General features: G+C 74.0%; 413 protein-coding genes, 7 tRNA genes, 1 other RNA gene, 2 pseudogenes and 2 riboswitches (2 of these 425 only partly in view). Of the genes and pseudogenes, 229 read left to right on the forward strand and 194 right to left on the reverse strand.

The window, feature by feature from the left end:
• The 6 genes in view from ACH443_RS06040 to ACH443_RS06065 are tightly spaced (at most 3 nt apart) and all read left to right on the forward strand, a layout consistent with a single transcriptional unit that may run on beyond the window.
• A protein-coding gene (locus ACH443_RS06040; protein ID WP_430589999.1) for a sugar ABC transporter substrate-binding protein crosses the window boundary here: on the forward strand, positions 1 to 1,128 show its 3' portion. The gene continues 177 nt to the left of window position 1, outside the view; 1,128 of the gene's 1,305 nt are visible here — the last part of the coding sequence; its start codon lies off the left edge, out of view; it ends in the stop codon at positions 1,126 to 1,128.
• A gap of 3 nt (positions 1,129 to 1,131) precedes the next feature.
• Positions 1,132 to 2,103, forward strand: coding sequence for a carbohydrate ABC transporter permease (locus ACH443_RS06045; protein ID WP_429763847.1), 972 nt, complete (start codon positions 1,132 to 1,134; stop codon positions 2,101 to 2,103).
• Positions 2,100 to 2,927 (forward strand): carbohydrate ABC transporter permease, encoded by an 828-nt coding sequence (locus ACH443_RS06050; protein WP_429763848.1) that lies wholly within the window; start codon positions 2,100 to 2,102, stop codon positions 2,925 to 2,927. The genes ACH443_RS06045 and ACH443_RS06050 overlap by 4 nt, the downstream gene beginning before the upstream one ends.
• Entirely contained in the window at positions 2,924 to 4,468 is a 1,545-nt protein-coding gene (locus tag ACH443_RS06055) for a glycoside hydrolase family 3 N-terminal domain-containing protein (protein ID WP_430589757.1), read from the forward strand. Before ACH443_RS06050 ends, ACH443_RS06055 begins: the two co-directional genes overlap by 4 nt.
• Positions 4,465 to 5,733 (forward strand): anhydro-N-acetylmuramic acid kinase, encoded by a 1,269-nt coding sequence (locus ACH443_RS06060; RefSeq protein ID WP_430589758.1) that lies wholly within the window; start codon positions 4,465 to 4,467, stop codon positions 5,731 to 5,733. Before ACH443_RS06055 ends, ACH443_RS06060 begins: the two co-directional genes overlap by 4 nt.
• Complete coding sequence (locus ACH443_RS06065; protein WP_430589759.1) at positions 5,730 to 6,704, forward strand: N-acetylmuramic acid 6-phosphate etherase; 975 nt, start codon at positions 5,730 to 5,732, stop codon at positions 6,702 to 6,704. The genes ACH443_RS06060 and ACH443_RS06065 overlap by 4 nt, the downstream gene beginning before the upstream one ends.
• Positions 6,705 to 6,879: 175 nt before the next feature.
• Here ACH443_RS06065 and ACH443_RS06070 read toward each other — a convergent pair whose 3' ends face one another.
• Positions 6,880 to 7,653 carry a YggS family pyridoxal phosphate-dependent enzyme gene (locus ACH443_RS06070; RefSeq protein ID WP_430589760.1) on the reverse strand — a complete coding sequence of 258 codons (774 nt, stop codon included), beginning with the start codon at positions 7,651 to 7,653 and terminating at the stop codon, positions 6,880 to 6,882.
• 121 nt (positions 7,654 to 7,774) lie between these two features.
• Between ACH443_RS06070 and ACH443_RS06075 the strand changes: the two genes are divergently transcribed.
• Positions 7,775 to 8,173 (forward strand): YccF domain-containing protein, encoded by a 399-nt coding sequence (locus tag ACH443_RS06075; RefSeq protein ID WP_429763853.1) that lies wholly within the window; start codon positions 7,775 to 7,777, stop codon positions 8,171 to 8,173.
• A gap of 17 nt (positions 8,174 to 8,190) precedes the next feature.
• Here ACH443_RS06075 and ybaK read toward each other — a convergent pair whose 3' ends face one another.
• Positions 8,191 to 8,691 (reverse strand): Cys-tRNA(Pro) deacylase, encoded by a 501-nt coding sequence (gene ybaK, locus ACH443_RS06080; RefSeq protein WP_429763854.1) that lies wholly within the window; start codon positions 8,689 to 8,691, stop codon positions 8,191 to 8,193.
• A 31-nt stretch (positions 8,692 to 8,722) separates the two neighbouring features.
• Here ybaK and ACH443_RS06085 point away from each other — a divergent pair, with 31 nt between their 5' ends.
• Positions 8,723 to 9,478, forward strand: coding sequence for a TSUP family transporter (locus ACH443_RS06085; protein WP_429763855.1), 756 nt, complete (start codon positions 8,723 to 8,725; stop codon positions 9,476 to 9,478).
• A gap of 12 nt (positions 9,479 to 9,490) precedes the next feature.
• On the opposite strand, the gene ACH443_RS06090 is transcribed toward ACH443_RS06085, so the two are convergent.
• The 5 genes from ACH443_RS06090 to ACH443_RS06110 all read right to left on the reverse strand — a co-directional run bounded on the left by ACH443_RS06090 (position 9,491) and on the right by ACH443_RS06110 (position 15,532).
• Complete coding sequence (locus ACH443_RS06090; RefSeq protein ID WP_429763856.1) at positions 9,491 to 9,967, reverse strand: hypothetical protein; 477 nt, start codon at positions 9,965 to 9,967, stop codon at positions 9,491 to 9,493.
• An 88-nt stretch (positions 9,968 to 10,055) separates the two neighbouring features.
• Positions 10,056 to 12,791: a DEAD/DEAH box helicase gene (locus tag ACH443_RS06095; RefSeq protein ID WP_430589761.1), complete on the reverse strand. Its 2,736-nt coding sequence runs from the start codon at positions 12,789 to 12,791 to the stop codon at positions 10,056 to 10,058.
• 71 nt (positions 12,792 to 12,862) lie between these two features.
• The gene (locus ACH443_RS06100) at positions 12,863 to 13,600 is read right to left on the reverse strand and encodes a lytic polysaccharide monooxygenase (protein WP_430589762.1); all 738 of its coding nucleotides are present in this window, start codon (positions 13,598 to 13,600) and stop codon (positions 12,863 to 12,865) included.
• Between the two features lie 144 nt (positions 13,601 to 13,744).
• Positions 13,745 to 14,491 (reverse strand): phosphotransferase, encoded by a 747-nt coding sequence (locus ACH443_RS06105; RefSeq protein ID WP_430589763.1) that lies wholly within the window; start codon positions 14,489 to 14,491, stop codon positions 13,745 to 13,747.
• Between the two features lie 33 nt (positions 14,492 to 14,524).
• Positions 14,525 to 15,532 (reverse strand): EamA family transporter, encoded by a 1,008-nt coding sequence (locus ACH443_RS06110; protein WP_430589764.1) that lies wholly within the window; start codon positions 15,530 to 15,532, stop codon positions 14,525 to 14,527.
• A 39-nt stretch (positions 15,533 to 15,571) separates the two neighbouring features.
• On the opposite strand from ACH443_RS06110, the gene ACH443_RS06115 reads away from it, so the two are divergent.
• Positions 15,572 to 16,105, forward strand: a complete 534-nt coding sequence (locus ACH443_RS06115; RefSeq protein WP_430589765.1) for a CGNR zinc finger domain-containing protein — start codon at positions 15,572 to 15,574, stop codon at positions 16,103 to 16,105.
• Positions 16,106 to 16,236: 131 nt separating this feature from the next.
• Positions 16,237 to 16,689 carry a peptidoglycan-binding protein gene (locus tag ACH443_RS06120; RefSeq protein WP_430589766.1) on the forward strand — a complete coding sequence of 151 codons (453 nt, stop codon included), beginning with the start codon at positions 16,237 to 16,239 and terminating at the stop codon, positions 16,687 to 16,689.
• Here ACH443_RS06120 and ACH443_RS06125 read toward each other — a convergent pair.
• On the reverse strand, positions 16,667 to 17,620 hold the full coding sequence (locus tag ACH443_RS06125; protein WP_430589767.1) for a 3-methyladenine DNA glycosylase: 954 nt from the start codon (positions 17,618 to 17,620) through the stop codon (positions 16,667 to 16,669). The genes ACH443_RS06120 and ACH443_RS06125 overlap by 23 nt on opposite strands.
• A gap of 55 nt (positions 17,621 to 17,675) precedes the next feature.
• Here ACH443_RS06125 and ACH443_RS06130 point away from each other — a divergent pair, with 55 nt between their 5' ends.
• The gene (locus ACH443_RS06130) at positions 17,676 to 18,530 is read left to right on the forward strand and encodes a PhzF family phenazine biosynthesis protein (protein ID WP_430589768.1); all 855 of its coding nucleotides are present in this window, start codon (positions 17,676 to 17,678) and stop codon (positions 18,528 to 18,530) included.
• Positions 18,531 to 18,549: 19 nt separating this feature from the next.
• Here the strand turns inward: ACH443_RS06130 and ACH443_RS06135 are convergent, their stop codons facing one another.
• Both ACH443_RS06135 and ACH443_RS06140 read right to left on the reverse strand, forming a co-directional pair.
• Positions 18,550 to 19,428, reverse strand: coding sequence for a fructosamine kinase family protein (locus ACH443_RS06135; RefSeq protein WP_430589769.1), 879 nt, complete (start codon positions 19,426 to 19,428; stop codon positions 18,550 to 18,552).
• Positions 19,425 to 20,648, reverse strand: coding sequence for a heparan-alpha-glucosaminide N-acetyltransferase domain-containing protein (locus ACH443_RS06140; RefSeq protein ID WP_430589770.1), 1,224 nt, complete (start codon positions 20,646 to 20,648; stop codon positions 19,425 to 19,427). Before ACH443_RS06140 ends, ACH443_RS06135 begins: the two co-directional genes overlap by 4 nt.
• A gap of 91 nt (positions 20,649 to 20,739) precedes the next feature.
• Between ACH443_RS06140 and ACH443_RS06145 the strand changes: the two genes are divergently transcribed.
• The 5 genes from ACH443_RS06145 to ACH443_RS06165 are packed head-to-tail and all read left to right on the forward strand — an operon-like array spanning position 20,740 to position 25,221.
• The gene (locus ACH443_RS06145) at positions 20,740 to 21,651 is read left to right on the forward strand and encodes a class I SAM-dependent methyltransferase (protein WP_430556017.1); all 912 of its coding nucleotides are present in this window, start codon (positions 20,740 to 20,742) and stop codon (positions 21,649 to 21,651) included.
• A gap of 47 nt (positions 21,652 to 21,698) precedes the next feature.
• Positions 21,699 to 22,481 carry a fumarylacetoacetate hydrolase family protein gene (locus tag ACH443_RS06150; RefSeq protein ID WP_429763868.1) on the forward strand — a complete coding sequence of 261 codons (783 nt, stop codon included), beginning with the start codon at positions 21,699 to 21,701 and terminating at the stop codon, positions 22,479 to 22,481.
• Positions 22,474 to 23,022, forward strand: coding sequence for an NUDIX hydrolase (locus tag ACH443_RS06155; RefSeq protein ID WP_430589771.1), 549 nt, complete (start codon positions 22,474 to 22,476; stop codon positions 23,020 to 23,022). Before ACH443_RS06150 ends, ACH443_RS06155 begins: the two co-directional genes overlap by 8 nt.
• 46 nt (positions 23,023 to 23,068) lie before the next feature.
• Positions 23,069 to 24,490, forward strand: a complete 1,422-nt coding sequence (gene gltX / locus ACH443_RS06160) for a glutamate--tRNA ligase (RefSeq protein ID WP_430589772.1) — start codon at positions 23,069 to 23,071, stop codon at positions 24,488 to 24,490.
• Entirely contained in the window at positions 24,487 to 25,221 is a 735-nt protein-coding gene (locus ACH443_RS06165) for an HAD family hydrolase (protein ID WP_429763871.1), read from the forward strand. The genes gltX and ACH443_RS06165 overlap by 4 nt, the downstream gene beginning before the upstream one ends.
• 9 nt (positions 25,222 to 25,230) lie before the next feature.
• Here the strand turns inward: ACH443_RS06165 and ACH443_RS06170 are convergent, their stop codons facing one another.
• On the reverse strand, positions 25,231 to 26,400 hold the full coding sequence (locus ACH443_RS06170) for a YeiH family protein (RefSeq protein ID WP_430589773.1): 1,170 nt from the start codon (positions 26,398 to 26,400) through the stop codon (positions 25,231 to 25,233).
• A gap of 69 nt (positions 26,401 to 26,469) precedes the next feature.
• On the opposite strand from ACH443_RS06170, the gene ACH443_RS06175 reads away from it, so the two are divergent.
• Positions 26,470 to 27,378 carry a LysR substrate-binding domain-containing protein gene (locus tag ACH443_RS06175; RefSeq protein ID WP_430556013.1) on the forward strand — a complete coding sequence of 303 codons (909 nt, stop codon included), beginning with the start codon at positions 26,470 to 26,472 and terminating at the stop codon, positions 27,376 to 27,378.
• Positions 27,379 to 27,385: 7 nt separating this feature from the next.
• On the opposite strand, the gene ACH443_RS06180 is transcribed toward ACH443_RS06175, so the two are convergent.
• A complete protein-coding gene (locus ACH443_RS06180) occupies positions 27,386 to 28,195 on the reverse strand; it encodes a class I SAM-dependent methyltransferase (protein ID WP_430589774.1) in 810 nt (269 codons plus the stop codon).
• Positions 28,196 to 28,347: 152 nt separating this feature from the next.
• Between ACH443_RS06180 and ACH443_RS06185 the strand changes: the two genes are divergently transcribed.
• The 3 genes from ACH443_RS06185 to ACH443_RS06195 all read left to right on the forward strand — a co-directional run bounded on the left by ACH443_RS06185 (position 28,348) and on the right by ACH443_RS06195 (position 28,707).
• Positions 28,348 to 28,419, forward strand: a tRNA-Gln gene (locus tag ACH443_RS06185).
• A gap of 78 nt (positions 28,420 to 28,497) precedes the next feature.
• Positions 28,498 to 28,570, forward strand: a tRNA-Glu gene (locus ACH443_RS06190).
• A gap of 64 nt (positions 28,571 to 28,634) precedes the next feature.
• Positions 28,635 to 28,707: transfer RNA gene (locus ACH443_RS06195), tRNA-Glu, on the forward strand.
• Positions 28,708 to 28,802: 95 nt separating this feature from the next.
• Here ACH443_RS06195 and ACH443_RS06200 read toward each other — a convergent pair.
• The 3 genes from ACH443_RS06200 to ACH443_RS06210 all read right to left on the reverse strand — a co-directional run bounded on the left by ACH443_RS06200 (position 28,803) and on the right by ACH443_RS06210 (position 30,686).
• Positions 28,803 to 29,612 carry a PH domain-containing protein gene (locus ACH443_RS06200; RefSeq protein WP_429763875.1) on the reverse strand — a complete coding sequence of 270 codons (810 nt, stop codon included), beginning with the start codon at positions 29,610 to 29,612 and terminating at the stop codon, positions 28,803 to 28,805.
• A gap of 19 nt (positions 29,613 to 29,631) precedes the next feature.
• Positions 29,632 to 29,799: a hypothetical protein gene (locus tag ACH443_RS06205; protein WP_176168850.1), complete on the reverse strand. Its 168-nt coding sequence runs from the start codon at positions 29,797 to 29,799 to the stop codon at positions 29,632 to 29,634.
• Between the two features lie 167 nt (positions 29,800 to 29,966).
• Entirely contained in the window at positions 29,967 to 30,686 is a 720-nt protein-coding gene (locus tag ACH443_RS06210; protein WP_079574616.1) for an IclR family transcriptional regulator, read from the reverse strand.
• 190 nt (positions 30,687 to 30,876) lie between these two features.
• Here ACH443_RS06210 and leuC point away from each other — a divergent pair, with 190 nt between their 5' ends.
• Both leuC and leuD read left to right on the forward strand, forming a co-directional pair.
• On the forward strand, positions 30,877 to 32,352 hold the full coding sequence (leuC, locus tag ACH443_RS06215; RefSeq protein ID WP_430589775.1) for a 3-isopropylmalate dehydratase large subunit: 1,476 nt from the start codon (positions 30,877 to 30,879) through the stop codon (positions 32,350 to 32,352).
• A gap of 26 nt (positions 32,353 to 32,378) precedes the next feature.
• Complete coding sequence (gene leuD / locus ACH443_RS06220; RefSeq protein ID WP_429763877.1) at positions 32,379 to 33,017, forward strand: 3-isopropylmalate dehydratase small subunit; 639 nt, start codon at positions 32,379 to 32,381, stop codon at positions 33,015 to 33,017.
• Positions 33,018 to 33,054: 37 nt separating this feature from the next.
• Here the strand turns inward: leuD and ACH443_RS06225 are convergent, their stop codons facing one another.
• Entirely contained in the window at positions 33,055 to 33,918 is an 864-nt protein-coding gene (locus ACH443_RS06225) for an LLM class flavin-dependent oxidoreductase (RefSeq protein ID WP_429763878.1), read from the reverse strand.
• Between the two features lie 123 nt (positions 33,919 to 34,041).
• On the opposite strand from ACH443_RS06225, the gene rnhA reads away from it, so the two are divergent.
• The gene (rnhA, locus tag ACH443_RS06230) at positions 34,042 to 34,461 is read left to right on the forward strand and encodes a ribonuclease HI (protein WP_430556062.1); all 420 of its coding nucleotides are present in this window, start codon (positions 34,042 to 34,044) and stop codon (positions 34,459 to 34,461) included.
• Between the two features lie 52 nt (positions 34,462 to 34,513).
• Positions 34,514 to 35,917, forward strand: a complete 1,404-nt coding sequence (gene lpdA / locus ACH443_RS06235; protein WP_429763880.1) for a dihydrolipoyl dehydrogenase — start codon at positions 34,514 to 34,516, stop codon at positions 35,915 to 35,917.
• A gap of 102 nt (positions 35,918 to 36,019) precedes the next feature.
• Here lpdA and ACH443_RS06240 read toward each other — a convergent pair whose 3' ends face one another.
• Positions 36,020 to 37,702 (reverse strand): SpoIVB peptidase S55 domain-containing protein, encoded by a 1,683-nt coding sequence (locus tag ACH443_RS06240; RefSeq protein WP_430589776.1) that lies wholly within the window; start codon positions 37,700 to 37,702, stop codon positions 36,020 to 36,022.
• A gap of 289 nt (positions 37,703 to 37,991) precedes the next feature.
• On the opposite strand from ACH443_RS06240, the gene ACH443_RS06245 reads away from it, so the two are divergent.
• Positions 37,992 to 38,468 carry a hypothetical protein gene (locus ACH443_RS06245; protein WP_430589777.1) on the forward strand — a complete coding sequence of 159 codons (477 nt, stop codon included), beginning with the start codon at positions 37,992 to 37,994 and terminating at the stop codon, positions 38,466 to 38,468.
• A gap of 38 nt (positions 38,469 to 38,506) precedes the next feature.
• On the opposite strand, the gene ACH443_RS06250 is transcribed toward ACH443_RS06245, so the two are convergent.
• From ACH443_RS06250 to ACH443_RS06260, 3 genes are all read right to left on the reverse strand, one after another.
• On the reverse strand, positions 38,507 to 41,023 hold the full coding sequence (locus tag ACH443_RS06250; RefSeq protein ID WP_430556007.1) for a DUF4268 domain-containing protein: 2,517 nt from the start codon (positions 41,021 to 41,023) through the stop codon (positions 38,507 to 38,509).
• A 150-nt stretch (positions 41,024 to 41,173) separates the two neighbouring features.
• Positions 41,174 to 41,617 (reverse strand): MarR family winged helix-turn-helix transcriptional regulator, encoded by a 444-nt coding sequence (locus ACH443_RS06255; RefSeq protein WP_430589778.1) that lies wholly within the window; start codon positions 41,615 to 41,617, stop codon positions 41,174 to 41,176.
• On the reverse strand, positions 41,614 to 42,558 hold the full coding sequence (locus ACH443_RS06260) for a serine aminopeptidase domain-containing protein (RefSeq protein ID WP_430589779.1): 945 nt from the start codon (positions 42,556 to 42,558) through the stop codon (positions 41,614 to 41,616). The genes ACH443_RS06255 and ACH443_RS06260 overlap by 4 nt, the downstream gene beginning before the upstream one ends.
• Positions 42,559 to 42,650: 92 nt before the next feature.
• Here ACH443_RS06260 and ACH443_RS06265 point away from each other — a divergent pair, with 92 nt between their 5' ends.
• On the forward strand, positions 42,651 to 42,917 hold the full coding sequence (locus tag ACH443_RS06265) for a hypothetical protein (RefSeq protein ID WP_429763885.1): 267 nt from the start codon (positions 42,651 to 42,653) through the stop codon (positions 42,915 to 42,917).
• 91 nt (positions 42,918 to 43,008) lie between these two features.
• Here ACH443_RS06265 and ACH443_RS06270 read toward each other — a convergent pair whose 3' ends face one another.
• Positions 43,009 to 45,618 carry a hypothetical protein gene (locus ACH443_RS06270; RefSeq protein ID WP_430589780.1) on the reverse strand — a complete coding sequence of 870 codons (2,610 nt, stop codon included), beginning with the start codon at positions 45,616 to 45,618 and terminating at the stop codon, positions 43,009 to 43,011.
• 253 nt (positions 45,619 to 45,871) lie between these two features.
• Between ACH443_RS06270 and ACH443_RS06275 the strand changes: the two genes are divergently transcribed.
• The 5 genes from ACH443_RS06275 (at position 45,872) to ACH443_RS06295 (ending at position 52,517) form a co-directional block, all read left to right on the forward strand.
• Positions 45,872 to 46,894 carry a LacI family DNA-binding transcriptional regulator gene (locus ACH443_RS06275; RefSeq protein WP_429763887.1) on the forward strand — a complete coding sequence of 341 codons (1,023 nt, stop codon included), beginning with the start codon at positions 45,872 to 45,874 and terminating at the stop codon, positions 46,892 to 46,894.
• Positions 46,895 to 47,094: 200 nt separating this feature from the next.
• Positions 47,095 to 49,209, forward strand: coding sequence for an alpha-galactosidase (locus ACH443_RS06280; RefSeq protein ID WP_430589781.1), 2,115 nt, complete (start codon positions 47,095 to 47,097; stop codon positions 49,207 to 49,209).
• Positions 49,210 to 49,274: 65 nt separating this feature from the next.
• Positions 49,275 to 50,600 (forward strand): ABC transporter substrate-binding protein, encoded by a 1,326-nt coding sequence (locus ACH443_RS06285; protein WP_430589782.1) that lies wholly within the window; start codon positions 49,275 to 49,277, stop codon positions 50,598 to 50,600.
• Positions 50,601 to 50,691: 91 nt separating this feature from the next.
• Positions 50,692 to 51,636 carry a carbohydrate ABC transporter permease gene (locus ACH443_RS06290; RefSeq protein WP_430589783.1) on the forward strand — a complete coding sequence of 315 codons (945 nt, stop codon included), beginning with the start codon at positions 50,692 to 50,694 and terminating at the stop codon, positions 51,634 to 51,636.
• Positions 51,633 to 52,517, forward strand: coding sequence for a carbohydrate ABC transporter permease (locus ACH443_RS06295; RefSeq protein ID WP_430589784.1), 885 nt, complete (start codon positions 51,633 to 51,635; stop codon positions 52,515 to 52,517). Before ACH443_RS06290 ends, ACH443_RS06295 begins: the two co-directional genes overlap by 4 nt.
• 374 nt (positions 52,518 to 52,891) lie before the next feature.
• On the opposite strand, the gene ACH443_RS06300 is transcribed toward ACH443_RS06295, so the two are convergent.
• Complete coding sequence (locus tag ACH443_RS06300) at positions 52,892 to 55,045, reverse strand: hypothetical protein (RefSeq protein WP_430589785.1); 2,154 nt, start codon at positions 55,043 to 55,045, stop codon at positions 52,892 to 52,894.
• A gap of 296 nt (positions 55,046 to 55,341) precedes the next feature.
• The gene (locus ACH443_RS06305) at positions 55,342 to 56,067 is read right to left on the reverse strand and encodes a hypothetical protein (RefSeq protein ID WP_430589786.1); all 726 of its coding nucleotides are present in this window, start codon (positions 56,065 to 56,067) and stop codon (positions 55,342 to 55,344) included.
• A gap of 8 nt (positions 56,068 to 56,075) precedes the next feature.
• A riboswitch (SAM riboswitch) is annotated at positions 56,076 to 56,194 on the reverse strand.
• 744 nt (positions 56,195 to 56,938) lie between these two features.
• Here ACH443_RS06305 and mobF point away from each other — a divergent pair.
• The 3 genes from mobF (at position 56,939) to ACH443_RS06320 (ending at position 68,265) form a co-directional block, all read left to right on the forward strand.
• Positions 56,939 to 60,277, forward strand: coding sequence for a MobF family relaxase (gene mobF / locus ACH443_RS06310; RefSeq protein WP_430589787.1), 3,339 nt, complete (start codon positions 56,939 to 56,941; stop codon positions 60,275 to 60,277).
• 255 nt (positions 60,278 to 60,532) lie between these two features.
• Positions 60,533 to 63,697, forward strand: a complete 3,165-nt coding sequence (locus tag ACH443_RS06315; RefSeq protein ID WP_430589788.1) for a hypothetical protein — start codon at positions 60,533 to 60,535, stop codon at positions 63,695 to 63,697.
• Positions 63,694 to 68,265 carry a DEAD/DEAH box helicase gene (locus tag ACH443_RS06320; RefSeq protein WP_430589789.1) on the forward strand — a complete coding sequence of 1,524 codons (4,572 nt, stop codon included), beginning with the start codon at positions 63,694 to 63,696 and terminating at the stop codon, positions 68,263 to 68,265. Before ACH443_RS06315 ends, ACH443_RS06320 begins: the two co-directional genes overlap by 4 nt.
• Positions 68,266 to 68,397: 132 nt before the next feature.
• On the opposite strand, the gene ACH443_RS06325 is transcribed toward ACH443_RS06320, so the two are convergent.
• From ACH443_RS06325 to ACH443_RS06335, 3 genes are read right to left on the reverse strand one after another with little or no spacing between them, the layout of a single operon-like run.
• Positions 68,398 to 71,484 carry a helicase-related protein gene (locus tag ACH443_RS06325; RefSeq protein WP_430589790.1) on the reverse strand — a complete coding sequence of 1,029 codons (3,087 nt, stop codon included), beginning with the start codon at positions 71,482 to 71,484 and terminating at the stop codon, positions 68,398 to 68,400.
• Positions 71,481 to 73,274 carry a hypothetical protein gene (locus tag ACH443_RS06330; protein WP_430589791.1) on the reverse strand — a complete coding sequence of 598 codons (1,794 nt, stop codon included), beginning with the start codon at positions 73,272 to 73,274 and terminating at the stop codon, positions 71,481 to 71,483. Before ACH443_RS06330 ends, ACH443_RS06325 begins: the two co-directional genes overlap by 4 nt.
• Positions 73,274 to 74,569 carry a DUF6361 family protein gene (locus tag ACH443_RS06335; RefSeq protein ID WP_430589792.1) on the reverse strand — a complete coding sequence of 432 codons (1,296 nt, stop codon included), beginning with the start codon at positions 74,567 to 74,569 and terminating at the stop codon, positions 73,274 to 73,276. The genes ACH443_RS06330 and ACH443_RS06335 overlap by 1 nt, the downstream gene beginning before the upstream one ends.
• Positions 74,570 to 74,654: 85 nt before the next feature.
• Here ACH443_RS06335 and ACH443_RS06340 point away from each other — a divergent pair, with 85 nt between their 5' ends.
• Together ACH443_RS06340 and ACH443_RS06345 are read left to right on the forward strand one after the other, a co-directional pair.
• The gene (locus tag ACH443_RS06340) at positions 74,655 to 75,551 is read left to right on the forward strand and encodes an endonuclease/exonuclease/phosphatase family protein (protein ID WP_430589793.1); all 897 of its coding nucleotides are present in this window, start codon (positions 74,655 to 74,657) and stop codon (positions 75,549 to 75,551) included.
• 234 nt (positions 75,552 to 75,785) lie between these two features.
• Positions 75,786 to 76,496 (forward strand): GIY-YIG nuclease family protein, encoded by a 711-nt coding sequence (locus tag ACH443_RS06345; RefSeq protein ID WP_430589794.1) that lies wholly within the window; start codon positions 75,786 to 75,788, stop codon positions 76,494 to 76,496.
• 241 nt (positions 76,497 to 76,737) lie between these two features.
• Here ACH443_RS06345 and ACH443_RS06350 read toward each other — a convergent pair whose 3' ends face one another.
• The 3 genes from ACH443_RS06350 to ACH443_RS06360 form a co-directional block, all read right to left on the reverse strand.
• Positions 76,738 to 76,995 (reverse strand): hypothetical protein, encoded by a 258-nt coding sequence (locus tag ACH443_RS06350; protein ID WP_430589795.1) that lies wholly within the window; start codon positions 76,993 to 76,995, stop codon positions 76,738 to 76,740.
• Positions 76,996 to 77,777: 782 nt separating this feature from the next.
• The gene (locus ACH443_RS06355; protein ID WP_430589796.1) at positions 77,778 to 78,008 is read right to left on the reverse strand and encodes a hypothetical protein; all 231 of its coding nucleotides are present in this window, start codon (positions 78,006 to 78,008) and stop codon (positions 77,778 to 77,780) included.
• 19 nt (positions 78,009 to 78,027) lie between these two features.
• Entirely contained in the window at positions 78,028 to 78,534 is a 507-nt protein-coding gene (locus ACH443_RS06360; protein ID WP_430589797.1) for an NYN domain-containing protein, read from the reverse strand.
• Between the two features lie 623 nt (positions 78,535 to 79,157).
• Between ACH443_RS06360 and ACH443_RS06365 the strand changes: the two genes are divergently transcribed.
• Both ACH443_RS06365 and ACH443_RS06370 read left to right on the forward strand, forming a co-directional pair.
• A complete protein-coding gene (locus tag ACH443_RS06365; protein WP_430589798.1) occupies positions 79,158 to 80,225 on the forward strand; it encodes a UvrD-helicase domain-containing protein in 1,068 nt (355 codons plus the stop codon).
• Positions 80,108 to 81,286, forward strand: a complete 1,179-nt coding sequence (locus ACH443_RS06370; protein ID WP_430589799.1) for a 3'-5' exonuclease — start codon at positions 80,108 to 80,110, stop codon at positions 81,284 to 81,286. Before ACH443_RS06365 ends, ACH443_RS06370 begins: the two co-directional genes overlap by 118 nt.
• 73 nt (positions 81,287 to 81,359) lie before the next feature.
• On the opposite strand, the gene ACH443_RS06375 is transcribed toward ACH443_RS06370, so the two are convergent.
• Positions 81,360 to 81,764 carry a very short patch repair endonuclease gene (locus tag ACH443_RS06375; protein WP_430589800.1) on the reverse strand — a complete coding sequence of 135 codons (405 nt, stop codon included), beginning with the start codon at positions 81,762 to 81,764 and terminating at the stop codon, positions 81,360 to 81,362.
• Between the two features lie 345 nt (positions 81,765 to 82,109).
• Between ACH443_RS06375 and dcm the strand changes: the two genes are divergently transcribed.
• The 10 genes from dcm to ACH443_RS06425 all read left to right on the forward strand — a co-directional run bounded on the left by dcm (position 82,110) and on the right by ACH443_RS06425 (position 91,478).
• Positions 82,110 to 83,243, forward strand: a complete 1,134-nt coding sequence (dcm, locus tag ACH443_RS06380) for a DNA (cytosine-5-)-methyltransferase (protein WP_430589801.1) — start codon at positions 82,110 to 82,112, stop codon at positions 83,241 to 83,243.
• 264 nt (positions 83,244 to 83,507) lie between these two features.
• Complete coding sequence (locus tag ACH443_RS06385) at positions 83,508 to 84,245, forward strand: GIY-YIG nuclease family protein (protein ID WP_430589802.1); 738 nt, start codon at positions 83,508 to 83,510, stop codon at positions 84,243 to 84,245.
• Between the two features lie 839 nt (positions 84,246 to 85,084).
• On the forward strand, positions 85,085 to 85,531 hold the full coding sequence (gene arfB, locus ACH443_RS06390; RefSeq protein ID WP_430589803.1) for an alternative ribosome rescue aminoacyl-tRNA hydrolase ArfB: 447 nt from the start codon (positions 85,085 to 85,087) through the stop codon (positions 85,529 to 85,531).
• Positions 85,532 to 85,638: 107 nt separating this feature from the next.
• Positions 85,639 to 86,352 carry an MSMEG_4193 family putative phosphomutase gene (locus ACH443_RS06395; RefSeq protein ID WP_430589804.1) on the forward strand — a complete coding sequence of 238 codons (714 nt, stop codon included), beginning with the start codon at positions 85,639 to 85,641 and terminating at the stop codon, positions 86,350 to 86,352.
• Positions 86,353 to 86,383: 31 nt separating this feature from the next.
• Positions 86,384 to 86,965 (forward strand): DUF3090 domain-containing protein, encoded by a 582-nt coding sequence (locus ACH443_RS06400; RefSeq protein ID WP_430589805.1) that lies wholly within the window; start codon positions 86,384 to 86,386, stop codon positions 86,963 to 86,965.
• Between the two features lie 16 nt (positions 86,966 to 86,981).
• Entirely contained in the window at positions 86,982 to 87,767 is a 786-nt protein-coding gene (locus tag ACH443_RS06405; RefSeq protein WP_430589806.1) for an SCO1664 family protein, read from the forward strand.
• A gap of 108 nt (positions 87,768 to 87,875) precedes the next feature.
• Positions 87,876 to 89,006: a 3-oxoacyl-[acyl-carrier-protein] synthase III C-terminal domain-containing protein gene (locus tag ACH443_RS06410; RefSeq protein ID WP_430589807.1), complete on the forward strand. Its 1,131-nt coding sequence runs from the start codon at positions 87,876 to 87,878 to the stop codon at positions 89,004 to 89,006.
• Positions 89,003 to 89,731, forward strand: a complete 729-nt coding sequence (locus tag ACH443_RS06415) for an iron-containing redox enzyme family protein (RefSeq protein ID WP_430589808.1) — start codon at positions 89,003 to 89,005, stop codon at positions 89,729 to 89,731. The genes ACH443_RS06410 and ACH443_RS06415 overlap by 4 nt, the downstream gene beginning before the upstream one ends.
• A complete protein-coding gene (locus ACH443_RS06420; RefSeq protein ID WP_430589809.1) occupies positions 89,731 to 90,558 on the forward strand; it encodes a DUF6999 family protein in 828 nt (275 codons plus the stop codon). Before ACH443_RS06415 ends, ACH443_RS06420 begins: the two co-directional genes overlap by 1 nt.
• A gap of 38 nt (positions 90,559 to 90,596) precedes the next feature.
• Positions 90,597 to 91,478, forward strand: coding sequence for an alpha/beta fold hydrolase (locus ACH443_RS06425; protein WP_430589810.1), 882 nt, complete (start codon positions 90,597 to 90,599; stop codon positions 91,476 to 91,478).
• A gap of 41 nt (positions 91,479 to 91,519) precedes the next feature.
• Here the strand turns inward: ACH443_RS06425 and ACH443_RS06430 are convergent, their stop codons facing one another.
• The 7 genes from ACH443_RS06430 to ACH443_RS06460 all read right to left on the reverse strand — a co-directional run bounded on the left by ACH443_RS06430 (position 91,520) and on the right by ACH443_RS06460 (position 99,620).
• Positions 91,520 to 92,560: an NAD(P)-dependent alcohol dehydrogenase gene (locus ACH443_RS06430; RefSeq protein WP_430589811.1), complete on the reverse strand. Its 1,041-nt coding sequence runs from the start codon at positions 92,558 to 92,560 to the stop codon at positions 91,520 to 91,522.
• A 72-nt stretch (positions 92,561 to 92,632) separates the two neighbouring features.
• The gene (locus ACH443_RS06435) at positions 92,633 to 94,114 is read right to left on the reverse strand and encodes an MATE family efflux transporter (protein ID WP_430589812.1); all 1,482 of its coding nucleotides are present in this window, start codon (positions 94,112 to 94,114) and stop codon (positions 92,633 to 92,635) included.
• 125 nt (positions 94,115 to 94,239) lie between these two features.
• The gene (locus ACH443_RS06440; RefSeq protein ID WP_430589813.1) at positions 94,240 to 94,683 is read right to left on the reverse strand and encodes a MarR family winged helix-turn-helix transcriptional regulator; all 444 of its coding nucleotides are present in this window, start codon (positions 94,681 to 94,683) and stop codon (positions 94,240 to 94,242) included.
• Positions 94,684 to 94,778: 95 nt separating this feature from the next.
• Positions 94,779 to 95,315 (reverse strand): gluconokinase, encoded by a 537-nt coding sequence (locus ACH443_RS06445; RefSeq protein ID WP_430589814.1) that lies wholly within the window; start codon positions 95,313 to 95,315, stop codon positions 94,779 to 94,781.
• Position 95,316: 1 nt separating this feature from the next.
• The gene (locus ACH443_RS06450) at positions 95,317 to 96,249 is read right to left on the reverse strand and encodes a D-isomer specific 2-hydroxyacid dehydrogenase family protein (RefSeq protein WP_430589815.1); all 933 of its coding nucleotides are present in this window, start codon (positions 96,247 to 96,249) and stop codon (positions 95,317 to 95,319) included.
• The gene (gene yicI / locus ACH443_RS06455; RefSeq protein ID WP_430589816.1) at positions 96,246 to 98,561 is read right to left on the reverse strand and encodes an alpha-xylosidase; all 2,316 of its coding nucleotides are present in this window, start codon (positions 98,559 to 98,561) and stop codon (positions 96,246 to 96,248) included. The genes ACH443_RS06450 and yicI overlap by 4 nt, the downstream gene beginning before the upstream one ends.
• Positions 98,562 to 98,609: 48 nt before the next feature.
• Positions 98,610 to 99,620, reverse strand: a complete 1,011-nt coding sequence (locus ACH443_RS06460) for a LacI family DNA-binding transcriptional regulator (RefSeq protein WP_430590000.1) — start codon at positions 99,618 to 99,620, stop codon at positions 98,610 to 98,612.
• A gap of 170 nt (positions 99,621 to 99,790) precedes the next feature.
• Between ACH443_RS06460 and ACH443_RS06465 the strand changes: the two genes are divergently transcribed.
• From ACH443_RS06465 to ACH443_RS06475, 3 genes are all read left to right on the forward strand, one after another.
• Positions 99,791 to 100,996, forward strand: coding sequence for a sugar ABC transporter substrate-binding protein (locus tag ACH443_RS06465; RefSeq protein ID WP_429763937.1), 1,206 nt, complete (start codon positions 99,791 to 99,793; stop codon positions 100,994 to 100,996).
• A gap of 46 nt (positions 100,997 to 101,042) precedes the next feature.
• Complete coding sequence (locus ACH443_RS06470) at positions 101,043 to 101,993, forward strand: carbohydrate ABC transporter permease (RefSeq protein WP_430555954.1); 951 nt, start codon at positions 101,043 to 101,045, stop codon at positions 101,991 to 101,993.
• A gap of 74 nt (positions 101,994 to 102,067) precedes the next feature.
• On the forward strand, positions 102,068 to 102,820 hold the full coding sequence (locus ACH443_RS06475; RefSeq protein WP_430550381.1) for a carbohydrate ABC transporter permease: 753 nt from the start codon (positions 102,068 to 102,070) through the stop codon (positions 102,818 to 102,820).
• 20 nt (positions 102,821 to 102,840) lie between these two features.
• Here the strand turns inward: ACH443_RS06475 and ACH443_RS06480 are convergent, their stop codons facing one another.
• From ACH443_RS06480 to ACH443_RS06490, 3 genes are all read right to left on the reverse strand, one after another.
• Positions 102,841 to 103,335 carry a hypothetical protein gene (locus ACH443_RS06480; RefSeq protein WP_430589817.1) on the reverse strand — a complete coding sequence of 165 codons (495 nt, stop codon included), beginning with the start codon at positions 103,333 to 103,335 and terminating at the stop codon, positions 102,841 to 102,843.
• A 231-nt stretch (positions 103,336 to 103,566) separates the two neighbouring features.
• On the reverse strand, positions 103,567 to 104,196 hold the full coding sequence (locus ACH443_RS06485; protein ID WP_430555952.1) for a hypothetical protein: 630 nt from the start codon (positions 104,194 to 104,196) through the stop codon (positions 103,567 to 103,569).
• Between the two features lie 491 nt (positions 104,197 to 104,687).
• Positions 104,688 to 105,182: a DUF6318 family protein gene (locus tag ACH443_RS06490; RefSeq protein ID WP_430589818.1), complete on the reverse strand. Its 495-nt coding sequence runs from the start codon at positions 105,180 to 105,182 to the stop codon at positions 104,688 to 104,690.
• A gap of 264 nt (positions 105,183 to 105,446) precedes the next feature.
• Here ACH443_RS06490 and ACH443_RS06495 point away from each other — a divergent pair, with 264 nt between their 5' ends.
• The 3 genes from ACH443_RS06495 to ACH443_RS06505 all read left to right on the forward strand — a co-directional run bounded on the left by ACH443_RS06495 (position 105,447) and on the right by ACH443_RS06505 (position 107,924).
• A complete protein-coding gene (locus tag ACH443_RS06495; protein WP_430589819.1) occupies positions 105,447 to 106,604 on the forward strand; it encodes an FAD-dependent monooxygenase in 1,158 nt (385 codons plus the stop codon).
• On the forward strand, positions 106,601 to 107,389 hold the full coding sequence (locus ACH443_RS06500; RefSeq protein WP_430589820.1) for a hypothetical protein: 789 nt from the start codon (positions 106,601 to 106,603) through the stop codon (positions 107,387 to 107,389). Before ACH443_RS06495 ends, ACH443_RS06500 begins: the two co-directional genes overlap by 4 nt.
• Positions 107,390 to 107,495: 106 nt before the next feature.
• The gene (locus tag ACH443_RS06505; RefSeq protein WP_430589821.1) at positions 107,496 to 107,924 is read left to right on the forward strand and encodes a YybH family protein; all 429 of its coding nucleotides are present in this window, start codon (positions 107,496 to 107,498) and stop codon (positions 107,922 to 107,924) included.
• A 39-nt stretch (positions 107,925 to 107,963) separates the two neighbouring features.
• Here ACH443_RS06505 and ACH443_RS06510 read toward each other — a convergent pair whose 3' ends face one another.
• Entirely contained in the window at positions 107,964 to 108,626 is a 663-nt protein-coding gene (locus tag ACH443_RS06510) for an SDR family NAD(P)-dependent oxidoreductase (RefSeq protein ID WP_430589822.1), read from the reverse strand.
• A 252-nt stretch (positions 108,627 to 108,878) separates the two neighbouring features.
• Here ACH443_RS06510 and ACH443_RS06515 point away from each other — a divergent pair, with 252 nt between their 5' ends.
• Complete coding sequence (locus tag ACH443_RS06515; protein WP_430589823.1) at positions 108,879 to 109,376, forward strand: pyridoxamine 5'-phosphate oxidase family protein; 498 nt, start codon at positions 108,879 to 108,881, stop codon at positions 109,374 to 109,376.
• Between the two features lie 13 nt (positions 109,377 to 109,389).
• Here the strand turns inward: ACH443_RS06515 and ACH443_RS06520 are convergent, their stop codons facing one another.
• From ACH443_RS06520 to ACH443_RS06535, 4 genes are read right to left on the reverse strand one after another with little or no spacing between them, the layout of a single operon-like run.
• Positions 109,390 to 109,836 carry a hypothetical protein gene (locus ACH443_RS06520; RefSeq protein ID WP_430589824.1) on the reverse strand — a complete coding sequence of 149 codons (447 nt, stop codon included), beginning with the start codon at positions 109,834 to 109,836 and terminating at the stop codon, positions 109,390 to 109,392.
• Positions 109,833 to 111,332 (reverse strand): APC family permease, encoded by a 1,500-nt coding sequence (locus tag ACH443_RS06525; RefSeq protein WP_430589825.1) that lies wholly within the window; start codon positions 111,330 to 111,332, stop codon positions 109,833 to 109,835. Before ACH443_RS06525 ends, ACH443_RS06520 begins: the two co-directional genes overlap by 4 nt.
• Positions 111,333 to 111,351: 19 nt before the next feature.
• Positions 111,352 to 111,645 carry an SHOCT domain-containing protein gene (locus ACH443_RS06530; protein ID WP_429731777.1) on the reverse strand — a complete coding sequence of 98 codons (294 nt, stop codon included), beginning with the start codon at positions 111,643 to 111,645 and terminating at the stop codon, positions 111,352 to 111,354.
• Between the two features lies 1 nt (position 111,646).
• The gene (locus tag ACH443_RS06535) at positions 111,647 to 112,090 is read right to left on the reverse strand and encodes a DUF6325 family protein (protein WP_430589826.1); all 444 of its coding nucleotides are present in this window, start codon (positions 112,088 to 112,090) and stop codon (positions 111,647 to 111,649) included.
• Between the two features lie 194 nt (positions 112,091 to 112,284).
• On the opposite strand from ACH443_RS06535, the gene ACH443_RS06540 reads away from it, so the two are divergent.
• Positions 112,285 to 115,008 (forward strand): cation-translocating P-type ATPase, encoded by a 2,724-nt coding sequence (locus tag ACH443_RS06540; protein ID WP_430589827.1) that lies wholly within the window; start codon positions 112,285 to 112,287, stop codon positions 115,006 to 115,008.
• Between the two features lie 9 nt (positions 115,009 to 115,017).
• Here the strand turns inward: ACH443_RS06540 and ACH443_RS06545 are convergent, their stop codons facing one another.
• Positions 115,018 to 116,640, reverse strand: a complete 1,623-nt coding sequence (locus ACH443_RS06545; RefSeq protein ID WP_430589828.1) for an MFS transporter — start codon at positions 116,638 to 116,640, stop codon at positions 115,018 to 115,020.
• Between the two features lie 154 nt (positions 116,641 to 116,794).
• On the opposite strand from ACH443_RS06545, the gene ACH443_RS06550 reads away from it, so the two are divergent.
• Positions 116,795 to 117,451 carry a hypothetical protein gene (locus ACH443_RS06550; protein WP_430589829.1) on the forward strand — a complete coding sequence of 219 codons (657 nt, stop codon included), beginning with the start codon at positions 116,795 to 116,797 and terminating at the stop codon, positions 117,449 to 117,451.
• On the opposite strand, the gene ACH443_RS06555 is transcribed toward ACH443_RS06550, so the two are convergent.
• From ACH443_RS06555 to ACH443_RS06570, 4 genes are all read right to left on the reverse strand, one after another.
• Positions 117,424 to 120,231, reverse strand: a complete 2,808-nt coding sequence (locus ACH443_RS06555) for a LuxR C-terminal-related transcriptional regulator (protein ID WP_430589830.1) — start codon at positions 120,229 to 120,231, stop codon at positions 117,424 to 117,426. The genes ACH443_RS06550 and ACH443_RS06555 overlap by 28 nt on opposite strands.
• 139 nt (positions 120,232 to 120,370) lie before the next feature.
• Positions 120,371 to 121,774: an MFS transporter gene (locus ACH443_RS06560; RefSeq protein WP_430589831.1), complete on the reverse strand. Its 1,404-nt coding sequence runs from the start codon at positions 121,772 to 121,774 to the stop codon at positions 120,371 to 120,373.
• Between the two features lie 114 nt (positions 121,775 to 121,888).
• The gene (locus ACH443_RS06565) at positions 121,889 to 122,512 is read right to left on the reverse strand and encodes a TetR/AcrR family transcriptional regulator (protein WP_429763956.1); all 624 of its coding nucleotides are present in this window, start codon (positions 122,510 to 122,512) and stop codon (positions 121,889 to 121,891) included.
• A gap of 33 nt (positions 122,513 to 122,545) precedes the next feature.
• Complete coding sequence (locus tag ACH443_RS06570) at positions 122,546 to 123,052, reverse strand: N-acetyltransferase family protein (RefSeq protein ID WP_429763957.1); 507 nt, start codon at positions 123,050 to 123,052, stop codon at positions 122,546 to 122,548.
• A 104-nt stretch (positions 123,053 to 123,156) separates the two neighbouring features.
• Here ACH443_RS06570 and ACH443_RS06575 point away from each other — a divergent pair, with 104 nt between their 5' ends.
• Positions 123,157 to 123,732, forward strand: a complete 576-nt coding sequence (locus ACH443_RS06575) for a hypothetical protein (RefSeq protein ID WP_430589832.1) — start codon at positions 123,157 to 123,159, stop codon at positions 123,730 to 123,732.
• 1 nt (position 123,733) lies between these two features.
• Here ACH443_RS06575 and ACH443_RS06580 read toward each other — a convergent pair whose 3' ends face one another.
• Positions 123,734 to 124,213 carry a pyridoxamine 5'-phosphate oxidase family protein gene (locus ACH443_RS06580; protein WP_430589833.1) on the reverse strand — a complete coding sequence of 160 codons (480 nt, stop codon included), beginning with the start codon at positions 124,211 to 124,213 and terminating at the stop codon, positions 123,734 to 123,736.
• A 66-nt stretch (positions 124,214 to 124,279) separates the two neighbouring features.
• Positions 124,280 to 124,690, reverse strand: a complete 411-nt coding sequence (locus tag ACH443_RS06585; RefSeq protein ID WP_429763960.1) for a VOC family protein — start codon at positions 124,688 to 124,690, stop codon at positions 124,280 to 124,282.
• Positions 124,691 to 124,808: 118 nt separating this feature from the next.
• Here ACH443_RS06585 and ACH443_RS06590 point away from each other — a divergent pair, with 118 nt between their 5' ends.
• Positions 124,809 to 125,756 (forward strand): helix-turn-helix transcriptional regulator, encoded by a 948-nt coding sequence (locus ACH443_RS06590; RefSeq protein ID WP_430589834.1) that lies wholly within the window; start codon positions 124,809 to 124,811, stop codon positions 125,754 to 125,756.
• Between the two features lie 9 nt (positions 125,757 to 125,765).
• Here the strand turns inward: ACH443_RS06590 and ACH443_RS06595 are convergent, their stop codons facing one another.
• The 3 genes from ACH443_RS06595 to ACH443_RS06605 all read right to left on the reverse strand — a co-directional run bounded on the left by ACH443_RS06595 (position 125,766) and on the right by ACH443_RS06605 (position 128,378).
• Positions 125,766 to 126,437 (reverse strand): DUF4287 domain-containing protein, encoded by a 672-nt coding sequence (locus tag ACH443_RS06595; RefSeq protein WP_430589835.1) that lies wholly within the window; start codon positions 126,435 to 126,437, stop codon positions 125,766 to 125,768.
• Between the two features lie 229 nt (positions 126,438 to 126,666).
• Positions 126,667 to 127,302 (reverse strand): NADPH-dependent F420 reductase, encoded by a 636-nt coding sequence (locus tag ACH443_RS06600; RefSeq protein ID WP_429763977.1) that lies wholly within the window; start codon positions 127,300 to 127,302, stop codon positions 126,667 to 126,669.
• Entirely contained in the window at positions 127,299 to 128,378 is a 1,080-nt protein-coding gene (locus ACH443_RS06605; protein WP_430589836.1) for an LLM class flavin-dependent oxidoreductase, read from the reverse strand. The genes ACH443_RS06600 and ACH443_RS06605 overlap by 4 nt, the downstream gene beginning before the upstream one ends.
• 79 nt (positions 128,379 to 128,457) lie before the next feature.
• Between ACH443_RS06605 and ACH443_RS06610 the strand changes: the two genes are divergently transcribed.
• A complete protein-coding gene (locus tag ACH443_RS06610) occupies positions 128,458 to 128,952 on the forward strand; it encodes a MarR family winged helix-turn-helix transcriptional regulator (RefSeq protein WP_430589837.1) in 495 nt (164 codons plus the stop codon).
• 53 nt (positions 128,953 to 129,005) lie between these two features.
• The gene (locus ACH443_RS06615) at positions 129,006 to 130,658 is read left to right on the forward strand and encodes a DHA2 family efflux MFS transporter permease subunit (protein ID WP_429763980.1); all 1,653 of its coding nucleotides are present in this window, start codon (positions 129,006 to 129,008) and stop codon (positions 130,656 to 130,658) included.
• 84 nt (positions 130,659 to 130,742) lie between these two features.
• Here ACH443_RS06615 and ACH443_RS06620 read toward each other — a convergent pair whose 3' ends face one another.
• Entirely contained in the window at positions 130,743 to 132,104 is a 1,362-nt protein-coding gene (locus ACH443_RS06620) for an MFS transporter (RefSeq protein ID WP_430555923.1), read from the reverse strand.
• A 237-nt stretch (positions 132,105 to 132,341) separates the two neighbouring features.
• Between ACH443_RS06620 and murA the strand changes: the two genes are divergently transcribed.
• From murA to ACH443_RS06640, 4 genes are read left to right on the forward strand one after another with little or no spacing between them, the layout of a single operon-like run.
• Positions 132,342 to 133,658, forward strand: a complete 1,317-nt coding sequence (gene murA / locus ACH443_RS06625; RefSeq protein WP_429763982.1) for a UDP-N-acetylglucosamine 1-carboxyvinyltransferase — start codon at positions 132,342 to 132,344, stop codon at positions 133,656 to 133,658.
• A 41-nt stretch (positions 133,659 to 133,699) separates the two neighbouring features.
• The gene (locus ACH443_RS06630; RefSeq protein WP_429763983.1) at positions 133,700 to 134,458 is read left to right on the forward strand and encodes a lysophospholipid acyltransferase family protein; all 759 of its coding nucleotides are present in this window, start codon (positions 133,700 to 133,702) and stop codon (positions 134,456 to 134,458) included.
• Positions 134,455 to 135,504, forward strand: coding sequence for an NAD(P)H-dependent glycerol-3-phosphate dehydrogenase (locus ACH443_RS06635; RefSeq protein ID WP_429763984.1), 1,050 nt, complete (start codon positions 134,455 to 134,457; stop codon positions 135,502 to 135,504). The genes ACH443_RS06630 and ACH443_RS06635 overlap by 4 nt, the downstream gene beginning before the upstream one ends.
• A 25-nt stretch (positions 135,505 to 135,529) precedes the next feature.
• Complete coding sequence (locus tag ACH443_RS06640; RefSeq protein ID WP_430589838.1) at positions 135,530 to 136,258, forward strand: HAD-IA family hydrolase; 729 nt, start codon at positions 135,530 to 135,532, stop codon at positions 136,256 to 136,258.
• 4 nt (positions 136,259 to 136,262) lie between these two features.
• Here ACH443_RS06640 and ACH443_RS06645 read toward each other — a convergent pair whose 3' ends face one another.
• From ACH443_RS06645 to ACH443_RS06655, 3 genes are all read right to left on the reverse strand, one after another.
• Positions 136,263 to 137,426, reverse strand: a complete 1,164-nt coding sequence (locus ACH443_RS06645; protein WP_430589839.1) for a trans-sulfuration enzyme family protein — start codon at positions 137,424 to 137,426, stop codon at positions 136,263 to 136,265.
• A gap of 131 nt (positions 137,427 to 137,557) precedes the next feature.
• Positions 137,558 to 139,120, reverse strand: coding sequence for a pyridoxal phosphate-dependent decarboxylase family protein (locus tag ACH443_RS06650; protein ID WP_430589840.1), 1,563 nt, complete (start codon positions 139,118 to 139,120; stop codon positions 137,558 to 137,560).
• Complete coding sequence (locus ACH443_RS06655) at positions 139,117 to 140,562, reverse strand: MFS transporter (protein ID WP_430589841.1); 1,446 nt, start codon at positions 140,560 to 140,562, stop codon at positions 139,117 to 139,119. The genes ACH443_RS06650 and ACH443_RS06655 overlap by 4 nt, the downstream gene beginning before the upstream one ends.
• Before the next feature lie 57 nt (positions 140,563 to 140,619).
• On the opposite strand from ACH443_RS06655, the gene ACH443_RS06660 reads away from it, so the two are divergent.
• Positions 140,620 to 141,579 (forward strand): aldo/keto reductase, encoded by a 960-nt coding sequence (locus tag ACH443_RS06660; protein ID WP_430589842.1) that lies wholly within the window; start codon positions 140,620 to 140,622, stop codon positions 141,577 to 141,579.
• Between the two features lie 76 nt (positions 141,580 to 141,655).
• Here ACH443_RS06660 and ACH443_RS06665 read toward each other — a convergent pair whose 3' ends face one another.
• From ACH443_RS06665 to ACH443_RS06675, 3 genes are all read right to left on the reverse strand, one after another.
• Entirely contained in the window at positions 141,656 to 142,864 is a 1,209-nt protein-coding gene (locus tag ACH443_RS06665) for an acyl-CoA dehydrogenase family protein (RefSeq protein ID WP_429763990.1), read from the reverse strand.
• Positions 142,865 to 142,931: 67 nt separating this feature from the next.
• On the reverse strand, positions 142,932 to 143,963 hold the full coding sequence (locus ACH443_RS06670) for a CNNM domain-containing protein (protein WP_430589843.1): 1,032 nt from the start codon (positions 143,961 to 143,963) through the stop codon (positions 142,932 to 142,934).
• Positions 143,960 to 145,372 (reverse strand): hemolysin family protein, encoded by a 1,413-nt coding sequence (locus ACH443_RS06675; RefSeq protein ID WP_430555914.1) that lies wholly within the window; start codon positions 145,370 to 145,372, stop codon positions 143,960 to 143,962. The genes ACH443_RS06670 and ACH443_RS06675 overlap by 4 nt, the downstream gene beginning before the upstream one ends.
• A 230-nt stretch (positions 145,373 to 145,602) precedes the next feature.
• Between ACH443_RS06675 and ACH443_RS06680 the strand changes: the two genes are divergently transcribed.
• Both ACH443_RS06680 and ACH443_RS06685 read left to right on the forward strand, forming a co-directional pair.
• The gene (locus tag ACH443_RS06680; RefSeq protein ID WP_430589844.1) at positions 145,603 to 147,207 is read left to right on the forward strand and encodes an AMP-binding protein; all 1,605 of its coding nucleotides are present in this window, start codon (positions 145,603 to 145,605) and stop codon (positions 147,205 to 147,207) included.
• A gap of 43 nt (positions 147,208 to 147,250) precedes the next feature.
• A complete protein-coding gene (locus ACH443_RS06685) occupies positions 147,251 to 148,432 on the forward strand; it encodes a D-alanine--D-alanine ligase family protein (protein WP_430589845.1) in 1,182 nt (393 codons plus the stop codon).
• Between the two features lie 19 nt (positions 148,433 to 148,451).
• Here ACH443_RS06685 and ACH443_RS06690 read toward each other — a convergent pair whose 3' ends face one another.
• Both ACH443_RS06690 and ACH443_RS06695 read right to left on the reverse strand, forming a co-directional pair.
• Positions 148,452 to 148,865 carry a VOC family protein gene (locus ACH443_RS06690; protein ID WP_430555911.1) on the reverse strand — a complete coding sequence of 138 codons (414 nt, stop codon included), beginning with the start codon at positions 148,863 to 148,865 and terminating at the stop codon, positions 148,452 to 148,454.
• A gap of 46 nt (positions 148,866 to 148,911) precedes the next feature.
• Complete coding sequence (locus tag ACH443_RS06695) at positions 148,912 to 149,412, reverse strand: DUF3515 family protein (protein ID WP_429763997.1); 501 nt, start codon at positions 149,410 to 149,412, stop codon at positions 148,912 to 148,914.
• 53 nt (positions 149,413 to 149,465) lie between these two features.
• Here ACH443_RS06695 and ACH443_RS06700 point away from each other — a divergent pair, with 53 nt between their 5' ends.
• Positions 149,466 to 150,488, forward strand: coding sequence for a thiamine-phosphate kinase (locus ACH443_RS06700; protein ID WP_430589846.1), 1,023 nt, complete (start codon positions 149,466 to 149,468; stop codon positions 150,486 to 150,488).
• Positions 150,489 to 150,505: 17 nt separating this feature from the next.
• On the opposite strand, the gene ACH443_RS06705 is transcribed toward ACH443_RS06700, so the two are convergent.
• The gene (locus ACH443_RS06705) at positions 150,506 to 151,024 is read right to left on the reverse strand and encodes an N-acetyltransferase family protein (RefSeq protein WP_429763999.1); all 519 of its coding nucleotides are present in this window, start codon (positions 151,022 to 151,024) and stop codon (positions 150,506 to 150,508) included.
• Positions 151,025 to 151,223: 199 nt separating this feature from the next.
• Positions 151,224 to 151,415 carry a 50S ribosomal protein L28 gene (rpmB, locus tag ACH443_RS06710; RefSeq protein WP_069984843.1) on the reverse strand — a complete coding sequence of 64 codons (192 nt, stop codon included), beginning with the start codon at positions 151,413 to 151,415 and terminating at the stop codon, positions 151,224 to 151,226.
• Positions 151,416 to 151,522: 107 nt separating this feature from the next.
• Here rpmB and ACH443_RS06715 point away from each other — a divergent pair, with 107 nt between their 5' ends.
• The 3 genes from ACH443_RS06715 to rsmD are packed head-to-tail and all read left to right on the forward strand — an operon-like array spanning position 151,523 to position 156,203.
• Positions 151,523 to 153,298 (forward strand): DAK2 domain-containing protein, encoded by a 1,776-nt coding sequence (locus tag ACH443_RS06715; protein WP_430589847.1) that lies wholly within the window; start codon positions 151,523 to 151,525, stop codon positions 153,296 to 153,298.
• Positions 153,295 to 155,550 (forward strand): ATP-dependent DNA helicase RecG, encoded by a 2,256-nt coding sequence (locus ACH443_RS06720; RefSeq protein ID WP_430589848.1) that lies wholly within the window; start codon positions 153,295 to 153,297, stop codon positions 155,548 to 155,550. The genes ACH443_RS06715 and ACH443_RS06720 overlap by 4 nt, the downstream gene beginning before the upstream one ends.
• 26 nt (positions 155,551 to 155,576) lie before the next feature.
• Positions 155,577 to 156,203, forward strand: a complete 627-nt coding sequence (rsmD, locus tag ACH443_RS06725) for a 16S rRNA (guanine(966)-N(2))-methyltransferase RsmD (protein ID WP_429764002.1) — start codon at positions 155,577 to 155,579, stop codon at positions 156,201 to 156,203.
• On the opposite strand, the gene ACH443_RS06730 is transcribed toward rsmD, so the two are convergent.
• Entirely contained in the window at positions 156,137 to 156,952 is an 816-nt protein-coding gene (locus ACH443_RS06730; protein ID WP_429764003.1) for a GNAT family N-acetyltransferase, read from the reverse strand. The genes rsmD and ACH443_RS06730 overlap by 67 nt on opposite strands.
• An 84-nt stretch (positions 156,953 to 157,036) precedes the next feature.
• On the opposite strand from ACH443_RS06730, the gene coaD reads away from it, so the two are divergent.
• From coaD to mutM, 6 genes are all read left to right on the forward strand, one after another.
• Positions 157,037 to 157,522 (forward strand): pantetheine-phosphate adenylyltransferase, encoded by a 486-nt coding sequence (gene coaD, locus ACH443_RS06735; RefSeq protein ID WP_429764004.1) that lies wholly within the window; start codon positions 157,037 to 157,039, stop codon positions 157,520 to 157,522.
• 46 nt (positions 157,523 to 157,568) lie between these two features.
• The gene (locus ACH443_RS06740; RefSeq protein WP_429764005.1) at positions 157,569 to 158,138 is read left to right on the forward strand and encodes a hypothetical protein; all 570 of its coding nucleotides are present in this window, start codon (positions 157,569 to 157,571) and stop codon (positions 158,136 to 158,138) included.
• A gap of 182 nt (positions 158,139 to 158,320) precedes the next feature.
• The gene (locus ACH443_RS06745) at positions 158,321 to 158,872 is read left to right on the forward strand and encodes a YceD family protein (protein ID WP_429764006.1); all 552 of its coding nucleotides are present in this window, start codon (positions 158,321 to 158,323) and stop codon (positions 158,870 to 158,872) included.
• A 2-nt stretch (positions 158,873 to 158,874) separates the two neighbouring features.
• Positions 158,875 to 159,069, forward strand: coding sequence for a 50S ribosomal protein L32 (rpmF, locus tag ACH443_RS06750; protein WP_079574722.1), 195 nt, complete (start codon positions 158,875 to 158,877; stop codon positions 159,067 to 159,069).
• Between the two features lies 1 nt (position 159,070).
• Entirely contained in the window at positions 159,071 to 159,826 is a 756-nt protein-coding gene (gene rnc / locus ACH443_RS06755) for a ribonuclease III (protein WP_429764007.1), read from the forward strand.
• The gene (gene mutM, locus ACH443_RS06760) at positions 159,819 to 160,763 is read left to right on the forward strand and encodes a bifunctional DNA-formamidopyrimidine glycosylase/DNA-(apurinic or apyrimidinic site) lyase (RefSeq protein WP_430589849.1); all 945 of its coding nucleotides are present in this window, start codon (positions 159,819 to 159,821) and stop codon (positions 160,761 to 160,763) included. Before rnc ends, mutM begins: the two co-directional genes overlap by 8 nt.
• A 21-nt stretch (positions 160,764 to 160,784) precedes the next feature.
• Here the strand turns inward: mutM and ACH443_RS06765 are convergent, their stop codons facing one another.
• The gene (locus tag ACH443_RS06765) at positions 160,785 to 161,345 is read right to left on the reverse strand and encodes a TetR/AcrR family transcriptional regulator (protein WP_430555906.1); all 561 of its coding nucleotides are present in this window, start codon (positions 161,343 to 161,345) and stop codon (positions 160,785 to 160,787) included.
• A 60-nt stretch (positions 161,346 to 161,405) separates the two neighbouring features.
• Here ACH443_RS06765 and ACH443_RS06770 point away from each other — a divergent pair, with 60 nt between their 5' ends.
• Complete coding sequence (locus ACH443_RS06770) at positions 161,406 to 162,170, forward strand: DUF3995 domain-containing protein (protein WP_430589850.1); 765 nt, start codon at positions 161,406 to 161,408, stop codon at positions 162,168 to 162,170.
• A gap of 22 nt (positions 162,171 to 162,192) precedes the next feature.
• On the opposite strand, the gene ACH443_RS06775 is transcribed toward ACH443_RS06770, so the two are convergent.
• On the reverse strand, positions 162,193 to 163,131 hold the full coding sequence (locus tag ACH443_RS06775; protein WP_429764011.1) for an NAD(P)-dependent oxidoreductase: 939 nt from the start codon (positions 163,129 to 163,131) through the stop codon (positions 162,193 to 162,195).
• Between the two features lie 126 nt (positions 163,132 to 163,257).
• Here ACH443_RS06775 and ACH443_RS06780 point away from each other — a divergent pair, with 126 nt between their 5' ends.
• From ACH443_RS06780 to ACH443_RS06795, 4 genes are read left to right on the forward strand one after another with little or no spacing between them, the layout of a single operon-like run.
• Positions 163,258 to 164,739 (forward strand): APC family permease, encoded by a 1,482-nt coding sequence (locus ACH443_RS06780; protein ID WP_430555904.1) that lies wholly within the window; start codon positions 163,258 to 163,260, stop codon positions 164,737 to 164,739.
• A gap of 1 nt (position 164,740) precedes the next feature.
• Entirely contained in the window at positions 164,741 to 165,280 is a 540-nt protein-coding gene (locus ACH443_RS06785) for a hypothetical protein (protein ID WP_430589851.1), read from the forward strand.
• Positions 165,277 to 166,641: a dipeptidase gene (locus ACH443_RS06790; protein ID WP_430589852.1), complete on the forward strand. Its 1,365-nt coding sequence runs from the start codon at positions 165,277 to 165,279 to the stop codon at positions 166,639 to 166,641. The genes ACH443_RS06785 and ACH443_RS06790 overlap by 4 nt, the downstream gene beginning before the upstream one ends.
• Positions 166,638 to 168,263 (forward strand): phytoene desaturase family protein, encoded by a 1,626-nt coding sequence (locus ACH443_RS06795; protein ID WP_430589853.1) that lies wholly within the window; start codon positions 166,638 to 166,640, stop codon positions 168,261 to 168,263. The genes ACH443_RS06790 and ACH443_RS06795 overlap by 4 nt, the downstream gene beginning before the upstream one ends.
• Here the strand turns inward: ACH443_RS06795 and ACH443_RS06800 are convergent.
• The 6 genes from ACH443_RS06800 to ACH443_RS06825 all read right to left on the reverse strand — a co-directional run bounded on the left by ACH443_RS06800 (position 168,260) and on the right by ACH443_RS06825 (position 176,248).
• Complete coding sequence (locus ACH443_RS06800; RefSeq protein ID WP_429764016.1) at positions 168,260 to 169,075, reverse strand: ABC transporter permease; 816 nt, start codon at positions 169,073 to 169,075, stop codon at positions 168,260 to 168,262. The two genes, ACH443_RS06795 and ACH443_RS06800, sit on opposite strands and share 4 nt — an antisense overlap.
• Positions 169,072 to 169,995: an ABC transporter ATP-binding protein gene (locus ACH443_RS06805; protein WP_429764017.1), complete on the reverse strand. Its 924-nt coding sequence runs from the start codon at positions 169,993 to 169,995 to the stop codon at positions 169,072 to 169,074. The genes ACH443_RS06800 and ACH443_RS06805 overlap by 4 nt, the downstream gene beginning before the upstream one ends.
• A gap of 66 nt (positions 169,996 to 170,061) precedes the next feature.
• Positions 170,062 to 171,774, reverse strand: coding sequence for a thiol reductant ABC exporter subunit CydC (gene cydC / locus ACH443_RS06810; RefSeq protein ID WP_430590001.1), 1,713 nt, complete (start codon positions 171,772 to 171,774; stop codon positions 170,062 to 170,064).
• 44 nt (positions 171,775 to 171,818) lie between these two features.
• The gene (cydD, locus tag ACH443_RS06815; protein ID WP_430589854.1) at positions 171,819 to 173,603 is read right to left on the reverse strand and encodes a thiol reductant ABC exporter subunit CydD; all 1,785 of its coding nucleotides are present in this window, start codon (positions 173,601 to 173,603) and stop codon (positions 171,819 to 171,821) included.
• Positions 173,604 to 173,655: 52 nt separating this feature from the next.
• Positions 173,656 to 174,705, reverse strand: coding sequence for a cytochrome d ubiquinol oxidase subunit II (cydB, locus tag ACH443_RS06820; protein ID WP_429764019.1), 1,050 nt, complete (start codon positions 174,703 to 174,705; stop codon positions 173,656 to 173,658).
• A gap of 43 nt (positions 174,706 to 174,748) precedes the next feature.
• Positions 174,749 to 176,248 (reverse strand): cytochrome ubiquinol oxidase subunit I, encoded by a 1,500-nt coding sequence (locus ACH443_RS06825; RefSeq protein WP_429764020.1) that lies wholly within the window; start codon positions 176,246 to 176,248, stop codon positions 174,749 to 174,751.
• 459 nt (positions 176,249 to 176,707) lie between these two features.
• Here ACH443_RS06825 and ACH443_RS06830 point away from each other — a divergent pair, with 459 nt between their 5' ends.
• Positions 176,708 to 180,223 carry an Rne/Rng family ribonuclease gene (locus ACH443_RS06830; protein ID WP_430589855.1) on the forward strand — a complete coding sequence of 1,172 codons (3,516 nt, stop codon included), beginning with the start codon at positions 176,708 to 176,710 and terminating at the stop codon, positions 180,221 to 180,223.
• A 122-nt stretch (positions 180,224 to 180,345) separates the two neighbouring features.
• Complete coding sequence (locus ACH443_RS06835) at positions 180,346 to 180,924, forward strand: thymidine kinase (protein ID WP_429764022.1); 579 nt, start codon at positions 180,346 to 180,348, stop codon at positions 180,922 to 180,924.
• 29 nt (positions 180,925 to 180,953) lie between these two features.
• Here the strand turns inward: ACH443_RS06835 and ACH443_RS06840 are convergent, their stop codons facing one another.
• From ACH443_RS06840 to ACH443_RS06850, 3 genes are all read right to left on the reverse strand, one after another.
• Positions 180,954 to 182,057: a fatty acid desaturase family protein gene (locus tag ACH443_RS06840; RefSeq protein WP_429764023.1), complete on the reverse strand. Its 1,104-nt coding sequence runs from the start codon at positions 182,055 to 182,057 to the stop codon at positions 180,954 to 180,956.
• 76 nt (positions 182,058 to 182,133) lie between these two features.
• Positions 182,134 to 182,982: an inositol monophosphatase family protein gene (locus tag ACH443_RS06845; protein ID WP_430589856.1), complete on the reverse strand. Its 849-nt coding sequence runs from the start codon at positions 182,980 to 182,982 to the stop codon at positions 182,134 to 182,136.
• Positions 182,983 to 183,016: 34 nt separating this feature from the next.
• Positions 183,017 to 183,634, reverse strand: coding sequence for a protein-L-isoaspartate O-methyltransferase (locus tag ACH443_RS06850; protein WP_430589857.1), 618 nt, complete (start codon positions 183,632 to 183,634; stop codon positions 183,017 to 183,019).
• Between the two features lie 126 nt (positions 183,635 to 183,760).
• On the opposite strand from ACH443_RS06850, the gene ACH443_RS06855 reads away from it, so the two are divergent.
• The 18 genes from ACH443_RS06855 (at position 183,761) to ACH443_RS06940 (ending at position 198,748) form a co-directional block, all read left to right on the forward strand.
• Positions 183,761 to 183,970, forward strand: coding sequence for a dodecin family protein (locus tag ACH443_RS06855; RefSeq protein ID WP_429732001.1), 210 nt, complete (start codon positions 183,761 to 183,763; stop codon positions 183,968 to 183,970).
• Between the two features lie 234 nt (positions 183,971 to 184,204).
• On the forward strand, positions 184,205 to 184,513 hold the full coding sequence (rplU, locus tag ACH443_RS06860) for a 50S ribosomal protein L21 (protein ID WP_429764291.1): 309 nt from the start codon (positions 184,205 to 184,207) through the stop codon (positions 184,511 to 184,513).
• Positions 184,514 to 184,597: 84 nt separating this feature from the next.
• Complete coding sequence (gene rpmA / locus ACH443_RS06865) at positions 184,598 to 184,855, forward strand: 50S ribosomal protein L27 (protein WP_429764026.1); 258 nt, start codon at positions 184,598 to 184,600, stop codon at positions 184,853 to 184,855.
• Between the two features lie 92 nt (positions 184,856 to 184,947).
• Positions 184,948 to 186,465: a GTPase ObgE gene (gene obgE / locus ACH443_RS06870; RefSeq protein WP_429764027.1), complete on the forward strand. Its 1,518-nt coding sequence runs from the start codon at positions 184,948 to 184,950 to the stop codon at positions 186,463 to 186,465.
• A gap of 25 nt (positions 186,466 to 186,490) precedes the next feature.
• Positions 186,491 to 187,621, forward strand: a complete 1,131-nt coding sequence (gene proB / locus ACH443_RS06875; RefSeq protein ID WP_430589858.1) for a glutamate 5-kinase — start codon at positions 186,491 to 186,493, stop codon at positions 187,619 to 187,621.
• A gap of 72 nt (positions 187,622 to 187,693) precedes the next feature.
• Positions 187,694 to 189,178 carry an alpha/beta hydrolase family protein gene (locus ACH443_RS06880; RefSeq protein ID WP_430589859.1) on the forward strand — a complete coding sequence of 495 codons (1,485 nt, stop codon included), beginning with the start codon at positions 187,694 to 187,696 and terminating at the stop codon, positions 189,176 to 189,178.
• A gap of 43 nt (positions 189,179 to 189,221) precedes the next feature.
• Positions 189,222 to 190,550: a glutamate-5-semialdehyde dehydrogenase gene (locus ACH443_RS06885; RefSeq protein ID WP_429764030.1), complete on the forward strand. Its 1,329-nt coding sequence runs from the start codon at positions 189,222 to 189,224 to the stop codon at positions 190,548 to 190,550.
• Between the two features lie 51 nt (positions 190,551 to 190,601).
• Positions 190,602 to 190,754, forward strand: coding sequence for a hypothetical protein (locus ACH443_RS06890; RefSeq protein ID WP_429764031.1), 153 nt, complete (start codon positions 190,602 to 190,604; stop codon positions 190,752 to 190,754).
• Between the two features lie 64 nt (positions 190,755 to 190,818).
• A complete protein-coding gene (nadD, locus tag ACH443_RS06895) occupies positions 190,819 to 191,391 on the forward strand; it encodes a nicotinate-nucleotide adenylyltransferase (RefSeq protein WP_430590002.1) in 573 nt (190 codons plus the stop codon).
• A complete protein-coding gene (locus ACH443_RS06900; protein ID WP_430589860.1) occupies positions 191,384 to 192,469 on the forward strand; it encodes a hypothetical protein in 1,086 nt (361 codons plus the stop codon). Before nadD ends, ACH443_RS06900 begins: the two co-directional genes overlap by 8 nt.
• A complete protein-coding gene (rsfS, locus tag ACH443_RS06905) occupies positions 192,466 to 192,912 on the forward strand; it encodes a ribosome silencing factor (RefSeq protein WP_429764034.1) in 447 nt (148 codons plus the stop codon). The genes ACH443_RS06900 and rsfS overlap by 4 nt, the downstream gene beginning before the upstream one ends.
• Positions 192,909 to 193,598, forward strand: a complete 690-nt coding sequence (locus ACH443_RS06910; RefSeq protein ID WP_430589861.1) for a histidine phosphatase family protein — start codon at positions 192,909 to 192,911, stop codon at positions 193,596 to 193,598. The genes rsfS and ACH443_RS06910 overlap by 4 nt, the downstream gene beginning before the upstream one ends.
• 90 nt (positions 193,599 to 193,688) lie before the next feature.
• Positions 193,689 to 193,761 (forward strand) — tRNA-Ala (locus ACH443_RS06915).
• Positions 193,762 to 193,904: 143 nt separating this feature from the next.
• Positions 193,905 to 194,016, forward strand: a riboswitch (TPP riboswitch).
• Positions 194,010 to 194,648, forward strand: coding sequence for an ECF transporter S component (locus tag ACH443_RS06920; protein ID WP_430589862.1), 639 nt, complete (start codon positions 194,010 to 194,012; stop codon positions 194,646 to 194,648). Its footprint overlaps the riboswitch before it by 7 nt.
• Positions 194,623 to 196,104 (forward strand): ATP-binding cassette domain-containing protein, encoded by a 1,482-nt coding sequence (locus tag ACH443_RS06925; protein WP_430589863.1) that lies wholly within the window; start codon positions 194,623 to 194,625, stop codon positions 196,102 to 196,104. Before ACH443_RS06920 ends, ACH443_RS06925 begins: the two co-directional genes overlap by 26 nt.
• Positions 196,101 to 196,796 (forward strand): CbiQ family ECF transporter T component, encoded by a 696-nt coding sequence (locus ACH443_RS06930; RefSeq protein WP_430589864.1) that lies wholly within the window; start codon positions 196,101 to 196,103, stop codon positions 196,794 to 196,796. The genes ACH443_RS06925 and ACH443_RS06930 overlap by 4 nt, the downstream gene beginning before the upstream one ends.
• Before the next feature lie 63 nt (positions 196,797 to 196,859).
• Positions 196,860 to 197,468 (forward strand): class I SAM-dependent methyltransferase, encoded by a 609-nt coding sequence (locus ACH443_RS06935; protein WP_430589865.1) that lies wholly within the window; start codon positions 196,860 to 196,862, stop codon positions 197,466 to 197,468.
• Between the two features lie 56 nt (positions 197,469 to 197,524).
• Positions 197,525 to 198,748 (forward strand): MFS transporter, encoded by a 1,224-nt coding sequence (locus ACH443_RS06940; protein ID WP_430589866.1) that lies wholly within the window; start codon positions 197,525 to 197,527, stop codon positions 198,746 to 198,748.
• A 9-nt stretch (positions 198,749 to 198,757) separates the two neighbouring features.
• Here ACH443_RS06940 and ACH443_RS06945 read toward each other — a convergent pair whose 3' ends face one another.
• On the reverse strand, positions 198,758 to 199,528 hold the full coding sequence (locus ACH443_RS06945) for an NAD(P)H-dependent oxidoreductase (protein ID WP_429764041.1): 771 nt from the start codon (positions 199,526 to 199,528) through the stop codon (positions 198,758 to 198,760).
• Positions 199,529 to 199,643: 115 nt separating this feature from the next.
• On the opposite strand from ACH443_RS06945, the gene ACH443_RS06950 reads away from it, so the two are divergent.
• From ACH443_RS06950 to ACH443_RS06965, 4 genes are read left to right on the forward strand one after another with little or no spacing between them, the layout of a single operon-like run.
• Positions 199,644 to 200,666 (forward strand): GlxA family transcriptional regulator, encoded by a 1,023-nt coding sequence (locus ACH443_RS06950; RefSeq protein ID WP_430589867.1) that lies wholly within the window; start codon positions 199,644 to 199,646, stop codon positions 200,664 to 200,666.
• 32 nt (positions 200,667 to 200,698) lie between these two features.
• Entirely contained in the window at positions 200,699 to 201,946 is a 1,248-nt protein-coding gene (locus ACH443_RS06955; protein WP_430589868.1) for an aspartate aminotransferase family protein, read from the forward strand.
• 43 nt (positions 201,947 to 201,989) lie between these two features.
• Positions 201,990 to 203,237 (forward strand): ectoine hydrolase, encoded by a 1,248-nt coding sequence (doeA, locus tag ACH443_RS06960; protein ID WP_430557415.1) that lies wholly within the window; start codon positions 201,990 to 201,992, stop codon positions 203,235 to 203,237.
• The gene (locus tag ACH443_RS06965; protein WP_430589869.1) at positions 203,234 to 204,619 is read left to right on the forward strand and encodes an aldehyde dehydrogenase family protein; all 1,386 of its coding nucleotides are present in this window, start codon (positions 203,234 to 203,236) and stop codon (positions 204,617 to 204,619) included. Before doeA ends, ACH443_RS06965 begins: the two co-directional genes overlap by 4 nt.
• A gap of 33 nt (positions 204,620 to 204,652) precedes the next feature.
• On the opposite strand, the gene ACH443_RS06970 is transcribed toward ACH443_RS06965, so the two are convergent.
• From ACH443_RS06970 to ACH443_RS06980, 3 genes are all read right to left on the reverse strand, one after another.
• Positions 204,653 to 206,569, reverse strand: a complete 1,917-nt coding sequence (locus tag ACH443_RS06970; RefSeq protein ID WP_430589870.1) for a rhamnogalacturonan lyase — start codon at positions 206,567 to 206,569, stop codon at positions 204,653 to 204,655.
• A gap of 115 nt (positions 206,570 to 206,684) precedes the next feature.
• Positions 206,685 to 207,014 carry a cupin gene (locus ACH443_RS06975; protein WP_430589871.1) on the reverse strand — a complete coding sequence of 110 codons (330 nt, stop codon included), beginning with the start codon at positions 207,012 to 207,014 and terminating at the stop codon, positions 206,685 to 206,687.
• A gap of 98 nt (positions 207,015 to 207,112) precedes the next feature.
• The gene (locus ACH443_RS06980) at positions 207,113 to 207,907 is read right to left on the reverse strand and encodes an HAD hydrolase family protein (protein ID WP_430589872.1); all 795 of its coding nucleotides are present in this window, start codon (positions 207,905 to 207,907) and stop codon (positions 207,113 to 207,115) included.
• A gap of 115 nt (positions 207,908 to 208,022) precedes the next feature.
• Between ACH443_RS06980 and ACH443_RS06985 the strand changes: the two genes are divergently transcribed.
• Complete coding sequence (locus ACH443_RS06985) at positions 208,023 to 208,661, forward strand: maleylpyruvate isomerase family mycothiol-dependent enzyme (protein WP_430557419.1); 639 nt, start codon at positions 208,023 to 208,025, stop codon at positions 208,659 to 208,661.
• Here ACH443_RS06985 and ACH443_RS06990 read toward each other — a convergent pair.
• Positions 208,658 to 209,086 carry a VOC family protein gene (locus ACH443_RS06990; RefSeq protein WP_430589873.1) on the reverse strand — a complete coding sequence of 143 codons (429 nt, stop codon included), beginning with the start codon at positions 209,084 to 209,086 and terminating at the stop codon, positions 208,658 to 208,660. The genes ACH443_RS06985 and ACH443_RS06990 overlap by 4 nt on opposite strands.
• 71 nt (positions 209,087 to 209,157) lie before the next feature.
• Between ACH443_RS06990 and ACH443_RS06995 the strand changes: the two genes are divergently transcribed.
• Positions 209,158 to 209,745, forward strand: coding sequence for a TetR/AcrR family transcriptional regulator (locus tag ACH443_RS06995; protein WP_430589874.1), 588 nt, complete (start codon positions 209,158 to 209,160; stop codon positions 209,743 to 209,745).
• A 31-nt stretch (positions 209,746 to 209,776) separates the two neighbouring features.
• Here ACH443_RS06995 and ACH443_RS07000 read toward each other — a convergent pair whose 3' ends face one another.
• From ACH443_RS07000 to ACH443_RS07010, 3 genes are all read right to left on the reverse strand, one after another.
• Positions 209,777 to 211,393, reverse strand: coding sequence for a UxaA family hydrolase (locus tag ACH443_RS07000; protein WP_429764052.1), 1,617 nt, complete (start codon positions 211,391 to 211,393; stop codon positions 209,777 to 209,779).
• Complete coding sequence (locus tag ACH443_RS07005; protein ID WP_430589875.1) at positions 211,390 to 212,424, reverse strand: LacI family DNA-binding transcriptional regulator; 1,035 nt, start codon at positions 212,422 to 212,424, stop codon at positions 211,390 to 211,392. Before ACH443_RS07005 ends, ACH443_RS07000 begins: the two co-directional genes overlap by 4 nt.
• A 100-nt stretch (positions 212,425 to 212,524) precedes the next feature.
• Entirely contained in the window at positions 212,525 to 213,235 is a 711-nt protein-coding gene (locus ACH443_RS07010; protein WP_430589876.1) for a rhamnogalacturonan acetylesterase, read from the reverse strand.
• 172 nt (positions 213,236 to 213,407) lie between these two features.
• On the opposite strand from ACH443_RS07010, the gene ACH443_RS07015 reads away from it, so the two are divergent.
• From ACH443_RS07015 to pntB, 3 genes are read left to right on the forward strand one after another with little or no spacing between them, the layout of a single operon-like run.
• Complete coding sequence (locus tag ACH443_RS07015) at positions 213,408 to 213,854, forward strand: pyridoxamine 5'-phosphate oxidase family protein (RefSeq protein ID WP_430589877.1); 447 nt, start codon at positions 213,408 to 213,410, stop codon at positions 213,852 to 213,854.
• A gap of 11 nt (positions 213,855 to 213,865) precedes the next feature.
• Positions 213,866 to 215,431, forward strand: coding sequence for a Re/Si-specific NAD(P)(+) transhydrogenase subunit alpha (locus tag ACH443_RS07020; RefSeq protein WP_430589878.1), 1,566 nt, complete (start codon positions 213,866 to 213,868; stop codon positions 215,429 to 215,431).
• A complete protein-coding gene (gene pntB / locus ACH443_RS07025; RefSeq protein ID WP_430589879.1) occupies positions 215,428 to 216,849 on the forward strand; it encodes a Re/Si-specific NAD(P)(+) transhydrogenase subunit beta in 1,422 nt (473 codons plus the stop codon). The genes ACH443_RS07020 and pntB overlap by 4 nt, the downstream gene beginning before the upstream one ends.
• A 21-nt stretch (positions 216,850 to 216,870) precedes the next feature.
• On the opposite strand, the pseudogene mqo reads toward pntB, so the two are convergent.
• From mqo to eis, 6 genes and pseudogenes are all read right to left on the reverse strand, one after another.
• Positions 216,871 to 218,430: pseudogene (gene mqo / locus ACH443_RS07030) on the reverse strand (malate dehydrogenase (quinone)); the annotation flags it as partial.
• 109 nt (positions 218,431 to 218,539) lie between these two features.
• Positions 218,540 to 219,241 (reverse strand): maleylpyruvate isomerase family mycothiol-dependent enzyme, encoded by a 702-nt coding sequence (locus ACH443_RS07035; protein ID WP_430589880.1) that lies wholly within the window; start codon positions 219,239 to 219,241, stop codon positions 218,540 to 218,542.
• Positions 219,238 to 219,921, reverse strand: a complete 684-nt coding sequence (locus ACH443_RS07040; protein WP_430589881.1) for a pyridoxal 5'-phosphate synthase — start codon at positions 219,919 to 219,921, stop codon at positions 219,238 to 219,240. The genes ACH443_RS07035 and ACH443_RS07040 overlap by 4 nt, the downstream gene beginning before the upstream one ends.
• Positions 219,918 to 220,511, reverse strand: a complete 594-nt coding sequence (locus tag ACH443_RS07045; protein WP_430589882.1) for a TetR/AcrR family transcriptional regulator — start codon at positions 220,509 to 220,511, stop codon at positions 219,918 to 219,920. Before ACH443_RS07045 ends, ACH443_RS07040 begins: the two co-directional genes overlap by 4 nt.
• Positions 220,512 to 220,530: 19 nt before the next feature.
• Entirely contained in the window at positions 220,531 to 220,977 is a 447-nt protein-coding gene (locus ACH443_RS07050) for a DUF2809 domain-containing protein (protein WP_430589883.1), read from the reverse strand.
• An 11-nt stretch (positions 220,978 to 220,988) separates the two neighbouring features.
• Positions 220,989 to 222,230 carry an enhanced intracellular survival protein Eis gene (gene eis / locus ACH443_RS07055; protein WP_430589884.1) on the reverse strand — a complete coding sequence of 414 codons (1,242 nt, stop codon included), beginning with the start codon at positions 222,228 to 222,230 and terminating at the stop codon, positions 220,989 to 220,991.
• Positions 222,231 to 222,291: 61 nt separating this feature from the next.
• Here eis and ACH443_RS07060 point away from each other — a divergent pair, with 61 nt between their 5' ends.
• Complete coding sequence (locus ACH443_RS07060) at positions 222,292 to 223,704, forward strand: MFS transporter (RefSeq protein WP_430589885.1); 1,413 nt, start codon at positions 222,292 to 222,294, stop codon at positions 223,702 to 223,704.
• On the opposite strand, the gene ACH443_RS07065 is transcribed toward ACH443_RS07060, so the two are convergent.
• Positions 223,688 to 224,152, reverse strand: a complete 465-nt coding sequence (locus ACH443_RS07065) for a GNAT family N-acetyltransferase (RefSeq protein WP_430557431.1) — start codon at positions 224,150 to 224,152, stop codon at positions 223,688 to 223,690. The genes ACH443_RS07060 and ACH443_RS07065 overlap by 17 nt on opposite strands.
• Before the next feature lie 172 nt (positions 224,153 to 224,324).
• The gene (locus ACH443_RS07070; protein WP_430589886.1) at positions 224,325 to 224,912 is read right to left on the reverse strand and encodes an HD domain-containing protein; all 588 of its coding nucleotides are present in this window, start codon (positions 224,910 to 224,912) and stop codon (positions 224,325 to 224,327) included.
• Positions 224,913 to 225,003: 91 nt separating this feature from the next.
• Here ACH443_RS07070 and ACH443_RS07075 point away from each other — a divergent pair, with 91 nt between their 5' ends.
• On the forward strand, positions 225,004 to 226,026 hold the full coding sequence (locus tag ACH443_RS07075) for an epimerase (protein WP_430589887.1): 1,023 nt from the start codon (positions 225,004 to 225,006) through the stop codon (positions 226,024 to 226,026).
• Between the two features lie 172 nt (positions 226,027 to 226,198).
• The gene (locus tag ACH443_RS07080; protein ID WP_429764067.1) at positions 226,199 to 226,966 is read left to right on the forward strand and encodes an SDR family NAD(P)-dependent oxidoreductase; all 768 of its coding nucleotides are present in this window, start codon (positions 226,199 to 226,201) and stop codon (positions 226,964 to 226,966) included.
• A gap of 87 nt (positions 226,967 to 227,053) precedes the next feature.
• On the opposite strand, the gene ACH443_RS07085 is transcribed toward ACH443_RS07080, so the two are convergent.
• Genes ACH443_RS07085 through ACH443_RS07095 form a run of 3 tightly spaced genes read right to left on the reverse strand, consistent with a single transcriptional unit; the run spans position 227,054 to position 228,755 of the window.
• A complete protein-coding gene (locus ACH443_RS07085) occupies positions 227,054 to 227,554 on the reverse strand; it encodes an SRPBCC family protein (RefSeq protein WP_430589888.1) in 501 nt (166 codons plus the stop codon).
• A complete protein-coding gene (locus ACH443_RS07090) occupies positions 227,551 to 227,928 on the reverse strand; it encodes an ArsR/SmtB family transcription factor (RefSeq protein ID WP_430589889.1) in 378 nt (125 codons plus the stop codon). Before ACH443_RS07090 ends, ACH443_RS07085 begins: the two co-directional genes overlap by 4 nt.
• 38 nt (positions 227,929 to 227,966) lie before the next feature.
• Positions 227,967 to 228,755 (reverse strand): DUF2599 domain-containing protein, encoded by a 789-nt coding sequence (locus tag ACH443_RS07095; protein ID WP_430589890.1) that lies wholly within the window; start codon positions 228,753 to 228,755, stop codon positions 227,967 to 227,969.
• An 82-nt stretch (positions 228,756 to 228,837) separates the two neighbouring features.
• Between ACH443_RS07095 and ACH443_RS07100 the strand changes: the two genes are divergently transcribed.
• Entirely contained in the window at positions 228,838 to 229,710 is an 873-nt protein-coding gene (locus ACH443_RS07100) for a siderophore-interacting protein (RefSeq protein WP_430589891.1), read from the forward strand.
• A gap of 17 nt (positions 229,711 to 229,727) precedes the next feature.
• On the opposite strand, the gene ACH443_RS07105 is transcribed toward ACH443_RS07100, so the two are convergent.
• The 3 genes from ACH443_RS07105 to ACH443_RS07115 all read right to left on the reverse strand — a co-directional run bounded on the left by ACH443_RS07105 (position 229,728) and on the right by ACH443_RS07115 (position 232,994).
• Positions 229,728 to 230,879: a M24 family metallopeptidase gene (locus ACH443_RS07105; protein ID WP_430589892.1), complete on the reverse strand. Its 1,152-nt coding sequence runs from the start codon at positions 230,877 to 230,879 to the stop codon at positions 229,728 to 229,730.
• Positions 230,880 to 230,970: 91 nt separating this feature from the next.
• Complete coding sequence (locus ACH443_RS07110; protein ID WP_430589893.1) at positions 230,971 to 231,894, reverse strand: NADP-dependent oxidoreductase; 924 nt, start codon at positions 231,892 to 231,894, stop codon at positions 230,971 to 230,973.
• An 89-nt stretch (positions 231,895 to 231,983) separates the two neighbouring features.
• On the reverse strand, positions 231,984 to 232,994 hold the full coding sequence (locus ACH443_RS07115) for a GlxA family transcriptional regulator (RefSeq protein ID WP_430589894.1): 1,011 nt from the start codon (positions 232,992 to 232,994) through the stop codon (positions 231,984 to 231,986).
• A gap of 83 nt (positions 232,995 to 233,077) precedes the next feature.
• Between ACH443_RS07115 and ACH443_RS07120 the strand changes: the two genes are divergently transcribed.
• Positions 233,078 to 233,686, forward strand: a complete 609-nt coding sequence (locus ACH443_RS07120; protein ID WP_429764075.1) for an isochorismatase family protein — start codon at positions 233,078 to 233,080, stop codon at positions 233,684 to 233,686.
• A 9-nt stretch (positions 233,687 to 233,695) separates the two neighbouring features.
• Here the strand turns inward: ACH443_RS07120 and ACH443_RS07125 are convergent, their stop codons facing one another.
• Positions 233,696 to 234,910 (reverse strand): amidohydrolase, encoded by a 1,215-nt coding sequence (locus tag ACH443_RS07125; protein WP_430589895.1) that lies wholly within the window; start codon positions 234,908 to 234,910, stop codon positions 233,696 to 233,698.
• Between the two features lie 143 nt (positions 234,911 to 235,053).
• On the opposite strand from ACH443_RS07125, the gene ACH443_RS07130 reads away from it, so the two are divergent.
• The 3 genes from ACH443_RS07130 (at position 235,054) to ACH443_RS07140 (ending at position 237,659) form a co-directional block, all read left to right on the forward strand.
• Entirely contained in the window at positions 235,054 to 235,698 is a 645-nt protein-coding gene (locus ACH443_RS07130) for a GntR family transcriptional regulator (RefSeq protein ID WP_429764077.1), read from the forward strand.
• A gap of 150 nt (positions 235,699 to 235,848) precedes the next feature.
• The gene (locus tag ACH443_RS07135) at positions 235,849 to 237,033 is read left to right on the forward strand and encodes a sensor histidine kinase (RefSeq protein WP_430589896.1); all 1,185 of its coding nucleotides are present in this window, start codon (positions 235,849 to 235,851) and stop codon (positions 237,031 to 237,033) included.
• Positions 237,030 to 237,659 (forward strand): response regulator, encoded by a 630-nt coding sequence (locus tag ACH443_RS07140; protein ID WP_430589897.1) that lies wholly within the window; start codon positions 237,030 to 237,032, stop codon positions 237,657 to 237,659. The genes ACH443_RS07135 and ACH443_RS07140 overlap by 4 nt, the downstream gene beginning before the upstream one ends.
• 4 nt (positions 237,660 to 237,663) lie before the next feature.
• On the opposite strand, the gene ACH443_RS07145 is transcribed toward ACH443_RS07140, so the two are convergent.
• Entirely contained in the window at positions 237,664 to 240,246 is a 2,583-nt protein-coding gene (locus ACH443_RS07145) for an ATP-dependent DNA ligase (RefSeq protein ID WP_430589898.1), read from the reverse strand.
• A 127-nt stretch (positions 240,247 to 240,373) separates the two neighbouring features.
• Here ACH443_RS07145 and ACH443_RS07150 point away from each other — a divergent pair, with 127 nt between their 5' ends.
• Positions 240,374 to 240,652 carry a hypothetical protein gene (locus ACH443_RS07150; RefSeq protein ID WP_430589899.1) on the forward strand — a complete coding sequence of 93 codons (279 nt, stop codon included), beginning with the start codon at positions 240,374 to 240,376 and terminating at the stop codon, positions 240,650 to 240,652.
• Between the two features lie 54 nt (positions 240,653 to 240,706).
• Here the strand turns inward: ACH443_RS07150 and ACH443_RS07155 are convergent, their stop codons facing one another.
• Positions 240,707 to 241,165, reverse strand: a complete 459-nt coding sequence (locus tag ACH443_RS07155; RefSeq protein WP_430589900.1) for a DUF402 domain-containing protein — start codon at positions 241,163 to 241,165, stop codon at positions 240,707 to 240,709.
• Between the two features lie 33 nt (positions 241,166 to 241,198).
• A complete protein-coding gene (locus ACH443_RS07160; RefSeq protein WP_430589901.1) occupies positions 241,199 to 241,627 on the reverse strand; it encodes a VOC family protein in 429 nt (142 codons plus the stop codon).
• Positions 241,628 to 241,677: 50 nt separating this feature from the next.
• Between ACH443_RS07160 and ACH443_RS07165 the strand changes: the two genes are divergently transcribed.
• Both ACH443_RS07165 and ACH443_RS07170 read left to right on the forward strand, forming a co-directional pair.
• The gene (locus tag ACH443_RS07165) at positions 241,678 to 242,454 is read left to right on the forward strand and encodes an SDR family NAD(P)-dependent oxidoreductase (protein WP_430589902.1); all 777 of its coding nucleotides are present in this window, start codon (positions 241,678 to 241,680) and stop codon (positions 242,452 to 242,454) included.
• A gap of 24 nt (positions 242,455 to 242,478) precedes the next feature.
• Entirely contained in the window at positions 242,479 to 242,757 is a 279-nt protein-coding gene (locus ACH443_RS07170; protein WP_429764083.1) for a glutaredoxin family protein, read from the forward strand.
• Between the two features lie 15 nt (positions 242,758 to 242,772).
• Here ACH443_RS07170 and ACH443_RS07175 read toward each other — a convergent pair whose 3' ends face one another.
• Entirely contained in the window at positions 242,773 to 243,600 is an 828-nt protein-coding gene (locus tag ACH443_RS07175; RefSeq protein WP_430589903.1) for an ABC transporter permease, read from the reverse strand.
• Positions 243,597 to 244,562 carry an ABC transporter ATP-binding protein gene (locus tag ACH443_RS07180; protein WP_430589904.1) on the reverse strand — a complete coding sequence of 322 codons (966 nt, stop codon included), beginning with the start codon at positions 244,560 to 244,562 and terminating at the stop codon, positions 243,597 to 243,599. Before ACH443_RS07180 ends, ACH443_RS07175 begins: the two co-directional genes overlap by 4 nt.
• A 113-nt stretch (positions 244,563 to 244,675) precedes the next feature.
• Here ACH443_RS07180 and ACH443_RS07185 point away from each other — a divergent pair, with 113 nt between their 5' ends.
• From ACH443_RS07185 to ACH443_RS07195, 3 genes are read left to right on the forward strand one after another with little or no spacing between them, the layout of a single operon-like run.
• Entirely contained in the window at positions 244,676 to 245,806 is a 1,131-nt protein-coding gene (locus tag ACH443_RS07185) for a sensor histidine kinase (protein WP_430589905.1), read from the forward strand.
• Between the two features lie 35 nt (positions 245,807 to 245,841).
• Positions 245,842 to 246,477, forward strand: a complete 636-nt coding sequence (locus ACH443_RS07190) for a response regulator (RefSeq protein ID WP_430589906.1) — start codon at positions 245,842 to 245,844, stop codon at positions 246,475 to 246,477.
• Positions 246,478 to 246,530: 53 nt separating this feature from the next.
• Entirely contained in the window at positions 246,531 to 246,752 is a 222-nt protein-coding gene (locus ACH443_RS07195) for an SCO4848 family membrane protein (protein WP_430548008.1), read from the forward strand.
• A gap of 24 nt (positions 246,753 to 246,776) precedes the next feature.
• On the opposite strand, the gene ACH443_RS07200 is transcribed toward ACH443_RS07195, so the two are convergent.
• A complete protein-coding gene (locus tag ACH443_RS07200; protein WP_430557449.1) occupies positions 246,777 to 247,166 on the reverse strand; it encodes a nuclear transport factor 2 family protein in 390 nt (129 codons plus the stop codon).
• A gap of 89 nt (positions 247,167 to 247,255) precedes the next feature.
• On the opposite strand from ACH443_RS07200, the gene ACH443_RS07205 reads away from it, so the two are divergent.
• Complete coding sequence (locus ACH443_RS07205) at positions 247,256 to 248,194, forward strand: Ku protein (RefSeq protein ID WP_429764091.1); 939 nt, start codon at positions 247,256 to 247,258, stop codon at positions 248,192 to 248,194.
• 9 nt (positions 248,195 to 248,203) lie between these two features.
• Here ACH443_RS07205 and ACH443_RS07210 read toward each other — a convergent pair whose 3' ends face one another.
• Positions 248,204 to 248,761, reverse strand: a complete 558-nt coding sequence (locus tag ACH443_RS07210; protein WP_429764092.1) for a TetR/AcrR family transcriptional regulator — start codon at positions 248,759 to 248,761, stop codon at positions 248,204 to 248,206.
• Positions 248,762 to 248,863: 102 nt separating this feature from the next.
• Here ACH443_RS07210 and ACH443_RS07215 point away from each other — a divergent pair, with 102 nt between their 5' ends.
• The 10 genes from ACH443_RS07215 (at position 248,864) to ACH443_RS07260 (ending at position 266,369) form a co-directional block, all read left to right on the forward strand.
• Positions 248,864 to 250,423 (forward strand): MFS transporter, encoded by a 1,560-nt coding sequence (locus ACH443_RS07215; protein ID WP_429764093.1) that lies wholly within the window; start codon positions 248,864 to 248,866, stop codon positions 250,421 to 250,423.
• 99 nt (positions 250,424 to 250,522) lie between these two features.
• Complete coding sequence (locus tag ACH443_RS07220) at positions 250,523 to 252,301, forward strand: metallophosphoesterase family protein (RefSeq protein WP_429764094.1); 1,779 nt, start codon at positions 250,523 to 250,525, stop codon at positions 252,299 to 252,301.
• 27 nt (positions 252,302 to 252,328) lie between these two features.
• Positions 252,329 to 253,054, forward strand: coding sequence for a metal-dependent transcriptional regulator (locus tag ACH443_RS07225; RefSeq protein ID WP_429764095.1), 726 nt, complete (start codon positions 252,329 to 252,331; stop codon positions 253,052 to 253,054).
• A gap of 112 nt (positions 253,055 to 253,166) precedes the next feature.
• Positions 253,167 to 254,384 (forward strand): MFS transporter, encoded by a 1,218-nt coding sequence (locus ACH443_RS07230; RefSeq protein WP_429764096.1) that lies wholly within the window; start codon positions 253,167 to 253,169, stop codon positions 254,382 to 254,384.
• Between the two features lie 61 nt (positions 254,385 to 254,445).
• Complete coding sequence (locus ACH443_RS07235; protein ID WP_430589907.1) at positions 254,446 to 255,111, forward strand: vitamin K epoxide reductase family protein; 666 nt, start codon at positions 254,446 to 254,448, stop codon at positions 255,109 to 255,111.
• A 43-nt stretch (positions 255,112 to 255,154) separates the two neighbouring features.
• Positions 255,155 to 258,103, forward strand: a complete 2,949-nt coding sequence (leuS, locus tag ACH443_RS07240) for a leucine--tRNA ligase (protein ID WP_430589908.1) — start codon at positions 255,155 to 255,157, stop codon at positions 258,101 to 258,103.
• A gap of 1 nt (position 258,104) precedes the next feature.
• Positions 258,105 to 259,688, forward strand: a complete 1,584-nt coding sequence (locus ACH443_RS07245; RefSeq protein WP_430589909.1) for a DUF3375 family protein — start codon at positions 258,105 to 258,107, stop codon at positions 259,686 to 259,688.
• Positions 259,685 to 260,431 carry a DUF4194 domain-containing protein gene (locus ACH443_RS07250; RefSeq protein WP_430589910.1) on the forward strand — a complete coding sequence of 249 codons (747 nt, stop codon included), beginning with the start codon at positions 259,685 to 259,687 and terminating at the stop codon, positions 260,429 to 260,431. Before ACH443_RS07245 ends, ACH443_RS07250 begins: the two co-directional genes overlap by 4 nt.
• Positions 260,428 to 263,841: an ATP-binding protein gene (locus ACH443_RS07255; protein ID WP_430589911.1), complete on the forward strand. Its 3,414-nt coding sequence runs from the start codon at positions 260,428 to 260,430 to the stop codon at positions 263,839 to 263,841. The genes ACH443_RS07250 and ACH443_RS07255 overlap by 4 nt, the downstream gene beginning before the upstream one ends.
• Positions 263,842 to 263,897: 56 nt before the next feature.
• Complete coding sequence (locus tag ACH443_RS07260) at positions 263,898 to 266,369, forward strand: glycogen/starch/alpha-glucan phosphorylase (protein WP_430589912.1); 2,472 nt, start codon at positions 263,898 to 263,900, stop codon at positions 266,367 to 266,369.
• A 16-nt stretch (positions 266,370 to 266,385) separates the two neighbouring features.
• On the opposite strand, the gene ACH443_RS07265 is transcribed toward ACH443_RS07260, so the two are convergent.
• A complete protein-coding gene (locus ACH443_RS07265) occupies positions 266,386 to 268,221 on the reverse strand; it encodes a helicase HerA-like domain-containing protein (protein ID WP_430589913.1) in 1,836 nt (611 codons plus the stop codon).
• Positions 268,222 to 268,371: 150 nt separating this feature from the next.
• Between ACH443_RS07265 and aztD the strand changes: the two genes are divergently transcribed.
• The 5 genes from aztD (at position 268,372) to holA (ending at position 275,716) form a co-directional block, all read left to right on the forward strand.
• A complete protein-coding gene (gene aztD, locus ACH443_RS07270; protein ID WP_430589914.1) occupies positions 268,372 to 269,754 on the forward strand; it encodes a zinc metallochaperone AztD in 1,383 nt (460 codons plus the stop codon).
• 49 nt (positions 269,755 to 269,803) lie between these two features.
• Positions 269,804 to 270,694, forward strand: a complete 891-nt coding sequence (locus tag ACH443_RS07275) for a DegV family protein (RefSeq protein WP_429764105.1) — start codon at positions 269,804 to 269,806, stop codon at positions 270,692 to 270,694.
• An 82-nt stretch (positions 270,695 to 270,776) separates the two neighbouring features.
• The gene (locus ACH443_RS07280; RefSeq protein WP_430589915.1) at positions 270,777 to 271,937 is read left to right on the forward strand and encodes a ComEA family DNA-binding protein; all 1,161 of its coding nucleotides are present in this window, start codon (positions 270,777 to 270,779) and stop codon (positions 271,935 to 271,937) included.
• Positions 271,938 to 272,074: 137 nt separating this feature from the next.
• Positions 272,075 to 274,588: a ComEC/Rec2 family competence protein gene (locus tag ACH443_RS07285; RefSeq protein WP_430589916.1), complete on the forward strand. Its 2,514-nt coding sequence runs from the start codon at positions 272,075 to 272,077 to the stop codon at positions 274,586 to 274,588.
• A gap of 99 nt (positions 274,589 to 274,687) precedes the next feature.
• Positions 274,688 to 275,716 (forward strand): DNA polymerase III subunit delta, encoded by a 1,029-nt coding sequence (gene holA / locus ACH443_RS07290; RefSeq protein ID WP_430556718.1) that lies wholly within the window; start codon positions 274,688 to 274,690, stop codon positions 275,714 to 275,716.
• A gap of 206 nt (positions 275,717 to 275,922) precedes the next feature.
• Here holA and rpsT read toward each other — a convergent pair whose 3' ends face one another.
• From rpsT to ACH443_RS07315, 5 genes are all read right to left on the reverse strand, one after another.
• Positions 275,923 to 276,183 (reverse strand): 30S ribosomal protein S20, encoded by a 261-nt coding sequence (gene rpsT / locus ACH443_RS07295; RefSeq protein WP_429732257.1) that lies wholly within the window; start codon positions 276,181 to 276,183, stop codon positions 275,923 to 275,925.
• Between the two features lie 235 nt (positions 276,184 to 276,418).
• Entirely contained in the window at positions 276,419 to 276,979 is a 561-nt protein-coding gene (locus tag ACH443_RS07300) for a type II toxin-antitoxin system PemK/MazF family toxin (protein WP_430589917.1), read from the reverse strand.
• A 21-nt stretch (positions 276,980 to 277,000) separates the two neighbouring features.
• Positions 277,001 to 277,825, reverse strand: a complete 825-nt coding sequence (locus ACH443_RS07305; protein WP_429764112.1) for an alpha/beta fold hydrolase — start codon at positions 277,823 to 277,825, stop codon at positions 277,001 to 277,003.
• Between the two features lie 45 nt (positions 277,826 to 277,870).
• Complete coding sequence (locus ACH443_RS07310; RefSeq protein WP_430556715.1) at positions 277,871 to 278,692, reverse strand: maleylpyruvate isomerase family mycothiol-dependent enzyme; 822 nt, start codon at positions 278,690 to 278,692, stop codon at positions 277,871 to 277,873.
• Between the two features lie 44 nt (positions 278,693 to 278,736).
• Positions 278,737 to 279,297 (reverse strand): DJ-1/PfpI/YhbO family deglycase/protease, encoded by a 561-nt coding sequence (locus tag ACH443_RS07315; RefSeq protein WP_430589918.1) that lies wholly within the window; start codon positions 279,295 to 279,297, stop codon positions 278,737 to 278,739.
• Positions 279,298 to 279,468: 171 nt separating this feature from the next.
• On the opposite strand from ACH443_RS07315, the gene lepA reads away from it, so the two are divergent.
• Positions 279,469 to 281,343, forward strand: a complete 1,875-nt coding sequence (lepA, locus tag ACH443_RS07320) for a translation elongation factor 4 (RefSeq protein WP_429764118.1) — start codon at positions 279,469 to 279,471, stop codon at positions 281,341 to 281,343.
• Positions 281,343 to 282,653 carry a radical SAM family heme chaperone HemW gene (gene hemW / locus ACH443_RS07325; protein ID WP_430589919.1) on the forward strand — a complete coding sequence of 437 codons (1,311 nt, stop codon included), beginning with the start codon at positions 281,343 to 281,345 and terminating at the stop codon, positions 282,651 to 282,653. Before lepA ends, hemW begins: the two co-directional genes overlap by 1 nt.
• Positions 282,654 to 282,684: 31 nt before the next feature.
• Here hemW and ACH443_RS07330 read toward each other — a convergent pair whose 3' ends face one another.
• A complete protein-coding gene (locus ACH443_RS07330; RefSeq protein WP_430589920.1) occupies positions 282,685 to 283,170 on the reverse strand; it encodes a DUF4870 domain-containing protein in 486 nt (161 codons plus the stop codon).
• A gap of 121 nt (positions 283,171 to 283,291) precedes the next feature.
• Between ACH443_RS07330 and ACH443_RS07335 the strand changes: the two genes are divergently transcribed.
• Positions 283,292 to 283,867, forward strand: coding sequence for a DUF4282 domain-containing protein (locus ACH443_RS07335; protein ID WP_429764124.1), 576 nt, complete (start codon positions 283,292 to 283,294; stop codon positions 283,865 to 283,867).
• An 18-nt stretch (positions 283,868 to 283,885) separates the two neighbouring features.
• Here ACH443_RS07335 and ACH443_RS07340 read toward each other — a convergent pair whose 3' ends face one another.
• The 4 genes from ACH443_RS07340 to ACH443_RS07355 all read right to left on the reverse strand — a co-directional run bounded on the left by ACH443_RS07340 (position 283,886) and on the right by ACH443_RS07355 (position 288,319).
• Entirely contained in the window at positions 283,886 to 284,767 is an 882-nt protein-coding gene (locus ACH443_RS07340) for a DUF3097 domain-containing protein (RefSeq protein WP_429764126.1), read from the reverse strand.
• A gap of 131 nt (positions 284,768 to 284,898) precedes the next feature.
• Complete coding sequence (locus tag ACH443_RS07345) at positions 284,899 to 285,111, reverse strand: hypothetical protein (RefSeq protein WP_429764128.1); 213 nt, start codon at positions 285,109 to 285,111, stop codon at positions 284,899 to 284,901.
• 101 nt (positions 285,112 to 285,212) lie between these two features.
• Positions 285,213 to 288,050 (reverse strand): AAA family ATPase, encoded by a 2,838-nt coding sequence (locus ACH443_RS07350; RefSeq protein ID WP_430589921.1) that lies wholly within the window; start codon positions 288,048 to 288,050, stop codon positions 285,213 to 285,215.
• A gap of 71 nt (positions 288,051 to 288,121) precedes the next feature.
• Complete coding sequence (locus ACH443_RS07355; protein WP_430589922.1) at positions 288,122 to 288,319, reverse strand: hypothetical protein; 198 nt, start codon at positions 288,317 to 288,319, stop codon at positions 288,122 to 288,124.
• A 249-nt stretch (positions 288,320 to 288,568) separates the two neighbouring features.
• Here ACH443_RS07355 and ACH443_RS07360 point away from each other — a divergent pair, with 249 nt between their 5' ends.
• The 13 genes from ACH443_RS07360 to ACH443_RS07420 all read left to right on the forward strand — a co-directional run bounded on the left by ACH443_RS07360 (position 288,569) and on the right by ACH443_RS07420 (position 303,316).
• Positions 288,569 to 289,669: an HrcA family transcriptional regulator gene (locus ACH443_RS07360; protein WP_429764134.1), complete on the forward strand. Its 1,101-nt coding sequence runs from the start codon at positions 288,569 to 288,571 to the stop codon at positions 289,667 to 289,669.
• Between the two features lie 71 nt (positions 289,670 to 289,740).
• Positions 289,741 to 290,865, forward strand: coding sequence for a molecular chaperone DnaJ (dnaJ, locus tag ACH443_RS07365; protein WP_429764136.1), 1,125 nt, complete (start codon positions 289,741 to 289,743; stop codon positions 290,863 to 290,865).
• Between the two features lie 42 nt (positions 290,866 to 290,907).
• Positions 290,908 to 291,687 (forward strand): 16S rRNA (uracil(1498)-N(3))-methyltransferase, encoded by a 780-nt coding sequence (locus ACH443_RS07370; RefSeq protein ID WP_430556708.1) that lies wholly within the window; start codon positions 290,908 to 290,910, stop codon positions 291,685 to 291,687.
• 45 nt (positions 291,688 to 291,732) lie between these two features.
• Positions 291,733 to 292,086, forward strand: coding sequence for a histidine triad nucleotide-binding protein (locus tag ACH443_RS07375; RefSeq protein WP_429764140.1), 354 nt, complete (start codon positions 291,733 to 291,735; stop codon positions 292,084 to 292,086).
• A 106-nt stretch (positions 292,087 to 292,192) separates the two neighbouring features.
• On the forward strand, positions 292,193 to 293,278 hold the full coding sequence (locus tag ACH443_RS07380) for a PhoH family protein (RefSeq protein ID WP_429764142.1): 1,086 nt from the start codon (positions 292,193 to 292,195) through the stop codon (positions 293,276 to 293,278).
• Complete coding sequence (ybeY, locus tag ACH443_RS07385) at positions 293,275 to 293,727, forward strand: rRNA maturation RNase YbeY (protein WP_429764144.1); 453 nt, start codon at positions 293,275 to 293,277, stop codon at positions 293,725 to 293,727. The genes ACH443_RS07380 and ybeY overlap by 4 nt, the downstream gene beginning before the upstream one ends.
• Before the next feature lie 28 nt (positions 293,728 to 293,755).
• Positions 293,756 to 295,135: a hemolysin family protein gene (locus ACH443_RS07390; RefSeq protein ID WP_430589923.1), complete on the forward strand. Its 1,380-nt coding sequence runs from the start codon at positions 293,756 to 293,758 to the stop codon at positions 295,133 to 295,135.
• Entirely contained in the window at positions 295,132 to 296,121 is a 990-nt protein-coding gene (gene era / locus ACH443_RS07395) for a GTPase Era (protein WP_430556706.1), read from the forward strand. Before ACH443_RS07390 ends, era begins: the two co-directional genes overlap by 4 nt.
• Positions 296,122 to 296,656: 535 nt before the next feature.
• The gene (locus ACH443_RS07400) at positions 296,657 to 297,790 is read left to right on the forward strand and encodes an alpha/beta hydrolase family protein (protein ID WP_429764292.1); all 1,134 of its coding nucleotides are present in this window, start codon (positions 296,657 to 296,659) and stop codon (positions 297,788 to 297,790) included.
• Between the two features lie 137 nt (positions 297,791 to 297,927).
• Positions 297,928 to 299,643, forward strand: coding sequence for a hypothetical protein (locus ACH443_RS07405; protein ID WP_430556704.1), 1,716 nt, complete (start codon positions 297,928 to 297,930; stop codon positions 299,641 to 299,643).
• Between the two features lie 240 nt (positions 299,644 to 299,883).
• Positions 299,884 to 301,656: a 2-isopropylmalate synthase gene (gene leuA, locus ACH443_RS07410; RefSeq protein ID WP_429764148.1), complete on the forward strand. Its 1,773-nt coding sequence runs from the start codon at positions 299,884 to 299,886 to the stop codon at positions 301,654 to 301,656.
• Between the two features lie 89 nt (positions 301,657 to 301,745).
• Positions 301,746 to 302,477, forward strand: coding sequence for a DNA repair protein RecO (recO, locus tag ACH443_RS07415; RefSeq protein WP_429764149.1), 732 nt, complete (start codon positions 301,746 to 301,748; stop codon positions 302,475 to 302,477).
• A gap of 44 nt (positions 302,478 to 302,521) precedes the next feature.
• A complete protein-coding gene (locus tag ACH443_RS07420; protein WP_429764150.1) occupies positions 302,522 to 303,316 on the forward strand; it encodes an isoprenyl transferase in 795 nt (264 codons plus the stop codon).
• Between the two features lie 66 nt (positions 303,317 to 303,382).
• Here the strand turns inward: ACH443_RS07420 and ACH443_RS07425 are convergent, their stop codons facing one another.
• The 9 genes from ACH443_RS07425 to ACH443_RS07465 all read right to left on the reverse strand — a co-directional run bounded on the left by ACH443_RS07425 (position 303,383) and on the right by ACH443_RS07465 (position 311,329).
• Positions 303,383 to 304,438 carry an iron-siderophore ABC transporter substrate-binding protein gene (locus ACH443_RS07425; protein ID WP_430556702.1) on the reverse strand — a complete coding sequence of 352 codons (1,056 nt, stop codon included), beginning with the start codon at positions 304,436 to 304,438 and terminating at the stop codon, positions 303,383 to 303,385.
• A gap of 63 nt (positions 304,439 to 304,501) precedes the next feature.
• On the reverse strand, positions 304,502 to 305,389 hold the full coding sequence (locus ACH443_RS07430; protein WP_429764152.1) for an ABC transporter ATP-binding protein: 888 nt from the start codon (positions 305,387 to 305,389) through the stop codon (positions 304,502 to 304,504).
• Positions 305,386 to 306,459, reverse strand: coding sequence for a FecCD family ABC transporter permease (locus tag ACH443_RS07435; protein WP_430589924.1), 1,074 nt, complete (start codon positions 306,457 to 306,459; stop codon positions 305,386 to 305,388). The genes ACH443_RS07430 and ACH443_RS07435 overlap by 4 nt, the downstream gene beginning before the upstream one ends.
• Position 306,460: 1 nt before the next feature.
• Positions 306,461 to 307,507: a FecCD family ABC transporter permease gene (locus tag ACH443_RS07440; protein ID WP_430589925.1), complete on the reverse strand. Its 1,047-nt coding sequence runs from the start codon at positions 307,505 to 307,507 to the stop codon at positions 306,461 to 306,463.
• On the reverse strand, positions 307,504 to 308,058 hold the full coding sequence (locus tag ACH443_RS07445) for a DedA family protein (RefSeq protein WP_429764155.1): 555 nt from the start codon (positions 308,056 to 308,058) through the stop codon (positions 307,504 to 307,506). Before ACH443_RS07445 ends, ACH443_RS07440 begins: the two co-directional genes overlap by 4 nt.
• Positions 308,059 to 308,092: 34 nt before the next feature.
• Positions 308,093 to 308,488, reverse strand: coding sequence for a Fur family transcriptional regulator (locus tag ACH443_RS07450; RefSeq protein WP_430556724.1), 396 nt, complete (start codon positions 308,486 to 308,488; stop codon positions 308,093 to 308,095).
• A gap of 41 nt (positions 308,489 to 308,529) precedes the next feature.
• The gene (locus ACH443_RS07455) at positions 308,530 to 309,453 is read right to left on the reverse strand and encodes a metal ABC transporter permease (RefSeq protein WP_429764294.1); all 924 of its coding nucleotides are present in this window, start codon (positions 309,451 to 309,453) and stop codon (positions 308,530 to 308,532) included.
• A gap of 14 nt (positions 309,454 to 309,467) precedes the next feature.
• A complete protein-coding gene (locus tag ACH443_RS07460) occupies positions 309,468 to 310,340 on the reverse strand; it encodes a metal ABC transporter ATP-binding protein (RefSeq protein ID WP_429764156.1) in 873 nt (290 codons plus the stop codon).
• On the reverse strand, positions 310,337 to 311,329 hold the full coding sequence (locus tag ACH443_RS07465; RefSeq protein ID WP_430589926.1) for a metal ABC transporter solute-binding protein, Zn/Mn family: 993 nt from the start codon (positions 311,327 to 311,329) through the stop codon (positions 310,337 to 310,339). Before ACH443_RS07465 ends, ACH443_RS07460 begins: the two co-directional genes overlap by 4 nt.
• A gap of 145 nt (positions 311,330 to 311,474) precedes the next feature.
• On the opposite strand from ACH443_RS07465, the gene ACH443_RS07470 reads away from it, so the two are divergent.
• Together ACH443_RS07470 and ACH443_RS07475 are read left to right on the forward strand one after the other, a co-directional pair.
• On the forward strand, positions 311,475 to 311,825 hold the full coding sequence (locus ACH443_RS07470) for a YciI family protein (RefSeq protein ID WP_430589927.1): 351 nt from the start codon (positions 311,475 to 311,477) through the stop codon (positions 311,823 to 311,825).
• A 141-nt stretch (positions 311,826 to 311,966) separates the two neighbouring features.
• Complete coding sequence (locus tag ACH443_RS07475; protein ID WP_429764159.1) at positions 311,967 to 313,358, forward strand: glycine--tRNA ligase; 1,392 nt, start codon at positions 311,967 to 311,969, stop codon at positions 313,356 to 313,358.
• Positions 313,359 to 313,443: 85 nt separating this feature from the next.
• On the opposite strand, the gene ACH443_RS07480 is transcribed toward ACH443_RS07475, so the two are convergent.
• Together ACH443_RS07480 and ACH443_RS07485 are read right to left on the reverse strand one after the other, a co-directional pair.
• Complete coding sequence (locus tag ACH443_RS07480) at positions 313,444 to 313,593, reverse strand: hypothetical protein (RefSeq protein ID WP_429764160.1); 150 nt, start codon at positions 313,591 to 313,593, stop codon at positions 313,444 to 313,446.
• A gap of 105 nt (positions 313,594 to 313,698) precedes the next feature.
• Positions 313,699 to 314,649: a LysR family transcriptional regulator gene (locus ACH443_RS07485; RefSeq protein ID WP_429764161.1), complete on the reverse strand. Its 951-nt coding sequence runs from the start codon at positions 314,647 to 314,649 to the stop codon at positions 313,699 to 313,701.
• A gap of 144 nt (positions 314,650 to 314,793) precedes the next feature.
• Between ACH443_RS07485 and ACH443_RS07490 the strand changes: the two genes are divergently transcribed.
• The 8 genes from ACH443_RS07490 (at position 314,794) to dusB (ending at position 323,951) form a co-directional block, all read left to right on the forward strand.
• Positions 314,794 to 315,984: an NAD(P)/FAD-dependent oxidoreductase gene (locus tag ACH443_RS07490; protein WP_430589928.1), complete on the forward strand. Its 1,191-nt coding sequence runs from the start codon at positions 314,794 to 314,796 to the stop codon at positions 315,982 to 315,984.
• A gap of 17 nt (positions 315,985 to 316,001) precedes the next feature.
• Positions 316,002 to 317,342 carry a 2-oxoadipate dioxygenase/decarboxylase gene (locus ACH443_RS07495; protein WP_429764163.1) on the forward strand — a complete coding sequence of 447 codons (1,341 nt, stop codon included), beginning with the start codon at positions 316,002 to 316,004 and terminating at the stop codon, positions 317,340 to 317,342.
• Positions 317,339 to 318,880 carry an L-piperidine-6-carboxylate dehydrogenase gene (locus ACH443_RS07500; RefSeq protein WP_429764164.1) on the forward strand — a complete coding sequence of 514 codons (1,542 nt, stop codon included), beginning with the start codon at positions 317,339 to 317,341 and terminating at the stop codon, positions 318,878 to 318,880. Before ACH443_RS07495 ends, ACH443_RS07500 begins: the two co-directional genes overlap by 4 nt.
• 92 nt (positions 318,881 to 318,972) lie before the next feature.
• Entirely contained in the window at positions 318,973 to 319,938 is a 966-nt protein-coding gene (locus ACH443_RS07505) for an ABC transporter ATP-binding protein (RefSeq protein ID WP_430589929.1), read from the forward strand.
• Positions 319,935 to 320,765 carry an ABC transporter permease gene (locus tag ACH443_RS07510; protein ID WP_430589930.1) on the forward strand — a complete coding sequence of 277 codons (831 nt, stop codon included), beginning with the start codon at positions 319,935 to 319,937 and terminating at the stop codon, positions 320,763 to 320,765. The genes ACH443_RS07505 and ACH443_RS07510 overlap by 4 nt, the downstream gene beginning before the upstream one ends.
• Positions 320,766 to 320,812: 47 nt before the next feature.
• Positions 320,813 to 322,030: a sensor histidine kinase gene (locus tag ACH443_RS07515; protein ID WP_430589931.1), complete on the forward strand. Its 1,218-nt coding sequence runs from the start codon at positions 320,813 to 320,815 to the stop codon at positions 322,028 to 322,030.
• Complete coding sequence (locus tag ACH443_RS07520) at positions 322,027 to 322,632, forward strand: response regulator (RefSeq protein WP_430589932.1); 606 nt, start codon at positions 322,027 to 322,029, stop codon at positions 322,630 to 322,632. Before ACH443_RS07515 ends, ACH443_RS07520 begins: the two co-directional genes overlap by 4 nt.
• 71 nt (positions 322,633 to 322,703) lie before the next feature.
• A complete protein-coding gene (gene dusB, locus ACH443_RS07525) occupies positions 322,704 to 323,951 on the forward strand; it encodes a tRNA dihydrouridine synthase DusB (protein ID WP_430589933.1) in 1,248 nt (415 codons plus the stop codon).
• A gap of 129 nt (positions 323,952 to 324,080) precedes the next feature.
• On the opposite strand, the gene ACH443_RS07530 is transcribed toward dusB, so the two are convergent.
• Both ACH443_RS07530 and ACH443_RS07535 read right to left on the reverse strand, forming a co-directional pair.
• A complete protein-coding gene (locus ACH443_RS07530; protein WP_430589934.1) occupies positions 324,081 to 325,898 on the reverse strand; it encodes a glycoside hydrolase family 13 protein in 1,818 nt (605 codons plus the stop codon).
• A gap of 117 nt (positions 325,899 to 326,015) precedes the next feature.
• Positions 326,016 to 327,038, reverse strand: a complete 1,023-nt coding sequence (locus ACH443_RS07535) for a LacI family DNA-binding transcriptional regulator (protein WP_429764171.1) — start codon at positions 327,036 to 327,038, stop codon at positions 326,016 to 326,018.
• A 223-nt stretch (positions 327,039 to 327,261) separates the two neighbouring features.
• On the opposite strand from ACH443_RS07535, the gene ACH443_RS07540 reads away from it, so the two are divergent.
• The 7 genes from ACH443_RS07540 to ACH443_RS07570 all read left to right on the forward strand — a co-directional run bounded on the left by ACH443_RS07540 (position 327,262) and on the right by ACH443_RS07570 (position 335,930).
• Entirely contained in the window at positions 327,262 to 328,497 is a 1,236-nt protein-coding gene (locus ACH443_RS07540; RefSeq protein ID WP_429764172.1) for a sugar ABC transporter substrate-binding protein, read from the forward strand.
• Entirely contained in the window at positions 328,497 to 330,074 is a 1,578-nt protein-coding gene (locus tag ACH443_RS07545; RefSeq protein ID WP_430589935.1) for an ABC transporter permease subunit, read from the forward strand. Before ACH443_RS07540 ends, ACH443_RS07545 begins: the two co-directional genes overlap by 1 nt.
• Positions 330,074 to 331,003 carry a sugar ABC transporter permease gene (locus tag ACH443_RS07550; protein WP_430556689.1) on the forward strand — a complete coding sequence of 310 codons (930 nt, stop codon included), beginning with the start codon at positions 330,074 to 330,076 and terminating at the stop codon, positions 331,001 to 331,003. The genes ACH443_RS07545 and ACH443_RS07550 overlap by 1 nt, the downstream gene beginning before the upstream one ends.
• Before the next feature lie 92 nt (positions 331,004 to 331,095).
• Positions 331,096 to 331,731, forward strand: a complete 636-nt coding sequence (locus ACH443_RS07555; RefSeq protein ID WP_429764175.1) for a hypothetical protein — start codon at positions 331,096 to 331,098, stop codon at positions 331,729 to 331,731.
• Positions 331,732 to 331,785: 54 nt separating this feature from the next.
• The gene (locus tag ACH443_RS07560) at positions 331,786 to 333,705 is read left to right on the forward strand and encodes a glycoside hydrolase family 13 protein (RefSeq protein ID WP_430589936.1); all 1,920 of its coding nucleotides are present in this window, start codon (positions 331,786 to 331,788) and stop codon (positions 333,703 to 333,705) included.
• 87 nt (positions 333,706 to 333,792) lie between these two features.
• A complete protein-coding gene (locus ACH443_RS07565; protein ID WP_430589937.1) occupies positions 333,793 to 334,563 on the forward strand; it encodes a metallophosphoesterase family protein in 771 nt (256 codons plus the stop codon).
• Positions 334,564 to 334,637: 74 nt separating this feature from the next.
• Entirely contained in the window at positions 334,638 to 335,930 is a 1,293-nt protein-coding gene (locus tag ACH443_RS07570) for a deoxyguanosinetriphosphate triphosphohydrolase (protein WP_430556722.1), read from the forward strand.
• A 12-nt stretch (positions 335,931 to 335,942) separates the two neighbouring features.
• Here ACH443_RS07570 and ACH443_RS07575 read toward each other — a convergent pair whose 3' ends face one another.
• Positions 335,943 to 336,398 (reverse strand): VOC family protein, encoded by a 456-nt coding sequence (locus ACH443_RS07575; protein WP_430589938.1) that lies wholly within the window; start codon positions 336,396 to 336,398, stop codon positions 335,943 to 335,945.
• A gap of 91 nt (positions 336,399 to 336,489) precedes the next feature.
• On the opposite strand from ACH443_RS07575, the gene ACH443_RS07580 reads away from it, so the two are divergent.
• Positions 336,490 to 337,434, forward strand: coding sequence for a helix-turn-helix domain-containing protein (locus ACH443_RS07580; RefSeq protein ID WP_429764179.1), 945 nt, complete (start codon positions 336,490 to 336,492; stop codon positions 337,432 to 337,434).
• A gap of 10 nt (positions 337,435 to 337,444) precedes the next feature.
• Positions 337,445 to 339,400: a DNA primase gene (dnaG, locus tag ACH443_RS07585; protein WP_430556684.1), complete on the forward strand. Its 1,956-nt coding sequence runs from the start codon at positions 337,445 to 337,447 to the stop codon at positions 339,398 to 339,400.
• A 16-nt stretch (positions 339,401 to 339,416) separates the two neighbouring features.
• On the opposite strand, the gene ACH443_RS07590 is transcribed toward dnaG, so the two are convergent.
• From ACH443_RS07590 to ACH443_RS07600, 3 genes are all read right to left on the reverse strand, one after another.
• Positions 339,417 to 339,953 carry a GNAT family N-acetyltransferase gene (locus ACH443_RS07590; protein WP_430589939.1) on the reverse strand — a complete coding sequence of 179 codons (537 nt, stop codon included), beginning with the start codon at positions 339,951 to 339,953 and terminating at the stop codon, positions 339,417 to 339,419.
• Positions 339,954 to 340,025: 72 nt separating this feature from the next.
• Positions 340,026 to 340,805, reverse strand: coding sequence for an alpha/beta hydrolase (locus ACH443_RS07595; RefSeq protein WP_430589940.1), 780 nt, complete (start codon positions 340,803 to 340,805; stop codon positions 340,026 to 340,028).
• 182 nt (positions 340,806 to 340,987) lie between these two features.
• Positions 340,988 to 341,623, reverse strand: coding sequence for a TetR/AcrR family transcriptional regulator (locus ACH443_RS07600; protein WP_430589941.1), 636 nt, complete (start codon positions 341,621 to 341,623; stop codon positions 340,988 to 340,990).
• Between the two features lie 67 nt (positions 341,624 to 341,690).
• On the opposite strand from ACH443_RS07600, the gene ACH443_RS07605 reads away from it, so the two are divergent.
• Positions 341,691 to 342,878 (forward strand): FAD-dependent monooxygenase, encoded by a 1,188-nt coding sequence (locus tag ACH443_RS07605; RefSeq protein ID WP_430589942.1) that lies wholly within the window; start codon positions 341,691 to 341,693, stop codon positions 342,876 to 342,878.
• A 4-nt stretch (positions 342,879 to 342,882) separates the two neighbouring features.
• Here ACH443_RS07605 and ACH443_RS07610 read toward each other — a convergent pair whose 3' ends face one another.
• Entirely contained in the window at positions 342,883 to 344,331 is a 1,449-nt protein-coding gene (locus tag ACH443_RS07610; protein ID WP_430589943.1) for an MDR family MFS transporter, read from the reverse strand.
• A 99-nt stretch (positions 344,332 to 344,430) separates the two neighbouring features.
• Between ACH443_RS07610 and ACH443_RS07615 the strand changes: the two genes are divergently transcribed.
• A complete protein-coding gene (locus ACH443_RS07615) occupies positions 344,431 to 345,399 on the forward strand; it encodes a nucleoside hydrolase (RefSeq protein WP_430589944.1) in 969 nt (322 codons plus the stop codon).
• Between the two features lie 55 nt (positions 345,400 to 345,454).
• On the opposite strand, the gene ACH443_RS07620 is transcribed toward ACH443_RS07615, so the two are convergent.
• Positions 345,455 to 345,527, reverse strand: a tRNA-Asn gene (locus tag ACH443_RS07620).
• A 52-nt stretch (positions 345,528 to 345,579) separates the two neighbouring features.
• On the reverse strand, positions 345,580 to 346,092 hold the full coding sequence (locus ACH443_RS07625) for a hypothetical protein (RefSeq protein ID WP_430556680.1): 513 nt from the start codon (positions 346,090 to 346,092) through the stop codon (positions 345,580 to 345,582).
• Between the two features lie 99 nt (positions 346,093 to 346,191).
• Between ACH443_RS07625 and ACH443_RS07630 the strand changes: the two genes are divergently transcribed.
• Positions 346,192 to 347,040, forward strand: coding sequence for a hypothetical protein (locus tag ACH443_RS07630; protein WP_430589945.1), 849 nt, complete (start codon positions 346,192 to 346,194; stop codon positions 347,038 to 347,040).
• 29 nt (positions 347,041 to 347,069) lie between these two features.
• Here the strand turns inward: ACH443_RS07630 and ACH443_RS07635 are convergent, their stop codons facing one another.
• The 4 genes from ACH443_RS07635 to ACH443_RS07650 all read right to left on the reverse strand — a co-directional run bounded on the left by ACH443_RS07635 (position 347,070) and on the right by ACH443_RS07650 (position 348,510).
• Positions 347,070 to 347,483 (reverse strand): PLD nuclease N-terminal domain-containing protein, encoded by a 414-nt coding sequence (locus tag ACH443_RS07635; RefSeq protein WP_430589946.1) that lies wholly within the window; start codon positions 347,481 to 347,483, stop codon positions 347,070 to 347,072.
• 51 nt (positions 347,484 to 347,534) lie between these two features.
• The gene (locus tag ACH443_RS07640; RefSeq protein WP_429764188.1) at positions 347,535 to 347,996 is read right to left on the reverse strand and encodes an ATP-binding protein; all 462 of its coding nucleotides are present in this window, start codon (positions 347,994 to 347,996) and stop codon (positions 347,535 to 347,537) included.
• A 63-nt stretch (positions 347,997 to 348,059) separates the two neighbouring features.
• A complete protein-coding gene (locus ACH443_RS07645; RefSeq protein ID WP_429764189.1) occupies positions 348,060 to 348,392 on the reverse strand; it encodes an STAS domain-containing protein in 333 nt (110 codons plus the stop codon).
• Positions 348,393 to 348,436: 44 nt separating this feature from the next.
• Positions 348,437 to 348,510: transfer RNA gene (locus ACH443_RS07650), tRNA-Ile, on the reverse strand.
• Between the two features lie 68 nt (positions 348,511 to 348,578).
• Here ACH443_RS07650 and ACH443_RS07655 point away from each other — a divergent pair.
• Positions 348,579 to 348,956, forward strand: a complete 378-nt coding sequence (locus ACH443_RS07655; protein ID WP_430556677.1) for a DUF488 domain-containing protein — start codon at positions 348,579 to 348,581, stop codon at positions 348,954 to 348,956.
• On the opposite strand, the gene ACH443_RS07660 is transcribed toward ACH443_RS07655, so the two are convergent.
• Positions 348,920 to 350,101 (reverse strand): acyltransferase family protein, encoded by a 1,182-nt coding sequence (locus tag ACH443_RS07660; protein WP_429764191.1) that lies wholly within the window; start codon positions 350,099 to 350,101, stop codon positions 348,920 to 348,922. The two genes, ACH443_RS07655 and ACH443_RS07660, sit on opposite strands and share 37 nt — an antisense overlap.
• A gap of 81 nt (positions 350,102 to 350,182) precedes the next feature.
• Here ACH443_RS07660 and def point away from each other — a divergent pair, with 81 nt between their 5' ends.
• Positions 350,183 to 350,668, forward strand: coding sequence for a peptide deformylase (def, locus tag ACH443_RS07665; RefSeq protein WP_429764192.1), 486 nt, complete (start codon positions 350,183 to 350,185; stop codon positions 350,666 to 350,668).
• Positions 350,669 to 350,839: 171 nt separating this feature from the next.
• The gene (locus ACH443_RS07670; protein WP_429732474.1) at positions 350,840 to 351,340 is read left to right on the forward strand and encodes a DUF3145 domain-containing protein; all 501 of its coding nucleotides are present in this window, start codon (positions 350,840 to 350,842) and stop codon (positions 351,338 to 351,340) included.
• A gap of 75 nt (positions 351,341 to 351,415) precedes the next feature.
• Here the strand turns inward: ACH443_RS07670 and ACH443_RS07675 are convergent, their stop codons facing one another.
• From ACH443_RS07675 to ACH443_RS07700, 6 genes are all read right to left on the reverse strand, one after another.
• Positions 351,416 to 358,054, reverse strand: a complete 6,639-nt coding sequence (locus ACH443_RS07675) for a choice-of-anchor G family protein (RefSeq protein WP_430589947.1) — start codon at positions 358,052 to 358,054, stop codon at positions 351,416 to 351,418.
• A 287-nt stretch (positions 358,055 to 358,341) separates the two neighbouring features.
• Entirely contained in the window at positions 358,342 to 359,595 is a 1,254-nt protein-coding gene (locus ACH443_RS07680; protein WP_430556675.1) for a beta-ketoacyl-[acyl-carrier-protein] synthase family protein, read from the reverse strand.
• A 104-nt stretch (positions 359,596 to 359,699) separates the two neighbouring features.
• A complete protein-coding gene (locus ACH443_RS07685; RefSeq protein ID WP_079574895.1) occupies positions 359,700 to 359,951 on the reverse strand; it encodes an acyl carrier protein in 252 nt (83 codons plus the stop codon).
• A gap of 151 nt (positions 359,952 to 360,102) precedes the next feature.
• A complete protein-coding gene (locus tag ACH443_RS07690; protein ID WP_430589948.1) occupies positions 360,103 to 361,128 on the reverse strand; it encodes a beta-ketoacyl-ACP synthase III in 1,026 nt (341 codons plus the stop codon).
• Positions 361,125 to 362,105, reverse strand: a complete 981-nt coding sequence (locus tag ACH443_RS07695) for an ACP S-malonyltransferase (RefSeq protein ID WP_430589949.1) — start codon at positions 362,103 to 362,105, stop codon at positions 361,125 to 361,127. The genes ACH443_RS07690 and ACH443_RS07695 overlap by 4 nt, the downstream gene beginning before the upstream one ends.
• 96 nt (positions 362,106 to 362,201) lie before the next feature.
• Positions 362,202 to 363,434: a PucR family transcriptional regulator gene (locus ACH443_RS07700; RefSeq protein ID WP_429764199.1), complete on the reverse strand. Its 1,233-nt coding sequence runs from the start codon at positions 363,432 to 363,434 to the stop codon at positions 362,202 to 362,204.
• Between the two features lie 99 nt (positions 363,435 to 363,533).
• On the opposite strand from ACH443_RS07700, the gene ACH443_RS07705 reads away from it, so the two are divergent.
• Positions 363,534 to 364,208 (forward strand): hypothetical protein, encoded by a 675-nt coding sequence (locus ACH443_RS07705; RefSeq protein ID WP_429764200.1) that lies wholly within the window; start codon positions 363,534 to 363,536, stop codon positions 364,206 to 364,208.
• Between the two features lie 93 nt (positions 364,209 to 364,301).
• On the opposite strand, the gene aceE is transcribed toward ACH443_RS07705, so the two are convergent.
• Complete coding sequence (aceE, locus tag ACH443_RS07710; protein WP_429764201.1) at positions 364,302 to 367,049, reverse strand: pyruvate dehydrogenase (acetyl-transferring), homodimeric type; 2,748 nt, start codon at positions 367,047 to 367,049, stop codon at positions 364,302 to 364,304.
• 378 nt (positions 367,050 to 367,427) lie between these two features.
• Between aceE and ACH443_RS07715 the strand changes: the two genes are divergently transcribed.
• From ACH443_RS07715 to ACH443_RS07725, 3 genes are all read left to right on the forward strand, one after another.
• Positions 367,428 to 367,838: a DUF3052 domain-containing protein gene (locus tag ACH443_RS07715; RefSeq protein ID WP_429764203.1), complete on the forward strand. Its 411-nt coding sequence runs from the start codon at positions 367,428 to 367,430 to the stop codon at positions 367,836 to 367,838.
• Positions 367,839 to 367,842: 4 nt separating this feature from the next.
• Positions 367,843 to 368,319: a peroxiredoxin gene (locus ACH443_RS07720; protein ID WP_429764205.1), complete on the forward strand. Its 477-nt coding sequence runs from the start codon at positions 367,843 to 367,845 to the stop codon at positions 368,317 to 368,319.
• Between the two features lie 68 nt (positions 368,320 to 368,387).
• A tRNA-Val gene (locus tag ACH443_RS07725) sits at positions 368,388 to 368,464 on the forward strand.
• 95 nt (positions 368,465 to 368,559) lie between these two features.
• Here ACH443_RS07725 and ACH443_RS07730 read toward each other — a convergent pair.
• Positions 368,560 to 369,210, reverse strand: a complete 651-nt coding sequence (locus ACH443_RS07730; protein ID WP_430589950.1) for a TetR/AcrR family transcriptional regulator — start codon at positions 369,208 to 369,210, stop codon at positions 368,560 to 368,562.
• 102 nt (positions 369,211 to 369,312) lie between these two features.
• Between ACH443_RS07730 and ACH443_RS07735 the strand changes: the two genes are divergently transcribed.
• Positions 369,313 to 370,539: an FAD-dependent monooxygenase gene (locus tag ACH443_RS07735; RefSeq protein WP_430589951.1), complete on the forward strand. Its 1,227-nt coding sequence runs from the start codon at positions 369,313 to 369,315 to the stop codon at positions 370,537 to 370,539.
• A gap of 219 nt (positions 370,540 to 370,758) precedes the next feature.
• Here ACH443_RS07735 and ACH443_RS07740 read toward each other — a convergent pair whose 3' ends face one another.
• Positions 370,759 to 371,565: a lysostaphin resistance A-like protein gene (locus ACH443_RS07740; RefSeq protein WP_430589952.1), complete on the reverse strand. Its 807-nt coding sequence runs from the start codon at positions 371,563 to 371,565 to the stop codon at positions 370,759 to 370,761.
• A gap of 18 nt (positions 371,566 to 371,583) precedes the next feature.
• Positions 371,584 to 372,360, reverse strand: coding sequence for a lysostaphin resistance A-like protein (locus ACH443_RS07745; protein WP_430589953.1), 777 nt, complete (start codon positions 372,358 to 372,360; stop codon positions 371,584 to 371,586).
• Between the two features lie 220 nt (positions 372,361 to 372,580).
• Between ACH443_RS07745 and ACH443_RS07750 the strand changes: the two genes are divergently transcribed.
• Entirely contained in the window at positions 372,581 to 373,132 is a 552-nt protein-coding gene (locus ACH443_RS07750; protein WP_430589954.1) for a GNAT family N-acetyltransferase, read from the forward strand.
• A 61-nt stretch (positions 373,133 to 373,193) separates the two neighbouring features.
• Here the strand turns inward: ACH443_RS07750 and ACH443_RS07755 are convergent, their stop codons facing one another.
• Positions 373,194 to 373,529: a DUF6221 family protein gene (locus ACH443_RS07755; protein ID WP_430589955.1), complete on the reverse strand. Its 336-nt coding sequence runs from the start codon at positions 373,527 to 373,529 to the stop codon at positions 373,194 to 373,196.
• Positions 373,530 to 373,615: 86 nt separating this feature from the next.
• Here ACH443_RS07755 and ACH443_RS07760 point away from each other — a divergent pair, with 86 nt between their 5' ends.
• From ACH443_RS07760 to ACH443_RS07780, 5 genes are all read left to right on the forward strand, one after another.
• On the forward strand, positions 373,616 to 374,164 hold the full coding sequence (locus ACH443_RS07760) for a hypothetical protein (protein ID WP_430589956.1): 549 nt from the start codon (positions 373,616 to 373,618) through the stop codon (positions 374,162 to 374,164).
• 111 nt (positions 374,165 to 374,275) lie between these two features.
• On the forward strand, positions 374,276 to 375,283 hold the full coding sequence (locus ACH443_RS07765; RefSeq protein WP_430589957.1) for an acyl-CoA desaturase: 1,008 nt from the start codon (positions 374,276 to 374,278) through the stop codon (positions 375,281 to 375,283).
• 103 nt (positions 375,284 to 375,386) lie between these two features.
• A complete protein-coding gene (locus tag ACH443_RS07770; RefSeq protein WP_430589958.1) occupies positions 375,387 to 375,761 on the forward strand; it encodes a lipopolysaccharide assembly LapA domain-containing protein in 375 nt (124 codons plus the stop codon).
• 28 nt (positions 375,762 to 375,789) lie between these two features.
• The gene (locus ACH443_RS07775) at positions 375,790 to 376,011 is read left to right on the forward strand and encodes a hypothetical protein (RefSeq protein WP_429764222.1); all 222 of its coding nucleotides are present in this window, start codon (positions 375,790 to 375,792) and stop codon (positions 376,009 to 376,011) included.
• Between the two features lie 138 nt (positions 376,012 to 376,149).
• Positions 376,150 to 377,247 (forward strand): fatty acid desaturase family protein, encoded by a 1,098-nt coding sequence (locus tag ACH443_RS07780; RefSeq protein ID WP_430589959.1) that lies wholly within the window; start codon positions 376,150 to 376,152, stop codon positions 377,245 to 377,247.
• 43 nt (positions 377,248 to 377,290) lie between these two features.
• Here ACH443_RS07780 and ACH443_RS07785 read toward each other — a convergent pair whose 3' ends face one another.
• Genes ACH443_RS07785 through ACH443_RS07795 form a run of 3 tightly spaced genes read right to left on the reverse strand, consistent with a single transcriptional unit; the run spans position 377,291 to position 380,598 of the window.
• On the reverse strand, positions 377,291 to 378,964 hold the full coding sequence (locus tag ACH443_RS07785; RefSeq protein WP_430556661.1) for a CotH kinase family protein: 1,674 nt from the start codon (positions 378,962 to 378,964) through the stop codon (positions 377,291 to 377,293).
• An 18-nt stretch (positions 378,965 to 378,982) separates the two neighbouring features.
• Positions 378,983 to 379,654, reverse strand: a complete 672-nt coding sequence (locus tag ACH443_RS07790; protein ID WP_430556660.1) for a DUF4956 domain-containing protein — start codon at positions 379,652 to 379,654, stop codon at positions 378,983 to 378,985.
• Entirely contained in the window at positions 379,651 to 380,598 is a 948-nt protein-coding gene (locus ACH443_RS07795; RefSeq protein WP_430589960.1) for a polyphosphate polymerase domain-containing protein, read from the reverse strand. The genes ACH443_RS07790 and ACH443_RS07795 overlap by 4 nt, the downstream gene beginning before the upstream one ends.
• Before the next feature lie 193 nt (positions 380,599 to 380,791).
• On the opposite strand from ACH443_RS07795, the gene ACH443_RS07800 reads away from it, so the two are divergent.
• Both ACH443_RS07800 and ACH443_RS07805 read left to right on the forward strand, forming a co-directional pair.
• Positions 380,792 to 381,580: a response regulator transcription factor gene (locus ACH443_RS07800; protein WP_430589961.1), complete on the forward strand. Its 789-nt coding sequence runs from the start codon at positions 380,792 to 380,794 to the stop codon at positions 381,578 to 381,580.
• Entirely contained in the window at positions 381,573 to 383,198 is a 1,626-nt protein-coding gene (locus ACH443_RS07805; RefSeq protein ID WP_430589962.1) for a sensor histidine kinase, read from the forward strand. The genes ACH443_RS07800 and ACH443_RS07805 overlap by 8 nt, the downstream gene beginning before the upstream one ends.
• Here ACH443_RS07805 and ACH443_RS07810 read toward each other — a convergent pair.
• The 7 genes from ACH443_RS07810 to ACH443_RS07840 all read right to left on the reverse strand — a co-directional run bounded on the left by ACH443_RS07810 (position 383,190) and on the right by ACH443_RS07840 (position 393,255).
• Positions 383,190 to 385,349, reverse strand: coding sequence for a biotin/lipoyl-binding protein (locus ACH443_RS07810; RefSeq protein ID WP_430589963.1), 2,160 nt, complete (start codon positions 385,347 to 385,349; stop codon positions 383,190 to 383,192). The two genes, ACH443_RS07805 and ACH443_RS07810, sit on opposite strands and share 9 nt — an antisense overlap.
• On the reverse strand, positions 385,342 to 386,322 hold the full coding sequence (locus ACH443_RS07815) for a DUF5666 domain-containing protein (protein WP_430589964.1): 981 nt from the start codon (positions 386,320 to 386,322) through the stop codon (positions 385,342 to 385,344). The genes ACH443_RS07810 and ACH443_RS07815 overlap by 8 nt, the downstream gene beginning before the upstream one ends.
• Positions 386,323 to 386,387: 65 nt before the next feature.
• The gene (locus ACH443_RS07820) at positions 386,388 to 387,605 is read right to left on the reverse strand and encodes an ABC transporter permease (protein ID WP_430556654.1); all 1,218 of its coding nucleotides are present in this window, start codon (positions 387,603 to 387,605) and stop codon (positions 386,388 to 386,390) included.
• Positions 387,602 to 388,357: an ABC transporter ATP-binding protein gene (locus ACH443_RS07825; RefSeq protein ID WP_430589965.1), complete on the reverse strand. Its 756-nt coding sequence runs from the start codon at positions 388,355 to 388,357 to the stop codon at positions 387,602 to 387,604. The genes ACH443_RS07820 and ACH443_RS07825 overlap by 4 nt, the downstream gene beginning before the upstream one ends.
• Complete coding sequence (locus ACH443_RS07830) at positions 388,354 to 389,823, reverse strand: efflux RND transporter periplasmic adaptor subunit (RefSeq protein WP_430556652.1); 1,470 nt, start codon at positions 389,821 to 389,823, stop codon at positions 388,354 to 388,356. The genes ACH443_RS07825 and ACH443_RS07830 overlap by 4 nt, the downstream gene beginning before the upstream one ends.
• A gap of 136 nt (positions 389,824 to 389,959) precedes the next feature.
• Positions 389,960 to 391,702, reverse strand: coding sequence for a protein kinase (locus tag ACH443_RS07835; RefSeq protein ID WP_430589966.1), 1,743 nt, complete (start codon positions 391,700 to 391,702; stop codon positions 389,960 to 389,962).
• A 134-nt stretch (positions 391,703 to 391,836) separates the two neighbouring features.
• Complete coding sequence (locus ACH443_RS07840) at positions 391,837 to 393,255, reverse strand: dihydrolipoyl dehydrogenase family protein (RefSeq protein WP_430589967.1); 1,419 nt, start codon at positions 393,253 to 393,255, stop codon at positions 391,837 to 391,839.
• 139 nt (positions 393,256 to 393,394) lie between these two features.
• On the opposite strand from ACH443_RS07840, the gene ACH443_RS07845 reads away from it, so the two are divergent.
• The 4 genes from ACH443_RS07845 to ACH443_RS07860 are packed head-to-tail and all read left to right on the forward strand — an operon-like array spanning position 393,395 to position 397,608.
• A complete protein-coding gene (locus ACH443_RS07845; protein WP_430589968.1) occupies positions 393,395 to 395,143 on the forward strand; it encodes a bifunctional 3'-5' exonuclease/DNA polymerase in 1,749 nt (582 codons plus the stop codon).
• Between the two features lie 26 nt (positions 395,144 to 395,169).
• Complete coding sequence (locus ACH443_RS07850) at positions 395,170 to 396,141, forward strand: Nif3-like dinuclear metal center hexameric protein (protein ID WP_430556648.1); 972 nt, start codon at positions 395,170 to 395,172, stop codon at positions 396,139 to 396,141.
• Between the two features lie 22 nt (positions 396,142 to 396,163).
• Positions 396,164 to 396,913, forward strand: a complete 750-nt coding sequence (locus ACH443_RS07855) for a zinc ribbon domain-containing protein (RefSeq protein WP_430589969.1) — start codon at positions 396,164 to 396,166, stop codon at positions 396,911 to 396,913.
• The gene (locus ACH443_RS07860) at positions 396,913 to 397,608 is read left to right on the forward strand and encodes a histidine phosphatase family protein (protein ID WP_430589970.1); all 696 of its coding nucleotides are present in this window, start codon (positions 396,913 to 396,915) and stop codon (positions 397,606 to 397,608) included. Before ACH443_RS07855 ends, ACH443_RS07860 begins: the two co-directional genes overlap by 1 nt.
• On the opposite strand, the gene ACH443_RS07865 is transcribed toward ACH443_RS07860, so the two are convergent.
• Positions 397,577 to 397,951, reverse strand: a complete 375-nt coding sequence (locus ACH443_RS07865; RefSeq protein ID WP_430589971.1) for a TfoX/Sxy family protein — start codon at positions 397,949 to 397,951, stop codon at positions 397,577 to 397,579. The two genes, ACH443_RS07860 and ACH443_RS07865, sit on opposite strands and share 32 nt — an antisense overlap.
• 37 nt (positions 397,952 to 397,988) lie before the next feature.
• Positions 397,989 to 398,825, reverse strand: coding sequence for a YaaA family protein (locus ACH443_RS07870; RefSeq protein WP_430556644.1), 837 nt, complete (start codon positions 398,823 to 398,825; stop codon positions 397,989 to 397,991).
• A gap of 78 nt (positions 398,826 to 398,903) precedes the next feature.
• On the opposite strand from ACH443_RS07870, the gene ACH443_RS07875 reads away from it, so the two are divergent.
• Entirely contained in the window at positions 398,904 to 399,287 is a 384-nt protein-coding gene (locus ACH443_RS07875; RefSeq protein ID WP_430589972.1) for a tautomerase family protein, read from the forward strand.
• A 56-nt stretch (positions 399,288 to 399,343) separates the two neighbouring features.
• Positions 399,344 to 399,748, forward strand: an RNA gene (gene rnpB, locus ACH443_RS07880) — RNase P RNA component class A.
• Positions 399,749 to 399,751: 3 nt separating this feature from the next.
• Here rnpB and ACH443_RS07885 read toward each other — a convergent pair.
• From ACH443_RS07885 to ACH443_RS07910, 6 genes are all read right to left on the reverse strand, one after another.
• Positions 399,752 to 400,927: an epoxide hydrolase family protein gene (locus tag ACH443_RS07885; RefSeq protein ID WP_430589973.1), complete on the reverse strand. Its 1,176-nt coding sequence runs from the start codon at positions 400,925 to 400,927 to the stop codon at positions 399,752 to 399,754.
• 112 nt (positions 400,928 to 401,039) lie between these two features.
• Positions 401,040 to 401,897, reverse strand: coding sequence for an alpha/beta hydrolase (locus ACH443_RS07890; RefSeq protein WP_430589974.1), 858 nt, complete (start codon positions 401,895 to 401,897; stop codon positions 401,040 to 401,042).
• Between the two features lie 12 nt (positions 401,898 to 401,909).
• A complete protein-coding gene (locus tag ACH443_RS07895; protein ID WP_430589975.1) occupies positions 401,910 to 402,734 on the reverse strand; it encodes an alpha/beta fold hydrolase in 825 nt (274 codons plus the stop codon).
• Between the two features lie 98 nt (positions 402,735 to 402,832).
• Entirely contained in the window at positions 402,833 to 404,860 is a 2,028-nt protein-coding gene (locus ACH443_RS07900; RefSeq protein WP_430590003.1) for a LuxR C-terminal-related transcriptional regulator, read from the reverse strand.
• Between the two features lie 113 nt (positions 404,861 to 404,973).
• On the reverse strand, positions 404,974 to 405,876 hold the full coding sequence (locus ACH443_RS07905) for an esterase/lipase family protein (protein WP_430589976.1): 903 nt from the start codon (positions 405,874 to 405,876) through the stop codon (positions 404,974 to 404,976).
• 102 nt (positions 405,877 to 405,978) lie between these two features.
• Positions 405,979 to 406,575, reverse strand: a complete 597-nt coding sequence (locus ACH443_RS07910; protein ID WP_430589977.1) for a DUF1990 family protein — start codon at positions 406,573 to 406,575, stop codon at positions 405,979 to 405,981.
• A gap of 441 nt (positions 406,576 to 407,016) precedes the next feature.
• Here ACH443_RS07910 and ACH443_RS07915 point away from each other — a divergent pair, with 441 nt between their 5' ends.
• Positions 407,017 to 407,406: an STAS domain-containing protein gene (locus ACH443_RS07915; protein WP_429764236.1), complete on the forward strand. Its 390-nt coding sequence runs from the start codon at positions 407,017 to 407,019 to the stop codon at positions 407,404 to 407,406.
• 28 nt (positions 407,407 to 407,434) lie between these two features.
• Here the strand turns inward: ACH443_RS07915 and ppgK are convergent, their stop codons facing one another.
• Positions 407,435 to 408,202, reverse strand: a complete 768-nt coding sequence (gene ppgK, locus ACH443_RS07920) for a polyphosphate--glucose phosphotransferase (protein WP_429764237.1) — start codon at positions 408,200 to 408,202, stop codon at positions 407,435 to 407,437.
• A gap of 28 nt (positions 408,203 to 408,230) precedes the next feature.
• Between ppgK and ACH443_RS07925 the strand changes: the two genes are divergently transcribed.
• Together ACH443_RS07925 and ACH443_RS07930 are read left to right on the forward strand one after the other, a co-directional pair.
• Positions 408,231 to 408,428, forward strand: coding sequence for an SPOR domain-containing protein (locus ACH443_RS07925; RefSeq protein ID WP_429764238.1), 198 nt, complete (start codon positions 408,231 to 408,233; stop codon positions 408,426 to 408,428).
• 58 nt (positions 408,429 to 408,486) lie between these two features.
• A complete protein-coding gene (locus tag ACH443_RS07930) occupies positions 408,487 to 409,350 on the forward strand; it encodes an alpha/beta fold hydrolase (RefSeq protein WP_430589978.1) in 864 nt (287 codons plus the stop codon).
• A gap of 7 nt (positions 409,351 to 409,357) precedes the next feature.
• Here ACH443_RS07930 and panB read toward each other — a convergent pair whose 3' ends face one another.
• The gene (gene panB / locus ACH443_RS07935; RefSeq protein ID WP_430545163.1) at positions 409,358 to 410,230 is read right to left on the reverse strand and encodes a 3-methyl-2-oxobutanoate hydroxymethyltransferase; all 873 of its coding nucleotides are present in this window, start codon (positions 410,228 to 410,230) and stop codon (positions 409,358 to 409,360) included.
• Between the two features lie 118 nt (positions 410,231 to 410,348).
• Between panB and glnA (ACH443_RS07940) the strand changes: the two genes are divergently transcribed.
• The 5 genes and pseudogenes from glnA (ACH443_RS07940) to ACH443_RS07960 all read left to right on the forward strand — a co-directional run bounded on the left by glnA (ACH443_RS07940) (position 410,349) and on the right by ACH443_RS07960 (position 416,740).
• Positions 410,349 to 411,686, forward strand: a complete 1,338-nt coding sequence (gene glnA, locus ACH443_RS07940) for a type I glutamate--ammonia ligase (RefSeq protein WP_429764241.1) — start codon at positions 410,349 to 410,351, stop codon at positions 411,684 to 411,686.
• A complete protein-coding gene (locus tag ACH443_RS07945) occupies positions 411,683 to 414,883 on the forward strand; it encodes a bifunctional [glutamine synthetase] adenylyltransferase/[glutamine synthetase]-adenylyl-L-tyrosine phosphorylase (protein WP_430589979.1) in 3,201 nt (1,066 codons plus the stop codon). Before glnA (ACH443_RS07940) ends, ACH443_RS07945 begins: the two co-directional genes overlap by 4 nt.
• Positions 414,884 to 415,004: 121 nt before the next feature.
• Positions 415,005 to 415,991: a DUF808 domain-containing protein gene (locus tag ACH443_RS07950; RefSeq protein ID WP_430589980.1), complete on the forward strand. Its 987-nt coding sequence runs from the start codon at positions 415,005 to 415,007 to the stop codon at positions 415,989 to 415,991.
• Between the two features lie 175 nt (positions 415,992 to 416,166).
• Positions 416,167 to 416,327 (forward strand): annotated as a pseudogene (locus ACH443_RS07955) (citrate/2-methylcitrate synthase); the annotation flags it as partial.
• 119 nt (positions 416,328 to 416,446) lie between these two features.
• Complete coding sequence (locus tag ACH443_RS07960; protein WP_429764244.1) at positions 416,447 to 416,740, forward strand: hypothetical protein; 294 nt, start codon at positions 416,447 to 416,449, stop codon at positions 416,738 to 416,740.
• 375 nt (positions 416,741 to 417,115) lie between these two features.
• Here ACH443_RS07960 and glnA (ACH443_RS07965) read toward each other — a convergent pair whose 3' ends face one another.
• A complete protein-coding gene (glnA, locus tag ACH443_RS07965; protein WP_429764245.1) occupies positions 417,116 to 418,540 on the reverse strand; it encodes a type I glutamate--ammonia ligase in 1,425 nt (474 codons plus the stop codon).
• A gap of 189 nt (positions 418,541 to 418,729) precedes the next feature.
• Here glnA (ACH443_RS07965) and ACH443_RS07970 point away from each other — a divergent pair, with 189 nt between their 5' ends.
• A complete protein-coding gene (locus tag ACH443_RS07970) occupies positions 418,730 to 419,203 on the forward strand; it encodes an RDD family protein (RefSeq protein ID WP_430589981.1) in 474 nt (157 codons plus the stop codon).
• Between the two features lie 110 nt (positions 419,204 to 419,313).
• Here ACH443_RS07970 and ACH443_RS07975 read toward each other — a convergent pair whose 3' ends face one another.
• The 4 genes from ACH443_RS07975 to ACH443_RS07990 all read right to left on the reverse strand — a co-directional run bounded on the left by ACH443_RS07975 (position 419,314) and on the right by ACH443_RS07990 (position 422,431).
• Positions 419,314 to 420,063, reverse strand: coding sequence for a DUF4191 domain-containing protein (locus ACH443_RS07975; RefSeq protein ID WP_429764247.1), 750 nt, complete (start codon positions 420,061 to 420,063; stop codon positions 419,314 to 419,316).
• Positions 420,064 to 420,074: 11 nt separating this feature from the next.
• Positions 420,075 to 421,085: a lipoyl synthase gene (lipA, locus tag ACH443_RS07980; protein ID WP_429764248.1), complete on the reverse strand. Its 1,011-nt coding sequence runs from the start codon at positions 421,083 to 421,085 to the stop codon at positions 420,075 to 420,077.
• A 117-nt stretch (positions 421,086 to 421,202) separates the two neighbouring features.
• Positions 421,203 to 421,922 carry a lipoyl(octanoyl) transferase LipB gene (lipB, locus tag ACH443_RS07985; protein ID WP_430556721.1) on the reverse strand — a complete coding sequence of 240 codons (720 nt, stop codon included), beginning with the start codon at positions 421,920 to 421,922 and terminating at the stop codon, positions 421,203 to 421,205.
• Entirely contained in the window at positions 421,919 to 422,431 is a 513-nt protein-coding gene (locus ACH443_RS07990) for a MarR family winged helix-turn-helix transcriptional regulator (RefSeq protein WP_429764249.1), read from the reverse strand. Before ACH443_RS07990 ends, lipB begins: the two co-directional genes overlap by 4 nt.
• Before the next feature lie 36 nt (positions 422,432 to 422,467).
• Between ACH443_RS07990 and ACH443_RS07995 the strand changes: the two genes are divergently transcribed.
• Entirely contained in the window at positions 422,468 to 424,810 is a 2,343-nt protein-coding gene (locus ACH443_RS07995; RefSeq protein ID WP_430589982.1) for an MMPL family transporter, read from the forward strand.
• Here ACH443_RS07995 and ACH443_RS08000 read toward each other — a convergent pair.
• Complete coding sequence (locus ACH443_RS08000) at positions 424,791 to 425,141, reverse strand: hypothetical protein (RefSeq protein WP_430556635.1); 351 nt, start codon at positions 425,139 to 425,141, stop codon at positions 424,791 to 424,793. The two genes, ACH443_RS07995 and ACH443_RS08000, sit on opposite strands and share 20 nt — an antisense overlap.
• A 148-nt stretch (positions 425,142 to 425,289) precedes the next feature.
• Here ACH443_RS08000 and ACH443_RS08005 point away from each other — a divergent pair, with 148 nt between their 5' ends.
• On the forward strand, positions 425,290 to 426,381 hold the full coding sequence (locus ACH443_RS08005) for a Gfo/Idh/MocA family protein (RefSeq protein ID WP_429764252.1): 1,092 nt from the start codon (positions 425,290 to 425,292) through the stop codon (positions 426,379 to 426,381).
• A gap of 55 nt (positions 426,382 to 426,436) precedes the next feature.
• Positions 426,437 to 427,825: a hypothetical protein gene (locus tag ACH443_RS08010; protein ID WP_430589983.1), complete on the forward strand. Its 1,389-nt coding sequence runs from the start codon at positions 426,437 to 426,439 to the stop codon at positions 427,823 to 427,825.
• A 78-nt stretch (positions 427,826 to 427,903) separates the two neighbouring features.
• Here the strand turns inward: ACH443_RS08010 and sucB are convergent, their stop codons facing one another.
• On the reverse strand, positions 427,904 to 429,694 hold the full coding sequence (gene sucB / locus ACH443_RS08015; RefSeq protein ID WP_430589984.1) for a 2-oxoglutarate dehydrogenase, E2 component, dihydrolipoamide succinyltransferase: 1,791 nt from the start codon (positions 429,692 to 429,694) through the stop codon (positions 427,904 to 427,906).
• Between the two features lie 251 nt (positions 429,695 to 429,945).
• On the opposite strand from sucB, the gene ACH443_RS08020 reads away from it, so the two are divergent.
• The gene (locus tag ACH443_RS08020) at positions 429,946 to 430,290 is read left to right on the forward strand and encodes an oxidoreductase (RefSeq protein WP_430556632.1); all 345 of its coding nucleotides are present in this window, start codon (positions 429,946 to 429,948) and stop codon (positions 430,288 to 430,290) included.
• Positions 430,291 to 430,327: 37 nt separating this feature from the next.
• Positions 430,328 to 431,083 carry a class I SAM-dependent methyltransferase gene (locus ACH443_RS08025; RefSeq protein ID WP_430589985.1) on the forward strand — a complete coding sequence of 252 codons (756 nt, stop codon included), beginning with the start codon at positions 430,328 to 430,330 and terminating at the stop codon, positions 431,081 to 431,083.
• 75 nt (positions 431,084 to 431,158) lie between these two features.
• Here the strand turns inward: ACH443_RS08025 and ACH443_RS08030 are convergent, their stop codons facing one another.
• A complete protein-coding gene (locus tag ACH443_RS08030; RefSeq protein WP_430589986.1) occupies positions 431,159 to 432,649 on the reverse strand; it encodes a leucyl aminopeptidase in 1,491 nt (496 codons plus the stop codon).
• 63 nt (positions 432,650 to 432,712) lie between these two features.
• Between ACH443_RS08030 and ACH443_RS08035 the strand changes: the two genes are divergently transcribed.
• From ACH443_RS08035 to ACH443_RS08050, 4 genes are read left to right on the forward strand one after another with little or no spacing between them, the layout of a single operon-like run.
• Complete coding sequence (locus tag ACH443_RS08035; protein ID WP_429764258.1) at positions 432,713 to 433,072, forward strand: hypothetical protein; 360 nt, start codon at positions 432,713 to 432,715, stop codon at positions 433,070 to 433,072.
• On the forward strand, positions 433,069 to 433,575 hold the full coding sequence (locus ACH443_RS08040) for a hypothetical protein (protein ID WP_430589987.1): 507 nt from the start codon (positions 433,069 to 433,071) through the stop codon (positions 433,573 to 433,575). Before ACH443_RS08035 ends, ACH443_RS08040 begins: the two co-directional genes overlap by 4 nt.
• Entirely contained in the window at positions 433,572 to 434,681 is a 1,110-nt protein-coding gene (locus ACH443_RS08045) for a quinone-dependent dihydroorotate dehydrogenase (RefSeq protein WP_430589988.1), read from the forward strand. Before ACH443_RS08040 ends, ACH443_RS08045 begins: the two co-directional genes overlap by 4 nt.
• Positions 434,678 to 434,884: a hypothetical protein gene (locus tag ACH443_RS08050; protein WP_429764261.1), complete on the forward strand. Its 207-nt coding sequence runs from the start codon at positions 434,678 to 434,680 to the stop codon at positions 434,882 to 434,884. Before ACH443_RS08045 ends, ACH443_RS08050 begins: the two co-directional genes overlap by 4 nt.
• A gap of 31 nt (positions 434,885 to 434,915) precedes the next feature.
• Here the strand turns inward: ACH443_RS08050 and ACH443_RS08055 are convergent, their stop codons facing one another.
• Positions 434,916 to 436,385 (reverse strand): PLP-dependent aminotransferase family protein, encoded by a 1,470-nt coding sequence (locus ACH443_RS08055; protein ID WP_430589989.1) that lies wholly within the window; start codon positions 436,383 to 436,385, stop codon positions 434,916 to 434,918.
• Positions 436,386 to 436,580: 195 nt separating this feature from the next.
• On the opposite strand from ACH443_RS08055, the gene ACH443_RS08060 reads away from it, so the two are divergent.
• Positions 436,581 to 437,381, forward strand: a complete 801-nt coding sequence (locus ACH443_RS08060; RefSeq protein WP_430589990.1) for a YitT family protein — start codon at positions 436,581 to 436,583, stop codon at positions 437,379 to 437,381.
• Positions 437,382 to 437,423: 42 nt separating this feature from the next.
• Here the strand turns inward: ACH443_RS08060 and ACH443_RS08065 are convergent, their stop codons facing one another.
• The 3 genes from ACH443_RS08065 to ACH443_RS08075 form a co-directional block, all read right to left on the reverse strand.
• Positions 437,424 to 437,885, reverse strand: coding sequence for a GNAT family N-acetyltransferase (locus tag ACH443_RS08065; protein ID WP_429764264.1), 462 nt, complete (start codon positions 437,883 to 437,885; stop codon positions 437,424 to 437,426).
• Positions 437,886 to 437,980: 95 nt separating this feature from the next.
• On the reverse strand, positions 437,981 to 438,994 hold the full coding sequence (locus ACH443_RS08070; protein WP_429764265.1) for an aldo/keto reductase family protein: 1,014 nt from the start codon (positions 438,992 to 438,994) through the stop codon (positions 437,981 to 437,983).
• A 26-nt stretch (positions 438,995 to 439,020) separates the two neighbouring features.
• Positions 439,021 to 439,635 (reverse strand): DUF3043 domain-containing protein, encoded by a 615-nt coding sequence (locus ACH443_RS08075; protein ID WP_430556624.1) that lies wholly within the window; start codon positions 439,633 to 439,635, stop codon positions 439,021 to 439,023.
• Positions 439,636 to 439,665: 30 nt separating this feature from the next.
• Between ACH443_RS08075 and ACH443_RS08080 the strand changes: the two genes are divergently transcribed.
• Positions 439,666 to 441,090, forward strand: coding sequence for a dipeptidase (locus tag ACH443_RS08080; RefSeq protein ID WP_430589991.1), 1,425 nt, complete (start codon positions 439,666 to 439,668; stop codon positions 441,088 to 441,090).
• A gap of 11 nt (positions 441,091 to 441,101) precedes the next feature.
• Positions 441,102 to 441,938, forward strand: a complete 837-nt coding sequence (locus tag ACH443_RS08085; RefSeq protein ID WP_430589992.1) for a hypothetical protein — start codon at positions 441,102 to 441,104, stop codon at positions 441,936 to 441,938.
• Positions 441,939 to 441,950: 12 nt separating this feature from the next.
• On the opposite strand, the gene ACH443_RS08090 is transcribed toward ACH443_RS08085, so the two are convergent.
• Together ACH443_RS08090 and ACH443_RS08095 are read right to left on the reverse strand one after the other, a co-directional pair.
• Positions 441,951 to 442,334, reverse strand: a complete 384-nt coding sequence (locus ACH443_RS08090; RefSeq protein WP_429764269.1) for an Hpt domain-containing protein — start codon at positions 442,332 to 442,334, stop codon at positions 441,951 to 441,953.
• Entirely contained in the window at positions 442,331 to 442,717 is a 387-nt protein-coding gene (locus ACH443_RS08095) for a response regulator (protein WP_429764270.1), read from the reverse strand. The genes ACH443_RS08090 and ACH443_RS08095 overlap by 4 nt, the downstream gene beginning before the upstream one ends.
• 132 nt (positions 442,718 to 442,849) lie before the next feature.
• On the opposite strand from ACH443_RS08095, the gene ACH443_RS08100 reads away from it, so the two are divergent.
• Genes ACH443_RS08100 through ACH443_RS08110 form a run of 3 tightly spaced genes read left to right on the forward strand, consistent with a single transcriptional unit; the run spans position 442,850 to position 446,839 of the window.
• Entirely contained in the window at positions 442,850 to 445,804 is a 2,955-nt protein-coding gene (locus ACH443_RS08100) for a response regulator (protein WP_430589993.1), read from the forward strand.
• Complete coding sequence (locus tag ACH443_RS08105; protein ID WP_429764272.1) at positions 445,801 to 446,307, forward strand: pyruvoyl-dependent arginine decarboxylase; 507 nt, start codon at positions 445,801 to 445,803, stop codon at positions 446,305 to 446,307. The genes ACH443_RS08100 and ACH443_RS08105 overlap by 4 nt, the downstream gene beginning before the upstream one ends.
• A complete protein-coding gene (locus ACH443_RS08110) occupies positions 446,297 to 446,839 on the forward strand; it encodes a hypothetical protein (RefSeq protein WP_429764273.1) in 543 nt (180 codons plus the stop codon). The genes ACH443_RS08105 and ACH443_RS08110 overlap by 11 nt, the downstream gene beginning before the upstream one ends.
• A 25-nt stretch (positions 446,840 to 446,864) precedes the next feature.
• On the opposite strand, the gene ACH443_RS08115 is transcribed toward ACH443_RS08110, so the two are convergent.
• The 3 genes from ACH443_RS08115 to nadA form a co-directional block, all read right to left on the reverse strand.
• A complete protein-coding gene (locus ACH443_RS08115) occupies positions 446,865 to 447,401 on the reverse strand; it encodes an acyl-CoA thioesterase (RefSeq protein ID WP_429764297.1) in 537 nt (178 codons plus the stop codon).
• Between the two features lie 82 nt (positions 447,402 to 447,483).
• Complete coding sequence (locus tag ACH443_RS08120) at positions 447,484 to 448,095, reverse strand: DJ-1/PfpI family protein (protein WP_429764274.1); 612 nt, start codon at positions 448,093 to 448,095, stop codon at positions 447,484 to 447,486.
• Between the two features lie 44 nt (positions 448,096 to 448,139).
• Positions 448,140 to 449,369, reverse strand: coding sequence for a quinolinate synthase NadA (gene nadA, locus ACH443_RS08125; protein WP_430589994.1), 1,230 nt, complete (start codon positions 449,367 to 449,369; stop codon positions 448,140 to 448,142).
• Positions 449,370 to 449,484: 115 nt separating this feature from the next.
• Here nadA and ACH443_RS08130 point away from each other — a divergent pair, with 115 nt between their 5' ends.
• On the forward strand, positions 449,485 to 449,973 hold the full coding sequence (locus ACH443_RS08130; protein ID WP_429764276.1) for a hypothetical protein: 489 nt from the start codon (positions 449,485 to 449,487) through the stop codon (positions 449,971 to 449,973).
• 112 nt (positions 449,974 to 450,085) lie between these two features.
• Positions 450,086 to 450,436, forward strand: coding sequence for an iron-sulfur cluster insertion protein ErpA (erpA, locus tag ACH443_RS08135; protein ID WP_429764277.1), 351 nt, complete (start codon positions 450,086 to 450,088; stop codon positions 450,434 to 450,436).
• Between the two features lie 81 nt (positions 450,437 to 450,517).
• Here erpA and ACH443_RS08140 read toward each other — a convergent pair whose 3' ends face one another.
• The gene (locus tag ACH443_RS08140) at positions 450,518 to 450,790 is read right to left on the reverse strand and encodes a sulfurtransferase TusA family protein (protein WP_430589995.1); all 273 of its coding nucleotides are present in this window, start codon (positions 450,788 to 450,790) and stop codon (positions 450,518 to 450,520) included.
• Entirely contained in the window at positions 450,787 to 451,986 is a 1,200-nt protein-coding gene (locus tag ACH443_RS08145) for a cysteine desulfurase family protein (RefSeq protein WP_430556620.1), read from the reverse strand. The genes ACH443_RS08140 and ACH443_RS08145 overlap by 4 nt, the downstream gene beginning before the upstream one ends.
• A gap of 370 nt (positions 451,987 to 452,356) precedes the next feature.
• Here ACH443_RS08145 and coxB point away from each other — a divergent pair, with 370 nt between their 5' ends.
• A protein-coding gene (gene coxB, locus ACH443_RS08150) for a cytochrome c oxidase subunit II (RefSeq protein WP_429764280.1) crosses the window boundary here: on the forward strand, positions 452,357 to 452,950 show its 5' portion. It continues 330 nt past the right edge of the window; 594 of the gene's 924 nt are visible here — the first part of the coding sequence; the start codon lies at positions 452,357 to 452,359; its stop codon lies beyond the right edge, outside the window.

Genomic DNA, 452,950 nt, shown 5'->3' on the forward strand with positions numbered 1-452,950 from the left:
TTCGACGAGGTCGGCACCGCGTTCACGGAGGAGACGGGCGCGGAGCTGAACGTCGAGTTCGTCGAGTGGGCGGACGCCCACGACCGGTTCGTCACGTCGATCGCGGGCCAGACCACGCCCGACGTCGCGGAGACCGGCACCACCTGGACGCCTGAGTTCGCCGACGCCGGCGCGCTCGCGCCGCTCGACGACTACGTGGCGGAGGCCGGCCTGGGCGACGACCTGGTGGACGGTCTCGTCGAGGCCGGCACCTACGACGGGCAGCTGTACGGCATGCCCTGGTACGCCGGCGTCCGCTCGCTCGTGTACAACACGGAGATCTTCGAGGAGGCCGGCGTCGAGCCGCCCACGACCTGGGCGGAGATCGAGTCGGCGGCCAAGGCCATCAAGGAGAAGTTCCCGAAGAAGACCGCGATCGCGGTGCCGGGCGACGCCGAGTTCACGGTGTACCCGTGGGTGTGGGGCGCCGGAGGCGAGGTCGCGACGCTCGACGGCGACACCTGGACGTCCGGGCTCGACAGCCCCGAGGCGCAGGAGGGCCTGAGCTTCTGGACCGGGCTCGCCGCGGACGGCTACTCGTCGGCGGGCGCCACCACCTGGCGCGAGACCGACGTGCTCGACGCGTTCGCGCAGGGCGACGTCGGCATGGCGATCATGGGCTCCTGGACGCCGGGCGCCATCGTCGAGGCGAACAAGGACATGGACGGCAAGTTCGCCGCCGTCCCGATCCCGGGCAAGGACGGCGGGATGTCGCCGTCGGTCCTCGGCGGCTCGCACCTGTCCGTGTTCGAGACGGCGGAGGACAAGGACCTGGCGTTCGCGTTCGTGGAGCTCATGACGACCGGTGAGTTCGCCACGAAGTGGGGCGAGCAGGCCGGCTACTTCCCGGGGCAGAAGTCGCTCCTGGACGAGACGTTGAAGAGCACCGACCCGCTCGTGGCCCCGTTCGCGCAGCAGTTCGTCGAGGGTGGCGCGTCCGTGCCGGTCTCGCCGAACTTCGGGGCCGTGCAGGCCAAGCTCACGACGAGCACGATGATGCAGTCGATCCTCTCCGGGAGCGAGGACGTGCCGACCGCCAGCACGAAGGCGGCCGACGAGATGACGTCGCTGCTCAACGGTGGCAGCTGACGCATGACGAGCACCCTCCCCGTCGCGGTCCCCGCCGGGCCCGGGCAGCAGCCCGGGCCCGGCGGGCGCCGCCCGCTCGGCAAGTCGCTCCTGGCGCGGGTGCGGCCGTGGATGCTGCTGACGCCCGCGCTGCTCGTGCTGGCGGTGCTGCTCCTGTGGCCGCTGGTGCGGGTCGGGCTGTTCTCCCTCCAGGACTACGGGCTGCGGGAGATCGTCTCCGGCGAGCCGAACTGGATCGGCCTCGCCAACTACGTCGAGGTGTTCACGTCCGAGCAGCTGTGGGCCGTGGTGCTGCCCAACACGGTGGTCTTCGCCGTGCTGTCGGTGTCGTTCACGGTGGTCTTCGGCACCGCCGTGGCCGTGCTGCTCGCGTCGCTCGGCCGCGTCTGGCGCACCATCGTGTCCAGCGCGATCATGGCGGCCTGGGCGATGCCCGCCGTCACCGGCACGTACGTCTGGGTCTGGATCTTCGACGCCGACCGCGGCGTGTTCAACCACGTGCTGCAGGCGCTCGGGCTGCAGGACGCGCCCGTCAACTGGTTCACCGACCGCTGGTCGTTCTACGCGATCGTGCTGCTCAACGTGGTGCACCACGGCTTCCCGTTCGTCGCGATCACCGTGCTCGCGGGCCTGCTCGGCGTGCCGAAGGAGCTGCTCGAGGCCGCGGAGATCGACGGCGCCGGGCCGTGGCGCCGGTTCTTCTCGGTGATCGTGCCGCAGCTGAAGCAGATCTTCGCCGTCGTGATCATCCTGTCGACCATCTGGGACTTCAAGGTCTTCGCGCAGGTCTACCTCATGCCCGGCGGCGCCGGCAGCAACCGCGAGGTGCTCAACCTGGGCGTCTGGTCGTACACCGAGTCGTTCGGGCAGAACCGGTACGGCTTCGGCGCCGCGATCGCGGTGCTGCTGACCCTGCTGCTGCTCGCCATCACCGTCGTGTACGTCCGCACGATCCTGAAGGAGGAGGAGCTGTGAGCCGGCCGACGACCGCGACGCGGGTGGGCAAGGGGGTCGCCGTCGCGCTGCTCCTGGTGTTCACCCTCTTCCCGGCCTACTGGATGCTCGTCAGCGCGCTCGACGGCAAGGCGGGGCGCGGGTCGTCCTTCGTGCCCGCCGACCCGACGCTGGAGCACTTCGAGTTCGTGCTCACGGACGGCGGCTTCGACGTCTTCCTGCGCAACTCGCTGCTCGTGGCGCTCGGGACGGTGCTCGTCTCGTCGCTGCTCGCCCTGCTGGCGTCGGTGGCGGTGGCGCGCTTCCGCTTCACGCTCCGCACGCAGGTGCTCATGCTCGTGCTGATCGTGCAGATGGTCCCGCTCGAGGCGCTCGTCATCCCGCTGTTCGTCCAGGTGCGCAACCTGGACCTGCTCGGCACGCTGACCGGCCTGGTCGTGGTGTACGTGGCGCTCGCGCTGCCCTTCGGCATCTGGATGCTGCGCGGCTTCGTCGCCGCCGTGCCGGTGGAGCTGGAGGAGGCCGCCTACCTCGACGGCGCCACCTGGGGCCGCATGTTCCGGTCCATCCTGCTGCCGCTCGTCGCGCCCGGCCTCGTGGCCACGAGCATCTTCAGCTTCATCACGGCGTGGAACGAGTTCGTCTTCGCGATGACGCTGCTCGGCGGCGAGACGCAGAACTACACGGTGGCCATCGGGCTGCGCTCGTTCTTCGGGCAGCACTCGAACGACTGGGGCGCGATCATGGCGGCCTCGACGATCATCACCGTGCCCGTCATGATCTTCTTCATCGTCGTCCAGCGCCGGCTCGCGTCCGGGCTGACGTCCGGGGCGGTGAAGGGGTGAACGACGTCCGGCGGGCCGTGCACGGGGTGCTGCTGCCCGGCTTCACCGGGACGACGCCCCCCGCCTGGCTGCTCCACGCCGCGCGCGACGGGCTGGCCGGGGTGGTGCTGTTCGCGCACAACACGCCCGACGTGGCGACGACGGCCGCGCTCGCGACACGCCTGCACGACGCCGAGCCCGACCTGCTCGTCGCGACCGACGAGGAGGGCGGCGACGTGTCACGGCTCGAGGCCGCGACCGGGTCGTCGCTGCCCGGCGCCGCGGCGCTCGGAGCGGTGGACGACGTGCGGCTCACCGGGGCCGCGGGCGTGGCGCTGGGCCGCCTGCTCGCGGCTGCGGGTGTCGACCTCGACCTCGCGCCCGTGCTCGACGTCGACACGCCCGGCAACCCGGTCATCGGGGTGCGGGCGTTCGGCACCGACCCGGAGGCGGTCGCGCGGCACGGCGTCGAATTCGCCCGGGGCCTGCAGCGCGGCGGCGTCGGCACGTGCGCCAAGCACTTCCCGGGGCACGGTTCCACGACCGTCGACTCGCACCTCGCGCTGCCCGTCGTGGAGGCCGACGCCCGGACCCTGCGCGGCCGCGACCTCGTGCCGTTCGCGGCGGCGTTCGCGGGCGGCCCCGGCGACGAGGGTCCCGCGGCCGACGCCCTCATGACGGCGCACGTCGTCGTGCCCGCGCTCGGGCCCGCGCCGGCGTCCCTCGAGCCCGGCGTCGCGGCGCTCGCCCGCGAGCTCGGCCACGAGGGGCCGATCGTCACCGACGCCCTCGACATGCGCGCCGTGTCCGACGGCGCCGACGTCGGCGAGGCCGCGGTGCGCGCGGTCGAGGGCGGCGCGGACCTGCTGTGCCTGGGGACGACGACCGGGCGTGACGACGAGGCGCTGTTCCGCTCCGCCGCCGACGCCCTCGTGGCCGCGGTCGGCGCCGGGCGGGTGAGCCTGGACCGGCTCGCCGCGTCCCGGCGACGCACCGCCTGCCTGGTGCGCCGGCTGCGCGCCCGGCGGGCCGCCGCCATGCCGGCCCCGGTCGAGGAGGCACTCACCGCGCTCGCGGCCGTGGGGGCCGAGGCGGCGCGCCGGGCCGTGCGCGTCGTCGGTCCGTCGCCGGCGCTCGCGGGAGCGCCCGACGTCGTCGACCTGCGGCTGCGGCTCGACCACGCGGCCGGGCGCACCGCGCAGCACGTGCAGCGCGCCGTCGCCGCCCGCTGGCCGGGCGCCGTCGTGCACGCCGCCCCGGACGACGACGCCGTCGACGCGCTGCAGCGCGCCGGGGCCGGGCGGCCGCTGGTCGTCGTGACCCGCGAACCCGTCCCCGGCGGCGACGAGCACGAGCGCCTGGCGCGGCTGCAGCGGGCGCGCCCGGACCTCGTCGTCGTGCACACGGGCGCGCCGGCCGCGGGGGAGCGGTGGCTCGCCGAGCTCCCGGGCGGGCTGCCCGCGACCGTCCTGGCCTGCGGCACCGGCCGGGCCAACGCCGAGGCCGCCGTGGCCCTCCTCGCCGGGGAGCTCGCCCCCGAACCCCCGGAGGTGGCGCGATGATCGTCATAGGCATCTCGTCCGGCACCAGCGTCGACGCGATCGACGCCGCGGCCGCCGACCTCGACCTGCGCCCCGACGGCACGCTCTCCCTGCGCCCGCTGGGTCACGCCGAGTACGCCTGGCCCGACCACCTGCGGCGGCGCATCCTCGCGGCCCTGCCGCCGGGCACCGCGGACCTGGGCGAGGTGTGCCAGCTCGACACGCTCGTCGGGCAGGAGCTGGGCGCCGCCGCCCGGCGCGCCGTTGACGACCTCGCGGGGGGCGACGCGGACCTCGTGGCGTCGCACGGGCAGACCCTGCACCACTGGGTGGTGGCGGGTCGTGCCCGCGGCACGCTGCAGCTCGGCAACCCGGCCTGGATCGCGGAGCGCACCCGACGACCGGTGGTCAGCGACTTCCGGGTCGCCGACGTCGCCGCCGGCGGGCAGGGCGCGCCGCTCGTGAGCGTGCTGGACGCGCTGTGGCTCGGGCACGACGGGCCTACCGGCACGAGATATTCCGCGGCGCTCAACGTGGGCGGCATCGCCAACGTCACCGTCGTCGGCGCGCACGACGAGCCGGTGCTCGGCTGGGACACCGGGCCCGGCAACTGCCTGCTGGACGCCGCGGTGCAGAGGCTCACCGGGCAGCCGTTCGACCGCGACGGGGAGCTCGCGGCCAGCGGCGTCGTGGACCACGAGGCGCTGGACGCGCTGCTGGACGAGCCGTACTACGCGCTGCCCGTGCCGCGGTCCACCGGCCGGGAGCTCTACGACGGCGAGTACGTGACGACGCGGCTCGGCGCCGCGGGGGTGCGAGCGGACCGGCTCAGCACCCCCGACCTGGTCGCCACGCTCACGGAGCTCACCGCGACCACCGTGGCGCGGTCGCTCGCCGACCACGCGCCGGGCGGGGGCGTCGAGCGGGTCGTGATCTCCGGCGGCGGGGCCCGCAACCCTGTGCTCCGCGACCGCCTGCGGGCGCTGCTCCCGGCCGGCACCGCCCTCGAGACCGCGGACGACCTCGGGCTGCCGGCGGACGGCAAGGAGGCGTACCTCTTCGCGCTGCTCGGCTTCCTCGGCGTGCACGGGGTGCCCGGCACCGCGCCCGGCCCGCACCGGCGGCAGGCCACCGGGGCCCGCCGGCCGGTAGTCCTGGGGTCGCTCACGCCCCCCACGCCGCTGCCCGTGGAGGCGGTCCGCACCCCGGTGCGGCGCCTCGCGCTCACCACGGCACCGAGCCTCCCGACCACTGCGCGCGACCTGACGAGAGGAAGCACCCGATGAGCGGAGCGACCGTGCCCGACCCCTCCGTGCCTCCGGACGCCGGCCCCCCGGACGACGTGCTCGACGTCGCGCGGCTCGTCTCGCCGACGGAGGAGCGCAACCCGCGCACCACCGACATCGACCTGCTCCCGCCGGCCGACGTGGTCCGCCTCATCCTCGACGAGGACGCCGGTGTCGCCAGCGTGGTGCGCGCGGAGCGGTTCCGGGTCACGCAGGCGGTGGAGCTCGCGGTCGAGGCGATCCGCGCCGGCGGGCGCGTGCACTACGCGGGTGCGGGCACGTCCGGCCGCCTCGGCGTGCTGGACGCCGTCGAGCTGCTGCCGACCTACGGCGTCGGCCCCGAGTGGTTCGACGCGCACCTCGCCGGCGGTCCCGACGCGATGACCGTCCCGGTCGAGGGCGCGGAGGACGACGCCGACGCCGGCCGGCGCGACCTGGACCACGTCGGCCCGCACGACCTCGTCGTCGGGCTCGCGGCCAGCGGCCGCACCCCGTACGTGGGCGGGGCGCTCGACCTGGCCCGCGAGCGCGGGGCGCGCACCGCGCTCGTCAGCGCCAACCCGGCCGCGCCGCTGGCCGACCGGGCGGACGTCGCGATCCTGCTCGACACGGGGCCCGAGGCCGTGACCGGCTCGACCCGGATGAAGGCCGCCACCGCGCAGAAGATCGTGCTCAACACGTTCTCGACCGCCACGATGATCCAGCTCGGCAAGACGTACTCGAACCTCATGGTCGACGTCCGCGCGTCCAACGCCAAGCTCCGCGCCCGGCTCGTGCGCCTGCTGAGTCAGGCGACCGGCCTCGCGCCGGAGGTCTGCGCGCCTGTGCTCGCCGACGCCGGCGGGGAGGTGCAGGTCGCGCTGGTCATGCTGCTGGCGGGGGTGGACGCCGCGGCGGCGCGCGGCGCGCTCGCCGGGGGAGACGGCGTCCGCGGAGCCCTCGGGCGTCTCGGCGCCGCCCCGCCGAGGTAGTACCGGAACCCGCGAGGTAGTACCCGAACCCGCGAGGTAGTACGAATTCTCGTGAGGTAGTCCCTGAGTGCGCGAGGTAGTCCAGGCAATATGGACAAGTCGTGCATTCTCGGTACTACCTCGGCCCGGTTCGTACTACCTCGGCGGTAGCTGTACTACCTCGGCGCGATGGGTACTACCTCGCGGGGGTGGGGCGGGCGCCGAAGACGGCGGTGCCGACGCGGACGACGGTCGCGCCCTCGGCGACGGCGAGCTCGAGGTCGCCGGTCATGCCCATGGAGAGCTCGCGGGCGTCGCCCGTCCCCGGAGCCCCGCTGGCGAGCACGGCGTCGCGGACCGCGCGCAGCCGGGCGAAGCCGGCCCGCACGAGCGCCTCGTCGCGACGCTCGCCCAGGCGGGCGCCGATCGTCATGAACCCCGTCAGGCGCAGCCCCGGCAGGGCCGCGACGTCGAGCGCGAGCGCCGCCGCGTCGTCGGGCGCGACGCCGGACTTGCTCTCCTCGCCGGAGACGTTGACCTGCACGAGCACGTCCAGGGTGCGGCCGTCGCGCTCACAGCGCACCGACAGGGCGCGCGCGAGGGCGAGGGAGTCCACGGAGTCGACGGCGGCGGCGACGCCGAGCACCTGGTTGACCTTGTTCTTCTGCAGGTGACCGATGAGGTGCGCCTCGACGCGTCCCGCGGCGACGAGGTCCGCCAGGGCCGGCGCCTTCGCGACCAGCTCCTGGACCCGGTTCTCGCCGACCAGCACCGGCCGGTCGTCGCCCTCCGCGGCGGCGAGGTCCAGCGCGGCCCGCACCCCCGCAAGCACGGTCGCGGCGTCCTGCGTCTTGGTGGCCAGCAGCACGCGGACCTCGCGCGGGTCGCGCCCCGCCGCGCGGGCGGCGGCCGCGACGCGGTCGTGGACGGCGGCCAGGCGTGCGGGGATCCCGGGACACTCGGTGGGCATGGTGGCCAGTCTACGAACGCCGTCGGCGGTCGTGGGACGCGACGCGGGTCGCGCCGGACCAGGGTCGCGTCAGGGGGTTCCCGGGTGGTGCCGCGCTCGCGCGGCGGGCGAGGATGGTCGGGTGAAAGCCCTGCTCAACATCATCTGGCTCGTCTTCGGCGGCTTCTGGCTCGCGCTCGGCTACGCCGCGGCGGGCATCCTGTGCTGCATCACGATCGTCGCGATCCCGTGGGGCATCGCGTCGTTCCGCATCGCGGGCTACGCGCTGTGGCCGTTCGGCCGCACGGTCGTCGACAAGCCGGGCGCCGGCGGCTGGTCGGTGCTGGGCAACATCATCTGGATCGTCTTCGCCGGCATCTGGCTCACCATCGGGCACATCACGACGGCGGTCGCCCAGGCGATCACGATCATCGGCATCCCGCTGGCGATCGCGAACCTCAAGATGATCCCGGTCTCGCTGCTGCCGCTCGGCAAGGACATCGTGCCCAGCGACGCCCGGTACCCGACGTACCAGCACTGACCCGTCGGCGACCGGCCTCACGGGCGGCCGATCGGCGCCGCCGTCCCGCCCGTGAGGCGCAGCAGGTCGTCGGGGGCGAGCGACACGTCCAGCCCGCGCCGTCCGCCGGACACGTAGACGACGTCGAAGCCCGTCGCGGACTCGTCGAGCACGGTCGCGTGCCGCTGCTTCTGCCCGATCGGCGAGATGCCGCCCACCACGTAACCGGTGGCGCGCTGCGCCGCCGCCGGGTCCGCCATCGCGGCCCGCTTGCCGCCGACGGCGCGGGCCAGCGCCTTGAGGTCGAGGCTGCCGTCCACCGGCACGATGCCGACCACGAGCCGTCCGTCGACGTCCGCCAGGAGCGTCTTGAAGACCTGCGCGGGGTCGGCGCCGAGCGCCTCGGCCGCCTCCAGGCCGTAGCTCAGGTCCGACGCCGGGTCGTGGTCGTAGGTGTGCAGCCCGTAGGCGACGCCGGCCCGGTCCAGCGCGACGACGGCCGGCGTCCCGTGCGAGGCGTGCGGCTTCTTCTTCGACACGCCGCCGATTGTGCCTGAGTAGGGTGGTGCGGTGCTCCTCCTTCTCGTCCTCGCGATCCTGGTGGGAGGGGCACTCCAACGGGTCACGGGCATGGGCTTCGGGCTCGTCGCCGGCCCGTTCATCGTGCTCCTGGTGGGCCCGCTCGAGGGCGTGCTGTTCGTGAACCTGGCCGGCGCGATCGCGTCCGCGCTCATCCTGGGACGCGTCGCGCGGGACGTGGACTGGCGACGCTACGCCTGGCTCGCCGTCACGTCGGTGGTCGTCATGGTCCCCGCCGCCCTGCTGCTGCGCGACGCGAGCCGCGCGGCGCTCGAGGTCGCCGTCGGGGCCCTCGTCGTCGTCGCGATGACGCTTGCCGTCGTCACGACCCGCCTGCGCCGCGGCGGCCGCCACCCCGTCCGGCCCGAGGCGCGCGCCCCGCTGGTCGTGACCGGCGTCGCGAGCGGGGTCGGGAGCGTGGCCGCGGGCATCGGCGGCCCGCCCGTGGCGATCTACTCCGTGCTCAGCGGCTGGGACCCGCGCGGCTTCGCGGCGACGGCGCAGCCGTTCTTCGCGACCAACGCGCTCGCCGCGCTGGTCGCCAAGCTCACGCTCACCGACGCGTCCTTCCCGCCCTTCTCCGCCTGGCAGTGGCTCGTCGTCCTGGCCGCGATCGTGGCGGGGCTCGTCGTCGGCGACTGGCTCACCCCGCGCGTCCCCGCGGTCGCGGTCCGGCGCGGGCTGATCGTGCTCGCGTACGTCGGGGGCGTCGCGACCCTCGCCCAGGGGCTCGCGCACCTCGGCTGAGGCGGGGTGGGCTCAGACCGGCCGGTCGCCCTCGTCACGACGAGGGACGTCGGCGGACCCGTCCGCCGGGCCGTCCGCGCGGTGCTCGGGAGCGTGCCGCCCAGGCGTACCCGGTGCGTCCCCTCGGTCGGGGTCCAGCTCGTCCGCGCGGCGCAGGCGCTCGTCGACGTCGGCGCGATGCTCGTCGAGGCTCGCGTCGCGGCGCCGGGCCTCCTCCTGCAGCCGGGCCGCCTCGGCGGCCTTCTGGTCGGCCTCGGCCTGGGACATCCGGGCCTCGGCGTCGAGCTTCGCGGACGCCGCCTCGCGCTCCTGCACCGTGATCCGGTCGTGCTCCGCCTGCCGGCGCAGCTCTGCGGCCTCGTCGCGCCGTTCCTCGCGCCGGCGCTCCTCGGCGGCCCGCGACCGGCGGGCGAGGGCCACGGCGACGAGCACGAGCAGCAGCACGACGACGACGGCGACGACGATCCAGACGATGGTCGTGGTGTCCATGGCGGACTCCTGACGTCGGGGGCGCCGGGGGCGGCACCCTGGATCGATCACACGACCGACCCCGGATGCTTGCAACCCCCGCGGACGCTCAGATCCGGCCGACGTCCACCACGGTGAGCGCGACGGCCCCGGCCTCGTCGCTGGCCGCCAGGTCGACGACGGCGGTGACCGCCCAGTCGTGGTCGCCGTCGGCGTCGTCGAGCACCTGCCGCACCCACCACGTGCCGGCGGGCACCTCGGCCACCTCGACGCCGTCGCGGGTGGTCGTGGTCGCGCCGCCGGGCAGCTCGGCGCCCGGCTCGAGGATGGTCAGCAGCCCGGCCGCGCGGGCGGCGGGGCCGATGCCGACGGCGTCGTCGCCCTGCGCCTCGAACAGGGGGTCGAGCGCGGCGGCCCAGGCGTCGCCGTCCCAGCCGTGCGCGCCGTCGAGCGCCCCGAGCCCGTCGTAGTCCTCGCGGGCAGCGAGCTCGACGCGGCGGAAGGTCGCGTTGCGGACGAGGCGGCGGAACGCGCGCGGGTTGCCGGTGACGGGCCGCGCGGGCGCCTCCGCGCCCGCCTCGGCGAGCTCGCCCTCGACGACGAGGTCGGCGTCGTCGTCGACCGGGTTCTGCAGCCGCTCCCACTCGTCCAGCAGCGAGGAGTCGACGCCGCGCACCAGCTCGCCGAGCCACTCGACGACCTCCTGCACCTCCTCGGTGCGGTGCTCCTCCGGCACCACCTGGCGCAGCGCGCGGTAGGCGTCGGCGAGATAGCGCAGCACGACGCCCTCGGTGCGCTCCAGCCCGTACACGCTGACCAGCTCGGCGAACGTCATGGCCTGCTCGAGCATGTCGCGCACCACGGACTTGGGCGCGAGCTCGGCGTCGGCCACCCACGGGTTCGACCGCTTGTACGTGGCGAACGCGGGCTCGAGCAGGTCCGCGAGCGGCCGCGGCCACGTGACGTCCTCGAGCGCCTCCATGCGCTCCTCGTATTCCATGCCCTCGGCCTTCATCGCCGCGACGGCCTCGCCCTTCGCCTTGGACTGCTGGGCGTAGAGGATCTGGCGCGGGTCGTCGAGGGTCGCCTCGATGACGGAGACGACGTCGAGCACGTGCGTCGGGCTCTCGGTGTCCAGGAGGTCCATGGCCGCGAGCGCGAACGGCGACAGCGGTGCGTTGAGCGCGAAGTCGCGCGGCAGGTCGACGACGAGCCGCACGCTGGGCCGGTACCCGGCCGGGCGCGACGGGTCGGGCACGCGGATCTTCTCCACCACGCCCGCGACGCGCAGCGACCGGTAGATGCGGAACGTCTGGCGCACGTGCTTCGCCTGCTGCGCCTCGGTGTCGTGGTTGGCGGTGAGCAGGTGGCGCATGGCCTCGACGGGGTCGCCGTCCGAGCCCGCGGAGTCCCGCGCCAGCACGTTGAGCACCATGGCGTGGTTGACGTGGAACTGGCTGGTCAGGGGCTCGGGGTCGGCGTCGCGCAGCCGCTCGAACGTGGAGTCCGTCCAGTTCACGGCGCCGGCGGGCGCCTTCTTGCGCACCACCTTCTTGAGCTTCTTCGGGTCGTCCCCGGCCTTGGCGAGCAGCTTGCGGTTCTCGATGACGTGCTCGGGCGCCATGACGAGCACCTCGCCCACGGTGTCGAAGCCCGCGCGCCCGGCGCGGCCGGAGATCTGGTGGAACTCGCGTGCGGTGAGGTGGCGCATGCGCTCGCCGTCGTACTTCACGAGCGACGTCAGGAGGACGGTGCGGATCGGCACGTTGATGCCCACGCCGAGGGTGTCGGTGCCGCAGACCACCTTGAGCAGGCCGCGCTGCGTGAGCCGCTCCACGAGGCGGCGGTACTTCGGCAGCATCCCGGCGTGGTGCACGCCGATGCCCGCGCGCAGGAACTTGCTCAGCGTCTTGCCGAAGCCCGTGCCGAACCGGAACGCGCCGATCGCGGCCGCGATCGCGGCCTTCTCGTCCTTGGAGGCGAGGCTCGTGGAGAGGAGCGCCTGGGCGCGCTCGACGGCGTCCTTCTGCGTGAAGTGCACGACGTAGACGGGGGCGCGGTGCGTCGTGACGAGCTCTGCGATGACGTCGGTCAGCGGCTCGACGACGTAGGAGAACGTCAGCGGCACCGGGCGCTCGGCACCCGCGACCTCCGCGACGGGGCGGCCGCTGCGCTCCTCGAGGTCCTCGCGCAGCCGGGTGGTGTCGCCGAGGGTGGCGGACATCAGCAGGAACTGCGTGCGCGGCAGCTCCAGCAGCGGCACCTGCCACGCCCAGCCGCGCTGCCGGTCGCCGTAGAAGTGGAACTCGTCCATGACGACCTGGGCGATGGCGTCGTCGTCGGCCGTGCCGTCCGCGCCGACGCCGTCGTCGTCGGCCCGGCGCCGCAGGGCGAGGTTGGCGAGGATCTCCGCGGTGCAGCAGATGATCGGGGCGTCGGCGTTGACCGCGGAGTCGCCGGTCATCATGCCGACGTTGCGCGACCCGAACGCGGCGACGAGGTCGAAGAACTTCTCGCTCACCAGCGCCTTGAGCGGCGCGGTGTAGAACGTGCGCCCGCCGCGGCCCGACCGGCGGTTCGCGAGCGCCGCGAACTGCGCGCCCATCGCGACCATCGACTTGCCCGACCCCGTGGGCGTGGCCAGCACCACGTGCGAGCCCGTCATGAGCTCGAGCAGCGCCTCCTCCTGGTGCGGGTACAGCGGCCGGCCCGTGCCGGTGGCCCACTCGCCGAACCCCTCGAAGAGGACGTCGGGGTCCGGCGCGCCGCCCGTCGGGGCGGGCAGGTACGGCAGCAGCGTGCCGGCGGGGCGGGGGGCGGCGTCGGGGGAGCTGGGGGAAGTCATGGTGCGGACATTCTCCCAGGCCCGCCGAGCCGTCGTACCCGGCCGCGCCGGCACGCTGTCGTCGGGCGGGGTCAGCAGGCGCCGAGGTCGGTCCAGACCGCCCACTGGCCGGCGGAGGAGGACGGGGTGTCGCCCTGCGTCCACCACTTGGCCTGGTACGCGCGGCCCTCGTAGGACACCTTCGTGCCACCCGTGTAGGCGGACGACGGGTTCCAGGCCGCGTCCTCGCAGTCGCCCGGCTCGACCGGCGGGTCGGTCGGGTCCACCGGCGGGTCGGTCGGCTCGACCGTCCCGCCCTCGCCGACGGTCACGTCGACGCAGGCGTAGAACGCGTTGACGGTGTCGGCCACGTTCCAGCGGGCGAGGATGGTGTGGTCGCCCTGAGGCAGGTTCTCGAGCGTGTGGCTCACGACGGCGTCGGGCTTGGCGCCCTTGTCGTCGAACGTGCGGTGCAGGGTGCCGTCGACGAAGTACTCCCACGTCGAGGTGGCGTGCTGCGCGGTGAGCTTCCACTTCATCGTGACGCTGTTGCCGATCTTCGTGCGGGGCCAGGGCTTCGACTCGTCGTCGAGGATGGCGAAGCCGCTGCCGCCGGAGCACTGCGTGGAGCCCTTGGGGGCCTCGACGCTCTGCGGCTCGTACTTGATGCTGCCGCAGTCGAAGGGCAGGGAACCGCCGGCGCACAGGTCCTGGCGGCTCGGCGGGTTGGTCACCCAGCCGTGGGCGGACGCGGCGGGCGCGGCGGCGAGCGGAGCCAGGAGCGCGGCGAGCCCGACGGCCGCGGTGACGAGAGTGGGACGAAGACGCATCGTTGCTCTTCTCCTGTGTTCGTGAGGAAACTGGACAAATTCGACGCTACGACGTCGGTCCGGACCGCACATCAGGGGAACCGCGTCATCTGACCGTGATCTGCCCGGCCGGTCGTACGGGGTTACCCGTAGGACGGACCGGCGTCAGCCGAGGTCCCACAGGTGTCGGTAGAAGGCGATGCGCCCGGCGTCGGGCGCGATGCCGTAGCCCTCGAAGAAGGCGGGCTCGTGGCCGTCGCCGTAGTTCCACTCCAGGCTGTAGCTGGCCACCGCGAGGTCGGCCCAGCGGTCCGCGACGCCGAGCGCGTCGAGATCGACGTGGGCGGTCCAGCGACCGCCGTCGTCCAGGAGGGTGTTGGGGGCGCACGGGTCCCCGTGGCACACGACCAGCCGGTCGACGGCGGGCACGTCGCCGACCCGGGCGCGGGCGTCGGGGGACAGGCGTGCCGTCCGGTCGGCGACGCCCCACGAGAAGGGGCAGTCGTCGACCGGGAGCGCGTCGTGCAGCGCCCGCAGACCGGCGCCGATCGCGCGCGCCGCCGTGTCCGGGTGCGCGAGCCAGCGCGGGTCGACCGCCGACCGGCCCGGGATGCCCGCGGTCAGCAGCCAGGCGCCCGCACCGTCGGCGCCGCGGTCGAGCACCCGCGGCACGGGGGTGAAGCGGCCCGCCCAGGCGAGGCGCTCGGCCTCGGCGTCGAGGTCCAGCTCGGGCGTGCCGGCGGGGACCCACTTGACGTAGCGCTCGGCGCCCGAGGCCCCCGTCAGCCGGAACGTGAGGCCGCCGAGCTCGTTGTGCCACACGGGCACGACGTCGTCGTCGCCGGCGAGCAGGCGCACCCGCTCGGGCACGACGACGGGCTCTGACGGGGCGGCGGCGAGGGCGCGGGACATGCCCAGATCGTCACATCTCCACGCCGCGACGGGCTACGGCATTCCCGTCGGCTCGATCGTCGGGTGCGGCGCGGCCGCCGGTTCGATCGCGGGTGGCGTGCGACGGGTCGCGGCCTCGCCCTGCTGCACGACGACGACCCCGGCCAGGACCAGCAGCCCGCCGACGAGCTGTACGGGGCGCGGCAGCTCGCCCAGGAACACCCACGCGAAGAACACGGCGCTGACCACCTCGAGCAGCCCGACGAACGACGCCGGCCGCGCGCCGAGGCGCCGCCCCGCGCCGACGCCGGTGACGTAGGCGACGCCGGCCGTCACCACCCCCAGCGCGGCGAGCACCGCCCACGCGGGCACGACGGCGTCGGCGAGGGCGACCGGGTCTGCCGACGCGGTGAGCGGCATGACGCCGACGGCGCCGAGCAGGCCGAGGAGGACGGCGCCGACCACGAGCCCGCCCGCCGCGAGGCTCAGGGGCGGCAGCCCGGTGTCGGTGCGGGCGTTGAGCAGGAAGTAGGCGGAGACGCCCACCATGGCCCCGAGCGCCCAGGCCACGCCGACGGGGTCGAGCCGGGCGCCGGCGAGGTCGAGCACCAGGACGAGGCCCGCGGCGGCGACCGCGATGCCGGCGAGCGTCGTCCGTCCGGGCCGCTGCCCGTGCCGCAGCCACAGCCACGCGACGACGGCGGCGGGGGAGGAGTACTCGATGAGCAGCGCGGGGCCCACCTGCATGTGCTGCACGGCGGCGAAGTAGCAGAACTGCGTGGCGGCGACGCCGAGCGCGCCGTAGGCGAGCAGCAGCCGCAGGTTGCGGCGCACGGGGGACCAGTCGCCGCGCAGGGCGACGACGCCGAACGGCAGGACGACGACCGCCCCGACCGCGACGCGCACCAGGACGACGGCGCCCGGGCTCCACCCGGTGGCGAAGAGGCCGGCGGCGAGCGGGCCCGAGAGGCTGAACGTGATGGCGGAGACGACCGCGAGGGAGAGGCCCGCGCCGAGGCCGGTGCGCGCCGTCGCGCCGGTGTCATGCGTCATCCTTGCCATGGCTCATGACGCTACGACCGGGTGGAGTAACGTGTCAACATGCCGTTCGCTCATGACACCGTGGCGGAGCTCCGGTCGGCCGTCGCCCTCGTGAACTCCGGCGAGCCGCCCGAGACGCTCGGGACCACGGCCGACCTCGACGCCTTCTTCCGCGAGCACGAGTACACCGGTCGTCACGACGGCACCGCGGAGGAGCTCGACCAGGTGCGCGCGCTGCGCCCCCGCCTGCGCGCCCTCCTCCTCGCCGAGCGCGACGAGGCCGCCGGGCTGGTCAACGAGCTGCTCACGGGCGTGCCTGTCCATCCGCGCCTGGTACGGCACTCCGGGGAGGACTGGCACGTGCACGCGACCGCCGACGACGCCCCGCTCGCCACCCGGATCGTCGTCGAGACCGCCATGGCGATGATCGACCTCATCCGCGACGACGAGCTCTCCCGCCTCGCCGTGTGCGCCGACGCCGACTGCCAGGGGCTGGTGCTGGACCTGTCGCGCAACCGCTCGCGGCGCTACTGCTCCACCGCGTGCACCAACCGCAACGCGCAGGCCGCGCTGCGGGCGCGTCGCTCCGGCTGACGGCCCGGGCACGCCGTCGACGTCTCCGGCCGACGTATCTGGAGGTGAGCGCCGCGCTCCCTCCCCCGCGAGGGCGCCAGGCTTTCCCGGGGCGACGACCCGCCCGGCCCGGCCCCACGAAGGAGGCGGCGATGTCCGTCACGACGAGCAAGGCCCTCGACCCCTGGCCGGTCGTCCGTCCCGGTGACCGGTTCCACCCCGTCGGCGCGCTGCAGCACCTGCTCAACGAGCACGGCCACGACCTCGAGGTGGACGAGACGTTCGGCCCGCTCACCGAGGCCGCCGTCCGCACCACCCAGCGCGACTTCGGCCTCGAGGTCGACGGCGTCGTCGGGCCCAGGACCTGGGGCGCGATCGTCGTCACCGTGCGCCTCGGGAGCCGTGGCCACGCCGTCCGCGGGGCGCAGTCCGAGCTCGACGTCCGCGTGGAGCTCGACCTCGCGGTCGACGGGGTCTTCGGGCCGAAGACGGAGAGCGCGGTGCGCGGGTTCCAGCGCGCGCTGTCGGCGTTCGGCGTCCTGGTCGACGGCGTCGTCGGGCCCGTGACCTGGCGTGCGCTGGTCAGCGGGATGGTGTCCGACTGACACCCGCCAGGAGCGCGTCGCAGACGTCGACCAGGCGGGCGCGCAGCTCCTGGCCGCGCGCGGCGAACCCGCGCTGGCGGCGCACGTACTCCGCCTTGCCCTCCGCCGTCTCGATCGGCACGGCCTCGACGCCGTACGACGAGACGTCGTAGGGGGCGGCGGCCATGTCGGTGTACCGGATGTCGCGGGCGAGCTCGAAGGCGTCCAGCAGCAGGTCGCCGGGCGCCGCGGGCCCGAGCTTGAGCGCCCACTTGTAGAGGTCCATCCCGGCGTGCAGGCACCCCGGCTGCTCCATGGCCGGCTGGCGCTCGCGGGTGGGGCGCAGCTGGTTGCGCTCCGAGGCCTCGGGCGTGAAGAACCGGTAGGCGTCGAAGTGCGAGCAGCCGATGCGGTGCGACTCGACGACGGCGTCCGTGCCGTCGTGGCCCAGCCGCAGCGGCAGCGGGTGGCGGTGGTCGCGACCCGCGGTGCGGTCGCGGTAGACCATCGCCCACTCGTGCAGGCCGAAGCAGCCGAACGTCCCGGGCCGCCCGGCGGTGGCCGACACGAGCGCGCGGACGTAGCGGACGGTGTCGCCGCGGTCGGCGACGAAGGCGTCGACGTCGAACGTCGCCCCCGTGCCGCACGCACCGCTCTCCTCGCCCGGGAGCGCCGTCTCGCGGTACCAGCGCCACCCGGCGTGCTCGGCCGCGTCCGCGAGGACCACGCCCGGGCCCGGGTGCCACCGGCGCAGGTGGCTCACGCGCGTGGGGTAGTAGGTGAACAGGAAGTCCTCGATCGCGTGCTCCGCGCCGCGGTCGCGGGCCTCGCGCCACACCGCGGTCAGCGCGTCCGCGCGGGCGGCGTGCGCGGCGGCCCGCGGCTCCCAGGCGTCGCGCGGCACGACGGCGTCGGCGGGGGCCGCCGGGTCGTCGAGGATGGTTGCGCGCATCCCACCAGGGTACGAGCGCGGCGAGCACGCCCCCGCCCGGACTAGCGTGTGAGTCGTGCCGCACACCTACGAGTTCCGCCAGGTCGACGTCTTCGCCACGGGCCCCCTCACCGGCAACCCGGTGGCCGTGGTGCACGACGCCGACGACCTCGACGACGCGCAGATGGCCGCCTTCGCGCGGTGGACCAACCTGTCCGAGACCACGTTCCTGCTGCGCCCCACCACGCCCGACGCCGACTACCGGCTGCGGATCTGGACGCCCGGCGGCGAGCTGCCGTTCGCCGGCCACCCCACGCTCGGCACCGCGCACGCGTGGCTCGAGGCCGGCGGGGTGCCCCGCTCCGCGGAGCAGGTGGTCCAGGAGTGCGGCGTCGGGCTCGTCACCGTCCGGCGCGACACCGACGCCAGCGGCGACCGGCTCGCGTTCGCCGCGCCGCCCCTGCGGCGCTCCGGCCCGGTGGCGCCGGAGGACCTCGCGCAGCTCGCGCGCGGCCTGCGCGTGAGCGTGGCGGACATCGAGGACGCGGCGTGGGTCGACAACGGCCCCGGCTGGGTCGCGGCCCGCCTGCGCGACGCCGCGGCCGTGCTCGCCGTCGAGCCGGACCTCGCCGCGTTCGGCGGCCTGAAGATCGGCGTCGTCGGCACCTACGCGCCGGAGGAGTCGGACGCCGCCGTCGAGGTGCGCGCCTTCGTCCCCGACATCGGCGTCGCGGAGGACCCGGTCACCGGCAGCCTCAACGCCGGGCTGGGGCAGTGGCTGGCGGGCGGCCTGCTGCCCGCGTCGTACGTCGCCTCGCAGGGCACCGCCCTCGGTCGCCGTGGGCGCGTGCTCGTGCGCCGCGACGCCGCCGGCGAGGTGTGGGTCGGGGGCGCGGCCGTCACGACGATCGCGGGCACCGTGACGCTCTGAGGTCGGAGCGGCCGGCGCGTCAGACCCGGCGGAACGGGGCGAGCGTGGCCCGCACCTGCTCGGCGGCGCCCCAGTCGTCGTCGAACTGCGCGACGACGGCGAGGTGCTGGCGCAGCTGCAGGATCGGCATGCGGTCGCGCCACCCGCGATCGAGGCCGGTGAGTTCGGCGTAGAGATCGAAGAACCCGCGGGACTCGGGCGGCGGCGCCGTCGTCCAGAGGTGGGCCAGGTCGACCTCGGCCCACGTGTAGGACACGGCGGGGTCGATCAGCGCGGGCCGCCCGTCGGCGGTCGCGAGGACGTTCTGCGCCCACAGGTCGCCGTGCGTCAGGCACGCGGGGCGGTCCGGGAGCAGCTCGGGGAGCCGGGCGCACAGGTGCTCCAGGGCCGTCCGGTCCGCGGGACCCAGGGCGGCGTCGACCCGTGGCTCGCCCAGCCACCGCAGCAGGCGGCTCCGCGCGAAGAAGGCGAACCCGTCGTCCTCCCAGGTGTTGTCCTGCCGGCGGCGGCCCAGCCAGTTGTCCCGGTGCCAGCCGAAGCGGTCGTGGGTCGTGGCGTGCAGCTCGGCGAGCGTGTGCGCGAGCCGCTCCCAGAACGCTTCGTCCCGGGGGCGTGGGTGCAGCACCTCGAGGACGAGCAGGCCCGGGTCGGCGAGGATCACCGCCGGAGTGACGACGCCGCCGAGCTCCCGCAGCGCCGTCAGGCCCTCGGCCTCGGCGGCGAAGGCGTCGTCGGACGGGGCCTCCTCGAACCCCTTGACGAACACCGCGGTGCCGTCGGCACGCCGGGCCAGGCCCGCGGTCGCGGCGAGCCCGCCGGTCGCGGGGCACAGGTGCTCCACGTCGGAGATCCCCGACGCGAGGAGGCGGGTCAGCAGCACCGTCTTCGGGTCGGTCACGAGCGACTCCCTCTCTGGGCCTTCTCGGGCGGCTCCTGCGGCGGGGCGGCCAGCGCAGCGCGGTCGGCGACCGCGCCCACCGCCCGCTCCAGCGGCCCTCGTCCGAGCAGGAACCGCCACGCCGTCGCCGCGGCGAGGGTGACCAGCACCATCACGAGCAGCGGCCCGTTGGTGGTGGACCCCAGCAGGTCCCAGTGCCAGATGGCGACGATCTGCAGCGAGTACACGGTCAGCGCCATCGACCCGACCGCGGCGAGCGGGGCCAGCACCCACCGCCCGACCCGCCCGACGTACAGGCACAGGCCCACGACCGCCGCCGCGAACCCGCCCGACGCGAGCACCTCGATCGTCGTGTCGTCGTGCGGGCCGTCGAGGAAGAGCCCCGCGACGCCGGGCCACGGGGCGCCCCAGGCGAACGGCGCGCCGTCGACGGACTGCCGTGCCATGACCTGGGAGGTCAGCACGACCTCCTCCCCGCCGGCGGCGCCCACCACCGCGCCGGGGAGGAACGAGAACGCGCCCCACGCGGCCAGCCCGCCCAGCAGGAGCCCGCGGCGCAGCCGCGGCGAGCGCAGGTCGCAGCGTCCAATCGCCATGCCCGCGAGCACGTACGCCATCCAGACGATCGCCGGGTAGTGGCCGGTGAGCACGAAGTCCGTGACGGCGCCGGAACCGTCGTGCGGCAGCCGCAGCCCGGCCCGCAGCAGCGCCTCCGGCCCCCAGTACGCGAGCAGCGGCCCTATCAGGGCGACCGCCGCGGCGAGCGCGAGGAGGCGCGGGGGCCGCCAGCGCAGGAACGGCAGCGCGAGCGCGAAGTAGCAGGCGTAGAAGCCCAGGATGAGGGCGACGCGCGTGCCGAGGAGGTCGAGCAGCGCGACGACCACCAGCAGCAGCGCGGCGCGCACGAGCAGGCGGAGGCGAGCCCGTCGCAGCGGGTCGCCGTCGAGGAGGTGTGGCCCCCCGGTGACGATCGCGACGGAGACGCCCGCCACCAGCGCGAACAGGATCGAGGAGTGGCCGTGGGAGAGGTCGAGCAGCCACCAGGCGGGTCCGGCGTCGGGCGTCGTCACGCCCACGTGGGCGGTGAACATGCCCAGGACGGCGATCCCGCGGGCGACGTCGACGCCCGGGACGCGCCCCGGGCCGCCGGCGAGACGGCGCGTGCCGGCGCGCAGCCCGGCACGAAGACGGGAGGTCGGCGCGCCGGTGGCCGCGGTCATGGCGTGATGATGCCACCGGCGGGTGGTGCGCGTCGTCCCGGTGCGTGAGAACGCCACGGCCTGCAGGCCGCGCGGTCACTACGGTGGGAGCATGAGTGACCTCAGCGCGGAGCCCGCACCCCAGGGCGACCCCGAACCCGCCGGTGCCGACCTCAACGACGCGATCGAGGCACCCAGCACCCACCACACGGTGCCCAGCAAGGAGTCCGAGTCGTACACGCACGGGCACCACGAGTCCGTGCTGCGCTCGCACCGCAGCCGCACGGCCCAGAACTCGGCCGGCTTCCTGGTGCCGCACCTGCGCGACGACATGTCCCTGCTCGACGTCGGCTGCGGCCCCGGCACGGTGACCACCGACTTCGCCCGGATCCTCGCCGGCGGCGAGGTCGTGGGCGTCGACGCCAGCCCCAAGGTGCTCGAGGCGGCGCGCGAGCACGCCGCGGCCCTCGGGTACGGCAACGTCCGCTTCCAGCAGGCGAACGCCTACGAGCTGCCGTTCGAGGACGACTCCTTCGACGTCGTGTACGCGCACCAGCTGCTGCAGCACCTGTCCGACCCGGTCGCCGCGCTGCGCGAGATGAAGCGCGTCGCGAAGCCGGGCGGGATGGTCGCGGTGCGCGACGCCGACTACGCGGGCATGGCCTGGTACCCCGAGACCCCGGGCCTGACCGAGTGGAACGAGCTGTACCACGAGGTCACGCACGCCTACGGGTTCGAGCCGGACGCCGGCCGCCGCCTCATGTCGTGGGTGCAGGAGGCGGGGCTGGACGGCATCGTGCCCTCCGCGTCGTCGTGGTGCTACGCCACCCCGACCGACCGGCAATGGTGGGGCGAGCTGTGGGCCGAGCGCTGCGTGGAGTCCAACTTCGCGGTGCAGGCCAAGGAGTCGGGCCTGGCCGACGACGTCGCGCTCGAGCAGATCGCGCAGGACTGGCAGGCGTGGGCGCAGGCCCCCGACGGCTGGTTCGCCATCCTGCACGGCGAGGTGCTCGCCCGCGCCTGACGGTGCGGCTGACGCTGCCGCGCACGCGCCCCGCGTAACCTGGGCGCGTGCGCATCGCGAGATTCACCACCGGAGACGACCCCCGCTTCGCCCTCGTCCAGCAGGAGGGCGACAAGACGTTCCTCGCCGTCCTCGGCGGCGACCCGCTCTACATGCCGGCGATGCCGACGGGGGAGCGGATCGAGCTGGGCGACGGCGTCCGGCTGCTCGCCCCGGTGATCCCGCGCTCCAAGGTGGTCGCCGTCGGCAAGAACTACGCCGACCACGCCAAGGAGATGGGCGGCGAGGTGCCGGCCACGCCGCTGCTGTTCTTCAAGCCCAACACCGCCGTCGTCGGGCCCGACGACCCGGTGGTGCTGCCCGAGTTCACGCGCGAGGTCAGCTACGAGGCCGAGCTCGCCGTCGTCATCTCGAAGGTGTGCAAGGACGTGGAGCCGGAGAACGTGCGCTCCTACGTGCTCGGCTACACCGTCGCCAACGACGTCACCGCCCGCGACGCGCAGCGCACCGACGGCCAGTGGGCGCGCGCCAAGGGCTTCGACACCTCCTGCCCGCTCGGCCCGTGGATCGACACCGACCTGAACCCCGAGGACGTCGCCGTGCGGTCCCGCGTCAACGGCGAGCTCAAGCAGGACGGCCGTACCGCGGACATGGTCTTCGACGTGCCGTTCCTCGTGTCGTACATCAGCAAGGCGATGACCCTGCTGCCCGGGGACGTCATCCTCACCGGCACGCCGGCGGGGGTGGGCCGCATCGACCACGGCGACCGCGTGGAGTGCGAGGTCGAGGGCATCGGCGTCCTCGCCAACCCCGTGTTCCGGCGTGACTGAGGCGCCGCTGCGCGACGACGCACGGTCGGTGCTGCGGCGGATGCCCGCCGCCGACGCCGGGCAGTCCGCGCTGCGCGACCGGTTCGTCGCGCACCTCGACGCGCACCCCGACGGCGTGCTGCGCGCGTGCCGCCCGGACCACGTCACCGCGTCCACGGTGGTGCTGTCGGGCGACGCCTCGCGCGTGCTGCTGACGCTGCACGCGAAGGCGGGCCGCTGGTTCCAGCTCGGCGGGCACGCCGAGCCCGGCGACGCCACGCTGGCCGCGGCTGCCCGCCGCGAGGCCGTCGAGGAGTCCGGGATGGAGGTCGACCTCGACCCGGTGCCCGTGCACCTCGACGAGCACGCCGTGCCGTTCTGCGGGCCGGGCGGCGACGCGCACCACCTGGACGTGCGCTTCGTCGCCGTCGCGCCCGACGGCGCACGGCATGCCGTGAGCGACGAGTCGCTGGACGTGCGGTGGTGGCCCGTCGACGACCTGCCGAACCCGGACCTCGCCGAGCTGGTGGCGCTCGCTGTCGCACGGGTACGGGGCGCCTGACACCGACCGTCCGACGGCCCGCGGTGGGACAACTACGCTGGACCCCGTGATCCCCGCTGCCGGCTCCTCCGACGTCCGTGTCCGCTTCGCCCCGTCCCCGACGGGCATGTTCCACGTGGGCGGTGCCCGCTCCGCCCTGTTCAACTGGGCGGTCGCCAAGCAGCAGGGCGGCACGTTCGTGCTGCGGGTCGAGGACACCGACGCCGCGCGCAACAAGCCCGAGTGGGTGGACGGCATCCTGAACGCTCTCGCGGCGCTCGGCATGCACGCCGAGGACCCGACGTTCGAGGGACCGTACTTCCAGTCGCAGAACGTCGAGAAGCACCGCGAGGCGTCGGCCCGCCTGTACGAGGCCGGCCGCGCGTACTACTGCGACTGCACCCGCGACGACGTCGCCGCCCGCACCGGCAACGCGCACTCCGGCTACGACGGCTTCTGCCGCGACCGCGGCCTCACCTATGAGCCGGGCCGGGCGCTGCGCTTCCGCACCCCCGACGACGGCGAGACCCAGGTCGTCGACCTCATCCGCGGCAACCCGACGTTCCCGAACTCCGCGATGGAGGACTTCGTCGTCGCGCGCGGGGACGGCTCGCCCGTCTTCCTGCTCGCGAACGTCGTGGACGACCTCGACGAGGGCATCACCCACGTCATCCGCGGCGAGGAGCACCTGCCGAACACGCCCAAGCAGCAGCTGCTGTGGGAGGCGCTCGGCGCGCAGCCGCCGACGTGGGCGCACCTGCCGGTGATCGTCAACGAGAAGCGCCAGAAGCTCTCCAAGCGCCGGGACAAGGTCGCGCTCGAGGACTACCTCGCCGAGGGCTACCTGCCCGACGCGATGGTCAACTACCTCATGCTGCTCGGCTGGGCGCCCGGCAACGACGAGGAGATCCTCCCGTTCGACGAGCTGGTCGAGCGGTTCCGCATCGAGGACGTCAACAGCGCCTCGGCGTTCTTCGACGTCAAGAAGCTGCTGTCGTTCAACGGCGAGTACATCCGGAAGATGTCGGTCGAGGACTTCGTCGCCGCCGTCGACCCGTGGCTGCACGCCCCCAAGGCGCCCTGGACCGAGGAGCAGTACGACGCCGCCGCGTTCGGACGCGTCGCTCCGCTCGCCCAGTCGCGCGTCGCCCTGCTGGCGGACATCACCGACAACGTGGACTTCCTCTTCCTCGACGAGCCGGTCGACGACGAGCGCTCGTGGGCCAAGGCGATGAAGGACGGCGCCGCCGAGCTGCTCGCCGACGCCCGCGCGGCGCTCGCGGACCTCGCGACGTGGGAGGCGGAGCCGCTCAAGGACCTCGTCACGGCGGTGGGGGAGAAGCACGGGCTCAAGCTCGGCAAGGCGCAGGCGCCGGTGCGCGTCGCCGTCACGGGCCGCACGATCGGCCTGCCGCTGTTCGAGTCGCTCGAGGTGCTCGGCCGCGAACGGACCCTCGCCCGCGTCGACGCCGCGCTGGCGAAGCTGTGAGGGTCGACGGCGTCCTGCTCGACGTCGACGACACGCTCGTCGACACCAAGGGCGGGTTCGCCCAGGCTCTCACCGCGGTCGCCGTCGAGTACCTGCCGCACGTGCCGGCGGACCGCTACCCCGAGCTGCTGGCGCACTGGCGCACCGACCCGGGCGGCTACTACAAGCGCTTCACGCGCGGCGAGACGGACGCCCTCACCCAGCGCCGGCTGCGCGCCGACCTCCTGCACCGCACCTTCGGCGGCGAGCCGGTCACGGAGGACTCCTTCGCCGACTGGGACGCCCTGTTCTGGGGCACGTTCGAGCGGTCGTGGGCGCCGTTCGACGACTCCGCGGCCGCCCTCGACGCACTGCGTGCCGCCGGCGTGCGGATCGGCGTCGTGACGAACGCGTACACGGAGCTCCAGGAGCGCAAGCTGCGCGCCGCCGGCCTCGAGGGCGTCCCCGTGCTCGTGGGCGTGGACACGCTCGGCTACGGCAAGCCGCACCCCGACGTCTTCGTCGAGGGCGCCCGCCGCCTCGGCACCGACGTCGCGCGCACCGCGTACGTCGGCGACGAGCCCACGACCGACGCCCGCGCCGCTCGCGACGCCGGCCTCGTCGGCGTCTGGCTGGACCGGCCCGGTGCCCGCCGCGACGACGAGCACCACGTGGACGCCGACGCCCTGCGCGCCGACGGCATCGTCGTGCTGCCCGGGCTCGCCGGGCTGCCCGCCGCCCTCGGCCTCTGACGAGCTCGCTCAGGGGGCGAGCAGCAGGACGGCGGCGAGCGCGATCCCCGTGACGACGACGGTGCCCAGGGCGCCGAGCAGCAGCGGACGACGGGCGGTGCGCGCCAGGCGCGGGACGTCGACGCCGGTGCCGAGGGCGAACATCGCGGCGACGAACAGGACCGTCGTGAGCTGCTGGGCGGTGTCGGTGACGACGTCGGGCAGCAGTCCCGTGCTGCGGACCAGCACCGCGACGAGGAAGCCCAGCACGAAGCCGGGGACGAGCGGGGCGCGTCGGCCGCGGGCCGTCGTGCCGCCCTCGGGGGACTCGGGCACGAGGTCGTCCCCGGGCGTGGCGGTGAGCGCCGCGCGCCGCGAGAGCAGCGCGCCGGCGCCGGCGACCAGGGGCGCGAGCAGCACCACGCGGGCCAGCTTGGTGACGGTCGCGGTGGCCAGCGCGGCGGCCGAGACGGTGCCCGCGGCGGCGACCACCTGGGCCACCTCCTGGACGCTCGCGCCGATCCAGAGCCCCGCCTGGTGGTCGTCGAGCCCGATCGCCCCGGCGAGGGCGGGCAGGACGAAGATCGCGACCGTCCCGTAGACGGTGACGAGGGCGAGCGCGGCGGCCACGTCGTCCCGCAGCCGGGCGGGCGCCGCTCCCGTGCGCGGGTCGCGCTCGAGCACGCTCGTCATCGCGGAGACCGCCGCGGCGCCGCAGATCGAGAACCCGGTGGCGACGAGCAGCGCGGTGGCGCGGGGCACCCGCAGCAGCCGGCCGAGGCCGAGGATCGCTGCGAACGTCCCCGTCACGGTGATCACCACGACGGCGATCCCGCGCCAGCCGAGCGCGAGGACGTCGGGGATCGAGAGCTGCAGGCCGAGCAGCACCACGCCGGCGCGCAGCACCGTGCGCGCCGTCCAGTCGGTGCCCGGCCCGACCTGCTCCGCGAACCTCGCGGCGCGGGCGCCCCGCGGCGCGAAACGCCCCAGCGCGGAGCCGAGCACGGCGCCGGCCACGAGGGCCAGGACCAGGGGCGACAGCGCACCGTTCGTCAGCGGGGCGACGAGCCGGCTGACGCCGAGCAGGACCACGGTCGCCACGGCGGCCAGCGCGAGGCCCGGACCGAGACGGGAGGCGCCGCGGGAGGTCCGGTACGTGGTCTGGTCCACGGTCGGGGCCGAGGGCTGAGCTGGAGGCACGTGACCAGGCTCGCGGCCCGCGCGACGACCCGGAAGCGCCAGGTGCCGATCGATCCATAGACTGACGCTATGGCAGAACGTCCCCCGCTGGCCGCCCTCGAGCTGCTGGTCGCCCTCGACGCCCACGGCTCGATCTCCGCCGCGGCCCGGGCGGCCGGCGTCTCCCAGCCCACCGCGTCCGCTGGCCTGCACCGGCTCGAGCGCCGTCTCGGCCTCGAGCTGCTGTCCCGCGGGCCGCGCGGCACGGCGCTCACCGCCGTCGGGCGCCAGGTGGCGGAGGCGGCGCGCGGCGTCGTGGACGCCACGGACCGCTTCGAGGCCGCGGCCGCCGCGCTGCGCTCCGCGCCCGTCCCCGGGCTGCGCGTGGCCGCGAGCCTCACGATCGCCGAGTACCTGGCGCCGCGCTGGCTCGCGGCGTTCGGGCGGGACGAGCGCGAACGGACCGGAGCGGCGCCCGACGTCGAGCTCGTCGTGCGCAACTCCCGCGAGGTCATGGAGCTCGTGCTCGACGGCGCGGCCGAGCTCGGGTTCGTGGAGAGCCCGACCGTGCGACGCGGGCTGCGCTCGCGCACGGTGGCCCACGACGAGCTGGTGGCCGTCGTCGCCCCCGCGCACCCGTGGGCGCGACGACGGTCCGTCAGCCCCGCGGGCCTCGCCGCGGGGCACCTCGTGCTGCGCGAGGTCGGCTCGGGCACCCGCGACGTGCTGGAGGACGCGCTCGGCCAGGCGGGCGTCCGCCTGCCGTCCCACGTCACCGCGCTGGGCTCCACGGCGGCCGTGAAGTCCGCCGTGCGGCACGGGGACGGTGTGACGGTCCTGTCCGCGCTGACCGTGGCGGACGACGTGGCGGCAGGCCACCTGGTGACCGTCCCGATCGCCCAGCTCGACCTCTCGCGCCGCCTGCGCGTGGTGTGGCGCGACGGCGCGTCGCTGTCCGCGCCGGCGCGGAGGCTCGCCGCCGTCGCCGGCGCGCGCTGACGGACGCTCAGCGCCGCCGGGCGCGGTACGCGTAGGTGACGTACGGCAGCTCGATCTCGGCGCGACCGGCGAGGTCGGGGTGCGTGTCCTCCAGGGCGTCGACCTCGGCCAGGCGCGCCTCGCGCTCGGCCTCCGGGAGCCTCAGCAGATAGCTGCGCGTCCCCGCGAGCGCGCGCAGCGCGCCGGCCGGGAGGCGGTCGACCCAGCGGAACGTGCCGGCCTCGACGGCTGTGAACCGGTCGCCGAGCTCCGTCAGGGCGTCGTGACCGGCCGCGGGCTCGAGGCGGTCGCCTCGGTGCAGGATCTCGCCGAACCGCGCGACCCAGTCGACCTCGGCGTCGCGGTCGTTCCAGACGACGCCGAGCGTGCCGCCCGGCCGCAGGACGCGGGCGATCTCCGTCGCCGCGGCGTCGGCGTCGAACCAGTGCCACGCCTGGGCGACCAGGACGGCGTCGACGGACGCGTCCGGGAGGGGGAGGTGCTCGGCGGTGCCCTGGCGGGAGGCGACGCCCGGCAGGCGCGCGGAGAGCTCGGCGAGCATGGGCAGCGACGGGTCGACGGCGACGACGTCCGTGCCCGCCCCGGCGAGGTCGACGACGACCTCGGTGAGCTTGCCCGTCCCGGCGGCGAGGTCGAGGACCCGCCGCGCGCCCGCGGGGAGCATCCACCCGACGGCGTCCCGCGGGTACGTGGGCCTGACCTGGGCGTACACGTCGGCGTCCCGGTCGAACGAGGCCGCGCGGTCGGCGTGGTCGTGCGGGTCGTGCCCGGCGGAGGCGGGCGCGGGCGAGGGCGGCGGGGGAGTCGAGGAGGCCATGCGGGGAGCCTGCCACGGCCGTCGTCCGAGCGTGACGTACGGCACCTCGCGCGCGTTTTGGCCGACGGCCACCTGTCCGGTAATGTTTTCCGACGTTGGGCCTGACGCCGGCGCTCCGATCATGTCGGATTTGCCCGGAAGGCTCGATCCATTGGGGTATGGTGTAATTGGCAGCACGAGAGATTCTGATTCTCTTAGTCTAGGTTCGAGTCCTGGTACCCCAGCGCAGCGCTCTTCGCCCGCCTGGTGCGGTGTGTAGAGTTCTCACCGGCACGAAGGTCCTCGAGACCGTCGAGTCATAGGCCCCCATCGTCTAGCGGCCTAGGACGCCGCCCTCTCACGGCGGTAACGCGGGTTCAAATCCCGCTGGGGGTACGCAGGTCGTCCGTCTCGACGGACGGTCGCACGGTTCAGGTCTCGACACCCGAACCAGCTCCAGGCCCCCATCGTCTAGCGGCCTAGGACGCCGCCCTCTCACGGCGGTAACGCGGGTTCAAATCCCGCTGGGGGTACACAGCAGGCATCTCACAGGCAAGGCCCGGTCCACGCGGACCGGGCCTTCGTCGTTCCACGGCTCCTGACGGAACCGGCTCAGAACGGAACCGGCTCAGAGGAACGGGTCGGGCACGATCGCGCCGTCGCTGCGCGGGTGGTCATAGCTCGCACCGGTGGGCTTCCAGGTCACGGGGTGCGCCCCGGCGCTGGGCTGCGCCTCGGGCGGGCGGGGCGCCGGGTTCGACGGCTGCACGGCGATCGGCTGCGTGGTGGGGCGGGGGCCCTCCGACGCCTCGCGGCCGGGCACGACGGTCGGTGCGCCGGGGGTACCGCCGGGGGCACCGTCCGGCGGTCGCGTGGGCCCGCCGCCCAGATCGTCGTCGTCGTCCAGGCGCGGGCCGCCCGGCGTGAAGAGGGTGTCGCACAGGGTGCGGTAGGTGGAGTCCGGGCGCGGGACGAACCTGATCGTGCGCAGGGCCTGGTCCTGGCCGGCGGACTCCATGTCGAAGCGGCCGTAGCCGAGGACCTGGCCCGTGGGGCTGCGCGAGTACCCCATGTCGGTGACCTTCTTCATCGGCATCATCGCGACCTTGTGCACGACGAGCCCGTACAGCAGCAGGAGCCGCTTGTCGGTCGCGACGAACCACTCGTAGCGCCACTCGAGCCACTTCCAGGCGAGGCGACCGGCGACGACGAACCACACCACCCACAGCCACCCCACCGTGGAGCGCACGTCGACCGGCGTCGACATGACGATGGTGCCGATCAGCAGGAACGCGGCGGCCGTCGTCGCGATCGGCTCGAGGAGCAGCGCCCAGTGGTGGCGCGTCGCGACGATCACCCGCTCGTTCGGGAGCACGTACCGACGCAGGTGCGCGTGCGCGCGCACCCGGTCGCGCTCGCGCCTCTCGTCGGTGATCACGGGGTTCTCCGGGCCGTCGTCAGTCGGTCAGGTTCGCGAAGAACTGCCCGAAGCTGGAGAACGCGTTGGTGATGAAGTCCCAGATCGCCGTCACGATGTTCGCCGCACGGTCAGGGCTGCTCACGATCGCGTAGATCAGGAAGATCACGACGATCCAGATCAGCAGTGTCTTGGCCTTCGCGGGCATCAGGTCCTCACGCCTCTCGGGTCGCAGGGCAGGGCTGCCCCGTCAGCCAGGAGCGTACTGACCTGGGCGGGGGCCCGACAGCACCGGGCCCGGCGCGCCGCGTGGAGTGGCGGCGGGCCGGGCCCGGCGGTCGGCCCCGAGAGGGGCGGTGGTCAGGGAGGACGTCGTCACTCGCCGGCGCGGCGCAGCACCTCGGTCAGGCGGTTGGCGGCGGAGACGACGGCGGCGGAGTGCAGGCGTCCCGGCTGGCGGGTGAGGCGCTCGACCGGCCCGGAGACGGACACGGACGCCACGACCCGGCCGGAGGGCCCGCGCACCGGCGCCGAGACGGACGCGACGCCGAGCTCACGCTCGGAGACCGACTGCGCCCACCCCCGGCGGCGGACGCCGGAGAGGATCGTCGCGGTGAACACGGCCTCGCGCAGGCCGCGGTGCAGGCGGTCCGGCTCCTCCCAGGCCAGGAGGATCTGCGCCGCGGAGCCCGCGTGCATCGTGAGGGTGGCGCCGACGGGGATCGAGTCGCGCAGCCCGACCGGCCGCTCGGCGGCGGCCACGCAGACGCGATGGTCGCCCTGGCGGCGGTAGAGCTGTGCGCTCTCGCCCGTGTGGTCGCGCAGTGCCGTGAGCACGGGGTTGGCCGCGGCGAGCAGCCGGTCCTCGCCGGCCGCCGTCGCGAGCTCGTTGAGGCGCGGTCCGAGCACGAACCGGCCCTGCATGTCGCGGCCCACGAGACGGTGGTGCTCGAGGGCGACGGCGAGGCGATGCGCCGTGGGGCGGGCGAGCCCGGTCGAGGAGACCAGCTGCGCCAGAGTGGCAGGACCAGCCTCCAGAGCGCCCAGCACGGACGCGGCCTTGTCGAGTACGCCGACTCCGCTAGTATCGTCCATAGGACGATATTGACGTCTCAGTCACTGAGATTGCAAGTCGGGGACCGCATCTCACGGGACGGAACCGTCTCACGAGCCGGGCCCTCCGGGGTCCGAACGACGGTATCGCCCGGCGAGGCAGCCGACGAGATCGACCGAGACACAGCACACGCACGACGGCCGCGGGGACGCGGCGGACGAGGAGCACATGATGGCCGGCACGCTGGCAGAGAAGGTCTGGGAGGCGCACCTGGTGCGTCGTGGCAGCGACGGGGCGCCCGACCTCCTCTACATCGACCTGCACCTCGTGCACGAGGTGACGAGCCCGCAGGCGTTCGAGGGGCTGCGGCTCGCCGGGCGCCCCGTCCGCCGTCCCGATCTCACGATCGCGACCGAGGACCACAACACCCCGACGCTCGACATCGACCTGCCGATCGCGGACCTCACCAGCCGCACGCAGATCGACACGCTGCGCAACAACGCCAAGGAGTTCGGCGTCCGCATCCACTCCCTGGGCGACGCCGACCAGGGCATCGTCCACCAGGTGGGCCCGCAGCTCGGCCTGACCATGCCGGGCCTGACCGTCGTCTGCGGCGACTCGCACACCTCGACGCACGGCGCGTTCGGCGCTCTGGCCTTCGGCATCGGCACCTCCGAGGTCGAGCACGTGCTCGCCACGCAGACCCTGCCCCTCGCCCCGTTCAAGACGATGGCGATCACGGTGAACGGCGAGCTGCCCCCGGGCGCCACCAGCAAGGACATCATCCTGGCGATCATCGCCAAGATCGGCACCGGCGGCGGGCAGGGCTACGTGCTCGAGTACCGTGGCGAGGCCATCCGCAAGCTCTCGATGGAGGCGCGGATGACCATCTGCAACATGTCCATCGAGGCCGGCGCCCGCGCGGGCATGATCGCGCCCGACCAGACCACGTTCGACTACCTCCAGGGGCGCCCGCACGCGCCCGAGGGCGAGGACTGGGACGCCGCCGTCGAGTACTGGGCGACGCTGCGCAGCGACGACGACGCCGAGTTCGACGCCGAGGTCGTGCTGGAGGCGGCCGACCTCGAGCCGTTCGTCACGTGGGGCACCAACCCCGGCCAGGGGCTGCCGCTGTCGGCGTCCGTGCCGGTGCCGGCGGAGATCGCCGACGCCAACGAGCGCGTCACCGCCGAGCGCGCGCTGGAGTACATGGGCCTGGAGGGCGGCACGCCGCTGCGCGACGTCAAGGTCGACACGGTCTTCATCGGCTCCTGCACCAACGGCCGCATCGAGGACCTGCGCTCCGTGGCGAAGGTGCTCCAGGGCCGGCAGAAGGCGGACGACGTGCGCGTGCTCGTCGTGCCCGCGTCCGCCCGCGTGCGCCTGCAGGCCGAGGCCGAGGGCCTGGACGTCATCTTCAAGGAGTTCGGCGCCGAGTGGCGCAACGCCGGCTGCTCCATGTGCCTCGGCATGAACCCCGACCAGCTCGCGCCGGGCGAGCGCGCGGCCTCCACCTCGAACCGCAACTTCGAGGGCCGCCAGGGCAAGGGCGGGCGCACGCACCTCGTGTCGCCGCTGGTCGCGGCCGCGACCGCCGTCCGCGGCACGCTGTCGTCGGTCGCCGACCTCGAGTTCGAGGGCGACGTCGACCTCACGACGTTCGACGGCACCCCGCTGGCGCCGCTGTCCGCCCCGTCCTTCGTCTGACCCCCACCCCGTAGCAGGAGATCGTCATGGAGAAGTTCACCACCCACACGGGCGTCGGGGTGCCGCTGCGCCGCACCAACGTCGACACCGACCAGATCATCCCCGCCGTCTACCTCAAGCGGGTCACCCGCACGGGCTTCGAGGACGCGCTGTTCGCGGCCTGGCGCGGCGACCCCACGTTCGTGCTCAACCAGGACGCGTACAAGGCCGGCTCCGTGCTGGTCGCGGGCGCCGACTTCGGCACGGGCTCCTCGCGCGAGCACGCCGTGTGGGCGCTCAAGGACTACGGCTTCCGCGTCGTGCTCGCGCCCCGGTTCGCGGACATCTTCCGCGGCAACTCGGGCAAGCAGGGCCTCGTGGCCGGCATCGTCGCGCAGGAGGACATCGAGATCCTCTGGAAGATCCTCGAGACCAAGCCCGGCACCGAGGTGACCGTGGACCTCGAGGCACGCACCGCGCACGCCGACGACGTCACCGTGCCCTTCCAGATCGACGACTACACGCGCTGGCGCCTCATGGAGGGCCTCGACGACATCGGCCTCACGCTGCAGCACGAGGACGACATCGCGGCCTTCGAGGCGGGGCGCGCGGCCTGGCGGCCGAAGACGCTGCCGGCCAAGCACCTGCCGAGCGTCCCGATCGAGCCGGCGCGCCCGGTCGGCTGACCCGCTCGACCACGTCCGCGCCGGGGCCCGTCCATCCTCAGAGGGTGGGCGGGCCCTGGCGCACCCGCTCGAGCAGGCGTTCGGGCGTCGCCTCCGCCGGGTCCCACCAGGAGTCGACGAACCAGGTCGCCCCGGCCTCCGCGAACGCGCGAGCCTGGTCGCGGGCCTCGGCCGCGTCGGACGGGAGGAGGCCGGACGCGACGACGTCGAACGGTCCGGCGTCGGGCGCGCGCTGCTCGGCGATCCACGCGGTGAGCTCGCGGACGGCGTCCGGCCCGGCCTCCGCCTCCTCCGGCGTCGCGCCCCGAGCCTGCACGACGATCCCGTCCCAGCGCAGTGTGCGGTGCAGGTTCTTCAGGGGCGGGTTCGTGGCGTCCCAGACGCCGACCGGCCACACGGGGATGCGGCCGCGCACCGGGGGAGCGGCGAACCGGAACGGCCCGGTGCGCACCTGCGCGCCGTCGGCCTCGAACGTCTCGCCGGACCACGACGTGCGCAGCCACTCGAGCGTCTCGTCGAGCGCCTGCGCCCGGTCACGCAGGGCGGTCACCTGCCCCGGGACGGACGTGAACCCGCGGTCGTCGAGCACGCCGACGCCGGCCGGGAGCACGAGCCGCCCGCCCGACAGGTGGTCGACCGTCAGCGCGCGCTGCGCCAACTCCCACGCCCGGTGCCGTGGCACCGCGAAGACCATGGCGCCGAGCGTGATGCGCTCCGTCACGGCCGCGGCGCCGGCGAGGACCGCGAACGGGTCCCAGGCCGTCAGGGCGTCGCCACCCCAGTCGCCCATGCTCATCCCGTCCCAGCTGAAGAAGCCGTCCCAGCCGTGCTCCTCGCACTCGCGGGCGAGGGCGACGTTCTGCTGCGGGGTGCCGAAGCTGCCGACGAAACCGAACCTCATGTGCGTCTCCTTCGTCGTCCTGCGGTCTGCGTCGACGCTACGCGCGGCGTCCGACACGGCCGTGGCACACGGGGAACGTAGGGTGTCCGGGTGCCTGACGAGAACGAGAAGCCCCTGGTCGAGATGTGGACCGACGGTGCCTGCAAGGGCAACCCCGGCATCGGCGGCTGGGGTGCGCTGCTGAAGGCAGGGGAGCACACCAAGGAGCTCTACGGCGGCGAGACCGTCACGACCAACAACCGCATGGAGCTCACCGCCGTCGTCGAGGCGCTGCGCGCGCTCAAGCGGCCCAGCACCGTGGTGATCCACGTCGACTCCTCGTACGTGATGAACGGCATGAAGTCCTGGATCGCCGGCTGGAAGCGCAACGGCTGGACGACGGCGGCCAAGAAGCCCGTGAAGAACGTGGACCTGTGGCAGGCGCTCGACGCCGAGGTGACCAAGCACGACGTGCGCTGGGTGTGGGTCAAGGGGCACGCCGGCGACCCGGGGAACGAGCGCGCCGACGCGCTCGCGAACCTGGGCGTGGACTCCGTCCGCTAGGTGCGACGGACGTCACGCCGCAGGGGGTGGCGCGCGCTAATAGGCTGGACCCATGGCTTCCCACTACGACGTCGTCCTCCTCGGGGCTGGCCCCGGCGGCTATGTCGCCGCGATCCGTGCGGCCCAGCTCGGCAAGTCCGTCGCCATCATCGAGGAGAAGTACTGGGGTGGTGTCTGCCTCAACGTGGGCTGCATCCCCTCCAAGGCGCTGCTGCGCAACGCGGAGCTCGCCCACATCTTCAACCACCAGGCCGACTTCTTCGGCATGTCCGGTGACGTGACGTTCGACTTCGGCAAGGCGTTCGACCGGTCCCGCGAGGTCGCGGACGGCCGCACCAAGGGCGTCCACTTCCTGATGAAGAAGAACAAGATCACCGAGCTCGACGGCCGCGGCACGTTCCGCGACGCGAACACCATCGAGGTCGCGCTGAACAAGGGCGGCACCGAGACGGTGACGTTCGACAACGCGATCATCGCCACCGGCTCGCAGGTCAAGCTGCTCCCCGGCGTCGAGCTGTCCGAGAACGTCGTGACCTACGAGAAGCAGATCATGACGCGCGAGCTGCCGGAGTCGATCGCCATCGTCGGCGCCGGCGCCATCGGCATGGAGTTCGCCTACGTCCTCAAGAACTACGGCGTGGACGTCACGATCATCGAGTTCCTCGACCGTGCCCTGCCGAACGAGGACGCGGACGTCTCCAAGGAAATCGCCAAGCAGTACAAGAAGCTCGGCATCAAGCTCCTCACCTCCACCGCCGTCCAGACGATCAAGGACAACGGCTCGTCCGTCACCGTCTCCTACAAGGGCGTCAAGGACGACAAGCCCGGCGAGATCGTCGTCGACAAGGTCCTGTCCGCCGTCGGCTTCGCGCCGAACGTCGAGGGCTTCGGCCTCGAGAACACCGGCGTCCAGCTCACCGAGCGCGGCGCCATCGCGATCGACGACCACATGCGCACCAACGTGCCGCACATCTTCGCCATCGGCGACGTCACCGCCAAGCTCATGCTGGCGCACGTCGCGGAGGCGCAGGGCGTCGTCGCCGCCGAGACCATCGGCGGGGCCGAGACCCAGACCCTCGGCGACTACCGCATGATGCCGCGCGCCACGTTCTGCTCCCCGCAGGTCGCGTCGTTCGGCCTCACCGAGCAGCAGGCCAAGGACGAGGGCTACGACGTCAAGGTCGCGTCCTTCCCGTTCATGGCCAACGGCAAGGCCCACGGCCTCGGCGACCCCACCGGCTTCGTCAAGATCGTCGCCGACGCCAAGTACAACGAGCTGCTCGGCGCCCACATGATCGGCCCGGACGTCTCCGAGCTGCTGCCCGAGCTCACCCTCGCGCAGAAGTGGGACCTCACCGCCGACGAGGTCGCGCGCAACGTGCACACGCACCCGACGCTGTCCGAGGCGATCCAGGAGTCCATCCACGGCATCGTGGGGCACATGATCAACTTCTGACCGACAGGTCAGGGCCGGATCGCACGTCAGAGGCCCGGGTTCGCGGAGCGCCGCGGACCCGGGCCTCGTGCCGTCCGGCGTCGTGCCGCCTGTCGTCCGTCCTCAGGAGGTGACGCGGACCTGCAGGTCCCTCTGGCCGTTCACGACGCGGGTCATGACGTCGGACGTCCGGGTCCGCTCGTACGCGGTCCTGCCGCTGCCGATGACGAGGCTCAGCTCCATCTCGTCGTTGCGCAGGTTGCCCGCCAGCAGCTTCTGGACCGAGTCGAACGACGTCGGGCCGTAGAACTCCTCCTGGAACGAGTTGCCGCCGACGACGGTGACCACACCGCTCTTGCCCTTGAGGCTCTTCGGGATCGTGAAGTCCTGGCGGAAGACCGTTCGCGTGGCGCCGTCGGTGCCGAGCAGCCGGGTCCGCAGCGCGAGGGTGTGGCCGGCGCGGACCTTCGCGGTCTTGCCGGTCACGTCGATCCAACGGCCGCCCGTGAGCTGCTGGATCGACGTCACGCGGAACCGCTCCCGGAAGTTGCTGACCCTGACCTCGTTGGTCACCCCGGTGAGCTTGACGTTCGAGACGGACGAGAGCGTGCCCACCACGGTCGGGAGGTCGAAGGCGCCCGCGGAGCCGACGTCCTCGGCCGACTGATACTTGTCGGCGTAGCGCAGCCGGAAGGGGCTCCCGCTGCGGGTGCCGGTGATCGTCCAGGCCTGCGTCTCGGTGCCGCCGGCGACCCCGTCCACCACGCGGTCGTGGTTCGCCATGCCGGCGAGGAGGGTGACGTCCGCGAGGGCGGTCGGGTCCAGCACCTGCGTGGTGCCGGTGCGCGTCTTGCTGCCGTGGGCCACCGTCGACCGGACCGGGGTGGCGGTGGGCGAGGCGCCGAAGGTGCCGGCGATCCCGGCGAGGCGGTCGTCGGTGACGGTCCCGCCGACGTCGCCGAGGTTCGCCACCTTGAACGGCACGCCCAGCGGGTCCTCCTGGACGTAGACCGCGTCGGCGGCCGCCAGCCCCAGGCGCGTCGTGCCGGTGAAGTTCAGCGGGTGACCGAAGGCGACCACCCGGTTGCCGCAGACCGAGGTCGCGGTGCCGATGCCGGCGAAGGTGATGTCGCCGTGCGACAGCACCGCGGTCACGTTGCCGCCCGCGACCACGGTGTCGATGCCGGCGGCCGCCGTGCCGCTGGACCGGCCGATGCGGTAGGAGTCCGGGGTCACGAGCTCGCTGCCGCCGGCGGCCTTGACCGCCGTGCGGGCGCGGGCCAGGTCGATCCCGCCGACGCCCATCGGCATCGGCAGCTGACGCAGGCCCTGGGCGGCCTCGGAACGTGTCACGTCGGTCTCGGCCGCGATCCGCGTCGCCAGGCGGGAGCTCACCGCCACCTCGGGCGCAGCCTTCGCGGCACCGAGGTAGCCCTGCATATCCTCGAACGGCGTGATGCCCGCCACGGGAGAGCTCCCGGCGGCGAGCCCGTAGGCGACCGCGCCGATCAGCCGCCCGTCCTGTGCGTACACCGGCGACCCCGACATGCCCTGCCAGATGCCGCCCGCCGCGTCGATCGCCGGCGACTCGAGCTTGGCGACGATCATGTCCAGGTCCGGGGCGATGCCGTCCGACAGCACGCCGAGCACCTCGCCGGTGAACGGCTGCGGCGTGGTGCCCTTGCTCACCGTCAGCCCGGTGACCGGCGCCCCGCTCACGACGTCGGCAACCGGGAACGGCGCCGCGCAGTCGGGGGTGGGCGCCGCCGTCGCCGAAGGGCCGACCGCCACCAGCCCGGCCAGCACCAGCGCGCCGGCCGCGCCGGACGCCGTCAGACCGGCCGCACGGCGACCGTTCCTGGGCAGCCACCGCGGACCGCGAGCTGCAGGGTGACCTTCGGTGGGGGGAGTGGGCGCCGACGCCCGGCCGTCCCCTGCGGCAATCTTCGACATTCCGACAGCATCGTCGACCGCTGGTCCCGGCGTTCCGGTGAACACGGGTGAAATCGCGGCGCTCGCGCCCTTCGCGGAGCGTGCAGGAGCGCCTCGCCTCGCGACATGATGTCGACGAGGGACCGCGTCAGGAGGGGCAGCAGTGCCGACGACGAGTGAGACGCCGCAGCCGCCGGAGCGTACGCGCCGCCTGCGCCTGCCGCTCGGTGTGACGGCAGCAGCGCTCGGCATCGTCGCGCTCACCGTCGTCGCCGCCGTCGTGCGGCCTGGCATGACCGACCCGCCGCCACAGGCGTGCCCGGAGATCGGCTACTCCAGCGTGCTCGAGGTGACCCTCGAGGGAGACACGTCCGAGGTGGCGATCCTGCAGGTGCGCGACGGCGACCAGTGGCAGCCGCCCTATCCGCCGGACGCGGAGGTGCCCGCGATCCCGACGTCGCACGACGGAGACGCATGGACCTTCACGCTCTTCTCCTCGCCGCGCTCGGTCATGCTCCGTGCGCTGGACGACGACGGCGACGTGGTCGCGCGGACGGAGATCGACGTCGGCTGGGAGCGTGTGGGCGGGACCGCCGAGTGCGGGGGACCGATGGAGGCACGCGCAGACTGGACGATGTGACCGCTAGGGAAGAGGTGCGGCCCTCGTCAGTCGGGGCGTCACAGGTACTGAGGAAAGACAGCCGCGAACTTCTCGGCCATCGTGACGAGCCACTGAGCGAGCTGTGGAGCCTGATCGGGGTCGCGGAAGTCCCCTTCGCCCCGCGCGATGATCTTGCTCGCCTTCTTCGCCGGCAGTTCTAGCCACTCGAGTGGCGAACCCACCGCGCCCTCGATCTCGCCCCTGCGGGCGTACAGAGCGGCGAAGAGCTTCTTGTCGTGCACGATGTACAGCTCGCAGTCAGCAGTCGGGGCCCGCGAGCTCACCGTCAGACTGATGTGCGCGCGTCCTGACCCGATGCTCACGTCCATCCAATAGCGCGGTGGCGCCTTGGGCCAGGACTGCACGAGGGTGCTGTTGGCCTCGCCGAGGTCGCGGACGAGCGTGAAGAAGCGCTGCTGCTGCGCGCTCAGGTCGCTGTTCGCGGCAGCACCGACCGCCTGGTTATTGGCCCGCCAGCCGCCCTGGTCGATGTCGAGCCCGACGAGTGCCGCCAGCTCCGTGGCAGCGATGAACTGGTCTGCGGAGGCCCGACCCGCGTCATCGAAGGTCACGCCCTCGGATTTGAGGTACTCGATGGGGTCGTCCTTCCGCTCCGGCTCATACCAGCGGAAGCCAGGCGAGATGGTTCCCCCGGCCTGGAGGACTCGCCATGCGTTGGCCATCGGATGCGCACTGATGATGGCAGCGACGGGCTGAGGGTAGGTCCCCGCAACGATGGCGACCTCGCCGTAGGTGGTCCACCTGCCTGCCGGGATCTCCGCGACGATCGACGCAACCGTCGCCCTCGTGGTGGACGGTTCGGCTTCCGCAGCACCGACGACGGTCTCGTCCGGCCCGGGCCAGAGTTCGATGATCTTCTCCGCAAGAGCCGCACTGCGCGCCAGGATCTCCTTCTGGCCCCACGTGCTGTGGGCCGCAACCTCCCGGTTCAGCCGCAGGCCACTCTCGGCGAGCATCTGTCGCTTGGCCTCGAAGCCCTTGTTGCTGAGTTCGCTGTTGTAGCCGCTGAGGGTCAGATTGCCTAACGTGTGAACGATGCGTTCGTGCTCGTAGGTGATGTCGGAATCACCGGGGAGCCCCGCCGCGAAATCGTCCCGGACGGCCTCGGTGAGCGTCTGGGGCAGGACATGTTCGATCGTGAGCCTGGTCGGATCGATTGGTTCCTTGGAGCCGTACGACTCCTCGATCCACTGGAGGATGAGCTTCTTTTGTGCTGCCCGTCCCTGCCAGTAGAACGGGACCGTGCCGGCTGCCTCTCGAACCTGCCGGTCCGTGGCGTAGTACTTGCGTCCCCGGGAGAGGTAGTCACGAAGAGCAGCGTCGACCGGTTGGTCGCCCGAGATCGCACCGACCGCCTGCAGGAGGGTGCGGTTGAGACTGGCCGTCGCCCGCCCGATGACGATGCGGCGTACGAAGTATGACTCGAGGTAGGTCAGGGCGAGGGCCACCTGCTCTGCGGTCGCTGCCCCCGTAGCGCGCCGGTCGAGGAGTCGCATCACGACCGGGTACGCCGTCGTCGAACCCCAGGACTTGATCCTGTGAAGACGCCGGCGAATCTCGGCGTCCTCCTCACGGGAGGGATCCAGGATGGTCGCCAGCACCTCGCCGAGCTTGGCGATACGGACGACCTCGTCTTCGATCTCCTGGGCCGTCCTCAGCTTTTCGAGCCGCTTCTGCTGGCCGACGTACGTGTCGGACTGCTTGGCACGTTCGTCGGTCTGGACGAGGTCCAGCCAGAAGAGGAGCTCCAGGTTGTCGGCGCTGAGCCTCTTCTCCAGCGGCAGCCACACATTCTCGTAGACGAGGTCTGCCTTCTCGCCGAGCCGCATGAACAGGTAGTTCTTGAGGAGGTCGGACTGGTTGAGCTGCAGGCCGGTGTTGTTCAGCGACTCGAAGATGCGATGCGCGTTGTCACCGGGCTCTGCCGTGACGGCAACGACGGCAAGGCCGCGCACGACCGCGTTCTCGATCTCTTCGAGGTCGTGGGGATCCTCTGGGTCATCGGCTGCCGCGATCTTGGCTCGGAAGTGGTTGTACGCCTCGCCCACGGCGTCGCCTCCACCGGCCTCCGGCGCAGCGTGCACGACGGCGAGATAGGAGGGGCGGTCAGCTTGTGTCGGAAGGACCTTTGACGGCTTGCCCTTGTCGTACACGTTGACGAGGTATTGGGCGTGCACGCCCTCCGCGCGCTCCGGGTCACCTGTCTCGACCAGATGGTCGCGCAGTGCCGCGAGAAGCAGAGTGAGCGTCGTCAACCGTTGCTGACCGTCGACGACCAGGAGCTTGGCGACGCCGACGACGGAGAAGTCTGGGCTCGCGGCGAGGACCAGCGATCCGATGAAGTGCGTTGCGGCAGGATCGGAGCGACGCGCCTGAGCCAGCTCGACGATGTCGTTCCAGAGCTGGTCGAGCTGCTTCTTCCCCCAGGAATAGGTGCGCTGGTACAGGGGCACCTGGTACTGCTTCTTGCCTTCCAGCACCCCTGCGAAGTTCGTCTCCGTCGCCTTGACCACGCATGCCTCCGCGTTCGCAACAAGCCAGCCTTGGCGTGCACCGTATCGCTCGATCACATGTCACGTCCGTGCCGAGAAGGATCGGTGGCATCTGGCGGACCCGTTTGGACTCCGCCTCCGTCCGAACGATCCCGAGGATTTGTCGAGCGGCTAGGGAAGGGTACGCGTCACGTGCTCGAGCCAGCGTGCGACGGTGGCCAGCTCGTCAGGGGTGAAGCCGTCGGTGAGGCGGTCGTTCAGCTCGGCGAGCGCGGCGCGGACGTCGTCGAGGGCCGCGGTGCCGGTGGGCGTGAGGTCGAGGCGGACGGTGCGCCGGTCGTCGGGGTCGGGGCGACGGCGCACGAGGTCGGCGCGCTCCATGCGGGCGAGCAGGCCGCTGGCGCCGGCGGGGGAGGCCTGCAGGGCGGCGGTCACCTCGCCGATCGTCGCGCCGGGGTGGTCGGCGAGGTGCAGCAGCACGCCCGCGGCGGGGGCGCCGAACCCCTGGCCGCCGTTCCCGGCGGTGTGCGCGCCGCCGCGCCGCGCGATCCAGCGCCGCATCTGGCGTTCCGCCGCGGTGGTGAGGAACACCAGCCGCGGCGAGCGGCGAGTCATCGTCGCGGCTTCCTGGCGCGGAAGCGGACGTTCCCGTCCTCCTGCGCCGGGGCGGCCCCGGCGCGGGCGTCGAGCCAGGCGAGGAGCTCGGTCCACAGCGTGTCGCGCAGGCCTCGGCGGAAGAAGCCCATGTGCCCGATCGTCTCCACGCCGCCGTTGGCGGGGCTCCAGGTACGTCGTTCGACGCGGGCGGCGGTGAGGCGGTCGGTGATCGCGTCGATCTGCGCGGGCGTGGCCCACGGGTCGTCGGTGAACCCGACGGCGAGGACGTCTCCGGTGACGCGCGCGGCGTCCGCGGCGGCGGTCATTGTCGGGTCGTCGAAGAAGTAGTGCGGCATGGTCGACCAGCGACTCCACTCGCGCATGGCGGCGGCGGGCATGTCCTCCCCGAGGCTCAGGCGGCGCCCGGGCACGTAGCCCAGCACCCGGGCCGTGGCGGGGCCGAGCACTCGCAGGATCAGCCGGACGCGCGCCCGCTCGGCGCGGTCGGGGATCGTGGACGTCGCGGCGACGTGCGACGCGACCGTCGCGAACCCGGCCAGGCCCCGCGACCCGTTTCCGAGCGCCAGCGCGTGCCCGCCGATGCTGTGCCCGACCGCCAGCTGCGGCACGTCGCCGAACCGCGGGCGCGCCCACGCCGCGACCGCCGGGACGTCGTCGGACATCCAGTCCCGCATGCGCAGGCCGCGATGCTCGCGCGGGCTGCCGGAACGGCCGGTGCCGCGGTAGTCGTACGTGACGGCCACGTACCCGCTGGCGGCGAGGAACTCCGCGAACCCCGTGTACAGGCGCTCGGGCACCGCCGTCGCGGGGTGGATCACCACGACGCCGCGGGGCGACCCGTCGGCGGACTTGCGCACCGTGCCGACGACCCAGCCGCCCGCGGGGATCTGGATCCGCAGCTCCTCGGACTCGACCGTCGTCGTGTCGTCACTTCGCATGCGAAATACCTTAGCGGCCCGCGCCGGTCCCGACGGACCCGCATGGTGATCCGCGCCGTGCCCTGACCTGCGGAACCGCTACTGTTCGCGCCATGACTGCCCCGCAGAACCTCCCCGGTGCACCGGCTCGCCCGGTCGCGGTTCCCCGTCCGGACGCCTCGGCCGGCTCCCTGGGCACCGGGTTGTTCTTCCTGGTCGTCGGGGTGGCGCTCTCGGCCTTCGGCATGGTGGCGTTCGGGCTTCTGGCCATCGTGATCGGCGCCATCCCGCTGGCTGTCGGTGTCTACCGCGCTGCTCGGAACCTCGACTCCATCGCGGCGGTCACCTACAACGAGTCCCTCCGCGGCGGCAACGGCTGATCCCCTTCGTCTCTCTCGGCCCGCTCGGTCGCGAGAGAGGCCCGCCCCGAGCTCTGCTCGGGGCGGGCATCCTCCCGTCGTGCCAGCGACGTCAGGGACGGCCCGTCACCCGCTGGGTGGACGGCTCGCCGGCGACGAGCGGCGCGATGGTGATCGCGTCGATGTTCGGCGCGAACGCGTCGGGGTTGCCGAACCGGAGCGACCGGTCCGCCGTCGCGAGGGTCACCGGGACGGTGCGCTCCCAGAAGCTGTCCCACGAGAACGTGTAGCGGAAGTGGGTGGCCCCGGCGACGGCGCCGCCCTCGGTGACCTGCAGCTCCCGGTCGACGACCTGCGGGTTGTAGTCGTGCTTCCCGGACAGCTCGGCGTTGGCGTACCGCACGGTGACGTCGTAGTCGCCGGCCTCGTCGAAGCCGGCGGCGCGGGCGATCTCGAGGTAGTTCGCCTCGCCGTCGCCGAGCCACTCGACCACCTTGCCGCCCGAGGCGTTGGAGCCCGAGGCCGCGGACTTCGTGGCGACGACGGCGGTGCCGTGGAGCGCGGCGTCCTCGGCCTGGACGGTGACGGCCGCGTCGTCGGGCGCGCGCGTGGTCGTCACGGAGCCGACGAACGACCCGGCGTCGGCGGCGAGCTCGAGCTCGTTGATGCCCTCGGCGAGGTGGATGCGCGCCGTGGAGGTCCAGGCGCCGGGACCGCGGACGGTGAACGACGTGGCCGCGCGCCCGTTGACCGTCAGGGTGAGGTCGGACGCCCGCGTGGTGGTGTGCCGCACGGTGACGTCGTAGTAGCCCGACTCCATCGCGGTGGCGTAGACCTCCGCGCGCTGACCCTCGCCCTGGACGCGGGCGAAGCCGCGGGCGTTGCCGCGGTCCCAGTCCAGGCGGGCCCCGCCGGCCAGGCGCATGGTGCTCGCCGGGTAGGCGGTGGGCTCGCCGTCGCTGACGTCGGTCAGGACGAGCTTGTCGAGCGTGATGTCGGCGTTCGGCAGGAGGGTGGTGCCGTCCTCGCTGGCTCGCAGCGAGAGGACGTGCTCGCCGGCGGTGAGCTCGACCTGCACCTCGGTGCTGCCGCGGTACTGCCACTTCTGGGCGCTGGTGAGCGCGAGGTCGGCGGTGTACTGGACCGGCTGGTCGAGCGCGCCGTCGACGAAGAGGGCGTGCCGCCCGGGCACGCCCGGCGTGGCGCCGATGACCTGCAGGCGGTAGGTGCCGTCGCGGGGCACGGTCACCGTCCAGTCGGCGCGCGACGTCGCCTTGTTGAACGAGCCGACGTCACGGCCGCCGGAGGCGAGGAACTTCCAGCCACCGCCGCCCTGCGGGTCCTGCTCGTAGACCTGGGCGTCGGTGAGCGCGGTGTCCTCCGCCTCGACGCTCGTCGTCCAGACCTCGGGCGCCGGGTCGGCGCCCCGCGCCGGCGTCACGACGACCTGGTACGCGGCGTACCGGTCGTAGGGGTCGAGGTCGACCTCCAGCCCGCCGTCGCGCACCTGGGCACCGTCGATCCTCTGAACCACGCGCGGGGTGTTCGCCAGCCCCTGCGCCCCGGACAGCGTGACCTCCCGGACCTCGACGTCGACCTTCTGGCCGAAGGTGCGGCGGTCCAGGCCGGACAGGTCGAGGCGGACGTCCTCGTCGGTGCCGCCCAGCAGGACGGTCGCGCGGCGGTCGTCCTCGTCGATCGCGCCGATGCCCTGCAGGGTGTCGACGGTGTCGGGGTGCGGCGGGTCGACCTGGACGGTCTGGCTGCCCTCGAGGTCGCCGTACCACTTGAACATCCACCAGCCGGCGTTGGCGCCGCCGGCGCGGGCGGTGTTGTCGGACAGGTTCCCCGCGTAGTTCCAGTAGGCGGTCTGGGCGTCGACCTTCTCGTCCTCGAACATCGACAGCCACTGCACGAGCTGCCCGGGCACGCCCATGTCGCGCAGCATCCCGTACTCGGTGATGTTCACGTGGATCGGGTCGATGCCGAGGTCCTGCTCCAGCTGCCGGTAGTCGCGCATGTGGGATCGGAAGGTGGCGAGGTTGTCGATGCCGAGCTCGTGCCAGATGAACACGTCCGGCAGGACGCCGTGGGCCTTCGCGTACGTGAGGTAGTCGGCCGACCGCTCGGGCTGCCAGCGGGTGTCGCCGGGGCCGCCGATGCGGGCGTGGCCCAGCCCGTGCCGGTCGTAGACCTCCTGGATCTTTTCGTAGGTGGCCTGCCAGTCGGCGAGGAACTGGTCCTTCTGGCCCTGCCAGTCGGGGTACCAGTTGCCGCCGTCGGGCTCGTTGAACGGGATGAACAGGTACTTCTCGGGGTGGTCGGACTGGGTGGCGACGGCCTCGGTGACGAACTCGACGATCTCGAGGTAGTCCCACACGCCGTTCGGCTCGTCGACGTACGTGCCCGTGGCCTGGTCGTAGGTGCGGGCGTCGCCGGGGCGCTTGCCGCCGTTGTACGACCAGTCGGGGTAGTAGTCCTGGATGTAGATCGCCAGCTCCTGGCCGTGCTTGGCGAAGAACCCGTCCTCGATCGTCAGCGCGTCGCCGCTGGGGTGCTGGGTGCCGTACGGCGCCTTCTGGGACGAGTTGGTGATGTGGGCGCCGTCGATGAGCGCCTGCGTGGGCACGCCGTCGTCGCCGAAGCCGTACAGCGTCCCGGTGGCCCCGCCGCGGAAGGCGCCGGTGGTCTGGGCGAAGTCGACGGACAGGACGTCGGGCACGGGTCGTTCTCCTTCGTCGGTGGCGGACGCCGCCCATCCTGCCTGGGCGGAGAGGCCGAGCGCGGCGGCCGCTGCGACGGCGACGGCGCCTCGCCGCACACCGAACTGATGCACGCTTTCACGTGGCTGGGGCACGATCCACTCCTTCGTAGGTCTGATAGCGCCTGGACGGTCGATGTCGGGCGCCGTGAGCCATGAAAGCGTGAATCACGTTCGACCACAAGAGCGGGCCGCGGTCGCGTAACCTTGCGGCGTGAGCCAGGTCCCGAGGGTGAAGCCGCCCGTCATCGCCGACGTCGCCCGCGTGGCGGGCGTGTCGGTGCCCACCGTCTCGCGCGTGCTCAACGGGACGGTGCCCGTCAGCGCGGAGCGGCGGGAGCGGGTCATGGCGGCCGTCAAGAAGCTGGGCTTCCGCCCCAACGGGGCCGCCCGGTCGCTGGCGAGCCAGGCCGGTTCGATGATCGCCGTCTTCGCGGGCAACACCACGCGCTACGGGTACGCGGCCACCATCCAGGGCATCGAGGAGGCTGCGCGCCAGGCCGGCTACATGGTCGTCATCTCCGTGGTGGAGACGGCCGACGGTGCCACGGTCGAGCGGGCCATCGACCACGCCCTCGGCCAGCCCCTGGCGGGCGCCGTCGTGCTGGAGTTCGACCCGCCCGGCGTCGCCGCCCTCGCGCAGATGCCGTCCTGGTTGCCCGCCGTCGCCGCCGCGTCCGGCGGCTCGTCGGACGAGGCGATCTCGCACGCCTACATGGACGACCGGCACGCAGCCATCCAGGCCACGCGCTACCTCCTCGACCTGGGGCATCGCACCGTCCACCACGTGGCGATCCCGTCCATGGGGGTCGAGAGCGCGCGCATGGTCGGGTGGCGCGAGGCGCTGCGCGACGCCGGGATCGAGCCGCCGCCGGTGATCCACGCGGGCTGGGACCCGCTGGCCGGCTACGACGCCGGCGTGCGCCTCGCCCGGGACGACGGCGCCACCGCGGTGCTGGCGGGCAACGACGAGCTCGCCATCGGGGTGATGAAGGGGCTGGTGGACTCCGGCCGTTCGATCCCCGGGGACGTCAGCGTCATCGGCTTCGACGACCACCCCCTGAGCCAGCTGTGGGTGCCGCCGCTCACCACCGTCCGGCAGGACTTCGTCGGGCTGGGCCACCAGGTCTTCGGCCTCCTCGTCGGCCGGATGGAGGCGGGCGAGCCGCGACCGTCGGTGCGCATGGTGCCCGACCTCGTCGTGCGGCAGTCGACCGGGCGGCCCGCGTCGCGCTAGGCGCACGACCGCGGGTGCCGCGACCTGGGGGAACGGCGGAGGGGATCGGCCTGCACGCGCCGCCGTGCCGACGTCGCGTCCTGAAATCGACGATCAGATCTCACCCACGATGACGCCGTCGCGGCTTGCATTCTCAGATGATCGACGCTTTCATAGCCTCATCGACGACGCGCCATGGTGGCGAAGGAAGCGAGGCAGCGATGCCGGATCGGGCCGACGAGGGCCAGGAGCTGATGACGTGGGGTGACGGCGCCCTGCGGCTGGTCGTGCGCCGCCCCCAGGACGGCCCGGTCGCCGTGTCCCTGGTCCCTGCGGGAGCACGGCCCGGCCCGCAGGTGCAGCCGCTGGTCGAGGTCCTCGCCGTCGGGCACGGGCACCGTTCCGCCAACCTGCGGAACACGGCCACCGAGATCGGCGCCCGGCTGCGGTACGTGGGCCACGAGGTGACGGGCGAGCCGGGCTGGGAGCGCCTCGAGGTCGTGCAGCGGGACGACGCCGGCGGCCTGGAGGTGCACTCGTTCCTGCGCGCCCGCGTGGGGGGTTCGTCAGTGCAGTCCTGGACGACGGTGCGGAACACCGGACCGGCGACGGTCCAGCTGCAGGCCGTGTCGTCGCTCATGCTCGCCGACCCGTGCGGCCCCGACGCGCTGGACGACGTCGAGTCGATCGAGGGCGACAGCGAGTGGCTGGGGGAGTGGCGCTGGTCGTCCCGACCCGTGCGGGGCCAGACCGGCCTGCCCGCCCTCGGCCTGACCTCGCACCAGCGCCAGGACTCCCGCGGTGCGCGTGCGGTCGTCAGCCACGGCACCTGGTCGTCGGGGGAGCACCCGCCGGCGGGGGCGCTCACCACGGCGACGGCGAGCCTCGCGTGGCAGGTCGAGCACCCCGGGCCCTGGCGGACGGAGCTCGGCGTCCGGCTCGCCGCGGACGACCGCGAGGTGCTGGTGCTCGGCCTGCTCGGGCCGACCGACGCCGACCACGCCTGGCTGCGCAGCCTGCGGCCCGGCGAGGAGTTCACCTCGGTGCCCGTGTCGGTCGCCTGGGCCGACGGCGACTGGCAGGCCGCGGTCGGCGAGCTGACCCGCCACCGCCGGGCGGACCGCCGTCCCGCCCGCGCCGCCGGCGCCGTCGTCTTCAACGACTACATGAACACGCTCATGGGCGACCCCACGACCGACAAGCTCCTGCCGCTGATCGCGGCGGCGGGCGAGGCCGGTGCCGACTACTTCTGCGTCGACGCCGGCTGGTACGACGACGGCGGGGACTGGTGGGACTCCGTGGGGGAGTGGCAGCCGTCGCACGTGCGCTTCCCCGACGGCGGGCTCGACCGGGTGCTCGATGCGATCCGGGCCGCCGGCATGGTGCCGGGGCTGTGGCTCGAGCCCGAGGTGATCGGCGTCCGCAGCCCGCTCGCGGCGCAGCTCCCCGAGGACGCGTTCCTGCAGCGGAACGGCACGCGCATCGTCGAGCACGGCCGCTACCTGCTGGACCTGCGCGACGAGCAGGCGCGCAAGCACCTGGACGACGTCGTCGACCGCCTGGTCGACGAGCACGGCGTGGGCTACTTCAAGCTCGACTACAACGTCACGCCGGGCCCCGGCACCGACCGGGACGCCGACAGCGTCGGCGACGGCCTGCTGCGCCACACCCGCGCGTACCTGACCTGGCTCGACGGCGTGCTCGCGCGGCACCCCGACCTGGTCGTCGAGAACTGCGCCTCCGGGGCGATGCGCGCCGACAACGGGCTGCTGTCCCGGCTGGAGCTCCAGTCGACCACCGACCAGCAGGAGCCCCTGCACTACCCGCCCGTCGCGGCCGGCGCGCTCATGGCCGTGCTGCCGGAGCAGGCGGGCAACTGGGCCTACCCGCAGCCGTCGATGTCGGACGCGGAGATCGTGTTCACGATGGTGACCGGACTGTCGGGCCGCCTCTACCTGTCTGGGAAGCTCGACGGGATGAGCGCCCGCCAGCGCGCCCTCGTGGCCGAGGGCGTGCGCGCCTCGCGGACCTGGGACGACGCCGCGCGCGACGCGGTGCCGGTGTGGCCGCTCGGCCTCCCGGACTGGGAGTCGCCCTGGGTGGCCGTCGGCCGGTCGACCGCGACCGAGACCCTGCTCGCCGTCTGGTGGCGCGGCGGGGACGAGCACGAGATCTCCGTCCCGGTGCCGCCCGGCACCGTCGAGGCGGCCTACCCCGCCGACGGCTCGGCGTCCGGGCTCGAGGCGGACACCGAGGACGGGCACCTGAGGCTGCGCGCAGCCACGGAGGAGCCCGGCGCACGAGTACTGAAGATCCGCCATCAGGACGCGCGGTAGCACCACCGTCGTCCAGCCAGGTCCCGGCGTCATCGCTGACGACGGGCGAGTTCCGAGGAGCTGATATGAGGAAGTATCTGACCGGCGCGGCAGCCGCCGCGGCCGTGGCGGCACTGGCACTGACCGGCTGCAGCGACCCCACCGCGGGAGGTGGTGCCGACGCGGGCGAGACCCAGGCCGCCGACTGGCCCGAGCAGACGGCCGACCTGACCGGCACCACCCTGACGATCTGGGCCGCCCAGAACTCCAACACGGTGCCCGAGGCGGTCACCGCCGCGTTCGAGGAGGCCACCGGCGCGAAGGTCGAGATCGTCACGATCCCCGACCCGTACGAGCAGGGCATCCAGACCAAGGTCGCCACCGGCGACAAGCCGGACCTCGCCTTCTGGCAGCCGACGGCGTCGATGCTCACCGCGATCAACGCCCCCACCAACCTGCAGCCGCTCGACGACGCCCCGTGGCTCGACTCTTACAGCCCCGAGGTCAAGGACATCACCGGGACCCTCGACGACACCCGGTACGCCGCGCTCGTCACGAGCCCGGCGGTCCAGGGCGTCTACTACAACAAGAAGGTCTTCGCCGAGCACGGCATCGAGGACACCCCGAAGAGCTGGGACGAGTTCGTCGAGCTCGGCCGCACGCTGAAGGGCGAGGGCGAGACCCCGTTCTTCGAGATGGCCGGCGACCGGTGGGCGACCCAGTGGTGGGTGCAGGTGCAGCTCGCCGACGCCGCGGCCGACGGGCTGTGGGACCGCGTCAACACCGGCGAGGAGAAGTTCACCGACCCGACGATCCTCGGCGCGATCGAGACCTACCAGGGCCTCATCGACGACGGCCTGTTCAACGACGACATCAAGACCGCGACGCTGGAGGACCAGGCCGACGCGCTGCTCGCCGGCGACGCCGCCATGGCGGTGCAGGTCAACTCGTTCTTCGGCCAGCTGCAGGCCAAGGCCGACACCGCGGAGCTCGACGACACGATCGGGTTCTTCCCGATCTCGCCCAGCGGCAACGTCGCCACCGTGATCCCCGACCAGTCCAACGCGCTCGTGGCGTTCAAGACCGGGGACGCGAAGCGCGAGGCCGCGGCGCGTCAGCTCCTGTCGTTCTGGCTCGGTGACGGCTACGCGGACTTCGTCGCCGACCGGGAGACCGTCTCCCTGCAGCCCGACGTGCCCACGCCCCACGGCGTGCCGCAGGCGCTCCAGGACGTCCACGCCTCGCTCGCCGACTCCGTCGGGTCGATGCAGTCGCTGGCCGTGGCCAACCCCGACCTGTACATCTACCTGGCCGACATGATCCAGGGATCCACGACGCCGGAGCAGGTCGCCCAGCAGACCCAGGACCAGTTCGCCCAGCTCGCCCGAGCCCAGGGCGTCGAGGGCTTCTGAGCCTCGTTCTATGAGCCTCGCTCTCTGAGCCGAGCCGTGATGCCGGGGCGGGCACCAGCCCGCCCCGGCGCCGCCGAAAGGTGATGCACCGATGACCGCGACCCTCAGCACAGGCGCGCCGGCCCGCCCGGCGCCGAAGCCCCGGCGCGCAGCGCCCGGCAGGGACGAGAGAACCCGCAAGAACCACCCCGCGTGGTTCCTCGTGCCGGCCTTCGTCGTCCTGGGCGTGTTCTTCTTCGTCCCGACGATCTTCAACTTCGTCTACGCGCTGACGGACTGGTCGAGCTTCAAGGCCTCGATCTCGTTCGTCGGGCTGCGCAACTTCGCCGACCTGCTCAGCAGCGGCACGCTCCTCGCGTCGCTGCGGATCACGCTGGTCTACGCCGTGCTCGTCGCCATCTTCCAGAACCTGTTCGGGCTGCTCCTCGCGCTCCTCCTCGAGCGCGACACCCGCGTCAACCGGTTCGCGCGCGTCATGTTCTTCGTCCCGGTGATCATGTCGGCGCTCGCGGTCGGCTACGTGTTCCAGGCGATGCTCAAGCCGGACGGCGCGGTCAACGGGATCCTCAGCACCGTGCTCGGCACGGACGTCACCATCCCGTGGCTGGGGAGCACCACCTGGACGCTCGTCGTCGTCGCGGTGATCCACTCCTGGAAGTGGATGGGCCTGTCGATGCTCATCTACCTGGCGGGCCTGAAGACCATCAACGAGGACGTGCTCGAGGCCGCGCGCCTCGACGGCGCCTCCGCGTGGCGCACGTTCCGCGACGTCCGGTTCCCCCTGCTGGCGCCGGCCATCACCTTCAACGTCGCCACCGCGCTGCTCGGGTCGATGAACGGCTTCGACATCGTCCAGGCCACGACCGGTGGCGGACCGGCCCGGACCACCGAGCTGCTCAACATCTTCATCTTCCGGACCTTCGGGCAGGGGCTGTTCGCGCAGGCCACGACGATGAGCCTCGTGCTGTTCGTGGTGGTCGTCGCCCTCGCGTTCCCCGTCATCCGCACCCTTCGCAAGCGGGAGGAAGTCCTGTGACCACGCAGACCGCTCACCCGATCACCCGCACCTGCGCCGTCCGACGACCGGCCGGCGGGCGGACCGGCACCTGGCGCCGGGTGCAGCCCGTCGCGGCGCTGCTCGCCGTCGTCCTGCTGATCGGCATGCCGCTCTGGATCGTCGTCGTCACCGCGGGCAAGACCCAGGCCGAGGCGCTCAACCCCAACCTGTCCCTGCCCTCCACGTGGCAGTACCTGGAGAACTTCGCCGCCGTCTGGGACCAGGGGCGCGTGCCCGCGGGCTTCTTCGGCAGCCTCCTGGTCATGGTGCCCGCCGTGATCGGCGTGCTCGTGCTGGGCTCGCTCGCGTCCTGGGTGCTGGCCCGGCGCACCACCCGCGGCTACGCCGTGCTCTACGCCCTGGCGATCAGCGGCATCGTGCTGCCCCCGGCAGTCGTCACCATCGTGCTGCTGCTGCGCCAGCTCGGCCTCGCCGGCACCGCGATCGGCATGATCGGCGTCTACATGGGCATGTACATGTCGACGGTGATCTTCTTCGTCACCGGCTTCGTGCGGACCATCCCGCACGAGCTCGAGGAGGCCGCCCGCGTCGACGGCGCCCGGCCGCTGCGCGTCTTCGGCACGATCATCCTGCCGCTGCTGGTGCCCGTGCTCTCCACCGCCACGATCCTGATCTGCCTGTACGTGTGGAACGACGTCTTCTACGCGTTCTTCGTCGTCGGCGGGCGGCTCGACACCCTGCCGCTCAACCTCTTCCAGGTCGCCAGCGCCGGGCTCTATCTCGACAACTGGCACCTGATCTTCGCCTACGTGATCCTCATGAGCCTGCCGCTGCTCGTCGTCTTCATCATCGCGCAGCGCAAGATCATCTCGGGCATCACCTCCGGCGCGGTCAAGTGAGCTGAGCATCTCGGGACCCTGCGACGTACGCCGCTTCGTCCCTCGCCTCGGCGGGCGACGTCATCATCACCCGCTGCACGATCGCGGGCTATGCACTGCTCTGTCGACCACGTGGTCGCCAACCTCGTGCCGCGCCTCGTCGCGTGTCGCATCCTGCCGGGTGGGCGGCATCGTGGACTCCTCCGAGGTTGTCAGGCGCACCGACGCCTGCCGTTGCTCAACTGGCAGTCCCGATGCGCCCGCCGCGTCGGTCCGCCAGCCGAGCGACCCGGACCTGCGGCGCGTCTTCGGCGGCTGGGCGATTCCATGGTGACGGCCCGAGACCGAATCTCTTGTCACGCCGTCGAGTCTGGGTCGGCCATTCCGCGCTGGTCTCAGAGGACCTTGATCGAGTGAGCCCTGGCGCTGGCTGCGGTCAGGTACCTCGCGGCCGTCGACGAGGGGGTGAACGACACCACGACGGGGTACGTCCGAGGGCCACGCTTCTTGGGCAGGGAGACGGCGAGCTTGCCCTTGTTCGACGCGGTGAGCGACACCTTCTTGGTCGTCGTGCCGACCTTGACGGTGACGGTGCCGACGGGTGCACTGACGCCGGTGGCCTTGACGGTGACGGCCACCTTCGGCGCCGTCGTGCGGCGGATCGTCTTGGCCGCCGGTGTTCCGGTGACGGTCGGCTTGACCTTCGGCACGACCGTGGTTGAGGCCGTGGTCGCCGAGGCGCTGGTGTATCCGGACTTGGTCGCGGTGACTCTCACACTCAGGCGTGCGCCGACGTCCGAGGTGGTGATCCGGTAGCTCGACGCGGTCGCCCCTGCGATGGACTTCCCGGACCGGAGCCACTGGTATCGCAGGGTGATGCCGCTCGTCGACCACTTGCCTGGGGTGGCGGTCAGGAGCGACCCGACCTTCGTGCTGCCGCCGAAGGTCGGCGCGCTCGTCGCGCGGGGCGCCGGGCCGGGCAGCACCTTGGCGGCAGTGGTCGTCGAGGTGGCGTCGCGGTAGCCGGTGTGTCGCGCCGTGATCCTGGCCGAGAGCTGATGGCCGGCATCGGCCGCGATCGGCCGATAGGACGACGAGGTGGCACCTGGGATCGCCGCGCCGTCCCGGAGCCAGGCGTAAGAGTACGTGGCGTGCGGGACGTTCCACGTCCCCGGCTTGACGCTGACGGCGGTGCCGACCGTCGGCGAACCGGAGAGGGTCGGCCGTACGGTGTTCGTCATGGTCACGGCGATGTCAGCGCCCGTGACGGTCGAGTCGCAGTCTTGGACGGTGACGGACTTCCCGGACGTCGTGTCCCCGCCGTGGTAGTAGGTGGCCGAGATCTTGGGGTCGTAGCTGAAGCCCTCGGCGGACACCGAGTACCTCCCGGGAGCAAGTCCGGTGATCTCGAACGTGCCGTCTTCGTCGCGCGAGCTTGACCGGCTCGACGAGTCGTCGTCGAGGTTCGTCGCCGAGATGCCCCACAGCCTCATCTGGGGCCATCCGTCGAGCCCGGTCACCCGGCCCGAGATCGAGCCGCATGCCGTGAGCGTGACGTCGACGTTCTCGGTGATCTCGCCGCCGACGAGGGCCACCGGCGTGGCGCCGTTCATGCCGAGCGACCCGCCGGCACCGTCGTAGAACCTCGAGGCGAAGCCTTCTCCGCCGTCGAACTTCACGAGGTAGTTTCCCGGCGCGATCCCGGCGCGGTCGAGCGACCGCGCTGAGATCACGTAGCCGCCCCCTGCCCCGGTCGGCCATGCGTCCGCGTCGTACGCGTGCCGCCCGTCCGTCGTGTACAGGGTCACTCCCCGGGCGAACTGCGGATCGAGCGTGGGGCCGTCGATCCGGCCGGTGATCCGCCCTCCCGGGAGCGCCTCCAACGAGAGGTCGAGCTGCGCTCCCGGCGTGATGTCGATCAGCTCGGCGGCGTCGGCGTCGGCGACGCCGGGATAGTAGGTCGGCAGGTAGCCCACCCGACCCGCGTTGGCGTCGACCCTGAGGCGCCACTGCCCGAACATCCGGGTCCGGAACGTGTAGACGTCCGCCGACGAGATCCCCGAGTAATCGGCACGTACCGTCCCGTCCGAGGCCTCAAGGTTCGCTGTCCCGATGCCCCAGACATCACCGTCGATCCCCGTCACACGGACGGTGACGGAAGCGCTGGGCTGCGGCTGGTAGTCCACCCGCAGCAGCTGGGACCCGTCCCCGACCGTGACCGGGACACGATCTGCGGCCACGGCGTCGTCGGCCTCGTCGCGGACCGTGACGAAGTAGTCGCCAGTCTCGAGGCCGTCGGCCGAGTACGCGTTCTCGGCCTGCACGCCGTCGGACGGCAACCAGGTGCCGTCGTAGAGCCAGCCCGAACCGTGAACCGTGCCGTCGGCGTCCTCGACCGTCACCCACGGCCGGACAAAGTCGCAGTCGTCCGCGGCGACCTGTGAACAGTCCTTGTCGACGACGACCGTCAGGAGCCCGGAAGCGTCGTCGGCAAGCGCTGGGGCCGTCGAAGCCGCCACCATCGACATCGAGACCACCGCTGCGGCCACGATGCGTCCTGCACGTCCCACGAGTACCTCCGCTGTCAGGGCCATCGATGGCCCTCAGGGCACGCTCCGGGAACCCGTGGCGCAGCCGAAGAATAGGGCCACCGACGAACACGCATCTCCACGCGGGCGGGTGAACTTCGCCAGGCCACAACCACGGACGTCGGCCAGCCCTCGCGTGGGGGCGTCGGACCGCGGACAGCGACGAGTCGCCGGGCACACTCCGCCATCCGGCAGGAGGCCTCCCTGACGGTCAGGTGTGGCGGCGGTGCCGCACCAGCCTGGTCGAGGATCGCGGCCTACCGGACCGACCTTGCCCTTGCCGCCTTGAGGACTCCGGCAATCGCTCGGGCCAGGTCTCGAGGAACCTGTGCGGTGACACGGGCGGTGCGGTCCAGCTCGGCGCGGGCTCGTGCTCGCCGGACGTATCGTTCCCTGCGCCGGAGCCAGTCGGCGAGGGAATCGACGTCGGACAGCGCACGATCGCGGACGGCATGGCCGGTGGGATCGAGCGCCTGGAGCCAGTCGGCGTACCTGCGCACGCGGTCGGGCATCGCGTCCGGAACGAGGGCATACGCGCGCAGGTCGTCGTAGCCGACGAGCTCTCGCGGCGCCGTTCCCGGTAGCCCCTCCTCCAGCCGCACGATCCCGAGCGCACGCGCGCGTACGAACACGCTCGCCAGCCGCGCCTGCCGGTACGCGAGCGCCTGCCTGACGGGCTCCCAGTCGGAGTCGTACGGGTCGTGCAGACCGCCGATGCGCCCACTCCCACCGACGAGGCGCCCGGCCCTGGGGCCCTCATCCAGTCCTGCGCGACGGGTCACCTCGCCGTCCAGGGCGCGGCAGGCGTCGCACAGGGTCTGGGAGAACCGGAACATGCTCATCGGCCAGTCACCGACGAGGCACGCGGTGCACAGCTGCCCCTCCGAAATGACATACCGGCCAGCGCCGGTGGCCCGCGAGACGGTCGCGGGATCGGGGCGCCACTCGACGTGACCATCGGGGCGCAGGGACTTGCGACTCATCGTGTCTCCCATCGCACTTCCCACCGCGCGGCTGCGGCGGGCCGGTCTTCCCTCCGAGGCACCGTGCGCGAGGTAGCGCGGTTGCCGGATCAGCACGCGGAGGGCGTGTCGCTGATCGCTCTTGACCTGGGCAGGAAGCTAGCACAGGGACTTTCCAGCCGTGCGCGTCGGCTCTTCACGGCGCCGACGAAGTGCGTGTTCGTCGGCTCGGCAACCCTGGCCGCCGAGATCGCCGTCCGTGTCCCGGAGGACGCGTCGACGGCCACTAAGAACGGACGTCTACACGTCTGGCACCCGAGGCGGGCCGAATCACAGCTGGTCGTGGATACCTACAGCGGTTCGCCACAACTCTTGCAGGTCGTCTCGCCGTCCTCGTAGATCGCTCCGCAGCAGTACCGAGGGCCGGAGTCATCATCGGCATAGCACTCGGAGCACATGCCCGACACCACGTCGTCCTCCGGGACCTCCCGGCCGCACGAGTCGCAGATCATCGTTGTCGCAATCTCCATGGCGTTGCTGTCGGCGCCGCCACCGAAAAGTTGGCTGAGGAAGCCCATTGCTCTCCTTTACAACGTTCAATGCGGGTGCGTGTCTGCGTCCCGCTGGGGTAACGGGTGCCGACGCAGACAAGCGGCCCATTGGCCCACGCCGGAGCGTTGCACGAAAGAACTCGTCTGCCTGCGTTCACGTGCGGATTTCACCCGATCGGAAGATGCGTCCGCTGCTTGGGAGCGCCGGGGGCCGCTCCCAAGCTCGCCGGGTTGGCCGCCAGCGCTGAGCACGAGCGGGAGAGAACCACCGGCGCGGAATTCCTTCAGGGCCGCGAGGGGCGTCGGGGACACACCTGTCAGGTGTGACGGTCTCGATGCGCGTGATCTCGGCTGGGCAGGGGTACGCCTACCTGCTGCGGTCGGTCGTGACCGGGGACGGGCACGAGCCGCAGGCGTCGGCGTTCACGAGGTACTTCACCGAGGCGGGCACGCCGCCCGGGGTGTGGATGGGCAGGGGCGTCGAACACCTGGGCGACGGCGCACTGCAGGCGGGGATGACGGTGACGCCGGCGCAGCTGCAGGCGCTGCTCGGGCACGGTGTGGACCCGGTCTCCGGTGAGCCGCTGGGGCGGCCGTTCCGCGAGTACCCGACGGCGAAGGATCGGGCCGCGCGTCGGGTCCATGGCATCGACCGGTCACTGCCGGCGGCGGAGTTCGACGCCGAGGTGGCGCGGATCCGAGTGCAGGAGGCGGCGCGCGGCAGCCAGACGGCGACGGCAGGGTTCGATCTGACGTTCTCGGTGCCGAAGTCGGTGTCGGTGCTGTGGGGGTTGGCGGACGCGACGACGCAGGAGCTGATCGTCGCGGCGCACCACGACGCGGTCGGCCAGGTGCTGGACTTCCTCGAGCGGGAGGTCGCGGCCACGCGCACGGGGCATGGGGGAGTGGCGCAGGTCCCCGTGGTGGGGGTGGCGGCGACGGCATACGACCACTGGGACTCGCGGGCGAACGACCCGCAACTGCACACGCACCTGGTGATCTCGAACAAGGTCAAGGCCGCTCACGACGGCCAGTGGCGCACGCTGGACTCGCGCGCCCTGCACCACGCGGTCGTCGCGCTGTCGGAGCACTACAACGCCGTTCTTGCCGACCGGCTCACGAACACGTTCGGGGTCGGGTGGGAGCGGCGCGACCGCGGGCCCGAACGGTCCACGCGGTGGGAGGTCGCCGGCGTCCGGGACGAGCTGCTGGCGGAGTTCTCCTCCCGCAGCCGGGACATCGAGGTCGTCAAGGGCCGCCTCATCGATGAGTTCGTCACGTCGCACGGGCGCCGACCGTCCGCGAGGCAGGTCGTGAAGCTGCGCGCGCAGGCCACGCTCGAGACGCGCCCCGAGAAGACCATCCACTCCCTGGCGGGGCTGACCGCGGACTGGTGGCGTCGAGCGCAACCCCTGCTCGGCAGGGAGCCGACGGCCTGGGCGCGGCGCGTGGCACTCGGCGGGTCCGTACCGGTCCCTAGCGCGGACGCCGTCCCGCCTGACCTGGTCGACGATGTCTCCGCCCAGGTCGTCAACGTCGTCTCGCAGAAGCGCGCCACCTGGACGCACTGGAACCTGTGGGCGGAGCCTCCCGACAGACGATGGGTTGGCGGATGGCGACCGCCGCCGACCGCGAGCGGGTCGTGGCGCTCGTGGTGGACGCCGCCACGCGGCGGACGGTCCAGCTCACGCCGGGCGAGCTGGCAAGCACCCCGGCGGCGATGCGCCGGCCCGACGGGACGAGCACCCTGCGCCCGCAGCACAGCGAGAAAGTTCACCAGCCACGAACCGCTGGCCATGGAGGACCGGCTCCTGCTCCTCGCCGCCGACGCCGGTGGGCCAGCGGTCGACCGAACGACGGCGTCGCGAGTCGTTGCTGGACGCACGCCCGACGGCGCGCGGCTCGACATCGAGCAGGCTCACGCCGTCGCGCAGCTCCTGGCGTCGGGTCGGCGGCTGGACCTGCTCGTCGGACCGGCTGGCACGGGCAAGACCACGGCGATGTGTGCCCTGGCGATGGGGTGGATTGCGGCGCACGGGCGGGGGAGCGTCGTGGGGATGGCACCGTCAGCCGCGGCGGCTCAGGTGCTGGCGGAGGACCTTGGCATTCGTTGCGACAACACGGCGAAGTGGATCCACGACCACCGGCGCGGGCGCAAGGACTTCGCTCCGGGCCAACTGGTCATCGTCGACGAGGCCACGCTCGCCTCCACCCGGGCCCTGGACACGATCACTTCCCGTGCCGTGCGGGTGGGTGCGAAGGTGGTGCTCGTCGGCGACCCGGCTCAGCTGCAGTCCGTGGACGCGGGCGGCGCCTTCGCGATGCTGGTCTCGGCGCGAGGTGACGACGCGGCGCGGCTGACCGAGGTGCACCGGTTCGCGCACGACTGGGAGAAGTCCGCCTCGCTGCGGCTGCGGGACGGGGACCCGGCCGTCATCGACCAGTACGAGTCGCATGGCCGCATCCGCGAGGGCGGCACCGACGCGATGGTCGACGCCGCCTACACCGCCTGGCGCCACGACTCCGAGCACGGCAGGGCGAGCATCCTCGTGACCGAGTCCGCCGAGACCGTCCGACAGCTCAACGACCGCGCCCGCGCGGAACGCATCCGCTCCGGACTGACCTCGGCCGGTCGCGACGTCGTCCTGCACGACGACGCGCGCGCGTCCGCGGGCGACGTGATCGTCACGCGCCGCAACGATCGCCGGCTTCGCACGGGACCGACTGGCTGGGTGCGTAACGGCGACCGCTGGATGGTGACCCATGTGCGCCTCGACGGCGGGCTGGAGGTCCGCCCCGAGGGCCGACGCCGGGGGAGCGTGGTGCTGCCCGCGGGCTATGTGGCCGAGCATGTCGACCTCGGCTACGCCGTGACCGCCCACCGCGCCCAAGGGATGACCGTCGACACCGCGCACGTCGTCGTCTCGCCGTCGAGCACCCGCGAGAACCTCTACGTGTCCATGACCCGAGGCCGCCAGACGAACACCGCCTACGTGGCGCTCGGCCGGCCAGACCCGCTGCATGCCACCCCGCCCGACCCGGACGTCACCGCGCGGAGCGTCCTGTTCGGGGTGCTGCACCACACCGGTGCCGAGTTCTCGGCACACCAGGCGACCGAGAGCGAGCAGAACCGGTGGGCCGGCATCGCCCAGTTCGCCGCCGAGTACGAGGCCATCGCCACCGACGCGCAACGCGATCGCTGGACCCGGCTCGTTCGTGGTGCCCTGCGCAGCGCCCGCGGCCTCTCGCGTGACGACGCCGATCGGGCGGTGCACTCCGAGGCGTTCGGGACCCTCGCGGCAGGACTGCGGCGTGCGGAGGCATACGGCCACGACGTCGACGCGCTGCTGCCTCGCCTCGTCACCCGGCGCACCCTTCTTGACGCCGACGACGTCGCGGCAGTCCTGACCGCGCGCCTGGCCCGTGCGACCGCTCGACCGCTGCGTGGGGTGCAGCCCGACCTCGTCGGCGGGCGCATTGCCGCCGCCCGCAGACCGTTGCCGGAAGGTGCTGTCCGTGCCCTGGACGAGCGTCGCGCGCTCATCGAGGCGCAGATGCACGCCGTCGAGAGCGATAGAGGTCCCAGCCGAGCTGGCGTCGGGCGGAGTCGATCTGCGTCGACAGCGGGTGCCGGTCATCGTCGGCACAGACATGGGCGGCCGGACGTCACGATGTCGTGAGACACCCATACCGAACGAGGCAGGCATGGGGCGATGGTGGACAAACCCAAGAAGCGGACTGCCATGCGAGATCGCGGGTGAAATCTCGTGACTGGGGCGACGATGGACCCAGTGGGTGATGACGTCGCACGGAATGTCCGGTACGAAGCGGTGTGGGGGTTCGCGGCTCTCAGCCGGGGGCCAGTCCTGCGTTCTCGCGCAGGGTGAGCCGCGGGTTCACGAGGAACAGGTAGCCGAGAGGGGCGAGTGGGGAACGTGTCCTCCCGTGAGTGGATCGATGCGCGCGAGCCCGTCTGGCGTGACGCCCTCCGTGGCGTCTCACTGATCGCCGAGTTCGACATTGATGACGACGAACTGGAGCGCGCAGAGAGGATCTTCGGCGGGACACTTTCGTTGAGTGACCCCGGAGCGGTCGGGCGACGCTACCCAGCCTTTTTCGCCATCTGCTTGACCTCCGCGGGGGCGCGCTCGTGGCAGGAGTCGACGTTCTACGCAAAGGTCGCTGAGCAACTTCGCGTCAGCACGGCGAAACTGACCCAGGCGACACGCGAGTACCAGTCGTGTCTTTCTCGCCTGGGCCTGCCGACGTTCTCCGAGGCCGAAGGGATGCGGTGGGTCACGCCGGTCCTGCTCCACGGAGCGGTGCCGCTGGATCACCTTGATGAGCTCCTCGAGCTCATGCTCCGTCGACGCAAGCGCGACACCGCGATGACGGGAGAAACCTTCGTCGAGTGGGCGCGGCTGTCGTCCGCCGCACTTGTGGACGAACCTAAGGCGCTCACACGATTCCTCAAGTACGGGGGTGACTTCGCACCGGACTACGTCGAACGCGTGATCGACCTCATCGACGGTTCGGAGAACAGACTGCCGCGTCGAGCGGCTTCGAGACTTGCGGATTTGCTCGCCGAGATGCCGCAGCTGAGGGCGATGCCTGCGCGCAACGCCGCTACCATCCGGCCTTCGGTGGCGCTCTCTGCAGATGGATCGGTCATCGTCCACCTGCCTCCGGCAGTTCCCGTCGAGGGACGTTCCGTCGAGTGGCGAGTCAGCTCAGGCGGTTCGACACAGGTGGTCGAGGCGAGCGTGCCGTTTGTGGAAGGCAGGACCACGACGGACGGCCACATCCTCGACATCGGGGCTCCCGTGCGCGAAGTGCTCGTCGAGAGGGCTGGATCGTCCACGACGATCCCCTTGGTGCGTTCCGACGATCCCTTGCTGGTGTTCGACAGTCGGCAACGCCTGGTGCCGCCGACGTCGGCGATCCCGGCGGGATCCGTCATCGTGATGTGGGCGCAGGCACTCGGAACACCGAGGACCCTTGAGGGCCAGGATCTTGTCGGGGACGAACGGGACGTTCCGTTCGGCTGGGACGGTTGGCGCTCCCTCTCCGCACGGCTCGCACCGGGCTCGGGTATCCGCCTGCGCGGTGGCCGCGCCAGAAGGGTCGCGGGGGACGACAAGGCGCGTATCGAGCTCGGGGATGCCCTCGAGGGCATCTCCACACGTGACCACCAGTCCGTGTACTCAGCCCGCCCCCGTCTCGTCGTGCCCCGGACCGGAGTCGACGACGCTTGGACCGTTGTCGTCAGCGATGCGTCAGGAGCCGAGATCGAACGCCTGACCACAGACGGCGCGACGATCGCTGTGCCGACGAAGCCGACGCCGGTAATCGGTGACTACTTGATCGAGGTCCGTGGCCCTCTCGGGAAAGGGGTCAAGCAACGTGTCGCGATCATCGAGGACGCGGCCGTCGCCTATCGGCCACGACGACGCACGTTCGAGAATCGCGGTGGACTCACACCGGCCACCGGAAGGATCGCGCGGGGCCTCGAAACCCTTGCCTCGACGACTCTCCGACCGGATGAGACGAGTCGGCACGTCATTGTCGAAGGGGTCCCATTCCTCGTGGAGCCTCCGCACATCGCAGTGTCGGTCGTTCTGGACGGTCGTGCCGAGAGATGGGAGACGGATCGCCTCCAACTCGTCCCCGACGACCTGACGAGCTTCGAACTGGGCGTCCGAGGACTCGACCCGTCCGTTTCACACCGTCTCGTCCTGAAGTCGGCTGCCATGACCCAGATCGTTCCGCCGCGGAATGGCACGCGGACCTTCGCGACCTTCCCTCTCGCCGGGTTGACCGATCACGTCGTGCAGGCTGGCGCCGGGACTCTATGGCTCGGACCGGACCCGCTCGTGCCGATCGCTGAGCTACGCCCACCACAGCTTTCGAGGTCGGCAACGATCAGGGGGAACACCATTGCTGTCGATGGCCTTGCCGGGGCGGAACTCGAGGTGGCCGTGTACCGGCTGGTCGCTCCCTGGGAGGCTGGATCGGTCCAGCCGCTTGACCAAGGACGAGCAGTCCTCGGCGACGCCATGCTCACGTCGGGGCCTTTGCGAGTCGAGGTCCGGGTCGCCAACGAGTGGGCTCCTGAACCCGCCGATGTGCTCCCGTCCTTGGGAGCCGACGTCTACGACCTCGACCTGCCCTGGGACCCGCTCAGCGCCGAATCCGAAGTCCGCGCGATTTCCGGGGTGCTTGCGGGAGCCAACGAGCTGACGCTGGACGGTGACACGAGTGTCACGTCACTCGCACGTGCGATCCAGGTCAGCGGTACATCGTCGATACGGCGGCACGTAAGGAACGAACGCCGGTCCGACGTCGACGCCATGGTCCGACGTGGCGGAGTTCGGTCGCTGGTCGCAGTACTCGAGACCGTGGCAAGCGAGAGTGCCGTCGTCCAGGCGCTTGTTCGTGCCGGACTCGCCTCCACACCGGTCTCAGAGCTGTCTCGGCCGGACCTCGCGGAGCAACTCATGCAACGCTCGCCACTCGCCGGCATCCTCGCGGCATCCGCGGACCTATGTGACGAAGAACAGCGCCTCGGTGGTCTCGGACCAGCGATCGTGGAGGCGCTAGGTAGCGAGATCGAGCCTTTATGGGGCGGCGATCTCCAGCCCGGCGCCCAGCTCTGCAGATTCGAGACCTACTTCCTGAAGAGCCCACACCTGCTGAAGGTGCTGTACAGCCAGCTCGCTCCGGTACCGGCGCTCCTCCTCGATGAGGACTCGGCAACAGTCGCGGCCTACGAGCTGTGGGAGGCAAGGGTCGACCTCGCCAGGACAGCGAAGCGCGCCATGGCAGTCGTGGCGGACTGTCGCAATCACCTTCTGACGACTCGACCGAGGCTGCTCCCGCTCGTCGACGCCCGCTTGACGCAAGACGGCGTCCTTGCGCTCCCCGTGGCGTCGGTCGCGTTGGCGCTCATCGCGCGTCTCGCCGCACACGGGGACACGTCCGCGGCGATGCTCAGCGCGCGGCATCGTGAGCACCACATCGCGCTCGCGCAGCACGCTCCACACATCACGACGTTCGATCTCGTCCGCGCCGATGCGGCAGTCACCGGGAGCAATGCATGACGTCTGCACTCGACCCCATCGCGACGAGCGAGTCGGTTGTCGACACCTATACCCGCTACCTAGGTTCGCTACTTCCGCTGCGGGACGAGTCGCTCAGATCGGCGATCGACCGGGCGCTACGCGACACGGAAGCGATCTCGCGTGGCCCCCTGCTCGAGATGACCCCGCCATTTCGGGCAGGGCGCTCCTTGAGACAGCTGGTCGATGCCGGGATCCTGGCGCCGACCTTCGGCCGACTGTTCTCGGAAGGCCTACCTGGCGACCGGCCGCTGTACGCGCATCAAGACGCGGCGATCTGCAAGGCAGTGGCTGATCGAAATGTGGTCGTCGCGACCGGTACGGGTTCCGGGAAGACGGAGAGCTTTCTCGTTCCGGTCTTCGACCATCTCGTACGGGAGATTGAGGCGGGCGTGCTCGGTCCGGGCGTGCGCGCTCTCGTCCTCTACCCGATGAACGCCCTGGCCAACGACCAGCTGAAGCGGCTCCGCGGTCTGCTGGCCGATACCCCCGAGATCACGTTCGGCCGGTACACCGGGGACACGCGGCAGTCGGAGCGGGACGCGAGAGACGCGTACGTCAGGCAGTACGGCGAGGAGCCGCTGCCGAACGAGCTGGTCTCACGCGATGCCATGCAGAAGACGCCCCCGCACATCCTGCTCACCAACTACGCCATGCTCGAGTACCTGCTCCTGCGGCCACGGGACCTCGCACTGTTCGAGGGCGAGTTCCAGGGGACGTGGAAGTTCGTCGTGGTGGACGAGGCACATGTCTACGACGGCATCAAGGGTGCCGAGATCGCCATGCTCTTGCGTCGCCTGCGTGACCGAGTCGGGCGAGGGACCGAGCTTCGGTGCCTCGCCTCATCCGCGACCGTCGGCGCTGACTGGAGCCGCGTGGCACGGTTCGGCAGGAGCCTCTTCGGCACCCGGTTCGAGTGGGTCGACGGTGATCCGACACGCCAGGACGTCGTCGTCGCGGACCGTCATCCGGTCCCCGACTCTCCGACCTGGGGTCCACTTGATCCCGAGGCCCTCAATCGGCTCGCGGCAGCGGAGGATCCTCAGGAGTGGTTGGTCGCAAGAGGTCTGGGGCGGCTCGAGGACGAGGCTTCCATGCGCCTGGTGCTGCGCCGGCTGGCCGAAGGCCCCCAATCGCTCGATGTCCTGGCACGGGCAGTGTTCCCGGATGAAGAGAGACGCGACGCGCGGCGGGCGCTCGTCACTCTGGTGGATGCAGCGCACCGGGTGCCCCGACGAGAGGGTGCGCCCGTGCTCTCCGCTCGTTATCACCTCTTCGTGAGCGCGGTGGAGGGTGCCTATGCCTGTTTCTCAGAGACGGGACCGCACGTGCGGTTCTCCCGTCACGTGGTATGCCCGGAGTGCGAGTCGCCCATGTTCGAGCTCGCGGCGTGCAAACGCTGCGGCGAGATTCATCTCCCGGGGACGGTGACGCGCCACGACGGTGCCGAGGTGTTTGAGCCGCGGAAGAGCCGAACGAACGATGGACGCCATTGGCTGGTGATCGGCGAGGAGGCCAACGGGGCTGACGAGGACGACGACGCCCACGAAGGTACCGACCAGGACGATTCGCCACACCACGCGACGCTGTGCACCGGCTGCGGAACGCTCGGCGGCAAGGACGACCTGACCTGCCGCCGTTGCTCCGTCGCGACAACGCTCCGGCGTGTCATTCGCCTCGACGCGCGGGGGGAGTTGAACCGGTGTGTCGCATGCGGGGGTCGCGCGCCTCGACAGGTTCGCCGGTTCTCCTCGGGCGCAGACGCGACCGCCGCGGTCATCGCCTCATCCGTGTACGAGCACCTGCCGACGAACGCCGAGAACTTCTCGCCGGGTGAGGGACGACAGCTGCTCATGTTCAGCGACTCGCGTCAGCAGGCCGCGTTCGCCGCGCCGTACTTGGAGCACTCGTACGGTTCACTGCTGCAGCGGCGGGTCCTCATGCTTGCCCTCGCCAAGGAGCGCGACGAGGAGCTGGCCGGATCCGACGTCGTCGCCGTCGCCCGCAAACAGGCGGAACATGCCGGACTCTTCGAGGAACGCGCCACAGCGTTCGCGAAACGACAGGCGGTCGCGACGTGGCTCCAGCGCGAGATGATCGAGGGCGACGAGCGCACGTCCCTCGAGGGCACGGGCCTCGCCCGTGTACGACTCGTGCGTCCACGCATGGCAGCTCCAACACCGTTGCGCCGCCTCGGTTTGTCCGACGACGAGGCGTGGGACCTTCTCGACGTGCTCGCCCAGACATTGCGGATCCAGGGGGCGGTGGCTCCCGCCGACGACAATGTCGATCTCGCGGACCCGATGCTTGCGCCCCGCAACCGTGCCGTCTACGTTCGCGAGCGTCAGTCGGAGTCGAAAGCCTCTGTGCTCGCTTGGCTGCCCTCGACCGGAGCTCGGAGCAACCGGCGACTCGATTACCTCGGCCGGGTGCTCGCTGCGCTGGGCAGCAGCGAGGATCCCACCACTCTGCTCGCCGGGATCTGGAAGTTCCTGACGAGTCCGGCCGGTCCACGGTGGCTGACCTCTGTCAACGACCCTCGTCGAGGTCCGGTCTGGCGTATCGACGCGGACGCACTTCGATGGCAGTGCGTCCGGCCCGGCGACGCCGCGTGGCGGTGTTCCGTCTGTCGACGTCGGACGTCTGTCTCGGTGCACGGTGTCTGCCCGACCAACTGGTGTGCCGGAATCCTCGAGCCCACGGGGGCCGAGCCAGATCCGCGCGACCACTACGCGCGGCTCTACACGTCGATGCCGGCGCACTCGTTGAACGCATCCGAGCACACCGCCCAGCTCACCAGTGACACTGCGACCGAGGTGCAGGAGAAGTTCCGCGTCGGGGACATCAACGTTCTGTCGTGCTCGACGACCTTCGAGCTCGGTGTCGATGTCGGTGAGCTTCAGTGCGTGCTCCTGCGCAACGTGCCGCCGACGACCGCCAACTACGTCCAGCGTGCTGGGCGCGCCGGCCGCCGGACGGAGAGTGCAGCGCTGGTCGTGACCTTCGCCCAGATGCGGAGCCACGATCAATCCATGTTCCTTCGCCCGGAGGAGATCATCCGAGGCGAGGTCCGAGCACCGATCGTGGTGGAGGAGAACGTCCGGGTCGATCGACGGCACGCCCACTCGATAGCCCTCGCTGCATTCTTCAGAGAGCGTGCGGTGAACTACGGCCAGGTCTTCAGCTCCGTCTCCGACTTCTACGACTCCGACGGTTCGGCATCGGGGGAGGACCTGCTCCGGGAGTTTCTCAGGTCGAGCCCTCCCGGCGTCCTCGATGCGCTGCAGCGGGTCCTGCCTGCTCCGGTCCAGGTAGATGTCGGGGTCGAGGACGGCACCTGGGCGGAACAGCTCATCTTGATCGTCGCGGAAGCCGGCGAACTGTATCGCGCGGACGTCACCTACTTCGAAGAACGGTTGACCGCCGACGTCGAGGCCAGCAACTTCCGGGGCGCGGACGCCGTCAAGAGAGTGCTCCAGACATTGCGAAGGCAGCAGCTGCTCAGTTACTTCGCGCGGAAGAACGTCCTACCGAAGTACGGCTTTCCCGTGGACACCGTCGAGCTCAAGGTCTCCGGGGACGTCGATGCGCGCGCCTCGATGCTCGACCTTTCCAGAGACCTGACCGTCGCCATCAACGAGTACGCACCGGGCGGAGCCATCGTCGCGATGGGGAAGATCATCGAATCGGCGGGGATCTACCGCCTGCCGAAGCGTGATCTCGTGAGCCGCTACTACGCGGTGTGCGGTGCCTGCCAGCATGTCGAGGTCAGCAACGGTGTGCCCGGCCCAGCGTGCCCCGCGTGCGACACGCCACGCACGGGGACACCGCGCCAGTTCGTCAAGCCAGAATTCGGCTTCGTCGCCTCACGGGACATCAAGCCGGTCACCATGTCGCGTCCGCGCTCGAGCTGGTCGTCGCGGATGTCCGTGCTCGACCGTGGCGAGGTGACGGAGAGCGGCAAGGCGCCCACCGACGTCGGGACAGCTACGTGGCAGCTGTGTGTCCGAGCGACGATGCTGGTCCTCAACGAAGGTCCGGGCCACGCGCGGTTCGCCATCTGCGACTGGTGCGGATACGCCGCCCAGGGGTTCGCGTTGAGCGGCACGAGGAAGAGGAAGCCTCATACACGCCCTTTGAACGGGCGACCATGCGACGGCCCGCTCCAGCTCCGGGCGTTGGGCCACGACTTCCAGACTGACGCGCTCTTCCTCGACCTACCGCGGATCGTGTCGATCGAACAGGCGCGGAGTGTCCTCTACGGGCTCCTCGCAGGGGCAGCTGACGCGCTCGAAGTGACTCGGGACGACCTCGACGGTTCTGTACTGCTGCCCGACCACACGCTCGTCCTGTTCGACACAGTCCCCGGAGGGGCCGGGCTGGTTCGTCGGATCGCCGAGAACTTCGAGGGTGTGGTGAGCGGGATGCGCCGCCGCGTCGAGTCGTGCGAGTGTGGTCCCGAGACGAGCTGTAACCGGTGCCTGAGGGTTTATAGGAACCAGGTGTTCCACGACGAACTGCGACGAAATCATGTTCTGGCCTTGTTGTGAATTCGGCGCAATGGAGTTTCGGCCGGCATCGGCGGTGGAGGTTCCCGGCGGGTATCGCTGCGTCCGGCGAGCATATATTAAGCCGCGACCGTGCCGGGCTTCGGCGCAGAAAAGTGGTGCCCTTTCATCGGATCAATTAGCTGGTGGGGCTAGGTTGATCGAGATCGCATCGCGAACCCGCTGTTGCTCCACGGGGGACAGCCCGTCCAGGACCTCCAGCAGTTCGGACTGTCTGGGCTGACCAAGTGTCATCCGGTAAAGGCTGGTGGCCCTGACGAGCTCCTGAAGTCGCGCAACCTCAGCGCTGAGGGGCAGCGTCGGAACGAGCCGCTCTATCGCGGCGTCGCCAGTGAACACCCACCATGGGCGCATGTCGCCGGCGCCGTCGTCGGCGAGCTCGAAGAGTCGGGTCCACGGGTCGTCCGACTCGACCACGTCAACAGCGGCTCCGTGTGCGGCGGCGATGTTCTTCCGGACAGCGTGGTTCTTGTATCGATGGACGCGGCCTTCCCGCTGCTCAAGGTCGACGGGGTTGTGGGGGAGATTCCAGTGGACGATCGCGTGTGCGTAATGGTGGAAGTCGAGACCTTCCTGTCCGACCGACGTCGAGGCTAGGACAAAGGGGCGGAAAGGTGAGTTGAATGCGTTCCGGACGTCGACCGGGTTCTCGCCGTCGGCCGTTTGGCCTTGCGCTTGGCCAAAACGCATCGCGAAGTGGGTCCGTATGTATTCACGTTCTGGCTCGGCTCCGGGTGTGCTGACGCTGAAGAAGTCGGCCGACACGCGACCGTCTTGGAGGCGAAGCACCCGCACAATCGCCCCGACAATCTTCCCGAGGACGCCCTCTGACGACGGCCCCAGCCGGCATTGGTCCGGAACGAGGTGGAACCACTCATCGACGACACTGCCCAGGCTCCCGTCGAGGCTATGGCGAAGGATCTGCGTCCAGTAGTCGCCGTTCGGGGACGCGCTTGTGATGAGCGCATGGCAGGTGGCGGTGTCGAAGAAGCTCCGAAAGCCCCAGCCGATCGCAGCGGCACCGGCGCGAACGGTGACGTCATCAAACCCGCTTTGGAAGCGACTGCGCAGCCGTGTCAGGCCCCTTGCCGCCAGTACCGACGGGCCAGCGATCGCCAGGTCGGTCAGCCTCTCGATGAGGTCAGTGGGAGCGGGGCCCCATCCGGTCGGTTCGCCCATCGCGGCGCGAAGCCCATCGAGGTGGTCGGCGAGGCCCCGGCCCTCCGGCGCTTCACCGAAGAAGGCCTCTGGACGGAGGTCGAGCAACCCTGGGTCCAAGGACGCGAGCGCCGCCGGGTACCAGATATTCAGCGGGCGTCCGCTGGTTGGTGCTCCCTCGAGCAGCGGACGCAGCTCCGCCTCGATGTCCGCCGAGACATGCTCGCGCAGCTGATCCATCGGAACGGGCAACCCCAGGCCTCGGACTCGCGCAACGCGGAGCGGGTCGCCCAGCTCGGCGAGCTTCAAGCACGGCAGCAAGAGCGCAAGTGTGGTGTAGCGCTCGCTGGTCGATTCGGAGAACGCGGGCAGCGTGAGGCGCGAAACGTGCGGTTGGCGATAGTTCGCGTTGGCACCGTGGTGGCGGCGTTCGAACTCGTAGGACACGAGGCCAGCGATGGCTTTGGGTACGACCCCCCAGCCGGAGAAGATCAGCCGCTTGGTGAACCCGACCGTGTCGGCGTATGCGCCGCGAAGCTCAGTCTGTGGCAGGGCCGGAGGCAGCCAGAGCCGGTCAAAGGCGTTGTGCCGCTGAAGGTCGTCGATCAGCCATCGCGCGCGGCCGTTGCGAGGGTCCATCGCGCCATACCGTGACAGCGTGGGCCAATCGAGCATGTGCTTGCCGTCGAGCGCTTTGACCACCTTGGCGTCGCCGGAGGCCCACGCTGCCTTCACCTCGGACTTGATCTTGTACTCGTCCATGAAGTTCAGCAGGTACGGTGCCGACTTCCAATACTCGACGATGGAGGGAACCCGGTCGAGGACCTGCGTGACGCGGTCTGTGGCGATGAAGGCGTCGACATCGGCCTTCGTCACGGGGCAGATGGACTTGGTGCCGGTGTCGAGCATGCCGTCATGCTCGCGAGCCACAGCGAGGCGTTCGGTGCGGACCATCACTGAGCGCAAGATCGACTCCGCTCTGGTTTTCGCCTGAGCAAGGCGGGTGGGGTCGCGGTGGCCGAGGACTCCCTGACGCATCTCGCCAAGCGCCGCGCGCAGGCGCTCGGACTGATGCTCCTGCCCGGGACCGAGAAGGAAGCCGATGGTCTTCTCGAAGCCCTCGAAGTGGCTCTCGTCGTCGTGGGCGTTGGTCAGCATCTTGTACGGCGTGGCTGAGAGCAGCAGCACCTTGGCCGTGGGCTGCTCGAAGAGCAGGCGGGCCAGCTCGGCATCCTCACCGTGACCATGCATGATTTCGGTGAATCGTTGGAACTCGTCGAGGATGATCAGGTCCGGGGTGAGGAGTTGGATGCAGGCCTCGGCCAATGCGCGGCGCAGTCTACCGACGAACGTACCGAGTTCAGTCGTATCGAAGTATCGGCGGCCGTCGGAGTAGTAGTCGAGTTTCTCGAGGAGAGAGTCACGTTCGAGGATCTTGCGATATGCGACGGCGACATGGTCCGGAACGTGGACCCTGCGGGCCCAGGCGTATTCGCCGTCAAAGCTCTTCTTCGCGTACAGCTCGAAGATTCGTTTCGCACCGGAGCGCGACATCATCGAGCCCGCTGCCTTCTGGTGCGAAAGGAGGTGGAGCAGCATCGCCCGTTCTCCCACTCGTCCGCCGGCCTGCCCGAACTTTAGGGACGTGTGCGGCGAGAACGCGACCACGTTGACAGGTGCCTTGGCCAGGTCGGCTAGAGCGCTGGGCAGCATCGTGATGCGGTCGACGCTGCGGGCTGCCGTGCCGATTACCCGGAGGTCCTCGATGTTCTGACGCGCGATCTGGCTGTTGGAGCAGATGTAGACGATGTCGATCCGGTCGACGTCATCACGGCTCCACAGCCGCCTGATCGTCTCGGTGACGACAGCCCTGGCGATCTTGGTCTTGCCGAGTCCGACCTCGTCGGCGACCAGGAAACGCGGTCTGCCCTGCTCATAGAGAGCGTCGACGACCGTTCGCACGGTTGCATGCTGGAACTCTTTCAGGCCTTCGGTGGCTGCGTCGAGCTCCTGATCAGGGCGGGTTCCGCGCTTGCTGCTCATCCGATCACCCCCTTGCGGACGGCGTAGACGGCCTCCCAGAGCTGATGGAAGTCCTCCGGGACGATCTCGGCAACATCGGCACGGTTACGGAGCTGCTTCAGCGTTTGATCGAGCGACGCCAAGCGACCAGGGTTGCGTGACGCCGTCACGAGTAGGTTCTCAAGAACCCGGCTCGATCCCCCGCCGATCCAGCCTCCGGTGAAGAACTCTTCGCCCAACCCGGCGGAGCCGAACCCTTGCTCGGCCCCGAGGAGCGCGGCAAGGTAGCGAAGGAAGTCGTCTCGAGAAGCGATGGCGTTGGCGATCACGCTGCGCCGTCGGTCCTCGGGGTCGCCAGCGAGCTGGGCCCGCACGAGTACGTGTCTTACGTGGCCACCACCACGAGCTTCCAGCACGACAAACGGCGTGATCGACGACATCGGGATGGCCGGCCACGAGGCCGTTCCTTGGACCACCTCGACGCCCTGCTCCTTGCGGAGGGACAGCAGTCGGGCACGGACGGACATGCCCGCCGGGAGCTGCCACGGCGTGATGCCCAGAACCGCATCCCAATGCTCTCCGGCTGGAGTCAGTGTCAGCATGATCTCGCCGGAGGCGACGTCGAAGGCATGGCCCTCGAGCTCGCTGACGCCTTCCTCGGCGTCAGAGTCCTTGCCGGTCACCGGCAATGGATGATCCTCGACGAACCACGAGAGATTGTTCTTCTGCGGGCTGGGCGACAGGAGGGAATCCACTCCGACGTCGCCCACTGGTCCGGTCAGCCGCACCAGCATCTCGACGTTCGTCGAGAACGCCCCGGCCGTCAGGTTGGCCGAGCCGATCCAGCAAGACGCCTGGTCACCATGGTCCTGGACATAGGTCTTTGCATGCAGGCCGCGCAGTTGCAGCATTGCTCCGCACCCAGAGTCATCCAATCCCGTCGTGTCGAAGGTGTCATCGATCGTGCGCTCAGCGTCAAGCACTGCGTCCTTCAACCGGAGCACGCGTTGAGCACTCCGCACCCCGTCGGCGGATGCGTCGAGTGCTGCAGGCCGCGAAATCACCAACGCCCGGCTGGTAGCCGTGTCGACGAAAGAATGTGTGGCGTCTTCCGAGAGGAACGGGGAGATGGCGAGGGCGTGGTCGCAGCTGTGGCGGAACGGTTGGCCGTCCCTGCCGCTCAGGAAGGGGGCGAAAGACCCAGATTCGAACGGAGCCGGGACGGCAAGCGTCGCAGTCGCCAGGGTGTCGCCGAGATCTGCCACCAGATTCGACTGGACCTCGGTCAGGTCGCGCGCTGCAAAGGAGGGGAGCGCGCGGACGAACTCGACGATGCCTCCGTTGTCCATCGCTTGCTCTGCGTCGGGTTCTTCATCGAGCCGCACGACCACGTCCCAGGACCGGTCGAAGGTGAGGTTCCGGCTCATCACCAGCACTCGGTGGCGGTAGGAGCCCGCACTCGCGAAGCGGACCACCCAGACCTTCGGATGGAAGATCCCGCCGGTCGGCTTCCGTGCCTCCACCACGCTCTGCTCGACGAAGGTCAGTGCGGCGCGATACTTGGGCGGGACGGAAATCGCGCCCGCCTGGCAGAACAGAACCGTGCGGTCGGCGTGGCGGCGAACGACCTCCAAAAGGTCTGCGCTGTCGGGGCCGTCCTGTTCGTCGGAGGCGAGCGTGGCCGCAACCGGGATTGCCAGAAGCGCTGTGAGGTCGAGCGTGAACGTGGTCCCTACGGCGGCGTCGATCTCCATGCCGGGCGGCGGCTTCAGTCCGTCCAGCAGGAGGGCAGTTTGATCGAGGCCGAGCATCAGGCGATCTCTCGTGTCATACGTCGTGCGGTGCCGAGGCCGTCCCCCTTGCCGTGACCGTGGATATCACCGCAGATCAGCATGGCGATCGACCAGTTGTAGTCGAGATGGAAGTAGCCCGAATCGCCCGCCCATGCGCGCAGCAGCTCCGGGTTTCCGAGTCGCGCCCGGCCCTGCTTGAGCCAGGTCTCGCGGTCCTTGAGCACGGCAGCAGCCGCTGAACTCTTGAGCACGTTGCTGGTGGTGATTACGGCGGTGAGCCATCTGCGGAGGAAAGCGTAGGTGAAATCCCAGCGCTGGTGAGCGGCGGCCGGGACGCGTGCCGCGGTGAGCGACTTTCGTGCCCAGGCGTCGAGTTCCGTGAGCCGTGTGGAGGTGAAGTGCTGCTCATCGAAGGAGGCTCGCCAGTCGTCCATCGCTGCTTCGTACTTGGCTATCAGCTCGTCGCGCTTCTCACTCTGATCTGGCCGCCCCATTGCGCACAGGTAGTTGTAGGTGATCCGTGCGCTGTGGATGAACTGGTCGAGGTCACGCCCGAGATACATGGCCTTGGCCGTGTCGGCCGGAAACTTGTCCCGATCGGGGTGCTCCCAGGGGTTCCGCACGTCAGTCCACCAGACGTCGCGAGTGGGGTCGAGCAGCCAGGACACCAGGGAGCGCCGATCGCCGGAGCGGTGCTCGGAGGCGAGGAACCGGAGTTGGAGCCACTCCGCTTCGTCACGGCTGAGCGCAAAGCCGTCGAGATCTTCTTCCGGTAGTTCCGCCCAAGGTCCGGTATCAGCCTCGATTACCTCGCCCTCCTCGTGCAGGACGCTGCGCGCGGCGTGGTGCCTGGCAGCATCGACCCTGCGGCGGCAGTAGTCGGCAAGAGAGCCAGGTTCGCGGAGGATCTCTAACTGGCGTAGGAGGCTCCAGTACATAGCGCTAGGGAGCTGCTGGGTGAGCTCGCCCTGACGCCGGCCGATGATGCCAAAGTCATCTCCGTCGTTTGGGTGGCCGCGGTAGTGATCGACGAGAGCCTTCATCCTGCGCGCCTCGGCGCGTCTGCCTTCGGCCAACATCTTCTCGACCGATGTAGCAGGTAGGTGCTGGTAGTCGCGCGGGATGAAGAGGAGGTACTTGGCCCGCCGATGCAGCACGGTCAATCCAGGATGGAGGGCGCGTGCGATCAAGTCCCGAATGATGCCCAAACCGAGCTCGTCGACTGTGCCTTGGCTCGAGAGGGCAGCGAGCATCAGCTGGGTACGACGCTGCTGCTCCGCATCGAAACTCAGCCACGCTACGCCGCTCGCCATAGTTCGGAGGCTACGAGACACTCCAGCAAGAGGCGCGCGGAGTCAGCGTTCGAAGGCACGGCCATCGCGAACGTTGGCGCCAACGGTGGACACCCTCGAGATGGAGCGTCACGATCGAGACGTGCTGACGATCATGTCGTGGAACATGAACCAGCGGGACAGCGCATGGCCGCGGTTGAGCGCCCTGGCTCACCAGCACGACGTCTCGGTGGCCCTGCTCCAGGAGGCCCGTCGCCCGCCGGTGAAGCCCGACGGCTGGCAGGTGCACCCGCGTGTCGAAGATCCAGAGCGATGGCGTATCGCGGTGCCCTCGCGGTACCGGGCCGCGGACGGCACGCTCAAGCCGACCCGACGGAACTTCGCCTCAGCCCTCGTCAGCCGCGACGGCGTTGTGGTGCCGCGCGAACCGACAGAGCTGCACGACGTCGTGGACGGGGAGTTCGCGTACAGCCATCCGGGACAGTTCGCCGTCGGGGACGTCGCGATCGTCGGCGGCCCACGAATCACCGTGGTCAGCCTCTACGGGATCTGGGACCGGATGCTCGACAGCCGCACGATGTTCCCGGAGGCGACGCTCCACCGCGCCATCTCTGACCTCACCCCGATCTTCCAGGAGCGGGCGAACGACTACGTGCTCGTCGCCGGCGACCTCAACCTCTACTCGTACTCGGACGGCACCGTCTGGGGTGACCGCGGGATGACGGTCTTCGACCGCCTCGCCGCCTATGGCTTGGAGACGTGCGGCCCCTTCCGCCGGCCGGACGAGCCTCGGCTCGAACGTTGTCCGTGCCCGGATCCCGATTGCCGCCACGTGCACACGTTCCTGTACCAGTCGAACCCCACGAACCGGCCGCACCAGCTCGATTTCTTCCTCGCCACGCCGGCGCTGCGCGACAGGCTCCGGGAGTGCTGGGCCGACCCCGACCCGCACTGGCCCGAGCACAGCGACCATCGTCCGATCTTCGCGGCCTTCGACCTGTGAGCGTGCGACAGGTCCCACCACTCGATGGTCGATGCTGTGCAACTTTCGAATGCCTGCGGCACGATCGTGGCATCAGTGGAGGAGTGCCTGTCGGCAGCTCGCCGACGCCGGGGGGAGAACGATGACGGAGACCGGTGGATCGGATCATGACCCGGAGCTCGCAGGGCGCTGACACCACGCGAGGAGCTCGCTGAGTTCATCGCCGGACAGGAAGGGCGCATCGGCGACGTCTTCGTGCTCACGGGGGAGGGGCTGACGGCGAAAGAGGTCGCGGATCGGCTCAACGTGGAGACGGCGGGAATTGTCTACCACTACCAGGCGCATGCGAGCGCGGCCCTCGACGGCGTGGTGCCGAGCAGCCCAACGGTGCTCAAGGCCACCGCCTCCGCGCTCAATGGTCTCCTCAAGCGTGGCCGGACGTCGCTCTCGCCGGCCGCCCTCGAGCTGCTCACGACGAACCGTGCCCGTGTCGTTGCCGCACGTGACGACGTCGACCCCGAGCAGGAAGCGCGGGCCGAGATCGAGGCCGAGCGAAGCGAGAAGGACCAGGTCGCAGCGTTGCGCGGGGTGGCAGGTATCTACGCCTTCTCGTACGGCTGGTACCTCGAGAGTCCGCTCGATCCCGACGGTGACAACACTCTGATCAAGGTCGGCAAGGCTCGCGACGTTGCCGGACGGATCGAGGAGCACCGACGCGGGGCCAGGGCGCACATCCCAGAACCCTTGATCACCGTTCGTGTCTACGCCGTCGGCGACCGCGACCTCGACAGGGCCGAGCGTGACTTCCACCGACTGCTCAGCACCGCCGAGCACGGCAACCCACGGCGCGAGGAGTCGGTCCGACGCGCGCGCAACGAGGTCGGCCGAGAGTGGTTCCTCACCAACCGCGCTTTCCTCGACGCGATCGCCACGGCGCTGGACCTGCGCACCGCGTACGCCGAGTAGCACGAAGGGCGAAGGTATGGACATCCGGAATGCGTCGGACCGACAGGTTGTCGCCGCCATCAACTCCGACTCGATCTCGTCCGAAGATCTTGTCCGCCGTGAGGGGTGGAAGCGCATCTGTCAGGTCCGGGGGCGCAACTTCGCCGCCGCCAGCGAGGTGGCCTGGCAGGACCTCTGCGCCCGTCGCGGCTACCTGCTCCGTCGAGGGAACTCGCGCGGGTTCTGAACCAGTAGCTGGCAGTTAGTCGAGTCCGGACCCTGGATCGTGACCCCGATCGTTCGAACGCGCCGAGCGGAGCGCCTCATCGATCCGAGCGCGGACGTCCTCAGGAACGACCCGCTGGTGGATGTCGAGGCTGGTGAACGTCCAGCCGAAGGCATCCGGGCACCCGGCGAGGGCGCAGGCGAACAGGTCATGCTTGTCGCAGGCGTCGACGTCGTCCGAAGCCTCGAACGTCGCCACGGTCCCGTCAGGTGCGGTGGCCTGCCAAAGGGTCATGCCACCCAGTGCGAGTCGCGGGCGCGGGGTAACTCTTCGTCCCGACGGAGCGCGGCACGTGCGTCGTGGCGCTCGCGGCGGCGGGAGGGGCGCTTCCAACCCGAGCAGCACCAGCACCGGCCCTTGCGGTCGCGGCCGTCCGCGTCGAGGCGCATGTTCCCGCCGCTGGGGCCGGTGCTGACCCACGATCGGCGCTCTGTACGTGCCATGCGTCGAGTCTTGCGCGAGGCCCAGACAGCCGTCACGAGCACATCGTGCAGCGTCCGCTGAGCGGCAGTTCAAGGAAGCACGTCCGACAGACGGGGCGCCGCACAGCCCGCGTCCCGCAATGAGGCAACGGCATGGAGCCGATCTCCTCGATCCGTTCGCCGTCGTAGGACTCGACGACGGCTTGGACGACGAAGCTGGTCAGCGTCACCTTGGCGCTGATGCGCCAGCCCGGGACGGCGTTGGTCCACGTGCGCCCGTTGTCAAGCTCCGCGCTGTCGTAGTAGCCGAAGGCGACGTAGGTGCCCGACCGTGGGATCCAGTAGTGGTCAGGGGCTTCCCGTGATTCATGACCTCCCACCACTCCGTCGCGCGCCAGCCCTGGCGGGCGAGCGTGCCCCGAGTGACGCCGTCCGAGGCGCTGAAGCGGCCAGTGTCGGAGAGTAACTCCGTGACCCAGCTCCAGACGCTCGCGTCGCGGATGCCGAACTTTCGCAGACCGTCGTAGTAGCTGACCGGGTCGTCGCTGTAGCGCCGCCGGATCACGGAGCCGTCGGCGACCGACGCGGTGCGGTTCACCGCGAGTCCTCCTGTCCGTCAGCCACGCTCGAGTTCTCTCCCCACGTGAGGGGAAGGCGGCGGAACGGGTCGTCGCGCTGGTCGTCGTAGACGCGCAGGACGACCTTCTCGCCACAGTCGACGCAGACGATCACGTCGGCATGCATCCAGCCGTGCGCGCGTTCGCTCACCGGGGTGTGCCGCCCGGTGGTGACGAGATGGGCGCAGGGAGTGCTCGGGGTGCTCATGGGGCGTTCCTTCGTGGGTTCAGGCGGCGAGGGTGGTGGCCGACGCTTCGACGAGCGACGGCAGCAGGACGACGTGACGGGCAGAGAGCCGAAGCCTGGCGCTGAGCTGTTCGGGCCGCGCGACGACGGTGGTGTCGACGCCTCCGGCCGCGATCCGGGCGAGCGGGTCCGCGAAGATCCCATCTCCGGAGTAGACGACAACGTGCGAGAAGCGGCTGGTCACCTGCTCATCGAGCACCGAGAGAAGGGCCAGGTCGGCGCCGTCCTTGCCGTGCTGCACCACCCGGCGCGCGTCCTGCCATCCGATCAGGGCAAGGGCGCTCGACGAGCTGCTCGCGCCCACGACCCAGTGGTGGACGTTCGAGGCGAATTCGCTCGCGTGGAGCAGAGCACGGGCGCCCCACACCAGCTCGGAAGTCAGCACTCCCGTTCCGCAAACGTTTTCGATGTCGACAAGATGGAGCGTCCGTCCGCGGGCCAGGGTCGCGAGGCGCTCGTTGTTGCGGGACTTCTGTCGGGTGGTCATGGATGCTCCTTTGTGGCCAGACCATAGATGGGCATGGGTGTGACATGGGGGAAGATTTGCAATCGGGGCTCGCTCGATCCGGCAACGCACTTCGCCCCGCATCCCTGAGGGGGATGCGGGGCGAATCTGCAGGACGAGCGGGTGCGGTGCGCTGTGAAGCCTGTCTGGTTTAACCCGGGTTAACCGGCTGACGCCGGCTTTACCGCGGTAGATTCCAGGACTCGTTAACCGGAAGGCGTCGGGTGCAACTTGTAAGAACGCTACTAGAACATGAAGTAGATGTCAAATTGGCATGGTCAATGCGTGACCATCCGGCCCATGGTGACCGCGCATAGCGCGCCCAGGGAGCATCCCGAGCGGTGCCCTGCTGCCCGTGCTTGCATGGCACGGAGCCCATGCCCAGGAGGTCGCGTGCTTCGCCCAGTCGACACCCCATATGGGGCGCCTGCCCTGGACCGCCTGCGGGCCGCTGCCCCGGATCGGTGCCCTCAAGTTCGGGAACAAGGGGCGCGCTGCGAACTGGGACGTGCCGGTCAGCGCGGTCCGCGACGCCGGGAAGGCCGCCGCGGAGGCCGCGACGGCGGAGGCGAAGCGCGACGGCGGAGCGGTGGCAGGACGTCGACGTGCCGGCGGGCCGGTTGTTCGTCGTCGGGGACGCGAAGCAGTCCATCTACCGGTTCCGGCGCGCGAACGTCGCCACCTACCTGGCGGCGCAGCAGACGCTGGGGGAGCGGGTCAGCCTCACCACGAACTTCCGCACTGTTCCGTCCGTACTCGACTGGGTCAACGCGGTGTTCGGCCGGGTCATCGTCGAGGAGCACGAGCGGCAGCCGGAGTACGAGCCGCTGACGCACCACCGCCGCGGGCTGAGCGCGTCGACGCCGGGCACGACGTCCAACGGTGCCCCGGGCGTCGTCGTCATCGGCGCCGTCGCGCACGAGGACAAGCCCACCGCGACGGTGCTGCGCGAGCGGGAGGCGGACGACGTCGCGGGCGTCGTCGCGAAGGCGCTGGCGGACGGGTGGCAGGTGCAGGACCGGTCGGCGTCGGGCGACGGCTGGCGGCCGCTGCGACCCCGTGACGTCGCCATCCTGGTGCCGGCGCGGACGTCGCTGCCACAGCTCGAGGACGCGCTGCGCAGGGCGGGCGTGCCGTACCGGGCAGAGGCGAGCTCACTGGTCTACGAGGCCGCCGAGGTGCGTGACCTGCTCGCGTGCGCCCGCGCAGTCGCGGACACGAGCGACGAGCTGTCGCTGGTGACGGCGCTGCATTCGCCGCTGTTCGGGTGCGGCGACGACGACCTGTGGCGGTGGAAGCACGCCGGCGGCCGGTTCACCGTGTTCTCGACGCTCGAGGGGACGACAGCGCCCGGCGTCGCGGACGGGCCGGTCGCCCAGGCGCTGGGCTGGCTGCGGGGGCTGTACTTCGACTCGCGGTGGGCGACGCCGTCCGAGCTGCTCGGCCGGATCGTCGACGAGCGGCGGATGCTGGAGGTCGCCGCTCCCGACGCGCGGTCGCGGGACGTGTGGCGACGGCTGCGGTTCGTCGTCGACCAGCGCGGGCGTGGGGCGAGGTGTCGCACGGCGGGCTGCGCGCGTACCTCGCGTGGGCGGCGCACCAGGGCACCGAGACCGGGCGGGTGGCCGAGTCCGTGCTGCCGGAGACCGACGTCGAGGCCGTCCGCGTCATGACCGTGCACGCCGCGAAGGGGCTGGAGTTCCCGTTCGTGGTGCTGTCGGGTATGACGTCGCGCGGAGGACGGCGAAGTGGTCTGAAGCTGCTGTGGCCGCCCGAAGGTGGCTACTCCGTGCGGCTCCGCGCCGGAGTGGAGACCGACGACTTCGCCCTGGCGCAGCCCGTCGACGAGCAGATGGACGACCTGGAGAAGCGGCGCCTGCTGTACGTCGCCGCGACGCGGGCGCGCGACCACCTGGTCGTGTCGCTGCACCGGTCCGGCGGTACGGAGAGCGCGGCGAAGCTGCTCGTCGACGTCGGCGGCGCGGGGGACTTGGGGGAGGAGCGGTTCGCGGCCTCGTCCGACGGCGCGCCCGGTGCTGTGGCTTCCTCGGGGGAAGGCGACGTCGCGCCCCTGCCGCCGTACGACGAGTGGCTGGCGCGCGTCACCGCCGCGCGCACGAGCAGCGAGCGCGACGCCGCAATCAGTGCGTCCGGGCTGGAGGGCACCGAACCGGCGGTCGTGCTGCCCGAGCCCGACGACGTCGCCGAAGGCCAGGCCAAGGGCGCCCGAGACCTCGAGCTCCCGCCGTGGTCCAAGGGCCGCTACGGGTCTGCCATCGGCCGCGCCGTGCACGGCGTCCTGCAGGCGGTGGACCTCGCGACCGGCGACGGCGTCGACGAGGCCGTGGCCGCGCAGGCTGTCGCTGAGGGGATCGTCGGGACTGAGGAGCTGGTCGCCGCGCTGGTGCGGTCTGCGCTGGCTAGCGACCTCGTGGAACGGGCCGCTGCACGGGAGCACTGGCGGGAGACGTACGTAGGCACGGTCGACGACGGCACGGTGCTCGAGGGGTACGTGGACCTTATCTACCGTGACGATGACGGGTCACTGGTCGTCGTGGACTACAAGACCGACGCCGTGCCGCCGGGCGCGTACCCCAGCCGACTGGACTACTACGCCCCGCAGCTGCGCGCGTATGCGCGGTGCTTGGTCGACGCGACAGGTGCTACCGCGCGAGCGGAGCTGCTATTCCTGCACCCACAGGGGGCCATGTCTGCGGGTGTGAACCTCGACTGACATTCCCTCGTGCGCACTCGGGTTCACGCACAGGACTCCCGCGGACCGTCCCGATCAGCGCGCCGCAGAGGGTTCACTTGCCTCCTCGGCGGACCAGCGCCTCAACACGATCTGCGACGGCTTCCGAGTCCTCGTGCTCCCACGCACGCACGACGATCCAACCCGCCGTGCGCAGGAGCCGATCGATCTCGTCGTCGCGACGGACGTTCTTCGCCACCTTGGCTGTCCAGTACGCCACGTTGCTTCCGGGCTGTCTGTAGTGCGTAGGGCACTTGTGCCAGAAGCAGCCATCGACGAAGACTGCGACCTGTGCCTTCGTGAAGACCACGTCCGCGGTCCGCCTGACGCCGGGGATTGGACGCGTCGCGACCCGGTAGCGCAACCCACGCCGGTGCAGCGTCGACCGTAGCCTCAGCTCCGGCCTTGTGTCCCGGCTGCGATTGCCTTGCATGGCCTTGCGGATCGCGGGGCTGGTCATGTTCTCCGTTGGCGTAGGCGCTCCTTGGTCGCCCTGGACTTGGCGTTGTGCGCTAGCCGGCATTCGTCGCATCGACACCCGACGTCGTACCGGTACGACGTTCCATGGACCACGCGGTCGCCCTTCGTGAGCTGGCCCGTCTCTCGTACCTTCGCCATGTACCTGGCGTGGTTCGCTCGGTGGGCAGCGCGGCAGCGCTCGCACCGGCATCCATGGTTGCCGTAGCCGTTCACCGTGCCGTGCCGAGGATCGTCTTCGGGCAAGTCGGCCAACATGCCCGAAGTCTACGGCGCCCAGCGGCGTCGTTGAGTCACCGTGTCGGTCGTTGGTGGCAGGATCGACTCCATGACGATCGCTTCCAGTCGCCCCGTCGCGACCGCCGAGTTCTTTGCCGGGATCGGCCTCATGGCCGCCGCGCTCGAGCCACGGGGATTCGCAGTGCGGTGGGCCAATGACATCGAGCGGGCCAAGTACGACCTGTACCTTGCGAACCGTCCGAGCGCGGAAGCCGCGTTCCAGCTTGGCGACGTGCGTGGTGTGGTCGGGGATGACTTGCCAATAGTCGAATTGGCGACCGCGTCGTTCCCCTGTATTGACCTGAGTCTCGCCGGAAATCGGAAGGGTCTCGCAGGTAACCAAAGTGGGATGTTCTGGGAATTCGCGCGCGTCTTGGAGCAGATGGGTGAGCGGCGGCCGCGGGCCGTTCTCCTAGAGAATGTCCACGGCTTCGCCACTAGCCACGGCGGCAAGGACCTTCGTGCTGCAATGGAGCGCCTGTCCGAGCTTGGCTACAGCAGCGACGTGATCGCGGTCAATGCAAAGCATTTCGTTCCGCAAAGCCGTCCGCGCATGTTCGTGGTCGGCATCCGCGGTGTTCTCCCGAAGGGGGCCGAAAAGGGGGTGCCTCCAATCTCGGATGTACGACCGGGTTGGGTGCAGGCAATCCATGAGGCTAACCAGGACCTGCCGATGCACCACACGCGCCTTCCGAGCCTCCCCGTGGGCCCAACGAACCTTCGTGGGGTTGTGCAGAGAATCGATGCTTCTGACTCGAGATGGTGGGATGAGGAACGCACGGAACGGTTTGTTACGAGCCTTAGCCCGATCCACGAGGAGCGCCTGCGGAGCATGACGCGCGGTACGGCTTTGACATGGCGGACTGCGTACCGGCGTACCCGGCGTGGTGTGGCAACGTGGGAGATCCGAGCGGACGAAATAGCTGGCTGCCTGCGCACGACTGGCGGTGGCTCTTCAAAGCAGGCGCTCGTCGAGGCTGGACGTGGTGCAGTGCGCGTCCGCTGGATGACGCCGCTTGAGTATGCGCGGCTCATGGGAGCCGATCGGTTCAAGATCAAGGCGCGTTCGGACAACCAAGCTCTGTTCGGGTTTGGTGATGCCGTGGTAGTCGACGTTGTCGCATGGATCGCAGACCATTACCTACTTCCCTTGCTGCGTCCAGAATCGTCGATGAATTCTTAGCGCCTCGATGCAACTTGAACCTTCGGGACCGTGGAATGTTGGCTGTAAGACGGCCACGGTGGGCGACGCGGTGTCCCGTGGACTATAAACCCGCGACCTCATGCGGTGGACTTGCTATGGGCCCGGTGGGCTGTATTTTGGTATCTGGACGTTGCGATGAGCTGACGCGTCAGTATGGGGACGATCCTATGCTTCACCCTTGTTGGGCGGTGCGAAATTAGTGTGAAGCGTCCGAACTTGCATCTGGGCAGAAAAGGAGTTGCAATGGTGGAGGTCATTCCGTCTGAGTGGTTCAAGGGTCTGAACTTGTCCACTACCGTCTTGCCGCGCGAGGTTGACGCGATTAGAAGGTCAATCAAGGCGGTAATGAATTTGCCAGACCCGCAGACTGGCGCGCGAATCGGAAAGACTAAGACGGGAATCTATGCATTCTTCGACTATGATGGCGAGCCCATCTATGTCGGCCAAACCGCGGAGTCGTTCTCGTCGCGAGTGGGACGGCATCTCACCGGTCAGCGGTCGGATTCAGTGGCCAAGTATGTACTCGACCCATTCGAGGTATTTGCGATTGCCATGTGGTCGCTCCCGCACATCCATGCGGACCTGCCAGCGCGGGAGCGAAAGTCTGAGCTGAACAAGTACGAATTTACGATACACCACCTGCTAACGGAGCATTCCAAGTTCAACGCGGTGCTGAATGAAGGTGACATCCCGGAGTGTGATCTTATGGAGTTGCCCGACCCGGTCGGTGGCGTGATCATTCCTGATGACATCTTCCCAGACCGCTCGCATCCTGATGTCAGGATCGCCCGGCGAGCACAGACGGTGTCTTTGCTCGCAAAGAACATTTCTGAGCGGGCCGTCTCGAAGGGGCTACGCAGGACTCTGTTGACCCAGACTCGACGTCTGGTGGAACTCTCGGAGCGCCGATTCGAAGCTGCCGGCGGGGCCATCCCGGGAATCGATGAGAATGATGGCGATGTCGACGAGCTTAACGAGTAGTCGTGACCGACCTGTTGGCTCATCGCAGATGGAGAATAATGCTTCGATTGTCACCGGATCGGTAATGAGGCGAATTATCAACACATTGGGGTTGAGCTGGTCTCGAATGTCTTAGTGGGGATTATCTGCTTCGGCAGGATGGCCGGCGTCGTTACTCTGCCAACCTCGGTGATCTGCTGGCCGTCCGACCGCTGCGTGTACGAGCGTCGCGCCTCATCCGTGGCCCTGCCCCTTGGTGGCTCCCTGCGCGGGCCGGTCGTTGGTGGCCGGACCATGTTCCGAATGAGGAAGCACTCGGCCGCTCTGACCACCGTCGTGCATGCACTTCTAAGCGTCATCGACGTAAGTGCCCGCCCGGAACGCGCTGAGAGTGGCAATGAACGACGAAGCTTACTGAGATGAGCGTCGCGGTGCTGCTCGCGGACGTGAGATGCCCTCTGTCCGTGGACGTGTGATGCGCTGCGTCGCCGTCCATGGTGCGCCCCCAGTTGGTGGACCGCTTGATCGACATCTGCATCCCCGGCCACTGAGCTAGGGCACAGCTCGGCGCGAAGGTTTGGTGTGCCGAATCGGTGCATCGTCGCAGGTGTACTGTCGGGAGCAAGCGAAGAGTTGCTGTGACGTGCGCTGTCGTAGGCTTGGCGGGACAAATGTCACGAGCGTGTCCGCGCCCCAGTACTGAGTGGCACGAGAGTTGCACGGCCGCTCGGAACAAGTTCAGAAACCGCGGAAATTCAACGAACCTGGGATCTCTGACTACACGATCAACATCTGATCGGCGATTGCGCGGTGGAGCCAGGCATCTCGGCGCGGCCCCGGCGTCGCGGCACCATAGGGACATGTCCGCTCCGCTCCGACCTGGTCTTGTGGTGAGCCCTGCGCTGACGATCCCGCGGACGAAGCTGTCCGAGCGGTTCTCCCGCTCGTCCGGGCCGGGCGGCCAGGGGGTCAACACGACGGACTCGCGCGTCGAGCTGTCCTGGGACGTCGGCGGGTCCGCCGTGCTGACGGCGGTGCAGCGTGACCGGATCGTCTCGCGGCTCGGGGACCGCCTGGTGGACGGTGTCCTGACCGTGTCGGCGTCGGAGCACCGTGAGCAGCGTCGCAACCGCGACGCGGCCGCCCGCCGGCTGGCCGTCGTAGTCGGCGAGGCGATTGCTGCACCGGCCCGGGCACGCCGCTCCACCCGCCCGACCCGCGGCTCCCGGGAGCGTCGTCTGACCGCCAAGAAGCAGCGGTCCGCGACCAAGCGTCTGCGCTCCTCGCGTCCCCGCCGCGACGACTGACGCGCCGCGGGACGGGACCGCTGCGGCTGTCACCCCGCGGCACGTGCCCGCTCCCGGCAGGCGCGCGGCCGTCGTCCCGGGCCTGGTCGACACGTAGGCTCCGGACCATGCCCACTGTTCTGCTCGTCCGCCACGGCCGCACGACCGCGAACGCGCAGGGCATTCTCGCCGGCCGGGCGGCCGGGGTGCGGCTGGACGCGGTGGGCCGTGAGCAGGCCGCCCGGGCCGCGGCGCGGATGGCGGCGGTGCCGCTCGTCGCGGTGGTGACGAGCCCGCTCGAGCGCTGCCGGCAGACGGCGCGCGTCCTCGTCGAGCATCAGGCCGGCCGGCCCGCCGAAGACGTCGTGGCATCGCCGATCGTGATCGAGCACGGCATCACCGAGTGCGACTACGGGCAGTGGCAGGGCCGCGCGCTGCGCGAGCTCGCGAAGGAGCCGTTGTGGTCGAGGGTCCAGTCGCAGCCGTCGGCGGTGACGTTCCCCGGGGGCGAGTCGCTCGCGCAGATGCAGGCCCGTTCGGTGGCGGCGGTCCGTCGCCACGACGCTGCGGTCGAGGAGCAGCACGGCCCGGGGGCGGTCTGGGCGGCGGTGGCGCACGGCGACATCATCAAGTCGGTGCTGGCCGACGCGCTCGGCATGCACCTCGACCTGTTCCAGCGCATCGCGGTGGGGCCGGCGTCGGTGTCGATCGTGCGGTACGGGCCGCACCGGCCGGAGGTTGTGGCCACCAACACGGACTCCGGCGACCTGTCGTGGTTGCGCGACGCCGCGCCGGCAGGTGACGCACCCGTCGGGGGCGGGCCCGGCGCCCAGGCCTTGTAGCGTCGCTGCCGCCGCCTCCTAGAGTGGTGGCATGCCCACCATCGTGCACGAGTTCGACTGGCCCGACCGGGTCGTGGTCGGGACGGTCGGCCGCCCCGGATCACGCACGTTCTACCTCCAGGCCCGCGCGGGCACCCGGACGTCCAGCGTCGCGCTGGAGAAAGAGCAGTCCGCCGTGCTCGCCGAGATGATCGACCGGCTCCTCGACGAGCTGACGGTGAAGAACGACCAGCTCTCCATCCCGTCCGAGGCACCTGCGGAGCTCCTCGACGACGAGCCGCTGGACCAGCCCGTGGAGGAGGACTTCCGCACGGGGACGATGCGGCTCGCCTGGGACCCCCGAACCCTGCAGATGGTCATCGAGGCATACCCGGTCGAGGAGGACCCGCCCGACGACGACGATGCCGAGACCGCCGACATCGGGATCGGCGAGGACGAGGCCGAGCCCAGCGAGATGCTGCTCGTGCGGATCCCGGTCGGGACGGCGCGGGCCTTCGCGCAGCGCACGCGTCGCGTGGTCGAGGCGGGGCGCCCGACGTGCTCGGACTGCGGCCTGCCGATGGACGAGGACGGCCACGAGTGCCCCACGGACGACGGCGAGCAGGCGCCATGAGCCTGCCGGGCACCCCGTGACCGAGCTGGACGTCGACCTCGAGCACGGCGAGCTCGAGGTCGTGGGCCGCATCGCCGTGGCCTCGAACGCGACGTTCGTGGGCCGGATCGGCGGGTCTTCGGTGGTCTACAAGCCCGTGGCAGGCGAGAAGCCGCTGTGGGACTTCCCGGACGGGACGCTGGCCGACCGTGAGGTCGCGGCGTACCTCGTCTCGGAGGCGTTCGGCTGGGGGATCGTGCCCCGTACGTGGCTGCGCGACGGGCCGCTCGGCCCGGGCATGGTCCAGCTGTGGCAGGAGCAGGACACCGAGCAGGACCCGGTCGACGTCGTCCCTGCTCGGGGAGCGGTGCTCGACGGGTGGCGCGTGGTGCTCGAGGGCAGCGACGCCGACGACCAGCCGGTCCGCCTGATCCACGAGGACTCGCCGGCGCTGCGGCGGATGGCGGTGTTCGACGCGGTGGTGAACAACGCCGACCGCAAGGGCGGGCACGTGCTGCCGCTGCGCGACGGCCGCCGGCTCGGGGTCGACCACGGCGTGACGTTCCACGTCGAGCCCAAGCTGCGCACCGTGCTGTGGGGATTCCTCGGCGAGCCGCTGACCGCCGACGAGCTCGAGGGCGTCCGGCGGGTCCGGACCGATCTCGAGGACGACGGCGAGGGCGGTCTCGGCGGCCGGCTCGCCCCGCTGCTCGACGACGTCGAGCTGGTCGCGCTGGCCGAGCGCTGCGATCGGCTGCTGCGCACGGAGATCTTCCCGTCGCCCGAGGGCGACATGCCGTCCGTGCCCTGGCCCCTTTTCTAGGCGTCCGGGCCGTCGGCGAGCTGCTGTCCCGGTCAGCCGATCGTTCGGCCGAGTCTTGGGTGCGCGTGTCGTCGACGGCGACACCCCGTGTGTGGCTGAATGGCCCCCATGCCAGCGACCGCGTACCTGACCGGCCTGGGCCGGTACCTGCCCGGCGAACCGGTAGCCAACGAGGACGTTGCGCGCCGGCTCGGCGGGGTCGACAAGCGCACGGACGGCCTGCGCGCCCGCATCCAGCGCGCCAACGGCATCCGGCAGCGGTACTACGCGCTGGACGACGAGGGTCGCACCACCGAGCTGAACGAGGAGCTGGCGGTCCACGCGATCGAGGACGCGCTGGCCGACCGGGGGATCACCGCCTCCGACCTGGGCATGCTGGCCTGCGCCACGACGCAGGGGGACCTGCTGGTGCCGGGGTTCGCGTCGATGGTGCATGGGCGGCTCGGCGGCGGGCCGATGCAGACGCTGACGGCGGGCGGCGTGTGCGCGTCGAGCATCGCGGCGCTCGACGCGGCGGTGAGCAAGGTGCGGCTCGGCGACCACCCGCGGGCCGCGGTGGTGGGCTCGGAGCTGTCCAGCCGCTGGCTGCACCAGCGGCGCTTCGAGGGCGTCGAGGACCACCTGGACGCGCACTTCCTGCGGTGGATGCTGTCCGACGGCGCAGGCGCAGCCATCGTGGAGTTCCAGCCGCGCCCCGACAAGCCGTCGCTGCGCGTGGACTGGGTGCGGCAGGTGTCCCTCGCGCACGAGCACGAGGTCTGCATGCGTGCGGGCCTCGACGGGCCCGCCGCCGTCGCGGGCCGCACCTGGCAGGACTACGACGACGTGGCCACCGCCGAGAAGGCCGGCCTGCTGCAGATCCGCCAGGAGACGGCCGTGCTCGACGAGCTCGCCGCGGCCGGGCTCGCGCAGTTCGAGGAGCTCGTCGACCGTGGCCTGGTCGACCTCAAGAAGCTCGACCACGTGCTCTGCCACTACAGCACCAACGCGTTCCGCGACGTCGTCTTCGACGCGCTGAGCGCCCGCGTCCCCGGCATGGACACGAGTCGCTGGTTCTCCAACCTGGAGACCTGCGGCAACACCGGCGCCGCGAGCATCTTCATCGCGCTGGAGGAGGCGTGGCGCACCGGGCGCTTCGCGCCGGGCGACACGATCCTCCTCGCCGTCCCCGAGTCCGGACGCTTCTCGTTCGGCTTCGCCCACCTGACCGTCGTCGCACCGCGAAGGAGCACCAGATGACCAGCACCGAGGCCAGCACCGGGATCAGCACCGAGACCGTCGAGGGCTACCGCCCGCCCCAGCCGGACCGGGCGGGGCTGCTCGCCCGGCTCTCCGACGTCTGGACGGACTTCGAGGCCCGGCTGGCCGACGTGCCGATCCTGCGGGCGCTCGACGCCGGCGACGTGACGGTGGCGGACTACCAGCGCCTGCTGCACAACCTGCGCCAGCAGGTGGTCGACGGGTCGCTGTGGATCGCGCGGGCGGCGTCGAACTTCGACATGGACCACTTCGACCTCCGCTCGGCCGCCATCTCGCACGCGCTGGAGGAGCACCGCGACCACCTGCTCCTCGAGCGCGACTACGTCGCCGTCGGCGGCTCCCTCGAGGCGCTGCGCGCGGGCCGGAAGAACGTCGGCTCGCAGGCGCTGTCCGGCTACATGTTCCACGAGGCGAGCCGGCCGAACCCGGTCGGGTGCCTCGGCGCGATGTTCATCATCGAGGGGCTCGGCGCGCAGAAGGCGGGCGTGTGGGCCCGGCGGTTCCAGGAGGTGCTTGGGCTGGCGGACAACCAGGTGCACTTCATGGCCTACCACCAGGACGCCGACGCCGAGCACACCGGCACGCTCGACGCCATCCTCACCTCCGACCGGATCGACGACGACGCGGCCGACGCCATCGTCACCTGCGCGCGGGTGGTGGCCCGGCTCTACGTCATGCAGCTGACCGAGCTGGACGAGATCTGATGCCCGTGAGGTCCGACCCGAGCATGTGGGAGGCGATCTACGCCGACCCGTCGGTCCCGCTCGACAAGCCGCTGGTGCGGATGATCATCGAGGACCAGCAGCGGCCTTCCCGCCGGCTGCTGTACCCGATCGCGCGGATCGTCTCCCGGGTGCTGGTGGCCGTGCTCTCGGTGGTGAAGCGGGTGTTCCCCGGCAGGTGGATGACGCTGCGCGCCATGGACGCGCTCTGCCTGTGGTTCCTGCGCCGGTTCGTGTCGCCGGACGCCGTCGAGCTGCTGATCCGCCACTTCGTGGTGGAGACCAACCTGGTGAACTTCATCATCCGCAACACCCCGGCCGCCATCGAGCCGGTCACGCTGCGCCCGACGACGCTGTCCGGGCTGGGCGACAACGCCGTCGTCGAGCACGACGTCAACGTCTACGACGTGCTCATCGCGCTCGAGGGGATCGACATCACGGCGCCCGAGCGCCTGAACTTCGCCCAGCTCGACGTGCCGGACCTCGACCCGGAACGCCGTCGCCCCCGCCTGCTGCGCCTCGACATCCAGACGGCCCTGTGCCTGATGAACATCCCGTTCTGCATCGCGCTGAACCTGGAGGAGTTCCGCCGCGCGATCCACTCGCTGCGGTTCGACGACTCCTTCCTCAGCATCCTCGCCGTGCTGACCGACGACGAGACGTTCGAGCACTGGAAGATGGGCGCCCTCAGCCTCTGGATGGACACGAACGTCGACGTCCCGCAGCTCGTCTACCGGCACGCGCTGGTGTGCGAGTACGCCCACGCCCACCTGGTCTCCATCGCGCGGCAGCGGGGCGTGGGGGAGTAGGCAGGGCGTGCAGCCGGGCGCGTTGCTAGCGTCGCCGCATGTTCGACGGCTTCCGGCTGGACCGGGTGGAACTTCCCGAGGTGACGCTGCGGGTGCGGCACGGCGGCACGGGCACGCCGGTGGTGCTGCTGCACGGGCACCCCCGGACCCACACGACGTGGCACGCGGTGGCGCCGCTCCTCGCGCAGGAGCACACCGTGGTCTGCCCCGACCTGCGCGGCTACGGGAGGTCGACGCTGCCGCCCGACGAGCCGGACCACGCGCCGTCGAGCAAGCGGGCGATGGCGCGGGACGTCGTCGACCTGATGTCCGCCCTGGGCCACGACACCTTCGCCGTGGTGGGCCACGACCGCGGGTCGCTGGTCGCGTTCCGCACCGCCATGGACCACCCGGAGCGGGTCACGCACCTCGTCGTCATGGACGGGCTGCCCGTGGTCGAGCACCTCGAGCGGACGGACGCGCGGTTCGCCCGCGCCTGGTGGCACTGGTGGTTCCTTGCCCAGGACGACAAGCCCGCCGAGCGGGTCATCACCGCCGACCCCGACGCCTGGTACCGCACGCCGCCGCCGGAGGACATCGGACCCGGCAACCACGCCGACGTCTGGGCCGCGCTGCGGGACCCCGCCGTCGTGCACGGGATGTGCGAGGACTACCGCGCAGGCCTCGGCATCGACCGCCGCCACGACGAGGACGACCGCGCGGCCGGGCGCCGGGTCGGGTGCCCGACGCTCCTGCTCGAGTCGACCGGGGACGACCTGGACATCCACGGCGACCCGGCCGCCATCTGGGAGCCGTGGCTCGACCGGCCGCTGCGGCACCGCCAGATCGGGTCCGGTCACCACCAGGCCGAGGAGGCCCCGGACGAGGTGGCCGCCGCCCTGCGGGAGTTCCTCGCCGGTGCCGACGCCCCTGCCGTCTGACGGCGACGCCGGCACCGGCCCGCGAGGGCGGCGACGCAGTGCTACAGGGTCGCCGTGTCGATGACGAACCGGTAGCGCACGTCGCTGGACAGCACGCGCTCGTAGGCGTCGTTGATCTGGTCGGCGGCGATGAGCTCGGTCTCGGGCGCGATGCCGTGCTCGGCGCAGAAGTCGAGCATCTCCTGGGTCTCGGCGATGGAGCCGATGCTGGAGCCGGCGAACGACCGGCGGTTGTTGAACAGCGAGAACACCTGGATGGGCAGCGGCTCGGGCGGGGCGCCGACGTTGACCATGGTGCCGTCGAGGCGCAGCAGCCGGAGGTACTGGTTGAGGTCGAGCGGCGCGCTGACGGTGTTGACGATGAGGTCGAACCGGTTCTTCAGCGCCTCGAACGTGGCGGCGTCGTCGGTGGCGTAGTAGTCGGTCGCGCCGAAGGCGAGGCCGTCGTCCTTCTTCGCCAACGTGCGCGAGAGCACGGTGACCTCGGCGCCCATGGCCGCGGCGATCTTCACGGCCATGTGGCCCAGACCGCCCATGCCGACGACCGCGACACGCTTGCCGGGGCCGGCGTTCCAGTGCGCGAGCGGGGAGTACGTGGTGATGCCCGCGCACAGCAGCGGCGCGGCGGCCGCGTAGTCGATGGCGGCGGGGACGCGCAGGACGAAGTCCTCGTCGACGACCACGTGGGTGGAGTAGCCGCCCTGGGTGATGGTGCCGTCCCGGTCGACGGCGGCGTAGGTGCCGGTGTTGCCCTTGAGGCAGTAGTTCTCCATGCCGGCGCGGCAGTTCTCGCACTCGCGGCACGAGTTGACCATGCAGCCGACGCCGACACGGTCGCCGACGGCGTGCTTGGTGACGGCGGGGCCGACCTCGACGACCTCGCCGACGATCTCGTGGCCGACGACCTGGGGGTAGGTGATCGGGCCCCAGTCGCCGCGCACGGTGTGGATGTCGGAGTGGCAGATCCCCGCGTAGCGGATGGCGATCAGGACGTCCTTCGGGCCGACGTCGCGACGCTCGATGGTCGTGGGGACCAGCGGCTCGGTCGCGGACGGGGCGGCGTAGGCGTTGACGGTGCGCAAGAGTTCTCCTTCGTCGGTGGTGCGGCGTTCACAGTACGTGCCGCGGCCCGTTGTTGCGGCGCCAGGGCACCGTCAGGCCCCCGCCGCCGCGAGGGTTTCCTGGGCCCGCTCCCGGCTGCCCTCGGCCAGCCCTCGGTCGATGGCTCGGCGGAACGCGAGCCACAGCCCGATGCCGACGAGGCACACGAGGATCTCGGTGATGGTCAGTGCCCAGACGATGCCGGCGAGCCCGAACCAGAGGTTGCCGAGGATCACGATGGGGATGAACAGGACGCCCTGGGCCAGGGACATGACGATCGCGGGCGTGGCCCGGCCGGTGGCCTGGAAGAGCGAGGTGAGGAGGCCGGCGAAGCCGTTGGCGATCATCGCGACGAGCTGAGCGGTGAGGATGGTCGCGCCGATGGCGAGGACGGCGGGGTCGGAGACGAACGCGGAGAACACCTGGTCGCGGAACAGGATCACGACGGCGGAGAACAGGACCCCGACGCCGCCGACGGTGACCGCGGACGCGCGCAGCGCCGCCGTCAGGCGGCCGCGGTCGCCCTTGCCGTAGGCGTAGGCGAGCAGCGGCAGGACGCCGAGGGTGACGCCCATGAGGAGGAACTCGGGGACCTGGGCGATGCGGACGGCGACTCCCATGGCGGCGAGCGGGCCGTCGCCGTAGGCCGCGGCGAGGTTGTTGAGCACGAGCGAGGTGACGATGAGGAAGGACGCCTGGAGCAGCTCGCCGACACCGATGCCGAAGACGGGCTTGAGCACGGCGGGCGAGAGGGTGAACCACCGCGGCGCGAGGCTCAGGTGCTCGCTGTGCCGGGTGAGCCAGACGGCGAAGTACGCGACGACGGCGAGGTTCGACAGGCCGGTGGCGAGGGCCACGCCCGCGACGCCCCAGTGCAGGCCGAGGATGAACACGGCGTCGAGCAGCAGGTTGAGGACGGTCGAGCCGATCAGCCCGAGCATCACCTGGCGTGACGCACCCTCGGCCCGGACGAGCTGCTCGAGACAGAACGCCGCGGCCAGCACGGGCACGAAGAGGAGCATGACGGCGACATACGTGCTCGTTGCCGCGGCGGTCGCGGAGTCGGCGCCCAGCAGTGCGACGAGCGGCTGGAGGAACACCAGCCCGAGGGCGCCGAGCACGGCGCCGGTGATCACCGCGCCCCAGAGGGCGAAGGACGAGACGTGCTTGACCTTCGTGGCCTCGGCAGGGTCGTGCTCGGCCGCGCCGAGCAGGCGGGAGATCAGCGACCCGCCGCCCACGCCGAACACGCCGCCCACAGCCATGACCAGGCCCAGGACCGGGGTGCCGAGCGTGACCGCGGCGAGCAGCGCGTTGTCGTGCAGCGAGCCGATGAAGCCCGCGTTGACGACGTTGTAGACGGCGCCGACGATCATCGCGGCGGCCATCGGCACGCACAGGTGCACGAGGGCGCGGACGATCGGGGCGGAGGAGAGGTACCAGCGGTTGCTGCCGACGGCGTCGGCCGCGGCCGGTGGCGTGGTGGTGGTGCCGGAGGAGGTGGGATCGGTGGTGGTGAGGTCGGTGGTGCTCATGGCTGCTGCTCCTTGTCGGGCAGGCCTCGGCGCACGCCGACGGACGCCGGCGCGGCGGGGGGAAGGAGTGGGGGTGGGGCTGAGCGGGAGAGCCGGTCGTGCGCGGCGCGGTGGCGCCGGGCGGGTCAGTCCCGGGTGGGCTGCGGCAGCTCCGCGACGATCTTGGTCAGGAGGGCCCGCAGGGTCTCTCGTTCGGCGGCGTCCAACGGGGCGACGATCGTCTCGTCGGCTGCGGCGATCGCGTCGGTGAATCCGGCGATGAGCTGCGCGCCGTCAGGGGTCGCGTGGACGCGCTTCACGCGCGCGTTGCCGGGCTCGGGCCGGCGTTCGACGAGGCCGCGGCGCTCGAGTCCCTGCAGGAGGCTCGAGACGCTCGCCGCGCTCGTGCGGCTCACCTCGGCGATGTCGCGCTGGATCGCGCCGGGGTTCTGGACCAGGTAACCGAGCACGAAGGCCTGCTCGTGGCTGAGCTCGCGCTCGCGGATCCAGTCCTCGCCCGCCTTGCGCTGGGCCCATCCGATCCACCGGACGAGTTCCAGGCTGCTGGTGGGCACGGGCTGCTCGGTCATGAGTAGAAATCTAACCGTTAGAACTCTAAGTGTCAACGGCGGGTCGGGCGACGTCGCCCGGCGCGGCGGAAGGAGCGGCGCCGCGCCGGGCCGCGTCAGGACGGGACGGTCGGGCGGAACAGGGCCGCGACGACGTCGGCGGCGCGGTCCGCGGTCCGGTCGACGTCGACCACCACGCCGTTCTCGTCGGCGCCCAGCGGCTCGAGCGTGGCGAGCTGCGAGTCCAGGAGCGCCGGCGGCATGAAGTGATCCGCTCGCGCGGCGATCCGCCGCGCGAGCAGGTCGCGGTCGCCGTGCAGGTGGACGAACGCGACGCCGCCGCCCGCGCCGTCGCGGAGGGCGTCGCGGTACGACCGGCGCAGGGCCGAGCAGGCCATGACGACGGGGCTGCCGGCCTCGGCGCCGGTCCGCAGCACCTCCGCGACGCGGGCGAGCCAGGGGCGCCGGTCGTCGTCGGTCAGCGGGGTCCCGGCCGACATCTTGGCGACGTTCGACGGCGGGTGCAGGTCGTCGGCGTCCACGAACTGCAGGCCCAGGCGGGCGGCGAGCAGGCCGCCCACCGTCGACTTGCCGCAGCCCGCGACGCCCATGACGACGACGCCGCGCAGGTCGTCGACGCGGTCGGGGCCCACGTCAGTACCCCGTGGCCGGGTCGACGACGGCGTCGAGCGGCTCGCCCGCGACGAACCGGCGGAGGTTCTCCTCGACCCGCGCGCGCAGCAGCGGCGCGACCATCTCCGGGGTGTCCGCGGTGTGCGGGGTGATCAGCGCGGTCGGCAGGTCCCACAGCGGGTGGCCGTCGGGCAGGGGCTCGGGGTCGGTGACGTCGAGCGCCGCGCCGCCGAGACGGCCCGAGGCCAGCGCCGCCACGAGGGCGTCGGTGTCCACGAGCCCGCCGCGCGCGATGTTGACGAGCACGGCGCCGGGCTTCATGGCGGCCAGCTCGTCCGCGCCCAGCAGCGCCCGGGTCTGCGTGGTCAGCGCCGCGGCCACCATGACGACGTCCGCCCGGGCGAGCTCGGCCGCCAGGTGGTCCGTGGTGACGGTGCGCTCGGCGCCGGGCACCGGCTCGGCCCGACGGCGGACGACGACGTTGCGCGTGCCGAACGGCGCCAGGAGGTCGAGGTACGTGCGGGCGATGCCGCCGGCGCCCAGCACGAGCACGTCGGCGCCGAACAGCGACGTCCCGGCGGACGTGCCCCACGAGCGGGCGCGGGCGCGCTCCGGCAGGTGCCGGAGCGTCGCCAGGGTCAGCGCGAGGGCGTGCTCGGCCACGGGGCGCGCGAAGGAGCCCTTCGCGGAGGTCCAGGTGATGCCCGGCGTCCCCAGCAGCCCGGCCTCGGCGTACGCGTCGACCCCGGCCGACGGCAGCTGGACCCAGCGGGTCCCGGTCGCCGACGCCAGCGCCGCCCGCAGGTCGGCGAGGTCGCCGCCGAACCAGAGCAGCCCCTCCGTCTCCGGGCCCGGCGCGACCAGGCGGGCGCCGGCCGCGGTGACGGCGTCCGGCAGCCAGCCGGGGCCCGGGCGGGCAACGCTCACGCCGGGGACCGACGTCGCGCCGCTCATGCCGCGACCCGGGCGACGCCGTCCGCGGCCTGCGCGCGGGCGCCGCCCGCGACCTCGACCGACCAGCCCGCCCCGAGGGCCGACTCGACGACGACCTCGTCGCCGTCGCGCCGGACGGTGAACGCCACGGCCTCGCCGTCGGCGCCGTCGACCTCGACGGTCCGCGACCAGCCGTCGGTGCCGGGGTGCACGAGCAGCGTCAGCCCGTCGAGGTGGTCGGCGTCCGGGCGCTCCTCGTGGGCGCTCAGTGGGACGACGCCGCCGGCGCGCACGTAGACCGGCAGGGAGTCGAAGCCGTGGTTCTCCCGCACCCAGCGGCCGCCGGCGACGCGCTCGCCGGTGAGGAGGCCGGCCCACTCGCCGTCGGGCAGGTAGAGGTCGACGTCGCCCTCGGCGTTGAACACCGGCGCCACGAGCAGGTCGGACCCGAGCATGTACTGGCGGTCCAGGTGCGGCACCGCGGGGTCGTCGGGGAACTCCAGCAGCATGGGCCGCATCATCGGCGTGCCCGACCGGTGCGCCTCGTGCCCGGTGGCGACGAGGTAGGGCGCGAGCCGGTTCTTGAACCGCGCGAACGTGCGGGTCACGGCGACGGCGCTCGTCGGGTCGGACTCGTCCTCGCCGAACATCCACGGCACGCGGTAGGACCCGCTGCCGTGCATGCGGCTGTGGCTGGAGAACAGGCCGAACGCCGTCCAGCGCTTGAACACGCCGGCGTCCGGCGTCATCTCGAAGCCGCCGATGTCGTGGCTCCAGTAGCCGAACCCGCTGTACGCGAGCGACAGGCCGCCGCGCAGCGACTCGGCCATCGACACGTACGACGCCGTGGAGTCGCCGCCCCAGTGCACCGGGAACTGCTGCCCGCCGGCGGTGGCCGACCGGGCGAACAGCACGGCCTCGCCGGTGCCGCGCTCCTCGGCGAGCACCTCGTGCACCGCCTCGTTGTAGAGGTGCGTGTAGTAGTTGTGCATCCGCTCCGGGTCGGAGCCGTCGAAGTACTCGACGTCCACCGGGATCCGCTCGCCGAAGTCGGTCTTGAACGCGTCGACGCCCTGGCGCACGAGCACGCGCAGCTTGTCCTTGTACCAGGAGGCGGCGTCCGGGTTGGTGAAGTCCACCAGGGCCATGCCGCCCTGCCACCGGTCCCACTGCCAGACCGAGCCGTCCCGGCGCTTCACGAGGTAGCCGGCCGCCATGCCCTCGTCGAAGAGGGGCGACTGCTGGGCGATGTACGGGTTGATCCACACGCAGACCCGCAGGTCGCGGTCGTGGAGACGGGCCAGCATGCCCTCCGGGTCGGGGAAGGTGCGCGCGTCCCACTCGAAGTCGCACCAGTTGAACTCGCGCATCCAGAAGCAGTCGAAGTGGAACAGGCTCAGCGGGATGTCCCGCTCCGCCATCCCGTCGATGAACGAGCTGACCGTGGCCTCGTCGTAGTCCGTGGTGAAGCTCGTCGACAGCCAGAGCCCGTACGTCCAGGCGGGGATCTCGGCGGGGCGGCCCGTGAGCGCGGTGTAGCGCTGGAGGATCGTCTTCGGGTCCGGCCCGTAGACGACGAAGTAGTCGAGCGCCTCGCCGAGCACGGAGAACTGCACCCGCTCGACGGCCTCGGAGCCCACCTCGAACGAGACGTGGCCGGGGTCGTTGACGAAGACGCCGTAGCCGCCGGTGGTCAGGTAGAACGGCACGTTCTTGTACGCCTGCTCGCTCGACGTGCCGCCGTCGTAGTTCCAGATGTCGACCGTCTGGCCGTTCTTCACCACCGGGCCGAAGCGCTCGCCGAGGCCGTAGACGAGCTCGCCCACGCCCAGGTCGAGCTGGTCGAACACGTAGCTGGTGCGCCCGTCGCGGCGCAGCTCGATCGGGCCGTGGTCGACGGAGGCGTCGGGGGCGACGTCGGCCCACGCGGCCGACTTGCCGCTCGACCCGGTGAGGCGGCGCCCGCCGGCGTGGAACGACAGCTCCCAGGACTTCCCGACGGACAGCTGCACGCTCAGGTCGCCGGTGGTGAGCGTGCCCTGGCCGTCGACGACCTTCGCCTCGCCGATGCCGTCGAGCAGGTCCAGCTCGAAGCGGCGGGGCTCCTGGCGGCCCTTGTGGTGGACGTGCTGCACCCGCACGACGTTCTCCGCCGGCGACGACACGGTCGTCGTGATGACCGGGTTGTTCAGGGTGTCGCCACGGTGCCGCACGACCTTGGTCGGCGCGACGGAGCGCAGGCTCGCGCCGTCGGCGGCGACCCGGTCCACCTCGCGGGCGTAGTGGATCGCGACGCCCGGGCGGGCGTGCCAGAAACCGTCGGTGAACTTCATGGGGGAAGGCCTTCCGTGGTGCGGGTGGTGCGGGCGCGCCGGTCGGTCTCAGCGGGCGTCGGCGGTGGAGCCGACGAGCCGGAGCGTGCCGGGCAGGAGGTCGTGGGTGGGGGCGGCGGACGGGTCGGCGAGGCGGTCGACGAGGTCCTGGACGCTGCGGGCGCCGAGCTCGGCGCCGGGCGCGACGACGGCGCTGACGGCGGGGTCGGCCGTGGCCAGGTCCGCCGCGGAGGTCGCGAGCGCGAGGACGGAGACGTCGTCGGGGACGGCGCGCCCGGCCGCGACGAGCCCGTTCACGAACCCGGACAGCGCCGCCTCGTTGAGGACGAGGACGGCCGTGACGTCGGGGTGGTCGGCGACCAGGGCGGTGGCGGCCTGCCGGCCCGAGCGCGGGTCCTGGCCGCCGCGGACGACGACCGGGTCGAGGCCGCGGCGGGCCGCCTCCGCCTCGTAGGCCCGCGCGGTGCGGACGACCGGCCCGTAGCCCGACCATGCGGAGCCGGAGGGGCCGCCCGGCTCGCCGAGGAACAGCGCCACCCGGCGGTGGCCGAGGTCAGTGAGGTGGTCGAGCCCCGTGGCGACCATGCCGGCGAAGTCCATGTCGACGTACGACAGCCCGGTCGTGTCCTCGGTCCGGCCGATCAGCCCGAAGGGCACCGCGCGCGCCGCGAGCAGCGCGACGCGCGGGTCGTCGGCGGTGACCTCCATGAGCAGGACGCCGTCGACGAGCCCGCCGGACAGGTAGTCGTCGAGCTGGGCGACGTCGTCGACCGGCCAGAGCACGACGTTGAAGCCGCGCTCGGTCGCGGCGCTCGCGGCGGCGGTGACGATGCTCAGCGCGGTGCTGCCGAGGCGGTGCTGCAGGGCGGGGAAGACCAGCGCCACGATGTGGCTGCGGCGGCTCGCCAGTGCCCGGGCGAGCACGTTGCGGCGGTACCCCAGGTCGGCCATCGCGTCCTCGACGCGGGTGCGCGTCGCCGGGGCCACGCGCTTGGTCCCGTTGACGACGAACGACACGGTCGTCAGGGAGACGCCGGCCCGGTCGGCCACGTCCTGCATGGTCACCACGGGGCACTCCTCACGTCGGGAACAGGTCGGGAACAAAGCTCGGGATCGGTGGTGCGGATCGATGATCACACAGCCGGACGAGATTGGTAAAGCGCTTTGACAGCCTCGCCGGGTCGTGCCTAACCTCGCCGTCACGTGAACCGAGCGAAGGAGCTACGACTGTGCGACGAACCCACACCGCCGTCGGCGCGGCGTCGGCCGCCGTCGTCGTCCTGGGGCTTTCGGCCTGCAGCGGCGGTGCCCGTGCGGACGACGGCACGCTGATCGTGACCGACACGCTGTCCGACACCAGCGCGCCCGTCTACCAGGAGGTCTACGACGCCTGCGCCGCCGAGGTCGGCATGAAGGTGCAGGCCAACCACGTGGCGGGCTCCGGGCTCATCGCGACCGTCCTGCAGCAGGCGTCGTCCGACACGCTCCCCGACGTCCTCATGCTCGACAACCCCGACGTGCAGCAGATCGCGTCGTCCGGCGCGCTCAGCCCGCTGACCGACTACGGCATCACGGGCGACGGGTTCCCGCAGGGCGTCGTCGACGCGGGCACCTACGACGGCGACCTGTACGGCATCGCGCCCGTCGTCAACACGGTCGGGCTGTTCTACGACGTCGACGCGCTCGCCGAGGCGGGGATCGAGCCGCCCACCACGTGGGACGAGCTGCGCGCGGCCGCCGAGGCGCTGACCACCGACGGGCGCTACGGCCTCGCGTTCAGCGCCGCCAACACCTTCGAGGGCACCTGGCAGTTCCTGCCCTACCTGTGGAGCAACGGGGCGGACGAGGACGACCTGACGTCGCCCCAGGCGGTCGAAGCGCTCTCCTTCGTCAACGGCCTCGTGCAGGACGGGTACGCGTCGTCGAGCGTCGTCAACTGGTCGCAGAACGACGTCAACGACCAGTTCATCGCGGGCAAGGCCGCCATGATGGTCAACGGGCCGTGGAACATGCCCGCGCTCGAGGCGGCCGACGGCCTCGACTACGCCGCCGTCCCGCTGCCCGTCCCGGAGGCGGGGGACACGCTCGAGGCGCCGCTCGGCGGCGAGGCGTTCACCGTCCCGCGCACCGGGAACCCCGAGAAGATGGCGAAGGCCGGCGACTTCGTCGCGTGCGTGACCCGCGGCGAGCACCAGCTCGCGATGGCGACCGGGCGCGGCGCCGTCCCGTCGGACACCGAGGTCGCCGCGGAGGCGGCCGCCGAGAACCCGGTCGTGGCGACGTTCGTCGACACCGTGCAGACCGCCCGGTCGCGCACCGCGCTGCTCGGGCCGGACTGGCCCGGCGCCGCCACCCAGATCTACACCGCCCAGCAGCTCGCGCTGACCGGGAGCGAGCCTCCCGCGGAAGCCCTCGAGCGGGCGACGGAGCACTGATGCGCACGCCCACGTCGCGCGCGTCGTCACCGAGGAAGGATCGACGATGACCACCACCCTCGCCGGCCCGGCGCCCGTCGTCGCGCCCGGTCGCGGCGCCGACCGTCGGCGCAACCGCGCCCGGATGCGCGAGCGGACCGCCCAGTGGCTGTTCCTCGTGCCCGCGATCGCGTACGTGCTCGTGTTCTTCGGGTACCCGATCGTCAAGAACCTCGTGATGGGGTCGCAGGACTACACCGTGCGGACCTTCGTCTCGGGCGAGGCGCCGTGGGTCGGGCTCGACAACTACGTCGAGGTCGTCACGAGCGGCCTGTTCCGCACGACCGTGCTCAACACGGCGCTGTTCACCATCGGCTCGATCGTCGGCCAGTTCGTCATCGGGCTCCTGTTCGCCCTCTTCTTCAAGCGGCGGTTCCCGCTGGGGAACGTGCTGCGGTCCCTCCTCCTGCTGCCCTGGCTGCTACCGATGATCGCGGGCACCGCGGTGTGGAAGTGGATCCTCGACCAGGACGGCGGCGTCCTCAACGAGGCGCTGGGCACGATCGGCATCGCGCCGGTCCACTGGCTCACCAGCCCCGACGTCGCGCTCGTCGCCGTCGTCCTGGTGAACGTCTGGGTGGGCATCCCGTTCAACATGACGCTGCTGTACTCCGGTCTGCAGAACATCCCCGACGAGCTCTACGAGGCCGGCGCCCTGGACGGCGCCACCGGCGCCAAGGCGTTCTGGCACATCACCTGGCCCAACCTGCGGCCCGTGGTCAGCGTCGTCCTCGTGCTCGGCGTGATCTACACCCTCAAGGTGCTCGACATCATCCTGGGCCTCACCGGCGGCGGCCCCGCCAACGCGACCCAGACCCTGGCCACCGACTCCTACCGGCGCTCGTTCCAGGAGTTCTCCTTCGGCACCGGCGCCGCGGTCAGCAACATCCTCATCGTGGTGTCGCTGCTGTTCGCCGTCGTGTACCTGCGCGTCAACAAGCGCGCCGTGGATGAGTGAGGTTCATCGTGAATCAGACGACCGACGCCCGGAAGCTGCGGTACACGATCGTCGGGATCGTGCTCCTCGCGGTCATGCTGTTCCCCGTCTACTGGATGGTCAACGTGTCCCTCCAGGGCGGCGGCACGGCGGCCAACAGCTCGTTCTTCCCGACGAACGTCACGTTCGAGGGCTACCAGCGGGCGTGGGAGGACCAGACCGGCAACCTCGTCACCAGCATGATCGTGGCCCTCGGCGCGGTGCTCGTGTCGCTGGTGATCGCCACGCCCGCCGCCTACGCGCTGTCGCGGTTCCGCCTGCGCGGCATGGGGATCTTCCTGTTCGTGCTGCTCCTGGCGCAGATGATCCCCGGCATCGTCATCGCGAACTCGCTCTACACGCTGTTCAACGACCTGGGCCTGCTCAACACGTACGTCGGGCTGATCCTCGCGAACGCCACCCACGGCATCCCGTTCGCCATCCTCATCATGAGCGCGTTCATGCGGTCCATCCCGCCCGCGCTCACCGAGGCGGCGCGCGTCGACGGCGCCGGCCACTTCCGCGCGTTCTGGTCGATCATCGTGCCGGTGAGCAAGAACTCGCTCATCACCGCCGGCCTGTTCAGCTTCCTCTTCGCGTGGAGCGACTTCATGTTCGGCCTCACCCTCACCACGGGTGCGGACATCAAGCCCATCACGCTCGGCATCTACGACTACCTGCAGGGCAACGTCCAGAGCTGGGGGCCCGTCATGGCGAGCGCCGTCATCTCCTCCGTGCCGGCGATCGTGCTCCTCGTCCTCGCGCAGCGGTACATCGCCGCCGGCGCGCTCGGCGGCGCGGTGAAGTGACGTGAGATGACCTCGTCCCCTCAGCCGAGGGCCGCCGCCCAGAGGCCGTTGCTCGCAGAGAACGCGGCGACCTCGTCGAGGTCGGCCACGGGGACGACGTCGCCCCCGCCGGCGGCCGACGCCACCCACCAGCCGGCGCCGGGCAGGCCGGCCGAGGCATAGGCGCGCACACCCGGTTCGAGGTGGCGACAACCGGGCCGGCGCCGTGCGAGCACCTCGCCGTGGGCCGGCTCCCACAGGCGCACCGACCCGTCGGCCTCCTCGCCGAGGACGACGGCGTCGAACCATCGCCAGACGACGACGTCGCGCCCGTCGGTCGCTGTCGCGATCGCGACGAGGTGGCCGGGGGAGACGCGCTCGGTACGCGGTGCCGGAAGGGTCGCGGCGAACGGCACGGTGGCGACACCGCCGTCGCGCCACACGTCGCACGCCTCCTCCGTCACGCGGAGCACCCGCGCGGTGCGGAGGGGCGGCGTCGTGCCGGGGCGGTCGCCGTGCCTGGCGTCGGTCGTCATGCCCGCGAGTCTGGCAGGGCCTCCCGTCGGGAGCGACAGGATTCGCGCGCCTGGCTGCGCGGCGCACGTGCGTTCTACCGCGAGCTGCGCAAGGCCAGGGCCGAGGGGCGCAGCGTGATCTAGGGCCTGGCGCCGCGGCCTCGGGCTCCGGCGGACGTGCTGTCGACGTAGCGCCCGGTGACGGTTCCCGTCTCGGAACCGCCACCGGGTGCTACGTCGGGGTGCGGTGGGTCAGCAGACGTCGTTGCCTTCGAGGTCCTCGCAGACGAGGCGCGTGCGTGCCTCGGTGACCGTGGTGGGGCCCGTGGTGCTCGTCGTCGAGATGGTGCCCGGGATGTCCGTCCAGTCGCTGGTGCCCTGGACGCGGAAGCGGCCCTGCCAGGTGGTGGTGAGCGAGACAGTGACGCCGTCGCGGTACACGTTGCCCTTGTCGTCGACGGCGGTGCCCGCGTCCTCGCCGGGCGTGCCGAGCTGGCTGTAGGTGTGTCCGACCCAGGACTCGTCAGGGGTGGCGTCGCCCTCGTGCCACGGGCGACCGGGAGACGTCGTCGTGAGCGTGCTGCCGGTGGACGAGTACGGGTCGTCGAAGTCCCACGCGTACTCGGTGGGCTCCGCGCGCAGGACGACGGGCACACCGAGCAGCGTGACCGTGCGGTCCTGCGGCGCCGCGGTGGTGTACGCCGGGTAGTGGACGTTGACCACCATCGGCGGGTTGCCCTGCACCGTCGCTTCCGGCGCCCGGATCTTCATGGACTTGAACTCGCGCTGTGCCTGACGTGCGATGTCCGCGGGGGAGATGCACTCGTCCTCGGTGAGCTGCTCGGCGTCGTCGTAGGTGCCGTTCTCCCGGACTCGCTGCACCCAGAGCGCATCGAGGGCGTACTCGCCGTCTTCGCACGGTGTCGTGATTTCGACGACGTCCGTGCCTTCCGGGCATGCACCCGGTGCGGTGACGATGCCGCTGAGGGAGTCCAGGTCTTCACCCAGCGTCCCGCACGTCACCGCGTCGGTGCGGGCGTAGCGGTCCCGGGGTTTGTCGGGAGCCGCAGGCTCCCTACCATCGGGAGTGTTCTTCCAACCACTCCCGCGGGCCTCTGCACCGGTCTCGTTCGAGTTGTCGTCTGCGAAACCAGAGTACTTTCGCTCGGACTCGGATGCTGCAGACTGCTGATGCGCGCTTGCCTGAATCAGGGGCATCGAAGCGAGGGAAGCCAGAGCCAGCGCAACCGTGGCCAGTCGCGCGGCGACCTTCACGAGCTCTGGTCCGTTCGAACCTCGACAACGACCCATTGTCCGTCGCGGCGGGCCATCTCGACCCTGGATTCTGTAGTGTCGGCGGCTTCGCTGAAGACTTAGCTTCCTGACTTGTCCGTGACGCTCACGGGAGAGATTCTCACAGCCACGTCCATCGGCCAGATTTCTGTAGTGGCCTCCTGCTCGTAGGTGTGCACCACGGCCGCCTTTACATCACCGCCATGCCACTGGTCTCCCTGTTCGGCGATCTCCTTTGCTTGGTCAATACGCGCCGAACAATGAGTGCAGCTCTTGCTCGACATCTCTTCATAATTGGCCGTATCGCCGGTCTTCATGATGTACGGGTCGAGCTCGAGGAAGTACACCGCTGCCGCCTCAGCGCCGGCGGGGCCGTCGTCGTCCATCTCCTTCGGCCGCTCGGGCGCGACGACGACGGCGGTGGCGCTGGGCGACGGGGACGCGGAGGGGCTCTCGCTGGCGGCGGTGGTCTCGGGAGACGGCGTCGCGGGCGGGTCGTCGTCGCAGCCGGCGACGAGGAGCGCCGCGGCAGCGGTGATGGAGGCGGCGGCGAGAATGGCCCGGCTGCGGGTCATGACGGGGCTCCCTGTCGGCGGTGACGTCGCGGTCACTGTAGAGCAGATCGTCATGTGGTTGCCTGAGCGTCTGTGGATATCGCGATCCGTGCAGGTGGCGGTGGGGACGACGCTCGTCGACCGCGAGACCGGCTCCGGCGACAGTCGCGCAGAGGTGGGTACGAACGGGCCCACGGGGGGGTGAAACGTGGCGCAGACGGTGCGTGCGCCGGGCCCCGGACGGACGATCCAGAGGAGGGGGCTTGTCGCGGGAGAGGGACTGCGGTGAGAGTCCTGGTGGTGGGTGCGGGGATCGGCGGCCTGGCAGCGGCGGTGGCCCTGATCGATCGGGGACATGACGTCGAGGTCGTCGAGCGAGCGGAGTCGCCGCGCGAGACCGGTGCGGCGTTCATCCTCTGGAGCGGCGGGACGGCGGTGCTCCACGACATCGGGATCTCGCTCGACGGGCTCGGGACACGGCTCGAGGTCCTCGAGAACCGCGGCTGGGACGGTCGCCGGCTCGGACGCATCCGGGTCGGCGCTGCGACCCGCCGATTCGGCTCGCCGCAGGTCTGCGTGCGGCGCCGCGACGTGGTCCGGCGGCTCGCGGCCCGGCTGCCGGACGGCGTGGTCGAGTACGGGAAGAAGGCCGTCGCCGTGACCCAGGACGGCGGCGGTGCGCGCGTCAGGCTCGAGGACGGCACCAGCCGGACGGGGGACGTCGTGGTGGGGGCGGACGGCGGGCGGTCGGTGGTGCGGGGCGACCTGCACGGACCGGCGGAGCCGCGCGCCACGGGCTGGGTCACCTGGCAGGGGATGCTGACGGCGCGGGCCGACGCGGACATCACCGGCACCGGGCTGTTCGTCGTCGGCCCCGAAGGGCTCGTCGGCATGTTCGACGCCGGCAACCATCAGGTCCAGTGGTGGTTCGACCACCCATGGCGCCCGGACGAGCCGCGGCCGCGCTCGGTCGTCGCGGACCTGGCGGACCGCTTCGGACACTGGGCCGACCCGGTGCCGGGTCTCCTCGCCAGGGTCGACGACGCCACCATCGGCTTCTACCCCCACTACGGTCACGACGTGGCCCGTGAGTGGGGGCGCGGACGGGTCACGCTGCTCGGCGACGCGGCGCACCTCATGCCACCGACCGCCGGCCAGGGGGCGAACCAAGCACTCGAGGACGCCTGGGTCCTGGCACGCGCGCTGGACCACGCGCCGGACGTGCCGGCCGCGCTGCGCGACTACGAGCGCCGTCGTGCGCGCCGGGCGCGGCTCGCCTCCAGGGTGGCGATGCGCGAACGAGCCAACCAGTACCGGCCTCGACAGGCACGGATGCTCCCCGATCCGGTGGCGACAGCGCTCTTCGTCCGATGGCTCGGGCTCCTGAGCGACCGGCTCGCCGCAGGGCCCGTCGACGGGGCTGCCGGCGCCGCGCCAGCATGACCACGCCCGACGCGACGGCGCCCGACACCGCCGCAGGCCCGCGCGTGCTGCGTCCGCTGGCAGTGGTGCTCGGCATCTTCTGGAGCGTGCTGTTCTTCGGGATCATCGACCTGACCAGCTACTTCGACGGCCCGGAATGGGTCCCGATGAGCCTCCTCGCGACCGGCTGGGGCCTCATGTTCACGGTCATGGTTGCCGCCCCTCTCCTGGCCGCCGGGATCTGGCCGAGCCTCGGTGACGTCGCCGCGCTCCAGCTCGTCCTCGGCGGGCTGGCGATCGCGGTCGCGGCCGCGCTCAGCGGGACGCCCGCCCACCTGATCGTCGCGGCGGGCGTCGCCGGGTCTGCCGCCGCTGTGGCCGTTCCGGTGCGACGGCCGCCGCCGGTCCCTCGACCGCACCTCCGCGACTGGTGGCCGGGGGCGTGGGCCGCTGTCGGGTCCTGGGCATGGGCCGGCTACGCCGGGATGGCCGTCGCCGCCACCTGGCGAGGGCTCGCCGACGACGTCACGGTGGGCTTCCAGCACTGGCCGGTCCAGGCCGCGCTGCCCCTCGCACTGTCCCTCGTCGCGGGGCTCGCGGCCATCCACCCGGCGGGCTGGGCGCTCCCGACGACGTGCGTCGCGGTCTGCGCGGCATGGCTCGGGGCGGTGTCGGTCATCCGACCCGAGGTGCTGGGGAGCCTGGGCGCGGTCTGGGGCGTGGCGGCCGCCGTGTGGGGCGTCGGGCTGGTGGTCGCAACGTGGATCACGGCGCCGCGAGGCGGGCGCCAGGCCTCTGTGGAGTGATCCGCCGCAGGGGTTGAACGGTCGCTGCCGGTGTGGTGACGTGGAGGCTCCGAGGCCGCCGGCGACCGTCCCGCGGCCCGCACGCTCACCCCGGGAGGTCAGGACGATGGTGTCGACGTGGGCCGACTTCCAGGCGGCGCAGCGCTCCGCCCTGGCCGCCTTGGTGGCCGGCGACCCGCACGACTTCCAGCAGCTCTGGGACCAGGCCGCGGACGTCTCCCTGCTCGGCGCGTTCGGCGGGGTCGCGCGCGGCTGGGAGGAGGTGCGCGACCGCCTCGCCGCCGTGGCCGTCACGTACCGCAACGGCGTCTACCGGCGGCTCGACCAGCTCGACGAGCACGTCCACGGGGACACCGCCTGGACCGTGCACGTGGAGGAGATCCACTCCCGGTCCGCGACCGGGGAGCCCGAGGTCCGCGAGCGTCGCGTCACCAAGGTCTACCGGCGTCGCGCGGCCGGCTGGCGGATCGTGCACATGCACGCCGACCCGCTGGTCACCCCGGCCTTCCCCGACGAGGGCGCGACCGGCCCCTGACGGGCCGCGGCCGTCGCGCGGGGTCTCGGTCCGGTGGCTTCAGTCCAGTGGCCGCACGAACGTGCGGAACTCGCCACGCTCGACGTGCAGCTCCCAGAGCCGCTGGGCGAGAGCGTCGGGTTCGTGGTCCGGGTCCCCGCCGCCGATGCCGAGCGGGATGATCAGCTGCGCGACGTGGATGCCCTCCGGCGCCAGGGCCTCGTGCAGCAGCCGGGCGTAGGCGCTCTCGGCGGCGAAGGCCACGGACGTGCCGGTCACGGCGTCGCGCGGCCGGACGGCGCTCCCGCCGTTGGGGAACAGGACGGTCCCGCGGCCCAGCTCGCGCATCCCGGGCAGCACGTGCCGGACGGCGGCGGCGGGGCCGAGCACGGACATCTCGAGCGGGCCGACGAGGTCGTCGGCGGTGGTCTCGAGCGTCGGCTTCATGAACTCGCGCGCGGGCACGGGGCTGTACTGCAGCACTTCGACGGGCCCGAGGTCGGCGGCCGCCCGGTCGAGCGCGGCGGTCAGCGCGGCGCGGTCCCGGGCGTCGGCGACGAACCCGGCGGCGGTGACCCCCTCGTCGCGCAGCCCGGCCGCGAGCCGGTCCAGCTTCGCGGCGTCCCGGGCGACGAGCGCGACCGAGAAGCCCTCGCGGCCGAAGCGCCGCGCGACCGACAGCCCGAGGCCGGGGCCGGCGCCGATGATGGCGAGCGTCGTCATGTCGTTCCTCCCACGTGGCGGTCGGCGTCCGTGCGACGCCGGCTCGAGTCCCAGTCAACGCCCGCGGCGGCGGTCGGGGGAGTCCCTGGCGTGGGGTGTACCGGCCGGGGACCCCACGGTGCCCACGTCGGGCGGAGGGGCCGCGGCGGCGGTTCGATGTCGGGAGCACGCCGATGTCGAGGACGCGCGGCCCGCTCCGTCCCCGGGGTGAGGGCGGCGGCCGGCGCCGCGACCGACGGAGGGACGCACACGATGGAGCAGCAGGAGATCGACCGCGAGCTGGCGGACGCGAGGGAGCTCCTCGGCTCGCCGTCCGCCCTGCACCTGGCCTACACGGCGCAGGACGGCACCCCGCGGGTTGTCCCCGCGGGGTTCTGGTGGACCGGGTGGGAGCTGGTGGTCTCCACCGCCGAGACGGCGCCCAAGGTCGCCGCGCTGCGAGCCCGCCCGGACGTGGCCCTGTCCCTCGTCGACGGCGACTCGCCGTCGGGGGCGAAGTCGCTGTCGGTGCGCGGCCGCGCGGAGATCACGGTCGTCGACGGCCTCGTGCCGGAGTACCTCGCCGCCGCCGGCAAGGGCATGGCCGGGGCGGAGCTCGAGCAGTTCGAGCAGGCCTGCCGCGCGCTCTACGACCGCATGGCGCGCATCGCCGTCGTGCCGACCTGGGCCCGCTACTACGACTTCGGCACGGGCCGGATCCCGGCGTTCCTCCAGGAGCTCGCCGCGCGCGGGACGGCGGGGCAGGGGTGAACGGGCCCGCCCGTCACGGCGTCGTGAGGTCCTCCGTGGTCAGTCCGTCGGCGAACTCCTGGAACTCCGCGAGCTCGTCGGGGCAGTAGATCCCCATGATCAGCACCTGCCCGCGCACGGCCCGGCTGTCCGCGATCACGGGCCGTGCCCCCGGGCCGCCGGCCCCGTTGGTGAGCTGGGCGAGGTAGGCGGCACGGCTCAGCGCGTCGTTCGGGTTCGCGCACACCGCGCCGCCGTCGTCCGCGAGCACCCGCATCACCTGGTCCTGGGACGGCGTGCGGGCCCCGGCGGCGTCGAGCGCCGCGATGAGCTGGTCGGCCTTGGCCTCGGCGTCGCGGGTCTGCTCGCCCGACCGGTAGAAGATCAGTCCGAGGACGACGAGCGCGAGGACCACGACGGTCACCACCACGTACAGCGTCCGGCGCTCGCGGGGCGGCTGGGTCTCGTCGACGGTGCTCATGCCTCGCTCACCCCCGAGCCGTCAGGGGGCGCGCCCGCGACGTCGGTGCCCGCCTCGCCGCCGTCGTCGGGCTGCCGCCACGACGGCTTGCGGAACCGGTAGAACAGGTAGGGGACGAGGAGACCGAGCCCCAGCGCCCCGCCGCCCACGATGAGGAAGTACAGGCCGGCGTTGCCGCCCCCGAACTGGGACGGCGGCACGAAGCCCACCAGCAGGGCCGCGAGCGAGGCCGCGAACCCGACGCCGCACAGCGCCACGAGCATCGGCGCCCGGAAGCCGCGCGGATGGTCCGGGTACCGACGGCGGAGGCCGACGGCGGCGACGAACATGAGCAGGTACATGATCAGGTAGACCTGAGTGGTGATCACCGAGAAGATCCAGTAGGCGCTGGAGACGTCGGGGATCAGCGCGTACATCAGGCCGATCGCCGTCGTCACGACGCCCTGCACGACCAGGATGTTCTGCTGCACGCCGTGCTTGTTCAGGCGCTGCAGGAACGGTGGCAGGTAGCCCTCCTGCCGCGAGATGAGCAGCAGGCCCTTGGACGGTCCGGCCAGCCACGTGAGCATCCCGCCCAGCGACGCGGTGACCAGCATGACGCCCACGATCGGGGTGAGCCACTGCGAGCCGAAGCTCGCGAACACCGCGTCGAAGGCCTGCATGACGCCGGCGGTGAGGGACAGCTCCTCGGCGGGCACCACCCAGCTGATCGCCAGCGCCGGGAGGATGAAGATCAGCAGCACCATCCCCATCGCGAGGAACATCGCCTTGGGGAACTCCTTGGCCGGGTTCTTCAGCGAGGAGACGTGCACGGCGTTCATCTCCATGCCGGAGTACGACAGGAAGTTGTTCACGATGAGCACGAGGCTCGCGAGGCCGGCCCACACGGGGAAGATGTGGTCGCTGGTCATCGGTGCCGCCGACTCGTTGCCCTGGCCGAGGAACACCATGCCCAGCGTCACGAGCACGACGCCGGGGATGAGGGTGCCGATGATGAGCCCGCCGCTCGCGAGGCCGGCCACGCCCTTGGTGCCGCGGGACGACACCCACACGCCGCTCCAGTACACGACGATGATGACGAGCGCGGTCCAGACGCCGCTGCTGGCCAGGGACGGGTTGAAGACGTAGGCGAGGGTGCTCGCGACGAACCCGAGCAGGCTCGGGTAGTAGAAGATCGTCATCGCGAACTGGCACCACACAGCCAGGAAGCCCATCGGCTTGGAGATGCCGAGCGCGACCCAGTTGTAGACGCCGCCCTTCCAGCCCGAGGCGAGCTCGGCGGACACCAGCGACGTGGGCAGCAGGAAGACCACCGCGGGCAGCAGGTAGAGGAACACGCAGGCGAGCCCGTAGACCGCCATCGTCGGCGCGGCCCGCAGGCTGGCCACCGAGCTGGTCGTCATCATGGCGAGCGCGACCCACGAGATCCACGCCGTCGTCGGCGGCCTCGTCCTCGTGCCGGCCGCTGCGGGGCGCGGCGTGTCCGTGGCACTCATCGTCGTCTCCCGGTCCCGTTCAGGACCCGAGCAGCTTGGCCTTCTGGGCGGCGAACTCCTCGTCCGTGAGGACGCCGCTGTCACGGAGCCGGCCCAGCTTCTCCAGCTGTGCGATGACGTCGTCGCCGCCGGCCGCCGCCGGCGCCGGCGGCGGTGCGTACTGCTGAGGCGGCGGCGCGTACTGCTGCTGCGGCTCCGCGTACTGCTCCTGCGCGGCCCAGCGGCCGGCCTGACGTCGTGACACCCGGTTCGACACCGCGGTCGCGGTCCCCGCGACCACCGCGGTCCGGGCGACCCCTCGTAGCAGTCCCATCTCACTCCTCCTCGAGCTTGTCGAGCGCCGCGACGACGTCGTCGACCGGGATACGGCCGCTGGAGACGACCTCCGCGCCGGCCTCGCGCATGGCGGCGACGAAGGGTCCCGCCCACGTGTTCTCGTACACGATCATCCCGACGGCGCTGCCCGGTTCCACGAGGGAGGCGCCGCGCGCCAGGTCGTCGTCGTCGAGCAGGCCCGACGTCACGCCCTCGAACACCGCGAGGTCCAGCTGCCCGTCGTCGTCGAGGTCCGTGAGCGCCACGCCGACGACGCCGGTCTCCGTCACCTTCGCCACCCGCAGGTCGAGGATCCGGATGATCCCGCGCTCCACGAGGTCCAGGAGCGCGGGCAACCCCTTGCCCTGCAGCCTCGCGCCGGGGAACTCCAGGACGAGGTAGTCGATCGGTCCCACCTGCTGCTCGGTCTGCTGCTCGGTCATCGAGGTCCTCCTGCGACGGTGCCAGCCTGCCGGTCGCGACCCGTGCGGCCGCGACGGACAGGCTGGCACCGTCGCGGGTGGTCGCACCCCACCCCGGGCGGGGTGGAGCGTCGCCACCCGGGTCGCCCGCAGCATCGGTCGGGAGGACCACCGCCCGTCTCGCCGCCCCGTCTCGCCGCCACCTGGAGCCGAGCATGACCTTCACCGACCCCGGACCGACCTCGGTCGACCCCGTCTCCGCCCAGGCCGGGGACGTCGCACGTGCGGTCGGCGTCGACCCCACCCACGGGCTGACGGCCGAGGAGGCGCGGGCGCGGCTCGCGTCGCACGGGCGCAACGAGCTCGCGGCCAAGGCCCGCGAGCCGGGATGGCGCGCGTTCCTGCGCCAATACCAGGACTTCATGCAGGTCGTGCTGCTCGTCGCCGCCCTGGTGAACCAGCTCGTCACGGGCGACACCGGGACGACGGTCGTGCTCGCCGGCCTGACGGTCTTCAACGCTGTGATCGGGCTGCGGCAGGAGGCCAAGGCCGAGGAGAGCGTCCGGGCGCTGGCCCAGATGATGCGGACGGTCTGCCGGGTGCGGCGCGACGGCCTGGCGGCGGAGATCGACGCGGCCGAGCTGGTCCCGGGGGACGTCGTCCTCGTCGAGGCCGGCGACCGGGTCCCCGCCGACGGACGGCTGTGGGTGGCGGCCGCCCTCGAGATCGAGGAGGCCGCACTGACGGGCGAGAGCCTGCCCGTCGCGAAGTCGGTCGACCCCGTGCCCGGCGACGGCGTCCCGCTCGGGGACCGGGTCTGCATGGCGTTCATGAACACGGCGGTGACCCGAGGCCGCGGCGAGCTGATCGTGACGGCGACCGGGATGGGCACCGAGATCGGGCACATCGCCGACATGCTGGCCGGCACCGAGACCGCGCGGACGCCGCTGCAGCGCCAGCTCGACGCGCTGTCGCGGATCATCGCGTCGGTCGCCGGCGTCGCGCTCGTGCTCGTCGTCATGCTCGGCCTGGCCCAGGGGCAGCCGTTCGACACGCTGTTCGTCACCGGCGTCGCGCTCGCCGTGGCCGCCATCCCGACGGGCCTGCCCGCCGTGGTCACGGCGCTGCTGTCGATGGGCACGCGCGAGATCGCCCGCCGGCACGCGATCGTCAAGCGGCTGCCCGCGGTCGAGACCCTCGGCTCGACGTCGGCGATCTGCTCGGACAAGACCGGCACCCTGACGCTCAACAAGATGACCGCCCGCCAGCTCGTCGTGCCGGGCCACGGCCGCTTCACCGTCACCGGCGAGGGCTACGCCACCGCCGGCGAGATCCGGCACGTCGGGGGGCAGCGGATCGACCTCGACCCGTACCTGCTGCCGATGGTGCTGTGCGCGGACGCCGTGCTGGACGGCGAGGACCTCGTCGGCGACCCGACGGAGGGTGCGCTGATCGTGCTCGGCGCGAAGGGCGGGCTCGACGTCGCGGGCACGCGCGCGGCGCTGCCCCGGGTCGCGGAGGTGCCGTTCGACTCCGCGTACAAGTTCATGGCGACGTTCCACGAGGTCGTCGCCGACGGGCGGGCGGTCGTGCGCTGCTACGTCAAGGGCGCGCCGGACGTCCTGATCGGCCGGTCCACCGCCGTCCTGCGCCCCGACGGGACGGTGACCGCCCTGACGGACGACGAGCGCCGGCGCGCGCTCGCCGCCAACGACGAGATCGCCGCCGCAGGCGAGCGCGTGATGGTGGTCGCCCGACGAGACCTGGAGCCGGGGGTGCTCGAGGGGACCGCGCCCGGCGACCTCGTCCGCCTCGTGGACGGGCTCACGCTGCTGGCGATGGTCGGCATCGTCGACCCGCCCCGCCCCGAGGCGAGGGCGGCGATCGCCGAGTGCCGCGGGGCCGGCATCCGCGTCCGGATGATCACCGGCGACCATGCCACGACCGCTGCCGCGATCGCCGCGGAGCTCGGCATCGAGGGTCGGGCCGTCACGGGCCGCGAGTTCGCCGCGACGAGCGACGAGCGCCTGCTCCGCGAGCTCGACGAGATCGGCGTGGTCGCCCGGGTCGCGCCGGAGGACAAGGTCCGCCTGGTCCGGCTCCTCCAGGAGCAGGGCGAGGTGGTCGCGATGACCGGGGACGGCGTGAACGACGCCCCCGCGCTCAAGACGGCCGACATCGGCGTCGCCATGGGCATCACCGGCACGGAGGTCTCCAAGGAGGCCGCCGTCATGGTGCTCACCGACGACAACTTCGCCACCATCGTCGGCGCGGTGTCCTACGGGCGGGCGCTCTACGACAACCTGGTCAAGTACCTGCGCTTCCAGATGTCGACGCTCGTCGCCTACATCGCGATCTTCCTCGGCGCCGGCACCCTCGGGATCGCGGGCGGGGTGCCCCTGGACCCCCTGCAGATCCTGTGGCTCAACATGGTCGTGGACATCCCGCTCGCGATCGCGCTGGGGTTCGACCAGCCCGCGCGGGGGCTGATGTCGAGGGCGCCGCGGTCCGTGTCCGCGCCGGTGATCTCGCGCGGCGGGTGGGTCCGGCTCTGCGCGCAGGGGCTCGTCATGACGGTGGGGTCCCTGGTCGCCTACCAGGTCGGCGACGACCAGGGCGGCGCGGTCGTCGCGACGACGATGCTGCTGACCACGCTGTCGCTGTTCCACCTCGCCGGGGCGCTGCTCTCGCGCGACCCGGAGGGCACGATCTTCGACCGGGACGCCCTGCCCGGGGCGGTCCAGCTGCGCCGGTACGGTCTGGCGCTGCTCGCGATCGTCGCGGTGACGGGCATCGACCTGCTCGCGCGGATCTTCGGCACCACCGGGCTGTCGTTCGGGCAGTGGTGCACCGCCGCCGGCCTCGCGCTGTCCCTCGTGGTGGTCGAGGAGCTGTGGAAGCTGGTCGCCCGGCGGCGTCGTCCCGCGGTCCGCGCCTGACGGACCCGGTCACCCGGAGGGCTTGCGCGCGCCGACCGCCCGCGTGGGCAGGAGGCGGGTCAGCAGCACCGCCACCGCGGCGAGCACGGACAGCACCGCCAGGCTGGTGCGCAGGCCGTCGATCCGCGCCGCCGAGTTCTCCTCGACGACGGCGTCGACCTGCTCGGGCGGCAGCCCGGCGTCGCCCAGCCCCTCCCGCAGCTGGGCGTCGGAGAGGAACGGGATCCCGGCGGCGAGCTGCACCGTGGCGGTCGCGGCCAGCTCGTCCGGCACGGCGGGGTGGTCCTCGATCCCGGCCAGGAAGCTCGCGGTGAGCGCCGCGACGAGCACCGACCCCGCGAGCGCCGTCCCGAGGGACGCCCCGAGGTTGGTCGACGTGTTCTGCAGGCCGCCGACCTCGCCGCTGAGCCGGTCCGGCACCGCGGAGACGGTCACGGCGCCGAGCTGCGACGACAGCGCGCCCACCCCGATCCCGGCGAGCAGGAGCGGCACCGACACGATCTCGGGCCCGGTGCCGACGTCGAGGGCGAGCACCAGCGACACGATGCCGGCCAGCAGCGCGACCAGGCCGATCGTGACGACGCGGCGCGGCGACGCCTCGGGCCAGAACCTCGGGACGGCGACCGCCGCGAGCAGCAGCGCCACGGACAGGGGCAGCAGGCGCAGCCCGGTCTCGAACGCGCTGAGCCCGAGGGCCACCGACAGATAGAGCGGGACGGTGAAGAACAGGCCCGCCTGGAGCAGGAACTGGAACAGGAACATGACGAGGCCGCCCACCAGCTGCGGGTTGCGCAGCAGCGTGACGTCGACCAGCGGCTCCAGGCCCCGCGCCGTCCGCCGGCCCTGCCACCAGAGGAACACGCGGATCACGACGAGGCCGACGACGATCAGCCACAGCGTCGCGGAGATGCCCGCGACCGCCGGGGCGCCGGGCTTGGCGCGGACCCACCCCCACTCGCTCGAGCGGAGCACGCCGAACACCGCCACGCCCAGGCCCAGCGCCGACAGGACGACCCCCACGAGGTCGATCCGCGACCGGGCGGCGGGCGCGGAGTCGGCGATGCGGCGGGTGAGGGCCAGGATCGCCAGGACCACGACCACCTCGCCCGCGAACACGTACCGCCACGTCCAGAGGGTGGTGACGGCGCCGCCGATCAGGGGGCCGGCCGCCACCGCGATCGCCCCCGCGGAGGCGACGAGCCCGTAGGCACGGGGGCGGCCCGCAGGCGGGAAGTTCGCGGCGACGAGCGCCACGATGGCGGGCATGATGAGCGCCGCGCCGAGCCCCTCGAGCACCGACCAGCCGAGCAGCAGGACGCCGAGGCTGGGCGCGAGGGAGGTCGTCAGCGAGCCGGCGCCGTAGATCACGCAGCCGAGGGCGAACGCGCGGCGGCGCCCGATCATCGTGCCGATCTTGCCGCCGGTGACCATCATCGTGGCCATCACCAGGGTGTAGAGCGTGATGGCGGTCTGGACGCCCGTCACGGTGGTCCCGACGTCCTCGGCGACCTGCGCGATCGACACGTTCATGACCGAGCTGTCGAGGGTCATGAGGAACTGGCCGGAGGCCAGGGTGAGCAGCACGAGCCCCCGGGTGCCGCTGGTGGGCCCGGCTGCCGGTCCCGTCGCCATCGTCGTCCTCTCCCGCCGTCGCCCGTGCCGTCGTGCTCGGAGCATCCGCCGGGCGCGGGTGGGTGAGCGCCATCCGTCGGGGGGTGGTGCGGCCCCACCCGCCCTCGGGCCAGCCTGGCCGGGCACGACACGACCGCGGGGGAGGGGAAGTCCGATGACGGATGCGCCGGGGGCGGGCGCGGCGCACGGGCCCGACGACGACCTCCTGGAGTACGTGATGATCGCCGTGCCGGCGGTGGAGCTGCTGAGCGGCGTCGTGGCGACGGTCACCGGGCTGGTCCGGTCGGGGGTGCTCGGGCTGGTCGACGCGGTCCTGCTCCGCCGCGGGCCGGACCAGGCGTCGGCCACGGCCCATGCCCTGCGGGACGTCGAGCAGCTGGCGCCGCTCGCGGCGCTCGAGCGCCCCCGGGTCCGGCTCAGCGCGCACGACGTCGCGCTCGCGTCGGTGGCGGTCGAGCCCGACGCGGCCGCCCTCCTGCTGCTCCTCGAGGACCGCTGGGCCGCGCCGCTGTCGGCCGCTGCCCGGGCGGCCGGGGGGCGGATCGTCGGCGGTGAGCGGCTTGCCCGTGTCCGTGTCCGCGCGGCCGGGTCTGCCACGGCGCCGTCCTCGGCGCGCCACGACGGGCCCGTCGCCGACACCGGGCGCCGGGGAGCCGCCGACCTGCTGGTCCGCGGGCCGGCGACGGCCGCGCGGCCCGAGCTCGCCGTCGACCCCGCGGCTCAGCTCCGCACGCTCGCCGAGCTGGTGGAGCGGGGCGTCCTCACCCTCGACCAGTACGAGGCTCAGCGCCGCAGGGTGCTCGACGGCTGAGCGTGCCCGGGACTGACCAGGGCGCGCGCGAGCTCGGCAGCCTCCGCGCGCGACCCGCAGCCGAGCTCGCGGTAGATGATCTTGAGGTGGAACTTGAGGGTGTTCACGGAGATGTAGAGCTCGTCCGCGACCTCCCGCAGGGTGAGCCGGCTCGGCAGCATCCGCAGGATCCCGAGCTGACGGTCGGTCAGCGAGCGTGCGCGCTCGCGCAGCGCCGCGCTCGACAGCACCGACCCGTCGGCGGGGACACGGCGCAACCGCGCCAGCCAGCTCGGCGGCACGCGCCACGCGAGCCGCTCGATCGCCTCGACGACCTCGGGACCCGCGCTCGCGACGGTCTGCACCAGGCCGTGCGCGGAGGCCGTGCCGACGGCCTCGAGCAGGTGCGCCTCGGCCTCCGCCGGGCTCGCGGCGGTGCGGGCGAGCACCAGGTCGAGGACCACGCGGTGCCGCGCGTTCCGGGGCTCGGCGTCCACGACCAGGCCCGCGACGGCCCCGGGCTCGCCTTCCGCGACGAGCACGAGAGCGCCCTTGACGGGTGACCAGAACGGGTCGTCGATCTGCGTGACCCAGCGTCGTGCCTCGTCCGTCGCGCCCCGGGCCAGAGCGACGAGGCATCCCGTCCGGGCCAGGAGGCCCCGGCCGCCCGGGCCGGTGACCTCCGTCCCCACGATCTCGGCGGCCTGGGCGAAGGCTCGTCCAGCGGCGTCCAGGTCCCCCTGGTCGAGGTGCGCCCGGGCCAGCTCCAGGCAGGCGAGGAGCCGGCAGTGCGGCAGGGGGTCGCAGTCCTCGCCGGACAGCCGGTCGAGCAGCGGCAGGGCGGCGGCCCGGTCGCCGATCTCCCGGAGAGCGATCCCCTCGGCCGTCAGGAGCTCGGTGCGGAGCATGGTCATGCTGGTCTGCTCGGACGCCTCCCGCGCGCCCGCGACGAGCCGCAGGGCGTCGACCGGACGCCCGCCGAGCGCCGCGCCGAGCGCCCGCGTGCCCTCGAGCGCGAGTCTCCGCTCAGGTGCCGCGGCGATCGTGAGCGCGAGCTTGTGCACCTCGGCGCTGGCGTCGTCCCACCGCTCGGCGAGCGCAATCTCCCGGGCGACCAGGTTCCAGCCGTACCGCACCACCGGGTCGAGCAGCCAGGAGTCACCCATGGTGGCGAGGCCGGCCCGGGCGAGTCCCGCGCCGCCGGCCCAGTCGCCGCGGATCGCCGAGACGACCGCCCGCAGCACCTCGAGCCGGGCGCGCACGGCCGGCGCGGTCGCCCCGTCGTCGGCGCCCGGGTCGTCGGCGCCCGGGCCGACGTCGTGCGCCCGGGCGTCGAGCCCGTCGACCGTCTGCACGAAGCCCGCCCGGTCCACATAGAGCCGGCACCAGGCGACGTCGCTCGCGGCGCCCGGGTCGGCCGGCGCGACGTCCGCGGGGATCGCGGCGAGCGTGCGCAGGACCGTGGACCGGCGACCGCTCTCGTAGAGCGCGGTGACGCAGGACGCGAGGAGCCGGAGCGCGTCGCGGTGCTCCTGCGCCCGCAGCAGGTGCTCGATCGCATGCACCGGCTGGCCGTCCGCCTCGTACCACCGGGCCGCGAGGCGGTGGAGCTCCGCGATCCGCGCCGGGTCCTGCCGGCGCAGCCGCGCGACCAGCGCCTCACGGACCAGCGCGTGCAGCTCGTACGACCCTGCGGGCTCGATCCGGGCCACGAACAGGCCGCGCTCCTCGGCGCGGGCCAGCAGGTCGGGGGCGTCCTCGCGGCCGGCCAGCGCCCGCGCGAGGCGCGGGTCGACGCGGTCGACGACGGCGGTGGCGGTCAGCACCGTCACGACGTCCGACGCCTCGCCCCGGAGCACCTCGTGCCAGACGTAGTCCTCGAGGTAGCGGGCGCCGTCGTCGCGGCGCACGGCGCCCGGGGCCGACCGGTCGTCGCGGGCCTCGTCGCCGTCATCGACGTCGCCCTCCTGGAGGTCGCTGTCCTGGAGGTCGTCGGCCTGGTTGTCGCCGGCCCGGACGTCGTCGGCCCGCGCAGCGGCCGACCGTGCGGCCAGCGCGGCGAGCTGGATGCTCGCGGCCCAGCCCTCGGCCTGGCGGGACATCTCGTCCACGCGGTCGGCCGGCATCGCGGGGGCGAGCCGGGCGAGCATCGCGGACGCCTCCGCGTCCGAGAAGCGGAGCTCGGGGAAGCGGACCTCGCCGAGCATCCCGCGCGCCCGCAGCCGGTCCACCGGGAGCTGCGGCACCCGGCGGCTCACCAGCACCACGTGCAGCCAGCCGGGGAGCCGCTGCACGAACGTCCGCAACGACGCCGTCACCGGCTCGTCGTCGACCAGCTCCAGGTCGTCGACCACGAGCACGCGCGCGTCATAGGGTCGCGCCTCGAGGTCGTCGAGCAGCACGGCGAGCGCGTCGTCGAGCGGCCGCTGCTGCCGCAGGGCCCGCGCCGCGGGCTCGGAGCACCCCGGTGCGATCCCCTCGAGGGCGGCGAGGATCCCCCGCCAGAGCTGGGCGGGGTCGCGGTCGGGCTCGTCGACGGACAGCCAGGCGTGGGGGAGGGCGCTCCGCGCGGCCCAGTCGCGCACCAGCGAGGTCTTGCCGGAACCGGCCGGCGCGACGACGAGCGTGAGCGGCGCCCGCACCGCGTCGTCCAGCAGCCTGACGAGCCGCGGCCGCGGCACGAGGTACTCGGGGCTCACGGCCGGGCGCAGCTTCGCCGGCGAGACCGTCGACAGGAGGCTGCGGCGGCTCGCGCCCGGGGCGTCGAGGTCGGGTGCCCCCGGTTCCTGTGCACGCGTCATCGTGACTCCGCCCTGGTGTGCTCCTGCCAGTATGAGCCCGCGCGGCGGGCGCGGCCGTACCAGCGTCTCTCTCCCGCCCCGCGAGCGGCCACGCGACGGCGAGATATCACCCGGCCCGGCCCGGCGGCGGTGAGCTCCGTCAGCGACCGGCCCGGGCCGGCGCGAGCGAGGCGAGCGCGGCCGCCAGGGCGACCGCGGCGGCGAACCAGTACCCGGCGGCGAACGTGTCGAACCCCGGGTCGACCAGGGCCGCGGCGGCGACGCTGGACACGGCGGAGACACCGGTCGCGGCCCCGAACTCGTGGAACGTGCTGAGCGCGCCGGAGGCCACGCCGGCCTCGTGCGGCTCGGCCGCGGAGAAGAGGCTCCCCGCGGCGGCGACGAACACGGCGCCGACGCCGAACCCGGCGACGGCGATGCCCACCACGAGCACCGTCATCGAGAAGATGCCGGCCGCCGCGGCCAGGCCGACGGCGGCGACGAGCAGCCCGACGACGGACACGGCGCGCACGCCGAGGCGGGGGAGGACGCGGCCCGCGACGCTCGACCCGAGGATGGTGCCCACCGCGACGGGCAGGAACGTCAGCCCCGTGTCCAGGGCGCTGAAGCCGTGGAGCTGCTGCAGCGTGAACGAGCCGAGGAAGAACACGGAGATCATCAGGGCCGTGGCGACGAAGATCAGCCCGAGCCCGCGCAGCACCGGTCGCCGGACGAGCAGGGCCGGGTCCACCAGCGGCGTCGCGGACGCGCGCAGGTGGCGCGCGAGCAGCACGTACCCGACGACGCCGACGAGCAGGGCGACCAGGGTCGGCGCGCTCAGCCAGCCGGCGTCGCCGGCGGTGACGAGCCCGTACACGGCGGCGGCGGTCGCGGCGGTGGCGAGTGCGGCGCCAGCCACGTCGAGCCGACCGCCCGACCCTGGCCACGGCCGTACCCACCGGAACAGGGCCAGGAGGAGCAGCACCCCGACGGGCACGTTGACGTAGAACACCCACGGCCAGCCCGGGCCCGACGTCAGGACGCCGCCCACCAGCACGCCGACGGCGGCTCCCGCGCCGCCGAGCGCGGACCAGACGCCGATCGCGCGCGACAGCTCCGGCCCGCTGAACGTCCGCACGATGACGGACAGCGCGGCCGGCGACATGGCCGCCGCGCCGGCGCCCTGCAGGGCGCGGGCGGCGAGCAGCAGCTCCGGGGACCGTGCGAGCCCGGCGAGCAGCGACGCGAGGGTGAACAGCGCGAGGCCGGCGAGCACGACGCGGCGCGGGCCGAGGACGTCGGCGGCCTTGCCGCCGAGCAGCATGAGCCCGCCGAAGACGAGGGCGTACACGCTCGCCACCCAGGCCAGGCCGGAGCGGGAGAGGCCGAGGTCGGCCCCCATCTCGGGGAGGGCGATCGCGACGACGGTCACGTCGACGATGAGCATCAGCTGGGCGATGCCGAGCAGCGCGAGGATGCGCCAGCGCCGGGGGTCGGGTGCGGAGGGCTGGTCGTCCGGAGTCTGCGGCGTGGTCTGCGGGGCGGGCTTCTCTGGTGACGTCATGGCACGGTCCCTCGAGGTGTCGAGCACGAATAAGTCGAACATGCCTGTTCGAGTAAATTAACTCGAACAGGCATGTTCGACAAGAGGGTCGTGCGGGTGACTTCCGGGGCGACGTCAGGCGGAGAGCGCGCCGAGGGTCGTGGCGCGGACGAGCGCGGGAGCCTCGTCCGCGGTGATCTCGCCGCGGTGCACCGCGGCGGAGGCGCCGTGGAGGATCGCCTGCAGCACGCTGACCTGCCAGTCGACGGGCATGTCGTCGCGGAGCTCGCCGGCCGCGCGGCCGCGCTCGAGCAGGCCGCGGACCCGCTGCGCGGGCCCCTCGTGCGCGCGGCTCATCTCCTCGGGCGGGAGGACCTGGGAGCCCGCGACCACCAGGGCCCCGAACCGGTGGGTCAGGTGCCAGGTCGCCTCGAGCAGGCGGCCGAGCGCCTCGCGGGGGTCGCCGTCCAGGTCGACGGTCGCCAGCGCCTCGTCGGTCTGGGCGATCGCGCGGTCCACGACCTCGCGCACGAGCGTCGCCCGCGAGTCGAAGTGTCCGTAGAGGGTGACGCGACCGACGCCCGCGGCCTTGGCGATCTCGTTGATGCTCGCGTCGGGGTCCGTCGCCAGCACGCGGGTGGCCGCGGCCAGGATCGCCTCCACGTTGCGGACGGCGTCGGCGCGCTTGGCGCGGTCCCGGCCGCCGTCGGCCGTGGCCCCGTGCGTCGTCTCCGTCGTCTGCGCCGGTGTCGTGACCACGAGCTCCTCCAAGCCTGTACAGGAGTGTCCAGGTTAACGGTCCGGGCTCGCGAACCGGTGGCAGTCCACCTCGACGGTCCCGCCCGGCACCGGCGCGCGGTGCACGAACCGGCCTTCGTCGACCCAGCCCTGCCGCGCGTAGAAGCGGCGCCCCGGCGCGTTCCCCGTCGCCACGGCGAGCCAGGCGCGCGGGTGCCCGGCGTCCCGGACGGTCTGGGCCGCGTGCCGCAGGAGCGCCCCGCCGACGTCGGCGCCGCGGGCCGCGCGGTCGACGTAGAGCTGGTCCACCTCGTCGCCGGCGACCATGACGAAGCCCGCGACGGCCCCCCGGTGCACGGCGACAGTGGTGTCGGCCATGCGCTCGCGGGCGCGCTCCGGGAACGACGCCGGGGTGCGGGCCACCACGAGTGCGTCGGGCACGTGGCCCAGGTGGGCGTCCGTCCAGCCCTCGTGCCAGATCCGCGCGACGGCGTCCGTGTCGTCCGGGGTCGCGCGCCGGAGCTCCGCCGGGCCGGGCGTCGCCGCCGTGGAGTGCGACATCGTCGTCCGCCCTTCCTCTAACTCGAACAAGTGTGTACAGTTTATCGCGCTCGATCGTCAGCGGTTCACCTCACGCGGTTCGCACGCACGAGAGCGAGAAGACCATGACCCAGGACCAGGTGTCAGGCACGTGGACGGCCGACCGGCGCTCGGTGCTCGGCCGGGTGTGGCCGGCGGCGCTCGGGGTGGTCGTCGCCGCCGCGACCGCGGTCGGGCTCGCCGACGCGCGCGACGTCGCCCCGGTGCTCGCCGCCTCCGGCCTCGTCTACCTGGCGGCCGCCGCGCTCGGCCGGCCCGGCGCCGCATGGCTCGCGTTCGGCGTGACGTTCGTGCTGATCGGCGCCACCAAGGTCGTCGACCTCGACCCGACGCCCTGGATGATCGGCCTCGCCGTGGTGCTGGTCGTCGTCGGCCTCGCGGCCGGGCGCCGGCGCCCGCCGTGGTCGCTCCCGCTCCAGGCCGCGGCGATGCTCGTCCTCGGGGCCGCCGCGTCGGTCGCCGTCCGGCTGGACGCCACCGCGGGCGGGCTCGTCGTCGCCGTCGGGCTGCTCGGGCACGCCGCCTGGGACGTCTACCACCACCGCTCCGGTCGCGTCGTGGCCCGGTCGTTGTCGGAGTTCTGCGGCGTGCTCGACGTGATCCTCGCCGTCGCGCTCGCGGTGCTGGTGCTGACGGCGTGACCTAGAGGCCGAGATCGACCTCGCGGCGGACGTCGCGGTCGGGCTCGAGGACGAAGAACCGCGAGACGACGGCGCGGTACAGGCGCAGCTCGGCGGGCGCGACGATGCGGTCGACGGTCCAGGGGCCCAGTCCCTCGGCGCGGGAGCGGCGGTCGAAGATCGCGAGGCAGCGGTCGCGGTCCGTGTCCGGCACCTCGCCCGCGGTGGCCTCGGCGTACACGGCGCGCGGGCGGCCGTCGACGGGCGCGGGCGTCTCGAAGACCACGATGCCCACCGCGGACCGCCGGGCGACGTTCGTCGAGTGGCGCGTGCCGCGCCGGGAGACCCAGACGAGCTCTCGCCCGTCGCGGGCGAACCAGACCGGGGTGGGCCACGGGTTCCCGTCGCCGTCCGCGGACGCGAGGACCAGGTAGCGGCCGTCGTCGAGGACGCGACGCGCGAGCCCGGCGTCGTCCTGCTCGTCGGTGTCCTGTCGTTCCATCGCGGGCCTCCTCGCGTCGCGGTTCGCCACCATGCTGGCACGGGCGGGCGTCCGCCGGCGGGGCGGTCAGGAGGTCAGGGAGGCGAGCACGTCGCGGTAGTGGGAGTTCTCCATGACGCCGAGAACGTTGCCGAACGGGTCGACGACCGCCGCGGTGACGAACCCGGGGCCGCGCTCGACCGGCTCCTGGTACGCGGCGGCGCCGAGCTCGAGCAGCCGCGCGACGGTGCCGCGGACGTCGTCGACCGCCCAGTAGGCGACCGCGCCCGCGGCTCCGTCGGGCTGCGGGGGAGCGAAGCGCCGGTCCATGATCCCCAGCTCGTGCTGGTAGTCGCCGATGCGGAACTCCGCGTAGGCGAGCGCCCCGCCGGCCTCGCGGGCGAAGTACGCCTCGGTGCCGAGCACCTCGGCGTACCAGTCGCGGGCAGCGGCCACGTCGTCGGCCAGGTAGGTGATGGTGGTCAGTCCGCGCAGCATGTCGGCTCCCGGTGCTCGGTGTGACGGTCGGTGCGATCGAGGCCTGATGACCTCGTGAGCACCACTCTTCCGTCCAAAGTGCTCACCTTCTGACTATTTTTCGTGGCAGTCTCGGAGCATGCGCGCCGACCGCCTCATCCAGGTGCTGCTCCACCTCCAGTCGCGCCCCCGCGTGACGGCGGCCGAGCTCGCCGACGCGCTCGAGGTCTCGGTGGCGACCGCCCGCCGGGACCTCGAGGCGCTGTCGGCCGCGGGCGTGCCCGTATACCCGCAGCCGGGCCGCGGCGGCGGGTGGTCGCTGCTCGGCGGGTCGCGCACGGACCTCAGCGGCCTCACGGCGCCCGAGGCGCGCGCGCTGTTCCTGCTCGCCGGGCCGGGCGCGGCGTCGTCCGACCACGCGCGCGCGGCGCTGCGCAAGCTCGTGCGCGCGCTGCCCGCCACCTTCCGGGCCGAGGCGGAGGCGGCCGCCGCGGCCGTGGTCGTGGACCGGGAGGGGTGGAGCGCGGCCGGCCGGGTCCGGCCGCCGGAGGTCGACGCCCTGCAGCGCGCCGTCGTCGAGCGGCGCCGCGTGCGGATCGACTACACCGGCGCGACCGGGCGGTCCTCGAGCCGCGCCCTCGACCCCTGGGGGCTCGTCGACAAGGACGGCGCCTGGTACCTGATCGCCGGCACGGACCGCGGCCCGCGCACCTTCCGTCTCGACCGCGTCGGCGCGCTGGACGTCACCGACGAGCCCGCCGTCGTGCCCGACGGCGTCGACCTGCAGGCGGAGTGGGACCGCGTCGTCGGCGAGGTCGAGGCGAGACGGTCCGCGACGTGGGCCACCGTGCGCGTGGCCCCCGAGCACGTCGACGTCCTGCGCGCCCAGTTCGGGCGGCACACGGTGATCGTCGACGGCGGCGACGGCGCTCGCGCGACGGTGCGGGTCGCCGCCCCCACGCCGCTCGACGTCGCGCGCCACCTGGCCGGCTGGGGCGCCCAGGCCGACGTCGTCGGACCGCCGGAGGTGCGGGCGGAGCTCGCGCGTCTCGGGGCGGAGCTGGTGGTGGCGCACGGGCGGGGCTAACCGCAGTCGTCAGGCGTCGTCGAGCGCTACCAGCCAGTCGGCCCAGAACGCCTTCCACAGCTCGGCCTCGGCCGCGGAGCCGAGCCGCTCGTGGGTCACGATCAGGCGCAGCCGCGACCCGACCGGGTCCGGCGAGAACATCGCGACGCCGTGCTCGCCGTCGTCGTCTGACACCCCGAACCGCGGACTTTTCACGCCCGGGCGCGACCGCGGTGCGAGCGTGAGGCCGGGCACGAGGCCGGCGCGGTCGCCGTCGTCGTCGAGCAGGGCGCGCAGCGCGTCGCGGTCGACGTCGAGCAGCCGCGACCGGCTGACCGAGAACGTGCCGTCGGGCCGCTGGCCGGGCACGCGCAGCCCGGTGATGCGCTCGTAGCCCACGGTGACCGACTGCGCCCACCAGCCGGAGACGCCGTGCTCGCCCGCGACCCAGGCGGCGATGGCGGTGTGCCCGGCGTCGCGACCGGGGCCGGCGTCGACGAGCGCGACCCACTCGTCCCACCCGCGGCCGGTGCCCTCGCGGATCGTGTCGTCGGAGAGGTCGGGCTCCGACACCCAGGCGCGGGCGCCGGCCGGGGGAGGTGCCGCCCGGGCGAGGAGGGTGCGGCGCGCGGCGCCGTACCTCTCGCCGGTGGCGGCCATGCGCGCGCGGACGCGCTTCTTGAACGACTCCTGCGTAGTCATGAGGACTCCTGCGTGCTCGCACGGTGCGCCACCCGCGGCTCGCGCCCGCCGGCAGGCACCGGTGAACACGGTGTCCTGACCGCGTCGAGCACTCGAGGTCCCCTCTGTCCCCACCGCTCGCGCGGTCCCGGCGGCGCGAGCGCCGGTCCGGGGATCGGGCGGGACGCGCCGCCCTGCCGACCAGCATAGGGCGCGGCGCCGCCGGGCGCCCGGGACGGCGCCCGCGGCGTCAGGCGGCGGGGGAGACCAGCGCGCGCAGCTCGTCGTGGGGGAGGTTCGCCCCGAACGCCGGTGTGCCGGGCTGCAGGCGCGCGCCGGCGGACAGCGGGCCCGCGACGACGGGGTCGAAGCCGAGCCGGTCGACGAGACCGGCGACCTGCGCCACGTCGTCGGCGTCGTCCCCCGCGACGGCGATCGCCCGGCGGCCCGGGGCTCCCGCAGGACGGGCCCCGGCGTCCAGGTCGTGGTAGCCCATGTGGTTGAACGCCTTGACGACCCGCGACGCGGCCAGGAACTCCTGCACGAGCTCGCTCGTCGAGGCGGCCGGGTCGCTGAGGTCGGCCCGGTGCCCGTCCACCTCCCACCAGTAGTTCATGGCGTCGACGACGAGCTTGCCGGCCAGCGCGTCCGCAGGCACGGTGCGGTACCGGCCCAGCGGCAGGGCGAGCACGACGACGTCGGCCTTCGCCGCGGCCTCCTGGGCCGTGACGGCCTGCGCGCCGGGCGCGAGCACCTCGACGGTCAGCGCGATCCTCGCCGGGTCGCCGGAGCCCGCGACGAGCACGCGGTACCCGGCCTCCACGGCGAGCCGCGCCAGGACCGTGCCGACCTTGCCCGCGCCGAGGACGCCGATCGTGGCGGTCACGCGGCACCGCCTGCCGTGACCGGCCCCGCCGGGGACGCCGCGGCGTGCTCGGCGACGAGCTCGCGGACCCGGGGGACCACCTGCGTGCCGTACAGCTCCACGTTGCGCAGGCGGGCCTCGGCGGGCTGAGCGCCGGTGGTGTAGATCATGTCGAACCGGCCGACGCCGAGCTCGGTCACCGCGGACGCGATCTTGCGGGCCACGGTCTCCGGCGAGCCGATGTACAGGGAGCCGTGCGCCACCTCGGCGTCGTACTCCTCACGCCGGATCGGCGGCCAGCCGCGGGAGGCGCCGATGCGGTCGCGCTGGAGGCGGTAGTGGGGCCAGAAGATCTCGACGGCCTCCTCGTCGGTGTCGGCGACGAACCCCGGCGAGTGCATCCCGACCGGGTGCGCCGTCGTGCCGAGCTGGGCGGTCGCGCGCCGGTACAGGTCGACGTACGGCGCGAACCGGCCGGGCTCCCCGCCGATGATCGCGAGCATGAGGGGCAGGCCGTAGTGCGCGGCCCGGACCACGGACTGCGGGGAGCCGCCCACGCCCACCCACGTCGACAGGTGGCCGGACTCGGTCTTGGGGAAGACGTCGGCGTCGCGCAGCGCGGGCCGGGTGGTGCCCGACCAGGTGACCGGCTGCTCCTTGAGGAGCTCGGTGAAGAGGTGGATCTTCTCGTCGAAGAGGAGGTCGTAGTCGGCCAGGTCGTAGCCGAACAGCGGGAACGACTCGGTGAACGACCCCCGCCCGAGGATGACCTCCGCGCGGCCGTCCGAGAGCGCGTCGAGGGTGGCGAAGCGCTGGAAGACGCGCACCGGGTCGTCGGAGGACAGCACCGTGACGCCCGAGGCGAGGCGGATCCGCTCCGTGCGCGACGCGATCGCGGCGAGCACGGTCTCCGGCGTCGAGATCGCGTACTCGGGCCGGTGGTGCTCGCCGAGGGCGACGACGTCGACGCCCACCCGGTCGGCCAGCACGGCCTCCTCGACGACCTGGCGGATCGCGGCGGCGTGCGAGACGAGCTCGCCGTCGGCGCCCACCGGGCGGTCGCCGAACGAGTCGAGCCCGAGCTGGAGCGTGGTCATGATGCCCTCCCGTGACGGTGTCGGTCGCCGGGGGTAACGTCGGAATTGACGTGTCAATTCCCGAGGGCTGGAGGGCGGCATGACCCAGGGCCGGGACGGCGGTCGGCGCTCGCCGACCAGCGACCAGCTGCGCACCTGGCGCGAGTTCGTCGAGACCACGGACGCGCTGCGCTCGCGGCTGTCCGCGCGCCTGCAGGCCGAGTCGGGGCTCTCGTCGTCCGACTACGCCGTCCTGCTCGCCCTGCACGACGCCCAGGGTCACTGCCTGCGATCGTCGGCGCTCGCGGACGCCGTCGGCTGGGAGCGCAGCCGCCTGTCGCACCAGGTGGGCCGCATGGAACGGCGCGGCCTGGTCGCCCGGCAGGGGAGCCGCGCGGCCGGCGTCGCGCTCACCGACGACGGCGCGGCGACGTTCCGTCGCGCGTCCGTCGCGCACCTGCGCGTCGTGCGGCAGCTCTTCGTCGACGCGCTCACCGACGACCAGCTGGCGGCCGCCGGCGAGATCGCCGTCGGGCTGCGGGCCGCGCTGGACCGTCCCGAGCTGTCCCCGGCCCAGGCTCCGGCCGAGGGCTGAACCGCTTCGGGGCAGGCCGCGCGCGCGTCGGTGGGTCGTGCCACGCTCGTCGCATGTCCACCTCTCCCGGGCGCGGCCCGGTGACCCCGCTCGTCGACCTGCACGGCAGGTCCGCGTGGAGCGTGCTCCCGCCGCTCATCCTCGGCTTCTTCATGATCATGGTCGACACGACCATCGTGAACATCGCCATCCCCACCCTGACCGAGCAGTTCTCCGCCTCCCTCATCGAGGTCGGCTGGGTCAACAGCGCCTACCTGCTCTCGTACGCGGTGCTGATGCTCCTCGCCGGCCGGCTCGGCGACCGCTACGGGCAGAAGTCGGTGTTCATCGCCGGGTTGATCGTGTTCACGACGTTCTCGTTCCTGTGCGGGTTCTCCGGCAACATCGGCTCGGAGCCCGAGATCGGCTGGCTCATCGGCTTCCGGGTGGTCCAGGGCGTCGGCGCCGCGATGATGACGCCGCAGACGATGTCGATGATCACGCGCGTCTTCCCGCCCACCCAGCGCGGAGCGGCGATGGGGCTGTGGGGCGCGACGGCGGGCGTGGCGACGCTCGTCGGCCCGCTCCTCGGCGGCGTCTTCGTGGAGACGATCGGCTGGGAGTGGATCTTCTACGTCAACATCCCGGTGGGCGTGGCGGCGCTGTGGTTCTCGGTCGCGCGGCTGCCGCACCTGCCGTCGCACGGCACGACGATCGACCCGCTGGGCGTGGTGCTGTCCGTCCTGGGCCTCGCGGCGGTGGTCTTCGGCCTCCAGGAGGGCGAGAACTTCGACTGGGGCCACATCTGGGGGCCGTTCTCCGTATGGTCGGTGGTGGGTCTCGGCGTCCTCGTGCTCGCGGTCTTCGTGTGGTGGCAGCACCGCCAGGGCCCGCGCGCTCTGCTGCCGCTGCGGCTGTTCAGCTCGCGCAACTTCTCGCTCGCGAACGTCGACGGCATGGTCGTGACCTTCGCGATGATCGGCATCTTCTTCCCGCTGACGATCTTCCTGCAGTCGATCCTCGGCCTGACGCCCATCAATGCGGCGCTCGTGATGATGCCAGGCTCGCTCGTGTCCGGCGTCGTCGCGCCGTTCGCGGGCCGGCTGTCGGACCGGGTGCCCGCCAAGTGGGTGGTGGCGGCCGGGTTCGCCGCCATCGCCGGCGCGGTGCTGTGGCTCGCCGCGGTGCTCGACCCTGACCTGTCCCCGTTCGCGCTGCTGTGGCCCATGGCGCTGTTCGGCGTCGGCACGGGGCTCACGTTCTCGCCGCTGTCCAACCTGGCGACGTCGGGGCTCGACGCGCGCACGGCCGGGGCGGGCGCCGGTGCGTTCAACACCACCCGTCAGGTGGGCGGGGTCATCGGGTCGGCGGTCGTCGTGGCGCTGCTGTCCGCCCGGCTCACGGTCACGGTCCCGGCGGCCGCGCAGGACGTCGCCGCGCAGCTGCCCGAGCAGTACCGCCAGGCGTTCGTCGACGGCATCTCGCAGGCGAGCGGCAGCCTCGGCACGACGGCGGTCGGGTCGGTGCAGCTGCCCGACCAGGTGCCGGCCTCGGTCGCCGAGCAGGTCGGGGCGGCCGCCCAGCAGGCGTTCTTCGCGGGCTTCGCCGACGCGGCGGCGCAGACGCTGCTGCTGGTGGGTGTGGTGCTCGTCGTCGGGGTGCTCTGCGCGGCGGCGATGTCCCCCGTGCAGCACCGCGAGCACGAGGCCGCGCCGACGGCGGCCTGACACCCCGGGGAGCGTCGTGGGCGCTCGTCCGGCGCTGTTCCGGGCAGGAACGGCGCCGGACGAGCGCCCACGGTGCTCGATGGGTCAGGCGCGGATGTCTCCGCTGAAGTCGACGTCCCTGGTCTCCTTCTGCAGCCACAGCGCGACGAACGTGATCGCGGCCATCGCCGTGAGGTACACGCCCACCAGCACCGGGGACTCGGCGGCCTCCCACAGCCACACCGCGACGAACGGGGCGACGGCGGCACCGAGGATCGACGCGAGGTTGTAGGCCACCGACGCGCCCGTGTAGCGCACGTTCGCGGGGAACAGCTCGGGCAGCAGCGCGGCCATCGGGCCGAAGGTCAGGCCCATGAGGGTGAAGCCGATGATGAGCAGCGACTGCACGCCGATCGTGCCGCCCGCGAAGAGGGGCACGAACAGCAGGCCGAAGGCGGCGATGCCTCCGGTGACGACCAGCAGCATCGGGCGGCGGCCGTACTTCTCGGCCAGGGGTCCGGACGCGAGCGTGAAGAGGCCGAAGAACACGCAGCCCACGATGAGCATCCAGAGGAAGTCGATCTTCTCGTAGCCCAGGCCCGCGGGGGAGCCGTCGGTGGGGGAGGTGGCCGCGACGCCGTAGTTCAGCGTGAACGTGGTCATCAGGTAGAAGAGCCCGTACGTGGCGAGCATGATGAACGTGCCCGAGACGATCTTGCGCCACGAGGTGCGGAAGACCTCGGCCACCGGCACCTTCGCCACGGCCTCCGCCTCGACGACCTTGGTGAACGCGGGCGTCTCGATGAGCTTGAGCCGCACCCACAGGCCCACGATGACGAGCACCGAGCTGGCGAGGAACGGCACGCGCCAGCCCCACGACGTGAACTGCGCGTCGGTGAGGGTCTGGGACAGCCCGATGAAGACGAGGTTGGCCAGGATGAAGCCGATCGGCGCGCCGAGCTGCGGGAACGTGCCCCAGATCGCGCGCTTGCCGGCCGGTGCGTTCTCGGTGGCCAGCAGGGCGGCGCCGCCCCACTCGCCGCCGAGGCCCAGGCCCTGGCAGAACCGGCACAGCACCAGGACGAGCGGCGCGAGCACGGCCCAGCCCGGCGTGGTGGCGGCAGGGATCACGCCGATGACGACGGTGGCGATCCCCATGGTGAGGAGCGACGCGACGAGAGTCGTCTTGCGCCCCACCCGGTCGCCGAAGTGCCCAAAGAGCACCGACCCGAGCGGCCGGGCGACGAAGGCGACGCCGAACGCGGCGAACGACGCGAGCAACGCCGTCGTGCCGTCCTGGTTCGGGAAGAACAGCGCCGGGAACACGAGCGAGGCCGCGGTCGCGTACGCGTAGAAGTCGTAGAACTCGATGGAGGTGCCGATGAGCGACGCGACGATGACGCGGCCGCGCGAGTTGACGGCCGGCGTCGGCGTGCTGGGGGCGCCCGACGTGACGGAGGAGGTCATGGTCGACGACCGTAGAACCGGCGTCCCGCATCATGAACAATTGTCTCAGGATATGAATAGCGCCCCGCTGCGTGCCGGTGCCCGCCGCGTGAAGGTGTGGTGAACGTGAATAAGCCCGCCGGGGCGCGTGTTGGCACCACCGTGCCGGGCGAGGCAGGATCGACGGCGCGCTGGGACGACGGTACCGACGGCATCCCAGGACCACTGCATCCGTAACGACGGGACGAACACGACGACATGAACGATCTGCTGCACGTCAACGGCGGGACTCCTCTCGAGGGCACGATCACGGTCCGGGGGGCGAAGAACTTCGTCTCCAAGGCGATGGTGGCGTCGCTGCTGGGCGAGTCGGCGAGCGTCCTGCGCAACGTGCCGCAGATCCGGGACGTGGGCGTGGTCACGGGCTTGCTGGAGCTGCACGGGGTGACGGTGAAGTCGGACCCGGACGCCGGGATCCTGGACCTCGACCCGTCCAACGTCGAGTCGGCGCACGTGGCGGACATCGACGCGCACGCGGGCTCGAGCCGGATCCCGATCTTGTTCTGCGGGCCGCTGCTGCACCGGCTCGGTGAGGCGTTCATCCCCGACCTGGGCGGCTGCCGGATCGGCGACCGGCCGATCAACTACCACCTGGACATCCTGCGCCAGTTCGGCGCGGTGGTGGACAAGATGCCCAACGGCATCCAGCTGCGCGCGCCGCGCCGGCTGCAGGGCACCAAGATCTCGCTGCCGTACCCGTCGGTGGGCGCCACGGAGCAGCTGCTGCTCACCGCGGTGCGGGCCGAGGGCATCACGGAGCTGACCGGCGCGGCGACCGAGCCGGAGATCATGGACCTGATCGCGGTGCTGCAGAAGATGGGCGCGATCATCTCGGTGGACACCGACCGGGTGATCCGGATCGAGGGTGTGGACCGGCTCGAGGGGTACTCGCACACGGCGCTCGGGGACCGGATCGAGACGGCGTCGTGGGCGTCGGCCGCGCTGGCCACCGGCGGCGACGTGACGGTCAAGGGTGCGACGCAGCCCGAGATGATGACCTTCCTCAACACGTTCCGGAAGGTCGGCGGCCGGTTCGACGTGCAGGAGGACGGGATCCGGTTCTGGCACCCGGGCGGGGACCTGGACTCGATCGTGCTGGAGACGGACGTGCACCCCGGCTTCATGACGGACTGGCAGCAGCCGCTCGTCGTGGCCCTCACGCAGGCCAAGGGCCTGTCGATCGTGCACGAGACGGTGTACGAGAACCGGTTCGGGTTCGCCGACGCGCTGCGGAAGATGGGCGCGACGATCCAGGTGTACAAGGAGTGCCTCGGCGGGCGCGACTGCCGGTTCGGGCAGCGCAACTTCCACCACTCGGCTGTCATCTCGGGCCCGACGCCGCTGTCTGCGGCGGACATCGAGGTGCCGGACCTGCGGGGCGGGTTCTCCCACCTGATCGCGGCGCTGGCGGCGAAGGGGACCTCCACGGTGCGGGGCATCAGCCTGATCGACCGCGGGTACGAGTCGTTCCAGGACAAGCTCGTCGCCCTCGGCGCCGACGTCTCCCGCGGCTGAGGCACCTCGACCGCCGGGGCCGGGAGGTAGGCTCTGGCCCCGTGCCGATCGCCCGACCTGACTCCCGTGGTTACCGCCTCGTCGCGCGCATCGTGCGGCCGCTGCTGTTCTCGATGGTCCGCTACGACTGGGACGGCGGCGAGGAGAACCTGCCCCGTGAGGGCGGGTTCATCGCCGCCGCCAACCACGTCACCGAGTACGACGCCCTGACCCTGGCGCACTACCTTTTCGACAAGGGGTTCGAGCCGCGGATCCTGGCGAAGCGCGGCCTGTTCACCGCGCCGGTGGTCGGGTCGGTGCTGCGCGCGACTCGGATGATCCCGGTGGACCGCGGCACGTCCGCGGCCGCCCGGTCGCTCGAGGACGCGGGCAACCAGCTCGGCAGCGGCGCCTGCGTGGCGATCCTGCCGGAGGGCACGCTCACGCGGGACCCCGACCTGTGGCCGATGGAGGGCAAGACCGGCCTGGCGCGGCTGGCGCTCGTCAGCCGGCTGCCGGTCGTGCCCGTCGCCCAGTGGGGCGCCCACAAGATCCTGCCGCGGTACGGCCGCCTGCTGCGGCCCTTCCCGCGCAAGCCCGTGACGATCGTCGCCGGCCCGCCCGTCGACCTGTCGGACCTGTACGACCGGCCGATCGACACGCAGACCCTGCGCGAGGCCACCAACCGCGTCATGGACGCGATCACCGTGCAGCTCGCCGGGATCCGGGGTGAGGCGGCCCCGTCCGCCCGCTTCGACCTTCGCAAGCACCCCGAGTACGAACGCAAGCAGACCGTCTACCCGCCCGTGGAGCGCCCATGACGAACCCGACCACCGCACCCACGTCCGGGAACCCGTCGGCGCCGACCCGTGTCGCCGTCCTGGGCTCCGGGTCCTGGGGGACGACCTTCGCGATGGTCCTCGCCGACGCGGGCTGCGACGTCCGCCTGTGGGGTCGGGACCCGGCCGTCGCGGCCGAGGTCACGACCCGGCGCACCAACAGCAAGTACCTGCCCGGCATCGAGCTGCCCGCGATGACGGGCACCACCGACGCCGCCGCGGCGCTGGCCGGCGCGCAGATCGTCGTCGTCGCCGTGCCGTCGCAGGTGTCGCGCGCCACGCTCGCCGGCCTGCGGGACCTCGTCGAGCCCGATGCCGTCATCGTCTCCCTGATGAAGGGGGTCGAGCTCGGCACGGACGAGCGCATGAGCCAGGTCATCGTCGAGGCGCTCGACGTGCCGCTGTCGCGTGTGGCCGTCGTCTCGGGCCCGAACCTCGCGGCCGAGATCGCCCGCCGCCAGCCCACGGCGACCGTGGTGGCCTGCCAGGACGAGTCGGCGGCGAGGTTCGTCGCCGACGCCTGCTCGAACTCCTACTTCCGCCCCTACACCAACGACGACGTGGTCGGCGTGGAGCTGTGCGGGGCGGTGAAGAACGTCATCGCGTTGGCCGTCGGCATGGCGCAGGGCCGCGGTTTCGGGTCGAACACCGCCGCGACCGTCATCACGCGCGGCCTGGTCGAGATCACGCGCCTCGGCCTCGAGCTAGGTGCCGACGCCGCGACCTTCTCCGGGCTCGCGGGGATGGGCGACCTCGTGGCGACCTGCACGTCTCCGCTGTCGCGGAACAACACCCTCGGCCGCCACATCGGCGAGGGGATGTCGCTGGAGGAGGCGGTGGTCGCCACCGGTACGACGGCGGAGGGCGCCAAGTCCTGCCGCTCCGTGCTCGACCTCGCCGCCAAGCACGGGGTCGACATGCCGATCACCGCCGGGGTCGTCGCGGTGCTGTACGAGGGCCTCCCGGTGGAGGAGATGGCCCGCGGCCTGCTCGCGCGCCCGCAGAAGTCCGAGGGCGTCGACGGCTGATCGTCGCCCGCCGTACGGTGGCGCCATGACTCCCGCGCCGCCTCCCGCGCCCCGGCCCGTCCTGGTGTTCGACGTCCTCGGCACGCTGGTCGACCAGGCGGGGAGCCTCGAGGCCGCGGTGCAGGGCGCGGGGCTGGACGCGGGGACCGCGCGCGGCGTCGTCACGACGTGGCTCGGCCGGGTCGCCGACCGGGAGCGGGACGCGGTCGCGGGGCGTCGTGGCTTCGCGCCGAGCGGCGTCCTGGACCGCGAGGTCCTCGCAGGGCTGGCGGCCGAGGGCGCGCTGCCGGCGTCCGCCGTCGACCGCCTCGCGACCGCCGCCGAGCGGCTGCGCCCCTGGCCGGACTCCGTGGCGGGCGTGGCGGCGCTGGCGCGGGACTTCACCGTGCTCGGCCTGTCCAACGCGGACCGTCGCACGCTCGCCGCGCTACGCGGGGACGCCGGCCTGGCATGGCACGAGGTGCTGTCGGCGGAGGACGTCGGCACCTACAAACCGGATCCGGCGCTCTACGTCGCGGCGGTCGCGGCGGCGACGGGCGGTGCGACGGGCGAGGCGAGCGCAGGCCCGCCCGTCATGGTCGCCGCCCACGCCTGGGACCTGCGCGCGGCCGCCGCCGTGGGGATGCGGACCGCCTACGTGCCGCGGCCCCAGGGCGACGCCCCGCGGGACGACGACGCGTTCGACCTGCACGCCGCCGACCTGGCGGACCTGCACGGCCGCCTGCTCGCCGGGGAGCTGCGGACGGTGGGCTGACGCGTCAGGTGGCGGGGCCGGCCCCCGAGCGCAGCGCCTGGTCGAGGTCCGCCCAGAGGTCCTCGACGTCCTCGACGCCCACGGACAGACGCAGCAGGTCCTCGGGCACGGTGCGCGACTCGGTGGCGAACCGCCGGCGACGCTCGAGCGTGGACTCGACGCCGCCGAGGGACGTGGCGGGCACCCAGAGGCGCACGGCGGCGACGACGGCGTCGGCGGCGGCGGGACCGCCGTGCGGACGGACGCCGAGGATCGCGCCGAAGCCGTTCATGAGGCCGGCGGCACGCTCGTGCCCGGGGTCGCCGGGCAGCGACGGGTGCCGCACCTCGGCCACGCCCGGGTGCCCGGCGAGGCGACGGGCGAGCTCGGCCGCCGACGCGTTCGCCCGCTCCACCCGCAGGTGCAGCGTGCGCAGGCCACGCAGTGCCAGCCACACCTCCATCGGGCCGGGGATGGCGCCGTGCAGCGTGCGGTATCCCCGCAGCCCGGCGACGATCTCGTCGTCGCGGGCGACGGCGGCGCCCAGCACGACGTCGGAGTGCCCGGCCAGGTACTTGGTCACCGAGTGCACGACGACGTCCGCACCGAGGTCGAGCGGGCGCTGGCCGAGCGGCGTCGCGAACGTGTTGTCGACGACGCTGCGCACGCCGCGCTCGCGCGCCGCCGTGAGGATCGCGGGCAGGTCCGCGACCTCCAGCATGGGGTTGGTGGGCGACTCGGCGAGCAGCACGTCGGCGCCGTCGAGCGCCGCGACCACCTGCGCGGTGTCGGAGATGTCGACCCGGCGCACGTCGACCCCGTGCCGGGCGGCGAGGTCGTCGAGGTAGCCCAGCGACACCTGGTACGCGTGCCGCGGCACCACGACCGCGCCGCCGTGGGGCACGTCGCCGACCGCCGCGATCACGGCCGCCATGCCCGAGCCGAAGACCACGCCGTGCCGGGCGCCCTCCAGCGCCGCCAGCGCCTCCTCGAACGGGTGCCACGTCTCGGTGTCCATCCGCGTGTACAGCAGCTCGCCGGGGCCGGTCACGCCCTGGTTGACGTAGGTCGAACTGAGCACGACCGGCGGGTTCACGGGACCGCCCTGGACCCGGGGCGGGCGGCCCGCCGTCACGGCGAGGGTGGCGGGGGAGAGCGGCACATGCGGTCCGTGCGGGTCGTGCGTCATGGCCGCAGGGTACGACGGCGCACCCGGCCGGCGACGCGCCGTCCCATCGACCTGGCTCTGACACGTCCTGGGCAGCACGGACCGTCAGAGCCGCGGCGGGATCCATGCCGACGTGACTCTGACACCTCGGGTCAGACGGCGGCGCGCGGCTCGACGAGGCGGGCCAGCAGCTCGACCAGCAGGCGTTCGACGAGCGGCGCGGGCAGCGCCTCCACGAGTGCCAGCAGCGGTGCCATCGGACCGACGCCGGGAGCGGCGTCCGGGTCGTCGCCGACCGTCCCCAGGCCGACCGCGTCGAGCAGGGCCGCCGCCGTCGCGGAGTCGAGAGGTGCGGCGGGGTCGAGGGGCGGGAGGGAGCCGAGCAGCGCGCCGGCGTCGGGCCGTGGCAGGCCGCGGACGTCGTCGGCCGCCGCGCGCAGCACGGGCACGAGCTCGCCGAGCACCCCGTCGGTGACCGGGGTGACGGTGAGGTGCGTGGTGTGCGGCAGTCGGGTGCCGTCGCCCTGCTCCAGCCCGGGCTGGGCCTGGAGGGTCCAGCCCCGGGTGGAGACGGCGTCCGCCCACAGGTGCGGGTCCACGCGGCGCTCCGCCGGCACGGCGTCGTCGGCGGCGACGGCGAGCAGCGGCCCGACGGGGGAGCCGACGACGCGCAGCCCGTCGATCCCGGCCGGTCCGTCGACGGCGTCGCGCAGCGCGAGGGTGGCACGCCGGGCGCGGCCGGCGAGCGTCGCGAGCCCGTCCGCGCCGAGGGCCTGCAGGATCGCCCACGCGGCGGCGAGCGGGCCGCCGGAGCGGGAGCCGAGCAGCGTCGGGTTCACCACGGGGTACCCGGGCCAGCGGGTGGTGGCGAAGTACTGCGCGCGCTGCCGGTCGCGGTCCCGGTGCAGCAGCACGGACGCGCCCTTGGGTGCGAAGGCGTACTTGTGCAGGTCGGCGCTCACGCTGGTGACGCCCGGCACGCGCAGGTCCCAGGCGGGCAGGCCGGGCCAGAACGGCAGGGCGAACCCGCCGATGCACGCGTCCACGTGCACGGGCACGCCCGCCGCGGAGGCGAGGGCCGCGACGTCGGCCACCGGGTCGGCGGCGGCGTGCGGGTACGACGGCGCTGAGACGACGACGAGGGCGACGTCGGCGGCTCCCTCCGGGCCGGCGGCCAGGCGCGCGCCGAGGGCCGCGGCGTCCACGGCTCCCGCCGCCGGGCCGTCGGCGGCGACGGGCACGAGGTCGAGCTCCAGCCCGTACAGGTGCGCGGCCTTCTGGAACGCGGCGTGCACCGTGACGGGCGCGACCAGCCGGGGTCGCGCCTCGCCCGGCCGCAGCCCACGGGCGGCGAGCCACGTGTCCCGCGCGGACTGCACCGCGAGCAGGCAGCTCTCCGTGCCGCCGCTGGTCACGGTGCCGACGGTGTCGGCATCGCCGCCGAGCAGGTCGCGGGCGAAGGCCACGACGTCGCGCTCCAGGGCGGCCACCGAGCCGAACGTCGTCGGGTCGAGCCCGTTGACGGGCTGCATCGCGCGCGCGGCGTCGCCGGCGAGCGCGTCCAGCTCGGGGACGCCGGGGTCGTACACGTAGCTGAGCACCCGGCCGCCGTGGGTGGGGGCGTCGCGGTGGCGCAGGGTGGCCAGCGCGGCGAGCACGGCGGCAGGGTCCTGGGCCAGGTCGAGCGCGCCGTCGGGCAGGGCAGGGCGGTTCACGGGGCCTCCTGGGGTCGGGGAGCGGGAGTGTCGGCCCGGGTGGGGCCGGGGTCCGCGGAGGAGTAGGGGGCGACGTCGGGTGCGTCGTCGGGGGCGGTGTCGGGCGCGTCGACGTCGCGGCGGCGCAGCGGGTACCGGCCGAGGGGCAGGAGGCTCGCGGCCACGAGCAGCGCGGGCAGGAGGCTGAACGACGCGACGACGCCGAGCACGGCGGCGGCGGGCTGGACGACGGTCTGCCCGCCCGTGGACTCCACGTAGCCGGTCACGGCGAGCACCGCGGTCAGCAGGGTGGTGCCGAGCGCCATGCCGGTGGTCTCGCCCGCGGTCCAGACGCCGCCGAACGCGCCGGCGCGGTCGGTGCGCGTCGTGCGGGCGTCGTGCGCGATGACGTCGGGGAGCATCGCCATCGGCAGCGACTGCATGCCCGCGTACGCCGCGCCGGCCAGGGCCACGGGCCCGTACACCCAGGCGCCGGGCGACCAGGCGAGGGGCAGCAGCGCGAGCGCCGCCACGGCGAACAGCACCGACGCCAGCCGGAACGCACGCTCCTTCCCGACGCGCCGGGCGAGCACGCCCCATGCCGGCGTCACGACGAGCGCCGGCCCCACCAGGGCGACGAACAGGAACGTCACGGCGGCGGTGTCGTGCAGCACCCAGGTGGCGACGTACTGGGCGCCCGCGAGCATGGCGCCGGTGGCGAGCGCCTGCAGCACGAAGGTGCCGAGCAGCGTGCGGAACGGACGGCTCGAGCGCAGCAGCCCGAGTCCCTCGCGGTAGTGCGCTGCGAGCCGCGCCCGCGCTCGTACCGGCCGGGGCGGGGCGGGCGGCCCCGCCGAGCGCTCGGCCGTCGACGCGAGCAGCAGCGCCGCCCCGAGCACCAGCGACGCGGCCACCGCCATGAGCAGGTACCCGAGCCTCTCGTCATCGCCCCCGAGCCCGCGCAGCGCGGGCCCGCCGCCGCCGAACAGCAGGATCGCGGCGGTGAGCACCACCACCCGCGCGGTGAGCAGGCGGGTCCGGGCGTCGTAGGTGCCGGCCAGCTCGGCGGGCAGGGCGATGTACGGCACCTGGAACAGGCTGAACGCCGTCGCCGCCGCGAGGAACGCGAGGAGCACCCAGGTCGCGGCGCCCGCCGGGGCGAGGGAGGCGGGGACGGCGAACGTCAGGGTGAAGAACACCGGCAGGGCGAGGCCGCCCACCACCATGAGGCGGCGACGACGCCCGGTGCGGGCGCGCTCGCGGTCGCTGGCGGAGCCGATGAGCGGGTCGATGACGACGTCCCACACCTTCGCGGCGGTGACCAGGAGGCCCGCGAGGCCCGCGGCGACGCCGAGCGTGTCGGTGAGGTAGAAGACCAGCACCAGGCCGGGGAGCGTCGCGAACCCGCCGGTGCCGACGGACCCGACGGCGTACCGGGCGACCGTGCCCCTGCGCAGCGTCATGACGCGGGATCGTAGCGGTCCGGGAATGCCGCGGGCGCCACCGTGCTTGTGCGTGCTGTGACCCAGGCGACGAACTCTGCCCCGGCCGGCCCCGCGCTCGGCTCCCTCGACCTCGACGCGGCGCCCCTGGTGCTCGGCGGCAACGTGTTCGGCTGGACGGCGGACGACGCGGCGTCCTTCGCCGTCCTCGACGCGTTCGCCGACGCCGGTGGCCGCATGGTCGACACCGCCGACGGCTACTCCGCGTGGGTGCCGGGCAACTCCGGGGGCGAGAGCGAGGAGACGATCGGGCGCTGGCTGGCGCGCACGGGTCGCCGCGACGACCTGCTGGTCGCGACCAAGGTCGCCGCGCACCCGCAGTTCCGCGGGCTCTCGGCGTCGAACGTGCGCGCCGCCGCGGAGGCGTCGCTGAAGCGCCTCGGCACCGACCGCATCGACCTGTACTACGCGCACTTCGACGACGCCGACACCCCTCTTTCGGAGACCGCCGCGGCGTTCTCGGCCCTCGTCGACGACGGCCTCGTGCGCGAGATCGGCGTCTCGAACTACACGCCGGAGCGGATCGACGAGTGGTTCGCCGCCGTCGACGCCGGCGGGCTGCACCGTCCCGTGGCCCTGCAGCCGCACTACAACCTCGTGGAGCGCGGGTTCGAGGACGGGCTGCGGCGGCCCGCCGAGCGGCACGGGCTCGGGGTGCTGCCGTACTACGCGCTCGCCTCCGGCTTCCTCGCCGGGACCTACCGTGACGGCGAGGCGCCCGACAGCCCGCGTGCGCACGGCGCGGCGCGCTACCTCGACGACCGCGGGCGGCGCGTGCTGGCCGCGCTCGACGACGTCGCGGCCGCCCACGACGTGCCCGTCGCGTCCGTCGCGCTGGCCTGGCTGCGCGCGCAGCCGACCGTCGTCGCTCCTATCGCCAGCGCCCGGCACACGGGCCAGCTCGGCGCCCTGCTGCGCTCGATGACGCTGGAGCTCACCCCCGACGAGCTCGCCCGGCTGGACGGCGCCTCGTCCTGAACCCGGAGCTGTCAGTGCCACGGTGACGTATACGTGCGTGTGGCCCTGACAGCTCGGGAGGCGGGTCGGTCCTCGCTCAGTCCTCGAGGGGGCCGAGCACCGCCTGCGCGACGGTGGAGTGCGCGGACTCGTCGTCGCTGGGGTGGAAGATGCCGGCCAGCACGTCGCGGTAGAGCCGCCCCAGCTCGGAGCGGTTGAAGTACGTGGAGCCGCCGGAGCAGCGGATCGCCTCGTCCACGACCTGCCGGGCCGTCTCCGTCACGCGGACCTTGAGCCCCGCCGTCGAGCGGAAGAAGCCGGCACCCTTGTCGACCTGGGCGTCGACCTCCCCGGCCACCAGGTCGAGCTGCGGCCACAGGCCGTCGAGCGCGAGGGCGGCCGTGCCGATGCGCCAGCGGATGTCCGGGTCCTGCGAGTAGGCCTTGCCGGTCTTCATCGAGCGCCGCTTCCCGACCGTCTCGACGGCGAGCGTCAGCGCGCGGTCCGCGATACCGAGGTACACGCTCGCGAGCAGGATCTCGAAGCTGGTGAAGATGCCCAGCACGTACGGGTCGAGGCTGGGGCCGGGCGCGATGCGGCGCAGCACGCGGTCGGCGGGCGCGAGCGCGCCGTCGAGCACCGTGGTGCAGGACTGCGACGCCCGCATGCCGAGCGTGTCCCAGTCGTCCTTGATCTCGAAGCCGCCGCCGTCGCGGGTGACGAACGCGTGCACGACGCGCGGGTCGTCGGGGTCGGTCGCGTCGTCCAGCCCCATGACGCCCAGGCGGGTCCAGCCGGGGGAGTTGGACGTGAAGATCTTCGTGCCGTGGAAGGAGTACCCGCCCTCGCCGTCCGGGCGCGCCTCGGTGCGCGAGCCGAGCAGCACCAGGTCGTTGCCCGCCTCGGAGTAGCCGAAGCCGAAGACCTCGCCGTGCGCCGTCTCCTCGAGCAGCCAGTCCAGAGAGTGGTCGCCGCGCTCGTGCAGGAACCGGGCCACGCCGACCCACACGTGGTGCATGTTCACCGCGAGGGCCGTGGCGGGGGCGGCGCCGGCGAGCCGCGCCTGCTCGCGCGCGGCCTCCCGCAGGGTCAGCCCGGCGCCGCCCAGGTGCTGGGGCACCATCGCCTGCAGGTACCCGGCGGCCTTCAGGTCGGCGAGGTCGTCGGCGAAGAACGCGTTCTCGCGGTCGTACGCCGCCGCGCGGCCGCGGATCGTCTCCAGCAGCTCGTCGGTGAGGATCTGGCGAGGGGCGGAGAGCGGCGAGGGGAAGGACGACGGCGCGGCGTCCGGTGAGGTCACAGGCATGACCTCACCGTACGCCGCGCCCTGGCCCGGCCGCCCGGGCTTCGACGGCGGCGGGCCTGACGACGGGTCAGACGTCCGCCGTCGCCTCCTGCGCCTGCGGCAGCAGGCGGTACAGCACGTCCGCCAGCGTGACGACGCCCAGCGTGCGCCCGTCGTGCCGCACCAGCGCGAGCTGCTCTCCCGCCTCGCGCAGCAGCGAGATCGCCGCGTGCACGGTGGTCGCCGCGTCGAGCACGAACGGCGCGCGCGCCACGGGTGCCACGGGGGCGGCGTCGTCGAGCAGCAGGGTGTCGCGCACGTGCACGACGCCGGTCACCTCGCCGTCGACACCGCCGTCGCGCAGCAGGATGCGCAGGTGGCCGGAGGTCACGGACGCCGCCCGCACGTCGGCCGCCGTCGCGTCCGCCGGCACCGCGGTGGGCCGCGCGCCCGCGGCCAGGAGCGTGTCGACCGTGAGGGTCTCCAGCTCCAGAGCGCCCGCGATCTGCGAGGAGTACGCGGCGTCGAGGGCGCCGACGTTCGCCGAGTGCTCCACGAGGTGACGCAGCGTGGTCGGGTCGTGACCCGCCTCGATGTGGTCCACCGGCTCCACGCCGACGGCCCGCAGGCACCGGTTGGCCAGCGCGTTGAGCCAGCGCAGCACCGGCCGGGTGAGCCACATGAACGCCCGCATCGGCAGGGCGAGCAGCGTGGCGGACGCCTCGGGGTGCGCGATGGCCCACGACTTGGGCGCCATCTCGCCCACCACGAGGTGCAGGAAGGTGACGATGATCAGCGCGAGCACGAAGCCTGCGACGTCGGCCACCCAGTACGGCGCCCCCCACTCGGCGAAGAGCGGCGTGAGCCAGTGGTGCACGGCGGGCTTGGTCACGGCGCCGAGCGCCAGGGTGCACGCCGTGATGCCGAGCTGGGACCCGGCGAGCAGCAGCGTGAGCTCGGACGAGCTGCGCAGCGCGGCCCGTGCGGACCGGCTGCGCGGAGCGGCGTCCTCCAGCCGGTGGCGGCGCGCCCCCAGCAGGGCGAACTCCACCGCCACGAAGAACGCGCTCAGCGCGATGATGACGACGGTCGCCGCGACGACGACCCAGGGGTTGCTCATCGGTCGTCCTCCTTCGCGGGGGCGGGCGTGGCGTCCGGGACGGGCTCGACCGTGCCCTCCGCGGTGCCCTCGAACAGGCGCACGCGCACCAGGTGGGGCACGTGGCGTTCGACCGAGATCACGTCGACCTCCAGCCAGCGACGGCGGGGCTCGTCGTGCACGAGGTCCGCCGGGTCCGGCGGCAGCTCGACCGTCACCGCGTCGCCCGCGCGGGGCAGCGCGCCGGTCTGCGCGATGAGCAGCCCGGCGACCGTCTCGTGGTCGCCGCGCGGCAGGTCGTGCCCGATGGCGCGCTCCGCCTCGTCCAGGTGGACGTCGCCGCCCATCACCCAGGCGCCGTCGTCCTCGGGCGAGACGGTGACCGGCAGGGCCGGGTCGTGCTCGTCGGTGATCTCGCCGACCAGCTCCTCCGCGAGGTCCTCGAGGGTGAGCACGCCCGCGAACCCGCCGTACTCGTCGACGACGACGGCGAGCTGGTTGCGGGTACGCGTCAGCTCGGTGAGGGCGTCCGGCAGCGCCATGAGGGTGGGCAGCACCGTGACCGGTCGCATGAGCTCGGTGACGGGCGCGGCGTCGCCGAGGCCGGTCCGCAGCAGGTCGGTGAGCTGGACGACGCCGAGCGCGCGGTCCTCGGCGTCCACCACGGGGTAGCGGGAGTGGCCGCCGGCCATGAGCGTGCGCAGCTCGCCCACCGTGAGGGCGGGGTCGACGGTGCCGACGCGCGAGCGCGGGATCATGGCGTGCTCGACGTCGTGCTGCGGGAAGTCGAGGATGCGGTCCAGCAGCACCGACAGGTCGTCGGGCAGGTCGCCGCTCTCGCGGGAGTCCGCGACGATGTGCTCGAGGTCGCGGGCGGTGGCGGAGTGCTCGACGTCGTGCACGGGCTCGATGCGCAGCAGCCGCAGCAGGGCGTTCGACGCCTTGTCGAAGACGGCGATGAGCCAGCCGAGCACCGTGAGGTACGCCGTCGTCGAGCCGGCCAGGCGCAGGGCCGTGGGCTCGGGGCGGGCGATGGCGAGGTTCTTCGGGAACAGCTCGCCGAAGAGCATCTGCACCAGCGTCGAGACGACGAGGGCCGCGACGGTGCCGACGGCCACGCCGACCCCGGTCGGGACGCCGACGCCGCCGAGCAGGGTTCCCAGCGCGTCGCCCACCAGGGGCTCGGCCACGTAGCCGACCAGCAGGCCGGTCACGGTGATGCCGAGCTGGGCGCCCGAGAGCACGAAGGACGTGCGGCGCGTGACGGCGAGGGCCCGCTTCGCGGTCGCGTCACCGGCCTCCGCGCGGGCGGCGAGCCGGGAGCGGTCCACGGTCATGTAGGCGAACTCCTGGGCGACGAAGTAGGCCGTCGCCGCCGTGATCACGAGGATCACCAGGATGCCGAGGAGGAGGGAGAGGACGGCGGTCACCGGTGGTGCACCGCCTCAGGGTCGAGCGGAGTCGGGGGCTGCGAGGAGCCCGGACTATGACTGGGATCGTCGGCGGGCGCGGCCTGGTCCTCGGCCGCGGGCGCCGCGATGGCGTTCGCGTCGTTCGTGATGTCCACGATCGCCCCAACGTCGCTCCCGTGCCATCGGTTCCCGGCGCTACGCTCCCGTGCACACGGTCGACGAGGACCGTGCCGCACGAAGGGACCGCCATGTCCGAGACCAGCACCGACCGCTCCGTCATCCGCAGCCCGCACGCCGACGTCGAGATCCCCGACGTCACCCTCCACGAGTTCCTCTTCGCCTCGTTGGACGACGCCGACCGGGGTCGTGTCGCCCTGGTCGACGGTCCGAGCGGTGCCACGACCACGTACGGCGAGCTGCGCGACCGCGTGGACGCCATCGCCGGGGCGTTCGCCGCCCGCGGCCTGGGCGTCGGGGACGTGGTGGCCCTGCACAGCCCCAACGTGCCCGCGTTCGTCGCCGTGTTCCACGGCCTGCTGCGGGCCGGGATCACCGTGACGACGATCAACGCGCTCGCGTCCGGGCGCGAGGTCGCCAAGCAGCTGGGGTCGTCGGGGGCGAAGGCGCTCGTGACGGTCTCCGCGCTGCTGCCGGCGGCCGAGGCGGGTGCCGACGCCGTCGGGATGGCGACCGCCGACGTGGTCGTGCTCGACGGCGCGGACGGCCACCCGTCGCTCGGCGAGCTCCTCGCGGGCGGCCACGCCGCGCCCGACGTCGCGTTCGACCCCCGCACGCACCTCGCCGTCCTGCCGTACTCGTCCGGCACGACCGGGCTGCCGAAGGGCGTGATGCTCACCCACCGCAATCTCGTGGCGAACGTGGTGCAGACGGAGGCGTACCTGCCCCTCACGCGCGACGACGTCATCCCCGCGGTGCTCCCGTTCTTCCACATCTACGGCATGACGGTGCTGATGAACGGCGCGATCTACCAGCGGTCGACGCTCGTCACGCTGCCGCGGTTCGACCTCGCCGAGTACCTGCGCGTCGTCGAGCAGCACCGGGCCACCGTGCTGTTCGTCGCGCCGCCCATCGCGCTGGCGCTCGCCAAGCACCCCGCGGCCGCCGGTCGTGACCTGTCGAGCGTGCGGATGCTCATGTCGGGGGCGGCGCCGTTCGACGAGCACCTGGCCGAGGCCGTGGCCCGACGCCTGCCGGGCGCCCGGGTGCTGCAGGGGTACGGGATGTCGGAGATGTCGCCGGTCTCGCACGTCGTGCCCGTCGACCGGACCGACATCTCCCCGGGCACCGTCGGCCTGCTGGTGCCGAACATGCTCGCCCGGGTCGTCGACCCGGCCACGGGGGAGGCGATCGCGCAGCCGGCCGAGGGCGTGAGCGCGCCCGGTGAGCTGCTGTGCGCCGGTCCGAACGTCATGGTCGGGTACCTCGCGGACGAGCAGGCCACCCGCGACACCCTCGAGCCGGACGGCTTCCTGCACACCGGCGACATCGTGACGGTCGACTCCGACGGCGCGTTCACCGTCGTCGACCGGCTCAAGGAGCTCATCAAGCACAAGGGCTACCAGGTGGCGCCGGCGGAGCTGGAGGCGCTGCTGCTCACGCACCCCGAGATCGCGGACGCGGCCGTGATCGGCGTGCCCGACCCGGAGTCGGGGGAGGTGCCGAAGGCCTTCGTCGTGCGGGCCGAGGGCAGCGCGCTGACTGCCGCGGACGTGCAGGACTTCGTCGCTGCACAGGTCGCGCCGTACAAGAAGGTGCGGGTCGTGGAGTTCGTCGACGCGGTCCCGAAGTCCGCCGCGGGGAAGATCCTGCGCAAGGAGCTCCGCGCCCGCTGAGGCGGTCGGGACGGCGGGCCCGGGTCCGGTAGGTTGGGCGGCGATGTCCGACGCCACCGCCGCTCCCACGACGAGCCCCGTCCCTGCCGTCCCGACCGCGGGTGACGGCACCCCGCGCAAGACCCGCGTCGCCGTGCTGTTCGGCGGGCGCTCGGGCGAGCACGCCATCTCCGCGTCCACCGCGGCCGGCGTGCTGCGCGCGATCGACCGCGACCGCTACGACGTCGTGCCCGTGGGCATCACGCGCGCGGGCCGCTGGGTGATCGCCGCCGACGACCCGGAGCGCTGGCAGATCACCGACGGCCGCCTCCCGGAGGTGACGGCCGACTCCGGCGCCGAGGTCGTGCTGTCGCTCACCCAGGGAGAGCGCACCCTGCGCGTGCTGGAGCCGGGTCAGGTGCCCGCGCTGCTCGGCGAGGTCGACGTCGTCTTCCCGCTGCTGCACGGCCCGTTCGGCGAGGACGGCACGGTGCAGGGCCTGCTGGAGCTGTCGGACGTGCACTACGTCGGCGCGGGCGTGCTGGCCTCGGCGGTCGGCATGGACAAGCACTTCATGAAGCTCGTGCTCGCCGGCCAGGGCCTCACGGTCGGCCCGTACGTCGTGATCCGGCCCCGGGACTGGGAGCGGGACCGCGCCGCGTGCGTCGCCGCCGTCGAGCCGCTGGGCCTGCCGCTGTTCGTCAAGCCGGCCCGCGCGGGGTCGTCGCTCGGCATCACGCGCGTGGACGACCTGGCCGACCTGCCCGCCGCCGTCGAGGCCGCGCGCGAGCACGACCCCAAGGTGGTCGTCGAGGCAGGGATCGAGGGTCGCGAGATCGAGTGTGCGGTGCTCGGCGGGCACGACGGCGCCCGGGCGCGCGCGTCGCTGCCCGGCGAGATCGTCGTCGACCACGACAGCCACGCGTTCTACGACTTCGAGGCGAAGTACCTCGACGAGGCGCACGTCGACCTGCGCTGCCCGGCCGAGCTGCCGCAGCCCGTCATCGACGAGATCCGCGAGGTCGCGGTGCGCACCTTCGAGGCCGTGGAGGCCGAGGGGCTGTCCCGGGTCGACGTCTTCGTCACCCCCGACGAGCGCGTGATCGTCAACGAGATCAACACCATGCCGGGGTTCACGCCGTTCTCGATGTACCCGCGCATGTGGGAGGCCTCGGGCGTGAGCTATCCCGAGCTCGTCGACGAGCTCATCCAGCTCGCCCTGGAGCGGCCGACCGGCCTGCGCTGACCGCGCCACGCCCGGAGGGTCAGGGCACCACCAGCTCGCCGAGCGGGCCCGGCGCGTGCGCGACCTCCCACAGGAACCCGTCGGGGTCGGTGAAGTAGCCGGAGTAGCCGCCCCACTCGCGCCGCACGCCGTCGCGGACGGTCGGCGCCCCGGCCCGGCGCGCCTGCTCGAGGACGGCGTCCACGCCGGCAGGGGCCCCGACGTTGTGCGCGAGGGTCAGCGGCGCGGTGCCGCCGCGCACGACCGGCCCGATCTCCTCGGTGGCGTGCTCCTCGTCCCACATCGACAGCACGACGTGCTGGCCGACCTGGATCATCAGCACCTCGCCGGGGGCCTCGAGGAGCGGTTCCCAGCCCAGGCCGTCCACGTAGAACCGCCGGGTGGCGGCGAGGTCGGAGACGACGAGGGTCACGAGGCTCAGGCGTTGGTCCATCCGGACACCGTGCCACGGGCGGCCGACGCGCGCCTCGGCAGTCGCGTCAGGTGCACTGCGCGGTCGGCGGCACGTTGCTCACGGCCTGGGCGAGGTCGCCGATGAACGACGTCGAGTGGCTCTCGGTGACCGACGGCGGCACGACGACCTCGACGGCGGGCTCGCGGCCGTAGGTGGTGAACCGCCACGTGCCGTCCTTCCCGGCCTCGACGATCCAGTCGACGGCGCCCGCGGGCGACTCGACCCGCTGGCAGTCGGGCGACGGCCCGGGCGGGGTGACGCCGCAGCGCAGGGTCACGGCGGCCCCGGGCTCGCCCCAGGCGGCGGTGGCCTGGGCGTTGGTCTTCGCCTTGTCGAGGTCGCCCGCGAGCACGTCGGGCAGCGCGAGCATGACGGGCGCGCAGTCCGGGTTCGCGGCGTCCTCGGCGGGCGTCGCGCCGATCGTGGTGGCGCAGGCCGCCAGCGGGAGGACGAGGACGCCCAGCGCGGCGGCGCGGGCGGCACGGGACGGCATCAGGGCACGAGCACGACGGAGCACACGGGGCACGGCGACCACGCTACCGGGCGGGACGTGCCCGACGACCGCCTACAGTCGTCCCCGTGACCGACGCCACCCGCCCCCTCGTGCGCGACCTGTCCGAGGAGGACCTGCTCGCGCGGATCTTCCCGCTGCTGCCCCTGGCGTCGGCGACCCTGCTCGGCCCGGGGGACGACGCGGCGGTGGTGGCGGCCCCGGACGCGCGGTTCGTCGTCACGACGGACGTGCTCGTCGAGAACCGGCACTTCCGCCGGCGCTGGTCGGGCGGGTACGACGTCGGGGCGCGGGCCGCGACGGCCAACCTCGCGGACGTCGCGGCGATGGGCGCGCGCCCGACCGCCCTGGTCGTGTCGCTCGTGGTCCCGGGAGACCTGCCGGTCGACTGGGTGACCGGGCTGGCCCGCGGCCTCGCTGACGTGTCCGCGCCGGTCGGCGCGGGCGTCGTGGGCGGGGACCTGTCGGGAGGCGAGACCGTGGTCGTGGCGGTCACCGCGCACGGCGACCTGGAGGGCCGTGCCCCCGTGACGCGCGCCGGCGCGCGGCCGGGCGACGTCCTGGCCTACGCGGGGCACCGTGGGCTCTCGGCGGCAGGCCTCGCGCTGCTCGACGCCGGCGCGGCGACCCCGGCGGACGCGACGACCGTCGACGACGCGGCGGGGGTCGGGGCCTGCGTGGCCGGCTACCTGCGCCCGCAGGCGCCGCTCGCCGCCGGCCCGGCGGCGGCCCGGGGCGGGGCCACCGCGATGCTCGACGTCTCCGACGGACCGCTGCGCGACGCGGGCCGGCTGGCTCGCGCGAGCGGCGTCGGCGTGGACGTCGAAGCGGGCGCGCTGGCGGGCGACGTCGAGCGGCTGCTGCCCGCCGCCCGGGCGCTGGGGCTCGGGCCGGAAGCCGCCCGGGACGCCGCGCTGGGGTGGGCTCTCACCGGGGGAGAGGACCATGGCCTGCTCGCCGCGTTCCCGCCCGGCGTCGCGCTGCCGGCGGGGTTCCGGCGGGTGGGGAGCGTGCGACCGGGGCCCGCCACCGTCACCGTCGACGGCACGGAGCCCGCCGCGCGCGGCGGCTGGGACCACTTCGGCGGCTGAGCCGCGGGCGACGACGCTCAGCCGCGGCGGTAGCGCACCTCGGTGACGGGGGTGTCGCCGATGTCGTCCATGCGCTCGACGCCGTCCGCCTGGAAGCCGTGGCGGCGGTAGAAGTGCCGTGCGCGCTCGTTCTGCGCGAGCACCCACAGCGACATCGGCGTGCCGTCGGGGACGTCGGACAGGACGGTGCGCATGAGGTCGCGGGCCACACCGCGGCCCCAGGACTCGGGGTCGAGGTAGATCGCGTAGAGCTCGAGGTCGCCGTCCTCGGCGTCCTCGTCGCGCGACGGTCCGTAGCTCGCGAAGCCCAGCAGGCGCCCGTCGCCCTCGGCGACGAGGGTCGTGCGGGTGCCCTCGTCGAGGATCTGCTGCCACTGGGCGGCGCGCTCGGCCGCGTCGAGGGAGTCGAGGTACTCGGCCGGCAGCACGCTGGCGTAGGCGCCCTTCCACGAGGTGAGGTGCACCTGGGCGATCCGCCCGGCGTCGGTCACGGCGGCGGGCCGGATCTCCACGTCGCTGTCGGTCTGCACGATCATCTGCTCAGAGTGCCACGCCGCCGCCGCTTCGGCCAAGGCCGTTTGGTGAATCCTTCACGAATTCTTTGCCGGTGTCCGCGGGCGACGAGCGCGCCGGGACGCGGGGGGTGTGCGAGGGGACGACGAGACGCCCGTCGGGAAGATCCCGACGGGCGTCTCGTGGAAGCGTCGATGCACCGGGCGTGCCCGGTGCGCAGGCTCAGGCCTGGCGCGTGACCTTGCCCGCCTTGAGGCAGGAGGTGCAGACGTTCACACGCTTGGGGGTGCCCGCGACCACGGCACGGACGCGCTGGATGTTCGGGTTCCAGCGGCGCTTCGTGCGGATGTGGGAGTGCGAGATGCTGTGCCCGAAGCCCGGGCCCTTGCCGCAGACGTCGCAGTTGGCAGCCACGGTCTCTCCTGAATCGTCGTGACACGACCCGCGCCAGGGCAGCAGGACGTGAAGCTTGGTGGTTGGGGGAGCCCGGAACAAGCCGGGCAACCACACGAGGATAGCCGATGTCGGGAGTGCCCCTCAACGTGGGGTCCCTCACCGCTACCGTGGGGGGCGTGCAGCAGCCCGAGCTCCTCGACGCCGCCGTCGTCCGTGCCTGGGTGAGCACCGCCGCCCGCGCCCTGGCGGAGGCCCGCGCCGAGATCGACCGCGTGAACGTCTTCCCGGTGGCCGACGGCGACACCGGCACCAACATGTACCTCACGATCCGCGACGCCGCGGCGGCCGTCCGCGTGGCGCCGGCCGACGCGGGTGGTGCGCGGCTCCTGCGGCTGGCCGCCCGGGCCGCGCTGCTCGGGGCCCGGGGGAACTCCGGGGTGATCCTCAGCGAGTGGCTCCGCGGCCTCACGGTCGCGGCCACGCGGGGCGACAGCCTCGCGATCGCGCTCGACACCGCGGCCCGGACCGCGCGCCGCGCCGTCGCGCACCCGGCACCGGGCACGATCCTCACGGCGGCGGAGTCCGCCGCGGCGGCGGCCCGGCACGCCGAGGCGGGAGGGATGGTCGGTCCCGCCGGGGCGGCCGCACGACTGTCCACGACCGACGCGGCGTGCCGCGGCGCGCGGGAGGCGGCGCTGCGCAGCGTGGGGGCGCTGGAGCCCCTGCGTGCGGCGGGCGTGCTCGACGCCGGCGCCTGCGGGCTGGTGCTCGTGCTGCTGTCGCTGGCGGCGGCGCAGCGGGCGGCCGCCGAGGGAGTGTCGGGGGCGTCCGGCAGCATCGGCCCCGTGCTGCTGGACATCGACCTGCGCGGCCATGTCGGTCATGCCGCTCCCGCGCCCGCCGCGGGGGGCGACGACGCGTCGTCGCCCGACCAGGGCGCGGCGTCCGGTGGCGTCCGTGACGCCGGCCGGCACGAGCACGGCGGCGTCGCGACGGACGACGTCGAGCTCATGTTCGTGCTGGAACGGTCGGCGTCCGCTGCCGACTTCAGCCCCGGCGCGGTGGCCGACGCGCTGCGCGCCGACCTGGACGACGTCGGGAGCTCGGTCGTCGTCGTGGGCGGCGGCGCCGAGGACGGCGCGGGCGCGGGTGACGCCGACCGGTCGCTCTGGCAGGCCCACGTGCACACCGCGGACCTCGACGCCGCGCTCGGCGTGGCACGGCGCTGGGCGTCGCGGGGCGCCGTGTCGCGGGTGTCGGTGCGCCACCTCGCGGTCCCGCCCGACCGGTGGGCGGTGGTGGTCACGACGGCCGCGCCGGCGCTGGCCGCGGAGCTCGCGCGCGGCGGCGCCGTCGTGGTCCTGGACCTCGACGTCCCCCCGACCGCGGCGGACCTCGTCGCCGCGGCCGTCGGGGCGGGTGCCCCGCGGGTGCTGGTCCTCGCGCCCGAGGCGCTGCAGCCCGACCCCGCGGGCCCCGGGGCGGAGGCCGCGGACGAACCCGAGGCGGCACCCGAGATCGTGCGGGTCGTCGCGCCCGGGGACGTGCACCTCGTGGCGGGGATGTCCGCGCTGGCGGCGACGCTCGACGACCCCCGGGAGGAGGACGCGGGCGTCCCCGACGCCGTCGGCGCGGTGGTCGCCGGGCTGCGCGTCGGCGGCGGCCCGGCCGTCACGGTCGGCGCGGTCGTCAAGCGGCTCGTGGCGGGTTCCCCGACCGCGATCGTCACCCTGCTGCCGGACGACGACGTCCCCGACGCCACGGTCGAGGTGCTCGCGTCGAGGGCCGCGGCCGTGTCCGACGGCGCGGACGTCGTCGTCATGCGCACCGGCCGCCCCGGGGACCACGTGGCGATCGGCGTCGAGCCGCTCCACGCCGACGCGGCGGAGGGCCGCGCATGACCGGGCGCGAGGGCGAGGCGCTGACCAAGGTGCTGGGGGCCCGCAGCGCGGGCCCGCTCGCCAAGCTGGGGCTCGTCACCGTCGGGGACCTGCTGCGGCACTACCCGCGCCGGTACGGCGACCCCGGCACGCTCACGGACATGGACAGGCTGGCGCTCGGCGAGCACGTCACCGTGATGGCGCGGGTCGCGCGGGCGACCGTCCGGACCATGCGTTCGCGCGCGGGCGCGATGCTGTCGGCGGTCGTCACGGACGGCCGGCACGAGCTGGCGCTGACGTTCTTCGCCAAGCGTGCCGGCGCGTTGCGGCCGCACGAGGACAAGTTGCGACCGGGGCGCGTGGGGCTGTTCACGGGGGTGGTGAGCGAGTACCGCGGCACCCGCCAGCTCACCCACCCGGACTACGTCCTCGTGGGCGTCGACGCGGACGACGCCGAGGAGGCGATGTTCGAGGCGAGCCGCCCCATCCCCATCTACCCCGCGTCGTCGTCCGTGCCCTCCTGGCGCATCCAGCGGGCCGTGCGCACGGTCCTCGACCCGCTCACCGAGGCGGACGTCGAGGACCCGGTGCCCGACGAGGTCCGCGCCCTCCACGGGCTGCCGGGCCGGCTCGACGCCCTGCGCGCGATCCACCACCCCGTCGACCAGCGCGCGTGGCAGCAGGCGCGCCACCGCTTCCGCTTCGAGGAGGCCTTCGTGCTGCAGGCGGCGCTCGCGCAGCGCCGGGCGCACGCCGCCGAGCAGGAGGCCACCGCCCGCCCCCTCCGCGGCCCGGGGGAGCCGAGCCTGCTCGCCGACTTCGACGCGGGCCTGCCCTTCACGCTGACGGAGGGGCAGGCCTCGGTGGGCGAGGACCTGGCGCACGAGCTCGCGCAGGCACGCCCCATGCAGCGGCTGCTGCAGGGCGAGGTGGGGTCCGGCAAGACGGTCGTGGCGCTGCGGGCGATGTTGCAGGTGGTCGACGCCGGCGGGCAGGCCGCGCTGCTGGCGCCCACGGAGGTGCTCGCGGCGCAGCACGCCCGCACGCTGCGGTCGCTGCTCGGGCCGCTGGCCGAGGGCGGACTGCTGGGCGGGGCCGCGCACGGTACCCGGGTGGCGCTGCTCACCGGCTCGCTCGGCGCGGCCGCGCGCAAGGAGGCGCTGCTGCAGGCGGCCGGCGGCGAGGCGGGGATCGTCGTGGGCACGCACGCCCTGCTGGGCGACCAGGTGCAGTTCGCGGACCTGGGCCTCGTCGTCGTCGACGAGCAGCACCGGTTCGGCGTCGAGCAGCGGGACGCGCTGCGCGCGAAGGGGCGGGTGGCTCCGCACGTGCTCGTCATGACGGCCACGCCCATCCCCCGGACGGTCGCGATGACGGTGTTCGGCGACCTCGAGACGTCGTCGCTCACGCAGGTGCCGGCCGGCCGGGCCGGCATCACGTCGCACGTGGTCCCCGCCGGCAACCCGCGGTGGATGGAGCGCACCTGGTCGCGCGTGCGCGAGGAGGTCGACAAGGGTCACCGCGCCTACGTCGTGTGCCCGCGGATCCACCCTGACGACGACCTGCCCGCCGGGGGCGGGGCCGCGGCGAAGGACTTCGACGACGTCCCGGACCTGCTCGAGCTCGTGGACGGCGACGGCGCGGGGGACGAGCGCCCGCCCCTGCGCGCCGTGCTCGAGGTGGCGGACATGCTGCGCGAGACGCCGGCGCTCGCGGGGCTCGACGTCGGCGTGCTGCACGGTCAGATGGCGCCCGCGGACAAGGAGTCCGCGATGGCGCGGTTCGCGGCCGGCGAGCTGCAGGTGCTGGTCTCCACCACCGTGATCGAGGTGGGCGTGGACGTACCCGAGGCCACGGTGATGGTCGTCTTCGACGCCGACCGGTTCGGGCTGTCCCAGCTGCACCAGCTGCGCGGCCGCGTCGGGCGCGGCGCGGCACCCGGGCTGTGCCTCCTGGTCTCGACGGCGCAGCCCGGCACGCCCGCCGCGACCCGGGTCGAGGCGCTCGCAGAGACGACCGACGGCTTCCGGCTCGCGACCCTGGACCTCGAGCTGCGCTCCGAGGGCGACGTGCTCGGGGCCGCCCAGTCCGGCCGGTCCAGCTCGCTGCGGCTGCTGCGCGTCGTGCAGGACGCCGACCTCATCGCCGACGCGCGGCGCGAGGCCACCGCCGTCGTCGACGCGGACCTCGAGCTCGGCTCCCACCCGGAGCTGCGCGCGGCGATCGCCGCCCAGCTGGACGACGAGCAGGAGGAGTTCCTCGAGAGGGCGTGACCCGTCGACTGGTTAGGCTCGGCGCCATGACGAGGATCGTGGCCGGCCGGTTCGGCGGGCGCTCGCTGCAGGTGCCGCCGAAGGGCACGCGACCCACCAGCGACCGGGTCCGCGAGGCGATCTTCTCCCGGCTGGACCACCTCGACGTGCTGGACGGCGCGCGGGTGCTCGACCTGTACGCGGGCTCCGGCGCGCTCGGCCTCGAGGCCGCGAGCCGCGGCGCCGCCGCGGTCGTGCTGGTGGACGCGAACCGGCGGGCGGCGGACGTCGCCCGCCGCAACGTGGCGACCCTGGGCCTGCAGCGCGAGGTGCGCGTCGTCGCCGACTCCGCGGAGCGGTTCGCGGCGGGTGCCTCACCGTCCGCCGGGACGGCCGGGGCGTCCGGGTACGACGTCGTCTTCCTCGACCCGCCCTACGACCTGGCCGAGGACGCGCTCGCGACGGTCCTGGCACATCTGGCCGCGCCCGGGGTGCTGGCCGCGGGCGCCGTCGTCGTGGTGGAGCGGTCCACCCGCAGCCCCGAGCCGGTCTGGCCCGCGGGCATGGAGGCGTTCGCCCGCAAGGACTACGGCGAGACGGCGGTGCACTACGCCGAGCCTGCCGACCCCGCCGGGGCCGCCGCGCCGGACGCCCCGGGGGCCGGCGGGGCGTAGCGCTCCGCCCCCTCGAGGACGGCGACGGGTACGGCGGCCAGCGCCTCGGCGTGGGCCGGGTCGACGAGCGCCACGGACTCCCCGGCCGCCGCGTCGAGCAGCCGCCGGACCGCGGGGTCGCCGGGCACGGTGCCCTCGCACTCCCGGAGGTGCTCGAGGAGGAAGCCGCGCACGGCGGCGGCCGGCACCGAGCCCGCGCCCGGCTCCGTCCCGAGCGCCACCAGCAGCATCGCGGGGACCCGCGGCGACCCCGGGCCCCCGATGCCCGGCTGGAAGTAGGGCAGGGCGAGCGCACGCGCCCCGTGCCGCGCGTAGAAGCGCAGGCGGGCCGCCGGGTCGCCATGGGTCGGGTGGACGGGGTGGTGGCCGGGGTGCTCGACCTCCGCCAGCACGATCACCGGGTGCAGCTCCTCGCGCCACCCGGCGAGCGACCGGTCCAGCAGTCGACCGCCGACCCCGCCGCCACGGTGCCCGGGCGCCAGCGCGAGGTAGTCCACGAGCAGCACCTGCGTGGCCCGCGACCACGAGGCCACGATCCCGGCGACCACCCGCCCGTCCCGCTCCACGCCGTAGGCCGTGAGCTCGCCGGAGGCGAGGCCGGCCCGCAGGTCGTCGGGCGACGTGAGCTCGTCGGGCGGGAAGGACGGCGCCAGGACGTCCCGCCACAGCGAGTCGACCTGGGCGGCACCGGTCAGGGGCACCACGGTCGGCTCCGCGGGCGACGGGTGGGGCGTGGCGTCGTCGGTCATGCCCCCAGGGTGTCCCCGTCGCGGGGTGACGGCACCCCGACCGGGCTCCCGGGGATCGCGACACCGCTGTACTAGCGTGACGGCGTGAGCATCGCCGTCTGCCCCGGGTCGTTCGACCCGATCACGCTCGGCCACCTCGACATCGTGCGGCGCACGCGCCGGATGTTCGACGTCGTGGTGGTCGGGGTGGCCCGCAACGCCGCCAAGAACGCGCTGCTCGGCCCCGAGGAGCGGGTGGAGCTGGCCCGGGCGGCGCTCGCGGCCGACCCGGAGACCGCCGACGTGCGGGTCGAGGTGGTGCCCGGGCTGCTGGTGGACTTCTGCCGGGAGCGCGGGGCGGTCGCGGTGGTCAAGGGCCTGCGCGGCGGCGCGGACTTCGACTCCGAGCTGCCGATGGCCCTCATGAACCGACACCTGACCGGGATCGAGACCGTCTTCGTGCCGGGGGAGCAGCGGTACGCGCACGTCGCGTCGTCGCTGGTCAAGGACGTGGCCCGGTACGGGGGACCGATCGACGACCTGGTGCCGGACGGCGTCGCGGACGCGGTGCGAGCCGCCCTCCGCAGATGACGCAGGGCCGATGAGCTGGACCGAGCAGCAGGGCAAGGAGCAGGGGATGAGCGAGACGACCGAGACCACGACCGGGACCGGCCAGGGGGACAACCCGGCCGGCGGGCTGCTGGACATCCTGGAGGACCTGGCCGCGCTGGTCGAGAACGCGCGCTCCGTGCCGCTGTCGACCAACGTGAAGGTGGACCGCGACCAGGCGCTCGCGCTCGTGGACGAGCTGCGCGACGCGCTGCCCACGCAGGTGGCCCGCGCCGACGAGGTGCTCGCGGCCGCCCGCGACACCCTGGACGACGCGCACCGCCAGGCGGAGGAGATCGTGGCCGCCGCCCGCGCCCGCGCGATCGAGCTGGTGCAGTCCGAGCAGGTCGTCGTGCAGGCGCAGTCGCGGGCTGCGGAGGTGGTCGCGGAGGCGGAGACGCGCGCGGCGGCGCTGCGCACCGACGCCGACTCGTACTGCGACGGGCGCCTGGCGGACTTCCAGCAGGACCTCGAGGCCCTGACGAACCAGGTGCGGGCCGGTCGGGAGAAGCTGGCCGAGCGCCTCGAGCAGGGGGCGCCACGGGTGCGGTGGGACGCCGTCGCCGACCCGCGCTGGCCGCAGGAGCGGCGCTCCTGACCTGCGCCGTCGGTCGTCGCCAGGCGTGAGAGGCGCGTCACTCCCGGGCGTGCTGCGCCGCGGCGCCAGGATGGCCTAGACTAGGTCGCTGGCCCGAGTCCGGGCCCCACCCCCTTCCCGCCCGTCGGGTCCACCCCTGTTCATCGGAGCCTGCCATCGCCACCGCGAAGCCCTCGCCGCTCGTGCTCGACACGCACGAGCTGTCTCGGCGACCCGGTTCGATGGAGGAGGTCGCGCGCGTCGTGCCCGCCCCCGCGGACATGGGGACCGCCGTCATCGGCGTGCCCGAGGGCGACGACCTCACCCTGGGCCTCCGCCTGGAGTCGGTCATGGAGGGGGTGCTGGTGTCCGGCGTCGTGCGCGGCACGGCGGTGGGGGAGTGCGTGCGCTGCCTCGACCCGGTCTCCCAGCAGGTGACGGTGCGCGTGCAGGAGCTCTTCGCCTACCCCGAGAGGGCGCAGGCGGCGGAGGAGTCCGGGGACGAGGACGCCGAGGACGAGCCGGTCCTGGTCGACGACCAGGCCGACATCGAGCCGGCGGTTCGGGATTCCCTCGTGACTGCACTACCATTTCAACCGCTGTGCCGTCCGGACTGCCCCGGCCTGTGCTCCGTCTGCGGGGCGCGGCTGGCGGACGACCCGGACCACCATCACGACCTCGTCGACCCCCGGTGGTCGGCGCTGCAGACCATGCTCGAGGATTCGAGCGTGTCCGACGAGACGAAAGAGAGCTAGCCGTGGCTGTTCCGAAGCGCAAGATGTCGCGCAGCAACACCCGTGCGCGCCGTTCGCAGTGGAAGACCACCGCGGCGGTTCTCACGACGTGCCCGAGCTGCAAGGGGCAGAAGCTGTCCCACGCCGCGTGCCCCACCTGCGGTGCCTACAAGGGCCGCCAGTACGCCGAGGCGCTGCGCACCGAGCACGCGGGCTGACATGCCTGCATCCGGCAACCGGCCCCGGCCGGAGCCGACCGCTCTTCTCGAGAAGCTCGGGGTCCACCTGGATCCCGAGCTTCTCGTGCTTGCCCTGACGCACCGGTCGTTCGCGCACGAGGCCGGGGGCATCCCGACCAACGAGCGGCTCGAGTTCCTGGGCGACACCGTGCTGGGGCTGGTCGTGACCGAGGCGCTCTACCGACGTCACCCCGACCAGTCCGAGGGCGAGCTGGCGAAGATGCGCGCGGCGACGGTGTCGCAGCGCGCGCTCGCGGCGATCGCCCGCCGCCTCGACCTCGGCGGCTACGTGCTGCTCGGCAAGGGCGAGCTCCGCACCCGCGGTTTCGACAAGGACTCGATCCTGTCCGACACCGTGGAGGCGCTGATCGGCGCCACCTACCTGTCGCACGGCCTGGAGCCGGCACGCGAGCTGGTGCACCGCCTCGTGGACACGACGCTGGACGCCGCCGCCGGGCTCGGCGCGGGGCTCGACTGGAAGACGTCGCTGCAGGAGGCGGCCGCCGTGCGCGGCTTCGGCGCCCCCGTGTACGAGGTCACCGGCGAGGGCCCCGAGCACGCGCGCGTCTTCCACGCCCAGGTGACCGCCGGCCCGGTGCTGGGCCTCGGTACCGGTTCCGCGAAGAAGCACGCCGAGCAGGCCGCCGCCGAGGAGGCGTACCGCGCCCTGCAGCAGGTCCCCGTGCCGGGCGTCGAGCCGGCGTCGGGCGTGACGGGCGACGCCGCCGGTGCCTGAGCTCCCCGAGGTCGAGACCGTCCGCGACGGCCTCGACCGGTTCGTCGTGGGCGCCGTCGTGCGCGACGTCGAGGTGTTCCGCGACTACTCCGTGCGGCGGCACGACGGCGGCCCCGCGGGGTTCGCCGACCAGCTGCGCGGCCGGCGCCTGGCCGCCGCGGTGCGGCGCGGCAAGTTCCTCTGGCTGCCCCTCGAGGGCGACGCGCCGGGGACCGCCGACGCCGCCCCCGCGGCCGCGTTGCTCGCGCACCTCGGTATGTCCGGGCAGCTGCTCGTGCGCGACCCCGCCGTCGCGGGCGACTGGGCGCACCCGCACCTGCGTGCCCGCCTCCACCTGACCGGTGCCCCGAGCGGCGCGGAGTACCTCGACTTCGTCGACCAGCGCACGTTCGGTCACCTGTCCGTCGTGGACCTGGAGCCGACGTCCGACGGCGCCCCCGGCGGCCTCGGCAGCGACCTGCCGGCCGTGCCGGAGCCGGTGGCGCACATCGGCCGGGACCCTCTCGACCCCGCGTTCGACGCCGACGCGGTGGTCGCCGCGATCCGGCGGCGGCGCACGGGGATCAAGCGGGCGCTGCTCGATCAGACGCTGCTGTCCGGCGTGGGCAACATCTACGCCGACGAGGCCCTGTGGCGCGCCCGCCTGCACTTCGCTCGCGCGACCGACCGGCTGCGGCCGGTGGAGGTGCGCCGCGCGCTCGACGCCGCCGCCGAGGTCATGGCCGAGTCCCTGGCGCAGGGCGGGACGAGCTTCGACGCGCTCTACGTGAACGTCAACGGCGAGTCCGGCTACTTTGCGCGCGGCCTCGCCGCCTACGGCCGCGAGGGCGAGCCCTGCCCGCGCTGCGGGGCCCCGATCCGGCGGGACGCGTTCATGAACCGCTCGTCGTACACCTGCCCGGTCTGCCAGCCGCGGCCGCGCAACGGCCGCTGGTGACGCGCTCCTGACGCCGCCGGTTCACCGGCCCAGGGCCCAGGCGGCCAGGTCGTCGACCGCACGCCGGTCGAGCGCGCCGGCCCCCGCGTTGCGCATGGCGTACTCGCCGAGCAGGGCGCGGTAGAGGATCGCGGCGCGCCGCGGGGCGTCCGGGGCGCCGGCTCCGATGAGGAGGCGTTCCAGGTAGGCGGTCCGTGCCCCGTCGACGGCGTGCACCGCGTCGCGGGCGCGGGTGTCGTGGGCGGCCCAGGCGCGGACGGCGCCGTCGAACCGGCCGTCGAGGACCGCGCCGGGCCCGCCGCCCGCGTGCTCGAAGGCCAGGCGCAGGAGCCCGAGCAGCCGGTCGGCCGGGTCGTCGGAGGCCTCCTCCACCCGGGTGATCACGCCGGCGGTGCCGACGGTGCGCCAGTGCTCGAGCAGGGCGTCGAGCAGGGCGGCCCGGTCGGCGAAGTGCCAGTAGAAGCTGCCCTTGGAGACGCCGAGCTCGCGCGCGAGGGGCTCGACGCGGACGGCGTCGACGCCGTCCGCTGCGAGCCTCCCGGCGGCGGCGCGGACCCAGTCGGCGGCGGAGAGCGAACCCATCCGTTGAACATACGCCACCGTACGGTTACCGTGACCGTACGCCACCGTATGGAGGATCCGATGTCGATCGCCGCCGCCGTCCTGCTCGCCGTCGTCGCCACGCTGCACGCCGTGCTCGGGGAGCACGTGATCGTCCGCCCGCTCCTCGCCTCGCCCGGCTGGCGCACCCGGCTCGCGCATCCCTGGGACGGCCGGCTGATCCGCGCCGTCTGGCACGCGCTGTCGCTCGCCTGGTACGCGCTCGCCGCGATGCTGCTCGGCTGGTCCGTGCCGGTCACCGTCGGCGTGCTGTGCCTGGCCACCGGAACCCTGATCTTCGCCTTCGTGCCCGGCCACCTCGCCTGGCCGATCTTCGCCGCGGCGGGACTGCTCGCCCTCGGGGCCGGCGGGGCGATCCCCGAGGCAGCGTTGTGGGCGGGCGCCGGGGCCGCCGTCCTCGCCGCGCTCGTCGCCGCCGGCTTCCACGCCGCCTGGGCGTCGGGCGCGACGGCCGGGGCGGGCCGGGTGCTGCCGCAGCGCCGCGGCACCCGCGAGCCCGTGGTCCGGCCGGGGCCGGTCGCGACGCTGGCCGTCGTCGTGGCGCTCGTCTCCTACGCGGCGATGATCGTCGCCCTCGCCGTCGGTGCCGACGGGGGCTGGTGGCGTGGACTCGGCGTCGTGGCCCTGGTCGTCCTGCTGGCCCGCGTCGTGGGGGACGGGCGCTACGTGGGTGTCTCGAAGCGGGTGCGGGGCACCCGGTTCGCCCGGGCCGACGACCGGTGGTGGACGCCGGCCGTCGGGCTGCTGGCCGCCGGCGCCGCGGCGGGGCTGGCGCTGGGCGCCTGATCCCCGGCGGATCGGTGGGGCGTCAGCGCGCGACGACGTTGCGCAGCCCGGCGGCGCCGTCGGCCTGCCAGGCCCGTACCTGCTCGGCGACGAAGCCGGCCGCGCCCTGCGGCCGCCCGCCCGCGACGTGCGGCGTGAGGATGAGGTGCGGGGCGTCCCACAGCGGCGAGTCCTCGGGCAGCGGCTCGGTCTCGGTGACGTCGAGCGCGGCGCCGGCGATCGTGCCGTCGCGGAGGGCTGCGACCAGCGCTTCCTCGTCGACGGTGGCCCCGCGGCCGGCGTTGACGAACCGCGCGTGCGCGGGCAGCAGGCCGAGCACGCGGGCGCCCGCCGCGTGGTGCGTCGCCTCGGTCGCGGGGAGCAGCGAGACGAGCACGTCGGTCGTGGGCGCGACCTCGTCGATCGACGCCACCACGGGGAAGCCGTACCGCTCGCCCGCCGACGACGCGACGCCGGTCACGCGCGCGCCGAGCGCCGCCAGCAGCGGGGCGAGGACGGCGGCGATGGAGCCGAAGCCCCAGATCGTGACCCGGGCGCCGTGCAGCGTGAACTGCGACTCGTGGTTCGCCTGCTCCTTGCCGAGGTCTCGGTCCCAGCGGCGCTCGTGCTGGGCCTCGAGTGTGCGGTCGAGGCGCCGCACGGAGGCGAGGACGAGCGCGAGGGTGTGCTCGGCGACGGTCGCGTCGTGCAGGGAACGCCCCGAGGAGATGACGACGTCGGGCGCGAAACCGGCGGCGAGCGCCTGGTCAGGGCCGGCGTTGAGGGTCTGCACCCAGCGCAGGTGCGGCATCCGGCGCGCGGCGTCCTCCATGACCCGCTGCGGGCTGGACCAGGTGACCAGGGCGTCGGCGTCGGTGTGCTCCTCCGGCACCGGGTCGCGCATCACGTAGCGCGCCACCTCCACGCCGGGGACGTCGATCGTCAGGTCGAAGGGCACGTTGCCGGGCACGAGGAGCTTCACGCCTCGCGACGTTAGCAGCCCGCCGGCGGGTGGTTCGGTGCCGTTCGCCGTGCGCCTCGTGACCTGCGCTCATATCGTGCGAGAGGCCGGCGTCCGCCGGATGGGCAGAGTGTCGAGGAGGTCGGCATGACGACGTCGGGGACGGGGACGGCGCCGCCGAACCGCGAGCAGGTGCGGCAGGCGATGACGGCGCGCACGCCGCGCAACTACGTCACGTGGATCACGCTCGCGTTCATGATCACGTCGTCCGTGGCGAGCCTCCGGGCCGCGCCGACGATGGCGGTCTACGGGCTCGCGGCCGTGTTCCTGTACGTGGTGCCGGCGCTGGTCTTCCTGCTGCCGACGTCGCTCGTCTCGGCGGAGCTGGCGTCCGGCTGGTCGGGGGGCGTGTACCGGTGGGTGGCGGAGGGCCTGTCCAAGCCGCTCGGCTTCCTGGCCGTGTGGTGCCAGTTCGCGATGACGATCTTCTACTACCCGAGCCTGCTGGGGTACGTGGCCAGCACGTTCGCCTACGTCATCAACCCGGCCCTGGCGTCCAACGGCGTGTACGTGGCCATCGTCATCGTCGTCATCTACTGGGCCGGCGTGTGGGTGTCGTCGCAGGGCACGAAGACGGTGGCGGGCCTGTCCAGCGCCGGGCTGATCATCGGCACGCTGATCCCGGCGGCGATCCTCGTCGTCCTGGGCATCGTGTTCCTCGGGCAGGGCAACCAGTCGGCGGCCCCGATGGACGCGTCCCACCTGCTGCCGCAGTGGACGGGCATCGCCTCCCTCGTGCTCATCGTCAACAACTTCCTGTCGTACGCCGGCATGGAGATGAACTCCGTGCACGTGAACACGCTGCGCAACCCGGGCAAGGAGTTCCCGCGCGCGATGTTCCTGGCGATCGGGCTGGTGCTGGTGATCTTCATCCTCCCGGCGGTCGCGATCAGCTGGGTGATCCCGGCCGACCAGCTCTCCCTCACCGCGGGCGTCATGCAGGCGTTCGACGCGTTCTTCGCCAACTTCGGGGTGTCGTGGCTGACGCCGATCCTCGGCCTCATGCTCATCGCGGCGTCGATCGGCGGCATGCTCACCTGGCTCGCCGGGCCGTCGAAGGGCCTGCTGACGGTGGCGCGCGAGGAGGGCTACATGCCGCCCTTCCTGCAGCGGCTCAACAAGAACGGCGTGCAGCAGAACATCCTCGTCGCCCAGGGCGTGTTCACCACGGTCATCGCGCTGCTGTACGCGTTCATCCCCGACGTCTCCAGCGCGTACTGGATCCTGTCGGTCATCACCACGCAGGTGTACCTGATCATGTACCTGCTGCTGTTCGTCGCCGCGATGCGGCTGCGCCGCACGGCGCCCGACCACCCGCGCGGCTATCGCGCCCCCGCGCTCGGGGTCCTGTGCGTGGTGGGGTTCCTCGCCTCGGTGGCCGCGATGATCATCGGGTTCGTGCCGCCCGCGCAGTTCTCCAGCGGTTCCGTGTGGACCTACATCCTCATCGTCGGCGGCGGGCTCGGCATCATCGGCCTGCTCATCCCGTGGCTCTTCCTCCGGCTGCGGAAGCCGTCGTGGCGGCAGCCCGCGCCCGAGGTGGCCGCGACCGACGAGCCGGAGGCGTGAGATGAGCACCACGACGCCGTCGCACGAGGCCGGGCGCGGGACCGGCGGTCAGCGACGCTGGATCACCTACACGGCGGCCGCGGTCCTGCTGCTCCTGCTCGGCGCGATCATGATGATCCAGTTCGCCGGCCACCAGGACCGGCAGGACGAGCGCGAGGCGGAGCAGAAGGCCGCGACCCTGCACGCCGCGTTCGCCGACATCGGCATCACGGCCTTCTCGGAGGAGACCATCGCCCGGGTGCTCGGGTCCGACGGCGGCGGGTTCTGCACCGATCCCGCCGCGCTCGTGGACGCCACGGCGAACCTGGGCTCGGCGAACGGCGCCGCCGGCCCGGGCCTGCGGCCCTCCGTGCTCGACGAGCGCCGCCTCGAGGGCGACCGCCTCGTGATCGAGACCTACTGCCCCGACCAGCTCGACGAGTTCGACGCCTACGTCGACTCGCTGAACCTGGACGACACCACCACTCAGCCCGCCGGCGAGCCCACCGGCGAGCCCACCAGCGATCCCAGCACCGATGCCAGCACCGAGGAGACCTCATGACCGCCACCGACGTCGAGGCCGTGCGCGCCGCCGTCGCGCCGCTGCTGCCGCGGGCGCTCGACGACCTGCGCACCCTGGTCGCCATCCCGTCCGTCGCGGACGAGCGGCTCTTCCCGCGCGAGGAGTGCGAGCGCGCGGCCCGGTGGGTGGTCGACGCGTTCCGCGCCGAGGGCATCGACGACGCGCGTCGCGAGCGCACCCCCGACGGCTCGGACGTCGTCGTCGGGTACCGGCCCGGCCCGCCCGGCGCCCCGACCGTGCTGCTGTACGCCCACTACGACGTGCAGCCGCCGCTCGACGACGCCGCCTGGACCACGCCGCCGTTCGAGCTCACGGAGCGTGACGGCCGGCTCTACGGCCGCGGCGCGGCGGACTGCAAGGGCAACATCGTCACGCACCTCACGGCGCTGCGGGCGCTGCGGTCGCTGGTGGGCGACGACCTGCCGGTGGGCGTGCGCATCGTGATCGAGGGCTCGGAGGAGCAGGGCACCGGCGGCCTCGACGGCTGGGTGGAGGCGACCCCGGGCGCCCTGGCCGCCGACGCGATGCTCATCCAGGACACCGGCAACGCGACGCTCGGCCTGCCCACGCTCACCGTGTCGCTGCGCGGCGCGACGAGCGTCGTCGTGCGCGTGGAGGCGCTCGAGGGCGAGATCCACTCGGGCATGTTCGGCGGCGCCGCGCCCGACGCCCTCGCGGCGCTGGTCGCGCTCCTGGCCTCGCTGCGCGACACCGAGGGGAACACGACGATCGACGGCGTGGAGGCCTCGGGGGCGTGGCCGGGCGTCGGGTACGACGCCGACCAGTTCCGTGCCGACGCGGGCGCGCTGCCGGGCACGCGGCTGCTCGGCGACGGCGCCGTGGCCGACATGCTGTGGGCCCGCCCGGTCGTGACGATCCTCGGCATCGACGCGCCGTCCGTCGTCGGGTCGGCCGCGGCGATCCAGCCGCGCGCCGCGGCCCGTCTCAACCTGCGCGTGCCGCCCGGCGCGGACGCCCGCGATCTGCAGGACAAGCTGGTCGCGCACCTCGAGGCGCACGCGCCGTGGGGCGTGCGCGTCACCGTGGAGAGGGACACGCCGGGCCAGCCGTTCGCCGCCCGCACCGAGGGGCACGTCTTCGAGACCCTCTCCACGGCGCTCGCGGACGCCTACGGCCGCGCCACCGTGACCGCCGGGCAGGGCGGGTCCATCCCGTTGTGCAACATCCTCGCGGGCCAGTACCCCGACGCGGCGATCGTGCTGCTCGGCGTCGAGGAGCCGGCCTGCCTCATCCACGCGCCGAACGAGAGCGTCCACCCGAGCGAGATCGAGAACCTGGCGGTGGGGGAGGCGCTGTTCCTGGCCCGCCTCGGCGCATGACGGCGGAGCACCGCCCGGCGGCCGCCCGCTACGACGCCGTCGTGGTGGGCGGCGGGCACAACGGGCTCACGGCGGCCGCGTACCTGGCGCGGGCGGGGCGCAGCGTGCTGGTGCTCGAACGCCTCGACCACGTGGGCGGCGCGGCGGTGTCGGCGCGGGTGTTCCCGGGCGTGGACGCGCGGCTGTCGCGCTACTCCTACCTCGTGTCGCTCCTGCCGCGCCGGATCGTCGAGGAGCTGGCTCTGCCGGTGACCCTCCGGCGCCGCCGGTACTCGTCGTACACGCCCGTGGGGGACGCCGGCCTGCTCGTCGACACCGGGGACGACGCCGCCACGCGGGGCTCGTTCGCGGCCGTCGGCGCGGCGGACGACCACGCGGCGTGGCAGCGCTGGTACGCCGCCACCGGCCGACTGGCGAGCCGGCTCTTCCCGACGCTCACCGAGCCGCTGCCGTCGCGGGCCGAGGCCCGCGCCCTCGTGGACGACGCCGCGACCTGGCGCGACCTCGTCGAGCGGCCGCTGGGGGAGGCGTTGCGCGAGCGGTTCGCCTCCGACGTCGTGCGGGGCGTCGTCGCCACCGACGGGCTGATCGGCACGTTCGCCGACCTCGACGAGGGCTCGCTGGCGCAGAACCGCTGCTACGTCTACCACGTGATCGGCGGCGGGACCGGGGACTGGGACGTGCCGGTGGGCGGCATGGGCGCCGTGTCCGGGGCGCTGCGGGACGCGGCCGTCGCCGCCGGCGCCACCGTCATGACGCGGGCCGCGGTGTCCGCCGTCGACCCCGGCAGCGGCGGCGAGGCGCGGGTCGCGTGGACCGACGAGGACGGTCGTGACCATGAGGTCGCGGCGGGCACGGTGCTGTGCGGCGCGGCGCCCGCCACCCTCGATCGCCTGCTGGCCGCGGCCGGCGCGGCGCCGTCGGGCCGCGCCACGTCCGCGCCGCCCGAGGGCGCCCAGCTCAAGGTGAACCTCCTGCTGCGCCGCCTGCCCCGGCTCCGCGACGGCGTCGACCCGGCCGCCGCGTTCGGGGGCACCTTCCACGTCAACGAGTCGGCCGCGCAGCTCCGGGCCGCGCACGCGCAGGCGGCGTCGGGGCAGATCCCCGACCTGCCGCCGTGCGAGACGTACTGCCACTCCCTGACGGACCCGTCGATCCTCGGGCCGGAGCTGCGCGCGTCGGGCGCCCACACGCTCACCCTGTTCGGCCTGCACATGCCCGCGCGGCTGTTCCGAGGCGACGCCGCCACGCACGACGCCACCCGGGAGCGGGCGCTCGCGGCCACGCTCGCGTCGCTGGACGCGGTCCTTGCCGAGCCGATCGAGGACGTGCTGCTGCGCGACGCCGAGGGGCGTCCCTGCCTCGAGGCCCGCAGCCCCGTGGACCTGGAGGGGGATGTCGGCCTGCCGGGCGGTCACATCTTCCACCGCGACCTGTCGTGGCCGTGGGCGCCGGACGACGACGAGGCCGGCCTCGACCGCCCGGGCTCCTGGGGCGTGGAGACCGCGCACCCGCGCGTGCTGCTGGCCGGCGCGGGCGCGCGGCGCGGCGGGGGAGTGAGCGGCATTCCCGGCCGCGCCGCGGCGATGGCGGTGCTCGGCGCCTCCGGTCAGGGCGGCTAGCGGATCTCGACCCGCAGCAGCCGCCGCATGCCGACGGCGAGCGGCAGCCCGATCCACACGAGCCCCGCCGTCCCGAGCTGGGCCCACTGCTCGTCGGTGACCGCCGGCGCGCCGAGCACGCTCATCGCCAGGCTCAGGTCGAGCCAGGAGCCGTGCTCGGCCCACCACGGGGCGAGGCCGGCGATCATGCCGGACAGGGACGGCAGGATCAGGACGAACCCGAGGTAGGCCACCAGGGCCGGCGCGGACGCCCGGATCAGCACGGCGAACCCGAAGCCCACGGCGAGGGCCACGACGTCGAGCAGCGCTGCCCGCGACGCCTGCTCGAGCGTCAGGTCCCAGGCGGGGTCGATACCGCGGAACGCGGAGGCGGCGAAGGTGCCCAGGGCCGCGGCGGCGAGCTGCACGACGCCGGCGGCCACCGCCACCGCGACGGTCGCGACCCCCTTCGCGAGGACGACCCGGCCGCGGCGGGGCACCAGCGCGAAGGTCGTCAGGGCGCTGCGCTGGTTCCACTCGCTGGTGACGGCCAGGACGGCCACCATCGGCAGCACGAGCTGCATCGGGAACCCGATCATGGACGTGAACGAGGCGAAGCCGACCTCGTCGTCGCGCCCCCACACCGCCACGGCACCGACCACGGCACCGGCGATGAGCGCGATGGAGACCAGCAGCCACGCGCCGGCGCGGGTGTCGAGCATCTTGCGCACCTCGACGTCGACAAGGCGGGTCATCGGCACGGGCGCGGGCCTGCGGTTCCCGGCCAGGGTCGGGGCGGGGCGTTCGGAGGCGGTGGTGTCGACGGCGGTCATGCGGCGGCTCCGTTCGTGGTGACGGTCGATGCGGGGTCGCGCTGGTCGGCGGCAGTGAGCTCGAGGAACATCTCCTCCAGGCCGGCGCCGTCGGCGGTCCGCAGCTCCGTCACGGCGAGGCCGGCGCCGAAGGCGACGCGCCCCGCGGCCGCCAGGTCGGCGTCGGTCGCGACCGCCCCGTCGGCGGTGGGTGTGACCTGGAACCCCGCCGCCGAGAGTGCTGCGCCGAGCGCCGCGGCGTCGTCGGACCGCACGAGGGTGCCGACCCCCGCGAGCAGGTCGCGGGTAGGCCCGGAGGCGACGATGCGGCCCCGGCCGATCATGACGATGTCGTCGGCGATCATCTCGATCTCGGCGAGCAGGTGGCTGGAGAGCAGCACCGTGCCGCCGTCGTCGGCGAAGCCGCGCAGGAGGTCGCGCATCCAGCGGATCCCGGCCGGGTCGAGCCCGTTCGCGGGCTCGTCGAGCACGAGCACCCGCGGGTCGCCCAGGAGGGCGGTGGCGATCCCGAGGCGCTGGCGCATCCCGAGCGAGTAGTCGCGGACCCGGCGCCGGCTCTCGGTGCCGGTGAGGCCCACGAGGTCGAGCATGGCGTCCACCCGGGCTGCGGGCAGACCCATCGTGCGCCGGGCGAGGTCGAGGGTCTCGCGGCCCGTCCGGCCGCCGTGCTGCGCCGACGCGTCCAGCAGCACCCCGACCTCGAGCCCCGGGTTCGGTAGGTCGCCGTACCGGCGGCCGAGCACGCGCGCGCTGCCCGACGTCGGCTCGGCGAGGCCGACCAGGATGCGCAGCGTCGTGGACTTGCCGGCGCCGTTGGGCCCCAGGAAGCCCGTCACCCGCCCGGGGGCGGCCGTGAACGACGCGTCGTCGACGGCCGCGAAGCCGCCGTACCGCTTGGTGAGGGACTCGATGGTGATCACCATCGGACGCTAGCCGCGCTCCGCGGCCCGGGGCGTCATCCCTGGGGTGGACGGCGACGGGCCGGGTCAGCCGACGGGAGGACCCGCGAGCGCCCCCTCCTGGCTCACGGCCCAGGCATAGCCCGCGTCCTCGCGCAGCAGCGTGCCGTGCGGGCCGCGCGTGACCACCCGCGCCGGGGCGCCCCCCGGGCTGCCCGTGGCGTCGCCGTCGGCGGTGCCGAGCAGCAGCACCTCGTCCGCGACGGCGAGCGGCGTGAGGCGGTGCGACGCCACGACGACCGCGCGCCCGGTGTCGCGGGCGTGCGCCGCGAGGGTGGCGACGAGGGCGTCGGCGGTGGCGTCGTCGAGGTGCTCCGCGGGCTCGTCGACGAGGAGCACGCGGGCGGGCGTCAGCAGGGCCCGGGCGATCAGGAGCCGCCGGCGCTCGCCGCCGGAGACGTCGGCGCCGTCCGGGCCGAGCATGGCGTCCAGGCCGTCGGGCAGCCCGGCGAGCCAGGCGTCCAGGCCGACGGCCGCGAGCGCGTCGCGCGCGTCGTCCGCGGTGACGTCGGGCCGTGCGACGCGGAGGTTCTCCAGCACGGTGGTGCCGAACAGGTGCCCGTCCTCGGCGACGAACAGCGCGCCGCCGTCGCCCGCCCGGACGGCGCCGCAGCGCGACGGCAGCAACCCGGCTGCCGTGAGCAGCAGCGTCGTCTTGCCCACGCCGGACGGTCCCGCCAGCGCGACGACGCCGCCAGGCCGCAGCGCGAGGTCGACGCCGGCGACCACGGTGCGGTCCGCCCAGCCGGCGTCGACGGCGTCGAGCTCCAGCAGCGTGTCAGACGTGCGGCGTACCCCGGTGGGCTGGGTGTCCGTCAGGTCGGGCAGGAGGGCCACCAGCCGGCGCGCGGCCTCCCGCGACCGGCGCAGCTGGACGGCGGCGGCGGGCAGCGTCGACGTCGCCTCGAAGACGGCGAGCGGCGTGAGCACGACGACCGCCAGCTCGACGGGCGTCAGCGTGCCCGCCGCGACGGCGGGGAGCCCGAGCAGCAGCGAGCACAGCACGGCGAGGGTCTGCGCCCCGGCGTCGATCGCGGCCGACGTGCCGGAGACGCGCGCGCCGTCGTCGGTGGAGCGGGTGAGCCGCGCGTCCGCGGCGCGCAGGCCGGCGAGCCGGTCGTCGAGCCGGCCGGCGACGCGCAGCTGCTGACCGTCCTCCAGCAGCTCGAGTGCGCGCCCGGTCACCTCGGCCCGGGCGGCGGCGCCCCGGCGCTCGACCGACGCCGCCGCGCGGGACGCCAGCCACGGCGCCAGCACGCCCGTGAGCAGCAGGCACCCGAGCAGGGTGGCGCCCGCGGCGGGCAGGAACGCCCCCACCAGGACCACGGAGCCGAGCCCCACGCACGCGGCCACCCCGGCCGGGATCAGCGCCCGCACGACGACGTCGCCCACCGCGTCCACGTCGGCGCCCACGCGGGCGAGGAGGTCGCCGCGGCGCAGCGCGATCACGCGCGTCACCGGCCCGCGGGCCAGCGCGTCGTAGAGGTTGGCGCGCAGGGCGGCCATGCCGCGCAGCGCGACGTCGTGGGAGGCGAGCCGCTCGAGGTAGCGCAGCACGCCGCGGCCGGTGCCGAAGGCGCGCACGGCCACGACGGCCACCGAGAGCTGCAGCACGGGCGGCATCTGCGACGCGCGGGCGATGAGCCATGCCGCGGCGGCGGCCAGGCCCACGGAGAACCCGAGCGCCAGGGTGCCGAGCGCGACGGCGCGCGCCACGCGGGCCCAGCGCACCTCCAGCATGGGCAGCACCCGGCGCAGCGGGTCGGCGGGGCGGGTGGCGGCGTTCACGACGCCACCGCCTCGGCCTGCCCGACGGCGCGCGCGGCGACGTCCACCACCTGGTCCGCGAGCGCCAGCAGCGACGCCCGGTGCGCCACGACGACGACGGTGCGCCCGGCGTCACGCCAGGCGCGCACGGTGTCGAGCACGACCTGCTCGCCGCGGGCGTCGAGGTGCGCGGTGGGTTCGTCGAGCAGCACGAGGGGCGGGGGAGCGCCGTCATCGGGGGCCTCCCCGTCCAGCAGCGCGGCCGCGAGCGCGACCCGCTGCCGCTGCCCGACGCTGAGGCCGGTGCCGCCGAGCCCGACCGGGGTGTCCCACCCCAGCGGCAGCGCCGTGACGACGTCGTCCAGGCCGGTGGTGCGGGCGGCGGCGGCCAGGGCGTCGTCGGGCACCGGGCGACCGTCCGTCACGGCGTCGCGCACCGTGCCGGGGGCCAGGGTGGGGCGCTGCGGCACCCACGTGACCTGCGGCCACCAGGTGGCCAGGTCGACGTCGGCCAGGTCGACGGGGCCCACGTCGACGGGAGCCCCGCCGACGCCCTGCGCGACGGGCTCGACGAGCACCCGGCCCTCGTCGGGGCGCAGCAGCCCCAGGAGGACGAGCGCCGCCGTCGACTTGCCCGCACCGCTGGGGCCGCGCAGCGCGACGACCCTGCCGCCGCCGGGGCGGCCGGTGCCGAGCGGCACCCGCGCCGTGAGCCCGGCGGGGGCGAGGACGCCGCGGTCGCCGGCGCGCACGCCGACGCCGTCGAGCACGAGGGTCGCGCCGGCGAGGGCCGGCGCGGGCGTGGTGCCCGCGGTCGGGGTCGGCCGCTCGAGGAGGGCGAAGGCCCGCTCGGCGGCGGCGAGGCCGTCGGTGGACGCGTGGAACTCTGCGCCGACGCGGCGCAGCGGCAGGTAGACCTCGGGCGCGAGCACGAGCACGGCGATGGCGGGCACCAGGGCGATCATCCCCTCGACGAGGCGCAGGCCGACGCCGACGGCGACGATCGCGACCGACAGCGTGGTGAGCAGCTCCAGCACCATCCCGGACAGGAACGCGATCCGCAGCGTGCCCATCGTGGCGCGCCGCGACGCGTCGCCGAGGGAGCGGACGCGGGCGCCGGGCCCGATCTCGCGACCGAAGGCCCGCAGGGTCGGCAGCCCGGCCAGCAGGTCGAGCACCTGCGACCCGAGCCGCTCGATGGTGCGCAGCCGACGCTCGGAGGCGCCCGCGGTCATGACGCCGACCAGCCACATGAACAGCGGCACGAGCGGCAGCGTCACGACGCAGATCAGCGCGGAGACCCAGTCCAGGCCGAGCACGACCAGCACGAGCACCGGGGTGAGGATCGCCGTGAGCAGCAGCTGGGGCAGGTAGCGCACGAGGTACGGGCCCAGGTCGTCCAGGCCGCGTGTGGCGAGCGTCGCCGTGGCGGCGGGTCCCTCGCCCTCGCTGCCGTCTCCGGCCGGCCGCGGGCCCAGCGCCACGGCGTGCGCCACGACCTGCTCGCGCAGCTCGGCCACGACGTCGGCCGCCGCCTTCTGCGCGTACCGCTCCTGCGCCCAGGCGATCAGGGCGCGTGCGGCGATCGCGGCGACGAGCGCCCCGAGCCACGGCGCGACGTCGGCCAGGGCGAGCGGCGCGCCCGCGCTGCCCGCCGTGACCGCCGGCCCGAGGGTGTGCGCGATGGCGAAGGCCTGGAGCACGACGGCCCCGGCGGCGGCGACGCCGAGGGCCGCGGTCAGGGCGACGTACCACCGGGCCGCGCGCGCACGCCGCAGCAGGCGGGGGTCGAGGGGCTTCACGGGATCAGGCCAGGGGTCGGCACAGCGGTCAGTATCGACGACAAGGCGCGCGTCAGAACGCCGCGTCCTTGATCTTCTGCCACGACAGCCCGGCCGGGGCGGGGATGTCCTTGCTGGAGAGGCGCCGGCGGAAGATCCAGTACGTCCACGCCTGGTAGGCGATCACGAGCGGCGTGAGCACCACCGCGACCCACGACATCACGGTGAGGGTGTAGGGCGTCGAGGCCGCCTCCGCCACCGTGAGGGCCTCGCCGCCGTCGAGGGCGGGGATGACGTCGGGGTACATGGAGCCGAAGATCAGCACGACGGCGCTCGCGATGGCGACGGCCGACAGCGTGAACGCCCAGCCCTCCCGCCGCGCCCGGGCGGCCACGACCACGCCGACCAGCGCGAGGGCCGCGACCGCGACGGCCGCCCACGTCCAGGTGACCGAGTAGGCGACCTGCGCCCAGACCGCCCAGCCGCCCGCGACGACGAGCGCCACGACCGACAGCGCCGCCGCGAGCCGGCCCGCGCGCTCGCGCACGTCGCCGTCGGTCTTGAGGGCCACGAAGACGCTGCCGTGCAGGAGGAAGAGCACCAGCGTCGTGAGGCCGCCGAGCAGGGCGAACGGGTTGAGCAGCGCCCAGAACCCGCCCACGTACTGGTGGGACTCGTTCAGCAGCAGCCCGCGCACGAGGTTGCCGAACGCCACGCCCCACATGATCGAGGGGACCCACGACCCGAACTGGATGGCGACGTCGCAGCGCCGCGCCCAGCGGGTGTCGGAGATCTTGCCGCGGTACTCGAACGCGACGCCGCGGGCGATGAGGCCCAGCAGGATGATCAGCAGCGGCAGGTAGAAGCCGGAGAACATCGTGGCGTACCACTCCGGGAAGGCGGCGAACGTGGCGCCGCCCGCGGTGAGCAGCCACACCTCGTTCCCGTCCCACACCGGCCCGATCGTGTTGATCAGCACCCGACGCTCCTTGTCGCGCTGCTCCTTGCCGCCGCGCGGCAGGATCGACAGCAGCATGCCGACGCCGAAGTCGAAGCCCTCGAGCACGAGGTAGCCGGTCCACAGGACGGCGATGATGACGAACCAGAGGATCGCGAGGTCCATGGGTCTCCCAGTCTCGGTCTCGATGCCAGCTACGCGATGGCGCTCAGTAGGCGAAGGACAGCGGGCGGTCGGCGTCGTCGGGGTCCTGCGCCTCCGGCGACTCGTCGCGGACGACGTCGGGGACGCCCTCGACCGCGTACCGGTGCATGAGGCGGTACCAGACGACGGCGAGCACCGCGTAGACGAGGGTGAGCACGATCATCGACGTGAGGATCACCCCCGCCGGCACCGCTGTGGACACGCCGCGCTCGGTGAGGAGCCGCACCTGGTCGATCCCCGTCGGGTTGGGCGCCACCACCCAGGGTTGGCGGCCGACCTCTGTGAAGATCCACCCGAACGAGCAGGCGAGGAACGGTGTCGGGATCGCGAGGAGGCCGAGCCTGCTCAGCCAGACGCTGTCGCTCACCCTGCCCTTGCGGGTGGCCCACAGCGCCGTCAGCGCGAGCGCCAGGGAGAACACCGCGAGGCCGATCATGAGCCGGAACGACCAGTAGGTGATGGCCAGCGGCGGGGTGTAGGTGACGGGCTCGCCCGAGGCGGTGACGTCGCCGTACCGCTCGGTGTACTGCTCCTGCACGTCGTAGACGCCGGGCAGGTAGGACTCGGGGCCGGAGAAGTGGCCGGTGCCCAGGAAGCTGGTGACGCCGGGCACGGAGATGAGGTGGTCCACGTCCTCGCACCCGGCGTACAGGGGGCCGACGGCGAGGATGGAGAACTCGGCGGCTTCGGTGCCCTCGCACAGGGCCTCGGCCGACGACATCTTGCCCGGCTGCTGCTCGTACATGAGCTTGCCCTGGAGGTCGCCGGACCAGATCACGCCGGCGCCGGCGATGATCATGGTCCACACGCCGACGAGGACCGCGGGCCGGTAGACGGTGCGCGCCTTCTCGACGTTCTCCGGCTTCCTGCTGCGCACGAGCCGCACCATCCACCAGGTGGCGACGCCGCACACGAACGTGCCGGCGGTGAGGAACGCGGCCGAAATGGTGTGGGGAAAGGCGGCCCACAGCGTGTTGTTGCTGAGCACGGCGCCGATCGACTCCATCTCGGCGCGGCCGGTCTCCTCGTTGAAGATCGTGCCGACCGGGTGCTGCATCCACGAGTTCGCGGCGAGGATGAAGAACGCCGAGAGGTTCGTCGCGAGCGCGAACAGCCAGATCGCCGCGAGGTGCACCTTCTTCGACACGCGGTCCCAGCCGAAGATCCACAGGCCGAGGAAGACCGACTCGACGAAGAAGGCGGCCAGCGCCTCCATCGCGAGCGGCGCGCCGAAGACGTCGCCCACGAAGCGGGAGTACTCGCTCCACGCCATCCCGAACTGGAACTCCTGCCAGATGCCGGTGACCACGCCCAGCGCGAAGTTGATCAGCAGGAGCTTGCCGAAGAACTTGGTCAGCCGGAGCCAGCGCTCCTTCTTGGTGACGACCCACGCCGTCTGCATCCCGGCGACCAGCGGTGCGAGACCGATGGTCAGCGGGACGAAGATGAAGTGATAGACGGTCGTGATGGCGAACTGCCAGCGGGCCAGTGCGAGGGCGTCCACGGGTTCTCCTTGCTCACTCGTCGGAGCGGTCCTTCGACCGTAGGACCACCGGTGTGCGGGCGCACGACCAGTGCTGTCGTCGTCACGGGACGGGGTTCGTGAAGACTTTCACGATCTAAGTAGTGAAGGTCTTCACAAGTCAAGCCGGCGCGGCGCCTGCTCGGTGTCCGACCGCGCCGTGCGGCGGTGGGTCACGCGGTGGGGCGCTCAGGATGCGATACTGGTCCGAAGCCGTCCTGGCCCACATCCCGGGGCGGCCCACGAGCTCGCAGCACTCGCGATCCGCACGCGATGCCGCCGCCAGGCACGAGGCCCGGCGGCGCGTCCGCGAAGAGCGCGGTGCCGCAGCCGGAACCGAGACTTCCGTCGGCCGGCGCGCCGAGCAGCGCGCCTGTCCGACGACGACCACCGGTGGCCCGCACGTGTGGGGGCGGGGCCGCCGGAGCTGGAGCGCCTTCCGTGACGTCCGACAACCCGACCGACGCCGCCCGCAAGCCCGCCCGTCGTCGCGCCACCCGGCCCGCTGCCGCCCCGACGGGCCCGCAGGCCGAGCAGGCCGCCGCCCCCGCCGCCACGCCCGACGTGGCGCCGCCGTCGTCTCTCTCCGACCTCGTGCTGCCGGAGCGCGCCGACGCCCAGGCCGACGCGTCCGCCGGGGCCAGCGCGTCCCTCGCCGACATCGTCCTGCCGGAGGGCCCCGCCGGCCGCGCGGCCGACGCCGCGGCCGAGAAGCCGGCACGCACGCGGCGCCGCGCCACCCGCGCCACCGGCGCGCAGCCCGCCGCGGAGCCCGCCGCGGAGCCCGCGGCCGAGCCTGCCGCGAAGCCCGTCGAGGCGGAGCCGGCCGGCGACGCCCCCGCCGCCGAGGCCGAGGCTGCACCCGCCACGGGGCGTGGCGCGTCGGGCACCGCCCGGACCCGTGCCCGTCGGACCGCCGCGCCGAAGGCGGAGGCTCCCGCCGAGACGGCCGAGGAGGTCGCGCAGGCCGAGGCCGCCGGGCCCGCCCCCGCGACGAAGGCTCCGGCGAAGAAGACGACCCGGAAGACCGCCACGCGCAAGGCCTCGGCCGGGGAGAAGTCCACCGAGAAGGACACCGAGAAGGCCGCGAAGAAGACCGCCGAGAAGACCGCCGAGAAGGCCACCGAGAAGGCCTCGGCGAAGCCGGCCGAGAGCGCCGCGGAGGCGTCCGCCGAGCAGGCCGCACCGCGGTCGCCGGCCGCGAGGGGCGGCGGGTCGGCCACCCCGCGGCTCGCGACGACCGCCGTGCTGTTCCAGGCCCCCGACCTGTCGACCGCGCGCCGGTCCCGCCGCGCCCAGGCTCCCGCCGGCCCGCCGCGCCCGCACGACGCCCCGGCCGAGGAGACGGCGACCGCGACCGAGCCCGAGGCGGCGACGAGCGCGCCCGAGAAGGCTTCCGCCGTCGAGGCGTCGAAGGGCGAGCCGACGCGGACCCGCTCGCGCCGTGCCACGCGCGGCACCCGTGCGGCGAAGGTCGCGGACCCCGCCGAGCAGTCGGCTCCGGAGGCCCCCGTCGAGGAGCCCGCCGCCGACGCGGCGCCGGTCGTGGAGCCTGTCGAGTCGCCGGTCGAGGCGCCCGCGGTCGCCGACGTCGAGCTCAGCGAGGACGAGGCCGCCGCGGTCGAGGAGGTCGGCGCGATCGAGTCCGAGCTCGTGGCCGAGGGCGTCGAGCTCGTCGACCTGGGCCCGGAGGACCTGAGCGACGAGGAGGGCGAGGACGACGAGATCCGTCCGCGCCGGCGCCGTCGCCGGGGTGGGCGTGGCCGTCGCGGCGGTCGCCGCCCCGAGGGTGAGGCCGGCTCCGACGGCGACCTCGACGAGGACTCCGACGAGGGTGCCCGCGAGGACGAGCGCCCCGCCGAGGCGGACGCCGACGAGCAGGGCGACGACCGCGGCGAGGACCACGCCGGTGAGCAGGGCGACGAGCAGGGCGAGGACGACGGCGGCGACTCCGCCTCGAGCCGTCGCCGTCGCCGTCGTCGGCGCGGCACCCGCCAGGAGCGGGCCGAGGCCGCCGTGGCGCGCACCCGCGACCGCGACGAGGTCACGGCCCTCAAGGGCTCGACGCGACTCGAGGCGAAGCGTCAGCGCCGCCGCGAGGGCCGCGACGCCGGGCGCCGCCGCCAGATCATCACCGAGGCCGAGTTCCTCGCGCGCCGCGAGTCCGTGAACCGGTCGATGGTCGTGCGCGAGCGCGACGGCCGCACGCAGATCGCCGTGCTCGAGGACGGCGTGCTCGTGGAGCACTACGTCTCGCAGCAGTCGCAGGCGTCGATGGTGGGCAACGTCTACCTCGGCCGCGTGCAGAACGTGCTGCCGAGCATGGAGGCCGCGTTCGTCGACGTCGGCAAGGGGCGCAACGCGGTCCTCTACGCCGGCGAGGTGAACTGGGACGCCGCAGGGCTCGAGGGCCAGCCGCGCCGCATCGAGGAAGCCCTGAAGTCGGGCGACTCCGTGCTCGTGCAGGTCACCAAGGACCCGATCGGGCACAAGGGCGCCCGACTGACCTCGCAGGTCACGCTCGCCGGTCGCTACCTGGTGTTCGTGCCGGGCGGGGGCATGACCGGCATCAGCCGCAAGCTCCCCGACACGGAGCGCAGCCGGCTCAAGAAGATCCTGCGCGACGTCGTGCCGGAGGGCGCGGGCGTCATCGTGCGGACCGCCGCCGAGGGGGCGAGCGAGGCCGAGCTGCGCGCCGACGTCGAGCGCCTCGAGTCGCAGTGGGCCTCGATCCAGAAGAAGTCGTCGTCCGCCAGCGCCCCGGCGCTGCTGCAGGGCGAGCCGGACCTCGCGATCCGCGTCGTGCGCGACATCTTCAACGACGACTTCTCGTCGCTGCAGATCGAGGGCCAGGGCGCGTGGGACGAGATCGCGCAGTACGTCGAGGAGCTCGCCCCCGACCTGCGCGACCGCGTGACGAAGTGGACGGAGAACACGGACGTGTTCGCCGTGCACCGCGTGGACGAGCAGCTGGCCAAGGGCATGGACCGCAAGGTCTGGCTGCCGTCGGGCGGGTCGCTGGTCATCGACCGCACCGAGGCCATGACGGTCATCGACGTCAACACCGGCAAGTTCACCGGCGCGGGCGGCACGCTCGAGGAGACCGTCACGCGGAACAACCTCGAGGCGGCCGAGGAGATCGTGCGCCAGCTGCGGCTGCGCGACATCGGCGGCATCGTCGTCATCGACTTCATCGACATGGTGCTCGAGTCGAACCGCGACCTGGTGCTGCGCCGCCTCGTGGAGTGCCTGGGCCGCGACCGGACCAAGCACCAGGTGGCCGAGGTCACCTCGCTCGGCCTCGTCCAGATGACGCGCAAGCGCGTGGGCCAGGGCCTGGTCGAGGCGTTCTCCGAGACCTGCGAGCACTGCAAGGGCCGCGGGTTCATCGTGCACAGCGAGCCGATCGAGAGGAACGGCGCCCACCAGCACCACGACGGCGACCAGGGCGAGGGGTCGAAGCGGTCGCGCCGCAAGCGCGGCGGCAAGCAGGCCGAGACCGCCCCGGCGCCCGCGGCCGAGGTGCCGACCCTGCCCGAGGACCGCTCGGAGGCGCGCGAGGCCGTCAAGGCCACGCTCGCCACGATCGCGGCCGCGGCGGCGCACGCCCACGAGCACGAGCACGACGCCAAGGACGGTGCCGGCGACGGCGCGAAGGACCGTGCGCAGGCTGCCGCCCCGGCGGCGGACGCGCGCGCCGCGGAGGCTCCGGCCGCCCCGGCGCCTCTGGCCCTGCCGGAGCCGGTGGAGCCCTCGGCCGTGACGCCCGTCGCGCCGGAGACGCTCATCGAGCTGCCCGAGCGGAAGCCGGAGCCCGAGCCCGGGACGGCGGCCGAGACGGCCACGAAGCCCGCGAAGAAGGCTCCGCGCCGCGCGCGCAAAGGAGCCGGAGCCCCGAAGCCTGCTCAGTCGGGTGCTGGGGAGACTGCGGCCTCGGGAGTGACCGGCACCGAGTGACCGGCACCGAGTGACCTGAGCGCGAGGTCGAGGCGACGGGCCCGGGGGTGATGTCCATGACATCGCCCCCGGGCTCTGTCGTCGGGCCCCGCCGCGTCGTCGGGGCATGTCATGCTCGGGCCATGACGGGGGACGACCGCAGCGGTGGGCGGCTCGAGGTGATCGCCGGCCCGATGTTCGCCGGCAAGACGGAGGAGCTGGTGCGCCGCGTGCACCGGGCGCAGGTGGCGCGCCGCGGGGTGCTCGTCGTCGCGCACTCGCTCGACACGCGCAGCGGGCCCGGCCGGGTGGCGTCCCACTCCGGGCTGGAGATGCCGTCGCGCAGCGTGCGGGACGCCGAGGAGATCCCGGGCCTCGTCGCGGAGGGCACGGAGCTGGTGGCCGTCGACGAGGCGCAGTTCTTCGGTCCCGACCTCGTGGACGTCGTCACGGCACTGGCCGACGCAGGGCTCGTGGTCGTGGTCGCCGGGCTGTCCGTGACGTTCGACGGCCGCGCGTTCGCGCCGCTGCCCGAGCTGATGGCGGTCGCCGAGTCGGTCACGAAGCTCACCGCGGTGTGCGCGGTCTGCGGCCGTGACGCGGCGTTCCACGTCCGGCTCGAGGCGACGCCGGCGGACGACGACGCCCTGGCCCCGACGTCGGGCCACGTGGGCGGGTCCGAGTCGTACGAGGCGCGCTGCCGGCAGCACCGCGCGGGCTGACGCAGGAGCGGCGGCGCGTCGCGGGACGTTCAGCGGCGCCCGAGCCGCTGCCGCATCGGGCAGTCGAACGGGTCGCGGGCGGCGAGCCCGACCTCGTTGAGGTAGCGCACGACGATCGCGTACGAGCGCAGCAGCGAGGTCTCGGTGTAGGGCAGCCCGAGCCGTGCGCAGTGCGCACGGACGAGGAGGCGTGCCCGCGCCAGGTGCGGCCGGGGCATGCTCGGGAACAGGTGGTGCTCGACCTGGAGGTTGAGGCCGCCCATGAGGATGCTCATCCAGGCGCCGCCGCGCACGTTGCGGGAGGTGAGCACCTGCTTGGAGAGGAAGTCGATCCGGCTGCCCTCGGGGATCATGGTCATGCCCTTGTGGTTGGGCGCGAACGTCGCGCCCATGTAGACGCCGAACACGGCGAGCTGCACGCCGAGGAACGCGAACCCGAGGCCGAGGGGCAGCCACCAGAGCACGACGGCGACGTACAGGGTCAGGCGCACCAGGATCGTCACGAGCTCGCGCTGCCGCGAGGCCCGGTCCTCCGGCGTGCCGGTCAGCAGCGACCGCACGGCGGTCACGTGCAGGTTGATCCCCTCGAGGGTGAGCAGCGGGAAGAAGAGCCAGCCCTGCCGCCGGGTGATCGCGCCCAGGAACCCGTGGTGGTCCGAGGCCGCCTCCTCGGTGAAGGAGATGACGCCCGGCGCGACGTCGGGGTCCTTGCCCACCTGGTTGGGGTTGGCGTGGTGGCGGGTGTGCTTCGTCATCCACCACGAGTAGCTGATGCCGACCACGGCGTTCGCCAGGATGCGTCCGACGCGGTCGTTGAGGGGCCCGGACGCGAAGACCTGCCGGTGCGCCGTCTCGTGCGTGAGGAACGCCAGCTGTGTGAGCACGACGCCCAGCGCGGCCGCGATCAGGAGCTGGAACCACGAGTCGCCCAGGAGGACGAACCCGGTCGCCACGCCACCGAGCGCCAGGACGAGGACAACCCCGTTGACGAGGTAGTAGCCGTACGCCCGGCGCAGCAGCCCGGCGTCGCGGACCTCCCGGGACAGTGCGCCGTAGGTGCTGGTGAACTTCGCCGCGGCGCCGCCGCGCGGAGCGGCGGAGCTGTCGAGGACGGCCGGGACGACTGGGGGCATGCGTGCCTCGCAGGGGTCGGGGTCGACTTCCCAGCCGAGGTGTGAGCGGTCGCTCGGTCGCGCGGATGTCCCGAGCCTACGGGGCCGTAGGTTCGGGACAAGGGGGTTGTCCCCCCAGAGCGCGGAGCCGGTCGAGCACCTCGCGCGCCGTGGCGGCGTCCGCGGCCGCGAGGATCCCTCGCCCGCCGTGCACGGGCCCGCCGTCGAGGTCGGTGACGACGCACCCGGCCGCCTCGCACACGGCGACGCCGGGCAGGAAGTGGACGCTGCCGTCGACGTCGGCCCCGGTCACGTAGGCGGCGTGCCGGCCCGCGGCCACCCAGGCGAGCGCGAGCGAGCTGGACGCGACCCGGACCGCCCAGGTCTCGCGCAGCCCGGCGTCGGCGACGAGCGCAGGCGCCCCGCGGCCGTTGTCGACGTCCACGTTGAGGAGGCGGGTCACGGGAGTGGGGGAGGCGTCGACGTCGGGGGAGCCCGCCGCGCTCCGCACGCGGGTGCGGACGCCGTCGGTCCACACCACCTCGCCGGTGAGCGGGTCGGCGACGGCCGCCGCCAGCACGCGCTCGACGCCGTCACGACACTCCGCGAGGGCGACGTTGACGCCGAACGACGGGACTCCGGCGGCGAAGTTGAGCGTGCCGCACAGCGGGTCGACGTACCACCGCCGGGCGCTGTCGCCGCCCGAAGCGCCGAGCTCCTCGCCGACGACGGCGTCGCCCGGCCGGGCCGCGGCGAGGACGTCGCGGACCGCCCGCTCGGCGGCGACGTCCGTGTCGGTGGCGAAGTCCAGCCCGACCTTCGCGTGGCGCGTCACGGGGCGCCGGAAGGCGGCGGCGACCACCGCCGCACCGGCCAGGGCGGCGGAGACCGCCACCTCGACGTCGCTCGATGAGACGCCGGGAGAGCGTCGGGGCGCGGCTGTCACGACCGGCATCCTGGCACGCCGGTCCCGGGGACGCTCAATCCTCCACGAGCGGGACGAACGAGTACGTCCCGTGCTCGGAGGTGCGGACCTCTCCGTGCTCGTCGCGGGTCACGAGCACCATCACGTGCCGCACGGGGATCACCATCCGGCCGCCGGGGGCGACCTGGTCGACCAGCTCCGGGGGCAGCCGGGTGGGCGCGGCGGACACCAGCACCCGCTCCCACCCGCCGACGCGCGGGGCGCCCAGGCGGCCGGGGACGGCCCGGGCCACCCGGGCCCAGGGCATGCCGGCGCGACGCACGTTGGCCGCGCCCCAGACGGCGAGGTCCGCGTGCCGCTCGAGGCCCAGCACCGACCCGGTGGGCCCGACGAGGCGGGCGAGCAGCGCCGTCGTCCAGCCGGAGCCGGACCCGACGTCGAGCACGTCCGCGCCCACCGGCACCTCGAGGAGCCGGAGCATCGCCGCGACGGTCGACGGCTGCGAGCACGTCTGGCCGTGCCCGATCTCGACGGGGCTGTCCGCCTCGGCCCAGCGGGCGCCGGCGCGAGGCAGGAAGCCCCGCCGGTCGACGTCGCGCAGCGCGGCCGTCACCGCGTCGTCGACGCCCCCGGACCCCGTCGGCAGGGCCGGTCGTCCCGTCCGCCCGGTCATCCCTCCATCGTCGCCCCGGAGCGGTCCGAACACCGGGCGGGACGCCGGGCGAGCGGGCCCGGCCGGGTCGACGATCGGAGGGACGGCCGGCGACGGACGCCGGCCCGCCCGAGATCGGAGGACGACATGGCAGGCACGGTCGCGCGCGTCACGGAGATCACGGCCCGGTCGGACACGAGCTTCGAGGACGCGATCCGCGTCGGCCTCGAGCGTGCCGGACAGACGGTCCGCCACATCACCGGCGCCTGGGTCAAGGAGCAGAAGGTGGAGGTGTCGGACGGCGCCATCGTCGCGTGGCAGGTGGACCTGCAGGTGACGTTCGTGCTCGAGGGCTGACCGGCGCCCGCTCGAGCCGGCCCGCGAGGTGGGGCACGTCACGGCCGCCGACGGTGGAGGACGTTTGAACCGATCGGCACCGTGACGTAGTCTTGGACGTCGGCGCGCCTTCGGTGTGCCAGTCCCGTGTGCTCACGACGCACCGCACTCGACCGCCGCGGCGGGCCGAGTTGCAGACCAAGTCGGTGAAGAACGTCGTGCGGCATGCCCAGACCAGGAGAGATGAGCAGCAACGTGGTGTACGCGATCGTCAAGGCCGGTGGCCGTCAGGAGAAGGTGTCCGTCGGGGACATCGTCGTCATGGACCGTCTCAAGGCCCAGACCGGTGACACGGTGGAGCTGCCCGCTCTGCTTCTGGTGGACGGGGAGAAGGTGACCACCGACGCCGCCAAGCTGGCGAAGGTCAAGGTCACCGCCGAGGTCGTGCGGGACGAGAAGGGCCCCAAGATCACGATCCTCAAGTACAAGAACAAGACCGGTTACCGCAAGCGCCAGGGTCACCGTCAGTCGCTGACCCGCCTCAAGGTCACCGGCATTAAGTGACTCACCGCCGGGCCGAGCGCGACACCCCGCAGCACGGCCCGCGGCACTGATCCCCTCGTTCTTCGCAGAAAGCAGGACTGACAGATGGCACACAAGAAGGGCGCGAGCTCCTCGCGCAACGGTCGTGACTCGAACGCGCAGCGTCTCGGCGTCAAGCGCTACGGCGGGCAGGTCGTCAAGGCCGGCGAGATCATCGTCCGCCAGCGCGGCACCCACTTCCACCCCGGCGAGAACGTCGGCCGTGGCGGCGACGACACGCTGTTCGCGCTGACCGCCGGCTCGGTGGCCTTCGGGACGCGTCGTGGCCGCAAGGTCATCGACATCGTCGCGGCCGAGGTCTGAGCCTCACCGAACGCTTCGACTCACCCGAGTCCACGACGAGGGGCGCACCGTCGCGGTGCGCCCCTCGTCGCTTTGCCTGAGAGGATCTGACCATGGCCAGCTTCGTCGATCGCGTGGTGCTGCACGCCGTGGGCGGTGACGGCGGCCACGGCGTCGCGTCGATCCGCCGCGAGAAGTTCAAGCCCCTGGCGGGGCCCGACGGCGGCAACGGCGGCGACGGCGGCACCGTGAAGCTCGTCGTGGACCCGCAGACGACGACGCTGCTCGAGTACCACCACTCGCCGCACCGCCGCGCGACCAACGGCACGCAGGGCATGGGCGACGACCGCGACGGCGCCAACGGCGGCGACCTCGTGCTCGGCGTGCCCGACGGCACCGTCGTCAAGGACCGCGACGGGAACGTGCTCGCCGACCTGGTGGGAGCGGGCGCGGAGTACGTCGTCGCGCAGGGTGGGCGCGGCGGGCTGGGCAACCGCGCCCTGGCCTCGCCGAAGCGCAAGGCCCCGGGCTTCGCCCTCCTCGGTGAGCCCGGCGAGGAGCACGAGGTCGTCCTCGAGCTCAAGTCGATCGCCGACGTCGCCCTCGTCGGGTACCCGAGCGCCGGCAAGTCCTCGCTGGTCGCGGCGATCTCCGCCGCGCGCCCCAAGATCGCGGACTACCCGTTCACGACGCTCATCCCCAACCTCGGCGTCGTGCAGGCGGGCGACACCCGCTACACCGTGGCCGACGTCCCCGGCCTCATCCCCGGCGCCAGCGAGGGCAAGGGCCTCGGGCTGGAGTTCCTGCGCCATGTCGAGCGCACCGCCGTGCTGGTGCACGTGCTCGACTGCGCCACCCTCGAGCCCGGCCGCGACCCGCTCAGCGACCTGGACGTCATCGAGGCGGAGCTGGCCGCGTACGCCGGCGACCTGGGCATCGAGGGCGGCCGCGTGCCGCTCACGGAGCGCCCCCGTCTCGTCGTGCTCAACAAGATCGACGTGCCCGAGGCGCGCGAGCTCGCCGAGCTGGTGCGCCCCGACCTCGAGGCGCGCGGCCTGCGGGTGTTCGAGGTCTCGACCGCCAGCCACGAGGGCCTGCGGCCGCTCACCTTCGCGCTGGGCGAGCTCGTGGAGCGCGCCCGTGCTGCGGCCCCGGCGCCGGAGCCGACGCGCGTCGTGCTGCGCCCGCGCGCCGTCGACGAGGCGGGCTTCACGGTCACCGCGAAGAAGGACCACGAGGGCGTCTACTACGAGGTGCGGGGGTCGAAGCCCGAGCGCTGGGTTCGCCAGACGGACTTCAACAACGACGAGGCCGTCGGGTTCCTCGCGGACCGGCTCGCCAAGCTGGGCGTCGAGGACAAGCTCCTCAAGGCCGGCGCGGTCGCGGGCGACGAGGTGCGCATCGGCGACCCGACCAACGCCGTCGTCTTCGACTGGGAGCCCACGCTCACCACGGGCCCGGAGCTGCTGGGCGCGCGCGGCACGGACCTGCGTCTCGACGAGAGCGCGCGGCCGACGCGCGGCGAGAAGCGCCGCGAGCACCACGAGCGCATGGACGCCAAGACGGAGGCGCGTCGCGAGCTGTGGACCGAGCGCGAGTCGGGTCACTGGACGGACCCCGACGACGCCTGACCGCCGATCCGGTGAGAATGCACGGGTGAACGCCGCCACCTCCCGCGCCAGCCTGCCCACGGCACACCGGATCGTCGTCAAGATCGGTTCGTCGTCGCTCACCGGCCCGGACGGGCACCTGGACCTGGCGGCGCTGCGGGCGCTCGTCGACGTCCTGGCCGCGCGGGTGGCGGGCGGCGCCCAGGTCGTCCTCGTGTCCTCCGGCGCGATCGCGGCCGGCATCGGGCCGCTCGGCCTGAGCGCACGCCCCCGCGACGTCGCGACCATGCAGGCCGCCGCCATGCTGGGCCAGGGGCAGCTGGTGGCCCGGTACACCGAGGCGTTCGCGGCGCACGGCCTGCAGATCGGGCAGGTGCTGCTCACCGCGGAGGACACGGTGCGCCGGTCCCGGTACCGCAACGCGCAGCGCTCCCTGGAGCGCCTGCTCGCGCTCGGGGTCGTACCGGTCGTCAACGAGAACGACGCGGTGACCACCGACGAGCTCACCTTCGGCGACAACGACCGCCTCGCGGCCCTCGTCTCGCACCTCGTGCGGGCCGACGCCATGGTGCTGCTCACCGACGTCGACGGCCTGCACGACGCGCCGCCGTCGCGCCCCGGCGCCCGGCGCATCGCGCACGTGGCGGACCTGGCGGACCTCTCCGGGGTCGAGGTCACCGCGCGGGGGAGCGCGGTCGGCACGGGCGGCATGGTCACCAAGCTGGAGTCCGCCCGGATCGCGACCGGTGCCGGCGTGCCGGTCGTGCTCACCAGCGCGCGGAACGTCGCTGCCGCGCTGGCGGGCGAGGACGTCGGCACGTTCTTCGCCGTGACGGGTCGGCGCACGTCGGCGCGGCGGCTGTGGATCGCGCACGCCGCCCAGGCCCACGGCCGCCTCCACCTCGACGACGGCGCGGCGCGGGCCGTGCTCGGCGGGCGCGCCTCGCTGCTGCCGGCGGGCGTCACGCGCGTCGAGGGCACGTTCGAGGCGGGCGACCCGGTGGAGCTGGTCGCGCCCGACGGCGCGATCGTGGCGCGCGGGCTCGTCGCGTTCGACTCGGGCGAGCTCCCCGGCCTGCTCGGGCGATCGACGTTCGACCTGCGGGCCGAGCTCGGGGAGGGGTACGACCGCGAGGTCGTTCACCGCGACGACCTGGTGCTCGAGCACCGGCGATGAGTTCGCCGGCGCCCGGGCGTCGGTAGGGGCACGGGCGCGCACGGAGCGCGCCACCGAACCCCGGAGGCCGGCATGCGCCGTCCGCACCACGCCACCCCGACCCCTGCCCGCACCGTCGCCGGCGGCGTCCTCGCCGCGACCCTCACCGCCGCCGCGCTCGTCGTCGCGCCGACGGCGTCCGCGTCGACCACCGCGCCGGCCGCGGCCGCCGCGTGCGGGCCCACGGAGCCCGGGGTGTCCGAGCACTGCGGCGAGCTGGCGGGCGCCCGCTACCGCGTGCTCGTCCCGGACGACTGGAACGGCACGCTCGTGCTGTTCAGCCACGGCCACTACCCGTCGGAGTTCTTCGGCGGCTTCCCCGCACCCCACATCCTGGGCAACCAGGAGCTCAGCGAGGGCGTGCTCACCGACCACGGGTACGCCGTCGCGGGCTCGCTCTTCCAGGGCGACGGCCTGGACTTCACCGTCCCCACGGCGGTGGCCGACCAGTCGCGCTTGCTCGACTGGTTCGAGGAGCACGTCGCCGAGCCGGACCGCACCGTGACCTACGGGCAGTCGATGGGCGCGGTGACCGCCGTCAAGCACGCGGAGACCGAGCCCGAGCGGATCGACGGCGTGCTCACCGTGGGCGGCGTCCTGGACTGGGTGGGCCAGCTCGACGCGATCCTCGACATGAACCTCGCGACGCAGGTGCTGCTCACCGACGGCACCGACGCCCACGGCAACCCGATCGAGCTCGTCCACGCCGACGACCCGGGGGCGAGCCGCGACGCCCTGGTAGCGGCGCTCGTCGAGGCCCAGGAGACGCCCCAGGGGCGGGCCCGCATCTCGCTCATCGCGTCCCTCAACACGGTGACGGGCTGGTACGGGATGAACGACCCGCGGCCCGCCACGCTCGAGGAGCGGGCCCGCGGCCAAGCGCAGTGGCTGATCGGCGCCTACACGCTGGGCCTCGGGCCCACGGGCCGGGTCGACCTCGAGGCGACGACGGGCGGCAACCCGAGCAGCACCGACCTGGACCACCTGCGCGCCCGCCTCGCGCGGTCGGGCGCCGCGGCGGAGGTCGTGACCGCCTACGCGAAGGCCGGGCTCGACCTGCGGGACGACCTGGCGGCGCTGGAGGGCGCGGAGCCGATCGAGGCCGACCCGGAGGCGCGGGCGGCGATGGTCGCGCACCGTCCGGAGGGGACGACGCCGTCGCCCGTCCTCACGCTGCACACGACGGGTGACGGCGGGGCACCGCCGTCGGCCGAGCGCTCGTTCGCGCACCGCGTGCGCGAGGCGGGCGACCCCGGACGGTTCCGCAGCCTGTACGTCGAGCGGGGGGCGCACCTGTCCGTGAGCCTGGGGGAGGAGCTCGTGGCGCTGCGCACGCTGGAGCGGCGTATCGACACCGGCCGCTGGCCGTCGCTCGCGCCCCGCACGCTGAACCGGGCGGCCGACGCGCTGGGCCCGGACTACCGGGCCACGTTCGAGGTCGTCACCCTGCAGACCTTCGACCACGCCCCGGCGTTCACCCGTTTCGTGCCGCCGCCCGCGCCCCGTCCCTCCTGGTGAGAGGGGCCTGCCGCCGCGCGCGCCGCCGTCGTACCCTCGGGGGATGACCACGACCCTCACGGAGGACCTGGCGGCGGGCGGCGCGGGTGCCGGCAGCGCCGGCGACGACGTCGCGGCCGCCGTCCGCGACGTCGCCCGGCGGTCCCAGGTCGCGTCGCGGACGCTCGCGACCGCCACCAGGGCCACGAAGGACGCCGCGCTGCACGCGCTGGCCGACGCGCTCGAGGCGGCGGCCGACGAGATCGTGACGGCGAACGCCGACGACCTCGCCCGCGGGCGGGAGCGCGGCCTGAGCGACGGGCTGCTCGACCGGCTGGCGCTCACGCCGGCGCGGATCGGCGCCATCGCCGGCGCGCTGCGCGAGCTCGCCGGACTGCCCGACCCGGTCGGCGAGGTGGTGCGCGGCCAGACGCTGCCGAACGGGCTGCGCCTGCGCCAGCTGCGCGTGCCGATGGGCGTGGTCGGCATGATCTACGAGGCGCGGCCGAACGTCACGGTCGACGCCGCGGGCCTGGCGCTGAAGTCCGGCAACGCCGTGATCCTGCGCGGTGGCAGCGCGGCGGCGTCGTCCAACGCGGTGATCGTCGACGTGCTGCGTCGTGCGCTGGAGGCCCAGGGCCTGCCCGCCGATCTCGTGCAGACCATCGACGCCTACGGGCGCCCGGGCGGCGTCGCGCTCATGCAGGCCCGCGGGCTCGTGGACGTGCTCGTCCCGCGCGGCGGGGCCGACCTCATCCGCACGGTCGTCGAGTCGTCGACCGTGCCGGTCATCGAGACCGGGGTCGGCAACGTGCACGTGTACGTGGACGCCACGGCCGACGTCGCGAACGCCGTCGAGATCGTCATGAACGCCAAGACGCAGCGGGTCGGGGTGTGCAACGCGGCGGAGACGCTGCTGGTGCACGCGGACGCCGCGGAGGCGTTCCTCCCCGCGGCGCTCGCGGCGCTCGGCGGGGCGGGCGTGGTGCTGCACGGCGACGCGCGCACGGTCGCCCTGGCGCCCGAGTCGGTCGAGGTGCTCCCCGCGACCGACGCCGACTGGGCCACCGAGTACCTCGCCCTGGAGCTCGCCGTGCGCGTCGTCGACTCGCTCGACGACGCGATCGAGCACATCCGCACCTGGTCGTCGGGGCACACGGAGGCGATCCTCACCCGGGACCTGGCCGCCTCCGAGCGCTTCGTCGCCGAGGTCGACTCGGCCGCCGTGATGGTGAACGCCTCGACGCGCTTCACCGACGGCGGCGAGCTGGGCCTCGGCGCCGAGATCGGCATCTCCACGCAGAAGCTGCACGCGCGCGGGCCCATGGGCCTGGCCGAGCTCACGACCACCAAGTGGGTCGTACACGGCGACGGGCACGTCCGGCCCGCGTGAGAGACTGACCCCCGACCGCAACCCGCCGCACACCACGCACAGGAGGAACCCGTGCTGCACACCGCCGTCCAGGTGGCCCAGGAGGCCGCCGAGCACGCCGAGACCATCTCCCCGATCGCGATGGGTCTGCTCGCGTTCGGCGGCCTGGTCGCCGCGCTCGTGGTGACGTACGCCTTCCGCAACGTGTCCAACCGCCACCACTGACGGCCCCCGTCCGGTCAGCGTGAACGAGCCGTCGTCGCAGCCGCGCCGTCCGCGCCTGGGCGTGATGGGCGGCACCTTCGACCCCATCCACCACGGGCACCTGGTCGCCGCCAGCGAGGCGGCGGCGCTGCTCGACCTCGACGAGGTCGTCTTCGTGCCCACAGGCAAGCCGACCTTCAAGCAGCACCAGCGGGTGTCCCCGGCCGAGCACCGCTACCTCATGACGGTGATCGCGACGGCGTCGAACCCCCGGTTCACGGTGAGCCGGGTCGACATCGACCGTCCGGGCCTCACCTACACCGTCGACACGCTGCGGGACCTGCACGTGCAACGCCCCGACGCCGACCTGTTCTTCATCAGCGGCGCCGACGCGATCGAGCAGATCCTGACCTGGAAGGATGCCGCGCTCCTGTGGGAGATGGCACACTTCGTGGCTGTCACGCGGCCGGGGCACCAGCTCATGGTGGACGGCCTGCCCCACGACGGGGTCACGACGCTGGAGGTCCCGGCGCTGGCGATCTCGTCGAGCGACTGCCGTCGCAGGGCGCAGGCCGGCCAACCGGTGTGGTACCTGGTGCCGGACGGCGTGGTCCAGTACATCGCCAAGCACGGTCTGTATCGAGGTCTCGATGAGTGACAACAACCCGTCCCGCCCGCTGACCCGCCGCGAGATCCGCGAGCGGGAGCAGGCGGCCGCCGCCGCGCAGGCGAGCGCCGTTCCGCCGGCGCCGTCCGGGCCCGAGCACGGCGCGCCCGCCGCGGCGAGGTCGCCGTTCGCCCCGCCCGCCGGGCCGGCGCCGGCGCCGCGGTTCTCCGCGCCGGCGGCCGGGGCGCCGTCCCGCCGTTCCCTCCGCGAGCAGAGCCCGGCGCCCGCCCCCGCGCCCGCGCCGATGGTGCGGCCGCCGTCCACCTCCGCCGGGGTGCGCGGGCTGGACGAGACCGGTCGGCTGGCCCCGATCCAGCGACCGACCGGCGAGATGTCCCGCGCCGTCGCCCCGACGCCCCCGGTGCGCCCCGCGGCGCCGTCCAGCGCCCCGGCCGCGCCGCCCGCGCGCCCCTCGACCCGCCGTGACCAGGGCGCCGCCCCGGCGGGCTCCGCCACCGGGTACGGGCTGCCGCCGGTGGCCGCCCCGTCGAGCGCCGCGCCAGCGGCCCCGGCGGCCAGCCCGCCGGCGACGGTGGCGCCGCGCCCCGACGGCCCCGCCCGCCGTTCCCCGTTCGCGACGACGGGCACCTCCTCGCCGTTCGGCACCACGTCGGCCCCGGCGTCGGCGCCGCCCGCCCAGGCGGCCCCGAGCCCGGCGCCGACCGCCGCACCCACGTCGGCGGCGCCCCCGCTGCCCTGGGCCAGCCCGACCACGGAGCGGCCCGCGTCCGTGCCGCCGTCGCGCCCCACGGCGGGGGCCGCCCTGCCGGCGGCCGCGCCGGAGCGACCTGCCGCGTCCCCGTTCGACGCGCTGGTCGCGTCGGAGCAGCCCGTCCGGGCGCGCTCGGCCGCGCCGCTGGACGACGAGGACGACGACGAGGACTGGGACGAGCCCGAGGCGTCCTACACCTGGCTGCACTACATCGTCCTCGTGGTCGTCGCGTTCGTGCTGGGGCTCCTGGTCTGGAAGCTGCTGCTCGGCGACAACGGCGCCCAGGACTTCACGACCGACGGCGCCGCACCCGCGAGCGTCGTCCTCCCGTACGAGCACCCCGGAGCCGCTGCATGACCGCCAGCCCCCGCGCCGTCGAGCTGGCGATCGTCGCCGCTCGGGCCGCCTCGGACCGCAAGGCGCAGGAGATCATCGCGCTGGACGTGAGCGACCAGCTGGTGCTCACCGACGTGTTCCTCATCGCCTCGGGCACGAACGAGCGGCAGGTCTCGGCCATCGTGGACGCCGTCGAGGAGGCGATGTTCCTCGCCGGGTCCAAGCCGATCCGCCGCGAGGGCAAGGCGCAGGCGCGATGGGTGCTGCTCGACTTCGGCGAGGTCGTCGTCCACGTGCAGCACGCCGAGGACCGCGTGTACTACGCGCTCGAGCGCCTGTGGAAGGACTGCCCGGCGGTCGAGCTGCCGGAGGACGCGCGCGGCGGCGACGGCGCGGCGGCCGCCGCCGAGTACGGCGACGGCGGGGGCGACGGCGCGATCCGTCTCGCGGGCGACGAGCGGTGACGGCCGGCACCGTCGTCCTGCTGCGGCACGCCCGCACCGCCTACAACGCCTCCCTGCGGCTGCAGGGGCAGATCGACATCCCGCTCGACGAGGTCGGACGCTGGCAGGCGGTGGAGGGCGGCTCCGCGCTCGCGTCGTCGCACCGCGCGACACGCATCGTGTCGTCCGACCTGGGCCGCGCCGTCGAGACGGCGTCCGCGTACGCGGACGCGCTCGGCGGGGAGCCCCTGGTGACGGACGAGCGCCTGCGCGAGCGCGGCTTCGGCGCCTGGGAGGGCCTCACGGGCGCCGAGCTGCAGGAGCGCTGGCCCGAGGAGTACGCAGCCTGGCGCCTCGGTGCCGAGCCCGTGGGGGCGGGGGCCGAGACGAAGGCGGCGGTCGCACAGCGCATGGCCGAGGCCGTGGCCGAGCACGCCGCGGACCTGGCCGACGACGCGACGCTCGTCCTCGTGTCGCACGGGGCCGCCATCTCGCTGGCGGTGACGGCGTTGCTCGGGCTCGACCCGACCACCTGGCGCGGGCTGGCGGGCATGCACAACGTGCACTGGTCGCACCTGCACCGTGCCGGGGAGGGCGCCGTGCCGGCATGGCGCCTCGTGGCGCACAACGTGGGCGCGGGGTACCCCCTGGACCGCTGGCAGGCGGGACCGGACTGGAATTTGGAACCTGGCCCGAAGTCTGCCTAAGATATCGACGTTCCGAGGGGCGCAAGCCCGGAGGAACACACCGAATCAGACGAATCGCCTGGCCGTCCGCGGTCGCGAGAGTCGGTTCTCGGGGCTGTGGCGCAGCTGGTAGCGCACCTGCATGGCATGCAGGGGGTCAGGGGTTCGAGTCCCCTCAGCTCCACCCCGACGAAAAGGCCCGGAACCCCATGGTTCCGGGCCTTCTTGCGTGACCAGGGGTTTCACGGTGCGGGACGGTCTTGCGCGGACGCCGACGTCGCCTAGGGTCGGACCTGCGGCCGCGTCGTCGGCCGTCACATCTGAAGACACCCATGACAGGGGAGCGCCGTCGAAGGGGCGCTGAGAGTGCGGGCACAGCCGCAGACCCTTGGAACCTGCTCCGGTTAGCACCGGCGAAGGGAGTTACCTGGAATGTCCGCGCCCATCTCTCTGCGCAGCGCGTCCCCGCGGTACCGCACCGTCGACCTCGTCACGGTGGCCATGCTCGGCGTGGCCGTCGGTGTCGTCTTCTGGGGCTGGACCCAGCTCTACCACCTGCTCTCCGCCGGGCTGGCGGTCGCCTTCCCGCCGGCCACCGGGCTGCTCGGGGGCGGCTGGCTGCTCGGCGGCGTGCTGGGCGGCCTCATCGTCCGCCGCCCGGGCGCGGCGCTGCTCACCGAGGTCGTCGCCGCGAGCGTCGAGGCGCTGCTCGGCGCCGGCTGGGGCTTCTCGGCGATCGTCTCCGGCGTCGTCCAGGGGTTCGGCACCGAGCTCGTGCTCGCGCTGTTCCTCTATCGCCGGTTCGGCACCGCCGTCGCGGCCCTGGCGGGTGCGGCGGCGGGCGCGTGCGGCGCCGTCTACGAGTGGTTCGCCTACTACCCGGACTGGGCGTGGGGCTTCCGGCTGGCGTACCTGGGCCTCTTCGCGCTGTCCGGCGCTCTGCTCGCGGGCCTGGGAGGCGCGGCGCTCGTGCGCGCCCTCGCGCGGGCCGGCGTGCTCGACGCGTTCGGGCCGGGGCGCGACCTCGCCGACCGCGGCGTCGGTCGTGCCGCCGATCGCGCCCGGGCCTGACGGCGTGGCGCGCGACGACGTCCGGGCGCGCGTGCGGGGGCTGAGCTGGCGGCCCACCGGGCGCCGGGTCCCGACGATCGAGGGCCTCGACCTCACCGTCGGCGCGGGGGAGCGCATCGGCCTGGTCGGGCCGAGCGGGGCGGGCAAGTCGACCGTGTTGCACGCCCTCGCGGGGGTCCTGGGGGACCCGCTGCCCGGCGACCTGTCCGGCACCGTCCACGTGGACGGCGGGGTGGGGCTCGTGCCGCAGAACCCGGGCTCCGCGGTCGTCGCGGCCCGGATCGGCCGGGACGCCGCCTTCGGCCCCGAGAACTCCGGCCTGCCGCGGGACGAGATCTGGCGTCGGGCCCGGGAGGCTCTCGACCGGGTCGGGCTGCGGTACCCGCCCGACAGGCCGACGTCGGCCCTCTCGGGCGGCGAGCTGCAGCGGCTCGCGCTCGCAGGGGCGCTGGCGAGCGCCCCGGGCCTGCTGCTCCTGGACGAGCCGACCGCGATGCTCGACCCCGCCGCCGCGGCCGAGGTCCGCGCCGCCGTCGTCGGCGCGCTGGAGGGCACGGGCACATCCCTCGTGGTGGTCGACCACCACGTCGGGCCGTGGCTCGAGCACCTGGACCGCGTCGTGGTGCTCGGGCCGGCGGGCCGGGTCACGCACGACGTCGCGCCCGCCGCGCTGAGCGACGGCGCGGCCGGCCCGCGCGGTGACCTGACGCGCGCCGGCGTCTGGCTGCCCGGGGTGGCGGCGCCCGATCCGCTGCCCGTCCCGGCCGCGCTGGTCGCGCCGGACGACGCCGGGCCGGAGGTCTCGGTCGACTCCCTCGAGGTCGACCTGACGACGCGCGGCCTGCGCGGCCGTACCACCACGCGGGCGCTCGACGGCGTGGCCGCGCGGCTGCCTGCGGGGCTCCTCACGGCCGTCACGGGGCCCTCGGGGGCGGGGAAGTCCACGCTCGTCGCCACCCTCGCGGGGCACCTGCGGCCGACCGCCGGCGTGGTGCGGGGAGCTCCGGGGCGTACGGCCCGCTCGCGAGACCTCGCGCGGTCGTGCGGCTGGGTGCCGCAGCACCCGGAGCACGGCCTGCTCGCCCTGCGCGTGCGGGACGAGGTGGAGCTCACCGGCCGACGCCTCGGCGTCCGGGTGGACGTGGATGAGGTGCTCGCGCTGCTGCGCCTGGACCATCTCGCCGACGCGCACCCGTTCCGGCTGTCCGGCGGCGAGCAGCGGCGGCTCGCGCTGGCGGCCGCGCTCGCGCACCGGCCGGGGCTCGTGCTGCTGGACGAGCCGACCGTCGGCCAGGACCGGGGGACCTGGGCGGCGGTGGCGGGGTGGGCCACCGCCGCCGCCCGGCATGGCGCCACGGTCGCGGCCAGCACCCACGACGCGCACCTCGTCGCCCTCGCCGGGCACCAGGTGCAGCTCGGCGGCCCGGCACGCGAGCGACAGGCGGTGGCGGCATGACCGGTGTGCTGGGGCGCGTGAACGCCCTCGTGCTCGTGGCGCTCGGGCTGCTCGGGCTGGTCGCCTCCCTGGGCGTCCGGGACGTCGCGAGCGCCGGCGCCGCGCTGGGCGCCTGCCTGGCGTTCGGGCTGCTGCTCCTGCCGCGCGGGGCCGGGTCGCCGGCCCGGTACCTCGCGGTCGTCGTCGCCATCGCGTCGGTGGCGTGGTCCACCTGGCTGCTCGGCGGCCGCGACCCGGTGGAGGCCGGCGTCGCGGGGGCCCGCATCGCGGTGCTCGCGCTGCCGGGCGTGGCGCTCGCCCCGCTCGTCGACCCGAGCGGGCTGGCCGACCAGCTCGGCCAGCGGCTGCGCCTGCCGGCGCGCTTCGTCGTCGGCGTCGCCGCGGCGCTGCAGCGGTTCGAGCGGCTCGGTGCGGTGTGGGAGCAGGCGTCGCGAGCCCGCCGGTCGCGCGGCGTCGGGCCCGGCCGGGGTCCGCTCTCGCGGGCCCGACACGCGGCGTCCGTGACGTTCGCGGTCCTGGCCGCCACCCTGCGCGACGCGGCCGCCATGGCCGTCGCGATGGACGCCCGCGGCTTCGCCTCCGCCCACCACCGCACCTGGGCGGAGCCGGCGCCGTGGACACGCACCGACACCGTCGTGCTCGCCGGCGGCGCGCTCGTCGCGGCGTTGCCGTTCGCCGTCCTCGTCGGGTAGCGGTCGCGCGGGAGGCGCCGCCCAGGAGCCGTGGGGCGCAGAATGGGCAGCGGGAGGTGCTCCATGGCCCGCCAGGTGCACGATTTCGACGCCCTGTACGCCGCCGACGCCCCGCCGCCGTGGGAGATCGGCCGTCCGCAGCCCGCGCTCCTGGCGCTCGTGCGCCGGTCGGTGCTCGCGGACCCGGTCCTCGACGTCGGGTGCGGCACGGGCGTGCTGGCTCTCGCCGTCGCTCGGGCGGGCCACCGGGTGGTGGGCGTGGACGCCGCGGCGCACGCGATCTCCCGCGCGCGGGAGCGGGCCGCGGAGTCGATCCTCGACCCGCCGGGCGAGGTGCGCTTCGAGGTCGCGGACGCCCGCCGGCTCGACCGCCTGGACCTCCGGCCGCGGACCGTCCTCGACTCGGGGCTGCTGCACACCCTGGACGACGCCGGCCGCGCGGCCTACGTGGCGGGGCTGGAGGCGATCTGCCGGCCCGACGCAGTCGTCGCCGTGCTCGCGATGTCCGTGGACGCCGGGCTGGGCTGGGGCACGACCGGCGCCCGGCTGCGCGCGGCGTTCGAGGGGCCCGCGTGGTCGGCCACGGTGGTCTCGGACGCCGAGATCGCCGCGCGCACCGCGGGGGAAGAGCTCAGCCTGCCGGCGCTGCTCCTCACGACGCGGCGCGCGTGACGAGACGTCCGTGAACGGACGGGCCTCGGACAGGTCCCGTGCGATAGGAAGGGGGCGTGCCGTCCCCGCCCCTCTTCCCCTTCCGTAGCGTCGTCCTCGGGGCGTTCCTCCCCACCCTGGTGCTGGAGATCGGCATCGGCGCGCTGCTGCCGGTCGTGGCGGTCACCGCCACCGGCCGCGGCGCGACCCTCACGGTCGCCGGGCTCGTGGCCGCGCTGCTGCCGCTCGGCAAGATCGCCTTCGACCTGCCGGCCGGCGCCCTCTCCCAGCGCCTCGGCGACCGGGTGGCGATGCTGGTCGCCGGCAGCGTCGCCGTCGTGGCGTTCACGACGATCGCGCTGTCCTCGGCGCTGTGGGGCCTGGCGCTGGGCGTGCTCGCCCTCGGCGCGGCGAACGCCGTGTTCAACCTCGCCCGGCAGGCGTACCTCACGGAGATCACGCCGCCGCTGCGGCGGGCGCGCGTCATGTCGACGCTCGCCGGGGTGCACCGCATCGGCCTGTTCCTGGGGCCGTTCGCCGGCGCCGCCGTGATCGCCGCGACGTCGCTGCACGGCGCGTTCTGGCTGGGCACCGGCTCAGCCCTGGTGGCGGTGCTGGTCATCGCCCTGGTGCGGCCGGAGCCGCGGGCCGACGCCCCGTTGCCGCGGCCCGCCGGCGGGCAGCGCGTGTCCATCGCCGCGGTCGCGCGCGAGCACCGGCAGCTGTTCGCGACCCTCGGCGTCGCCATCCTGCTGGTGAGCGCCGTGCGCGGCGCACGCCAGACCGTCATCCCGCTGTGGGGCGAGCACCTGGGGCTCGACGCCGAGGTGACGTCGCTCGTCTTCGGCGTCTCGGGCGCCCTGGACATGCTGCTGTTCTACCCGGCGGGCAAGGTGATGGACCGGTTCGGGCGGCTGTGGGTGGCGGTCCCGTCCATGCTCACGATGGCGGTGGGGCTGGCGGTGCTGCCGTTCGCGCACACCGCGGGAGCGCTCGCCGTGGTCGCCGCCCTGCTCGGTGTGGGCAACGGCATGGGCTCGGGCATCGTCATGACGCTGGGCGCCGACGTCGCACCCGCCGCGGTGCGGCCCACGTTCCTCAGCGTGTGGCGGCTCTTCCAGGACACGGGCGACGCGCTCGGCCCGCTGATCCTGTCGGCGGGGGCGGCGCTGGGCTCGCTCGCCGCCGGGGTGTGGGCCACCGCCATGCTCGGCGGCGCGTCCGCTGCCGCCCTCGCGCGCTGGGTGCCGCGGTACTCCTCGCTCGCGAACCTCGTGCCGCCCCGGCGCGGGCGGACCTGAGCCGACACCTCACGCGCGCAGGTGCACGCCCAGCCCGCGGCCGCCGGGCGCCACCGCGTCGCGCAGCTCCCCGTGCCCGTCGTAGTCCCCGCCGTCCTGGCGCCGGTAGGGCACGAGAGGCCCGTCCGGCAGCGCGAGCAGCCGGCGGCGCAGGCCGTCCGAGGCCGCGGCGAAGCCGGCGTCGTCCAGGCGGCTCGCGCCGGGCACGAGCACCGGCTCGGCCACCTGCATGCCCGTGTACCAGAACGTGCCGTGCAGCAGCGGGAACAGCACCTCCGCGAGGTCGCCGTGCAGGCCGCGCGGGCCGAGCCCGGTGCCCGCCCCGACGGTGACCACGGCGAGCGCGCGGCGGCCGGCCAGCCCGCCGTCGCCGTACCGGCGGGTGCGGCCGGCGCGGTCGCGCACGTTGTACGCGTAGCCCTGCACCAGCACCCGGTCGAGCCAGCCCTTGAGGATCGCGGGCGTGCCGTGCCACCACAGGGGGAACTGCACGACGACGGTGTCGGCCCGGGCGAGCTTGTCGTGCTCGGCCCGGATGTCGGGCGCGAGCGTGCCGCCGCGCAGCGCGCGCTCCGAGGCGCCCGCAACGTCGAGCCGGTCGCCGTCGCCCACGGCGTCGCCGAAGTCGGCGGCCGTCACCACGGGGTTCCAGCCCATCGCGTACAGGTCGGACTCGACCACCTCGTGCCCGGCCCCGCGCAGCGCGCGGACCCCCTCGTCCCGCAGCCGCGCCGTGAGCGACCGCGGTTCCGGATGGGCCAGCACCCACAGCACCCGCATCGGACCGTCCTTCCCGTCGGGGTCGGGCGCCGGTCGGCCGCCCGTCCCTCCAGGGTGCCGGGCAGGCCACCGGGCGACCAGTGGCCGGGAGGCCATGATGTGCAAGGATCAGGCCATGCCTGCCCGACGGACGCGCGCACCCCGCCGGCACCTCGTCGCGGTGCTGGTGCGCGACGGCGTGATGCCGCTCGAGCTCGGCGCGGTGCACCAGCTCTTCGGCGTCGCGCGCGACGCCGGCGGCGAGCGGCTCTACGACGTGCGCACGTGCGCGGCTGCACGGGGACCCGTGCGGACCGACGCGGACTTCACGATCGACGTCCCGCACGGCCCGGACGTGCTCGCGCTCGCCGACACCGTCGTCGTGCCGGCGTCGCACGCGCTGGACGACGTCGACGAGGGCGACGGCGTCACCCCCGACCTGCTGGCGACCGTCCGCCCGGACGCGCGGGTCGCGTCCATCTGCACCGGGGCGTTCGCGCTCGCACGCGCCGGGCTGCTCGACGGGCGACGCGCGACGACGCACTGGCTGTCGGCGGACCGGTTCCGGCAGGCGTTCCCGAGGGTGGACCTGCACCCGGACGTGCTGTTCACCGAGGACGGCCGCGTCTTCACGTCGGCCGGCGAGGCGGCCGGGATCGACCTGTGCCTGCACCTGATCCGCTCCGACCACGGCGCGTCGGTCGCGAACGACGTCGCGCGGCGCACCGTCGTGCCGCCCTTCCGCGACGGCGGCCAGGCGCAGTACGTGGACGCCCCCGTGCCCGAGCCGGCAGGCGACCACACCGGCCCTGCGCGGTCGTGGGCGCTCGAGCACCTCGACGAGCCGCTCTCGCTGGACGACCTCGCCCGGCACGCGTCGATGAGCACGCGGACCTTCACGCGCCGGTTCCGCCGGGAGGTCGGCGTCTCGCCCGGGGCGTGGCTGCTGCAGCAGCGCCTGCTGCGCGCGCGCGACCTGCTGGAACGCACCGATCTCGCCGTGGACGCCGTCGCGCGCCAGGCCGGGTTCGGCACCGGGGCGTCGCTGCGCCAGCACTTCGCGCGGGCGCTGGGCGTCTCGCCCGCCGCCTACCGCGCGACCTTCGGCCCCGGCCCGCGACATCAGAACGTCACGAAGGTCGTCCCGCGAGTTGCTTGACGGGGCGGGCCTCGGGCACCTACATCTGGTTGATGGAGGTCTTCGAGAAGTGGGAATCCGAGATCCGGGGGTACAGCCGCACGTACCCCACGGTGTTCGCCTCGGCGTCGAACGCGCGGCAGGTGGACGAGGCCGGCCGTAGCTACGTCGACTTCTTCGCCGGCGCGGGCGTGCTGAACTTCGGGCACAACAACCCGCGCATGAAACGCGCGATGATCGAGTTCCTCGAGGCCGACGGCGTCGCGCACAGCCTCGACATGGCGACCACCACGAAACGCGACTTCATCACGAAGTTCGTCTCCACGGTGCTGGAGCCGCGCGGCATGACGATGAGGCTGCAGTTCATGGGCCCCACCGGCAGCAACGCCGTCGAGGCGGCGCTCAAGCTCGCCCGCAAGGTCACCGGGCGGCGCGAGGTGGTCGCCTTCACGCACGGGTTCCACGGCATGACCCTCGGGTCGCTCGCGCTCACGGGCAACGACGTCTTCCGCCGGGCCGCCGGAGTGCCCCTGGAGAACGTGCACCGGCTGCCCTTCGAGACCGCTCCCGGGGGCGGTCTCGCGTCGCTCGAGGCCTACCGGGCGCAGCTCGCCGACGTGTCGAGCGGGCTGCTGCCCCCGGCGGCGTTCGTCGTCGAGACGATCCAGGCCGAGGGCGGCGTCAACGTGGCGAGCGCTGAGTGGCTGCACGCCGTGCAGCGCCTCGCCCGCGACGTCGGGGCGCTGTTCGTCATCGACGAGATCCAGGTGGGCTGCGGCCGCACCGGCAGCTACTTCAGCTTCGACGGCATGGGGCTCGACCCCGACGTCGTGTGCCTCGCCAAGGGGATCGGCGGCTACGGGACGCCCCTGGCGATGAACCTCAACCGGCCCGAGCTGGACGCGCACTGGGCGCCGGGGGAGCACACCGGCACCTTCCGCGGCCAGGGCCTGTCGTTCGTGGCCGGGCGCGAGGCGCTGACGTACTTCGACGACGACGAGCTCATGACCCAGGTGCACGCCAAGGCCGAGCGGATGGTGTCGGTGCTGGACGGGCTCGCCGCCGCGGCCTCCGACCGCGGGTTCACCGTGCGCGGCCGCGGCATGATCCAGGGCCTCGACGTCGTCGACGGCGCGTTCGCCAAGGCGGTCGCGGCCGAGTGCTTCGCCCGGGGGCTGCTCATCGGCCCGTGCGGCAGCGGCGGCCGCGTGCTCAAGCTCATCCCGCCCCTGACCATCTCCGACGACGACCTCGACGAGGGCCTGGAGATCCTCGCGGGGGCGGTGCGCGACACCCTCTAGCGCCCCGCCCGGGGGCGTGCGACAGCAGCTGAAGGAGGCCGGCATGCGGCAGCGCGACGACATGACGTTCCCGTTCGAGGAGTACGCGAGGCGCCTCGGCGATCTGCGCCGCCGCATGGCGGAGCGGATGCTGGACGCGGTGGTCATCACCGACCCCGAGAACCTCATGTACCTCACGGACTACCAGACCACGGGGTACTCCTTCTTCCAGGCGCTGGTCGTGCCGCTCGAGGACGAGCCGTTCATGATCACGCGCGCCATGGAGGAGTCGAACGTGCACGCCCGCACGTGGGTGGAGCTGACCCGCCCCTATCCGGACACGGGCGACGCCATCCAGAGCCTGGTGCAGTCTCTGCGCGAGTTCGGCCTCGACACGAAGGACGTCGGGTACGAGCGCAACAGCTACTACTTCCCGGCCTACCACCAGGACTACATCCACAACTCGTTCACCGACGGCCGCCTGCTCGACTGCTTCGGCATCGTGGAGGAGGGGCGCGTGACCAAGTCGGACGCCGAGATCGCCGTCATGCGGCGGGCCGCGCGCGCCACGGAGGTCGGGATGGCGGCGGGCATCGAGGCGGTCGCCGCGGGGGTGACGGAGAACGAGATCGCGGCCGAGATCGCGTCGGCGATGTTCCGCTCGGGCGGGGAGTTCCCGGCCGTGATGCCGTACGTCACCTCCGGGCCGCGCAGCATGATCGGGCACGCGACCTGGGAGGGTCGCACCGTGCAGCCCGGGGAGCACGTCTTCCTCGAGGTCGGCGGCTGCTTCCGGCGGTACCACACGGCGATGATGCGGACCGTGGTGCTCGACGACCTGTCGCGCAGCATGCTGGTGGCGCAGGAGCGGATGAAGCTGGCGCTCGCGGAGGTCAAGGCGGCCATCCGGCCCGGGCTCACCGTGTCCGACGCCGACAACATCGTGCGGAACATCATCTCGGACAACGGCGTCGGCGCACGGCTGGTGACCCGGTCGGGTTACTCGATCGGCATCGCGTTCCCGCCCAGCTGGGACGAGGGCTACATCGTCAGCCTCAACCAGGGGGACCCGCGCGTGCTCCGGGAGGGGATGACGTTCCACATCATCCCGTGGATGTGGGGCGTCGACGGCGACAAGACCGTCGGCATCTCCGACACGGTCCGGGTGACGGCCGACGGGTGCGAGTCGTTCTTCACCCTGGCCGAGGACTTCACCTGCAAGCCCGAGCACGCCGCGGGGAGGGCGGAGGCCGAGCCCCTCGCGCTCGTGCAGGACACGACCACGGACGCCACCGAGGAGGAGACCGCATGATGCTGATCGCGACCGACCCGAGCACGGGCGAGGTGGTCCGCGAGGTCCCGGCGGCGACGCCGGGCGAGGTGGACACCACCCTGGCGGCCGCCGAGGCGGCACGGTCCGCGTGGCGGGACCGGGGGCTCGACGGGCGCGCCGAGGTGCTGCACGCGGTGGCGGCGGACCTGCGCGCGCGGGCCGACGAGCTGGCGCCCCTCATGACGCAGGAGATGGGCAAGCCGATCTCCGAGGCGCTCGGCGAGGTGGAGAAGGCGGCCTGGTGCGCGGAGCACTACGCCGAGCACGCGGCGGCGTACCTGGCGACCGAGGACATCGCCTCCGACGCGACGCGCAGCTACGTGCAGCACCTGCCGCTCGGCACGGTGCTCGGCGTGCTGCCGTGGAACGCGCCGTTCTGGCTGGCCCTGCGCTTCGCGGCGCCCGCCCTCATGGCGGGCAACACGGCCGTGCTCAAGCACGACCCGCACGTGCCGGGCTGCGCGGAGGCGATCGGCGACGTGTTCGCTCGGGCGCTGTCGGCGTCGGGCGCGCCGCAGGGCGTGTTCCTCAACCTGCCGCTGGAGACCGCGGACGTCGCCGGCGTCATCCGCGACCGGCGCGTGCAGGCGGTGTCGTTCACCGGGTCGTCGCGCGGGGGGTCGGCCGTGGCGAGCGTCGCGGCCGCCGAGATCAAGCCCGCCGTGCTGGAGCTGGGCGGCTCCGACCCGTGCGTGGTCCTCGCCGACGCCGACCTGGACGCCGCGGCCGACACCATCGCCCTGTCGCGCATCATCAACGCGGGCCAGTCGTGCATCGCCGCGAAGCGGATCATCGTCGAGGACGCCGTGCACGACGCGCTGGTCGACCGGCTCCGGGACCGGCTCGCCGCGCTGAAGGTGGGCGACCCGCGCGACCCCGCCACGCAGGTGGGGCCGATCGCCCGCGCGGACCTGCGCGAGAACCTGCACCGCCAGGTCACGCAGACGGTGCAGGCGGGGGCGCGGCTGCTGCTCGGCGGCGAGCTGCCCGACGGCCCCGGCTGGTTCTACCCGCCCACCCTCCTCGACGACGTCACCGACGACATGACCGCCGCCTGCGAGGAGACCTTCGGCCCCGTGATGGCGGTGCTGCGGGCGCGCGACGCCGACGCGGCGCTCACGGCCGCCAACGCCACCGATTACGGCCTGGCGGCGAGCGTCTGGACCACGCCGGAGCGCGGCGAGGCGATGGCCCGCCACATCGCGGCCGGTCAGGTCTCGGTGAACGGCATCGTCAAGACCGACCCCCGGCTGCCCAGCGGCGGGGTGAAGCGCTCCGGGTACGGGCGCGAGCTCGGCCCGCACGGCATCAAGGAATTCGTCAACGTGCAGCAGGTGTGGGTCGGCCCGCGCCAGGGCTGAGCCCGGCGCGGGCCGACCGTGCGGGGACGGTCGTCAGTCCACCGTGGCGAAGCTGGGGTGCGGCGGCTGGTTGTACGCCGTGTTCTGCCACGCGACGGCCAGCCGGTACTGCCGGTCCTCCATGAGGGACGGGTGCGCGATGGCGGTCGGGATATCCGTGGAGTAGATCCGCAGCGCGCTGGAGTCGGTCGTGCGGAAGATGACCTCCTCGCGCCAGTCGCCGAGGATGTCGGCCTGGAGCGCCGGCGTCGCCTTGGTGCCGTTGTTCGAGGCGACCCCCTCGCCCGTGAGGAGGCGGGTGTCGCCGCTGGCGCCGTACTTGTCGATGTGGGTGTCGTCCAGCAGCTCGCGCTGCCCGTCGCCGTCCCACCAGATCACGAAGTTGGTGGAGCCTGGCTTGCGGCCGACCTCCGAGCCGTCCGTCGCGCTGCGCAGGCCGGAGACCTTGGACGACCAGACCTCGGCGCCGGGGTTGTCCGCGGTGATGTCCGCGGCCACTCCGCGCCCGTTGTCGGACCCGGCGGCGGGGGCGCTGGAGAGGATCCTGCCGGTGGCGGCGTCGGCCACCCAGTGGGCCGGGTCGGTGCCCGACTCCGACGGCTTGAACACCTCCAGCCCGGGGTTCGAGGGCACCAGGTCGCTCACGTGGTACGCGTCGCCGTGGTGGGTGCCGTTCTGCCACAGCCCGTTCCCGTTGTCGTCGATCGCCATCGACCCGTAGAGGATCTCGTCGCGGCCGTCGTCGTCCACGTCCGCGATCGACAGCTGATGGTTTCCGCGGCCCGTCCAGTCGGGCCCGTTGGTCGACGAGCTCGAGTCGAACGTCCAGCGGCGGGTGAGCGCCCCGTCGCGGAAGTCCCACGCGGAGACGGCCGTCCTGGCGTAGTAGCCGCGCCCCATGACGATGCTCGGCCGGGACCCGTCGAGGTACGCCGTGCCCGCGAGGAAGCGGTCCACCCGGTTGCCGTACGTGTCGCCCCAGTCGCCGACGTTGCCGCGGGCGGGGCGGAAGTCGACGGTGTCGAGCTCGGCGCCGTCGATGCCCCGGAAGACCGAGAGGAACTCGGGCCCGCTGAGCACGTAGCCGCTGGAGCTGCGGTGGTCGGCGTCGCCGTCCCCGATCACCTGGCCGGTGCCCGAGACGGTGCCGTCGCCGGTCTTCACGGCGACCTCCGCGGCGCCGTCGCCGTCGTAGTCGTACACCTGGAACTGCGTGTAGTGCGCCCCGGCGCGGATGTTGCGGCCGAGGTCGACGCGCCACAGCCGCTCGCCGTCGAGCTCGTAGGCGTCGAGGTAGACGTTGCCCGTGACGCCGGACTGCGAGTTGTCCTTGGCGTTGCTCGGGTCCCACTTCAGGACGATCTCGTACTCGCCGTCGCCGTCGAGGTCGCCCACCGACGCGTCGTTCGCGGAGTAGGTGTAGCCGCTGCCGGCGGGCGGCACGTCCAGCGGGACGTCGAGCGAGCTCGCCTCGGCGCCCGCGACGGGCGCGAGCGTCAGGGACTCGCCGGCGACCTGCCCGGCGGCTCCCTCGGCGGAGGGGTCGTCGGACCGTGCGGCCGCGGCACGCGCGGCCCCGTCCCCGACGGCGAGGACGGCGTAGCGGGCGTCGGCGGGCGCGCCGCGGTCGAGGAACGACGTCGCGCCGGTCACGGCGGGCCCGGGCACCCGGACGCCGTCGCGGTAGACATGGAACGCGGCGTCGCCGCCGTCGGACGCCAGGAGGCGCCAGCTCACGCGGTTGCCGTCGGCGGTGGGTGTGCTGATCACCGCCCGGCCGCCGGGCGACGCGTCCGCGGCGGACGTCGGCACCGCGGGGGCAGGCGGGTCGCCGGCGGCGCCGGCGGCGCCGGCGGCGACGGCGGGGGAGGCGAGGGCGAGCGCGCAGAGCGCGCCCACGGCGGTGGCGAGCGTGGTGGTGGCTGCGGTCGTGCGGAGTGTCGGCAGCATCGTTGCTCCGTTCCGGTTGAGACGATTCACACCGTTCGGGACCGAGGCTGCCAGAAACCGGTTGCTCGCGTCACCCCCAGGTCTCACGACGTGGGACGCGCGGGAGGGCGGGCGCTCAGGGCTTGGGGATGCTGGTCACCGTCGTGAGGAGGAAGACCGAGTCCTCCAGCGCGCTGACGGCGTGCCGCTCGTGGGTCAGCACGCGCAGCTGCCCGGCGTGGACCTCGTCGTTCCCGTCGAGCGCGGTCACCCGCACGCGCCCGTGCAGCACCAGGACCGAGGCCGCGGGCGGCGAGTTGTGCTCGCCCAGCTCGATCCCCTCGACCAGCGCCAGGATCGTCTGCCGCAGCGGGCCGTCGTGCACGACGATCTCCGCGCTGCGACCGTTCTCGGCGGCGCGGGCCTTGTCGATGTGGGTCGTCGTGAGGGCGTCCAGGTCGGCCATCAGGGGCTCCGTCCGTCGGTCGGCACGCGGGTCCGCGTCGTCGCGGGCCAGCCGCCCTCACCGTACCCGCGGTCGCCGCGCGTCGGGGGCGTGGCGCGTCAGGCGGCGCCGTCGATCATCCCCAGCCGGGCGAACGCCTCCGCGACGCCGCCTCGCGCGGGCCCGGGCACCACGAAGTCCGCCTCGGCGAGGACGGCAGGCGGCGCGCCCTCGACCGCCACGGCGGTGCCCGCGTACTGGAGCATCTCGACGTCGTTGTGCCCGTCGCCGACGCCGACCGCCTGCGCGGCGGTGAGCCCCAGGTGCTCCATCACGGCCGCCATCCCGACCGCCTTGTGCACCCCGGCCAGGTGGATCTCCCCGGCGTTGTCGCCCGTGTCCGCGTAGGACGAGGGGAGGATGCCGACCTCGGGGCCGAGCTCGGTACGCAGCGCCGCGATCGGCACGCGCGAGTCGAAGTAGCTGATCTTGGCGTACCGGACGCCCGCGAGGTCGCCGGGCATCCGCAGCACGTCGAGGATCTCGTGGGGTGCCGCGTCCCCGCGGACCGCGAGCCGGGCGTCGAGGCCGACCGGCCCGTACACCGCGTCGGGGGTCTCCAGCAGGTACGCGACGTCGTGGGCGTCGAGCACGTGGCGCACGCGCGTCGCGAGGTCGTCGGGGAAGCGGAGGTCGGCCACGACCTCGCCGTCGAGCCGGACGAACGCGCCCGCCGCCGCCACGACGCCGTCGAAGCCCGCCGCCAGGAGCGACGGCGGCAGCATCGACTCCGGGCGGCCCGTGCACAGCAGCACCCGGTGGCCGGCGCGCCGCGCGGCGCGGACGGCCTCCTCGTGCGCGGGCGGCACCGCGCCGTGGTCCGCGTAGGTGCCGTCCACGTCCAGGAACGCCACGCGCGCCCCGTCACTCATCGAACCCGACACGGGCGCAGTCCTCCAGGTCTTCGGCGTCGTCGTGGGCACCGTCGAGCCTAACCGCGCCGTCGGTGTCCCGTGGTTGGCTGCCCACGTGACGACGAGCACCCCGCGCGCCGAGACCTGGTCCATGATCCGTGCCGAGCGCGAGGCGCTCGCGGACGAGCTCAGGGAGCTCGACGACGCGGCGTGGGCCGGGCCTTCCCTGTGCGGGGACTGGACCGTGGAGGACGTCGTCGCGCATCTCACGGCGGGCGCGAGCACCGGCCGGTGGGCGTGGCTGCGCAGCATCGTCGGGGCGCGGTTCGACGCCGACCTGCACAATGCGCGGCGCCTGGCGGAGCACCGCGGCGCGACGCCCGTCGAAACGCTCGAGCGCTTCCGCGCCGTCGCGACCAGCACGGTCGCGCCGAGCGGGCACACGGCCGCGTGGCTGGGCGAGGTCGTCGTGCACGGGCAGGACGTCCGCACGCCGCTCGGCATCCCGCGCGTGCCGCCGGTCGCCGCGACCACCGAGGTGGCGCGCTTCTTCGCCGCGCGCGACTTCACGGTCCCCGGCCGGAGCGTCGCGCGCGGCCTGCGCCTCGAGGCGACCGACGGCCCGTTCGCGCACGGCGACGGCCCCGTGGTGCGCGGCAGCACCCTCGCGCTCGTCATGGTGCTGGCGGGCCGGAGGGTGTTCTGCGACGCGCTGGCGGGTGAGGGGCTGGCGCGGGTGCGCGAACGGGTCTAGGCGCCCTGGGCCTCGGCGCCGGCCCCGGCGTAGAGGGCGGCGAACTCGGCGGACGGCGGGATCGGGGTGACGACGTCGACGAGCACGCCGTCGGGCCCGGCCACGATGAAGTGCCGCTGGCCGAACTCCTCGTCGCGCAGCGGCAGCAGCACGTCATGCGCGCCCTCGGCGAGGACGCGGGCGTGCACGGCGTCGACGTCGTCCACCTCGGCAGTGACGAGGACGCCGGCCGCGCGGGCGCCGCGGGCGGGCTCGGGGATCGTCTCGTGGTCCGCGTCGACGACGGCGAGCTCCGCCGTGCCGGAGCGCAGGCTGACGTACCAGTCCGAGGAGAACGTCGGCGTCATGCCGAGCAGGTCGGCGTAGAAGCGCGCGGCTCCCGGGACGTCCGAGACGGCGAGGACGGGGTACAGGCTGGTGATCATGACGACTCCCGAAGGGTTTACGTACGGCATGTACGTATCTATACATTCACGGTGTCGGTAACCTGTCAACCATGCCGAGGAGAACGAGGGCGGAGAGCGAGGCGACGGCGGCCGCGATCCTCGCCGCCGCACGCGGGCTGTACGCGGAGCGGGGGTACGCCGCCGTGGCGGTCGAGGAGGTCGCCGCGGCGTGCGGCGTGACGCGGGGCGCCGTGTACCACCACTACGGCAGCCGCGCCGGGCTGTTCGCCGCCGTGCACGCAGACGTGACCGCGACGGTCGGCGCGGAGATCGAGCGCGCGACCGACGGCCTCGGTGACCTGTGGGAGAGCCTCGAGGCGGGCTGCCGCGCCTTCCTGTCGGCGGTCGTCGCCGACGACGCCCGGCAGGTCGTGCTCGTCGACGGGCCGGCCGTGCTCGGCTGGGCGCGCTGGCGCGAGGACGACGCCGCGAGCTCGGGGCGGTTGCTCGACGAGGTGCTCGGCGAGCTCGCGGACGCCGGACGGGTGCGCGCCGCCGACGTGCCCGCCACGTCCGCCCTGCTGTCCGGAGCCATGAACGAGGCGGCCCTCTGGGTGGCCGCCTCGCCCGACCGCGACCGCGCGCTCGACCAGGCGTGGGCCGTGCTGCGCCGCCTGCTGCGCGGGATCGAGGCCTGAGCCCGGTGGGCCTGCCGGGTTCGGGGGCCCGTCAGGTGACCGCGCCGAGCTGCCAGGGCACGAACTCGTCGGCGCCCAGGTCGAGCTCCTCCGAGACGGTCTGCTCCCCGGACGCGACGGCGAGGATCTTCTCGAACAGCTCCTCGCCCACCTCCTCGACGCTCAGCCCGGTCTCGACGATCCGGCCGGCGTCGAGGTCCATGTCCTCGCTCATGCGGCGGTAGGTGTCGGAGTTCGTCGCGACCTTGATCGACGGCGACGGCTTGCAGCCCAGGACGGAGCCCCGCCCGGTCGTGAAGACGACGACGTTCGCGCCGCCCGCGACGATGCCCGTCACGGACACCGGGTCGTAGCCGGGCGTGTCCATGAAGGTCATGCCGCGCTCGGTGACGGGCTCGGCGTACTCGTGGACGGCGACGAGGTCGGCGGCGCCCGCCTTGGCGACGGCGCCGAGCGACTTCTCGAGGATGGTCGTGAGACCGCCGGCCTTGTTGCCGGGGGACGGGTTGTTGTCGAGCGTGCCGCCGCCGGCCGCCGCGTAGCCCTGCCACCAGTCGAGCCGGTCGAGCAGGCGCTGGCCCACCTCCCGCGACACGGCTCGGCGCAGCAGCAGGTGCTCGGCGCCGAACACCTCGGGCGTCTCGGCGAGGATCGACGTGCCGCCCTGCGCGACGAGCAGGTCGGAGGCGTGGCCGAGCGCGGGGTTGGCCGTGATCCCCGAGAACCCGTCGGAGCCGCCGCAGTTGAGGCCCAGCACGAGCTCGGACGCGGGGGCCTCCTCGCGTCGCAGCGCGTCGATCGCGGGCAGCATCTCGGTGACGGCGGCGACGCCCGCGCGCACGGTGGCGCGGATGCCGCCGGTGTCCTGGATGGTGAGCGTGCGCACGGGCAGGTCGTCGCGCAGCTCCAGGCCGTCGAGCACGGAGGCGGCGGGCAGCATCTCGCAGCCGAGCCCGACGACGAGCAGCCCGGCCATGTTCGCGTGGGACGCGTACCCGCGCAGCGTGCGCAGGGTGACCTGCGCGCCTTCCGACGTCGGGACCAGGCCGCAGCCGGTGTCGTGCGTGAGCGCGACGACGCCGTCGACGTGGGGGTAGGCGTCGAGCACCGGGCCGCGGAACTGGTCCGCGATCATCCGGGCGGTGGACGCCGAGCAGTTCACGGACGTGAGGATGCCGACGTAGTTGCGGGTGCCCCAGCGGCCGTCCGAGCGGCGGTAGCCCTGGAACGTGCGGCGCGTCGTGGGCTCGGGGAGCGTGGTGCGCGCGGTGCCGAACTCGTACTCGCGCGCGCCGTCGTCCATGCCCAGGTTGTGCGTGTGCACGTGGTCGCCCGGCGCGACGTCCCTCGTCGCGCGGCCGATGGACTGCCCGTACTTGCGCACCTCCGTGCCGGCCGCCACGGGGCGGACGGCGAGCTTGTGCCCCCGGGGCAGGGTGGAGCGGGTGGTCGCCTCGGTGCCGTCGGGCAGGCGCACGGTGGTGCCTGCGGGCACCTGGCGCGTCGTGACGGCGACGTCGTCGGCCGGCCGCAGCAGCAGCGCGACGTCGGCGAGGTCGACGACGTCCGGCAGCGGCGGATCGGCCGGCGCGCCCGGCGTGGGGGTCGCCGCGAGCGGCAGCAGCGGGTGGTGCGGGGCGGTGCTCATCGGATCGCGACCTCGGGATCGGTGGAGAGGGGACGGGAGTCGGTGACGGCGGGGGCGGGAGACGCCGGCGCGGTGGACGCGCGCACGACGAGCTCGACGGACAGTCGGCGGTGCTCGGGCTCGGGGGAGCCGCCGGCCAGCAGGTCGACGGCGACCCGTCCGGCCCGGGCCAGCGGGACGGCGACGGTGGTCAGGGCGGGAGTCACGAGCGACGCGGCGGCGACGTCGTCGAACCCGACGACGGACACGTCGGCGGGCGTGGCGACCCCGCGCGCGTGCAGCCGGGCCAGGACGCCGAGGGCGACGAGGTCGTTGAAGCACAGCACCGCCGTGGCGCCGGCGGCGAGCGCGAGGTCCGCGGCCTGGACGCCGCCCCCGTGCGTCGGCCGGAAGCTGCCGAGGTCCAGCACGGCGTCGCCGGTCGTGCCCGTCGAGAGCCTGGCCAGCGCCGTCCGCCGCTCGGCGTCCGACCACGAGGAGCGCGGGCCGCCGGCATAGGCGACGACGTCGTGCCCCAGGGCGCGCAGGTGGTCGAGCGCCTGGCGCACCCCGTCGGCGATGTCGAAGGAGACCGACGGCGCGTCGGGCGCCTCGCGGTTGACCAGCGCGACCGGGCCGTCCGCGGCCGCCAGCAGCGGCCCGAGCCGGTCGGCGGGCAGGCGTGGCGAGCAGAGCACGAGCCCGTCGACCCGGTCGCCGAGCCGGGTGATGACGTCGGGCTCGACGGTGACGTCCTCGTCGGTGTCGGCGACGAGGACCTCGCGACCCGTCTCCCGGGCCCGCGCCTGCACGCCCTTGGCGACAGCCGCGAAGAACGGGTTGGCGAGGTCGGGCACGACCAGGCCGACCGTGCCCGTGCTGCCGGTGGTCAGCGCGCGGGCTGCGGGGTGGGGCCGGTAGCCGAGCGACTCCGCGGCCCGGGCCACCTGGGCGCGGTTGGCCGCCGACACGTGCGGCGCGTCGCTCATCGCGCGCGACGCGGTGGCGAGCGAGACGCCCGCCGCGCGAGCGACGTCGCGGAGCGTGACCACGCGGGCCTCCCGGGGCTGCGTCGGGGTGGACGATCGACTGGAACCGGTTCCAGCGTGTTCCACACCCTACCCGCCGCCCGGGCTGTCGGGAACCCCGAGCTCAGGCGGGCTCGTCGTCGAGCCAGCGGAACCACGCGTCGGGCACGTCCTCGTCCAGCCGCCGTACCTCGTGGCTCCCGAGGACGCCCGCGGTGAGGAGACCGGTCGCGACGAGCCGGGCGACGGCTCCCGCGCCGGGCGGGTTGAAGTGCGTGTCGTCGCGGCGCCCGTCGTCGGCGTGGAAGAAGAGGTGCAGCGTGCGCTCCGGCCCGAGGTCGTGCCACAGCGCGAGCGAGTCGCGCTGGACGTCCACGAGCGGCACGTCCTCGCGCGCGGCGAGGGCGCGCATCGCGTCGGGGTACTCGCCGTGGGCGGGCACGGCCCGGCCCGCGTCGTCGAACCGGCGTCGTTCGACCGACGTCGCGAGCACCGGCCGCGCGCCGGCGGCGCGCGCGACGTCGACGAACCGGGCGAGGTGCTCGGTGTACGACGTCCACGGCTCGGTGTACCGCTCGGGGTCCTCGACCTTCGCGTCGTTGTGGCCGAACTGGATCACCAGGACGTCGCCCGCCCGCAGGTCGCGGGCCACGGCGTCGAGCCGGCCCTGGGCGACGAAGCTGCGCGAGCTGCGGCCGTTGCGCGCGTGGTTGGCGACGGCGACGGCGTCGTCGAGGTAGTACGGCAGGGCCATGCCCCAGCCGGTCTCGGGCGCGGCGGCGCGGCTCTTCGGGCCGGCGGTGGAGTCGCCGGCGAGATGGACGGTGCGGGTCATGCGGGTCCTTTCGGAGGGAGCGGACGGCCGGAACCGGGCAAGCGCTTGCCGATCACCCTAGCGGGGGTGCGACACGACGAGATCGCGTGCATCCGCGCACGTCCAGGGCGTAGCGTCGGCGCCGAGCGACCGACACGTGCCACGCACCACCGGAGTATGCGAGGAGTCAGCGATGCCCCGTCCGCCGTTCCCGGGCCCCGTGCTCGACCTGCTGCGCCGTCCCCAGCCCGCCGTGATCGGCGTCGTCCGCCCGGACGGCAGCCCCGTCACCGCGGCGACGTGGTACCTGCTCGAGGAGGACGGCGCGGGCGGCTGGCACGTGCTGGTGAACCTCGACGCGACGCGCAAGCGGGTGCAGCACCTGCGCGCGAACCCGCACGTCAGCCTCACCGTGCTGGACGACGACTGGTACACGCACGCCACCCTGCTCGGCCGCGTCACCGCGTGGCGCGACGACGTCGACCTCGCCGACACCGACCGCATCGCGCGCCACTACACCGGCGACGCGTACGGCGTGCGGGACCGCGCGCGCGTGACCGCCGTGGTCGAGGTCGACCGCTGGACGGCGTGGGGCAGCCTGCGCAGCTCGCTCGGCACCCCGAACGACACGGTCCGCTGAGGGAGGCGGCCGTGCGCATCGGAGCCCCCCGCACCGCCGGGGCGGACCCGCGCCTCGTCGCCGTCACCCCGGACGCGGTGCGGCGCCTCGTCGACCTCGGGCACGACGTCGTCGTGGAGCCCGGGGTCGGGGACGGCGCACGCCTGCCCGCGCACGACTACGTGGCGGCGGGGGCCCGTGTCGCGGACCGCGCCGACGTGTGGGCGGCCGACGTCGTGGTCACGCTGCACGCGCCGGGCCTCGCCGAGCTCGACCTGATGCGGCCGGGCGCGACGCTCGTCGCGCAGCTCGCCCCGCCGACGAGCCCCGACCTGCTGGCTGCGCTCGCCGCCCGCGGCGTGACGGCGCTGGCCCTCGACGCGGTGCCGCGCATCTCGCGCGCGCAGGCCCTGGACGTCCTGTCGGCGCTGTCCAACGTGGCCGGCTACCGCGCGGTGGTCGAGGCGGCCGAGGAGTTCGGCGGCATGTTCACCGGTCAGGTGACGGCCGCGGGCAGCACCCCGCCCGCGCGGGTGTTCGTCATCGGCGCCGGCGTGGCCGGCCTGGCCGCGATCGGCACCGCGGTGAGCCTCGGCGCCGAGGTGCACGCGTTCGACGTGCGGCCCGAGGCGGCCGAGCAGATCGAGTCGCTCGGCGCGCGCGTCGTGCGGGCCGACGACGCCGTCCAGCAGGTCAGCGCCGACGGGTACGCGAGCGCGCAGAGCGCCGACCAGGAGGCCGCGGCCCTGCGCGCGTACGCGGAGCAGTCCGCGCGGGCGGACGTCGTCGTCACGACCGCCCTCGTGCGCGGCGCGGCGCCCACCACGATCACCCGCGCGATGCTGGACGCGATGCGACCCGGCTCGGTGGTCGTGGACCTCGCCGCGCCCGGTGGCGGCAACTGCGAGGCCACGGTGCCGGGGGAGCGGGTGGTCACCGGCCGCGGGGTCGTCGTGCTCGGCTACACGGACCTGGCCGCGCGGCTGCCGCAGCACAGCTCGCGGCTGCTCGGCACGGTGGTCGTGAACCTGATCACGCTGCTCACGCCGGGGAAGGACGGCCGGGTGGTGCTCGACCTCGACGACCCGGTGGTCCGCGGCATGACGGTGACCCACGAGGGCGCGGTGACGTGGCCGCCCCCGCCCGTCGCGGTGTCCGCGGCGCCGCCACCGGCCCCGGCGCCCCCGCCGCCCGAGGCTGCTGCCGCCGACCCCGGGGCCGAGCGCCGTCGCCGCGGGATGCGCCGCACGGTGCTGGGCGCGCTCGGTGCCGTGGCCGCCGGCCTGCTGATCGCCGCCTCGCCGCCGGACGCCGTCGGGCACTACACGGTGTTCGCGCTCGCGGTGGTGGTGGGCTTCTACGTGATCTCGAACGTCACGCACGCGCTGCACACGCCGCTCATGGCCCAGACCAACGCCATCAGCGGCATCATCATGGTCGGCGCGCTGCTGCAGATCGGCGACCCGTCGCCGCTCGTCACGACGCTCGCCGTCGTGGCCGCCGCGCTCGCGGGCGTCAACGTGTTCGGCGGGTTCCTCGTGACCCGCAGGATGCTGGGCATGTTCCGTCGTGAGACCCCGGGCGGGGAGGCGTCATGACGGTGACGTCGGTCGCGCAGGCCGCGTACGTGATCGCGGGGCTGCTGTTCGTGCTGTCCTTGGCGGGGCTGTCCGCGCAGGAGTCCGCACGGCGCGGCACGGTGCTCGGGATGCTCGGCATGGGGCTGGCGATCGCCGCGACGATCGCGCTGGCGCTCGACCGGTCGCAGCGCCCGTGGCCCGTGACGGCGGGGCTGATCCTGCTGGTGCTGGTCGTGGGCGCGGCGGTGGGGTCGTGGCGGGCGCGGCGCGTCGAGATGACGCAGATGCCGGAGCTCATCGCCCTGCTGCACTCGTTCGTGGGGCTCTCGGCGGTGCTGGTGGGCTACGGCTCGTTCCTCGCGGAGCCGGTGGGTGCCGCGGCGGCGGGCGGCGACACCGTGCACCGCGTCGAGGTGTTCCTCGGCGTGCTCATCGGCGCGGTGACGTTCACGGGCTCGGTCGTGGCGTTCGGAAAGCTCTCCGGGCGGCTGCCCTCGGCGCCGCTCACGCTGCCCGGCCGGCACGCGCTCAACCTGCTGGCGCTCGTCGCGTCCGCCGGCCTGCTGGCCTGGTTCGTCACCGCGGAGGACGTCGGGGCCGCGGTCCTGCCGCTGCTGCTCATGACGCTCGTCGCGCTGGCGCTCGGCTGGCACCTCGTCGCCGCGATCGGCGGCGGGGACATGCCGGTCGTCGTGTCGATGCTCAACTCGTACTCCGGCTGGGCCGCGGCGGCGGCGGGCTTCACGCTCGGCAACGACCTGCTCATCATCACGGGTGCCCTGGTCGGGGCGTCCGGCGCGATCCTCAGCTACCTCATGTGCCAGGCGATGAACCGGTCGTTCTGGTCCGTCGTGCTCGGCGGCTTCGGCGCGGGGGCGACCGGTGGCCCCGGCGGCGGCACGCAGGAGGCGGGGGAGGTGCGCGAGACGTCGCCGGACGAGGTGGCGGGACTGCTCACCGCGGCGCGCTCGGTCGTCGTCGTGCCCGGGTACGGCATGGCGGTGGCGAAGGCGCAGCACCCGGTGGCGGACCTCGCCGAGCGGCTGCGGGCGCGCGGCGTGACCGTGCGGTTCGGCGTGCACCCCGTGGCGGGGCGGCTGCCGGGCCACATGAACGTGCTGCTGGCCGAGGCGCGCGTGCCCTACGACCTGGTGCTCGAGATGGACGAGGTCAACCCCGACCTGCCCGGCACCGACGTCGTGCTCGTCATCGGCGCGAACGACACGGTGAACCCGGCGGCGCAGGACGACCCGTCGTCACCCATCGCGGGCATGCCCGTCATCGAGGCGTGGAAGGCGCGCGACGTCGTGGTGTTCAAGCGGTCTCTCGCCACCGGCTACGCGGGCGTGCAGAACCCGCTGTTCTTCCGCGAGAACACACGGATGCTCTTCGGCGACGCCAGGGAGCAGGTGGACAAGATCGTCCAGGCTCTCTGACGCCGCCGAGGAGGGTCGAGCTCAGAAGCGGGAGTCCGCCTGCGACTCGTAGACCGCGGCGTCCAGGACGCCGTCGGCGTGCAGGTACGACGGCGAGTCGGGGACCGGCGTCGCGTCGATCGTGCTGGCGTCGGCGGGCACGCCGTCCAGGCTGGGCATGACCGAGGCGAGCTCGGGACGCCACTTGGTGAACCGGAACGGGAAGCACCGCTCGAGCAGGTCGACCATCGCGGAGGCCGCGGTCGAGGCGCCCGGCGAGGCGCCCAGCAGGCCGGCGATGGAGCCTTCGGCTCCCGTGACGATCTCGGTGCCGAACTGCAGCACGCCCTTGCCGTCGGCGTCGCGCTTGATGACCTGCACGCGCTGCCCGGCCGTCAGCTTCTCCCAGTCCTTGGGGTGGGCGGTCGGCATGAACTGCTGCAGCGCCTGGAACTTGGTCTCGGGCGCGGCCATGAGCTGGCCGACGAGGTACTGCGTGAGGTCGAGGTTCTTGAGGCCTGCACCGAGCATCGACGTGACGTTGTTGGCGCGCAGCGACGTGATCAGGCCTAGGTACTTGCCCTTCTTGAGGTACTTGGGGCTGAAGCCGGCGTAGGGGCCGAACATGAGATACGTCTTGCCGTCGACCACGCGGGTGTCGAGGTGCGGCACGGACATCGGCGGGGCGCCGACGTCGGCCTTGCCGTACACCTTGGCCTGGTGCTGGGCGACGAGCTCCGGGTTGTCGGTGCGCAGGAACTCGCCCGAGATCGGGAAACCGCCGAAGCCCTTGATCTCGGGGATGCCGGCCGACTGGAGCAGGGGGAGCGCGCCACCGCCGGCGCCGACGAAGACGAACTTCGCGGTGACGGTGCTGGTGCGGTTCCGCGCGTTCCACGAGCGGTCCTTGACGCGCAGGCGCCAGCGGCCGTCCTTGGTGCGCTTGAGGCTCTTGACCTCGTGCTGCAGCTTGAGCTCGGCCCCGTTCGCGACGAGCCCGTCCACGAGCTGGCGCGTGAGGTTGCCGAAGTCGACGTCGGTGCCCGACGTCGCGCGGGTCGCGGCGATCGGCTCGTCGGCGTCGCGCTCGATGGTCAGGAGCGGCGCCCAGCGGCCGACGGTCGCGCGGTCGGTGCTGTACTCGAGGTCGCGGAAGAGGGGGTGCACGCGCAGGGTCTCGTACCGGCGGCGCAGGTAGTCCACGTTCTTCTCGCCGCGCACGAACGTCATGTGCGGGGTGTTGCTGAGGAACGAGTCGTCCTTGAGGCGGCCGGTGGCGAGCAGGTGCTGCCAGAGCTCGCGAGAGATCTCGAACTGCTCGTTGATCGCCACCGCCTTGGTGATGTCGATCGAGCCGTCCTTGCGCTCGGGCGTGTAGTTGAGCTCGCAGAGCGCGGCGTGCCCGGTGCCCGCGTTGTTCCACGGGTTCGAGGACTCCTGCGCCACGTCGTCCAGGCGCTCGTAGATCCGGATGGACCACGACGGCTCGAGCTGCTGGAGCAGCGTGCCGAGCGTGGCGCTCATGATTCCGCCGCCGATGAGGACGACGTCGACGTCGGCCCCTGTGGGGGCCCCAGCAGTCGTAGCACTCGAAGTCACCGGCTCACCATACGCCGCGCGTGAAAACTGTCACAAAGAATGAGAGCAACCTCACACGGGCCCCTGACCTGCAGTGACGTGGGTCACACCGACCGCTGGGCGCCGCCGCAGGTCAGGGCTTCGGCGCCGCCGACGACGGCCACGGGCCGAGCGCGGGCCGCGGCACGGCGACGCCGTCCCGGAGCGCCGAGACGGGCCGCTCGGGCGTGCGCCCGGCGAGCCATGCGGCGACGTCGCGCGCGTCACCGACGAGCTCGAGCCCACCGCCGTCCGCCGGGAGCCGCACCGCGAGGAACTCCCGCAGGTGCGCGCAGAACGCGTCGTCCCACGTGTCGTACCCGAGGGCGCGGGCGCCGAGGCCGACGGTCGCGTCGACGGAGTGGATGCGCGCCTCGCGCCACCAGGCGAGCAGGGCGTCAGTCAGCACCCCGTCGCGGTAGGCGACCCGCGCGGACCAGAGGGCGTCGCCCGGCGCGGGCCATGCCGCGGCGAGACGGGCGCGCGAGGCCTCGAGCGCCGCCGCGTGCTCGGTCGCCGTGCGGCCCGCGCCCGCCTCGATGGCGGCGTCGCGGCCGGCCTGTCCGCCGTCGTAGGGCGCGATCTTCTCGCCGCGCGCGGCGTGCTCCGCCTGCCGGGCGAGCGCGGCGCCGACGTTCGCCACGTGCGAGAGCACGTGCCCACGGCTCCACCCGTCCAGGGGCGACGGGTCGGCGCCCGCGCCCTCGGGCAGGGTGCGGACGACGTCGATCAGGGCGGCGAGCGCGGCGTCCGCGTCGGCCAGGGCGTGCGCGCGGGCGGTGTCAGGGGTCGTCACGGCCACAACAGCTCCTTGGTCCAGGTGGGGTCGTTCTCCGTCGTGCTCGGGTCGGTGCGGTAGCGGAGGCGGGACTGGCCCTTGTCGTCGCTCGCCGCCCAGAACTCCACGGTGGCGGGGGCCAGCACCCAGGCGGTCCAGGCGGGGGCGACGACGGCCGGGTCCTCGCGGGTGTCCCCGAGGCGGCGGGCGAAGGCGTCCCAGTACTCCTGGCGGGAGCCCAGCGGCTCGCTCTGGTGGCCGACGAGCCCGGCCGCGCGCGAGCCGTCCGGGCGGGCGTGGAAGTCCGCCGCTCCTGCCTCGGGGCCGGCGGAGGCGGCGTGTCCGGTGACGCGGACCTGCCGGCCGAGCTCGCGCCAGAACACCGTGAGCGCCGCGTGCGCGTTCTCGGCCAGGTCGCGGCCCTTGGGGCTGGTCGCATGGCCGGCGAACCACCAGCCGTCGGCGGTGACGTCCTTGATCACGAGGGTGCGCGCGTGCACGTGGCCCTCGGCGTCCGCCGTCGACAGGGTCGCCGCGTGCGGGGCGCCGACACCCGCGGCGAGCGCGTCGTCGAACCACTGCGCGAAGAGCTCCTGCGGCGTGGCGGGGGCGGTGGCGAGGTCGTCCAGGTCGACGCCGAACGGCGGCAGCCCGGGCGGGAAGGTCGGCAGGGCGCGCAGGCGCTCGCGGAAGGTCACATGGTCTCCTGGGTGGGGTCGGTGCGCCGGTCGTCGGGAAGGTCGGTCAGGAGCGTCACGAAGCCGCGCACGGCGGCCTGCATCGCGTCGGGGGCGCCGGTGGCGCGGGCGAGCACGTAGCCCCCCTGCACGATCGCGACGGCGGCGTGCGCGCGGTCGCGGGCGGCGTCGTCGGGCAGGCCCGCCTCGCGCAGGGTCGTGGCGACGACGTCGAGCAGGCGGACGAAGTAGGCGGTGACGACGTCGCGCAGGCCGTCGTCGTCCATGACGGCCTGGTCGCTGGTGAGACGGCCGACCTTGCAGCCGGCCAGGGCGTCGCGGGGGCGCTCGACGTAGGCGACGACGCGGTCGAGGGCCGGCGCCGTGCCCTCCAGGTCGCGGCGCGCCGCGGTGAGCGCGCTCTCGACGGTGGCGCCGACGGCGGCTGCGGCGAGGTCGTGCTTCGTCGGGAAGTGGTGGTACAGGCTGCCCTGCCCCACGCCGCTGGCTGCCAGGACCTGGCGGGGGCTGGTGGCGCCCACGCCCTGGGCGGCGAACATCTCCTGCGCGGCGGCGACGAGGCGGTCGCGCGCATCGGTCGACGTGCTCATGCGGATACCATACCTACCTCTAGGTATGGCGGCTAGTCCTCGCGCGCCCGCGCCGGGAGACGGCGCGCACGAGGGCGACGCCCGCCGCCCCGCCGACGGCGGCGCCCACCGCGGACCAGAGCAGGACCGTCGGGGAGAAGGCGGGGTCGAGCACCGGGGCGAGGGCGGGCCACCGCTCGGCGAGCGCCCCGGGCAGCGGGGTCAGCCGCAGCAGCTCGACCGCCGCGCAGAGACCGAACCCGGTCAGGCCCGCCGCGAGCGGGTGCATCCCGGGGCGGACGACCAGGACGAGCACGGCGACGAGAGCCGCGGCCAGCACGTCGCCGAGCGCGTCGCCGACCGGGTCCGGGAGCCGGTGCTCGGCCAGCCGCCCGACGCGCGCGACGACGACCGCCAGCAGGAGCAGCGCGAGCCGGGGTGTGAGCGCGCGGGCCACGGTGGCGGAGGAGGGATCGCGGCCGGGCACGGCAGAGCGCCTCAGAAGTAGTCGCGCACGTGCACCTGGCGACCGCCCCACAGGGCGTCCCAGAGGGCGTCGTGCGCGTCGGGTCCCGAGACGCCGCCCGCGAGCCGGGCGTTCGCCGTCGACTGCGCGCCCGCCCACGTCGCGGCCAGCCCGGCGGACGTGAACGTCAGGCGGTCGCCGGCGGTCGCGGCGTCGTCGGGCGAGACGCGCACCGCGCCGTCGGCCGCCTCGAGGGTCCACTCGCCCTCGAGGTCCGGCGTCCGCGGGTCGACGACGGCGAACGGGACGCGGGCCGTCACCGGGGCCACGCGGGAGGCGCCGAGCGCGCCGGGCACGTCGAGCAGGCGCAGCATGTACGGGCGCGGCGCGGAGGTGGCCGCGTGGTCGGGCAGCACGAGACGCGACACGTCGACCCCCGACCAGCCGCCCGACGTGCAGACCTGCACCCCGCCCGCGACCGACGCGAACGAGGCGAGCACACGCCACAGGACGCGTGCAGCGTCGGGGACGAGCGCGACGAGGTCGTCGACCTCGATGGTGTTGGTGCGGTCGTAGCCCTGACCGCGCGACCAGCTCGCGAAGCCCAGCACCTCCTCGTCCGCCCCCGCGCCGCGCACCGCGAGGCTGACGCCGGTGTACTCGGCGTCGGGCCCGACCATCTCGTCGGCCTCCATGGTGAACGGCGTCTCGCCGCGCGAGAGCGGCCCGTTCTGCGCGGACGCCCACTGCTCGTACACCCGCCGGACGGCGGGGACGTCGGCGGCGGTGGCGCGCCGGGCACGCACGCCCTCGGCGGGCCGGGGCACGGCCGCGAGCGCCGCCATCGGGATCTGCACGTCCTCGAAGGCGCCGACCACCTCGTAGCCCAGCCCGCGGTAGATGCCCGCCGACGACGGGTAGAGCGTCGAGACGACGTCGCCGAGCGCGCGGGCCTCGGCGAGCGCGGCCTCCATCAGCGGGCGGAGCAGCCCGGAGCCCCGGTGCTCCGCGGCGACGGTGACGCCCGCGAAGCCTGCGGTGGGCAGCCGGGCGCCGTGGAACCACGACGTGAACGACCGGACGCCCAGCCCGGCGACGACCTCTCCCGCGTCCGTCGCGACCCAGGGCCGGATGTTCGGCAGGGGCCAGGCCGCCGGGTCGGGGTCGGGTGCGGGCGTGGACGGCACGCCGAACGCCTCGGCGCCGAGGCGCCGCGAGGCGGGGACGTCGGTGATGGCGGTGCGCCGGAACTCTGGTCTCGCGTCGCTGCTCACGTCGGTGACGGTAGCGCGCCGCAGCGGGCGCGTCACCGGCATTGCGCCGTACCGTGATCCGGTGAGCACACCGTCCGTGCCCGACGCGACGCAGGCGCGGCTGCGCAGCCGCGTCCTGGTGGTCGCGATCCTGGCCTCGTTCGTGTCGTTCCTCGACGGCACGGTCGTGAACGTGGCCCTGCCCGCCATCGGCGACGAGCTCGGCGGCTCGGGGGAGGCGCGGCTCAGCCTGCAGCAGTGGGTGGTGGACGGCTACCTCGTCACGCTCGGTTCGCTCATCCTGCTCGCGGGGTCCCTGTCGGACCTGTACGGGCGGCGCCGGGTGCTCGTCGCGGGGCTGGTGGGGTTCGCCGCGGCGTCGGTGCTGTGCGCGCTCGCGCCGACCGGCCCGGTCCTCGTGGGCGCCCGCCTGCTGCAGGGGGTGGCCGGGGCGCTGCTGGTGCCGAGCTCGCTGGCACTCATCATCTCGACGTTCGAGGGTGAGGCGCAGGGCCGCGCCATCGGACGATGGACGGCCTGGACCGGGACGGCGATGATCGTGGGCCCGTTCGTCGGCGGCGGCCTGGTCGACCTGTTGTCCTGGCGCTGGGTGTTCTGGATCAACCTGCCGGTCGTCGTCGTCACGCTGGTGCTGCTGCGGCCCGTGCCCGAGGTGCACCAGACCACCGGGCGCCGGCTCGACGTGCCGGGCGCCGTGCTCGCCGCGACCGGCCTCGCGGCGGGCGTGTACGGGCTCATCGAGCGGACGTGGGCCGCCGTCGCCGTCGGCGCGGTGCTGCTGGTCGCGTTCGTGGTCTACGAGCGGCGGGCGCGCGACCCGATGATGCCGCCCCGCCTGTTCGCCGCGCGCAACTTCGCGTGGGGCAACGTCGCGACGTTCGCCGTCTACGGGGCGCTCTCGCTCGGCGGGTTCGTGCTCGGCCTGTTCCTGCAGCAGGTGGCGGGCTACTCGGCCACCGCCGCCGGGGTCGCGCAGCTGCCGTCGACCCTCGCGATGCTCGCGCTGTCGACGCGCTTCGGCACCCTCGCCGCCCGGTACGGGGCCCGGTGGTTCATGACGATCGGGCCGGTGGTCGCGGGCGCCGGCTACCTGCTGCTCCTCACGATGGACGCGAGCGCGCACTTCGTCACGCAGGTGCTGCCGGGCCTGCTCGTGTTCGGCCTGGGCCTGTCCATCACGGTCGCTCCGCTGACGGCGGCGATCCTCGGGGCGGCGCCGCCCGCGGACGCCGGCATCGCCTCCGCGGTGAACAACGCCGTCTCGCGCGTGGCCGGGCTGCTGACCGTCGCGTTCGCCGGCGTCATCCTCGGCGGGGTGCTCGACGTCGCGTCGTTCCACCGCGCGCTGCTGGTCACCGCGGGGCTGCTCGTGCTCGGCGGCCTGGTGAGCATGGTCGGCATCCGGGACGTGCGCCGCCCGGCGGCGTCCGGCGCGGCGGACGCCGACGGTCCCGACGTCACAGGGGCAGCTTGAAGCCCTCGTGCGACTGCGCGTAGCCGAGCGACCGGTAGAACCGGTGTGCGTCCGGGCGCTGCTTGTCCGACGTGAGCTGGGCCAGGACGCAGCCGCGCTCGCGGCCACGCTCGTGGGCGTGCGCCATGAGCGCCCGGCCGAGGCCCTGACCACGCAGCGCGGCGTCGACGCGCACCGCCTCGACGAGGAGCCGCGTCGCGCCGTTGCGCGAGATGCCGGGCACGAACGTCAGCTGCATGCAGCCCACCACCGCGCCGTCCAGCTCGGCGACGACCAGCTCGTCGTTCGGGCTGGCGTCGACCGCCTCGAATCCCGCGACGTGCGCGGGGCCGAACATGCCGGTCCGGGCGGCGGCGACGGCGTCGTCGGCGATGAGCTCGACGACGCGCGGCAGGTCGTCGCGGGTCGCGAGGCGGAAGGTGACGGCGGGGGCGGGGGAGTCGGGCACGCCCGGACGCTAGCAGGCGGCGCCAGCCTCGCCCGCCGCCGGGTCACGACCGACGACGGCGCACGCCTCGACGTCGACGGCCTCGACGGTGGGGCGGAGGACGTCGCGCAGCGCTGGTGATCGCGGGTGCCGGCGTCCGGACGGTGAGGTCGCGGCGGGCGCCCGGCGGCGCTCAGCGCACCCGGTCGGCCCCGCCCGCGGCGACGTAGGCGGCCACGACCGACGCGGGCTTGCGCGCGGCCTGGTCCCGGAGGCAGGCGCTGAACGTGTCGCGGAAGTCGAGCCGCGGCCAGCGGGCCTCCAGGTCGGCGCGGAGCGTCGTGTGCCAGTGCTCGAGGCCGCGGCCGCTGACGTCGGCGCCGGTGGACCGGGCGAGCAGGTACCCCTCCGGGCGCTCGTCCGCCGGGACGTCTTCGTCGTCGAGCATGTGGTCGACGACCGCGCGCGCCACCCGGTCGCGACGGTCGACCGACCAGCCCGCGCCCGCGGCGACCGCCCACGCCACGTTCCCGCCCGCGACCTCGAACGGTTCGGCGTGCGCGTCGAAGCCGGCGGTCAGGCCGGTGTCGTGCAGGAGACCCGCGACGGCGAGCACCTCGTCGTCGAGGGGGAGGGCCAGCCGCCGCCCGAGGTCGGCCGCCAGCAGGGTGGAGCGCACGGCGTGGTGCACGAGCGCCGCGGGGGAGGAGCGCACGAGCACGTCGAACGCCGCGCGGACGGGCACGGATGGGGGCAGCCCGTCGGGCAGCGCGTCGGTCATGGCACGGACGGTACCGCGTCGGCGTCCCCGGACGTTCTGCCGCGGGCGGAAGGCGGGGGCGGGCGGCGTCGGGGTGCGCCAGGGTGGGGCCATGAGGCTCCTGGTGCTGGGTGGTTCGGTGTTCCTGTCGAGGGCGGTCGCGGCGGACGCCGCGGCGCGCGGGCACGAGGTGGTGGCCGCGAACCGCGGCCGGTCGGGGACGGTGCCGGAGGGCGTGCGGCATGTGCCGCTGGACCGCGCGGACCCGTTCCGGGAGGACCTCGCGGCGGAGGGGTTCGACGCCGTCGTGGACGTGTCGCGCACCCCGTCGCACGTGCGACGCGCGGTCGCGGCGCTGCCCGACGCGCACTGGGTGTTCGTCTCGACGGTCAACGTGTACGCGGACGACGCCGATCCGGGCGGTCCCGGCGTCGGGCGGCTGCGCGAGCCTCAGCCGGACGACGTCGACGGGGCGGGGGACCCGGTGACCTACGGCGCGATGAAGGTCGCGTGCGAGAACGCCGTCCGCGACGGCGCGGCCACCGCCGTCGTCGTGCGCCCCGGCCTCATCGTGGGCCCGGGCGACCCGAGCGGACGGTTCGCGTACTGGCCGGCGCGCCTGGGTCGGGTGCCGGCTGGCGCCGCCGACGTGCTGTCGCCGGGCGACCCCGCGGACCCCGTGCAGGTGATCGACGTGCGTGACCTCGCAGCCTGGGTGGTGGACCTGGCCGAGCGCCGCGCCGAGGGGACCTTCGACGCCGTCGGGCCGGTGACCGCGGTGGGCGACCTGCTCGCCGCGGTGGCGCGCGGTGTCGGCGCCGCGCCGCGCTGGGTGTGGGCGGACGACGCCGCCCTGGAGGCGGCGGGCGTCCGGCCGTGGTCGGGGGAGCGGTCGCTGCCGCTGTGGCTGCCGCGGCCCGAGTACGCGGGGATGCCCGCGCACGACGCCGCGCCCGCGACTGAGGCCGGCCTGGCGCCGCGACCGGTCGAGGAGACGGCGCGCGACACCCTGGCGTGGCTCCGCGCGACGCCCGACGCGCACGTCACCGGGCTGACCGCGGACGAGGAGGCCGACGTCGTCGCCGACGTCGAGGCCGCCGTGCGCCGGACGGCGCGGAAGGCCTCCGGCGTCTAGTGCGTCACTCTCGGGGGAGAGCGGGCCTCGGCGCCCGGCGCGCGGGCTTACGGTCGAAGGGTCAGCGCCCTTTCCCTCACGAAGGTGACGGGGCGGTCGTTCGTCCCGTCCGGGCCGTCGTCACGCAGACCGCGTCCCTGCCCGTCGGGGCGTGGTGCGAAGGAGTACGGACATGGCGGCAGGCAGCAGTCTCGCGGGTCGGGTGGCGCTCGTGACGGGCGGCGGTTCGGGCATCGGCGAGGCGGTGAGCAAGGAGCTCGCGGCGCACGGCGCCCGGGTCGTGGTGACCGACATCCGGTTGGACGCCGCGCAGCGCGTGGCCGACGAGATCGTCGCCGCCGGCGGCGAGGCCGCGGCGTTCGAGCAGAACACCGCGGTGAAGGAGGACTCCGCCCGGGCCGTCGAGTTCGCGAAGGCCACGTTCGGCGGGCTCAACTACGCCGTGAACAACGCGGGCATCGGCGGCCAGCAGGCGCCGGCGGGGGAGACCGACCTGGACGACTGGGACCGGGTCATCGACATCAACCTCAACGGCGTGCTCTACGGGATGCGGGCGCAGATCCCGGCGATGCTCGAGCGGGGCGCCGGCGAGAGCGCGATCGTCAACATGGCGTCGATCCACGGCACCGTCGCGGCGCTCGGCAACGGCGCCTACACGGCCGCCAAGCACGGCGTCGTCGGCATCACGAAGAACGCCGCCGCCGAGTACGGCCCGCAGGGGCTGCGCATCAACGCGGTCGGCCCGGCGTACATCAAGACGCCGCTGGTCGAGTCGAGCCTTCCCGCCGAGGCCCGCGAGGCGCTCGTCGCCAAGCACCCGCTCGGCCGCCTCGGCGAGCCCGAGGAGGTCGCGCGCGTCGTACGGTTCCTGCTCTCGGACGACGCGTCGTTCGTCACCGGCGCGTACTGGCTGATCGACGGCGGCTACACCGCCGTCTGACCTCACGCCGCGTCGAACAGGCGGTTGCCACCGGTACGGGCCTCGATCCGGTCGCATACCGGTGCAACCGCCTGTTCGGCGTTCGGGTCAGCGGGAGGCGAGGGACGCGGCGAGCTCGTCGACGAGGTCGAAGCCCTCCTGCAGCCCGCCCTCCATGCCGGACTCGATGATCGCGTCGCGGACCTCCTTGCTCGGCGCGCGCGTGACGAGCGTGAGAGTGGTGGCGCCGTCCTCCTCCGTGAAGGTGTAGGTGTTCATGGTCGCCGCGGCGTCGCCGTCGGGCATGCCCTCGAAGACCTCGGTGTGCACCAGGCGCTCCGGCGGGACCACCTCGGTGAACTCGCCGTGGAACGCGACCTCGAAGCCGCCGTCGGCCTCCATCGCGTAGCGGTAGGTGCCGCCGGGGCGCGGGTCGATCTCGATGCTCGTCACGGTGCCCCGCTTGCCGGCCCACCAACGCGCGATCAGCTCGGGCTCGGTGAACACGCGCCAGACGTCGGCCGCGGGGGCGGCGAACCGGCGCACGACCTGGATGTCGGTGTCGTTCGGCAGCGTCAGGACGGCGGTGCCGGTGGTGGTGCTGGTCATGATCGATCTCCTCGGGGCTCCGGGGGCTGGTCCGGGCGGGTGCCCGGCGGGTCGTCCAGGGTGTCGAGCAGCTCGTCGATGAGCTCGAACCGCTCCTCCCACAGCCGCTCGTACCGGCCGACCCATGCGTGGATCTCCTGCAGGGGCCGGGCGTCCGCGCGGTAGAGGCGACGACGGCCGTCGTCGCGGACCTCGACCAGCCCGACCTCCCGCAGCACCTTGAGGTGCTTGGAGACCAGGGGCTGGGCGACGTGGAGCAGCTCGGCGAGCTCGCCGACGCCCCGTTCCTGCTGCGCCAGCGCGTCGAGGATCTCGCGGCGCCGGGGCTCGGCCACCGCGTTGAACGCATCCGTCGTCGTCGCTGCGCGTGCCATGAGCCCAACCTATGCCTATATCGGAATATGTCAAGGGGTCAGGAGGTCGGGTTGCAGCGCGCGGCCATGGTCGCGACCAGCCCGACGTCCGGCCGCCACGGCTCCAGGTTCCACGAGTCCTTGTCCGGCGCGCCGATCGCGTGGCACTCGAGCTGGTCGCGCATCGTCGCGGTGTCGACCTCCGGGTCCGCCGCCACCAGCTCGGCCCAGACCAGGTCCGTGCCGGCCTGCCCGGCCTCGCGCGCCCAGCCCGTCGGCACGACGGCGAGGGACCGGCCGCCCTCGCGGTCGCCCCAGTCCGTGCTCGCCACCGCCGAGGTGCCCAGGGTGGTCGCGGCGCCGCCGGCGTCCTCGTCGTCCGTGCCGCTCGTCGCGCGGACCTCCAGCGAGCCGTCGACCGCCGTCAGGCGAGCGCCCCGCGGGGCGGACAGCCCGCCGATCGCCGTGCCGTCGCTGCGCACCGTGACGCTGCCGTCGACGCGGGTCTCGAACGCGCCGCGCGAGACCAGGGTGATCGTCGGCGGGTCGGCATCGCCGACCGCCGGCCGTTCGAGGGTCACGGTCGCCGTGCCCGCCTGCTCGTCGGGAGTGACGTGCACGCCCGGGTCGTCGGGAGTCGCGCCGGGGACCGACACCTCCAGCGTCACGTCGCCGGCCGTCACCTCGACCCGGAGCGGCTCCTCGGGGGTCGCGGACGGCGCCGCGCTCGTCATCGCGCTCGGCGCCGCGGTCGGCGCGGGCGTCGACGGCGTGCAGGCGGCGAGGGCGAGGAGCGTGACGAGCGCAGGGAGCGCGGGGAGCGCGCGCGACCGGAGGCAGGGCTGCACGGTCCCAGTCTCGGGCACGAGGCCGTCCGCGACATCGGACAGGGGCTGGTCAACGAGGTGAGGTTCGCCTAACCTTACCGACGTGAGCACCCGAACGCTGTCGAAGCCGGTCGACCCGCACGTCCTCGTCGCCGAGGTCGTCACGACGAAGCGACTGAGCCCGCACCTGCAACGGGTCACGCTCGGCATCGGCGACATCGACCGCCTCACGCTCGTGGGCGACGACCAGTGGTTCCGACTCTTCCTGCCGCGCCCCGGCCAGGACGCGCTGAAGCTCCCGACGCGCACGTCGAACCTCGGCTGGTACGCCCAGTACCTCGCGACCCCGCGCGCCCGCCGCCCGCTGGTGCGCAACTACACGATCCGCGCGGCGCGGCCCGAGCTGCACGAGATCGACGTCGACTTCGTGCTGCACGGCCACGACGACGCGGCGACCGCGGGGCCGGACGGCGGCCACGAGCCCCTCGGCCCGGGTGCGGGCTTCGCGCTGTCCGCCCGCCCGGGGGACCGGGTCGGCATCCTCGACCAGGGCACCTACCACCACCGGCAGGCAGCGTGCGACTGGCGGCTGCTCGTCGCCGACGAGAGCGGGCTGCCCGCCGTCGCCGGTATCTGCGAGGCGCTGCCCGACGACGCGCGTGGCGTCGCCGTCGTCGAGGTGCCCACCGCCGACGACCGGCAGGACTTCCGCGTCCCGGACGGCGTGGACCTGCGGTGGGTCGAGCGCGACCGTGCCGCCGCCGACGACCCGGCCCTCGGCGAGGTGCCCGGCCGTGCCGCTCTCGACGTCGTCCGCGGGGCCGACCTGCCGGCGGGCGCCGGGTATGCGCTCGTCGCCGGCGAGCAGGCGCTCGCGGCCGGCGTGCGGCGGCACCTGGTGAACGACCGGCAGTGGCCGAAGGCGGCGGTCGACTTCGTCGGCTACTGGCGGCACGGCAAGGCCTCGCCCAGCTGACCTGCCGGTCGACCCGGCTACTCGACGACGACCACCTCGTGCGGCGAGGTGTTGAGCCGCACGCCGGCATCGGGAGTGTCGGCCAGACCGGGCACCCCGGCGGGGAACGCGACGACGATGTCCTCGATGCGCACGCCGAACTCGCCCGGCAGGTAGATCCCCGGCTCGACGGAGAAGCACATCCCGGCCTCGATCGGGGTGCTCTCGCCCTCCACCATGTACGGCGGCTCGTGCGTCGTCAGGCCGATGCCGTGACCCGTGCGGTGCACGAAGAACTCGCCGAACCCGGCGTCGGCGATGACGGTGCGGGAGGCGCGATCGACGTCCTGGCAGGTCGCGCCGGGACGCACGGCGTCGACGCCCGCCTGCTGCGCCGCGCGCACGACGTCGTGCACCTCCTGCTCGCGCGCGGTGGGCGCGCCGACGTGCACCGTGCGGGTGGTGTCGGAGCCGTAGCCGTCGGCGAGCCCGCCGAAATCCATGACCACCATGTCGCCCTCGCGGATCACCCGGTCGCCGGCCTCGTGGTGCGGGTCGGCGCCGTTCTCGCCCGCGCACACGAGCGTGAAGTCGACCTGCTCGTGCCCGTGGGAGCGCAGCAGGGCGTCCAGGTCGTCGGACACCTCGCGCTCGGCGCGGCCGGCGAACCGGCGGGTGACGATCTCGGCGAACACGGCGTCCGCCCCGGCGCCCGCGGCGGCGAGCCGGGCCACCTCCTCGGGCGACTTGGCGGCGCGCAGCATCGGCAGGGCGTTCGTGATGGCGGCGTACGACGACGCGGGCAGGGCGCGCTGCAGGCCCAGCACGTGCAGCGCCCACGCCGCGTCGCTGATCGCGTACCGGCCGTCCGGGCGCAGGAGCCGGCCGGCGACCTCGTGCTCGTCCTCGCCGTCCGACCAGGTGACCGCCTCGATGCCGCCGACGGCGCCGACCTCGAGGTCGTGGGCCTCGAGCTTCGGCACGACGGCGACGGCGTCGCTCCCGCCGTCGTCGGACGCGGGGATGGCGAGCAGCGTGAGCCGCTCCGTGTCCGCGGCGGGGGTGTAGCCGAGGAAGTAGCGCAGGTCGGGGCCGGGGGTCACCAGCACCCCGGCGAGGCCGGCGGCGGCCGCCTGGGCGGCGGCGCGGCGACGGCGGTCGGCGTACACGGCGGGGGCGAAGGGCGTCATGTGCCCAGGGTGCCGCGTGCGGCCCGGGCCTGCACCACCACGGTGGGGAGGACGGTAGGGAGGACGGGAGGACGCGCGGTGGGAGGCGCCGTCAGACGCGCACCACGATCTTGCCGCGCCCGTGGCCGCTCTCGCTGGCACGGTGGGCGTCGGCGGCGTCGGCGAGATCGAAGACCTGGCCCACCTCCACGGCGACCTTGCCGGCGTCGATCAGCGCGCCGAGGGCCTCCAGGTCGGCGCTGGACGGGCGCACCCACACGTAGTGCCCGCCGTGCTCCGTGCGCGCCGTCGCGTCCGTGATGGACGTGACCGTCCCGCCCGGCGCGAGCAGCGCGGCGCTGGTCGCGACGGCGTCGCCACCCACGTAGTCGAGCGCGACGTCGACGCCCTCCGGGGCGAGGGCGCGGACGCGGTCGGCCAGCCCGTCGCCGTAGGTGACGGGCTCGGCGCCGAGGCCGCGCAGGAAGTCGTGGTTGGCCTCGCTCGCGGTGCCGATCACGCGGGCGCCGAGGCCGCGCGCGATCTGCACGGCGAAGGAGCCGACGCCGCCTGCGGCCGCGTGCACCAGCACGGTCTGGCCCTCCCGCACCCCGGACCGCAGGATGGTCTGGTAGGCCGTGAGCCCCGCGAGCGGCACCGCGGCCGCCTCCTCGAAGCTCAGCGACGCGGGCTTGCGCGCCAGCGTCCGCACGGGCGCGGCGACCAGCTCGGCGAACGTGCCGCCGTGCACCCAGTCCTTGCGGACGTACCCGTACACCTCGTCGCCGACCTCGAGCTCGGGGGTGTCGAGGCCCACCTGCTCCACGACGCCCGCGACGTCCCAGCCGGGGACGACGGGGAACTGCGTGTCGAACAGCCCGTCCAGATAGCCCTGGCGGACCTTCCAGTCGACGGGGTTGACGGACGCGGCGCGCACGCGCACGACGACGACGTCCGCCCCGGGGCGCGGGTCGGGCTGGTCGGTGAGCTCGAGGACGTCGGCGCCGCCGAAGCGTGAGTAGGTGATGGCTCGCATGCCCGGCACAACAGACGACGGGCCGCGAGACTTCCCGCGCCCCGGCCCCGATGTCGCCCGCTCGTCGCTCCCGCCCGCCGCCCGAGGCGTCAGGCCGTGACCCGGAAGCGCTCGCGGTACCGCGCGGGCGTGGTGTCGAGCCGGCGCCGGAACGCGCGGGCCAGGGTGTCGGTCGTGCCGAACCCGCACGCGGTCGCGACGCGCTCCAGGGTGTCGTCCGTGGTCTCCAGCCGCTGGCGCGCCGCCTCGACGCGGATCGACTCGACGTAGGCCGCGGGCGTGGTGCCCAGCTCGCTCTTGAACAGCCGGGTCAGCTGCCGTTCGCTCACGTGCGCGCGCTCGGCGAGCCCGGCGACCGTCAGCGGGGACGCCACGTTCCGCAGGACGTGCTGGCGCAGGTCGTCCACGCGCCGCGTGGTGGCGCGGGGGTCGGTCGCGACGGAGAACTGGCTCTGCCCTCCCGGCCGCTTGAGGTACATCACCAGCTGCCGGGCCACGCGCATCGCGACCTCCTGGCCGAGGTCGTCCGCGACCAGCGCGAGCGTGAGGTCGAGGCATGCCGTGAGGCCCGCGCCCGTCCAGATGCCGCCGTCGCGGACGAAGATCGGGTCCGGGTCGACGTGCACCTCGGGGTGCTCGTCGGCGAGCTGCCCTGCGGTGGACCAGTGCGTGGTGGCGCGCACGCCGTCCAGGAGGCCGGCGTCGGCGAGCACGTGCGCGCCCACGCAGACGGACGCGAGGCGCCGGGTGCGCGGCGCCAGCTCCCGGACGCGCCGTACGACGGCGGGGTCGACGACGGCGCGCACCCGCCGGTCGTCGTCGAGCTCGACCGCTCCGGGCACGACGACGGTGTCGACGGCGCGCCCGGCGAGGTCGTCGAACGTGGCGTCGGGCAGCACCCGGACACCGGCCGACGTGGTCACGGGGTCGAGCGTCTCGGCGGCGAGGACGACGGCGTAGCCCGGCGGCTCGTCGGTCTCCCGCCGCACGAGCGAGAAGACCTCGGCGGGCCCGGTGACGTCGAGCAGGTCGACGCCGTCGAACAGCGTGACCACCACGAGGCGCTCGATCATGGGGATGTCCGAATCTGCGGGTTGCATGTCATTGCCGACACGGTAACCCCGTTCGTAGCGTGGAGGGGCGCCGCCCGGCGGCGACCGACCGACCTCCCGGAGGGACCTTCATGACCAGCACCACGCTCCGCGACCTCAGCGGCCTCGACCCGACCCCGGCCTCGCTCGCCGCGTCGACCGTGATCCTCGTCGACTACCAGACCACGTACACGCGGGGCGCGATGGAGCTGGAGGGCTGGGAGCCCGCGCTCGACGCCGCCGCGGACCTCCTGGCCCGCGCCCGCGCGGCGGGCGCCACGGTGGTCCACGTGCAGCACGACGGCGGCGCGGGATCGCCCTACGACCTGGCCACCGAGCTCGGGCAGATCCACCCGCGCGTCGCCCCGAGGCCCGGGGAGGCGGTGGTCACCAAGACGGCCCCGGACTCCTTCGTCCGCACCGAGCTGGGCGACCTCGTCGCCGCGGCCGGGCACGACGACGTCGTGGTGGTGGGGTTCATGACCCACATGTGCGTGACGTTCACGGCCCAGGGCGCGTTCCTGCGCGGCCTGCGGCCCACCGTGGTCGCCGACGCCTGCGCGACCCGGTCGCTGGCGAGCGCGGCGGGCGAGGCCCCCGCGGCGCAGCTGCACCGCGGGGCCCTCGCGACCGTCGCCGACCTGTACGGGGTGGTCGTGGCCACGGCCGACGACCTCACCGGGCAGGCGGCGGCCGCCTGACGCAGGCGGTCAGACGAGCCCCTCGCCGTCGCGGGCGACCACCCGGCCGCCCGCGACGACGAGCGCCCGGCGCGGCGCGCGCACCACGGCGTCGGGCACGTTCTCGGCGTCGACGAGCACCACGTCGGCCGGGGCGCCGACCACGAGGTCGTGCACCTCGCGGCCGACGAACCGGGCGGCGTCCGAGGACGCGACGCGCGCAGCGGTGACGAGCTCCTCGTCGTACCGCAGGCCCGACAGGCGCGCGAGCTGCGTGGTGAGCGCGAGCAGGTCGCCCGTCCCGTACGGGGACCACAGGTCGCGGATGCCGTCGGTGCCGAGGCCGACCGGGACGCCGGCCTCGCGCAGCGCCAGCAGCGGCAGGGGAGCGGCGCCGATCGGCGCCACCGTCGTCATGGTGATGCCGGCCTCGGCCATCGCCGCGAGGAGGTCGGCCCGGCGCGACCCGGGCAGCTGACCGACCGCGAAGCCGTGCGCGACGTTGACCCTGCCCTGGAGCCCGGCCCGCAGGGTGCGGTCGACCATCAGCTCGACCTGGAACGCGCCCAGCTCCCCGCCGTCGTGCAGGTGCACGTCGATCCCGACGCCGCGCCGCTCCGCGATCTCGAACAGCCCGTCGAGCTGGCCCACCGGGTCGCGGTCGATCGACGCGGGGTCCAGGCCGCCGACGTGCTCGGCGCCCGCGGCGGCCGCCCGGTCCAGCAGCTCCAGGACTCCGGGGCGACGCAGCACGCCGTCCTGCGGGAACGCCACGATCTCCGCGTGGACGGCGCCGCCCAGCGCCGCGACAGCCTCGCGCACCACCTCGATGCCCCGCAGACCCACACCGAGGTCGACGTCCACGTGCGTGCGCACCGCCGTCGTGCCCGTGCGGACCGACTCGCGGAGCACCGCCAGGGTGACGTCGACGCCGGGGATGCCGAGCTCGTCGCGGTGCGCGCGCTCGTGCGCGATGCGCGCCCGGACGCCCGGCTCGCCGCCGTAGCTCACCCACGGCTTGCCCCACCACGACTTGTCGACGTGCGCGTGCGCGTTGACCAGACCGGGCAGCGCGAGCAGGCCGCCCCCGTCGACCGCCCCGTCCGCCTCGCCGGCGGCCGGCGCAGCGGCGTCGTGCGGCACGACGGCGGTGATGACGCCGTCCCTCACGTGCAGGTCGGAGCGCTCGCCGCCCCAGGGCCGCACGTCGCGCAGCACGGTGACGGTGGTGGGGGCGCTGGTCATGGGGCTTCCTCCTCGAAGGGGGCGACCGCCTGCGGCCGTCCGGGGATGGTGAACTCGTCGCTCTGGTCGGAGCCGTCGGGCGCCGCGTCGAGCGGGGCGATGGTATGCCATATTGGCCTCCGGCTGGCTGGCAAGATGTGCGCATGTCCTCCGAGCTCTCGGCCCCCTTCGAGCCCGAGTCCGTGCGGGTGGCGCGCGTCGTCCGCGAGCAGATCGTGGACGGCTCCCGGGAGCCGGGGAGCCGCCTGGTCGAGCGCGACCTGGCCGCCGAGCTGGGCGTGAGCCGCATCCCCGTGCGGGACGCGCTGCGCACGCTCGTCGCGGAAGGGCTCGTCACCCCGCGCCCGCGCACCTGGGCCGTGGTCCGCGAGTTCAGCGACGCCGACGTCGACCACCTGCACGAGGTGCGCGAGGCGACGGATCCCCTGCACTTCCGGCTCGCGGCGACGCGCCGGTCGCCGGAGCAGCTCGAGGCCCTCACCGAGGCGTGGCAGCGGGAGGACGCCGCCGCCCGCGCGGGCGACGGCCCCACGGCCCGGCGCGCCGGCGCCGACTTCCACGAGCGCGTCGTCGAGGCCGCCGGGAACCCGGTGCTCCTCGAGCTGCACCTCGTGATCGCCAGCCGCGTGCGCTGGCTGCTCGGGCAGCACCTCGACCTGCAGGCGATCGCCGACGAGCACCGCGAGCTCCTCGACGCCGTCCGTGACGGGGACGGCGAGGCCGCCGCCCGCCTGGCCGGCGCGCACCTCGGCACGAGCCGGGCCGCGGCCCAGGAGCGCCGGGCCTGACGCAGGCCGTGCCAGGCACGAGGACGCGGGCGAGGTCATGCGCCCACGCTCGCCGCCCCCGCCGCGACGGCGCATCGGCACTCCCGGGGCGCGTCGGCTCATCCGAACGGATGAGGTGCGGATCAACCCCGCCCGGTGAGCGTGCTTGTCGTGCCCGGATCCCTCACCCGCGGCGTGCACCTCGCGTTCGCCGCGCTCGTCGCGACGTCCGCCGCGCGCTACCTCACCAACCACGGCCTCGACGGCCGGTGGTGGCTGGTCGTCGTGCTCGTCGCGGTGGTCGCCGCCGCGTACGCGGCGCTGGTGGTGCTCGCGCGGCAGACCGGACCGACGGCCCGCCGCGTCGCGGTCGACCTGGTGCTTGGCGTCCTGCTCCTGGCGTGGGGCGCCCTCGTGCTGGTGGCGCCGAGCTTCGCCTGGTCGGCGATCCCGCTGTTCTTCGTCTGCCGCACGCTGGTGCCCGTGCCCGCCGCGCACGTCCTGGTGGGCGCCGTCGCCGTGGTGACGGGCGTCGCGCTCTTCGGCCTGTCCGGGCGCAGCGACTGGGCGGCCGCCGTCGCGCCGCTCGTGGTGGCGGTGCTGCTCAGCCTCGCGTACGACGCGATCGTGCGGCAGGCGGGGGAGCGGGTCCGCTTGCAGCGCGAGGTCGCCGTCCTGGCCGAGCGCGAGCGCGTGGCGCGCGAGATCCACGACACCGTGGCCCAGTCCCTGTCCTCCGCGGTGCTGCGGCTCGAGGCCGCCGACCAGCGCTGGGACGCCGACCCCGGCGCCGCGCGCGACGACGCCCGGCAGGCCGCCGTCGCCGTGCGCGCCAGCCTGGGGCAGACGCGCGACCTCGTGCACGACCTCGTGGACCCGCCCCCGGCGGCGGGCGGCGTGGCCCCGGCGGACGTCGCGGCCGCGATCCGGACGGCGGCGCGCCGCCACGTCCCGGACGCCGAGCTCACCGTGGTGGGCGAGCCCGTGCGGGTCGGCGCCGAGACGGCGCACGCCCTCGCGCGCATCGCCCAGAGCGCCGTGGCGAACGTGGACCGGCACGCCGGCCCCGCGCGGCTCGGCCTCACCCTCACGTACCTTCCCGACGCCGTCGCGCTCGACGTGTTCGACGACGGCCGCGGCTTCGACGTCGCACAGGTCGTGGCGCGGACCGCCGGCGCGGGGGCTCCCGGACGGCAGGGCGGGTTCGGGCTCCGCGCCATGCGGCAGCGGGTGGAGCAGCTCGGTGGCACGATCACGGTGGAGAGCTCGCCGGGCGAGGGGACCGTCGTCGGGGTGCGGCTGCCCGTCCTCGCCGGCGCCGGGACGGCCTGGCCGAAGGACCAGGAGGACGCATGAGCGACCCGATCACCGTGCTGCTCGTGGACGACCACCACGTGGTGCGCGCCGGGCTGCGCGCGCTGCTCGACTCGCAGCCGGACATCAGCGTGGTCGGGGAGGCGGGCACCGCCGACGAGGCACTCGACGCCGCAGGGCGCCTCGCGCCCGCGCTCGTCGTCATGGACCTCGAGCTGGGCGCGGGGGAGGACGGCGTCGCCGCCACCCGCCGCATCCGGGCCGCCCACCCCGACCTGCCCGTCCTCGTGTTCAGCGCCTACGACACCGACGCCGACGTGGTGCGCGTCGTCGACGCGGGCGCCATCGGCTACGTCCTCAAGGACGCCCCGCCGGCCGAGATCTTCTCCGCCGTGCGCGGCGCCGTCGTCGGGCGCAGCGTGCTGTCCCCGCCGGTCGCGTCCCGGCTCATGCAGCAGGCGCAGAACGCCGGCAGCGCGCTCACCCCGCGGGAGGCGGAGCTGCTCACGCTGCTCGCGCAGGGGCTGAGCAACCGGGAGCTCGGGCGCCGGCTGTTCATCTCCGAGGCGACCGTGAAGACCCACCTCGCGCACGTGTACGCCAAGCTCGGCGTCGAGTCGCGGGCGGCCGCCGTCGCGCACGCGCTGCGCGGGCAGACGGTGCGCTGACGGCTCAGCTCTCGACGCCGACGTCGTCCGGGCGCTTGTCGTCGCGCCACCCGCGCCACACCGAGTGCCGCAGCCGCGGTCCCTCGTCCTCGGCGCCGCCGTCGTCCGCCGCCCCCAGGTCGGCGGGGTCGCTCGTCCAGTCGCCGTAGGTCACCTCGGCCACGCGCTCGGGCGCGGCCCACCGAGCGTGCACCGCCTCCGTTCGCGGGACGCCGTCGAGGGGCGCGTCGTCCACGGGTCGCAGGCGCCGCACGACCTCCCGCCGCTCCGCCTCCTTGAAGCCGGTGCCGACCTTGCCGACGTAGCGCAGCACGCCGCCGTCGTCGGGCACCGCCAGCAGCAGCGACCCGGCCACGCGGGCGTCCTCGCGCCCGGTGCCCGCGTGCAGGGGACGCCAGCCCACGACCACCACCTCCTGGGTGCGCGCGTGCTTGATCTTGAGCCAGTCGCGCGAGCGGCGGCCCGGCGTGTACGACGAGCGGCGCCGCTTGGCCACGACCCCCTCGAGCCGCATGAGCCGGCTGGTCTCCAGCGCCTCGTCGAGCGTGCCCTCCAGGGCGTCCGGCACGTGCACCGGCCGGCGCGGCGTCACGACCCGCGCCAGCTCCGCCCGGCGCTCGGTGTACGGCCGGTCGGTCACGGCGCGCCCGCCGACGACGAGCGCGTCGAACAGCACCAGGTCGACCCCGACCCCGCGGCGCGCCTTCTCGACGTCGCGCGGCCGGGTGAGGTTGGCCCGCTGCTGCAGGCGGCGGAACGACGGGCGCCCGTCCGCGTCGAGGGCGACGATCTCGCCGTCCAGGGCCAGCGGCAGGTCGTCCTCCGGCACCATCGCCGCGAGCTCCTGCAGCTCCGGGAACGTCACCGTGAGGTCCTGGCCGGAGCGCGACGTGAGCCGCACCGCGCGCTCGTCGTCGTCCGCGCCGGGCAGCACCTCCACGACGGCGCGGAAGCCGTCCCACTTCACCTCGAACGCCCAGTCGTCCGGGTCGAGCCGGGCGAGCTCGGCCGGCGGCGCCGTCGTCGCGAGCATCGGCCGAGGCGCCTCGGCCGGCGCGGCGTCGTCGGCCACGCGCCGCGGGGCCGGGCTCGGGCGGCCGCCGTCCTCGTCGCCCGCGGCGTCGTCCCGCGGCCCGTTCCCGGCGTCGCCGTCGTCGCCCGGCTGGGCCTTGGTGCGGTGGATCAGCCACGAGTTCTGGTCGTCCCCGCCGCGCCCGCCGGTGCGGATGAGGGCGAGCCTGCGGGAGCCGCGCCGCTCGCTGTGCAGGACGGCGATCACCTCGTCCTCGCGCCACTTCTCCAGGTCGTACGTACCGGAGTCCCAGATCGTCACCTCGCCGCCGCCGTACTCGCCGGCCGGGATGGTGCCCTCGAACGACCCGTACTCGAGCGGGTGGTCCTCGGTCTGCACGGCCAGGTGGTTCTGCTTCGGGTCGGTCGGCTCGCCCCTCGGCAGCGCCCAGCTCACGAGGACGCCCTCGTGCTCCAGGCGGAAGTCCCAGTGCAGGCGGCGCGCGTGGTGCTCCTGGATGACGAAGGTCGGCGCGCCGCCGCTCTCGGACGCCTCCTCGGGGCCGAACGGCTCGGGGGTCTTCCCGGGGTCGCGCTTGGCGCGGTACGTCTCGAGCTTCTCGGCCGGGGTGCGCTCGAAGGTCGCCATGCGCTCCGGGGTGGGCTCGAGCTGCGCCAGGTGCCCGGCGGCCAGGGGCTCGAGGAGGTCGCCGTCCCGTTCCAGCCGCTCGACCACCTCGGTGAACGTGAGGTGCCGCAGGCCGGGGTCGTCGAGCTCGTCCCAGGTGCGCGGGGCGGCGACGGTGGGCTCGTCGCGGCCCCGCAGGGAGTACGGCGCGATGGTGGTCTTGGCGCCGTTGTTCTGCGACCAGTCGACGAGCACCTTGCCCGCGCGCAACGACTTCTTCATGTCGCTGACCACGAGGTCGGGGTGCTCCGACTCCAGGTGGCGGGCGAGCTCGTGCGCCACCGCCGAGACGGCGTCGGCGGTGAGCGACTCGTCGTGCCCGGTGAGTGCCGCGTACAGGTGGAGGCCCTTGGAGCCGCTGGTCACGGGCAGCGGGTCGAGGTCCATGCCGCGCAGGATGTCGCGCGCCAGCCGTGCCACCTCGGCGCACTCGGCGAGGCCCGCGCCCGGCCCGGGGTCGAGGTCCAGCACCAGCCGGTCCGGCGGCATCGGCGTGCCCGTGCGGCCGAACCGCCACTGGGGCACGTGGATCTCGAGGGTCGCGGTCTGCCCCAGCCACGTCAGCGTGGCCAGGTCGTTGACCAGCACGTAGTCGTTGGTCGACGTCCGGTGCCGGATGGAGCGCCGCGGCACCCACGAAGGCGTGGACGCGTCCAGGTTCTTCTGGAAGAACATCTGCCCGGCGACGCCGTCCGGCCAGCGCTTGCGCGTCGCCGGGCGGTAGGACGCGTGCCGCAGCAGCGCCGGTGCCACCCGCGCGAGGTACTGCAGCACCTCGCCCTTCGTCGTCCCCGTGGCCGGGTAGTACACCTTGTCCAGGTTGGTCAGCTGCAGGCGTCGGTCGTCGACCGTGACGGTCTGCGGCTTGCTCGACGGCGCGCGTGCCATGGCCACATCGTCGCGCGAGGGCCGGATGTGCGCGCCCTGGGCCGCTTCGATACTGGCTGCGCGGCTGCACGTCGTCTTCCCGGACGGAATCACCACGTGGCATTCCGCCGTGTGCCACGCTGTGAGCGTGGCTGACGAGCAGAAGGACGAGGGAGCGATCGCGGCTCCGGTGGCTGAGGTCCTCGGAGGGCTGAGGATTCCTGCCCTGCCTGCTGGAACGACTCCGCGCGGCTTGCTTGCCTTGGTGAAGCTCGACGAACCGGACGGTGGCGTGGGGTGGTCCGTGCGCGTCACCGCCGACCTGGACGACGAGGAGGTGCTCGGCGTTCTCGTGGGCTATGTCGAGCACCTGAAGCGCGTTGCGGCGGACTCGTGGGACGACTCGGATCCCACCCGCGCGGACTGACTCGCTGGACGAGCTCGGCGCGATGGTGCGGCTTCCTCAGTCATTGCGGCTTGTTCACAGCGCTGACGAGCTGCACGACCTCTGCCTGGTCGCTGGGAGCTGGTCGATCCAGGTGCGGTAGTGGTCGCCGAACGGTTCGACGCCGTCGCGCAGGGCGACGGTCAACCACGCGCCCGCAGCCTCCGCCCACTCGACCACGTCGGCCGGGTAGCAATACCGCACCTGGTGGACGGCGAGCTCGTCCTCGTCGTCCACGAAGACGGACATATCCTCCCGGACGCGGCAGACGTCGAGGTCCAGATCGACCATGGTCACCTCGCTCGAGCCGCTCTCCGTGGAGGGGGTGGCGACGTCGCAGTAGGCGTCCAGGTGTGCCGGGGCTGCCTGGAACTCGGCCGTCCACCACGCATCTCGGGGGTGAGCATCACCCGGTCGTCCCCGACCGCCACGACGGCGGTCTCGTGCCCGGGCTCGCCCCTGCGGTGGACGGTTCCTGCCGGCGCACCGAGCCACACGCCGAGGCTATCGGGACCACGGTCGTTCCTGTCAGGCCGCCCGGCGATTCCGCAGCAGCTTGACCTGGTGCCCCTCCGGGTCGAGCACCCACGCGTACCGCAGCCGCCCGTCCGGGCCGTCCGTCGGCGCGCGCAGCGAGCGCCCGCCGGCGGCGACGGCGCGCGCGTGCAGGGCGTCGACGTCCGTGACCCACAGCGCGACCTCCGCGGAGCGGGCCTGCGGCGGCACCACGCCCAGGTCGGCGATCTCGTTCGCGACGTCGACGGCGTCGAAGCCGACGCGCACCCCCGCGCCCTCGACCTCGATCTTCGACGGCGTCCCCGTGGACGGGTACCGGAACGCCCGGCGCAGGCCGAGCTCCTCGAAGAAGAGCGCGCACCTCTCGACGTCCGCGCAGAACAGGTTGACCTGGACTCCCGTGATCTCGCCGACCGCGTCGTCGGCCCTCGTGCCATCCATGCAGCGACCGTAGGACCGAGGACCGACAGCGCGCGTGGCAGGGTGTCCGCGTGACCGACGCGTACCTCTCCTCCCTGTTCTCCCTCGACGACCGGGTCGCCCTGGTGACCGGCGGCAGCTCCGGCATCGGGCGCGCGATCGCGGGCGCGCTCGCCCGTGCCGGAGCGCGGGTCGTTGTCGTGGCCCGGCGGGAGGCCGAGCTGGACGACACGGTCGCCGAGCTGCGCGCGGACGGCTGCACCGCCGACCGCGTCAGCGCGGACCTGAGCACCCGGGACGGCGTGCGCGCCGCGGCCGAGGACGCTGCCGCCGTCTACGGCGAACCCGACGTCGTGGTCAGCTCCGCCGGGATCAACCTGCGGCCGCCGCTGGGCGAGACCGCCGACGCGACCTGGGACACCACGATGGCGGTCAACCTCGAGGCACCGTACCTGCTGGGGCAGCGGTTCGGGCCCGGCATGGCGGACCGCGGCTTCGGCCGCCTGATCCACGTCTCCTCCCAGCAGGCACACCGCGCGTTCGTGCAGTCCGGCGTCTACGGGGTGTCCAAGGGCGGCCTGGAGTCGCTCGCGCGCTCGCAGGCGGAGGCCTGGTCGTCTCACGGCGTCACCGCGAACACCCTGGTGCCCGGCTTCGTCCTCACGCCGCTGAACGCCCGGCTGCAGTCCGACCCGGCGCGGGTCGAGGCGCTCGCGGCCCGCACGATGGTCGGCCGCAACGGGCTGCCCGACGACTTCGCCGGGGCCGCCGTCTTCCTCGCCGGCCCGGCGTCCGCCTATGTGACGGGTCAGTCACTGTTCGTGGACGGCGGATTCTCCGTGCACTAACCCCATGGGGGTATGGTGCTGCGCATGACCGACGACACCACGACCGACCTCCGCCGCCCCGCGACCCTCACGATGTACGGGGCCACGTGGTGCGGCGACTGCCGCCGCGCAAAGCGCGTGCTCGACACCCGCGGCGTCGAGTACGTGAACGTGGACCTCGTCGCCGACCCCCTGCGCGCCGACGACGCCGAGGCGATCAGCGGCCGCAAGAACATCCCCGTGGTCGTCTTCCCCGACGGCGAGTTCTTCGTCGAGCCCACCGACGCCGAGCTCACGGCGAAGCTGGACGCCGTCGGCCTCTGACAGGCTCGACCCGCCTTACTCCCAGCGGAACCACACGGCTGCGGCACCCCCCGCCGCGACCATGCTCACGCCGAGGCCGACGAGCGCGGACGCGGGCACGCCGGCGCCGGCCCACGCCGCGCTCAGTCCGTCCACGGCAGCCCCGAAGGGGAGCCAGCCGCCGAGCGTCGTGAGCACGTCGGGCAGGTTCTGGCGCGGCCCGAACATGCCGCCGAGCGCCGCGAGACCGAAGAACGCGACGAGGCCGATCGCCACCGCGGAACCCGGCGTCGGCGCGACGGCCGCCACGAGCATCCCGACCGCGTACATCGCGGCGATCGTCAGCGCCAGGACGCCCGCCGCCACCCACGGGTCGGCCGGCGGCGACGCCCCCAGCCACACGAACGCGACGGCGAGCGCGATGGCGATGCCCAGCAGGATCTGCGCCACCCCGACGAGCGCCTGCGCACCGAGCACCATCGCCGGGGAGGCGGGGGTGACGCCGAGCCGCTTGAGGATCCCGCTGCGGCGGTAGTAGGCAAGGAAGCTCGGCATGTTGATCACCCCGACGGTCGCGACGACCATCGTCACCGTCAGCGGGATCACGTAGACGTCCAGCGCGGTGCGCCCACCCGTCCCGGGGACGACCTGGTCCAGGCCCGGCATCAGCCCGTTCATCACGAGGATGAGCAGCGGCATGCCGAGCGGGATCACGAGCCCGGCGGTGTCGCGGGCCACCATCCGCGCCTCGGCGACCGTGAGCGCGCGCCACGCCCCCGCGCCCGGCCGCACAGCGCGTGGCGGGGGGCCCGGCTCGGGCAGCTCCAGCACCTGGGGGGTCGAGGGGCGGCGGGCGGTGGTCATGATGCCTCCAGGGGGCTTCCGGTGAGGGCGAGGAACGCGTCGTCGAGGGTGTGGCGGCGTAGCTGCGTCTCGGTCGCGACGACGCCCGCGGCGGCGAGCGCAGCGCCCACCGCGTGCAGCAGGTCGCCGCGCGCCGGGTCGTCGTCTGCCCCGGCGGCCGCAGCGCCGGTGACGGTGAGCCGCGGGCCGGAGGTGTCGACGTGCTCGACGGCGGGCAGCCGGGCCAGGAGGTCGGCGGCGCCGGCGTGGTCGGTGCGCAGGGTGACGGCGGGCCGCAGGCCGGCCCGGTCGATCAGTTCGGGCACGGTGCCGCGCGCGACGACGCGGCCGGCGTCGAGGATCGTCACGTGGTCGCACAGCCGCTCCACCTCCTCCATGAGGTGGCTGACGAGCAGCACCGTGACGCCGTCGGCCCGCAGGTCCTCGACCAGCGACCACATGCTGCGCCGCGCCTCGGGGTCGAGGCCGGTGGTGAGCTCGTCCAGGACGACGGCCCGCGGCGCGCCCACGAGGGCCAGCGCTACCGAGACCCGCTGCTGCTGCCCGCCCGACAGCTTCTCGAAGCGCACGTCGCGCGAGGCGCCCAGGCCGACGCGCTCGACGAGCAGGTCGGGGTCCAGGCCGCGCGGGTAGAAGGACCGGTACAGGCGCACGAGCTCGCGCACGGTCAGCGCGCCCTGGAGGTACGCCCCCTGGAGCTGGACGCCGAGGACGGCGCGCACCCGCCCCCGGTCGGCCCGCGGGTCGAGGCCGAGCACCCGTACCCGCCCGGAGTCCGGGGCCCGGGCGCCGGCCAGGAGCTCCACGGTGGTGGACTTGCCGGCGCCGTTGCGGCCGAGCACGCCGGCCACCTCGCCCGGTCCCACGGACAGGCTCACGCCGTCGAGGGCCACCACCGGCGGGCGGCCGCGACCCCGGGTGCGGTAGGTCTTGCGCAGGTGCTGCGCCACGAGTGCGGTCATGGCGGCGACGCTACGGACGCGGCCCGCGCCGTCGCGCGTGCCGCCGGTCACGACCCGCGCCCATGACTTCCGGCACTCCTCGGCGCCCCGCCACCCCGGATAGCGTGGGTGCCGTGCGCCGGCTGGGACCCGAGGAGACGTCCGGGCTGACGACCCTCGTCGTCTGCCTGGCGATCGTCGTGCCCGTGCCCTTCGTGGCGGACCCGGACCGGATGCTCGTGCCGCTCCTCGCCTGGGTCCTGCTCGCCGCCGCCTGGTTCGCCACCACGGTGGTCACGGTCCTCGGCCCTCCGCGCACCCGACGCACCCTCGCGGCGCTCGCGGCCCAGACGCTCCTGGCCGGCGCGCTCGTGGTCACGGTGCCGGGGATCGGGTGGCTGCCGATCCTGCTGGTGTTCGGCGCGGCCGTGAGCACGTACGTCGCACCGGTGGGCGCGACGGTCGCCGTGATCGCCGTGAACACGGGTTCGCTGCTCCTGTCGTACCTGCTCGTTCCCGGCGAGGTCCGTGCGTTCGAGATCCTGCTCTCCCTGGGGCTCTACCTGCTGCTCCAGGTGGCGAGCGCGGCGATCAGCGTCGCGCTGCAGCGCGAGCAGCGGATGCGCACCGAGCTCACCGTCGCGCACGCCGAGCTCGCCGCCGCGGCCGTGCTCGGCGAAGAGGCCACCCGGGCGTCCGAGCGGCTGCGCATCTCCCGCGAGCTGCACGACCTCATCGGGCACCAGCTCACCGTGCTCACCCTCGAGCTGGAGTCGGCCGCCCACCTGCCGGGCGAGCGCGGGGCGGCGCACGTGGAGCGCGCCCGCACCGTGGCGCGCGAGCTGCTCGGCGACGTCCGCGCCACCGTGGGCGAGCTGCGGCGTCGCGCGCCCGACCTGCGCGACGCCCTGGACGCCGTCGCCGCGGCCGTCCCGTCGCCGCGGGTCGAGGTGCACGTCGCCGACGACGTCGTCGCGGACGAGGAGCAGACGGCCGCCCTGGTCCGCGTCACCCAGGAGGTCGTAACCAACGCCGTGCGGCACGCGGAGATGGCGACGGTGCTGCGGATCGAGGTCGCGGCGGACGACGACGGCGCGCTCACCCTGGTCGCCCGCGACGACGGCCTCACCTCGGGGCCGGTCAAGATCGGGCACGGGCTCGCGGGCATCGTCGAGCGGGCCGAGGCGCTGGGCGGCGGCGCGACCTTCGACGCGTCGGCGGGGTTCACGGTGCGGGCGCGCCTCGCCGCGCGGGCGGCGTCGTGACGGCGGACCCGGCGTCCGACGGGGGACGAGGCCGCGTGCGCCTCGTGCTCGCCGACGACCAGACGCTGGTGCGGCACGGCATCCGCAGCCTGCTGGAGATCGCGGGCGGCATCGACGTGGTCGCGGAGGCGGAGGACGGCGCGACGGCGGTCGACGCGGTCCGGGAGCACGAGCCCGACGTGCTGCTGCTCGACCTGCGGATGCCCGGCCGCGACGGGATCTGGGCACTGGAGACGCTGCGCGACGAAGGCGTGGAGGTCGCCGTCCTCGTCCTGACGACGTTCGACGACGACGCGCTGGTGCTGCGTGCGCTGCAGGCGGGGGCGCGCGGCTACCTGCTCAAGGACGTGACGCTGGAGCAGCTCGCGGACGCGGTGCGGACCCTGGCCGCGGGCGACACCCTGGTGCAGCCCGCGGTGACGGCTCGCCTGCTGCGGGCGGTCCGCTCGGGGCCCGCGCCGGCCGACATCGTCCCGGCGGAGCTCACCGGGCGGGAGCGGGAGGTGCTGCGCCTCATGGCGCAGGGGTGGTCGAACCGTGAGATCGCGGACGCCCTGTACCTGGCGGAGGGCACCGTGAAGAACCACGTGTCGAACGTGCTGCTCAAGCTCGGCGCGAAGGACCGCACCCGGGCGGTGCTCCTCGCGCTGCAGGGCGGCCTGCTGGCCTGAGGGTTTCGTCGCCGGTTTCTTCGCTGGCCGGACCGTGGCTGATACTCGACGCCGTGGAGATCCCCGTCGTCTGGTCCGTCGTCCTGCTCGTCGCCGCCCTGTGGAACCTGGCCGTGTGGCCGTCCTTCTGGCGCCGCGTGACGAAGGACCCCCGCGCCCGCGACGCCGCCGGCCGGCCCACCCGGTTCTTCACCGTGCACGCCGTGCTGGTGGGCGTGTCGATGCTGCTCGCCCTGCTCGTCGGCGTCGTCGGGGTCCTCGGCCTGGTCGGCTGACGCCCGGCCGGTCGGACCGGCCCGTCAGCAGGCGTCGTACCGCTCGACCAGGTGCTCGCGCCCGGCCGGCGGCTCGGACGGCTCGGGCCAGAGGTCGGTCACACGCCGGACCAGGCCGTCGTCGGAGACGTCGAGCCAGACGTTCGCGATCATCGGCTCGTCGCCCACGCGCGAGTCGAGCCACAGGGCGGCCCGGGCGCCGTCCGCGACCACGTGCCGCACGGCCAGGTGCCAGTCGCCGGGGTACTCCTGGTTGAAGCGGAGGTACGCGTCGCGGCCGCGGATCCGCTCGCGGCTCTGCGGCATCTCGTAGACGACGTCGGGGTCGAGGAGGGCGCCGAAGGCGGCCCAGTCGCGGCGCTCCAGCGTCGCGACATAGGCGTGCGCGACGTCGCGCGTCGTGGCGGTGTCCATGGCGAGACCGTAGGCGCGGCGTCCGACACCCGCCCGGCCAGCACCGGCGCACGCTGGCGGGGTGCGGCGGCTCGCGTGACGATGGTCACATGAGGGCGATCTGGAAGGGTGCCGTGACGTTCGGCCTCGTCAACGTGCCGGTCAAGCTATACAGCGCGACCGAGGACCACGACGTGCCGCTGCACCAGGTGCACGACGAGGACGGCGGGCGCATCCGCTACCGGCGCGTGTGCGAGCTGGACGGCGAGGAGGTGCCGTACCAGCACATCGACCGCGCCTACGACGACGGCGAGCGCACCGTGGTGCTCACCAAGGACGACTTTGCGGCGCTTCCGGCGGAGGCGAACCGGGAGATCGAGGTCGTCGAGTTCGTGCCGAGCGACCAGATCGACCCGATCATGCTCGACCGCACCTACTACCTGGAGCCGGACTCGAAGAGCCCCAAGGCGTACGTGCTGCTGCGCCGCACGCTGGAGGAGACGGACCGCACGGCGATCGTGAAGTTCGCGCTGCGCCAGCGCACCCGGCTGGCGGCGATGCGCGTGCGCGACGAGGTGCTGGTCATGCAGACCCTGCTGTGGGCGGACGAGGTGCGCGAGGCCGCGTTCCCCTCGCTGGACGGGTCCGTGACGGTGTCCGACAAGGAGCTGGCGATGTCCGGCCAGCTCGTGGCGAGCTACGAGGCCGACTTCGCGCCCGAGGAGTACGAGGACGAGTACCAGGTGCAGCTGCGCCAGCTCATCGACGCCAAGATCGAGCAGGGCGACGCGCTCGACACCTCCGAGACGTTCGGCGAGCAGCCCGAGAAGGAGGACGCCGACGTCATCGACCTCATGGAGGCGCTGCGCCGGAGCGTCTCGGGGTCGAAGGGCGGGTCGAAGGGCGAGGCCGAGGAGAAGGCTCCCGCGAAGAAGGCCCCGGCGAAGAAGGCTCCGGCGAAGAAGCCGGCGGCGAAGAAGGCTCCCGCGAAGAAGGCCCCGGCCAAGAAGGCGCCCGCGAAGAAGACGGCGGAGCGCAGGACGGGCTGAGCCGCCGGGTCACGCCGGAGCGCCCCCGGCGGGGGCGCGCACGGCGGCGATCTCGCGCACGAGGGTCAGCAGCTCGTCGATCTCGCGGTCGTCCGGGCCTGTCGCGCCGACGGAGGCGAGGGTGTACAGGCCCTCGCCCATGAGGGAGACGGCGCGCGCGAGGACGGGGTCCCCCAGCTCGTCCTGGACGGCGGCCGTCCAGGCGGTCTGGGCGTCGTCGAGGACGGCGCGGGCGCGCGGGGACGCGCCCTGCGCGACGCGCGACGCGGCGAGGTAGACGACCTCGAACTCGCCGCCGATGACGGTCGAGGTGCGCAGCAGGTAGTCCGTCGCGCCCTCGGGGGCGGTGCGCATGGCGTCGACGTCGGCGGCGGTGAGGACGGCCAGGTGGTCGAGCAGACCCTCGACGAGGGCGTCCTTGGAGGGGAAGTGGTAGAGCAGGCCGCCCTTGGACACGCCGGCCCGCTCGGCCACCGCGTCGAGCGTCGCGGCGCGCTCCCCGGACTCGACGAGGAGCTCGGCGAACGCGCGCAGGACCTTGGCTCGGGCGGCGGGAGCAGGAGGCATGTCGACAGCCTAGTGGCGAAGTGTTACTGTACCGGCTGGACGGTGCGGAAGTTCGGCATCACCATGTCGCCCCGGCCGTCCGCAGTGTGTGAAAGGCACCTCATGGCTCAGACCCAGGTGACGACGCACCCCACCTCCTCAGCCACGGACACGAGCCGTCTCGCCCCCGCGCGCCCCGCCGGGGCCGCGCGCCGCTGGGCGGCCCTCGCCGTGCTGATGCTGCCGGTGCTGCTCGTCTCGATCGACAACACGGTCCTCAGCTTCGCCCTGCCGCAGATCTCGGAGGCGCTGGCCCCCGGCGGCACGCAGCTGCTGTGGATCGTCGACGTGTACCCGCTCGTGCTCGCGGGGCTCCTCGTGCCGATGGGCTCCGTCGCGGACCGCGTCGGACGTCGCCGCCTGCTCCTGATCGGGGCCGTCGGCTTCGCCCTCGTGTCCGCGGTGGCGGCCTTCGCGCCGACTGCGGGTGCCCTGATCGCCGCCCGCGCCGGCCTCGGCTTCTTCGGGGCGATGCTCATGCCGTCCACGCTCTCGCTGCTGCGCAACGTGTTCACCGATCGCGACGAGCGTCGCCTCGCCATCGCGATCTGGGCCGCGGGCTTCGCCGCGGGCTCGGCCGTGGGGCCGATCGTCGGGGGGCTGCTGCTCGAGCACTTCTGGTGGGGCTCCGTGTTCCTCCTCGCGGTGCCGGTGCTGGCCCTGCTGCTCGTGCTCGCCCCGGTCTTCGTGCCGGAGTCGCGCGACCCCGCGCCGGGCCCGATCGACCCGGTGTCGATCGTCCTGGTCATGGCCGCGATGACCCCGGTGGTGTTCGGCATCAAGACGCTCGCCAAGGGCGCGCTGCCGTCCCTCGGGATCGCCGCGGTCGCCGTCGGGCTGCTCATGGGCGTGCTCTTCGTGCGGCGCCAGCTGCGCCGCCGGAACCCGATGCTCGACGTGCGGCTGTTCGCCGTGCCCGCGTTCACCGGCAGCGTGCTGGTGAACCTGCTGTCGGTGTTCTCGCTGGTCGGCTTCCTGTTCTTCGTGTCGCAGGACCTGCAGCTCGTCATCGGGCTCTCGCCGGTGCAGGCGGGCCTGGTGCTCCTGCCGGGCACCGTCGCGATGGTCGTCGCGGGGCTGGCCGTGGTGAAGGTCGTGCGTCGCGTGCGGCCCTCGCACGTCGTCGCCGCCGGGTTGGCCCTGTCCGCGGTCGGCTACCTCGTCACCGCGCTCGTCGCCGGGCGCGGGGAGGCCGGCTGGCTCGGGCTCGCGTTCGTCGTCCTGGCGATCGGCGTCGGCTCGGCCGAGACCGTGTCGAACGACCTCATCGTCTCGACGGTCCCCGCGGCCAAGGCGGGCGCGGCCTCGGCGATCTCCGAGACCGCGTACGAGGTCGGCGCGGTGCTGGGCACCGCCGTTCTCGGCGGGATCCTCACCGGGTCGTACCACGCGAACGTCGTCGTGCCGTCGGGCGTGCCCGCCGCGGACGCGGCGTCCGCAGCGGAGACGCTCGGTGGCGCGGCGAGCGTGGCGGCCGACCTGCCGGCCGGCCAGGCGCAGGCCCTCCTGGGCTCGGCGCACGCGGCGTTCGGCAGCGGCGTCGTCGTGACGTCCGCGATCGGCTTCGTCGCGGTCCTCGTCGCCGCGGGGATCGCGCTGACGATGCTGCGCGAGCGCGCCTGACGCCCGACGCCGTCCGTGAGGGCGGCGTCACACCCGCGACGGCGGCGCCACCGGCGAGGACGGTGGCGCCGCCGTCGTCGTTCGGCGAGGGTGGAGGCGATGAGCGACCAGCACGACGAGCCCACCCCGGCGAACACCCCTGCGGACACCTCTGCGGACACCTCGGCCGCTGCCACCGCGGACGCCCCGCCCGCCGCGGCCGTGGACACGGACGAGAGGCCGCCGGGCGGGCGGGGGCGCCGCGCGCGCAGGACGCCGCAGCGCTGGGTGCGCTGGACCCTCGCCGGGGTCACCGCAGCCGTCGCGTGCCTCGTCTTCGGGGTGAGCACGGCGACCGCGGAGCTCGGCTTCGGTCCCCACGAGGCCGTCTACTCCGTGACCAACGACAGCCTCGTCGTGGTCGACCTCGGCCCGCTCGGCACGCTGGAGATCGACTCGCCGCTCCCGCTCGGGCTCGGCGTGGACGTGGTGGTCAAGGAGATCCCCGCCGACCTGACGACGGTCGGCGCGGCCAACACGCTCACGGCCCTCAGCCAGGATCTCGAGAGCTACCTGCAGTTCTTCTCCAGCCCGGACGTCGCGGTACGCAGCGTCGCCCTCGCGCTGGTGGAGAACGCCCTGTGGCGCTCGCTGGGCGCCGCCGCGGCGCTGGTCGCGGTCGGGTTCGGGGTGCGCTGGCTGCTGGGGCCGGGGCGACGGCGCGAGCTCGCCGACGCGATGGCTCCCCGGACGGGCGAGATCACGGCGGGGGTGGCGGTCGTGGCCCTCGTCGTGACGACGGTGTCGTCCGGCGCGGCGGGCAGCACCGCCCAGGGTCAGCCCGCGTCGCCGGTGTTCGCCGGGACGGCGCTCGAGGGCGCGCGGATCACCGGGCGCCTCGCCGGCGTCATCGACACGTACGGCGGGCAGCTCGTCAAGCTGTACGAGGACAACGAGGAGTTCTACGCGAGCGCGGACGACGACCTGTCGGCCGCGTGGGACGCCCGGCTCGCGTCGGAGGCGGCCGCGTCCGCGACCGCGGCGGGCACCCAGTTCGCGTCCCCCGGCCCCGCCGAGCCCACCGCGCCGGTCGCGCCGCCCCGGGCCCTGCCCAGCGGCGGTCCGGAGGACGAGCCGGTCACCTTCGTCGTCATCTCCGACCTGCACTGCAACACGGGGATGACGCCGCTGATCCGCACGACGATCGAACGCTCCGGGGCCGACGTCGTGCTCAACGCGGGCGACACCACCATGAACGGCACCTCGGTGGAGAAGGTCTGCGTCGACTCGTTCGCCTCCGCCGTCCCGCGCGGCGTGCCGATGGTGGTGTCGGACGGCAACCACGACTCGCAGGTCACGTCCGACCAGGAGGCGGCGCACGGCCAGAAGATCCTGGACGGCCAGGTGCTCGACGTCGAGGGGGTGCGGATCCTCGGAGACCGGGACGCGCTCGAGACGCGCGTCGGCGTGGGCACGAACGTCGCGCGGGAGCGGACGCCGGAGCAGCAGTCGGAGGACCTCGCCGCGACCGCGTGCGAGGACCGCGACGGCGTCGACCTGCTGCTGATCCACACGCCGTCCGTGGGCCTCGACGCCCTCGAGACGGGGTGCGTGCCGTTCCAGGTGTCCGGACACACGCACAGCAGGTCCGGGCCGGAGCAGGTGGGGCAGGGCGTCCGGTACGTCAACGGGTCCACTGCCGGCGCGGCGCCGAACCAGCCGACCGTCGGGCCGCTGCACGGCACGGCCGAGATGACGGTGCTGCGGTTCGACCCCGCGACGCGGCGGATGATGGACGTGCAGGTCGTGAGCGTCACGCCCGACGGCACGGCGACGGTGGGGGAGCGCGAGCCGGTGCCCGACGTCGTGCCGCCGGCCGACGAAGCGCCCGGGCCGTAGGGACGGGCGCCCGGATAGGCTCGGACCGTGCCCGAACCCACCTCACCCACCCCCGCATCGCCCCCGCAGGCCGTCGACCCGGACGAGCTCACCCCCGTCGCCCAGGACTACCTCAAGGCGGTCTGGTCGGCGCAGGAGTGGTCGGACGAGAAGGTCACCACGGGGCTGCTGGCGGACCGGCTGGGCGTGGGGCCGTCCACCGTCTCCGAGACGGTGCGCCGCCTCACGACGCAGGGTCTGCTGGGCCACGAGCCCTACGGCGGGGTCTGGCTCACCGAGCTGGGGCGGCGCTACGCGCTCGTGATGGTGCGGCGGCACCGGCTGCTGGAGACGTGGCTGGTGCGCGACCTCGGCTACGCGTGGGACGAGGTGCACGACGAGGCCGAGGTGCTGGAGCACGCGGTGTCCGACCGGCTCGTCGAGCGCATCTCCGCGCGGCTCGGCCACCCGGAGCGCGACCCGCACGGCGACCCGATCCCGTTCGCCGACGGGCGCGTGGTGCGCCCGGAGGCGGTGCCGCTGGTGGACCTCGAGGCCGGGGCCGGGGGAGTGGTCGCCCGGATCTCCGACGCCGACCCCGAGGCGCTGCGGTACCTCGCGGACCTCGGCATCGACCTGGACCTGCCGGTGCGGCTGACGTCGCGGCGGGAGTTCGCCGGGACGGTCGGCGTGGCGTGGGAGGCGGACGGGCGCGAGGTCGGCGTCGACCTCGGGCTGCTGGCGGCGTCGCGCATCTGGGTGGTGCGCGCGTAGGCTGTCCCGGTTCCCCGACGACGTGAGCGCTGGACGGCGCACCGTCGTCGACGCCTCGTCTCGAAACGATTCGAGCATCCCGGTGCCCGACCCGACTCCCGAGGAGAGGCGAGTGACCTCGACGACCACGCCCGCGAGCGGCGCCACGGCCCGCACCGGCCGCGCACCCGGCCCCGAGCACGTCGGGGCCGCGCTGTTCGCGCTCGCCGTCGGCGGGTTCACGATCGGCACCACCGAGTTCGCCACGATGGGCCTGCTGCCGCAGATCGGCGCCGACCTCGGCGTCAGCGACCCGGTCGTCGGGTACGCGATCACCGCGTACGCCGTCGGCGTCGTGGTCGGCGCGCCGCTGCTGACCGTCGCCGCCGCGCGCATGTCCCGCAAGCGGCTGCTGCTGTGCCTCATGGGCTTCTACACGGTGGCCAACGTGCTGTCGGCGGCCGCGCCAGGGATCGAGAGCCTCGTCGTGGGGCGGTTCCTCGCCGGGTTGCCGCACGGCGCGTTCTTCGGCGTCGGGGCGGCGGTCGGCGCCGCGGTGGCCGGGCCGGGGCGCCGCGGCCACGCCGTCTCGATGATGATGACCGGCCTGACGATCGCGAACGTCGTCGGGGTGCCGCTGTCCACGGCCGTGGGGCAGAACATGGGCTGGCGCGTCGCGTTCGTCGTCATGGGGGCCCTGGGCGCCGTGACGCTGCTGGGGGTCTGGCGCTTCGTCCCCGAGCACGGGCCGGTGGACTCCAGCGTCCGGCAGGAGCTGTCCACCCTGCGCAACGGCCCGCTGTGGATCTCGTTCGCGGCCGGCGCCATCGGGTTCGGCGGCCTGTTCGCCGTCTACACCTACGTCGCGCCGACCGTCACCAAGGTGGCGGGGATGTCCGAGAGCGCGGTGCCGTGGGTGCTCGCGGTCTTCGGCGTCGGCATGACCGTCGGCACGCTGCTCGGCGGCAGGTTGGTGGACCGCAACGTGCTGCGCACCGTGATCGGCGGGTTCGTCGCGACCGCGCTGTCGCTGGTGCTGTTCGCGCTGGTCGGAACGTCGCCCGTGCCCGCCGTCGTCGGGCTGTTCCTGCTGGCCGTCACCTCGCAGACCCTCGGCCTGGCGATGCAGACGCGACTGATGGACCTCTCGCCGCGGGCGCAGTCCCTTGGCGCGGCCCTGTGCCACTCCGCCCTCAACATCGGCAACGCGAGCGGCGCCTTCTTCGGGGGCCTCGTCATCGCCGCCGGCTACGGGTACCTTGCGCCGGCATGGGTGGGGCTCGCGCTCACCCTGGTGGGCCTGGCGATGGTGCTGGCGTTCGGCCGTCAGCGCGTGGCGCACTCGGGCTGACCTGCGTGGCGGCGGCCGCCGGCGGGCCGGGCCCCCAGGAACGTGCGGTACGGTCGCGCCCGTGAGCCCGAGCGTGCGCGACGAGACCCACGACACCCCCGACGACGCCGCGGGGGAGGCTGCGCTCGTGCCCGGCCCGCGCGGCCTGACCGCCCGCACGTACGGCGTGCTGCTGACCGTGCTGGGCGGGGTCGGCTTCGGGGCGGCGTCGTGGCTGGCGATCGAGGAGTACCTCAAGCTGCTGGACCCGAACCGGGTGACGAGCTGCAGCTTCAACGTCTTCCTCGACTGCGGCGTCGCGATGGCGTCCTGGCAGGGCACCCTGCTCGGCTTCCCGAACCCCTACATCGGGGTCGCGGCGTTCCCCGTGGTGATCACGACCGGCGTGGTGCTGCTCGTGGGCGCCCGGCTGCCGCGGTGGTACCACCGGTCGCTGCTCGCGGTGACGGTGCTCGCCCAGCTGCTGATCTTCTTCCTCATGTGGTCGAGCTTCTACGCGCTGGTCCGGCTGTGCCCGGCCTGCATGGTCGTCTGGACGATCCTGTGGCCGCTGCTGTGGTTCCAGGTCGTGCACGCCGTGCAGGAGCGCCACCTGCCCGCGAGCGACGGGCTGCGACGCGCCGTCGTGCGCAACCGCGGACTGGTCCTGATCATCGGGTACGTCGTCGCCGTCGGCTGGCTGCTGCTGGCCGTCGGAGGTCCGCTCGTCGAGTCGTTCGGGGTGTGAAAACAGGGCCGGGGCCTGCGGCCCCGGCCGGTAGACTCGCCGGGTGAGCACGCCCGACACCGCACCCTCCCGATCCGAGGCGCCGACCGCGCCTTCCCACGAGCCCACCCACCGCTACACGCCGGCCCTCGCGCAGCAGATCGAGGAGCGCTGGCAGGACCTCTGGGAGGAGCGGGGCACCTTCTGGGCGGCCAACCCGAACGGTGCGCTGACGGACGGCGACGGCGCGCACGGCACGGGCCAGCCGTTCTTCATCATGGACATGTTCCCGTACCCCTCCGGGGCGGGGCTGCACGTCGGGCACCCGCTGGGCTACATCGCCACCGACGTCGTCGGCCGCTTCCGCATGATGTGCGGCGACAACGTGCTGCACGCGCTGGGCTACGACGCGTTCGGCCTGCCCGCCGAGCAGTACGCGGTGCAGACGGGTCAGCACCCGCGCACCACCACCGAGCAGAACATCGTCACCATGAAGCGCCAGCTGCGCCGTATGGGCCTGGCGCACGACTCGCGGCGCACGTTCGCGACGATCGACCCCGAGTACGTGCGCTGGACGCAGTGGATCTTCCTGCAGATCTTCGACTCCTGGTACGACGCCGAGGCCGACGGCGGTAAGGGCCGTGCGCGACGCATCTCCGAGCTGGAGGCCGAGTACGCCTCGGGCGAGCGCGCGCTGCCCGACGGCAGGTCGTGGGACGCGCTCTCCGACGACGAGCGGCGCGACGTGCTGGACGCGCAGCGCCTGGCCTACGTCGACGAGTCGCCCGTGAACTGGGCGCCCGGCCTGGGCACGGTGCTCGCCAACGAGGAGGTCACGGCCGACGGCCGCTCCGAGCGCGGCAACATGCCCGTCTTCCAGAAGTCCCTGCGGCAGTGGAAGATGCGGATCACCGCCTACGCGGACCGTCTGACCGACGACCTGGAGCTCATCGACTGGCCGGAGAAGGTCAAGTCGATGCAGCGCAACTGGATCGGCCGCTCCACCGGCGCGAACGTCCGGTTCGACGTCGTCGGCACCGCCGACTACGACGCGGCCGGCGCGGGCGCGCAGGTCGAGGTGTTCACCACCCGCCCGGACACGCTGTTCGGCGCGACCTTCATGGTCGTGGCGCCCGAGCACCCGCTGCTGGACGAGGTCCCCGCCGCGTGGCCCGACGGCACGCGCGACGTCTGGACCGGCGGGCACGCGACGCCCGTCGAGGCCGTCGCCGCGTACCGGCGCGAGGCCGCCGCGAAGACCGCCGTCGAGCGGCAGGCCGACGCCGGCAAGAAGACCGGCGTCTTCACCGGGCACCTGGCGATCAACCCCGTCAGCGGCGCGACGGTCCCGGTGTTCACCGCCGACTACGTGCTGATGGGCTACGGCACCGGCGCGATCATGGCGGTGCCCGGCGGCGACCAGCGCGACTTCGACTTCGCCGAGGCGTTCGAGCTGCCCGTCATCCGCACCGTCGAGCCCGCGGACGGCCTGCCGGACGACTTCGCCGGCGCGTACACGGGTGACGGCGTGGCGGTGAACTCGTCGAACGACGAGATCAGCCTGGACGGCCTGGGTGTGGCCGAGGCCAAGGAGAAGATCGTCGAGTGGCTGAGCGCCCGCGGCGCCGGCGAGGGGACGACCACGTACCGCCTGCGCGACTGGCTGTTCAGCCGGCAGCGCTACTGGGGCGAGCCGTTCCCGATCCTGTGGGACGAGAACGACCGACCGGTCGCGATCCCGGCCGACCTGCTGCCCGTCGACCTGCCCGACGTCCCGGACTACGCGCCGCGCACCTTCGAGCCCGACGACGCCGACTCGTCGCCCGAGGCCCCGCTGGGTCGCAACGACGAGTGGGTGCACGTCACCCTGGACCTGGGCGACGGGCCGAAGCGGTACCGCCGCGACACCAACACGATGCCCAACTGGGCCGGGTCGTGCTGGTACTACCTGCGCTACCTGGACCCCACGGACTCGACCGACGGCCCCGCGAAGGGCACCGCGGTCGTCGACCCGGAGCTCGAGTCGTACTGGATGGGCCCGAAGCACAACGCGACGTCCGGTCCCGCCGGTGGCGTCGACCTGTACGTCGGCGGCGTCGAGCACGCGGTGCTGCACCTGCTGTACGCGCGCTTCTGGCACAAGGTGCTGCTGGACCTGGGCTACGTGTCCTCGCTGGAGCCGTTCGGCAAGCTGTTCAACCAGGGGTACATCCAGGCGTACGCCTACACCGACGCCCGCGGCGCCTACGTGCCCGCCGGAGAGGTCGAGGGCGACGAGCAGGCCGGCTTCACGTACCGCGGCGAGCCCGTGAACCGCGAGTACGGGAAGATGGGCAAGTCCCTGAAGAACGTCGTCACGCCGGACGAGATGTACGAGCAGTACGGCGCCGACACGTTCCGCGTGTACGAGATGTCGATGGGCCCGCTGGACCTGTCGCGTCCCTGGGAGACGCGCGCCGTCGTCGGCTCGCAGCGCTTCCTGCAGCGGCTGTGGCGCAACGTCGTGGACGAGGAGACGGGCGGGCTCGTCGCCACCGACGACGAGCCCGACACCGCCACGCTGCGCGCGATGCACCGGGCGATCGCGGACGTGCGGGTCGAGATGGAGCACATGCGGCCCAACACGGCGATCGCGAAGCTCATCACGTACAACAACCACCTCACCTCCCTGGACCGGGTGCCGCGCGCGGCGGTCGAGCCGCTGGTGCTGATGGTCGCGCCCATCGCCCCGCACATCGCGGAGGAGCTGTGGCAGCGGCTCGGTCACGACGGCTCGCTGGCGCGCGAGCCGTTCCCGACCGCCGACGAGCAGTACCTCGTCGAGGACACGGTGACGTGCGTCGTGCAGGTCAAGGGCAAGGTGCGCGGCCGCCTCGAGGTGGCGCCGTCCATCTCGGACGCCGATCTGGAGGCCGCCGCCCTGGCGGAGCCGAACGTGGTCCGCGCCATCGACGGCGCGCCGGTGCGCAAGGTGATCGTGCGCGCGCCGAAGCTCGTCAACATCGTCGTCTGAGTTGGCGACCGTCCGCCTCGAGGGCGCCCTGGCACGCAGCCGGGGCGCCTTCGGCACGCCCTCGCTCGCCCTCCTGCACCGCAAGGAGGGGCCGCTGGTCGTCGCCCTGCTGTCGCTGATCTTCACACCCGGTCGGGCCACCGTGCCGACCGAGCAGATGCACGTGGAGGTCGAGGACCTGCTCGCCGAGGCGCGGGCCGCCGGCCACGAGGTGCCCGACGACGCGGCCCGCGCGCTGTGCTCGCGCTGGGTGGCGGGCCGCTGGCTGGTGCGGGCGCTCGACGACGACGGTGTCGAGCAGTACCAGGTCAGCTCGCACGCGGCGGAGGCGCTCGCGTTCGTCGACCGCACGCAGGGGGCGCGGGCCCTCGTGAGCGAGTCGCGCATCCGCACGCTCCTCGTGGCCCTGGACGGGCTCGCGCGCGACGCCCGGCCCGACCGCGAGTCGCAGCAGCGGGCGCTGCGGGAGCAGGTCGCCCGCGCCCGCGACGAGATCGCCGAGGCGGAGGCCGAGCTGGCCCGGCTCGACGCCGGCGGCGCCGTGGTGCAGGCGCCCACGGACCGGCTGGTCGAGCAGTTCGACAACGTGGCCGCGCTGGTGCGCGAGCTGCCCGCCGACTTCGCCCGCGTGGCGGAGTCGATCGCCGAGCTGCAGCGCAGCATCGTCACCAGCCTGCGCCAGGACGAACGGCCCACCGGCGAGGTGCTCGGCGCCTACCTGGAGGCCTCCGACTCGCTCATGGAGCGCACGCCCGAGGGGCGCGCCTTCTCCGGGGCGATGGAGCTGCTGCGCGACCCGCGGCTGCTCGGTCAGGTCGACGAGCGGGTCCGGGCGGTGCTCGCGCACCCGTTCGCGGCGGACCTGCCGGCCGACCGCCGGGAGTCCGTGCGCGCGCTGTACTCCCAGCTCCTGGCCGCCGTCGACGGCGTGCTCGACGCGCAGGCGCGCGCCTCCCGCACCATCACGCAACAGCTCACGGTGCACAACCCCCTGCGGGACCGCGAGCTGGACGGCGCGCTGCGCGAGGCGACCGCGGCCATGGCGGAGTGGTTCCCGACGTCGGGCCGGGCCGCGCGCGTGGAGCCGCTGCGCTGGCTGGAGCGGGCGCGCCTCGGTCGCTTCCGCGCCCAGCTGCACGACCTGCGCCCCGACACGCCGCCGGACGCGCTCGCCGACCTCGACGACCCGGGTCACGACGCCGGGGCCGCGCCCGGTGAGGTCCTGGGCGGACTGCGCGGCATGGGCGGCCCGCGCTACGAGGAGACCGGCGCCCACGCCGCCCGGGTGCTGCGCGAGCGCGGGGGCGCCACGGCGGACGAGCTGTTCGCCGCCGGACCGACCGAGCTGCGCCGCCCCGTCGAGCTGCTGGGCTACCTGGAGCTGGCGTCGCCGGACGCGCTCGACGAGGCCCTCGGTGACGACGACGGCATCGGCGACGTGCCGGCGGCCCGGCTGCGCCGCGTGACGGCCGTGCGCGCCGACGGCAGCACGCGCGACCTGGTGCTGCCGCGGGTGGGCCTCGCCGTACCCGACGCCGTACCCGACGACGCGCCCGACGACCGGACTGACGAGGAGGACGCATGACCGACACCACGACGGCGCCTGCGGAGCACGCGGCCGAGACCGACGCCGCGGCGGGCGGCGCGCCCTTCGTCGAGGTGCCCGCGCTGGCCGACGACGACGCGGCGCTGTTCGCCGGTGACACGGGCGTGCTCCCGTACGAGGCCCGTCGCGCGCTGGCGCTGGTGCTGCAGCGGCGGTACCTGTCGGCGGCCGCGCACCCCGGCGAGTGGAAGGCGCTGCTCGCGCACCAGAACGTGCTCGCCTCGCGCTGCCACGACCTGTTCGTCGAGCTCGTCGTCGATCGCGACTACGAGATCGCGTACAAGCGGCAGGTCCGGGAGGCCGGGCTGAGCATCCCGGTGCTCCTCAAGGACGAGCCGTACAAGCGGGTCGAGACGCTGCTCATGCTGTTCGCGCGCAACCGGTTCCGGCAGGAGCAGGGCGCGGGGGAGCGCGCGGCGCACGTCGACGCCGAGGAGCTGGTCGACTACGCGCTCGGCTTCCTCGCCGCGGACGAGACGAACCTGGCCGCGCGCCGGCGCGAGGTCGACAACGCGATCGCCACCCTCGTGCGCGAGCACGTGCTCGACGAGGTCGCCGAGGGCCGCTACCGCGTGCAGCCGGTCGTGGAGATCCTGCTCCCGGTGGAGCGCCTGCGAGAGCTGACCGCATGGTTGCGCTCGCCGTCGACCGAGCCGCCCACGGCCGCCGACCACGACGACGAGACCGAGCCGGTCGACGAGGACGAGGAGTCGCGCGCATGACGATCACGAGCGACCCGGCGGAGCAGGTCGTCGCGCCCCGCATGCAGCAGTCGCTGTTCGGGCTGATCCCGACGGCGTCGGACGGTCGGCAGTGGACTGCGCGCTCGATGCAGCTGGTGAGCTGGGGTGGCTACCACGGCTACCACGAGGTGCGGTTCGCGGGCACGACGACGCTGCTCACGGGCGCGTCCGGCTCCGGCAAGTCGACCCTGCTCGACGCGTACATCGCGCTCATGATGAGCCACACGACGCCGTTCAACGGCGCGTCGAACACGGCCACCAGCGGGCGGGCGCGCGGGCAGGAGCAGCGCAACGTCGTCTCCTACGCGCGCGGCAAGCTCGACGAGGAGCGCACCGCAGGGTCGGCGCGCGCCAAGGACCGCGTGCTGCGCGGCGAGACGTCGGACACCTGGTCGGCGATCGCGATGACCTGGTCGTCCCAGGCGGGCGAGCGGTTCACGGCGCTGCGCGCCTGGTACGTGCCGCGCGGTGCGCAGCGCACGGACGAGACGGTGGCCGTGCGCGCCGTCGTCGACGCGGACTTCAGCCTGCGCGACCTCGAGCCGCTCGCGGCCCAGCGCTTCGGCAAGGCGGGGCTCACCGCGGCGGGGCTGACGTCGTTCGACACGGACAAGGCGTTCGCCACGCGCCTGCACGCCGCGCTGGGCATCGGCGCGGCGGGCGACGGCGAGAAGGCGATGCAGCTGCTCGGCCGCATCCAGGCCGGCCAGCAGATCACCACGGTCGACTCGCTCTACAAGGCGATGGTGCTCGAGGAGCCCGAGACGATCCGCGTGGCCGAGCGCGCCGTCGAGCACTTCGACGAGCTCAGCGAGGTGCGCGCCGAGATGGACACGGCGCAGCGGCAGGTGGACGTGCTGCGCCCGATGCTGGAGCACCGCGCGGCGGTCGACGACGCCGTCGCGTCCGCACGGCTCGTGGACGCCCTCGGGCCCGACGGCGGCGCTGGTGGAGGCGAGCCCGGGGCGGTCACGCCGTTCACGGCGTGGCGCGACCGCACCCAGCTCGACCTGCTGCGTGCGGGCGAGGCGGAGAACCGGGCCCAGCACAAGGCAGCGGCCGAGCGGGTCGCCGTGGCCGAGGAACGGCTCGCCGCCGCCCAGGGCGAGCTGGAGCAGGTGCGCGCCGACCAGCGCCGCAACGGGGGCGACGCCATCGAGGCCGCGGAGCGCGACGTGCGCGCGGCCGAGCAGCGGCTGGCCGAGACCCGGCGCGCCCGCGCCGAGCTGGACGGCCACCTGGCGCCGCTGGAGCGGGAGGCCTCGTCGCGCCGGGAGCTGGACGCCCTGCACGCCGACGCCCGCCGGTACCTCGACGAGCGCGACACCCACACGGACGCGCTGTCGGAGGCGGTGGTCGAGGCCTCCGCGCGCGAGAAGGAGGCGATGCGTGCCCTGGCCGAGCTCGAGCGCGAGGAGGCGTCCCTCAAGGCGCGCCGCGGCAACGTGCCGCGCGAGCTGCACGAGGCGCGCGAGGCGCTCGCACGGGCCGCCGGCCTGCGCCCCGACGACGTGCCGTTCGTGGGCGAGCTGCTCGAGGTGCGCGGGGAGTACGAGCCGTGGCGCGACGCGATCGGCCTGGCGCTCGGAGGCTTCGCCGTCACGGTGCTCGTCGACGAGACGCGCCTGGACGCGTTCCGCGCCGCGATCGACGCCGTCCGCTCGCCGGTGCGCGTGCGGTTCGAGGGAGTGCCCACCGGGCAGGCGCTGCACGAGGAGGCCGACCGGACCCTCCTCCCGGGGAGGCTGGAGGTCAAGGCCGGGCCGTTCGGCGGCTGGCTCGCGGGGCGCCTCGCGGAGCGGTTCGCCTACGTGTGCGTGGACGACCCCACGGAGCTCGCCCGGCACGACCTGGCGCTCGCCCGGTCCGGGCAGACGTCGGAGGGGCGGCGGGGCGCGCACGGCGGCCAGGGCCGGGCGTCCGTGCTGGGGTTCAGCAACCACCGGCGCCTCGAGCAGCTCGCGGAGCAGATCGCCGCGGCGCACCAGGAGCTGCGCCAGGCCTCGGAGGCGCTCGCCGGCGCCCGGCTGCGGCAGAAGGGCGAGGCCGACCACTTCGTCGCGTACAGCCACGCGCTGCGGGCCGCCTGGGACGACCTCGACGTGCGCGGGGCGGAGGCCCGGCTCGGTGAGCGGCAGGAGCGGCACGAGGCGCTGGTCGCGGGCTCGGACGTGCTGCGCGCGCTCAAGGCGGACGAGGACGCCCTGCGCGCCGGCGTCGACGAGCTGTACCGGGAGCGGGCCGCTGCGCAGCAGCGCGTCACCGAGCTCGGCGCGGCGTGGGAGCAGCTCAGCGACCAGGTGGACCAGGTCGCGGACGCCGTCGAGCGTGCCGACGACGAGGGCGTCGAGCCCACGCCGGAGCAGGAGCGGCGCCTGGCCGGTCTGATGGCGCAGGTCGGCTGGTCGGGGGTGGCGGGCACCTCGGGCAGCGGCCTGGCGGACCTCACCACGGCCGTGGCCGCCGTCGTGCGCGAGCTGCACCACCAGCGCGAGTCGGCGCAGGAGACGGAGCGTGCCGCACGCGCGGCCCTCGCCGCCCTCTTCGAGCGGTTCAACGACACCTGGCCCGACCCGAACCGCAGCGCCGACCCCGACGGCGCGTACGCCGACTTCCTGCGGATCTACGAGGAGCTGGAGTACCAGCAGCTGTACCGGCTGCGCGACAGGTGGTCGGCGCACCTGCGCCAGATGTCCGGCGACCAGCTCACGCGGCTCAACAACGGCATCGCGCAGGCGGTGGCGGAGATCCGTGACCGCATGGAGCCCGTCAACGCGATCCTCGCCACGCTCCCGTTCCGCGACGACGCGCACCGGCTGCGCATCACCGCGACCCCGGTCGAGGCCTCCGACGTCGTCTCGTTCCGGCGCCGGCTGCGCGAGCTCGCCACCGCCCCGGCGGGCGACGTCCCCCTCGCCGAGCACGAGCGTCGGTACGAGCGGATGCGCAGGCTGATCGACCGCATCCGTCCCGACAGCCCCGAGCGCCGGCGCCTGGTGGACGTGCGCGAGCACGTGCGGGTCAGCGCCGAGTGCGTGGACCTCGAGGGCAACCACGTGAGCGTCTACGACCACATCGCCGGCAAGTCCGGTGGCGAGTCGCAGGAGCTCGTCGCGTTCATCGTCGGCGCCGCCCTGCGCTACCAGCTCGGCGACGCCGGGGCGGAGCGCCCCCGGTACGCGCCGGTCTTCCTCGATGAGGCGTTCATCAAGGCCGACGCCCGGTTCGCCGGCCGTGCCGTGGGCGCGTGGCGCGGGCTGGGCTTCCAGCTCGTCGTGGGCGCGCCGCTGGACAAGGTCAGCGCGCTGGAGCCGCACGCCGACGTCGTGCTGCAGGCGATCAAGGACGCGACCGGCCGGTCGCGGCTGGTGACGCTCGTGGGGGAGTGACGGACGGGTCGGTGTCGGGCCGAGCCGACCGCACCCGGGCTGTGTACTGTCGTGACGTGACCGAGACCACGCCTCTGATCACCAGCCCGGAGCCGACCGTCGAGGGGTTCGTGCGCGAGTACCTGCACGAGCTGAACTTCAGCCAGGGCACGATCCTGGAACGGGCGACGGACAACGACCGGTACCTCGCGCTCGCGCGCACGGTGCGGCACTACCTGATGTCACGGTGGATGCAGACCACGGTGAGCCAGTACCGCACGCAGGCGAAGGCGGTGGCCTACCTGTCGGCGGAGTACCTCCTGGGCCGCCAGCTCGACAACGCGCTCATCGCGACCGGGCTGGAGGAGGTCGCCGCCGAGGCGCTCGCGAGCCTGGGGCTCGACCTCGACGAGCTGCGCGAGGTGGAGGTGGAGCCCGGCCTCGGCAACGGCGGGCTCGGCCGGCTGGCGGCCTGCTTCGTCGACTCGCTGGCGACGATGAGCGTGCCCGCGATCGGGTACGGCATCCGGTACGAGTACGGCATCTTCCGGCAGACGTTCTCGGACGGCCGCCAGGTGGAGGAGCCGGACACCTGGCTCGACAACGGCGACCCGTGGGAGTTCGCCCACCCCGAGCACGAGGTCACGGTCGGCTTCGGCGGGCACACGGAGAGGTACACGGACGACGACGGCCGCGAGCGCTCGCGCTGGGTGCCGGGCTGGCAGGTGCTGGGCGTCCCGTACAACTCGATGGTGCCGGGCTACCGGAACGGGCGCGTCAACACGCTCCGGCTGTGGAGCGCGCGCGCCACCCACGCGTTCGACCTCAAGATCTTCAACTACGGCGACTACGCCGAGGCCGTGCGCTCCCAGACGTTCGCCGAGAACATCTCCAAGGTGCTCTACCCGGAGGACTCCACGCCGCAGGGCAAGGAGCTGCGGCTGCAGCAGCAGTACTTCTTCGTGGCCTGCTCGATCCGCGACTTCCTCGACCAGCTGCTGCCGCCGGACTTCGACCTGCACGACCTGCCCGAGCGCATCGTCTTCCAGCTCAACGACACCCACCCCGTCATCGCGATCCCGGAGCTCATGCGGATCCTGGTGGACGAGCGCGGCTTCGAGTGGGACGACGCCTGGCAGGTGACGCAGCGCTGCTTCGCCTACACGTGCCACACGCTGCTGCCGGAGGCGTTGGAGGTATGGCCGGTCGAGCTGGTCGGGCGGCTGCTGCCCCGGCACCTGGAGATCATCTACCGCATCAACGACGAGTTCCTCGCCCAGGTGCGCGAGCGCTCGGGCGGGAACGAGCTGCTGGTGCGGCGCATGTCGATCATCGCCGAGCACCCCGAGCGGTCGGTGCGGATGGCGTTCCTCGCGACGGTCGGCGGGTCGAAGGTGAACGGCGTCGCCGAGCTGCACTCGCAGCTGCTGCGCGACAAGGTGCTCGCCGACTTCGCCGACTTCTGGCCGGAGAAGTTCACGAACGTCACCAACGGCGTCACCCCGCGCCGGTTCGTAAAGCTGGCGAACCCGGGGCTGTCGGGGCTCGTCACGGAGGCCATCGGCGACGGCTGGGTCACCGACCTCGACCGGCTGCGCGAGCTCGAGCCCTTCGCCGACGACGCCGAGTTCCGCCGCCGGTTCCGGGAGGTCAAGGCCGCGAACAAGGACCGGCTGGTCTCCTTCCTCGCGGCGCGCGACGGCATCACGATCGACCCGGGCACGATGCTCGACGTCATGGTCAAGCGGCTGCACGAGTACAAGCGCCAGCTGCTCAAGCTGCTGCACGTCGTGACGCTCTACGACCGCCTCACGTCCGGGGAGCTGGAGCTCGGCGACGTGACGCCGCGCACCGTCGTCTTCGGCGCGAAGGCCGCCCCCGGCTACGTGATGGCGAAGGAGATCATCGCGCTCATCAACCACGTGGGCGCCGTGGTCGCGGCCCACCCCGACGTGTCCCGGGTGCTGCGCATCGCGTTCCCGGCGAACTACAACGTCACGGTCGCCGAGACCCTGATCCCGGCGGCCGACCTGTCGGAGCAGATCTCGCTGGCCGGCAAGGAGGCGTCCGGCACCGGGAACATGAAGTTCGCGCTCAACGGCGCGCTCACCATCGGCACCGACGACGGCGCGAACGTCGAGATCCGGAGGCTCGTCGGCGACGAGAACTTCTTCCTGTTCGGCCTGACGGAGCCGGAGGCGAGCGCCGTCGCGGAGGCCGGCTACCGGCCCTCGACGTACTACGAGGAGAACTCGTCGCTGCGCCGGGCCCTGGACCTGGTCGCGCGCGGCACGTTCTCCGGCGGCGACGCCTCGGTCTTCGAGCCGATCGTGTCCAACCTGCTCACCGAGGACCGCTTCATGGTGCTCGCGGACTACCAGGCGTACCTCGACGCGCAGGAGCGGGTGGAGCGCGCGTACGCGGACCCGGACGCCTGGAGCCGGTCGGCCGTGCTCAACGTGGCGCGCTCGGGCTTCTTCTCCTCGGACCGCTCTGTGCGCGACTACCTCGACCGCATCTGGCACGCCGCGCCCCTGACAGCCGACTGACCGCCGTCCCGGAGGGTCAGCGCCGGCGGCGGGTGCCGAAGACGGTGCGGGTGATCTCGCGGGCCAGGGTCGTGCCCACGCTGGTGAGGATGGCGTCCATCGGGCTGCGCGAGCTGCCGCGCGACGTCGAGCCCGACCGCGGGGCCTGCTGCGCCTTCCGGGCGTCGGCCTCCGCCTGCTTGCGCGACTGTGCGGCCTCCTTCTCGAGCTCGGCGGCGCGCTCGGTCGCCTCGCGGGTGGCGGCGTCCTGCGCGGCGCGGGCCTGCAGCAGCTCGTACGCGGACTCGCGGTCGACGGCGGCGCCGTAGCGCGCCTGCCCGGGCGACGCCGCGACGGCCGCGTCCAGGACCTGCTCCGGCGCCGGGTCCATCGAGGCCTGGGGTGCGCGCACGCGCGTCCACGCGACCGGGGTGGGGGCGCCCTTCTCGTCGAGCAGGGTGACGACGGCCTCGCCGGTGCCGAGCGACTGCAGCAGCCGCTCGAGGTCGTACGGCGAGGTGGGGAAGGTGCGGGCCGCTGCCCGCAGGGCCTTCGCGTCGTCGGGCGTGAAGGCGCGCAGCGCGTGCTGCACGCGGTTGCCGAGCTGGGCGAGCACGTCGGCGGGCACGTCCTTGGGGGACTGGGTGACGAAGAAGACGCCGACGCCCTTGCTGCGGATGAGGCGCACCGTCTGGACCACCTGCTGGAGGAAGTCCTTGGAGGCGCCCGTGAACAGCAGGTGCGCCTCGTCGAAGAAGAAGACGAGGCGCGGCTTGTCCGGGTCGCCCACCTCGGGCAGCTCCTGGAACAGCTCCGCCAGCAGCCACATGAGGAACGTGGAGAACAGCGCAGGGCGGTCCTGCACGCCGGGCAGCTCGAGGGCGGAGATCAGCCCGCGCCCGTCCGCGGACGTGCGCAGCAGGTCGGCGGTCTCGAACGCCGGCTCACCGAAGAACACGTCGCCGCCCTGCGCCTGCAGCCCCACGATCTCGCGCAGGATGACGCCGGCCGTGGCGGCCGAGACGCCGCCGATGCCCTTGAGCTCCTGCTTGCCCTCGTCGGAGGTGAGGTAGGCGATGGTGGCCTGCAGGTCCTTGAGGTCGAGCAGGGCGAGCTGCCGCGTGTCGGCCCAGTGGAAGATCAGCTCCAGGCTGGAGGACTGCGTCGCGTTGAGGCCGAGCACCTTGCTCAGCAGCAGCGGGCCGAAGTCGGTGACGGTCGTGCGGATCGGCACGCCCGTGCCCAGGCCGCCGAGCGAGTAGAACTCCACGGGGTACGACGTCGGCGCCCAGGTCTGGCCGATGCTCGCCGCCCGCTCGGCGACCTTCGGGCTGTCCGGCCCTTCGACGGCCAGTCCGGACAGGTCGCCCTTGATGTCGGCGAGGAACACCGGGACGCCCTGCGCCGACAGGCCCTCCGCCATGCCCTGCAGGGTCTTCGTCTTGCCGGTGCCCGTGGCGCCCGCGACCAGCCCGTGGCGGTTGAGCGTCGCGAGCGGGAAGCCCACCTGCACCGTCGCGTCCGGCACCGGGTCGCCGCCCAGCGGGCCGGACAGCAGGGCCCCGAGCGGCAGCGTCGGGGCGTCGGAGGCGTAGCCCGCGCGCACCTCGTCGGCGTACGACGGCGGTGCCGCGGGCTCGGCGTCGTCCGCAGGCTTGGCGTCGTCCGCAGGCTTGGCGTCGCCCGCAGGCTCGGCGTCGGTCGCGACCGGGCGACTCGTATCGGGGGCGGGTGCGGCGGCGGCCTCCGCCGCTTCGAGCGCCGCCTGGGCGGCCGCTGCCTTCGCCTCCGCCGCCTCGGCGGCGGCCTGCACCGCGGCCGCTCGCAGTGCGGCGAGGTCGGCGTCGTCGGTGGGCGGTGTCCCCTCGGCCATGGCCCGCACGCTAGCGCGGCAGGGGAGCGGGTGCGCGACGAGGAGCACGCACGAGGTTGAGAACGGTTCTCACATCTGCTTCACTACTCGGGCACATGGGAATCGTTCTCATGTGGCTTCTTCGTGCTGCCCCGACCTGGAGAGAGACGCATGCCTGCCCTCACCCGCACCACCCGCCCCGCCCGCCGGGGCCGACAGTCCGCCGCGGGCCTCCTCGCCCTCGCGGTTCCGCTCGCTCTGGCGGGCTGCGCGTCCGCGGACCCGGCCGACGGCGCCGGGTCGGCGGGGTCCTCCGCCGAGCCCTCCAGCGCGGAGACCGCCCAGGCCACCGAGGCCACCGCCGCGACCGCACGCATCGCGCTCACCTACGACGGTGGCGTGGTCGTCCTCGACGCTCAGACGCTGGAGCAGGTCGCCGACCTGCCGCTCGAGGGCTTCACGCGCCTCAACCCCGCCGGCGACGGCCGCCACCTGCTGGCCTCCACCACCGGCGGGTTCCGCGCCCTGGACCTCGGCGCATGGGCGGAGGCGCACGGCGACCACCACCACTACTGGACGTCCGAGCCGCGCCTCACCGACGTCACCTACGCCGCCGAGGAGCCCGGCCACGTCGTCGTGCACGGCGGCCGCACGGTCCTGTTCGACGACGGGACCGGCCAGGTCCGCGTGCTCGACTCCGCCCACGTCGCCGAGGGCGAGGCCCCCGCGCGGGAGCTCACGACGCCGTCGGCGCACCACGGCGTCGCGGTCGAGCTCGGGGACGACTCGCTCCTCGTCACCGAGGGCACCGAGGAGTCGCGCTCCGGCGTGCGCGTCCTGGACGCCGACGACCAGGAGATCGCGGCGAGCGACGACTGCCCGGGCGTGCACGGCGAGGCGGTCGCGGCCGACGAGGCCGTCGTCGTGGGCTGCGAGGACGGCGTCCTCGTCTACGCGGACGGCAAGCTCACCAAGGTGCAGGCGCCCGACGCCTACGGCCGCATCGGCAACCAGGCCGGCTCCGAGGAGTCGCCCGTCGTGCTCGGCGACTACAAGACCGACCCCGACGCCGAGCTGGAGCGGCCCACGCGCGTCTCGCTCGTCGACACGCGCAGCGGGGACCTGTCGCTGGTCGACCTGCCCTCGAGCTACACGTTCCGGTCCCTGGCCCGCGGTGCCGACGGCGAGGCGCTCGTGCTGGGTACCGACGGCTCGCTGCACGTCATCGACCCGGAGAGCGGAAAGCTCACGACCTCGATCCCGGTGATCGACGCCTGGGAGGAGCCCGCCGAGTGGCAGGAGCCGCGCCCCGCGGTGCTCGCGCTGGACGGGTCCGTGTACGTCACCGACCCGGCGACGAAGTCCGTGCACGCGGTGGACGTGGAGTCCGGCGAGGTCTGGAAGTCCGTCCAGCTGGACGTCGCGCCGAACGAGATCTCCGGCGTCTCGGGCGACGTGGAGGCGAGCGGCACCGACGAGCACGACCACGAGGCGCACGACGACGAGGCGCACGACCACGAGGCGCACGACGACGAGGCGCACGACCACGACTGACGGCCGCGCCGCCCGGGTCGTCCCGGGCGGCGTCGGTAGACTCCCGCCGATGCCCTCCGATCTCCCTCTCGAGCGTGGCGCGGTCCGCGTCGTCACCGACTCGACCGCCTGCCTGCCCGCCACGGACGACGGCGTCTTCGCGCCCGTCGTCGTCCCGCTGCTCGTCGTGGCGGGGGAGGAGTCGTGGCGCGAGGGCGTGGACGTCACACCCGAGGAGGTGGCCGCGCGCATCGCCGCCGGCGAGCGGCTGAGCACCTCGCAGCCCACGCCGGCCGAGTTCGCCGGCGTCTACCGCGACCTCGCCGCCGACGGCGCGCGGGCGGTCGTGGGCGTCCACCTGTCGGGGGCGCTGTCCGGCACCGTCGAGGTCGCCGCGAGCGCCGGGCAGCGCGCCATGATCCCGGTGCAGGCGGTCGACTCCCGGACGGTCGCGATGGCCCTCGGGTTCGCGGCGCTGGAGGCGGCACGGTGCGCCGCCGAGGGCCACGACGCCGCGACGGTCGCCGCCCGCGCGCGGCAGGTCGCGGGGTCGAGCACGACCGTGTTCCTCGTCGACTCGCTCGACCACTTGCGCCGCGGCGGGCGGCTGTCCGCCCCGGCGGCCGCGCTCGGTACGGCCCTCGGCGTGCGGCCCATCCTCGGCATGCGCGACGGTGCGATCGAGATGACGCAGCGCGTCCGGACGCGTCGGGCGGCGACCGACCGGCTGGTGGAGGTCGCGGTGCGGCGCGCCGAGACGTGCGAGCGACCGGGCGTGGCCGTGCACCACCTGGGCGTGCCCGACCGGGCCGACGAGCTCGCGGCGCGGCTGGCCGCGGAGACCGGGGCCGAGCCGGTCGTGACGCCGGTGAGCGCGGTGCTCGGCGCGCACGTCGGGACGGGCGCTCTCGCCGTCGTCGTCGCCGAGCTGGGCGGACGCCCCTGCGGCGCCGTGCGCTGAGGAGGCTGCCCCCAGGCGCATGCCGTCCACAGGTCACCGCGTGCGGCGGCCGCCTGGAGGTCGGTGACCCTAGCGTCGCGGCGTGACCACCACGCTGCCCCACGACCATGACGGAGCCGACGCCCCGCCACCGGCCGCCGTCGCGCCGCCTGGCACCCCGCCGCCTCCCACCCGTGCTCCGGAGGCGGGCGACGACTGGCGGGGCAGCTCCGAGCCGGAGCCGGACCGGGCTCTCGGCGAGGCCGCCGCACGGCTGCGTGCCTGGCACGCCCTGCGCGAGGGCGCCGGCGGTGACCGCGGTCACGACGCTGGTCACGACCCTGGTCACGACGCGTGGGCGGGCCCCCTCGGCGAGTCTCCGGTCGGCCCGGCGTCGTGGGGCGCGACGGGCGACGAGGACGAGCTCGCCGACCGCCTGCGCGCCCGCCGATCGGCGAGGCACGTCGCCGCCGCGTACACGGCGGCGCACGGGCACCCCGTCGACGGGCACGACGACGGCGGAGGTCCGCGCCGCTGGTCGATCGGGCTGCGGGCGGCCGTCGTGGCCTCCGTCGCCGTCCTGCTCGTGGCCGTCGTCGCCGCGGTGGTCGCGACCGCACGGCCCGACGACGTGATCACCCTCGCCGATGCGAGCGCGCCGTCCGGCGCCTCCGCCGGTCCGTCGCAACCGTCCGCCGGCCCGACCACCGGGACCGACGGGGCAGCAGGCGCGGCAGCCGACACAGCAGGGTCGGGTGACCTCGACGGGGGAGGCGCGCCCGCGACTCCCGAGACGCCGACGCCGGGCACCGTGGTCGTCCACGTCGTGGGCGAGGTGCGCGAGCCCGGCCTGGTCACGGTCCCGTCGGGCGCCCGGGTGGCGGACGCCGTGGCGGCCGCTGGCGGCACGACCCGCCGCGCCGACGCCGCCGCGCTCAACCTGGCGCGGGCGGTCGTCGACGGCGAGCAGATCCGCGTGCCGAGGCCAGGGGAGCAGGTCGCGTCGGCAGGAGGCGCGCCCGACGGCGCCGGCGAGGACGGGACCGGAGGCGGGTCCGACGCGTCGGCGGGTGGTGCCGTGAACCTCAACTCCGCGGGGGCGGCGGACCTCGAGGAGCTGCCCGGCATCGGCCCCGCGCTGGCCGAGCGGATCGTCGCGTGGCGCGACGAGAACGGGCCGTTCACCAGCGTCGACGAGCTCGACGAGGTGTCCGGGATCGGACCGTCCGTCCTCGGACAGGTCCGCGACCTGGTCACGCTGTGACGCCGCCCGTCCGGTCGGACGCCACCGGCGGGTCTGCCGACGCGGTCCCGTTGCCGGCATCCGTCCCGGCGACCGGGCCGGCCGCGCGACGGACCGACCTGGCGTCGCCACCGACGCGGCGTGTCGACCTGCGTCTCGTGCCGGCCGCCCTGGTGTCGTGGGCCGCCGCCTGGGCGTTCACGGGGCCGATGCTGGGCTGGGCCCGGACGGTGGCTGTGGGGGCGGCCCTCGCCGCTGTCGTCGCAGGGGCTGCGGTCGTCGCGGCGCGTCCCGCCCGGTGGGCGCCGTCGGACCCGTCGCGGTCGCGGAGCCCCGGGCGGAGCGAGGCCGAGCCCACTGGGGCGGGCCGGCGCCGGCGGGGCGGCGCGAGGTCCGCCGGTCTGCACGTCGTCGTCGCGCTGGCCTGCCTCGCTGCGGTGTCGCTCGGGGCGCACGCCCAGGTGGCACGGCAGGCGCCCCTGCGGTCGCTGGTCGGGCAGGGCGCGCACGCCGAGCTGGTCGGTCGCGTCGTGTCGGAGCCGCGGCCCGCCGCGTTCGGCGACGGCGAGCGCTGGCAGGTGGCCGTGCGGCAGGTGACGGCGCGCGGGATCGCGTCGTCCGCCGCGGGGCTCGTCGAGGTCACCGCGGACGGAGCGGCCCCACGCTACGGGGCGACCGTCGCGGTCTCCGGGGTGCTGCGCCCCGTCGACGCGGGTGACGGCCCGCTCGCCAGGCTGACGGCGTCGGGGCCCGCGGCCGAGCGTGCGCCGCCGACGGCCCTGCTGCGGGCGACGCACACGATGCGGTCGGCGCTCCTGGACGTCACCGACCCCCTGTCCGCCCAGGCCCGTGGGCTGGTGCCAGGCGTCGCCGTCGGCGACACGAGCCGCGTGCCCGACGCCGTCGACGAGGCGATGCGGGTCACGAGCCTCACCCACGTCACCGCGGTCTCCGGGGGGCACTTCGCGATCGTGGTCGCCGCGCTCACCGCCCTGTGCGCGCTCGCGCGGGCCCCGCGCGCCGTGCGCGTCGGCGTCGTCGCGGTCGCCGCGACGGCGTTCGTCCTGCTCGTCCGGCCCGAACCCAGCGTGCTCCGGGCCGCGTGGACGTGCGCAGCCGCGCTCCTCGCGCTCGCGCTGGGACGGCCGTCCTCGGGCGCGCCGGCCCTCGCCGCGGCGGCGACGGTGCTGCTCGTCGTCGACCCGTGGCTCGCGCGGTCCTACGGCTTCGTCCTGTCGTGCGCGGCGACGGCCGGCCTCGTGCTCCTGGCTGGACCGCTCGCCCGCCGGCTCGCGCCGTGGACCGGCCGTCCGCTCGCGTTCGCGCTCGCGGTCCCGTGGGCCGCCCAGGCCGCGTGCGGGCCGGTGCTGCTCCTGCTCGACCCGCACGTGCCGCTGATGTCCGTGCCGGCGAACCTGCTCGCGACCCCCGCCCTGGTGCCGGCCACCGTGCTCGGGCTCGTGGCCACGCTGATCGCCCCGTGGGCGCCCGTGGTCGCCCTGCCCGTCGCGTGGCTGGCGGGCCTGTCGACGGGGTGGATCGCGGGCGTGGCCCAGTCCTTCGCCGCCGTGCCGGGCGGCCGCCTGCCCTGGCCCGCCGGGCCGCTCGGGGTGGCGGCGCTGACGCTCCTCACGGTCGCGGCCCTCGCGCTCGTGCTGCGTCGGCCGCCCGGCGAGGGCTGGCGGCGCGAGTGGCGGGAGGCCGCCCCGCGCGCCGTGCGCCGGGCGCGGCGGCAGGTCCGGCGGGCCGCGCTGCGGCACGGCCGCGCGCGGGCGGCCACGGTCGCCGGGCTGGCCGGCGCCGCGCTGCTGGCGGTCCTCGTGGTCACGGTGCCCCGGCTCGCCGGCGCCGGCCATGCCGTGCCGGACGACTGGCAGGTGGCCGCCTGCGACGTCGGACAGGGCGACTCGCTCGCGGTGCGGACCGGCCCGTCGTCGGCGGTGGTGGTGGACGTCGGCCCCGACGGCGAGGCGGCCGGCCGGTGCCTCGACCGGCTCGGCGTCACGACCGTGGACCTGCTCGTGCTCAGCCACTTCCACGCCGACCACGTGGGCGGGCTCGCCGCCGTGCTGCGCGGCCGCTCGGTCACGGCAGCGCTCGTCTCGCCGCTGGACGCGCCGGAGGGGCAGGCGTCCGCCGTGCGGTCCAGCCTCGGGGCCGCCGGCGTGCCGGTCCGTGCGGCGGACGCCGGCGACGGCGGGACGGCAGGCTCGGCGACGTGGCGGGTGCTGGCGGCGTCGGGCGGGCCCCGCGCCGAGGGCTCCCACGCCGCCGGGTCGGGCGTCGGGGACGAGGGCGACGGCGTGAACGACGCCAGCGTGGCCCTCGAGCTGCGCACGGCCGGCGGGCTCGACGTCGTCGCGCTCGGCGACCTGGAGGAGGGCGCGCAGGACGCCCTCGCCGCCGCCCTCGCCGCGACCGGGAGCGCGGCCGACGTCGACGTGGTGAAGATGGCCCACCACGGGTCGCGGTCGCAGTCCGCTGCGCTCGCGGGTCACCTGTCGCCGCGCGTCACGCTGGTGAGCGTCGGTGCCGACAACACCTACGGGCACCCGACCGACGACGCGCTCGCCCTCTACGCGTCCGTGGGGTCCGCGCTGGTGCGGACCGACGAGTGCGGCACCGCGGCGCTCGTCGTCCGAGGGCAGGAGATCGGTCTGGCGTGCGGCTGACGGGGGCCACCGGAGACCGACCGGGTACGGCGTGGGACGGGGACGGGAGGTCGTGCGCGGGTGAGCAGGGGAGTCGGCGGTTCGTGGCAGGCTGGGGGCGTGCCCGCAGCCTCCACGTCCCGACAGCCCCGTCCCGCCCGGAAGGGGAGGCCGTCGGCGAACAGCCGGCCGTGGGACGACCCCACGCTGGCGCCGGTCCTCCTGGTGCGCGGGCCGGAGGGACTGCTCGCCGAGCGGGCGGTGGACGGCGTCGTCGGCCTGGCGCGCGAGCGCGACGCCACCACCGAGAAGGCCGAGCTCGACGGCGGCACGTACGCCGCGGGCCAGCTGGCCGTCGCGGCGAGCCCGTCGCTGTTCGGCGAGCCGAGCGTCGTCGTCGTGCGGGGTGCCGAGGCGGCCACCGAGGACCTCGTCGCGGACGTGGTCGCGTACGTCGCGGCGCCCGACCCGGAGACGGTCGTCGTGGTGGTGCACGGGGGCGGGCAGCGGGGCAAGAAGATGCTCGACGCGATCGTCGCCAGCGGCGCCCCCGTGCTCGAGTGCGAGCCGATCTCCAAGGACGCCGACAAGGTCCAGTTCGTGACGGCCGAGTTCCGCGCCGCCCGCCGCCGGGCGGACGCGGCGGCGGTCCGGGCGCTCGTCGACGCGCTGGGCACGGACTTGCGCGAGCTCGCGTCCGCCTGCTCGCAGCTCGTCGCGGACACGACCGGCACCATCAGCGAGGCCGTCGTCGACCGGTACTACGGCGGGCGGGTCGAGGCGACGGGCTTCAAGGTCGCGGACGCGGCGGTCGCGGGGGACACGGGGGGTGCGGTCGCCCTCCTGCGCCACGCCCTGGCGACGGGCGCCGACCCGGTGCCGATCGTCGCCGCCCTCGCGCTGCGCCTGCGCACCCTGGCGCGGGTCGCGGCCATCCGTGGCGGCGCGGCCACCGCGCGGCAGCTGGGGCTGCAGGACTGGCAGGTGCGCAACGCCCAGCGGGACCTCTCCCGCTGGACCCCCGAGGGGCTCGCGACCGCCATCGGCGCCGTCGCCCAGGCCGATGCTGACGTCAAGGGCGGCGGCCGCGACCCGGTCTACGCCGTCGAGAAGGCCGTGCTGACGATCGCCCGCTCCCGCCGCGGCTGACCCCACCCCGCGGTGAGCGGGCGATCGGCCCCGGAGCTCGTGCGAGGCGGGCTCGTCTCCCGCTCACCGCGCCTGCAGGCCCGCCGCAGGGCCGCGGGACGCGCGAAGGGCGCCGCACCCGGTGGGTGCGGCGCCCTTCGGAGCCTTGCTGGTCCGCCCCGACGTGAGAGGCGTCAGGCGGACGGAGCGCGACGACTACAGGCGACTCAGAGAGCCTCGACCTGCTTCGCGATGGCCGACTTGCGGTTCGCGGCCTGGTTGGCGTGGATGACGCCCTTCGAGACGGCCTTGTCGAGCTTGCGGGACGCGGCCTGCAGCGCGGTGGTCGCGGCCTCCTTGTCGCCCGCGGCGACGGCCTCGCGCACCTTGCGCACGTAGGTCTTCAGCTCAGACTTGACGGCCTTGTTGCGCAGGCGCGCCTTCTCGTTCGTCTTGATGCGCTTGATCTGGGACTTGATGTTTGCCACGTGTGGACTTCCTGGTGTGTTCGCCTGCCGGCGAGCGGATAGGTCGTAGAGGGCGGCCACAGCTCCGGGACTGGGGTGGGGAACCCGTGGAGAGGAACTGCGGCTGTGCCCGCCGACCTGGGCGGACACGCAAACATCAACGATAGCAGAGGGGTCCAGCCCGGCAGAACCGCGTGCGCGGTGCCGGTCTGTGAGATCCGCCCGGGCATCCGCCCAGGTCGGGCCGGACGCCGGATCAGCGGCGCGCGTCCGCCATCGCCCGGGCGACCCGGTCGAACGTCCGGCGGTCCATGACGGCGCCCTCGCGGCGCACGGCCTGCGGGTCCACGCGGATCACACGGTTGAGGCGCACCTCGCTCGGGCGCTTCCGCGAGTCCCACGCCCCGGTGCCGACGTCCATCCAGAGGCGCCCGTGCCGGGCCTCCTGCGCGGCGTCGCGGTCGTGGTCCTTGCTGGTGAGCTGCAGGGCCAGCAACCACGGGCCGTCGCGGCCCACGAGCAGCACCGGCCGGTCCTTGCCCTGGCTGTGGTCCTCCTCGTACGGCACCCACGTCCAGACGACCTCGCCCGGGTCGGGCTCGCCGTCCATGTTCGGGGAGTACGCCGGGCGCACCGTGCCCGTGTAGTCGCCGGGGTAGCCGGCGGCCCGGGCGGGCGTCGTCGTGCCGCGCCGGTTCGACGCGGGGCGGGGGCTCGAGGGACGGGTGGTGGAGGTGGGCCGCGCGGAGCCGCGCGACGACGGGCGGGTCGCCGCGCGCAGCACGTCCACCAGCAGGTTCAGCCATCGGTTCGCCACGGCGGACAGCCTACGTGCGGGTCACTCGAGCACGAACCGCGCCAGCCGGTCGGCCATCGCCTCGGGCTCCCACGAGTGGTCGGCGCCGGCCACCGTCTCGGCGGTCCCGTCCGGCACCGCGGCGGCCAGGTCGCGCGCGGCCTCCGGCATCCCGGGGAACGTCCGCTCCCCGGTCATGGCCAGCAGGGGCGTCGCCAGGCCCGCGAGCCCGCCGTCCTCCAGCGCCCGCGTCGCCCAGACGAGCGACAGCGCGTCGGCGCGCTGCGAGACGGCGGACGCCGCGATCGCGGGCCAGTCCGGCGAGGCCTTCGCCCCGGCGAGCCACTCCGGCGGCATGTCCTTCATGTACTGCTCGGTGGCGCCCTCGAGGTCGCCGGCGTCGAGCCGGCGCACGAACTCCCCGGCCCACGCCGCGGTCGCGTCGGCGCCGGACTCCAGCGGCGCCTCCCACAGCGCGAGCCCCAGGACAGGCAGGCCCGCGGCGGCGGCGCGCAGCGAGATCGAGCAGCCGGACGAGTGCCCGCAGAGCACGGCGGCCCCGCCCGCGGCGTCGAGCACGGCCGCGACGGCGTCCAGCTCGCGGTCCAGGTCGAGACGCCCGGAGGCGGGGGAGTCGCCGCGGCCGAGCCGGTCGAAGACGACGGTCGTGACGCCCGCCTGCGCCAGGAGCTCGGCCGTGCGGGTCGTCACCGGGTCGACGGCGCGGAACGGCCCGGCGCCGGCGACGAAGACGACGGCGGGGCCGGAGCCGCGCAGGTCGTAGGTGACGCGGTCGCCGCGCGCGGTGGTGGCGGTGGCCGTGGTGAGGTCGGTGGCTGCGGGGGGCGTGGCGGTCTCGTCTGTCATGCCGGGTGGACCGACCGGCCCGCCGCGACTCATCGGACGGGACCGTCAGGGCACGAGCGGCTCGGCGAGCACGCGCTGCGCCGCATCCAGGTCGCCCTCGACGACGGCGCCGGCCTCCGCGAGCGTGAGCCGACCCCACAGCAGCAGGTCGAGCCGCTGCGCCGGCGCCGCGAGCGTCGCGTCCACCCGGTCGTCGGCGGAGGCCGCGGAGGCACCGAGCGTCCAGGACCAGCCGAGGTCGGAGGCGACCACGCGGAGCCGGTCGGCGAGCGGCGCCATCCGGCCGAGCCGCACCTGTCGCGGCTGGAACATCGCCACGATCTCGTCGACGCCGTCGCCCCAGACCTCGGGCGCGACGGCGACCGCGCCCAGCGCGTCCGGTCCGGACCCCCGCCGCGCGGCGCGCAGGTCGTGCAGGTGCACCAGCGTCTCGTGCAGCTGTCGCCGCCACCAGAACGACGCGGGGCCGTCGCCGAGCAGCGTCTGCGCGGCACCCTCCGGGCCGGCGGCGTCGAGCGTCGTACGCAGGTCGGCGGCGTGCCGGGCGTAGAGCGCGGCGAGAGCCCCGCGCGAGCCCGGGCCCGTGAGGTCGGGCGCGGGCAGGTCCTCGTCGCGCGACGGGTCGCCCACGGCCATGCCTGCCGCCCAGTGGTGCACGCCCGCGAGGTGCAGCACCAGCTCGGCCGCGCGCCAGTCGCCGCAGGCCGGGACGAGGGCGTCGGGCGCGACGTCGGCCGCCGCGGAGGCGAACTCGTCCTGCAGCCGGGCCAGCAGGGCCAGGCGGTCGGGCTCGGGGCCGCCGTCGGTGCGGCGCCCCGTGCGCGGGTCGACGTCGGGGCGGGGCTGCGCGGCGGGCGGGGTCGGCATGGCGCGAGGCTAGCGCCAGGACCGGCCAGTCCGGGAGGGGTGTCTCAGGCGCCCAGGACGGCGTCGACCTCGCCGAGGAAGTCGTCCAGGTCGTCGGGGGTCCGGGAGGTCACGAGCGGGAAGCCCGCGCCGTCGTCGCGCACCACGGACCGGTCCACCCAGCGGCCGCCGGCGTTGCGCACGTCGGTCGCGAGGGACGGGTAGGAGGTGAGGGTCGCGCCGCCGACGCACCCGGCCTCGACCACCGCCCACGGGCCGTGGCAGATGGCGGCGACGGGCCTGCCGGAGTGCGCGAACGTCGTGACGAGCCCGATCGCGGCCTCCTGCAGGCGCAGGGTGTCCGCGTTGATCGTGCCGCCGGGCACCAGCAGGAGGTCGACGCCGTCGGGGTCGACGGCGTCGTACGTCGTGTCGGCGCGCACGGCCCGCCCGGGGTCCTTGTCGCCGACGAGGGTGCGGACGTCGCCCGGCTCGTTCGAGGCGACCACCACCTCCGCGCCCGCGGCGCGCAGGTGCTCGAGCGGGACGACGAGCTCGTCCTGCTCGACGCCGTAGCTCGTCACGATCGCCAGGACGCGCTTGCCGGTCAGTGCGGTGTCGGTCATGTCGGGGCTCCTCCCGTCACGTCGGTCGGTGGACCCCGACCGTACGCAGCGGGGCGCGACGCCCGCACGCGGGACGTGCCCGGGACCGCGGCGGACAACCTCATGGGACAATGGCCGGGCCTCGTCACCACCGACGACACCCATCCAGCGACCCTGACGGAGCGAATCGCGTTGCCCATCCCCGGACCCGCGCTGCGTGCGCGCATCGAGCCGAACGCCACGGCGCCCGAGCTCATCCGCAACTTCTGCATCATCGCGCACATCGACCACGGCAAGTCGACGCTCGCCGACCGCATGCTGCAGCTCACCGGCGTCGTCGAGCCGCGGGCCATGCGGGCGCAGTACCTCGACCGGATGGACATCGAGCGCGAGCGCGGCATCACCATCAAGTCGCAGGCCGTGCGCATGCCGTGGCAGCTGGGCGAGCAGCCCCACGCGCTCAACATGATCGACACGCCGGGGCACGTCGACTTCACCTACGAGGTCTCCCGCTCGCTCGCGGCCTGCGAGGGCGCCGTCCTGCTGGTCGACGCGGCGCAGGGCATCGAGGCGCAGACCCTCGCCAACCTGTACCTGGCGATGGAGAACGACCTCGAGATCATCCCGGTCCTCAACAAGATCGACCTGCCGGCGGCGCAGCCGGAGAAGTACGCCGAGGAGCTCGCGGGCCTGGTCGGCGGCGACCCCGAGGACGTCCTCAAGGTCTCCGGCAAGACCGGCGAGGGCGTCGAGGCGCTGCTCGACCGCATCGTCGAGCGGGTCCCGGCCCCCGTCGGCGACGCCGACGCCCCGGCCCGCGCGATGATCTTCGACTCCGTGTACGACACCTACCGCGGCGTCGTCACGTACGTGCGCGTCGTGGACGGCAACCTCAACCCGCGCGAGCGCATCGCGATGATGTCGACGCGCGCCACGCACGAGCTGCTCGAGATCGGCGTCATCTCGCCCGAGGCCAACCCCACCAAGGGGCTCGGGGTCGGCGAGGTCGGCTACCTCATCACGGGCGTGAAGGACGTGCGCCAGTCGAAGGTCGGCGACACGGTCACGAACATGGCGAAGCCTGCCGAGGAGGCGCTCGGCGGGTACAGCGACCCGAAGCCGATGGTGTTCTCCGGCCTGTACCCGGTGGACGGCACGGACTACCCGGCGCTCCGCGACGCCCTCGACAAGCTCAAGCTCAACGACGCCGCGCTCAACTACGAGCCGGAGACGTCGGTCGCGCTCGGCTTCGGCTTCCGCGTCGGCTTCCTCGGCCTGCTTCACCTGGAGATCGTCCGCGAGCGGCTCGAGCGCGAGTTCGACCTCGACCTCATCTCCACCGCCCCGAACGTCGTCTACGACGTGACGCTCGACGACGGCACCGAGGTGAAGGTGACCAACCCGTCGGAGTTCCCGGGCGGCAAGATCAAGGAGGTCCGCGAGCCGGTGGTGCGCGCGACCATCCTCGCTCCGAGCGAGTTCGTGGGCACGGTCATGGGCCTGTGCAACGACCGCCGCGGGCAGATGCTCGGCATGGACTACCTGTCGGAGGACCGCGTCGAGCTGCGCTTCACGCTGCCGCTCGCGGAGATCGTCTTCGACTTCTTCGACCACCTGAAGTCCCGCACCCGCGGCTACGCCTCGCTGGACTACGAGCCCTCGGGCGACCAGGCGGCCGACCTCGTGAAGGTCGACATCCTGCTGCAGGGCGAGCAGGTGGACGCGTTCAGCGCCATCGTGCACAAGGACAAGGCCTACGACTACGGCGTCATGATGACGGCGAAGCTCAAGGAGATCATCCCGCGCCAGCAGTTCGAGGTGCCGATCCAGGCCGCCGTCGGCGCCCGGGTGATCGCCCGCGAGACGGTGCGCGCGATGCGCAAGGACGTGCTCGCCAAGTGCTACGGCGGAGACATCAGCCGTAAGCGCAAGCTGCTGGAGAAGCAGAAGGAGGGCAAGAAGCGCATGAAGAACATCGGGTCCGTCGAGGTCCCGAAGGACGCTTTCATCGCCGCGCTCTCCTCCGACGGCGGCGGCGGCAAGGACGCCAAGGACAAGAAGAAGTAGTGCCCGCGCTGCCTGAGGGCACGCCCGTGCCCGACGACGGCGCGCTGCCGGGGTGGGTGCGGCCCTCGCCGTCCGCTCCGGACGGCGCCGGCCGGCCGTTCGGCGTGTACGTCCACGTGCCGTTCTGCTCGGTGCGCTGCGGCTACTGCGACTTCAACACGTACACGGCGTCCGAGCTGGGCGGCGGCGCGAACCAGGCGGCGTACGCCACGACCGCGCTGCGCGAGGTCGACCTCGCGGCCCGCGTGCTCGACGACGCGGGCCTGGGGTCGCGCCCCGTGTCCACGGTGTTCTTCGGCGGCGGCACGCCCACCATGCTGCCCGCCGCGGACCTCGCGCGGATCCTGCGCGGCGTCGACGACACGTGGGGGCTCGCGGACGGGGCCGAGGTCACCACCGAGGCCAACCCGGACTCGGTGACGCCCGAGTCGCTGCGGCTGCTCGCGGACGCCGGGTTCACACGGGTCTCGTTCGGGATGCAGTCCGCGGTGCCGCACGTGCTCGCGACGCTCGAGCGCACCCACGACCCGCGCCGCGTGCCCGACGTCGTGACCTGGGCGCGCGACGCCGGGCTCGACGTCTCCCTCGACCTCATCTACGGCACGCCGGGCGAGTCCCTCGAGGACTGGCGGACGTCCCTCGAGGCGGTGCTCGCCACCGGCGTCGACCACGTGTCGGCGTACGCGCTCGTCGTCGAGCCGGGCACGAAGATGCACGCCCAGGTGCGCCGGGGCGAGCTCGCGCTGCCCGACGAGGACGACCAGGCCGCCAAGTACGAGCTGGCCGACGACCTGCTGACGGACGCGGGCCTCGGCTGGTACGAGGTGAGCAACTGGGCGCGCGGGCCGGAGCACGCGTGCCGGCACAACCTCGCCTACTGGCGCGGCGACGACTGGTGGGGGATCGGTCCCGGCGCGCACTCGTACGTCGCGGGCCCGGCGGGCGGTGCCGATGCCGTCGCCGGCATCGAGGGCGTCGAGGGCATCGAGGGGATCGAGCACGCGGGTGTGCGCTGGTGGAACGTCAAGCACCCGCGTCGCTACGCCGCCCTCCTGGAGTCCGGCGCGTCGCCGGGCGCCGGCCGCGAGCTGCTCACACCCGCCGAGGCCCGGCTGGAGCGGGTGCTGCTCGGCGTGCGCGTGCGCGAGGGCCTGGAGATCGCGGCACTCGACCCGTCGCGCCGCTCGGCGGTCGCCGGGCTCGTCGCGCGCGGCCTGGTCGACGGCGTCGCCGCCGTGCGCGGTCGCGTCGTCCTCACCCGCCGCGGCCGCCTCCTCGCGGACTCCGTCGTCCGCGAGCTCACCCCCTGATCGTTGCGCCCACAACGGCGAGCCGGGCGGGTCAGGAGATCATGCGGATGTTGAGCGGGTAGCGGTACGCCTCGTGGCGGTTCACGGCGACGGCGGCGAGGATCGCGAACACGATCGACGTGACCCACGCCGCGATGAGGATGACGATCCCGACCAGGGCGATGAGCAGGATCAGCCCGACGATGTACGCGATCAGCAGGGTGAGCTGGAAGTTCAGGGACTCCTTGGCCTGGTCGGCGACGTAGGCGCTCCGGTCGCGCAGGAACAGCCAGATCAGCAGCGGCACGAGGAAGGGCAGGATCCCCGCGCTCAGGAGCGCCAGGATCGGCGGCCCGAGGTGCGCGACCATCGCCCAGGTGCGCTCGTCCGACGGCGAGAGAGGCTGCGGCCCGTACCCGTACGGGGGCTGGCCGCCGTACGGCGGCTGGCCCGGCGGCTGGCCGCCGTAGGGCGGCTGGCCCGGGGGCGGACCCGCCGGTGGCTGCTGCGGCGGCGGTCCGTACGGCGGGGTGCTCATGGAGCCATCTTCGCGCATCTGCGGTGGTCACGTGCGGTGGCGGAGGCGTTCGGGGGCGGCCAGAGTGGGCGAAGGCGCCGACCCCGCCGGGTGCGTCGCCCGGACCCACTCAGGAGGAACGATGAGCGAGAACACGCCGCAGCAGCCCGGCGACCCCCAGGAGCCGCCGCGTCAGCCGGGGTACCAGCCGCCGCCCGGTCAGCCCGCCCCGCAGCCGCCGTACGGGCACCAGCCGCCCGCCGGCCCGCCCCCGCACGGCGGTGAGCCGCCCTACGGCGACCAGCCCTACGCGCAGCCGCAGCAGCCGTACGAGGGGCAGATGCCGGACCCGGGCCTCTACCCGGGCTCCGAGTACCCGCCGGACCGGTCGGCGGGACCGATCACGCCCCACGGCGAGGGCAGCGGCTTCCTCAGCGCGCTGTTCGACTACTCCTTCAGCCGGTACATCACGCCCAGCGTGGTGAAGGTCGTCTACATCATCGTGACGGTGCTGGTCGCGCTGGCGTGGCTGTCGGGCCTCGTCGCCACGTTCTCCCAGTCGATCTGGGGCGGGATCCTCTACCTCGTGTTCGGGTGGATCATCGCGCTCGTGTACCTGGCGCTCGCCCGCATCACGCTGGAGTTCTTCGTCGCCGTCATCTCGGTGTCGGAGAAGGTCAACGCCTACGCGGAGCGGGACGGCATCCGCACCCGCTGAGCGCCGCGGGAGCCGCGGTCACGCCGTGACGAAGTCGATCAGCTCCTCGACCCGGCCCAGCAGGGCCGGGTCGAGGTCGCGGTAGTCCCGCACGGTCGCGAGGATCCGCTGCCACGCGCGGCCGACGTCCTCGGTCGACGACGCCGGCCAGCCCAGCTCGCGCAGGATGCCGCGCTTCCACTCCGTGCCCCGCTCGATGGTGGGCCACGACGTCAGACCCAGCCGCTCCGCCTTCACGGCCTGCCACACGTCGACGTACGGGTGGCCCAGCACCAGGACCGTCCCGCGCGGCACCCGCCGGAGGGCGTCGTCGGCGAGGCGCCGCTCCTTCGACCCGGGCACCAGGTGGTCGACCAGCACGCCCACCCGCCGCTCCGGCGTCGGGGCGAACTCGTCGAGGGCGTCCGCGAGGTTGTCCACGCCGTCGAGCAGCTCGACCACGACGCCCTCGACGCGCAGGTCGTCGCCCCACACCTTCTCGACCAGCTCGGCGTCGTGCTTGCCCTCGACCCAGATGCGCGACCCGCGGGCCACCCGCGCGCGCTGGTCGTGCACCGCCACCGAGCCAGACGCCGTCCGGGTGGGCCGCGCGGGGGCGCGGGAGGTCACGGGAGCCGTCAGCTCCACCGGCTGCCCGTCCACCCAGAAGCCCGGGCCCAGCGGGAAGGACCGCGTGCGCCCGCGCCGGTCCTCCAGCACCACGAGGTGGATGCCGCCCGACTTCTCCACGCGCACCACGGCGCCCACCCAGCCCGTCGTGACCTCCTCGACCACGAGGCCGTGGTCTGCCGCGCGGGGCCGGGTCACCGGTCGGCGGCGATGATGCGCGGAGCCGTCCGGCGCTCCCGGGGAGCGGGAGCCGGAGGAGGACAGGACGTCGGAGCCGTAGCGGTCGTGCACGGCCGTGAGCCTACGGTCGCGACCCCGGGGGAGCGGCGCCCGACTCGCGCCGCGCGCCGCCCGGTCGGGACCGGACGGCGCGCGGCAGGGGTGCGGGTGGGCGTGTCGGGTGACGCTGCTGCGTGCTCCGCTCACGCGTGGCGCGGTCGGTGCAGCGGTGCCATCGCGGGACGACGCCGGGGCTCCACCGGCGCGGCCGGTCCCGACGGCTCCGCGTCCGCGACGGCGTCCTGGAGCGCGCGGCGCGAGGCGCGGAGCTCGTGCGCCAGGCGGCGCAGCGCGACCTCGCGCTCGAGCTCCTCCTGACGGCGCTCGAAGAGCATGTCGTACACGTGCGGATCCATGATGTCCTCCAGCCGGGGTGTGGTGTCACGCCTAGGGAGGAGGGCGCACGGCCTCGCGTACACGACTGCTCAGGGCATGTGTACAGGTGCGTCGGGCGACGTCAGGAGGGGTCCTCGCGCGCCAGCAGCGCCGCCTCGGTGCGGCTGGACACGCCGAGCTTGCGCAGGATGGCGGAGACGTGCACCGACGCCGTCTTGCGGCTGATGAACAACCGCTCGGCGATCTGCCCGTTCGTCAGGCCTTCGGCGACGAGAGCGAGCACCTGGCGCTCGCGGTCGGTGAGCGCGCGGTCGGGCCGCCGTGCGCGGGCGGCGCCACGGGCGAGGCCCGCGCCGTCGAGCAGCGCGCGCGCCTGGTCGCCCACGAGGCCGCAGCCGATCGCGTCGGCCGCCTCGACGGCGGCGTCCAGCCGCTCGCGCGCGGTGGTGCGGTCGCCGGCCTCGAGCAGTGACGCGCCGTCGCGGTACAGGGCGTACGGCCGCAGGTGCGCGGGCCCGTCGGCCGCGACGACCGCCTCCCACGACCCGTCGCCGAGCTCGGCGGCGAACAGCGCCGCCCACGTCGGGTAGGTCGGCCACACGGTGCACGTCGCCAGCGCCGCGCGGTACGGCGCGACGTCGACCTGCCGCCCTGACCTCCGGGCGCGGTCGAGCACCCGCGCGGCCACGGCGAGCGTCGTGAGCCGGTAGAACGGGCCCAGGGCGTCGGGGTCGACGGCGATCCGGACGAGGTCGAGCGCGTCGTCCAGGTCGTCGCGCAGGAGGGCGAGCTCGGCGAGCGTCGCCGAGACCCGCGCCCGGATCTGTTCCTCCACCCGGCCGAAGCGTTGCCAGGTCGCGCGGTGCACCCGCGCCCGCGCCTGGGCGGTGTCGACGTCACCGCGCCACATCGTGAGCCACGTCCACCGTTCGCCCAGGTACACGGCGTAGTCGCTGGGGTCGACGAGCGGGACGGAGCGTGCGTACCACGCCTCGGCGTCGGACCACCGGCCGGACCCGATCCACGCCTCCGCCACGTTGCCCTCGAGCATCGCGCGGGTGGCCCACCCGGCGCCGAGGGCGCGGGCGAGCTGCGCCCCCGACTCGGCGAGGTGCTCCGCCTCGGCGAACTGGCCGAGCTTGAGCCGGGTGTCGGACGCGTTGGTGTAGTAGTGGCACTGGGCCCGCCAGTCGTCGCCCGCCACCTCGTGGGACCGCTCGAGCTCGTCCAGCGCGTCGAGGTCCCCGCGGTCCAGGCGGCTCATGGCGCGGAGGTTGAGGGCGAGCGAGGCGTTCTGGCGGTCGCCGACCGCCGTCGCGGCGGCGAGCGCCTCGCCGGCGGCCGCGACCGCCTCGTCGTGGCGGTGGTCCATCATCGCGTTGCGCGCCTTGAGACGGAGCAACGGCGCCCGGCCCGCGGGGTCGTCCGCCGGCAGGAGCGCGAGCGCCTCGTCGAGCATCCGGTCCGAACGCGGGTCGCCGGCCTTGCCGAGGATGTGGGCGAGGGTCGACAGCGCCTGCGCCCGCCCGGCGGGGTCGTCCACGGGCCACTCCTCCACCGCCTCGCGGGCCAGTCCCGCCGCGCGCTCGATCTGCGCGGAGTCCTGGAGGGCGACGGACACGTGGCGCAGGAGGGCGGCGCGGTGCAGCCCGGCGACCCCCTCGGCGTCGGGCACCAGCTCCCAGAGCTCGAGCGCTCGCTCGCCCGCGGCGGCGACCACGGCGGAGGAGGCCTCCCCGGAGGTCTCGGGCACCGCGATGACCTCGACCGCCGAGGCGAGCGCGCGGTCGGGCAGGCGGGCCCGCCACCAGTGGTCGGCCGCGGCCGCGACCCGCGCGAGCGTGCGTTCGCCGTCCTCCAGCGCGCTCGCGCACGCCGCGTGCAGCCGGCGCGACTCGCCGGGCAGCAGCTCGGCGTCGACCGACTCCTGGATGAGCGCGTGGCGGAAGCGGTAGCCGTCGGCGTCCGCCACGAGCACGTGCGCGTCGACCGCCTCCCGGGCGGCGGGCTCTGCCTCGTCCAGGCCTCCCGCGCCGAGCATGGCGACGAGGAGCTCGTGCGGGGCCCGCTGGCCCGCGGCGGCGACGGTGCGGCAGAAGCGCTGGGCGGGGTCGCTCAGGGACGAGTAGCGCAGGAGCAGCAGCTCGCGCAGCGAGTCGGGCAGGGCATCGCCGGCGAAGTCCGCCAGCTCCTCGGCGTAGAACGGCACGCCCTCGCTGCGCTCGACGAGCTCGCCGAGCACCGTGCCAGGGAGGTCCGGGGCGTCGGGGCGCCTCGAGACGAGCGACGAGAACAGGCGCGTCGCCTCGGCGGCGTCGAGGCGCGGCACGTCGACGCGCGTCGCGAGCCGGGCCCGCTCCAGCTCGGCCAGGGTGGTGCGCAGGGGGTGGCGTCGCCCGACGTCGTCGCTGCGGTAGGTGGCGATCACGAGCAGGGTGGTGGTCGGCGCGGTGCGTGCGAGCCGGGCGAGCACCGTACGGGTCACGTCGTCGGACCAGTGCAGGTCCTCGAGGACGAGCACGACCGGGCGCTCGACGGCGAGCGCGGTCGTGAGGTCGGCCAGGACCTCCGGCAGGCGGCCGGTGTCGACGTCGCGCCGCACGTCCACGAGCCGGGGGGCGAGGAGCCCGAGCGCGTCCGCGGCGGGACCGGCCGCGGCGAGGGTCGCCTCCGGGCCGAGCGTGTCGACGACGTCGGACAGGACGCCGGTGAGCGCGGCGTAGGGGAGGGGGCCCGAGCCGGAGTCGGCGCACTGCCCGTGCAGCACGAGCGGTGCCGCCCCGTCGTCGCGGACCTCTGCGAGGAACTCCGCCACGAGACGGGTCTTGCCGATGCCCGCCTCGCCGCCGACGACGACCACGCCGCCGGAGCCGCCGCGGGCGTCCGCGTACGCCTCGCGCAGGGAGGTCAGCTCGGCGGCGCGGCCGACGAGCGGCGAGGGGGCGGTTCCGGTGGGCACGTCGCCATCGTGCCAGGCCGGACGGGGTGCCGCCGCGCTCGTGACGGCCGGCTCGGCGCCCGACGTCGCGGTCACTGGGGCCAGGGCCGCACGAGGCCCGCGGGCAGCTCCCACGGGCGGCGGGCCGCCCGGCGGCGCCGGACGGCCGTGCGGCGGCGTGCGCGGCGCGCCTCCCGGGCGGCACTCCGTGCCGCCGCCTCGTGACGCACCGCCTCCTCGAGGTCCACCTGGCGGGCGCGGAACTCGTCGTAGTACAGGTACTCGTTCATCACCGGTCTCCTTCGCCGGGGCCGGGCGGCCTCCGGTGGTTCCACCCTCGGTTCGTGAGGTACCGGCGCGGATCGGTCAGGTGCCGGATCTTCAGGGGGCGGGGTACCTCAGACGGCCGCGGGGTACCTCAGCCGGGGCGACGGCCGTGGGCCCGGCGTGTCGGGGCCGGGTCCCCCGGACCTCCGGCGAGCCCGCGTAGGATGGCACTCGGGACACGAGAGTGCTAAGGACCCGACCCGAGGAGGACCGTGAGCGAGGAACGTCGCCTGGCCGTGCTCCGCGCGATCGTGGAGGACTACGTCCACACGCGCGAGCCCGTGGGGTCGCGCGTGCTCACGGAGCGGCACGGCCTCGGGGTCTCGCCCGCCACGATCCGCAACGACATGGCGGCGCTGGAGGAGGCCGGGTACATCGCCCAGCCGCACACGTCGGCCGGTCGTGTCCCGACCGACAAGGGGTACCGCCTCTTCGTCGACCGGCTCGCGGAGGTGCGTCCGCTCACCAGCCCGCAGCGCCGGGCGATCGAGACGTTCCTGTCCGAGGCGATCGACATGGACGACGTGCTCGGCCGTGCCGGGCGCCTCATCGCCCAGCTCACGGGGCAGGTCGCGGTGGTCCAGTACCCGTCGCTGCGGCTCGCGGGGCTCCGGCACCTCGAGCTCGTCCCCGTGGGGGGCGCGCGGTTGCTGGTCGTGGTGATCAGCGACGCCGGCCGGGTGGAGCAGCGCTTCCTCGACGTCGGCGTGGGCCCCGGTGCGGAGCCCGCGGTCGTCGCCGTGGACGCCCCGGCGGGGCCGGAGCCCGACCCCGGCGCCCTCGACGAGGGCACGCTGAGCGAGCTGCGCGCGCGCCTCAACGCCGCCGCGGCGGGCAAGGGGCTCGCGGACCTGCCCACCGCCTTCGCGCGCGTGGTGTCCGGGGTGGACGCCGCCCTGGCCCCCCTGGCCCGCGGCATCGCCGACCTCGTGGTCGACACGCTCGGCGCGCAGCGCGAGGACCGCATCGTGCTCGCGGGCACCGCCAACCTCGCCCGGGCCGACATGCGGTTCGAGCAGGGGCTGAGTCCCGTCCTGGAGGCGCTCGAGGAGCAGGTCGTGCTGCTCGGGCTCCTCACGGAGCTGGCGGCCGAGCCGGTCACCCGGGTCGGCGGCGGGGTCGGCGTCCGCATCGGGCACGAGAACCGTCTCGACGGCCTCGCCGAGACCTCCGTCGTCGCCTCCGGCTACGGCGGCGACGGCGACACCGTGGCGATCCTGGGGTCCATCGGTCCCACCCGGATGGACTATCCGGGCACGATCGCCTCCGTCCGCGCCGTCGCCCGCTACCTGTCCCGGGTGCTGCCAGGCTGACCGCCCCGCGGCATCCTTGAACCCGCCGACCTGACCGTGCACGTCACCGACACGTCACCGAAGAGAGACCTGTGACCGACTACTACGAGATCCTGGGCGTCCCCCGCGACGCCTCGGCCGAGCAGATCAAGAAGTCGTACCGCAAGCTCGCCCGCGAGCTGCACCCCGACGTCGCCGGCGAGGCCGGCGAGGAACGTTTCAAGGACGTCGCCCGCGCCTACGAGGTGCTGTCCAACCCGGACAAGCGCCAGCAGTACGACATGGGCGTGGACCCGAGCTCTCCGTCGGGCGGCGCGGGCGCCGGCTTCGGCAACGGCTTCGGCTTCCAGGACATCTTCGAGACGTTCTTCGGCGGCGGCGGCCAGCCCGCCGGGCCCGTGCCGCGCGCCCGCCGCGGCCAGGACGCCCTCGTGCGGATGGACATCGACCTGGCCGAGGCGGCGTTCGGCGCCAAGCGCGAGCTCCAGGTCGACACCGCCGTCGTGTGTGGCACCTGCGGCGGCAACGGCTGCCGCCCCGGCACCGACCTCAAGACCTGCGACGTCTGCCACGGGCGCGGCAACGTGCAGCGCGTGGCGCGCTCCTTCCTCGGCCAGGTCATGACGACCGCGCCGTGCGCCGCCTGCCAGGGCTTCGGCACCGTCATCCCCGAGCCGTGCGCCGACTGCTCGGGCGAGGGGCGGGTGCGCTCGCGCCGCACGCTGACGGTCAACGTGCCCGCCGGCGTCGACACCGGCACGCGCATCAAGCTCACCGCGCAGGGGGAGGTCGGCCCCGGTGGCGGCCCCGCCGGCGACCTGTACGTCGAGATCCGCGAGAAGCCGCACGACACGTTCGTGCGCCGCGGCGACGACCTGCACTGCACCCTCCAGGTGCCGATGACGGCGGCCGCGCTCGGCACCGTGCTCGACCTCGAGACGCTGGACGGCGAGCAGGAGATCGACCTGCGGCCGGGTACCCAGCCGGGCCAGGTCGTCACCCTCAAGGGCCTGGGCGTCGGGCACCTGCACGCCGGGGGGCGCGGCGACCTCAACGTGCACGTCGAGGTCCAGGTGCCGACCGCCCTGGACGACGAGCAGACCGAGCTGCTGCGCTCGCTGGCCACGCTGCGCGGCGAGGAGCGGCCCGAGCCCCGCCTCTCCGCCGCCCACCCGGGCGTGTTCTCCCGGCTCCGGGACAAGCTGAGCGGTCGCTGACGTGGGCGCTGCACCGGGGGCCCCGCGGACAGGCGGGACGGCGTGAGCGCGCCGGTGTTCCTCGCCGACGGCGGCGCGCTGGGCGCGCTCGGCCCGGGTGACGTCTACGTGCTGGACGGCGCCGAGGGGCGGCACGCGGGCGTCGTCCAGCGGCGCGGCCCGGGCGAGCGGCTGGACGTGGTCGACGGCGCGGGCACGCGGCTGCGGTGCGTGGTCGACGCCGTCGCGGACGGCGTGGTGCGGCTGCGCGTCGACGAGGTCGTCTCCGAGCCGGCCCCCGGCGTCGTGCTGACCCTGGTCCAGGCCCTGGCGAAGGGGGACCGCGACGAGCTGGCCGTCGAGGCCGCGGTCGAGGTCGGCGTCGACGCGGTGGTGCCGTGGCAGGCCGACCGGTCCGTCGTCGTGTGGCGCGGGCAGCGGGCGGCGAAGTCGCGTGCCAAGTGGGTGGCGACCGTGCGGTCCGCGGTGAAGCAGGCGCGGCGAGCCTGCCTGCCGCCGGTGGCGGAGCCCGTCACCTCCCGCCAGCTCGCCGCGCGCGTGCGCGAGGTCGTCGCCGGCGGCGGGGCCGCCGTCGTGCTGCACGAGGACGCCACGACGGCGCTCGCGGACGTCGCGCTCCCGGCATCGGCTGCCGAGCCGGTCGAGACCCCGGCCCTGCTCGTCGTCGTCGGGCCGGAGGGCGGGATCTCCGACGCGGAGGTCGCCGCGCTCGAGGAGGCGGGCGCCGTGACCGCTCGGCTCGGGCCGCACGTGCTGCGCACCTCCACGGCGGGGCCGGTCGCCGTCGCGCTGCTCAGCGAGCGGCTCGGGCGCTGGGCCTGACCGGACCGACGGCACGCGGACCCGGTGCGCGGTAACGTCCGGGGCATGACGAGCGCGCCCAGCACCGACTGCCTGTTCTGCAAGATCGTCGCCGGCGACCTGCCGGCGGACGTGGTCGCCACCACCGACCGTGTGATCGCGTTCCGCGACATCGACCCGAAGGCGCCCGTGCACGTGCTGGTGGTGCCGAGGGAGCACCACGGCGACGTCGCGACGCTCGCCCAGGCGGACCCCGAGCTGCTGGCCGAGGTGGTCGCCATGGCCGACCGGGTGGCCGGCGACCTCGCGGACGGCCAGTACCGCTTCGTCTTCAACTCCGGCCCGCGCGCCGGGCAGAGCGTGTTCCACGTGCACGGCCACGTGCTCGCCGGCGCGCAGCTGGGCTGGACGCCCGCCTGAATTCGGCTGCCCCGTCGACCGCCGCTCGATAGACTCGAGTCCTCAGCCGTTCCTCGCACGTCCCTCGCACCGTCTTCCGAAGGAGGGCCCCGGCGGCAGCCGGCCCATGACATCGACACCCCACACCGCCCCCGGCGCGCCTGGCGCGCACGGCGAACGGTCCACCGAGCACCGCATCGTGGTGCCGCCGCACGTGCCGATGGTGGCGCTGCTGGGCAGCAGGGACTCCGTGCTGCGGGCCGTCGAGGACGGCTTCCCCGGCGTCGACGTGCACGCCCGCGGCAACGAGATCGTCGTCAGCGGCCCGGCCGGCGACGTCGCCCTGGTCTCCCGCCTCCTCGACGAGCTGGTCGAGGTGGTGGAGTCGGGCACCCCGCTCACGCCCGAGGTCGTGGCGCGGTCGGTGCAGATGCTCACGGCGGCGTCCGTGCAGCGCCCGGCCGAGGTCCTGACCTTCAACATCCTCTCCAACCGCGGTCGCACGATCCGCCCGAAGACGGTGGGCCAGAAGCGCTACGTCGAGGCGATCGACGCCAACACGATCACGTTCGGCATCGGGCCCGCGGGCACCGGCAAGACCTACCTCGCGATGGCCAAGGCCGTGCAGGCGCTGCAGGCCAAGCGCGTCAACCGCATCGTGCTCACGCGCCCGGCCGTCGAGGCGGGGGAGAAGCTCGGCTACCTGCCCGGGTCGCTGAGCGACAAGATCGACCCGTACCTGCGCCCGCTGTACGACGCGCTGCACGACATGATGGACCCCGACGCCATCCCGCGGCTCATCGAGGCCGGGACGATCGAGGTGGCGCCCCTGGCCTACATGCGGGGCCGCTCGCTCAACGACTCGTTCATCATCCTCGACGAGGCGCAGAACACCTCCGCCGAGCAGATGAAGATGTTCCTCACGCGCCTGGGGTTCGGCTCCACGATGGTCATCACGGGCGACGCCACGCAGGTCGACCTCCCCGGCGGGACGACGTCGGGCCTGCGCGTGGTGGAGGACATCCTCACGGGCGTCGACGACGTCGAGTTCTGCCGGCTGACCTCGGCGGACGTCGTGCGGCACCGGCTGGTGAGCGACATCATCGACGCGTACGCCCGCTGGGACGTCGCGACGGCGCGCCCGGACCAGGGCAGGCAGGGACAGGGACGGCAGGGCCGCGGCCCGCACGAGCGAGGGGCACGCCGACAGTGAGCATCGAAGTGGCAAACGAGTCCGGCGTCGAGGTCGACGAGGCGGAGTTCGCCGCGCTCGGCCGGTTCGTGCTGGACACCCTGCACGTGCACCCCCGCAGCGAGCTGTCGATCATGTTCGTCGACACGACCGTGATGACCGAGCTGCACGTGCAGTGGATGGACGAGCCGGGCCCCACCGACGTGCTCTCCTTCCCGATGGACGAGCTGCGGCCGGGGCGCGAGGGCGAGGAGACGCCGCCGGGCACCCTCGGCGACGTCGTGCTCTGCCCGGAGGTGGCGGCCCAGCAGGCGAAGGTCGCGGGGCACTCCACGGCCGAGGAGCTGCTGCTGCTCACCACGCACGGCATCCTGCACCTGCTCGGCTACGACCACGCCGAGCCGGAGGAGGAGAAGGAGATGTTCGCGCTGCAGCGCCGCCTCCTGCTCACCTTCCTCGCCGGCCGGTGAGCGCGACGACGGACCGGACGGTGGCCTGATGGACGGACCGGAGCTGCTGCTGGCGCTCGTGGCGCTGGTCGCCCTGGCCCTCGCGGGGATGCTGTCCGCCGGCGAGGCCGCGGTGCTGCGGATCACGCGCACCTCGGTCGCCGACGCGGTGATCGAGGCGGAGACGGCGGAGGACCTCACGGCCACGGCCCGCCGCACACGGTTGACCCGGCTGCGCGCGGTGCAGGGCCTCGTCGTCGACCCGCCCGCGGCAGTGGCGGCGTTCGCGCTGGTGCGGGTGTTCGCCGAGACCGTCGCGCTCGCGGCGGCGACGCTGATGATCGCCGACTGGTTCGACACCTGGTGGCAGGTGCTCCTCGCCGCCGGCGTGGTGGGCCTGGTGGCCGGCGTCGTCTTCGTGCGGCTCAGCCCGCGCGCTCTCGGCCTGCGCCGGCCGCTGTCCGTGCTCGTCGCGCTCGCCGGCCCGCTGTCCGCCGTGCACCGCGCCGCCGCCTGGCTCACCGACCGCACCTCGGAGCGCGCCGCGGGGCGCGCCCCCGAGCGCGACGGCGAGCACGACCCGGGCGAGGACGCGCTGCGCGAGGTCGCCGAGCGGGTCCGGGACAACGAGGCGATCGAGGACGCCGAGCGCGAGCTCATCCGCTCGGTCGTCGAGCTGAGCGGCACGCTGACCCGCGAGGTCATGGTGCCGCGCACCGACATGGTGACGGTCACGGCGACGACGCCGCTGCGCAAGGCGATGCGCCTCTTCCTCCGCTCGGGGTACTCGCGCGTGCCCGTCGTCGGGGAGGAGGTGGACGACCTCCTGGGCGTCGCCTATCTCAAGGACGTCGCCCGCGTGCTCGAGAACGAGTCCGCGGCCGCGGAACGGCCGGTCGTCGAGGTCGCCCGCGACGCCGTCTTCGTGCCGGAGTCGAAGCCCGCGGACGAGCTGCTCCGCGAGATGCAGGCCTCCCGCTCCCACATCGCCGTCGTCGTCGACGAGTACGGCGGCATCGCCGGGCTCGTCACCGTCGAGGACGTCATCGAGGAGCTCGTCGGCGAGCTGACCGACGAGCACGACACCGCCCCGGAGCTCGAGCCGGAGGACCTGGGCGACGGCACGTTCCTCGTCTCCGCGCGGATGCCCGTCGACGAGCTCGGCGAGCTGTTCGACCTGCGGCTCGACGACGACGACGTGGACACCGCGGGCGGCCTGATCGCCAAGGCCCTCGGCAAGGTGCCGCTGACGGGCGCGACGGCCGACGTCGGGGGGCTGCACCTCGTGGCCGACCGCGTCGAGGGCCGCCGCAAGCAGCTCGCCACCCTCCGGGTGCGCCGCACGACCCCCACCTCGCACGACGAGGACGACCCAGCAGCGGGTGGCGAGCACGCCACGCCGCCAGACCAGAAGGAAGCACACGCATGACCTCCGCGAGCCACCATCCCTCCGTCGTCACCCCGCACGACGAGGGGGACGCCCACCGCTCCGGCTTCGCCTGCCTCGTGGGGCGGCCCAACGTCGGCAAGTCGACGCTGACCAACGCGCTGGTGGGGGAGAAGGTCGCGATCATGTCCGCGCGTCCCCAGACCACGCGGCACACGATCCGCGGCATCGTGCACCGCGACGACGCGCAGCTCGTGCTCGTCGACACGCCGGGCCTGCACCGTCCGCGCACGCTCCTCGGCGAGCGGCTCAACGCGCTCGTGCAGGACACGCTCGGCGAGGTCGACGTCATCGCGTTCTGCCTGCCGGCCGACCAGAAGATCGGCCCCGGCGACCGGTACATCGCCTCGCAGCTCGCCCCCCTGATGGAGGGCCGCCGGGCGGTTCCCGTCGTCGCCGTCGTGACGAAGTCCGACCTCGTGGACCGCGGGCGTCTCGCCGAGCACCTCCTGGCGGTCGACGAGCTCGCGCGGTCGGTCGACCGGGACTGGTCGGCGATCGTGCCCGTGTCCGCCCGCGACGGCTACCAGGTGGACGAGCTGACCGACGTCCTCGTCGCGCACCTGCCCGCCGGGCCCGAGCTCTACCCGGGCGGCGAGCTCACCGACGAGCCCGAGCAGGTCATGGTCGCCGAGCTGGTGCGCGAGGCCGCGCTCGAGGGCGTCCGCGACGAGCTGCCGCACTCGCTGGCCGTCGTCGTCGAGGAGATCCTCGAGCGGGAGGGCAGCGGTGACCCGGACAAGGGGAAGCCGCCGCTGCTGGACGTCCGCGTCAACCTGTTCGTGGAGCGTGACAGCCAGAAGGCGATCGTCATCGGCAAGGGCGGGTCGCGGCTGCGCGAGGTCGGCACCAACGCCCGCAAGGGCATCGAGAAGCTGCTCGGCACGCGCGTGTACCTCGACCTGCACGTCAAGGTGGCCAAGGACTGGCAGCGCGACCCCAAGCAGCTGCAGCGCCTCGGGTTCTGACGTCGCGGGCGGGGGTCCGCCGGCCTCACGGGGGACGTCCCCCGAGGTCGCGGGGGAATTCCTTGCCGTGCGCGGGGAGGGCGCCGAGTAGCATCGCTGCGTGGTGTTCCGGACTATTGCGACGACAGCGGCGATCCTGGTGGGCCTGGCACTGACCGGGGCCGTGGCCGGCCCGCAGTGGGACCCGGTGCCGGTCACGGACCACCTCGTCCCGGCGACGGACGACACCTCGATCGGCGGTGTCGCCCCCGGCGCGGACATCGGCGAGGTCGGCGAGTTCGAGGTCCGGGAGACGGCCGTGACGATCCCGCTCGAGGGCACCGTCGTCGGCGGCCTCCTGCGCCAGCCGCTGGGCGACGACGGCGAGCTGCTGGCCGACCGGCCCGGCGTCGTCTACGTGCACGGCGCGGGCACGGGCAAGTCCACGGAGGCCTTCACCGAGTCGGCCACCGCCCTCGCGAGCGCGGGCGTCGTGACACTGGTGCCCGACAAGCGCCTGGACACGTACACCACCCGGGACCGCGACTACGTGGCGATGGCCGCGGACTACCAGCACTCGGTCGACCTGCTGCGCACGATCGACGGCGTCGACCCCGAGCAGGTCGGCGTCTACGGCGAGTCGGAGGGCACCTGGATCGTGCCCGTCATGCAGGCGCAGGACCCGACCATCGCGTACACGGTCCTCGTCTCGGCGCCGGTGGTGCCGCCGCGGCAGCAGGCCGCGTTCGCGGTCGACAGCTATCTGCGCAACACCGGCGTGCCCCAGCAGGTGTTCCGCGCCATCCCGCGCGCGGTCGGGATGCAGCTGCCCGGCGGCGGCTTCGAGTACGCCGACTTCGACGTGCGCCCGTGGCTCGAGCAGCAGACCGCCCCCGTCCTCGTGGTCTACGGCACCGCCGACCCGTCGATGCCGGTCGAGCAGGGCGCGCGGCAGGTCATCGCCGACACCGCGGTGAACGGCGACGACGCCCCCGTGACGGTGCGCTACTACGCCGGGGCCAACCACGGGATCAACGTGCCGCTCGACGGCGGGATGCACCTGCACCCCGACTTCGCGCGCGACGTCGCCACCTGGATCCAGGGCATGCCCGGCACGGCCGACGCGCCGCCCCGGGTCGCCGGGGACACGCCGAACCAGCTCTACGTCGCCTCGGCCGTCCCGCAGCCGCGGTGGTGGGGCAACGGGGACATCGTCGTGGGCGCCGTGATCGCGGGCGCCGGCCTGCTGCTGGTCGGCCCCCTGGTGTGGGGCGTCCACGCCCTGGTGCGGCGCGCCGTCCTGCGCCGGTCGTCGTTCGCCGCGCCGCGCCTCGCCCGCGGTCTCCGGTCGTCGCTGCTCGGCCTCGGCGTCGGGTCGGTGGCGACGATGGTCGCGCTGGTGGTGTACCTCCTGGCGGTGGCGCGCCTCGCGCTCGACTACCAGCGCGACGACCTCGTCGTGCAGGGCGGCTGGATCGTCGTGCGCCTGCTCGGGGTCGCGACCGCCGTCGCGGCCGCGCTGGTGATCCGCCGGGTGGCCGACGCGCGGGCGGAGCGCCGCGCGGGGGGCGACGTCGTCGTCGTGGCACGTGGCTGGCCCGCCGTGCTGACGTTCTGGTGCACCCTGGCCGGGTCGCTCGCCCTCCTGGGCACCCTCGCGTACTGGGGCGTCTACCAGCTCGGCATCTGAGCAGGGCGTGCGGGAACGGTGACGGTGTGACCGACCCGTCCGCGCGGGAGACGACGCAGAGCGTCGGCGTCGGGTAGAAACTGGGGCGGGGGCACGATGACCCGGTCCCCTCGGAGCCCAGCCCTGGAGACGCACGCATGACCGATCCCGACACCCTCGACGCACCCGAGCAGGAGCGCTCACCGTTCGGCGGTGTGACGGTCCGCGAGCTCGTGCGCGACGTGGTGGCCGCGTTCGCGCTGCTCGTCGCCCTCCCGCTGCCGTGGGACCACGCCCACCGCGGCAGCGACCGGCTCGAGATCGTGCTCGCGACCGTCCTCGCGCTCCTCGCGATCGCCGCCCCGTACCTGCGGCGTGGCGGCGTCGGCCCGTCGTCGTGGGACGTCCTGACCTCACGGCGCACGGTCGCGCTCGCCTGCGTGCCCTACGCGGTCGTCGCGGTCGTGTACCTGGTGCTGGACGCCCTCGCCCCGGCGGACGCCGCGGGCGGGGTCGGAGCGGGGCTCGCGGTCGGCCTCGCGGGCGCCGCGCTCGCGGCCGCGTCCCGCTGGGCGCACGCCCCGGCGGTCGTCGCCGGGGTGGTCGCGCTCGGCACGCTCGCGACCCCGGTCGCGGCGCTCGTGCAGGGCGCTCCGTGGGTCGTGTCCGTGGTCGGCCTCCTCAACGCCCTCGTGGTGCTGGGCGTGCTGTGGTTCACGGTCGGCACGTACCTGCGCTCGGGCGACCTCGCCTCCGGCTACGTGCTCCTGGCCCTGGGCGGCGCCGTCGCGCTCGAGCTCGTGCTCTTCGCCGGGGGCAACGTGGACCCGTGGTTCGAGAGCGTCCACGAGCAGCGGCTCGGCCTCCTGCTCCTGCCGGTGGTCGCGGGGATCACGGCGCGGCGCATCGTCGACGACGCCGCGGCCACGGCCGACGAGCCCGACGACGTGCGCGCGGCGCGCTGGGTGGCCGTCGCGCTGCGGGCGCTGGGCCTCGTCGCGCTGGTCGCCGCGTTCGTCGCCCTCGTCGCGCTGCTGCTGGTCGTGGCGGACGGCGTGAGCGTGGGGCGCGTCCTGAGGCTCGTCGTGGGCGTGCTGATGGTCGGGGTGGCGGTCGCCGCGCGGCGCGCGCTCGCGCGCGACCCGCGCGCCGGGCACGCCACCGCCGTCGGCGCCACGTGCGTCGTCGTGGTGCTCGGCCTGGTGATCGTCGTCGCGCGCGCCGGCCTCGGCACGCAGTCCAACGTCGAGGAGCTGCTGGTGGCGTTCGGCCTGCCGGCCGTCGCGCTCGCCGTCCTGCTCGTGCCGCCGTCCGTCCGCGCGCTCGTCGCGTCGGAGCCCGAGACGCCCGAGCCCGCCCCGTCCGGGCCGTCGGAGGACGCACCGTCGGTCGCTGCGTCCGACGCCGTGTCCGAGACCCCGGCCCAGCCCCGGGCCGAGTCCGCGACGGCGGGCCGCCCCGAGGCCGCCGAGGTGTCGTCCAGCACCGGGGCGTACCCGGTCGCTCCTGCAGCGGAGCCCGTGGGCAGGGCGCCCCGGTCCGCCCCGGTCGCGACACGCCCCGAGGCCCGGCCGCTCGACGCCACCCAGCAGATCGCGCCCGTGCGGGCCGCCCGGGCGCCGGACTCCACGCAGGTGCTCCCGCCCGTGCAGGCGGCACCCGCACGGACGGCACCCGTCCAGGCGCCGGGCTGGTCCGTGGCCCAGGCGATGGACCCGTCGACGCCGCTCGCGGACCTCGCGCGGATCTCGGCGGAGGCACCCCACCTGCGCTCGTACGTGGCCGCGAACCCGTCGACCTACCCGGCGCTCCTGGACTGGCTCGGGGCCCTCGGCGACCCGGCCGTGGACGCCGCGCTGCGCTCCCGGCGCTAGGTCAATACGCTGCGGCAAGGCGGGCGTCCGGTCGGATCCTGGACGCCTCAGGCGACGCCCTGACGAAGGTGTACGGTGGCAGCGTGCAGCGCACGGTGAGCCTTCTCCTTCGGTGCCGCGGCGGGGCCCTCTAAGGCCGGACCCCCGTCGCGGAGGTTGTGGCGCGCCGGCCGACAGGTCATGACCGACGACCCCACCCGGGACGTGGGTCACCGAGCCCCCACCGAAGGACGCGACACCATGCAGAACCATCACCCCCAGGGCATCGCCGGCGCCAACCCCCAGCGCCCCTCCGGGATGCCGTACACGCGCTACCTCCCGTTCCACGAGCAGATCGTCGTCGACCTGCCGGACCGGACGTGGCCCGACAAGCGCATCACGAAGGCCCCCCGCTGGTGCGCCGTCGACCTGCGCGACGGCAACCAGGCGCTGATCGAGCCGATGGACGCCGAGCGCAAGCTGCGGATGTTCGACCTGCTCGTGCAGATGGGCTACAAGGAGATCGAGGTCGGCTTCCCGTCCGCGTCGCAGACGGACTTCGACTTCGTGCGCCAGCTCATCGACACCGGCCGCATCCCCGACGACGTGGTCATCCAGGTCCTGACGCAGTGCCGCGACCACCTCATCGAGCGCACCTACGACGCGATCCGGGGCGCCAAGCAGGCGATCGTGCACATCTACAACTCGACGTCGATCCTGCAGCGCGAGGTCGTCTTCCGCAGCGACATGGACGGCATCGTCGACATCGCCCTGCAGGGCGCGCGCCTGTGCCGCAAGCTCGAGGAGACCATCCCCGAGACGACGGTGTACTACGAGTACTCGCCCGAGTCGTACACCGGCACCGAGCTCGAGTTCGCCGCCCGCATCTGCAACGAGGTGCTGGAGGTGCTGGAGCCCACGGCCGAGCGTCCGGTGATCATCAACCTGCCGGCGACGGTCGAGATGGCCACCCCGAACGTCTACGCGGACTCGATCGAGTGGATGAACCGGAACCTGGCCTTCCGCGAGCACGTCGTGCTGTCGCTGCACCCGCACAACGACCGCGGCACGGCCGTCGCCGCCGCCGAGCTCGGCTACCAGGCCGGCGCCGACCGCATCGAGGGCTGCCTGTTCGGCAACGGCGAGCGCACGGGCAACGTCGACCTGGTGACGCTCGGCATGAACCTGTTCGGCCAGGGCGTCGACCCGCAGATCGACTTCTCCGACATCGACGGCATCCGCCGCACCGTGGAGCACTGCAACCAGATCCCGGTGCACGAACGGCACCCGTACGTGGGCGACCTGGTCTTCACCGCGTTCTCCGGGTCCCACCAGGACGCGATCAAGAAGGGCTTCGAGCACATGGGTGCCCGCGCGGAGGAGGAGGGCAAGCCGGTCGACGAGCTCACCTGGGGCGTCCCGTACCTGCCGATCGACCCGAAGGACGTGGGCCGGTCGTACGAGGCCGTGATCCGCGTGAACTCGCAGTCCGGCAAGGGCGGTATCGCGTACCTGCTGTCCACCGAGCACTCGCTGGACCTGCCGCGCCGCCTGCAGATCGAGTTCTCCGGCGTGGTGCAGCACTACACCGACACCGAGGGCAGCGAGGTCACGGGCTCCGACATCTGGCGGATGTTCAGCGACGAGTACCTGCCCGTCGAGGAGCACGACGCCCGCGGTCTCGAGCCCTGGGGCCGCCTGCGCCTGCGGGAGACCCGGTCGACCTCGGCCGAGGGCGGTGCGACCGCGCTCGCCGTCGACGTCCTCGACCAGGGCGTGGAGCACACGCTGGAGGGCACCGGCAACGGCCCGCTCGCGGCGTTCGTGGACGCGATCTCGAAGGTCGGCGTGGACGTGCGGGTGCTCGACTACGCGGAGCACGCGCTGTCGGAGGGCGGCGACGCCACCGCGGCGGCCTACGTCGAGTGCCAGGTGGGCGACGACGTCCTGTGGGGCGTCGGCATCGACCCGTCCATCACGACGGCGTCCCTCAAGGCGATCGTGTCGGCCGTGAACCGCGCCGCCCGCGGCTGACCTGTCCCGCGAGCTGTCAGGACCAGCGCCATGTCCGCGTGGCGCTGGTCCTGACAGCTTTCGTGGGTGGGGACTGAGAGAATGAGCCCGTGCCCCTGTACCGAGACGACGCGATCGTGCTGCGCACCCACAAGCTGGGCGAGGCCGACCGGATCGTCACGTTCCTCACCCGCGAGCACGGCAAGGTGCGGGGGGTCGGTCGCGGGGTCCGGCGCACGTCGTCGCGTTTCGGGGCCCGGCTGGAGCCGTTCATGGCCGTGGACGTGCAGCTGCACTCCGGCCGCAACCTCGACACCGTGACGCAGGTCGAGACGATCGGGCCGTACGCCCGCGCGATCTGCGAGGACTACGCGCTGTACACGTCCGGCGCGGCGATGCTCGAGGCCGCCGACCGCCTGGTCGCCGCGGAGCACGAGCCCGCCGTGCAGCAGTACTGGCTGCTCGCCGGCGCTCTCCGCGCGCTCGCCGAGCGCGCCCACGCGCCGGGGCTGGTGCTCGACTCGTACCTGCTGCGCGGGCTCGCCGTGGCCGGCTGGGCGCCGTCGTTCACCGACTGCGCCCGCTGCGGCGAGCCGGGGCCGCACCACGCGTTCTCCGTGGGCCAGGGCGGGGCGGTGTGCTCCCGCTGCCGCCCGCCCGGCTCCACCGCCCCCGCGCCGGAGACGTTCTCGCTGCTCGGCGCGCTGCTCGGCGGGGACTGGGAGACGGCGGACGCCTCCGAGGCGCGCCACCGCACCGAGGCCTCGGGCCTCGTCGCGGCCTACTCCCAGTACTACCTGGAGCGCACCCTGCGCTCGCTCCGCATGATCGAGCGCGCCTGACCCCGCGCGCCCGACCCCCGCGCACCGATCGAGAGAGAGGCCCGATGCCCCGTTCGTCCGGCGAGTACGCCGAGCCCTACCCGCACCCCTCGGGGGCGACGCCGCCGAGAATCCCGGCGCAGTTCGTGCCGAACCACGTGGCGATCGTCATGGACGGCAACGGCCGGTGGGCCAACGCGCGCGGGCTGCCTCGCGTGGAGGGGCACAAGCAGGGGGAGAAGTCGCTGCTCGACGTCGTGGCCGGCGCGGTGCAGATCGGCGTCAAGCACGTCTCCGCGTACGCGTTCAGCACCGAGAACTGGAAGCGGTCGCCGGACGAGGTCAAGTTCCTCATGAACTTCAACCGCGACGTCATCCGGCGGCGCCGCGACGAGATGTCGTCGTGGGGCGTGCGCATCCGCTGGGCGGGGCGTCGGCCGAAGCTGTGGGGGTCGGTGATCAAGGAGCTGCAGGTCGCCGAGGAGATGACCAAGGAGAACGACCGCTGCACCCTGACGATGTGCGTCAACTACGGCGGGCGGGCGGAGATCGCCGACGCCGCGGCGGCGATCGCCCGTGACGCCGCCGCCGGGAAGCTCAACCCGGCGCGCGTCTCCGAGAAGACGATCCAGAAGTACCTCGACGAGCCGGACCTGCCGGACGTCGACCTGTTCCTGCGCTCGTCGGGGGAGCAGCGCACCTCGAACTTCATGATCTGGCAGGCGGCGTACGCGGAGATGGTCTTCCTGCCGGAGCCGTGGCCGGACGTCGACCGGCGGCACCTCTGGCGCGCGGTGGAGGAGTTCGCCCGCCGCGACCGTCGCTACGGCGGCGCCGTCGACACCCCCGACGCCGATTGATCTCAGCACGAACCCCCGCCCGGTCGCGAGGACCGGACGGGGGTTCGTGGCATGCGTAGCCGGCGGTCAGTCGCCGAGCACCTCGGCCATGGAGTCGACGAGGGCCGGCAGGCCGTTCTCCCAGTACACCGACAGGGCGGTGGGCGGCGACACGGCCGACACCTCCGCGGTGCCGACGACCTTCACGACCTTCCCGTCCTTGACCGCGGGGAGCGCCTGGAGGTCCTTGTTGTCGTCGAAGGCCTGGGCCGCCTCCTCGCTGGCCGAGTAGGAGATGACGAAGTCCGAGTCGAGCTTGTCGAGCTCCTCGTAGGACAGGTCGTAGTAGAAGCTGCCGTTCGACGTGTCGAGCTCCGTGACCGAGGGCGCGTTCTTCACGCCCAGGCCCTCGAGGAACACGGTCCGCGGGTCGTTCGGCGTGTACACGGAGACGATGCCCTTCGTCGGGTCGTCGTAGATCGCCGCGAACGTCTTGCCGTTGAACTCGGGGTGCTCGGCAGCCTTCTCGGCGACGAAGTCGTCGATGTCGCCGAGCACCTGGGTGCCGGCGTCCGAGCGACCGAGCGCCTGGGCCGTGAGCGTGATCGTGTCCTGCCACGTCGTGGTCCACGGGGCGTCGGGGTAGGCGACGACGGGGGCGATGTCGCTCAGCACGTCGTACTGCTCCTGGGTGAGCCCGGAGTAGGGCGCCACGATGAGGTCGGGCTTCGCCTCGACGAACTCCTCGTAGGGCACCGTCGCGCCGCCCTCGGGGTCGGACAGGATGGCGGGCTTGTCCACGCCCTCCTCGTCGTAGGCGTCCTCGACCCACGGCAGCAGCGCGTCCTCGCCGACGGTGTAGATCTGCTCGGCGACCGCGACCGGGTAGACGCCCGCCGCGATGGCGGCCTCGGTGGAGCCCCAGCCCCAGGTGGCGACGCGCTGCGGCGCCTTCTCGATCACCGTCTCGCCGAGCGCGTGCTCGATCGTGATCGGGAACTCGTCGGTGGGCTCGGACCGGACGTTGCCCGAGGCGGCCGACTGGTCGCTCTCCGGGGCGTCGTCGGACGCGCAGCCGGCGAGGGTCAGGGCGGCCGTCGCCGCGAGGGCGGCGGCAGCGGTGAGAGGTCGGCGAAGACGCACGGGTTCTCCTCGGTGTGCTCGCGCCGGCGGCGCGAGAGGAACAGTAGGTGAGGCGAGCCTAACCTATCTTGTGGTGCCGTCGTGCGTCCGTCCGAGGGGCACGACGAGTGGCGTTCCCGACACCGGGTCCGGCACGACCTGCGCCCGCAGGCCGAACGCCGCGCGCACCGACGCGGCGGTGAGGACGTCGCCGGGGCGTCCCTCGGCCACGACCTGCCCACCGCTCATCACCACCAGGTGGTCGGCGTAGCGGGCGGCGAGGTTGAGCTCGTGCAGCACCATGACGACGGTGGTGCCGCGGGTGCGGTTCAGCTCGGTCAGCAGGTCGAGCAGGTCGACCTGGTGGGCGAGGTCGAGGTAGGTCGTGGGCTCGTCGAGCAGGACGACGTCGGTCTCCTGCGCCAGCACCATCGCGATCCACACGCGCTGGCGCTGGCCTCCCGACAGCTCCGCGACGGGCCGGTCGGCGAGGTCGGCGACCCCGGTGGCCTCGAGGGCGCGCAGCACCGCGCCGTCGTCGGTGGAGCTGTGCCGGCCGAACCAGCCCTGGTGGGGGTACCGGCCGCGGCCCACGAGCTCCGCGACGCGGACGCCGTCGGGGGCGATCGACGACTGCGGCAGCACGCCGACCCGCTTCGCCAGCTCCTTGCGCGACAGCCCGCCGACGTCCTCGCCACCCAGCGTCACGCGGCCGCCGTCGAGCGGGTGCAGCCGGGCCAGGCCGCGCAGCAGCGTCGACTTGCCGCAGGCGTTGGGGCCCACGATCGCCGTCACGCGGCCGGCGGGGAGCTCCAGGTCGAGACCGTCGATCACGCGGCGCCCGTCGTAGCCGAGGCTCACGCCGTGGGCGCGCAGCGTGACGTCCGCCGCCTTCCCCGTCGTGCCCTGGGACGGGTCCGGCGTCGCGTCGGGACGCGCGGGCGGCGCGGGGTGCCGGTGCACGTCGGTCATGCGAGCCTCTTCCTTCGATCGGTGGCCAGGAGCCACAGGAGGTAGGGGGCGCCGATGAGGCCGGTCACGATGCCGGTGGGCGCCTTGAGTCCGAACAGCAGGTGCTGGCCCACGACGTCCGCCGCGAGCACGAGGACGGCGCCGGTGAGCACCGAGACGGCGAGCGCCGCCCCGCCGTCGGACAGCAGGCGGCGCGCGATCGCGGGGGCCACGAGGGCCACGAAGGCGAGCGGGCCGACGAACGACGTCGCGACCCCGACCAGGCCGACGGCCAGCAGCAGCGACGTCACGCGGGCGGCGTCGACGGGGACGCCGAGGGCGCGCGCGTTGTCGTCGCCGAGCGCGAGCGGCCCCTGCCACCGCGAGACGGCGGCGATCCCGGCGCCGAGCACCAGGGCGGCCGCGGCGAACGTCACGAGGTCCGCGCCGCGCACGTCGGCCACGCTCCCGACCGTCCACACGAGCGCCGACTGGGCGGCACGGATCTCGACGCTCGCCAGCAGCCAGGCGAGCAGCGACGAGCACAGGTAGGCGAAGCCGACGCCCACCAGGACGAAGCGGATCGAGTGCAGGCCCTGGCGCCACGCGAACAGCCAGATGGCGAGCGCGACGAGCAGGGCGCCGACGAACGCCGCCCCGGACACGGCGAGCCCGGTGAGGCCGAGGACGAGCATCGCCGTGACGGCGCCGAGGCTGGCGCCGCTCGCGATGCCGAGGATGTCGGGGCTGGCGAGCGGGTTGCGCAGCGTCGTCTGGAACATGGCGCCCGCCAGCCCGAAGGACGCGCCCGCGAGGATCGCGGTCTCGATGCGGGGCAGCCGCAGGCGCTGCACGACGAACAGGTCGCCGTCCGAGCCGACGCCGAACAGCGCCGCCAGGGCGCGGGCGGGCGCGAGCGAGGCCTCGCCGAGCGTGAGGGCGAGGGTGGCGAACGCCACGAGCAGGACGAGGAGCGACGCGACCACGAGGGTGAGCCGCCGTCGGCGGCGGCGGCGCAGGGCGACGACGGGGTCGGCGGGGGCGCCGGGGGCGTCGGGGTCCGCGGGGCGGGCGACGAGGTCGGCGGTCATCTCACACCCCCGCCACGGTCCGGCCGCGGGCCACGGCCACGAGCACGGGGGCGCCGATCGCGGCGGCGACGACGCCGGCCTCGAGCTCGGAGTGCGGCAGCACGAGCCGCCCGATGACGTCGGCCCCCAGCAGCATGACGGGGCCGAGGACGGCCGTCAGCGGCACGATCCAGCGGTAGTCGGTGCCGACCAGGCGGCGGGCGGCATGCGGCACCGCCAGCCCGACGAGGGCGATCGGGCCGGCCAGCGCCGTCGCCGTGCCGGCGAGCAGGATGACGGCGACCGCCGTGAGGCCCCGCGTCACCCCCACGCGCTGACCGAGCGCGGAGGCGACGTCGTCGCCGAGCGCGAGCATGGAGAGCCGGTGCGCGAGCGCCCCCGCGAGCGCGATGCCGACGACGACGAAGGGCCACAGCACCGACAGCGTCTCGGTGCCACGCCCGGTGAGGGAGCCCACCGCCCAGAAGCGGTACATGTTGAAGGCCTCGGGGTCGCGCAGCAGCACCAGGGTGATCAGGGGTGTGATGAGCGCGGTGACGGTCGCTCCGACGAGGGCGAGCTTGACCGGCTGGCCCGCGCCGATGGAGAAGACCAGCAGCGCGGCGGCGGCGGTGCCCGCGAACGCGAACCAGACGAAGCCGAGCGGGGAGGCCACGCCCAGCATCGACACGGCGATCACGACGGCGAGCGACGCCCCCGAGTTGAGGCCGAGCAGGCCCGGGTCGGCGATCGGGTTGCGCGTGACGCCCTGCACGAGGGTGCCCGCGATGCCGAGCGCCGCGCCGGCGGCGAGCCCGATCAGCGTCCGGGGCACGCGCTGGTCGCGCACGACGTCGTGGTCGACGTTCCCCGCGACCGGGTGGGTGAGCGCCTGCCAGACGGTCGCGACGTCGATGTCGCGCACGCCCAGCGCGAGGCTCGCCAGCACGACGAGGGCGAGCACCCCGAGGGCGGCCACGATCAGCAGCAGACGGCCGTGGGCACGGCGGGCGACGAGAGCCGCCGCGGGCCGGGCGGCGGGGGTGACGGCGGCGGTCGTCGCGCTCACGACGCGTCCTCGGTCGCGGGGGCGGCCGTCTGGTCGGTGGCGGTACGCCGGGTCAGCCGGTAGACCACCCAGGAGACCAGGGCGACCGCGCCGAGGCCGACCGCGACGAGCGTCACGGGGTGGCGCAGGCCCACGGCGATCGCGGCGTTGACGGCGGCGGTGCCGACCGTCGTCCAGATGCCGGCCCACACGGCGCAACCGGCGAGCAGGGCCGCGAGGTAGCGCCCGAAAGGCATGCGGAGGTAGCCCGCGGCGAGGTTGACGAGGGTCTGCACCCCGACGGTGAAGAACGACAGCGTCACCGCGGGCGGGCCCCAGCGGTTCACGCGCTCGATGACCGCCGCCGCGCCCGGGCGGGCCAGCGCGTCGGCGACCCGTCCGCGGGACGTGCCGCGGGCCACGCCGCGCCCGGCCCAGTAGGTGGCCTGCGCGCGGACGAGCACGATCCCGAACGCCGCCGCGTACACGACCCAGAACGGCACCCCGGCGATCGTGAAGACGCCGGTGGGTTCCTCGGCGGCCGCGGCGAGCGTGGGAGTGGTCAGGTGCACGGGAACATTGTGCCCGACTGAGGTATGCCTGCCCTCATTCGACCAACCGGTCGTCCGTCGCCCGGCAGGTGGAGCAGGTGCCCCACAGCTCCACGGTGTGCTCGATGTCGGCGAAGCCGTGCGCGGCGCCGACCGATGCGGCCCACTGCTCGACCGTCGGCCCGTCGATCTCGACCGCGCGACCGCACGACCGGCACACCAGGTGGTGGTGGTGCTCGCGGCGGGCGCAGCGGCGGTACAGGCTCTCGCCGTCCTCGCTGCGCAGGACGTCGACGTCGCCGCCGTCGGCCAGGGCCTGCAGCGTCCGGTACACGGTGGCGAGCCCGACGGCGTCGCCGCGGGCGCGCAGCAGCTCGTGCAGCTGCTGCGCGCTGCGGAACTCGTCGGTGTCGCCGAGGGCGTCCGCGACGGCCGCCCGCTGCCGCGTCATCCGCGGCGGCGCGGCGGTGCGGACGGTCGGGGTCGTGTCGTTCACGGCGTGCACTCCTCCTGAGGGGCGGCCCGGCCGGCTCCGGCCGGGGAGACGGCGACGTCGTCGGGGATGTCGGGATGCGGGTCGACGGGGGCCTGGCGCCGGGCGAGGACCGGGTGCAGCGCCGCGACCACCGCGTAGACGCCGATCGCCAGCACGACGATCAGCGCGCCGGGCGAGACGTTGTGCCAGTAGGTGATGGACAGGCCGGTCACGCACACGGCCACGCCGACGACGGACGCGACCAGCATCGTGCGGCGGAACGACCGGGTGACGAGCTGGCCGATCGCCACCGGCACGATCATCAGCGCCGAGACGAGCAGCAACCCGACGACGCGCATCGCGACGGTCACGGTCAGCGCGGCGAGGACGGCCACCGCCATGTTCAGCGCCCAGACGGGCAGCCCCGAGGACTGGGCGAACTCCTCGTCGTGGCTCACCGAGAACAGGGCAGCGCGCAGCCCGAGGCCGATGAGCAGGATGAGGCCGCACAGGGCCACGGTGACCCAGACGTCGGACAGCGTGACCGACGAGATGGAGCCGAACAGGTACGCCATGAGGCTGCCGGACGAGCCGCCGGCGAGGCCGATGAGCAGGACGCCGCCGGCGATGCCGCCGTAGAACAGGATGGCGAGCGCCAGGTCGCCCGACGTGCGGCCGCGGCGGCGCACCACCTCGATGAGGACGGAGCCCGCGACGGCGGCGACCACCGCGCCGGGGACGGCGAGGACGTCGTCGGGCACCAGGCCCATCGCCGCGCCGACCAGCCAGCCGAGCGCGACTCCGGTGAGCGCGACGTGCCCGATGCCGTCGCCCAGCAGGGCGAGGCGCTTCTGCACCAGGTAGGTGCCGACGACGGGCGCGCTGACGCCGACCAGCAGGGCAGCGACGAGCGCGCGCTGCATGAACGGGTCGGTGATCATCTCCCACAGGCCGCTCACGGTGCCACCTCGTCCTCGGTGTCGTCGGGCCGGTCGAAGGGCCCCTCCGCCAGGCGCACGTTCTCGGGGTGCTGCACGGTGCGGGGGTGCGCGTGCGGGTGCACGTGGTCGTGGGCCTCGCCGCCGTGGCCGGGCTGCGGCGTCGGCGGGGCGCCGTCGTGCACCACGCGGCCGTGCCGCAGCACGACGCAGCGCTGCACGAGCGGCGCGAGCTCGCCGAGCTCGTGCAGGACGACCAGCACGGTCATGCCGTCGGCCACGAGCCTGGTCATGGTGGCGGCGAAGGCCTCCTGGCTGGGCCGGTCGACGCCCGCGACGGGCTCGTCGAGCACGAGCAGCTCGGGCTTGCGGACCAGGGCGCGGGCGATGAGGACGCGCTGCTGCTGGCCGCCCGAGAGCTGGTGCGTGGCGTAGCGGGCGCGGTCGGCGAGGCCGACCAGCTCGAGCGCCTCGTGGACCTGGGCGCGCCAGCCGCGCGGCAGCCGCAGGCGCCGGCCGTGCAGCAGGCCCGAGGCCACGACCTCCGCGGCCGTGGACGGGACGCCGGCGGCCGCGCTGACCCGCTGCGGGACGTACCCGACGCGCGACCACGGCACGTCGTCCCCGAGCGCGTGGCCGAAGAGGTGCACGCTGCCCGCCGTCGTCGGCAGGACGCCGACCAGCGTGCGCACCAGCGTCGACTTGCCGGAGCCGTTCGCCCCCAGCAGGGCGACGACCTCGCCGCGCCGGACCGTGAGGTCCACGCCGCGCAGCACCGGGCTGGCGCCGAGGCGCACGTGCACGTCACGGGCCTCGATCGCGGGGACGGCGGCGTCGCGCGGCGGCGGGGGAGTCGCGGCGCCCGGGGAGTCGGTGGCGAGCGTGGTCATGAGCACTGGAGCCCTTCGGTGAGCGCGGCCAGGTTGTCCTGCATGACCGAGACGTAGTCGTCCCCGGCCTCGGCCGCGTCCTCCGACAGCCCCTCGAGCGGGTCGAGGACGGCGGTCGTGACGCCGATGTCGCTCGCCAGCGTCTCGGCCACCTTGGGGCTGGTCAGCGTCTCGGTGAAGATCGTGCTGACGTCGTTCTCCTCGACGATGGCACCGACCTCGCGCAGGCGCGCGGGGGAGGGCTCCGCCTCCGGGTCGAGGCCGACGATGCCCACCTGCTGCAGGTCGTAGCGCTCCGCGAGGTAGCCGAACGCCTCGTGCGACGTGACGAGCGTGCGCGACGCGCACTCCTGCAGGCCGGCCTCGAACTCGCCGTCCAGGTCCTTGAGCGACTTCTCCAGGGCGCGGGCGTTCTCGGCGTACGTGGCGGCGTGCTCCGGGTCCGCCTCGCCGAGCGACGCGGCGACGGCGTGGCCGACGTCGATCACCCGCGTCGGGTCGAGCCAGAAGTGCGGGTCCATGGCGCCCTCGGCGGCGTGGTCGTGCCCGTCGCCGCCCTCGTCGGCGTGCTCGTCCAGCTCCTCCTCGAGGTGGTCCGCCGCGGCGTCCTCGTCGGTCGGCGTGCCGGGGTGCTTCTCGAGCGTCACGACGTCGCTGGTGTCGACGACGTGCTCCGGCGCCTGTGTCGCGACGGCCTCGTCGACCGCCGTCTGGAAGCCGGAGGAGTACACGACGAGGTCCGCCGTCCCGATCTCCCGCACCTGGGCGGGGGAGAGCTCGAGGTCGTGCGGCTCCGCGGCCGGCGGGGTGAGGTTGGAGACCGTGACGAGGTCGCCGCCCACCTGCTCGGCCACGTACTGCAGCGGGTAGAACGAGGCCAGCACCTCGAGCGTGCCGTCGGCGGCGCCGTCGTCGGTGGAGCAGCCCGCCAGCACGGCGGGCAGGGCGAGGACGGGCAGGGCGGCGAGGGCCGCGCGTCGGCGAAGCATGAGAACGATTCTCAGGAAGTTGAGAACGGTTGTCAACTCAAGGTCGCGCGCCCGACGGCGTCTCTTTCGCCCTCGCGACGAGCTCGGCGGGATCCGTACCCTGACGGCAGCGGCCGCGCCGGGGCGGCCGGGGCGGGAGGGCCTGATGCGGTTCGACGAGCTGGTGCTGGTCCGGCTGGTGCGCCCGGACGACTGGGCACCGCTGCCCGCGGACGAGGAGATGCAGGTGCAGGACGCCCACCTGGCCGCCGTCGCCGACCTGCACGCCCTCGGCCTGCTGCTCGCGGCGGGTCCGGCCGACGGGGCCGACGAGCGGGTGCGCGGGTTCGCGGTCATGAGGTGCGGCGCCGAGGAGGCGCAGGAGGCGTGGGCCCGGGACCCGGGTGTGCTCGCGGGCCGGTTCGTCGCCGAGTGCACCGCGTGGCTGGTGCCGGCCGGGATGGTCGCCGCCGGTCCGGGTGCGCCGCCGCGCTCCGTGGACGAGGCGGGGGCCTGAGGCGCCCGGGGCCGGTGAGCGGCCCCGGTAGGCTGGGGGCCACCGCAGCCGGTCGACGTCGGGCCCCGACGTGCCGACCGGGCGGCGTTCCCCGCACCGGCCCCACGAGCCACGTGGCGGCCCGACACCCAGGAGTGATCCGTGGCAGCACCGTCCCCCAGCGCCAAGCTCGACGCCGTCGTCTCCCTCGCCAAGCGGCGAGGTTTCGTGTTCCAGTCCGGCGAGATCTACGGCGGTACGCGCTCCGCGTGGGACTACGGGCCCCTCGGCGTGGAGCTGAAGGAGAACATCAAGCAGCAGTGGTGGCGCGCGATGACGCGCCGCGACGACGTCGTGGGCCTCGACTCCGCCGTCATCCTGCCCACCCCGGTGTGGCACGCGTCCGGCCACCTCGGCGCGTTCAACGACCCCCTGACCGAGTGCCTCTCGTGCCACAAGCGGTTCCGCGAGGACCACATGATCGAGGAGTTCGAGGAGAAGAAGGGCCGCGCCCCCGAGGGCGGCCTCGCCGAGATCGCCTGCCCGAACTGCGGCACCCGCGGTCAGTGGACCGAGCCCCGCGACTTCAACATGATGCTCAAGACGTACCTCGGCCCCGTCGAGGACGAGTCCGGCGTGCACTACCTGCGCCCGGAGACGGCGCAGGGCATCTTCGTGAACTTCTCCAACGTGGCCGCGGCGTCGCGCAAGAAGCCGCCGTTCGGCATCGCGCAGATCGGCAAGTCGTTCCGCAACGAGATCACGCCGGGCAACTTCATCTTCCGCACGCGCGAGTTCGAGCAGATGGAGATGGAGTTCTTCGTCGCGCCGGGCACCGACGCCGAGTGGCACCAGTACTGGATCGACACGCGCATGTCCTGGTACACGGACCTGGGCATCGACCCGGAGAACCTGCGCCTGTACGAGCACCCGGCCGAGAAGCTCTCGCACTACTCCACCCGCACGGTGGACATCGAGTACCGCTTCGGCTTCACCGGCAGCGAGTGGGGCGAGCTCGAGGGCATCGCGAACCGCACCGACTTCGACCTCAAGACCCACTCGGAGCACTCCGGCAAGGACCTGTCGTTCTTCGACCAGTCGACGAACGAGCGCTGGCTGCCGTACGTCATCGAGCCGGCCGCGGGCCTGACCCGTTCCCTCATGGCGTTCCTCGTCGAGGCGTACGCCGAGGACGAGGCGCCAAACACCAAGGGCGGCGTCGACAAGCGCACCGTGCTGCGCCTCGACCCGCGCCTCGCGCCGGTCAAGGCCGCCGTCCTGCCGCTGAGCCGCAACGAGGCCCTGTCGCCCAAGGCCCGCGACCTCGCCGCGGAGCTGCGCCAGAACTGGAATGTCGACTTCGACGACGCCGGCGCCATCGGCCGCCGCTACCGTCGCCAGGACGAGATCGGCACGCCGTTCTGCGTCACCGTCGACTTCGACACGCTCGACGACGACGCCGTGACGATCCGCCACCGCGACACCATGGCGCAGGAGCGCGTGGCGCTCGCCAAGGTCACCGCCTACCTCGCGGAGCACCTCGCCGCGTTCTGACGGGAGCCCGCCGGAACGTCCGAAGGGGCTCGGGTCCGCCGCAGCGGACCCGAGCCCCTTCGTGCGTCCCCCTGACGCTGCTCGCTCAGGTACGGCTTCGCCGCACCAGCCCGAGCACGAGGCTCGCGACCAGGACGATGACGCCGAGCCAGATCAGGAACTGGCCGATGCTCGTCGCGACCCCGAGGATCACGAGGACGACGCCGACCAGAACGAGGATGAGCCATGCGGGCATGGGGACCTCCAGTCTCTTCGCGCCACCCGTGCGGCGACGCGATCGCGACGATGTTGGCACGCATTCCCGATACACGCGCGTTGTCGGCTTCGCCCGTGATGCCCGTCACAAGCCGGTCGTGAACCTGCCCGTCCCGTGCACCACGGCCTCGATGGTGCGGGCCACCGCCTCGACCGCGGGACGGCGAGGCGCCGTCGACGGCTCGAGCAGCACGATCTCGCGCTCCACGAGGTCGAACAGGGTGGTCGTGCGCAGGTCGTGGGCGGGGCGCAGCGTGAGCATGACCGGCGTGGCGAGCGTCACGCCGAGCCCCTGCGCCACCAGGGCCAACGTCGTGGAGGTGTCGTTCACCTCGTGCGCGGCGCGGGGCTCGAACCCGGCCGCACGGCAGGCGCCCCGCACCGCCGCGCCGTAGTGGGTCGGCAGCGGGGGCAGGATCCAGGGCATGTCCGCGAGGTCGGCGAGGTGGAGGCGGGCGGGCAGGTCCGACGAGGGCGTGGACACGAGCTCGAACCGCTCGGTCCGCAGAGGTCGGAGGGTGGTTCCCGGGAGCCGGGGGATGGGTGCGCCGGGATAGTCCAGGCCGAGTCCGAGGTCGACGTCGCCGCGGCGCACCGCACCCGCCACGTCGTCGACGGTGAGCTCGATCCCGACCAGGGTGATTCGCGGGTGCGACTCGGCCACGCGCGCGACGAGCTGGGGCAGGAGGCTGGCCGCCACCGTCGCGAAGGCGCCGACGCGCACGGTGCCCGACGCGTCGCCGCTCGCCGCGCGGGCCGAGTCGACGGCGTCGCGCTGGGCCGCCAGGAGGGCTTCGGCACGCTCGGCGAGCGCGAGCCCCGCCTCGGTGAGCGCGACCCCGCGGCCGTGCGGCCGGACGACCTCGGTGCCCACCGCCCGGGCGAGCGCCGCCAGCTGGTGCGAGACGGCGCCGGTCGTGTAGCCCAGCGCCGCCGCGGCGGAGGTCATCGTGCGGTGGTCGGCGAGCGCGCGCAGCGCGCGCAGGCCCGACCACGGCAGGTCGCGTCCCGGCGGTTCGGCCGCACCGGTGTCCATCTGGCCAGGCTACAACCGTGCAGAGATCCTGGACGGTTTCGACGACGAATCTTCGATGGTCCTGGACGCTCCTCGGGGTCCACGATGGGCGCAGGCACGGCGGCGCGGTGACGCGCGCGCCGGAGGCATCGACGAGGAGGTCGGGTGGAGCGGTCCCAGGCGGTGCCGTCGCGCGCGGACGTGGTCGTGGTCGGCGGCGGGGTGATGGGGACGTCCGTCGCGTTCCACCTCGCGGAGGCGGGATCCCGCGTCGTGCTCCTCGAGTCCGGGGAACTCGGCGGCGGGAGCTCGGGCAAGCCGATCGGGGGCGTGCGCGCGCAGTTCTCCGACCCGGCGAACGTGGCGCTGGGCCACCGCAGCCTCGAGCTGTTCGAGGACTTCCGGCGCCGGCCCGGCGGTGACATCGGGCTGCGGCAGACGGGATACCTGTTCGCGCTGCCCACCGACGACGACGTCGCGCTGTTCGGCCGGTCGGTGGCGATGCAGAACGACCTCGGCGTCGACAGCCGCCTGCTCGCCGTCGCCGAGGCCCGCCGCCTCAACCCCTACCTGTCCGCGACCGCCTACGCGGGCGCCGCGTTCGCGCCCCGGGACGGCTGGGCGCACCCGGCGGCCGTCGTCGCCGGCTACGCGGACGGCGCCCGACGGCTCGGGGCGCGCGTGGTCAGCGGCGCGCCGGTGACCGCCGTCGACCCCGCGCCCGGCGGTCGGCTCACCGCGGCGACGCCGCGCGGATCCGTCACTGCCGCCACCGTCGTCGTGTGTGCCGGCGCCTGGTCGCGTGCGGTGGGCGCCCTCGTGGACGTCGACCTGCCCGTCGAGCCCGTGCGGCGCCAGATCGCGTTCACCGCGCCCCTCGAGCCGGCGCCGCCGACGCTGCCGTTCACCATCGATTTCGGCACCACGTTCTACCTGCACAACGCGGACGCCCGCGGCAGGCTGCTGCTGGGTGCCTCGGAGCCGGACACCCCGGTCGGCTTCGACACCGCCTACGACCCGGCGTGGGAGCCGTGGCTGCGCGGGCTCGCCGCGCGCGCCACCCCGGCGCTCGCCGACGCCCCGCTGACCGGCGGCTGGGCCGGGCTGTACGAGCTCACCCCCGACCACGACGCGCTGATCGGCGAGGCGCCGACCGGCCCCGCCGGCGCGCGCCTCCTGTACGCCTGCGGCTTCTCCGGGCACGGCTTCCTGCAGGCGCCCGCCGTGGGCGAGGCCGTGACCGACCTGTACCTCGGCCGGGCGGGGACGCCCGCGGCACGCGGGGTCGACGTGTCCGCGTTCGACGCCGGGCGGTTCGGGGCGCGACGGTCGCGCACCGAGGCGAACATCATCTGAGAGAGGACGCACGCACCGTGACGACCGACTACTTCGAGCCGTGGCAGCTCCGCGCCGCGTTCGCGCGCTCGCTCTCCGACATGTACGGGCGGGAGGTGCCCGCCTACACGACGCTGCTCGAGGTGTCCCACGACGTCAACGCCGACGTCGTGCGCGCCCGTGGCGCCGACGCCGAGCGGCTGGGCTCCATCGACCGCGTCACCGCCGAACGGCACGGTGCGATCCGCGTCGGCACCCCCGCGGAGCTGCAGCAGGTCGCCCGGATCTTCGGCGCGATGGGGATGCACCCGGTGGGGTTCTACGACCTGCGCGACGCGTCGTCGTCCTCCGTGCCCGTCATCTCGACGGCGTTCCGACCGATCGACCGCGCCGAGCTGGCCCGCAACCCGTTCCGCGTCTTCACGTCCATGCTGGTGCCGTCCGACCGGCGGTTCTTCAGCGCCGACCTCCAGGCGCGGCTCGACACCTTCCTGACGAGGCGGTCGCTGTTCGGGCCCGAGCTGCTGGCGCTCGCGGACCGGGCGGAGGCCGACGGCGGCCTGTCCGCCGCCGACGCCGCGGAATTCCTGCGCCTGGCCACCGCCGCGTTCGAGCTGGGGCGCGAGCCGGTCGACCAGGCCTGGTACCGGGAGCTGGAGGCCGTGTCCGCCGTGGCGGCGGACATCGGCGGCGTGCCGTCCACCCACATCAACCACCTCACCCCGCGCGTGCTCGACATCGACGACCTGTACGCCCGCATGGAGGCGCGCGGCATCACGATGATCGACGCCATCCAGGGCCCGCCGCTGTGGGAGGGGCCGGACGTGCTGCTGCGGCAGACGTCGTTCCGCGCGCTCGCGGAGCCGAGGACGTTCCGCACCCCGGACGGCGAGGTCGTGCAGGACTCCCTGCGCGTGCGGTTCGGCGAGGTCGAGGCGCGCGGGATCGCGCTGACCCGCGAGGGGCGGGCGCGGTACGACGCCGCCGTCGTGGAGGGCGCGACGCCCGACGTGTGGCGCCGCACCTTCCCGGACACCGAGGCCGGGCTCGCCCGGCAGGGCCTGGCGTACTTCACCTACGAGGTCGGCGACGGCGGGACCGTGACCCGCGAGCCGATCGTCTACGAGGACTTCCTGCCCCGCTCCGCCGCCGGGATCTTCCAGTCGAACCTCACCGAGGAGGGCTCCAAGGACGCCAGCCAGGCCGGCGAGGAGCGCGACGCCGACTGGATGGCCGGCGCCGTCGGCCGCGAGCTGTTCGACCCCTTCGACCTGTACGCCGCGCAGGTGGCGGCGTCGCGCGACCGCGCGGCCCACCGCCTCGGCGTCGACCCCACCCACCGTGAGAACTCCTCCACCCAGCAGGGAGCCCAGGCATGACCACCCAGACCTCCAGCACGCTCACGGCCGAGCTGCGCGACGCCGCGCTCGCGGCCCTGTCCCGCATCGGGGCCGACGTCCCCGCCGCCCCCGCCGGGGGCGGGCTGCCCGTCGTCTCGCCGCTGGCCGGCGAGGCGCTGCTGACCCTCCCGGAGGCGGGAGCGGCCGACGTCGATGCCGCGATCACCGCCGCCGCGGAGGCGTTCCGCACCTGGCGCTCCGTGCCCGGCCCGGTGCGCGGCGGCGTCGTGCGGCGACTCGGCGAGCTGCTCACCGAGCACAAGGCGGACCTGGCCGAGCTCGTGACCATCGAGGCCGGCAAGATCACCTCCGAGGCGCTCGGCGAGGTGCAGGAGATGATCGACGTCTGCGACTACGCCGTGGGCCTGTCGCGGTCCCTCGGCGGGCGCACGATGCCGTCCGAGCGCCCCGGCCACCGCCTCATGGAGCAGTGGCACCCGCTCGGCGTCGTGGGCGTCGTGAGCGCGTTCAACTTCCCGGTCGCGGTGTGGTCGTGGAACACCGCGGTCGCGCTGGTCTGCGGCGACACCGTGGTGTGGAAGCCGAGCGAGAAGACGCCGCTGAGCGCGCTCGCGTCGAACGCGCTGCTGCGTCGCGCGCTGGCGGAGGCGGGCTTCCCGGAGGCGGTGAGCCAGGTGGTGCTCGGTGCCCGGGACGCGGGCGAGGCGCTCGTCGCGGACCGGCGCGTCGCGCTGCTGTCGGCCACCGGCTCGGAGCGCATGGGCCAGCAGGTGGCGCCGGTCGTCGCCGGGCGCGGCGGCCGGTACCTGCTGGAGCTCGGCGGGAACAACGCGGCGGTCGTCGCGCCGTCCGCGGACCTCGACCTCGCGGTGCGCGGCATCGTCTTCGCCGCGGCCGGCACCGCCGGGCAGCGGTGCACCTCCCTGCGGCGGCTCATCGTGCACTCGTCGGTGGTCGACGACCTCGTCGCCCGCCTCGAGCCCGTCTACGCCGGGCTCCCGATCGGCGACCCGCGCGCCGACGGCACGCTCGTCGGGCCGCTCACCGACGCGGGCGCCCGCGACCGGATGCTCGCCGCCCTCGACGAGGCGCGGGCCGACGGCGGCACGGTCGTCGTCGGGGGAGCGGCGGTGGACGTCGACGGCGCACCGGGCGCGGCGTACGTCTCGCCCGCGCTGGTGCGGATGCCGGGGCAGACGGGCGTCGTGCGCCGGGAGACGTTCGCGCCGATCCTCTACGTGCTCACCTACGAGACGCTCGAGGAGGCCATCGCGCTGCACAACGACGTCCCGCAGGGGCTGAGCAGCGCGATCTTCACGCTCGACGTCCGCGAGGCGGAGACGTTCCTGTCCGAGGTCGGCTCCGACTGCGGCATCGTCAACGTCAACATCGGCACCTCCGGGGCGGAGATCGGCGGCGCGTTCGGCGGCGAGAAGTCCACCGGCGGCGGCCGCGAGTCCGGCTCCGACTCGTGGAAGCAGTACATGCGCCGCGTGACCAACACCGTGAACTACTCCACCGAGCTGCCCCTGGCCCAGGGCGTGAACTTCGGCTGACGCTCCGTCGCGACGTGGCCATGACAGATGTCATGGCCACGTCGTGACACGCGACCCTGCAGGTCAGGGCGCCACGCGACGACGATCGAGGCATGACCTCGACGACCGGCTCGCACGCCGCGAGCACCCCCGCGCTGAGCCTGCGCGGGCTGCGCAAGGAGTTCCCGTCGCCCTCCGGACCTGTCCGGGCGGTCGACGGCATCGACCTGGAGATCGCCCCCGGTGAGGTGGTGGCCTTCCTCGGCCCCAACGGCGCCGGCAAGACCAGCACGATCGACATGGTCCTCGGCCTGAGCGCCCCGACCTCCGGCACCGTGCAGGTGTTTGGCGCCGACCCGGCCGACGCGATCGCCGCCGGGCGCGTGGCCGCCGTCATGCAGACCGGCGGGCTGCTGCGCGACATCACCGTGGGGGAGACCGTCGCCCTCACCGCCGCGCTGTTCGGCCGCACCGGCTCGCCCCTGCCGTACCTGGAGCGCGCCGGCATCGGCGACCTCGCCGACCGCATGGTGGGCAAGTGCTCCGGCGGCCAGCAGCAGCGCCTCCGGTTCGCGATGGCGCTGGTCAGCGAGCCCGACCTGCTCCTCCTCGACGAGCCCACGACCGGCATGGACGTGGAGGGCCGCCGCGAGTTCTGGGCCGCCATCCGCGCCGACGCGGCCGCCGGCCGCACCGTCGTGTTCGCCACCCACTACCTGGAGGAGGCCGACACGTACGCCGACCGCGTCGTGCTGGTCAGCCAGGGCCGGGTCGTCGCCGACGGCTCCACCGCCGAGGTGCGGAGCCTCGCGTCCGGCCGCACGGTGAGCGCGCGGATCGACGACGACGGCGACCGCGCCGCCGTCGCCGCGCGCCTGCGAGCGATGCCCGCCGTGGACGCCATCGACCACCGCGGCGCCCGGCTCGTGGTGCGCACCCCCGACTCCGACGTCGTCGCCCGCTTCCTGCTGACGCAGACCCCCGCGCGCGACCTCGAGGTCGCGTCCGAGAACCTCGAGGACGCGTTCGTCGCCCTCACCGCCACCGCAGCCACGACCACGGACGGAGCCCACCGATGAGCGCCACCTCGACCCGGGGCACGACCTCGGGCACGACCTTGGGTACGACCTCGGGCACCGCTGCCGCCCCGGCGTCGCGACCGCGCCTCCGCACCTCGACCGCGGTGCGCGCCTACCTCGCCGTCGAGCTACGGCGCTCGCTGCGCAACCGGCGCACCCTCATCTTCTCCATGGTCATGCCGCCCGTCCTCTTCCTCATCTTCGGGCTGCAGGGCGACTACCAGGACCAGAGCACGGGCCACGGCAACGTAACCGCCTGGATCGCCGTGTCGATGGCGCTGTACGGGGCGATGGTCACGGCGACGGGCGGCGGGGCGAGCGTGTCCGTGGAGCGAGCGCAGGGCTGGACCCGGCAGCTGCGCCTGACGCCGCTGCGGCCCGCCGCCTACGTCGCGGTCAAGCTCGCCGGGTCGATGGTGCTGGGCGCCGCCTCCGTCCTGCTCACCCTCGTGGTGGCCGCGTTCACCGGGGCACAGATGGCGGCAGGCGCCTGGGTACTGTGCGCCGTGCTCGCCTGGGTGGGCTCGCTGGTCTTCGCCGCCTTCGGCCTGTTCATGGGGTACCTGCTGCCCGCGGAGAACGTCATGCAGATCCTCGGCCCGCTGCTCGCGCTCCTCTCCTTCGCCGGCGGCCTGTTCGTGCCGCTGGGCGACGGCTCGTGGGCCACCGTGGCGCAGTTCTTCCCGACGTACGGGCTGGCCGAGCTGGTGCACGCGCCCCTCGGCGGCGACCTCGGCGTCACGGCCGTCGTGAACGTCCTCGCCTGGGCCGCGATCTTCTTCGTCGGCGCCGCCTGGCGGTTCCGCAAGGACACGGCGCGGGTGTGAGCACGCGCTCCGCCGCCGCGCCGGGCGGCCGTGGCACGGTGGGGGACGTGACCTCGACGTCCCCCACCGTGCCGCCCGCCGAGCCCGCGCGCGGTCTCGCGTCCGGCCCCGCGTCCCCGGGCGTGCCGCCCTGGACGAGGCGGCGCGTCGGGCTGTTCGTGTCGGTCGTCTGGGTCGTCTTCCTCGCGGAGCCGTTCACGGCGGCGCTCGACGCCGAGCCCCTCGCCCTGCGCGTCGTCGGCGTGCTCGGCGTGCTCGGCGTGGCCGTCATCTTCGCCGGGACCGTCCTCACGCTGCAGCGCCGTGGTCGGGTGCCACGCCGCACCGCCGTCGTGCTGGTCGTGGTGCAGGTCGCGTGCGTCGGCCTGTCGTGCCTCGCCGCACAGGAGCACGGCCTCGTGGGCCTCGTCTTCGTGTGCGTCACCGCGATCTACTCCCTCGGAGGGCGTGCCGCGCTGTGGATCGTGGCGGCGAGCATCGTGGTCATGCTCGTGCTGCCACGCGTGCTGCCCGGCTGGGCGACGGAGGACGGCAACGCCCTCGCCGTCGTCCTGGCGAGCGCTGCCGTCTACGGGTTCATGCAGGTCATCGACCGCAACCGACGGCTGATCGCCGCGCAGCAGGAGCTCGCCGACCTGGCCGTCGCCCGCGAGCGCGAGCGCATCGCCCGGGACATGCACGACGTCCTCGGCCACTCGCTCACGGTCATCTCCGTCAAGGCGGAGCTCGCGGCGAAGCTGCTGCGCGCCGCCGCCGCCGACCGTCCGGCCACGGCGCCCGAGGAACGTGCCACGAGCGAGGTGGCCGACATCCAGGACCTGGCACGCGGGGCGCTCGCGGACGTGCGCGGCATGGTCGCCGGGTCCCGGCAGGTGACCCTCGCCGGCGAGCTGGCCACGGCCCGCTCCGCGCTCGACGCGGCGGGGATCGAGGCGGACCTCCCGGGCGCCGTCGACGGCGTCCCCGCCGAGCACCGCGAGCTCTTCGCGTGGGTACTGCGCGAGGGCACCACCAACGTGCTGCGGCACTCCGGGGCCGCCCGGGTCGTGGTGACCGTCGCGGCGGACCGCCTGGCCGTCGACGACGACGGCGGTGGCGTGCCGGAGGGCCGCACGGACGGCGGGAACGGGCTGACGGGACTCACGGCGCGGGCTCGGGACGCCGGCGCCGTGCTCGAGACCGGGCCGAGCCCGCTCGGAGGGTTCCGTCTCGCCGTCACGGTCCGTCCCGGGCCGGGGCCGGGCGATGCCAGGATCGTCCCGTGATCCGACTGCTGCTCGCCGACGACCAGGCACTCGTGCGCGGAGCCCTCGCCGCCCTGCTCGACCTCGAGACCGACCTGGAGGTCGTGGCCCAGGTGGGGCGCGGCGACGAGGTGCTCGACGCCGCGCGGGCGTCCGCCGCCGACGTCGCCCTGCTCGACGTCGAGATGCCCGGCCTCGACGGCATCGCGGCCGCGGCGGCGCTGCGCCGTGAGCTGCCGGAGTGCCGCTCGCTCGTCGTGACCACGTTCGGCCGGCCCGGCTACCTGCGCCGCGCGCTCGACGCCGGCGCGAGCGGGTTCGTCGTCAAGGACACGCCCGCCGACCAGCTCGCCGACGCCGTCCGCCGCGTGCACGCCGGGCTGCGCGCCGTCGACCCCGACCTCGCCGTCGCGTCCCTGGCCGTGGGGGCGAGCCCGCTCACCGAGCGCGAGCGGCACGTGCTGGCGCTCGCGGCCGACGGCGGCACGGTCGCGCAGGTGGCGGCGGAGGCGTTCCTCTCCGAGGGCACCGTGCGCAACTACCTGTCGGCGGCGATGGGCAAGACCGGCGCGCGGACGCGGGCCGAGGCCGTACGGATCGCGCAGGACAACGGCTGGCTCTGACCACCCCTGCGGGGCCGGCCCTGAGGGGAGTGACGAACCTGACCGCGGGGGCGCGGCGGTGGTTTGCGACAATGGGGGACGTGACTTCCACCCTCGATCCCGTCAGCACGCCCGCGTCCGGCGACCTCGGCACGGGCGTGCCCGCCGCCGAGCGTGTCCTGCCGCCGCTGCAGATCGGGCCGATCACCGTGGACACCCCGGTGGTGCTGGCCCCGATGGCCGGCGTCACCAACCGCGCGTTCCGCACCCTGTGCCGCGAGGCCGGCGCGTCGCAGGGCTACGACCCCGGGCTCTACGTGGCGGAGATGGTGACCAGCCGCGCCCTCGTGGAGCGGAACGTCGAGTCGCTGCGGATCGTGACCTTCGGCGACGACGAGACGCCTCGCTCCGCCCAGGTCTACGGCGTCGACCCGGCCACCGTCGGCGCCGCGGTGCGGATCATCGCCGGCGAGGACCGGGCCGACCACGTCGACCTCAACTTCGGCTGCCCCGTGCCCAAGGTGACGCGCAAGGGCGGCGGCTCGGCGCTCCCGTGGAAGCGGCAGCTCTTCACCGACATCGTGCGGGCGGCCGTCGAGGCGGCGGAGCCGCACGGCGTCCCGGTCACCGTGAAGATGCGCAAGGGCATCGACGACGACCACCTCACGTACCTCGAGGCCGGTCGCATCGCGGAGTCGCTCGGCGTCGCCGCGGTGGCCCTGCACGCGCGCACCGCCGCCGAGTACTACTCGGGCACGGCCGACTGGACCGCGATCGCGCGGCTCAAGGAGGAGGTGCGCAGCGTCCCCGTGCTCGGCAACGGCGACATCTGGTCCGCCGAGGACGCGCTGCGCATGGTCCGCGAGACCGGGGCCGACGGCGTCGTCGTCGGGCGCGGCTGCCAGGGCCGGCCGTGGCTCTTCGCCGACCTCGCCGCCGCGTTCCACGGCACGACGACGCGGGTGCGCCCCTGCCTGCGCGAGGTCGCCGACACGATCTACCGCCACGGCGAGCTGATGATCGACTACTTCGACGGCGACGAGGGCAAGGGGATGCGCGACCTGCGCAAGCACATGGCCTGGTATCTCAAGGGCTACGTCGTCGGGGGAGAGGCGCGGCACGCGCTCGCGATGGTCTCCACGCTGGCCGAGCTGCGCGAGCGCCTCGACGCCCTCGATCTCGAGCAGGGCTACCCGGGCGAGGACGCCGAGGGGCCACGCGGCCGCGCCGGCTCGCCGAAGCAGCCGCACCTGCCGTACGGCTGGCTCGACTCCCGCGAGCTCGACGCCGAGTTCGAGGCCAAGCTGCGCGAGGCCGAGCTGAGCGTCAGCGGCGGCTGACCCCGCGAGATAGAGAGGTCCCCTCGCCGAGATAGAGAGGGTGCGAACCGTGGTCGCCACGGTCCGCACCCTCTCTATCTCGGCGAGGGGACCTCTCTATCTCGCGGATCAGGGCTCTCTATCTCGCGGTCAGGCGCGGAGCCAGACCGTGGTGTCGGCGGGGACGCGCGTCTGCGGGTCGGCGGAGCGGTCGGTCATGACCGGGCCGGAGGCGAGCAGCACCTCGGCGCCGCGGGGCAGGAGCACCGGCTCGGCGCCGAGGTTCGCCAGCACGACGACGTCCTGGTTGCGCAGCGCGACGACGTGCGTCGAGTCGGCCCAGGCGTCCAGCCACGCGAGCGCGCCCTGGCCCAGGCCCTCGGCCTTGCGCAGCGCGAGCGCGGCGCGGTACGTCTCGAACGTCGAGCCCGCGACGCCGTACTGCGCGTCGGCGGCGTAGCGCGCGAACGACGCGGGCTGCGGCAGCCACGGCTCGCCGGCGGGCCCGAAGCCGTAGCCGGGGGCGTCGGCCGCCCACGGCAGCGGCACGCGGCAGCCGTCGCGGCCGGCCTCGGCGCCGCCCGTGCGGAAGTGGCCGGGGTCCTGACGGACCTCGTTCGGCAGGGAGGTGTGCTCGGGCAGGCCGAGCTCCTCGCCCTGGAAGAGGTAGGCGGACCCGGGCAGGCCGAGCATGAGCAGGCTGGCGGCGCGGGCGCGGCGCAGGCCGAGCTCCTCGTCGGGCTGCGGGTCGGTGGCGAAGACGCCGTTGACCTTGAGGGACGGGTCGGCGGAGCCGAGCCGCGACGGGTGCCGCACGACGTCGTGGTTGGACAGCACCCAGGTGGTGGGCGCGCCGACCTCGTCGTTCGCGCGGTACGACGCCTCGACGACGGTGCGCAGGGCGGCGGCGTCCCAGCCGGTGGTGAGGAACGAGAAGTTGAACGCCTGGTGCATCTCGTCCGGGCGCACGTAGCGGGCGAGGCGGCTGAGCGGCTCGACCCACGCCTCGGCGACGAGGCAGCGCTCGCCGTCGTACTCGGCGAGCACCCGGTGCCAGGCGCGGTAGATCTCGTGCACGCCGTCCTGGTCGAACATCGGGCCCTGGTTGCCGGCGCCCGTGGAGCCGTCCTCGGGGGCCCCGGGGTCGGTGACCGGGGCGTCGTCGTCGGCCGAGCCGGCGACCATCTCCACGTGGCCGTCCCAGTCGGGCAGGCCGTCGGCCTTGATCATGCCGTGCGCGACGTCGACGCGGAACCCGTCCACGCCCCGGTCGAGCCAGAAGCGCAGCACGTCCTCGAACTCGGAGCGCACCTCGGGGTTGGTCCAGTCGAGGTCGGGCTGCGTCGAGTCGAACAGGTGCAGGTACCACTGCCCTGGCGCGCCGTCGGGCCCGGTGACGCGCGTCCAGGCGGGGCCGCCGAAGATCGACTGCCAGTTGTTCGGCTCCTGCGAGCCGTCGGCGCCGCGGCCGTCGCGGAACATGTACCGCGCGCGCTCGGGGGAGCCGGGGGCGGCGGTCAGCGCCTCCTGGAACCAGGCGTGCTGGTCGGAGGTGTGGTTCGGCACGAGGTCGACGATCACGCGGATGCCGCGGGCGTGGGCGCCGGCGAGCAGGTCGTCGAAGTCGGCGAGGGTGCCGAACAGGGGGTCGACGTCGCGGTAGTCGGCGACGTCGTAGCCCGCGTCGTTCTGCGGGGAGCGGTAGAACGGGGACAGCCAGACGGCGTCGACGCCGAGCGTCTCGAGGTGGTCCAGCCGCGCCGTCACGCCGGGGATGTCGCCGATGCCGTCGCCGTTCGCGTCGGCGAACGAGCGCGGGTAGACCTGGTAGATCACGGCGTCGCGCCACCACTGCCGCGCGTCGCCGCTCCCGGCGTGGACGACGGCGCCGGTGCGGAGCAGGCCGCCCGTGTCGTCACCCGTGTCGTCGGTCGCCGTCGGGACGGGTGCGGGCTGGGTGGAGGTCATCGCTGGCTTCCTCACCTGATCGGGGTCGGGGTCGGCACGGTCGGTCGATCCGTGTCAGACCGTCGAGTGTAAGCGTTGCTGCAAGAGTTGCAGCAACGACCCCGAAAATGCGACCCCTCAGCCCTTCGGCGCGGCCCCCGTGGAGCCCCGCACGACCAGCTCCGGCGCGAACAGCAGCTCGGTGCGGGTGGCCCGCTCGCCCTGGATCTCGGTGAGGAGCGCGCTCACGGTGGCCCTCGCCATGGCCTCGACGGGCTGCCGGACGGTGGTCAGCGGCGGCTCGGTGAACGCGATGAGCGGCGCGTCGTCGTACCCGACGACCGAGACGTCGTCGGGCACCGACAGCCCGCGCGACCGCGCGGCGCGCACGGCGCCGAGCGCCATGAGGTCGGAGGCGCAGACGACGGCCGTGTGCCCGGCGTCGAGGAGCTCGGCGGCCGCGGCCTGCCCGCCCTCGAGCGTGTACAGGCTGGAACGCACGTGCTCCCGGGCTGCGGCCTCGTCGTCGGCCAGGCCGTGCCGCACGAGCGCGGCGAGGAACGCGGCGAGCTTGCGCCGCGAGGGGACGTACCGCTCGGGGCCGATCGCGAGGCCGATCGTGCGGTGGCCCAGGGTGACCAGGTGCTGCACCGCGACGTCCACGCTCGCGGCGTCGTCGGGCGAGACGAACGGCGCGTCGATCCCCGGTGCGTAGCCGTTGACCAGCACGATCGGCACGCCCTGGCTGCGCAGCATCGAGTAGCGGGTGTGGTCCGCGCGGGTGTCCGCGTGCAGGCCGGAGACGAAGACGATGCCGTCGACGGAGTGGTCCACCAGGGTGCTGACGTACTCGTCCTCGGTGGTGCCGCCCGGCGCCTGCGTGCACAGCAACGGCGTGTAACCGCGCTGTGCGAGGATCGACTCGATCGCCTGCGCGAAGGCCGGGAAGACCGGGTTGGTGAGTTCGGGGACGATGAGGCCGACGAGGCCCGCGGAGCGGCCGCGCAGCACCGAGGGGCGCTCGTACCCGAGGACGTCGAGCGCGGCGAGCACGGCCTGCCGGGTGGAGCTGGCCACGCCCGGCTTGCCGTTGAGCACGCGGGACACGGTGGCTGTCGACACGCCTGCCTGCTCCGCCAGGTCGCTCAGTCGGGTTCGCACCCGAGGAATCGTAGGGGACACGGGACCTCCTCGTCCTGGGGTGGGACGCCGGCGGGTCGGCCGCCGGTCGCCTGCGCGTCGCCTCCTTGTTGCCGCGCGTTGCTGAAAAGTTATCGCAAGATCTTGCATACCGCTGCAACGGTCCGTACGTTGTGGGCATCAAGGGCCCCGCGACGAGCGCGTCGCGTGGGCCGTCCACCGATGACAGCTGGGAGTAACCACGATGCGAAGGAGCATCCTTCTCGCCTCGGCCCTGGCCACCACCCTGGCCCTGACGGCGTGCGGCAGCGGCGAGCCGAGCGGCGACTCGAGCGCGGACGCGGACGCGAGCGCCAAGCCCTCGGCCTCGGGCTCGCTGACGGTCTGGGTCGACGAGACCCGCGAGGCCGCGGTGACGACGGCCGCCGAGGCGTACGAGGCGGAGTCCGGCGTCGACGTCGAGATCGTCCAGAAGAACTTCGAGGACATCCGCGCCGACTTCCTCGCGCAGGTCCCCACGGGCGAGGGCCCCGACATCACCGTCGGCGCCCACGACTGGCTCGGCGAGTTCACCGCGAACGGCGTCGTCGCGCCGATCGAGCTCGGCGACAAGGCGGGCGACTTCATCCCGGTGTCGGTGCAGGCGTTCACGCAGGACGGCCAGGTCTACGGCCTGCCGTACGCGATCGAGAACATCGCGCTCATCCGCAACACGGAGCTCGCGCCCGAGGCGCCGAAGACCTACGACGACATGGTCGCCGCGGGGAAGAAGGCCGGCACCAAGTTCCCGTTCCTCATCCAGTCGGACGGCGACAAGGGCGACCCCTACACGTACTACCCGTTCCAGACGTCGTTCGGCGCGCCGGTCTTCGAGCAGAACGACGACGGCTCGTACCGGCCGGAGCTCGCCCTCGGCGGCGAGAACGGCGAGGCGTTCGCCACGTGGCTCGGCGAGCAGGGCGACGAGGGCAACCTCAGCATCGACATCTCGTACGACATCGCGGTCGAGGCGTTCGCCAAGGGCCAGTCGCCGTTCGTCATCGGCGGTCCGTGGATGCTCGAGCAGTTCAAGGACCTCGACCTCGCCGTCGACCCGATCCCTGCGCCGGGCGACCAGCCCGCGCAGCCGTTCGTCGGCGTCCAGGGCTTCTACGTGAGCGCGCAGAGCAAGAACGCCCTGCTCGCGAACGACTTCCTCGTCAACTACATGTCGACGCCGGAGGCGCAGACGGCGCTGTTCGAGGCCGGCGGTCGCCCGCCGGCGCTGGTCGAGGCCGCTGACGCGGCGTCCGAGGACCCGCTGGTCGCGGGCTTCCGCGAGGTCGGCGCCTCCGCCGTGCCGATGCCGTCCATCCCGGAGATGGGCTCGGTCTGGTCCTTCTGGGGCGTCACCGAGGCGAGCATCATCTCGGGCAAGGCCGACGACCCGGTCAAGGCCTGGAACAAGATGGTCTCCGACATCGAGGGTGCGCTCGGCTGATGTCGCGTGCCCGCTACAAGGGCGCCGAGGCCGGCTCCGGGACGTTCTCCGGAGCCGGCTTCGCCGTCAAGCTCGTGCTCATCGCGCTCGTGGACGCGCTCGGCGTCTTCGGCGTCCTCGCCGCGTGGCGTGCCGGGTCGTGGGGGATCCTCGCGGCCATGGTGGCGCTGCTCGTCGCCGCGAACTGGGTGTACTTCACCAAGCGCGCGCTGCCGCTGAAGTACATCCTGCCGGGGCTGGCGTTCCTGCTCGTCTACCAGGTGTACGTCGTCGGCTACACCGGCTACGTGGCGTTCACCAACTACGGCGACGGCCACAACTCCACCAAGGAGCAGGCGGTCGACGCCCTCCTGGTGCAGAACGAGCGTCGCGTCGAGGGCTCGCCCGCCCTGCCGCTGACGGTCGTCGAGGACGGGGACGGCGAGCTCGGCTTCGCCGTCGTCGAGGACGGCGCCGCGGAGGTCGGCACCGCCGAGGAACCGCTCGCGGCCGCTCCCGACGCGACGATCGACGCCGGCGCGGTGACCGAGGTGCCGGGCTGGACGGTGCTCGACCGCGCGACCGTGCTGCAACGGCAGGACGAGGTCACCACGCTGCGGGTGCCGGTGTCCGACGACGCCGCCGACGGCTCGGTGCGCACCCAGGACGCCCGGACGGGCTACGTCTTCCAGCCGGTGCTGGAGTACGACGAGGCCGCCGACACGATGACCGACACGTCGACCGGCGTGGTGTACACGCCGAACGACGACGGGCAGTTCGAGTCCGCCGACGGCGAGACGCTGCCCGTCGGCTGGCGGGTCACGGTGGGCTTCGAGAACTTCGCGACGGCGTTCGGCGACGAGCGGTACGCGGGCCCCTTCGTCAAGATCCTGCTGTGGACGTTCGCGTTCGCGGTGCTGTCCGTGGTGACGACGTTCGCGCTGGGCATGTTCCTCGCGATGGTCTTCAACGACCCGCGCCTGCGGGGGCGCAAGGTCTACCGGACCCTGATGATCCTGCCGTACGCGATGCCGGGGTTCCTCGCGGCCCTGCTGTGGTCCGGCATGCTCAACAAGAGCTTCGGCGTGATCAACCAGGTGCTGCTCGGCGGGGCCGCGATCCCGTGGCTCACGGACCCGTGGCTGGCGAAGCTGTCGGTGCTCGGGGTCAACCTCTGGCTCGGCTTCCCGTACATGTTCCTCATCTGCACGGGGGCGCTGCAGTCGCTGCCGGGCGACGTGTACGAGGCGGCCCGCATCGACGGCGCGGGCAAGTGGCGCACGTGGCGCTCGATCACGATGCCGCTGCTGCTGGTGGCCACGGCCCCGCTGCTCATCTCGAGCTTCGCCTTCAACTTCAACAACTTCACCCTGATCAAGATGCTGACGGGCGGCGGGCCGCGGTTCGACGACGCGTCGGTGCCGCTCGGGCACACGGACATCCTCATCTCGATGGTCTACAACGTGTCCGGGCTCGACGGCTCGGCGCCGCGCGACTACGGCCTCGCGAGCGCGCTGTCCATCGTGATCTTCGTGGTGGTCGGGGTCATCTCCGCCATCGCGTTCCGCCAGACCCGCAAGCTCGAGGAGCTGAGCTGATGACGACGTCGACCGACCGCGCGGGCTCGCGCCGTGGGACCGCGGCGCCGGGCACGGGGCAGCAGGTGCTGCGGCACCGCATGAAGCCGGGCCGCTGGGCCCGGGAGCTGGGCTGGCGGCACGTCGTCGGAGTGCTGGCGGTGCTGTACGCCGTCTTCCCGATCGTCTACGTGGTGTCCGCCTCGCTGTCGCCCACCGGCACCCTCACCGGGTCGAACGAGCTGTTCGCGCAGGTCAGCGGCGTGAACTACGCCGAGCTGGGCGACACCAAGTTCTGGACGTGGATGGGCAACACGCTCGTCATCGGCGTCGCGACGGCCGTGGGCACGGTGCTCATGGGTGCGGCCGCGGCGTACGCGTTCTCGCGCTTCCGGTTCGCCGGACGCCGCCTCGGTCTCACGTCGCTGCTGATCATCCAGATGTTCCCGCAGATGCTCGCGTTCGTCGCGATCTTCCTGCTGCTCATCTCCCTCGGCGAGGTCGTCCCGGCGCTGGGCCTGAACTCCAAGCTCGCGCTGATCTGCGTCTACCTCGGTGGCGCGCTGGGCGTGAACACGTTCCTCATGTACGGGTTCTTCAACACCGTGCCGCGGGAGCTCGACGAGGCGGCCAAGATCGACGGCGCCTCGCACGCCCAGGTGTACTGGACGATCATCCTGCGCCTCGTGACGCCGATCCTCGCCGTCGTGGCGCTGCTGAGCTTCATCAGCACGTTCGGCGAGTTCATCATCGCCCGGGTGGTGCTCCAGTCGGAGTCGAACTGGACGCTCGCGGTGGGGCTGTACGGCTGGGTGTCGTCGCTGCTCGAGGCCAACTGGGGCCTCTTCGCGGCGGGTGCCGTCCTGTCGGCGATCCCCGTGCTCGCGCTGTTCCTCTTCCTGCAGAAGTACATCGTGGGCGGCCTGACGGCGGGCTCCGTCAAGGGCTGACGGGCGGCCGCCGCGAGGTTCGCGCGGATCGACCTGCGATCCACCCGCGATCCTTGTGGCGGCCGTCACAGCACGGTCCTAGCCTGGGCGTCATGACCGACGACTCGCGCTCCTACTCCCCGGACCTCGCGCGCCTCACCGACGCCGCCGACGACTCGTTCTCCGTGCGCCGTGCGTACGGCGAGCCCTACGAGCACCAGGGCCAGCTGATCATCCCCGTCGCCAAGGTGTGGGGCGGCATCGGCACCGGCTCCGGCGGCGGCGCGGGCAACGGCTCCGCGAACGGCGCCGGCACCGGGTCGGGCAGCGGCTCCGGCCGCGGCACCGGCCAGGGCAAGGGCGACGGCAGCGCCCCGGGCTGGCGCCGGTCGTTCAGCGTCGGCTCGGGCGGGGCGGACGCCGCCTCCGACGAGTCCACCGCCACGACGGAGGCCGCCGACGCGCCGCGCGGCAGCGGGTCCGCGCGCGGCGACGCGTCGGGCGAGGCGCAGGGCGACGCCAAGGGCGAGCTGCAGGGCGAGGCCCACGGCGAGGGGCACGGCGAGGGCGGCGGCGGAGGCGGCGGCTACGGGCTGCGCGTCAAGCCGCTCGGCGTCTTCGTGGTCTCGGCCGAGGGCACGCGCTACCAGCCGGTGCTGGACCTCAACAGGGTGATCCTCGGCGGTCAGGTCGTCGGGATCGCCATCGCGCTCGCCGCCGGGTGGGCGATCGGGCGCCGCCGCCACTGACCGTCGTCCCGCGTCGGTCGGGCGGGCAGCCCGCCGGACCGACGAGAGGACGACATGACCACGCACGCCACCCCGACCACCGCTCCGAGCACCGCCCCGGGCGCCGTCCGCGCCCTCCTGGACGCGCCCCACCACGACGGCTCCGCGCTGTTCGCCCCGACCGCGACGCCGGCGCTCGGCGACGAGGTCACCGTGCGCGTGCGGGTGCCGAAGGGGGCGGGCGTGCGCGACGTCCGCGTCCGGACCGTGCGCGACGGCGAGCCCCGCCTGCTGCCCGCGCGCCGCGACGGCGGCGACGCGCACGAGGACTGGTACGCGGCCGACGTCGTCGTGCACCACCCGGTGACCTCGTACCGCTTCTTCCTCGACGTGCCGGGCGGCTACCGCTGGCTCGACGGGCGCGGGGTGCACGACCGCGAGGTGCCCGACGCCGCGAGCTTCCGCCTCACCACCCACGCGCCGGCGCCCGGGTGGCTGCGCGACGGGCTCGCCTATCAGGTCTTCCCCGACCGCTTCGCGCGCTCCGCAGCGGCCGACGGCCGGGACGTCCCGGGATGGGCCGTGCCCGCCGCGTGGGACGACGAGCCCGCCGGCTCCGGGCCGCTGGCCGGCACGCAGCTCTTCGGCGGCGACCTCGACGGCGTCGCCCTGCACCTCGACCACCTCCAGGCGCTCGGCGTACGCACCCTCTACCTGACGCCGGTCTTCCCGGGCCGGTCGAACCACCGCTACGACGCGGCGACCTTCGACCACGTCGACCCGCTGCTCGGCGGCGACGCCGCGTACGCGCGCCTGGCCCGGGCCGTGCACGACCGCGGGATGCGCCTCATGGGCGACGTGACGACCAACCACACCGGAGACGGGCACGAGTGGTTCGCCCGGGCGCTCGAGGACCCGGCCTCGCCCGAGCGCGGGCTGTACCTGTGGGACGACGGCGGGCCCGACGTCGTGCGGCCGGACGGCGGGGACCCGTACGTCGGCTGGCTCGGGCACGGGTCGCTGCCCAAGCTCGACTGGGCGGCCGACGAGACGTGGCGGCGCATGGTCACCGGGGAGGACGCCGTGATCGCCCGGTACCTGCGCGAGCCGTTCGCCCTCGACGGGTGGCGCGTGGACGTGGCCAACATGACCGGGCGGCGGGGGAGCGCGGACCGCACGCACGCCGTCGCGCGGGCGCTGCGCGAGCGCATCCTCGCGGAGCGTCCCGACGGCGCGCTGGTCGCCGAGCACTTCCACGACGCCGCCGGGGACCTCGCCGGCGACGGGTGGCACGCGACCATGAACTACGCGGGCTTCACGCGCCCGGCCTGGTCGTGGCTGGTGCCCGAGGGCTCGGACGTGTCCTTCCTCGACCTTCCCGTGCCGGTGCCGCGCCGTCCGGCGGCCGCCATGGTGGAGACGATGCGCGAGGTCGCGGCCCTGGTGCCCTGGCAGGTGGCAGCCACGCAGTGGAACATGCTGGGCTCGCACGACACGCCGCGGCTGCGCTCGATCGTCGGCTCGCGGGAGCTGGTCGAGGTCGCGGCGACGCTGCTGTTCACCTACCCGGGCGCGCCGGTCGTGTTCGCGGGCGACGAGGTGGGCGCCACCGGCACGAACGGGGAGCACGCCCGCACCACGATGGCGTGGGACCAGGCCGCGCGCGGCGGCGGCCCGCGGTGGGACGCCGCGACGCTGGACGTCTACCGGAGCCTGTCCGCGCTGCGCTCGTCGTCCGGCGCCCTGCGCGACGGCGGCCTGCGCTGGGCCGCCGTGCACGACGACGCCGTGGCCTACCTGCGCGAGACGCCTCACGAGCGCGTGCTCGTGGTGCTGGCCCGGGCGCCGTGGCCGGGCGTGCGCCTGCCGGGACACCTGCTCGCGCCCGGCGCGGAGCCGGAGGTGCTGTACGGCGGCCTCCCCGTGCGCGCGACCGCGGACGGCCTGGCCGTCGCCGGCGACGGGCCGGGCGTCGCCGTCGTCCGCCTCGCCTGACGGCGACCATGCACCTGTGCAGCCTCTGAGCGCTCAGAACGTGCACAGGTGCATGGTCCGCGCGGGCGGTCGTGGCAGCATCGGAGCGTGCCCCACGACCTGGACCGTGACCTGGACCGCATCGCCGTCATCTCCGACGTCCACGGCAACCTCGGCGCGCTGGAGGCCGTGCTCGCGGACGTCGGGGCCCGCGGCATCACCCGGGTGGTCAACCTCGGCGACGACGCGGGCAAGGGGCCGCGGGGCAGCGCCGTCGTCGACCGCCTGCGCGAGGTGTGCGAGGCGGACGTCCGCGGCAACTGGGACGACTTCCTGCCGCACCTCGAGGACGATGCGCCGGCGGAGATGGCGTGGTGGCGCGACGAGCTGCGACCGGACCAGCTCGCGTGGCTCGGCGACAAGCCCCTGAGCCATGACCTGCTGCTGTCGGGACGCCGCGTGCGGCTGTTCCACGCGTCGGCCACGAGCGTGCACACGCGCGTGCACTTCCACCACACGCCGGAGGAGTTCGCAGGCATGTTCGCCGCGACGGACCTCACCGGGCCGGGGCCGGAGCCCGCGGTCGTGGGGTACGGCGACGTGCACGACGCGTACCTCGAGACGCGGCACGGCCGCACGCTGTTCAACACCGGGAGCGTGGGCAACCCGCTGGACGACCCGACCCCGGTGTACGTGATCCTCGAGGGCGTGCCGGACTCTCCGGACCCTGCGCCGTTCGGCGTCCAGCACGTGCGCGTGCCCTACGACGTCGAGACCGAGCTCGCCGTCGCGCGCGAGCGGGGCATGCCCCGGTACGCGGAGTGGGAGCAGGAGCTGCGGACGGCGGTCTACCGCGGTCGGGTCGTCACGGCGTCGTGAGTCGGGGCGTCGGCGGGGCTCGCTAGGCTGCCCCCGTGCAGACGTTCGAGCAGGGCGCATTCGACGCCGACGTGCTGGGTCCGGCGGCGCGCCCGGACACGGGCGAGGAGTGGCTCGGCTCGTACACGGACCAGGACACCGAGCGCTGGTACCCCGAGCCGCCCAAGTCGAAGCACCGGACGGCGTTCGAGCGCGACCGCGCCCGCGTCGTGCACTCCTCGGGCCTGCGTCGTCTGGGTGCGAAGACGCAGGTGCTGGGGCCCGGCAGCGACGACTTCGTGCGCACGCGGCTGACGCACTCGCTCGAGGTGGCCCAGGTGGGGCGGGAGATGGGACGCGCGCTCGGCTGCGACCCGGACCTCGTGGACACCGCGTGCCTCACGCACGACCTCGGCCACCCGCCGTTCGGGCACAACGGCGAGCGGGCGCTCGCCGAGGTCGCGGAGGGCATCGGCGGCTTCGAGGGCAACGCGCAGACGTTGCGGCTGCTCACGCGGCTGGAACCCAAGATCTTCGCCGGCGACGGCTCGCCGCGAGGCCTCAACCTCACGCGCGCGAGCCTGGACGCCAGCGTGAAGTATCCCTGGGCGTTCGGCACCGGCCCCGCGCGCCCGGACGGCGCCCCGACGCCGAAGTTCGGCGTCTACCCGGACGACCGGCCGGTCTTCGAGTGGCTGCGGCGCGGGGCGCTCGGCAGCCGGGTGCGGTGCATGGAGGCGCAGGTCATGGACCTCGCCGACGACATCAGCTATTCGGTGCACGACGTCGAGGACGCGGTCGTGGGCGGCCGGCTCGACCTGCGGGTGCTCGACGACGCGGACGAGCGGGCGCGCGTCGCCGCGCACGTGCGCGCCTGGTACGGGAGCTGGCACGAGCCCGACGCGATCGACGCGGCGCTGTGCCGGCTGCGCGACACCGGCTACCTGGTGACGGACTTCGACGGCTCCCGCCGGGCGCTCGCCCGGCTCAAGGACGCGACCAGCCAGCTCATCGGCCGGTTCAGCGGGGCGGCCCAGGACGCGACGCGCGAGGTGTTCGGCGACGGCCCGCTCACCCGCTACGTGGCGCGGCTCGTCGTGCCGCAGGAGACGGCGGACGAGATCCTGGCGCTCAAGGGCGTCGCGGTCGCCTACGTCATGGCGCCGCGCGAGTCCGAGCCGGTGTACGGCGCCCAGCGCGAGATCGTCGGCGAGCTCGTCCACGTCCTGGCCGACCGCGCCCCCGACGTCCTGGAGACGCCGTTCGCCGCCGACTGGCGCGCCGCGGCCGACGACGATGCGCGGCTGCGCGTCGTCGTCGACCAGGTCGCGTCGCTCACCGACGTCTCGGCCCTGCAGTGGCACGAGCGGCTCGTGCGGCAGGACTGACTCCGTCGGTCGTCAGGACTGCTCGGCCATCCACGCGTCGCTGGCGCGCTGGACGTCCTCGGACGTGACGTCGTCGGCCACCTGGGCGAAGAACCACCGGTGCCCGGCCGGGCAGCGCACGGCCGCCTGCCGGAAGCCCGGGAACCAGTCGCCGGGCTCCTGCGTGCTCGTCGCGCCCGCGGCGACCGCACGGGCGTGCGCGGCGTCGGCGTCGTCCACGTTCAGCGTGAACGAGCCGGTGGTCGGGCCGTCCGGCTCGGGCACCACCGCCCCCTCGGCCGGGAACGCGGCGGCGACGGTGAACGTGGACGAGCCGGCGGCGGTGGAGATCCGCAGGTCGGAGTGGATGATCGCGTCGCCCGCGGTGATGGTGTCGATCACCTCGGCGCCCAGGCCGGCGACGTAGAAGTCGATGGCGGCGCGCGGGTCGGCGACCGTGAGGTTCGGGTGCAGCGGTGACAGGTCCATGGCTCTCCCTCCAGCGTGCGTCCGGGCGGTCCCGGCGTGCGTTCCCATGCTGGTGTCGGCGGGTGGGTGCAGTCTTGGAGGAATGCGACAGGTGTTCGAACAGCGCCCGACGGCGACCACCCGCGGGCTGGTCGACCCGGCCGCGGCCCGCGGCGGGTTCACGCTCGTGCGCCTCGACCCGGCGCCCGACCTGGCGGACCTGGTGGAGCGGCACTGGGTGGTCCGCTGGGACCTGCCGCCCGGGGCCGAGTTCACGCAGGTCGTGATCCCGCACCCCAACGCCAACGTGGTGGCCGAGGTCGACGGGTTCGCCGTGCACGGGATCCCCGGCGGACTGTTCTCGCGGACGCTGCGGGGATCGGGCGCGGTGCTGGGCACCAAGCTGCGCCCGGGCGCGCTGCGGGTGCTGCTCGGAGGTCCGGACGTCCTGCGTGCGGGCCTCGTCGCGCCGGCCGCCGCCGCGCTGTCGGGCACGCGCGGACCGACCGCGCACGACGTCGAGGCCGCCGGCCGCCGGGCGGTGGACGCCGCGCGGGCGGGCGACGACGCCGCGGCGGTCGCGGCCGTCACCCCGGTGCTGCGGGCCGCGGCCGCCGGGTGCCGGACGCCGCGGTCGGCGCTCGCCCTCGACCGCGTCGCCCGCGTGCTCGGCGCGGTGGTCGCGGGGGAGCTGGGTCCGGACGCCGGGGTCGCGGACCTCGCGGACCTGGTGGGCACCACGCCCCGCTCGCTGCAGCGGCTCTTCGCCGACTGGGTCGGCGTCAGCCCCAAGTGGGTGCTGCAGCGCCACCGGGTCCACCTCGCCGCGGACCTGGTCGCCGCCGACCCCGGCCGCCCTCTCGCCGAGGTCGCCGCCGCCGTCGGCTACTACGACCAGGCGCACCTGAGCGCCGACTTCGCGCGCGCCCTCGGGACGCCGCCGGCCGCCTACGCCCGCCGGTGCGCCGCCTCCCGCGCAGCGCTCGCGGCGGCCCTCGGTCCCGCCGCCCGCCCGGCCCCGGGGATCTCCGACCTGGTCGCCGCCGGGCGCGCATAGACTCAGGGCCGTGGCGGGACTGATCAAGCGCGAGGACGTGGAGGCTGTACGCGAACGCGCACGGATCGAGGAGATCGTCTCCGCCCACGTCACCCTCAAGCCCGCCGGCGTCGGCTCCCTCAAAGGTCTGTGCCCCTTCCACGACGAGCGCACGCCGTCGTTCCACGTCCGGCCGGGCGTCGGGCGCTGGCACTGCTTCGGCTGCGGCGAGGGCGGCGACGTCATCTCGTTCGTCCAGAAGATCGACGGGATGGGGTTCACCGACGCCGTCGAGTTCCTCGCCGACCGCGCGGGCGTGCAGCTGCGCTACGAGGACTCCCGCACCGGCGCCGCCGCCGACCGCGGCCCGCGCGAGGAGCCGGGCAGGCGGCAGCGCCTGATCGAGGCGCACAAGGTGGCCGCAGAGTTCTACTCCGAGCAGCTCTTCGGCCCGGGGGCGCAGGCCGGGCGGGCGTTCCTCGCCGAGCGCAGCTTCGACCGCGCCGACGCCGAGCACTTCGGCGTGGGCTACGCCCCGACCGGCTGGGACGCGCTGCTGCGCCACCTGCAGGGGCGGGGCTTCACGCAGGCGGAGCTCGTCGCGTCCGGGCTGGTCAGCCAGGGCCAGCGCGGCATCTACGACCGGTTCCGCGGCCGCCTCGTGTGGCCCATCCGCGACGTCACGGGAGCGGTGATCGGCTTCGGCGCGCGCCGCCTGTACGACGACGACCAGGGGCCGAAGTACCTCAACACCCCCGAGACGTCGCTCTACAAGAAGTCCCAGGTCCTGTACGGGATCGACCTGGCCAAGAAGTCGATCGCGCAGGGCAAGCGCGTCGTGATCGTCGAGGGCTACACGGACGTCATGGCCGCCCACCTGTCCGGGGTGGACTCGGCGGTGGCGACCTGCGGCACCGCGTTCGGCGGCGACCACGCCAAGGTGGTGCGCCGGCTGCTCGGTGACACCACGGCCGGCGGCGGCCTGCAGCTCGCGTCGGGGGCCTCGCTGGGCGGCGAGGTGATCTTCACGTTCGACGGCGACGCCGCCGGGCAGAAGGCCGCCGTGCGCGCGTTCGGCGAGGACCAGCGGTTCCACGCCCAGACCTTCGTCGCCGTCGAGCCCGGCGGCATGGACCCGTGCGAGCTGCGCATGGCCCGCGGCCCCGAGGCCGTGCGGGCGCTGGTCGACGGGCGCCAGCCGCTCTTCGAGTTCGTCATCCGCACCACGCTCGACACGTTCGACCTCGACACGGTCGAGGGGCGCGTGGGGGCGCTGCGCGCGGCCGCGCCGCTGGTCGCCGGGATCCGCGACCGGTCGATGCAGCTCGGGTACTCACGCTCCCTCGCGCGCTGGATCGGCATCGACACGGAGGACGTCCGCCGGGAGGTCGCCCGGGCCGCCACCGCGCCGTCGCGCGGCTCGCGCCAGGACCAGCGCCAGGACCAGCGCCGGGACGCGCGCCCCGAGCCCGAGGCGGTCCCAGCGACGCCCGTCCTCGCCGCGCCCGACCCGCGCGACCCGGTGGCCCGGCTGGAGCGACAGGCGCTGATCGTCGTCCTGCAGTACCCGCAGCACGTGCCGGCGTCGTTCGACGAGCTCGGTGAGGACGCGTTCGGCGTCCCCGCCTGGCGCGCGGTGCACGACGCCGTGCGCGCCGCGGGCGGAGTCGCGGCCGGCCGTGAGGTGGGCGGTGGCCGGTGGGTGGAGACCGTGACCGAGCAGGCGCCCGAGACGGTCGTGCCGCTGGTCACGGAGCTCGCGGTCGCGCCCGTGCCCGAGGACCGCGAGGCGGTCATCGGGGCGTACGTGGCCGACGTCGTGCGCGCCCTCGTGGACCTCGGCCTCACGCGCCGGATCGCGGACGCGAAGAGCCGCCTGCAGCGGCTCGACCAGGAGAAGGACCCGGCGGCCTACCAGCAGGCGTTCACCGACCTGCTCGCCATCGAGCAGCAGCGACGCACGCTGCGGGAGCGCAGCGAGTCCTGACGTCCTCCCTGGACGGTCACAGGCTTCTCGTCAGGAACAGCGAGTCGCCGTGGACGGCGTCCGGCCCCACGCGGCCGGACTCCACGAAGCCCACCTTGGCCAGCACCCGCAGGGACGCGGTGTTCCAGTCGCGGACGGTCGACCACAGGCGCCGGTAGCCCGACTCCCGCGCCCAGCCGACGACGGCCTCCGCGGCCTCCGTCGCGTACCCGGCTCCCCAGGTGCGCCGGAGCAGCTCGTACGCCAGCTCCGGCTCGTGAGGGCCGACGGCTCCGTCGATCAGCCCGCAGTACCCGACGACGTCGCCCTCGCGCCGGCGCTCCACGGCCAGCAGCCCGAGCCCCGGTGCGCGGGAACCGTCGCGGATCCAGGCCTCCATCTCCTCGAGGGTGGGACGGCCCGCCTCGTCGAGGCGGCGGTGCGGCGGGACGCGGGGGTCCCGCTCGGCCCACAGCTCGCGCTGGACGACCGCCTCCGGGACGCGCCAGGGGCGCAGCAGCAGCCGGTCGGTCTCGAGCACGGTCTCCGGCCCCTGCGCCGACAGGACTCCCATCCGCCGACCCTAGCGGCCGGCGGAGGGGAGCCCGGTGTCGGGGCCGGCGTCGGGTCCCGGTGTCGCGTCAGGTCACCGCAGGTGTCGCGCGAAGAACCGCCCCGCGTCGTCGCCGGCGAACGCCGGTACGCCGGTGTGCCCGCCCAGGTTGGCCTGCAGCGTCTTCTCCGTCGAGCCGAAGGCGTCGAACAGGTCCAGGGCCGCCTGGCGGTCGTTGCCCTCGTCGTCCCACTGCAGCAGGACGTGCACGGGGATCGTCACCCGGCGGGCCTCGTCGACCGTGGACCGGGGGACGTAGCTCCCGGCGAACAGCCCGGCGGCCACGATGCGGGGCTCGACCACCGCCAGCCGGACGCCGACGGCGATCACGCCGCCCGAGTAGCCGACCGGCCCGTCGACCTCGGGCAGCGCGAGCAGCGCGTCCAGGGCGGACCGCCACTCGGGGACGGACCGGTCGACCAGGGGGAGCACCAGGCGGTCGACGACGTCGTCGGGGACCGGCTCGCCGGCGGCGAGCGCCGTTCGCAGGTCCGCCCGCGCCTGGTCGGCGCCGGGGAGCGGCGGGCGGCTGCCTGCGCCGGGGGCCTCCAGGGCGACCGTCGCGATGCCGGCGGAGGCGGTGTGCCGGGCACGCCCCGCGAGCCGCGGATACATCCGGTCCATGCCGAGCCCGCCGGGCTGGCCGAGCAGGATGAGGGGAGCGGGGGCGGCCGGCGTGGCCGAGGCCGGCGTCCAGAGGAAGCCGGGGATGTCGTCGAGGGTGAAGCGGCGCTCGAGGACGTCGTCGTCGAGCTGCTGCTCGGCGGTGAAGGTCAGTGTCGAGCTCGGTGTCGAGCTGGGGGTGGCGTTCATGGTCGTGCCTCTCGGGAGTACTGAGCGAACGGCGCTCCCGGGCGACCTACCGCCCGACCATGACTCCGTGGAGGAGCACCTGTGTCGATCCGTTCACGGGTACCACCTCCTTGCTCTGTCTCGCACGGCCTCCGCGAGGCTAGCAGCGGGCGCGGTGCGTGCTCAACGAGTTTCGGTCACGGTCAGGGCTGACCCGAAGGTGCGAGGCTGCCGTGCACCATGGCGCGGGCGAGCCGCCGGGTGGTGGCGGCGTCGGCCGGGACGGCGCCGGTGACCAGCGTCAGCAGCGCACCGCCGTAGAGCACGACCAGCGTGGGTACCGCCGCCGGGTCGACGTCGAGGCCGGTGTCCGCATGCATCGCCGCGGTGAGGTCGGACGCCTGGGTGGCCAGCGCGGCGAGGGCCTCGGCGAGCGCCGGCCGGCGACGGGCCTCGAGCTGGAGCTCGGCGATCGCGAGGTAGCGGTCGCGGTGCCGTGTCGCGGCGTCGAGCAGCGAGGCGGCGAGGAGGTCGGTCATCCGCTCGAGCGTCTCGGCGCGGCCGTCCTCGCCGGCGAGCCGGCCGCCACCGAGCGGCTCGGCCGTCACGGACGCCTCCGTCGCGGCCCGGGCGTCGGCGAGGTGCAGCTCCACGATCCGCTGGGCCGTGGCGACCAGCAGCTCCTCGCGGCCGCGGAAGTAGTTCGCGGCGGTGCCGGCGGGGAGCCCTGCGGCGCGCTCGACCGACCGGTGGCTGAGGCCGTGGACGCCCGCGTCGACGAGCAGCGCGACGGCGGCGTCGGTGAGGGCGCGGCGGCGCTCGGGGTTGGTCCGGGGCACGGGCGCCAGTATGGCAAGATCGATACCACCACGCACGTAGTGGTATCGACGAAGGGCGGAGGGCGGCATGGCAGGGGCGGCGATCGTGGTCGGCGGCGGCATCGGTGGGCTCGCGTCGGCCGTCGCGCTGGCGGAGGCGGGCTGGGTCACCACCGTGCTCGAGCGGGCGCGCCGGCTGGGCGAGGTGGGCGCGGGGGTGGCGCTCACCCCGAACGCGGTCGCCGCGCTCGGCGGCCTGGGGTTCGACGACGACGCGGTCGCGGGCCTCGGCCCGCGCACCTGGGCCACCGGTACCCGGGACTGGCACGGTCGGCCGATCCTGCGCCTGCCCGACGACCCCGGCCTGCGTGCGACCACCGCCCTGCGCGGCGTCCACCGCGCGCGACTGCACGGCGCGCTGCTCGAGCGGGCCCGCGCGCTCGGCGTCGAGGTCGTCGCGGACGCCCGCGTCACGACCGTCGTCGCGGGCGCCCCGGGCGGTGCGCGCGCCGTCGTGCACCACGCGGACGGTGCGGGCGCGGAGCGGGCGGGCGAGGCCGACCTCGTCGTCGGCGCGGACGGCGTGCGCAGCGCCGTGCGCGCCGCGCTCTACCCGGGCAGCCGGCCCGCGTACTCGGGGTTCTCGAGCTGGCGCGCGGTCGTGCCGGGCCTGGCGGCCGGGCCGGGCCTGCTGCAGTACTGGGGCCCGCACGCCGAGTTCGGCACCATGCCCGTGTCCGGCGGCGCGACCTACTGGTACGGGTACGTGCGCATGCCCGAGGGTGCGCGGCTGGACGACGAGCACGGCGCAGCCACGGACCGGTTCGCGGGCTGGGCCGACGAGGTGCGGCGGGTGATCTCCGCGACGCCCCCGGAGGCGGTGATCCGGCACGACGTCCTGCACCTGCCCGGAGGGCTGCCGCGCTACGTGCGGGGCCGCGTCGTCATGGTCGGCGACGCCGCGCACGCCACCCTGCCGACGATGGGCCAGGGGGCGGCCACCGCCCTCGAGGACGGCGTGTGCGTGGGCCGGATCGTGGCGGCCGGCGTCGCCGCGGGTCAGCCCTTCGGCGAGGCGCTCGCGGCGTACGACGCCGCGCGCAGGCCGCGGTGTCGGGCGCTCGCCCGCGCGTCGGTGGCCAGCGGCCGGTTCGGCTCCCACCTGGGCCCGCGCGGTCAGGCGCTGCGCAACGCGGTGATGCGGCGGCTGCCGGCCGCCGCCGTCACCCGCGGCGCGCGCGCCGTCATGGGCTGGACGCCGCCCGCCCTGCCGTGAGCGGTCAGGCGGCGGCCTCGGTGCGAGCGCGGCGCTCGCGGGCCTCCTGCAGGTCGGCGGGCATGAGCGTGGCGAGCACCACCAGCACCACGGCCACGGCCACCAGGAGCACGAAGACGAGGTGGATCGCGGACATCAGGCCCGGGCCCACCGGCGTGCCGTCCGGGCCGAGGGTCGTGCGCGCGTTGACGATCGCGCCGCAGACGGCGACGCCCACGGCGGAGCCGAGGGAGCGCGCGAACATGTTGGTGCCCGTCACCGCGCCGCGCTCGGTGAACGACGCCTGCGACTGCGCGGCGATGAGCGTGGGTACGGCGGTCAGGCCCATGCCCGCGCCGATGACGAAGCACGCGCCCGCGACGGCGACCACCGACGAGCCGGACGCGAGCAGCAGCGTGAGCGCCGTGCCCACCACGACGAGCGACGTACCGATCATCGCCGTGTACCGGAAGCCGATGCGCAGGTAGAGGCGGCCCGCGTTGGACGCGGAGAGCGGCCAGCCCACGGTCATCGCGGCGAGCGCGAAGCCCGCGACGAGCGGTCCGGTGCCCAGCACGCCCTGGGCGTAGATCGGCACGTACGTCGACAGACCGAGCACGACGACGCCCACGAGCAGCGAGACCGCGGTCGACACGCCCACCACCCGGCGGCGCAGGATGGCGAGGTCCACGATCGGGTGCCGCGTGCGGCGCGCCTGCACGCCGAACGCGGCGAGCAGCAGCACCGCGACGGAGAAGACCACGACCGACGGCAGCGAGCCCCAGCCCCACCGCGTGCCGCCCTCGAGGAGGCCGAGCAGCAGCATCGTGCTGCCGCCCGCGAGGAGCGCGGCGCCGAGGTAGTCGATCGGCTCGCGCTCGCCGGTGCGCGGGGCCTCGTGGTACCGGCGGGCCAGCATCCAGGCGGCGAGCGCGCACAGCGGGATGTTCACCCAGAAGATCCAGCGCCAGCTCGTGAACTGGGAGAACACGCCGCCGAGCGTCGGCCCGACAACGGCGGAGATCGCCCACACGGACGCGAGGTAGCCCTGGGTCTTCGCCCGCTCCTCCAGCGTGTAGATGTCCGCGGCGATCGTCATCGACACCGGCATGACGGCCCCCGCGCCGAGCCCCTGCACCACACGCCCGGCGATCAGCACGCCCATCGTCGGGGCCGCGCCGGCGAGCACCGACCCCGCGAAGAACAGCGCGACACCGACGAGCATCAGCCGCTTGCGGCCGAGCACGTCGGCCAGCCGCCCGAACACCGGGGTGCTCACGGCCTGGGCGAGCAGGTACGTGGAGAACAGCCAGGGCAGCTGGTCGAACCCGCCCAGCTCTCGCGCGATGGTCGCCGACGCCGTGGCGATGATCGTGGCGTCGAGCGCGACGAGCGCCGTCGAGAGCATCAGCGACAGCAGGATGGGGCCGCGCTCGGAGCGCAGGCCGACAGAGACATGACCGGTCGTGGGCACGTGAGGCACAAGCCCGCAGGCCGTGGCGGGTATTCCCGGTACCCGCCGGTCGACTGCGAGAGACTGGGGGCGTATCCCCACGATCTCGAAGGACGCCCCGTGACCCTGCCCGGCCTCTCCGCCACCCCGCTGTACCTCGACTGCGACACCGGTGTCGACGACTCGCTCGCGCTCGCCTACCTGCTCGCCTCGCCCGAGGCCGACCTGGTCGGTGTCGGGAGCGTCAGCGGCAACATCGACGCCCGGCAGGGCGCCGTCAACACGCTCGACCTGCTGGCGCTCGCGGGCCGGCCCGACGTCCCTGTCGCCGTGGGGGCCCATGACCCGCTGGCGGGCAGCTACGACGGCGGCGCGCCGTCGGTGCACGGCCGCAACGGCGTGGGTGACGTCGCGCTGCCGCCGTCCGGACGGGAGGTCGGGGGGGAGTCGGCGGTCGAGCTGCTGCTCCGCCTGTCGCACGAGCACGCCGGCGCCCTGCGCGTCGTCGCCGTCGGTCCGCTCACCAACCTCGCCCTCGCGCTCCGCGCCGACCCGACGCTCCCGGCGCGTGTCCGGGACCTGACGATCATGGGCGGGGCGGCCCTGCACCCGGGGAACGTGACGCCGGTCGCCGAGGCGAACATCGCGAAGGACCCGGAGGCGGCCGCCGAGGTGCTCGCGGCCGACTGGGACGTCACCCTCGTGCCGCTCGACGTCACGATGGCCGACGTGCTCGAGGAGTCCGACCGCAAGGCGCTGCTCGAGGCGGGCACGGCGCTGGCCCCGTGGCTGGGGGAGGTGCTCGACCTGTACTTCGGGTTCCACGTGGACACGTTCGGCCGCCGCTGCTCGGCCCTGCACGACCCGCTGGCCGCCGCGATCGCGACCGGCGGCGTGACGCCGACGCTCGCGCCGCGCGTCCCGGTCGTCGTCGACGCCACCGCCGGCCCCGGCCGCGGCCAGACGGTGTGCGACCTGCGCGGCCGGTACGCCGGATACCCCGACGTGCCCGGAGCGCGCACCCGCGTGGTCCTCGCCACCGACGCGCCGCTCACCCCGCACCTGATGGAGCGCCTGCTGACCCTCTGACCGGGCACGACGAAGGCCCCTGTCCTGCACTGCAGGTCAGGGGCCTTTCTCGATGCTCCCGCGGTTGGACTTGAACCAACGACCGTCCGATTAACAGTCGGATGCTCTGCCAGCTGAGCTACGCGGGATCGCGTGGTCGTCCGGCCGGTGGCCTTCGAACCGGGAAGAACACTACCAGGCTCACACGGGTAGTCCGGACGCTCCCCGGACCCTGGACTCCGTGGCGTCCACCACTCGGGCGACCCGCGGGTCGTCGAGATCGACGCCCTGCCCGGCGATCGCCTGCGAGAAGAGCTCGCCGTCCGCCGTCCGCCGGACGGCGACCTTCACGTCGCCGCCGGGCACCGCCACCGTCTCGGCCAGCACGACCGACCACTGGACGCGCTCCCGCAGGGCCTGGGGGAACGACGTGCGCTCCGCGTCCACGAGCCGCAGCACGGTGTCCGGGGCGGCGTCCACCCACTCGATCGCCAGCTCGGACCGCTCGGGGTCGAACACGCCGCGGTCGACGTCGCACCACGGGCGCCGCGTCACGACCTCGCCGACGCCCGGTCCGACGACGACGAGGTCCGCCGTCGTCGCCACGGCCCACCGGTCGTCGGGGAGCTGCGCGGACGCGAGGACGCGCTCCCCCCGGGCCAGAGGGAGCGTGCGACGGACGTCGTCGGGCAGAGGGGAGCGGCGGAACCACATGGCGCCACCGTATCGATCCGGCCGCCGTCCGCGGGTCGTCGGCGACCCACGACGGCCGAACCGTTGGTCGCGGTGGCGGCAGCCCGGCAGGATGTGCGCATGACGCCGACGCGGCCGCAGACAGGGACAGGGAGCACGGTGGCGACCCCGTCGCCCCCGGCGCCGGCGACACGCCTGCTGGTCGTCGTGGCGACGACCGCCCTGTCGCTCCCGTTCGTGTACTACGTCTTCGTGGTGGCGGCGCTGAGCACCGGCGTCGGGGGAGCGGGCCTCCTGCTGCTGGCGGTGCCGGTCGGCCTGGCCTCCTGGGTCTGCCGGGCCGTGATGCGGTCGGCGAGCCCGAGCGCCGGGGGAGTGGGCGGACTCGCGCCGGTCGTCGCGACCGTGGCGTGGGCCGTGCACTCGCTCGCTCCGTCGCTGTTCGCTCCGGCGCCGCCCGTCCTCGTGGGCGCGGTGGCCGCCCTGCTCGCCGGCGCGGTGGCCGCACTGGCGCTGCCACGGGCCTGGAGGCTCGCGGGCGTGCTCGTCCTCGTCGTGCTCGGTGTCGCCGGGTGGCTCTCGCACCGCGCGGCCGAGCAGGCGTCGTGGCAGGAGGCGCAGGCTGCGCTGACCCGTCCGTACGTGCTCGACGTCCCGGACCTCGAGCCGTACGACGTCGTCGTCGGGGAGGAGCACTCGTCGGCGACCTACTCGGCGCCCGGGATCTCCGTCACCGTGCTCACCTACCCGCCCGGGTCGATCGCGCTGCCTCCGGAGGAGTCGCCGTGCGATGTCCACTCGACCGCGCCGGAGGTGCCCGGTGTGGATGTGCGGTGCGCGGTCCCTGGTGTCCCCGAGGGGTGGATGGTGGTCGTCGAGTCGCGGCCGGCGCCCGAGGCGGACGTGGCGGCCCTGGCGGCGACGGCCGTGCCGATGCCCGACGACGCCTTCCAGCGCTGGGCGGGCTGAGCGAGGGGGGCGTCCCGCTCCCCGTGTGATCAGCCCGCGGCGGTGCGTCCTTCGTCGTCGACCGGACGGGGTGCGTCCCGCGCGGCCTGCTCGCGCTCGTGCTTGAGCCGCGCCTGCTCCAGCAGCCAGCGCATCTCCGGGTCGTCGTCGGGCTCGGCGGCGGCGGTCTCGTCCGTCTCCCAGGTGCGCCGACGCCCCGGGTACTGCGCCGGCGGCACGGGCCCGGCGGGGTACCCGGTCCGCGGCGCGGGCCCGCGGTTCGCGCGGACCCTGCGGCTCACGACGAGCCACGCGATCGACCCGGCGAACGGGAGCAGCAGGATGATGAGGATCCAGAAGCCCTTCTGGATGCCGCCGCCGTCCTCCTCGTCGGACTGGACGACGTCGACGAGGGCGTAGACGACGAGCGCGAGGTAGGCCAGCATCGGCAGCACGCGGAGCATGGCCCTGGAGGATAGCGGCTCGAGTGCGTCTCGTCACCGCCTCTTCGCAGGTCAGCCGGGGTGGTTCAACGGGAAGGACGCCCACACGTGCTTTGCCGGGCCGGAGGTGTACCACCCCACGCGCGCCGACAGGCGCTCGGCGATGAGGAGGCCGAGCCCGCCGTGGCCCGGGGGGCGGTCGCCGTCGACGGCCGGCACCCCGGCGACGTCGTGGTCGACGACGTCGAGGAGCCAGGTGCGCTCGTCACGCAGCAGGCGGACGACGGTCGGCGGAAGACCGTGCAGGAGGGCGTTCGTCGCCAGCTCGGAGGCGATCAGGACGATCTTCTCCGCGGTGTCGTGCATCGCGGTGGCACCGTCGCCCGAGGGGCCGACGATGCGGGCGAGGGCGGACCGCAGCCGGCTGAGCTCCTCGGAGTCGGCGAGGACCCATTCCGCGACCGGGGCGTACCCCGGTGGCGGCGGTGCCATCGGCACGCCGGACACGACGGACGGGATGACGGTGTCGTCCAAGGGTTCTCCTCCAGAGGTCAGCGCGAGGTCAGGCGGCCGCCGGGGTGAGGGCGGCGGGATGGGTCAGGAGTCGTCGTCGCCGGAGGTCGGCGTGCTGTCGGGCTCGGCGAACCGGACCGTGTGCTCGAGACCGGTGAGGGTGATGACGTCGCGGACGGCGGCCGGGGCGCCGACGAGCAGCGGCCCCTCCTCGGCGGTCCCTCCGAGCAGGAGGAGCCGCAGGCCGGACGAGTCGAGGAAGGTGACCCGGCGGAGGTCGATCGTCTTGGGTCGTCCGTCTAGGGACGCCTTGAGCGTGTCGCCGACGTCCTGGGCGACGGCGACGTCGACCTCACCCCAGACGATCCACGTGCTGCCACCGTCCTCGAGGGTTGCCCCACCCGAGCTGATACTCACACATCCACCTTCGTCGCTCTGTCGCCGGCGTCGCCGTCTCGGAGTGCCCCGTGCCGGGCTTGAACCGGCGACCGATCGATTATGAGTCGACTGCTCTGACCAGCTGAGCTAACGGGGCGCGCGGCGAGCATACCGGCGCGGTGGCCGGGGCGTGCGGTGGCCCCCGTGCCGCGGTGTCATGGGTGAGTGACCATCACCGTCAAGCGCGTGTACGAAGAGCCGGCCCCGGACGACGGCGCGCGGGTGCTCGTGGACCGGCTCTGGCCGCGCGGGATCTCCCAGGAGCACGCCCACCTCGACCGCTGGTGCAAGGAGGTCGCGCCGTCGACGGACCTGCGCACCTGGTTCCACCACGACCCGGACCGGTTCGAGGAGTTCGAACGCCGCTACCGCGCCGAGCTCGTGGACAACCCGGAGGTTCCGGAGCTGGCGGGGCTGGGCGCGGGGGACCGGCGCCTGACGCTGGTGTTCTCGGCGCGCGACACGGAGCACAACCAGGCGCTGGTGCTGCGCGACGTGCTGGAGGCCTACCTGGACGAGACCGGTTCCGCCTCGGGGGCCTGAGCGCGGGTCGTCCTGGCCGGCGCGTGGCCGAGGGCGCGTCCGGCGCGCTCGAGGTCGCGCGCGACGGCACGCTTCAGGCGCGGGCCGAACGGCCGCTCCACGAACCGGTGCACGAGGTAGGCGGCGGCGAGCATGACGACGGTGACGACGGCGAACGTCACGGCCGCCGGCGCGTGCGGGCTCGCCTTGCCGATGAGCCACTGGCCCCACGAGGAGTGCAGCAGGTACAGCGGGTACGTCAGGGCGCCGACGAGGGTGAGCCACTTCCACGACAGCCGGTTGAGGCGGGTGAGCGACACCAGCGCGACCAGGGCGAAGCAGACCAGGATGGCGACCCAGGAGGTCTGGGGGCTGATGGTGACGTCGGTGCTGTGGGCGATCCGCAACGCCTGGCTGTGGCCGGAGATCACGCCGGCCAGGGCGATGTTGAGCGCGAGCACGAGCCACAGCACCAGCGAGCGGCGCTCCTTGGTCAGCAGGTAGAGCATCATGCCCCCGGCGAACAGCGGGGCGTCGGTGCCCACCAGCACGGTGATCCAGAGCGTGCTGCCCGACTGGACCGCCACGGCCGCGAGCACGGGCCACACGGCGGCGAAGGCCACGAGCCGGTTGCGGGTCATCCCGAAGGCGAGCAGCACGCCGACGAGGACGTAGAAGCGCAGCTCGGCCCACAGGGTCCAGTAGACGGTCTCGATGTCCTGCACCCCGAACGCGCGCTGGACCATCGTGAGGTTCGCCGCCGTCTCGGGGATGCCGACCTCCTTGTGGCCGGGTGCGACGACCACGAGCAGCAGCACGACGGCGGCCACGGACAGCCAGTACGCCGGGAAGAGGCGGCCCACGCGCGAGGCGGTGAAGGACCGGACGTCGCGGCCCCAGGCGGACATGAGGATGACGAACCCGCTGACCACGAAGAAGAGCTGGACCCCGAAGGACCCGAAGACGGCGACGGGCTGGAGGTTCGGGAACGCCTCGTCGGTGCGCGGGCCCCAGGCCGAGTGGTTGACGGCGAGATAGTGGTAGGCGAGCACGGCCATGGCCGCGACGAACCGCATCCCGTCGAGGGCGGCGAGGCGCGGGCGTCCCGCAGCGGGGGCGGCTGCCCGCCCCGGTGCGGGGGCGGGGGGCGTGGTTGACTCGGTCATCGGTCGTAGCATCGCTCGGCACGTTATCAAACCGTGATATTCGGCGCCTCCACCGGCTCACGACGTGGGAGAATGCGGGCCATGGCGATGCGAGAGATCCGGGTGCTGCCCGACCCCGTGCTGCGCACACCCTGCGACGAGATCACCACCGTGGACGATCGAGTCCGCTCCCTCGTGGAGGACCTCGTCGAGACCGTCGACGCCGACGGCCGGGCGGGCCTCGCGGCCAACCAGATCGGCGTGAGCCTGCGGGCGTTCTCCTGGAACGTCGACGACGAGATCGGCTACGTGCTCAACCCGCGCATCGTGGACCTCTCGGAGGAGACCCAGGACGGCGACGAGGGCTGCCTGTCGGTGCCGGGGCTCTGGTACCCCACCACCCGTGCGTGGTACGCCCGCGTCGTCGGCATGGACGTCGACGGCAACGAGCTCGTGGTCGAGGGCACCGGCCTCATGGCGCGATGCCTCCAGCACGAGTGCGACCACCTGGACGGCAAGCTCTACCTGGACCGCCTCGAGCGCACGGCGCGCAAGAAGGCCATGCGGGAGCTGCGCGAGCGCCTCTGAGTTCCTCAAGGGGTGCTCAAGAGGAAGCATGAAGTCTGCGTTTCCTCTCGCACCCTCGCCCGCCATCGGGCAGGATGTGTCAAGACGACACACCGTCAGAGCTCGCCGACCAGCAGGCCCACCGGTTCGAGGACGTAGGGGAAGACGGACCTCGGAACCAGGGAGGACAACATGGCTGGTGCGATCACTCGCGGTGTGCTGTTCGTGCACTCGGCACCCCGTGCGCTCTGCCCTCACCTCGAGTGGGCGGCGGGCAACGTGCTCGGGGGACGCGTGTCGCTGGACTGGACTGCCCAGCCGGCGGGGCGCGGACTTTACCGTGCCGAGTACTCGTGGCAGGGCGCCCAGGGAACGGGTGCCCGGCTGGCCTCTGCCCTGCGGGGCTGGGACCACCTGCGCTACGAGGTGACGGAGGAGGCGAGCCACGGCGCCGACGGCGCACGGTGGTCGCACACGCCCGACCTCGGCATCTTCCACGCCATGACCGACGTGCACGGCAACGTCGTCGTCCCGGAGGATCGTGTCCGGGCCGCGATGGAGTCCGCGCACGACGGCCGCGGCGTGCGCGAGGCGCTCGACCTCGCCCTGGGCACCGCCTGGGACGACGAGCTCGAGCCCTTCCGCTACGCCGGCGCCGGCGCTCCCGTGCGCTGGCTGCACCGCGTGGGCTGAGCGGACCCACGACACGCACGACGACGCCCCGCCACCTCCTGGGAGGTGACGGGGCGTCGTCGTGCCCGCGGGCGGTCAGCCCTTCGGCGTCGCCCGTCGCCGCGTCGTCGCCACGGTCGCCGCACCCGCAGTGAGGAGCAGCAGCGCGAGCAGGCTCAGCGCGAGCAGGTCTCCTGGGCCCGTGCGGGGCAGGGTGCCGGCACCTGGCGTGGTGGGTCCGGCGTCCGGCGCGCCGGGGGCGCCGCCGGACTCGGGGTCGAGCCCGGCGTCCGTGAGGACCACGCGGAACGTCGCCGCGGCGGAGTCGCCCGCCTCGACGCTCGTGGCGGTGCCGATGTGGATGCCGAGCTCGAAGTCCGCCGGGACGTCGAACGTCCAGGTCGCGACCCCGTCGGCGTCCGCCACCGTGACCGGCAGGGTCACCGGCTCGGACGCGACGACGGCCCGTACCTGCTCGCCCGGGTCGAACCCGGAGGCCTGGAACGTCTGGACGTCGCCACGGCCGACCACGTCCTCGGAGAACCAGGCGCGCAGCTCGCGCTCGCCGGGTGCGGTCCCGGGATCCGCGACGGTCAGCGGCGCCTCGGCGGTCGTGCCGTCGGGGCCCGTGCCGACCACGGTGTGGTCGCCGGGCTCGGCGTCGTCCGGCACCGGCAGCTCGACCGTGCCGCTCCCGTCGTCACCGGGCACGCACTCGACAGGGCCGCCGACCGGCTCCCCGTCCGGCCCCACGAGCTGGACGTTCACGGTGCCGCCGCCGAACCCGTCGCAGGTGACCGTCACGGTGTCGCCGGGGGCGGCGGAGCCCGGGTCGACGTCGATGATCGGCTCCTGCGGCGCGCCCACGGTGACGATCAGGTCCGCCTCCACCGTGCCGCCGTCGGAGGTGGTCGCGACGACCGTGTGGTTGCCGGGGGTGGCGTCGTCCGGCACGGGGAGGACGACCGTGAAGGTGCCGTCCGGACCGACGACGACGTCGATCGCGTCGCCCACCGGCGCGCCCGCGGCGTCCTCGAGCTGCACCGTGACCGCGTCGCCCGGGACGAAACCGCCGCCTGACACGGTCGTCGTGCCGCCGGCCGGGACGCTGCCGGGGTCGGCGGTGAGCGTCGGCCGCTCGGGAGCGGTCACGACGAGCGGGGCCTCCGCCGCCGCCCCGGAGGAGTCGGTCGCGACGACGGTGAGGTCACCTGGGACGGTGTCGGCCGGGACCGGGAGGTCGACGCTGATGGCGCCGTCGTCGTCGGCGGTGGTGGTGACGGGGCTGCCGACCGGGTCGCCGTCGGCGTCGGTGAGCTGGACGCTCACCTCGCCTCCGGGCGTGAACCCGTCGCCGGACACGGTGGTGGCGTCGCCCGCCGTGATCGTGCCGGGGTCGGCGGCGATCGTCGGGGCGGCGGTGACCTCGAGCGGGGCCTCGGCGGCGGCGCCGGAGGAGTCCGTCGCGACGACGGTGAGGTCGCCCGGGGCGGTGTCGGCCGGGACCGGGAGGTCGACGCTGATGGCGCCGTCGTCGTCGGCGGTCGTGGTGACGGGGTCGCCGACCGCGTCGCCGTCCGCGTCGGTGAGCTGGACGGTGACGTCCTCGCCGGGGGTGAAGCCCTCCCCGGTGACGGTGGTGGTGCCGCCGGCCGGGACGGTGCCGGGGGCGACGGCGATCGTCGGGGCCGCGGTGACCTCGAGCGGCGCCTCGGCCGTGGCGCCGGAGGAGTCGGTGGCGACGACGGTGAGGTCACCGGGGGTGGTGTCGGCCGGGACCGGGAGGTCGACGCTGATGGTGCCGTCGTCTCCGGCGGTGGTGGTGACGGGGTCGCCGACCGCGTCGCCGTCGGCGTCGGTGAGCTGGACGGTGACGTCCTCGCCGGGGGTGAACCCGTCGCCGGTGACCGTGGTGGAGCCGCCGGCGGGCACGGTGCCCGGGTCGACGGCGATCGTCGGGGCGGACGTGACCACGAGCGGGGCCTCGGCCGTCGCTCCGCTGACGTCCTGCGCCACCACGGAGTGGTCACCGGGCTCGGCGTCGGCCGGGACGGGGACGTCGACCTCGAAGCCGCCGTCGTCGCCCGCCGTCACCGTGATCGGGCTACCGAGCGGCTCCCCGTCAGGGTCGGTGAGCTGCACGGCGACGTCCGACCCCGGCGTGAAGCCGGTGCCCGTCACCGTGGTGGCGCCGCCGGCGGGCACGGTGCCGGGATCGGCCACGAGGGCGGGGGTGGCGGTGACCGTCAGTGGCGTCTCTGCGGCGGCCCCCGTGACGTCGGAGGCGACGACCGTGAAGTCACCGGGTGTGGTGTCGGCCGGGACCGGGAGGTCGACGCTGATGGCGCTGTCGTCGTCGGCGGTCGTGGTGACGGGGTCGCCGACCGCGTCGCCGTCCGCGTCGGTGAGCTGGACGGTGACGTCCTCGCCGGGGGTGAAGCCCTCCCCGGTGACGGTGGTGGTGCCGCCCGCCGGGACCGTGCCCGGGTCGACGACGATGGTCGGCGCCTCGGTGACCTCGAGCGGGGCCTCGGCGGCGGCGCCGGAGGAGTCCGTCGCGACGACGGTGAGGTCGCCCGGGGTGGTGTCGGCCGGGACCGGGAGGTCGACCTCGATCGTGCCGTCGTCCCCGGCGGTCGCCGAGACCGGGTCGCCGACCGGGTTTCCGGCGTCGTCGGTGAGCTGGACAACCACGTCGGCGCCGGGGGTGAAGCCGTCGCCGGTGACGGTGGTGGTGCCGCCGGCGGGCACGGTGCCGGGCTCGACGGTGATGGTCGGGGCCGTGGTGATCTCGAGCGGCGCCTGGGCCGTGGCCCCGGTGACGTCGGTGGCGACGACGGTGTGGTCACCGGGCGGCGTGCCGGCCGTCGTCGACACGACGGCCTCGATCGCGCCCGCGTCGGTGGCGGTCGTGGTGACCGGGTCACCGACGGGCTCGCCGTCGGCGTCGGTGAGCTGGACGGTGACGTCCTCGCCGGGGGTGAAGCCGGTGCCGGTGACGGTGGTCGTGCCGCCGGCCGGGACGGTGCCGGGGTCGGCCGCGATCGTCGGGGCGGCGGTGACGGCCAGCGGAGCCTCGGCGGTGGCGCCCGTGACGTCGGAGGCGACGACCGTGTAGTCACCCGGGGTGGTGCCCGCGGGAACCGGGAGGTCGACCTCGACGGCGCCGCTGTCGTCGGCGGTGGTGGTGACGGGGTCGCCGACCGGGTTCCCGGCGTCGTCGGTGAGCTGGACGGTGACGTCCTCGCCGGGCGTGAAGCCGGCGCCGGTGACGGTGGTGGTGCCGCCGGCCGGCACGGTGCCAGGGTCGACGGCGACGGTCGGTGCCGCGGTGACCGTGAGCGGGGCGTCGGCCGTGGCGCCGGAGGAGTCGGTGGCCACGACCGTGTGATCGCCCGGCGCGGCGTCGGCCGGAACGGTGAGCTCCACCTCGATCGTGCCCGCGTCGGTGGCGGTCGTGGTGACCGCGTCGCCGACCGGTTCGCCGTCCTCGTCCGTGAGCTGCACGGTCACGTCCTCGCCCGGCGTGAAGCCCCCGCCGGTGACGGTCGTGGTACCGCCGGCCGGGACGGTGCCGGGGTCGACGGCGACCGAGGGCGGCCCGGTGACGGCGAGCGGGGCGTCGGCCGTGGCGCCCGTGGCGTCGGTGGCGACGACGGTGGTGGGGCCGCTCGGCGTGCCCGACGGCACCGTCAGGGGAGTGCTGACCTCGCCGCCCGGCCCGGCCGCCACGGTCACCGGGGAACCCACCGGGTCGCCCGCGGCGTCGGTGAGCTGCAGGGTCACCTCGCCTCCGGGCGTGAACCCGTCGCCGGTGACGGTGGTGGTGCCGCCTGCCGGGACGGTGCCCGGGTCGGCGACGATGGTCGGCGCCTCGGTGACCTCGAGCGGGGCCTCGGCCGTGGCGCCCGAGGGGTCTGTGGCGACGACGGCGAGGTCGCCCGGCGTGGTGTCGGCCGGTACGGGGACGTCGACCTCGATGGCGCCGTCGTCCCCGGCGGCCGTGGTGACGGGGTCGCCGACCGGGTCGCCGTCGGCGTCGGTGAGCTGCAGGGTCACCTCGCCTCCGGGCGTGAACCCGTCGCCGGTGACCGTGGTGGTGCCGCCCGCCGGGACCGTGCCGGGGTCGACGACGATGGTCGGCGTCTCGGTGACCTCGAGCGGGACCTCGGCGGTGAGGCCGGAGACGTCGGTCGCGACCACCGCGTACGTCCCCGGGGCCGTGCCCGGAGCCGTCGGAAGGGCGACCTCGATGGCTCCCGCCTCCGTGGCCGTCGTCGTGACCGGCTCGCCGACCGGGGTGCCACCGGGGCCCGTGAGCTGGACGGTGACCTCCCCGCCGGGCGTGAAGCCGCTGCCGGTGACGGTGGTGGTGCCGCCGGCCGGGACGGTGCCCGGGTCGGTGGTGACGGCGGGGTCGATGACCGTGAGGTCCGCCGTGGCGGTGGCACCCGTGACGTCCGCGGCGGCCACGGAGTAGTCGCCCGTCGCGGCATCGGCGGGGACGACGAACGGGACCCCGATGGCGCCCGCGTCGGTGGCCGTGGTGGTGATCGGGTCGCCGACGGGCTCGCCGCTCTCGTCCGTGAGCTGGACGGAGACCTCGGACCCGGGGGTGAACCCGGTCCCGGTCACCGTCGTGGTCCCGCCCGGCGTCACGGTCGTCGGGTCGAGCGTGATCGCGGGGGCCGCGGTCACGGCGAGGTCCGCCTCCGCGGTCGCACCGGTCCCCGCGTCCGTGGCGACGACGGTGTACGCGCCCGGGGCGGTGCCCGCACCGGTGGGCAGGGCGACCTCGACGGCGCCCGCGTCGTCGGCGGTCGTGGCGACCGGGTCTCCCACGGCGTCACCGTTCTCGTCGACGAGCTGGACGGTGACGTCGCCCGCGGGCGTGAAGCTCTCGCCGGTGATGGTGGTGCTGCCGCCGGCCGGGACGGTGCCGGGGTCGGCGGCGATGCTCGGCGCGGCGGTGACCGTGAGCGGGGCGGACGGGACGACGCCGGACGGGTCGCCGGTCGCCGTGACCGTGTAGTCGGCCGGCGCGGTGTCCGCACCGACCGGCAGCGGAACGCTGAACGCTCCGTCGCCGTCCGACGTGACGGAGACCGGGTCGCCGACGGGGTCGCCCGTGGCTGCGTCGGTGAGCTGGACGGTCAGTGGCGTCTCGGGCGCGAAGCCGGCGCCGGTGATCGTCGTCCGGGCATCGGCCTGGACCGTCGCCGGGTCGGCGGCGATCGTCGGTGCCGCCACGGCGCGGACGGTCGCCGACGCGAGGTTGACGGTGGCCAGGTCGTCGCCGGTGCCGAGCGAGAGCAGGCGCACCGACAGCGCGCGCTCCGTGAACGAGGTTGCCCCCGACGGGTCGTGGTCGGGGAGGTCTCCCGGCTGCTCCTGCACGTTGCCCGTGAGCGACACGACGCCGGTGAGGACGTCGAGGACCGGGCCGACGACCTCCGTCGCTAGGGGCCCCGTGATGCCGTCGAGCGTGCTCTCCATCGTGTCGAGGAGGGTGAACACCGCACCGACCGGCGCGAGGAGGGCGTTGACGACCGCAGACGCGAGCGCCTGCGTGGAGCCGAGCCCTAGAGCGCCGAGCAGGGTGTTGACGAGCGCGGTGCTGCCGAGGACGTCGATGTCCGCGGTGGCGGTGCCGGCGTCGATCTCCGCGAGGCTGGCGTCGAGGTCGAGGCTCAGGACGTCCGTCCACGTGAGCACGGAGAACACCTGGAAGTCGATGTCCACGCTGACGGCGGTGGCCTCGACGGCGGCGTGCACGCCGTCGGCGACGTCCTGCACGACCGACGTGATCGTGCTGGTGACGGCGTCGGAGATCGCAGCGACCACGTCGCCGTTGAGGATCTCGTAGTTCGCCGGCAGCTCGTCGAGGTCGGGCAGGTCCGGGTCGTCCGCGAGCAGCTGCTCGAGGTCGACCCTGACCTCGCCGGTCTCGAGGTTGACCTGGACGGCGCCGTCGCCCACGAAACCGGTGGGCAGCGCCTGCGTGAGGTCCGGGACCGCGACGTCCACGGCACCGGTCGAGCGCGCGACGGCCAGATTGACGTTGATCAGGCCGTCGAGCGCCGTGGTGAGCGTGCCCTCAAGACCGTCGAGCGACGACTGCACCGGGGTGATGGCGTTCTGAAGCTGGGTGTAGACGTTGCCGACGAGGGGGCTGGTGAGGTCAAGGGTCGCGCCCGCGATCTGGTAGTCGCCGGTCGGGTCGGAGCCGGGCTCGGCCTGGGCCGTCGCGGAGAGCGCGCCGAGGGACAGGTCGAGCTGCGAGACGGTGGAGTCGCGCAGGGCCTCGGGCACCAGCGGGGTCAACGACACGGTGGCGTCGGCCGGGAACTGCTCCGAGCCGCCCAACGAGATGGCGCCCTGGTCGGTCACGGCGCCCGAGGCGGAGGTGGAGCCGTCCTCGTCGGCGCCAGCGTACTGGTTCACCGCACCGAGCTCCACGATGCCGCCCGGGCCGAAGAGCTGGAGCGTGTCGGTGAGGTCGACGTCGAGCGTGTTGAGCACGTCGGCTGCGAGCGGGTTGGTGTCCGGAGAGGTGCCCGACGGGTACGCGGCGTCGGCCCCCTCCACCTCGGCGATCGAGTCGAGGTCCACGTTCCCGAGGACCACGTCACCGCCGAGGAACTTGCCCAGGGACTCCGACGCGTCGGTAGGCACGGCGGCCGCGCTCGGAGCGCCCGCGAAGGCGAGCGCCCCGAGCACGGCTGCTGAGGTCACACCGGCGGTGAGGTTTCGCAGAGCGTCGCCGCGCCGTCGGGATCGTGGCGGGGGAGCCGCCCCGTTCCCGTGAGCTGTCGATCGACCCTGCTTCGCATGACGGCGCGCACGTGCCACTGGTCTCCCCCTCGGACCTTCACTGCGGCTCACCGACGTTGGTGGCCTCGGGCGCCAACATAGGTTGCCCGGATCACGCAGGCATCACGAGGGACAAACCGACCCGGACGACGACTCCGGGCATCAGGGACAGGTGTTGCGGACGGTGCGACGCGGGCGGAGCGGACCTCTCAGGCGCTCGTCACCGTGAGGGCGACGTTGTGGCCGCCGAAGCCGAACGAGTTGTTGAGCGCGACGATGTCGCCGTCGGGCAACTTCTCCGGGGTGGCCCGCACCAGCGGCACCTGGAGCTCGGGGTCCGGGTTGGCCACGTTGATCGTGGGCGGGGCGAGCCGCTCGTGCACCGCCATGACGGTGAAGAGCGTCTCGAGCGCGCCGGCGCCGCCCAGCAGGTGGCCCGTCATGGACTTGGTGGCCGAGAGCCGCACGTGGTCGGCCTCGCCTCCCATGAGGGTACGGATCGACGCGGTCTCCGTGAGGTCGCCGACCTTGGTGGACGTGGCGTGCGCGTTGACGTGCACGACGTCGCGGGCGGTGACGCCCGCGTCCTCGAGCGAACGGCGCATCGCGGAGACCTGCCCGGTGCCCTCGGGGTCCGGGGAGGTGATGTGGAAGGCGTCGGCGGAGAGCCCGACGCCGGCGATCTTCGCGTAGACGCGGGCCCCGCGGGCGGCCGCGTGCTCGGCGCTCTCCAGCACCACGATCGCGGCGCCCTCGCCGATGACGAAGCCGTCGCGGTCGACGTCGTACGGGCGGGAGGCGCCCTGCGGGTCGTCGTTGCGCAGCGACAGCGTGCGGGACGCCGCGAAGGCCGCGATGGGCATCGGGTGGATCGTCGCCTCGGTGCCGCCGCACACGACGACGTCGGCGCGGCCGGCGCGGATCATGTCGACGCCGTAGCCGATCGCCTCGGCGCCCGACGCGCAGGCGGACACGAGGGCGTGGGCCCCGGCCTTCGCGCCGAACTCGAGCGACACGTAGGCCGCGGGAGAGTTCGGCATGAGCATCGGGACGGTCATCGGGAGCATGCGGCGGGCACCGCGCTCCTGGAGCGTGTCCCAGCCGTCCAGCGTGGTCCAGATGCCGCCGATGCCGGAGGAGACCACGGCGCCCAGCCGCTCGCCGTCGACCTCGGGGGCGCCGGCGTCCTGCCAGGCCTCGCGCGCGGCGACCATCGCGTACTGCGTGGACGGGTCCATGCGCTTGGTCTCGGGCCGGGACAGCACCTGGTCGGGGGTGACCTTGATGGTGGCGGCGAAGGTGACGGGGATCCCGTACTTCTCCGCCCAGTCGTTGTCGAGGGTGCGCGCGCCCGACTCTCCCGCGAGGGCGGCAGCCCAGGTGCTGGGGGCGTCGCCACCGAGCGGGGTGGTGGCGCCGAGGCCGGTGACGACGACGTCGCGCGAGGCGGGTGCGGCAGTCATGGGTGGGTCACTCCTGAGGTGAGAGCGGGAACGGCTGGTTCAGGTTGCCGGGCGGGCCGGGGTTCACCGGCCCGCCCGCGCGGCGGGGCGAGCGCCCCGCGGCGTCACGCGGCCTGCGCACCCTCGATGTACGAGACGGCGTCGCCGACCGTGGTGAGGTTCTTGACCTCGTCGTCGGGGATGCGGACGCCGAACTTGTCCTCGGCGTGGGTCACGATCGTCATCATCGACAGCGAGTCGATGTCGAGGTCGTCCGTGAACGACTTCTCCGACACGACCGCGTCCGTGGGCAGACCGGTCTCCTCGGCGACGATCTCGGCGAGGCCCTCGAGGATCTCCTGGGAGGTGTAAGCCATGGGGTGCGTCTCTCCTTGAAACGGGGTACCGGCCGTCCGGCACCGTGGGGTGTTGCGGTGCGATTGTCCCGCACCACGGGGGTCGGTCACGACCCCGGGCGGCCGGTCGCGCGACCTGTCGCGCGACCGAGTGCCAGGGTCGCACCAGAGGCTAGGGCAGCACCACGACCTGGGCCGCGTAGACGAGGCCTGCGCCGAAGCCGATCTGCAGGGCCAGGTCGCCCGAGCGGGCCTGCCCCTCGGCGAGCAGCCGCTCCGTGGCGAGCGGGATCGACGCGGCGGACGTGTTGCCGGTGTCGGCGATGTCACGCGCGACGACGACGCTGTCCGGCAGCCGGAGCTGCTTGACGAGCTGGTCGATGATGCGCATGTTCGCCTGGTGCGGCACGAAGACCTGGACGTCCTCGGGCTCGACGCCCGCCTCCGCTATCGCCTTCGCCGCGATCGGGGCCATCTGGAAGCTGGCCCACTTGAAGACGGTCGGGCCGTCCTGGCGCAGCGTCGGCCAGCCGGCCGTCGGCTCCGCCCGCAGGTCCGCCCAGCCGCGCGTCTGCGAGATGGCCTGCGACTTCGCGCCGTCCGAGCCCCACACCGTCGGACCGATGCCGGGGGTGTCCGACGGCCCGACGACGGCCGCGCCCGCGCCGTCGCCCAGCAGGAACGAGATGGAGCGGTCGGTCGGGTCGACGAAGTCGGACATCTTCTCGGCGCCGATCACCAGCACGTGCCGGGCGGCGCCCGACCGCACGAGAGCGTCCGCCTGGCCGATCCCGTACGCGTAGCCGGCGCAGGCGGCCGAGACGTCGTAGGCGGCGGCAGGGGTGGCGCCGAGGCGCTCCGCCAGGACGGCGGCACCCGCCGGGGTCTGGTGGAAGTACGTCACCGTCGACAGGATCACCACGTCCACGTCGGCGCCTGTGATCCCGGCGGCGTCGAGCGCCTTGCGGGCGGCCGCCTCGGCCAGGTCGAGCACGTCGACGTCCGCGGCGGCGTACCGCCGGGTGACGATGCCGGTGCGCTGGCGGATCCACTCGTCGGAGGAGTCGATCGGGCCGGCGACGTCGTCGTTCGTCACGACGCGCTCGCCCCGCTCGCCGGCGACCGCCAGGATCCGCGAGAAGCGGACCGGCTCGGCCTGGCGGAGCGCGCGGCGCGCGCCGCTGGAACCGTCGGTCACGCGGACGCCCCCGCGCCGCCCACGACCGAGTGGCGCGCGATGAGGTCGCGCGCCGCCTCGACGTCGTCGGGGGACTTCACGGCGACGGACTCGACGCCCTTGAGCGCGCGCTTGGCCAGGCCCGTGAGGACGCCGCCCGGGGCGAGCTCGAGGATGGCGGTGACGCCGCGCTCCGCGAGCGTCGCCTGGCACAGGTCCCAGCGCACCGGGGCGGTGACCTGCGCGGCGAGGCGCGCGAGGACGTCCGTGGCGGTGCCGTGCCCGTGGGAGCCGGCCGCGAGCGTGTCGTAGGTGGCGCCGTCGGCGTCCGAGAGCAGCGGGAGGCGCGGGTCGGTGGCGAGCCAGCCGGTCGCGACCTGCTCGAAGGCGACGCGGGCCGACTCCATGAACGGGGTGTGGAACGCGCCCGCGACCTGCAGCGGGATGACGCGTGCGCGGGTCGTCGGGTCGGCGGCCAGTGCGGTGAGGCGCTCCGGGTCGCCGGCGGCCACGACCTGGCCGCCCCCGTTGACGTTCGCGGGGAACAGGCCGGCCGCCTCGATCGCGGCCAGGACCTCGTCCGGGTCGCCGCCGACGACGGCGCTCATGCCGGACGGCGCGGCCGCGGCGGCCTCCGCCATCGCGCGGGCGCGGTGCGAGACCAGTCCGACGGCGCCGGCGTCGTCGAGCGCGCCCGCGACGGCTGCGGCGCTGAGCTCGCCGACCGAGTGGCCCGCGGTGACGTCCACGACCTCGGTCGTGGGACGGCCGTCGAGGATGGCGCGCAGGGCGAGGAGCGACGACGAGACGATCAGCGGCTGGGCCACGGCCGTGTCGCGGATCGTGTCCGCGTCCGACGTCGTCCCGTGCTGGGCGAGGTCGGTCCCGGCCGCGGCCGAGAAGGAGTCGAGCAGGTCGGCGGTGCCGGGCAGCTCCAGCCAGGGGCTGAGCATCCCGGGGGTCTGAGAGCCCTGTCCAGGGCAGACGACGGCGAGCACGTGCCCACGGTGTCACCTCGCGCGGGGGGTGCGTCGTCGCGACGCGCACGAACCTCGTCGAAAGCGATTGTGGGAATCCTCCAAGAGGGCGGGTACTCAGACGACGCCCGGGTCCCCCTCGAGCTGCCCGAGGGCCAGGGCGATCTGGAGGACGAACGACTCGCGGGCGTCGAGCGGGTCCCAGCCGGTGATCTCGGAGACCTTGCGCAGCCGGTAGCGGACCGTGTTCGGGTGCACGTACAGGCGGCGTGCGGCGGCCTCGAGCGACCGGCCCGTGCCCAGGTACGCGGACAGGGTCTCGAGCACCGAGCCCGACGCCTCCTGCAGGGGACGGTAGGCCTGGGCCACGAGGGTGCGGCGTGCGGTGACGTCGCCGGTCAGCACGCGTTCCGGCAGGATCTCGTCGGCGAGGACGGGGCGCGGCGCCTGCGGCCACGCGGGTGCCGCGGCCAGACCGGCGAGGGCGGCGGCCGCGGACGCCGCCGCGTCGGAGACGTCGGGCACGACGCCGCCGATCACCACGGGCCCGGGACCGAAGCGGTCCAGGAGGGACGTGGCGGCGGCGACCAGGTCGCCCTCGCCGCCCAGCACGAGCACCAGCCGGTCGCCGTGGATGCCGACCAGGGCGTCGCCGGCCGCGCGGCGGGCGAGCCGCCGGAGCTCGGCCGTGCGGACGTCGTCGAGCCGCGTCGTCGCCTCGCCCACCATCACGAGCGCCTGGCCACGGCCGCTCCACCCGAGCGCCGACACCCGCGAGCGGAGCGAGTCGTCGCCGTCGCCACGCACCAGCGCGTCCACGACCAGGGCCTCGAGACGGGCGTCCCACGCGCCGCGCACCTCGGCGGCGCGGGCGTACACCTCGGCGGCCGAGAAGGCGATCTCGCGGGAGTAGCGCAGGACCGCCTCCCGTAGCTCCCGCTCGTACCCGGGGGCCGCGATCTCGTCCGAGTGCTGCTCCACGACGTCGACCATGAGGCGCACGAGCTGCAGCGTGTGCTGCAGGGAGATGGAGCGCGTGAGCTCGGGCGGCGCGGCGGCGAACATCTCGCCCACGCCGTGCGGGGTGGGCGTGGGCTCGGCGAACCAGCTCACGAAGGCGTTGATGCCGGACTGCGCGACCAGGGCCACGTACGACCGGTCCTCCGCCGGGAGGTGCCGGTACCAGTGCACCTCCTCCTCGAGGCGGCGCATCGCGGTCGAGGTGAGCAGCCCCATGCCCTCGCGCACGCGCTGCACGTTCTCGCCCCGGGAGACGGGTGCGCCGTCCGTGCCGCCCTCCGGGACGGCGGTCCCGTCGGTCGTGGAGGTCGGCGTGCCGCTGCTCGTCATGGGTCGAGGATACGGGCGTGGTTGTGGGGAGTGCACAAACGTCCGGACGGGCGGAGCGGGGCCCCGGCCGCGGCGAGGGTCATTGGATAGTGTCGGTCCATGGCCCTCATGCCCCGGCTCCGGCAGCTGCTGCGCCGGCCGTTCTCCGCCTCCACGGTCGCGGCGCGCCGCCCGTCGTCGTCGCGGGAGCGCGGGGACAGGCAGTCCGAGGACGCCCTGCGGGCGATCCTCACCGACGACCCGAACGACGCGCCGGCCTTCCGCGCGCTCGCGGAGATCGTGCGCCGACGGGCGGCCGAGTCGCCCAACGCCGAGGACCCGCTCACGGCACCCTCCGACGAGGCCGCGCTGCAGCGGGCCGCCGACCTCGCCGTGTGGTCGCTCGCGGAGGAGCTCGCCGGACATCCGCGCGGCTGGCGCCCGTTGCTCGAGCTCGGACGCCTGTCCGTGGCCGACGACCCGGAGGGCGCGGCCCGCCGGCTCGCCACCGCCGCCGAACGAGACCCTGGCGGCGAGGCCCTGGCCGAGGGCCTGGCGATCCTGCGCGAGGCCGGCATGGCGACCGAGGCGCTCGGTCTCGGCATCGGGCACTGGCGCGCCCGCGAGCACACCCCCGAGGTGGGGCGCCAGCTCGTCCTCGCCGCGCTCGAGGCGGGGCGCGTCACGGAGGCGCGCCAGCACCTGGAGTCGCTCGCGCAGCACCCCGGCACGGCCGAGCTGCGGGCGGAGCTGGACCGCGTCGTCGCGGCCCGCGAGCAGACCTCGCCGACGTAGCACCTCGCCGACGTCGCCCCGACGATTCCGCCGGGGACAGCACGAAGGCCCCGAGCCGTGCGGCTCGGGGCCTTCGTGCTGTGCGGCGTGACGTCAGCTGTCGCCGCCCGCGACGCCGGACGTGCCGGCGTTGACGTCGAGCAGGCGGTACTTCTCCACCGCCTTGGCAACGACGTCGGCCGGGACCTCGCCGCGGCGGGCGAGCTGCTGCAGCGTCTTCACGACCATCGACGGGCCGTCGATGAGGAAGAAGCGCCGCGCGGCCGCGCGGGTGTCGGAGAAGCCGAAGCCGTCCGCACCGAGCACCGCGTAGTCGCCCGGGACCCAGGCGCGGATCTGGTCCGGCACCAGGTGGTCGTAGTCGCTGGTCGCGACGAACGGTCCCTGGGCGCCCGACAGCTTCTGCGTCAGGTACGGGACGCGCGGCTCGGCCGTCGGGTCGACCAGCGCGTCCTTCTCCGCGGCGAGCGCGTCACGACGCAGCTCGTTCCAGCTGGTCACCGACCACACGTCGGCCGACACGCCCCAGTCCTCCGCGAGGAGCTGCTGCGCCTCGAGCGCCCACGGCACGCCCACGCCGGAGGCGAGGAGCTGCGCCTTGGGGCCCTCGACGTCGGACGTCGCGATCCGGTGGATGCCGCGGAGGATGCCGTCGACGTCCACCTCCTCCGGCTCCGCCGGCTGGATCATCGGCTCGTTGTACACCGTGAGGTAGTACATGACGTTCTGGTCGCGGCCGTCGGACCCGTCGCCGTACATGCGCTCGATGCCGTCGCGCATGATGTGGCGGATCTCGTAGCCGTACGCCGGGTCGTACTGCACCATCGCCGTGTTGGTGCCGGCGATGAGCGGCGAGTGGCCGTCGGCGTGCTGCAGACCCTCACCGGTCAGGGTGGTGCGACCGGCGGTGGCGCCGATGATGAAGCCGCGGGCGAGCTGGTCGCCGGCCGCCCAGAACTGGTCGCCGGTCCGCTGGAAGCCGAACATCGAGTAGAAGATGTAGACCGGCACCATGGCCTCGCCGTGCGTCGCGTACGACGTGCCGACGGACTGGAAGGCCGCGGCGGAGCCGGCCTCGTTGATGCCCGTGTGCATGATCTGCCCCGACTCGGACTCCTTGTAGCTCAGCATGAGCTCACGGTCCACGGCGAGGTAGTTCTGCCCCTGCGTGTTGAAGATCTTGGCGCTGGGGAAGATCGCGTCCAGACCGAACGTGCGGGCCTCGTCGGGGATGATCGGCACGACGCGCTTGCCGAACTCCTTGTCCTTGATGAGGTCCTTGAGCAGGCGCACGAAGGCCATCGTGCTGGCGACGTGCTGCGTGCCCGAGCCCTTCTTGAGGATCTCGTAGGCCTTCGGCTCCGGCAGCGTCAGCGGCTTCGGCGTCGAGCGGCGCTCGGGCACGAAGCCGCCCAGGTGGCGACGGCGCTCCAGCATGTACTGGATCGCCTCGTCGTCCATGCCCGGGTGGTAGTACGGGGGCAGGTACGGGTCGGCGTCGATCTGCTCGTCCGTCAGCGGGATGTGCAGGTTGTCGCGCAGCGCCTTGAGGTCGGAGTTCTTGACCTTCTTCATCTGGTGCGTGGCGTTGCGGCCGGCGAAGCTGGAGCCGAGGGCGTAGCCCTTGACCGTCTGCGCGAGGATGACCGTCGGCTGGCCGGTGTGGGCGCGGGCCGCGGAGTACGCCGCGTAGATCTTGCGGTAGTCGTGACCGCCGCGCTTCATGTTCCAGATGTCGTCGTCGGTCATGTTCTCGACGAGCGCCTTGGTCCGCGGGTCGCGGCCGAAGAAGTGCTCACGGATGAACGCGCCGGACTCCGCGCGGTACGTCTGGTAGTCGCCGTCGGGCGTGGCGTTCATGAGGTTGACCAGGGCGCGGTCCTTGTCCGCGTTGAGCAGGGCGTCCCACTCACGGCCCCAGACGACCTTGATGACGTTCCAGCCGGCGCCCTTGAACTGGGCCTCCAGCTCCTGCATGATCTTGCCGTTTCCGCGGACCGGACCGTCGAGGCGCTGCAGGTTGCAGTTCACGACGAACGTCAGGTTGTCGAGCTGCTGGTGCGCCGCCTGCTGCAGCATGCCGCGCGACTCGGGCTCGTCCATCTCGCCGTCGCCCAGGAACGCCCAGACGTCCTGCTGGCTCGTGTCCTTGATGCCGCGGTTGTGCAGGTACTTGTTGGTCCAGGCCTGGTAGATCGCCGAGGCCGGGCCGAGGCCCATCGAGACGGTCGGGAACTCCCAGAAGTCCGGCAGCATGCGCGGGTGCGGGTACGAGGGGAGGCCCCCTCCGGCGTGCGACTTCTCCTGGCGGAACCCGTCGAGCGTCTCGGCCGACATGCGGCCCTCGAGGAAGCTGCGGGCGTACTGGCCGGGGGAGGAGTGCCCCTGGAAGTACACCTGGTCGCCGCCGCCCGGGTGGTCCTTGCCGCGGAAGAAGTGGTTCAGGCCCACCTCGTACAGCGTCGCGACCGACGCGTAGGAGGAGATGTGGCCGCCCACGGAGATCTCGGGGCGCTGGGCGCGCGTCACCATGACGGCCGCGTTCCAGCGGATCCAGGAGCGGTAGCGGCGCTCCATCGCCTCGTCGCCCGGGAAGTACGGCTCGTCGTGCACGGCGATCGTGTTGACGTACGGCGTCGCCACGGTCGCGGGGATGTGCACGTTGCGCTCCCGCGCGCGACGCAGCAGGTTGAGCATGACGTAGCGCGCCCGCGGGCCGCCCTTGTCGTCGATCAGACCGTCGAACGACTCGACCCACTCGCCGGTCTCGGCGGGGTCGATGTCCGGGACGGCGCTGAGCAGGCCGTTGATCAACGGTCCGGTCTCGTCGTACGAAGCCACCAGCAACCTCTCTCATCTTCGGACGGCGTGCGGCACATGGTCGCCGCCCCGGTCCGTGTCAGGCATCCCGTCGTGAAGGCACCGCGTCGCGTGGTCGCGGCGGTGCGGCCCCCGAACGGGTGGTCATCACTCATTGTGTCCCCAGACGGGCCGGGGGAACACCATCGGGCGGTCAAGGATCCGTGATCTACGTCATGCCGCGGGTCGCCGATGTTGCCGAGGTCACTGTGCAGCCCCGCTCCGAGCAAACCACGGGCGGGCGGGGGTTGCCGGGCGGACGTCCTTCCGGTGGACTACGTTGGCGCACACACAGACGTGCGCCCCGCGCGCGTCCGTACGCGTCGGTGATGGTCAGACGGAGAGGAACGAAGGTCCAAAGTGGGTAAGCAGGCGGAATCCCCGGCAGCTCGATTCGGGTTCACGCCCGGGCAGGTCGTGCAAGAGTTCGGGTGGGGAGACGACGTCGACGACGCGCTGCGGGCCGAGGTCGAGGCCGCGGTCGGCAGCGAGCTGGTCGACGAGGACTACGACGACGTCACCGACGGCGTCATCGCGTGGTGGCGCGACGAGGACGGCGACCTCACGGACATGCTCGTCGACGTCCTGACGGTGCTCGACGACGGCGGCCTCATCTGGCTGCTGACGCCGAAGCCGGGTCGCGACGGCCACGTCGGCCACGACGAGATCCAGGAGGCCGCGACCACCGCCGGCCTGCACGCCACGAGCACGTTCGCCGTCGCGCCCGACTGGTCGGCCACAAAGCTGGCCAACCGCGGCCGCGGACGCTGACCTGGTGACGAGCACGGCCCCTGAGGTGCGGTGGCGTGCGGGCGACCCCGCGCCCGACTTCACGCTGCCGGACACGCACGGCACTCCCGTGCACCTCGCCGACCTGCGCGGCGAGGCGGTGCTGCTCGTGTTCTTCCCGTTCGCGTTCTCAGGCATCTGCACCGGTGAGCTGTGCGAGCTGCGCGACAACATCGAGGATTTCGAGGCGGCCGGGGTGCGCCTGCTGGCCGTCTCCACCGACCCGGTCTTCACGCTCAAGGCCTGGCACGAGCAGGAGGGCTTCGGCTTCGACCTGCTCAGCGACTTCTGGCCCCACGGCGCCGTCGCCGACGCCTACGGCGTCTTCGACCCCACGAGCGGCCACGCGCTGCGCGGCACCTTCCTCGTCGATGCCGACGGGATCGTGCGGTGGTCGGTCGTCAACCCGCGTGGCCAACGGCGGGACCTCGAGGCATACCGCGAGGCGCTCGCCGAGATCTGACTCGGAGCAGGGGTGCGCAGGTGTCCGGTGGGGCGCTCCTCGCCGGGTATTCTTTGCTGCGCTGCCCAGGGCCTGTAGCTCAGCTGGTCAGAGCGCCACGCTTACACCGTGGATGTCGGGGGTTCGAGTCCCTCCGGGCCCACCATCCCTTGTCTTGTGGCCCTGACTTGCATCGCTGCGCCGACCGCTCGTGGACTTGAGCGGACAGCCCTACCTCCACAGGGCCATGCAGACCCTCCGCTAGGTGAGGCTGCGGTCGAACTCGTCGTTGGTGAGCGCGGGTGCGGCGAGCGGGGTGGGGGAGTCGCGCCGCGTTCGTAGGCCGTCCAGGAAGAGGCTGACGTAGCGCCGCCACAGGTCGGGCGCGACGTCGCGACTGCGCTCGGTGACCGCGCCCAGCATGAGCTGGATCAGCGGAAAGTCCGACGGCTCGATGTCCGTACGTAGCTGCCCGGCCTCCTGGGCGCGAACGATGAGCCCTTCGACGGCGGGCGAGAGTCGCTCGCTCGCGATGTCGAACGCGACGCCGGTGCCATGGCCGCCCTCGAGGAGGATCTGCCGCAGGCCGCGGTTCTCGGCGAAGTCGGCGGTCGCCGCGAGGAAGAACTGCTCGAACGCCTCCCACGGGTCGTCGAGCAGGAGGGCCTGTTCCGCACGCTCGACCACGCGCTGCACCGCGGTGTTCAGGACGGCCGCGACGAGCTCGCTGCGGTTCGCGAACCGCCGGTAGGCCGTGCCCACGCCCACGCCCGCGTGCCGTGCGACGTCGTCGAGCGTGACGTCGAGCCCGCGGCTCGCGAACAGGTCACGGGCGGAGGCGATCAGGCGCTGACGATTGCGCTCGGCGTCCGCGCGCAACGGCCTGGCGTCCGGGGCTGATGACGTGCTCATGCATCCCAGCCTAGCAATGAAACGGAGGCGGCGGCTCCGGTTCGTGATACGCTCCGTCGCAGAAACGGAGAACAGGTCTCCGTTTGTTGGGAGTGATGAGGAATGAGCGCACCGCGAGCACTGGTCGTCGGGATGGGTATCGCTGGACTGGCCACGGCCATGCGGCTGCGAGAGGTCGGCTGGGAGCCGTTGCTCGTGGAGCGCGCGCCCGAACGCCGCCCGGCCGGCTACTTCGTCGGCCTGTTCGAGACCGGCCGCGCGACGGCGCAGCGCATGGGCGTGCTGGACGCCATCGGCAACCGCGCCGACCCGGACGGCAAGACGTACGACGTCGACAGGTCCGGCGAGCGACGTCGGCCGAGCATGGGATACGGCGACCTGCCCGGTGACCCGCGCCTGATCATGCGCGGCGACATCGAGGCCGCCCTCTACCCCCAGATCGCCGCCACCACAGAGATCCGGTACGGCACCACCCCGGTCGCGATCGACGAGCACGACGACGGCGTCGACGTCACGCTGCGCACCACCTCCGGCGCCGGCCCTGGATGGGCCACGACCGAGACCACCGAACGGTTCGACCTCGTGGTCGGCGCCGACGGCCTGCGCTCGACCGTCCGCCGACTGGCGTTCGGGCCCGACTCCCAGCTGCTGCGCCCGCTCAACCACATCATCGGCGCGACCCTCCTCAAGGAACAGGTGCCCGGATTCCGGCCCACCGACGGGCTGACCCTCGCCGAAGAAGGGCGCTCGGCCTGGGTGTTCCCCTTCGCCGACCACGCACCCGGCGTGCTGTTCTCCTACCGCACCGACGACGAGGACGCCGAGTTCCGCCGCGAGCCCATCGAGTCCCTGCGAGCCGCCTACGGCCCTGAACCGGCGGGCCCGATCCTCGAGAACCTCTTCGAGCAGTTCGAAGCGGCCGACGACAGCCTCTTCGACTCCGTCCACCAGGTCGACATGCCCACCTGGCACACCGACCGCGTCGTCCTCGTCGGCGACTCCGCCTGGTGCCTCACCCTCTACTCGGGCATGGGCGCCTCCCTGGGCATGGCCGGCGCCGACCTGCTCGGCACCACGCTCGCCCGCAACCCCGGCAACACCACCCGCGCCCTGCGCGAGTGGGAGCAGCGCCTGCGCCCCTTCGTCGACGTCCAGCAGCGCTCCGGTCGCACCGACGGACTGTCCATGTTCGTGCCCCAGACCCGACGTGACCTCGCCACCCGCAACGTCATGTCCAAGGTCACCAGCAACAAGCTCACCAACCGACTCATGCGGGCCGCGATCGCCACCAAGTTCAAGGAGAAATCCCTCGACATCGCCGCGCCGTGACCCGACCGCCGAGTCACCCACCAGCGCCGGGGCCGCCCATGCCTATGTCGCAACCGTCCATCGGACACTCCCGGGTGAGCGCCCAGCGCGGAGGAGAAGCAGGCGGCCAGCGGTCAAGCTGCGCTCGCGTGAGCTGGCCCGCACGGTGAGGATCCTGAGGTGGTGGCAGTCGGTCGGCTGCCATTCGCAGGCTCGGTGACGTCGCGGAACCGTCGTGGTTCAGCGTGGCTGTCGCGCCCGGCGGCCGACCGACACGATGAGCGGAATGCTCAGCACCCCGAGGAGCGTCAGCGCCATGGCGCCCCACAAGGGCGGATTGCCATTGCTGGAGTCCGAGTAGCCGGCTGCGTAGAGCGCGAAGTCGGCCAGGAAGTGGAGCGCGATGGCGAGCCACAGGCCCCCGGCGGCGCGCCGGACGGCGTAGTAGACGGCGCCGAGGAACGACGTGACTGCGACCTGGATGAGGGTGGGGACCAGCGGGGCGCCGTGCAGCAGGTTCAGGGTGTGCAGTGCTCCGAACACCAGGCACGTCAGGAAGAACGCGGGCAGCTCGGACCACGAGCCGCGGGCGCCGGTGAGCAGGATCCCGCGCAGTGCGAGCTCCTCGGTGAACCCGACCAGGAGCGTACCGGCCGCCACGACCACGAGATAGCTGGGGGCCTGGGTCCAGTCGACCTGGCTGAGGTTCCCGGCGATGACCACCAGATAGACGGCCGGGAACGCCCACCACCACCGCGGCACCCGCTGACGGGGAGTCTCGTGCCAGACGGGAGCCCACCAGCCCGCGCGGCGCACGAACACGACCAGCAGGACGGCGATGATCGTCAGGGGCAGGACGTGCGTGCGCAGGAACGCGAGAGTGGGATCGGTGATCTCGCCGTCGCCGCCGCCGGGCAGCAGGTCGTCGACCGTGATGAGGACGGCGTAGGTCGCGACCACGGCGAGGCCGACGAGAACGGTGGGCCTGACGCGCACGTCCTCGGCCTCGTCCCGTGTGCTGGTGGTGCCCGGAGGATCGACCGGCATGCTGTTCATCTCCCGGGCTCAGGCCTTCGCCGCTGCGGGATCGGGTGCCCGGTCTCCGACGGCTTCGTGAGCGTCGCGGGCGGCGAACCAGAAGAAGATCAGTGCCAGCACGCCGGCCACGATCGCCAGCACCGCCAGCGGGTTCGACCCGCCGGCCTGCTCGAGGCTGAACACCGAGAAGTCCCACGCGCCGTGCAGGACCATGGCCCCGATCAGGGAACCGATCACCCGGCGCAGGATGTAGAACGTCAGCCCGTGCAGGAACGCCTGGCCGATCTGGGGCACGGTGGCGGCGACCGACTGCCCGAGGAAGATGTTGATCCCGTGCATCAGGCCGAAGCACAGGCTCGAGATCAGGACGGCCCAGACCTCGGCGACGCTGCCGCGCAGGCCCACGAGCAGCACGCCGCGGGTGGTCAGCTCCTCGGTGAACCCGACGAAGACTCCCAGCGCCAGGGCGGCGAGCACGAAGTCCAGGCTCACCGCCGACCACGTCGTGCTCGCGAGGTTGCCGATCACGGCCACCGCGAGCAGTCCCGGCGCGATGACCGTCCACTTCGCCTTCGTGGTGCGGCGCTCGTGCAGCGCGGGCCGCCACCAGCCCAGCCACGTCGTGACCACGGCAAGGACCGCGGCCCCGACGACCAGCGACACGACGGCACCGCGCCACAGGTTCGACGGCGAGTCACCGAAGTCGGTGTAGGGGACGCCGCTGGACTTCTGCAGCACGATCACCACCACGCCGTACAGGACCCACACGGCCAGACCCACCCATGCCCGAGGACGTACGCGCATCCCGACTCCCTCTGCTCGACAGACACACATCGGTCCAGAACCGAGCCAAGCCTCGCAGGCATTCGCGGAGACCGCGCGGCGTCGCAACGCCCGACCCGGTCGAATGGCTCCGGCACGCCGGGGCACACCAGAGCCGCCACCGAACCCGGGCGGGACACGTCCGGACCCCGACAGCCCGCGGTTCCGTGCGGTGGGACGCGCCGTGGCAGACTCGCGCACCGTGACGTCGAACACCCGCATCTGCCGGGCTGCCCTGACCAGCGACCTCGAGAGCCTCGCCATGGTGGAGCTCCGGTCGTGGACTGCGGCGTTCCAGGACGTGCTCGATCCCGCCGAGCTCGCCGGGCTCCGGCTGGAGACCCTGCGCGAGAGGTGGGTGGACCGGCTCGGCGAGCGCGACGGAGATCGCGCGAACACCCTGTGCCTGGTCGAGGACGGCGAGGGCGACAAGAACGACATCCTCGGCTACGTCCGGTGGTACCCGAGCCAGGACCTCGATCTCGACCCGGCGCACGTGGCGGAGATCGGAGCTCTGTACACGGTCCCGTCGAGCTGGCGCAGCGGCGCCGGCACGTCGCTCCTGCGTGCGGCCGTCGACGCCGCCACTGCGGGGGGATATCTCCATGCGGCGTTGTGGGTGCTCGAGGACAACGCGCGTGCGCGCGCCTTCTACGAGCGGCAGGGGTGGGAGCACGACGGCGTCCACGACACGGTGCGTTCGGGGCCCAGGCTCGTGCGACGCCTGCGCTACCGGCGAGGGCTGGCCGCCTGACGGGCCGGAGCGGGCCGCACGTCGAGCTGCCCGCTCCCGTCCCGTGCGCCGTCGGCGCTCGCTAGAGCCGCCAGGCCTCGCGGTAGTCGGCGTGGTCGGCGAAGGGGAGCGCGAGGGCCCGGAGCATGCGCTCGCCCACGAACTCGATGCCGCTGACCTCCCGTGCGTCGACGTCCCGGTCGAGGTCCTTGTCCATGTCGAGTCCGGTCGCCTCGTAGGCAAGATGGACGAGCTGGCGCTTGGCCTCGACCTCTGCCTGCAGCCGCGCCGGAGTGAACGCCCGATCGAGCTCGCTCGACGATGTCGCGTCGGGACCTTCGCGCCGTCGGAGAGCGGCGGCCGTCGCCCTCGCCTCGTCCTCGTCCAGCCGTGCGGTCAGGAACTCGGTCAGGGTCACAGGGGCAGCATACGGCGGAGCCGCGGCGACGAGCTTCTCGGCACGGGGTGGCCCGAGCGGCCTCCGAGGGGGCGTACCGTGAAGAGGTGGGTGATCGACGGATCGGCCCGCACGAGGCCGATCACGACGGCTCGCCGACGGAGGTTCGGTCCTCCGGCACCGACGAGATGGCGTCCGAGGCGCGCTGGGACGACGACGGCGGCTACGAGCCCGACGACACCGACCGCGACGCAGCCACAGCTCCCGGGGCCGACACGCCCGCGGGCGGTCTCTTCCTGCGCGGCATCCTCGACTCCGCCCTCCCGCACGAGCTCGGCACGGACGCCGAGCCGGAGCGCTACACGGTCGCCGCGATCTTCTCGCGCCAGGTCGCCCCGGAGGAACGCGCGCTGATCGAGGGGCCGGACGCCCGGTCCACGCTGGCGGCGCGCGGGTACCCGGGGGTGGGGCTCAAGGTCGCGGACCGCCGCCTGGAGATCTCGGGGACGAACCTGGCGACGCTCGCGAGCGGTCTCGCCTCCCAGGTCGCGGCGCTCCTCCGGGACGTGGAGGAGCAGGTCGTGACGGCCCGTGAACGGCGCGACGAGAGCGGGTGCGGTGGAGCGAGGCGGAAGCGGTGCGCGCCGCCCGGGTGAAGGCTGAGGCAGACCGTGTCCGTTTCGAGTGACCTTCCGACCCCCGCGCCGGCCCCTGCACCCCGCGGCGTCCGTCGCCCCGCGAGGCGCGTCACGAGGGACTACGCCGCCTTGGCCAAGGTCGTGCGGGACTCCGGCCTCCACAGCCGCCGCTACGCCTACTACTGGTCGCGGCTGGTCGTGACGGTCGTCGCGTTCGCCCTGGTGTGGGCCGGGGTGGTGCTGCTGGGCGACACCTGGTGGCAGCTCGTGCTCGCCGCGGCCCTGGCGGTCGTCCTGGCACAGCTGGCGTTCCTCGGGCACGACAGCTCGCACCGGCAGATCTTCCGCTCGCGGGCCTGGAACGACTGGACCGGCCGCGTGCTGGCGAACGCGTTCGTGGGGCTGAGTCACGTGTGGTGGACCGCGAAGCACAACGCGCACCACGGGGCGCCGAACCGCGAGGGGCACGACCCGGACATCTCACCCGGGGTCATCGCGTTCACGCCGGCGGTCCTCGCGAGCCGGCACGGGTGGCGCCGGTGGTTCGCCCGCAGGCAGGGCTGGTTCTTCTTCCCGCTGCTGGCGCTCGAGGGACTCAACCTGCACGTGGCGAGCGTGCGCACGGTGCTGGGCCGTGGTCCGGTCGTCCACCGCGGCGTCGAGGTCCCGGTCCTGCTGACCCGCCTGGTCCTGAACGTCGCCGTCCTCGCGCTCCTGCTGCCGCCCGCGATGGCGGGCGCCTTCCTCGCCGTCCAGCTCGGCCTGTTCGGTGTCCTCCTGGGCGGGGCCTTCGCGCCCAACCACAAGGGGATGCCGATCGTCCCGGCGGACGCGGACGTCGACTTCCTGCGTCGGCAGGTGCTGATGTCCCGCAACATCCGGGGGAACGCCGTCGTCGATTTCTTCATGGGCGGCCTCAATCGGCAGATCGAGCACCACCTGTTCCCGGGCATGCCGCGGCCGAACCTCCGGCGCGTGCAGCCGCTCGTGCGGGAGTACTGCTCCACCCTCGGGGTCACGTACACCGAGGTCGGCTTCTTCGTCTCCTACCGGATCGTCGTCGGTTTCCTCAACGACGTCGACCACAGGGCGCGCGACCCGTTCGAGTGCCCCCTGGCGGCGCAGCTCGGGCGGTAGCGGACTTTCGCCCGAACGGGGCGAATGGCGCGTACAGTCGAGGTATCCGGGACGACCGTCCCCCAGCTGAGGTGCGTGGGTCCGGAGAAGCGAGGAGGCCGTCATGGCCACCGCCCCGACCCCCACCCCGCCGCTCGCCTCCGCGACCAACGGCAACCCCAGCAGGAAGGTGACCGGCACGACCCGGGCTCCCCGAGTCACCCGCACGAGCAGCGGCGAGCTCCCCGGGAGGGCTCCGCGGAGCCGCGCCGGAGCCGTCTGGGTCGGCGTCTGCGTCGCGGCCCTGCTGCTGGTCGCGCTGATCGTCTTCCTGCTGCAGAACACCCAGCTGGTCCTGGTCTCCTTCCTGGGCATGCAGGGCACCGTCCCGCTCGCCGTCGCCCTCCTCATCGCGGGTGTCGGCGTCGGCATCATCGCCCTGATCATCGGCACCGTCCGCATCACCCAGCTGCGTCGTCGCCTGCACCGCGACGCATGACCCGCCGCGCCGTGGAGGGAGGCGCACCGTGACCCACGACGCCCTGACCTCCAGGCCGGGCCGACGCCACGACCTGCTCGGCGAGCTCGCGGCCGCGCAATGGGCCGTGGAGGACGTGGTCTCCGTCGTCGACGGGGGCCTGGCGATCGACCTCTCGCGCTACCTGACGGCGAGGGCGCGGCTCGACGCCGCGGTCACGGCCTGGAACCGGCGGGTCGGCGCGGGCGCGTCGACCGTCGAGGCGCGTTGACCGTGCCGGACGAGAGCGCGCTCGGGGGACAGCCCCCTTGTCCTGAGTCACTGACCCCGTAGGGTCGAGACATCCGCACGATCGAGTGACCGCTCACCCCACGGCTGGGAAGTCGACCTCGATCTCTGCGAGGACCAGATGACCACAGCCACCGTCGTCGACGGCTCGGCGGCAGCCGCCCGACTCTCCGGCGCCCCTCACACCAGCTCCTACAGCGCGTTGTCCCGCACCGTGCGGGAGGCCGGGCTGCTGCGGCGCGCGTACGGCTACTACCTGTGGACGGGTGGGCTGCTCGTCCTGGCGCTCGGGGCCGCGGCCAGCGGGTTCGTGCTGCTCGGCGACTCGTGGCTCCAGCTGCTCGTCGCCGGCGCGCTCGGGCTGATCCTCACGCAGTTCGCGTTCCTCGCGCACGAGGCCGCGCACCGGCAGGTCTTCGCGACCGGGCCCGTCAACGACCGGGTCGGTCGCGTCGTGGCGAACGTCGTCGTCGGCATCAGCTACTCGTGGTGGATGTCGAAGCACACCCGCCACCACGCGAACCCGAACCACGTGGGCAAGGACCCGGACGTCGCGAACGACACGATCGTGTTCACCGAGGAGGGCGCCCGCGAGCACCGCGGCCTGCTCGCGCTGATCACGCGCTACCAGGGCTGGCTGTTCTTCCCCCTCCTCACCCTCGAGGGCCTCAACCTGCACCTGACGTCGGTGCGCTCGCTCCTGCACGGCACCGACGCCGACCGGGGCGCTCGCGTGCGCGAGCTCGTGACCATCGGCCTGCGGCTGGTCCTCGCCACGGCGGTCGTGTTCTGGTGGCTGCCGTTCGGCATGGCGTCCGCCTTCCTCGGCGTCCAGCTCGCCGTGTTCGGCGTGTACATGGGGGCGTCGTTCGCGCCCAACCACAAGGGCATGCCGATGGTCCCCGAGGGCAGCCGCCTCGACTTCCTGTCCAAGCAGGTGCTCACCTCACGGAACATCCGCGGCGGTGCCTGGACGAGCGCCCTCATGGGCGGCCTCAACCACCAGGTCGAGCACCACCTGTTCCCGAGCATGCCCCGCCCGCACCTGGCCCGCGCCCGTCTCCTGGTGCGCGAGCACTGCGCCGCGAACGGCCTCCCGTACACCGAGACCGGCCTCGTGCGGTCGTACGCCATCGTCGTCGGCTATCTCAACCGCGTCGGCCTGGCCGCCCGCGACCCGTTCGACTGCCCCCTGCGGCAGAGCATGCGGGGCTACTGAGGCCGGTGGGCGGGGGCGGCCGCGCGCCGCCCCCGCCCACCGGTCACCCGCCTGAGGCGCCGTCCGCGGCACCCGCGTCGTCCGCACCGTCGTCGCGCGCGAGCCTCGCACGGACAGACTGCGTGTCCGCGTCGATCGTCGCCCGGTCGACGCCCTCGGTGGCGGGCACGCGGGCCGCCACCTCGTCGACCAGCTCCGCGGCCTTCCCGCTGTCGATCCACTCGGCGGTCAGGTCGTCGACGGCGGCGTCGGTCTTCGCGGAGAAGTCGGCGTTCTCCTCGAACCGGGTGACGAGCGCGTTCTGGCTCATCATCCCGCCCATGCCGCCGCCACCCCCTCCTCCGGGGCCGCCCTCCATGCCGTCGGGCGGGCCCTGGGCGCCGGTGCCGTCGGGTGCCGCTCCACCACCGGCGTCGGCACCGGCCTCGTCGCCGCCCTGGCCGCGACCGCCTGGCATCGTGCCGCCGCCGGCGCCACCGGGACCGGTCATCCCGCCCAGGGCGAGGTTGAGGTCCCACGACACGACGCTGATGAGGCCGGTGTCGAGGTCGTAGTAGAGGTAGGCGTTCTTGCCGGGCCCGGAGATGGTGTCGAAGTTGTCGAGCACCTCCTGCGTGCCGAGGTACGTGGCGAAGGACTCGACGTCGACCCACTGGTCGAGCTCGTCCGCGAACTCCTCGTCCGACGCGCCGTCGAGCCACCTGAGGAACGACACGATCGGTTGCAGGTCCTGGCTCCCGACGAGGTTGACCTGCTTGAAGTCGTCCGTGTACTCGGTCTGGTCGTTCCCCTGGTACTCGAACGAGCTCGTGGACAGCAGCTTGTAGAGCACCCCGTCGCCCTTCAGCCCGTCGGCGTACTGCGGGTCCGGGTTCTCGACGACGAGCCGGGTCGTGGTCGGCCGGTCGTTCACGGTGTAGGTGGTGAACGAGTAGTCCTGGGTGGGCTGCCCGGACTGCTTGGTGAGCTCGAGCGAGACAGCCTCGTTGAGCGAGGAGGTGCTCGACGCGCTCGCGGGACGGAGCGACAGCTCGGTCCTGCCCTGGTACGCGCGGCCGGGCTCGTTCTCGTCGAAGCTCACCAGCAGCGGCAGGTTCTCCGGCTCGTCGGTGGTCAGCGAGACCCCCGTGCCGGCGAACCCGCCGCCGTCACCGCCGCCGGGCATGCCGCCCTCCGGCATCTCGCCGCCTTCGGGCAGCTCCATGCCCTCGGGCGGCTCCATACCTTCGGGAGGCTGCGGCATGCCGCCGCCCTCGCCCCCCTCGCCGCCCATGCCTCCGCCGATGCCGCCCGGGGCGCGCTCGCCCTCGGTGTCGGACCCCTCGCGGTCGTCGACCAGCGACGACAGCGTGGAGTTGCCCTTGAGGCGCACGGCGACGTCCTGGATCGTGGTGCCGTCGATGGTGATGTCGGCGGACATCCACTCCTTCTCGCCGTCGGCGAAATAGGCGTCGAGCATCTCGTCGTAGCGCTCCTGCGTGTACGACAGCGAGATCTCGTGGTCCACGGAGTCGTCGAAGAGGTCGACCGTCCCCGTGACGTCCTGCGTGATGCGTTCCTCGTCGCTCACGGCGGCCGAGCTCGTGGAGTAGGGGCGGATCGTGATGTCACCGAAGAAGGTCAGGGCGACGGCCACCCCGACGACCCCCGCGGTGAGGGGCTTCCAGTGCTGACGCAACCGGATCGGGAGGCGCTTGCGAAGGCTTGCGAGGCTCATGGTCGGTGGGTCACCCGCTCACATGTCGGACTGGTCGTACCCGGTCAGGACCGTGACCTTCTGGCCGGAGTTGATCGCACCGAGCTCCTCGATGACCTCGGCGGTCGTGATGCCGCCCTTGAGGCGCACGGAGTAGAACAGCTCGGTCAGGGCGCCGCCGCGCACGGTCTCGACGCTCACCAGCTCGAACTCCTGCGTCAGCCGGACCAGCACGTCGGCGACGTCCTGCTGGTACCGCGGCTCGGGTGGCACCTGGACCTTGACCACCTGCCGCTGGATGTCGAGCTTGAACCAGTCGAAGCGCTGCATGAGGAAGACGACGAGCAGGATGATCGCGGTCGCCGCGGCGGCCAGCAGGTAGAAGCGCGTGCCGACGGCCATGCCGATCGCCATCACGAGGAAGATGAACCCGACGTCGCGGGTCTCCTTGATCGCGTTGCGGAACCGGATCACGGACAGGGCGCCGACGAGGGCGAACGCGCGGGCGATGTTCGACCCGACGACCAGCATGATCACGGCGACGACCATGCCGATGATGACGAGGGTCTGGACGTAGGACTGGCTGTAGGAGATGTTCCGGTGCGTCCGCTTGTACACCCAGCCGATGGCCGAGGACAGGACGAAGGACAGCACCAGCGTCATCGCGACGTCGAAGACGGAGAAGGTTCCGCTCAGATCTTGCAGGTTCATCGGACGAGGACACTCTTTCGGTTGGGGGCGTCTGCGACGCCGGTCGGGGTGGTGGTTTCGGTGGCGGGGTCGCCGAGGACGGCGTCGAGCTCGTCCGGGGCGTGCATGGTCGAGCGCGGCACGAGGCCGAAGGCCTGCACGCTCTGGCAGTACTTGGAGATCCGCACGACGTCGAGGCTCATCCGCGCGGTGAGGTCGGTGACCCACGCGGGAACGCGCTCGTCGGCCTTCACCTCGAGCACGGACAGGCGGGCCGGCAGGACGAGCCGGTTGGGCGCCTCGGACGCGAGGTGGAAGTCGCGGTCCCGCCCGCGCAGGCGGTGGTCGAGGGTGACGCGCAGGCCGAGGTCGGCCTCCCGGCCCACCCACGCCTCGCGGTGGTACCCGGTGGTCACCGTCGGGCGCAGGTCGAGCTCGCCGACGAGCGTGGCGACCTCCGCGAGGAACGCACGCTCCCGGGCGCCGACCTCGCCCACGGGCTCGTAGCCCTCGGGCGAGCAGAGCCGCAGCGCGTCCCGGTACGGCAGCACGACCCGGCGCTTCTGCGTGACGCGGTTGACGCGCTGCTTGATCTCGACGAAGACCCTCGAGTCCGGCGTCAGGTCGTCGGCCGTGCCGTAGTGCCGCACGCGCAGCTTGCGCCGGAACTTCAGGCCCTCGATCTTCTCCCAGTAGAACTTCAGCCGGTCGGTGTCGTAGTACACGCTGGTGATCGGGTAGCCCCGGTCGCCGGAGTACGCGTCGTCGTCCATGTGCCGGCGCAGCTCGGTGCGGAGCTCCTCGGCCTGGTGCTGCGGCACGAGGTACTTGATCTCGAACCGGTTGAACGCGTGCAGCCGGCTCGCGGTGGCGGTGCGTGCCGAGCTCGCGGACCCTGCCGGGCGGTCCGGCTCGGTGTCGCTCGGCGTCGCACGGGGTTCGGTACGTCGGGACCGACGTCGCACGGGAAGCTCCTCTCGCCGGTGCCGGTGCGTCCGCGGGTGAACCACGGCCGTCCGGCAGGTGAACAATCAGGAGCCTGCAGGCTGGCGGGGCAACCTATGTGCTGGCTGTAATCTGCGGGTTCGCGGGCGAAGACATAGGCGGTTCACAGGTTCGGCACAGGGAGCGCGGGGGTCGGGGCCGCAGGCTGGCGCCATGACGTCGTCCTCCGTGCCCTCCTTCACGACCGTCGGGCGCCCCGACCAGCCGCTCCTCGCCCGACCGGACGGGGCGCCGGTCCGCGCGCTCGTGGTGGACGACGAGCTCAACCTCGCCGAGCTCCTCACGACCGCCCTCTGGCTCGAGGGGATGGACGTCGCCGCCGCGCCCGACGGCGCGTCGGCGCTCCGCCTGGCGCGGGAGACCGTCCCCGACCTCGTCGTGCTCGACGTGATGCTCCCGGACATGGACGGGTTCACGGTGCTGCGACGGCTGCGCGCGCAGGGTGCCCGGATGCCCGTGCTGTTCCTCACCGCGCGCGACGCCGTCGAGGACCGGGTCGCGGGCCTCACGGTGGGCGGCGACGACTACGTGACGAAGCCGTTCAGCCTGGAGGAGGTCGTCGCCCGGGTGCGCGGGCTGCTGCGCCGCGCGGGCGCGGTGACGCGGTCCGAGGACGGGGTGCTCGTCGTCGGCGACCTGGAGCTCTACGAGGACGCCCACGAGGTGCGGCGCGGGGGCGTGGAGCTGCACCTCACGGTGACGGAGTTCGAGCTGCTGCGGTTCTTCATGCGCAACCCGCGCCGGGTGCTGTCGAAGGCCCAGATCCTCGACCGCGTGTGGAACTACGACTTCGGCGGCCAGTCCAGCATCGTCGAGCTGTACGTCTCCTACCTGCGCCGCAAGATCGACAAGGGGCGGGAGCCGATGATCCACACGCTCCGCGGGGTGGGGTACGTGCTCAAGCCGGCGGCGGCCCCGGACGAGGGTGGCGTCCGTGGGTGACCGTCGTGGGCGGGCGGGTCGGAGGCCCGTCACGCTGAGACGGCGCCTCGCGGTCGTGCTCGCCGCGGTGGTCGTCGTCGTGACGGTCGGCCTCGCGACGGTCTCGACGGCGGTGCTGCGCTCCCAGCTCGTCGCGCAGGCCGACCAGCGGCTGGAGCAGGCGAGCCTGCGCCTCGTCGAGGGCCCGGGGCCCCGGCCGCCCGGCGTCGACGGCGCGGACGGTGCGAACGGTGCGGACGGCGCCGATGGCCAGGACGCCGCCCCGCCGCCCGCCCTGACCGACGACCCGTCGGACTTCCCCGCGGGCTTCGGCCCGGGCAGCGCCGTCGTGCGCTCCGTGGACGGCGAGCTGGAGCTCGCCGACCACGTGTCGGACGCGCTGGAGCGCACGACCCTCGACGACGCGCAGGTCGCTGCCCTCCAGGCGGTGCCCGCGGACGGCCGGGCGCACGCCGTCGACGTGCCGCACCTCGGCGCGTTCCGGGCGGTGCACCGGACCGGCGAGGACGGCGAGGACGCGGTCGTCGCCGCCAGCACCGCGACCGTCGCCGCGACCCTGCAGGGCTACGTCCTCGTGCAGGTGGCGCTCGGGGCGGCGGGCCTGGCGGCCGCGGTCGTCGGGGGAGCGTGGCTCGTGCGGCGCTCGCTGCGTCCCCTCGACGACGTCGCCGAGGCCGCGGTCCGGGTGTCCGAGCTCGAGCTCTCCCGGGGCGCGGTCGCCGGCATCCCGCGCGTGCCCGAGAAGCTCACGGACGAGCGGATGGAAGTAGGGCAGGTGGGCGCCGCGCTCAACCGGATGCTCGACCACGTCGAGGTCTCGCTGCAGGCGCGGCACGAGTCGGAGCAGCAGGTACGCCGGTTCGTCGCGGACGCGAGCCACGAGCTGCGCACACCGCTCGCGACCATCCGCGGCTACGCCGAGCTCGTGCGCCGCGCCCCCGACGAGCAGGACGGCGCCACGGCGCGCTCGCTCGACCGGATCGAGTCCGAGGCGGTGCGCATGACCGGCCTCGTGGAGGACCTGCTGCTCCTCGCCCGGCTCGACGCGGGCCGGCCGCTCGACCTGGAGCCGGTCGACGTGGCGTCGCTCGCCGTCGACGCGGTGATGGACGCGCACGCCGCGAGTCCCGCCCACGAGTGGGCGCTGGCGCTGCCGGGCGACGGCGGCGAGGACGGCGGCGTCGCCCGGGACGACGCCGAGCCGGGCGAGGACGCGCTGGTCGTGACCGGCGACGAGGCGAGCCTGCGTCAGGTGCTGGCGAACCTGCTCGCGAACGCCCGCACGCACACGCCCGCGGGGACGCGCGTGGCGGTGCGGCTGGTGGACCGGCCGGACGCCGTCGAGATCGAGGTGGCCGACGACGGGCCGGGCATCACGCCCGACCTGCGGCCGGCGCTGTTCCGCCGCTTCACGAGGGGGGACGCGTCGCGCCACCGGGCCGGGGGCTCGACCGGCCTCGGCCTCGCGATCGCCGACGCGATCGTCACCGCCCACGGTGGCACGATCGCGGTCCGGTCCGCCACGGCCGGCGAACGTCTGCCGGGTGCGACGGGGACGACGTTCACCGTCCGCCTGCCGCGTGGGCGCACGGGGGACGCCGCCCCGCGCTCAGCGTGAGCCACCCGAGGGCGGCTGGAAGCCCTCGGGGAACCCGCCGCCCGGGAAGCCGCTCTGCGGCCCGGTCTGCTCGTCGGAGCCGCCGAGCCCGCCGAGCCCGCCCGATCCCTCCTCGTCGTCGTCCTGCACGAGCTGCTGGTCGAGGTCGGCCAGCACGACCTCGTCGCCGGCGGCGAGCCCGTCGGTGATCTCGGTGCGCTCAGGACCGACGGCGCCGGTCGTGACCGTGACGGTGCGGACAGCGTCTCCGTCGAGCACGCGCACCGTCCGCGCGGAGCCGTCCGCGCTCACGGCCGACGTCGGCACGACGAGCACGTCGTCCACGGTCGCGACCTCGATCGTCGCCGACGCCGAGGCGCCCTCGGGCAGGTCGCCCTCCGCGTCGGCGTCCTTCGAGCCGTCGTCGGACGGGCTGTCGTCCGACGGGTCGAGCGCGATCGTCGCCGCGTACGCAGGGGTCGACGTCTCGGAGGAGTCGAGGATCCCCACGCTGCTCACCGAGCCGGTGTACTCGCCGCCGGTCGCCGGAACCGTCGCGGTGACGGGCTGCCCCACCTCGACCGACCCGACCTCGGCAAGGTCGAGCGTCGTGGACAGGACGTGGCCGCCGCTGCCGAGGATCGTCACGGCCGCGTCGCCCGCGCTGACGCTCGCGCCCCTCGAGGCGTCGACCTGCGCGACCGTGCCGGAGACAGGAGCCGTGAGGGTGCCCGCCGCGGCTGCCGCCTCCGCGATGTCGACCTCGCTCTGCGCGACCGTCACCGCGGCGCGGTCGGCGAGGATGCGCTCGGCCGTGACCGTGCCCGACGTCGCCGCGGCGCCGCCGAGCGCGCCGGTGCCGGACCCGCCGTCCGTGCCCGAGGTACCGCCCGACGGCGCGCCGCCCATGCCTGAGGTGCCGGATCCGCCGGACCCGCTCGGCAGGTCACCCGAGCCGGCGGACCCCGAGGGCGTCGAGCCGTCGTCGGTGCCGCTCGGCGCGTCGCCCTGCGGGGTGTCGCCGGTGCCGGACTCCGCCTCGGGCGCCTGGCCCGCGGGGGTGTCGCCGCCGGTGGCCCCGCCACCGGAGCCGGACGTGTCGGCGTCCTCGAGGGCCTGGACCGCGTCGTCGAGCGCGTCTGCCTTCTCGCCCAGCGTCGTCACGGCGTCGTCCAGGTCGGCCACGAGGTCCGTGAGCGCCTTCTCGGCCTGTCCTGTCGCCTGCTGGGCGGTGTCGGTGGCGACGAGCGCCTCCTGGGCGGAGACGATCGCGTCCACGCAGGCGGCGAAGTCGTCGTCCGTGGCCCCGTCGCCGGCCCCGTCGCCGGCCCCGTCGCCGGCCCCGTCGCCCGCCCCGTCGCCTGCGGCGTCGGTTGCGGCGAGGACGGCCGCGCACGCACTGTCGTCACCCGTCGCCGCGCTGACGGCGTCGCCCGAGGCGCTGAGCGCCGTCGCGCCGTCGAGGAGCGCGTCCTCCACGGACTCGTAGCCGTCGAGCAGCACGTCCTGGGCCGACTGCACGTCCTCCTGGGCGGCGGCGAGCGCCGCGCGCGCGTCCGTGACCGCCTGCTCGAGGGCGGCGGTGTCGCCGGCGGTGGCGGGGGACGCCGCCGCGCCCGCCGTGACGCGAGACGTCGTGCTCGTCGCGCTGACGAGCTGCACCGTCGCGGTGCCGGTGCCGGTCGAGGTGCCGGTGGCCGCCGAGCTCGGCTGCACGTCGCCCGAGCCGGCCGCGTCGGACGAGGGGGTGGACGTCGTGCTGCCCGACGTGCTGGCGGTCCCGGAGGCCTGCGCCTCCAGGTCGTCGGCGAGCGTCTGCTTCGCGTCCGCGAGCGACCCGGAGGCGTCGTCGACGGCCTCCTGCAGCTCGTCCGCGTCCAGCGTGGCGAGCGTGTCGCCCGCCTCGACCTCGTCGCCCGCGGCCACCTGCACCGACGCGACGGTGCCGGACGCGCCGAACGTCGTGTCCGCGCGGCTCGCCGAAGCGACCGTGGCGCTGACGGCTACGTGCTGCGCGACGTCACCGGTCGTGGCCTCCACCGTGCGGTACCGGGTGTCGGCGGGCCGCAGCGCGAACGCCGTGCCTCCGGCGCCGAGCACCACCACCACGACGCCCGCCGCGACGAGCCGGCGTCGCGTCGCGCGGCGCCGGCGCACGGCCGCGTCACGCATCGCCGTCACCGCCCGAGCGGCCGGGGAAGCCGCCGCGGCCGCCGAACCCGGTGGAGCAGCCGTCGCCGCCGGGGGAGGAGACGGTGAGGCTCGTCGCGGTCAGCGCGCCGCCGTCGTCCTCCTCGCCCTGCGCCGTGACGCACTGCCCGACGCTGACGTCGTCGGCCGAGCCGCCCTGCTGCACGGTGTAGGCGGTGGCGTCGTCGACGGTGACGGTCTCCTCGGCCGACTCGCCGTCGCGAGAGGTGGTGGTCACCGTGAGGGTGGACCGGTCGAGCGCCGTGACCTTCCCGGTGGTGATGCCGCCGAAGCCGCCCTGTCCGCCCGGACCCCCGGACGGCATGTCGGTCGGCATCCCCGACGGCATGTCGGTCGGCATGTCGGACGGAGCGCCCTCCGGGCGCTCGCCGCCACCGCCGCCGCCGGGGAGGCCGCCCCCGAAGCCGCCGGTGCACTCGCCGTCCACCGGCTCGCTCACCGCGACGGACGACGCCGCGGAGCCCTCGTCGGCGGAGCCCGAGTCGTCGGCCGCGTCGCCCCCGCCGGGCATCCCGCCCGTCGTCGCGACGACGCACGAGCCCACGGTCACGTCGTCGAGCGAGCCGTCGACGGTGACCGTGATCGTGGTGTCGTCCGTCCACGTGACGGCGGTCTGGGAGTCGTCGCCCTGCACCTGGGCCGTCGTGCCGTCGACGGCGGCGACCTCGCCCGAGACGCCGGGGGCGCGGCCGCCGCCGTCGGGCGCTCCCCGCCCCTGCTGCTGGCCCTGCTGCTGGCCCTGCTGCTGGCCCTCGGCCGCGGGAGTGCCGTCGGACGTGGCGGCGTCCGAGGACGAGCACCCGGCGAGCGCGAGCGCGAGGCCGACGACGCCGACCATGCCGAACGAGGCGAGCGCGGCGCGCGGGCGTCGGGCGGGGGCGGGGGCGGCGGTGCGGGCCAGGGGAGTGCGGGAGGGTGCGGGACGGGTGTTCATGGGTTCTCCGGGACGTGGGGGAAGGGCGCGGCGGGTCGCCGCTCGTGGCTGGTCGCGGGGCACGGCTACTCGCTGCGGAGCGCGTCGATGGGGGCGAGGCGGGCGGCACGGACGGCGGGGTAGACGCCGAACACCAGCCCGATGGCGAGCGCGACGGCGAGCGAGCCGGCCACCGCGACGGGGGACACGACGATCGACGAGCCGAGCACGCCGGGCAGGGTCACGGCGGCGAGGACGCCGAGGCCGGCGCCGACCAGGCCGCCGGTGACGCCGAGGATCGACGCCTCCGTGAGGAACTGCCGCCGGATCGCCCCGGGCGGAGCGCCGAGGGCCTTGCGCAGCCCGATCTCGCGGGTCCGCTCGCTGACGGACACGAGCATGATGTTCATGACGCCGATGCCTCCCACCAGGAGGGACAGGCCCGCCACGCCGGCGAGCAGGACGGTGAGGGTGCGGTAGACGGACGTCGCCGTGGACACGAGCGAGTCCTGCGAGTCGATCGTGAAGTCGGCGGCGTCCGCGCTCGTCGCGCCGTGCAGCGCGAGGAGGAGCGACTGCGCCTCCTGGTACGCGGCGGAGACGGCGTCGGTGTCGGTCGCCTTGAGGTAGATCGTGCTGACCGACGTGTCCGTACCGCCGGTGATGCCGGACGTCATGGCGGTCATCGACACGACGGCCGTGTCGTCGAGGTTGGTCGACGCGCTCGACCCGGCGGCCTCGAGGACGCCGACGACGTCGAACGTCGTCCCGGCGATGCTCACGGTCCGCCCCACGACGCGGGTGGAGCCGAACAGCTCCGTCGCCGTCTCGGGGCCGAGCACGACCTCGTCGGTGGAGCCGGCGTCGACGAATTCTCCCGACGCGAGCTCGCGGGAGCGTACGCCCAGCCAGTCGCCGGTGACGCCGGTGACGGTCGTGGTCCAGTTGGTGTCGCCGGCCTCCACGGACTGCGACGACTCCTTCTCCGCGGTGACCGCGGCGACGTCCGGGACCGCGACGTCCGAGCCGAGGGCCTCGGCGTCCGCCACGGTGAGCGTGGAGGCGGAGCCGAAGCCGCCGCGGACCCCGGAGGAGTCCGTGGACGACCCGGGCGTGACGATGAGCAGGTTCGACCCCAGCGAGCTGATGTCCTCGGACACGTCCTTCTGGGTGCCGAGACCCAGGCCGACCGTGAGGATGACCGCCGCGATGCCGATGAGGATGCCGAGCACGGTCAGCAGCGAGCGCATGGTGTGCGCGCGGATCGCGTGCCACGCGGTGGCGAGGGTCTCCGCCCAGCTCATGGCGCCACCGCCCGGCCGCTCGGGGCGTCGGACGTGATCAGCCCGTCGAGCACCCGCACGACGCGGCGCGAGCGCTCGGCGACCTCGTGCTCGTGCGTGATGAGCACGATGGTGCGGCCGTGGGCGTGCAGCGCGTCGAACAGGTCGAGCACGTCGGCCGTGGAGCGCGAGTCGAGGTTGCCCGTCGGCTCGTCCGCGAGGACCAGCGCGGGCTCGCCCACCAGGGCACGGGCGACCGCGACGCGCTGCTGCTGGCCTCCCGACAGCTGGCCGGGCCGGTTCGCGGTGCGGTCGCCGAGCCCGACGCGCTCCAGCGCCTGCGCGGCCCGAGCGCGCCGCTCCACGGGGGCGACGCCGCGATAGACGAGCGGCAGCTCCACGTTGCGCAGCGCCGACAAGGAGGGCAGCAGGTTGAACTGCTGGAACACGAAGCCGATCTGCTCGTTGCGCACGCTCGCGAGGTCGGTCTCGTCCATGTCGTCCACGTCGTCGCCCGCGATCCGGTAGGTGCCGGCGGTGAGCGTGTCGAGGCAGCCCAGCACGTTCATGAGCGTCGACTTGCCGGAGCCGGACGGGCCCACGATCGCCACGTACTCGCCCCGCTCGATGCGCAGGTCGACGCCGCGCAGGGCCTCGAACTCCAGGTCGCCCGTGCGGTACGTCTTGCGCGCGTCGCGCAGGTCGATGACCGGGTTGGCGGTGGGCGCGGACGCTGCGAGGCCGACGGCGGCTGCCGTGGTCGGCGCGGTCACGAGTTCCCTCCCCGGCCGCCGCCGGGGCCGCCCATCTGCGACGGGTCGAAGCCCTCGGGGAGACCGCCCTGGCCGCCGCCGCGCAGCTGCGACGGGTCGAAGCCCTCGGGCAGGTCGCCCTGTCCGCCGCCCTGGCCGCGCCCGGCGCCGGGGGTGAACGTCGTGTACTGGACGGTGTCGCCCTCGGACAGCCCGGAGGTGATCTCGACGAGCTGGCCGGACGTGTCGCCCGTCTCGACGGCCTGCTCGGTGGTCGAGCCGTCGTCGCCGACGAGCGTGACGGTCGAGGCGCCGTCGTCGCCGGTGCTCACGGCGGCCGCCGGGACGGACAGCACGTCGCTGCGGCGCTCGGTGACGATCGAGACGTCCACGCTCACGCCGTCGTGCAGGTCCTCCGGGTCACCGGTCACCGCGACCGTGACCGGGTAGGCCACCGCGCCCTGCGACGTCGACGGCAGCCGGCCGATCTCGCTCACCGTGCCGAAGACGGTGTCGGTCAGGTCGTCCGAGGTCATCTCGACCTGGTCGCCCTTCGCGATCGACGCGACGTCCGCCTCGCCGACGCTCACGTCGACCGTCCACGCGTCGGTGCCGACGATCGTGAACTCCGCGGTGTCCGCGGTGTCCGAGGACCCCGACGTGCCCGACGACGCGCCGCCGCCGGAGCCGCCCGACGCGCTCGGCACCGACGACCCGCCGCCCTGGTCGGAGGTCGAGCCGCTGCCTGACGACGTGCCGACCGTGTCGCCAACGGCGACGCCGACCGACGTCACGACCCCCGCCGCGGGCGCCTTGAGGGTCGCGTCCGACATCGCGGCGTCGGCGTCGTCGGCCGACTGCTGCGCGACGGCGACCGCGCTCTCGCGCGCCTCGACGGCCGCCTCGGCGGCGTCGGAGCCGTCGTCGGCGTCGCGGGCGTCGGCGAGGTCCGCCTCGGCCTGGGCCAGGTCGGCCTTCGCCTGGGCGAGGGCGGCGTCGAGCTGGAGCGTGTCGATGGTCGCGAGGGTCTGGCCCTTCGTCACCGTGTCGCCCTCGGCGACCTCGACGCTCTGCACCGTGCCGGAGGCCTCGAATGAGACGTCCTCCTGCACGCTCGGGGTCAGGGTGCCGGTGGTCGTGACGGCCTGCTCGAACGTCGCGGTGCTCGCCTGGGCGGTGGTCGTCTGAGCGGCCGCCGTCGCCGGCTCGGCCGCGCGGGGGCGCAGCACGGTGAACCAGACGACGAGCGCGGCCACCACGACGACGGCGACCGCGCCGACGAGGATCGCGCGGCGTCCGGGGCGTCGCCCGCGCAGCCGCAGGGCGACGCGACCGCGGCGCGTCGCCGGGCCGCCGTTCCCGGGGTCGTCGGGGCTGCCGTCGTCGTGGCCGCCGGCTCCCGACGCGGTCTCGTCGGGCGCGGGCGGGTCGGCGGGGCTTCCCGACGATGGTGGGGTCGCGGACGACCGTGAGCGCTGGAGCAACACCCTCGACTCCCTGGATCGGTGCCGCCGGGCAGGCGACGGGTGATCCGCAGGCTAGGGAGCGCGCCTGGGACGCGTTGAGCGCGTGGCTATGCGGTTCCTGTGAACCATCGCGCCGTGGGCGCCGGGCGTGGGCCGGTCAGGAGGCCGGGGTCGAGCCGGTGCCCCCGGCACTGTCGTCGGGTCCGCCGCTGGGCTCGGGCTCGGCCGGAGGAGTCGTCTCCTCGTCCGTCGGTTCCGGGTCCGGCTCCGTCGGCTCGTCGGTGGGTGTCGGCGACGAGGTGGGTTCGTCGGTCGGCTCGTCCGTCGGTGTGGGCTCGTCCGTCGGCGTCGGGGTCGACGTGGGGGTCTCGGTCGGCGTCGGAGTCTCCGACGGCGTCTCGCTGGGCGTGGGCGTGCTGGTCGGGGTGGGCGTCGACGTCCGGTCGGGGCGCGACGTCGGCTCGGCCGGCGCCTGTGTCGTGGGGGCGGTCGTGCTGCGCGTCGGAGACGGGGTGGACGACGGCGACGGGCTGGGGGTGACCGGCGAGACCGGGCCGCTGCCGTCGGTGTCGCCGAAGAGCCAGAACGCCCCCGCGCCGAGGGCAGCGACCAGGATCGCGGCCAGGACGATCAGGAGGATCCGACGCCGGCGGGACGGCTCGGGCTCCTCGGCCGCGGGCACCCCGCCGACGGGGATGTCCGCGGGCGGCTCGGGCGGCGGGTCGCCCAGCACCTCGGTCGGCTCGTCGCCGGAGGTCGCGAGGGGCTCCGTCGGCGCACCGTCGTCCGGTGTCAGAGCCTCGGTCGCGTCGACGGCACCGAGCATCCGGGTGCGCTGGAGCTCCGCCTCGGCGCCCGCCGCCGCGGCGGCCGCGAGGCCGGCGGCGCCGATCGCCGCGGTCCGGTGCGGGTCCTCGGCGACGATCTGGCCCATCGTCATGGTCTGGTCGCCGTCGGGGGTCTCCGGCCCTGCCGTGGCGGGCGCGGCCCACGCCGGCGGCGCTCCGCCCAGCAGCGTGGCGACGGTCTGGCCCATCGCGCCCGCGGTCGGGAACCGCCGGGCCGGGCTCTTCGCCATCGCGCGGGCGACGAACCGATCCACGGCGGACGGCACGGCGGGGCGGCGGGCCGACGGCGCGGGCACGGGCGCCCCGACGTGGGCGAGCAGGACGTCGCCCGGCCGGGCACGCTCGTACGGGGGATGGCCCGTGAGCGCGAAGTAGGCGAGCGCCCCGACCGAGTACAGGTCGCTGCGGCCGTCGAGCGGCCGACCCTGCGCCTGCTCGGGGGACATGTACGACGCCGAGCCGGCGACGCGCTCGCCGTCGCCGTCGCCTCCGCCGGGCGCGGTGAGGCCCAGGTCCAGCAGACCGACGGTCATGCTGCCGTCGTCGTGCCGGTCGACCACCACGTTGCGCGGGCCGACGTCGCGGTGCACCAGCCCGGCCTCGTGGACGGCCGCGAGGCCGTCCAGCAGCCCGGCCACCACGGTGAGCGCCTCGGGCCAGGGCATGCCGGTGCCGGCCGCCAGCTCCGACAGGGGAGTGCCTGGCAGGCGTCGCATGAGCAGCCAGGGGACGTTCGCGCCCGCGACCTCGTCCTCCCCGGTGTCGAGGACCTTCGAGACGCCCGGATGGTCCATCAGGTCAGACGCCGCCACCTCGCGGGCGAGGCTGGCGCGCGCCGCCTCGTCGTCGACCAGGTGCGGGTGGAGCACCTTGACGAGGAGCGGGGTCTCGTCGCCCGTCGCGTCGCCCGTCTCGTCGGACTCGCCGGGCAGGCGCGAGGCCTCGTACACGGTGTACGTGCCACCCGTGCCGAGGATGTCCCCCAGCACGTACTTCCCGCCGAGCACGACGTGCCCGCCCGCCGGCTCGTCGGCCGGGTCCTTCGGCGTCATGCCGGGCACCGCGGCGAGTGCGGGGCGTCGAGGCGGAGGCCTGGGCGGGAGGGCATCGGGGCGGCGAACTCGGTCATTTCAGTCATGGGCCATCACAGGATAAGTGGTGGCCGCGCGTGCTGCAGTGTGCCCGGTCACGCCTCCTGGAGGTCCGCCAGCGCGCTCTCGATCGCGCGGTGGAACGTGGGGTACGCGTAGATCAGGTGCCGCAGCTCGCTGACCGGCACCCGCGCCTGCACGGCGAGCGTGAGGACGGCGAGGATCTCGCCGCCGGCCGGTCCGGCGGCCGTCGCGCCGACGAGCACACCGGCGTGCGCGTCCTCGACCAGCTTGATGAGGCCCTCGTTGCCGGGCCCGTGCACGAACCCTCGCGACGACGCCGCGAGGTCGGTGAGGCCGGTGCGCACCGTCAGCCCGGCGTCGCGGGCGGCGGCCTCCGTGAGCCCGACGCCGCCGATCTCCGGGTCGGTGAACGTCACGTGCGGGACGGCGCGGTAGTCGGCCCGCTCCGCGCCGTCGCCGTCGCCGCCCCCGGCCGCGAGGATGTCCGCGGCGGCGATGCGCGCCTGGTACATCGACACGTGCGTGAACGCCCCCTTGCCCGTGACGTCCCCGATGACCCAGACGCCGTCCGCCGCGCGCATCCGGTCGTCGACGGGGATCGTGCGGCCCGAGTCGTCGATGCCGACGGTCGCGACGCCCAGCGCCTTCAGGTCGGTGCGCCGGCCCGCGGCGACCAGCAACCGCTCGGAGACCAGCTGCGTGCCGTCGCCGAGGGTCAGGGTGAACCCGCCGCCGTCGTGCGAGACCGACGAGACCTTCGCGTCCGTACACATGCCGATGCCCTCGGCGGCGAAGCGGCCGGCGAGGAGCGCGCTCGCCTCGGGCTCGTCGAGCGCCAGCAGGCGCGGGCCCGCCTCGACCACCTCGACGGCCGTGCCGAACCGGGCGAAGACCTGCGCCAGCTCGCAGCCGATGGCGCCGCCGCCCAGCACGGTGAGCGACGCCGGCGCCTCCGTGGCGCGCACGGCGTCGCGGTTGGTCCAGTAGGGGGTGTCGGCCAGGCCGTCGACCGGCGGCACCGCGGGCTCGGTGCCGGGGTTGAGCAGGACGCCGCGCGTCGCGCGGAAGCGGCGCTCGCCGTCCGCGGTCGCCACGGCGACCTCGCCCGAACCCACCAGGCGGCCGCGGCCGCGCACGACGCGGGCGCCCGCCTTCTCCAGGCGCTCGACGGCGGCGGTGTCGTCCCAGTCGGCGGTCGCCTCGTCGCGCACGCGCGCCGCGACGGGCGCCCAGTCCGGCGCGACGTCGACCCGCCCGGCCAGCGTGGCCGCGCGGCGGGCCTCGGCGAGCGCGTCCGACGCGCGCACCATCATCTTCGTGGGGATGCAGCCGAAGTACGGGCACTCGCCGCCGACGAGGCGCGCCTCGACGGCCACGACGTCGAGCCCCGCGCGGGCCAGCCGGCCGGTCGCGTCCTCCCCGCCCGGGCCGGTGCCGATCACCACGACGTCGACGGTCTCGACGGTCTCGACGGGCTGCTCGGTCGTCATGCGGTCCTCCTCGGGCGCGGGTGGGCGGCCGGGTGCGCCGACCCCGGCCAGCGCACCATATCGACGGTCTCGTCGCGCGGCGAGCGGCGCGGGTGCGGCGCGTCGATCGTGCGTCGGTGGCGCACGGCAGGATGGCGGCGTGCACGTCGTCCTGACCCGAGAGCCCGGCGGCACGGTCCGCCTGCACGACGGTACGCAGCGCGCCGTGCCCGCCGCGGACCTCCCCGCGCTCGTGGCCGATGCGGAGGGCGGGGTCCACGGCGGTGCGGCCGTGCCGCGCTGGACGTGGGACGACACGAACCGCTGGTACCCCGGCCTGCTGCGGGCGGGCGTCCGCGTGGAGCGGTCGCACGACCTGCGGCTCGTGCACCGCATCCTGCGGCACTCCACGGCCACCGCGGGCTCGGAGCTCGCGGCGGCGGGGGTCGGCGCGTGGGACGCGATGACCCCGACGCCGGCGGGCGCGGCGCCGCCGGTGGGCGCCCGCCGCGTGCCGCAGGGCGAGGCGCTCTTCGACCTCGCGGCGCCGGAGCGGTCCGCCCCGGCCCCGCAGGGCGCCGGGGCGGTCGACCCGGTGGCGGAGCTGCGGCGCCAGGAGGACGCGGTGCGCGGCTCGTCGGCGCCCGGGCGGCTGCGGCTGCTCGCGGCGGGGGAGTCGGCGGGTGCGCTGGTCGCGGCCGAGATGCATCACGCCGGGCTGCCGTGGCGCGCGGACGTGCACGACGCGATCCTCACCGACGCGCTCGGTCCCCGGCCACCCGAGGGGCAGCGTCCCGCGCGGCTCGAGGAGCTCGCGCGACAGATCCGCACGGCCCTCGACGCTCCGCCGTCGCTCAACCCCGACTCGCACCCTGACCTGCTCAAGGCGATGCAGTACGCCGGCGTCGGGACGCGCAGCCTGCGCAAGTGGGAGCTGGAAAAGCTCGACCACCCCGTCGTCGCTCCGCTGCTGGAGTACAAGAACCTCTACCGCCTGCTCACGGCGAACGGCTGGCACTGGCTCGACGAGTGGGTGACCGACGGCCGGTTCCGCACCGAGTACGTGGTGGGCGGCGTGGTGACCGGCCGCTGGGCGTCCACCGGTGGAGGGGCGCTGCAGCTGCCGAAGGGCGTGCGACGGGCGGTGGTCGCCGACCCGGGCTGGTGCCTCGTCGTGGCGGACGTCGCGCAGCTCGAGCCGCGCGTCCTGGCGGGCATGGCGGGCGACGAGGCCATGGCGACGGCGGGCCGCGCCGGCGACCTCTACGCCGGCATCGTCGCGTCCGGGGCGGTGCCCACCCGGGAGCTGGCCAAGGTGGGCATGCTCGGCGCGATGTACGGGGGCACCACCGGGGCGAGCGCCCAGGTGCTGCCGCGGTTGGGGCGGGAGTACCCGCGGGCGATCGCGCTGGTGGAGGAGGCCGCCCGCACGGGGGAGCGCGGGGGCGTCGTGACGACGTGGCTCGGCCGGTCGTCCCCGGCCCCGGGCTCCGCGTGGGACGAGGCGCAGGCGGGCGCGTTCGCCGACGACGCGGGGGCCGACGCCGCGGCCCGCGCCCGGTCCGCCACCCGGTCGTGGGGGCGGTTCACCCGCAACTTCGTGGTGCAGGGCACCGCGGCGGAGTGGGCGCTGTGCTGGCTCGCGTCGATCCGTCGTCGGCTCTGGGCGCTCGGGGTCGCGGACGGCGCGCGGCCGGGCCTGGCGCCCGCCCCGTTCGCCGACCGCCCGCACCTCGCGTTCTTCCTGCACGACGAGGTGGTGGTGCACGCTCCGCGCGAGCTCGCCGACGTGGTCGCCGCCGAGGTGCGCGCCGCCGCCGAGGAGGCGGGCCGCCTGCTGTTCGGGGACTTCCCGGTCGACTTCCCGCTCACCGTCGCGGCGGTCGACTCCTACGCCGACGCCAAGTGACCGGCCCCGGCTCTAGGGTCGGTGCCATGACCATCGGGACCACAGACACCGCGGCACCGCGCACCCCAGAGAATCCGCCGAGGCTGCACGACGTCGTCGCCGCCCTCGAGGACCTGTACCCGCCGTCGACGGCGGAGGGCTGGGACGCCGTCGGCCTGGTGGTGGGGGACCCCGCGGCGCCGGTGCGCAAGATCCTGTTCGCCGTCGACCCGGTGGCCGCAGTGATCGACGAGGCGGTCGCCTGGGGCGCGGACCTGCTCGTCACGCACCACCCGCTGTTCCTGCGGCCCGTGCACTCGGTCGCGGCGACGACGTTCAAGGGCGACGTGGTGCACCGGCTCCTGCGCGCGGGCTGCGGCCTGTACGTGGCGCACACCAACGCCGACGCCGCCCCGCGCGGCGTCGCGGACGCGCTCGCTGATCTCGTCGGCATCACCGACCGCAGCCCGCTGGTCGTGGGGCCCGACGGCGTCGATGCCGGTGCGGTCCGGGGGATCGGGCGGGTCGGCCGGCTCGCCGAGCCCACGACGCTGGGCGCGTTCGCCGAGCACGTCGCGGCCGTGCTGCCGGCGACGGCGCAGGGCGTGCGCGTCGCCGGCGACCTCGACGCCCCGGTCGCGACCGCCGCCGTGGTGGGCGGATCCGGGGACTCGCTGTTCGACGCCGTCCGCGCCGCCGCCGTCGACGTGTACGTGACCGCGGACCTGCGCCACCACCCCGCGTCGGAGCTGCGGGAGCGGGCCGACTTCGAGTCCCGGACCTCCACCGGCGCGGCGACGCCGTTCCTCGTGGACGTGGCCCACTTCGCGAGCGAGTGGCCGTGGCTCGCGTACGCCGCCGAGGACGTCGTCGCGCGGCTCGGGGAGCGGGCCGGAGGCGGGACCGGGGACGGTTCCGGAGAAGGTACGGTGACCACGAGGGTGAGCACGATCGGCACCGACCCGTGGACCGCGCGGGTGGCGAGCAGCGTGCGCGCGACCGACCGCCCCACCAGCTGAATCACTGCGAGAGGACCCGCCCGTGGCCACTGCACCCCCCGAGGACCAGCGCCGACTGCTCGAGGTCCAGGCCCTCGACACCCGGCTGCAGCAGCTCGTCCACCAGCGCCGCAACCACCCGGCGCTGGCGATCATCGCGGAGCTCGACGGCCGCATCGGCGACCTGCACACCTCGCTCGTCGACTCGCGCACGGCCGTGGCCGACCTGGAGCGCGAGCTCGCCAAGGCGGAGTCCGACGTCGCCCAGGTGCGCACGCGCGCCGAGCGGGACCAGCAGAAGCTGGACTCCGGCGCCCTGTCGGCGAAGGACTCCCAGGCCCTGGTGAGCGAGCTCGAGTCGCTCGCCCGCCGCCAGTCGGTGCTCGAGGACGCGGAGATCGAGGTCATGGAGCGCCTGGAGGCGCACCAGGGCTCGCTGGCCGAGGTGGAGTCGGCGCACGCCGAGCTCGAGGCGGCGAAGGCGAAGGCCACCGCCGAGCGCGACGAGGCTTGGGCCGAGATCAACGCGACCGGGTCGAAGGTCAAGGCGGAGCGGGAGGCGACCGCGGCCGGGCTCGACGCCGGCCTCCTCGCCCTGTACGACAAGCTGCGCGCCCAGCTCGGCGGCGTCGGCGCCGCGGCGCTGCGCGGGGGCCGGTGCGAGGGCTGCCGCCTCGACCTCAACCCGCGTGACCTCGCCGCCGCCAAGGCGGCGGCACCCGAGCAGGTCGTGCGCTGCGAGGAGTGCGGTCGCATCCTCGTGCGCCCGGCGGACGACGGCGCCGCGGCCTGATGGCCCGGCCGTCCGGAGCGAGCCCGGCGGCTGGCGCGGACCTGCGCACCGTCGTGCTCGTGCGGCACGGCGTGACCGAGCTGACCGAGGCGCGCGCCTACTCGGGCGGCGGCGTCCCCGGGCCGCCGCTGACCTCGCGGGGCCGTGTGCAGGCGGCGCGCGCCGCGGACGCCGTCTTCCGGCTCGGCAAGGACCTGTGGCCGGACCTGCCGCGCGCCGGCGCCCTCGTCGCCTCGCCCCTGGTGCGCACGCTCGAGACCGCCGCGGCGGTCGGGCGCCGCACCGGCCAGCACGTGCGCCCGGACGACCGGTTCGCCGAGTGCGTGTTCGGCGACTGGGAGGGCCTCACGCCGGACGCGATCGCCGACGGCTGGCCCGACGAGTTCGCCGCCTGGTCGACGACGGGCACCGACCGGGCGCCCGGCGGCGAGTCGTACGCCGACGTGGGCGAGCGGGCGTGGGCCGGGCTGCGCGACGTCGTCGCCGCGACGGGGCCGGGCGCGGCGAGCGTCGTCGTCGCGCACACCGTGACGATCCGCGCCCTGGCCGGGCGGTCGCTCGGCGCGCCGGCGTCGTCGTGGCGGCTGCTGCGCGTGCCGCCGTGCTCGCTGACCGTGCTGCGCTTCGGCCTCGGGGACGACGGCGAGCCCGCGCTCGCGGAGGTCACCACGGCGGGCTTCCCGACCGACGTCTGACGCGGCTAGCGCTTGGGTGGCTTGGGCGGGAGCGCGAGCGCGAGGTCGACGCCGCGGGCCACCACGCGTGCAGCGCGTCGTCGTCGGAGGTGACCGACGCCGGCGCCCCGACCATGCCGCGCATGACGCGCTCGCCCATGCGCAGCTCGTGCCCGCCGTCCGCCACCGCGGCGTCGTAGCCGTCCGTGCCGACATGCACCATGAGCTCGTCGCCGCCCACTCCGACGGCCATGTGGGTGTTCACCATGAACGCGACGCCGCCGAACATCCGCCGCTCGACGACGTCGGCGCGCTCGGCGACGGCGTCGCGGACGCGGGCGGCGAGCACCTCGTCGTAGGCCATGCGGCCAGTGTGCGCCGGGTGTGGGGTGTCCCGCCCGTCAGGCGATGACGACCTCGAGGGTGCGCGGCCCGCGGCGGGTGGCGGCGTCGTGCAGCGTCGCCTCGACCATCCGGTACGACAGACCCGTCCCGACCTCCGTCCCGATGACCTGGCCGTCGAGCTCGCGGGCGGCGTCGAGCAGCTCCGCGGCGGTGGTGGGCGCGGGGCCGGAGCGGCGCAGCAGGTGGCCCGCGAGCACGCCGCGCGTGTGCTTGGCGTTGTGCGACACGACGGCGCGCTTCCCGTCCGTCTCGCGCACCACGCGGACGGTCACCCAGTCCGCGGCGGAGTCACCGGTGGTGGCCGGCTTCCACGCGGCGAGGTACGCGGCCGAGCGGCAGTCGACGACGACGTCACCCGCGGCGCGGGCGTCGAGGACCGCGGACAGGTGCGGCCGCCATGCGGTGGCGAGCTTGCCGACGCCGGGCAGGTCGACGCCCATGGAGAGGCGGTACGCGGGGATCCGGTCGGCGGGGGAGACGGCGCCCCACAGGCCGGAGAAGACGCGGACGTCGTCGGCGGCGCGGCGGGCCGCGGCGCCGGGCAGGTCTGCGAGGCCGGCCGCGGCGTAGAGGACGCCGGTGTAGACGCGGGCGGCGGGCGCCGTCGGCGCGGCCACGAGCTCGGTGTTGCGGGCGACCTCGGCGCCGAGCGACGCGCCGACGCCGAGCACCTCGGTCGCGTCCGGCCGCGCGCTCGCCGCGGCGAGCGCGTCGAGCACGGCCAGCCGCTGACCGGTGAGCTGCCCGGCCCCCGTGAGCCCGGCGAGATCGACGGGGGAGGCGCCGTCGGGTGCGGGCGTCTTGCCCTCGGAGGGCGGGAGGCAGATCAGCACCCGGATACCCTACGGTCGGGTCTCGACGCGCGGACCCCCTGGTGACAGTGCTGTCGGTCACCGCTAGCGTCGTCGGGCGTGGTCCACGTGAAGATCTACGGCAACCGACGGGTGTGGGGTCAGCGGCGCGCGGAGGTCTCCGACGCGCTGCACGCGGCGCTGGTCGGGGCCTGGAAGATCCCCGAGGACAAGCGGTTCCACCGGTTCCTGCTGCTCGACGACGGCGACCTCGTCGCGCCGCGCTCGGACGACTACCTGTTGATCGAGATCGTCGCCTTCACCGGCCGCACGCGCGAGGCCAAGCGGGAGCTGATCCGCCGCGTCTACGACGACGTCGCCCCCGCGCTGCGCGTCGCGACCGACGACGTCGAGCTCGTCGTGATCGAGTCGCCCGCCGAGAGCTGGGGTATCCGCGGCCGGTCGGGCGACGAGCTGTCCCTGAGCTACAAGGTCGACGTGTGACCGTACCGACGTGGGCGTCCGACCGGCTCGACCGCGCATAGACTGTGCGACGCGGACGAGTCGGTCGGACGGTCGCGTCGGCGGTGCCCTCGGGCGCCGTCGCCGAGGAACGTCCGGGCTCCGAAGGGCGAGGTGGTGGCTAACGGCCACCCGGGGTGACCCGCGGGACAGTGCCACAGAAAGCAGACCGCCGTCGCCGGGCGACCGGTGGCGGTAAGGGTGAAACGGTGGTGTAAGAGACCACCAGCGCGGCCGGTGACGGTCGTGGCTCGGTAAACCCCACCTGGAGCAAGGTCAGACAGATTGTGTTTGAGGGTTGCCCGCCCGATTCTCTGTTGAGAAGCACAGTCGGGTAGACCGCTCGAGCCCTGCGGCAACGCAGGGCCTAGATGGATGACCGTCGCCCGTGCCGGGGTAACCGGGCACGGGGACAGAACCCGGCGTACAGACCGGCTCGTCCGCCCTCATCTGCTCGCGGCCAGCACCGCCGCGAGGCCGTCCTGCAGGTCCGTGACGAAGTAGTCGGGGACCTCCAGCGACGGGAAGTGCCCGCCGTGCTCGGGCTCGGTCCACCGGACGATGCGCCGGTAGCGCTGCTCGGCCCAGGCGCGCGGGGTGCGTGACTCGATGTCGCCGGGGTACATGGTCATGGCGCAGGGGACGTCCACCCGCAGGTCGGGGTCCAGGGAGCCGGGGCTCTCGGCGTAGATGCGGGCCGCCGAGGCGCCGGTCCGGGTCAGCCAGTACAGGGTGACGTCGTCGAGGATCCTGTCCCGGGAGATCGTCTCGAACGGGCTGTCCTCGGTGTCGGACCACTCGGCGAACTTGTCGAGGAGCCAGGCGAGCAGGCCGACCGGCGAGTCGACGAGCGAGTAGCCGATGGTCTGCGGCCGGGTCGCCTGCTGCGTCGCGTACGCCCGGTGGTGGAGCCAGAAGTCACGGGTCTCCTCGGCGTGCCGGCGCTCCTCGCCCGTCAGACCGTCCGTCGTCATCCCGGGCGGTGGGAGGGCCAGCGTGGTGTGGACGCCGAGCACGTGCGCGGGGAACCTCCCGCCGAGGACCGCGGTGACGTTGCCGCCCCAGTCGCCGCCGTGGGCGAGGAACTCGTCGTAGCCGAGCCGTCCCATCAGCTCCACCCACGCGGCCGCGGTCTTCTCGACGCCCCATCCGGCGACGGCCGGCCTGTCGCTGTAGCCGAAGCCGGGCAGTGACGGGACGACGACGTGGAACGCCGGCGTGCCCGCGTCCGGCGGGGCGGCCAGCTCGTCCACCACGTCGACGAACTCGGCGACGCTGCCGGGCCAGCCGTGGGTCAGGATCAGCGGCGTGGCGTCCGCGCGCGGGGACCGGCGGTGCAGGAAGTGGATGCCCAGTCCGTCGACGGTCGTGCGGAACTGGCCGATCTCCTCGAGGCGACTCTCGAACGCCCGCCAGTCGTACCCGGTGCGCCAGTGGTCGACGACGTCCACGAGGTCGGCGAGGGGGACCCCCTGGTCCCACCGGCGCGGGTCGGGCGCGGAGCGGCGGACCGTCTCGGGCTCCGGCAGCCGTGCCGCGGCGAGCCGCGCGCGCAGGTCGTCGAGGTCGGCGTCGGTGGCGCGGCACTCGAACGCCTGGACGTCGCTGGACGGATGGGGCATGGGGGCTCCTGGTCGTCGCGAGGCCGGCTCCGCCGTCGGGAGCCGACCCCACGGTTCTACCAAGCGGCCCTGACACGCCGGGGGCCCGGCGCGTCCGCCCGCGCGTCGGGCGTCAGGCCGTGGCCCGCTCGGCCCCCTGCGCGTGCTCGAGGGCCCAGGCGAGGGCGTGGTCGGCGACCTCTTCCCAGCCCGGCGCGGCGCAGGTCCAGTGGTCCCGGCCCGCGAACTCGTAGTACTCGGTGACGGCCGGCGACTTCTCCCAGTGCTTGGCGTTCGACCGGTTCACCGACGGCGGCATGATGTGGTCGAGCTCACCCCCGATGAACAGGAGCGGCGCGCGGTCGGTGCCGAAGTCCACCCAGGTCTCCTGATGGCCGGGCTTGAAGTTGGCGATGAGGCCGTAGTCCCACACCCAGCGCCCCGGGGCCGGGATCGCGTAGCGCTCCCACACCGCCCGGGACTCCTCCTCCGAGAGGGTGTTGGTGAACGCGTAGTGGAACTCCTCGGGGGTGAACCCGACGGCACGGTGCCGGTTCGCGGGGTTCTTGAGCGCGGGGAAGAGCGACCTCGCCTGCGACGGCGGGTTGACCCGCACGCCCTCGGTCGGGGCGGAGTCGATGACCACCCCGGCGGCGCCGAGGCCCCGGGCCAGGAGGATCTGGGTCAGGGCGCCCCCGAAGGAGTGACCCATGATGATCGGCGGCCGGTCCAGGGCGGTGATGATGCCGGCGAGGTGCTCGACGGTCTCGGGGACGGTGAGGTCGGCGATGACCTCGGGGTTCTCACGGAGGGCCTCGACCTCGATCTCGAACCCGGGGTAGGCGGGCGTCACGACGGTCAGGCCCTTCTGCTGGTAGTGCTGGACCCAGCCCTCCCAGCTGCGGGGTGTCATCCACAGTCCGTGGACGAGGACGACGGTGTCGGGTGCGCTGCTCTCGGTCGCGTCGCTCGTGTCGCTGATGTCAGTCATGGGTGAGCCCTCTCAGGAGTCGATGAACGCCAGCAGGTCCGCGTGCAGCCGGTCGCGGTCGGTGTCGGGCAGGGCGTGGCCGCTGCCCGGATAGATCAGGAGGCGGGCGTCGGCGATGAGCTCGACCGACCGCCTGCCCCCGACGTCGTAGGGCACGATCTGGTCGTCGTCGCCGTGGATCACCAGGGTCGGGACGTCGATCGTGGCCAGGTCGGGCCGGAAGTCCGTCGCGGAGAACGCCGCGATGCACTCGTACGCCGCGCGGTGACCGCAGGCCATGCTCTGGAGCCAGAAGGCGTCGCGGAAGCCCTGGTCGACGTCGCCGCGGCGGTTGTGCCCGAAGAACGGCCCGTCGGCCAGGTCCCGGTAGAGCTGCGACCGGTCCGCGTGCTCGCCGGCACGGATCTCGTCGAACACCTCCATCGGCAGCCCGTCGGGGTTGTCGTCGGTCCGCACCATGAGGGGCGGGACGGCGGACACCAGGACGACGCGGGCCACGCGGTCGGTGCCGTGCCGTGCGACGTACCGCACGACCTCGCCGCCGCCGGTGGAGTGGCCGACCAGGGTGAGGTCGCGCAGGTCGAGCGCGTCGACCAGGCACGCCAGGTCGTCGGCGTAGGTGTCCATCTCGTTGCCGTCCCAGGTGCGGCTCGACCGCCCGTGTCCCCGCCGGTCGTGGGCGATGGCGCGGTGGCCGTGCTCGGCGAGGAACAGGGCGGCGGCCTCCCAGGCGTCGGAGTTGAGGGGCCAGCCGTGGCTGAGGAGGACGGGCGTCCCCTCGGTGCCCCAGTCGGTGTAGTAGATCTCGGCACCGTCGTCGGCGGTGATGTAGGGCACGGTGGGCCTCCCTGGCGCTGGTCGGGACGGGTTGCTCCGAGGATCCCCGCCTTCCGCCCCTGCCCGGACCACGTGGTTCGCGTAGTCCGTGGCCGGGCCTACGGGGCGACGGGGTCGAAGCGCTCGGAGAGCTGTCGCCGAGACGTGACCCCGAGCTTCTGGAAGACCTTTCTCAGGTGGTAGTCGACGGTGTGGGGGCTGAGGAACAGGCGGGCCGCGATCTCGGCGTTGGTCCGTCCGGCCGCGGCCATCGTGGCGACGGCCCGTTCCTGCGTCGTCAGGTCCTGGCCGGACCGGGCCGCCGGCGCGCCCGCCGTGCCGCCGGCCGCCTCGAGCTCGGCGCGGATCCGGCCCTGGAAGACGGCGGCGCCGCTGCGAGCGGCGTGGTCCAGGGCGAGGTGGAGGTGCGTGGCGGGGTCCCGCCGTCGGCGGGCGCGCCGGAGCCACTCGCCGTAGACGAGGTGCGAGCGTGCGAGCTCGACGGTCGCGCCGGTGCCCGAGAGCGCGTCGACCGACGCCGCGTAGTGCGACTCGTCGTCGTCGGAGCCGGCGAGGGCGAGGGCGCGCTCGGCGAGGCCGCGGCACCATGCGGAGCCGTTCGCGCCCGCGCGCGCGTCAAGAGCCGCGGCAGCGCGTGCCGCGTCCTCGGGCCGACCGCTCCGCACGGCCGCCTCGGCGTAGTCGGCGAAGTGGAGCGGGGTGACCTGCAGGAACGGATCCTCGACGAGCGGGTGGAGCCGTGCGAAGGCCCGCTCGTAGCGGCGCTCGGCGAGGTGGCGGACCGCGAGCGCCGCGGTGGCCGACGCCTCGACACCACCCCACCCGGCAGCGGCGGCGCCCTGCCCGACGGCCTCCACGGTCTCCTCCGGGCTGCCGCTCCAGGCCATGACGGCCGCGTTGACGACGTTCTCGCCGTCGTAGCCCATCGCCCGGCGGACCTCGCGGACCGTCGCGTCGAAGGAGAGGGCGCGGCTCACGGTGCCCCCCATGAGCTCCGAGAGCGCGCCGACCCAGGGCAGGGTGTCGAGCGCCTGCAGGGCGCCCCCGTCCCGCGCGGCGCGCATCGCCCGTTCCAGCCCCGCCCGGCGCCCGGCGTCGTCCCACAGGAAGGCGCCGATCGCGGCGATCAGCGTGCCCCGGTGGACCAGGTCCCGGTCGGGCAGCGCGAGGATCGTGTCGAAGGCCTCGCGGACCGGTCGGACGGCGCGCTCGTACGGCTCGAGGATCAGTGCGGCGACCCCCAGCAGGATCACGGAGGCAGGACCGGGCGTCTCCGCCCCCGCGGCGATCCGGCGCCCCAGCGTCGGGATGTCGACCCCGACCAGGAGCCGGTCCGCGCTGCTGCACCGTTCGAAGGCCTGCAGCAGCGTGCGCTGCTCCCGCTCGACGTCGTGGCCGTGGAACTCGTCGGCGGCCCGGAGCTGGTCGGAGGTCGACGCCCGGACGCCGTCGGGATCGGAGACGAACAAGGCGGCGGCGCTACGGACGAGGATCGCCCGGCCGCGCGTCACCCGGTTGAGGCCCGCCTCCCGGACGTCCGCGAGCAGGCGTACGGCGACGTCGGCGGCCCCTGCTTCCAGGGCGGCCTCGGCGGCACCGACCAGCCGCTCGCCGCGCACCGGACCGGACGGCGTGAGCTCGGCCGCACGGGCGAGGATGCTGGCGCGCGACGACGAGCCGCCACGCTGTGCCGCGAGGTCCGCCGCACGCACGAGGCGTTCCGCGACGGTCTCGTCGGTCCCGCTCGCCGCGCGCGAGGCGTGCCACGCCTCGGCCTCGACGAGGCCGAGCTTTGCGGCGGCCTCCGCGAGCGCGCCGTGGACCCTCCTCCGCTCGGCCCGGGACGCCGACCCGTACACCGCGGACCGGACGAGGGGGTGCCGGAACCCGACGGTCGGTTCGAGGTGCACGAGGCCGGCCGACTCCGCGTCCTCCCGGCGCGAGGGATCGATGGCGAGGGCGGCGCCGGCGATGTCGAGCAGCTCCAGGTCGCCGGTGGAGTCGGTCGCGGCGAGCAGGAGCCAGCGCTGCGAGTCCGGCGGCAGGTGCATGACGCGGCGCAGGTAGTGGGCCTCCAGGTGCTGACCGACGGGCACCGGCTCGGGGCCCAGGCCGAGGTCGGTCATCTCCCGGAGCAGGGGATCGGCCGCCAGATCGACCAGGGCCAGCGGGTTGCCCTCCGTCGCGCGGACGATCGCGGCGGTGGCCGTCGGGGTGAACGGTCCCGCCGCGGACCGGTTCAGCAGCGCCGCGGCCGGCTCGGGCGACAGCCCCGCGAGCGCGAGGACCGGCACCCCGCGCAGCACGGCGGCCAGCTCGCGCTCCTCGCGCCCGGCCAGGACCAGCGCCAGGCGCTCGGCGCCGAGGCGGCGCGCGACGAACGCGAACGCCTCGAGGCTCTCGCGGTCGAGGAGGTGCGCGTCGTCCACGGCGCAGAGCAGCCCGGCACGCTCGGGACGGACCTCCACGCGGGCTCGCCGGACGGCTCGACCAGCGACGCCAGGGCCCCCGGTCGCTGGGCGCCGGCCATCGTCTCGGCGAGACGTCGCGGAAGGTCCTGGGCGAACAGCCGCGGGTACCACTCGGGGTCGATGTACGCGTCGGCGTCGCCCTCCCCGGCGCCCGGGAAGGGGCGCAGCACGAGATGGTCGATCACGTCGGTGTGGCCCCCGCCGAGAGCGTTCGCCGCGGCGACGGACTCTCCCTCGTCGAGCGCGTAGCCGGCCACGTACACGAGCGACTTCACCTGGTCGTTCCCGGTCGCTGCGTTCGTGATGACCGCACCGCCGTACGAGTGGCCCACCAGGACGATCGGGCCGTCCACGGTCGAGAGGAACTGGCGCAGGTACTCCGCGTCGTGCTCGACGCCGCGCAGCGGGTTCGAGAAGGACAGGACCGGGTAGCCGTCGTCCAGCAGCCGTTCGGCGACGACGGTCCAGCCGCTCGAGTCGGCGAACGCGCCGTGCACGAGGACGACGGTGGGCCTGGGTGCGGTCGGACGGCCTTCCGCGACGGCGGCGGGCGCGGCCGAGGGTCCGGCGGACGCCGTCAGCGGAGCCAGACCGAGGACGGTGACGAGCACCGCGATCAGGGCCGCGACGACGCGGCGTGACCGGATCGCCTGCGAGGACTGCTCGGACATGGCGTCTCCTTCGACGAGTTCAGGGGAGCCCAGCCTCCGTGGCCCGGATGCGCTGCGGACCACGCGCCGTGCGTAGTCCGAGGGGCGTCCGGGTCCACGCGCTCACGCGAGCGAGCGGAGGTACCGCCGGCGGTAGAGCTTCTGGGCGACCAGGACCGCTGGGAAGAGCGCCCGCCACGGGCCCCGGCCCGCGCGCGTCAGCGAGCGCAGCGTGAGGTGCACGGTCCCGTCGTCGTCCCGGCGCACGACGAACGCCTCCTCCCCGGCGACGGGATGGCCGTCCAGGGTGCCGTAGGCGAGCGCGACGCGGCGGTCGGTCACGACGATGTCGACGACCTGGACCGGTTCCCGCAGCCGGACCGGGCCGATCCGCGCGACGAGCCAGGAGCGTTCGCCCGCCTGCGCCGCCCGGCCGGGCGCGAGCGGCGGGTCGACGGCGAACCCGCTGCGGGTCTTCACGCCCCACGACAGGACCGCCGTCGAGGCCTCGGCCCACAGCTCCGGCCCGGAGCCGAGCCGGACGGTGCGCTCGTCCGCGCGCCAGCCGGCGGGTGGGAGCCAGCGCTCGACGGCGGGCGCCGTCCCGCCCACGACGTCGTGGCCCAGGCTCTTGTGGCCCAGCCGGTGCGTGGCCAGGAGGATCAGGTCGCCGGGGTCGCCCCCGGCGGTGCGTATGGCCGAGCGCACGGCCGAGCGCACGACCTTTACCTCGGCGCCCGCCTCGGGGGCCACTCGTCGTCGGAGAGGACGTCGACCTGGACCAGGGCCAGGCGGTCGCGCTGAGCCCTCAGCGCGGCGCGGGCCGCGGCGGTGGTGCTCGCGCGGTCCGCGCCGTCACGCACGGTGAACCACCGCCCGTCGTCCCCCCGTCACCTCGGTCACGCAGCCCATCGTGCCGCACCCGCGGGCCCGCCTCGTACGGGCCGGACGTTCGCCGAGATCGGCGGTGCGGGTCGTCCTGACCTGCGTCGTGCCCCGGTACTCTGTGAACGCTCGGTAAAGAAAGTCTCTGGTGAGGTTCCGCCGGAGGTTCGCCGAGGTGTAGCGTGGCGTCGTCGCGACGACGAGGTCGCGAGTCCGGATCGCAGCGCTCGAGCCCGAGGCGCGCAGGGACGCAGGACGTGGGACGAAGGTGTGGCAGTGACTTTCACCGACGAGGCGCAGGCCGGGGGGATCGCCCTGGTGGAGCGGACCGACGTGAGCGTGGTGGACATGTGGGGCGAGATCGACATCGCCCTGCGCAACGAGGCGAGCGCGGCGCTCGCGAGGGCGTTCGAGCGCGACCTCCCCGTCGTCGTCGACACGTCGCGGGTGACGTTCATCGACTCCGCCGGCGTCGCCTTCCTCGTCCAACTCTGCCGGATCGGCCGGGACGAGGGCCTGCGGGTGTCGCTGCACCGGCCGCCGGCCGCGGTCCTCGACGTGCTGCGGATGCTCGATCTCGACGTCCCCCCGGACGCGACCGTCCTCGACCGTCCCGTGACCCCGACGGCACCGACCCCCGCCGCGCCGCACAGCCTCGCCGGCTGAGGGGGGACGACGGAGCGTCAGCAGCGCGTCAGTGGTCGCGACCGCTGGCGGCGAGCGCGGCGGCGCCGACGATCCCCGCGCGGTTGCGCAGGGTGGCGGGGATGATCGGCGCCCGCAGGTTCAGCAGGGGCAGGAACTTCTCGTGGTGCTTGCTCACGCCGCCGCCGACGACGATGAGCTCGGGCGCGAGGAGCATCTCGACCGTCTCGAAGTAGCGCTGCAGCCGCGCGGCCCACTCGTGCCACGACAGGTCGTGGCGCTCGCGGGCGGACTCGGCGGCCCGCGACTCGGCGTCGTGCCCGTCAATCTCGAGGTGGCCCAGCTCCGTGTTCGGCACGAGCACGCCGTCCACGAGCAGCGCCGAGCCGATGCCGGTGCCGAGCGTGACCACGAGGACGACGCCGTCGCGCCCCTGGGCGGCGCCGTACCGCTGCTCGCCGACGCCGGCGGCGTCGGCGTCGTTGACGGCGGTCACGTGCCGGCCCGTGGCCTCGCTGGCCAGCGCGGGCAGGTCGACGCCCTTCCACGACTTGTGCAGGTTGGCGATGAACCGGACGACGCCGTGGTCCATCGGGGCGGGGAAGGCGACGCCGACCGGCACGTGGGGCGGCAGCTCGAACGAGTCGACGAGCTCGGCGAGCACGCCGGCCACGGCGTCCGGGGTGGACCTCTCCGGGGTCGGGATGCGGCGCCGCTCGTCCGCGAACTCACCCGTCGCCAGGTCGACCGGCGCCCCCTTGATGCCCGACCCGCCGATGTCGATGCCGAACGCGACCGGCTGCGCTGCCTCCACCATGGGCCCCATCTTGATGCAGGATCGTCCTATGAGCGACACAAGCCCGGCGCAGTACTGGTACAACACCAAGACCGGTGAGGTCGAGGAGAGCCGCGACCGCTCCAGCTGGAGCCACCGCATGGGCCCCTACCCCTCGCGCGAGGCGGCCCGCAACGCCCTCGACTCGGCCCAGCGACGCAACGACGAGTGGGAGGGCGAGGACGCCGACTGGCGCGGGAAGGACTGACGGCGGAGCCCCGCGCGGCGCACCGATGAGTCCCCGCCCCGACCGGGGTCGGCCCCGCATGACGACGACGATCGAGGCGAACGGCGTCACGCACGGCGTGGCGCACTTCGGCGACGAGGCGGCCCCTCTGGTGCTCTGCGCGGGCGGGACGACGATGCTCTCCTGGCCCGACGCGCTCTGCGCGGCGCTCGCCCGCGGCGGACGCCACGTGGTGCGGTACGACCTGCGCGACGCCGGGGCGTCCACGACCGCGGACCCCGTGGCGCCGGCCTACACGCTGCGCGACCTCGCGACCGACGCCGCGGCGCTCGCCCGGGAGCTCGACGACCGGCCCGCGCACCTGGCGGGCATCGGCGTGGGTGGGATGGTCGCCCAGGTCGCCGCGCTCGACCACCCGGAGGCGTTCGCGGCACTGACCCTGGTCGGCACGCGCCCGGTCGCGCCGGGCCCGGTCGACGACGACCTGCCCGACCACGACGGCGGGGCGATGGGGCGGCTGTTCGCGCTGGCGGAGCCGGACTGGTCCGACCGGGACGCCGTGGCCGAGCACGCCGCCCGAGGCGCCGAGATCCTCGGCGACGACCCTGCCGCGGCGCGTGCGGTCGCCGGTCGGGTCTGGGACCGCACGCCGGGGACGGCGCCGGCGGTGCACGCGGCCAACCAGCAGGGCATGGTCTTCGCCGCCCTCGACTGCATGCCTCGCTGGCGCGAGCGGCTCGGCGACGTCGCGGTCCCGACGCTCGTGGTGCACGGCCGCCGCGACCCGTTCTTCCCGGTCGGGAACGGGGAGGTGCTCGCCCGCGAGATCCCGGGAGCGAGGCTGCTGATCCTCGAGGAGGCCTCGACGGCGGTCCCCGACGCCGCCGCCGGCCGGGTCGCGGCGGCGATGCTCGCCCTGACGGGCGACCCCGGCGCCGCCTGATGCCGGGCTAGCGCTCGAAGGAGTGGGCGGCGTCGGGGAACGTGCCCCCGCGCACCTCGGCGGCGTAGTCCTGCGCCGCCTGGCGCAGCAGGTTGCCGACCTCGGCGAACCGGCGCGCGAACCGCGGCGACCAGTCCGTCATCCCGGCCATGTCGGTCCAGACCAGCACCTGCCCGTCGACGCGCGGGCCCGCACCGATGCCGATGGTCGGGATGCGCAGGATCTCGGTGGCGCGCGCGGCGACCTCCACCGGCACCATCTCCAGCACGACGGCGACCGCCCCGGCCTCCTGCACGGCGAGCGCGTCCTCGCACAGCGCCTCCGCGGCGTCGTCGCCCCGGCCCTGGACCCGCGGGCCGCCGAGGATGTTCTCCGACTGCGGCGTGAAGCCGAGGTGGCCGACGACGGGGATGCCGGCGTCGGTGAGCGCGCGGATCTGGGCCGCCGACCGGCGGCCGCCCTCGAGCTTGATCGCGGCGGCGCCGGTCTCCTTCATGACCCGCACCGCGGAGGCGAGGGCCTGCTCCGGCCCGGCCTCGTAGGTGCCGAACGGCAGGTCGACGACGACGAGCGCGTGCTCGGCGGCCCGGGCGACGGCGCGGGCCGGCGGGATCATGTCGTCGAGGGTGACCGGCAGCGTGGTCGCGTGCCCGTGCATGGTGTTGCCGATCGAGTCGCCGACGAGCAGCAGGTCGAGACCCGCGGCGTCGAAGATCCGTGCCGTCACGGCGTCGTAGGCCGTGAGCATCGTGAGCTTCTCCCCGCGCTCCTTGGCCTCGGCCAGGTGGTGGACCCGGACGCGGCGGCGGCGCGTGAGGTCGGCGGCGGGCGAGGGGGCTGCGGCGACGTCGGCGGCGGCGTCGTGACCGGGGTTGGACATGGCGGCCAGCCTATGCCTCCGACGCGCGGTACCGGGTATCCGTCCAGGTCGGGGCCCGGCGCGCGCAGGGGAGGTGCCAGGACATACCCCGTTAACACTTCTCGGGCAGGATGGGCTCATGGACAGGCAGCAGGAGTTCGTGCTCCGCACGGTCGAGGAGCGCGACATCCGCTTCATCCGGCTCTGGTTCACCGACGTGCTCGGGGTGCTGAAGTCGGTGGCGGTCGCCCCGGCCGAGCTCGAGCAGGCGTTCACGGAGGGCATCGGCTTCGACGGCAGCTCCATCGAGGGGCTGACGCGGGTCTACGAGGCGGACATGATCGCCAAGCCCGACCCCACGACGTTCCAGGTGCTGCCCTGGCGCGGCGAGCGGCACGGCACGGGCCGCATGTTCTGCGACATCCTCACGCCGGACGGCGAGCCCTCGCTGGCGGACTCGCGCAACGTGCTCAAGCGGCAGCTTGCCAAGGCCAGCGACCGGGGCTTCACCTTCTACACGCACCCCGAGGTCGAGTTCTACCTGTTCAACCAGCTCGCGGCGCCGGAGGACCCCTTGGTCCCGGTCGACAACGGGGGCTACTTCGACCACCTGGCCCGCGGCAGCACGCACGACTTCCGCCGGGCCGCGATCACGATGCTCGAGTCGATGGGCATCTCGGTGGAGTTCTCCCACCACGAGGCCGGGCCGGGTCAGAACGAGATCGACCTGCGGTACGCCGACGCGCTGACCACGGCGGACAACCTCATGACCTTCCGCACGGTGGTCAAGGAGGTCGCGCTCGAGCAGGGCGTGTTCGCGTCGTTCATGCCCAAGCCGATGGCCGACCAGCCGGGCTCGGGGATGCACACGCACCTGTCGCTGTTCGAGGACGACCAGAACGCCTTCCACGAGCCGGGCGCCCAGTTCGAGCTCTCGAAGACGGCCCGGCAGTTCATCGCCGGCCTGCTGGTGCACGCCGCCGAGATCACGGCCGTGACCAACCAGTACGTCAACTCGTACAAGCGGCTGTGGGGCGGCGCCGAGGCGCCCAGCTACATCTGCTGGGGCCACAACAACCGGTCCGCCCTCGTGCGCGTGCCCATGTACAAGCCGGGCAAGGGCAACTCCGCCCGCGTGGAGTACCGGGCGCTCGACTCGGCGGCGAACCCGTACCTCGCGTTCGCGGTGCTGCTCGCCGCCGGTCTCAAGGGCATCGAGCACGGCTACGAGCTGCCGGAGGCCACGGGGGACGACGTCTGGGAGCTGACGGACCGCGAGCGGCGTGCTCTCGGCATCGCCCCGCTGCCACAGTCGCTCGACGAGGCGATCGAGCTCATGGAGCGTTCCGAGCTGGTGGCGGAGACGCTCGGGGAGCACGTCTACGACTTCGTCCTGCGCAACAAGCGGCAGGAGTGGGACGCCTACCGCGCGCAGGTCACGCCCTACGAGCTGCGCCGGTTCCTGCAGAACCTGTGACCGCCCGCCCGCCGACCCTTACGAGCCGGCTGCTGCACGCGGGCTTCGCTGACCTCACCAGGTCGGCGTCGCTCTGGTCCGACCCGGCGCTGCAGGAGGCCCTCGCTGAGCCCGGTCGTGCGGACGCGCTCCTGGCGGCGGTCGGGACCTGCGCCGACCCGGACCTCGCGCTCCTGCAGCTGGTGCGGCTCGCGGAGCACCCCGATGCCCGGGAGCGGCTCGGGGCGCTGCTCGACGAGGGCGCCCCGCCGCGCGCGCGCACCCGCCTCCTGGCCGTGCTGGGGGCGTCGTCGGCCCTGGGCGACGAGGTCGTGCGCCGTCCCGAGCTGCTCGACGTCCTCGCGGTGCCCGACGGGGCGGCGCTCGACACGGACGACATCGACATCGACGGCGACGGCGACGGCGACGGCGACGGCGAGGGAGAGGACGGCGGCGACCCCGGCCCGCGCACCGTGGCGGGCCCGGCCGAGGTGCGCGCCGCGCTGCTGCGCGCCGTGGGCGCCGACCCGGCCGCCGCGGTGCCGGTCGCGGCCGACCCGGATGCCGGTCCGGGCGTCGGCTGGCCGGACGCGGGCGCGGCGACCACCACGGACGCGCTGCGCCGGGCCTACCGCGCCCGGCTGCTGGCGCTGGCCGCCGACGACCTCACCGCGAGCGAGCCGCTGACCCGCATGCCCGTCGTCGGGGCGGCGCTCGCCGACCTGGCGTCGGCCGCCCTGGAGGCCGCGCTCGCCGTCGCGCGGGCCGAGCTGGACGACCACGGCGCGGGCGTGCGGCTCGCCGTCCTGGGCATGGGCAAGACCGGCGGCCGCGAGCTGAACTACGTCTCCGACGTCGACGTCGTGTACGTGTGCGAGCCGGGCGAGCTGCCGGACGGCGGCGTCCTCGACGAGGAGACGGCGCTCGCCGTCGGCACCCGTCTCGCGTCCGGGCTGCAGCGCGTGTGCTCAGCCACCTCCGCGGAGCCCGCCCTGTGGCCGGTCGACGCCGCGCTGCGGCCCGAGGGCGCGCAAGGGCCCCTGGTACGCACGCTGGCGAGCCATCTCGCGTACTACGAGCGGTGGGCGGAGACGTGGGAGTTCCAGGCCCTGCTCAAGGCGCGCCCCGTGGCCGGCGACGCGGGGTTGGGCCGCGACTACCGGGCGGCCGTCGACCCGTTCATCTGGTCGGCCGTCCATCGCGAGCACTTCGTCGAGGACGCCCGGGCGATGCGCCGCCGCGTCGAGCAGCACGTCCCCGCCGCCGAGGCGGACCGGCAGATCAAGCTGGGCAAGGGCGGCCTGCGCGACGTCGAGTTCACCGTGCAGCTGCTGCAGCTCGTGCACGGTCGCGCGGACCCGAAGATCCGCTCGCCCCACACGCTGTCCGCGCTCGCCGCCCTGGCCGCCGGCGGGTACGTCGGGCGCGAGCACGCCGCGCGGATGGCGGTCTGCTACCGGTTCCTGCGCGCGCTGGAGCACCGCGTGCAGCTGTTCCGGCTGCGACGGACGCACCTGCTGCCCACCGCGGAGGGGGACCTGCGCCGCCTCGCGCGGTCGCTCGGCATGCGCGCCGAGGGCGCGAAGGGACTGCTGGAGCGGTGGCGGGCGACGCGTCGCGAGGTGCGCGCCCTGCACGAGGAGGTCTTCTACCGGCCGCTGCTGCCGGCCTCGGCGCAGCTGTCGGACGCCGAGCTGTCGCTGTCCCCGGACGTCGCGCGCGAGCGGTTCGCCGCCGTCGGCTACCGCGACCCCGAGGGCGCGATGCGGCACGTCGTGGCGCTGACGTCGGGCACGTCGCGCCGGGCGGCGCTGCAGCGGCAGCTGCTGCCGGTGCTGCTCGGCTGGTTCGCCGAGGGCGCCGACCCGGACGGCGGGCTGCTGGCGTTCCGCAAGCTGTCCGACGAGCTGGGCGCCACGCCCTGGTACCTGCGGCTGCTGCGCGACTCCGAGAACGCCGCCTATCACCTGAGCCGCCTGCTGGCCTCGTCGACGTACCTCGCCGACGCCCTGGCACGGTCGCCCGAGTCGGTGCGCTGGCTCGCGGACACGTCGGGCCTCGAGCCCCGTGGCCCGCAGCGGCTGGCCGCGGAGGCGGACGCCATCCTCACGCGGGCCGACGAGCCGACGTCCGCCGCCCAGCGGCTGCGGGCCCTGCGCCGTCGCGAGCTGGCCCGGACCGGGGCCGCCGAGGTCCTCGGCCTGCTGCCGCCCGTGGACGCCGCGGCCGCAGTCTCGGACGCCGCGGACATGGTCCTTGCCGGTGGACTGCGCGCCGCCGAGCACGCGGCGCGCACCGAGCTCGGGCTGGGCGAGTCGTCGGAGGCGAACCCCACCCGGTTGCTCGTCGTCGCGATGGGGCGGCTCGGCGGACGCGAGATGGGGTACGGCTCGGACGCCGACGTGATGTTCGTGCACGAGCCGGTGCCGGGCGCCGCGCCGCAGCTCGCGCAGGACTTCGCCACGCGCGCCGCGACGCGCCTGCGCGCGCTGCTGTCGGAGGTCGGCCCGGAGCCGACCCTGCCGGTGGACGCGGACCTGCGCCCGGAGGGCCGGCAGGGGCCCCTCGTGCGCACCCTCGACTCGTACGCCGAGTACTACGGGCGGTGGTCGAGCGTGTGGGAGGCCCAGGCGCTGCTGCGTGCCCGGCCGGTGGCGGGCGACGCCGGCGGAGCGGGCTCGCTGGGTTCCCGGTTCGAGGCGCTCGTGGACCCGCTGCGCTATCCGGCCGGCGGGCTCGACGACGCCCGCCTGCGGGAGGTGCGGCGGATCAAGGCGCGGGTCGAGGCGGAGCGGCTGCCCCGGGGCGCGGACCCGGCGCGCCACCTCAAGCTCGGGCGCGGCGGCGTCGCGGACGTCGAGTGGACGGCGCAGCTGCTCCAGCTGCAGCACGCGGGCGAGGTGTCGGCACTGCGCACGACCGGCACGGTCGCGGCGCTCGACGCCGCGACCGCGGCGGGCCTCCTGGACCCCGAGGACGCCGCTCAGCTGCGCGACGCGTGGGTGCTCGCCTCGCGCGTGCGGTCCGCCGTCGTGCTCTGGTCCGGGCGCACCACGGGAGCGCAGACCGACCGGCTGCCGCACGACTCGCGCGACCTGGCCGGCGTCGCCGCCCTGCTCGGCGACGTGGGCACCGGGGGAGAGCTCGAGGAGCTCTACCTCCGCACCGCCCGACGCGCCCGCACGGTCGTGGAGCGCGTCTTCTACGGCGAGGAGTGATGCGCTGCCGAGCGCGGGTCTCCCTGCGCCGCGGCATGCGGCACGATATGTCCATGCTGATGTCATCGCCGTCGCCCGCGGGCGCGCCGACCGCTCGCCGCCGACCCTCGGGAGCGGTGGCGTGAGCGCCGGCCTGCTCGGGCTGCTCGACGACGTCGCGGCGATCGCCAAGCTCGCCGCCGCCTCGCTCGACGACGTCGGCGCCGCCGCCGCGAAGGCGACGGCGAAGGCCGCGGGCGTCGTCGTCGACGACACGGCCGTGACGCCGCAGTACGTGCACGGCGTCGCCGCGAACCGTGAGATCCCCATCGTCAAGAAGATCGCCTGGGGCTCGATCCGGAACAAGGTGTTCTACATCCTCCCGGTGGCGCTGATCCTCAGCCAGTGGGCGCCGTGGCTGCTCACCCCGATCCTCATGCTGGGCGGCACGTACCTGGCCTTCGAGGGCGCCGAGAAGATCTGGGGGCGCCTGCGCGGTCACGAGGGGCACGACAAGCCTGCCGCGACGGTGGGACCGGACGCGGAGAAGAGCCTCGTCGCCGGCGCTGTGCGCACCGACCTCATCCTGTCCGCCGAGATCATGGTCATCGCCCTCAACGAGGTGGCGCACGAGCCGTTCTTCTCGCGGCTGGTCATCCTGCTGGTCGTCGCGCTCGCCATCACCGTGATCGTCTACGGCGTCGTCGGCCTCATCGTCCGGATGGACGACATGGGCCTGGCGCTCGCGGGCCGCGACTCCCGGGGCAGCCAGCGCGTCGGACGTGCCCTCGTGACCGGGATGCCCAAGGTGCTCGCGGTGATCTCCGTCGTGGGGACCGTCGCGATGCTGTGGGTCGGCGGCCACATCCTGCTGACCGGCACCGACGAGCTCGGGTGGCACGCGCCCTACGAGTTCGTGCACCACCTCGAGGAGGCCGTCGCGCACGCCGTGCCCGGCATCGGCGGGTTCCTCGGCTGGCTGGTCAACACGTTCTTCTCCGCCCTGGTCGGCGTGATCGTGGGCGCCGTCGTCGTCGCCGTCATGCACGTGCTGCCCTTCGGGAAGAAGCACGGGTCCGAGCACGGTGCCGAGGGCGAGGCGGCGGCCACCGACGAGCCGCAGGCCTGAGCCGCCGTCCGCCCGGGGTTCCCCAGGGCGGGCGACGGGCTCACGAGCGGGAGGTCACCTCCGTCGCGGCGACCCTGGACGCCGCCAGGTCTGGCGTTGAGCTCGCTCGTCGCGACCGTGCAGCAGCGGGATCATCCTGGCCACCCGGTGCATGTCCTTCTCGGTGCGGTACGACCCGTCCGGCCCGGCCTACCACCTCATCGGCTTCGACACGGAGCTGCTCACCCCGATCTTCGTCACCTCGCGGGCTGGACGGCGCACGTCCAGGAGCCGCTCGCCTCGAACGCGCTCATCCGGCCGCTCAGCGCCTACGACGGCGTGCCCGAGCGGCACGTCGACGGCTACGTGCCCGGCGACGCCGCGCTCGCGCCCGCGACCCGGGAGGTGGAGCAGGCGGGGAGGTGGCACCGCGCCGTGGGTAGAACACATGTTCGAATCAGGGCTATCCTGCTCGCGTGGGAAGCAGGCGACGGGACGAGGCCGGCGGGTCGTCGGGCGCGGTCGACAGGGTGCCGCTGCGCGACGCGGCGGAGGGCGCGCCGGGGCGGTCGCGCGACGGCGCGCACGTCACGCGCCCCGAGCGCGGGATCCCCGTGCGGGCCTGGATCACGTCGCGCCAGTCGGGCGAGCAGCTCGTCGACGGCGAGGCGACCGCCTGGACCGACGCGCAGGTGCACGTGCGCTACATCGACTCCCATGGTCGGGAGGGCTTCGTCTGGCTGTGGGCGGGTGCGGTCACCCGGCGGTAGGGGGCATCGCGCAGGAGCCGTCGCGCGGCTGTCGAGCCGGCCGACCGCGGCCTAGCCTGGGACTTGCGACCCGTGGCGGCCGTCGCCACGTCCGCGTCGGCGAGGGGAGCACGTCATGAAGGACGTGCGTTGCATGCTCGGCATGCACAAGTGGCAGCGGCGCCAGAACGAGGACTCCCAGTACCTGCTCTGCGCCCGCTGCGGGCGGGACCGGCCGACGGACGGGCGGGTACCACCGATCGGGCATATGCCCTGACGGCAGCGGACGGCCCGGTCCTGCACCCGTCCGCGTCTCCGGTGACGCCGAACGGCGGCCCGCCCCGAAGGGTGGGCCGCCGTCCGGGCGACGTCAGCAGGCCCTCGCAGGGCCGCCGATCAGATGTCGTAGTAGAGCTCGAACTCGTGCGGGTGCGGGCGCAGGCGGATCGGGTCGATCTCGTTGCTGCGCTTGTAGTCGATCCAGGTGGCGATGAGGTCCTCGGAGAAGACGTCGCCCTGCGTGAGGAACTCGTGGTCGCGCTCGAGGTTGTCGAGGGCCTCCTCGAGGGACGCGGGCACCTGGGCGATCTGCGCGTGCTCCTCGGGGGGCAGCTCGTACAGGTCCTTGTCGATCGGCGCCGGCGGCTCGATGCGGTTCTTGATGCCGTCGATGCCCGCGAGGAGCTGCGCGGCGAACGCGAGGTACGGGTTGGCCGTCGGGTCCGGCACGCGGAACTCGACGCGCTTGGCCTTCGGCGAGGAGCCGGTCACCGGGATGCGGATGCACGCGGAGCGGTTGCGGGCCGAGTAGACCAGGTTGACCGGGGCCTCGTAGCCGGGCACCAGGCGGCGGTAGGAGTTCACCGACGGGTTGGTGAAGGCCAGCAGCGACGGGGCGTGCTTGAGCAGGCCGCCGATGTACCAGCGGGCCGTGTCGGACAGGCCGCCGTAGCCCTTCTCGTCGTAGAACAGCGGCTCGCCGTTCAGCCACAGCGACTGGTGCGAGTGCATGCCCGAGCCGTTGTCGCCGAAGATCGGCTTCGGCATGAAGGTGACGGTCTTGCCGTGCTGCCAGGCGACGTTCTTGATGACGTACTTGAACTTCATCAGGTCGTCGGCCGAGTGCAGCAGGGTGTTGAACCGGTAGTTGATCTCCTGCTGGCCGGCGGTGCCCACCTCGTGGTGCGCGCGCTCGACGTCGAGCCCGACCTCGGCCAGGACCGCGCACATCTCGTCGCGCAGGTCGGCGAACTGGTCGTTGGGGGAGACGGGGAAGTAGCCGCCCTTGTACCGGGTCTTGTACCCGAGGTTGCCGCCCTCCTCCTCGCGCCCGGTGTTCCACGCGGCCTCGACGGAGTCGACGCTGTAGAAGCTCTCGTGCTGGTTCGTCGAGAAGCGGACGTCGTCGAAGACGTAGAACTCGGCCTCGGGCGCGAAGAACGCGGTGTCCGCGATGCCGGTCGACTTCAGGTACGCCTCGGCCTTGGCGGCGATCGTGCGCGGGTCGCGCGAGTACGGCTCGTCCGTGAACGGGTCCACGATGGAGAAGTTGACGATGAGCGTCTTGCGCTTGCGGAACGGGTCCAGGTACGCCGTGGTGACGTCCGGCACGAGCTTCATGTCCGACTCGTGGATCGCCTGGAAGCCGCGGATCGACGAACCGTCGAACATGAGGCCCTCGGTGAAGGAGTCCTCCGAGAACTGCTCCACGGGGATGTTGAAGTGCTGCATCACGCCCGGCAGGTCGATGAAGCGGACGTCGATGAACTCCACCCCCTCGCGACGGGTGAAGGCGATGGCCTCCTCGGCGTTCGTGAACATGCATGCACTCCTTGCGTGGATGGTGCCGTTCGGTCGGTGCCGCCGGACGGTTCCGAAGGACGGGCGCGACGGGCCTGTGCTCGCCGCTCGACGTCCACGACCGTAGGGTGACGGCGTTTCTCCGGCATGGCGCGATTGTTTCCAACACGTTACGGCGGTCGCGCTCCCGGCGCCGCGTAGCCTTGACGCATGGCATCGCCGGAGGACATCTCGAGAGAAGACGTCGGGTCGTGGCTCGAGGGCGGGCGTCGGGACGCGGCCGGTAGCGGGGGACGCCTGGGCTTCCCCGACGCCGGCCCCGGGTCGCTCGCGCGGCTCGGACGTCGGGCCGTGGCCCTCGTCGTCGACTGGGCGGTGGCGACGCTGATCGCCTACCTGGTGACGAGCCCGGTGTCGTTCGCCGAGCTGAACTCGTGGGTCACCCTCGGCGTCTTCGCCCTCGAGAACCTGCTGCTGGTCAGCACCGTCGGCTTCACCCTCGGCCACCGCCTCCTGGGCATGCAGGTGCGCACCCTGGGCGCCACCGACGGCGTCGCGCCGGGCTTCGCGCGCGGTGCGGTGCGCACCCTGCTGCTGTGCCTCGTGATCCCCGCCGTCGTGTGGGACCGCGACGGGCGCGGCCTGCACGACCGTGCTGCCGGCACCGTCCTCGTCCGCCGCTGACGCCGCCACGACCACACCGGGCGCAACGAGATCGACCCACCCGTCGCGACGTCGACCCTCGGTGGGTCGTTCTCGCGGCGGGTGGGTCGATCTCGTGGGAGCGGCGCCGGTCAGCGGCCCTTGAGCCCCTTGCGGTCCGGGCGCGCCCGCATCGGGTCGACGCCCTTGGGGATCGGCAGGCGCGCGCCGCCGAGCGCCTTGAGGCGCTTCTTGACCTGCTCCGCCTCGGGCTTGGTGAGGCTCCGCTTGAGCTTCTGCACCTTCTTGGCGACCTTGGGCAGGGGGACCTGCCCCTCCTCGTTGCCGACCTGGATGAGGGTGATCGGCACGTTCGGCAGCACGCGCGCCGTCTTGCGGCGCTCGTCCTCGAGCAGGCGCTGCACCCGGTGCGACGGGCCCTCGGAGACGAGGACGACCCCCGGTCGCCCGACGCCGCGGAACACGAAGTCCTGGGTGCGCGGGTTGATCGCGACCGGCTCGTCCGCGAACTCCCACCCGCCGCGGACGGTGCCGAGCGCCGCACGGGCGGCGCCGGGCTGGCCCTCGATCTGGGTGTATGCGGCCTTCTCGGCCTTGCGGGTCAGGACGAACATCGCGCCCAGCGCCGCGAACGGGAGGCCGAGGACGACGATGTACAGGATCTGGAAGCCGGTCGGCAGGTCGAGCAGCAGCACGATCGCGGCGACGACCGCGAGGATCCCGACGAACACGCCGAGGAGCAGCCACGTCACCGTGGGGTCCTGCTTGCGCGTCATCTGGTACGCGGCCCACACCTGGTGGTACCAGCGCTGCTTCTTGGGCTTCTTCTGCTTGCCGGTGGCGTCAGCGGGCGCGCCGGCGTCGGACTTGGTGCGGGCCATGGTCGTCAAGTCTAGTGGGCTCGCGGGGCAAGGAGGCTCGCGGCCTCCTGGCGCGACGTCGTCGGCTCCGCGAGGTGCGCCAGCGACTGCGGGATGGGCAGGCCGCGGCGCGTCATCGCCTGACCCCACAGGCGGCCGGCGCGGTACGAGGAGCGCACCAGCGGCCCGGCCATGACGCCCAGGAAGCCCATCTCCTCGGCCGCCTCGGAGAGCTCGACGAACTCCTCCGGGCGCACCCAGCGGTCCACCGGGTGGTGGCGCAGCGACGGGCGCAGGTACTGCGTGATCGTCACGAGGTCGCAGCCGGCGTCGTGCAGGTCCTGCAGCGCGTCGCGGGCCTCGTCGATCGTCTCGCCCATGCCGAGGATGAGGTTCGACTTGGTGACCAGGCCGGCCTCGCGCGCCCGGGTGAGCACGGACAGCGAGCGCTCGTAGCGGAACGCGGGGCGGATCTGCTTGAAGATGCGCGGCACGGTCTCGACGTTGTGCGCCATGACCTCGGGCCGCGACTCGTTGACGACGTCGAGCAGCTCGGGGATCGCGTTGAAGTCGGGGATGAGGAGCTCGACGCCCGTGCCCGGGTTGAGCGCGTGGATCTGCCGCACGGTCTCGGCGTACAGCCAGGCGCCGCCGTCGGCGAGGTCGTCGCGCGCGACCCCGGTGATCGTCGAGTACTTCAGGCCCATCGTCCGCACGGACTCGGCGACGCGGCGCGGCTCGTCCGCGTCGAAGTCGGCCGGCTTGCCCGTGTCGATCTGGCAGAAGTCGCAGCGTCGGGTGCACTGGTCACCGCCGATGAGGAACGTGGCCTCGCGGTCCTCCCAGCACTCGAAGATGTTGGGACAGCCCGCCTCCTCGCACACCGTGTGCAGGCCCTCGCCCTTGACCAGGCCCTTGAGCTCCCGGTACTCGGGGCCCATCGTGGCCTTCGTCTTGATCCACTCGGGCTTCTTCTCGATGGGGGTGGCGGCGTTGCGGGCCTCGATGCGCAGCATGCGGCGGCCCTCGGGTGCGATCGTCACGGGTGTCTCCCGGTCGTCGTCGAGCAGGTGGAGGTCCGGCGTGACTGGCCTGTGCGGACCCTGACCGCCGGACCTCGTCAGAGTACGTGAGCGGCGCGTCACGGCGCCGCGACCTGCTCACCGTGTGGACGTGACCTCAGCAACACCCGGCGCGGCGACGGCCGACGTGGGTGCGGCGCGCAGCGGGTCGAGGTGGCGGGCGAGGGCGTCGACGAGCGGCGCGCGGACGTCGTCGAGCGTGACGTGCCGACCGGTCTCGATGGTCAGCGAGGTGACGTCGGCGTCGGTGATGCCGCACGGCACGATGCTGTCGAACCGGCTCAGGTCGGGGTCGCAGTTGAGCGCGATGCCGTGCATCGTCACGCCCTTGGCGGTGCGGACGCCGATGGCGCAGACCTTGCGCTCGAGGCGGTCGCCGTCGGCGGCGAACCAGACGCCGGTCCGGTCCTCGACCCGGATCGTCGCGAGACCGAACCCGGCGCACACCTCCATGACGGCCTCCTCGAGCGCCCGGACGTACGCGACGACGTCGATGGGCTCGGCGAGCCGCAGGATCGGGTAGACCACCTGCTGCCCGGGGCCGTGCCAGGTGATCTTGCCGCCGCGGTCGACGTCGACGACGGGTGTGCCGTCGGTGGGGCGCTCGTCGCGGTGGGTGCGCCGCCCGGCCGTGTAGACGTCGGGGTGCTCCACGACGATCAGCGTGTCGGGGCGGTCGCCGGCGACGACGTCGGCGTGCACGCGGCGCTGGAGCTCCCACGCCTCGTGGTAGTCGGTCAGTCCGGGCAGCGTCATCACGTCCACCCGGCCGAGGCTAGTCCTTTGCCGTGCGGTCAGTCGTCGGCGTCGCGCTGCGCCCGCACGAGGGTGACGAGGATCTCACGCAGCCGGCCCACGTCGTCGTCGGCGAGCCCGCGGGCGGTGAGGTCCTCCGCCGGCTGCAACCGGCCGGCCTCGGCAGCGGCGCGGCGGCCGGTGTCGGTGACCGCGACGGCGCGGCGGCGCCGGTCGCGGGGGTCCGCGCCGCGGGTGACGTAGCCGGCGCGCTCCAGCCTCGCCACGATGCGGCTCATCGTCTGCTCGGTGACGCCGTTGAGCGTCGCGAGCTCGCGCTGCGTCCTGGGCCCGGCGAACAGGTGCAGCAGCACGGGGAAGCCCGCGTGGTTGAGGTTCCAGCCGGCGAGGTGGGCGTTCCAGTCGTGCTCGATGCGGCGCACGACGGTGAACAGCAGCCGGCCGGTGGGCCACTGGCCCGGGTCGTCGCTGGTGGGGTCGACCGGGTCGGGCCAGGCGTGGGGTGCGGTGCCGGGCGCTGCCGCGGCGTCACGCGCTTCGTCGTGCTGCACTTGCTTCCTCCCTGGTCCACCCTCAGAATACTCAGCATGCTGAGTAATCGGGCGCGGGGCAATCGGGGTCGAGGTCTGCTGCGGGGCCTCGTCATTCTGGCAGCGATCGGGGTCTGGCTCGCGATCGGCGCGTTCGGGGGGCAGGCCCAGGGCAGCCTGAGCAGCGTCCAGACCAACGACGACGCGGCCTTCCTGCCCGCGAGCGCCGAGTCCACGCAGGCCGCCGCCCTGGCCGAGGAGTTCACCGACTCCGAGACGCTGCCCGCCCTGGTCGTGGCCGAGACCTCGGACGGGTCCGAGCTGACGAAGGAGCAGCTCGCCGACGTCCAGGCGTTCGCGGACTCGATCGCCGACGCCCCGCTCGAGGGGACGTCGGGCGACGAGCCGCGCACGGTGGGAGACCTCAGCATCGCCGACCCCGTCGTGGTGCCGTCCGAGGACGGGCAGGCCGCGCTCGTCGTCGTCTCGCTCGACGCCGCGCAGGCCTCCGAGGACCTCGGCGCCGACGAGACGAGCGGCTCCGAGCTCGCGGTCGCGGCCCTCCGGGCGCTGGTCGCCGCGGACGCCTCCGACGGCGGCCTCGCCGGTACAGGTCTCGACGCCTGGGTGACCGGACCCGCGGGCTTCGTCGCGGACCTGGTGAGCGCCTTCGGTGCGATCGACACCGTGCTGCTGCTCGTGGCCCTCGGCGCCGTCCTGGTGATCCTCGCGCTCGTCTACCGCTCGCCGTTCCTGCCGTTCGTCGTGATCCTCACGGCGGTCCTGGCCCTGTGCCTCGCGGGACTGGCGGTCTACCACCTCGCCGCGAACGACGTGCTGACGCTGAACGGCCAGTCGCAGGGCATCCTGTCGATCCTCGTGGTGGGCGCCTCCGTCGACTACGCCCTGCTCCTGGTGGCCCGGTACCGCGAGGAGCTGCGGGCCACCAGCTCCCCGTACACCGCGATGCGCCGGGCCGTCCGTGCCTCGATCGAGCCGATCGCGGCCAGCGCGGGCACGGTGATCGTCGGGCTGCTGTGCCTCCTGCTGTCCGACCTGTCGTCGAACCGCAGCCTGGGTCCGGTCGCCGCCATCGGCATCGTCGCCGCGTTCCTGTCGGCGACGACCCTGCTGCCGGCGATGCTCCTCGTCGGCGGGCGGCGGGCCCGGTGGGTGTTCTGGCCCCGGGTGCCGCACGCGATCGGCAGGCACTCCGACGCGCCCGACGCCCCGGAGCCGGTCGACCCGACCGGTGTCACGGTCGGTGACCCGGGCGGTTACACGGCCGACGACACGCACGTGGAGGTCGCCGGGCACGGCGTGTGGTCGCGCGTCGCCGGCTTCGTGGGGCGGCACGACCGCGTCGTGTGGGTCGTCACCGCCGTCGTCCTCGCGGCCGGGGCGGCGTTCGTCCCGACGCTCGACGCGAACGGCACGGGCGACTCGGAGGTGTTCCTCACGCAGGTCGACTCCGTGGACGGCGAGGAGGTGCTCACCCGCCACTTCGAGGGCGTGTCCGCGCAGCCCGCGATCGTCATCGCCCCCGAGGCGGACGCCGACGCCGTCGTGGAGGCGGCCGAGGGCTCCGACGGGATCACGGCGGCGACCGTCGTCACCGACCAGCCGGCCACCGCGCCGGGGATGCCGGCCGAGGGCGACCCGCTGGTCGTCGACGGGCAGGTGCGCGTCGACGTCACCACGGAGGCGCCGTCCGACAGCCAGGCGGCCGTCGAGGCGGTGGCCGACCTGCGCACGGCGGTGCACGACGTCAGCCCGGACGCGCTGGTGGGCGGCGCGGCCGCGGAGCGTCTGGACACGCAGCTCGCCGGCCAGCACGACCTGCGCGTGATCGTGCCCGTCGTGCTCGCCGTGATCCTCCTGATCCTCGTGCTGCTGCTCCGGTCGGTCCTCGCCGCCGTGCTGCTCATGGCCGCGAACGTGCTGTCGTTCGGGTTCGCCCTCGGCGTCTCGGCGGTCGTGTTCAACCACGTGCTCGACTTCCCGGGCGCGGACCCGGCTGTGCCGCTGTACGCGTTCTGCTTCCTCGTGGCGCTGGGGGTCGACTACTCGATCTTCCTCATGACGCGCGTGCGCGAGGAGAGCCTGCGGGTCGGCACGCGACGGGGGGTGCTGCGCGGGCTGGCCGTCACCGGCTCGGTCATCACGTCGGCTGGCGTGGTGCTCGCCGCGACGTTCGCGGCCCTGGGCGTCATCCCGCTGCTGTTCCTCGCCCAGCTCGCCGTCATCGTCGCGTTCGGCGTGCTCGTGGACACGCTCGTCGTGCGCAGCCTGCTCGTCCCGGCGCTCGTGCACGACGTCGGCGACCGGGTCTGGTGGCCGTCGCGCCTGGGCCGCGGCACGCGCGCGCCGGAGCGCGCCGTCACGCCGTCGAGTCGATGAGCTCCAGCAGGGCGCGGGCAGCGTCGCGGATGTCACCGTGGTCGTACTGCCCGGCCCGGCTCTCCAGCGACACCACGGCGCACCGGTGGACCTTCGACAGGTCGCCGTAGGGGAACGACACCGCCTGCTTCGACTCGGGGTTCTCGTCGTCGTCCACGCCGAGGTGCCAGTGCCGGAACTCGGTCCAGCCCTCGCGGTCGACGAAGCGGTTCTCGGCGTCCGTGCTCGGAACGTGCTCGCTCCAGTCGTCGCGCTCGTCGCGCACCACCCGACCCTCGCGCACCAGGGCCCGGGCCTGGTCCAGACCCGGCTGGTTCAGTCGTGTCGCCATCGTCGTGGCTCCCTCCGGCTCTCCCGTGGGTCGCGTGCCGACCCACCCCCGGTCTACGGGAGGTGCCGGATGGTCACCACCCGCCGGCGGCGTGGCTCGCCGGGGCGGTGCCGGGGCGAGGGGCGCGGCGTCGGGCACGATGGACGCCATGGTCACGGACGAGGCGGCAGAGGCGGGCGCGACCGACGGCGTGACGGCGGCACCGCCGCCGCGCCTGGCGATCGTCGGGTACGGGGGAGCGGGCCGGGAGATCCACGCCCGCCTCGCGGCGGAGGCGGGGCTGCCGGTGACGGCGGTCGTGACGCGCGACCCCGGCCGGCGCAACCAGGCCGCGGGAGACTGGCCGGGAGCCCGGTTGGTGTCGGACCTCGACGAGCTGATCGCCGCCCGCCGTGCCTACGACCTCGTCGTGGTCGCGAGCCCCACGACCCTGCACGCGGAGCAGGCCGCCGCCCTCGCCCGCGCGGAGATCCCGTTCGTGCTCGACAAGCCGATCGGCCTGGACGCGCACCAGGCGCGCGCCGTCGTCGAGGAGGCGGCCGCCACCGGCACGCCGTTCACGGTCTTCCAGAACCGGCGTTGGGACCCCGAGCAGCTCACCCTGGCGAGCCTGATCGATTCCGGGGAGCTCGGCGACGTGCACACGTTCGAGCGTCGATGGGAGCGCTGGCGGCCGGTCCCGCGGCAGCGGTGGAAGGAGAACGACCCGGTCGGCGGAGGGCTGCTGCTCGACCTCGGCCCGCACCTGGTGGACTCGGCGACCCAGCTGTTCGGCCGCGTCCGGTCCGTCTGGGCGCAGACCCGCAGGCTCACCACGCCCACCGAGGACGACGTCTTCCTCGTCCTGGAGCACGAGGCCGGCGGTGGCCGCGCGGCGAGCCCGCACGCCGTCGTGTCCCGGCTCTGGGCGGGGTCCGTCGTGGGGGCGCCCGGCCCCCGGACCCGCGTGCTCGGGTCGGCGGGCGCCTACCTGGTGACGACCTTCGAGCAGGACGCCTCCCCGCTCGAGGCGCTCGACGACGACGCGCCCGAGGGCTCGGTGGGCTGGCTCGCACGCGGCCGCGACCGGCGCGCCGTGCCCGCGGCACCGGGCGGCCACGCCGACTTCTACCGCGCGCTGGGGCCGTGGCTGCACGGGGACGAGCCCGCGCCCGTCGACCCGGCCGACGCCGTGCGCACCGCCGAGGTGCTGGACGCCGCCCGGGTGTCGGCGCGCGAGGGGCGTCGCCTCACCCTCTGACGTGGCCTGTGGATGACGGCGACGCCGGGCGGCCGCGAAGGTGTTCGATGGCTCCGTGGCCACCCAGACGCTGCCGATCCCGACCGACGCCGGCGCCCGCGACGCCCTCCTGGGGCGGGTGCGCGCACTCTCGGCGCTCCGGCACCCGTGCGTCGAGCCCGTGGTGGCCGTCGACGTGCGCGACGACGGGACCCTGGCCGTGCGGCGCGGCGGCGCCGCGACCGACCTGCCCACCGTGCTCGCCGTCCGCGGGCGCCTGACGTCGCGGGAGGCGGCGGGTGTCCTCGTCGCCGTGGCGCGCGGGCTCGCCGCACTGCACAGCGCAGGGCTGCGGCAGGGGAGCGTGGGCGCGCACGACGTGGTGCTCGACCCCGGAGGCGGAGCGCTCCTGCGCCCGCGGGCCGACGCGGGCGACGTCGTCGGTGCCGGCGGTGCCGGAGCGGTCGTGAGCGACCCCGCCGAGGCGGAAGCGGCGGACGTGCACGCGCTCGCGACGCTCGTCGCCGACCTGCTCCGCGACCGCAGCGACGACGACGCGGCCGCGCTGCGCGCCGTGCTGGCCCCGGCGGCAGCACCCGACGCGAGGGTGCGTCCGGAGGCGGGCACCCTCGCGGCCCAGGCGGACGCGGTCGTCGCCGCCGAGCCGGTGCGGCTCCCGGAGCCCGCGGCGCTGGCGGCCGCGGCGCTGGGCCGGCGGTCCGCCGTGCCGGCGGCGGCAGAGGAGGCGCCCGCCCGCGCGTCCCGGAGGCGGGCGGTCCGGCGCGCCGACGGGAGCAGTGCCGGCCGCCCGGCGAGCAGGTCCGCGCGGCGCGCGGCCGCCCCGCGCCGCGCCGGGACCGCGCGACGCGTGCTCGGCCTGGCCGGCGCGGCGGCCACGGTGGCGGTGCTGACGGCGGTCGCGGTCCAGGTCCGGTCGCCCGACGACGGCGCGGGCAGGTCGGGCGCGACCGGCGTCACGTCGGTCGGCGCGTCACCGGCGGCCGCGCCGATGCCGGTCGGCGACGACATCCCGGAGACCGACCGCAGCACGACACTGGACCCCACGCGGGACCGGGCCGACCCCGGCGCCGCGGCCGCGGAGCTCACCCGTCGGCGGGTCTCCCTGATCGCGGACCCGGACGCGGACCCGTCGCGGTGGGGGACGGTGGACGTGCCCGGGTCACCGGCGCACGTTGCGGACGCCGCCCTGCTCGAGGACGCCGTGCAGGCGGGCACCCGGGTGCGCGGAGCCGAGGCGCGGGTGGAGGACGCCCGTCCGGAAGGGACCGGAGCCGGCGGCTCGGCGGACGACTCGGCGGACGTCGTGGTGCGCTATGCCGTGACGGCGCACGAGCAGGTGGCCGCCGACGGCACCGTCACCGCCGTGCCCGCGACGGACGTGCGCACCGCGACGTTGCGGCTCGCCTGGACGCCGGACGGCTGGCGGGTCACCGAGGTCTCCTGAGCCGCGTCTCCCGTGGGACGACGAAGGGCGTCCCGGCCGCAGCCGGGACGCCCTCCGTCGGTCAGGGACGGGGCGAGGTCAGAGACCGACCTCGGCCTCGAACGCGCCCTCCTCGATGCGTGCCTTGATGGCGGTGAGGAAGCGCGCGGCGTCCGCACCGTCGACCAGGCGGTGGTCGTAGGAGAGGAACAGGTACGCGAACTGGCGGATGGCGATGGTCTCCTCGCCGTCCGGACCCGTCACGACGGCCGGCTTCTTGGTGATCGTGCCGGTGCCGAGGATCGCGACCTGGCCCCCGGGGACGATCGGCGTGTCGATGAGCGCACCGCCCGAGCCGGTGTTCGTGATCGTGAACGTGGCGCCGGAGAGCTCGTCCGGGCCGACCTTGTTGGCGCGCGTGCGGGCGCCCAGGTCGCCGATCTGGCGGGCGATGCCCGCCAGGTTCAGGTCGCCGGCGTTCTTGATGACCGGGACCACCAGGCCGCGCTCGGTGTCGACGGCGATGCCGACGTTCTCCGCGGGGTGGTAGGTGATCTCGCCCTTGTCCTGGTCGATCGAGGCGTTGATCTTGGGGAACGCCTTGAGAGCCTCGACCGCGGCCAGCGTGTAGAACGGCAGGTAGGTGAGGTTCGCACCCTCGCGGGCCTTGAACGACTCCTTGGCCTTCGCGCGCAGCTTGGCGACCTTGGTGACGTCCACCTCGACCACGGTCGTGAGCTGGGCCTGCGTGTGCAGGGCCTCGACCATGCGCTCGGCGACGATCTTGCGCAGGCGGGACATCTTCTCGGTCGTACCGCGCAGCGGGGAGACCGGCAGCGTGGCCGGAGCCTTGGCGGCCGGGGCGCCGGCAGGCGCGGCGGCGGCCGGAGCCGGGGCGGCGGCCTTCTCGGTGGCGGCGAGCACGTCCTCCTTGCGGATACGGCCGCCGACGCCCGTGCCCTGGAGGCTCGAGACGTCCACGCCCTTCTCCGCGGCGAGCTTGCGCACCAGCGGCGTGAGGTAGGAACCCTTGCCCGGGGCGGACGGCGCCGGCTTCTCGGCGGCGGGCTCCGGCTGGGCCGGCTCCTGCGGGGCCGGAGCGGGCTTCTCCACGGCGGCAGGCTTCTCCTCGGCCGGCTTCTCGGGCGCGGGGGCGGGCTCCTCGGGCTTCGAGGGCGCACCGACGGGCTCGGGGGCCTTGGCCGGGGAGGGCTCGGCGGGCTTCTCGGCAGCGGGGGCCGCGCCGGAGCCGACGACCGCCAGCACGGCGCCGACCTCGACCGTCTCGTCCTCGTCCACCAGGAGCTTCTGCACCGTCCCGGCCACGGGGGACGGGATCTCGGTGTCGACCTTGTCGGTCGACACCTCGAGCAGGGGCTCGTCGACCTCGACCGAGTCGCCGACGGCCTTGAGCCAGCGGGTCACGGTGCCCTCGGTGACGGACTCGCCCAGGGCGGGCAGCGTCACCTCGGTGCCCTCGCCGCCACCGGCGGCGGGTGCCTCGGCAGCAGGGGCCTCGGCGGCGGGTGCGGGGGTCTCGGGGGCCGGGGCGGGCTCGGCCGGGGCGGCGGGCTGCTCGGGCTCCGCGGGCGCCTCGGCCTCGGCGGCGGGGGCCTCGGCGGCCGGGGCCGCGTCGCCGCCACCGGCACCGGAGCCGTCGCCGACGACGGCGAGGGTGGCGCCGACCTCGACGGTCTCGTCCTCCTCGACGAGGATCTGCTCGAGCACGCCGGCGACCGGCGAGGGGATCTCCGTGTCGACCTTGTCGGTCGAGACCTCCAGCAGGGGCTCGTCGACGGCGACGGTGTCGCCGACGGCCTTGAGCCATCGGGTGACGGTGCCCTCGGTGACGGACTCGCCGAGTGCAGGGAGCTGCACGTTCTCAGACATGACCTGTGGAGTCTCCTTCGATCAGTGGGTCAGGCGACGAGCCGAGGCGAGCCGGTTTGCCGGCCCGCGACATCTGGGGTTGCCGCGTTCTGGTCACTGCCTGCCATCTTGTCACCTCCACGGGGGTCGCCCCAATCGTTCGGGGGTCCGGGTTGGTGTGACGCTGGGTACACCTGACCGCCGCATGACCTCCAGGACACCTCCGGGCGGCCTCCCGACCACGATGCCCACGACGGCGGTAGTCTCGCGCCATGTCGCTCAGGACCTCGCTGGGACGCCTGCTGGGCAGGTCGTCGTCGCCGGCCCCCGGCGCACCGTCGTCGTCGGGATCGCGGGGCGAGACGATCGCGTACCTGCAGGAGTTCGTGCGCACCCGGGTAGGGGTGGAGGCGTACGTGGAGCCGCCGAACGCGCAGACGCCCACCACCGTCCTCCTCGTGGCGACCACGGGCGAGTGGACGCGACGCCGCGTGCCGGACGAGCGCACGGGGTTCGAGGTGGCGCGGTCGCTGGGCGTCCCGGTCTACAACGTGCGCTTCACCGGGTACCCGCAACGCATGCGGGACTGGACGTCGGCGCAGCGCCGCAAGGCCTGAGCCGCGGCGCGTGGGTGACGGAGGAGACCCGGGAGTCATGGACGGCGGGGGCGGTGAGCGCTGGTCGGCGGTGGCCGCCGGGTGGGCCGAGCTGTGGGGCTCGTTCGCGGCACCGGTCTGGCCGTCGCTGCTGACGGCCGCGCAGGTCGGGAAGGGGACGCGTGTCCTCGACGTCGGGTGCGGTACGGGCGAGCTGGTCGGGCACCTGGTGCGCGCCGGCGTCGTCGCCGCAGGTGTCGACCCCGCACCGGCGATGGCGCGGACGGCCCGCGAGCGGAACCCCGGTGCGACGGTCCGGGACGGCGACGTCGAGCACCTGCCGTTCGAGGACGGCACCTTCGACGCGGTCCTCGCGGTCAACGCCCTCCAGTTCGCCGACGACGTCGACGACGCCCTGGCCGAGGTCGCCCGCGTGCTGGTCCCGGGCGGCCGGGTGGCGATCGCGAACTGGGCCGAGGGGGCGCGCAACGACCTCGACGTCGTCGAGCGCGCCGTCGCGGAGGCGTACGAGGAGGAGGTGCCGCCCGACGGCCCGCTGCGCGCTGCGGGCGGGCTGGAGTCCGCCCTCGTCGGCGCGGGGTTCGACGTCGTGAGGGCGGCGGGGATCGTCGACGTGCCGTGGACCGCGCCCGACGACGACCGCCTGGTGCGCGGCGTCCTGCTCGGCGAGGACGAGGCCACGACGGCCGCGCTCGCGCCGGTCGTCGTGGCCGCGGCGTCGCCGTTCCGGGTCCCCGGCGGCGGGTACCGCCTCGCGAACGCGTTCCGCTGGGCCGTGGCCGTCGCCCCCTGACGAGCGGACGACGGCGCCCGGCCACCCCGTGGGGCAGCCGGGCGCCGTCGTCGTCCGGCCGGGTCGTGGGGCGCGTCAGGCGCCGGCGCGACCCTCGAGGAAGGCGAGCATCGTGCGCACGCCGACGCCCGTGCCGCCGGCGGGGGTGTACCCGAACGACGAGCCCTCGTTGTACGACGGGCCGGCGATGTCGAGGTGCGCCCACGGGGTGTCGCCGACGAACTCGGCGAGGAAGTGCGCGGCGAAGAGCATGCCGCCCCAGCGGCTGGGGGCGGAGTTGACCATGTCCGCGACGGTCGACCTCAGGCCGGCCTTGAGCTCCGCCGGCATCGGCATCGGCCAGAACGCCTCGCCCGCGACGTCGGCGGCGGCCTTGACCTCGTCGCGCACCGTGTCGGTGCCCATGACGCCGGAGGTGCGGTTGCCGAGCGCGACCATCTGCGCGCCGGTGAGGGTCGCGATGTCCAGGACGACGTCGTGCCCGTCCTCGACGGCGGCGACCAGGCCGTCCGCCATGACGAGGCGGCCCTCGGCGTCGGTGTTCGTGACCTCGACGGTCTTGCCGCCGCGGATCGTGATGACGTCGGCGGGACGCTGGGCGTTGCCGCCCGGCATGTTCTCCGCGAGGCAGAGGTACCCGGTGACGGCGACCGGCAGGCCGAGGCGCGCGGCCGCCAGGACCGTGTGCAGCACCGCGGCGGCGCCGGCCATGTCGGACTTCATCGTCGGCATGCTGGCCGGCGGCTTGAGCGAGATGCCGCCCGTGTCGAACGTGATGCCCTTGCCGACGATGGCGACCTTCTCGGTGGCCTTGGCCGGCGTGTACGAGAGCTTGACGAGGCGCGGCCCGCGCGACGAGCCCTGGCCGACGCCCACGAGCCCGCCGTACCCGCCCGCGGCGAGCTGCTTGTCGTCGAGCACCGTGATCCTGAGGCCCTTGACGCCCTTGGCCGCGGCCTTGGCGGCGTCGGCGAAGGCGGCCGGGAACAGCTCGTTGGGGGCGTCGTTGACCAGGTCGCGCGTGCCGTGCACCGCCGCGGCGAGCACCTCGGCGCGCGCGACCGCGGCCTTGGCCCGGCCCGAGCGTGCGAACGTCGTCACGACCTGGATGCTGCCGACGGCGCCCTTGGTGTCCTTGCCCGTGCGGTACCGCGTGTAGGAGTACGCGCCGAGCAGCGCCCCCTCGACGACGGCCCCGAGCTCGTCCTCGTCCACCGCGGGCAGCGCGAGGGCGGCCGTGTCGGTGCCGGCGAGCTCGCGGGTGGCGGCGCCGGCCGCGGACCGCAGCACCTCGTGCGGGAAGGTGCCGTCGGCCGCGCGCTCGCCGAGCCCGGCGAGGACGACGACGCCGGCCGACACGCCGTCGCCGGCGGGCACGCGCCGCACCTCGTCGCGGGCGCCGGTGACGCCGAGGCGGGGCGCGAGCGTCTCGATCTGGCGCACGAACGCCTCGGGGAGCTGGTCCGCGACGACGGCGACGCCGTCCGAGGTGGAGCAGGTGCCGACGACGAGGACGTCGACCTTGAGAGAGCTGGGATTCTTGCCGGTGAGGGTGAGGTCTGCCACGCGCCGATGCTATCGCCGTCCCGCGGCCGCCGTCGGGCGCCCGACGGCCGGTAGTCTGCGGGCGTGGTCCTTCCCCTGCTCATCGTCGTCCTGCTGGCGTGCGCCGCGCTCGCCGGGTGGGCGTTGTGGTTCGTCGTCCAGGACCGCGCCGTGATCCTCAAGCAGCTGATCGGCGCCGCCGTGGTCGAGGCGCTCGTCGTCGTGCAGGCGGTGGTGGCCGGCGTCCTCATGGTCACCCGCGACCACCCGGTCGACGGTCCGCTGTTCTGGGGGTACGTCGCCACGGCCCTCGTCGTGCTGCCGGTGGCCGCCATCTGGGCGTTCGCGGAGCGCACCAAGTGGTCGTCGGTCGTCCTGGCGGTGGCCGCTCTCACCGTGGGCTTCCTCGACTGGCGCCTGTGGCAGATCTGGGGGGCGGCATGAGCGGCACCGACCCCGCACCCGCCGCGGGCGCGCGGCGAACCGGCTCCGGCTTCGGCCGGCTGCTCGTCACCGTCTACGGCATCCTCGCCTTCGCCGCGATCGGCCGGTCGTCGTACGAGCTGGCCACCAAGCTCTCCGAGGCGCCCGTCGCCTACTCCCTGTCCACGCTGTCCGCCGTCGTGTACGTGCTGGCCACCGTCGCCCTCGCCAGGGGCGGGCCCCGCTGGCGCGTCGTCGCCTGGGTGACCGTCGGCTTCGAGGCCGTGGGCGTCCTCGCGGTCGGGGCGGCCTCGGCCGTCTCGCCCGACGTCTTCGGCGAGACGACCGTGTGGTCCGGCTTCGGCCAGGGCTACGGTTACGTGCCGCTCGTGCTGCCGTTCGTGGGGCTGTGGTGGCTGTGGCGCACCCGCCCGCGCGGTACGAGCGGTGACGACGGCGCAGCGGCGGCACCGGCCACGCCCGAGCCCACCGAGCCCGCAGCCCCCGACCCGGAGGTCCGATGAGCCCGTACACCCTGCTGTTCAACGGCGTCTTCCGCCGGATGGACCCCGAACGGGCGCACGAGCTCGCGTTCGGTGCCATCTCGCTCGCCGGACGCGTCCCCGTCCTGCGGGACGTCGTCCAGGGCGCCCTCGCGCCGTACCTGGGCCGGGGCAGCGGCGGACCGGGCAGCATCGAGGTGCTCGGCCGCACCGTGCCCGCGCCCTTCGGGCTGGCGGGCGGGTTCGACAAGAACGCCCGTGCGATCCGGGGCCTGACCATGCTCGGGTTCGGCTTCGTGGAGATCGGCACGGTCACCCCGCGCCCGCAGCCCGGCAACGAGGCGCCGCGCATGTGGCGCGAGCTCGACGTGCGGGGCATCCGCAACCGCATGGGCTTCAACAACGACGGCGCCCCCGCCGCGGCCGCGCGGCTCCGCGAGCTGCGGGCCACGCCCGCGGGCCGGGCCGTCGTCGTCGGCGCGAACATCGGCAAGAACAAGACGACGTCCGCGGAGGCCGCGGCCGACGACTACGCCGCCTGCGCCCGCGAGCTCGCCCCGTGGGCCGACTACCTCGTGGTGAACGTGTCGTCCCCGAACACCCCCGGCCTGCGCGACCTGCAGACCACCGCCGAGCTGCGCCCCATCCTCACCGCGGCCCGGGCCGCGGCCGACGAGGCCACCGCCGCCGCGGGCACCCGCCGGGTACCGCTCCTGGTGAAGATCGCCCCCGACCTCGCGGACGCGGACGTCGACGCCGTGGCGGGGCTCGTCACCGAGCTCGGCCTGGACGGCGTCGTCGCCGTGAACACGACCATCGGGCACGACCGCGGCCCCGGCGGCCTGTCCGGCCCGCCGCTCCTGGAGCGCGGGCTGCAGGTCGTCGCCCGGCTGCGCGAGCGCCTCGGGCCCGACCCGGCGATCATCGGCGTCGGCGGCATCTCGAGCGCCGACGACGTGCGCGCGTACCTGCGCGCCGGCGCCGACCTGACCCAGGGGTACACGTCGTTCATCTACTCCGGCCCGTTCTGGCCGTCGCGGGTCAACCGCGCCCTGACGCGCACCCGCGGGTCCGTCGCGGCCGGCAGCATCGACCGTGGCAACGGCTCCACCGGGAGCGCCGCGTGATCCGGGCGCACTGGGAGTGGGCGCTGGACGACGCCGAGGGGCGCGTGCTGAGCGTCCCGAGCCCGGTCTTCACCACGCAGTACGACGCCGAGCAGTGGCTCGGCGAGCACTGGCGGGAGCTGGCTGCCGGCGGAGCGACCCTCGCCCGCCTGCTGCACGACGGGGCGCAGGCGACCCCCGGTGTGGTGCTGCCGTCGGTCTGACGGCACCACCGCGGGGGTCGCGCCATCAGCATCAGCTGCCCGGTGCCACCTGCGCCCAGGCCCGGGCGAGCCGCGGGACGGCGGTCGCGAGCTGGTCGGGCTCGCGCGTGAACGTGAGACGCACGCGGTCGCGCGACGAGCGGTCCGGGGTGAACGCGGGCCCGGGCGTGACGAGGACGCCGTGGTGCACCGCGGCGGCCGCGAGCGCCTGCGCGAGCGGTCGACCCAGGTCGACCCAGAGGCAGAGCCCGCCCGCCGGCACGCGTACGCGCCAGTCCGGCAGGGCGTCGCGGACCAGGTCGACGAGCAGGTCGCGGCGCGCCCGCAGCTCGGCGACGCGGCCGGGCAGGATCGCGTCGGCACGGCGCAGCAGCTCCACGACGGCGAGCTGCTCGAGCACCGGGGTGGCGATGTCGGCCGACTCGCGCACGCGCGCCAGCCGGCGCACCACCTGGGGGTCGGCGCGGACCCAGCCGACGCGCACCCCGCCCCAGAACGACTTCGACGCGGAGCCGATCGTCACGACGTGCGGGGAGGTGCCGTCGCCCGCGAACGGCTCCGGTACCTGCGCGCCGGGGTCGAGGGCCAGGTCGGTCAGGGTCTCGTCGCCGACGACGGTCGTGCCCGTGCGGTGCGCGAGGTCGCGCACCGCCGCCCGCGCCTCGGCCGACATCGTCGTGCCGGTGGGGTTGTGGAAGTCCGGCACGAGGTAGACGAGCCGGGGGCGGGTGCGACGCACCGCCGACGCGAGCGTCTCGACGTCGCCGACGGGGACGCCGACGACCCGTCCGCCGAACCGTCGCGTGGGTTCCAGGGCGTGGAAGTACGTGGGCGACTCGACGACCGTGGTCTCGCCGCGCCCGACGAACGCGGCGGTGAGCACGGAGATCGCCTGCTGGGCGCCCGTGGTGACCAGGATCTGGTCCGGCGTGGTCGGCACGCCGCGTGCCGTGTAGCGGTCGGCGATCGCCGACCGCAGCGCCTCGACGCCGAGGTGGGCGTAGCCGCCGGTGGCCAGGTACCCGGGCAGCACCTCGAGGGCCGCGGTGTAGGCGTCGTGCAGGGCGGAGGTGGCCGACGGGGTCGCCTGAGCCAGGTCGACGGGGGCCTCGGGGGGTGTGTCGCCGTGCGGGTCCGTGGGGGCGTCGCCCGCCGCGACCGGCACGCCCCCGCGCGTCGCGCCGGCCCCGCGGGGGAGTGTCGTGACGGTGCCGGAGCCGACGCGGCTCGCGAGGAAGCCGAGCTCGCGCAGGCGGGCGTAGGCGCCGGACGTCGTCGTGCGCGAGACCCGCAGCGCCGTCGCCAGCTCGCGCTCGCTGGGTACCCGGGTGAGCGGCGGCAGGCTACCGGAGAGCACCGCGGCGCGCAGGGCGTCCGACAGTGCGAGGTAGGCCGGCCCTCCCGCGCGCCAGTCGCCGAGCAGACGCGCGGTGGCGGCAGGGGAGAGCTGCCGGACGGCGGGCGGCGTGGACGTGGCAGAAGGTGGGGAGACGACGGTCACGGGGCCACTGTCGCCCCAATGGATATGGATTGCAAGGCCATTGGCGCGGAGGGTGGGAGCATGAGCACGACCGCCCGCCCTGTCCGCCGTCCGTCCCGCCGACCCGCGCGCCGCCTGCCGCGCCGCCCTCTCCGCCGGCAGACGGCGCGCAGCCCGCGCCCCGGAGCGCCTCGGGCCACGTCCGCGGCGCCGCCCGTGACCGCGGGGACCACCGCGCCCGACGACGCCGCCGTGCCCGCCGTGGCCCCGGCGGTGCCCTGGGGGCCCGTCCGCCGCGGGACGCAGCTCGTCCTCGGGCTGCTGGGCTTCACGTGGTCGATGGCGATGATGCTGCACGCGGGCCAGGGCGGCATGCCGTGGGACGTGCTGCACCAGGGCCTGGTGCGCAGCACGGGCCTGGGGTTCGGCACGGTCGTCGCGCTGACGTCCGTGCTCGTGCTGCTCGCCTGGGTCCCGCTGCGCCAGCGGCCCGGCATCGGCACGGTGGCGAACGTGGCCGTCATCAGCCTGGCGATCGGGCCCTGCCTCGCGGCCACGGCGTGGCTCGTGCCCGACCCGGGCCCGGTCGCCCGCGTGGCGCTCGCCGTCGGCGGCATCGTCCTCAACGGCGTGGCGACCGCCGCCTACATCGGCGTGCGGCTCGGCCCGGGCCCGCGCGACGGGCTCATGACCGGACTCGTGCAGCGCACCGGCGGGTCGGTGCGGCTGGTGCGCACCGCCATCGAGGTCGTCGTCGTGCTCGCAGGAATCCTGCTCGGCGGGACGTTCGGCTGGGCCACGGTGGCCTTCGCGCTGGGCGTCGGCCCCGTGGTGCAGGCGACCGTGCGCTGGCGGTGGCTGGTGCCGGCGGGCCTCACGGGAGCCGGCGCGCCCGCCGTCCGCTCCGTCGGCGCGACGAGCCAGCGGCCCACCGACGCCGACAACGACGTCGCGCGGCGCGCACGCGGGATCGCCCGCGCGCTCGACACCGTCGCCCGGGAGCACCGCGACCACTGACCGGCACAGCGTCCGGCACGCGATCGTTCGCGCCGTCGGCCGTCAGGGCGCGACGGTTCGTCCGCCGGACGGCAGGGTGCGGCGGTAGAAGGTGGCGGAGGCGTCGTAGCCGAGGGTCTCGTAGAAGCCGCCCGCGCGCCGGCTCGCCAGGGAGACGTAGGCCGCGCCGCGCACCGTCGCCCACCGCTCGGCGTGGGCCATGAGCGCGGCGCCGAGCCCGCGGCCGCGGTGCGCCGGGGCGACCATGACCTCTTCGACCCAGCAGACCGGGCCGTTCGCGAGGAAGGTGAGGTGCGTGCTCGCGAGGAGATAGCCGCGCGGGACGTCGTCGCCCGCCGGGTCCGTGGCGACGGCGAGCAGGGTGTCGTCCCGGGCGAGGAGCGCGGCGAGCGTGCGGTCGAAGGCGTCCCGCCGGGGCCGGAAGCTGGTCGCGAAGTCGCGGGCCAGCGGCCACAGGGCGTCGGCGTCGGCGGCGCGGGCGGGGCGGACGGTCGGGGAGGGCACGACGGCACCGTAGCGTCGACGTCGCGGTGGGTCGTCGTCGCGACTCAGGACGAGGACCCACCGCGACGTCGGTCCCGCCGGGGACCGCGGGCCGGTCAGGCCACGCGGGTCTGCGGCGCGTTCTCGGCGGTCTTGGCCGGGTCGCGGACGACGACGTCGCCCAGGACGTCGTCGATCGTCGCCAGGAGCTCGGCCGGGATCGTCACGCCCGAGGCCTTGACGTTCTCCGCGACCTGCTCGGGCCGGGAGGCGCCGACGAGGGCCGCCGCGACGTTGTCGTTCTGCAGCACCCACGCGACAGCGAGCTGCGCCATCGAGAGGCCCAGCTCGTCGGCGACGGGGCGCAGGCCCTGCACGCGCGTGAGCACGTCGTCGTCGAGGAAGCGGCGGATGCTCGACGCGCCGCCCTTCTCGTCGGTCGCGCGCGACCCGGCCGGCAGCGGCTGCCCGGGCACGTACTTCCCGGACAGCACGCCCTGCGCCATCGGCGACCAGACGATCTGCGACAGCCCGCACTCCTGCGAGGCGGGCACGACCTCGTCCTCGATGACCCGCCACAGCATGGAGTACTGCGGCTGGGAGGAGATGAGCTGGAAACCCAGCTGCTTCGCCAGGGCCGCGCCGGCGCGGATCTGGTCCGCCGTCCACTCGGAGACGCCGATGTACAGGGCCTTGCCCTGGCGGACGATGTCGGCGAACGCCTGCATCGTCTCCTCGAGCGGCGTCTCGGTGTCGTAGCGGTGCGCCTGGTAGAGGTCGACGTAGTCCGTGCCGAGGCGCTTCAGCGAGCCGTTGATCGACTCCATGACGTGCTTGCGCGACAGGCCCGTGTCGTTGGGGCCGCCCGGTCCGGTCGGCCAGTACACCTTGGTGAAGATCTCGAGCGACTCGCGACGCTCGCCCGCGAGCGCGTCGCCGAGCACCTGCTCGGCCTTCGTGTTCGCGTAGACGTCCGCGGTGTCGAACGTCGTGATGCCCGCGTCGAGCGCGGCGCGCACGCACTGCGTGGCGACGTCGTTCTCGACCTGCGAACCGTGGGTGAGCCAGTTGCCGTAGGTGATCTCGGAGATCTTCAGACCGCTGTTGCCGAGGTACCGGTAGTTGACCATGCACCCACCCTAGGCGCGGCGCTGGGTCACTCCGGCCAGACGCCGTGCTTCTTCGACGACGGCTTGGGCAGGCGCGAGCGGCGGATCTGGAACGCGCGCATGACGGCGTACATCATCGTGCCCTTCGGCACCTCGCCGAACTTCGCCCGCAGCCGCTTCCGCAGCCCTCGCCACAGCAGGAACGCGTCGGCGATGGTGAGCAGCACGACGGCGTACAGCAGCATCAGCACGACCGCCGCCATCGTCACGTTCTGCATGAAGATGAAGTTCAGGACGATGAAGGCGAAGGCGACGGGCAGGAAGAACTCGCCGAGGTTCCAGCGCGCGTCGACGTAGTCGCGCACGTACCGCTTCAGCGGGCCCTTGTCGCGCGGGGGCAGGTGGCGCTCGTCGCCGGTCTGCATCGCCTTGTACTCGAGGTTGCGCTGCTCGCGCGCCTTCTCTCGCGCCGCCTTGGTCGCGGCCTTGCGGTCGTCGGGCACCAGAGGGCGCTTGTTCGCGGCCTCGGACACGCTGCGCTTGGGCGTGGGGCGGCCCTTGCCGCCGGGCGTGCCGGCCTTCTCGATCTCGGCGGCCGCGTCGACGGGGTCGGTGGAGCCGGGGGACGACGGCGTCGCGTCGGGCTTGTTGCGGGAGAACACGCTCCCAGAGTAGTCGAGCGCGCAGGTAGCGTGAGCCGCGTGACAGACACCCCCGGCAACGCCCAGCACCTCGACGACGCCACCACCCTGCGCGCGCACGTCGAGCGGCAGTTCCCCGCCCTGCAGGCCGACCTCGAGCGTCTCGTGCGCATCCCGAGCGTCTCGGCCGCGGCCTTCGACCAGGCGCACGTCGCGGCGAGCGCCGACGCCGTCGCCGCGCTGCTGCGCGACGCGGGGCTGCCCGACGTGCGGATCCTGCGCTCGGCCCGCCCCGACGGGACGCCCGGGGCGCCCGCCGTCGTCGCGCGCCGTCCCGCGCCCGAGGCCGCCCCGACCGTGCTGCTGTACGCGCACCACGACGTCCAGCCGCCCGGCGACGCCGCCGCGTGGGCGACCGACCCGTTCGAGCCGGTCCAGGTGGGCGAGCGGCTGTACGGCCGCGGCGCCGCGGACGACAAGGCAGGGCTGGTCGCGCACGTCGGCGCGCTGCGCGCCCTGGCCGCCCTCGCGGAGGAGGGCGGCGGCAACCTGCCCGTCGGGATCACCGTGTTCGTCGAGGGCGAGGAGGAGTCGGGGTCCCCGAGCTTCCGCCAGTTCCTCGCCGACCACCGCGAGCTGCTCGCGGCGGACGTCATCGTGGTCGCCGACTCCACGAACTGGAAGGTGGGCGTGCCCGCGCTCACCACCTCGCTGCGCGGCCTGGTCGACGGCGTCGTCGAGGTCGAGGCGCTGGGCCACGCGGTGCACTCGGGCATGTTCGGCGGCCCCGTGCTCGACGCGAACACGCTCCTCGCCCGCCTGATCTCCACCCTGCACGACGACGCCGGCAGCGTCGCGGTGGCGGGCCTGGTCAGCGCCCCGGAGCCGGAGGTCGACTACGACGAGGCGGCATTCCGTGCCGACTCCTCGGTGCTCGACGGCGTCGCGCTCGCGGGCGAGGGCACCATCGCCGGCCGGCTGTGGTCCAAGCCGGCGCTCTCGGTGATCGGCATCGACGCCACGAGCGTCGCGCACGCGTCCAACACGATCGCGCCCCGCGCGGCCGCGAAGCTGTCGCTGCGCATCCCGCCGGGGCAGGAGCCGCAGGCGGCGGAGGACGCGCTGCGCGCCCACCTCGAGACGCACGCGCCGTTCGGAGCACGGGTCACGTGGCGGCCGGGCGAGCAGGGGCGCGCCTTCCACGCCGCGGACGACTCGGCGGCGATGCGCGCCGCGCGGGCGGCCTTCGCGGCGGCCTGGGGCACGGACCCGGTGGACATCGGCGTCGGCGGCTCCATCCCGTTCATCGCCGACCTGCTGGAGTTCTTCCCCGAGGCCGCCGTGCTCGTCACCGGCGTCGAGGACCCGGACTCCCGCGCGCACGGCGCCGACGAGTCGGTGCACCTGGGCGAGCTGCGCAAGGTCGTGCTGGCCGAGGCGCTCCTCCTGCGCCGGGTCGCGGACCTCGAGGGCTGAGGGACCGCGAGATGACGCGGGACGACGCGACGCCCCCGGGCTCCGAGGACGGCTCCGAGGACGGCTTCGAGGACGCGCTCGCCGCGGCGATCATGGTGCCGCTGCTGCCCTGCGGCGGTGACGAGGCCGACCTCGACGAGCTGGTCGCCTTCTGGACGACGCTCGGCCTCGAGGTCACCTACCGGCAGCGCCGGCCCAACCCGATCGTGGCCTTCGGTCGGGGTGGCCTCCAGCTGCAGTACTACGGGATGCCGGGCTGGGACCCGGAGCAGAGCCACTCGACGTGCGTCGTGGCGGTGCCCGACACCGCGCCGGTCTACGAGACGTTCGCCGCCGGTCTGCGCACGCTGTTCGGTCGGTTGCCCCTGTCCGGTGCGCCCCGGGTGACCCGGCCGCGAAAGAGGGCGAACAACGGGGGGCTCAGCGGGTTCAGCCTGATCGACCCGGCCGGCAACTGGGTGCGGGTCACCCGGCTGCCCGACGCGCCGGTCGTCGCGGGGGAGGGCGGCACGACCACCTGGACGACGGGAGGCGGCGGCCCGCTGGCGCGAGCGCTGGAGAACGCCGTCGTCGTCGGGGACTCGCACGGCGACGTCGCCCAGGCCCGCAAGCTCCTGGGCGGCGCCGTCCGCCGCGCCCGGGCGGCGGACGGTTCCTCGCCCGCCGGCGAGCTCGCGCCCGCGCTGGCCTACCTCGCCGAGCTCGCGGTGCGCGCCGGGGACCCCGCCGCGGCGGTCGAGCTCGTCGCCGAGCTCGACGAGCTCGCCGGCGGCCGCGGGGCGGGGGACGCGGCCGTCAGGTCCGCGGCGGACGAGGCGCGCGCCCTGGTGACCGACGCGGCCGGCTGACGCGCCGCAGCCTCAGCTCACCCCGGCCGCCGCGCGGAGGACGTCGAGAGCGACCGGGACGTCGGCGTCGACGCCCGTGCTCAGGGCCGCCTCGAGCCGCCCGGCCGCCTCGGAGAGCCCTACCTCGCCGAACGTCGCGGCCGAGCCCGCCATCGTGTGGCAGAGCCGTACGGCCTCCTCGCGGACCACGGGGTCGTCCCGGGTCTCGGCCGTCGCGAGGAGCTCGGTGAGCCGCCGTGCCCGTCCCCGGTTGCGTTCGCGCGCGCGCCGCCCGAGGGCGGCGATCGCGTCGTCGAGACCCGCGTCGTCGAGCCCGTCGCCGACAGGGCCCGGTGCGCTCCCGCCGTCCGACCCGGTCCTCGGTCGGCCGTGCGGCGTGCCGGGCGAGCCGGTCACGCGTCCCAACCCAGCACGTCAGCGAGGTCGGAGGACAGCTTCAGCGGGTCGAAGGGCTTCGTCAGCACGCCGGTCGCACCCAGGCCGTCGAGCCGCGAGATGTCCTGGCTACCGACCTTCGCGGTGAGGAACACCACCGGTACCTCGCGCAGCTCGGGGACGGCACGCAGCCGGCCGAGGACGGTCGGCCCGTCGTGCACGGGCATCATGACGTCCAGGAGGATCACGTCCGGGCGCACGCGCCGCGCCACGTCCAGGCCTTCCGTGCCGTCGCCGGCCGTGTGCACCTCGTGCCCCCCGACGGCGGACAGCGCGACGGCTGCCACCTCCCTGATCGACGGATCGTCGTCGATGACCACCACGCGTCGGCCCCCCGTCGCCACGTGCTGCGCCTCCTGTCAGTGCCCTTCTCCGATTCCGCACGACGGTACCCCCCGACACGCGAGGACGCCTTTCGTCGCTCCGGGCGTCGGCATCGGGAGCGGAGCGCGCGAACCTCTCCTACCCTCGGGCCCATGGGGGACTCGCGACAGGCGACGGCGCGGGCGCACGCGAGGTTCGTGCGCTGGTGCTGGGTCGCGGCGGTGCTGGTGCTGGCCCTGGTCGTGCTTCTGGCGGGCCCCCTGGACCAGGCCGCGCAGGCTGCGATCTCTCGCGGCGCCATCGCAGCGGCCGGCGTGGTCGCGGCGCTGAGCTGCGGCTGGCGCGCGGCGCGCTCGACGGGGCGTCGACGCCGTGCGTGGGGACTGCTGTCCCTGGGCGGCGCGGTCGGCCTCCTCGGCAACGTGTACGCGGGTCTGGTGGGCGACCCGGCGACCGGCGACACGGCCTACATCGCGGCGCTCCTGCTCGGCGTGGTGGGGATGGCGCTGTTCCCGACCGTGCGACCGCGCGGTCACGAGTTGGTCCGCATGCTGCTCGACAGCGTGGTCGTCGGAGGCTCGGTCCTGTACATCGCGGTCTTCAGCGTCGCCCTGGGGGGCGCCGGCGGCTTCGAGGCCGAGCCGGCTCTCACCGCGTACGCACTGCCGGTCGTGGACGCGCTCCTGGCGACGCTGGCCGTCCTCGTCCTCACCCGGTCGCCCGCGGCCGAACGGGTGCCCCTGGGCCTCGTCGGCATCGGGTTCGTCCTCTACGCCGTGGCCGACGTCGCGTTCGCGCTCCTCACGGCCGAGGGGGGCTTCACGTTCGGCAGCCCTGTCGACGTCGGGTGGGTGGGCGGCTATCTCGCCATCGCGGTCGCCGCCCGGCACCCGGCGGCATCGGGCAGCCCCGTGACCAGCCAGCGGACCGACGGCTCGCCCGTCCTCGGCACCGTCATCACCTTCGGGCTCTTCCTCACGGCGGCGCTCGTGCGCGTGGGGCAGGCGAACGACGAGTTCCCCTGGGTGGCGAACCCGCTCTGGGCGGCCGTGCTGGTCGCGGTCGCGGTCCGCCAGATCCTCGTCGTCGTCGACAACGAGTCGCTGCGCCACGGGCTGGAACGGCGCGTCGAGGAACGCACCGCGCAGCTGCGCGCGTTGGCGAGCGAGCGGGAGCGCACCCTCGAGTCCGTCGCCGACGGGATCTACGGCGTCGACTCGAGCGGGCGCGTCACCTTCGTCAACGACGCCGGTGCCCGGACGCTGGGCGTGGCGGCGGCCGACCTGGTGGGACGCGACGCGCACGAGACCTTCCACGCGCCGGCCGAGGACGGCACCCCGTACCCGGCGGCGGGCTGCTACATCACCGAGGCCGTGCGCGACGGGCTCACCGCGACCGCGGAGCAGGACGTCTACCGCCGGCCCGACGGCAAGGACGTCCCGGTCGAGGTCGCCGCCAGCCCTCTGCGCACGGACGACGCGATCAGCGGCGCCGTCGTCGTGTTCCGCGACATCTCCGAGCGGCGCGAGGTGGAGCGCATCAAGGACGAGTTCGTCTCCGTCGTGAGCCACGAGCTGCGCACCCCGCTCACCTCGATCCGCGGCGCGCTGGGGCTGCTCGACAGCGGGGTGCTCGACCGGTCCTCCGACCAGGCCGCCCGCATGGTGCACATCGCCCTCACGAGCAGCGAGCGGCTGGGCCGGCTCGTGGACGACATCCTCGACGTCGAGCGCATGGACGCGGGGACGACACAGCTCGAGCTCGCCGAGCACCGGCTCGACGGCCTCGTCGCCGCCGCGGTGGAGCAGGTCTCGATCCAGGCCGACGACGCCGGGGTGACCCTGTCGCCGGACGACGGCCCCGAGCTGGTGCGCGTCGACGGCGAGCGCATCGTCCAGACCCTGACCAACCTGCTCAGCAACGCCGTGAAGTTCTCGCCGCGAGGCAGCACCGTGCGGGTGTCCGCCCGGCCGGTGGGGGACCTCGTCGAGGTGCGCGTCGACGACGAGGGGCGGGGGATCCCGCCGGACAAGCTCGAGACCGTCTTCCGCCGCTTCGAGCAGGTGGACGCCTCGGACGCGCGCGAGCGCGGCGGCACGGGGCTGGGCCTGGCCATCGCCCGCAGCATCGTCGAGCGGCACGGCGGGCGGATGTGGGCCGAGAGCGACGGGGACGGGCACGGCTCCAGCTTCCGGCTGACCCTGCCGCGCGTGGTCGCGCCCGCACCGTCCCGCACCGGGGCGCCGAGGGCGGCGTCCGACGCCGCGTCGACGGCGGCGTCCGAGCCGTCGCTCGTGGGGGCGGCCGTCGCGACGGGCACCCGGGTCGTCGTCGTCGACGACGACCCGTACGTGGTCGACGTGCTGCGCGCCGTGCTGGAGGCCCGCGGGTACGTCGTCATCGGGGTGACCGACGGGCGCGCGGCGCTCGAGGCCGTCGAGGCGGAGGCCCCCGATGCGATCGTGCTGGACCTGGCGATGCCCGGGACGGACGGCGCCGAGGTGCTCCGGCAGCTGCGTCTCTCGGCGGCCACCGCCGAGCTGCCGGTGGTCGTCGTGTCGGGCACCGCCCCGTCGGACGCCCGGGAGGCAGCCGCGCTCGCGGACGGCTGGCTCGTCAAGCCCGTCGACCCCGCCCGCCTCGCGGCGACCGTCCGCGAGGTCGTCCTGCTGCGCCCACACCACGAGCGCGTCCTCGTGGTCGAGGACGACGACGACCTCCGGGCCGTCCTGACAACCGTCCTGGAGAGCGCGGGCCTGGTCGTGACGCCGGCCCGTGGCCTGGCCGAGGCGCGCGCCGCCCTTGACGACGGCGGGGAGCCGCACCTGGTGCTGCTCGACCTGCGCCTGCCCGACGGCACCGGGCACGACCTCGTGGCGGACCTGCGACGCAGCGGCCGCCTGCACCGGACTCCGCTCGTCGTCTACTCGGGCGCCGAGGTCGGTCCGGCCGAGCGGGAGGACCTCCGCCTGGGCAGTACCGTCTTCCTCACCAAGGGGCGGGAGGCGCCGGACGCGGTCCTGCGCCCCGTCCTGGACCTCCTGGACGCCGCCGCGGGACGTACCGTCGACGGGTCCGCCGACCGCCCGACCCCGAGGACCACATGACCGAGCCCCTGACCATCCGCGTAAGCACCGGCACCGGGACGGGCCGCACGACGCTCGCAGCCTTCGACGCGGCCCTCGTCGCCGCCGGGGTGGGTGACTTCAACCTCGTGCGGCTGAGCTCCGTCGTGCCACCGGGCAGCGGGGTCCTGGAGGTGGACGGGCGCGACCAGCTCCGGGGTGAGCACGGCGACGCGCTGTACTGCGTGTACGCCGCCGGTCATGCCTCGCTGCCCGGCCACGAGGCCTGGGCCGGGGTCGCGTGGTCGCGGCGCGACGACGGCAGCGGCGCCGGGCTCTTCGTCGAGCACGACGGTCCGTCGCACGAGCAGGTCGAGACGGACCTCACGCACAGCCTCGACGACCTGTCCGCGATCCGCGGGGGCGCGTACCACCAGGAGGGGCGGCGGATCACCGGCCTGGCCTGCGAGACGCTCCCCGTCTGCGCCGTCGTCGTGGCGACGTTCCGTCGGGCCGGGTGGGAGGAGCTGGGCCGTGCGCGCTGACGTCACCTTCGAGCACACCGTGACCGGTGAGGTCGCCGAGGACTTCTGGCGCCTCTACCTGGAGGCGTTCGAGCCGCTGCGCACGCGCGCCGCGGCCCGCCACGTGCTGCACCGCGAGGAGTTCGACGAGGAGATGGCCGACCCGCGCGTGCTGAAGCTCCTCGCGCACGACCGTGCCGGGGAGTCGGTCGGCCTGACGACGCTCGCGACGGACCTGGCCGCGGTGCCGTGGGTGAGCCCGGAGTTCTTCGCGGCCCGCTACCCGGAGCACGCGGCGCGCGGCGCGGTCTGGTACATCGGCTTCACCCTCGCGCACCCCGGCCGGCGCGCCACGCGCACCTTCATGGACATGATCGACGCGCTGGTCGCCCACCTCGCCGAGCACCGGGTCGTGTGCGCGTACGACGTGTCCCGCTTCAACGACGACTCGCTGCGGTTCGCCGACAACCTGCGCCGCCGCCTCGAGCGCACGCAGGACGTCACGGTCGAGACCGTGGACCGGCAGACCTACTACGCGACGACGTTCCACTGACGGCGCGCGCTGCCGCCCACGCGCGTCAGGCCCGGTCGGGGTCCCGGTGCGCGACGTCGAGCGCCCGGGCCCAGGCGGCGACGTCGTCGGGCAGGTCGGGGCTCTGCGCCGGAGCCTCCGGGCCCATGAGCGCGACGACGTCCGGCGCGGGGACCCGGGCGTTCCCCGGGCCGAGGAACCGGCCGGCCACGTAGCCGCGGCCGTAGAGCTGGCCGCGGCACGTGAAGACCTGCTCGATGTAGATCACGCGCTCGTCCCAGCCGAGCACGCGCGTGGTGATCTCGAACCGGTCGCCCAGCTTCAGGGAGCGCTTGTACGTCATCGTCGACGCCGCGACCACCGGGTACCACCTGCGGTCGCCGATCTTGGCGAAGCCGTCGAGGTCGGCGATGAAGTTGGACCGTGCCACGTCCATCATCTGCAGGTACGAGCCGTTGTTGACGTGCAGGTACAGGTCGAGGTCGCCGGGGTGCACGCGCATGCGCGTCACGGACGGGTCGAGCAGACCCTGGCCGGGCACCGGCTTGCGGGGGCGCAGGGACGCCCAGGTGAGCTGGATCATTCGAGTCACCCGCGCAGGCTATATCGGCGACCGGCGGTATCAGATACCGTTCGCCCGGCCGCGCGCGCGGACGACCCGGGGGTCAGACCGGGGGAGCGGGGTCGTACTGGATCCCCCGGCGCACCGCGCGCGCCACCTCGGGCGACTCGAGCCGGGCCACCAAGTGCAGGGCCATGTCGATCCCGGCCGAGACGCCGGCCGCGGTCACGACGTCCCCGTCGTCGACGAACCTCGCCTCGGTGTCCACGACGACGCTCGGGTCGATCTCCGCCAGCTCGTCGTAGTGGTCGCGGTGCGTCGTCGCCGGCCGGCCGGCGAGCAGTCCCGCCGCCGCGAGCACCAGGGCGCCCGTGCACACGCTCGCGAGGACCGGCGTCTGCACGCGCACCTGCCGCAGCCACTCCAGGTGGGTCGGGTCGGCCATCATGGCGCGGGTGCCCCAGCCGCCCGGGTAGACCAGCACGTGCAGCGGGCCGACGTCGTCCGCGGAGCGGGCGGGCACGAGCCGCAGGCCCTTGGCGAGGCGCACGCCGTCGCCGTCGCGCGAGAAGGTGCTCACGTGCGGCTTCGGCCCCGACTCGGTGCTCGAGTGCTGCTCCCAGGCCGCGAGGACCTCGAACGGCCCGACGACGTCGAGCTCCTCCGCGTCGTCGAACACGAGGATGCCGATGTGGAGCCCGCCGTCGGTGCTCATGCCTTCTCCTGCGTCGTCAGGGCCGTCGCGGCCCCACGGTCATGTCAGATCCCGGGCAGCGCCAGCATCTGGTCGAGCGCTACGCGGGCCCAGTGGGCGTCGTCGGCGTCGACCACGATCCGGTTGACCACGCGTCCCTCGACCAGCGACTCCATCGCCCACACCAGGTGCGGGAGGTCGATGCGGTTCATGGTCGAGCAGAAGCACACGGTCGAGTCCAGGTAGTGCACCTGCTTGTCAGGGTGCGCCTTGGCGAGACGGCGCACCAGGTTGAGCTCGGTGCCGATCGCCCAGGAGCTGCCGGGCTCGGCGGCGTCGAGGGCCTTGATGATGAACTCGGTGGACCCCACCTGGTCCGCCGCGGTGATCACCTCGTGCTTGCACTCCGGGTGGGCCATCACCGTCACGCCGGGCACCCTCGCCCGGACGTCCTCGACGTTGCGCGCGGAGAAGCGCCCGTGCACCGAGCAGTGCCCCCGCCACAGGATCACGCGCGCGTCGCGCAGCTGCTGCTCGGTGAGGCCGCCGAGCGGCTTGCGCGGGTCGTAGACCACGCAGTCGTCCAGGCTCAGGCCGAGCTGGAGGACGGCGGTGTTGCGGCCCAGGTGCTGGTCCGGCAGGAACAGCACCTTGCCGATGCCCTCCACGCCGCCCACCCGGTCGAACGCCCAGCGCAGCGCGACCTGCGCGTTCGACGACGTGCAGACGGTGCCGCCGTGGCGGCCGGTGAACGCCTTGATCGCGGCGGACGAGTTCATGTAGGTGACGGGCACGGTGTCGTCGGCGATCCCGACGTCCTGCAGCACCGCCCACGCCTCCTCGACCTGGCCGATCTCGGCCATGTCCGCCATGGAGCAGCCCGCGGCGAGGTCGGGCAGCACGACCTGCTGCGCGTCCGACGTGAGGATGTCGGCGCTCTCGGCCATGAAGTGCACGCCGCAGAACAGGACGAACTCCGCCTCGGGACGGGCGGCGGCCTCGCGCGCGAGCTTGAAGGAGTCCCCGGTGACGTCGGCGAAGTCGATGACCTCGTCGCGCTGGTAGTGGTGCCCGAGCACGAACGCGCGCTCGCCCAGGGCGGCCCGCGCGGCGCGGGCCCGCTCCACCAGGTCCGGGTCCGACGGCGACGGCAGCGCCCCGGTGCACTCGACGCCCCGCTCGGAGGCGAGGTCGCGGCCCTGGCCGAGGAGCAGCAGCGCGGAGGGTGCGGGCTCGGCGAAACCGGCCGTGGTGCCGGTCGAGGTGCCCGCGGTGTCGTTCAGCAGGGTGGTCACGCGCCCATATTTCCACAGCGCCCGTGCGCGGCGCGCCGTGCGTCCGCGTCTCCGCCGGCGTCGCGTCCGGGACGTCGAGCGTCCGCGGCGCCGCCGGGTGTGCCACGATCGCGGCATGCAGGTGCTGCTCTGCGTCGGCGAGGACGCCGGCCCTCTGGCCCCCGCGCTCGCGACGGCGTGGCGGGAGGCCGCACCGTCGTGCGACGTGACCGCCGTCGTCCTGCCCGGCACCCCGTCCGACACGATGCCGCCCGGGGAGGCCCGACCGGCGCTCGCGGGCGTGTTCGTCCCCCTGGACGCCCTCGGGCTGTCGAGCGTCGCGGGGCCGGAGGAGGGGCCGCTCACCGGCCCGGCCGCGGAGGCCGACCTCGTCGTCGTGCACGTCCCCGTGCTGGACGGCACGACCCTGCGCGAGGGGAGCGTCCCCGCCGCCGTGGCGGCCGCCGCGCCGCACGCCGTCCCGGTCGTGGTGCTGGCCGGGCGCAGCGAGGTGTCGCGGCGCGAGTGGTCCGGGGCCGGGGTGAGCGGCGTGCACGAGACGGGGGCCGACGCCGTGCCGGCGACCGCGCGCGTGGCGCGGACCTGGGCGCCGTCCTGGGCATGACCGCCACGACCTCGACGGCTGCCGCGCCGCGCCTGTGACCCGCGTCATCGCGCCCACGGAATTCGCGCGTAGGATCGGGAACAGCCGTACCGGTCCGCCTGTTGGAGGAAGCATGACCGACACCACCGAGATCGCCACGCACGCCGTGGACCTGTCCGACGTCGCCGCCGACAAGGTTCGCAGCCTGCTCGAGCAGGAGGGCCGCGACGACCTCCGTCTGCGGGTGGCCGTCCAGCCCGGCGGCTGTTCCGGCCTCATCTACCAGCTCTACTTCGACGAGCGTCTCCTCGACGGCGACGCCCTGCGCGACTTCGACGGCGTCGAGGTCGTCGTGGACCGCATGAGCGTGCCCTACCTCGAGGGCGCGAAGATCGACTTCGCGGACACCATCGAGAAGCAGGGCTTCACGATCGACAACCCGAACGCCGGCAGCTCCTGCGCCTGCGGCGGTTCCTTCAGCTGAACCGCTGAGCGACCTCGACGGCCCGGCCGCCCCCACGGGGTGGCCGGGCCGTCGTCGTGGCGGGCCGGGTGTCGTCGCGGCTCAGGAGTCGGCGCCCAGCCGCACGGTGAGCGACCACACGCACCTGGTGCCTCCGTCTGCTTCCTCGTCCGGGGTCACCTCCGCCTCGGCGACGGTCGCGTGCCCCCGCATCCGGGCCCAGGCGGGCACGTCGTGCCGGGCCGCCGGGTCGGTCGACAGCACGGTCACGAGCGTCCCGGCGGGCAGGTCGCGGGACGCCGCGGCCAGCCGGATCACGGGCAGCGGGCAGCGCAGGCCGCGGGCGTCGACGACCACGGCGTCGCCGGCGCTCACAGCCCGCCCACCCCGAGCACGTCGCGCACCCGCCGCACGGCGCCCGGCAGGACGGCCAGGAAGCGGTCGACGTCGTCCTCGGTGGTCGACCGGTCGAGGGCGATCCGCACGTTGCCGTGCGTGAGCACCCCCATCGCCGCGAGCACGTGCGACGGCTCCAGGGTGCTCGCGGTGCAGGCGGAGCCGGAGCCGACGGCGAAGCCCGCCCGGTCCAGCTCCGTCACGAGCGCCTCGCCGTCGACGTACAGGCACGAGAACGTGACGACGTGGGGGAGCCGGTCGTCCGGCTCGCCCACCACCTCGACGTCGGGGACGGCTGCGGCCGCCTCCCGCACGCGCTGCGTGAGGAGCCGGCGCCGCTCGTCCTGCGCGGCGCGGTCGGCCTCCGTGGCCTGCAGGGCCACGGCGGCGGCGAACGCGGCGGGCACGCTCACCCCGCCGGGCGCCCAGGGGTCGGCGTCCTCAGGCGCGGGTGGGACGGCCCGCACGCGCTGACGCACAGCGAGCACACCCACCCCGGCGGGCCCGCCCCAGTCGGCCGGGTGGGCGGCGAGGAGGTCCCAGGCGTCGGGCACGACGTCGTGGCCCAGCGATGCGCCCGCGTCCACGAGGAGCGGCACCCCCGCGACCCGGGTGGCCTCGTGCACGGTGCTCAGCGGCTGCCGCGTGCCCACCTCGCCGTTGGCGTGCTGGAGCGCCGCGAGCGCGACGCCGGGGCGCGCGACGCGGTCCGCGAAGGCGTCCGCGTCGACGCGACCGTGGCGGTCGACGCCGACCACCGCGCGCTCGCCCTCCTGGGCCTGTGCGGCGGCGGCTGCCGCGTGCAGCACCGCCGCGCGCTCGGTGCCGCCCACGACGACGTCCCCGCCCGCGCGGCGCCGGGCCTTCGCGGTGCCCACCAGGGCGTCGCGCAGCGCGGACGCGTGTCCGGCCGTGAAGCGCACCTCCTCCGTACGCGCCCCCAGGACTGCGGCGACCGCCTCCCGCGCGCCGTCGAGGAGGCGCGCCGCCCTGCGTCCCTCCGTGTGCAGACGGTGCGGGTCGGCCCAGCCGTCGTCGAGCGCCTGCAGGAGGGCCTGCCGCGCGAGCGGGTGCAGCGGGGCGCCGCCGCCGTTGTCCAGGTGCACCCGCGAGGCGGACGCCGTGGGCGGCGCCGCGGGGGAGTGGTTCCCGGTCGGCTCGGTGGTGTCGGTCACAGGCGTGCTCCGTGGGGGCTGACGTGCGTCCCGACGCCGAGTCGAGGCGCGTCGGGCGGGCGCGGATTGCGCACCCGGGGCACGATCGTGCCATCTTCGGGGCGTCGAGGTCCGGTCGGTCGGGGTCCGGGACGGTCCGGAGGATCTGACACTCCCGAGGATCGATCTGACACTCTCCTGGGGTCTGTGTGCAAGAAGGAGTTGTGGACGTCCCGTGCGGAAAGAGTCACGCCCCGAGGGTGCTTTTGCGGCGTCGAACCTGCTCCGGGCGCGCTAGGCTGCACCTCATCGAGGACGAAGGTCCTGTCCGCGTGCCTGTTGCCCAGAGGGGCCGTGGCGGTCGGGCAGGACGTGACGTGAAAGGCCTCCCTTGCACTCGAAGAGCCCCACCCGCACCCGGCGGGTCATCCTGCGCGCGACGGCTATCGCCGGCGCCGTCGCCGTGTTGGCCTCCGGTTGTGCCAGCGACTCCGTCAAGCGCGGATACCTGCCCGGCTACGCCGACGGGGAGGTGACCAACCAGACCGAGCGAATCACGAACCTCTGGGTCGGCTCCTGGATCGCGGCGCTGATCGTCGGTGTGATCACGTGGGGCCTGATGCTGTGGTGCGTCGCGGCGTACCGCAAGCGCCGGGACGACCACCAGCTCCCGATCCAGACGCGCTACCACATGCCGCTCGAGATCATGTACACGGCCGTGCCGACGATCATGATCCTCGTCCTGTTCTTCTACACGGACCGCGACATGTCGGCCGTGCAGGACACCAGCGCCGAGCCGGACGTGAACATCCAGGTCATCGGCAAGCAGTGGAGCTGGGACTTCAACTACCTGGACTCCGACGTCTACGACTCCGGGCAGCACCTGCTCGACGTCGGCGGCCAGACGATCGACGACGAGGTCGACGGTGCCCCGGGCACGTCGAAGGACGTCCCGACGCTGTACCTCCCGGTCGACCAGACGGTC

It is taken from the genome of Isoptericola sp. NPDC019571, from assembly GCF_044389385.1.
GTDB classification, from domain to species: domain Bacteria; phylum Actinomycetota; class Actinomycetes; order Actinomycetales; family Cellulomonadaceae; genus Isoptericola; species Isoptericola nanjingensis.

Excerpts from the sequence above, each read along its gene's own strand:
- ACH443_RS06045 (WP_429763847.1), top strand. The coding sequence starts at position 1,132 with ATGACGAGCACCCTCCCCGTCGCGGTCCCCGCCGGGCCCGGGCAGCAG.
- ACH443_RS06060 (WP_430589758.1), top strand. The coding sequence starts at position 4,465 with ATGATCGTCATAGGCATCTCGTCCGGCACCAGCGTCGACGCGATCGAC.
- ACH443_RS06065 (WP_430589759.1), top strand. The coding sequence starts at position 5,730 with ATGAGCGGAGCGACCGTGCCCGACCCCTCCGTGCCTCCGGACGCCGGC.
- ACH443_RS06070 (WP_430589760.1), bottom strand. The coding sequence starts at position 7,653 with ATGCCCACCGAGTGTCCCGGGATCCCCGCACGCCTGGCCGCCGTCCAC.
- ACH443_RS06090 (WP_429763856.1), bottom strand. The coding sequence starts at position 9,967 with ATGGACACCACGACCATCGTCTGGATCGTCGTCGCCGTCGTCGTCGTG.
- ACH443_RS06095 (WP_430589761.1), bottom strand. The coding sequence starts at position 12,791 with ATGACTTCCCCCAGCTCCCCCGACGCCGCCCCCCGCCCCGCCGGCACG.
- ACH443_RS06100 (WP_430589762.1), bottom strand. The coding sequence starts at position 13,600 with ATGCGTCTTCGTCCCACTCTCGTCACCGCGGCCGTCGGGCTCGCCGCG.
- ACH443_RS06105 (WP_430589763.1), bottom strand. The coding sequence starts at position 14,491 with ATGTCCCGCGCCCTCGCCGCCGCCCCGTCAGAGCCCGTCGTCGTGCCC.
- ACH443_RS06110 (WP_430589764.1), bottom strand. The coding sequence starts at position 15,532 with ATGGCAAGGATGACGCATGACACCGGCGCGACGGCGCGCACCGGCCTC.
- ACH443_RS06115 (WP_430589765.1), top strand. The coding sequence starts at position 15,572 with ATGCCGTTCGCTCATGACACCGTGGCGGAGCTCCGGTCGGCCGTCGCC.
- ACH443_RS06120 (WP_430589766.1), top strand. The coding sequence starts at position 16,237 with ATGTCCGTCACGACGAGCAAGGCCCTCGACCCCTGGCCGGTCGTCCGT.
- ACH443_RS06125 (WP_430589767.1), bottom strand. The coding sequence starts at position 17,620 with ATGCGCGCAACCATCCTCGACGACCCGGCGGCCCCCGCCGACGCCGTC.
- ACH443_RS06140 (WP_430589770.1), bottom strand. The coding sequence starts at position 20,648 with ATGACCGCGGCCACCGGCGCGCCGACCTCCCGTCTTCGTGCCGGGCTG.
- ACH443_RS06145 (WP_430556017.1), top strand. The coding sequence starts at position 20,740 with ATGAGTGACCTCAGCGCGGAGCCCGCACCCCAGGGCGACCCCGAACCC.
- ACH443_RS06175 (WP_430556013.1), top strand. The coding sequence starts at position 26,470 with ATGGCAGAACGTCCCCCGCTGGCCGCCCTCGAGCTGCTGGTCGCCCTC.
- ACH443_RS06180 (WP_430589774.1), bottom strand. The coding sequence starts at position 28,195 with ATGGCCTCCTCGACTCCCCCGCCGCCCTCGCCCGCGCCCGCCTCCGCC.
- ACH443_RS06205 (WP_176168850.1), bottom strand. The coding sequence starts at position 29,799 with ATGCCCGCGAAGGCCAAGACACTGCTGATCTGGATCGTCGTGATCTTC.
- ACH443_RS06210 (WP_079574616.1), bottom strand. The coding sequence starts at position 30,686 with ATGGACGATACTAGCGGAGTCGGCGTACTCGACAAGGCCGCGTCCGTG.
- leuC (WP_430589775.1), top strand. The coding sequence starts at position 30,877 with ATGGCCGGCACGCTGGCAGAGAAGGTCTGGGAGGCGCACCTGGTGCGT.
- leuD (WP_429763877.1), top strand. The coding sequence starts at position 32,379 with ATGGAGAAGTTCACCACCCACACGGGCGTCGGGGTGCCGCTGCGCCGC.
- ACH443_RS06225 (WP_429763878.1), bottom strand. The coding sequence starts at position 33,918 with ATGAGGTTCGGTTTCGTCGGCAGCTTCGGCACCCCGCAGCAGAACGTC.
- rnhA (WP_430556062.1), top strand. The coding sequence starts at position 34,042 with ATGTGGACCGACGGTGCCTGCAAGGGCAACCCCGGCATCGGCGGCTGG.
- lpdA (WP_429763880.1), top strand. The coding sequence starts at position 34,514 with ATGGCTTCCCACTACGACGTCGTCCTCCTCGGGGCTGGCCCCGGCGGC.
- ACH443_RS06255 (WP_430589778.1), bottom strand. The coding sequence starts at position 41,617 with ATGACTCGCCGCTCGCCGCGGCTGGTGTTCCTCACCACCGCGGCGGAA.
- ACH443_RS06260 (WP_430589779.1), bottom strand. The coding sequence starts at position 42,558 with ATGCGAAGTGACGACACGACGACGGTCGAGTCCGAGGAGCTGCGGATC.
- ACH443_RS06265 (WP_429763885.1), top strand. The coding sequence starts at position 42,651 with ATGACTGCCCCGCAGAACCTCCCCGGTGCACCGGCTCGCCCGGTCGCG.
- ACH443_RS06280 (WP_430589781.1), top strand. The coding sequence starts at position 47,095 with ATGCCGGATCGGGCCGACGAGGGCCAGGAGCTGATGACGTGGGGTGAC.
- ACH443_RS06285 (WP_430589782.1), top strand. The coding sequence starts at position 49,275 with ATGAGGAAGTATCTGACCGGCGCGGCAGCCGCCGCGGCCGTGGCGGCA.
- ACH443_RS06290 (WP_430589783.1), top strand. The coding sequence starts at position 50,692 with ATGACCGCGACCCTCAGCACAGGCGCGCCGGCCCGCCCGGCGCCGAAG.
- ACH443_RS06305 (WP_430589786.1), bottom strand. The coding sequence starts at position 56,067 with ATGAGTCGCAAGTCCCTGCGCCCCGATGGTCACGTCGAGTGGCGCCCC.
- ACH443_RS06320 (WP_430589789.1), top strand. The coding sequence starts at position 63,694 with ATGACGTCTGCACTCGACCCCATCGCGACGAGCGAGTCGGTTGTCGAC.
- ACH443_RS06325 (WP_430589790.1), bottom strand. The coding sequence starts at position 71,484 with ATGAGCAGCAAGCGCGGAACCCGCCCTGATCAGGAGCTCGACGCAGCC.
- ACH443_RS06330 (WP_430589791.1), bottom strand. The coding sequence starts at position 73,274 with ATGCTCGGCCTCGATCAAACTGCCCTCCTGCTGGACGGACTGAAGCCG.
- ACH443_RS06335 (WP_430589792.1), bottom strand. The coding sequence starts at position 74,569 with ATGGCGAGCGGCGTAGCGTGGCTGAGTTTCGATGCGGAGCAGCAGCGT.
- ACH443_RS06350 (WP_430589795.1), bottom strand. The coding sequence starts at position 76,995 with ATGACCCTTTGGCAGGCCACCGCACCTGACGGGACCGTGGCGACGTTC.
- ACH443_RS06355 (WP_430589796.1), bottom strand. The coding sequence starts at position 78,008 with ATGAGCACCCCGAGCACTCCCTGCGCCCATCTCGTCACCACCGGGCGG.
- ACH443_RS06360 (WP_430589797.1), bottom strand. The coding sequence starts at position 78,534 with ATGACCACCCGACAGAAGTCCCGCAACAACGAGCGCCTCGCGACCCTG.
- ACH443_RS06375 (WP_430589800.1), bottom strand. The coding sequence starts at position 81,764 with ATGACCAGCCCCGCGATCCGCAAGGCCATGCAAGGCAATCGCAGCCGG.
- dcm (WP_430589801.1), top strand. The coding sequence starts at position 82,110 with ATGACGATCGCTTCCAGTCGCCCCGTCGCGACCGCCGAGTTCTTTGCC.
- ACH443_RS06385 (WP_430589802.1), top strand. The coding sequence starts at position 83,508 with ATGGTGGAGGTCATTCCGTCTGAGTGGTTCAAGGGTCTGAACTTGTCC.
- arfB (WP_430589803.1), top strand. The coding sequence starts at position 85,085 with ATGTCCGCTCCGCTCCGACCTGGTCTTGTGGTGAGCCCTGCGCTGACG.
- ACH443_RS06395 (WP_430589804.1), top strand. The coding sequence starts at position 85,639 with ATGCCCACTGTTCTGCTCGTCCGCCACGGCCGCACGACCGCGAACGCG.
- ACH443_RS06400 (WP_430589805.1), top strand. The coding sequence starts at position 86,384 with ATGCCCACCATCGTGCACGAGTTCGACTGGCCCGACCGGGTCGTGGTC.
- ACH443_RS06410 (WP_430589807.1), top strand. The coding sequence starts at position 87,876 with ATGCCAGCGACCGCGTACCTGACCGGCCTGGGCCGGTACCTGCCCGGC.
- ACH443_RS06415 (WP_430589808.1), top strand. The coding sequence starts at position 89,003 with ATGACCAGCACCGAGGCCAGCACCGGGATCAGCACCGAGACCGTCGAG.
- ACH443_RS06420 (WP_430589809.1), top strand. The coding sequence starts at position 89,731 with ATGCCCGTGAGGTCCGACCCGAGCATGTGGGAGGCGATCTACGCCGAC.
- ACH443_RS06425 (WP_430589810.1), top strand. The coding sequence starts at position 90,597 with ATGTTCGACGGCTTCCGGCTGGACCGGGTGGAACTTCCCGAGGTGACG.
- ACH443_RS06435 (WP_430589812.1), bottom strand. The coding sequence starts at position 94,114 with ATGAGCACCACCGACCTCACCACCACCGATCCCACCTCCTCCGGCACC.
- ACH443_RS06440 (WP_430589813.1), bottom strand. The coding sequence starts at position 94,683 with ATGACCGAGCAGCCCGTGCCCACCAGCAGCCTGGAACTCGTCCGGTGG.
- ACH443_RS06450 (WP_430589815.1), bottom strand. The coding sequence starts at position 96,249 with ATGAGCGGCGCGACGTCGGTCCCCGGCGTGAGCGTTGCCCGCCCGGGC.
- yicI (WP_430589816.1), bottom strand. The coding sequence starts at position 98,561 with ATGAAGTTCACCGACGGTTTCTGGCACGCCCGCCCGGGCGTCGCGATC.
- ACH443_RS06460 (WP_430590000.1), bottom strand. The coding sequence starts at position 99,620 with ATGCAGGACGTGGCCGACCGGGCCGGCGTCTCCCTGACGACCGTGTCG.
- ACH443_RS06470 (WP_430555954.1), top strand. The coding sequence starts at position 101,043 with ATGACCACCACCCTCGCCGGCCCGGCGCCCGTCGTCGCGCCCGGTCGC.
- ACH443_RS06475 (WP_430550381.1), top strand. The coding sequence starts at position 102,068 with ATGCTGTTCCCCGTCTACTGGATGGTCAACGTGTCCCTCCAGGGCGGC.
- ACH443_RS06480 (WP_430589817.1), bottom strand. The coding sequence starts at position 103,335 with ATGACGACCGACGCCAGGCACGGCGACCGCCCCGGCACGACGCCGCCC.
- ACH443_RS06490 (WP_430589818.1), bottom strand. The coding sequence starts at position 105,182 with ATGACCCGCAGCCGGGCCATTCTCGCCGCCGCCTCCATCACCGCTGCC.
- ACH443_RS06500 (WP_430589820.1), top strand. The coding sequence starts at position 106,601 with ATGACCACGCCCGACGCGACGGCGCCCGACACCGCCGCAGGCCCGCGC.
- ACH443_RS06505 (WP_430589821.1), top strand. The coding sequence starts at position 107,496 with ATGGTGTCGACGTGGGCCGACTTCCAGGCGGCGCAGCGCTCCGCCCTG.
- ACH443_RS06510 (WP_430589822.1), bottom strand. The coding sequence starts at position 108,626 with ATGACGACGCTCGCCATCATCGGCGCCGGCCCCGGCCTCGGGCTGTCG.
- ACH443_RS06515 (WP_430589823.1), top strand. The coding sequence starts at position 108,879 with ATGGAGCAGCAGGAGATCGACCGCGAGCTGGCGGACGCGAGGGAGCTC.
- ACH443_RS06520 (WP_430589824.1), bottom strand. The coding sequence starts at position 109,836 with ATGAGCACCGTCGACGAGACCCAGCCGCCCCGCGAGCGCCGGACGCTG.
- ACH443_RS06525 (WP_430589825.1), bottom strand. The coding sequence starts at position 111,332 with ATGAGTGCCACGGACACGCCGCGCCCCGCAGCGGCCGGCACGAGGACG.
- ACH443_RS06530 (WP_429731777.1), bottom strand. The coding sequence starts at position 111,645 with ATGGGACTGCTACGAGGGGTCGCCCGGACCGCGGTGGTCGCGGGGACC.
- ACH443_RS06535 (WP_430589826.1), bottom strand. The coding sequence starts at position 112,090 with ATGACCGAGCAGCAGACCGAGCAGCAGGTGGGACCGATCGACTACCTC.
- ACH443_RS06540 (WP_430589827.1), top strand. The coding sequence starts at position 112,285 with ATGACCTTCACCGACCCCGGACCGACCTCGGTCGACCCCGTCTCCGCC.
- ACH443_RS06545 (WP_430589828.1), bottom strand. The coding sequence starts at position 116,640 with ATGGCGACGGGACCGGCAGCCGGGCCCACCAGCGGCACCCGGGGGCTC.
- ACH443_RS06550 (WP_430589829.1), top strand. The coding sequence starts at position 116,795 with ATGACGGATGCGCCGGGGGCGGGCGCGGCGCACGGGCCCGACGACGAC.
- ACH443_RS06555 (WP_430589830.1), bottom strand. The coding sequence starts at position 120,231 with ATGACGCGTGCACAGGAACCGGGGGCACCCGACCTCGACGCCCCGGGC.
- ACH443_RS06560 (WP_430589831.1), bottom strand. The coding sequence starts at position 121,774 with ATGACGTCACCAGAGAAGCCCGCCCCGCAGACCACGCCGCAGACTCCG.
- ACH443_RS06570 (WP_429763957.1), bottom strand. The coding sequence starts at position 123,052 with ATGTCGCACTCCACGGCGGCGACGCCCGGCCCGGCGGAGCTCCGGCGC.
- ACH443_RS06575 (WP_430589832.1), top strand. The coding sequence starts at position 123,157 with ATGACCCAGGACCAGGTGTCAGGCACGTGGACGGCCGACCGGCGCTCG.
- ACH443_RS06580 (WP_430589833.1), bottom strand. The coding sequence starts at position 124,213 with ATGGAACGACAGGACACCGACGAGCAGGACGACGCCGGGCTCGCGCGT.
- ACH443_RS06585 (WP_429763960.1), bottom strand. The coding sequence starts at position 124,690 with ATGCTGCGCGGACTGACCACCATCACCTACCTGGCCGACGACGTGGCC.
- ACH443_RS06590 (WP_430589834.1), top strand. The coding sequence starts at position 124,809 with ATGCGCGCCGACCGCCTCATCCAGGTGCTGCTCCACCTCCAGTCGCGC.
- ACH443_RS06595 (WP_430589835.1), bottom strand. The coding sequence starts at position 126,437 with ATGACTACGCAGGAGTCGTTCAAGAAGCGCGTCCGCGCGCGCATGGCC.
- ACH443_RS06605 (WP_430589836.1), bottom strand. The coding sequence starts at position 128,378 with ATGACCACGCTCCAGCTCGGGCTCGACTCGTTCGGCGACCGCCCGGTG.
- ACH443_RS06610 (WP_430589837.1), top strand. The coding sequence starts at position 128,458 with ATGACCCAGGGCCGGGACGGCGGTCGGCGCTCGCCGACCAGCGACCAG.
- ACH443_RS06615 (WP_429763980.1), top strand. The coding sequence starts at position 129,006 with ATGTCCACCTCTCCCGGGCGCGGCCCGGTGACCCCGCTCGTCGACCTG.
- ACH443_RS06620 (WP_430555923.1), bottom strand. The coding sequence starts at position 132,104 with ATGACCTCCTCCGTCACGTCGGGCGCCCCCAGCACGCCGACGCCGGCC.
- murA (WP_429763982.1), top strand. The coding sequence starts at position 132,342 with ATGAACGATCTGCTGCACGTCAACGGCGGGACTCCTCTCGAGGGCACG.
- ACH443_RS06635 (WP_429763984.1), top strand. The coding sequence starts at position 134,455 with ATGACGAACCCGACCACCGCACCCACGTCCGGGAACCCGTCGGCGCCG.
- ACH443_RS06640 (WP_430589838.1), top strand. The coding sequence starts at position 135,530 with ATGACTCCCGCGCCGCCTCCCGCGCCCCGGCCCGTCCTGGTGTTCGAC.
- ACH443_RS06645 (WP_430589839.1), bottom strand. The coding sequence starts at position 137,426 with ATGACGCACGACCCGCACGGACCGCATGTGCCGCTCTCCCCCGCCACC.
- ACH443_RS06655 (WP_430589841.1), bottom strand. The coding sequence starts at position 140,562 with ATGACGCTGCGCAGGGGCACGGTCGCCCGGTACGCCGTCGGGTCCGTC.
- ACH443_RS06665 (WP_429763990.1), bottom strand. The coding sequence starts at position 142,864 with ATGCCTGTGACCTCACCGGACGCCGCGCCGTCGTCCTTCCCCTCGCCG.
- ACH443_RS06670 (WP_430589843.1), bottom strand. The coding sequence starts at position 143,963 with ATGAGCAACCCCTGGGTCGTCGTCGCGGCGACCGTCGTCATCATCGCG.
- ACH443_RS06680 (WP_430589844.1), top strand. The coding sequence starts at position 145,603 with ATGTCCGAGACCAGCACCGACCGCTCCGTCATCCGCAGCCCGCACGCC.
- ACH443_RS06685 (WP_430589845.1), top strand. The coding sequence starts at position 147,251 with ATGTCCGACGCCACCGCCGCTCCCACGACGAGCCCCGTCCCTGCCGTC.
- ACH443_RS06690 (WP_430555911.1), bottom strand. The coding sequence starts at position 148,865 with ATGGACCAACGCCTGAGCCTCGTGACCCTCGTCGTCTCCGACCTCGCC.
- ACH443_RS06705 (WP_429763999.1), bottom strand. The coding sequence starts at position 151,024 with ATGATCGTGCAGACCGACAGCGACGTGGAGATCCGGCCCGCCGCCGTG.
- ACH443_RS06715 (WP_430589847.1), top strand. The coding sequence starts at position 151,523 with ATGTCGGGAGTGCCCCTCAACGTGGGGTCCCTCACCGCTACCGTGGGG.
- ACH443_RS06720 (WP_430589848.1), top strand. The coding sequence starts at position 153,295 with ATGACCGGGCGCGAGGGCGAGGCGCTGACCAAGGTGCTGGGGGCCCGC.
- rsmD (WP_429764002.1), top strand. The coding sequence starts at position 155,577 with ATGACGAGGATCGTGGCCGGCCGGTTCGGCGGGCGCTCGCTGCAGGTG.
- ACH443_RS06730 (WP_429764003.1), bottom strand. The coding sequence starts at position 156,952 with ATGACCGACGACGCCACGCCCCACCCGTCGCCCGCGGAGCCGACCGTG.
- ACH443_RS06740 (WP_429764005.1), top strand. The coding sequence starts at position 157,569 with ATGAGCGAGACGACCGAGACCACGACCGGGACCGGCCAGGGGGACAAC.
- rnc (WP_429764007.1), top strand. The coding sequence starts at position 159,071 with ATGCCTGCATCCGGCAACCGGCCCCGGCCGGAGCCGACCGCTCTTCTC.
- ACH443_RS06765 (WP_430555906.1), bottom strand. The coding sequence starts at position 161,345 with ATGGGTTCGCTCTCCGCCGCCGACTGGGTCCGCGCCGCCGCCGGGAGG.
- ACH443_RS06770 (WP_430589850.1), top strand. The coding sequence starts at position 161,406 with ATGTCGATCGCCGCCGCCGTCCTGCTCGCCGTCGTCGCCACGCTGCAC.
- ACH443_RS06780 (WP_430555904.1), top strand. The coding sequence starts at position 163,258 with ATGACGACGTCGGGGACGGGGACGGCGCCGCCGAACCGCGAGCAGGTG.
- ACH443_RS06785 (WP_430589851.1), top strand. The coding sequence starts at position 164,741 with ATGAGCACCACGACGCCGTCGCACGAGGCCGGGCGCGGGACCGGCGGT.
- ACH443_RS06790 (WP_430589852.1), top strand. The coding sequence starts at position 165,277 with ATGACCGCCACCGACGTCGAGGCCGTGCGCGCCGCCGTCGCGCCGCTG.
- ACH443_RS06795 (WP_430589853.1), top strand. The coding sequence starts at position 166,638 with ATGACGGCGGAGCACCGCCCGGCGGCCGCCCGCTACGACGCCGTCGTG.
- ACH443_RS06800 (WP_429764016.1), bottom strand. The coding sequence starts at position 169,075 with ATGACCGCCGTCGACACCACCGCCTCCGAACGCCCCGCCCCGACCCTG.
- cydC (WP_430590001.1), bottom strand. The coding sequence starts at position 171,774 with ATGCTGGAGGTGCGCTGGGCCCGCGTGGCGCGCGCCGTCGCGCTCGGC.
- cydB (WP_429764019.1), bottom strand. The coding sequence starts at position 174,705 with ATGGACCTCGCGATCCTCTGGTTCGTCATCATCGCCGTCCTGTGGACC.
- ACH443_RS06835 (WP_429764022.1), top strand. The coding sequence starts at position 180,346 with ATGACGGGGGACGACCGCAGCGGTGGGCGGCTCGAGGTGATCGCCGGC.
- ACH443_RS06840 (WP_429764023.1), bottom strand. The coding sequence starts at position 182,057 with ATGCCCCCAGTCGTCCCGGCCGTCCTCGACAGCTCCGCCGCTCCGCGC.
- ACH443_RS06850 (WP_430589857.1), bottom strand. The coding sequence starts at position 183,634 with ATGACCGGGCGGACGGGACGACCGGCCCTGCCGACGGGGTCCGGGGGC.
- ACH443_RS06855 (WP_429732001.1), top strand. The coding sequence starts at position 183,761 with ATGGCAGGCACGGTCGCGCGCGTCACGGAGATCACGGCCCGGTCGGAC.
- rpmA (WP_429764026.1), top strand. The coding sequence starts at position 184,598 with ATGGCACACAAGAAGGGCGCGAGCTCCTCGCGCAACGGTCGTGACTCG.
- obgE (WP_429764027.1), top strand. The coding sequence starts at position 184,948 with ATGGCCAGCTTCGTCGATCGCGTGGTGCTGCACGCCGTGGGCGGTGAC.
- ACH443_RS06880 (WP_430589859.1), top strand. The coding sequence starts at position 187,694 with ATGCGCCGTCCGCACCACGCCACCCCGACCCCTGCCCGCACCGTCGCC.
- ACH443_RS06885 (WP_429764030.1), top strand. The coding sequence starts at position 189,222 with ATGACCACGACCCTCACGGAGGACCTGGCGGCGGGCGGCGCGGGTGCC.
- nadD (WP_430590002.1), top strand. The coding sequence starts at position 190,819 with ATGGGCGGCACCTTCGACCCCATCCACCACGGGCACCTGGTCGCCGCC.
- ACH443_RS06900 (WP_430589860.1), top strand. The coding sequence starts at position 191,384 with ATGAGTGACAACAACCCGTCCCGCCCGCTGACCCGCCGCGAGATCCGC.
- rsfS (WP_429764034.1), top strand. The coding sequence starts at position 192,466 with ATGACCGCCAGCCCCCGCGCCGTCGAGCTGGCGATCGTCGCCGCTCGG.
- ACH443_RS06920 (WP_430589862.1), top strand. The coding sequence starts at position 194,010 with ATGTCCGCGCCCATCTCTCTGCGCAGCGCGTCCCCGCGGTACCGCACC.
- ACH443_RS06930 (WP_430589864.1), top strand. The coding sequence starts at position 196,101 with ATGACCGGTGTGCTGGGGCGCGTGAACGCCCTCGTGCTCGTGGCGCTC.
- ACH443_RS06935 (WP_430589865.1), top strand. The coding sequence starts at position 196,860 with ATGGCCCGCCAGGTGCACGATTTCGACGCCCTGTACGCCGCCGACGCC.
- ACH443_RS06945 (WP_429764041.1), bottom strand. The coding sequence starts at position 199,528 with ATGCGGGTGCTGTGGGTGCTGGCCCATCCGGAACCGCGGTCGCTCACG.
- ACH443_RS06950 (WP_430589867.1), top strand. The coding sequence starts at position 199,644 with ATGCCTGCCCGACGGACGCGCGCACCCCGCCGGCACCTCGTCGCGGTG.
- ACH443_RS06955 (WP_430589868.1), top strand. The coding sequence starts at position 200,699 with ATGGAGGTCTTCGAGAAGTGGGAATCCGAGATCCGGGGGTACAGCCGC.
- doeA (WP_430557415.1), top strand. The coding sequence starts at position 201,990 with ATGCGGCAGCGCGACGACATGACGTTCCCGTTCGAGGAGTACGCGAGG.
- ACH443_RS06965 (WP_430589869.1), top strand. The coding sequence starts at position 203,234 with ATGATGCTGATCGCGACCGACCCGAGCACGGGCGAGGTGGTCCGCGAG.
- ACH443_RS06970 (WP_430589870.1), bottom strand. The coding sequence starts at position 206,569 with ATGCTGCCGACACTCCGCACGACCGCAGCCACCACCACGCTCGCCACC.
- ACH443_RS06975 (WP_430589871.1), bottom strand. The coding sequence starts at position 207,014 with ATGGCCGACCTGGACGCCCTCACGACGACCCACATCGACAAGGCCCGC.
- ACH443_RS06990 (WP_430589873.1), bottom strand. The coding sequence starts at position 209,086 with ATGATCACCAGCCTGTACCCCGTCCTCGCCGTCTCGGACGTCCCGGGA.
- ACH443_RS06995 (WP_430589874.1), top strand. The coding sequence starts at position 209,158 with ATGCCGAGGAGAACGAGGGCGGAGAGCGAGGCGACGGCGGCCGCGATC.
- ACH443_RS07000 (WP_429764052.1), bottom strand. The coding sequence starts at position 211,393 with ATGAGCACCGCCCCGCACCACCCGCTGCTGCCGCTCGCGGCGACCCCC.
- ACH443_RS07010 (WP_430589876.1), bottom strand. The coding sequence starts at position 213,235 with ATGACCCGCACCGTCCATCTCGCCGGCGACTCCACCGCCGGCCCGAAG.
- ACH443_RS07015 (WP_430589877.1), top strand. The coding sequence starts at position 213,408 with ATGCCCCGTCCGCCGTTCCCGGGCCCCGTGCTCGACCTGCTGCGCCGT.
- pntB (WP_430589879.1), top strand. The coding sequence starts at position 215,428 with ATGACGGTGACGTCGGTCGCGCAGGCCGCGTACGTGATCGCGGGGCTG.
- ACH443_RS07045 (WP_430589882.1), bottom strand. The coding sequence starts at position 220,511 with ATGAGCACGTCGACCGATGCGCGCGACCGCCTCGTCGCCGCCGCGCAG.
- ACH443_RS07070 (WP_430589886.1), bottom strand. The coding sequence starts at position 224,912 with ATGACCGACGCGCTGCCCGACGGGCTGCCCCCATCCGTGCCCGTCCGC.
- ACH443_RS07075 (WP_430589887.1), top strand. The coding sequence starts at position 225,004 with ATGAGGCTCCTGGTGCTGGGTGGTTCGGTGTTCCTGTCGAGGGCGGTC.
- ACH443_RS07080 (WP_429764067.1), top strand. The coding sequence starts at position 226,199 with ATGGCGGCAGGCAGCAGTCTCGCGGGTCGGGTGGCGCTCGTGACGGGC.
- ACH443_RS07085 (WP_430589888.1), bottom strand. The coding sequence starts at position 227,554 with ATGACCAGCACCACCACCGGCACCGCCGTCCTGACGCTGCCGAACGAC.
- ACH443_RS07090 (WP_430589889.1), bottom strand. The coding sequence starts at position 227,928 with ATGGCACGCGCAGCGACGACGACGGATGCGTTCAACGCGGTGGCCGAG.
- ACH443_RS07105 (WP_430589892.1), bottom strand. The coding sequence starts at position 230,879 with ATGACGCCCTTCGCCCCCGCCGTGTACGCCGACCGCCGTCGCCGCGCC.
- ACH443_RS07110 (WP_430589893.1), bottom strand. The coding sequence starts at position 231,894 with ATGCGAGCCATCACCTACTCACGCTTCGGCGGCGCCGACGTCCTCGAG.
- ACH443_RS07115 (WP_430589894.1), bottom strand. The coding sequence starts at position 232,994 with ATGCAACCCGCAGATTCGGACATCCCCATGATCGAGCGCCTCGTGGTG.
- ACH443_RS07120 (WP_429764075.1), top strand. The coding sequence starts at position 233,078 with ATGACCAGCACCACGCTCCGCGACCTCAGCGGCCTCGACCCGACCCCG.
- ACH443_RS07125 (WP_430589895.1), bottom strand. The coding sequence starts at position 234,910 with ATGACCAGCGCCCCCACCACCGTCACCGTGCTGCGCGACGTGCGGCCC.
- ACH443_RS07130 (WP_429764077.1), top strand. The coding sequence starts at position 235,054 with ATGTCCTCCGAGCTCTCGGCCCCCTTCGAGCCCGAGTCCGTGCGGGTG.
- ACH443_RS07140 (WP_430589897.1), top strand. The coding sequence starts at position 237,030 with ATGAGCGACCCGATCACCGTGCTGCTCGTGGACGACCACCACGTGGTG.
- ACH443_RS07145 (WP_430589898.1), bottom strand. The coding sequence starts at position 240,246 with ATGGCACGCGCGCCGTCGAGCAAGCCGCAGACCGTCACGGTCGACGAC.
- ACH443_RS07160 (WP_430589901.1), bottom strand. The coding sequence starts at position 241,627 with ATGGATGGCACGAGGGCCGACGACGCGGTCGGCGAGATCACGGGAGTC.
- ACH443_RS07170 (WP_429764083.1), top strand. The coding sequence starts at position 242,479 with ATGACCGACGACACCACGACCGACCTCCGCCGCCCCGCGACCCTCACG.
- ACH443_RS07175 (WP_430589903.1), bottom strand. The coding sequence starts at position 243,600 with ATGACCACCGCCCGCCGCCCCTCGACCCCCCAGGTGCTGGAGCTGCCC.
- ACH443_RS07180 (WP_430589904.1), bottom strand. The coding sequence starts at position 244,562 with ATGACCGCACTCGTGGCGCAGCACCTGCGCAAGACCTACCGCACCCGG.
- ACH443_RS07200 (WP_430557449.1), bottom strand. The coding sequence starts at position 247,166 with ATGGACACCGCCACGACGCGCGACGTCGCGCACGCCTATGTCGCGACG.
- ACH443_RS07205 (WP_429764091.1), top strand. The coding sequence starts at position 247,256 with ATGAGGGCGATCTGGAAGGGTGCCGTGACGTTCGGCCTCGTCAACGTG.
- ACH443_RS07210 (WP_429764092.1), bottom strand. The coding sequence starts at position 248,761 with ATGCCTCCTGCTCCCGCCGCCCGAGCCAAGGTCCTGCGCGCGTTCGCC.
- ACH443_RS07215 (WP_429764093.1), top strand. The coding sequence starts at position 248,864 with ATGGCTCAGACCCAGGTGACGACGCACCCCACCTCCTCAGCCACGGAC.
- ACH443_RS07220 (WP_429764094.1), top strand. The coding sequence starts at position 250,523 with ATGAGCGACCAGCACGACGAGCCCACCCCGGCGAACACCCCTGCGGAC.
- ACH443_RS07250 (WP_430589910.1), top strand. The coding sequence starts at position 259,685 with ATGACCGACACCACGACGGCGCCTGCGGAGCACGCGGCCGAGACCGAC.
- ACH443_RS07255 (WP_430589911.1), top strand. The coding sequence starts at position 260,428 with ATGACGATCACGAGCGACCCGGCGGAGCAGGTCGTCGCGCCCCGCATG.
- ACH443_RS07265 (WP_430589913.1), bottom strand. The coding sequence starts at position 268,221 with ATGGCCGAGGGGACACCGCCCACCGACGACGCCGACCTCGCCGCACTG.
- aztD (WP_430589914.1), top strand. The coding sequence starts at position 268,372 with ATGCCTGCCCTCACCCGCACCACCCGCCCCGCCCGCCGGGGCCGACAG.
- ACH443_RS07275 (WP_429764105.1), top strand. The coding sequence starts at position 269,804 with ATGCCCTCCGATCTCCCTCTCGAGCGTGGCGCGGTCCGCGTCGTCACC.
- ACH443_RS07305 (WP_429764112.1), bottom strand. The coding sequence starts at position 277,825 with ATGACAGACGAGACCGCCACGCCCCCCGCAGCCACCGACCTCACCACG.
- ACH443_RS07310 (WP_430556715.1), bottom strand. The coding sequence starts at position 278,692 with ATGCCGACCCCGCCCGCCGCGCAGCCCCGCCCCGACGTCGACCCGCGC.
- ACH443_RS07315 (WP_430589918.1), bottom strand. The coding sequence starts at position 279,297 with ATGACCGACACCGCACTGACCGGCAAGCGCGTCCTGGCGATCGTGACG.
- ACH443_RS07330 (WP_430589920.1), bottom strand. The coding sequence starts at position 283,170 with ATGAGCACCCCGCCGTACGGACCGCCGCCGCAGCAGCCACCGGCGGGT.
- ACH443_RS07335 (WP_429764124.1), top strand. The coding sequence starts at position 283,292 with ATGAGCGAGAACACGCCGCAGCAGCCCGGCGACCCCCAGGAGCCGCCG.
- ACH443_RS07345 (WP_429764128.1), bottom strand. The coding sequence starts at position 285,111 with ATGGATCCGCACGTGTACGACATGCTCTTCGAGCGCCGTCAGGAGGAG.
- ACH443_RS07355 (WP_430589922.1), bottom strand. The coding sequence starts at position 288,319 with ATGAACGAGTACCTGTACTACGACGAGTTCCGCGCCCGCCAGGTGGAC.
- ACH443_RS07375 (WP_429764140.1), top strand. The coding sequence starts at position 291,733 with ATGACGAGCGCGCCCAGCACCGACTGCCTGTTCTGCAAGATCGTCGCC.
- ACH443_RS07380 (WP_429764142.1), top strand. The coding sequence starts at position 292,193 with ATGACATCGACACCCCACACCGCCCCCGGCGCGCCTGGCGCGCACGGC.
- ACH443_RS07390 (WP_430589923.1), top strand. The coding sequence starts at position 293,756 with ATGGACGGACCGGAGCTGCTGCTGGCGCTCGTGGCGCTGGTCGCCCTG.
- era (WP_430556706.1), top strand. The coding sequence starts at position 295,132 with ATGACCTCCGCGAGCCACCATCCCTCCGTCGTCACCCCGCACGACGAG.
- ACH443_RS07400 (WP_429764292.1), top strand. The coding sequence starts at position 296,657 with ATGGCCGCGGACTACCAGCACTCGGTCGACCTGCTGCGCACGATCGAC.
- ACH443_RS07405 (WP_430556704.1), top strand. The coding sequence starts at position 297,928 with ATGACCGATCCCGACACCCTCGACGCACCCGAGCAGGAGCGCTCACCG.
- leuA (WP_429764148.1), top strand. The coding sequence starts at position 299,884 with ATGCAGAACCATCACCCCCAGGGCATCGCCGGCGCCAACCCCCAGCGC.
- ACH443_RS07420 (WP_429764150.1), top strand. The coding sequence starts at position 302,522 with ATGCCCCGTTCGTCCGGCGAGTACGCCGAGCCCTACCCGCACCCCTCG.
- ACH443_RS07430 (WP_429764152.1), bottom strand. The coding sequence starts at position 305,389 with ATGACCGACGTGCACCGGCACCCCGCGCCGCCCGCGCGTCCCGACGCG.
- ACH443_RS07435 (WP_430589924.1), bottom strand. The coding sequence starts at position 306,459 with ATGACCGCCGACCTCGTCGCCCGCCCCGCGGACCCCGACGCCCCCGGC.
- ACH443_RS07450 (WP_430556724.1), bottom strand. The coding sequence starts at position 308,488 with ATGACGCGGCAGCGGGCGGCCGTCGCGGACGCCCTCGGCGACACCGAC.
- ACH443_RS07455 (WP_429764294.1), bottom strand. The coding sequence starts at position 309,453 with ATGATCACCGACCCGTTCATGCAGCGCGCGCTCGTCGCTGCCCTGCTG.
- ACH443_RS07460 (WP_429764156.1), bottom strand. The coding sequence starts at position 310,340 with ATGACCACGCTCGCCACCGACTCCCCGGGCGCCGCGACTCCCCCGCCG.
- ACH443_RS07465 (WP_430589926.1), bottom strand. The coding sequence starts at position 311,329 with ATGCTTCGCCGACGCGCGGCCCTCGCCGCCCTGCCCGTCCTCGCCCTG.
- ACH443_RS07470 (WP_430589927.1), top strand. The coding sequence starts at position 311,475 with ATGCGGTTCGACGAGCTGGTGCTGGTCCGGCTGGTGCGCCCGGACGAC.
- ACH443_RS07480 (WP_429764160.1), bottom strand. The coding sequence starts at position 313,593 with ATGCCCGCATGGCTCATCCTCGTTCTGGTCGGCGTCGTCCTCGTGATC.
- ACH443_RS07485 (WP_429764161.1), bottom strand. The coding sequence starts at position 314,649 with ATGGACACCGGTGCGGCCGAACCGCCGGGACGCGACCTGCCGTGGTCG.
- ACH443_RS07500 (WP_429764164.1), top strand. The coding sequence starts at position 317,339 with ATGACCACCCAGACCTCCAGCACGCTCACGGCCGAGCTGCGCGACGCC.
- ACH443_RS07505 (WP_430589929.1), top strand. The coding sequence starts at position 318,973 with ATGACCTCGACGACCGGCTCGCACGCCGCGAGCACCCCCGCGCTGAGC.
- ACH443_RS07510 (WP_430589930.1), top strand. The coding sequence starts at position 319,935 with ATGAGCGCCACCTCGACCCGGGGCACGACCTCGGGCACGACCTTGGGT.
- dusB (WP_430589933.1), top strand. The coding sequence starts at position 322,704 with ATGGGGGACGTGACTTCCACCCTCGATCCCGTCAGCACGCCCGCGTCC.
- ACH443_RS07530 (WP_430589934.1), bottom strand. The coding sequence starts at position 325,898 with ATGACCTCCACCCAGCCCGCACCCGTCCCGACGGCGACCGACGACACG.
- ACH443_RS07540 (WP_429764172.1), top strand. The coding sequence starts at position 327,262 with ATGCGAAGGAGCATCCTTCTCGCCTCGGCCCTGGCCACCACCCTGGCC.
- ACH443_RS07545 (WP_430589935.1), top strand. The coding sequence starts at position 328,497 with ATGTCGCGTGCCCGCTACAAGGGCGCCGAGGCCGGCTCCGGGACGTTC.
- ACH443_RS07550 (WP_430556689.1), top strand. The coding sequence starts at position 330,074 with ATGACGACGTCGACCGACCGCGCGGGCTCGCGCCGTGGGACCGCGGCG.
- ACH443_RS07555 (WP_429764175.1), top strand. The coding sequence starts at position 331,096 with ATGACCGACGACTCGCGCTCCTACTCCCCGGACCTCGCGCGCCTCACC.
- ACH443_RS07560 (WP_430589936.1), top strand. The coding sequence starts at position 331,786 with ATGACCACGCACGCCACCCCGACCACCGCTCCGAGCACCGCCCCGGGC.
- ACH443_RS07575 (WP_430589938.1), bottom strand. The coding sequence starts at position 336,398 with ATGGACCTGTCACCGCTGCACCCGAACCTCACGGTCGCCGACCCGCGC.
- ACH443_RS07590 (WP_430589939.1), bottom strand. The coding sequence starts at position 339,953 with ATGGGAGTCCTGTCGGCGCAGGGGCCGGAGACCGTGCTCGAGACCGAC.
- ACH443_RS07595 (WP_430589940.1), bottom strand. The coding sequence starts at position 340,805 with ATGAACGCCACCCCCAGCTCGACACCGAGCTCGACACTGACCTTCACC.
- ACH443_RS07605 (WP_430589942.1), top strand. The coding sequence starts at position 341,691 with ATGGCAGGGGCGGCGATCGTGGTCGGCGGCGGCATCGGTGGGCTCGCG.
- ACH443_RS07625 (WP_430556680.1), bottom strand. The coding sequence starts at position 346,092 with ATGTGGTTCCGCCGCTCCCCTCTGCCCGACGACGTCCGTCGCACGCTC.
- ACH443_RS07630 (WP_430589945.1), top strand. The coding sequence starts at position 346,192 with ATGACGCCGACGCGGCCGCAGACAGGGACAGGGAGCACGGTGGCGACC.
- ACH443_RS07635 (WP_430589946.1), bottom strand. The coding sequence starts at position 347,483 with ATGCTCCGCGTGCTGCCGATGCTGGCCTACCTCGCGCTCGTCGTCTAC.
- ACH443_RS07660 (WP_429764191.1), bottom strand. The coding sequence starts at position 350,101 with ATGACCGAGTCAACCACGCCCCCCGCCCCCGCACCGGGGCGGGCAGCC.
- def (WP_429764192.1), top strand. The coding sequence starts at position 350,183 with ATGGCGATGCGAGAGATCCGGGTGCTGCCCGACCCCGTGCTGCGCACA.
- ACH443_RS07670 (WP_429732474.1), top strand. The coding sequence starts at position 350,840 with ATGGCTGGTGCGATCACTCGCGGTGTGCTGTTCGTGCACTCGGCACCC.
- ACH443_RS07680 (WP_430556675.1), bottom strand. The coding sequence starts at position 359,595 with ATGACTGCCGCACCCGCCTCGCGCGACGTCGTCGTCACCGGCCTCGGC.
- ACH443_RS07685 (WP_079574895.1), bottom strand. The coding sequence starts at position 359,951 with ATGGCTTACACCTCCCAGGAGATCCTCGAGGGCCTCGCCGAGATCGTC.
- ACH443_RS07700 (WP_429764199.1), bottom strand. The coding sequence starts at position 363,434 with ATGACGAGCAGCGGCACGCCGACCTCCACGACCGACGGGACCGCCGTC.
- ACH443_RS07705 (WP_429764200.1), top strand. The coding sequence starts at position 363,534 with ATGGCCCTCATGCCCCGGCTCCGGCAGCTGCTGCGCCGGCCGTTCTCC.
- ACH443_RS07730 (WP_430589950.1), bottom strand. The coding sequence starts at position 369,210 with ATGAGCACGTCATCAGCCCCGGACGCCAGGCCGTTGCGCGCGGACGCC.
- ACH443_RS07735 (WP_430589951.1), top strand. The coding sequence starts at position 369,313 with ATGAGCGCACCGCGAGCACTGGTCGTCGGGATGGGTATCGCTGGACTG.
- ACH443_RS07740 (WP_430589952.1), bottom strand. The coding sequence starts at position 371,565 with ATGCCGGTCGATCCTCCGGGCACCACCAGCACACGGGACGAGGCCGAG.
- ACH443_RS07745 (WP_430589953.1), bottom strand. The coding sequence starts at position 372,360 with ATGCGCGTACGTCCTCGGGCATGGGTGGGTCTGGCCGTGTGGGTCCTG.
- ACH443_RS07770 (WP_430589958.1), top strand. The coding sequence starts at position 375,387 with ATGGCCACCGCCCCGACCCCCACCCCGCCGCTCGCCTCCGCGACCAAC.
- ACH443_RS07780 (WP_430589959.1), top strand. The coding sequence starts at position 376,150 with ATGACCACAGCCACCGTCGTCGACGGCTCGGCGGCAGCCGCCCGACTC.
- ACH443_RS07785 (WP_430556661.1), bottom strand. The coding sequence starts at position 378,964 with ATGAGCCTCGCAAGCCTTCGCAAGCGCCTCCCGATCCGGTTGCGTCAG.
- ACH443_RS07790 (WP_430556660.1), bottom strand. The coding sequence starts at position 379,654 with ATGAACCTGCAAGATCTGAGCGGAACCTTCTCCGTCTTCGACGTCGCG.
- ACH443_RS07800 (WP_430589961.1), top strand. The coding sequence starts at position 380,792 with ATGACGTCGTCCTCCGTGCCCTCCTTCACGACCGTCGGGCGCCCCGAC.
- ACH443_RS07810 (WP_430589963.1), bottom strand. The coding sequence starts at position 385,349 with ATGCGTGACGCGGCCGTGCGCCGGCGCCGCGCGACGCGACGCCGGCTC.
- ACH443_RS07815 (WP_430589964.1), bottom strand. The coding sequence starts at position 386,322 with ATGAACACCCGTCCCGCACCCTCCCGCACTCCCCTGGCCCGCACCGCC.
- ACH443_RS07820 (WP_430556654.1), bottom strand. The coding sequence starts at position 387,605 with ATGAGCTGGGCGGAGACCCTCGCCACCGCGTGGCACGCGATCCGCGCG.
- ACH443_RS07835 (WP_430589966.1), bottom strand. The coding sequence starts at position 391,702 with ATGACGCCGAAGGACCCGGCCGACGAGCCGGCGGGCGGGCACGTCGTG.
- ACH443_RS07840 (WP_430589967.1), bottom strand. The coding sequence starts at position 393,255 with ATGACGACCGAGCAGCCCGTCGAGACCGTCGAGACCGTCGACGTCGTG.
- ACH443_RS07850 (WP_430556648.1), top strand. The coding sequence starts at position 395,170 with ATGACCATCGGGACCACAGACACCGCGGCACCGCGCACCCCAGAGAAT.
- ACH443_RS07860 (WP_430589970.1), top strand. The coding sequence starts at position 396,913 with ATGGCCCGGCCGTCCGGAGCGAGCCCGGCGGCTGGCGCGGACCTGCGC.
- ACH443_RS07865 (WP_430589971.1), bottom strand. The coding sequence starts at position 397,951 with ATGGCCTACGACGAGGTGCTCGCCGCCCGCGTCCGCGACGCCGTCGCC.
- ACH443_RS07885 (WP_430589973.1), bottom strand. The coding sequence starts at position 400,927 with ATGCCCCATCCGTCCAGCGACGTCCAGGCGTTCGAGTGCCGCGCCACC.
- ACH443_RS07890 (WP_430589974.1), bottom strand. The coding sequence starts at position 401,897 with ATGACTGACATCAGCGACACGAGCGACGCGACCGAGAGCAGCGCACCC.
- ACH443_RS07900 (WP_430590003.1), bottom strand. The coding sequence starts at position 404,860 with ATGACCGACCTCGGCCTGGGCCCCGAGCCGGTGCCCGTCGGTCAGCAC.
- ACH443_RS07905 (WP_430589976.1), bottom strand. The coding sequence starts at position 405,876 with ATGTCCGAGCAGTCCTCGCAGGCGATCCGGTCACGCCGCGTCGTCGCG.
- ppgK (WP_429764237.1), bottom strand. The coding sequence starts at position 408,202 with ATGGTGGAGGCAGCGCAGCCGGTCGCGTTCGGCATCGACATCGGCGGG.
- ACH443_RS07925 (WP_429764238.1), top strand. The coding sequence starts at position 408,231 with ATGAGCGACACAAGCCCGGCGCAGTACTGGTACAACACCAAGACCGGT.
- ACH443_RS07930 (WP_430589978.1), top strand. The coding sequence starts at position 408,487 with ATGACGACGACGATCGAGGCGAACGGCGTCACGCACGGCGTGGCGCAC.
- panB (WP_430545163.1), bottom strand. The coding sequence starts at position 410,230 with ATGTCCAACCCCGGTCACGACGCCGCCGCCGACGTCGCCGCAGCCCCC.
- glnA (WP_429764241.1), top strand. The coding sequence starts at position 410,349 with ATGGACAGGCAGCAGGAGTTCGTGCTCCGCACGGTCGAGGAGCGCGAC.
- glnA (WP_429764245.1), bottom strand. The coding sequence starts at position 418,540 with ATGTTCACGAACGCCGAGGAGGCCATCGCCTTCACCCGTCGCGAGGGG.
- ACH443_RS07970 (WP_430589981.1), top strand. The coding sequence starts at position 418,730 with ATGGCATCGCCGGAGGACATCTCGAGAGAAGACGTCGGGTCGTGGCTC.
- ACH443_RS07975 (WP_429764247.1), bottom strand. The coding sequence starts at position 420,063 with ATGGCCCGCACCAAGTCCGACGCCGGCGCGCCCGCTGACGCCACCGGC.
- ACH443_RS07995 (WP_430589982.1), top strand. The coding sequence starts at position 422,468 with ATGCTGAGTAATCGGGCGCGGGGCAATCGGGGTCGAGGTCTGCTGCGG.
- ACH443_RS08000 (WP_430556635.1), bottom strand. The coding sequence starts at position 425,141 with ATGGCGACACGACTGAACCAGCCGGGTCTGGACCAGGCCCGGGCCCTG.
- ACH443_RS08005 (WP_429764252.1), top strand. The coding sequence starts at position 425,290 with ATGGTCACGGACGAGGCGGCAGAGGCGGGCGCGACCGACGGCGTGACG.
- sucB (WP_430589984.1), bottom strand. The coding sequence starts at position 429,694 with ATGTCTGAGAACGTGCAGCTCCCTGCACTCGGCGAGTCCGTCACCGAG.
- ACH443_RS08020 (WP_430556632.1), top strand. The coding sequence starts at position 429,946 with ATGTCGCTCAGGACCTCGCTGGGACGCCTGCTGGGCAGGTCGTCGTCG.
- ACH443_RS08025 (WP_430589985.1), top strand. The coding sequence starts at position 430,328 with ATGGACGGCGGGGGCGGTGAGCGCTGGTCGGCGGTGGCCGCCGGGTGG.
- ACH443_RS08040 (WP_430589987.1), top strand. The coding sequence starts at position 433,069 with ATGAGCGGCACCGACCCCGCACCCGCCGCGGGCGCGCGGCGAACCGGC.
- ACH443_RS08045 (WP_430589988.1), top strand. The coding sequence starts at position 433,572 with ATGAGCCCGTACACCCTGCTGTTCAACGGCGTCTTCCGCCGGATGGAC.
- ACH443_RS08070 (WP_429764265.1), bottom strand. The coding sequence starts at position 438,994 with ATGGTCAACTACCGGTACCTCGGCAACAGCGGTCTGAAGATCTCCGAG.
- ACH443_RS08085 (WP_430589992.1), top strand. The coding sequence starts at position 441,102 with ATGACGCGGGACGACGCGACGCCCCCGGGCTCCGAGGACGGCTCCGAG.
- ACH443_RS08100 (WP_430589993.1), top strand. The coding sequence starts at position 442,850 with ATGGGGGACTCGCGACAGGCGACGGCGCGGGCGCACGCGAGGTTCGTG.
- ACH443_RS08105 (WP_429764272.1), top strand. The coding sequence starts at position 445,801 with ATGACCGAGCCCCTGACCATCCGCGTAAGCACCGGCACCGGGACGGGC.
- ACH443_RS08115 (WP_429764297.1), bottom strand. The coding sequence starts at position 447,401 with ATGATCCAGCTCACCTGGGCGTCCCTGCGCCCCCGCAAGCCGGTGCCC.
- ACH443_RS08120 (WP_429764274.1), bottom strand. The coding sequence starts at position 448,095 with ATGAGCACCGACGGCGGGCTCCACATCGGCATCCTCGTGTTCGACGAC.
- ACH443_RS08130 (WP_429764276.1), top strand. The coding sequence starts at position 449,485 with ATGCAGGTGCTGCTCTGCGTCGGCGAGGACGCCGGCCCTCTGGCCCCC.
- erpA (WP_429764277.1), top strand. The coding sequence starts at position 450,086 with ATGACCGACACCACCGAGATCGCCACGCACGCCGTGGACCTGTCCGAC.